Below are 431,630 nucleotides of genomic sequence, written 5' to 3'. Positions count from 1 at the left end.
GCAGTCTGAACCCTTTTGCCGCCGCGGATCACGCCCAAACAGCTGCCATCACACGTCGCTCGAAATCGCGTTTTCACACGACCTCGGTCAATTTAAGTCATTCAGCGCGACCGTAACAGGGTCCGCTCTCTGGTTGATTCCTGACGTTCGCTGATTCTGGCAATAAGGTTCGACCTGCGGGTGAAGCGATGCGATCGCGGAAGAAACTGCTCACTCAATTGAGCTTGCTTCCCATAGGCTTCCCAATCCGGTTTTCTGGGAAGCAGGATCAAACCTGATTGGCATCTAGGTGCCTGATAAGGCTTGGTGAGCGCGCTGGGACTCGAACCCAGGGCCCTCTGATTAAAAGCCAGAGCCCTGTTTCACTCATAGCCATTCCCTGCTTCTGCTAAAAATATTCCCTGTTAATGCTCAAACGAATGATAGGCTTAAGCTACTGGCAATTAGGCGAAATTCGCTCATTTCGCGGATCCTAGGCAATCAAATCACATGAGTTTCCCTCTATTTTCCCACCAAACAAGGAGCAGCACTGGAGACAGGTTCGCAGGTGACTGCCTCCACCGCCATATCGCCCTGCTAAATGCCTGATATGGGTGCAGAAATTTTCAAGCTCTCCGAGCTGGCCCCAACATCGCAGCACGGCTCCGCTTCTCCGTGTGTTGATATGAATCCTCAAATAAAAAGTCCGCTCACGGCCTTGATGCGGAAATTAAGTCTACTTCCACCCCGTGCCATTAGCTGACCTTACTTGGCTTCATACCGAATAGACCCTATGGCGCGACTGTCCGCATCCAGGAGGGTGCCGCAGGTGAAAACCCTAGGCGAGGCGAAGAATTCAGGTTCGGAGCGACACTTTGCTTCTGGCTGGCACCTCAGCGGGGAGTGCGCGACCGGCGGCCTTGCCAAGGTGCAAACAAAGCGGATGTAATAGTCAGCATTGGTCGGCAACGTCGGCGACCACCAAACCGCATAGAGACGGACCATGGCCCATCTATTCGCACTAGTCGGGCTTATTGGGATCCTGGCACTGACCGGGGGCCTGGCCTCCGCGCAGACGCCTCCCACACCAACAGAGCTCGCGGCCTACCGTGGGCTGCACGCGGCCGCTGCCAAAGGCAGCGTTGATCGTATCGGGCAACTTCTTCAACAAGGGGCCGATCCCAATGCCCGCGACACCAACGGCCGCACCCCGCTGCATGTGGCGGCATTCCAGGGCCATGGTTCGGTGGCTCAGGCCCTGATCGCCGCCTGATCGGACCCTAGCCTTCTCGACAACCAGCGCTATGACGCTGTGACGATTGCAGCCGTCCGGGATGACATGCCAACGCTAGAGGCCCTGCTCGCCTCCGGCGCCAGCGCCAAGCTGATCACCAGCATCTACGACGGCACGGCCCTGATTGCGGCAGCCCATCTCGGCCACGACGGCGTTGTTCGCGAGTTGATCCGAGGCGGAGCACCGCTCGACCATGTCAATAACCTGGGCTGGACCGCCTTGATCGAGGCGGTGATCCTCGGGGACGGCGGGTCCCGTCATACGGAAACCGTGCGCGCGCTCGTCGAAGCCGGCGCCAACCCCAAGATTGCTGATCGGAACGGCGTGACGCCCCTGGAGCATGCTACGGCGCGCGGCTATACCAGCATGGCCTCCATCCTGAGCCAGGCGGGCCGCTAGAGCCGCGTCCACTAACGTGGAACCATCTCTTTTGGGTTTGCCGCATTTTGGACGGCGAACCGGCTCCGCTTCGCCGGAGAATGCTCTAACGATCCGGGAACCTTTCTGAGCACCCCTCATCCAATGAGAACGCGCAGGCCAAAGCAGGCTTGGCGTGTCTACGGAGGATGCCATGAGGAATGCTGTCGCTACTCTCGCCTTGGTTGCCGCTTTCAGCCTGCCGGCCTTGGCAGCCGATCAGGTCGAAAAGGCCCCGCCGACAGGGGCCTACAAGAAGGTGAGCGAACTCGTGAAGCTGCCGGACTTCCTGCCGGGGCTCGGCCAGCTCTATGTCGACCCCAAGACCCTGCCGGCCGGCCCGTTCCTGGCCTACGACCGCGAAGGACGCCTTGTCAGCACGGTCTATATGCTGCCTGTCGAGGACCTCTCGAACAAGGACAAGCGCTTCGACGATCTCGCCGCCCCTGGTGGCAAGGTCGACCATGTCGACGTCTACTTCAACGCTGGGCATCCCGGGGTCGAGAAGCCCCATGCACACGTCGTGCTTTGGCATGTGCCCAAGGCCGACGAGACCCGGGTGGCGGCGAAGTGATGATTTCACGCAGATGTATCCTGCGGATCGGCGGGGGATTCCTCGCCGGTCTGGCATGGCCCCGGCACCCACGCGCCGCTGAGACGGTCGAGATCCGGATGCAGGGCAATACGGATGGCTCACATGTATGGTTCGATCCGGTCGGCCTTCGCGTCGAACCCGGACGGACGATCCGCTGGATCAACCTCGACCCCGGCAACTCCCACACGGTTACCGCCTACCATCCGAACAACTTCGAACGCCCCCTGCGCATCCCAGAAGGTGCACAGTCCTGGAACTCGGACTACCTGCTGCCGAACGAGTCATTTTCCATCACACTCACGGTGGAGGGTGTCTACGACTTCTTCTGCGTCCCCCATGAACATGCCGGAATGGTCGGGCGGATCGTTGTCGGTCGGCCAGGTCCGTCTTCAGCTAGCCGCTTGTCGGCACAAGCGGCGGGCGGGGAGCCCATCCCCGAGATTGCACTCCGGGCCTTCCCATCCGTCGATGAGATCATGCGGCAAGGCGTCGTCAGGCGCATATAGGGCCTGCCCTGACAGCGGCGGGAACCTTCCAGGCTCCCGCTCATCCAATGGTCAGCCACCGGGGCCTTGCAGATACCGATGAGGCCGACATGATCCGCGATTGCCTGACGAACCGATCCTGCGTGGCTATCCGGCTGCGGGACTGCTGTTGGCTCAACTGTTCTGGGGGCTCACTGTGGGTGTTGTGTTCCCGCCGATCCACCGCCGGCTCCATGCGGGTCTGGACAATCACTCGGTCTCCGGAACAGGGATCATTGGTCCGGAAGCGGCCGCCCGGACGCAGATGCTTCGGCCGCTCCCGTCACCCAGCCGCTTATCACCCTGAATGGACCTGCCCCTCGCGTCTCGTGAGCGGGAACCTTTGTTGAGATCACCCATCTAACGATGAGGGACAGGAGCTTGGCCATGCAAACGCTAGCGCTCGCGGCAATCGAATTGGATGCACTGGACGACAGAGCGCTTGTCGAACGAGCCCGGAATCGGGACGGGGCCGCGGTCGGGCTCATCATGCAGCGGCACAACCGCCACCTCTTCCATGTCGCCCGCAGCGTCCTGAGCGATGATGCCGAGGCGGAGGACGTCGTCCAAGAGACTTACGTGCGCGCCTTCACCCATCTCGACGGCTTTCGTGGCGAAGCACAGCTCTCAACCTGGCTGACGCGAATTGTGCTGAACGAGGCGCTGGGCCGTCTCCGACGGCGGCGCACCATGGTTGGCCTGAAGGACATTGATGCCATCGACAATCAGGGAGAGGCCCGTGTGATCTATCTGCCATCGGCCTGCCAGGACAGCGACCCGGAAGCTGCAACAGCCCGGGCCCAAGTGCGGCGTCTGCTCGAACACGCAGTGGATGAGCTTCCCGATTCCTTCCGCATGGTGTTCGTTCTTCGTGACATCGAGGAGATGAGCACTGAAGAGACCGCGTCTCATCTGGGCCTGCGCCCGGAGACGGTGAAGACAAGGCTTCACCGCGCCCGGCGCCTTCTACGGCAGTCGCTCGACAGGACCCTGTCCTCTGCCGTGAGTGACACCTTCCCGTGCGCCGGTGTTCGCTGCGCCCGGATCACGGAAGCTGTCCTGACGAGGCTTGGGATCGAGCCTCCCCCGGAGGAGTGATCATGTCCCAAAGTCCAATGTGGCTCAGAATAGGGAACAGGACGCCGACATGGACCTGACCCGATTGGTGGCCGATGCCATTCTCTCCGCAGCTGCCGACGCCGTGGTGGCAACAGACCGCGTCGGGATCATCCGGGTGTGTAACGCTGGCGCCGTGCGGATCTTCGGGCATCATGCCTACGAGGCGCTCGGGCAGTCGCTGGACCTCATCATCCCCGAGCGCCTCCGTGCACGTCACTGGGAGGGGTTTTGCCATGTCATGGCGATTGGCGCGAGCCACTACCCTCATGTCGGTGCGGGCATCCGCAAGGACGGGCGTTGGAGTTCACCACCGTGCCGCTCGCGGCTGAGTCATGAGCGACAGACCGAACGCGAGTGCGCTCATGATGTGATGCGATGATCGTGGGGATTGCTGCATTGATCAGTTCTCCACGAGCTTGTTGCGGATCGCGTAGCGGATCAGCGCCGCCGTCGTGTCGAGGTTGAGCTTGCGCAGGGCCAGGGCGCGATGCGTCTCGACCGTCTTGGTGCTGATGCTGAGGATGTCGGCGATCTGCTTGTTGGTCTTGCCTTCGGCGATCAGTTGCACAACGGCCTTCTCACGGGCGGTCAACACCGACTCGTGTGCGCATCCCTTCGCCAGATAGGTCTCGAGCAGGGTCTCGGAGACCTTGCCCGTGAAGAATGGCTTGTGAGCGACGAGGCTCTCCACCGCCGAGATCAGGAATTGCCTGGCATCCGACTTGAGCAGGAAACCGCGGGCGCCGGCCTCAAGGACGTCCCGCACCAGGCTGTCGGTGTCGTGCATGGTGAAGATGAGAACCTCGACGCCGGGCATCCGGCCCCGGATCTGGCGGGTCGCCTCGACCCCGTTCACCAGCGGCAGGCTGTAGTCGAGGACCACGATGTCGGGCCGGGTGGCCAGGGCCTGGTCGATGGCCTCCTTGCCATTTCGAGCCTCGCCGACCACTTCCCAGCCCTCATGCCCCTCCAGGATGGTGCGGACACCGGAGCGGACCACGTCGTGATCGTCGGCGATCAGGATGCGCGTCATCGCGTGCCTTCCTTCGGTGACCCGAGATGCCTGCGGCCGTTCCGGTGAGTCCGGATCACAAGGCAGGATACACCTCCTGGCAGCCAAGCTCACCTGAGCAAAACCCTGAAACATCAGGAGGCAGACCCTGAATCTTCAGGAGAGGGTCCTACCATCTGCCTCGGCGGGGGCTGACTGCCACGGCATTCGCAAGCGTCCGGCAGGTGGCGATGTCCGTCCGGCCCGTCGAATAGGGACCATCGCGAGGATGCTGGTGCCACTCCGGCCCGTCCGGATCCTCAGGCTGCCGCCGAACTGCTCCAGGCGGGCCCGCATGCCGGCCATACCGACACCCATCCTGATTGGCCTGTCCTGCCGGGCAGCGCCTGTGATCCCGTGCCCGTTGTCACGGATGCGGGCGACCAGCCGCCCTGACGTGATTCTGGCGTTGACGGATACAAGTGAAGCATCGGCGTGCCTGTGCACGTTGGTGAGGGCCTCCTGTACCACGCGCAGGATCGCCCGCTGGAGGTCCGGCGGCAACTCATCGACCTCTTCTGGAATCCGGATCCGGGCGATAAGCCCCGTACGCCCGGCGAAGCCCTCGGCAAAGTCCCGCAACGTGGCCTGGAGGCCATCCTTCTCCAGGTTCGGCGGATGCAGCAGATAGGTGAAGATGCGCAGTTCCCTCAGTGCCTCGGTGAGCAGGCCCTCGACCTCCGCCAGGACCTTCCGGCCCGCCGGGCTATGCCGAACCTCAGCCTCAAGTCCTGATAATCCGAGGTTTGCCGCCACGAGGTGCTGCGCCGTCGAATCGTGCAGCTCGCGGGCTATGCGTTGCCGCTCCTCCTCCTGGAGGGCGAGCAACTGGCCCGACAGTTCGTTGACCTGCTTCTTCGCGCCGGTGACCTGATCGGACAGCGTTCGGAGCGGCTGCTCGACCTGGCGGGTCGTGAACCAAGCGGCAATTCCTCCCGCGAGAAGCAGCAGGGATGCCGGTCCGGCCATTCCCCACAATGCAGCGGTGACGGGTGCATTGAGAACGGCCAGCGGCACCGTGACCACACTCGTCCAGTTCGTCGCGCCCGAACGGCGGTAGGCGACGAGCACCGGGATGCCACGGTCGTCGATGGCCTCGACGGCTCCCGTGATCGTGCTGTCCAACCCCACTTCGGCGAGATGACTGGCCAGGGCTGCGGGAACCGGCAGGTCGGACCCTTTGCGACCGTCCCTGTCGGCCACGATCGGCTGGAACTTGCGGTCGTAGAGACCCTTCATCCAGCCGGCCGGAAGTGTCTGGTCATCGAGGAGCGAGCCCAGCCGCGCCTCCGTCATGATGATCGAAAGATGGCCGTTCATCAGGCTGTCCGGACCATCAAGCCGGAGACTGAGGGCCACGACGATGCTGCCCTTCAGGGGAGCCATCATCCGGCCGGAGACGGCCCACCTCCGGTCCCGGATCCGCTCAAAGGCCTCGCGGTAGTTCTGGAAGTCGACATGCCGCGGGAGCGGCGCTCCGAACGGGCGCAAGGTGTTGGCGAGCTGCCGCTCAAGGTCGTTCAGGACCAACCAGGAGCCCTCCGGAACGGGGGTTGCCTTGAGCTGATCGTAGAAGGCCTTGGTGTCGCCTGAGAGCAGCGCCGGGGATTTCGACAGACCCTTCAGCAGGTAATTGACCGCGGCGACCTCCTGGTCGAACCCGAAGGAGAGCGCCTTGGCCGCCTCCTGAGCGCGGTGCTCGATTGCGTGCCGTTCCTCGGCCGCATGTGACAGCAACAGGGCCGCAGCGGCGAGGCACGCGGCAACGGTGATGACCATGAAGGCCAAGGCGATCCGCCGCCGCAATTGGGGCTGCATGCCCGAGAAGGATCGCGCAACCACCGGGACGGTGCCATGGCTCATGACGGCGGTCTCCGGCCGCAGGGGCAACGCAACGGGACCGGAGGCGCGACGGGAGCCTTCGGTCCGGTAACGTATGGTAAACCCTGAGGGCGTCGGCTGTCGACCTGTTATCAGATGGGCGCGCAGGCCGGCAGTCCTGCCTTGTCGCCAAACCAAACCAACGAAATCTGCAGGTGGCACAAATCAGGGTCTGCCTCCATCAGTTTCAGGGTGGACCCTAATAGCCCGATAACTGGCGGCTGGATGATACTGCAGGCATGCCAGGAGGGGAGCAACGCCCATGCCGCAGGCCACACTCCACCGTCGTCACAGCGACGGGCAAACAGACCATTCCGTCGCCGACATGATCCAGATCCCTGGCGGCACGTTCCGGATGGGGTCGGACAAACATTATCCGGAGGAAGCGCCGGTTCACCGGGTGACCGTCGACGGGTTCTGGATTGACCGGACGCCGGTCACCAACCGCCAGTTCCGCGACTTCGTCCGCGCCACCGGGCACGTCACCTTCGCCGAGAAACGGCCCGACCCGAAGGACTATCCCGGCGCCCTGCCCCACATGCTCTTTGCGGGCTCGCTCGTCTTCGCGCCGCCGGATCATCCGGTCGATCTCCGCAACTGGGGCCAATGGTGGACCCTGCTCAAGGGGGCCGACTGGCGCCACCCCCATGGCCCGAAGAGCAATATCCACGGCCTCGACAACCATCCCGTGGTGCACGTGGCGTACACGGACGCGCTCGCCTACGCCCATTGGGCCGGCAAGGACCTGCCGACCGAGGCCGAGTGGGAGTTCGCGGCCCGCGGCGGCCTCGACGGGGCGGAGTTCGCCTGGGGCGACGCGTTCACGCCGGGCGGACGCCAGATGGCGAACACCTGGCAGGGTGCCTTCCCGTTCCAGAACAAGTGTGAGGACGGCTACGAGCGCACCTCGCCCGTCACCGCTTTCCCGCCCAACGGCTACGGCCTCTCCGACATGATCGGCAATGTCTGGGAATGGACGAGCGACTTCTACGCCGCCAAGCACCCGGCCGATGCACCGAAAGCCTGCTGCATTCCCGAGAACCCGCGCGGCGGCCGGGAGGACCAGAGCCATGACCCGTGCCAGCCGCAAACGCCCATTCCGCGCCGGGTCCTGAAGGGCGGCTCGCATCTATGCGCGCCCAACTACTGCCGCCGCTACCGTCCGGCGGCGCGTCACCCGCAGCCGGTCGACACCTCGACGAGCCACGTCGGCTTCCGCTGCATCATCAGATCAGAGAGAGGAAGATCCCATGACCAGTGATCATGCGTCCTCACAAGCACCCAGCGGACGATTCCGCATCCGGCGCATGCGGGCCAAGGCTGCCCTGATCGGGGCCACGGCCCTGGTCTCCGCGACACTGGCCGTCCCGACCTTTGCCCAAGCCCCGGCTCAGAAGCCCAACATCGTGCTCATCGTCTCGGACGACACGGGCTTCGGCGACCTTGGACCTTACGGCGGCGGCGTGGGCCGCGGCATGCCCACGCCCAACATCGATCGGCTCTCCAACGAAGGCATGACCTTCTTCTCGTTCTATGCCCAGCCGAGTTGCACCCCGGGCCGGGCCGCGATGCAGACCGGGCGCATCCCGAACCGCAGCGGCATGACCACTGTGGCGTTCCAGGGCCAGGGCGGCGGCCTGCCGGCGGCCGAGTGGACCCTGGGCTCCGTGCTCAAGCAGGCCGGGTACCGGACCTTCTTCACCGGCAAGTGGCACCTAGGCGAGGCCGACTATTCGTTGCCCAATGCTCAGGGCTATGACGAGATGAAGTATTGCGGCCTCTATCACCTCAACGCCTACACCTATGCCGATCCCACCTGGTTCCCGGACATGGCTCCTGAGCTGCGGGAGATGTTCCAGCGGGTGACCAAGGGAGCCATGTCGGGCAATGCGGGCCAGACGCCACGCGAGGAGTTCAAGGTCAACGGCCAGTACGTCAACACGCCCGATAAGGGCATCATCGGCATCCCGTTCTTCGATGCGTACGTCGAGAAGGCCTCGCTCGACTACCTCGACCGGGCGGCGCAGTCGCGCGACCCGTTCTTCATGAGCATCAACTTCATGAAGGTGCACCAGCCCAACATGCCCGCGCCGGAGTACGAGCACAAGTCGCTGTCCAAGAGCAAGTACGCGGACTCGGTGGTGGAGCTCGATTCCCGCATCGGTCGGATCATGGACAAGATCCGGCAGGTCGGCGGCAACAACACACTTGTGATCTACACCACGGGCAACGGCGCCTGGCAGGACGTCTACCCGGATGCTGGCTTCACTCCCTTCCGGGGTACCAAGGGCACCGTTCGCGAGGGCGGCAACCGTGTGCCGGCGATGGCGTGGTGGCCTGGCAAGATCGCACCTAACACCAAGAACCACGAGATCCTCGGCGGTCTCGACCTGATGGCGACTTTTGCGTCCGCCGCCGGCACAAAGCTGCCCGAGAAGGACCGCGAGGGACAGCCAATCGTCTTCGACAGCTACGACATGTCGCCGGTGCTGTTCGGAACAGGCAAATCGCCGCGCACCTCCTGGTTCTACTTCACCGAGGATGAGCTAACCCCCGGGGCGGCGCGGGTCGGCAACTACAAGGCCGTGTTCAAACTGAGAGGTGACGACGGCGCCTCGACCGGGGGGCTGGCGGTCGACACCAACCTGGGATGGAAGGGAGCCAGCAAGTACGTCGCGACAGTGCCGCAGGTCTTCGACCTCTGGCAGGATCCGCAGGAGCGCTACGACCTCTTCATGAACAACTACACCGAGCGCACTTGGACGATGGTGACGATGAACGAGGCGATCAAGAACCTGATGAAGACCTACGTACAATACCCGCCACGCAAGCTCCAGAGCGAGGTCTACACCGGGCCCATCACGATCTCGGAGTACGAGCGCCTGCAAACCGTCCGCGAGATGCTCGCCAAGGAAGGCGTCAAGCTGGCGATGCCTACCGGCAACTGATGTGACTGGGGAGGACCGTGCCCAGCATGGCCCTCCCTGCAATACGACCCGAGCGGAGGAACGTCCGTTGGGGATTGGTTCGGCTCGACGCTCCCATGCCCGTCGCGTGCGGCACGGCAGGCCGTTCGCAAGTCGCAAGCAGGAGGATTGACCATGCAACGCATCATGCTTCTCGCCGCATTCGGCATGCTGATGACCACTGCGCCGGGACTGGCCCAAGATCGGGATCGCGGGCCAGTCCGGCGCAACGGCGAGATCATCATCCCTACGGAGCGAACCCTTGAGCGCGAGGCGGTGACGTCCCCGAAGAACGAATTCTCGACGGATGACGCGACTGCCACTCGGCAGATGGAGCAGCAGAACCGACGGATCGACCGTGAGGTCGAAAAAGGTATCTGCACGGATTGCTGAGCAACGTCATTCCGTTTTCAACCTCCGATACATCGTCAGAGAAGGATAACGATCGTGAGCACCGACAGCACACCTGAGAAAGACCGGAGGAACTCGCAAGCCGAACGTGGCCTGAGCCGTCGCGCCATGCTTCTCACGGGAGCGTCGACGCTCGCGGCCGCCGGCGTGCTTTCGGAGGGCCGGATCACGTCAGCACAGGCTCAAGCGCCTGCGCCATCGGGTGGTCGGCGGCCCAACATCCTCGTCATCTTCGGCGACGACATCGGATTGTGGAACGTCAGTGCCTACAACCGCGGCATGATGGGCTACCGCACGCCGAACATCGACCGCATCGCCAAGGAAGGTGCGATCTTCACCGACCATTATGCGCAGCAATCCTGCACCGCCGGGCGCGCCGCGTTCATCACCGGCCAGTCCTGCTTCCGCACCGGCCTGCTTAAGGTCGGCCTGCCCGGGGCCAAGGAAGGATTGTCCGAGAAAGACCCGACGCTTGCCGAGTTGCTCAAGCCGCAAGGCTACGCGACCGGCCAGTTCGGCAAGAATCATCTCGGCGACCGCAACGAGTTCCTGCCGACGGTGCACGGCTTCGACGAGTTCTTCGGCAACCTCTACCACCTCAACGCGGAGGAGGAGCCGGAGAACCCCGACTATCCGAAGGACCCGGCGTTCCGCGCCAGGTTCGGCCCTCGCGGGGTGCTGAAATGTAAGGCGAGCGACCGGGACGATCCCACGGAGGACCCGCGCTTCGGCCGCGTCGGCAGGCAGACAATCGAGGACACGGGCCCGCTCACGCGCAAGCGGATGGAGACGGTGGACGAGGAGTTCCTCGGCGCCACGCTGGACTTCATCGACCGGCAGCACAGGGCCAACACGCCGTTCTTCTGCTGGTTCAACGCGACGCGCATGCACATCTACACGCACCTCAAGCCGGAATCGAAGGGCAAGACGGGCCTTGGCATCGTGGCCGATGGCATGACCGAGTTCGACGGGATGGTCGGCCAGCTCCTCAAAAAGCTCGACGACCTCGGCATCGCCGAGAACACCATCGTGGTCTGGACGACCGACAACGGCGCCGAGGTGTTCTCATGGCCGGATGGCGGCACCACGCCGTTCAAGGGCGAGAAGAACACCAATTGGGAGGGTGGCTACCGCGTGCCGGCCGCGATGCGCTGGCCCGGCGTCATCAAGCCCGGGACCGAGGTCAACCACATCACCTCGCACGAGGATTTTGTGCCGACGCTCGTCGCCGCCGCGGGCGAACCGAACGTGACGGAGAAGCTGCTGGGCGGCTACCAGGCCGCGGGCAAGACCTTCAAGGTGCATCTGGACGGCTACGACCAGCGCGATGTGCTGGCCGGCACCGGGCCGGGCAAGCGGCAGGAATACTTCTACTGGACCGACGACGGCAACCTCGCCGGCTTGCGCTACGACCGTTGGAAGCTCGTTTTCCTGGAGCAGCGCGCCGAGGGCCTCAACGTGTGGCAGGACCCGCTGATCGCGCTGCGTTTCCCGAAGCTGATCGACATCCGCGCTGACCCCTTCGAGCGGGCGCAGTTCGATGCCGGTGACTATGCCAGATGGCGCGTCGAGCACGCCTTCGCGCTGGTCCCGGCACAGGCTTATGTGGCCCGGCACCTGCAAACCTACGTCGAGTATCCGCCGCGCCAGAGGCCGGGCAGCTTCGCTCTCGATCAGGTGCTGGCCAAGCTCCAGGAGGGCAGCGGCGGCAGGCAATAGGTTCACTGTCACATTCACTTGTTGGCCGCATGCGCTTCAGGCAGGTGCGACCAACACGTAACGCCGCTCCCGAGGACCCACGTTCTGAAGACCGGCCTGGACCGTCGGTCTAAGCATCCGCTTCCAAACACAACGATCACCATCGAAAGGAAATCCCAATGAGTCGTTCCTTCATCGTCGCGGCCGCTTTCATCGGATCGGTCACCGCCTCCCAGGCGCAGGTCGAGCTGTCGAAATACGCGGACGCCAATGGCTTCATCGATGTCCAGCAACTGACCTGCGCCCAGCTCGCCGGCACGTTCCAGGAAGACGCCAACTTCCTCGGGGCTTGGTACAGCGGCTGGTACAATGGCCTTGCGAAGAAGCACGCCATCAACTTGCCTCGCGCAAAGGAAGACCTTCACGAGGTGATCGTCTACTGCAAGGCCAACGGCGACAAAAAGATCATTCAGGCTATCGATGTCGTTCTCAAGGAAGAGAAGCAAAACAAGTAGGCAAGGCCGTCCCGCCGGCCCGGATCGGCGGGACGTTGAATCGTGAACGACTGAAACATGAGACGAATGAAATGCCTGTTCGCGGTGGGATCACCAGGAGGCGATCAATGACGACATTCCGTACCAACCTCGCCCGCACCGCAGCCTTCGTTCTGATCGCGGCATCCTGGGCGGCTCCCGGCCGCGCCCAGGAGCCGCTGCCGTCCTGGAACGACACGGCTCCCAGGAAAGCGATTGTGGCGTTCGTCGACCGCGTGACGAAGCAGGGCTCGCCCGACTTCGTGCCGCCCGCCGAACGCATCGCCACCTTCGACAACGACGGCACACTCTGGGCCGAGCAGCCGCTGTACTTCCAGCTTCTGTTCGCCATCGACCGCATCAAGGCGCTCGCGTCCCAGCACCCCGAATGGAAGGACAAGGAGCCCTACGCCTCTCTGCTCAAGGGCGACGTCAAGGCCGCCTTGGCGGGCGGCGAGCACGCGATCTTCGCCATCATGACCGCGACGCACGCGGGCATGACCACCGACGAGTTTGAGAAGATCGTCAGGGACTGGCTCGACACCGCCAGGCACCCCACGACCGGGCGGCCGTTCACGGAGATGGTCTACCAGCCGATGCTCGAGCTGCTCGGGTACCTGCGGTCCAACGGCTTCAAGACCTTCATCGCTTCGGGCGGCGGCGTGGAGTTCATGCGGGTTTTCGCCGAGAAGGTTTACGGCATTCCGCCCGAGCAGGTCATCGGCAGCTCGGGCACGCAGCAGTTCGAGATGCGCGACGGCAAGCCCGTGCTCGTCAAGCTGGCAATGGTGGACTTCGTCGACGACAAGGCCGACAAGCCCGTCGCCATCCAGAGGATCATCGGCCGCCGGCCGATTGCGGCCTTCGGCAACTCCGATGGCGACCTGCAAATGCTGCAATGGACCTGCAGCGCACCGGGTACCCGCTTTTGCCTTTACGTCCATCACACCGATGCCGGGCGCGAATGGGCCTACGACCGTCAATCGAGCCTCGGCCGCCTCGACAAGGGCCTCGACGCAGCGGCCGCCGGAGACTGGACCGTGGTCGACATGAAGCAGGAGTGGAAGACCATCTTTCCGGTCAGACCTTAGTTTTTGGAGATCGGGGAACGTCAGCCGAAAGGCCGCTGCGGCCCCGACGATCGCTAACCTTTGGCCCGCACGCAAGAACCATCGCCGCTGACTGAACGATGGGCAGACATCCCATCGCACCTTGAGGGGGGCCTGACGAGGAGAATCCGATGCGCTACACCGCTGTCCTGATGATCTTGGCCACTACCGCCCTGCCGATCCTCGCCGCGCCTGCTGAGGCTCAGAGCCGCCAGCGACAAGCCCGACAATCCCTCGGACAAGGCAGTCCCCTGGTCCTGCGGGTGACGCCCCGCAGTTACTTGGACCCGGGCAACGTTGTTCCGGTCGGCTCGATCAATCCGGGCTATTCCGGCTACGGGCAGACACAATCCTATCTGCTGAGCCCACCCTATGCTCCCAGCGGTGCGGGCTTCGGCGTTGGCACCCTGCCTGATCCGATCACCAACGGACCCTTCGTCGGGTCCCGCAACCCGTTCGGTCCGGTTGATTTCGTCACCCCGCCCGGTCTGGCGCGGTAAGCGGGTTGCTGCCGTTGATAGTTGCCTCGACCTCCGGCACAGCTTCGGCTGCTATGGGACGGGTGGCGGGGCCCTTGATCTCTGATCCAAAGGGGGAGCGATACGTTACCGTTCACGTTGGTTGCCGTCTGGCGTCATCGTCCAACTCGGCCTTCTCGCCGGAGGCACGAACGGCACGCTTGCCGCGGACCTGGGACCACCGCCTCCCACCCCGTGATCGAGGCCCCGGCTGTGCCTGGGTGGACGTACCGCGTCACGTCCTACGGCTGGCTGACGTCGTTGGACGGTACCCAGACCGTGCGCGGGCGCTCCGTGGAGGTCGATGCGAGCTTCATCGACATCGTCGAGAAGAGCGACACCCTCGTGGCCCTGATGGGCAACGTCGAGGCCCGCAACGGCCTATTCGCGCTCTATGGCGATCTGGTCTGGAGCAAGGTCGGGGTGGAGGGCGGCAATGTTCGGACCCGCACGCTGCGCCTAGCGTGACGGGAACGCTCGGCACGTCCCTCAATCTGGATGTCGAGATGGCCATCATCGAGGTCGGCGCCGCCTACGAAGTCGCGCGCTCGGGCCCGCTGGCGTTCGATGTCCTCGGAGGCGCCCGCTATTGGCATCAGGAGGCGGACCTCTCGTTCGACATCGCCGGTGCTGTCGACGTCAGTGACCTTGAAGCCGCGGGCGGCAGGGCCTTTGGTTGGGATGCCCGGCTCGATGAATGGCCTTGCACTGACCCGCGTGGCTCAGGAGTGGTGGCCGGAGATCGGAGTTGTTGTTGCATCAGGGCGGGCACGCCCGGACCCGACGGCATTTCGGGATCATGAGCAAGACAATGCGTGACCCGCGGACCAGCCGCAACGGTGACGCAGAGGGATGTTGCGGATCATTTCGCCCAACATGAACCTCTGCACTTTCGGTCGTTACACTCTGCTTGGACCATCCGATCCAGAACCGCTTCTCGCCGAGGCAGCATTCGCGCTGACGCCTCTGCTGATATCGCTGCTGCTCGCTTCACCCTTCAGCTCACGCTCGGCCTGGTACCAAAACTCTGCCTCATGGCCCTCACGATTGCCGTGTTGCTCCCAGAGTTCGTAGGCGCGCTGTCTTACCCGATCCTGTGTTTCATCGGCATGCGGTTCCATATCATTGTCCTTCCTATGGTTTCCTACGGAAGGATGCGGCCGGAACGATGACTTATTGAGGGCAGGCAGGAAGTATTACTAAATATATTAAAGTATTTTTAGATATCATCCTCATTGGAAACATGTATGATGCATAGACAAGTCTTCTTCATAAATTTGCATTTGTCGAGCAGTTGCTAACGTTAGGCGGCATCTGTCTTGGATTTTCCAAATAATGTGCGCCAGCGCCGCGGCTTCGTGCTCCAGACACGTATGGCTGGCGGCAGAAGGCAGCTTTTGTCTGGCAACCTGCCTTTCCTACTGATCGGACCAATGATGAAATCGGCACGAATTCTCCTTGCAGTTGCTCTCCTCAGCGTGCTCGGTGTCACGCACGCGATGGCCGACTGCCAGATCGCAGACGCCAAACTCGAAGAAGCCATCCTTCAAAAGCCCGAACTTCGTGGCAAGGCTAATCGCCAGACGGTTCGTGACCTGCGCAACTTGCGCGATGCCGCGATCACGCTCTGGTCCTATGGGCGTCATGACGATTGCGAGCGTCTCTTGGGCAACATCCGCGAACTCCTATCCGGCCCCCCAATGGATTCCTTGGGCGGCAACGATGAGGAAGAGGCCGAAAAGCAGATCGGTGCGCGAGAGCCGAAGGTCCAACGGGGCGCCGTTCAAGGTCGTCGTGCTGACAAGGACGCTAAGCCGCTCATCCACATTGACGAGCTTGCTCCCGGCCTGCGGGCGGACCAGATCATCGGCTCCGAGGTGCGAAGTGCCGACGATAAGATCGTAGGAGAGGTCAGGAACGTCGTGTTCGGCACCAAAGACCGCCGCGACTATGCAATTGTTGCATCAGGAGGGTTCTTTACCCCTGGCAAGGACAGCATCGTCGTCCCGATCCGCTCCCTCAAGGTCTCACAGGATCGCGACAGCTTCTTCCTTCCCATGGCTGAGGCGCAGGTGAAGACTATCCCGCACATGCCTGATCAGGATTACAAGTGGCTGTCGGATGACGCATGGCGCAGCCGGAACGACGCTCTCTTTGCCGGTCGCCCGTAACCGAGTACAGGCTTGCGCCCACGCTCCAGTGCTATGAGCACTTGCCCCTGCGGCTCTCAGTCCTCACGAAGCAGGGCCCGGATCAGCTCAAGCAGTCTTTCGGGTCGAACGGGCTTTCCGACAAAATACGCGCCCTCCGGTAAGTCCGCGGGTGCCGGGGCAACGCGCCCTGATGCAATCACAACACCAATATCATGCCGATCCTCCCGAACTCTGCGGGCCAGCTCGAAGCCATTGATGCTCCCGCGTGGCATTTCCACGTCCGTTACGATCACCTGGACGTCGGGAGCGACCGCGAGAATATGGAGCGCCTCGTCTGCGTGAGCCGCCTCCATGACCTTGAAGCCAGCATCATCGAGCACGTCAACCAGCATCATGCGGACAAGAGCTTCGTCCTCGACAACAAGAATGAGCGTGCGAATGTCAGGTTTCTTCTCAAGCATGTCCAATGGAATGGCGATCAATCCTCTTCGTTCCTAATGTCGCGGTTATATTCGGCGCGTGCGACGCACGGCTTCAATCCGGTTCACCACCTGCTGCGCCATCTGGACTGTGTTCTGGCGCCTAATGCGACGCCTCCGGGAACGAGATCGTTACCGTCAATCCTGCATCACTGCGCACGTCCATCTCACCCCGGATCTGCTTGATGAGAGACCGAACAAGGCCGTAGCCGAGCGATCCTTCCCGCAGGCTCGACATTCCGATCCCATCGTCCTGGACGATCAGTTCAATCCATCTTGGCTGGCTGCGGCGCGCCTGGATGAGGATCGTCCCTGATCGGGGTTCCGGGAACGCATATTTAACAGCGTTGGTAATGAGTTCGGTGAGCACAATGCCAAGCGGAACCGCAGTGTCCGCGTCCACCAAGATCCCATCCTCCATCTTTATCTCAAGTCGGATGCGATCATCGTTTTCCGTGATCGGCCTTAGCGCTTGGCACAGGTCTGCCACGTACACAGAAATGTCGACGCGTTGTGCCTTTTCCGACTTGCTCAAAAGATCGTGCACCCGCGCCATGGCGTTGAGACGATCCTGAGCCTCTTCGAACAGGGCCCTGACGGCCGGGTCCGGCTGCCGCCGCCCTTGGATGGCGAGGAGGGATGCCGCAATAGCAAGGCTGTTCTTGGCACGGTGGTTGACCTCGACCAGCAGCATCTCCCGCTCGGTGACCAGAGCCGATAGCCTGGCGTTGGCGGCTTCCAGCTCCCGAGTGCGGGCCGCCACGCGGGCCTCCAGTTCAGAAGCAAGAGCCCGAAGGTCCTCCTCGGCGTCGTAGCGTCGGGTGATGTCGAGGTAGGAGAGAAAATGATTGGTAACTGTGCCCTGCCCGTCGTCGACCGGGCTGGCGAACAGCATCGCCCGAAACGGAGCGCCGTCCTTGCAGTACTGAAGGATTTCCAGCGTTTCGTCCCGCCCGTCGGTGATTGCGGCCTCATAACGCCGTATGGCTTCAGGGTCGGTGCCTTCGCCATTCATGAAGTGAGGGTCTTGTCCGAGCAACTCATCCATGCTGTAGCCCGACAACTCGACGAACGCTTGGTTGGCAAAAACAATCGGGTTGCCAGGCAGGGTGGCGTCGGTCACGAGCATCGGCATGCGGGTCCGGCGAACGGCCTCGACGAAGAGGCCACCTTGCTGCCGTACGGCTTCGATGTGCCGTTCGGCGACGGTCCGCTCGGGGGTATCAACCTTGTTCTCCTCGAACTCGTTCATGGCCAATCCCGTATGATGTGAATGCAATGAGGGGACTTGAGGTGTTCGGCCGACATACCGGCTCAGCTCACTTCCGCTGACTGCGCAGTGGCAGCGTCGCAGGTGCAAATAAAAAGCCGCTCCCATGCGGGAGCGGCCTCAATGCCTCAGTGCGGATAAGCCTGCACCGAAGAGACTGGCTTTATGCCATCTCGATGTTGTTGACGGCGACCTTGCCGGAGCGGCGGTCTTCCGCCGTATCAAAGGCAACCTTCTGGCCTTCGACGAGGCCGCGCATGCCGGCGCGCTCCAGAGCGGTGGCATGGACGAACACGTCCTTGCTGCCATTGCTCGGCTGGATGAAGCCGAAGCCTTTTTGATCGTTGTAGAATTTTACGGTGCCCGTGTTCATGGGAGTATCCTTAGGCTTTGCGTGAGTGCACGTGAGCTTAAGGTCGCGCAACAGTGCGGCCCTATGCTCGGGTTCGTCGATGTTTGGGGAGAGTGTCTGAACGTGCGCCTGGCATCCCAAGGCGAAACGGCCCGATTGTTCGGCCAAAGTCGATAAATTGGATATGGGGTTCCCATGCCGGATTGCAAGGTTGGATGGGAAATATACCCTCTACAGAACCTGTGGCGGGCCCGGGCCTTCTCAATGGCCGCCATCGGCATTGGCATGTCGGCTGATGAGCGCCTGAGCTCATCTAAGGCAATTCGCATGGAATCGGCTGGCAGCGCCGTCCCAGAACGATTGGCACGGTTGACCGCGTAGAAGCCATGGATCGTCCCGATCCCGGGCACACGCAACGTCGATCACCTGAACGAAAATTTGGGGGCGCTCAACGTCGAACTGACACCTGAAGATCTGCGGGAGGTCGAAATCGCAGCACAAAGTGCTGCGATGATGCAGAACCAGGTCGGAACTTGCCCGTTCTCCTTGAGAGCGTCGAAAGACGCCCTGTTCAAAGGAGGAAGACATGCTGAGGACGCAGCTTGCAGCGGGCCTTGCCGCAGCCGCCCTGTTGGCCGGATCGGCCCTGGCCCAGACGACGGCCCCCACACAGCCTGCCGGGCCCGGCCAAGTCATGACGCAGATGCCACCAAACCTCATGCGCGGCTCGCAGCTGATGGGCACCGACGTATATGGGGCTGACAACCAGAAGATCGGCGACATCGACGAGGTTCTGGTGGACCGCCAGGGCAAGATCCACGGCCTCGTCGTGGGTGTCGGCGGCTTCCTGGGCATCGGCCGGAAGGATGTGGCCATCCCGTTCGATGAGGTGCAGTGGATGTCGAACCAGGAGGTTCAGGCTTCCGCCAACACGGGCCAGCGTAGCACGAATACGGCCGATACGACTGTGCCGAGCACTGCTACCGGCGGAGCGGGCCAGCCGGCCACTACCGGCAGCACGGCCGCAGGCACCGCCGGCTCTCCCGGAGCAGCCGGAACCTTGGGCGGCGCAGGAACAGGTGGCGCGACAGCTGGAGCAGGAACAACAGGGGCTGGAGGCGACCCCAACACCCCTGCCCGCGCCATGGTAAAAATGACCAAGGCCGATCTGCAGAACGCACCAGAGTTCCGCTACAACACGGATGCCAGCCGGGCTGGCGCAGCCGGCAATACTAACCCGCCCCCACAGAGCGTGAACACTCCCGGCAACACTCCGCCGAACACGCCGCGGCAGTAGATCTGGAGATTGTCTGAACAGGCGGGATCGCCGATGCCGGCGATCCCGCACAACAACGGTCCGGCTTAAGGAGACGAAGGGCAGGTTGAGGAGCCCCATGCCGTCGCTTGAGCACAGAAGCCTTTCAGTGGATTGATGAAGGCGCGGCCGGTGCCTCTCCGTTCAGGCCGCCTGCTGACTGGCTGAGCCGATCGGGACAGCGATCGTGCAGCGCATTCCTTCACGCTCGAACCTGACATCGAGTTTGCCTGCGAGTTCCTGGACGATCGTCTGCCGGAGCAGGCGTGATCCAAACCCGTAATTTGGCTCACCTTCGAGCAGGGGGCCGTCCATCTCGCGCCACTCGATGGTGAGGTGGGCCTCGTTGCCTGCCTGATCGGTCTTCCAGTCCACCTGCACCTGACCGGACGCCAGAGCCAGAGCTCCGTGCTTGACGGCGTTGGTGGCGAGTTCGTGTAATGCCATACCCAAGACCACTGCTGATTTCGGGGAGAGCTGCAGCTCCGGGCCGTGAAGCCGGATGCGCGAGGGAGCCGTTGCGTAGGGCTGGAGTTCCGTTTCCAGAATCGCCCTGAGGGAAGCTCCCTCCCAGTGGGTTTCGTTAAGAAGGTTATGCGTGCGCGAGAGCGCCAGCAGACGCTCCTGGAAACGCTGCTGCGCCACCTGAGGCGGCACTCCCGGACGCGCAGCCTGCCACGCAAGCGACTGGACCGTCGCGAGCGTGTTCTTCACCCGGTGATTCAACTCGTCGATGAGAAGCTTCTGGCGTCGGTCGGCCTCCCGGCGTTCCGTGATGTCCTCGACCACTCGCACAGCATAGAGGAACTCCCCCTCCGCATCCCGAACCGCCGTGCTGGTCACGCGCGCCCAGCCGCCGCTGCCGTTCTTGCGACGGAACTTGCTGTCGGTCGTATAGGTATCGAACTCACCCTCTACCTGCCGTCTGAACAGGTCCAGATCCTGCTCGAGGGTCGAGGAATCGGACGCGTGGCCGAAGTGCAGGCCGATCAGCTCCTCACGGGGGTGGCCGGTCAGTCTGCAGCGCGCCTCGTTGACGGAAACGAACCGCCCGTCCCTGTCCACCTCGGCAATGCCCACTGCTGCGTTGTTCTGAGTGGCCCGCAGGCGAGCCTCGCTTTGAGCCAGCGCCGTCTCCCGGCTGCGCAACTCTGCCGACGCGCCTGTCAGGGCCTTGCCGACCCGATCGATCTCCACCAATCCGGTCGATGCCGCAGTGATCGGCTCGCCACGGCCGAGACTCTGGGTCAGGCTGACCATTCCTTCTACCGGAGCGGCAATGCGCTTCCCGAAGCCGCGGGCAAGGAGGAAGGAGAGCACGAGCAAGCCCATCCCGAGCCCGAACATCGTCCAGAGGGATCGGCGCAGGGGGGCCTGGACGATCTCGGCGGGAACGCCCACGAATGTCGTCCAGTTCGACAAATCGGAACGGGCATAGGCTCCGAGAACCTCGGTTCCTTCGAGATTGTGTCCCTCCCAAATACCTCCATCTCCCTGGGCTGCCTTGAGGAACTCGTCAGGTGCAGGCGTCCCGACAAAAGTCTCATGCAGGCGAGACCGGGCCACCACGCGGTCTGCACTGTCGATGATCGTGGCAACCCATTGGCCGGGAAGCCCCTCAGCTTGCAGGACATCGGCTATCCGCCGGGGCTCGACTGCCATGGACAGCACGTGGGTGACTGTGTCGTCCTTAAGGACAGGGACCCGGACGCTGATGATCGACCGACCCGCTGTTGCGCCGGTGAAGAGATCCTGGACCACGGGACGCTTTGTTGCGATCACCTGCTGGTCGATCGGCAGGTTGGCTCCCCTCGGCAGAGGGGAGCCCCAGGGCAGGCGCGTATTGGCAACCTGCTGGCCCCTGGTATCACGGACCACAATGGCATAGTCGTTCGGCTTCTCCCGCGACCAGGATTGGAGGGTCATCTGGGCTTGGCGCTGGAATGCCTCGAAATTGCCCTCGAGCAGGGTCGAGGAGGTTGCAAGAGCCTGAGCGGCGGCTTGGATCCCGACGAGCTCGCGATCGACCGAGGCCATAATGCGTTGAGCGGTGCCGAGGGCCTCCTCCTCATAGCGGCTTCGCTCGGCAACAGCATAACGCCACAGCAGGACAGCCGCGAAGAACAGCCCAGGCAGCACGAGAATGGTGCCAAAGGCCATCAAGCATTGGCGAATGGTGTAGCTTCGCGATGAGAACATGCGAGCTAAATACCGCTTCTCTGATGCAAGTCGAGGGACTGGCCCGAAGTCATTCATCCCATGCGTATGTCAGGCGAACATTGAATCTGACCTGAGGGTGCTGTTCACTGCGACGGGAATGTCCTGCATCATGAACGCCCAGGCAACCAGGAACTATGCCACGTTTCTCAGCCAATCTCGGATTCCTCTTCTCCGATCGCCCTGAGATCGAACGGGCCGCCGCCGCTGCCTCCTGTGGCTTCAAGGCGGTCGAGATGCATTGGCCCTACCATGTGCCCGCACTCCACATGCGTGAGGTGCTGGAAGCCCACAACCTGACCATGCTCGGTTTGAACATGCCTGTCGGGAACGCCTCAGGCGATTTCGGCCTAAGTGCCATCCCGGGTCGGGAGGGCGAGTTCCAGCATGCTCTAGATCAAGCCTTGTCCTATGGCAGCACAATCCGAGCATCGGCGATTCACTGCCTTGCCGGGATCGTCTCCACCAACGATCATGCGGCTGCCGAGCGCACCTTTATCGCCAACCTGCAGATGGCGGCCGATAGGGCTGGCGGGGCGGGCATGGCGGTCCTGATCGAGCCCATGAACCATCGCGACAGGCCGGGCTACTTTCTCCACCATGTGGAGCAGGCTGCCGCTATCATCGGGCAGGCTGGACGCAGCAACATCAAGCTCATGTTCGACTGCTACCACGTGCAAATCACGCAGGGCGATCTGATCACGCGGTTGAGAACCCACCTGGACCTCATCGGTCATGTGCAGATCGCCGGCGTGCCGAGCCGCATGGAGCCGGACGAGGGCGAGGTGAACTACCGGGAGATCTTCCGAGCGCTCGACGGCATGGGATACCAGGGCTGGATCGGAGCCGAGTACCGGCCGCGGGGGCGCACCGAAGACGGTTTGGCTTGGCTTTCCGAGCTATCCGAAAAGCCGTGAGGATGCTCCTCCTCAGGCGCCCGCTGCGACGAAATCCTCTCGCATCGGGGTGAAGACATCGAGGAGAACGCCGGCTTCGATGGCCACCGCTCCATGGACGGCATTCGGCGAGACAAGGAAGCTGTCCCCCTGCCGCAGTCGCTCGGTGCGGCCATCGATGGTGATGTCGAAGACACCCTGCTCGACCAAGCTACACTGGACATGCGGATGCGAATGGGCAGCACCGATGGCGCCCGCTTCAAACGCCACGCGCACCATCATCACGCCGGTATCGTAGGTCAGCACCTTGCGGCGAATGCCCTCGCCTGCGGCCTCCCAGGCGGTGTCACGGTCGAAAGCGAAGGCCAAACCTTTGCGAGTCATAATCGTCTCCGAAATGATTTACCGGGCCAGCCATCCGCCGTCGACGGGCAGAACGATGCCATGGATGTAGTTTGCTGCAGGTGAGGCGAGGAAGACCGCAGCGCCGCCGAGATCCCCCGGATCGCCCCAGCGTCCTGCGGGGATTCGTCCGAGAATCTCAGCACTCCGCTTCGGGTCGTTGCGCAGGGCCTCGGTATTGTTGGTGACGAAATAGCCCGGCGCGATGGCATTGACGTTGATGCCCTTCGACGCCCACTCGCAGGCGAGCAGCCGTGTGAGGCCGGCAAGCCCGCTCTTGCTCGCCGTGTAGGACGGAATCCGGATCCCGCCCTGGAACGACAGGAGCGAAGCGATGTTGATGATCTTGCCGCCCCGCTCATCGGCCATCATCGTGCGCGCCACCGCCTGGGACAGGAAGAATGTCGACTTGAGATTGACGTTCATCACGTCGTCCCAGTCCTTCTCCGTGAAATCAATCGCATCAGCCCGCCGGATGATGCCGGCATTGTTGACGAGAATGTCGATCCGCCCCGTCAGCGTAACGGCCTCGGTGACAATGCGCTCGATCGGCTCGAGCGAGGACAGATCCGCCTGCACGCTGTGGAACGCGGCGCCCGCCTCGCGGCACAGGCGCTCCGTCTCGTCCATGCTCGAGCGGCCGACCGCCACGATGGAGGCTCCGGCCTGGGCCAGCGCCACTGCGATGCCCTGACCGAGGCCTGTATTGGCTCCGGTGACGAGAGCGGTCCTGCCCGCCAGATCGAAGGAGAAGGTCATCGCCATGTCCTCAGCGCAGGGTGTCCATGGGCACCATGTCCATGTCGGTGAAGTCCTGGTTGTCGCCACCCATGGCCCAGACGAAGGTGTAGTTGCTGGTGCCGACACCGGAATGGATCGACCAGCCCGGCGAGAGGATCGCCTGCTCGTTCGACACCACGAGATGCTTGGTCTCGTCCGGTTCGCCCATGAAGTGGAACACGCGGGTATCGGGCTGCATGTCGAAATAGACATAGACTTCGGAGCGGCGGTCATGGAGATGGGCCGGCATGGTGTTCCACATGCTGCCCGGCTTGAGCTGCGTCATGCCGAGAACGAGCTGGGCCGAGCGGCAGACCTCCGGATGAATCATCTGGAAGATCGTGCGGACATTCCCGTTCGCCGCATCGCCGAGATCCACACGGCGGGCGCGATCAAGACCGATCTTCACCGTCTCAAAGCGCGCATGCGCCGGGGTGCTGACGAGATAGAACTTGGCTGGGCTGGCGGCATCGAGGCTCTCGAAGCGCACGTCCTTCGTGCCCATGGCGATGTAGAGTGCATCGCGGGGGCTGAGATCGTGAACGTCTCCATCCGTATGGACGCGCCCCGCGCCACCGAGGTTCACGACGCCGAGTTCGCGCCGATCCAGGAAATTCGGAGAGCCGATCTGCTTGTGCGATTCCAGCTTGATGGCGCCAGAGGTCGGAGTGGCGCCGCCGACGATCAGGCGGTCGATGTGGCTGTAGGTCAGCTTCACTTCATCGGGGACGAAGAGCGTCTCGATCAGGAAGTGGCGGCGCAGTTCGGCCGAGCTGAAATGGCGCACGGCCTCGGGATGGCATACCTGCCGGATTTCAATGGTCATCATTGCCTCTTTCAGTAAAATGGATCAGCGGAACAGGGCTGGCAGCCAGAGCGACAGCCCAGGAATGTAGGTGACGAGGAGCAGCACCAGGACGCTTGCGCCCAGGAACGGCCAGATGGTTTTCATGGCCTCGCCGATAGAGATCTTGCCGACCGCGCATCCGACGAAGAGAACGGAACCGACCGGCGGCGTGTTGAGGCCGATACCTGCGTTGAGGATCAGGATCACGCCGAAATGCACCGGGTCGATGCCGAAGGCCTTGATCACCGGCAGAAAGATCGGCGTACAGATGATAATCATCGGGGCCATGTCCATGAAGGTACCGAGTACCAGCAGGATGACGTTGATGAGGAGCAGCACGACGATAGGATTGTCCGATAGGGTCTTCATCAGGGTGATCGTCGCCTGCGGCACCTGCAGGAAGGCCATGAGCCAGCCGAAGGCGCTGGCGGTGCCAATGACGAGGAGAACCATCGCAGTGGTGCGCACCGCACCAAGGGTCGCCTCGACAAAGTTCTCCCAGTTCATCTCGCGATAGACGAAGAGGGTGACGAGCAGGGCATACACCACCGCGATGCACGAGCTCTCCGTTGCGGTGAAGACACCGGACCGCACGCCGCCGAAGATGATGAAGATCAGCAGGATGCCCGGCACGGCTGAGACAAAGAAGTAGGCCAGCAACCGGAAGCCGGGGAAGGGATCGGAGGGATATCCCCGGCGGACGGCCACGATATAGGCCGTGATCATCAGGGCGGCGGCTAGGAGGAATCCGGGAACGACGCCGGCAGTGAAGAGATCCGCCACCGAGATCGTGCCGCCGGCTGCGATCGAGTAGATGATCATGTTGTGGGAAGGCGGAATGAGCAGCGCAATGATCGCGGCGTTCACCGTGACATTGACACTGTAATCCTTGGCATAGCCGCGCTTTTCCATCTGCGGAATCATGATGCCGCCGATGGCCGACGCGTCCGCGATGGCGGAACCGGAGATGCCGCCGAAGAGGGTCGAGGCCACGACATTGACCTGTCCGAGCCCGCCGCGCAGATGACCGACAAAGCCGGCGGCAAGACGGATCAGGCGGTCGGCGATGCCGCCCCGCATCATGAGATCGCCAGCATAGATGAAGAATGGTATCGCCATCATGGCAAAGGCGTTCATGCCGGAATTGATCTGCTGGAACACCACGACGGGCGGCAATCCCATGTAGAGAATGGTCGCAAGCGAAGCGATGCCGAGGCAGAATGCAACCGGCGTACCGATGAGAAGCAGCAGCGAGAAGACGCCGAACAGAACCCACATCTCCATGGCGTCAATCCTTCACGGCAACAAGATGAGGCTCGTCCACACGCACCAAGGGCACGTCCTCTCCCAGGGAGAGAAGGCGAACGAATTTTTCCAACGAGAAGAGGGCGATCAGAAAACCGCCGACGGCGAGGGGGACATAGTCGAAACCTTGAGGAATCGGCAGGCCGGGCATGGCCGCCGACCATGTCTCCACGGCAAGCTCGGTGCCGTACCACGACATGGCGGCACCGAAGGCGATCACCAAAACTTCGGTGATGCCCAACATCAAGCGCCGCAGCCCTTGGGGAGCATAATGGAGACCAATCTCGAAGCCGAGATGATTGCCCTCCCGCACTCCTACGGCAGAGCCGAGAAGGATGAACCAGCTCATGAGCAGGAGGGAGGCCGGCTCGGTCCAGCTCGGGGACTGGTTCAGCACATATCGTCCGAACACCTGCCATCCGACGAAGACCGTCATCAAAATGAGCCCGATCCCGGAAATCCAAAGCGCCGCACGGTTAATCGCAGCAAGAATCCGGGACAGCGCGGCAATACCATCGCGCATCGATCAAAATCTCCAGCGGGAAAAGGGGGCCGGCCGGAGCCGACCCAGTTTGGTTCGGGAGGACCGAACTCAGTTCATCGCCTGGATGCGTGAAACGAGGTCTTTCACCTTCGCGTCCTTGGCATATTTCTCGTAGACAGGCTTCATCGCGTCGATGAAGGGCTGCTTGTCCACATCGTTGATCTGGCTGCCGCTCGCCCGGATCTTCTTCTCGGCTTCCTTCTCGCGGGCTTCCCAGAGATCACGCATCTTCGCCACGGATTCCTTGGCGGTTTCGCGCACAGCCTTCTGGTCCTCGGGCGAGAGCTTGTCGAAGCTCTTCTTCGACATCACCAGCACTTCCGGCGACATGGAATGCTGGGTCAGGGAGTAATACTTCGCCACCTCGAAGTGACGGAAAGAGTCGTAGCTCGGCCAGTTGTTCTCGGCTCCGTCGACTACGCCCGTCTGAAGCGCCGAGTAGACCTCTCCCGGAGGCATCGGCGTCGCATTGGCTCCGAGCGCATTGACCATGTCGAGGAAGAGGTCGGACTGGATCACCCGAACCTTCATGCCCTTCAGATCGGCAGGCGTGTTGATGGTACGCTTGGAGTTGTAGAAGGACCGGGCGCCCGAGTCGTAGAAGGCCAGCGCCACAAGGCCGTGGGGCTCGAAGGCCTTCAGGATCTGATCGCCGATCGGCCCGTCCATGGTCTTGCGCATGTGGTCGACGGACCGGAAGATGAAGGGCAGCCCGGGCACCAGGGTCTCAGGGATCAGGTTGTTGAACGGACCCATATTGATCCGGTTCAGGTCAATGACCCCGAAACGGGTCTGCTCGATGGTGTCCTTTTCCTGACCCAGTTGAGCGGAGTGGAAGACCTGCACCTTGTACCGGCCGTTGGTTTTCTTCTCCAGCAGCGAACCGAAATACTTGACGGCCTCGACGGTTGGGTATCCATCCGGATGGATGTCAGCGGAGCGTAGCGTTGTCTGGGCACTGGCGGTGCCGCTCAACAATGCGGCGCACAGGCTGACGGCGGCCGCGGCGAATGTTCTTTTGGTCAGCATTCTCTTCCTCCTTTAGGCTTTCTCTGATGTTATATAGTTTCATATCTGTCCATTCCGGACCGATTATCGTCTTCCCCAAGAGCCTGTCGCAGCTTGGTGGAGACCCGGCAGCCGTCTTTCGCGGCTTACTTGGTCGACTATTGTATGGTAGTATACACTGATATATCTCGCAACTCGCCAAAAGAATGAGATCCGATGTGAACAGCCCCTTCTCCACCGGCCACGGCTCCGCAGCGCAGCGCATCGAAAACGAGCTGCGCCGCCTCATCATCGCTCTGGAGCTCCCGCCTGGTAGCCGGCTTTCCGAGAAGGACATTGCCGAGCGCCACGGTGTTTCCCGTCAGCCTGTCCGCGAGGCCCTGATCAGCTTGGCCAAGACTCGGCTTGTGGAAATCCAGCCCCAGCGCGGTACGACGGTGGTGAAAATTTCGGTTCGGAAGATGATGGAGTCGCGCTTCGTCCGTGAGGCCATCGAGACAGCCGTCGTACGCCGGGCCTGCTCATCGTTCGACACGCAGAGCCGGGAAAGGATCGACGACCTCTTGGAGCTTCAGGAGCAAGCGGCCCGCCGGGACGATCACGCGGCTTTCCAGCGCTATGACGAACTCTTCCATGTTGCCCTAGCGGAAGGAGCCGGCTGCCCCCTGGCCTGGGAGGCGGTTCAGGATATCAAGGCGCATATGGATCGGGTGTGTCAGCTCACCCTACCAGGCCCTGAGGCGATGCTGCCCCTGATCGATCAGCACCGCGCCATCATGGCGGCGATCGATGTCCGCGACGAGGATGCAGCAGCAGAAGCGATGCGCAGCCATCTCACGGAGATCCTGCGGGCCCTGCCGCGAGTCGAATCGGAGCACCCGGAGCTCTTCAGTGCATGACTGAGCAGATCCAGGGGCGGACGATCTCGATCTCCTCCTTGTGATTGTTCAAGCTCCAGCCAAGCCGTAAGCTCCCGCCATCCTCGCACTCCCGCTGGAGCAGAATGTGCTGTCGCGCAGACAAGTCGTACACCTGATCGGATCTCTCCCGCTCATCGGCGCCGCCTCGGGAGCAAAGGCCCAGGTGGGCGGCTTCTACTACAGCGGCCCGCCGAACGATCATTTCGACGGCCAGCGCTTCTTCAACCCTGGCGGCGAGCCCTCTCGTGGCTTTGGCGATTTCCTGCGCTGGCGGCTCACCAAGAGCGCGGTGTCATGGCCCGAGCCTTATCCGAGCCCGTTCCAGGACACGCCTCCAGCCCGTGTCGGAGGGCGCGACCTGCGCATCAGCTTCGTCGGACATGCCTCGTTCCTGATCCAGATGGGCGGCCACAACATCCTGACGGATCCCATCTGGTCCGAGCGCGCCAGCCCCGTGCCGTTCGCCGGGCCACGACGCTACAATCCGCCCGGCACCCCTTTCGATCAGCTGCCGCGGATCGATGCGGTGCTCCTCTCGCACAATCATTACGACCACATGGACTTTCCCACCCTCGTCCGCCTGTGGCAGCGCGACCGCCCGCGCATCGTGGCGCCACTCGGCAATGATGCCATTATTCGGGCGCACGATCCGGGCATCGCCGTCACAGTGATGGATTGGGGCGACCGTCTCTCGCTTGCGCCCGATCTTCAGGTGTTCGCCGAGCCGGCGCATCATTGGTCCGCCCGCGCTACGAACGACCGCAACCATGCGCTCTGGGCCTCCTTCATGCTACGCGGCGGCCGTTCCGTCTATTTCGGCGGCGACACGGGCTTTGGCGGCGGCAGGCACTTCCAGGCCATCGCGTCGCGCCATGCCGGCCCGGACGTCGCCCTGCTGCCCATCGGAGCCTATGAGCCGCGCTGGTTCATGGCACCCCACCACATGAACCCCGAGGATGCGGTTCGCGCCTTCGGCATCCTCAGAGCCAAGTCGGCCCTGGGCTATCATTGGGGAACCTTCAGGCTCACCGACGAGGGCGCCGATCTGCCGCCTCGGGATCTCGCTCGGGCGCTGCAGGCGAAGCGCATACCGGCACGAGGCTTCACGGCCATGCGGCCGGGACAGGTCTGGACGGCCTGATCTTCTCTCAAGGCGGGAACGCATCGGGCGCCTGTGCTTTCCCATGGGAGCAGTCCAGTGGATGGAGGTCCCATGTCCGACACGCCGAAGCCTTCCGAGCAGCCGCCCGACGTTCCGGGCCCCTTGCCCGAACTTCCCTCGCTGGATCCCCTTGAGCCTTTAGAAGACGACAATCCCACCGCCGAGCCGCTGCCTCCCGTGGATGTGCCCATCGTGCAGCCAGGCACCCAGTGAGATAGCTTTAGAAGGGTGGAACCATCAAGGCTCCGCCCTCCCGTGGTGAGTATCAGGACCAGTGCATCCGGGATGCGTCGACCTGGAGATCGTCGATGGCCTGGATGCTGTTTGCTGTCGGCTGGTCGAAAGCGGCCGCGGAATCCGAAGTGGTCGAGGATGGATCGCCATCGATCTGCTCCGTCCATGCGACAGTCGCGGCATGACTCATATCCGCCTCCTCGTCGGCCATCAGGAGGATGATGTCCGCCCCAGTACCGTTCTGCGCAGTCTCGAAACCCTGCCCTTGTGGTGCCACAGGTTCCACCTCGTCGACCACCACATCCACGGATTGCCGCGTCGAGGCCGCGCCCTCGCTGTCGAACAACACGACCCCGATGCTGCGGGTGCCGGCCGTCAGTCCGGATTGATCGCCGCTCTCGAGCATCAGGGATTGCAGCACGGCGGCGTAGGTCTCAGGCGAGGCATGGCCACTGAGGGTCAGCGTACCCGTCTCGCCGGCATAGGCTCCGCCGACCAGTTCGATACCGGTGTCGCCGATCATCGTGTGCCCGTTCTCGCTGTGCAGGGTGAAGCCTTCGAGATCGAGCTTGTCGCCCGGCTGCGCTCCGGAGAGCGTGACGACAGCGCCGCCAAGTTTCGCGCTGTCGATGTCCTCCACCTGCGCCGCGCCGACGGCCTCCACCTGACGGGCGCCGGCCTCCGCATACTCTGCTGCGGTCAGGGCCAGCTCGGGTGCATCGTTCACCGGATCGATTGTCACCGTGAACGGCTTGCTGCTTGTGGCAGAGTCCACTGAACTCGCCTCGGTGCTGGTGGCCTGGACCGTCAGGTTCAGCGTGCCATTCCAGTCCGCCGGAGGCGTCAGTTTCAGGCTCTGCAGATCTGCGGCCGGCACGCGCCACTCGCCTCCGTCGCCCATGGTGCCGGCGGACAGCGTGAAGCCCTCGGGAAGACCGAGAATGCCCACCACTATGGCCTCGGAGCCGTCCGTGTCGATGAGGGTCGCGGAGAGATCAAGCGGGATGGCTATATCCTCCTGACCTGTCACATTCTTTGCTTCCACGCGCGGTGCATCGGCCACGGCTTCGACCTCTACCTTCAACGTGGCCTCAGAGGTGGCGACTTTGCCGTTCGAGGTCTCTCGCGCATGAGCCTGCACGGAGAGGGTTGCAGTGCCGCTCCACTCGGGCCCTGGGAGCAGCGTCAAGTCGGTGAGTTGCGCTGGCGTGAGGGTCCAGGTGCCGTTGCCATTGTCGAGTCCGGCCGAGAGGCGGGCGCCCTGGGGCAAGTTGCCGATCATCACCGACAGCACCTCGGAGCCATCCGCATCCGTGAGGCTGGCCGAGATGTCCAGCGCCGCCGGCGTATCCTCCTGACCTGTCACGTCCTTTGCTGTTACCTGCGGGGCATCGGCCACGGCTGTGACCGTCACGGCATGCGTGCCCGTCACCTCCCGGCTCACGCTCGTGCCGTTGCCGGTGTCGATCAGCGTCGCCCTGACCGTGAGGGTAAAGTCCGCATCCGAATCCTGGGCCGGATGCAGGGCTACACGCCCCGCCTGCAGGTCGGCGGTCGACACCTGCCACACGCCCGGGCTCAGCTCCGTGCCATGGCTCAGGCGAGCCCCTGCCGGCACGCCTGACACCTGCACCAACGCCGACCAAGTCTCCGAGCCATCCCTGTCGCCAAGACCAAAGCTCGGCTGGATCACGATGGCGGTGTCCTCGGCGCCTGTGCTCGCACCCGAGATCGTGCCGGCATCCGCCACTGGATCGAACCCCACCGTGAAGCTGGCCAAAGTGCGGGCTTGTGAGCCGTTGCTGCTCTCGGTGGCGATTGCCGTCAGGGTGAGGCTGTAGCTGCCGGAGACGTGAGCCGGTGGTGTCAGGGTCAAGCCTGCCAGTTCACCTGATGTGAGCTTCCAGGTGCCGTCCGGCTGGCGTGTGCCGGCGCTCAGGCTGGCATCAGCGGGTACCCCGCTGAGCACGAAGCTCAGAGCCTCCGAGCCGTCACGGTCGATCAACGCTCCGCTTAAGCCCGCAAGGCTCACGGGAGCGTCCTCAGCCCCGCGGGCGTCCATCACGGTGACAGAGGGCGCATCTGCCGCCGCCTGCACCTGCACCCGGAAGGTGGTCTCGACCATGGCGGTCTGGCCGGTGCTGCTTTCCTGGGCGGTGGCGCGTAGGGTGAGCGCGATGGGGCCGGAGAAGTGCTCGGGTGGGGTGAGGCTGAGCTGGGCCAGGTCAGTGGCCGGTACGCTCCAGGAGCCGTCTGGCTGGCGGGTGCCGTGGGACAGCACCGCCCCTTCGGGCACGCCCAGGATCAGCACCGTGAGCGCCTCCGAGCCGTCGCGGTCCACCAGCCCCGCCGACAGGTCAAGCCGGATCCCACCGTCCTCCAAACCAACAACATCGCGCGAGCCGACCACCGGCGCATCAGCCACCGCCTCGACCTCGACCTTCAACGTCGCCTCTGTCGTATCAACCTTGCCGTTGGAGGTTTCGCGGGCATGGGCGAGCACGGAGAGATTAGCAGTGCCGCTCCAGTTCGCCGGAGGAATCAGGCTGAGGTTCATCAGCTGGCCGGGCGTCAGGGTCCAGGTTCCGTCGCCGTTGTTAAGGCCGGCCGAGAGGCGGGCACCCTCCGGCAGGTTGCCGATCACGACCGAGAGCACCTCGGAGCCATCGGCATCCACCAGAGCAGCCGAGACATTGAGCGGAACGGTCGCATCCTCCCGGCCTGACGCATCCGTGACTTTAAGAGTTGGCGCGTCCGCAATAGCCTCGATCCTGATCGAGACATTCTGAGACGTGGTACGCGTATCTCCGTTGCTCGCTTCTTTCGTCGTTGCGGTGACCGTCAGCTTCAGGTCACCGATCCAGTTGGCAGGCGGAATGACGCGCACGCTGTCGAGATGAGCAGGATCGACCGACCACGTGCCATCTCTATTGTCGGTGACGCCCGCTCCCTCGATCCGAGCACCAGTTTCCAGCTTTGAGATCATCACAGACGTGACGATCTCGCTGCCATCACCGTCGCGGAGGCCGATCTTCAGCTCGAGCGGGATCTCGACATCCTCGGCTCCGGCAGGAGGGGCCGCACTGATCGATGCGCCGTCGGCTACAGCTTCCAGCGTGATGTTCAATGTGGCAGGGCTCTCCGCCTCCGAACCCGTCTTCTCCGTCGAGATGGCGGTAATCTTCAGGGAGATCGTGCCGGCGAAGTTGGCCGGAGGGATCAGCTCCAGGCCGGCGAGTTGATCGGCCCGCAGCACCCAGGATCCCGTCTTGGGATCGCGCACGCCGGCCGAGAGCCGCGCGCCTTCAGGCACGTGGTCGATGCGGATTCCCAAGGTTTCGGAGCCGTTGTCCGTATCGAGCGTCTTGGCGCTGATCGACAGAGCGACCCTGTTGTCCTCCAAGGTCGGCGCGCTCGAAACGATCAGCTCGGGAGCCTGAGCCACTGGGGCCATAGCCGGAACGCCGCCAGGATCTCCGTCGGATCCACCGCCCGGATCTCCGCCGCCTGGAGGAGGTGTGACGGTCACCGAGACGGATTCGGTACGGATGGCCTGATCGCCTTCACGTTCGGTGACGACAACCCATACATTGAGTTCAATCGCGCTGTTGTCGCCAGCCTTCGGGCGGATGGCGAGGGAGGGGAGATCCGCTACCGGCACGAGCCAGACACCCTCACCGGCCGGAATACCGTGCGAGAGCGATGCTCCCTTGGGCACACCCCGCACCCAGATTGTCAGCGACTCGGATCCGTCCGTATCGGTGGGAAGAGCAGCGATGCTCAGCGTAATCCATCCGGTGCTGTCGCTTGTGCTGTTATGCCCGGGGCCGGTTGACGGCTCGGTTATGACAGCCGGATCATCGGCATCGCCGCGCGGGTCCACCATCATATGCCCGCTGATTTCCTTCGTGACCGTCCTGCTTCCACCCATGTCCTGGATCGTCATGCGGACAGTCAGGGTTTCGGCCACGTCGCTGTTGTGCGGCATCATCAGGGTGACACCGGCCATGTTCTCGGCAGCGATACGGTAAAAGCCATCCGGATCGGCAGTGACGATGCTGTTGTCGGCAAGCCGCAGCACCGCATCCGACGGGATCCCGCCGATGACGATGTCACCGACAACCTTCTCCGATCCGTCGCGGTCCCTCAGGCCGGGATCGAGGTTGAGCTTGATGGGCTCGTCTTCCGTGCCGTGCATTGTGCCCCAGTGTGCGGAGCTGCCGTCGAGCCCGCCCACGGCAGGAGCGTCGACTACCGCACCCACATGGACCGGGAAGGTGATGCGGGTCGAGGCCTGATCGCCACCGTCCTTCTCCTGCGTGACGGCCGTGACGGTGAGATTGATGGTGCCGGCGAAATCGGCCGGAGGGCGCAGCGTCACGATCCTGGCCTCATCGGCGGTTAGAGACCACGTGCCGGGGCCGCGATAGGTTCCGACGGACAGAAGAGCGCCGTTCGGAATGCCTGAAATGACAAAGCTGAGCGTCTCCGAGCCGTCATTATCCGGCAGGGTCGCCGTGAGGTTGAGGGGAATATCGCTGTCCTCGGAGCCGCTGGCGCTCTTGACGTCGAGGATGGGCGCATCGGCGTCGGCGCGCACCGTCACGACGAGTTCCTTCGGCACGCTCCTGGCCGTGCTGCCGTTCGGCTCCGCCGAGATGGCGAAAACTTTCAGGTGCATGTCCTCGTCGGAATGGGGCGGCGGGGTGATGGTGAGGCTGCCCACGGCACCGGCCGGCACGGTGAAGCCATTGTCGGCGTCTCTCGCGAGAACGAGGCCGCCTGCACGCACGATGGCGCCTTCCGGCACATCCTCCAACCGATAGGCGATAATGGATTCGGAGTTGTCGATGTCGGTGGTCCGGGCCGTCAGATGAAGCGGGATCGCGGTGTCTTCATCTCCATAGGCCGGGCTGACGCGCAGCTCGGGCGCATCGGCTACCGCATCCACCTGGACCTTGAAAGGAATGTTAACGGAGTTCTCCGCACCTCCGTTGGTCTCCTTGGATGTCGCCTTCATGCTGAGTGCGATCGATCCTGAGAAGTCTCGCGGTGGCGTGAAGGTCAGGCTCGCAAGATCCGAGGGCTTGACGCTCCAGCTGCCGTCCGGCTGGCGCATGCCTGGAACCAGGACTGCGCCATCAGGAATCCCGAGGATGACGATCGACAGCGTCTCCGAACCGTCGAGATCCGTCAGTTTCGCGGACAGGTCGAGTGCGATCGCCGTATCCTCGTTGCCCTTTGCATCGAGAGCCATGACTGTCGGCGCATCCGCGACCGCGTTCACTGTCACGCCGTAGGTGCCGGTGACGGTGCGGTTGACGCTCGTGCCATTGCCGCTATCCGTCTGGGTGACCGTAAAGGTCAGTGTAAAATCGTCATCGCTATTGAGCGGCGGCTTGATCGTCACCCGCTTGTTGATCAGATCGTTCGTATTGACCTGCCAGACGCCCGGCGAGATTTCCTTTGTTCCGCTGCCGCCTTTGAGCGTTGCTCCCAACGGCACTCCGGTGACTTCAGTGAATGTCGACCAGGTCTCCGAGCCGTCCTTATCGCTCAGGGCGAAGCTCGGCTTCAGCGTGATGTCCGCATCCTCCAGCCCGGAGGTGCTTCCGCTGATGGTAGCCTTGTCCAGAACGGGGTCGATTCCGACAGTGAAAGCGGCCGAGGTGGAGGCTGTTGGATGGTTGTCGGCGGCTTCCGTGGCAACGGCGGTGAGCTTCAGGGAAAGGCTGCCCGAGAAGTTCTTAGGGGGATTGAGAGTGAGGCCCGTGAGCTGGGCTGGCGTGAGCTTCCAGCTGCCATCGGCCTGCTTCGTGCCCGCGCTCAGGCTGGCCGTGATCGGCACGCCACTGAGCACGAAACTCAGGCTCTCCGATCCATCAAGGTCGCGCAACGCAGCGCCCAGGCCGGCGAGATTGACCGGCATGTCCTCATATCCATGCGCATTGGCCACTGTGACGATCGGCGCATCGGAGACGGCGGTCACGGACACCGTATACGTCCCTGTCACCTCTTGGCTCACGGTCTTGCTATTGCCGGTGTCGGTGAGCGTCGCTCGTATTGTCAGCTTGGCATCGGCATCCGAATCCTGGGCCGGATGCAAGAGCACCCTTCCGGCCTGCAGGTCGGCGGTGGCCACCTGCCACACGCCCGGTGACAGCTCGCTGCCGTGGCTGAGTCGAGCACCCGGCGGCACGCCGGACACCTCGCTGACTTCCGACCAAGTCTCCGAACCATCCTTGTCGCTCAGAATGAATGCCGGCTTCAGCGCGATCCCCGTATCCTCCAGCCCGGAGGTGCTGCCGCCGATGGTGGCATGGTCCAGGACCGGATCGATCCCGATGGTGAAACTGGTTGAGCTGCGAGCCTCCGAACCATTACTGCTCTCGGTAGAGATCGCCGTCACGGTCAGCGTGTAGCTGCCGGAGAAGTCCTCGGCTGGGATCAGCTTGAGGTCCATGAGTTCAGCGGGGCTAAGCGTCCAACTGCCATCGGCGTTATCGAGCCCGGCGGAAAGGCGCACGCCTTCGGGTATTCCGGCAACGATGACCGAGAGGAGTTCCGATCCGTCTTTGTCGACGAGGGCGGCGGAGAGGTCGAGCGGAACGCCCGTGTCCTCCTGACCCGTCACGTCCTTTGATGTCACCTGCGGTGCGTCGGCTACGGCCGCCACTGTTACTGCGTGGCTGCCCGTCACCTCCCTGCTTGCGCTCCGGCCATTGCCTGTGTCGGTGAGCGTTGCCTTGATGGTGAGCGTGAAATCCGCATCCGAGTGTTGGGCTGGATGCAGCAGCACCAACCCTGCCTGAAGGTCTGCGGTGGATACCTGCCACACGCCGGGCGACAATTCGCTCCCGTGGCTCAGCCGGGCGCCCGCAGGCACCCCTGACACTTGGCTGAACTCGGACCAAGTCTCCGAACCATCCTTATCACTCACATCGAAGATCGGCTTCAGCGTGATGGGCGTATCCTCCAATCCCGAGACGCTGCCGCTGATGCCGGCAGCGTCCACCACCGGATCGAAGCCCACCGTGAAGCTCGCTGAGCTGCGAGCCTCTGAACCGTTGCTTGTCTCCGTTGCCACAGCTGTCAGAGTCAGATTGTAGCTGCCGGAGAAGTTGGCTGGTGGTTTCAGCGTCAGGCCTGAGAGTTCGGCATGCGTAAGTTGCCAGGTCCCGTTGGACTGGCGGGTGCCGGCGCTCAAGGTGGCATCAGCGGACACGCCGCTGAGTACGAAGCCGAGGGATTCCGAGTCGTCACGGTCGATCAATGCCCCGCCCAGGCCGGCAAGGCTCACAGGCGTGTCCTCGGACCCGCGGGCATCCATCACCACGACAGAGGGGGCATCCGCCACTGCCTGCACCTGCACGCGCATTAGAGCGCGGGTCGTTGCCGCCGAGCCGTTCGAACTGCGCGATGTGGCTTCGACCGTAAGATTGATCGTGCCGGAATAATGCTCCGACGGACGAAGGGAGAGATCATCAAGATCGGAGCGCTCCAGGAGCCAGCTGCCATCGGCATGGCGCGTGCCATGCGACAGGGATGCATCCGCCGGAACACCGTGGATGCTGATCGAGAGCGCCTCCGACTTATCCGTGTCCGTCAGGGTTGCTGAGAGATCGAGCGGGATGGCGGTGTCTTCCAAACCCGAGGCGTTATCGGTGGTCAGAAGAGGCGCGTCGGAAACATCCGTGACCCTGACCTGGAACGGAAGATCCGTGGTCGCTGTGTTGCCATTCGAGCCTTCACGTGCCGTTGCACGTAGGATGAGATCGATGGAGCTGGAGAAGTCCTGCGGCGGCGTGAATGTCAGGTGCGCGAGGTCGGCAACGGGAACACTCCAGCTCCCGTCCGGCTGGCGCATGCCATGGGAGAGAGACGCACCGGAAGGCACATTGAGAATGCTGACGGAGAGCAACTCCGATCCATCGGTGTCGGTGAGGGCCGCCGAGAGATCGAGCGGGATGGCGGTGTCTTCATGACCTGTCACGTCCTTTGCTATTACCTGCGGGGCATCGGCCACGGCTGTCACCGTCACCGCATGCGTGCCCGTCACCTCCCGACTCACGCTCGTGCCGTTGCCGGTGTCGATCAGCGTCGCCCTGACGGTGAGGGTGAAGTCCGCGTCCGAGTGCTCGGCCGGATGCAGCGCCACCCGGCCCGCCTGAAGATCGGCGGTGGCCACCTGCCACACGCCAGGGCTCAGCTCGGTGCCGTGGCTCAGCCGCGCCCCTGCGGGCACGCCGGACACCTGGGCGAACTCGGACCAAGTCTCCGACGGATCGGGCGTGGCAAAGCTCGGGCGGATCACGATGGCCGTGTCCTCCTGGCCCGTGCTCGCGCCAGAGATCGTGCCGGCATCCGCCACCGGATCGATGCCCACCGTGAAGCTGGCAGAGGTGCTCGCCCGCGAGCCGTTGCTGCTCTCGGTGGCGACAGCCGTCAGGGTGAGGGTGTAGCTGCCGGAGAAGTGGGCTGGTGGATGAAGGGTAAGACCTGCCAGCTCCCCTGAGGTGAGCTTCCAGGTGCCGTCCGGCTGGCGTGTGCCGGCGCTCAAGGCCGCGTCACCCGGCACGCCGCCGAGCACGAAGCTCAAGGACTCCGAGCCGTCGCCGTCGCGCAGGGCACCGCCGAGGCCTGTGAGGCCCACGGGCGCGTCCTCGGAGCCGCGGGCGTCCATCACCACGACAGAGGGCGCATCCGCCACCGCCTGCACCTGCACCCGGAACGGGGTCTCGACCACAGCGGTGCTGCCGCCCTGGCTCTCAAGGGAGGTGGCGCGCAGGGTGAGATCGATGGAGCCGGAGAAGTGCTCGGGTGGGGTCAGGCTGAGCTGCGCCAGGTCAGCGGCCGGCACGCTCCAGGAGCCGTCGGGCTGACGGGTGCCGTGCGAGAGCACCGCGCCGGGCGGCACGCCCAGGATGCTGATGGTCAGCGCCTCCGAGCCGTCGCGGTCCACCAGCGCCGCCGACAGATCAAGCCGGATCGAAGCGTCCTCCAGACCAGCAACATCGCGCGCCTCCGTTACAAGTGGATCGGCGACGATGTCGACGGGCTCCTGCGGATCCGGCTTCGAGGTGGTGGGTGGTGTTGCGACGACAGGATCGTCAGGAGTGTTGGCGAACACCGGAGACGTTACCTGCGCCGATGATTCGTCGGCATCAGTTGCGATGTAGCTCGACGAGGATCGTGCAAGATTAGCTCTGGGTCCGATCATCGGCATCGGCGCCGCGGAGATCGAAAGCGCAAGATCGGACGGCGCCTCGTCCAGCTTGATTGCGGGATTGGCAGGCGGCGCAAGGTCCAGGGGCTTCAGCGCCTCGTCCTGTGGCGCCGGCGCCAGGTTCCAATACAGAGGGTCGATCTCATGGGGCCTGACGGCGATGCCGCCGGAAGGCCCGCCTCTCACCATGCCGAACGCCGCAACCGCCTCCGTTCCACCCACCAGATTTCCGCTGGCGCCTCCATCGCCCATCGGGAGGCTCCGCTGCACGGCCCGCAGAGCACGCAGGGCTTCCTCGTCAACCACACTGGCGTCGAACGGGATGGTGGGATCGGGTTGCTGGCTCATGCGATCAGCGTCCTCAACGCTCGTGGAATGATGCCGCCATGGCGGAGTAGATCGGCTTCAAAAGGTACTGCAGCACGGTCTTGTTGCCGGTCGTGATGTCGGCCTGAACCGTCATGCCGGGCACGAGTTGTGCCTTTCCGGGATCGCGGCCCACATGCTGCTGCTTGAGCGCGACACGCACGCGGTAATGCGGCTGCCGCTGCTCGTCGAGGAACGTGCCGGCGGATACGCGCTCTACGATGCCGTCCACGGCACCGTAGCGCGCATAGTCGAAGGCCTGCACCTTGACGTGAACAGGCTGGCCGATCTCGATGAAGCCGATGTCGCGCGGCATGATCCGCACATCCGCAACAAGCGGGGCATCCTGCGGCATCACCTCGGCGATCAATCCACCGGGCGGCAAGACGGCGCCGGGACGGTGAACGGCCAGTCCGCGCAGGACGCCAGAAGCCGGCGCACGCAGCAGCGTCCTTTCCGCACGATCCTCCAGCTTGCGGACCGCTTCCGCCGTCTCGGCCATGTCCAGGGCCACGCGGGCGGCCTCCTGCCTGGCCTCGTCCACGGCAGCCGACTGCATCTCTGAAATGCGGGCCTCGGCTTCGGCGAGGCTGCGCAGAGCCGTGGCATGCTGTCCGTTCAGCCGCTCATGCTCGGCTTTCGAGCTCATCAGCAGACGCTGCGCCTCCAGAACCGCGAGCCGTGTGGTCAATCCGTTGCGGGCAAGCTCCTCACGGATGCCGAGCTCCTTGGCATGCAGCGCCATCTGCTCCTGCACGGCAGAGATCTGTCCGGACAGGGTAACTAATTCGCTGCGCCGCTGCGCCACCTGTTCGTGCAGCACCGCGATCCGATCGCTCAAGGACCGCAGGCGTGCGTCGAGCGCTGCGCGTTGCGGCCCGATGAAGAGACTGGTTGTCAGGGATGGCATAGCGCTGCTCTCCCCGCTCGCATCGGCGACGGCAATGCTCGCAGTTCCTTCGCGACCATGCAGTTCCATGGCCGTGACATTGCCCTCCGCCGCTGCCGTCAGGCGCTGCGACTGCAATTGCAAGGACTCAAGACGAAGCCGGACTTGCGACAGCTCGGCTTGGGCTGCCGCATCGTTCATGCGAAGCAAGGGCTGACCCGCTTCGACCACATCACCTTCGTGAACCAGCACCTCCGTGACGATGCCGCCTTCGAAATGCTGAACCGGGGCCGGGGCAATCGTCGGCGCGAGGTCGCCGACACCGATGGCCACTTCAGGCACATGGGTGAGCGCAGCCCAAGAGAGGGTTGCGGCCACCAGGAGGCCGGTGCCCAGAATGACGGCGCGTTCCAAGCTGTGGATGCGCAGTTCCTCCAGGGCGAGCACATGACTGTCGGGTCGCGGCTGACGGCTGGCGCGGGGCAGCGGTGCCGTCGTGTGCTGATTTGCGGCCATCGGCAGGGTCTCGACCTTGGGGGCGGATGTTGAAGCGGTGCTCATCAACCAACTCTGGAACTGTTAGCGGCAGAAAGATTTGCGAAGGCCGCGTTCGCCAGCGGCACGCCCACTGGCGTGCGTGTCGGACGTGGGTCGGATGGAGCAGGCTGATCCACCTCCTCCACCTGCCCGTCCCGCAGGCGCAGGACACGGTCGGCCATGCGGATGTGGCTCGGCCTGTGCGTTGCCATGAGGATCGTGCAGCGCCCCCGGCGGGAAGCGATCACATCGGTGAAAGCCTTAGCGCAGGCGTCGTCAAGCCCGGCGACAGGCTCGTCCAGAAGCAGGATCGGCGCCTCGCGCAGCAACGCGCTGGCGAGCGCGATCCGCTGCAGAATGCTGCGCGGCAGACGGCCGCTGTGGTTGTCACCGACCCGAGTGTCGAAGCCGCGCGGCAGCGCCTCAATCGCCTCCAGAACGCCGGCCTCCGCGGCTGCGGCGCGCAGTTGCGCATCGGAGGCACTGGGTCGGGCTAGGCGCAGATTCTGGGCGATCGTGCCGTAGAGCAACCCTGGCGATTGCGGCACCCAGCCAATGCTGCGCCGGAGAACGGCCGGATTGAAGGAGCGCACGTCATGCCCGTCGATGCGCACGAGGCCGCCCTGCGGCCGGTACAGGCCTGCGGTCAGCAGCAGCAGGGTCGACTTGCCCGTGCCTTCAGCCCCGGTGACGGCGACCACTTGGCCGGGCTGAATAGCGAAGCTGGCGCCGGCCAGCACGGGCTCGGATTGGGGCAGATAGCGCAGGGTCACGCGGTGGAACACGATGGCCCCGTGCTCCGGCGGCGCCATGCGTGCCTCAAGCGGTGGAGGCCGCTCCGTTTCGAGAGCCATCAATCCGTCCACCTGTCGAATCGAGGCCTGCGTCTGTTCCCAACGGGAGAGCATCACGAAGCATGTCTGCATCGGACCCAGGACCCGCCAGATCAGCATCATGCCGGCAATCAGCGCGCCTGCGGTCATTGCGCCGGACAGCACCGAGAGCACGCCCATAACCACCGCAGCCAGGCCAGATAGTGTGACGAGCGCTTGGCTTGCAGCGAGAACCGAACCCGTCAGGGTGCCGACCCGTGCCGAGGCCACGGCGGCGGCAGCGGCGGCAGCGGCATAGCGGTCGATCCAGCGCTCTTCCGCTCCCCCGAGCTTCAAGGTGCGCACCGTCTCCAACGCCTCGACGGCCAGGGCCTCGCGCGCCTGATTGGCGCGAGCGGCCTGATCGATGGCCAGGCGCATGGGCCCGCGGGATATCCAGAACAGAAGGACGAAGCCGGTGGCGGTGCCTACCGGCACGAGGGCGATCCATCCTCCGAGCACCACCATCAGCAGCACGACGAGGATCGTGAACGGCAAGTCCAGGAGGGCCACCGCAAAACTGCCGGTGAGAAACTCGCGGATTGCCGCAAAGTCGCGCAGGCGGGACACCTGGGATGCGGTGCCGGCTCGCTCCACGAGGGCTGTAGGCAGCGAAAGCAACTGAGTGAAGACGGCGCTCGGAACCAGTCGATCCAGGCGCTCTGCGATGCGCAGCAGAGCGCGCTGGCGGACGATTCGGAAAAGAACCTCCAGCACGACCGCGGCGGCAACGCCGATGATCAGCATGGGCAGCGTTTCCGGGCTGTAGCCGGCCACCACCGTGTCGAAAACCGCCATGGTGAAGATCGGAACCGCAAGCCCGAGCACGGCCATCAACCCGCTGATTGCGAGCAAGGGTGGAAGCGCACCCTGAAACCGCCGCGCGATGCCGCTGAACCAGTTCTGACGGGATGCTCCGATGGTCGCCTCGGCGGCAAGGATCAAGGTGCCGCGCAGCTTCTCCGGTGCACAAGGCTTCACGTCGCCCGTGGCACCGTCGAACACCAGAACCTGCCCGGACTCGTCGCGATAGATGACAGCAGCAGCCTTTCCCGGCGGCAGCAGGATGGCCGGCAGGCACCGCAGGTCGAGACCTCCTCGCTTCAGCCCCTGCATCCTGGTCGGATAACCGAGAACGGCCAGCGTGTTGCGCAGATCGGTGAGATCGATATCGGGCTTCGCGTGCGGGAGTGCCGAGAGCAGATCGTCCGCGCTGCCCGACCAATCCATCAGCCACAGCAGGACCGGCAAGCAGCGGGCCAGATCGGAAGGAGACAGAAGGTCTTCCGACAATTGCACCGGAGCCTGAGGGCAACAATCCTTCACGAGGCTCATGGCACGCGCTCCAGCCTGCCGTCACGGATCGCGAACACCCGATCGGCGATGCCGAGCGTCGAGGGGCGGTGCGTGACGATGATGACCGTGACCTTGCCGCGCAGCCCAGCCAGGAGCTGGGCAAGCCGGGCATCGCTGTCGCCATCGATCTGGGAGGTGATGTCGTCGAGCAGCAGGATGCGCGGCTCCTCGATCAGAGCGCGTACGACACCAATACGTTGGGCCGCACCACGTGGCAGAGGTGTGGCCGAAACGCCGACGGGCGTATGCCAGTCGCCTGGCAATGCGCTGGCCACCTGATCCAGACCCAGCTTAGTCGCCAGGCGCAGAGCCGCCGCCTCCAAGTGCGGCTGATGCATCGTGAGGTTCTGCAGGAGCGTGCCGCGCACCAGGGCCGGATCCGGCGGCACCAGGGCGACCTGCCGCCGCGCCGGCCCGATCTCGACCTGTGCGAGATCCTGCCCGTCGATGGTGACCTGGCCTTCGGTTGGCTGTAGGTCGCCCGCGATCAGCCGCAGCATGGCCGAGCGGCCGGAGCCGTTGGCACCAGTGATGCCAATGATTTCGCCAGGCTTGATGTCCAGGGTCAAACCATCGAACAGCCAATCCTTGTGGGGAGGATTGCGCAGACGAACGCTGTCGAGAACCACGTGGCCGTCCGAAACGTGGAGCGTCGGCCGGTCGAGATGCCGCTCCTGCGGGAGCAGAGCAATTTCCGCAACGCGCCTACGGCTCTCCGCAAGCGACTGGAGCCGGGACCAGAGGGCGACGCCGCCGAGCAGGGGCTGCATCGTGCGACCCACCAGCATGGTGCATGCACCCAGGCCGCCGACACTGAGCTGCCCGTTCAGCACCATGTGGCAGCCGAAGGCCGCCACGCTGATTGTGGCGGCCTGGGCCAGCAGCTGCCCGCCCTCCTGACCTGCGGAGATGGCCTGCGCCAGGGTACGGCGCATCTGCGCGGAACCGCCCTGCAGGCGTTCGTAGCGACGCTCGAGCAAGGGCTCGGCGCCGAGGACTTTCATCGGGTGGATGCAGCTCAGCGTGTCAAACAGAAAGTTGAAGCGGCGTTCCTCGGCGAGCGCGAGGTTCTGCGCCGCGCGGCGCACGCGCCGGCCGGTCAAGGCTGCGAGCAGAGCGACACCAACCAGCAAGGCCAGCGGCACCAGCACGAGCGGGCCGGCGAGGTACCAAATCCCGACGAGATAAAGCAGTGCGAAAGGCAAATCGAGCATGGCCTGCAGGGCCGGACCCGACCACGCTTCACGCAGGGTGCCAATGGCAGAGAGACGCTCCGCGTAGTAGCCGTTGCCGTTGGCTTCCAGGGCCGAGAGAGGAGCATGGAGCAGGCACTCCATGGCTTGACGATGCGCCTGCGCCTCTGAGGTTGCCGCCATTCGGGCCAGAAGCCTGCCACGCACGTGCCGAAGCAGCGCCTCCAGCAGAATGGCCAGAGCCACCGTGATGGCGAGAACGACCAGCGTGCCGGTCGCCTTGTTCGGCAGAATCCGGTCGTAGACCTGCAGCAGGGCAGCGGGCAGCGCCAGGGCCAGCAGGGTGATCAGCAGCGTCGCCTCGAGCACCGGCATGAAAAAGGCGATGCCGAAGCGGCCGATCAGCCCCCGGAAGGGGCGTGTCAACCATGGGCCCGAGGATGCCGCCAAGGCCTCGGATGCGGCAGCAGACCTGTTCATAGCGCGACCTTTGGCCGTTCGGCCGTGGGGGTGCAGAAGCTTGAAATTTTGGGGGAGCATACCGGGCTTCCACCGGTATGGCGGGGCGGCATCATGCCTTTGGACGCGCATCGCTGAGGTGCGCCTACCAACCCGCCATGGATATTGCTTATCGCTTACGTTGAATTTTCAGATTACTGTCGGGCAAGTCAATAAAAACCAGCATTCGCCCTGACTTACCCTTAGGTAAAGTTAACGGTATATGTGCCGCATCATTGAATAGGTTTCATGCAATACTATTAAGGTCATGGTTTGCTCACCACCGGATGTCAGCCTGCTTCTTCAGGAACGGTGTGATCGCGATCCTTGTAGCAAGCTCTCCCGATCTGGAATAATCCTTCTTGAGGCGCAGGCAGGATGAACCTGCTCCCCTTGTGAGGATCTGTCTTGGACTGGGACAAAATCAGATTGTTCTATGAGGTAGTCGCTGCCGGGAACTTTACCCGCGCCGGCGAGAAGCTCGGGGTCAACCAGTCATCGGTGAGCCGCCAGATCAGCGCCCTCGAACACGATTTGAAAGTTCCACTCTTTCATCGCCATCCCCGCGGCCTCATCCTGACCGAGCATGGGGAGGTGCTGTTCCGCGCGGCTCAGGATATCCGCCTGCGCCTAGAGGAGACCCGTCAGCGCCTCACGGAAACCAGTGAGCGGCCGGCCGGTGACCTCAGGGTCACCGCAACGGTCGGAATCGGGGGCATTTGGCTGGCACGACGCATCAAGGAATTTCTCGATCTCTATCCAGATGTGAGGGTTCAATTGATCTTGACGAGCGAAGAGTTGGATCTCGCCATGCGTGAAGCCGACATCGCCATCCGGTTGCGTCGTCCGGCGCAACCGGATCTGATTCAGCGCCGCCTCTTCACGATCCAGTATCACGCCTATGCGGCTCATTCCTATCTTGAGCGCTTCGGAGAGCCGGAACGGATTGAGGATCTCGACAATCACTCCCTCCTTTGCCTGGGAGGCGACCAACCGGCTTTCATTCTGGACCTCCACCGTCTGAGCAATTTGGGGCGCGATCCCAAGGATCCCCGCCCTAGCCGTCTCGTGGTGAATGACAGCCTCGCTCTCCGCAAGGCCATCGAGCATGGAGCCGGCATCGGCATGGCACCGGATTATGCCATGAGCGGAAACCCAAGGGTGAAGCAGGTTCTACGCGACGTGCAGATGCCGGTTCTCGACAGCTACCTGGTTTACCCGGAGGAAATGCGCTCCGTCGCACGGGTTCAGGTCTTTCGCGACTTCCTCGTTGCGAAGGCGCAGCGCTGGGATTTCTAGTTCAGCAACCCTTTCGGGTTACATTCACTAAAGAGACCAGCAAGAGGCGCAACCGGATCGCAATCTCAATTTCTCCACGATTTGAGGGCTATTGATTTCTTTAGAATCCCGTCCTCAAGACTGAAGCGGATCCGCCCTATGCCACGGCCCTTGCTTGCTGTTTTCGTCATGACTCTTGGGCTGCCCTTCCTGATCCTGCTGGCGATCGTCTCTTCTGCCTCAGGCGTGAGCGCGAGCGTCTTCACGAGCGCGCTCGGGCTCGTGGTCATGTCGATTTTCCTGATGTTGGTTGTCTATGAGATCAAGCGGATCGCCGATCTGCCACCGGACTCCCACTAATCATGGGCACTCCTGGTCTACGACTGGGTTAAGTGCTGAACATGCTTGAGATTCCCATCCTTGGCATGGAATCTCAAGCAGCTTGATCAGAAGGCAAATTTTTAGGCTGCGGCCCTGGACCGCTCAGGATGCTCTTCCGCAGTGGCGCGCTGGAGCGCCATCAGAAGAACCCCGATATCGTCGTCAAGGAGATTGATGGCATTGCGGGCATATTCGCGGAACTCTTCCCTAACCAGTTCCGCTTCGCTATCCCAAAAGAAGTCCTCGTGCTCGGCCTCAAAAAATGCACGAGCCACCAGTTCCACCTGATAATCCATGTTTGCCCCACCGCATCATTTAGCTGTTTGTTTTTAAGTTCAGGCCTGGGGCGTCAGTACGCTTTCACTGGGTTCTTTATCCGGCGCACCATCAGGGTGCTGTCAGGCTTAGCGCCGGTGTTGACTGATCCGCAACTCACCACTTGGACTACCCCATAAGAGGTATAACACGCGGGGTTTTCCCCCACGTGCTCAACTCTCTCATAAGGCTATGGTCCTAGAAGTTTTAAGACCTTAAAGTAAGCCCTACTCGCCCGGGACTAGAGAACTGCTCTCCTGCGCGGGGGCGAAGTGACCGGCAGCCCACATAGCCGCTTGGGTCCTGTTCACTGCCTTCACCTTTCGCAAGATCGCCTTGATGTGAACCTTGACGGTCGCTTCCGCCACTCCGAGTTCACGGGCGATCAGCTTGTTCGAGGACCCTTGGGTTAGGCAGCGCAGAATCTGCGCTTCACGCTCCGATAGCTTGTTCAGGAGCAGAGCCGGGTCTTTGGCAGACGTAAAGGAAACTGTTCGGCCCAAACCGCCGGCCTGGTTGCTCTGGATCTGGTCGAGCAGGTCCAAGCCAACCGATCCTGGAATGAAGGTCTCCCCGAGCATCACGAGTTCTAAGGCCTTGACGATGGCATGACGATCCATCGTTGTGGTGCAGAACCCATCCAGACCCTCCTTGCAGATCTGAACGATCTCCTGCGGATCCATATTGTCCGCTAGAGCCACAACTCGTGCATGAGGGTACTGATCCTTCAGGTCTTTGACCGTCTGGGCATAATCTGAAGTGGAGCGCCCATCGCAAATGAGGAAGAGCACCGGCACCCCTTCCGGAAATGTGGATAGCGTCGATAGGTCGCCGGTTTGCTCCGTGATGTCGAAGCGTGTGCCCGAGAGGATGTGACTGATTCCGGTCCGAAGAAGGATGTTCTGGCAGATGAGAACCGTCGTGATGTTCTGGAAAGGATCCTGAGCGATGGGAAGGATTTGCTCTTTGTAGACGACGTTATGGCCCATGCTGGCTCTAGCCCCTCGGAAGTGTTCATCGAATCAGGATCACGGCGCCGCTTATCCGAAATACGCAGAATAAAACCAAAAGGGCGGGAGCCATGTCCAGGAAGCCGATCCGAATGGATCAGGCGTGGCGATAACGATGCCTAGAAGATTTAGTTCCTCTTCCCAAACGTCACCTAAGAGGTAATCCTTCGTGTTACAAAACTTCTGTGACATTTTCTGAACTTGAATGGTATGTTGCGAACTCAAGCTTAGCCTTATCATGTTGGTAAGCTTATCCTGTCCTTAGAATTGGTGCCGAATTAACATAGATTTGATCTTGCTTTGCAAGCGAACGACTGAGCAATTGTGTGATTTGTTCTTCCGGTATGGCCTTCGAGAATAGAAAGCCCTGCATTTCATTACAGCCTGCCGTATCCAGAAAACTTCGTTGTATTTCCGTCTCTACCCCTTCGGCCGTCACGGTAATCGACATGGCATGCCCGAGGGCCACGATTGCTTTGATGACGGTGGCAGCTTTGCCACCCTGCCCCAGGCTTTGGGTAAATGAACGGTCGATCTTGATCTTGTCGACCTCGAAGCGGTGAAGGTAGCCCAGGCTCGAGTAGCCGGTGCCGAAATCATCCAGGGCAATGCGGAAACCCGCTTCCCGCAGTCTCTGGAGTGCATCGTTTGTTCTCCCATCCTCCTCAAGGAGCACCCCTTCCGTGACTTCAAGTTCAATTCGCTGAGGATGCCCACCACATTCCCGGACGATGGCGATAAGGCGGTCGGCGAAGTCACATGACCGGAATTGAACAGGCGAGAGATTGACCGAGACAAAGAGATCGGGCCAGCGTCGCGAGGCTGTACAGGCTTGGCGCAGAATCCATTCTCCAAGCGGAACGATCAGGCCAGTCTGCTCCGCCACAGGAATGAACTGGCTGGGCTGGATGCACCCGCGGGTCGGGTGATGCCAGCGGGCGAGGGCCTCCACGCCGACGACCGAGCCGCCCTGGGAAATCTGTGGTTGATAGGCAACCTCAAGCCCCTCCCCTGTCGCAAGCGCCGCACGGAGATCCTCCTCGATAGCCCTAGAGACGTTGATGGTCTCGTCCATTTCCGGCGTAAAGAGGCGGTAGCAGTTCCGTCCCTCACCCTTGGCACGGTAAAGCGCGATGTCTGCCTTGCGCAGGAGTTCGATACGATCCAACCCTGCCTCAGGAGCCAGCACGAGCCCGATGCTGGCGCCGACGAAGACCTGATTACCGAGAACATCATAGGGCTGTACGGATGCCGCAAGAATACGATCGCACAAGGCCTGCGGCGCATCGGTTCCTGACTTGAAGATTTGTACGATGGCAAATTCGTCCCCGCCCAGTCGGGTAATGGTGACCTCACCATTCACAAGCGTCGACAGACGGATTGCAAACTCCTGAATGAGACTGTCACCTGCATGGTGGCCGAGCGTGTCGTTCACATGCTTGAAGCGATCCAGGTCGATCATCATGACGGCAACCTGCTCGCCATTCTGCATCCGGGCGGTCGCATGGGTGAGCCGGTCTTCGAACATGGCCCGATTGGGCAGGCCTGTCAGCACATCATGGAAAGCAAGATGGTGGGCCTGCGCCTCGCTGGCTTTCAGCTCAAGAACCGTCCTCTCCAGCGCCCTCGTGGACTGCCTCAAACGACGGACCAAAGCACTGAGCAGGAGAAGGATCATGGCAGCAGCAGCGGCCATTATCGGACCGACCGACCTGAGAACACGATCCCCCGGCAGCTCAGGGTTCCAGATGAAGTAGCCGATGAGATGGCCAACATCCGACCTGACCGGCACCGAGACCTCGCCCAGCTGGGGCGTATCGGTGCTGGAGAACCGCAGACCGTCGATCAGGTTCTGCTCGGACAGCTGTGTGATGAAGCTTCCATCGAGGAAGCGGACGCTGAGCAAAAGGAACTCCCTTCCATGAGGATAGGGGACGTCTTCGGACTCAGGGATTATCTTCATGACACTGACGGCGACCGGCCGGCCATTGAGCTCGAGCAGATGAGCATCGTGAACAGCCTGGCCGGTCTTGAGGTAGGATGCAGTCGCAAGGTCCGCGACGTGAGCCCGATGCAGGGAACCTGGAACTCCTCTTACGCCTGCGACGATGTCGCGGACATTCGCTCTCACGCGTTCGTATTCTTCCGTGGGCACGCGGGTGGCACCAACAGTCGCGACGAGCGGCTCGTTGCGATCATCAAGGATATAGATTTCATCCTGTCCGAAGGTCTTGTTGAGCCAGACACCGAAATTGGCATCAACCCATTTGAGATCCAGGGACCGCTTGCTGAGCTCCACCACGGCATCATCCCAAATGGCGACCATTTCCTGCTGCTGAGCGAGTTCCTGAACTGCGGCCCGTATGCTGGCCTCCGTCGTCCGGAGCTGACGTTCGGCGGAGATGTCATTGCTCCTGTCCACAGCCCAAAGAATCGCCCCCGCCCCCATCGCCAGGGTCGTGAAGGCAACCAGGACAACAGGCAGCAGAACGCCGCGAATAAAGGGCCGTTCTGCGCGGTCGAATGACAGAAAATGACTCAACATGGCCGCACCGGAACGCCTCCGAACCTCGACCGAACGGCGGTATGCCGAACGAACGACCTCGGGCAAATGGATTTTGGGAACGAACCTGCCGGACTCTCACCGGCCTGACAGGGGGGCATCATGCCTTTGAGCGGCGCATGGACTCGGGCGCGAACTCAACCTGCCACAGGTGCTGTTTCAACGATGATAGTTCCTACGAACAGCATCAAAAATCAACGAAAGAATTCATCTGGCCATGTGCTTTGGGGTTTAAAGTTAACGGTTCTCTTCGAAGATTTGCTTCCGCAAAGGAAGACTGAACTTGTAGGCGATATCCTCTTCGAGCGGGAAAGTGAATTCTTGATAATCCGGTCGGTTCTTTGACCTGATAGCTCATTCCGGCTGCGCATGATCTTCCAAGGCTTGAATCAGCTCCAAACACTTCTCGGCCACGATGGCCGAGACCTTGGGGTCCCCATGGTGGTGGCGCATCGCGACCGCATTGGCCTGCTCGAACAGATCCGTGAGGTTGCCGGAGATGAAAGGGCGGGAGCTCGGAAAATCGAAGCTTCTGCTCTCGGAGCGGGCTTTGGATCTTGAAGGGCGCTTGGGTTCGAAAAGGCCCAGCACCTCGCACCTGTCCGCAATCTTCTTGAGATCCTTGAAGGCGATGATCTCGGCCATGTCCAAACTCCTACGCAACGAACTTGCCCGTGCTGTTAACGCTTTTCCCGCACAAAGGTCATGCGTCGTCACCTAAAATTATAAGGTTAAAGGCAGCCATTCCACTTTATCGTCATAGGCGTCAGACGCCTTACCCAACTCTTCCGGGGTAGAAAACGGGGTTGCCGTTCTGAAATGCTCCATAATTCTGCGGCAAGGCCTCCGGCACGCCCACCGGATCAGCGCTCCCAGGAATGTCGTGGCCCTGCGGGCTGCCTTGCCCCATCGATGCTCAATGCACCCGGACCAGTGAATACGAGCACGAGAAACACGAAGCAGAACAGGATGGACGCATCCCCACCGTTCAGAACCGGGTAGAGACTTTGCGGGGCATGAAACATCCAGTAGGCGACAGCCATCTCGCCGGCGAGCAGGAAGGCGACAGGCCTGGTGAACAATCCCACCAGGATCAAAAGGCCGCCGAGGAATTCGAGGATGGCTCCGATCCCGAAGAGCGACAGGAGCGGCGGCGTACCGCCTTCGGGAGGCGCCGGAAAGCCGAACAGTTTCTGCGTTCCATGTTCCATGAAGAGCAGTGCCGGGACGATCCTTAGGACGGCCAAGGCGTAAGGCGACCAGCGATCGAGAGTGGACGACATCTGCGAGGTTTCCTTCTGAGCACCGCCAGCCACGACGGGTCGAAACATCATGCCGCCCATATAAAGCACGAGGCCGGAAGGAGAAGCCCGTTCGGGTGGCGCTCTGCTCCGGGTCTTGCGTTAAGGCAAAGGCAAGAGTTTCACATGGAACTCACGTTAAATTGACGACCACCGACCGCTTCTCATAGGCACTAAACCTTGTCTGGCTGAGGTTTCCTGTCAGCTTCTTGCATCTGGCAAACGGAGGCGGGGATGAATCGAAGGCTTCTTGGGGCTCTCGCGGCTGTCATGTCGGGCCTGTGGCTGTGCACATCTAACGCCCAGGCAGAGACCGAGGTCGATGTCGCGCTGGTGCTGGCTGTGGATGTGTCGCGCTCCATGGATCCCGATGAGCAGGAACTCCAACGCCAGGGCTTCATGGAGGCCTTTCGCTCGCCGCAGGTGCATGAGGCCGTTCGTAACGGCATGTTGGGGCGTATCATCGTCACCTATGTGGAATGGTCGGGCGTGGAATATCAGAACGTCATCGTGCCTTGGACGATCATCGAGGGTCCCGAGGGGGCGCTGAAATTCGCCGATGGCCTGAGCAGCAACCCGATCGGCCGCATCCGGAGAACCTCGATCTCCGGCGCCATCGATTTCGGCGTGAAGCTTCTGGAGCAGACCGACGTCGAGCCCATCCGCAAGGTCATCGACATCTCCGGGGATGGTCCCAACAGCAGCGGTCGAGGCGTCGTCGCGGCACGGGATGAGGCCGTTGCCAAGGGCATCACCATCAACGGGCTGCCGATCATGCTCAAGCGGCCGAGCGGCTTCGGCGACATGGAGCATCTCGACCTCTACTATAAGAACTGCGTCATCGGCGGCGAGGGCTCGTTCATCGTGCCGGTGCGGGAGAGCCGGCAGTTTGCCGATGCGATCCGCACAAAGATCATCCGCGAGATTGCGGCACTGCCGGCCCGGCCAATGATTCAAAGGGTTCAGGCCGAGCCGTCGGTGAGCTGTGCCGAGGGCGAGCAGCGCATGTATCGCTGGGACCGCAACTGAGGCGGTCCCGCGGCTTTCATCGGTATCACTCCAGGGTGATGTTGGCCGTCCGGATCACCTTCTCCCACTTGGCGCCTTCCTCCTGCATGTAGGAGGCCATTTCGGACGGCGAGCTCTGGAGAACGTCGATCCCGGCGCCGGTCAGCTTGTCGCGAATGTCCTGCCTCGCGACGATCTGCCGGTACGTGTCGTTGAGCTTGGCGACGATCTCGGGCGACAGGCGTGCCGGGCCGACGAAGCCCTGCCAGGCCCAGGCCTCGAAGCCGGAAAAATCGGCCGCCACCGGAGGCACCCCCGGCAGGCCAGCGAACTCCTTCGGAGAAGCTACCGCGATGGCCTTGATGGGGCCTGAAAGCTGCGAGCGGGCAGTTGCGAAATCGATGAACATCATGTCCACCTGCCCTGCTACCAGATCCTGCACGGCGGGAGCGGCACCCCGATAGGGCACATGGGTGAGCTTGATGCCCGCGCCTTGCGAGAGAAGTTCCGTCGCCAGATGGAACGGGCTGCCCAGGCCCGGTGTCGCATAGTTGATCCGTCCGGGCGTTTTCTTCGCCTCGGCGATCAACTCCTGGACAGAGTTCACCGGCAGCTTGTTCGTGTTGACGAGCAGCACGAGCGCGAAGCGGCCCGTCAGGGAAATCGGGCTGAAGTCCTTGTATGGATCGAAGGAAAGCTTTCGATAAAGGGAGCGGTTCGTCGCGAAGGTCGCCGAATCCCCTAAGAGCAGCGTGTACCCATCAGGCTCCGCACGGGCGACGGCCTCTGCCCCGATGTTGGTGCCGGCCCCCGGCTTGTTCTCGACGACGAATTGCTGCCCCAGCTGTTCTCCCATGGCGCCGAAGACGAGCCGCGCGAAGAAGTCAGTTCCGCCGCCGGCCGCATAGGGGACGGTGACCCGGACCGGCCTCGTCGGATAATCGGCCTGGGCGAAAGCCCGCAGCGGCGAGAGGGCCGAGGCTGCGGAAGCGGCGGCCATCGTCACGAGGAGGCTGCGGCGGGTCTTGTTCATGGCGTTCTCCCGGATTGTCTTTGAATTCGATGCATGGCTGGACATAGGGAGAGCGCTTGCGGCGACCAGAGCCACGTCAGGCGAGGGGCGGCACAAGCTCCTTGCGGCCGCGATATTATTTGCCGCTACGCCTGAACATGCGGAGATTCCCGGCATTCCTTCGTGACGAGCCGTGCATTCACAGAGCGGGAGATGGGCTATGGGTGTGAAGAAGGAAGAGGACGACTTGGTCGATGCCGGTTCGGAATACTCCTTCCCGGCCAGCGATCCACCGTCCTATATGGGCGGGTCGGCGGTTGCCGGTCCGCCTCCGCATGAGGAGCAGGCGCGGGAGCCCGTCACTCACGCCGTGTCAAATCCCGACGAGGTGAAGCCGGCGGGAGACGCTCCGCAAGGAACCGATCCGGCACAGGCGGGCGACGCAGCGAAGAAGCACTCCGGCGGGAATAATCCTTAGCCGAAAGTCAGCTGGCAGCCTGCGCTTCGATGGCATGGCTCTTCTGGACATCCAGCACTTCGGCAGGACGACGCCTTGCCAAGTCGAACGCGTCGCCGGAACTCAGCACATGCATGCGGATGTCGTACATGGATAGAGAACGTTCCGGTTCGGCCTCGGCGATGTTGGAATGGGTGACTCCGGCCCCATCGACCACATAGACGCAGCCGCTGCCGATCACCACGAAGCGCCCATCTTCGAGAACCAGCGCCGTGTCCTCGTCAATGCCGATCCCGAGCTCGCGCGGGTTATGCGCCACGGCGCCGAACAGGCGTCCGAACCGCCCGCGCTCCGCGAAATGCTGGTCGATGATCACATTGCGCACGAGGCCAAGGCCTGGCGCCATGTGAAGATCCCCGATCTTGTAGGATTCCCCGCTCGTTCCTTTCACCAGCATGGTCTCGCTCATCACCGACGCGCCGGCAGACGTTCCTGCCAGCAGCCCGCCACGATCATGGATCTCGCGCACCCGCTGCTCGATGGGTGTGTCGCCGATCTGGCTTGAGATGCGCAGCTGGTCGCCACCTGAGAAGAACACGCCGGCGGCTCCATCGAGGAGCCGCAGCTTCTCAGGGTCGAGGGTCTCGGCGCGATCCTTCACATAGATCTCCACGAGATCCGTCACACCAAGGTCGGCAAAGGCTCTCTGGTAAGCCTCGAAATAACCTTCAGGCTCGTGGGAAGCGACGGTTGCGAGGACGAGCTTGCCGCCATCCAGATGCCTGGCGACCTCACGCAGGATGGTGCGCTCACCTTCCTTGTCCTCACCACCGCCGATGATGATGAGCGGCCCCGTCGACTTCTTCCTCGCACGATCCTGCATGATCCCGACCCGCTCCCTTTCAGCAGCAACCCGCCCCAGACAAGGGACGGGCAGCATTGAAGTTCCTCTAGTACCGCTCAAGCGGTGCGGCGCCATCCCTCGGCCGGCTCCTCGGCCCGGTCGACCTCCACATCGAAGAACGTGGAGGGAGTGGCCCGGAAGTCGAGCACCTGCTGCCACATGGCCTCCACATCGGTGGGTGTGAGCACCACGAGGTCGCCCGGCTGCGCGCGGCTAAGGCACACGTCTGCAGCCTCGTCCTCGTCCAGAATGCGCGTGATTCTCTCCTCCGGGAAACCAGTTGCCAGCGCGCCTTCGGCGAGCAAGGCGACGATCTCACCGGGCTTGCGTCCCCGACGGGCGGGATCCTCCCGGAAGATGATCTCATCGAAGTAGCGCGTGGCCAGAGCCCCCATTTCCCGCATGTCGTCGTCGCGACGATCGCCCGGGATATTGATCATCCCGATGATGCGTCGATGGCGAGGGCGCATCTTGAGGATGAGATCGCCCAGGGCCTGAAGGCCCGCCGGATTATGGGCATAATCCAGGATGACCCTGAAGCCATGGCCGTCGAAAACGTTGAGGCGTCCGGGGCTCTGCTCGAAGGACGTGGTGAAGGTCGACAGGGCATTACGAATGACGTTGACCGCCACGCCCTGGGCATAGGCCATGGCGACTGCCCCCAGAGCGTTCTGCACGTTGAACTCGGCCAACCCGTCGAGGGTTGCGGGGATCTCGGCAGCGCGCATCAGGTGAATGCTGTCGCCGTCATCGTGGATTACGATCTCGCCGCCGTCGAGAGCACCCGGTTCGCGCACCACCGCGAAGCCGCCATCCTCGATATGCTCGCGCAGGAAGTCCGGCATGTCGGCTCCGCCCCGAAGGGAAAAATAGCAGATGCGTCCGCCGGCGCGGCGGCGCATGCTTACACACATCGGATCGTCGGCGTTGAGAATGCTGGTGCCGTTGCGATGCACGGCCTCCACGACAACCGACTTGACCCAGGCCAGATCCTCGATGGTTTCGATGCCTTTGAGCCCGAGATGGTCCGGCTGGATGTTGGTGACGAGACCGACATCGCATTCCGAGAAACCCATTCCCTCGCGAAGGATGCCGCCGCGGGCAGTTTCGAGAACGGCCACGTCTACCGTGGGTTCCTTCAGCACCACACGGGCGCTCCAGGGACCGGAGGCATCCGCCTCCACCACCCGGCGGCCATTCATGTAGATGCCGGTCGTCGAGGTCAGGCCGACGCAGAGCCCGTTGGCACGCAGGATATGACCGACCATGCGTGATGTGGTGGATTTGCCGTTGGTGCCTGTAATGGCGAGGACTGGAATGCGGGTCGGCGTGCCGCGTGGGAACAGCATGTCCATGACGGGTCGCGCCACGTTGCGGGCCCGGCCTTCTGAGGGCTGGAGGTGCATGCGGAAGCCCGGTGCGGCATTGACCTCGATGATGCCGCCCCCGGTTTCATGAACCGAGCGGGTGATGTCCGGTGCGATGAAGTCGATGCCGGCCACGTCAAGACCGATGGTGCGTGCAGCCCGCCGGGCGATCATGGCATTGTCGGGGTGGATGTCGTCAGTACGGTCGATGGCGGTGCCGCCGGTCGAGAGATTGGCCGTATCGCACAGATACACCACCTGCCCGAGATCCGGAACACTCTCCGGGCTCAGGCCGGACTTCGCCAGCACGGCGCGTGCGTGATCGCCGATGGTGATCCGGGTCATGACGTTTTCATGGCCATCGCCGCGGCGCGGATCCTTGTTCACCTCCTCGACCAGGGCCGAGATGCTGCGCTCACCGTCGCCGATGACATGGGCCGGCAGGCGCTCCGCCACCGCCACGACTTCTCCGTTGACCACCAAGATGCGGTGGTCGCGTCCTTTGAAGCAGTTTTCGACGATAACGCGCCGGCTGTGGCTCACAGCCTCTCCGAAGGCACGGGTGACTTCTTCCGGCGTGGAGAGGTCGATGCTGACGCCGCGTCCATGGTTGCCGTCGAGGGGCTTGACCACGACCGGATAGCCGATCCGCTCGGCTGCGCGCACGGCGTCCTCGCCGTTGCGGACGACCTCGCCTCGGGGAACCGGCAGGCCGGCATGCGCGAGAAGGGTTTTCGTCAGATCCTTGTCGCCGGCCGCATCCGTTGCGATCGACGAGGTCATACTGGTGATGCTGGCGCGGATGCGCTTCTGGTAGCGTCCGGTGCCGAGCTGCACGAGGCTCTGATCGTCGAGGCGCAGGACCGGGATGCCGCGCCGCTCGGCCTCCTGCACGAGGGACATGGTCGTTGGGCCGAGCGCCGTGCGGCGATGCACGTAGCGGAGCGCTTTGAGAGCCGTCCTCAGGTCGAATGCCCCCCGGAAGGCGGGCTCATCCTCGTCCTTGTAGATGCGGTCGAGACCTGTGATGCCCTGGAGCTCCGGGGGCAGCAGGGAATCCACGAGCTGGAGAGCCAACCGCCCGGCCACGAGGCCCACATTGTCATCCCGGTAGGCATACATCACATTGTAGACTCCGAACTCTCCCTTGACGGAGCGAGTCTTGCCTCGGGTCACGCGCGAGCCGATGAGCGTCTGAAGCTCAAGGGCAATGTGCTCGGCCACATGGCCGAGCCAAGTCCCCTCTTCGAGACGCCGTACGAAGCCGCCGCGCTCGTGAAAGCTGCAGCCATGCTCGTGCAAACCCGGCAAAAGGGCCAGAAGGCGCTCGGTGAAACCGGGCAGGCGGTGGGACGGCCACTCCTCCAATGTGCCGAGATCGAGCTTGATCCGGATCATCGGTGTGAGGCTGTAGAGATGCGGCCCGCGATACACCCCGCGCTCGATCACGCGCATAGGGCTCGTCGTCGCCTCTTGCCCCCCCAGGGCGTCAGCTTTGTTCGATGGATGGGGCAGCAGGTTCACAGCCTCTCCAGAGCCGACCCCCGCTTGACAATCATCGCCCATTCTCAGGAACTCCTCACAACAGAATTAAAACGGCGCGCCATCCGCAGACGGCATCCGTCCACGTCTCCGCCGGTGATTGAATGATGAAAGAGCGTGCAGAATGCACTTAGGTGCTGTTCAATCTCCAGGCAGCTTCCTTGGTTCCACTGTATAAAGTCCCACCGAGATAATATTTGATGGTCAATAACATATGTTATGAGAGTCTATACTGTGGAGATAAGCCTCTGTTGCTTGTGCGCTTCGTGCGGCGGTGCATCTTGAGAGCGTCTTTTCGCTAAGCCTAGTTGTTCGGCCTTGTGGCTGAATGGGAAAGAATGGTCGAGAGCGGAGAAAACCTTCTTCATCTTACCTTCATCTCGGCAGTGGCATGTGGCGGGCATAACCCTACAATGGTCGCACGCCTGTCTCAGGGCAGGGTTCAAGACTCGGTCCACGATGGACCACGCAAGGAAGTGATCAGCCGCGATGGTGACGACCCGTATCCCGACTACGCCTTTTTCCGATCAGCGCCCCGGCACATCCGGCCTGCGCAAGAAGGTCACCGTCTTTCAGCAGCCCCGGTATGTGGAAAACTTCATCCAGTCGATCTTCGACAATGTTGAGGGCGCGCAAGGCTCGACTCTGGTGATTGGCGGCGACGGGCGCTACTTCAACGATGTCGTGGTTCAAACCGCCATCAAGATGGCCGCCGCTCATGGCTTCGACCGCGTTCTCGTCGGACAGCGGGGTCTCCTGTCGACGCCGGCGGTCTCCTGCGTGATCCGCAAGCACAAGGCCATCGGCGGCCTCGTTCTTTCCGCCAGCCATAATCCGGGCGGCCCGGACGGCGACTTCGGCATCAAGTTCAACATGTCCCACGGTGGACCGGCGCCGGAATCCTTCACGGAAGCCGTGTTCAAGCGGGCGAGCGCCATCAGCGATTACAAGATCGTCGACGCGCCCGACATCGATCTCGGCCGCATCGGCCCGACCAAGGTCGGCGGGATGAATGTCGAGATCATCGATCCGGTGGCCGATTATGCGGAGCTGATGGAGCAGCTGGTCGATTTCGACAAGATCGCCGATCTGTTCCGCTCGGGCTTTCGCATGCGCTTCGATGCCTTGAGCGCCATCACGGGCCCTTACGCGAAGGCGATCCTGGAAGGCCGTCTCGGCGCGCCGGAGGGCACCGTCGTGAACGGGGAGCCGATGCCCGATTTCGGCGGCCATCATCCCGATCCGAACCCGGTTCATGCCCATGACCTCATGGAGCTGATGCTCGGTCCCGATGCACCCAATTTCGGTGCAGCCTCCGACGGCGACGGCGACCGCAACATGATCGTGGCCCGCGGGCTCTTCGTGACGCCGAGCGACAGTCTCGCGATCCTCACGAGCCATGCGCATCTCGCGCCCGGCTATTCCAAGGGTCTCACCGGCGTCGCGCGCTCCATGCCGACGAGCCGCGCTGCCGATCGAGTTGCTGCAAAACTTGGCATCAATTCCTTCGAGACGCCCACGGGCTGGAAGTTCTTCGCCAACCTTTTGGACGCAGGGCTCATCACCCTGTGCGGCGAGGAGAGCGCAGGCACGGGTTCCAACCACATCCGCGAGAAGGACGGGCTCTGGGCCGTGCTGCTCTGGCTCAACATTCTGGCGGTCACGCGGAAACCGGCGGACCAGATCGTGCGCGAGCACTGGGCCACGTTCGGCCGCGACTACTACACGCGCCACGACTATGAGGAGCTCGAAACCGCACCTGCCAACGAACTGATGGACGCCCTGCGCAAAAAGCTACCTGCCCTTCCCGGTGAGAGCTTCGGCGGACTCACGGTGCAGTTCTGCGATGACTTCGCCTACACCGATCCCGTCGATCAGTCTGTGACGCCGAAGCAGGGCATCCGCATCCTCTTCAAGGAGGACGCCCGTGCCGTGTTCCGCCTGTCGGGGACCGGCACCTCGGGCGCGACGCTGCGGGTTTATCTGGAGCGCTTCGAGCCCGACACCGACCGGCACGATCTGCCGGCCGCGGACGTTCTGGCTCCTGTCGTGCAGGCGGCAAACGAGATTGCGGAGATCGCCGCACGCACCGGGCGCAATGAGCCCAGCGTGATCACCTGATCCGATCTGCCCCGGCTTTGGCGATCAATACGTCGCCCAGAGCCCAGGTGTGGCCAGTTCGAGAACGTGCCCGTCCGGATCGCGGAAATACACGCTGATGCCGCCTTGCGGCCAAGTCACCCGGCTCTCGATGGGAATTCCGTGCTCGTCCAGCCCCTGCTCCCAGGCAGCAAGCTCGTCGGCCGCGACGGCAAAGCCGATGTGAAGCGGGCCCTGCCCGTCATGGCCGGGGATCGTGCCCCCGGGCGTCGTCATGTCCTCCCTCGAGCCGCCCCGGAGGAAGACGAGGAGCACGCTCCTGCCACCGACATCGAACGCACACATTCGCTGGTTGGCCAACAGGAGCGGCAAGCCGAGGCTGCTCTCGTAGAACTCCCTGGCACGGGACAGATCGTCGACGTAAAGAGCGGATTCGAGCACGGCGTTCAGCTTCGGCATCGCGGACCTCATGATATCCTGATCCCGCCCATTTGGCTTCCATCGCTATCCTGTCCAGGTTCCCCTGGAGCTCAGAGGCGGCAGAGAGCTGAAAAATTGGGCAACGATGCTGACCTTTTAACCTTGAAACCTGCCGAGGTGTCTTTTACTTATTGCAGTGCAACACGGCGATTGGCGTTGCCGCGTTGCAGCCCTTCTAGGGCGTTTCCTCCCTAAACTTCGGGCCGTTGGCAACAACGGCCTTTTTTCTTGCCCGCGCAACGGCTTCCGGTCAGGTCGCAGAGCAGGAACCTCATACTCCTCCGGCGGTTTTCCCATCAGCGGATCCCGGGAGAGCCTTCATGTCCACTCGTTCAGACAACCCCAACCACACCGATATTCCTCGGACCCACACGATCAAGCCGATGGATCCTCCGCCCATGAACGAGGGCTCGACCACGGCGCAGCTGAAGGGTGACATCAACAGTGGCCGCACGGGGGACAAGAACGAGGTGTTCGACCCCGGCCTTTCCCCTCTCGGCACCGATGAGGAAGCCGGCGGCAGCCCGCTGACGCCAGAACAGGTGGACATTGCCCGGCATCAGGAGTCGTCGGCGCGCTGGCAGAACGGCAGCGACAAGGACAGCTATGCCCACCGGCACTCACGGAAGGCGCTTGCCGGCTATGTCGGCTTCATCGCGCTCGTGCTGGTGCTGTTCGTCGGGGCGTTTTCGGTGTTTTAGGATTGTCGGGGCGGCTTGACGCTGTCCCGGATGACAAGCTCGGTCTCGAGCCGGATCTGCTTGAGCGTCGGGCGCCCCTGCAGCAGATCGATGAGAACCGTCGCGGCCGCTTGCCCGAGTTCCCGTCGCGGCTGATGGATCGTGGTCAGCGATGGCTCGGCCACGGCCGCGAATTCAATATCGTCGAATCCTGCAACCGAGATATCCTCCGGCACCCGCAAACCGGCGGAGAAAAGGGTGCGCATGAGCCCAATCGCCATTTCGTCGCTGGTGCAGAAGACCGCCGTCGGACGGACGGTTCGGGCGACCAGGCCCTGGCCGGCCGCCACGCCGGATTCGATCGTATAATCGCCGGGTATTACGAGCGCCGGATCGAAGGGCAGGCCTGCGGCCTCCAATCCCTCCTTGAAGCCTAAGAAGCGCTCGCGCTCCAGGATGTTGTTCGCCGGTCCGCTCACATAGGCAATGCGCCGGTGCCCCAACGCGACGAGATGCTGGATCATGCGTGAGGCGGCAGCGCGGTTGTCGATCTCGATCTGCGGAATGTCGGCACCGGGGATCGCCTCGCACAGGGCCACAAGCGGGATCGTGATCCGGGCTGGCTGCCCCTCCCCTTCCCGTGTCTGCCCGAACAGGTGGCCGTTGAGCAGAATAGCGCCATCCACGCGGCCTGCCGCCGTGAAGGCCGCGAAATGCGCTTCCTTCTCGGGTGAGCCATCGAGATCGCTGATGATCATGCCGTAGCCAGCCTCGAAAAGCGTCTCCTCGATGCCGCGCAGAATTTTGGAAAAGAAAGTGTTCGACAGATCCGGCAGGACGACCAGCACCATGAAGGTCTTCTGCGAACGCAGGGAACGGGCGGCGGGGTTGGGCACATAGCCGGTCTTGGCGATGGCCTCCAGAACCCGGGCGCGGGCCTCGGGAGAGACTCGCTCCGGCGTGGCGAGCGCTCGGCTGACGGTGGCCGTCGAGACCTCGGCAAGTTTGGCGACGTCCTGAATCCGGGCAGCGCGAACCGGAATTGCCTCCTGCTCAGCCATGTCTCCCTGCCCGGCCTCGTCCATGGATCTCCCCCTACGATGGTCCTGTTTGACAGAAGCCGACGTTTCGGTAAAGCTGCATGTAATCGATTACATAGGGCCATTGTCGAGCCCTTCGATAGCACTAGATCGTCAAAAGTCCCGGTAGAGGACACGTCGATAAGCAGGAGGAAACGAATGCCAGCTCACGCTTCACCCAGCTGATCTTCACAGGCACCGCCTTTTCGACGACCGCCTTCACACGATTGAAGGCGAGCGACACCGCTCATCCGGAACAGTTTATGGATTCCGTTCTTCGCGCCGAGAACATCTCGAAATCCTTCGGACCCATCGAGGTCCTGAGCGGTATTTCGCTGGATCTGAAGCCCGGCGAGGTTCATGCCGTCATCGGCGAGAACGGAGCCGGCAAGTCGACGCTGATGCGCATCCTGTCGGGCCACATCGCGCCGACGAAAGGCAGCCTGCATCTGAACGGCCAGCCGATTACCTTCTCGGGGCCAGTCGATGCCGAGGCTCACGGCATCGTTCTCGTGCACCAGGAGATCCTCCTCGCCCCGGACCTGACGGTGGCGCAAAATCTTTTCCTCGGCCGCGAGATCAAGCGCTACGGCTTCGTCGACGACAAGGCCATGCGCGAGCAGACGCGGGACATCCTGCGGGAGCTCGGCACGAGCATCGATCCCGACCGGGAGGTCAGCCGCCTGTCCATCGCCGACCGGCAGCTGGTGCAGATCGCCCGCGCGCTGCTCGTGCCGCACAAGGTCGTCGCCTTCGATGAGCCGACGGCAGTTCTCACCCCCATCGAGGCCGAGAGCCTGTTCGAGATCATCCGCAAGCTGCGCGCCCAGGGCGTGGCGGTTCTCTACATTTCCCACCGCCTCAATGAGGTGAAGGCCGTGGCCGACCGCGTCACGGTTCTGCGCGATGGGCGCCACATCGCCACCCGCGACATCGAGGGGCTGGAGCCGCTGGAGATGGCACGCCTCATGGTGGGCCGCGACATGTCCAAGCTGTATCCCGAAAAACCGGAGACCGCCTCCGACCAGACCGTTCTGGCGGTTCGCGACATGGCCGTGCCGGGCTTCGTGGAGAATGTGTCCTTCACTCTGCGTCGCGGCGAGATCCTCGGCTTCGGCGGCCTGATCGGCGCCGGACGCACCGAGCTGTTCGAAGCGCTCGTGGGACTTCGCGCAGGGACCGGCACGATCACCCTCGACGGTAAGCAGGTTCATTTCCGCGATGCTCGCGAGGCGATGGCGGCCGGCATCGTCTACCTCTCCGAGGACCGCAAGGGCAAAGGCTTGCTGCTGCAGCAGAACCTGCGCATCAATCTCTCCCTGGCCGCCCTGGACAAGTTCACGCGCGGCTCGTTCATCGACGTGGCCGCCGAGGAGACGGCGCTCGACGGGGCAATCAAGGATTTCGACATCCGTACCCGGAGTCGCGACCTTCTGGCAGGCCAGCTCTCCGGCGGGAATCAGCAGAAGCTGCTGCTCGCCAAGATGATGCTGGTGGAGCCCCGCATCGTCATCATCGACGAGCCGACGCGGGGTGTCGACATCGGCACCAAGGAGCAGATCTACAGCTTCATCGCGTCGCTCGCCGCTGAAGGCCGCGCTGTCGTCGTCATCTCCTCCGAGATGCAGGAGCTGATTGGTCTGTGCCACCGGGTCGTCGTGATGCGCAACGGGCGCGTCGCGGGCGAAGTCGCTCAAGACGGCTTGTCGGAAGACGCTATCGTTTATCTCGCCACAGGCGTTCACGAGGAAAGGGCGGCGGAGATCGCTGCTGGCCACGCATGACGGAAACCGTGCTTCCCACCCGCGCCGAAAAGCGCAAGTTCAAGATGGACATGCGGGCGCTCGCGCCCTTCATCGCGCTGATCATTCTGATCATTGCAGGCGCGCTGATCAATCCCGACTTCCTGACCGCCTCGAACCTGCTCAACGTGGTGACACGCTCGGCCTTTATCGCCATCATCGCGGTGGGTGCGACCTTCGTGATCGCCAGCGGCGGGCTCGATCTGTCTGTCGGCTCCATGGCGGCGCTGACCGCAGGTGTCATGATCCTGACCATGAATTCGCAGGGCAGCGCCGATATGGGCACCCTGGCGCTGGGTATGCTGGCGGCCATTGCCTTGAGTGCCGCCTGCGGGCTGGCGAACGGCCTTATCGTCACCTTCGGCCGTATCGAGCCTTTCATCGTAACGCTTGGCACCATGGGGATCTTCCGTTCCCTCATCATCTGGCTTGCCGCCGGCGGCACCATCACCATCCGTAATCTGGAGCTGCGCGAACTCTACCGGCCCGTCTATTTCGGCACTGTCCTCGGCATCCCGGTTCCGATCATCGCCTTCCTGGCCGTGGCCTCCATTGGTGCGCTGATCCTCTACCGCACCTCCTTCGGCCGCCATGTAGTGGCGCTCGGCTCCAATGAGGATGTCGCCCGCTATTCCGGCGTGCCGATCTGGCGCGTACGCACGCTCACCTACATCATCCAGGGTATCTGCGTCGGCATCGCCGTGCTGGTCTACGTGCCGCGCCTGGGCTCCGCCACTCCGACCACAGGCCTATTGTGGGAGCTGCAGGCCATCACCGCCGTAGTCATCGGCGGCACGGCGCTCAAGGGCGGCATCGGCCGCGTTTGGGGCACCGTCGTCGGCGCGGTGATCCTCGAACTTGTAGCCAACATCATGGTGCTGTCGAACTTCGTCTCCGAGTTTCTCGTGGGTGCAGTTCAGGGCGCCATTATCATTATCGCCATGCTCGTGCAGCGGTCAGTCCACCGCGGGCGATGAAACCCGGCTTAAGCCCACCGGAAAAGGGACAAAGGGCTTAGAAGACCAACCCTCCAGGGAGGAATGAAATGAAAGCAACTGCACTGAAGATCGCCATGGCGGCAGGCCTGATGGCCGGCGTTGCCACCGGCGCGATGGCCCAGCAAAAGAACGTCACCATCGGCGTGTCGATCCCCGCTGCCACCCACGGCTGGACGGGTGGAGCCGTCTACCACGCCCAAGAAACCGCCAAGGCTCTTGAGAAGGCGCATCCCGGCCTGAAGGTGATCGTCAAGACGTCACCGGATGGAGCCGCTCAGGCGAACGCCCTCGACGATCTCACAGCACAGAAGATCGATGCGCTCGTGGTGCTGCCCTTCAACTCCGACGAGCTGACAGACCCCGTCAGGCAGGTAAAGAACAAGGGCGTTCTCGTCACCGTCATCGACCGTGGCCTGAAAGATCCGTCGATCCAGGACATCTACGTGGCAGGTGACAATCCCGGCTTCGGCCGGATCGCCGGCAAGTACTTCGCCGATACCCTGAAGCAGGGCAACATCGTGGTGCTGCGCGGCATTCCGACCGTGCTCGACGACGAGCGCGTGACGAACTTCGAGAAGGCCATCCAGGGCTCGGGCGTCAAGATCCTCGACAGGCAGTACGCCAACTGGAACCGCGACGATGCCTTCAAGGTGATGCAGGACTTCCTCTCCAAGCATCCGAAGATCGATGCGGTCTGGGCGGCTGACGACGACATGGCGCTCGGCGTTCTCGAAGCCATCCGTCAGGCCAAGCGCGAGGACATCAAGTTCGTGGTCGGCGGCGCCGGCATGAAGGAGATGGTCAAGCGCGTTATGGACGGTGACAAGATGATCCCCGTTAATGTCACCTATCCGCCGGCATTGGTCGCAACGGCAATGCACGTGACGGCTGCGCACTTTTACTCGAACGCACCGATGCGCGGCACATTCGTGCTGAATGCGCAGCTCATCACCAAGGACAACGCCAAGGATCATTACTTCCCGAACTCCCCGTTCTAAGCGGCGGCGCTCTCGCCCCTTCCTCCTGGAAGGGGCGAGGCAACGGCAAGCTGCTCGACATTCGGGCAGCTTCCCCTTGCCGGATTTCCCGCCTTCCCTCACGCCATCTCGGGAGTTCACCCATGAAGACCATGAAGGGTCCCGGCCTTTTCCTTGCGCAGTTCGCAGGCGACGAGGCCCCGTTCAATTCTCTGGACGCGATCTGCCGCTGGGCGGCCTCCCTCGGCTACAAGGGCGTGCAGATCCCCACCTGGGACGCACGCCTCATCGATCTGAAGAAGGCGGCGGAGTCGCAAACTTATTGCGATGAGATCCTAGGGGTCGTGCGCTCCCATGGCCTGGAGATCACGGAGCTCTCCACCCATCTGCAGGGCCAGCTCGTGGCGGTGCATCCGGCCTTCGATGAGGCCTTCGATGGATTCGCGGCGCCTGAAGTCAGGGGCAACCCGAAGGCGCGGCAGGAATGGGCCGTCAACCAGATGCTGATGGCGGCCAAGGCCTCAAAGCGTCTCGGCCTGAATGTCAGCGTGTCCTTCTCCGGCGCGCTCGCCTGGCCCTTCATGTATCCCTGGCCACAGCGCCCTGCCGGCCTCGTCGAGACCGCCTTCGAGGAATTGGGGCGCCGGTGGAAGCCGATCCTCGACGCCTATGAGGATGCGGGCTGCGACGTGGCCTACGAGATTCATCCGGGCGAGGACATTCACGACGGCGCCACCTTCGAGCGCTTCGTCGATGCAGTCGGCGGGCACGCCCGCGCCTGCATCAACTACGACCCGAGCCATTTCCTGCTGCAGCAGCTCGACTACGTCGCCTTCATCGATCTCTACCACGAGCGCATCAAGGCGTTCCACGCCAAGGACGCGGAGTTCAACCCGTCCGGTCGCGTCGGCGTCTATGGCGGGTATGAGAGCTGGATCAACCGCGCCGGCCGCTTCCGGTCGCTCGGCGATGGACAGGTGGATTTCGGCGCGATCTTCTCCAAGCTCGCCCAGTACGACTACGATTCCTGGGCCGTGCTGGAATGGGAATGCGCCATCAAGCACCCGGAAGATGGCGCGCGTGAAGGCGCCGAGTTCATCAAAGCGCATATCATCCGTGTCACGGAAAAAGCCTTCGACGACTTCGCCGCCGGCGGAACGGACGAGGCGGCCAACCGCCGGATGCTCGGCATCGCTCAAGCATAAACGACCAGGGGCACGTTCATGACGATTGCAGGATCTCCGGATCAGAAGCTGAACCGCCGCTTACGCCTCGGCATGGTCGGTGGCGGGCGCGGCGCCTTCATCGGCGCGGTCCACCGCATCGCCGCCCGCATCGACGACCGCTGGGAACTGGTGGCGGGTGCTCTCTCGTCCAATCCGGAGCGTGCCAAGGCTTCCGGTGAGGATCTCCTCCTGAAGCCCGACCGCATCTATGGCGACTTCAACGAGATGGCGCGCCGCGAGCGGCGGCTCAAGGATGGCATTGATGCGGTCGCCATCGTCACACCAAACCACGCCCATGCGGCGGCGGCCCGCGCGTTCCTGAAAGCCGGAATTCATGTGATCTGCGACAAGCCGCTCACGACGACGCGACGCGAGGCGGACCAGCTCGCCAAGCTCGCCCGTGAGTCGGGTCTCATCTTCGCGGTGACCCACAACTACACCGGCTATCCCCTGGTGCGGCAGGCCCGCGCCATGGTGCAGGCGGGAGAGCTGGGTGCCATTCGCGTCGTGCAGGTGGAATACGCGCAGGACTGGCTCGCCACCCGCATGGAGGAGACCGGCAGCAAGCAGGCCGAATGGCGCACGGATCCGGCACGCTCGGGTCCAGCCGGTGCCGTCGGCGACATTGGCACGCATGCCTTCAATCTCGCCGAGTTCATCGTAGGCGATGAGGTCGCATCCCTCTCGGCAGAGCTTCACACCTTCGTGGAGGGCCGCAGGCTTGACGACAATGCCCATATGATGCTGCGTTTTGCATCCGGCGCGAAAGGCATGCTCTGGTGCAGCCAGGTGGCTGCCGGCTTGGAGAACGGCCTTAAGATCCGCGTCTATGGCGAGAAGGCAGGTCTCGAATGGCACCAGGAGAACCCGAACTACCTCACCTTCTCAGCCTTGGGCGAGCCGCCCCGCACCATCCGCCGCAACGGCTCTGGGGCAGACGAAGCCTCGCGCGCTGCGTCACGCATCCCGGGCGGACATCCTGAAGGCTATCTCGAAGGCTTCGCCCAGCTCTACACGGACGTGGCCGAGCAGATCACGGCGCGCATCGAGAAGCGCGAGCCCAGTCCCTTCTCGCTTCAGGTTCCAACCGTGGATCATGGCGTCCGCGGTGTGCGCTTCATCGAAGCGGCAGTGCGTTCCTCGCAGCGCAAGGCGGCCTGGGTGGATCTGTAAAGCGGCCGATCAATGAAAAAGCCCTGCCGGTGCAGCTCTGGCAGGGCGATCGGTCTAGGTGTCTTGAAATCACATCCGCAATCATGACGTATAGGGTGACCACGCACGGCGGAACCAACGATTTCAGATGGCCCATACGCATCACCACAGCCTCGACAACCTGAACGAGACCCAGAAGCGGGTTCATCGAATTCTCTGCTCTGCCCAGAATCCGCTCTCGGCCTACGAGGTCCTCGACAAGATGCGCGGCAAGGGGGCCGTCACGCCGCCCACAGTCTATAGATCGCTGGACAAGCTCATCGAGAAGGGCCTCGCCCACCGGCTCGAGAGCCTGAACGCCTACGTCGCCTGCAAGCATCCTCATGACCATCAGGATATGGCAGCCTTTGCGATTTGCGAAAGTTGCGGCTTGGTGAAGGAATTTACCGATCCGCATATCAGCGAGCGCCTGTCCCACTGGAGCGACGATCACGCCTTCTCGGCCAAGAAGGTGACGGTGGAGATCCGAGGCCTTTGCGACACCTGCCAAAAGTAAGCGCCTGCGGGAACCCTCAACTTAGATAAACGTTATTACGTGTAACTCACGGATACCGGCTTCTATTATGGCTAGTCCCGCCCCTTCCGTTGAGGAAAATGTGTAATTCCGGCACCTTTCGCAACGATAGCACATTGTCAGAGCCGTTTTTTCCCTATATGAATGTATAGGTTCCGTAATAACAGGAGTGTGGCTCATGAGCACAAAGGCCCTCAGGAAGGAAGAAGAGGACAACCTCCTCCGTCGTGCCGACGATGTGTGCCGGCAGAATAATCTCAGGCTCACGCCGATACGGGAGCGCGTCTATCGCGAACTGGTCCAGAGCGGCGGCCCGGTTGGGGCTTATGATCTGGTCGATCGCCTGAGCAACGAGAAGAAGCGTCTTGCTCCGGTGACCATCTATCGTGCCCTGGACTTCCTGCGCGATGCAGGCCTCGTCCACCGTCTGGCCACCCAGAATTCCTATGTCATCTCTCATGGCCAGCCGGAAATTAACGCCATGAAGATCATGTTCGTGGATGCGAAGACCGGCGAAACCGTCGAGGTTCACTCGACCGAAGTTGCCGAGGCCGTACGTAAGGCTGCAGAGCAGGCCGGTTTCAAGTCTGTCTCCCCCTTCATGGAAGTCGAGGGCGAGATCACCCACTGATCCAAGAAGAGGCAGAGTCGGTGCCGACCCTGCCTCTTAAGACGAGACTCAAAAGGCCGGGCATTGCCCGGCCTTTTCTTTGTCATTCCGCCGCGACTGGCTGACGGTGATGGTGTTTCTCTTCCACCCGGTCACTGGTCCGTCCGACGCGCACCGTCTCCCGTGAGATGAAGGTGTAGAACATCGGCACCACGAAGAGCGTGAAGATCGTGCCGATGGACATGCCGGACGCGATCACGAGGCCCATTGAGAAGCGGGCAGCCGCACCGGCACCGCTGGCATAGAGCAGAGGCGCGACGCCCAGCACCATGGCAGCCGTGGTCATCAGGATCGGGCGCAGACGGACGCGAGCCGCCTCCTCGATGGCCTCACGCTTGCTGACCCCGTGCTTCTCCTTCTGCTCGTTGGCGAACTCCACCATGAGGATGCCATGCTTGGTGATCAGGCCCACAAGGGTGATCAGACCCACCTGCGTGTAGATGTTGAGGGTAGCGAGACCTAAGTTCAGGAAGATCATCGCGCCGAACATGGAGAGCGGAACCGACATCATGATGATGAACGGATCGCGGAAGCTCTCGAACTGCGCAGCCAGCACCAGATAGATCACGATGATGGCGAGCCCGAACGCCAGGAAGATCGAGTTGCCCTCCTGGATTTCCAGGCGCGACTGACCGGCATAATCCTCGTAGAAGCCCTGCGGCATGACCTCTTTCGCGATAGAGCGCAAGGTTGCCAGACCTTCTGAGGTCGTCACTCCAGGCAGGGGCAGGGCCGACAGCGTTGCCGAATTGAGCTGGTTGAACTGCTCGATGGCAGCCGGCGCTGCATCGGTCTTGATGCTGATGAGGGCAGACAACGGAACCATGGACCCATCGGATGCGCGGACATAGTACGCGGTCAAGCGCTCCGGATTCAGGCGATCCTCCTGCCGGACCTGGCTGACGACGTCATAGCTCCTGTTGTCCCGGTCGAACTTCGAGATCGGCGCGCCGCCGACGAGAGCACCGAGGGTGTTACCGATCTCGGACACGGGCACGCCCAAAGCGGCAGCCCGATCACGGTCGACCGTGATGCGTGCGCGCGGCGACTCGTAGGAAATGGAGTTCTGGACAACGATGAACTTGCCCGACTTCATCGCCCGCTTGCGGATCTCATCCGCGACCTCATAGGCTTGGGAGGAATCGCCGATCGTGCGCAGAACATACTGGATCGGCAGACCGTCACCGGCTCCGGGCAGGGACGGAGGCGCGAAGGCGAAAGCCTGGAGGCCGGCATTCTCATTCAGAAGATTCTGAATGTCCTGCTTGGTCTCGGCACCCTTCTTCTCGCGCTCGCTCCATTCCTTCAGCTTGAAGCCGAAGAAGCCGCCGCCGCCGCCGTCGATGCCGACGATCAGGAAGCTGTCGTCGATTTCCTTGATCTTCTCCGCTGCATTGGTGAACTGCTTGGAGAAAGCCTGGGTATAATCGGCGGTCGCATATTTCGGCGCGTTCAGGATGCCGAGATAGGCGCCCTGATCCTCTTCCGGCGCAAGTTCGGAGGAGGTCTTGGTGAACATGAATGCCGTGGTGCCGAGCAGGACGGCGACGATAACGAGCGTCACCCCGCGATAATCCAGCGAGCCCTTCAGGCGCCGGGAATACCAGTTCTCAAGCCGGGTGAAGACACGATCGACGAAAGCGGCAAAGCGCCCCTGGCCACCGTGACCCTTCAGCAGCTTGGAGGACATCATGGGCGAGAGCGTCACGGCGACGATGCCCGAGATGATCACGGCTCCGGCCAGGGTGAAGGCGAACTCGCGGAAGAGCGAGCCTGTCAGGCCTTGCGTGAAGCCGATCGGGGCATACACCGCCGCAAGGGTGACCGTCATGGAAACGATCGGCAGGAAGATCTCCTTCATGCCGACGATTGCCGCATCGACCGGTTTCAATCCCTCTTCGATGTGGCGGTGGATGTTCTCCAGCACCACGATGGCGTCGTCGACCACGAGACCGATGGCGAGCACCATGGCCAGCAGGGTGAGCAGGTTGATCGAATAGCCCAACGCATAGAGGAAGAAGCACACGCCCACGAGCGAGAGCGGGATCGTCACGATGGGGATCAGCACCGAGCGGAAGGAGCCTAAGAACAGCAGGATCACCACCACGACGATGAGCGCCGCCTCGCCGATGGTCTTGAACACCTCCTCGATCGAGGCCGAGATGAAGTTCGACGCATCGTAGACGATCTCGACCGTCATGCCCTGAGGCAGAGTCGAGCGAATTCCCTCGATGGCCTTCGTGACTTCTTCGGCAACGGTCAGGGGATTGGCCGAAGGCGTCGGCACGATCCCGATGAAGGTACCCTGGCTGCCGTTGAAGCTGACGATGGTGTCCGTGCTCTCGGGTCCGAGCTCCACATCCGCCACGTCGCGCAGGCGCACGACCTGATCGCCGTTCGAGCGGATCGGCAGCGTGCCGAAAGTCTCAGGCGTCTGCAGGGTCGTCTGCATGTCGAGCCGGTAGGCCACGTACTCGCTCTGGGTCTTGCCGGGCGCCGCGAGGAAGTTGTTGGCCCTGATCGCCGCCACCACGTCGCCGGCCGTGACACCACGAGCCGCCAGACGCACGGGATCAATCCAGACACGCATGGAGAAGTCGCGCCCGCCGAGAATCTCGGCATTGCCGACGCCCTCGAGCGTCGCGAAACGCGGCTGCACCACACGGGTGAGGAATTCGGAGACCTGCTCCGGGTTCATCTCCGTGCTGCCGAAGGTGATGTACATGAGGGCGAAGCTCTGGCCCGTACCCTTCATGATCACCGGATCCTCAGCCTCGGAGGGAAGCTGCGCGCGGATCTGCTGCACCTTGGAGGTGACTTCGGTGAGCGCCGCGTTCGGATCGGTATTGAGGCGCATGCGCACGGACACCGTGCTGACGCCGAGACGGCTCTGCGTCGTCACGTAGTCGACGCCTTCGGCGCTCGACACGGACTTGGCGATGGGCGTGCTGATGAAGCCCTGGATCAGGTCGGCGCTGGCGCCCGTATAGGCCGTCGTGATCGTGATGGTGGTTTCCTCGACCTCAGGATACTGACGCACCTGGAGGTTCATCAGACCCTGCGCACCCAGCAGCAGGATCAGGAGGCTCACCACCATCGACAGGACGGGGCGGCGGATGAAAAGTTCTGTGAAACTCATGGCTGATGCCTATTGCCCGCTTGCGAGCTTGGTCGTGTCGAGCTTCGTCACATCGATGGTGTTGTCGATCTTGACGGTCGAGCCGGCCTGCAGCTTGTTCTGCCCCGAGGCAGCCACCTGCTGACCGGGATTGAGGCCGGAGAGGATCTCGAGAGCCCCGCCGCGGCGACGGCCGGCCTTTACGAAGACCTGCTTGACGACCTGAACCTGCTGGCCCGCCCGCTCTTCCTGCTCGATGGTGTAAACGTAATCCCCGTAGAGGCTGGCGATAACCGCCGTCTGTGGCAGGGTCATGACGTTGGGCTGCTCCGGCAGGATCGCTTCCACATGGAGGAACTGGCCTGGGAGAATGGCCCCGTCCTTGTTGTCCTCGATAAGCGCCTGAACGGAGACGAGCCGGGTCGCCGGATCGACCCGAGGATCCTTGCCGATGACGCGCCCCTTGAAAGGCAGGTCCGACTCCGTCACGCCGACTCGGATTTCCTGGCCGAGCTTGATCTCGCCAGCCCGCTGCTCCGGGACCGTGAAGTCAACCTTCATCGACGACAGATCCTGGAAGCTCGCGATGACTGTTCCCGGCTGTAGATACTGGCCGACATCGATCCGCGGAATGCCGATGACGCCGGAGAACGGCGCCTTCAGGACCTTCTGCTCAATCGTGGCCTGCAGGCGTGCCAAGCGCGACCGTGCAGCCGCGAGCAGGGCGCTGGCCTGATCGAAGTTCGCTTCCGTACCATAGCCGCGGGTCGACAGGGTCTTGGCACGCTCGAAGTTGCTTTCGGCGGTCTTCACATTCGCCTGGACATCCTGAATGTCGGCGCGTTCGATAGTATCGTCAAGCTGAACGAGAACCTCGCCCTCGCGAACGCTCTGGTTCGCCTTGAACTTGATTTCCTTGACGATGCCGGCGATTTCGAAGGCCAGTTCGACCCCGTTGGCAGCCTTGGCCGTGCCGATGGCGCCGATGCTTGGCGACCAGGTCTTCGCCTCGACCTTGGCAGCTGAAACCGTCTGCGCCGGTTGCTGCATGGTGGCGAAGAACTGCGTGATCATCTTGTCGCGGAAGAAGTTGAACCAGATCAGGCCGCCGCAGAGGCCAACCGCGAGAATGAACACAAGACCGACTACAAGGCGCCGTTTCATAGGCTTCTTCCGAGATTGTGAACCCATATTAACGGGCTCATATAAGACTAAGGAGGTGCGGCATTAACGCGACTTTCCCTTGACGCCAATGCCGTGGAACAATTTATATACCGTCTGGACGGTTCAGTCGCAAGTGCGGCAACGCACAAAACAAGAGATATGGATGCTGTTTCCCTGTACCAGAGGCCGTAAGAGTTCCCGAGAAAAAATTCTCGATGCGGCTGCAGAACTTGTTGGCGAGATTGGCGCCGGCCGGTTGACGCTTGAGGCCGTGGCGGAAAGAGCCGGGCTCAGCAAGGGCGGGCTTCTCTACAACTTCCCGACCAAAGATGCGCTGTTGCAGGCGATGATTCAGCGCATGATCGACCAGGTTGCCTCCGAGAAGGAGGTTTTGCGGGAAAAGGCCCTCCCTGGCCCCAACCTGGAAGCCCGGGTCGTGACCAAGACCCTGCTGAATATTTGCTGCGGCGGCAAGATGCAGGATATGGCGACCGGAATGATGGCGGCCACGGCCGAGAATCCGCGCCTTCTCGACCCCGTGCGTCAGGTGATCCGCACCACCCTGGAGCAGCTCAAGGCAACCTCGGATGACCTCGACGCTGCCCTGCTGGCATGGCTGGCAACGGAAGGGCTAAGCAGTCTCGAGATGCACAATCTCAGCCCGTTCTCTGATGAGGACCGGAATCAGATCGTGAAAGCCATCGAGCGCCTCGTCACTAAAGGCATCGCCGACTAGAGCATTTTCCGGCGAAGTGGATCCGGTTCGCCGTCCAAAAATGCGACAAACCCAAAGAAGAGATGATTCCACGTTAGTGGAAGCAGCTCTAGAAGCTGGTGCGCTCAGGCCATCCAGGACGGGTCGCTCAGCACCTCATCCGTATGCTCTCCCAGGCGTGGCGAAGGCCGCTGCGCCGCCATCGGCTCCCCGTTCATCACGATCGGCGAGCGGACGGAAGGGATGGCACCATGCTTGGCCGCAGACGAAGGCAGGTCGATCCTCATGCCGCGGGCGATGACCTGCGGGTCGGCAAAGACATCCGCCACCGTGTTGATGGGGCCGGCCGGAACGCCCTGCTTCTCGAGCGCGGACAGCAGCGTTTCGCGGGTGGTCTTCAGGGTAAGTTCGGTCAGCATGGGTACCAGCTCGGCCCGGTTGCCTACACGGCTCGCATTGGACCTGAAGCGCTCATCCTGGGCCAGTTCAGGCTTGCCCAGCACCGACACGAACCGGGCGTACTGCCCGTCGTTGCCCACAGCCACGATCACATGACCATCCGCCACCGGGAAGACCTGATACGGCACGATGTTGGGATGGGCATTGCCCATGCGCCGGGGTGACTTGCCCGAGGCCAGGTAGTTCATGGCTTGGTTCGCCAGCACGCTCGTCTGCACGTCGAGAAGCGCCATATCGAGATGCGCCCCCTCTCCCGTCGCATCCCGCTGACGAAGGGCGGCCAGAATGCCGACGACGGAATAGACGCCGGTGAAGATGTCCACGTAGGCCACACCGATCTTCTGCGGCTCGCCCTCCGGATCGCCTGTCAGGTCCATGATCCCGCCCATGCCTTGGATCATGAAGTCGTAGCCGGCGCGGGACGCATAAGGTCCGTCCTGGCCGAAGCCCGTGATCGAGCAATAGACGAGGCGCGGGTTGATCGTCTTCAGGCTCTCATAGTCGAGCCCGTATTTCTTCAAGCCGCCGACTTTGAAGTTCTCGATCACCACATCCGCTTGTGCCGCAAGTTTGCGGACGAGCTCCTGGCCCTCAGGCGTCTCGAAATCCGCCGCAATGGAGCGCTTGCCGCGGTTGCAGGAATGGAAATAGGCCGCCGAGAGATCGCCGCCATCGGCCGCTTCCACGAAGGGAGGCCCCCAGCCGCGGGTGTCGTCGCCCGCGCCCGGCCGCTCCACCTTCACGACATCGGCACCGAGATCGGCGAGAAGCTGGCCGACCCAGGGACCGGCGAGAATGCGCGCGAGTTCGAGGACTTTGAGGCCTTCGAGCGGTTTCATGCGGATCAATCCATGATGCTGTCGAGGCCGCGCCGCAGGCCAGTGAACGAGCCAACGCGACGAGCTGCCAGCAGGGTGCCGGCCACATAGGGAGCAGCCGACGAGCCCGCATCATGACGGATCGCGAGCCGCTCGTTATCGGCCCCGAAAACCGCCTCGCAGGACAGGACAAAGGAGGGCATGCGCAGGGAATGAACCTGCACAGGCTCCTTGGCTCCCAGAGCACCGCCGCGGGTTTCGCGAACGCCGGTCAGTTCGGCGACGGGCTTCGACGTGGCAGGCTGGCGCGCCTCGCTCAGAAGCTCAGCCAGCTCGCGGGCGGTGCCCGAAGGCGTGTCAGGCTTCTTGGCCGAGGCATAGTCGATGATCTCGACATCCGGTACGTAGCGGGCGGCCTCAAGAGCGAAGCGGCGCAGCAGCGTCGCTGTGATCGAGAAATTGCCGGCCGCAAGCACGCCCCGCCCCGCTTGCTGCGCCTGCGCGTCAATCTCCGCGTAATCTTCGGCGCTTAGGCCGGATGTACCGACGATCACGTGTCGACTCTGTGCGAGAGCCGTAAGGGCATGGGCTTTCACGGCGCCGGGCTTGGTGTAGTCGATCACCACATCGGATGGCTCGCGCAGCGCCTCTTCAAGGGTTGCGCTGATCGGAACACCGAGGCGGGGAAGGCCGGCGGCCTCGCCCGTATCTTGGCCCGCAGCGCTGCGGCTGACGGCGCCAGCCAGCACGAGGTCATCCGAGGCGGCAATCGCCGCCACGAGGGCTTTGCCGACCCAGCCGGTCGATCCTGCAAGGGTGATCCGAAGAGCCATGATTGTGCCCTCTCTTAGAAGAATGCCTGCAGGCCGGTCTGGGCGCGGCCCAGGATGAGGGCATGCACGTCGTGGGTGCCCTCATAGGTGTTCACGGTCTCCAGGTTCTGCGCGTGGCGCATCACATGGTATTCCTCCTGGATGCCGTTGCCGCCATGCATGTCGCGGGCGATCCGGGCGATCTCCAGGGCCTTGCCGCAATTGTTGCGCTTGACCAGCGAGATCATTTCCGGCGCAACGCGGCCCTCGTCGAAGAGGCGGCCGACCCGAAGCGAGGCATGAAGGCCGAGCGTGATCTCGGTCATCATGTCGGCGAGTTTCTTCTGCACGAGCTGGGTTGCGGCGAGCGGCCGGTCGAACTGCTTGCGGTCGAGGGTGTACTGACGCGCGCGGTGCCAGCAATCCTCCGCCGCACCGAGGGAGCCCCAGGAGATGCCGTAGCGGGCGCGGTTGAGGCAGCCGAAGGGGCCTTTCAGGCCGGACACGTTCGGCAGCAGCGCGTCCTCGCCCACCTCGACGTTATCCATAACGATCTCGCCGGTGATGGAGGCACGCAAGCTGAGCTTGCCGCCGATCTTCGGAGCGGACAGCCCCTTCATGCCCTTTTCCAGCACGAAGCCGCGGATCTGGTTGTCGTGAGCCTCCGACTTCGCCCACACCACGAACACGTCTGCGATGGGGGAGTTGGAGATCCACGTCTTGGAGCCGGTCAGGCGATAGCCACCGTCCGTCTTCACGGCGCGGGTCTTCATGCCGGCAGGATCGGAGCCGGCATCCGGCTCGGTCAGGCCGAAGCAGCCCACGAACTCGCCGGAGGCTAGTTTCGGAAGGTACTTCCGGCGCTGCTCCTCCGTGCCATAGGCGTAGATCGGGTACATCACCAGGGAGGACTGCACGCTCATCATCGAGCGGTAGCCGGAATCGACCCGCTCCACCTCGCGGGCCACGAGGCCGTAGGCCACGTAGGACGCACCGGCGCAGCCATAATCCTCCGGCAGGGTCACACCGAGGAGGCCGAGCTCGCCCATCTCGTTGAAGATGGCACGGTCCGTCTTCTCCTCGCGATAGGCCTCGATCACGCGGGGCAGGAGTTTGTCCTGAGCGTAGGCTCGAGCCGTGTCCCGGATCATGCGCTCATCGTCGTTCAGAAGCTCATCGAGGAGCAACGGGTCTTCCCACTTGAGCTTCGCGAGTTCCTGTTGAGCACCGGCCATGATGATCATCCTTCCATACAAGGAATGCGGGCGCCGGCGTCAGGCCAGCCAAACCCATTGAATTTGAGCGGCAAAATCGCTCTGGACAGACCAAAAGTAAATCGACATCTTCGCAGCAGGTTATTCTCAACCGGAATGAACGTGTGTTTCGTCGCGGCTTCCTGCCCAATGTGGGCAATCTCCTCGCCTTCGAGGCTACGGCCCGCCATGGCAGCGTGTCACGAGCCGCCGAGGAATTGAACCTGACGCAAAGCGCCGTCTCGCGCCAGATCCAGCAGTTGGAGGAGTCGCTGGGCGTCTCCCTGTTCAGCCGCTCCCGGCAGCGGGTGGTGCTTACCGATGCGGGGCGTCTGTATGCGTCCCAGGTACGCAGCACCCTGTCCGAGCTGTCCGACGCTACCCATCAGGCCATCGCGCTCTCGGGCACGACCGGCGTGTTGAACCTTGCAACCCTGCCGACCTTCGGCACGCGATGGCTCATTCCGCGCATTCCCGGCTTCTTCGCCCAGCATCCGGGCGCGACGGTCAATTTCGGCGTTCGGCTCGTGCCCTTCGACTTCACCGCCGAGCCTTTCGATGCGGCAATCCATTTCGGCGAGCCGCACTGGCCTGGAGCCGTATGCGAATTGCTGCGGACGGAGGAAGCTGTCCCCGTCTGCAGCCCGGCCTATCGGGAGCGCGAGAACCTGCGTTCACCGCAGGACCTGACTCGCGCTACCTTGCTGCAGCAGAGTACGCGCCCCACCGCTTGGGCGGAATGGTTCGCCAGTGTCGGGGTCGAGATGGGCAATCCCCTGCGCGGCCCGCGCTTCGAGCAATTCGCCATGGTGGCTCAGGCGGCAGCGGCGGGCCTAGGCGCCGCCCTGATTCCGCATTTCCTGATCGACGACGAACTCGCCTCGGGTCGCCTGGAAATCCTCTTTCCCAACAGTCTCGTCAGCGGCGGCGCCTATTACCTCGTCTACCCGGAGCACAAGGCGGAGACGCCGCTGCTGCGCTCCTTCCGCGACTGGATCCTGGACCAGACCCGTCAGGGATAGACCCGCTTCGGCTTCATGGTCCTGAAACTCAGAGTCAGGGCCACACAAGCACAGACGAAGATGGCGCTCACCATCGACACAGATGTGCCGTTGTAGAGGGCGCTGACCAGCGCGATGACCACGGCGCCCGTGCTGAGCTGCAGGGTGCCCATGAGAGCCGAGGCCGTGCCGGCGACAGGGCCGTGCTCCTCAAGGGCAAGCACCGCCGTGGAGGGAATGACGAATCCGAGGCAGCCGAACGACACGAACAGCAGTCCCCACAGGACGAAGGCATTGTCGACACCGAGTAGCGTCAGCACGAACAGCAGCGTTACCGGAACGGCGAAGCAGGAGATCGCGATCCGCACCACCCGCTCGGCACCGAAGCGGCGCATGAACGTGCTGTTGAACTGAGCGCTGCCGATGAATGCGATGGCATTCGACGCGAAGATCATGCTGTAGGCCGACGGCGTCATGCCGAAATGCTCGATGAAGATGACGGACGAGCCGGCGAGATACGCAAAGAAGCTGGCCTGGCTAAACCCGCCGATGAAGGCGAGCCCGAGAAAGCGCCGATCCTTCAGCAGACTTCCGTAGGTCCTGAAAGCCTGAGCGATGCCCCCCTTGCCCTGATCCGACTTGTGGGTCTCGGGCAAGAGGAAGAGCACGACGGCAAGGCCACCCAATCCTATGAGGGCAATGGCCCAGAAGATCACGCGCCAGCTGAAGAACGCCGTCAAGGCGCTTCCGGCGAGCGGCGCAAGGATCGGCGAGACACTGAAGACGAGCATGCTGGTTGCCATGAGCCGGGCCGCCTCATGCCCGGTATGCAGATCCCGAATGATCGCCCGCGGGATTACCATGGCCGCGCAGGAGCCGACGCCCTGCAGGAAGCGAAAGGCAATGAGGGTCTCCACGTTCGGTGCAAAGCTGCAGCCGATGCTTGCCAGCACGAACAGCCCCAGTCCTGCATAAAGCGGCGGCTTGCGCCCGAACCGGTCCGAGAGCGGCCCATAGGCGATCTGACAGATGGCAACCGCCAGGAAGAAGCTCATGAGGCTCATCTGCACGCCGCTCACGTCGACCTGAAGCTCGCGCGCGATCGCCGGAAAGGCAGGCAGGTACATGTCGATGGCGAAGGGCCCGATGGCGGAGAGCATGCCGAGGACGAGCGCGTTGCGCAGAAAGGCGGACTTCATCGAAAAAGGCTTTCTTCAAAACGGCCTAAGTGCCGGAACCGAGAAATCAGCCTGCCCGCTTCAGCGGGCGGGCCAAGCATGTCATCGGGAGATCCGGGAGGCGCCCCAGAGCCAATCGTTTCTGAGGACGATGTGCCGTTTGTATGCCGTCCGACAGGGAGGTCAAGGCGAAGCGCATCCGTTCCGGATTAAAGTCCGCTCCCACGGTAATGCTTACTCTTCGTTAACCATGAATGGTCATAGCTGGTTAAACATCCAGCTGAATGGGCCTGTCCGCTCCAGGGTTTGGCCCTCCAGCGAGCCAGACTGCATCGGCTGATTGGCTGGCCACCAGAGTTTCACGTTCCGCATGATCGCTTCAATGCCCGGGAATCAGATGCACTTCGGCGCTGCGGCGCCCGAGGCCTCTGTCGCCTGTGACCACCGGCATGGGGGCGGTTCTAGCAGGTTCATGAAGTTGCTCGCCGCCGCAGCCGCCCTGATGAGTGTCGCCGCGTGCGCAGGCCGCTCGGATCTCGGTTATGCGAGCCTGAATTCCGAGGTTCCGGCAACCCGTGCAATCATTGTCCCTCCGCCGGGCGGCCCATCCGTTGTCGCTGTTCTGCAGCGGACGTATCAGAACGGGATCTCGCAGGAGATCGCCTTGTCGACGGCCTCGCTGACGAGCGGGCAGAATGCCTTCTATGCCAGCATGCTCAACAACACCGCGAGCAACATGGAGATCCCGGAGACGCTCTCCTTGTCTCCTCTTACCCCAGACCGGATCGAGAGGGAGATGGAAGAGCGGATCCCCGGGGTCGAGATGCAGACATCCCTCGTCTACGTTCAGAACAAGTTCGGCCCCTTCGGATTTGCCACGGGACGCTCCGCCTCAGGCGACCTGTGCCTTTATGCCTGGCAGCAGATCGAACCTGACAAGCCTGCCGTTCTGGTGCCCGGGGGAGCGATCTCCGTCCGCCTGCGCCTGTGCGATGCCGATGCCAGCGTCGATCAGCTCCTGCGGGTCATGTACGGTTATACGATCGCGGCCTATTACCGTCAGGAATCCTGGAATCCCTATGGGGATCCACCATCCCCGCCTGCAGGGTTTGGCCAGGCCGACGCGCCGATGTATCCGCTGGGCCTCGACAGGAGGGACGACGCCGTGATCCGCCGGCGGGTCCTGTCCACGGAAAGCCGCCGCATCGCTCCTCCCGATGAGACATCCGAGCGCCTCATCGACAAGGATACGGTCGTGCCAGCCATCCCCGCTCCATCCTCGCCACAGAATTCTATGCCGCTGGGCGGGTATCCCGTGGTGCCACCCCCTCCGATCCAGTAAAGACTAAGTCTATCAATATAAACGTGATAACATTATATATTGAATTATTTACCTATGTGACATTAAGCCTAAGCAACGATACAGATATATTAATAGACCTGCCCTTAGTCTTGAACTAAGCGTGCACTCTCTCACGCGAACACTCAAGCCGAGAATCCGGACAAATGCGAGCAGGTCTTATCGTGGCCCTTTGGGCAGTGGCGGCGATCCTGATTGTCTCGCTTGTCGTTCTTCCCATCAGTCTTCAGGCGCATCTCGTTGCAGGCCTCACGGTCGTGGCCTGCATGATCATCATCAAGTTCTTCCGGGCTCAGGGGATCTGGCGCCAGATTGCCCTGGCCCTGGGTACAGCCATTGTCCTGCGTTACGTCTTCTGGCGGACCACCAGCACCATCCCGCCGATCACGGAAGTGGCGAACTTCATTCCCGGCTTCCTGCTGTATCTGGCCGAGATGTACAGCGTCACGATGCTGTTCTTAAGCCTCTTCGTGGTCTCCAGCCCGATGCCTTCGCGCAAGGCACCCCAAATCGACCCGCACAACCTGCCGACCGTCGACATTTTCGTTCCAAGCTACAACGAAGGCGCGGACCTCCTGGCAACCACCCTCGCGGCTGCCAAGGCCATGACATATCCGGACGATAAGCTGACCGTCTGGCTTCTCGACGATGGCGGCACCGACGAGAAATGCAGCTCTCCGAATGCAGTCACTGCGCAGCAGGCCCGGGAACGCCGCGCAGAGCTGCAGGCACTATGCGCTGCGCTCGATGTCCGCTACCTGACCCGCGCCCGCAACCTGCACGCCAAGGCCGGCAATCTCAACAACGGCCTCGAGCACTCCACGGGCGACTTGGTTGCCGTCTTCGACGCCGATCATGCCCCGGCCCGGAACTTCCTGACTGAGACCGTCGGCTATTTCACGGCGGACAAGAACCTGTTTCTCGTCCAGACGCCGCATTTCTTCATCAATCCCGATCCGCTCGAGCGGAACCTCGGCACGTTCCAGACCATGCCGTCCGAGAACGAGATGTTCTACGGCGTCATCCAGCGCGGCCTCGACAAATGGGATGCATCCTTCTTCTGCGGCTCGGCTGCCGTACTCCGGCGCGAGGCATTGCAGGAGACAAACGGTTTCAGCGGCGTCAGCATCACGGAAGACTGCGAGACCGCTCTCGAGCTCCATTCCCGCGGCTGGAAGAGCGCCTATGTGGACAAGCCCCTGATTGCCGGCCTGCAGCCGGACAGCTTTGCCAGTTTCATCGGCCAGCGCTCGCGCTGGGCGCAGGGCATGATGCAGATCATGCGCTACAAGTTCCCGCCCTTCAAACGCGGGCTGAAGCTGTCGCAGCGCCTGTGCTACATGTCGAGCAGCATGTTCTGGCTGTTCCCGTTCTCGCGCTTCTGCTTTCTCGTTTCGCCGCTCTGCTATCTCTTCTTCTCGCTGGAGATCTTCACCGCATCAGGAGGCGAGTTCTTCGCCTATACCTTCACCTATATGATGGTGAACTTCATGATGCAGAACTATCTCTATGGTCGCTACCGCTGGCCATGGATTTCGGATCTCTACGAATATGTCCAGACGATCTACCTTCTGCCTGCCGTGCTGTCTGTGATCGCCAATCCGAGCAAGCCCACCTTCAAGGTCACGTCGAAGAATGAGACCATGGACGAGAGCCGGGTCTCGGAATTGGGAACTCCCTATTTCATCATCTTCGGCATCCTGCTCCTTGGTGTGGTCGCCACCGGCGTGCGGGTCTGGGCGGAGCCCTACAAGGCTGACCTGACCCTTGTCACGGGAGCCTGGAACGTCCTCAATCTAGTCATCGCGGGCTGCGCCCTCGGCGTTGTGTCGGAGCGGGCGACACGCCGCCAGAGCCACCGGGTCCGCGTCGAGCGACCCTGCCGCTTTGTCATGGGCGACGAGATCATCGATGCTGTCCTGCGGGATGTGTCGGTCGGCGGCGCAAGGCTTCATGTGCCTCCCTCAGTCGAGCCCAAGCTGAAAAAGGGAGCCGCAGGCACCATCGAGTTCCAGCCTTTCGCCAACCTTCCGATCCAGCACCTGCCGGTGGAGATCCGCAAGGTCGGCATGGACGACGACGGGCTGCTGCTGGGATGCCGCTTCATGATCGAGAAAGCCGAGCACCGGAAGATGATCGCGGACCTCGTCTTCGCCAATGCGGATCAGTGGAGCGACTTCCAAAGGAACCGGCACTATGACATCGGTGTGCTGCGCGGAACGCTCTGGTTCTTCATGGTTGCGTTCTACCAGACCGGCCGGGGCCTCTCCTATTTCTTGGGCTTGCAGCGGATCGGCAGTTCTTCCCCTCCGGATCCATCTATTGCCGCAGCCGTCAAGTAGAGGTGTGTCGTGCGCCGCGTTCTGATCCCTCTCCTCCTAGGGCTGCAAGCGATCGGCGCACAGGGCGCCTTTGCCCAGGCGACTCCGTTCAACATGGTGCCCAACGGCTCGAGTGCGCCACAGGCAAGCCCCGCTCCTGCACCAAGTCAGGCCGTGCCTTTCGACATGCGCCAGCCCGGCTCGCCACCTGCCGCAGCACCGGTTCCACGACCAGCAGATCCGCAGCCGGCGCCACCAGCCGGCACAGCCGCGCCCTTCAGCATGGGACCGCGCAATGCAGCTCCCTCCGCAGGAACGGCTGGAAACGCTCCTCCGCCCGGCCGTGCGCCGGTCGCCACAAACGCTCCAGCGGCGCGCAGCGCTGCGCGCATCGAGCGGCCGATCCTTCCCTTCGAGACGATTCGCTTCGAAGGTGAAACCGACGCCAGGTCCTGGACCTTTCATCTCACGCAGGACGAGGCCGCGAGCGGCACCACCCTCTCGATAGGCTACAAGAACGCAGTTGTGGTCATGCCCGAGGGCTCTCGCCTGAGGATCATGATCAACGGGGAATCCGTGCTCGACACGCCGATCTCCTCGTCGAGCGACATCAGGCGCATGACAGCTTCCGTTCGTCCCGGTCTTCTCCGCCCGGGGCAGAACATCATCCGCATGGAAGCCCTTCAGCGTCACCGGACGGACTGCACCATTGCGGCGACCTATGAGCTCTGGACCGATGTGGATTCGGCATCCACGCGCCTTATCTTCGCCGAGGGAGCGACCAAGACCCTGCGTGGCCTAGACGATCTGCCGGCCGTCGGAGTCGACAATACGGGTGCGACGACAATCCGGGTGGTTGCACCCAAGATCTACCGGCCGGAGATCCGGGACCGGCTTCTGCGTCTCGTGCAGATGGTTGCCCTGCGTGGGCGCTATGCTCATCCTGTGATCCAGGTCATGGAATCCGATCCGGGTCCCTCGCCCGTCGGAACGATCAAGGTCGTCATGGGTCTTGCCAGCGAGTTGCGCGGCCTGGTGACCGGCATTCCGGATGCCGCCACGACACAGCCATTGACCATGATGATGCAGGAGCCGGGCTCCATCGGCTCGACCCTGGTGGTGGCAGGACCCACCTGGCAGGACCTCGACACGGCGATCGGGATCGTCAGGGCTCAGATCCTTAATCCTCTCAATGCCGAGCGCGGGATGATCGACACGGCTTCCTGGCACTGGCCAGAGGTTCCAACCGCGTTCGGCGATCAGTCGTTCCGCTTTGCGGACCTGGGCGTGCCGACGCAGGAGTTTTCCGGCCGGCGCCTGAAAGCTGACCTCGCCATCAACCTCCCCTCGGACTTCTATGCCACCGAGTATGGGGAAGCGATCCTGCACCTCGATGCGGCCTATACGTCGGCGGTCCGGCCCGGCAGCCATGTGAACGTGTTCGTCAACGGCCAGATCAGCACGCAGATGACGATCACCGCCCAGGGCGACATCGTCCGGCGGCATACCGTCCGGGTCCCGCTCAAGAACTTCAAGTCCGGACTCAACCGCGTCACCATCGAGTCAGCGCTGATGACGGACGCAGACGCACGCTGCGCGCCGGGAGAAACCCTGTCCGAGACGAACCGCTTCGTTCTGTTCGACACCACCACCCTCGAATTTCCGAAATTCGGGCGGATCGGCCGCCTGCCCGATCTGGCGGTTCTCGGCGCCGGCCGTTTCTCGGATGAAGACCTTCCCACGACCGTTGTGCTCGCGCGTCCCGACGCGCTGAACCTGTCCGCTGCCGGAACCCTCCTGGCCCGCATGGCGCGCAATGCCGGTCAGCCGGTGCGGGCGCAGTTCGCCAATGCGGCCTCCGCCGAAGATGAGTCCGTTCTGTTCATCGGCGCCGTCGACCAGATCCCGCCCGGCATGCTCAACCGGGTGAGAGTGACGGAGCACCTGCGCATGATGTGGCCCTCGACACCGGTTGCAGGCGACAAAGGTGCGCCGCAGACGGCAAGCGCGGATTTCACGATGCCCCTGAGCCAGGCATCGCCCGACCGCTCGGCCACGGCCTCAACCGACGAAGTGCGCAAGCGCTGGTCGGATACGTTCCAGCGCCGCGGTATCGTTCAGCAGACAATCGGCACCGTGCAGGACTGGCTGGAGAAAACCTTCAGCCTTTCCCTCTCGTCATTGAGTCTGGAGGAGCGGGCCGATGCGCCCTACGAGCCGCCGCAGCGGGCGGCTCTGCTCATGGCACAGAGCCGCAGTGAAGGATCCGGAGTCTGGACCCTGGTGACGGCCCGCACGGATCGTGCTCTGGCAGACGAGATGGCCCGTCTGGCCAATCCCATGCTCTGGTCTCAGGTCTCAGGACGAGCCGTCGCTCTGGATCCGAGGGAAATGAAGCTGCAGATCGAGCCCATCAACGATTATCGCTTCGTGCAGACGCAGCCGCCCTCGCTGACGAATCTCCGCCTCGTTGCGGCGAACTGGATGTCCGCAAACATCCTCCAATATGCTCTTATCATGCTGGCATGCTGCACGTTCTTAGGGATCACCACCGCCCTGCTCTTGAGCCGATTGGGACGACGCTCATGACGGCCCGGGTGCCGCGCCTTGCACCGCTCCTGCCATGGCTCCTCGCCATCTTCTCCCTCGTCGTGGCCCCGATGGCATTCTCCCAGAGCCTCTCCGTGCAGCCGCTGAAGATCGCCGGCACCGTCTCGTCGGCCGATTGGGAGGCTTACCGCTCCCGCTTCGTTGAGGACAGCGGTCGTGTGGTCGACACCGCCAACGGCAATATCAGCCACAGCGAGGGACAGGGATACGGCCTCCTCCTCGCTCTGGCGGCCTCCGATCGGCGCTCCTTCGAGCAGATCTTGAGCTTCACCTTCACCGAGCTCCTGATTCGGGACGACGGCCTAGCGGTGTGGAAGTGGGATCCCAGCGCAAAACCCAGGGTGACAGACCGCAACAACGCTACCGACGGCGATCTTCTCATTGCCTATGCCTTGGCAAAGGCGGGAGAAGTCTGGCAGGAGCCCCGTTACACCGCTGCCGCACAGAAAATCGCCAGAGCCATTGGCAAGAATACGTTCGGTCGCAGCGGCCGCTCCCTGGTGCTTCTGCCCGGTGCCGATGGCTTCGGAGCCGGGGATCGTCCCGATGGCCCGGTGGTCAACCTCTCCTACTGGGTTTTCGAAGCCTTTCCCGTGATGGCGGCGCTTGCGCCGGAATACGAATGGAACCGCGCCTGGCGCGATGGAGTCCTGCTTCTGCAGCAGGCAGCCTCGGGCCGCGTGCGACTTCCGGCGGATTGGCTTTCTCTTGAAAGCGGGTTGCAGCCCAAGCCTGCGGACGGCTTCCCGCCCGAGTTCGGTTACAACTCCTTAAGGATACCGCTTTACCTGTTGAGAGCAGGGATGACTGATTTGGAGTGGCTGAGAGCCCTCAAGCAGCGCTGGTCTGCGGAGAACGAAGGGGTTGCCGTGGTCAACGTGGTGACCGGACAGATCCGGGAACGGCTGACGGACCAGGGCTATGTCATTCTTCACGCGGTTCTGGCCTGTGCGCTCGACGGAACGCCTGTTCCGGCAGCGCTGAGGACGTTCGAGCCGAGCCTCTATTATCCGTCCACCCTGTACCTTTTGGCAAAATCCCTGCTGGGTGAGAAATATCCGCAATGCGTCTCGTCGGCAGCGCCATAACGACTGCAATCCTGATCCTGGGATTTGCAGCGATTGCGCAGCAGACCGGCCCCGGCGGTGCCCAGCCGCCTGCCGGATCGCCGCCGTCCGAGGCGCCTCCCGCCAACGGCTCCCAGCCGCAGGTCGATGAGTCCGCTCTTCGTTACTTCGCATCTCAGGGCGATACCCGCCGTGTGAATGCGGAGATCGCCCGGCTGCGGGCGCTTTATCCCAACTGGACGCCGCCCAGCGACCTGTCGCAGCTCTCGGCGGGCGGCGGCAGCGCTCCGCCCGATCCGATCATCGAGCGTTTGTGGAACCTCTATCGCGAGGACCGGATCGCCGAAGTCCGCGCGGCAATCGCCGAACGCCAAGCCTCGGACCCGAACTGGAAGCCACCGGAGGAACTGGTGACGGCCCTCCAGACGGTGGAGGCGCGCCGCCGTCTGGTCAATGCATCCGATTCCAGCCAATGGCAGACCGTGCTGTCCGTGGCGACCGAGGCGCCCGGCCTTCTCACCTGCACGAACGTGGACGTGCTCTGGCGCGTGGCGGAGGCGTTCGCCAGAACGGATCAGCCCACCCGGACGCGGGATGTCTACACCTATCTCCTGACCAACTGCTCCAACCCGGCCGAGCGCCTCGCGACGTTGCAGAAGGCCCTCACTCTTCTGCCAGAACAACAGGTCGCCGATCTGCTCCAGTTCGAGCGCAGGACCGGCGAGACCCCGGACGATTTCAGCTCCATCCGCGACGAGCTGGCCCGCCGCAGGGTCGAGCGGGCCTCCCTCGACAGCAAGACGACCGCATCGGCCGAAGACCTCGCGGCGGTCGAGCGGCTGATCAGGAACACGAACGAGGCCGGGCCCGTGCTGGTTCTCGGCTGGTACAACTACCACCATGGCAATCCGGCCCGAGCGCTTGAGCTGTTCAAGACGGGCCTCGACCGCAACGGCGGCGCCAAGGCGGCGGAAGGCTATGCCATGTCCCTGCGGGCGCTCGAGCGCCTCACTGAGGCCGAGGCCTTCGCCTATGAATGGCGCGAGCGCGCGCCCGAAAACATGAAGATCTACCTGGACATCGCCACGGCGCTCCTCGGCCAGGATCCGCCGCCACGACTCGATGCACAGGTAGTCACGCGGATCGTGCCGGCGGTGACGGCGCAGCGCTTCCCCGACGGAGCCCAGGCCCTGGGCTGGTACTCCTACAACACGCAGCAGATCCGGACCGCGCGGGACTGGTTCCGCACGGCTCTCGGCTGGAGGCCTGAGGACGAACCCGCGGCCTATGGCCTTGCCCTGTCGACGCAGCGCCTGAACGAGCGCGCGGCGTTCAATGCCGTTGTCGCCCAGTGGCGGGGTCGTTCTGAGCGCATCGCCGATCTCGCGGACGGCACCAATCCTGCCTCCGGGCGGCGATCCGGCCCGGTCCAGCCTCGGGCCGAGATGGATGCAGTGCCGCGCCCTGCCGTTCCCCGCCAAGTCACTGTGGAGCGTGTCGAGCTCGAACAGCCTCTCGTCCGGACCGAGGAGGGCGTGCGGGTCCGCCAGACCCAGGCCCGCTCCACTCTGGGGCGCAGCTGCGCGATGACGCGCAATCCCGCCGGTCTCTCGGGCGACGCGGCTCTCACGCGGGGTTGGTGTCTCATGGAGATCAACCGGCCTCTGGAGGCGGTCACCGCCTTCGACCGGGCGATCGCCACCGGTAGCGGTCGGGCCCGCGAAGAGGCAGCCTATGGCAAGTCCCTGGCTTACTTGCGCAAGAACCTGACCTCCGAGGCCGCCATCGCGGCAGCCGAGGCGCCTCAGACCCGGGCGCGCCAGGTGGAGCTCGGAGCGTCGATCCTGACGCAGCGGGCCTTGGCGGCCTATCGCGACAAACGCTACGTGGAAACCCTTCTCGCCCTGAGCGAGCGGGCGCGGCTCGTGCCGGAGCAGAACGATCTTCTGCTGATTCGTGGATGGTCCTATTTCAATCTCGGCCGCTACAAGGATGCCGAGCAGGTCTTCCGGGCGGTCCAGCGGACCGGTCACTCGGAAGAGGCCAGCGTTGGCTTGAACGCCATTCAAGAGGCCACGGGCCAGGTGTCTCAGTAGCCTGACCGCGCGGTTGCCGGAGACGTCCCGGTGCCTATCTAATGCTCACCAAGGCCTTCATCCCTCCCTCGGAACCGGCGTCCCACGATCTGATTCATGGCAAGCCTGCAGATCATCATCTTCGACGTGTGCGGCACCACCTGTGCTCTGCACCGGAGCGCCGTGCGCGAGTTCCTGCCCCTGCCCCGCCTGTGGCGTCCGCCAGTCCTGCCCCGGCCGGTCGCAGGCTTCTTCAATCTCGGCGGAGACGCAGTTCCCGTCCTCCGGCTCGACGTGCTGTTCGGCCTTCAAAAAGGTGAGGACGATCCGGAGGCCGATCTCTACCGCCACCTGATCCTGATCGGAGCCGGCAGCTCAGCCGGTCCCACCGCGCTGCTTGTCGACCGGGTTCTGGATGTGGCGACGGTCAACGCCACTCAGGTTTCCGACGTCCGGCAGGCGGAGACCCTGAACGGCTGCGTCGAAGCGGAGGTCACCTGGGGTGACCGGCTCGCTCATCTCCTGTCTGCCGAGCGAATCCTGTTGGCCGAAGAACAGCAGGCGCTGGCGGAGCTCGGGCGCCAGGCGCAGAGCCGCCTCGATGAATGGGCGGTGCCGGCCTGATGGCCGCACGGCCCATTCCTGTTCCGTTGCTCGATGCGGGCTTTCCTCACCTGAAAAGCCGTGTGATCGAACGCACGGGACATTTCTACTACCAGGACAAGGATGACCTGCTGTGGGAGCGCGTGCGCAAGCGTCTGCGCGCCACGGGCCTTTCCAGTTCCAGCGCCTATCTGACCCTGCTCGACGATCCGATCTCGGGTCCGGCCGAATGGGGAAAGTTAGAGGCCGAGATTACCATCGGCGAGACTTTCTTCTTCCGCTACGCGGAGCAGTTTGCAGCTCTTCGCGAGACCATCCTGCCCGAAATCATCGCCAGGAAGGCCGCTACGCGACGGCTGCGGATCTGGAGCGCCGGATGCTCCACCGGAGCCGAGCCCTATTCGCTCGCCATTCTCATCAATGAGATCCTCGGGGAGGGTCTCGGGGCTTGGCGCGTCAGCATTCTCGGAACCGACATCAACGACAGCGTCCTGAAAGCGGCCCGGCAGGCCCGGTTCGGCAAATGGGCGTTGCGCTCCATGCCGGATGAGCAGCGTGACCGTTACTTCGTAACCACGGGCAAGGAGCAGTGGGAGGTGCGGCGAGAGTTCCGCTCCCTGGTGCGCTTCGAGCGGCACAACCTGCTGAGCCTTCTCGACGGGACATCGCCGCTCGAACTCACCGACTTCGACCTGATTCTATGCCGGAACGTCCTGATCTACTTCCATCCCGACACGGTTACCCAAATCGTCGGGGCTCTGCGCGACCGCCTGGACGACGATGGCTGGATGCTGTTGGGCCATGCCGAGCCTAATCCAGTCTTCTCGACGATGTTGCAAACCCTGAACCTACCAGGGACTGTTGCCTACAGGCGTGGCGCCAGCGATGCGCTATTGCCGGCGCCTGCTCCGCTGCAATCCAAGACCACACTGCAGGATTGGAAACCGCTCCTGCCTGAACCGAGATCTGCAGCGTCGGCTCAAAGAACAGCCCTCCCGCGTCTCACGACGATCCTACAAAAGGCATCACCTCTTCCCGTTCCTCAGGAAGCAGGCGACCTCCTTGGCGATATCAGGACGCGTGCCAATGCGGGCGACTTCGCCGCGGCAGCCGACCTCTGCCGGAAGGCTCTCACGAAAGAGCCGCTGAGCGCCGCGCTGCATTTTTACCATGGCCTCATTCTTCGCGCGCTGAGGCATCCTGAAGAGGCTGAGAAAAGCTTCCTTAAAAGCCTTTATCTCGATAAAAACTTCGCCATGGCTCATTACCATCTCGGACTCCTGCTGCTCGCCGAGGGAAAATCGACCCCAGGGAGGCGCTCCCTCACTCATGCGGCCCAGAGCGTCGCAGCCTCGGCTGATGATTGCCCGCTCAATGAGGGGGACGGGGTGACCGCGAGGGAGCTGCGTGAGCTGGTGCGCATCCACCTCGACGCCGCAGCGCCGTCCAGACGGAAGGCATGACCATGGCGAAATCGGTGCGCCGCAAGCTGAGGCAGATCGAAAGGGGCAGGATCCGCTCGGCGGAGGAGCGGGTGCAGCATATCCTCGATGAGAGAACCGAGATTCTTGCATTGCGGCGCAAGGATGAGGCATTACCGGCGCAGGCCCTGCCGCGCGCCCTCGTCTGCGGTTCAGGGCGTGAGCGCTTCGGGATTCCTGTCGAGGCCGTCGCCGAGGTGCTGCCCCCGCAGAAATACATGCCCGTTCCGGATGGACCGCCGGCACTGGTCGGCCTGTTCGGCCGAGGCGGACGACTGGTGAGCGTGATCGATCTTGCGCTCGCGCTGGGCATCGAGCCATCCTCCGCGGAGGATGGAAGCTATCACTTCGTGCTGCTCCGCCGCGAGCAGCCGCAAGTGGCTCTCAGGGTCGAGCGCGCCCATGCGGTCGCCGATGTCCATCCCCTGACGGATGAGGAGGCCACAGGCTTCCGGACCGAGGCGGTGACCGGCTATGCGCGTGTTCAGGACGCCGGCGACCTGGGAGATACCCTGTCCCTTCTCGACACCGAGCGCCTTCTGCGCCCCTTCCTATCCTCTTCCCCTGTTCCTGGAGTCTGACGTGTCGATCTCGATCGCCAACCGTATTCTTCTTGGCTTCACCGTCATAGTTGTCCTGATGGTCGGGCTTGGCCTCTACTCCATCAACCGGCTCGACGACGTTCGTCAGACCACCGAACGGATTGTCTCGCGGGACATCTCGTTGATGCGCCAGCTGGAGGTCATCGACGATGACCAGAACGTCATGCGCAACCTGCGCCAGCAAATCATGGCAGGCTACCTGCTGCGCGCGCTCGGCCAGCAGGTTTCCTTCGAGGATCGCATCCAGGAATGGAACAGGGTGGCGGCAAAGACGGAAACAGATATCGCCCAGGCGACAACCATGACAAACGGCTTCGCCGCGCAGTCGATCTCTCAAGAGCGCGGAGCCGCCTGGCAGCGGGTCGCGGATCTGCTCAGGGAAGCCAACGAAGGTCTTCGCCAATTGCGAACAGCAAGCGAGCGGCAATTCGCGGAACTGCAGAGCGGCGATCTCGCCACCATGCAGAGAACTCAAGCTGTCCTGGATGCGCGACGCAGCGAATGGGTCAGAACCCTCGACAATGCCAGGGCCGTTCTGGCCGAGGCCAATGCCGTCGGGCAGCGGCAGGCCGGCGAGATCTACGAGAGAAGCCGAACCTCCATCATCGTCGCCGTGGCCGGTACCGCGTTGCTGAGCCTGATCATCAGCTATCTCCTGCGCTCTTCCATCATCACACCCCTCGGTGCTTTCATGGGCTTCGTCGAGCGGATCGGGCGCGGAGAGCTGGGCGGTCAGATGGCCGTGACCGGCAAGGACGAGATCGGACATCTCGGCGCCACGCTCAACTCCATGGTCGAGGGCCTGCGCCAGCTCGCGCGCCAGAGCCGCGAGGCGACCGAGAACCTGAATGCGGCCGCAGCCGAGATCCGCGCCTCGACCCAGGAACAGGCGGCCTCTGTGGAGGAACAACTGGCTGCCGTTCAGGAGACCGCCGCGACCGTCGACGAGATCACCCATTCGGGCGCCCAGATCGGCAAGCGTGCGCAGGAGGTCATCGCGTCCGCTCAAGCCGCGGCCCAGACCAGCATGGCAGGCCTGCAGGCGGTCGACGACACCGCACGCGCCATGGATGCGATCCGCGAGCAGGCCGAAGCGGTGGCGGAAAACATCGTCGCCTTGAGCGAAAAGACGCAGGCCGTCGGCGAGATCATCGCCTCCGTCAACGACATTTCCGAGCGCACGCATCTTCTGGCTCTCAATGCAGCCATCGAGGCTGCCGCCGCCGGCGAGAGCGGCCGCAGTTTCGCAGTCGTGGCCTCCGAGATGAAAACACTCGCCGATCAGGCGAAGGATGCGACCACGCAGGTGCGCTCGATCCTGGGCGACATTCAACGCGGCATCAACTCGTCCGTGATGCTGACGGAAGAGGCCGTCAAGCGCGTGACAGCCGGCAAGGAGCGCACCGACATCACGCAGCAGACGATTACCGGCATCTCGGGTCAGATTCAGGAAAGCGTGCAGACCTTCCAGCAGATCGTCGCCTCAACGAACCAGCAGCAGCTCGGCATCGAGCAGGTGATGGGCGCTCTGCAGAACATTCGGCAGGCGAGTCAGCAGACAGCCGCCGGAACACGCCAGCTCGACACGGCAGCGGCCAATCTGTCTCAGCTCTCGCAGCAGCTCCTCGGCCTCGCCGAACGCTACCGCCTGTAACAGGGCGGAACCGGAGTTGCGCGAATCGTGACGGACATCCGCAAACAGCTGCTGGCGGCCTTCGAGGCGGAACATCGAGAACATCTCGATGCGATCCGGTCTGCGCTCGATCATGCTAACCGGGGCGAGATCGACCTGACGGATGTCTTTCGCCGGGCGCACAGCCTGAAAGGCGCGGCCCGCGCCGTCGATCTGCCTTCTGTGGAAGAGGTCGCGCACCAGCTTGAGGCGCTGTTCTCGCAGGTTCTAGAGGGACGGCAATCCCTCGACGAGCCAACGATCGCGACGGTGCGGCGCAATCTGGATCTGATCGAGGATCTCGTCGCCGGCGTTCTCAAGCCCTCGGCGTCTCCCGTTGGCACGCAGCCCGCGCCTGCATTGGCGACGGCACCTCGCGAACCAGAGCCTTCACCTGCGAAAGCCGATACAGTCGCTTCCCCTGACGCCGGCGGTAGCTCATACCTGCGCGTGGCGGCCGAGCAGATGGAGGAACTCTCCACCTCCATGCATCAGCTTCTGACGCAGCTGCAGGCGAACGAAAGCCTTGATGATGTCTTGCGGCAGATCGAGATTGAGATCCGCGGCTTGAGGCGGAGCTGGGATCAGCTCCAGGAGCAGATGAGCGCATCGTGCGTGGCCGCACAGCAGGGGTTTATTTCCGGCCAGCGCAGTGCCGCATCTTTCACGCCGCGCCTGCGCGATTTCGACCAGGGCTTGAAAGGTTTGTTTCGCAGGATCTCCGCCGTAACGCGTGACCGGCGGCAGTCGAGCTGGTCCATTGAGCAGGCCGCCAGGCAGGTCCGCGAGAACATTGATCGGGTATCGCTCGTCTCGGCAGAAACCGTGTTCGGCGGCTTCGGGCACATGGTGCGGGAGATCGCTCGCAAGGCCGATAGGGATGTGCATGTGCGCAGCATCGGTCTTGATATTCAAGTCGACCGGCAGGTGCTTCAGACTCTCAAAGATCCCGTGATGCATCTCCTGCGCAATGCCGTGAGCCATGGCGCGGAAATGCCCCACGAACGGATTGCGAAGGGAAAGGCGGAACGGGCCGAAGTGACCTTGGAGTTGGCCTCACGCGGCGGCCGTTTGGTTATCAGCATCCGCGACGACGGACGTGGCCCGGATCTCGCGCGGATCGAGCAGGTCGCCATCGAACGCGGACTGCTTCAGCCCCGCGGCTCCAGCCCCCCACCGATGATGGATCAGTTGCTCTCCCTCGTCTTCATGCCGGGCTTCTCGACGGCCGGTGAAGTCGACAGATTGTCGGGCCGCGGCATAGGCCTGTCCGTTGTGGCGGAAGCGGCCCGCAAGCTGCAAGGGTCCGTTCTGCTCCGGCCCCGCTACCCGCATGGCACGGAGGTTCTGCTGAACGTTCCGTTCACGGCCGCCCGTCAGCCACTGCTTCTGCTTGAGGCGGAAGGCCGCATGTTCGGCCTGCCCGCTCACGCGGTGGAGCGTCTCCTGCGCCTCCGAACCGAATCACTGGAAAGTGTGGAGGGCCGACCGGCAGCCCGGATCGAGATCGGGGGGCAGGACGTTGTCGTTCCGGTCGTCGCCCTTGCCGCTCTGACAGGATCCCCCAATGCCCCCCTCCCTACCGAGGCCGGACACGTGAAAGCCGTTCTCGTCCGCCATGGCTCCCGAACCTGCGCCTTTGCCGTCAACGCCCTCCACGACGTGCGCACGATGCTCGTCAGCGATGTTCAGGCCATCGGATTGAACGATCTGGTTTCGGGAACCGTGCTTCTCGATGACGAGATGCCGGCGCTTGTGCTCAGCCCGGACAGGCTGATCGAGCACTGGCTTACGAACGAAAGCCGCCTCGCGACCGGAGGACTGGGCCTCACAGGGTGGGTGCAGGAAGAGGAACGCCAAGCCAGGACGATTCTCGTGGTCGATGATTCCATCACCACCCGCACCCTGGAGAAGAGCATTCTGGAGGCGCAGGGATACGAGGTTGTCCTCAGCGTCGATGGGATCGACGCCCTCCATGTGCTGCGCTCTGGCGAGGCCATGATCGATCTCGTGATCGCCGATGTGGAAATGCCGCGCATGGATGGCTTCGGTCTGCTGCAGGCAATCAAGAACGACCCGAGGCTTTCCGCCCTTCCGGTGATCCTGATGACGTCCCGCGCCGACCCGGAAGACGTGCGCAAGGGTCTCGATCTCGGCGCGAGCGCCTATATTACCAAGCAGAAGTTCGATCAGCGCGAGCTGCTGGCCACGATCGGACAGGTGTTGTGAGTTCCGTGGGATGAGTATGGCGCCGCAGTCTCGGGTTCGGGTGATGGTCGTCGAGGATTCCCTCGTCGTCCGTCAGCTGCTCGTCCATATCATTGCCAGCGACCCTCGCCTTGTGGTGGCCGCCGCCGTCAGTTCCGCCGAGGAGGCGCTGCGGGAGATCGGCCGCGTTCGGCCGGACGTGATATCCATGGATATTCGCTTGCCGGGAATGGACGGATTGGAGGCCACCCGCAGGATCATGGCGGAACACCCGACGCCCATCGTGGTCATCGCCGACAGCATCGAGGATTCCTCGCTCAAGATTTCCATGAACGCGCTACGGGCCGGCGCGCTCACGGTGGTGGAGAAGCCCGTGGGCCTCTCCAGCGCCGACTATGCCGCTATCGCCAGCACCATCTGCACCCAGCTCTACATCATGAGCCAGGTGCCCGTGGTCCGGCAGCGTTCGTTTGCTTCGTGGCGTGAGACCAGCCCATCCCGGAGCGAGCCGGAATGGAGCATGACGCGCCCGAGCATCATGGGGATTGCCGCTTCGACCGGCGGACCGCCCGCGCTCGCAAAGGTTCTCGGCGCCCTGCCTCCGGACTTTCCACTGCCGATCCTCCTCGTGCAGCATATGGGCGCTCCCTTCATGGAAGGCTTCGCCTCCTGGCTGAATGGGCTGGTCTCTCTCGAGGTGCGCCTTGCTCAGGATCAGGAAATCCCGACACAGGGCCGGGTCTATGTGGCGCCCGGCGACCGACATCTGCTTCTCTCTTCCGCAGGCACCCTGAAGCTGAGCGCCGAACCGCCGCTCGGCAACCAGCGCCCCTCGGCCACCATGCTGTTCCAGTCGATGGCACGCTCGGTCGGCCGCAGGGGCCTGGGGGTGATCCTCACCGGCATGGGCGAGGATGGCGCCCAGGGTCTCGTCGAGCTGCGCCAGGCTGGCGGCTATGCGGTGGCGGAGGATGAGAGCACCGCCGTCGTCTACGGCATGCCGGCGGCAGCGGCGCGCATGGGCGGCGTCAATGTCAGCCTGCCTCTCGACCTGATCGCATCCCGCATCCTGCGCCTGGCCCGGGGAGACGGCGAATGAGCACGGGGCCCATGACCCAGGCTGCCGAAATCCTTCTTGTCGAGGATTCGGAGACCCAGGCGCTGCAGCTGCGCCACATGCTGGAGACGAACGGCTTCCATGTGTCCTGGCGCTCGACCGCAGAAGCCGCCCTTGATGGGCTGAACGAGAAGCTTCCCGATCTCGTCATCGCCGATTATCACCTGCCTGGCATGAACGGGGATGAGCTGACCCGGCAGATGCGCCTGAACGTTCGCACCCGCGCCATTCCGGTCATCATGCTCACGGAGGCCCGGGAGCGCACCGTGGAGCGGCAGGGGCTGGAGAGCGGAGCGGACGCCTACATCTCCAAATCCGCCGAACAGGAGCTGATCATCCTGCGGATCAAGGCGCTTCTGCGCCGACGCCCATCGCTCATCAGCGATGAGCAGGAGGAGCGGCAATCTCCCAGCTTCGGAACGTTCCGCCGGGCCTGTATTCTGATCGCGGACGACAGCCTCACTCGCCGCACCTACCTCCAGGACATGCTGGCCCATGAGGGCTATGCGGTCACGGCGGTTCCGGGTCCTGTGGAAGCCCTGCGGCTCGTCCGCTCGGCTGATGCCACTTGGGACTGCATTCTGGTGAACCTGCTCAGTCCGGGCTTCGACGGCATTGAGCTCTGTCGTCAGTTGAACCTCTACCGCGGTCTGGCGCCTCTGCCGGGGGCGGATGCTCCGAGCTTTGCCATCGTGGGCCTCGGCAACGAGGAGGGCGGGCAGCTCCTCTCTCGGGCCTTTACAGCAGGCATCGACGATATCGTTCCCACGAGCATCGAGGCCGATGGGATGCGGGTGCGCATCCGTGCGCTCGTCCGGCGCAAGCTCATGCAGGACGAGAACTGGCGCATCGAGGCGGAGCTGCGCGAGCGCGAGATCGCCCTCGCCCGGGCCCGGGCCGAAGCCGCTTCGGCTGAGGCGCTCGCCAAGGCGAATCGCGAGCTGGAAGAGGCCAACGATCTCCTGAAGGGAACCCAGGCGCAGCTCGTCCAGGCCGCCAAGATGGCCTCTCTCGGCGAATTGGTGGCCGGCATCGCCCACGAGATCAACAATCCCCTGGCCTTCATCCAGGCACATCAGGGAACCGTCGAACGGCTTCTCACGGAGGTCGAGGGAAAGCTTCCGCCCGAGGCTGGCCTCGAGCGGCAGGTCCGGAAATCCCTCGACCGGATCGGCGCGATGAAGCTGGGGCTTGGCCGGATCCAGGAGCTTGTCCTGAACCTCCGGCGCTTCTCGCGCCTGGACGAAGGCGATTTCCAGACCGTCAACGTGCCCGAATCGATCGAGACCGTGCTGGCTCTCCTGGGCCACAAGCTGGGAACCCGAATCGACGTGCGACGCCGCTACAATGCGGTTCCGGATCTCTACTGTTCGCCCGCCCTGCTCAACCAGGTCGTGATGAACATTGTCGGCAATGCGGCCGATGCCATCAGGGGAACCGGCGGCATAGACATTGAAACCGAAAGCAATGAGACAACCTATACGATCAGGATCAGCGATACGGGACCGGGTATCCCACCTGAATTGCGGGAACGAATCTTCGAACCGTTCTTCACGACCAAACCTGTCGGGTCTGGAACTGGACTTGGACTGGCCATCGCCTATAGCGTCGTCCAGGCCCACAAGGGGTCGATCATGGTGAATGCGGGGCCGGCAGGCGGTGCCAGCTTCATCATCACGATCCCGAGGCAGATTGTTTCATGACCTTGCCGAGCGAGATGACTTCAACGAATGGGACGATCCTGGTCGTCGATGATGAGCCGGACATTCTGGTCGCGCTCGAAGACCTGTTCGAGAATGATTACCGGGTGCTGACGGCCTCATCTCCGACCAAAGCGCTCGACATTCTCCGCCACGAGCCGGAAGTGGCCATCATCATCTCGGATCAGCGCATGCCTGAGATGCAGGGCGACGAGTTTCTGGCCAAGGCCCGGGATGTGTCCGATGCAGAGGCGATTCTCCTTACAGGCTATGCGGATCTGAAGGCGGTTATCGGCGCGGTCAACAAAGGCCGCATCATGGCCTATGTGCCAAAGCCCTGGGATCCCACCGCCCTCTCCAACATGGTTGCCGCCGCCTATCAGCGGCGCCTGCTGGCACGGGAACTCGATACCGAACGCGCGCTCCTGCACGGACTGATGGAAAGCACGGGCGATCTGATCTCGTTCAAGGATCTGGAAGGCCGCTTCGTGCGCCTGAACGCCGGCAAGGCCAGGAGCCTCGGATGCACGGCCGGCGACTGCCTGGGTCGCAAGGAAAGGGATTACGTCTCGCCTGAGCGGGCGACGATGATCGAGGAGGCGGAGCGCCGCGCTATTCAAGCGCGCCAGCCCGACGAGGTCATCGAGGAGCGTACCCTGCCCGACGGCAAGACACAGTGGTGTCTCATCAACCACATCCCGATCCTCGACGGTCAGGGAACTGTTACCAATCTCGCCACCATCGAGCGCGACATCACGGAGCGCAAGCTGATGGAGATGCGCCTGCGCCAGGCCGACAAGATGCAGGCGCTCGGCACCCTCGCCGGCGGCGTGGCCCACGATTTCAACAACCTGCTGATGGCTGTGCTCGGCAGCCTGGACCTCGCCTCGCGCCGGGCTCCCGACGACCCGCGCCTGACGCGCCTCCTGCAGAATGCCACCTATGCGGCGGAACGGGGCGCATCACTGACCCAGAGGCTCCTGAGCTTCAGCCGCCAGCGGGACCTGCGTTTGCAGGCTGTGGACGTGAACCAGGTCATCGCCGGCATGAGCGATCTCCTGTCCCGCACGCTCGGCGGCGTGATTCGGATCGAGCGGCATCTCGCGGATGATCTCTGGACCGCCATGGTCGACCCGGACCAGCTCGAACTGGCCATCCTGAACCTGTGCATCAATGCCCGGGATGCCATGGCCGAGAACGGGGTTCTCACCCTCGCGACCCGCAACGAGGTGATCGGGGAAGGCCGGATCACCGATCTCACCGGCGGGGATTACGTGGTGATCTCGGTGGCCGATACCGGCACCGGCATTCCGCCGGAGGTCCTGGCGCGGGTGCTGGAGCCCTTCTTCACTACGAAGGAAGTAGGCAAGGGCACGGGCCTGGGTCTGCCTATGGTCTATGGTCTTGCGCAGCAATCCGGCGGCACGGTGACGATTCACAGCACGGTTGGTGTCGGCACGACGGTGGAACTCTATCTCTCACGCGCCGCCAAGACACATGACGGCAGGCATCACGAGGAGCAGTCCACCGCCCCCGATGTTCGCAAGGTCCGCATCCTGCTCGTGGATGACGATGCGGAAGTGCGTACGGTAACATCAGCCTATCTGAGCGAGATGGGCCATCGGGTCGTAGAAGCGGCCGATGGAGCCACGGCCCTGGACATCCTGAAGGCCGACGACCAGCTCGATCTGCTGATCGCGGATTTTGCGATGCCCGGCATGACGGGAACCGATCTCGCCGAGAAGGCCCATGAGACCCGGCCAGGTCTCGGCGTCCTTCTCGTGACCGGATACGCTGATCCCACGCGCGTTCCGGATGGCTATTTGATGCTGCACAAGCCCTTCAGCCGTGCCGAGCTTGCCGCGAAGGTCGGTGAGGCGGCCGGTCGGAAGCAGGAATGATAGGTTCACGGGCAAGGTCAACCCCTCGCCCGACTGTGGAAAAACCTGCCCTTGACAGGGGTTGGCCAAGATTATGTGGAATCGCGGAAATTTGACCAGAAAAGCGCGCTTTGAGGCTGCCGCATGGGCAGAAAATGGTTAATTCTCTCTAAAAATTATCCATTGTTGCATGGACAGATTGACAATATCGGGGCTTCGCACCTTAACTCCGTCACAGAACGGCCACGACTAGAGCCGTCTCAGAGGACTACAGGTAATGAAAAAATCAGCCCTTTTCGCAGCCATCTGCGTTCCGGCCTTCCTGGCCGCCGCTCCCCTGGCCGCCAAGACCCTCGTTTACTGCTCGGAAGGCAGCCCGGAGAACTTCTACCCCGGCGTGAACACCACCGGCACGTCCTTCGACGCCGCTGAGCAGATCTACAACCGCATCGTCGAGTTCGAGCGCGGCGGCACCAAGGTCGTCCCCAGCCTCGCCGAGAAGTGGGAAGTTTCCGCCGACGGCATGGTGTACACCTTCACCCTGCGCAAGGGCGTGAAGTGGCACTCCAACAAGAATTTCAAGCCGACCCGCGACATGAACGCCGATGACATCGTGTTCATGTTCGAGCGCCAGTGGAAGGAAGATAACGCCTTCTTCAAGGTCACGAGCCCGAACCACTCCTACTTCAACGACATGGGCATGCCCAAGCTGCTGAAGTCGGTGGAGAAGGTGAACGACAACACGATCCGCATCACCATCAATCAGCCCGAGGCTCCCTTCCTCGCCAACCTCGCCATGATGTGGTCGAGCGTGCAGTCGAAGGAATACGCCGATGCCATGCTGAAGGCCGGCACCCCGGAGAAGATTGACCAAGAGCCGATCGGCACGGGCCCGTTCTCCCTGGTGCAGTACCAGAAGGACGCCATCATCCGCTACAAGGCTTTCCCTGAGTACTGGGCTGGCAAGGCGAAGATCGACGATCTCGTCTTCTCGATCACGCCGGACGCCTCGGTGCGCTGGGCGAAGCTCCAGAAGGGCGAATGCCACGTCATGCCGTATCCGAACCCGGCTGACCTCGAGGCCATGAAGAAGGATCCGAACGTCCAGATCCTTGAGCAGGCCGGCCTGAACGTTGGCTACCTTGCCTACCAGACCACGAAGAAGCCCTTCGACGACGTGCGCGTCCGCAAGGCCTTCAACATGGCCATGAACAAGAAGGCGATCGTCGACGCCGTGTTCCTCGGCTCGGGCGTTCCTGCCAAGAACCCGATCCCGCCGTCCATGTGGTCGTACAACGACTCCGTGAAGGAAGACGAGTACAACCCGGAAGCCGCCAAGAAGCTGCTCGCCGAGGCTGGCTTCCCGAACGGGATGGAAACCGACCTGTGGGCGATGCCGGTTCAGCGTCCCTACAACCCGAATGCACGCCGCATCGCCGAGCTCATGCAGGCCGACCTCGCCAAGATCGGCGTGAAGGCCGAGATCAAGAGCTTCGAGTGGGGCGAGTACCGCAAGCGGGCCCAGGCCGGCGAGCACCAGATGGCCCAGCTCGGCTGGACCGGCGACAACGGTGACCCGGACAACTTCCTGCACACCCTGCTGGGCTGCGCCTCGGCGCAGAGCGCTTCCGGCTCGAACATCGCGAAGTTCTGCCACAAGCCCTTCGACGATCTCGTGACGAAGGCGAAGGTCACCACGAACCAAGCCGAGCGCACCAAGCTCTATGAAGAAGCTCAGAAGATCTTCAAGGAGCAGGCTCCCTGGTTCACGGTGGCTCACGCCGTGCAGCTGAAGCCGATCCGCAAGGAAGTCGTGGACTTCAAGCTCTCGCCGTTCGGTCGCCACACCTTCTACGGCGTGGACATCAACAGCAAGTAAGCTCACTTCCCTTCAACCTACGGCGGAGCGGCTTTTGAGGCCGCTCCGCCTTTTTACATTCGGCCGATGCTCCGCTTCATCCTCACTCGAGTCAGCCTGATCATCCCGACCTTTCTCGGGATCACATTGCTGGCCTTCTTCCTGATCCGCCTCGTGCCAGGCGATCCGATTGAAACCCTTGCCGGCGAACGCGGGATCGATCCTGCGCGCCATGAGCAGCTCCGCAAGGAATACGGCTTCGATCAGCCGATCCTCGTCCAGTACGGGATTTATCTCTCCCGCGTCCTCCAGGGCGATCTCGGCAAGTCCATGATCACGCAGGAGCCGGTGCTGAGCGAGTTCTCGGCGCTGTTCCCGGCCACCATCGAGCTTGCCACCTGCGCGATCCTCTTCGCGCTTCTGCTCGGTCTTCCGGCCGGCATCATCGCGGCTATCAGGCGAAACTCGATCTTCGACCATGGAGTCATGGGCATTTCGCTCGCCGGTTATTCCATGCCGATCTTCTGGTGGGGCCTCATCCTCATCCTGCTGTTCTCGGTGCAATTCGACCTGACACCCGTCTCCGGCCGCATCGACGTGCTGTACTACATCGAAGCGACGACCGGATTCCTGCTGATCGACACGCTCCTGTCGGATGAGCCGGAGGCCTTCTGGTCGGCGGTCAAGCACCTGATCCTGCCTACCATCGTGCTGGGCACGGTGCCGCTCGCAGTGATCGCCCGCATGACGCGCTCGGCGATGCTGGAGGTTCTCGGCGAGGACTACATCCGGACCGCCAAGGCCAAGGGTCTCTCCCAGTTCCGGATCGTTGCCCTGCATGCCCTGCGCAATGCGCTGATCCCCGTCGTGACGGTCATCGGCCTGCAGATCGGCGTGATGTTCACCGGCGCGATCCTCACCGAGACGATCTTCTCCTGGCCGGGCGTAGGCAAGTGGCTTATCGACGCCATTTTCCGCCGCGATTATCCCGTCCTGCAGGGCGGTGCGCTGCTGCTCGGCATGGTCGTCATGAGCGTGAACCTTCTCGTCGACCTCGCCTACGGCCTCATCAATCCTCGCATCAGGCATACGCGATGACCACTGAAACCATGGAAGCTCCGGCCGTCGCCGCGCCGACGGCCACTCCCCCTCACCCCTTGCGCGAGTTCTGGGGCTATTTCAGCTCCAACCACGGTGCCGTCGCCGGTCTCGTGATCATTGTCGCGGTCGTGCTTGTGGCGCTGCTGGCCGATGTGATCGCCCCCCACGATCCGAATCTCACCAACACCACGATCGCCCTGAAGCCGCCGTTCTGGCAGGAGGGCGGCTCGATCGCCTACCCGCTCGGCACGGATCCCATCGGCCGCGATATCCTGTCCCGCCTGATCTACGGCGCGCAGCTGTCGCTTCTCATCGGCATCGTGGTGGTGGCGATCTCCATCGCGATCGGCACCGTTCTCGGCCTCGTGGCAGGCTTCTTCCGCGGCCTGACCGAGATCTTCATCATGCGCCTGATGGACATCATCCTCACGCTGCCGAGCCTTCTGCTCGCCATCGTGATCGTGGCGGTGCTGGGCCCCGGCCTGATGAACGCCATGCTGGCGGTCGCCCTGGTGATCCTGCCGCATTACGTGCGCCTTGCCCGCGCAGCAGTGATCACCGAAACGTCCAAGGATTACGTGACGGCGGCCCGCGTGAGCGGTGCCGGCACGACGCGCCTGATGTTCAGGGAAGTGCTGCCGAACTGCGCCGCTCCTCTGATCGTGCAGGCATCTCTCGGTATCTCCACCGCGATTCTGGACGCGGCAGCCCTGGGCTTCCTTGGCCTTGGCGCGCAGCCACCATCACCTGAATGGGGCACCATGCTGGCCGATGCCCGCGAGTTCGTTCTCCGCGCCTGGTGGGTCGTCACCTTCCCAGGACTTGCGATCCTCATCACGGTGCTTGCCTTCAATCTTCTAGGCGACGGTCTTCGCGACGCCTTCGATCCAAAACTGAAGCGCTGATCATGGCTCTTGTTGAAATTGAAAACCTGTCGGTCGAATTCCCGACCCAAGGCGGCATCATGCGAGCCGTCGACGGCGTGAGCCTCAAGCTCGAAGAGGGCGAGGTTCTCGGCGTCGTGGGCGAGTCCGGCTCCGGCAAAAGCGTCACCATGCTGGCCCTCATGGGCCTGATCCCCTACCCGGGCCGAGTGAGAGCCGACAAGCTCATGTTCAACGGCCGCGACCTCCTGACGATCTCGGACAAGGACCGGCGCAAGCTCACCGGCAAAGATGTCGCGATGATCTTCCAGGAGCCGACGACCAGCCTCAACCCGTCCTTCACGATCGGCTTCCAGCTCACGGAAACCCTGCGTCTGCACGAGGGCATGGATCGCAAGGCTGCCGAGCGCCGGGCCGTCGAACTTCTTGGTCAGGTCGGCATCCCCTCACCGGAAAGCCGGCTGTCTGCCTATCCGCACCAGATGTCGGGCGGCATGAACCAGCGCGTGATGATCGCCATGGCCATCGCCTGCAATCCGAAGCTGCTCATCGCCGACGAGCCCACCACCGCTCTCGACGTGACGATCCAGGCGCAGATCCTCGACCTGCTCGTATCGCTCCAGAAGGAGCGCAACATGGGTCTCGTCATGATCACCCACAACATGGGCGTGGTGGCCGACACCGCCAAGCGCGTGATGGTGATGTATGCCGGGCAGATCATGGAGGAGCGCTCCGCCGACGACCTCTTTGCGTCGCCGCAGCACCCCTACACGGCGGCCTTGCTGGCAGCGCTCCCTGAGCGCAGCGAAGGCGGCCGTCTGGCGACGATCCCCGGCGTGGTGCCCGGCCTCTACGACCGTCCGAAGGGCTGCCTGTTCAGTCCGCGCTGCGCCTATGCCACCGAGCATTCGCGCAACGTGCGCCCTGACCTGCGCTCCTGGGCGGGCGGCCATATCCGCTGCCATTATCCGCTCGGCGATCCTAACCGGAACGCCGAAATTCAGCATGATCATCCCGTTGGAACGGAGGCTGCGTCGTGAAGGCTCCCGTTGTCGAAGCCAAGGGCCTGAAGCAGGTCTACAAAATCAAGCGCGGCCTGTTCAAGGAGCCGGCCAACCTGCAGGCCGTTGGCGGCATTTCCTTTGCCATCGAGCCCGGCAAGACCCTTGCGGTCGTGGGCGAGTCCGGCTGCGGCAAGTCCACGCTCGCCCGCATGGTGACGCTCATCGAGAGGCCGACCGAGGGTCAGCTCACCCTTGACGGCATCGATGCGGTCAACCCGCCGGCAAACTACGCCAAGGATCTGCGCCGCATGGTGCAGTTCGTCTTCCAAAACCCTTATGGTTCGCTCAACCCGCGCAAGAAGGTGGGCACGATCCTGGAGGAGCCGCTGGCCATCAACACCAAGCTCTCGAGTTCCGAGCGCACCGAGCGTGCGCGGGCCATGATGGCGAAGGTGGGCCTGCGGCCCGAGCAATACGACCGCTATCCGCACATGTTCTCCGGCGGCCAGCGCCAGCGCATTGCGATTGCCCGTGCGCTCATGCTCTCGCCGAAGCTCGTGGTGGCGGATGAGCCGGTCTCGGCGCTCGACGTATCGATCCAGGCGCAGGTGCTCAACCTTCTCGCCGACCTGCAGGAAGAGTTGGGGCTTGCCTATCTTTTCATCTCGCACGACCTCGGCGTCGTCCGGCACATCGCCCATGACGTGCTGGTCATGTACCTGGGCCACGCGGTCGAGCATGGGCCGAAGGAGAAGATCTACGCGCGTCCGCTGCATCCCTACACGCAGGCGCTTCTCTCCTCCACGCCCGGCATCACCGGCGTGAAGCGCAAGCGCATCGTGCTGAAGGGGGAACTTCCCTCGCCGCTCAACCCGCCGAAGGGCTGCGTGTTCTCCACCCGCTGCCCCTATGTGACCGAGCGCTGCAAGGTCGAGCGTCCTGTCCTGCGGGAACTCGACGGGCGGCAGGTCGCCTGCCACTATGCCGAGAACTTCCTGAAGGAAGAGGCGGCTTAAGGCATCATCAAGCAGGCAACGGCAGTCGCTTGGCTGCCGTTGCTTCATTCATGCCCGACGAGTTGACAGACTCCGGCAGCTTCTCCTCGCCGGTGGCCACCTTCAGGCACTGCACCACAGAATCGCGCAGGGACGAGACATAATAATTGGCGCCGAGTGTCGCGCGCATCGTCTCGCTCTTCAGCACGGCATCCTCCGCAGGCCATAGGCCAACCACGGTCGGAGCCTTCGACTTCTGCTTCAGCCGCCGCAGCAGATAGCGCAGATGGGCCGGCGTGCCGCTGATCTCCAGGTAGCTGATGCACACCATCTGCACGCCGGTCATGTCCAGGTTGAAGATCTGCCGGCGCGACACGGCCTCATGCGGCACCACGCGGGTGCCGAGCCCATGCTTGCTCAGGAGTTGCGCGAGCATTTCCGACGCTGCCTCGTCGAGAGGCCCGCGACCCGCGATGCACAGCACCGCCCCTTCCGCCCTCCAGGCTTCCGGAATCCGGCTCTCCTCCGGCAGTGCCTCGGGCGCCGCCGGATCCTTGTTGGCAGGCCTCTCGCTCGCAGGAGATGCCACCGGCTCATCCTCGGTATCCTCCGGTTCAGGCTCCACATCGTCATGCCCGCCCAGATCCTGAACCAGTGCGCGGATCACATCCCTGACCTGATCGAGCTGGCGATGGGTAAGAACGCCGCGCGTCGCATCGTTGGCCGCGAGCTGGAGCCCTCTCAGGGCAACCTCATCGTAGTAGGAGGTCAGCGAGCGTTCCTTCAGGAGCAGTTCGGCGGATTCCAAGGCTTCGTCCGGATCGCCCGCAAGCATGCGCTGGTAGAGGTTCTCGTCCGGCGTCAGGGCTGGCCTGTCGCCGAGAAGCACGTCGAGGAACTCGAGCCGCTCCACATGGCGCCCCAGCACCACCAGGCAGAGAGTCAGGGGTGTTGCGATCAGCAGGCCGACCGGTCCCCAGAGCCAGGTCCAGAAGATGGCCGAGATGACGACCGAAAAAGGCGAAAGACCCGTGCTCTGCCCATAGACGATGGGCTCGACCACATGGCCCATCAGGGGCTCGCCAATGGCGTAGAGCGCCAGGGTCATCAAGGCCATGGTCCAGCCGGGATCGACCGCAGCCGCGAGCAGGATCGGCGGTACGGCGGCCAGGAACGATCCGATATAAGGCACAAAGCGCATCAAGGCCGCAAAGACGCCCCACAGGATCGGGCTCGGCACCCCGATCAGCCACAGGCCGGCCGCTGCCACGACACCGAAGGACGCGTTCAGAGCCAACTGGGTCAGGAAGTAGCGGCTGAGGCGCCGCGCGGCATCGTCCATGGCGGCCGTGGCGCGATGCAGGTCGCTGGCCCCGAACAGGCGGATCATGCGGTCACGCAAGTCCTCGCGCTGCATAAGGATGAAGACCAGAACCACAAACACGATGCCCATAGTGGCCAGGGGCTCGAGCAGGGGCAACAGCACATTCCGGGCGACCTGGGCCGGCGTCGGATCAGGCTCGTGCACCTCCACCGGGAGAGGCCTCGGCTCCTCGGGTGGCAGGGACGTGGCGGGATTGGAAGGCGCTTGCGCCTGCTGTTCCGGCGGCGGCTCTGCGACGGCCCGGTCGAAGCGCCGGCCGAAATCCTTTAGGAGTGCCGGCAACTTGCCGAGCGATCCCTCGCGTAAGGAGCCGATCTTGGTCTCGATGGTGCTCTGATAGCGTGGCAGGTCGGTTGCCAGACCCGCCACCTGGAAGCCGATGACAGTGGCCAGGGACACGATGATCCCCAAGGCGACCAGCACGGCAATGATGACGGCCGGCACCCGACTCAGGCGCGACCGACGCAGCAGCTCGACGAACGGCGCGAGCACGAACGCCAGCAGGATGGCGAGCACCACAGGCAGGAATACTTCCCGCCCGACATAGAGCGCAGCCAGCACGACGACACACACGGCCAGGGTCAGCAGGCCGGAGAGCCCCGGAACGCCAGGCGGTTCGACTTCCGTCTCCGGAGGGGGCACGGGTGTGGGTGCGGGACGCATCTGTCGATCTCTGCAGGCCGCGAGACGATCTCGCTGGCCTGCAAACAACGTGCTCAAGCCTGAAACGATCCTTAACCTTGGCCGAAAGCTTGACCGCTCGTAACGCTGGGACCTTTTGCCATCTGCAAGCCTTAAGGATCCGAACCCATCTCATGGGTACGGAATCCCCGCCCAACGGCCTCATACCTTCATGTCGATCACCAGACGCAACCTTCTGATCGGGGCAGTCCTTGCTGCCTCTTCCACCGCCCAGGCTCAACAGGACAAGTCCATCTCGATGTCTGTCAACGCACAGCGCAACGCGTTCAAGAGCGGCGGCAAGGCCATTGCCGTCGAAACCTTCCAAGGATCCGGCACCTCGCCCCATCCCACTCTTGTCATGCTGCATGGCGCCGATGGCTTGGGCTATAACAGCCAGTATCGCGAAGCGGCCCGCACCGTGGCGGCAGCCGGCTATCAGGTTCACTTGGTTCACTATCTCGACCGCACGGGCGAGAAGCGGGCTTCGTTCAGCACCATGTTCCAAAACTTCATGCCCTGGATGAGCACCGTCCAGGACGCCCTCACCTTTGCGGCCAATCATCCGGGTGCCGACTCGAGCCGCATCGGCATCGTGGGCATTTCCTTAGGAGCAGCCTTAGGGCTGGCCGTGTCGAGCACCGATCCTCGCGTGAAGGCGCTGGTAAACTACTTCGGCCCGCTGCCGCAGGGCGCGATTGCCGCCACCTCGCGCCTGCCGCCGACCCTGGTGCTGCATGGTTCGGCCGATCCTATCGTGCCGGTGGCCAATGCCTATGCGGTGGAGGCCCTGCTGCGCCAGCAGAACGTGCCGCACGAGGTTAAGGTCTATCCCGGCCAGGGCCATGGCTTCAGGGGCGCGGCGGAAGAGGATGCGACCCGCAGGGCCCTCGCCTTCCTGCAGCGCCATCTCGCCGCCAGCCGGGCCTCGACGAATTCAGGCCCTCTTTCCGTCGATGGCTGACGCGTCTAAGACTTCTCATCTTCAGATCATCAGACAGGAGCAATCATGACGGCTTCAGACGCGGCTCTCGCAGGCAATCCCCTCCTCACGCAATGGTCGACTCCGTTCGGTCTTCCGCTCTTCGAGAGCATCGTGCCGGAGCATTACAGGCCCGCCTTCGATACCGCGCTCGCCGAACAGCAAACCCAGGTTGCCGCCATTGCCGAGAGCACCGAAACCCCCACCTTTGTCAACACCATCGAGGCCCTGGAGCGCAGCGGCCGGACGCTCAAGAAAGTCGGCGGGGTGTTCTTCAATCTCGCAGGCTCGCACACCAACGATGCGATCCAGGCCATCGAGCGCGAGATGGCACCGATCCTCGCCAAGCACCGCAACAGCATCTTCATGAACGAGGCGCTCTACAAACGCGTGGCAACGCTCTACGACAAGCGCGAGAGCCTCGGTCTTAATCCTGAGCAGATGCGTGTCCTCGAGCGCTATCACATCATCTTCGCGCGCGCCGGTGCCAGGCTCGGACCTGACGAGAAGAAGCGGCTCGCCGCCATCACCGAGCGGCTTGCAAGCCTCGGCACCCAGTTCTCACAGAACGTGCTGGCGGATGAGAAATCCTATCAGCTTGTCCTTGATGGCGAGGCCGATCTCGAAGGCCTGCCCTCTTTCTTGCGCGAGGCAGCCGCCCAGGCTGCCGAAGAGCGGGGCTTAAAGGGCAAGTCCATCATCACGCTCTCCCGCTCCAGCATCGAGCCGTTCCTGCAATTCTCCAAGCGGCGCGACCTGCGTGAGCAGGCCTTCAAGGCCTGGGCCGCGCGAGGCGACAATGGCAATGCGACCGACAACAAGGCGATCATCGCGGAGACAGCGGCCCTGCGCGCCGAGCGGGCGAAGCTCCTCGGCTACGAGACCTTCGCCGACTTCAAGCTCGCCGACACCATGGCGAAGACGCCCGACAACGTGATGAAGCTCCTCAACGACGTCTGGACGCCGGCCCGCGCCCGTGCGGAGGAGGAGCGCAACGACCTGCAGGCTCAGGCGCAGTCCATCGGCGACAACATTGCCATCGAGCCGTGGGACTGGCGCTATTATGCGGATCAGGTGCGCATGGCGCGCCACAATCTCGATGAGGCGGTCATCAAGCCCTACTTCCAGCTCGACCGGATCATTGAGGCGTCCTTCGAGACCGCGCAAAGACTCTTCGGCCTGAGCTTCCAGGAGCTGAAGGACTTCCCCAAATATCATCCCGATATCCGCGCCTGGCAGGTTTTGGATGCGGACGGCCAACCTGTCGGCATCTTCATCGGCGATTATTTCGCGCGCTCGTCGAAGCGTAGCGGCGCCTGGATGAGCGCCTTCCGGTCTCAGGAACGTCTCACCGGCGACATCCGTCCGATTATCGTCAACGTGATGAACTTTTCGAAGGGCAGCGCGGGCGAACCGTCGCTCCTGAGCTTCGATGATGCACGCACGCTTTTTCACGAATTCGGCCACGGCCTGCACGGTCTTCTCTCGAACGTGACCTACCCGCTGCTCGCGGGCACGGCCGTGTCGACGGATTTCGTGGAGCTTCCCTCGCAGCTCTATGAGCACTGGCTCTCGCAGGCCGATATCCTGCGCCGCTACGCAACCCATTACCGGACGGGCGAGCCGATCCCGGAAGACCTGCTTGAGCGCCTGATGGCAGCACGCAACTTCAACCAGGGCTTCGCGACCATAGAGTACCTCGCCTCGGCCTTCGTCGATCTCGAACTGCACCGACGCAACGACCTGAGCAATCTCGACGCGTCCGCCTTCGAGGCCGAGACCCTGCAGAAGATCGGCATGCCACGCGAGATCATCATGCGCCATCGTACGCCGCATTTCACGCATGTGTTTTCCGGCGACGGATACTCGTCGGGTTATTACAGCTATCTCTGGTCGGAGGTCCTGGACGCCGATGCCTTCACGGCTTTCGAGGAGACGGGCGACGCCTTCAACCGGGACATGGCGGACAAGCTCAAGCGCTTCATCTATTCCGCCGGCAACCTGCGCGATCCGGCCGAGGCTTACACGGCCTTCCGGGGACACCTGCCCACGGCAGACGCGCTCCTGGCCAAGCGTGGATTGGTCGCTTCAGGGGCCGATGCTTGAGTGAGAAAGGTGGCGGGCTCGAGAGGGCCCGTCACGCCGTTCCAGTGACGGCTTCGCGGGTCCGTCTCGGCATGTGAAGCCGGATCCGACCGATGCGAGGGATATCCTTCGGGGTTACCTCGGAAGAGGCGAGCGGGCGCAGGATGCTTTTCAGGAAACTCATTCCCTTGGGATCAATTTCCAAAGCCTTGGCATCGAGCACCGGCATGGGCGCCTTCCCCTACTGTTTTGTGTTTATCTGGAAACGCAACGCCTACAAAGAAGAACCTACTTGGATGAGCAAAGTTCCTTCCGTCAGCGAGAGAACCTCAACTCGCTGACTTGGCGCGATACCTCTTCTGGAAGCAAGATAGACGATGGAAAATGGGCTTTATTGGGGCTGTCGGGGAAGCGCTGTGGCTCCAGGCAGAGCCCTCCGTGCCGGCCGTACTTGGCCCCTCCCAGCCCTTGAACCGGCATGTCCATCAGGTGCCCGTCGTAGAACTGAACGCCGGGCTCCGTGGTCCAAAGTTCCATGGACACCCCGCTCTTGAGCGACGCCAGGGTCGCGGCGTGCCGAAGCTCGCCGTAGGGTCCCTGCAGCACATAGTTGATGTCGTAGAGGATGCGCTCCTGCGTGAACTCGGCCGCGCCGATGGGCCTCAAGGTGGTGAAGTCGTAGCCCGTATTCGCCACGCGCCGGATCTCTCCCGTCGGGATGAGATCCGGGCGGGTCGGCGTAGTGTAGTCGGCTGCGATCATCAGGTGGTGCGCGAGAATGTCCGTGCTGCCGTCGAGATTGAAATAGCCATGAGTGGTGAGGTTGACCGGCGTCGGCTGATCGCAGGTGGCCTCAAGCACGATCCGCAGACCGCATGAGGGCAGGAGCGTGTAGGTGCAGGTGGCAACAAGCCGGCCCGGATAGCCCATATCGCCATCCTCCGACACGAGGCTCAACGTGACACTGGTGTCGGTGTGATCGATGATGCTCCAGAGCCGCGTGCCGAAGCCCATGGTGCCGCCATGCAGCTGGTTGCGGCCCTCATTGGCATCGAGACGATAGGTCTCCCCGTTCAGGGTGAAGCACGCGCCTCCGATGCGGTTGGCGTGGCGTCCGACGATGGCGCCGAAATAGGGGGAATGAGCGACGTAATCCTCGATGGAGTTGAGCCCGAGCACCACGCCCTGCGAGCCGCTTGAGGAGGGCACGACGAGATCGCGCACCACCGCGCCCCAGGTCAGGACCTTAATTTCCATGCCGTCAGGGCCTGTGAGCGAGACCTGCAGGGCGTCCTGACCGTTGAGGGAGCCGAAGCGCTCGATGCTCATGGTATCTACCCCTCGAAGATGTTGGCCTTAAGCCCGCGGATGCCGCCGGTCTCCACCTTGAAGAGGTGGCCCGCCATCACATCGATATGCGGGTCACGGCCGATGGCGGCAGTGGTGATGTAGAGGGTGGTGAGATCGGGTCCGCCGAAGGCGCATTTCGTCACCTGGGCGGTCGGAACCGACACGGTGCGCTCCACCGAACCGTCGGGAGCAAACCGCGTGATGCGTGAGGCGCCCCAGTGGCAGACCCACACATGGCCCTCCGCGTCGACCGCCATGCCGTCCGGATGGCCCCAACTCTGCTCGAACCGGGTGAACGGACGCGGCTCGCCGATCTGTCCTTCACCGGCATCGAGGGCATAAATCGTCTGGCCCGTCGTGTCGGTCGCGTAGATCCTCTGCCCGTCATGGCTGAAGGCCGGACCGTTGGTGACCACGAACCCGGAATGGAACTGGATCAGTTCCTTGCCGTCCCAGCGCCAGAAGGCCCCGGAGGCATTCTCCTCCTCGTCGTCCATAGTGCCGAAATAAATCGCCCCGTCCGGCCCCACATGGCCGTCATTGATGCGGTTGTTCGGCTTGTCGCTGTCCGGCGACACGAGGGGCTCGACCGCGCCGGTTCTCAGGTTGAACCGGGCCAGCCCCGACTTGAAGCCGGCGACCACCACATCCTCGTCAGGGGTCAGGGCGATGAAGCCGATCCGCTCGGGCGCATCGACACGAAAGTGCTCCTTCGTCTCTGGGCGATAGCGCCAAACCCCCGGGTTCTTGATGTCGACCCAGAACAGGGTGTTCGAGCGGTGGTCCCACACCGGCCCCTCCCCCAGCATGCAGGCGCTGGCCACCGCCACATGCGGCGTCTCCGGGTGAACGGCTGGATGGGTCATGGCTCCCCTCTGAGGCTGATGGTTTTCTCTTCGCTCTGCCGGTAACTCCGGCCGCGTCCGTTGGGTCCCGTCGGGCTATGCGCTCTCGGCGATCTGCCGGGCCAGCCGCACGAGGCTCAGGTCCGACCCGGCAGGCCCCATGAGCGACAACCCCAGCGGAGCGCCCGACCGGGAGGCGAGCGGGATCGACACCTGAGGCAGGCCTGACAGCACCGACAGGCAGAGCAGGTTCAGGGCGTTGTTGCGGTAATCGTTCAAGGATTCGTCGCTCTCGGTGAGGAGCGGGGCGATGTCGGGCATGGTTGGCAGGATCAGCACTGCGTCATCGAGCAAGGCGCTGAACCGCTTGCGGAAAGCGGCGCGAATCACCTGGGCTTCCGTGACCTGACCGTCCGTGACAGCCTTCGAGAATTCGAACCGGTCGGCCACGCCGGGGCCCAAGGGCGGATTGTAGCGCTCGATCATCGGCCCATCGACCGTCCAGGCCTCCCGGCTCTGGATGTAGCGCATGGCCCAGTAGAGCGCCGTGAAGCCCTCCGTCGCCACATCGACCTCCTGGGGCTCGCCGAGCACGAGTTCGGTGCGGCGCAAGGCCGGTGCGAGCGCCTCCCGCACTTGCCCGTGGAGCAACCCGAAAGCGTCCCGCGCTAGGAGTACCCGAGGCTTCTGCGGCAGGGGCGTACCGTCGTCGCCCAGCAGAACCGCGCCCACCTGCTCGAAGGTGGCGCCGTCACGGGTGAAGTAGCCGCAGGTGTCGTAGGATGGAGCCAGATCGTGGCAGAACTCAAGGCTGACCCGGCCATGGGTCGGTCGGATCCCGAAGAGACCGCAATGGTTGGCGGGCGCCCGCACAGACCCGCCTGTATCGGTGCCGAGCGCGAAATCGCACAACCCGTTCGAGACAGCCGCCGCCGAGCCGGAGGACGAGCCGCCCGGAATGCGGTCGGGCGCGCCGCCGTTCACCGGGGTGCCGAAATGGGCGTTCTTGCCGCTCATCGAGAAGGCAAGCTCGTCAGTGATCGTCTTGCCCACGAGCCGCGCACCGGCATCGAGCAGCTTCTGGACGGTCGGCGCCGTGCGGGTCTTGATGCCCGACATGGCGAGCATGTGAGGCGATCCCGCGCTCGTCGGATAGCCCGCCACATCGAACAGGTCCTTGGCGGCAAAGGTCAGGCCAGACAAGGGCCCCGTCGGCGCATGGGGAACCGAAACGGCCGGATAGGGCATGAAGGCATGGGCAGGATCGTTGTCGAGAAGCATGGATCTGTCACTGAAAGAGACGAAGGAGGAGCGAATGTGTCATCCTCTCCTAGCGCATCGTGCGGAAAAGTGGATCCGGTTTTCCGCTAAGAACGATGCGCCAGCTTAAAAATGAGCATCGGATTGATCCGATGCTCTAGGCTGGAGCAAGTCGGGATTTAGAGAACCTTGGCAGTTTGTGTCTTTCTTCTGGACTCGATTGGCCCTAAATCCTCGCACATTCTCGATTGAAGGGACGCCTTAATGGCCAAGTTTTCGACGATCCGCTGGCTGGCTCTTGGAGCGGCGCTCGCCCTCGGGGCACCGGCGGCTCAGGCGCAGCAGGCTCCGATCAAGATCGGCGAGCTGAACTCCTACGCCCAATGGGCGGCCTTCACCGTGCCCTACCGCAACGGCTGGCAGATGGCCCTCGAAGAGATCAACGCCAAGGGTGGTGTGCTCGGCCGCAAGATCGAGATCGTCTCCCGCGACGACGGCGCGACCACGGGCAGCGCCACCCGCGTGGCGGACGAGCTCGTGAGCCGCGAAGGCGTCTCGCTGCTGTTCGGCTCGTTCCTGTCCAATGTCGGCGTCGCCATGGCCGACTACGCCAACCAGAAGAAGATCGTCTATATCGCGGCCGAGCCGCTCACCGACGCCGTGACGATGGCGCAGGGCAACCGCTACACCTTCCGTGTCCGGCCCAACAACTTCATGCAGGTCGGCATGCTGGTGGATCAGGCGAAGGCTTCCGGCGCCAAGCGCTGGGCCATCGTGGCGCCGAACTATGAATACGGCCAGTCGGCGGCGGCCGTCTTCAAGCGCCTGATCCAGGAGCGCGTGCCCGGAGCCCAGATCGTCGCCGAGCAGTATCCGGCGCTCGGCAAGATCGAGGCGGGCGCCACCGCGTCGGCCATCGAGCAGGCCAAGCCCGACGGCATCTTCAACGTGCTCTTCGGCCCCGACCTCACCCAGTTCGTCCGCGAGGGCAACACCCGCGGGCTCTTCGAGAGCGCGACCGTTCTTTCCCTTCTGACCGGCGAGCCCGAATGGCTCCTGCCGCTCAAGGACGAAGTGCCCGAGGGCTGGACCGTGACTGGCTATCCCTGGGACGAGATCAAGGAGCCCAAGCACAAGGCCTTCATCGACGCCTATCGCGCCAAGTACAACGACACGCCGCGCCTCGGCTCGCTCTTGGGTTACATGGTCGTCACCATGATCCGCGACGCTATCGAGCGCGCCGGCTCCACCGAGACGGAAGCGATCATCAAGGCGCTCGAGGATGCGAAGTTCGACACCGTGATCGGCCCGGTCACCATGCGCGGCATCGACAACCAGTCCACCATGGGGGCGTGGGTGGGCAAGCTCGTTCAGAAGGGTGCTGCCGGCGGCATGACCGACTGGACCTACAAGGACGGCGCCTCGTTCATGCCGACGGAGGCCGAGGTGAAGGCGGTTCGGAAGGACTAGACGTTGAGCGCTCGGCACCCTTGCACCCTCCCCTTGAGGGGGAGGGTCGGCCGCAAGGCCGGGGTGGGGTGGAAACGCGACCTCACGAATGTCTGCGTTTCCACCCCACCCCGCTCGCGATGCTCGCGACCCTCCCCCTCAAGGGGAGGGTAAAGAATGGACCTCGCCTTCCTGGCCGTTCAGGCCCTCAGCGGCCTGTCCAGCGCCTCCTCGCTCTTCATCACCGCCTGCGGTCTGACGATCGTCTTCGGCGTTACGCGGATCGTGAACTTTGCGCACGGTTCGCTCTACATGATCGGCGCCTATACGGCCGCGACCCTCGTGCCGCGGCTGCTCGAACTCTCCTTCGGGCCCGTCACCTTCTGGGCCGGCATTCTCATCTCGGCCGTCATCGTCGGGATCATCGGCGTCATCATCGAGGTGCTGCTCCTGCGGCGCATTTACGGCGCGCCGGAACTCTTCCAGCTGCTCGCCACCTTTGGCGTGGTGCTCGTGGTGCAGGATCTCGTGGTGCAGGTCTTCGGCCCGCAGGACATCCTCGGGCCCCGCGCTCCGGGCCTGCGCGCGCCGGTGGAAATTCTCGGACGACGCTTCCCATCCTACGAACTGGCGCTGATCGCTGCCGGGCCCATCGTGCTTGGCCTCGTGTGGCTGCTCCTGCGCAAGACGCGCTTCGGCGTGCTGGTGCGCGCGGCCACGCAGGATCGCGACATTGTGGCGTCGCTCGGTGTCAATCAGGCCTTGCTGTTCACCGGCACGCTGTTTCTCGGCGCCTTCCTCGCAGGCCTCGGCGGCGCGCTGCAGATCCCACGCGTTTCGGCCAACACGGGCATGGATCTGTCCATCATCGCGGAGGCCTTCGTCGTCACGGTGGTCGGCGGTATGGGCAGCGTGCCGGGCGCCTTTCTGGCGGCGCTCATCATCGGGCAGCTGCAGGCCTTCGGGATCCTGATCTTTCCAAAGAGCACGCTCGTCGTTGTCTTTCTCCTCATGGCAGTGGTGCTGGCGATCCGTCCCCACGGCTTCTTCGGGCGGGCCGAAATCATCGGCGGAACTCATGCGGTGGGCATTGCCAGCCGCGCTCCCATGCCGGGCCGGCAATACATTCTGTTCATCATCATCGCGGCTCTCGCCAGCTTCCCGCTGGTGGCGGATGCGTATCTTCTGAAGGTCGCGACCGAGATCCTGATCTTCGCGCTCTTCGCCTTTAGCCTGCAGCTTTTGATCGGCGTCGGCGGCGTCGTGAGCTTCGGCCATGCAGCCTTCTTCGGCCTCGGTGCCTATGGCGCAGCGCTTGCCGTCAAATGGTACGGTGTCTCGATGGAAGCGGCCCTCCCGCTCGGGCTTGCGATGGCGGCGCTCGGCGCCGGGCTGGTCGGTGCCTTCGTGGTGCGCCTGTCCGGCATCTATCTCGCCATGATGACGCTCGCGGCCGCCCAGATCCTCTATGCGGTCGCATTCCAATGGGTGGAGGTCACCGGCGGCGACAACGGCATCGTGGGCGTGTGGCCCTCGCCTTGGGCGAGCGGGCCGATCCCCTACTACCTCCTGACCGCCGCGCTGACGGTCGTCACGGTGCTGCTTCTGAAGCGCATCATCGACGCACCGTTCGGCTACTCGCTTCGGGCGGCTCGCGACTCGGATTCCCGTGCAGAGGCCATCGGCCTGAACGTTCGTCAACATCGCTGGCTTGCCTTCATGATCGCCGGCGCCGCGGCAGGACTCGCAGGCGGGATCTATGCGTTCTCCCGCGGCTCGGTCGATCCGAGCCTGCTCGGCATCTCCACCTCCGTGGATGCGCTCACCATGCTGCTGCTCGGTGGCATCCAGACCGTGATGGGGCCGCTTGTGGGCGCTGCGGCCCTGCATGCCTTGCGCGACTGGCTCATGCCTCTGACGTCGCTTTGGCGGCTGCTTCTGGGCCTGAGCATCATCGCCATGGTGCTCATCTTCCCGCGCGGCCTCGTGGGCACCGTCCGCGACTGGTGGGAGGCGCGGGCATGACACTTCTTGCCGTGAACGGCCTGCACAAATCCTTCGGCGGCGTGGTGGCGGCCCGCGACGTGACCTTCACGGTCGAGCGGGGAGAAATGCTCGCCATCATCGGACCGAACGGCGCCGGCAAATCCACCGTGTTCAACATGGTCGGCGGCCAGCTTAAATCCGATCGTGGACAGGTTCTGCTCGATGGACAGGACATCACCCATGCCTCGCCGCAAAAGCGCTTTCGTCGCGGCGTGGGACGCACCTTCCAGGTGGCGCAGACGTTTCTCTCCATGAGCGCTGCCGAGAACGTCCAGATGGCGCTGATCAGCTGCGCCCGGCAGAGCAACGGCCTCTGGGCCCCGGCCCGGGAGCGCCATCGCGAGAAGGCCGTCGAACTGCTCTCGCAGGTCGGCATGGCGGAGGCGGCGGATGTGCCCTGCTCGGCGCTCGCCTATGGCGATGTGAAGCGGGTGGAGTTGGCCATAGCACTTGCCGGCCAGCCCAAGCTGCTCCTCATGGACGAGCCCACCGCCGGCATGGCGCCGGGCGAGCGGGCGGCGCTCATGAGCCTCACCGCCTCCATTGCCGAATCCCAGGGCATCGGCGTTCTCTTCACCGAGCACGACATGGACGTGGTCTTCGGCCATGCGGTCCGGGTGCTGGTGCTCCTGCGCGGCCAGATCATCGCCTCCGGAACGCCGGACGAGGTCCGGCAGGATGAGCAGGTCAAGCGCGCATATCTCGGCGACGCGCGCGCCCTGGAGCCCCTGAGAGGAGTGAGCCCTGCATGAATGCGCCGCTTCTCGAGGTCTGGGATCTCCGTGCCTTCTATGGTCGCGCCCAGGTGCTGTTCGACCTGACGTTCCGGCTCCAGGCCGGCGAGGTCATGGCCCTGGTCGGCCGCAATGGAGCAGGCAAGACCACCACCTTGAAGGCGATCATGGGGCTGGTTTCGGCCTCGGCGAGGCAGGCCACCTTCAAGGGGCATTCCTTGGGCAGGATGCCCACCTACAAGATCGCCCGGCTTGGCCTCGGCTATGTGCCCGAGGACCGGCGCATCTTCACCGATCTCACCGTCGAGGAGAACCTGGAGACCGGGCGCCGGCCCGCAGTCGCCGGACGCTCGCCCTGGACGCCGGAGCGCCTCTTCCGGCTCTTTCCCAATCTCGCCGAGATGCGGGGTCGGCGCGGCAACCAGATGTCCGGCGGCGAGCAGCAGATGCTGGCCATCGCCCGCACCCTCATGGGCAACCCGGATGCGATCCTGCTGGACGAGCCCTCCGAGGGCATCGCCCCCGTGATCGTCCAGATGATGGCCGAGGCGATCCGGGCCATGAAGGCGGAGGGCGTGGCCGTGCTCCTCTCCGAGCAGAACTGGGCTTTTGCGGCGGGCATCAGCGACCGGGCCTGCGTGATCGAGCGCGGCGAAATCCGCTTCCAGGGCTCCATGGCCGAGCTCATGGCAAACGAGGCCCTGAGGGCGGAGACGCTGGGGGTCTAGGACAGCCTGCTTTCGGAAACAAACCGGGCCCTTAAACCATTGACGGAGCGGACCGAAAGTCCGATATGCAGCCCATCGGCGCACCCTCCTGCGCCCCATCCCAGAACCCACGCGAAGGATTCCCCGTTTCATGGGCGTCATCCATGTGACCGACCGGGCCGGCCAGCGCCACACCCTCGAGGCTGTCGAGGGCTGGCGGGTCATGGAGATCATCAGGGATTGGGGCCTGCCCATCGAGGGCCTGTGCGGCGGCGCCTGCGAATGCGCCACCTGCCACGTCTTCGTGGCCGAGGATTGGGTGGACAAGCTGTACCCTGCCACGGAGGAGGAAGAGGACCAGCTCGACACCGTAGTGACGAAGCCCAGTTCCCGCTTGTCCTGCCAGATCCTGTGGACCCCCGAACTCGACGGCCTGGAAGTCACGCTCGCCCCGACGGGCGACTGACTGCCAGCCTGTCACATTGCCAAAACGAAGAGGCCATGCTTTCGGAAAGGTCTCTCGAAGGAGCCTGTTTATGACCGACCATATCGAAACGGACGTCGTCATCATCGGTGCCGGGCCCGTGGGCCTGTTTGCCGTGTTCGAACTGGGCCTCCTCGATATCAAATGTCACCTCATCGACATCCTGCCGAAGGTGGGCGGCCAATGCGCCGAGCTCTACCCGGAAAAGCCGATCTACGACATTCCCGGCTTCCCGATGGTGACGGGCCAGGGCCTCGTCGACAACCTGATGGCGCAGATCGAGCCGTTCAACCCCACCTTCCACCTCAACGAGATGGTGGAGAGCCTGGAATCCATCGGTACGCCCGAGGCGCCCCTGTTCCGGGTCAAGACCTCCGAGAACGACACCACGTTCGTTTGCAAGTCGGTGATCATCGCGGCCGGCGGCGGCTCGTTCCAGCCCAAGAAGCCTCCGATCGACAACATCGAGGCCTATGAGGGCACGAGCGTGTTCTACGCCGTGCGCAAGATGGAGATGTTCCGCAACAAGAAGGTGCTGATCGTCGGCGGCGGCGATTCCGCTCTCGACTGGACTGTGAACCTGCAGCCCATCGCCAAGCGCCTGACCCTGCTCCACCGCCGCGACGCCTTCCGGGCTGCGCCCCATACCGTGGAGAAGATGCGCTCGCTGGTCGCCGCCAGTGAGATGGACCTTCACCTGGGCCAGGTGAGTGCGCTCAAGGGCAACAATCACGTGCTGGAAGGCGCAGTGATCCGCAAGGACGACGGCTCGGAAAACCTTGTCGATTGCGACGTGATGCTGCCTTTCTTCGGGCTGACCATGAAGCTCGGTCCCATCGCCGATTGGGGCCTGAACCTGCACGAGAACCTGGTTCCGGTCGATACGGAGAAGTTCGAGACCAACGTGCCCGGCATCTTCGCCATCGGCGACATCAACACCTATCCGGGCAAGCTGAAGCTCATCCTTTCGGGCTTTCACGAGGGCGCGCTGGCGGCGCAGAAAGTGCACCGCTACGTGTACCCGGAGAAGAAGCTCCTGTTCCAATACACGACCTCGTCCACGAGCCTGCAGAAGAAGCTCGGCGTCGCGGCCTAGCGGCGGTTGGCGGCTATCGTCGCCGCTGCTTAGAGCAGGATGTTGCCGTTCATGCCCCAGCTGATGCCGAGCCCGACCGTGATCGCGAAGTTGGGAGCTGCGCTGGTGCCGGCATTTCCGACGAGGCCGTAAAGGATTCCGTTGCTGGAATCGTAACCCAGCGTCCCGGCAGCGAGCGTGGTAGGGGCACCTGAGCTGAGAGCGATGATCGACGAAAAGGCGTTGTCGGCGCCGCCAGTGATCGCGTCGATCCCGGAGAGGTCGAGCACGTCCTGGCTGCTGGTGAAATCGGCGATCACATCGCCTGCCGTATCTTCGATCGCCGCGAAGACGAAGGTATCGCGGTCCGCGCCTCCAATCAGCCGATCGAAGCCCGTCCCGCCGTAGAGGATGTCGGCGCCATCGCCGCCGTCTAGGGTATCGTTATCCTCGGCTCCATACAGTGTGTCGGCTCCGCCGAGGCCATGGAGCTGGTCGGCGCCTCTCATGCCGAGGAGTGTGTTGCCGGAGTCGTTGCCCCAAATGGTGTCCGCACGGATTCCGCCCCGAACGCCCTCGATCGACACGAGCCTGTCCCTGCCGTATCCACCCGTGGCGCTGGCATCCTGGAATTCATTTCGAAGATCGACCGCAATCGCGGCGGGGGCCAGAAAGTAATCGACGATATCGTGCCCGGCGCGGCCATTGAGAGCGTCGTTGCCCTCTCCCCCATCCAGATAGTTGTCCTTCGTGTCCCCGGACAAGGAATCATCGTGCTTGCTGCCTGAAAGGCCCTCGATGCCTTCGAAGATGTCGCGGGTCGAGTCCTCGACGCCGTCGCCAAGGACTACGTTGACGCCGGACGTGGCATGGCGGTAATCGACGATGTCCATGCCGGCACCGCCCTTGAAGGTGTTGCCGACCGTCCGCGCCGCGCCTGTGAACCCGCTGACGAAGCGGTCATCGAAGTTCGTTCCGATGACGCCCTCAATACTGATCAGCAGATCGCAGGGACCTACAGGATGAACTCCGGTATTGATCGCCCATTGCTGGCCTACGGCGAGATCGACGAAGACGCCTCCGCCGAACTGTCCTGATGAGCGATGTTTCGAGTAATCGGTGTAGTCGTACCCGTCTCCTCCATCGATGGTATCCTGAAAGTCGGAGACGATCGGGTCGTATCCGCCGTCGAGCGTGTCGTTTCCATCGAACCCCAGAAGCGATTGCCCCCACTCGGCTAACATCGAGATGTAGTTATCAAGGTGATTCCCGTTGCAGAAAATAACCCCCTGGCCGCCGACGATCACGTTCTCGACGTTGGCCGCCAGATGGAACTCGCGCTGCACGAAGCTTCGGGCGAGCTCAATGGTGTCGCGCCCCTCGCCCGCGTTCTCGATCACCACATCTGTTTGCTGGGCGAGAAGATAGGTATCGTCTCCGGCGCCGCCGACCAGCGTGTCCGCGCCCGCGCCACCGTCCAGCGTATTGGCAAGACCGTTTCCTTCGATCCGGTTGGCGAGAGCGTTGCCTGTTCCTCTCGTCGCAGCGCCCGTCAGCGTCAGGTTTTCGAGGTTGTCGCCCAGCGTGTAGTCGAAGGCGCTCACGACGGTATCGATGAAGTCGTTGCCCGCTCCCACCGCCTCGCCGGTGATCGTGTCGCCGGTTTCGTCGAGGATATAGGTGTCGTTCCCGGCGCCACCGATCAGCGTGTCTGCGCCCAGGCCGCCATCAAGCGTGTTGGCGAGGCCATTGCCCGCGATCCGGTTCGCGAGAGCGTTGCCTGTGCCCCTCATGGCGTTACCCGTCAGCGTCAGGTATTCGAGATTGGCCGCCAGCGTGTAGTCGACGGAGGCCCGCACCCAGTCGAGGGTGTCGCCGCCGGTCCCCTCCGCCTCTCCCTCGATGATGTCCCCGACATCGTCCACAACATAAGAGTCGCTTCCCGCCCCTCCGATGAGGCGATCGGCGCCCGTTCCGCCATCGAGACTGTCGGCCCCCTCGCCGCCGACGATCGTATCGCTGCCGCCGCCGCCGAGGAGGGTGTCCGCTCCGTCGCCGCCATCCAGGCCGTCGTCGCCCTCGCCGCCCGCGATGTTGTCGCTGCCGAGCCCTCCGATCAGCGTATCGTTGCCGGCGCCGCCGTCGAGAGCGTCGGTCCCCTCACCGCCATCGAGCGTGTCCGAACCTGTCCCGCCTTCGACAGAGTCGTTTCCGTCTTCACCGAAAATCCGGTCGGCGCCGCCGCCGGCGCGGATCGTGTCGTAGCCGGCGCCGGCCCTGACGATATTGGCAAAATCGTCAGCGTCCGTGCCGATCTCGATAAGGTCGCTGAAACCGCCGGCCTCGACAATCTCGAAGCCGCGCAGGCTGTCGTTGCCTTGGCCGGTTGCCGTCCCGCTGCCGGTGGAATCGAGACGGATGACGAGACCCGATTCGGCGGAGGAAAAGATCGCCCGGTCCGCGCCGCCGAGACCGCCGATGAGCATGTCGTCGCCGTCATCGCCATATAGCGCGTCATCGCCCGCACCGCCGTCGAGGGAATCATTGTCGGCACCGCCGAAAAGCGTGTCGTCGCCGTTGGCGCCGAGGAGCGTGTCGTTGCCGTCCAGGCCACGGAGGACACTGTGTTGCGCGACGCTGGCCATGATGACGTTCGCAAGGTCGTTTCCGGTGCCGATCGTGGCTGCACCAGTAAGCCTCAGATGCTCCACATGCGCGCCGAGGGTATAATCGACGCTCGATTCGACCGTATCGATCCCTGCGCCTGCGGCCTCCAGGACGAGATCATTCCGATCCACGACGGAATAGAGATCGTTGCCCGCGCCGCCCGCAAGCGAGTCGCTGCCGCTTCCCCCGATCAACGTATCGTCCCCGCTTCCTCCGATCAGCGTATCGTCGCCGCCGCCGCCGAAAAGCGCATCATCGCCGCTGCCGCCGTCGAGCCGATTGGCGGTCAGGATGCTATCGGCGCCGCCCGTGAGCGTGTCGCCGAACGACGAACCGATCGCATTCTCGATTCCTGAGAGCCGGTCGGTTCCCGCGCCCTTTGTGTCCTGCGCCGTCGTTCTGGACAGATCGGCCGACACTCCCTTGGCAGCGCCCGCATAGCTTGCCGTGTCGTTGCCCGTGCCACCGATCAGCTTGTCGTTGCCGGCTCCGCCGATCAGCGTGTCGTCACCCGCGCCGCCGTCGAGCGTGTTGGCCGCGCGGTTGCCGCTGATCACGTTTGCAAGCGCGTTGCCTTTCCCCTGGGCGATCCGCGCACTGAGGATAAGATTCTCGATTCCCGCTGCAAGCGTGTATCCGCTCACCCGCGCCTCGACCGTGTCGAGGCCGCCTTTCGCCGTTTCCCGGATCCGGTCGCGCAGGGAATCCACCACGTAGCGATCGTCACCCGAACCGCCCACGAGCGAGTCGTTGCCGCTGCCGCCGATCAACGTGTCTCTTCCTGCACCGCCCAGCAATGTATCGTTGCCGCCACCGCCACTCAGCCTGTCGCTGCCAGCGCCGCCGGAGAGCCTGTTGGCGGTATTGTCGCCCGTCACCGTCTTCCCGGAGACCTTATACGTCCGTCCGACGATTTCCGACTCTTTCGAAAGCGTGGGGCCTTCCCCTTTGGATTGCCATGAATGGTCTGGAAAAGGAAAGGAGAACGCCGCCGATACCGAAAGCGAGCCTGCCCCTGCGGCTCCTGGATTATCGTCTCTCAAGGCAGGAAAGTCGTTGGTATATGCCTGATCGCCCGTCGCGCCGAAGAGTACGTCGAGACCGGTCCAGACCGTTGGGCGAATGAAAGTAGTGCTCCAGCGATCCGAGCCCAACTCGCCCGAGTCGGTCCGAAACGGCAACCTTATGAGATTGGGCATTGGCTTGACGTCCCGCTAGAGAAGAGCTTCCTATAGAAGTATTATAACGTATGTTACTCGGCAAGATCTGGGATTGCGCCGAAGCCGGAACCGTTTCTCCTTGCTGTGAACCTGCCTTTCTGAAAATCTCCGGCCTCATGACAAACGCGAACGATCTCACCCTCGGCCGCCGTGTGATGGCGATGATCGAGGATCTCGCCCAGCATACGGACGAGCCCGGCCGCATCACGCGGCTGTATCTGTCCATCGCTCATCGCAGGGCCGCCGAAGTGACGCTTGGCCTGATGCAGGCGGCCGGGCTCGATGCCCATATCGATGCGCTCGGCTCGGTTGTCGGCCGTATTGAAGGCACAGATCCCAACGCTCCTGCCCTTATCATCGGCTCCCATATCGACTCGGTCGTCGATGCCGGCCGCTATGACGGCAATCTCGGCGTGGTGCTCGGCATCGCCGTGGTTGAAGCCCTGAAACAGCAGGGGATCACGCTGTCCTGCCCGATCGAGATCGTGGCCTTCGGGGACGAGGAGAATGTGCGCTTCCCGACCAATCTCTCCACCTCCGCTGCGCTTGCCGGCCGCTTCAATCCGGCCTGGCTCGATGGCCGGGATCAGGACGGCATCGCGCTGCGCGATGCGCTGATCGCCTTCGGGGGAGATCCACACGGTGCACCGGCGCTCGCCCGCGATCCGGCGCGCTATCGCGGCTATCTTGAGGTTCATATCGAGCAGGGCCCGCAGCTCGAGGCAAAGGACCTGCCGGTCGGCATCGTGTCCGCCATCAACGGCATCACCCGGGCCCGCGCTCACGTGATCGGCGAGGCGGGACATGCGGGCACCGTGCCGATGAATATGCGTCGCGATGCATTGGCCGCGGTGGCCGAGATGATCGGCATCGTGGAGCGCGCCGGCTCCACGCGTACCGACACGGTGGCGACCGTGGGCGTCGCGCAGGTGCAGCCCGGCGCGATCAACGTCATCCCCGCCCGCGTCGACTTCACCCTCGATGCCCGTGCGCCGGACGATGCGGTGCGCGAGGCGATGGTGCAGGACATCATAGCCGAGTGCCAGGCGGCTGCCCAACGACGCGGTGTCGAACTCGTCATCGAACCGTTCATGGACTCACCCGCGACGCCCATGGACAAGGGTCTGATCGAGCAGTTAGAGGCCGCCGTGCGGGGCTTGAGCATCGAGCCGCTTCATCTCTCCTCCGGCGCAGGCCACGATGCGGTCGCGATGGCCAATCTCTGCCCCTCGGCGATGCTCTTCGTGCGCTGCAAGGGCGGCATCAGCCACAACCCGGCGGAGTCGATCACGGTCGAGGATGCGGATGTGGCGGCGCGAGTGCTGCTCGCGGCGGTCAAGCAGATCACTTTATAGCTTCACGCCGCATCAGCCTTTCCACTCGTCCGCCAGCATCGCCCAGCGCTCGTGATCGCGCCACTCGCCGTTGATCTTCAGGTAGCGCGGCGAGAAGCCCTCCTGGCGGAAGCCGAGCCCCTGCACGAGGGCGCGGGACGGCTGATTGGCAGGCTGGATATTCGCCTCCACGCGATGCAGCCCGAGGTCATGGAAGGCCTGCGTGACGACGAGGCTCACCGCCTCCCTCATCAGTCCGCGCCCATTCATGCCGGCCATGCCGTAATAGCCCATATAGGCGCTCTGGAAGAAGCCGCGCACGATCTCGTTCAGGTTCACCACGCCGACGATCCGCCCGCTGTCCCGCTCGCGGGCGATGAAGCCCATGGAGCGCTCGCCGTCGCAGCGTGCGAGATAGCCGAGAAAGCTCGGATGATCGCGGCAGGGCGATACCCAGGGTTCGTGCAGCGCAATGCTGGCGAGATTGGCCATCACCAGCTCGGCGCCATCCGAGGCCTGAACGGGGTAAATCGTAACGCGTGACAACATGAGGTTCATTCCGGCTTCAGGAACCATGGCATAGACCTGCCGTTGTCGTCAGCCCCTCCTCGAACCATTAGGAATGGACCATGCGAGCCATCATTCTCCCCGCTTTCGCCCTTGCGCTCGGTGCCGGCTTCTTCGGCGCTCCACAGGGGGCTCAGGCACGGTTCAGCCCGGAGCAGATCCAGGCGCCCTCGTTAATAGACAATGTGCAATGCGTGACCCGCCGCATCCGCACGGTGCGGCCCAATGGCCGCGTGGTCTACCGTACCGTCCGCAACTGCGGCGTGCCCGCCTGGCAGCGCAGGGTGGATCGCTGCCGCACCATTCGCGAGCGCGTCGTGCGCCCGAACGGCAATGTGGTCTATCGCACCATTCGCCGCTGCCGCTAATCGGCATCGCCTTCAACAGTTCAGGGCCCGGTGATCCGGGCCCTTTTCGTTTATTCCAGCTCGCCGATGGCGCTTTCCACCGCCTCGACGACGGCGCCGGAGCGCACGAGTTCCAATGCTTGGCGCATCTCGGTGGCATACCAGCGGTCGCCCTCAAGCGCCGGCGGGATCACGGCGCGGATCGCTTCCATGGCGGCGCGCGAACCCTTGCCCAGCGGGTAGTCGCCCGCAAGCGGCTCGACGAGGCTCAGCGCCTGGGCTGCCATCAACAGTTCGCCGGCCACGATCTGCTCCACGTTCTCCACGATGATGCGTGCCTTGCGCCCGCACCAGGTGGAGTTGGAGATGTGATCCTCCGCATTGGACTTGCCCGGAATTGAATCCACAGAGCCCGGCGTTGCGAGCCCGCGGTTTTCCATGACCAGCGCCGACATGGAGCATTGCACGGTGGCAAAACCCGTGTTGAGACCGCGCTTGCCCGCGAGCAGGTTGCGCGGCAGCCCGTAGGACATGGTGGGGTCGACGAGCCGCGCAAGCCGCCGCTCGGAGATGGTGCCGAGATCCGCCATGGCGATGGCGAGGAAGTCCATCGCCTGCGCCATGTACTGGCCGTGGAAATGCCCGCCCGAGATCGACACGTAGCCGCCCTGCCCGTCATCGAAGATGAGCGGATTGTCGGTGGCGGAGTTCATCTCCGTGCCGATGATGCGCTCCACATATTCGATTGCCTCAACAGCGGGCCCATGGACCTGCGGTGTGCAGCGCAGCGAGTAGACATCCTGCACGCGGGGCGATGCGGGCTGGCCGGGCTGGCGTGGCTCATCAGGGAAGACGATATCGCGGGCTGATTGCGAGCAGCGCTTCGTGCCGTCCAGAATGCGCAGCAGGTTGCGCGCAACCTTGGCCTGTCCCGGATGCGGGCGCGCCTTGTGCACGCGCGGATCGAAGGCAGCCAACTCGCCGCGCATGGCCTCAAGCGACAGGCACATGGCGATGTCGGCATGCTTGAGCAGGCGGCGCGCATCGTGCGTGGCGAGAGCACCGAGCGCGAGCGACGTGGTCGAGCCGTTGATGAGCGCGGACGCATCCTTCGCGCCAAGCTCGAAATCGGGATCGAAGCCCGCGAGACGAATGGCATCGCGCGCCGGCATGACACGGCCCTGATAGAACATGTCGGCTTCGTCAAAACCGCAGACGGCGCCGGCCATGTGCGCGAGCGGCGCGAGATCGCCCGAGGCCCCGACGGAGCCTTTCTGCGGGATGACCGGATGCAGGCCCACATTGAGGAAGGCGATGAGACGCTCGACGAGTTCGACCTGCGGGCCGGAATAGTTCGACGCGAAGGCATTGGCGCGCAGAAGCATCATGGCGCGCGTCACGTCCTCGGCGAAGGGCTCGCCGACACCGGTGGCGTGGGCATAGACCGTCTTGCGCTGGTAGGCCGCCATGTCGGAGATCAGAACGCGCTGGTCCTTGAACAGGCCGACACCGGTGTTGAAGGCATACATGAGCGGCGCGTCATCATGCATCCAGGTGCGGTCGATGTAATCTCGCGTCGCGGCGATCCGCTCGCGAGCTTCCGGAGCCAGGGCTGCCTGAGCATAGGCTCCTTGAGCATCGCGGCGCGCCACGCGCACCACGTCCTGAATGCCGAGAGTGGCCCCGTCGAGCTTGACCGTCATCGCTGTTCCTCACGTTGAAGCAAAAGGGATACCGGGGCTTCAGGCGCGGTGCAACCGTCGCCAGGGACGCGCCTGTCAAACGGCCAGCACTGTGTGGCCCGCAGCTTGTGAGCTGCGAGCCTTGCGGTGAAATCGAGGGTGGCGCGTTGGGCAGCCCGGCTCGATAATGTGTGGTGAAGTGGAAGAGCCGGAGTGCCTCTTCGCGCACGGCTGCTTTAGGCGGACAAGCGGTGCCGGCCCGGTGACCGCCTCAGGCGGGGTCCGTCTGCTCGACGGGGGCCTGAGACCGATTCCGACCACCGGCACGCAGCTTGGGCCTCCTGTCGGTGAAGCTTGCGAGGCCGCACCACAGGACCGTGTCTGCTCCCACACTGCGACGCCTCGCGAGCGCGCCCCTCGACAGGAACAGATCTAACACACGATATAGCCGAGCTTGCAGCAGCTGTCAAGAACAAAGAGAGAACATGACCGCTGCTATCCCTCTCCCCTTTAGCGGGAGAGGGTGGCCTGCGCAGCAGGTCGGGAGAGGGGCTGTGCTTGCCCGGACTTCCCCTCTCCCGGCTCACATCCGTTCGCCACCCTCCCCCGCAAAGGGGGGAGGGGAACACCCGCGCCGCGTCATGGCCGGGCTCGTCCCGGCCACCCACGCTTTGGAGCTGCAGCGTTGCAAAAGACGGGGATCCCCGGACCAAGTCCGGGGATGACGGGGAGGGTGTCAGGACTGGAGGAGCACAACAAAAAAGGCCTCGGGCGTGCCCGAGACCTCGTCGATCATTCACACCCGGCAATCGGGATCACACCCGACCCAAACGCTTTGTGGTCTGCGGGTCGAAGAGGTGGACGTTTCCGGGATCGACCGCCAGCGTGAGCTTGCGGGTGTCCGCCGGGAGCTGGCCGGTGGAGGCCTGCACGATGAATTCGGCACCGGCCACCTTGCCGTGGAAGAGCTGAGTGGCGCCGAGCTCCTCGACGAAGTCCACATCCATGGACAGCGAGCTCGTCCCGGTGCTGCCCGCCTGCACGTCCTCGGGACGCAGCCCCACCTCGATGGCGGAGCCCGGGGTCAGGCCCTCGCGCATGTCCGTGACGGCGATGGACTGGCCGCCGACGGAGACGCGGCCGGGCCCTTCCACGGTGCCGGGCAGGATGTTCATGGGCGGTGAGCCGATGAAGGTGGCGACGAACCGGGTCTCGGGACGGCGATACACTTCGGCCGGAGTGCCGACCTGCTCGATCTGACCACCGGACATCACCACCAGCTTGTCGGAGAGGGTCATCGCCTCGACTTGATCGTGCGTGACGTAGATCGACGTGACACCGAGCGCCCGCTGCAGGCGCTTTATCTCCACGCGCATCTGAACGCGCAGCTTGGCGTCGAGGTTGGAGAGCGGCTCGTCGAAGAGGAACACCTGGGGCTTGCGCACGATGGCGCGGCCCATGGCCACGCGCTGGCGCTGACCGCCCGAGAGCTGGCGCGGCTTGCGGGCGAGGAACGACTCGATGGCGAGGATGCGGGCTGCTTCCTTCACGCGATTGTCGATCTCTTCCTTGGGCGTGCCGCGGTTGCGCAGGCCGTAGGCCATGTTGTCGTAGACGCTCATGTGGGGATAGAGCGCGTAGTTCTGGAACACCATGGCGATGTCGCGGTCGGCGGGTTCGACCTGGTTGACGATCCGATCGCCGATCTTCACCTCGCCGCCAGAGATCGTCTCGAGGCCGGCGATCATGCGCAGCAGCGTGGACTTTCCGCAGCCCGACGGCCCGACGAGCACGCAGAAGGAGCCGTCCTCGATACCGAGCGACACACCCTTCACGGCCTCCACATTGCCTGCGTAGATCTTCCTGACAGTATCCAGCGTCACCCCTGCCATCGTATTCTTCCTTTTAACCGTGGCCCGTTCGGCTCAAAGCGTCGGGCGAAAATCGTTGAAGCTTTTAGAGAAGGAGCCTTCGGGGCTTCTCACCGCGAAGGCCATGCGCGGTTCAGCGCATCACTTCTCCGTTTCGACGAGACCCTTCACGAAGAGCCTCTGCATCAGGATCACGACGAGCACCGGCGGGAGCATGGCCAGCACGGCGGTGGTCATCGCGACATTCCACTCCGTCAAGGCATCCGTGGTGGTGATCATCATCTTGATGCCGATGACGATGGTCTGCATCGAGCTCTTGGTCGTGATCAGCAGCGGCCAGAGATACTGGTTCCAGCCATAGATGAACTGGATCACGAAGAGAGCCGCAATCGTCGTCATGGAGAGCGGGAGCAGCGTGTCCTTGAAGAAGCGGAACGCGCCGGCGCCGTCGATCTTTGAGGCCTCGAGCAGCTCGTCCGGGATCGTCATGAAGAACTGCCGGAAGAGCAGCGTGCCGGTAGCCGACGCGATGAGCGGCATGACGAGGCCGGTATAGGTATCGAGCAGCCCCAGATCCGCAACGATCTTGTAGGTTGGGTAGATGCGCACCTCGACCGGGAGCATCAGCGTGATGAAGATGACCCAGAAGGCGGTCTTGCGGAACGGGAACTTGAAATACACCACCGCAAAGGCCGAGAGGATCGAAATCAGGATCTTTCCGATCGCGATCCCCAGCGCCATGATCATCGAGTTGAACATCATGCCGCTGACAGGCTGGCGGGCATGCATGCCGCCGTAGAGCAGTGTCCGGGTGTAGTTCTCACTCGCCTGGTTACCGGGCACCAGCGGCATGTTGCCGTTGATGATGGTCGCCGTGTCGAAGGTGGACGCCATGACGGCCAGGTACACGGGAAAGGCTACGACGACGATACCGAGGGCCAGCGTCAGGTAGGCCATGAATTGGGCGAAGGGACGATTCTCGACCATCAGTACTGCACCTTGCGCTCGACATAACGGAACTGGATGGCGGTGAGCGCGATCACGATGACCATCAGGATCACCGACTGGGCGGCCGAGCCGCCGAGATCGCCGCCGAGACGGCCGTCCGCATAGACCTTGTAGACGAGGGTTGTGGTCTGCCCGGCAGGGCCGCCGCCCGTCACGGCATCGATGATGCCGAACGTGTCGAAGAACACATAGACGATGTTGACCACGAGCAGGAAGAACGTGGTGGGCGACAGGAGCGGGAAGATCACCGTCCAGAAGCGGCGCAGGGGGCCGGCGCCGTCGATGGCCGCCGCCTCGATCACGCTCTTCGGAATGGCCTGCAGGCCGGCCAGGAAGAACAGGAAATTGTAGCTGATCTGCTTCCAGGTCGCGGAGAGAACCAGAAGGGTCATGGCATGGTTGCCATTGAGCATCGGGTTCCAGTCGATGCCGATCGCCTTGATCGGCTTCGAGAGCGTGCCGAGCGTCGGGTGAAACATGAAGAGCCACAGCACGCCCGCGATGGCAGGGGCCACGGCGTAGGGCCAGACCAGCAGGGTCTTGAAGGCCTGTCCCGCGCGCAGGTTCTTGTCAGCCTGACTTGCCAGCAGCAGGGCGCAGGCAAGCGAGAAGAAGGCAACGAGGGACGAGAAGATCGCCGTCGTGACCATCGCCCGGTAATACTCGGGCTGCTCGAACAGCGAGACGTAATTCTCGAAACCGACGAATTCGGACGCGAGGCCGAAGGCGTCTTCCCGCAGGAAGGACTGCCAGATGGCCTGGGAGGCCGGCCAGTAGAAGAAGATGACGGTGATCGCCATCTGCGGAAGGATCAGCAGGAGCGGCAGCGTCCAGCCTGAAATGTGAGCTCGTTTTTCCATCGCGTTTGCGGCTGTCCGAGGATGGGGCAGATGACGGTGACAACCGGTCTGCGAGGGTGATCTATAAGATCATCCCGGGAAGCTTCATGAGCTCCCCGGGATGGATTTTGGCCAGGTTCAGATCAGCTTAGCGGACGGTCCGCTCGAACTGACGCAGGATCTGGTTGGAGCGGGTCACGGCCGTATCGAGAGCGTCCTTGGCGGGCTTCTGACCGGCGAGAGCAGCTTCCATTTCCTCGGCGATCACGTCGCGGATCTGGACCATGTTGCCGAAGCGCAGGCCGCGGGAGTTCTCGGTCGGCTCCTTGTTGGTGAGCTCGATCAGCGCCATCTGGAGAGCGGGGTTCTTCTCGTAGAAGCCCGAAGCCTTGGTCTTCTCGTAGGCCGCCTTGGTGATCGGGAGATAGCCCGATTCCTGGTGCAGCTTCGCCTGACGATCCGTGTCGGACAGGAAGGTGAAGAACTTGGCGACGCCCTTGTACTCGTCAGCCTTCTTGCCGCCCATGACCCACAGGGAAGCGCCACCGATGATGGAATTCTGCGGAGCGCCCTGAACATCGGGATAGTACGGCATCGGCGCATTGGCCCAATCGAACTTCGCGTTGGCCTTCACGTTGCCGTAGAAGCCCGAGGAGGTCAGGAAGATCGCGCATTCGCCGGAGGTGTAGCGGCCTTCGCTCTTCGAGTCGCGACCCGAATAGTCGTAGGTCTTGTCCTTCTGCAGATCCACGAGGTTCTGCAGATGCTTCACGTGCTGCGGAGAGTTGAACTTCATCTCCGTGTCGAAGCCGTCGAGGCCGTTGGCCTTGGTGGCCATCGGGATGTTGTGCCAGGCCGAGAACTGCTCGACATTGGCCCATGACGCCCAGGCATTCGAGAAGCCGCAGGTGTCGTGGCCGGCAGCCTTGAGCTTCTTGGCGGCGTCGAACACCTGAGGCCAGGTCTTCGGGATCTCAGCGACGCCGGCCTTCTTCAGCTCGTCCTTGTTGATCCACATGACCATCGAGGAGGAGTTGAACGGCATGGAGAGCATCTCGCCCTTTGCCGTGGAGTAGTAGCCGGTGATGGCCGGGAGGTAGGACTGCGGGTCGAACTTCTCGCCGGCTTCCTTCATCATCTCCTGGACCGGCTTGATCGCGCCGCGGGCGCCCATCATGGTCGCCGTGCCGACTTCGAACACCTGCAGGATGTGGGGAGCGTTGCCCGCGCGGAAAGCCGCGATGCCGGCGTTCAGGGTGTCGGCGTACTGGCCCTTGTAGCTGACGACGACCTTGTAGTCCTTCTGGGAAGCGTTGAACTCGTCAGCCAGGCGGTTCACGACGTCGTTGTTGGCGCCCGTCATGGCGTGCCACCACTGGAGCTCCGTCTGGGCGAAGGCGGAGGTGCTCGTCGCAAGGCCGATGGCCAGGGCGCCGAGGAGCGACTTCTTCATCATTCTATCTCTCCCATATCATCCCGTCCGGGACGTTCTTGTCGTTCATCATCCCTGCGTTAAGCCCGGATGACGGTTCTATGACGAAACCATGACAATCATAGCCGGCTTCAAAATGGAAGCCCTTTCATACAAAAGGCTTAATGGCAGGCCGCGGGAACAGGCCGGAGCGCCTCTTCGTTGAGGGAGTATCCCAACGGAAGAAGCCCATGCCCCAGATGATCACAGCCCTGTTCAGGGATCCCGCCCAGGCCCGCCAGGCTCTCCAGTCCCTGCTCGAGATGGGAATCGCCCAGCACCGAATCGTGGCTGTCGGCAATGCGGATGCCCGCGAGATTTCTTCGATCTCCGGCTTTCGCACCCTCTCGGCCCGGGACGATTCCATGGAAGCTCTCCACGACCTGAACCTGCCGGAATCCGACAAGCGAATCTTCGAGCAGGGCCTTCACCGTGGTCACACCCTGATCGCAGCTCAGGTCGACCGGGACAATGCCGAGGAGGCCGTGCGGGTGCTGGAGATGTTCGACCCTGTCGATCTCGACGGCAGCAGCCGGGAATGGCTCTCCTCGAACGGCTCCGAGCAAGCGGGCGCCGATGTGGGTGCGCCGCTGGGTGCCGGGATCACCGGCGGCTCCGGCGGCGGCATGACCACCACGAGCACCCTGCCCGGCATGGGTCTCATGGCGGAAGGCGCGGATGACCTGGGCACGACGGATTTGCGCACGGACGAGCTTGCGCAGGCCAATCAGGGATCGAGCACGACCGTCGGCACCGGCGCCCGACGCAGCGACGAGCGGGCGGATCGGGAAGGGGTGAACGAGCTGGCCCTCGACACCCAGCCTTCGCCCGATCAGCCCGGCCTGATGCAGCGTCACATGAACCGGGGCGGCCGGATCTGGGCTTACAGCACCTCCGACGAGATGGGGCTCTAGATCACGTTGCGCTCCAGCAGCGGCCGGTTGGCGAGCACGCGCTCGTAGCCGAGCTCCGACAGATCGAGCGTGCGGTAGCCGCCATGGACGACCAGCTCCGCGAGACCCCGTCCGATGGCCGGAGCCTGCTGCAGGCCGTGGCCCGAGAAGCCGTTGCAGAGATAGAAGTTTTTGAACTCGCCCGCCTGGCCGATGATGGCGTTGTGGTCGAGCAGGCACATGTCGTAGGGGCCTGACCAGGCGCGACCAAGCCTGATCGCCTCGAAGGCCGGCACGCGATGGGCAAGCGACGGCCAGATGAACTCCTCGAAGAACGCGTGGTCGATCTCCTGGCTTGCCGGATCATCGTCGTGCCAATCCGGGTCCATATCCGCCTCCGGCGAGGCGCCGCAGATGAAGTGCCCCTCGCCTTCTGGACGGACATAGGCGCCCGAGGTATCGATGAGCAGCGGACAGTTCTCCACCGGCTCCTTGCAGGCGAAGGTGAAGACATAGCGGCGCTTGGCCCGGACCGGAATGTCGAGGCCCGCCATGGCGGCGATTGCCCGCCCGCCGGATCCGGCGCAGTTGACCAGCGTGCCGCAGGCGATCCGCGTCCCATCTTTCAGGCGCACGGCCGTGATGGCGCCGCCGTCCCGCTCCACCTCGGCCACCTCGCCCTTCACGTATTCGGCGCCGAGCGAGCGGGCTTTCTTGCGGAAGGCCTGGAGCAGGCCCCAGCCGTCGAACCAGCCCTCGCCCGAGCGACCCCAGGTGCCAGCCGCGAGATCCTCCACGTTGAGCCAGGGGAAGCGGCTTTTCAGCTCGTCGGGCTGCAGGAAAAGGATGTCGGCGCCTTCTGCGGCCTGCAGCGCCTGGTTCTCGCGCAGAACCTGCTCGCCCGCCTCCGTCGCGCAATAGAGATAGCCGCCCTCCCTCAACCCGATCTCCGGCCGCTCGCCATCGACGGCCAGATGATCGCCGATGCCGCGCAGGAACTGGATGCCGTGAAGCGAGATGCGGATGTTCACCGCGCTGGAGTATTGCTGGCGGATCGAGGCGGCCGAGAGCGCCGAGGCCGAGAGCTGATAGGTCGGGTCCTTCTCGACGACGATGACGCGTCCCTTGAAGCCGGAATCGGCGAGCAGGTGATAGGCCGCGGAAGAGCCCATGACGGCGCCGCCGACAATCACGACATCGGCTGAGAGGGAGGTGGCTAGGGTCATCGTTCGAACTTCGTTGAGAGGATGATGGAGGATTGGGTGCGCTCCACGCCCTCGACCGCGCCGATCCTGTCGATGGCGGCGTCGAGGGAGGGAACGTCCTGAGCCTCTACCACCGCCAGGAGATCGAAGACACCCGCGACCGAATGAAGCGCGCGCAATTCAGGCATGCGCTGAAGCGCCGACACGACCCCGCCCGACGCCTTAGGCGCGACCACGATGGTGACTTGCGCCCGCACCATGCGGCTGGTGACATCCTCGGCCAGGCGCAGGGTATAGCCCACGATCACGCCCCGCCGTTCCAGGCTCTCCACCCGCGCCTGCACCGTCGTGCGGGAGAGGTTGAGGCGCCGGGCAGCCTCCGCATGGCCGATGCGGGCATTCTCCCGCAGGAGGGTAATCAGGGCACGATCGGTGGCATCCAGCATCACTATGACCAATAAAGACGGCATTTCGCCGAAAACTACTCGGCTTTCCGTCAGCTTGTCTATGGCGCTTTGCAGCGTTCTGCCTTTTTCTGCTCCCATCACAGGGAGGTTTGAATGCACTCGATTCTCGTCATCGGCGCCGGCAAGATCGGCTCCACCATTGTCGACATGCTCCACGACACCGGCGATTACCGCGTCACCGTCGCGGATGCTTCGCCTGAGGCGCTCGAAGCCGTCGCCAAGGATGGCGTGCAGACGATCCAGCTCGACTTCGGTGACGCGGTCGCCCTGCAGAATGCCCTCAAGGGCCATTACGCCGTGCTGAGCGCAGCGCCCTACCACCTGACGAGCCACGTGGCCAAGGCAGCGCGCCTTGCGGACGTGAACTATTTCGACCTCACCGAGGACGTGGCGACGACCCGCATGGTGAAGGAACTGGCCGAGGGCGCCTCGACCGCCTTCATTCCCCAATGCGGCCTTGCCCCCGGCTTCATCTCCATCGTGGCGCACGATATCGCGAGCCGCTTCGACAAGCTCGACACGGTGCGCCTGCGCGTCGGCGCCCTGCCGCAATACCCGTCCAACGCCCTGTCCTACAACCTCACCTGGAGCACGGACGGCGTCATCAACGAGTATATCGAGCGCTGCGAGGCCGTGGTCGACGGCAAGCTGCGTGAGGTGCCGGCCATGGAGGAACTCGAGGAATTCTCCCTCGACGGCACGCGCTATGAGGCCTTCAACACCTCCGGCGGCCTCGGCACCCTGTGCGAGACGCTCGAAGGCAAGGTGCGCAACCTGAACTACAAGACCATCCGCTATCCGGGCCACTGCGCCCTCATGCGGGTGCTGCTCAACGACCTGCAACTGCGCAACCGCCGCGAAGTTCTCAAGGATATCCTGGAGAATGCGGTCCCGGCCACCATGCAGGACATGGTCATCGTGTTCGTGACCGTCACCGGCGAGCGCGGCGGCCGCTACGTGCAGGAGACCTATGCCCGCAGCATCTACGGCCAGAAGGTCGGCGGCACCCAGCGCACCGCCATCCAGGTGACGACAGCTGCCGGCATCTGCGCCATGCTCGACCTTCTGGTCGAGGGCAAGCTGCCGAAACAGGGCTTCGTGCGCCAGGAGGAGATCGACCTCGACAGCTTCCTCGCCAACCGCTTCGGTCGTGTCTATGCGGGCGAGCGCCTGGACGAGAGCCAGGAGCCGGCCGTGAAGGCCATCCGCCTCGACGCGGTGGCATGACGAACGAGGCAAGGCATCCTGTCCCGCAACAGCGACCCTCGACGTCATGGCCGGCCTTGTGCCGGCCATCCCGATGAGAAAAGCTCCGCGCCTAAGATAACCGAGATCACCGGCACAAGGCCGGTGATGACGAGGCAGGGTGAAAGCCTAGTCTCTAGCTTCTTACCAAAACCGCATGACCCTATTCGGGAAAAGCAGTTCACTGCTTGTCCGAAAATGCTTTAAGACGGTGGCCTGACAGCCGCCGTCGTTTCGTTCCAAGGACAAGCGATGGCCAGGGCTCTATGCTGAGCCCGAGCCCGCATCAAGGGAGATTAACCATGACCGCGAGCCTGAAACCCGTATCCGCCGCGCCCGCCTCCGTTGCGGAAGAAGCCCGCGCCATTCTCGCGCGCCTCGGCGTGCCCGAGAGCGCCTTCGCGTCCGGCGGCCGCCCCGCCCGCTCGCCGATCACCGGCGAGGTGATTGCCCACGTGCGCGAGACCACCCCGGATGAGGCCAAGGCCGCCATCGGCCGGGCGGATGCTGCCTTCAAGGCATGGCGCAAGATCCCGGCACCCCGGCGCGGCGAGTTCATCCGCCTGCTCGGCGAGGAGCTGCGCGCCAACAAGGACGACCTCGGCCGCCTCGTGACCCTGGAAGCCGGCAAGATCGTTTCCGAAGGCCTCGGCGAAGTGCAGGAGATGATCGACATCTGCGATTTCGCCGTCGGTCTCTCGCGCCAGCTCTACGGGCTCACCATCGCCACCGAGCGCGCCGATCACCGCATGATGGAAACCTGGCATCCGCTCGGCGTCTGCGGCGTAATCTCCGCCTTCAACTTCCCCGTGGCCGTGTGGTCCTGGAACGCGGCGCTCGCGCTCGTGTGCGGTGACTCGGTCGTGTGGAAGCCCTCGGAAAAGACCCTGCTCACGGCGCTCGGCACCCATGCCATCATGGAGCGCGCGGCCAAGCGCTTCGGCGGCGTGCCGGAGGGCCTGTGCGAGGTGCTGCTCGGCGGCCGCGAGGTCGGCGAGATTCTCGTGGAAGATCACCGCGTGCCGATCCTCTCAGCGACCGGCTCCACCGCCATGGGCCGTCAGGTCGGCCCGAAGCTCGCCGAGCGCTTTGCCCGCGCGATCCTGGAGCTCGGCGGCAACAACGCCGCGATCGTTGCTCCTTCCGCCGATCTCGATCTGGCGCTGCGCGGCATCGCGTTTGCCGCCATGGGCACGGCCGGACAGCGCTGCACGACGCTGCGCCGCCTCTTCGTGCATGAGAGCGTCTATGACCAGCTCGTGCCGCGTCTCGCGAAGGTGTATGGCAGCGTGAAGATCGGCGATCCGCGCGAGCCCGGCACCTTGGTCGGCCCGCTGATCGACAAGGCCGCGTTCGACGGCATGGAGCGCGCGCTCGATGAAGCTCGCGCCGCTGGCGGCAAGGTGCATGGCGGCGGACGCTACACCGACGTGGCAGGCGACGGCATTTATGCCCGTCCCGCCCTCGTGGAGATGCCGAGCCAGACCGGCCCGGTAACGCGCGAGACCTTCGCGCCGATCCTCTACGTGATGCGCTATTCGAGCTTCGACGAGGTGATCGCGCTCCACAACGCGGTGGGGGCCGGCCTCTCCTCCTCGATCTTCACGCTCAACATGCGCGAGGCCGAGGCCTTCATCTCAGCGACGGGCTCCGATTGCGGCATCGCCAACGTGAATATCGGCCCCTCGGGCGCCGAGATCGGCGGCGCGTTCGGCGGCGAGAAGGAGACGGGCGGCGGACGTGAATCCGGCTCGGATTCCTGGAAGGCTTACATGCGCCGCGCCACCAATACGGTCAATTACGGCAACACGCTTCCGCTCGCCCAGGGCGTGAAGTTCGACGTGGACGCCTGATCGTCTGGACCCATCCAGCGGAGGGCAGAAATGCCCTCCGTTTTGCTATCTAAACCCTCTTACATCGCGAGCCTTCCATGACAGCGCCCTCCCGCACCGGCGGCCAGATTCTTGTCGATCAGCTGACTCTGCACGGAGTCGATCACATCTTCTGCGTTCCGGGCGAGAGCTATCTCGCGGCGCTCGATGCGCTGCATGACGCGAACATCGCCATCACGGTCTGCCGCCAGGAAGGCGGCGCGGCCATGATGGCGGAAGCCTACGGCAAGCTCACAGGCCGCCCCGGCATCTGCTTCGTCACCCGCGGCCCCGGCGCGACCAACGCTTCGCCCGGCATCCACATCGCCAAGCAGGACTCGACGCCGATGATCCTGTTCGTCGGCCAGATCGAGCGCGGCATGCGCGAGCGCGAGGCGTTCCAGGAACTCGACTACCGCGCTGCCTTCGGCCCGCTCGCTAAATGGGCCACGGAGGTGGACGATCCGGCACGCTTCCCTGAAATCGTCTCCCGCGCTTTCCATGTGGCGACGTCCGGCCGGCCCGGCCCGGTCGTGATCGCGCTGCCGGAAGACGTGCTCACCGAGATGGCCGCCGTCGCCGACGCACCGCGCTATCAGGTGATCGAGACCCATCCGGGGCCCGCGCAGATGGCGGAGCTGCAGAAGCTCCTCCACGGCGCGAAGAACCCGGTGGCATTACTCGGCGGCAGCCGCTGGTCGGACGTCGCGGTGCAGCGCTTCGTGCGCTTTGCCGAGCGCTTCGAGTTGCCGGTCGCCTGCACGTTCCGTCGCCAGATGCTGTTTCCTGCCGACCATGCTTCTTACATCGGCGATCTCGGCCTCGGCGTGAACCCGAAGCTGTTGGCGCGCATCAAGGATGCGGATCTCGTCCTGCTCGTCGGCGGGCGCCTCTCGGAAATTCCGAGCCAGGCCTACACGCTGCTCGACATTCCGGCGCCGAAGCAGACCTTGGTGCACATCCATCCCGATTCGAGTGAACTCGGCCGGGTCTATGCTCCGCATCTCGCCATCAACGCCTCACCCAATGCCTTCACGGCAGCGCTCGAGGGCGTGCATCCGTCGGCCTCCCTTCCCTGGAGCGAAGGCACGAAGACGGCGCATGAGAGCTATCTGGCCTGGAGCGATCCTGGCGAGATCCGTCATCCCGGTGCCCTGCAGATGGGCCAGGTGATGCGGCATCTGCGCGAGGTGATGCCGACCGACACGATCTTCTGCAACGGCGCGGGCAATTTTGCCACCTGGGTGCACCGCTTCTGGCCCTTCCGCGAATACGGCACGCAGCTTGCCCCCACCTCCGGCTCCATGGGCTACGGCGTTCCGGCGGCGGTCGGCGCCAAGCGCCTGCGGCCCGACAGCCCGGTGGTGGTGTTTGCCGGCGACGGCGACTTCCTCATGAACGGGCAGGAATTCGCCACCGCGGTGCAATACGACCTGCCGATCCTGGTGGTGCTGCTCGACAACGGCATGTACGGCACGATCCGCATGCACCAGGAGCGGGACTATCCCGGCCGCGTCTCGGCCACCATGCTGCAGAATCCGGACTTCGCGGCCTACGCCCGCGCCTTCGGCGGCTATGGCGAGCGCGTCGAGCTGACGGAGGATTTCGCCCCGGCCCTCCAGCGGGCGCTCACCTCCAGCAAGCCCGCGATCCTGCACTGCATCCTCGACCCGGAAGCAATCACGCCTAGCATGTCGCTCTCGGCGATCCGAGAGAAGGCGCTGGCGGAGAAGAAGTAAGAACGCCATGAAACGCGTGTCATCCCGGACGAAGCGCAGCGCAGATCCGGGATCGGATGCAGGATAGAGCGCTCACTCCCTTTCCCTGAGGGAGAGGGTTGGGGTGAGGGGTTACAGGTTCATCCGGAGAGGACGCTAACCCCTCACCCGCGCCTCCGGCGCGACCTCTCCCACAAGGAGAGGTGAACAGCGCCACCTTCGTCCCGCGATCCCGGATCGGCTTGCGCCGTTCGGGATGACGCTTCTTCGATTTACGCCGCCTTCGCCTCATCGAGCCGCTGCGCCACGAGTGTCCGCAAGGATCGCAAATCCTTCACGAAGGAGCGGATGCCCTCCGAGAGCTTTTCCGTCGCCATCGCATCCTCGTTCAGCGCGAAGCGGAAGCTCTTCTCGTCAGTGCGCGGCAGGGGAGCGATTGTCTCGACACCCTCAGGCGAGAGCTTGCGCGGCAGCTCGCCCTGCGAACCTGCCAGCTCGTCGAGGAGCGCGGGCGAGATTGTGAGACGGTCGCAGCCCGCAAGCGCCTCGATCTCTCCCATGTTGCGGAAGGACGCGCCCATCACCACCGTCTTGATGCCTTGCGCCTTGTACGAGGCATAGATCTTGCGCACGGAGAGCACGCCGGGATCGGTTTCGCCCGTATAGGGGCCGCCGCCCGCCTTCACGTGCCAGTCGAGGATGCGGCCGACGAAGGGCGAGATCAGGAACACGCCGGCCTCCGCGCAGGCCTGGGCCTGCACTTGGCTGAAGAGAAGCGTCAGGTTGCAGTCGATGCCTTCCTTCTGGAGCACTTCCGCCGCGCGGATGCCCTCCCAGGTAGCGGCGATCTTGATGAGGATGCGCTCGCGCCCGATGCCGCGCTCCTCGTAGGCCTTGATGATAGCCCGCGCCTTGGCGAGTGTGGCCTCCGTGTCGAAGGAGAGGTCCGCATCGACCTCCGTCGACACGCGGCCCGGCACGATGCCGGCGAGCTCCGCGCCGAACGCCACGGCGAGCCGGTCGCAGATCGCCGTGACAACGCCCTCGTGGGAGCCCCCTTGGGAGCGGCCCCAGGCGAGCGCCTCGTCGACGATGTGGCCATAGGCCGGGGTCTCGACCGCCTTCAGGAGCAGGGTCGGGTTGGTGGTGCAGTCCTGGGGCTTCAGGCGGCGCACCGCATCGAGGTCGCCCGTATCGGCGACGACGACCGTCATGGCGCGCAATTGGTCGAGCTTGGAGGGCATCGGGATCTCCGTGGGTTTTGTTTGATGCTGACTTAGTCGCTTGAGACGCCCGCGTGAAGGGCCAAAGCCTCACCCTTGCTGTCATTCCCGGCCGGAGCGCAGCGGAGGGGAAGGGAATCCATAGCACTGCGCCTGATCATGGATCCCCTTCCCTCACTTCGCTCGCCGGGGATGACATGGGGTGTCACATGAACAGCCCCCGGTTCGCCCGCACCCGGCTCAGGATGAAGGAATAGACCTCCTCCACGCGCCGGAGGTTCCTGACATCCGCATGGGTCACGAGCCAGTAGGTGCGAAGATACGAGATGTCCGGCAGCACCACCTCGAGTTCCGGGAAGGACCGCACCGCGTAGTCGTGCAGGATACCGATGCCGATTCCGGCCCGCACGGCCTCGGCTTGCGCCACCACGCTGGCGCATTCGAACCGACGGGAGGTGAATTTCTCGATTGCGGAGAAATAATCGAGCACCGGGCTGTAGAGCAGGTCCGCCACGTAGGTCACGAGGGTTTTGCCTGAGAGATCCGCCAGCTCCGTCACCGGACCGTGCCGCTCAAGATAATCCTTCGAGGCGTAGAGCCTCAGCCGGTAATCCGTGAGCTTGCGCGAGACAAGGCGGCCTTCCGTTGGCTGCTCCAGGGTCACGGCGATATCGGCCTCGCGCTTGGACAGCGAGAAGGTGCGCGGCAGTGCCACGAGTTGGAGGGTCAACCCCGGATGCCGCTCGGCGAGCGCGCCCAGCTCGGGAGCCAGAAAATAGGTGCCGATCCCGTCCGGCGCGCCGATGCGCACGGTGCCCGTGAGTGCGAGATCCGCGCCGCCGAGTTCGCTCGCCACCGCCAGCGCCTGGGTCTCCATGGTCTCCGCGTGCTTCAGCAGCCGCTCGCCTGGCTCGGTGAGGGTGTAGCCTTGCGGGCTGCGCTCGAAGAGCTTGGCCTTGAGCGATGCCTCTAAGGCCGAGATGCGGCGGGACACGGTGGTGTGGTCCGCCTCAAGGTGCCGGGCAGCCGCCGTCAACCGGCCGGCGCGGGCGACGGCCAGGAAGAAGCGGAGATCGTCCCAATCGAATGCGCTCATGGCCCCCTTCGTATTGGTGTTTTCGCACAACGGTGCTTCAGCTTCACCCATAGTCGTGCGATTTCAACAATGATAGAAGAGGGCTACGAAAAACATCCCCAGGAGGAGAGACGCCATGCGCGAGGTCGGACATTTCGTCGGCGGCAAGCAGGTTGCCGGTAAATCGGGACGCACCACCGAATTCTTCCAGCCCATGACCGGCGAGGTTTTGGGCCGGGTCGCGCTGGCGTCCAAGGACGAGCTGCACCAGGCCGTGGAGAACGCCAAGGCCGCCCAGCCGGCCTGGGCCGCCACCAACCCGCAACGCCGCGCCCGCGTGATGATGAAGTTCCTCGAACTCATCGCCAAGGAGATGGATCCGCTGGCCGAGATGCTGGCCCGCGAGCACGGCAAGACCATCGTCGACGCCAAGGGCGACATCCAGCGTGGTGTCGAGGTGGCGGAATTCTGCACTGGCATTCCGCACCTGCTCAAGGGCGAGTTCACGGAAGGCGCCGGCCCCGGCATCGACATGTACTCGATCCGCCAGCCGCTCGGCGTAGTGGCGGGCATCACGCCGTTCAACTTCCCCGCCATGATCCCCCTGTGGAAGCTCTCGCCGGCGATTGCCTGCGGCAACGCCTTCATCCTCAAGCCCTCCGAGCGCGATCCGGGCGTGCCGATGCGCCTGGCCGAGCTCATGATGGAGGCGGGCCTTCCGGCCGGCATCCTCAACGTGGTCAACGGCGACAAGGAGGTGGTGGACGCGATCCTCGACGATCCGGACATCAAGGCCGTGGGCTTCGTCGGCTCCTCGCCGATCGCGCAATACGTCTATTCCCGCGCCACCGCCAACGGCAAGCGCGCCCAGTGCTTCGGCGGCGCCAAAAACCACATGATCATCATGCCCGACGCCGATCTCGATCAGGCGGCGGACGCACTCATCGGCGCGGGCTATGGCTCGGCGGGCGAGCGCTGCATGGCGATCTCGGTCGCAGTGCCGGTCGGCCGGGCCACCGCGGACGCGCTCATGGACAAGCTGATCCCGCGCGTCGAGACCCTTAAAGTGGGCCCTTCCACCGACCCGTCAGCCGATTTCGGCCCGATGATCACCAAGGCACACATGGAGAAGGTGCGCTCCTATGTGGATATCGGCGTGCAGGAAGGCGCCAAGCTCGTGGTCGACGGCCGCGACTTCAAGATGCAGGGCTACGAGAACGGCTTCTACATGGGCGGCTGCCTCTTCGACGAGGTGACGACCGACATGCGCATCTACAAGGAAGAGATCTTTGGGCCCGTCCTCTCCGTGGTGCGCGCCAAGGACTATGAGGACGCCCTGCGTCTTCCCTCCGATCACGAATACGGCAACGGCGTCGCGATCTACACCCGCGACGGCGACGCCGCCCGCGACTTTGCCTCCCGGGTGAATGTGGGCATGGTCGGCATCAACGTGCCGATCCCGGTGCCGCTCGCCTACTACACCTTCGGCGGCTGGAAGGCCTCCGGCTTCGGCGACCTCAACCAGCATGGCCTGGATGCAGTGCGGTTCTACACCAAGACGAAGACCGTCACCTCCCGCTGGCCGTCGGGCATCAAGGAAGGCGCGGAATTCTCCATTCCGACGATGAAGTAACTATTCTTGACAGCGTAGTAACTATGTGTAACTATTAGTTACTACGCTGTCAGGAGAATGCCGTGTCGAAATACGAGCCACTGAAGCGTCACCTCGCGACTTTGCCTGTTCCGGTGTGGCGCACCAGCTTTAGGGAAATCGAGCGTATCCTCGGCTTTCCCCTGCCTCCTTCTTCACGCCGGCACCGTGCGTTGTGGTCGAACAACCCTCAAAACCATGTGATGACCAAAGCATGGCTGAACGCCGGCTGGCTCACCGAGCAGGTCGATCTTGAGAAAGAGGAGCTCGTCTTTCGCAAAACCGGCTCCGGTGGGAATGGAAACCCCTCGGCGGGATCACCCCCGGCAGCGAAGTCTCCCTTCGCAGGTTTGAAGGGAACGGTCCGTATCCACGCGGACTTCAACATCACTGAACCGACCGGGGAGGAATGGTCTGCCGAGCGTGGAATTCTCTAAGTGGCGACCCTTCTTCTCGATACCTGCGCCGTGCTCTGGATCGCCAATGGCGAAGAGATTTCAGAGAATTGTCGACAAGCCGTTGACGAGGCCGCGCAAGCGGACAAGATCCTGATCTCTCCCATAACGGCATGGGAGATCGGAACCCTTGTGCGGAAAGGCAGAATTGCTTTGAGCATGGCACCTGATGTTTGGTTCGAGGCTGCTCTCGCCTTGCCCGGGATGAGGTTGGCTCCGATGCCTCCGCGCACGCTGATTGCATCCGCCTTTCTGCCAGGTACGCCACCGGCAGATCCTGCCGACAGGATCATCGCCGCAACAGCGCGAGCCGAGGATCTCATCCTCGTGACCCGAGACCGGAAACTCCTATCCTACGGCGAGGAGGGGCACGCTCGTGTCCTTGCCTGCTGATCGAACGATAATACTTGGCCGCCACTCCAGCTGTGCGGGATTGAAATGACCCAGTTCTCTCTGACAGACGATCAAATCGCCGTCCGCGACATGGCGCTGACCTTCGCGGCGGACAACCTCGCGCCCCATGCCCTCGAATGGGACGAGAAGAAGCATTTTCCCGTGGATGTGATGCGGGAGGCGGCTGCCCTCGGCATGGCGGCGATCTACACCCGCGACGACGTCGGCGGATCGGGCATGACGCGGCTCGACGCGGCGCTGATCTTCGAGGCGCTTGCCACCGGCTGCCCGGCGATCTCGGCTTATCTGTCGATCCACAACATGGCGGCCTGGATGATCGATCGCTACGGCTCGGACGAGCAGCGGAGCCGCTACATCCCGCGCCTTGCCACCATGGAGCTGATCGCGAGCTATTGCCTCACCGAGCCGGGCTCGGGCTCGGATGCTGCGGCGCTCAAGACCAAGGCGGTGCGCGACGGTGACCATTACATCGTCAACGGCGTGAAGCAGTTCATCTCGGGCGCCGGCACCTCGGACATCTACGTGACCATGGTGCGCACCGGCGAGGAAGGCGCCTCCGGCATCTCGACGCTGGTGATCGAGAAAGATATGCCGGGCGTGTCCTTCGGCGCGCAGGAAAAGAAGATGGGCTGGAACGCGCAGCCCACCGCGGCCGTGATTTTTGAAGACGTGCGCGTGCCCGTGGCCAACCGTCTGTCCGACGAGGGCATGGGCTTCAAGATCGCCATGTCGGGGCTTGATGGCGGGCGCATCAACATCGGCGCCTGCTCGCTCGGCGGCGCGCAGGCGGCCCTCGATAAGGCGCTCGCCTATACGGGCGACCGCAAGGCCTTCGGCAAGCGCATCGCGGATTTCCAGGCGCTGCAGTTCAAGCTCGCCGACATGGCGACCGAGCTCGAAGCGGCACGCACCTTCCTGTGGCGCGCAGCCTCGGCGCTGGACGCCAAGGCGCTCGATGCTACCAAGCTCTGCGCCATGGCCAAGCGCATGGCCACCGATGTGGGTTTCCAGGTGGCGAACGACGCGCTGCAGCTCCATGGCGGCTACGGCTATCTCGCCGATTACGGCGTGGAGAAGATCGTGCGCGACCTGCGCGTACATCAGATCCTGGAGGGCACCAACGAGATCATGCGCCTGATCGTGGCGCGCGATCTGGTGGGGCGCGGCAATCGGTGACGGGAGTTGTTCTCTCCATGCAAGCCCTCGTCCTGAGACGCGAGTTCATGAGGGAGGCTCGACACAGCCCTCCCCCCCCTTGTGGGGAGGAGTTGGAGGTGGGGGTGTGAGCGATCACCTCAGAAGGTCTGGCGCCAGCACCCCCACCCCTGGCCCCTCCCCACAAGGGGGAGGGAGATACCGCGTGCGCATCAGCATGGGGCGGGATTCATGAGCCTGTCTCTCAAATCGCTTCTCCTCGGCTTCGGCATCAGTGCTGCAATATTCGCGCTGTTCCATTTTGTCGGCCCCTGGTTCTTCCTTGATGGCCGCAGGCCCTTCCAGCTCAACTTCGCGGCAGGAGCCGCGCTCGGCCTCGTGCTGGGGCTGTTGATCCATCACGTTCTGCAAGTTTCCAGAAAAGCTGCGATCCATGCCATGGCGTTTGTCGCCGTTCCGGGCATGCTGATCATGGCCGCCGTCGGCTCGCATTTTGCGGTGTTCTTCCCGCGGCTCGATCCTGCCCTCGACAAGGTGTTCGGCTCGCTGATCCTGTGGTTCTACGGCTTCTCGCTCGCGGGAGCCCTGTGGGTGGCGCGGCGCGCATGACGAAGTGGAGCGAAGGATCGGGATTGGCACTGCGTGAGCCCAGCACATGGCTCGTGCTCGCCCTGTCGGGCGTGTTCGTGCTCTTGGGATTGCTGTTCATTTTCGCGCCACGCGCGGGCGCCGCCCTGTTTGGGATTGCAGCGCCGGAAGGGCTGGGCTTGCCCTATGTCTCGGCCATCGGCCTGCGCGATCTTGCCTTCGGTGCCTATCTTGCCGCGTTGTCCCGCCTGTCGACGCGACGTGCGGTCGGCACGGTGCTCGGCCTGACGGTGCTCATCCCGGCAGGCGACGTCATTCTTGTCTTTCTGGAACGGGGCTTTGAGAGTCTGACACATCTTCTGCTGCATGCCGGCAGCGGCCTTGTCATGGCGGCAAGCGCATTGTGGCTGCTCGCGCAATCAACACACGACAACAAGGGAGGATTCTCATGACCAGCATCGCCTTCATCGGCCTCGGCAACATGGGCGGGCCCATGGCGGCCAATCTCGTCAAGGCCGGGCACAGCGTCACCGGCTTCGACCTGTCGCCCGCCTCCTGCGATCAGGCACGCAGCGACGGGGCGAGAATCGCCTCCTCGACCGTTGAAGCCGTCAAGGATGCCGAGATCGTCGTCACCATGCTGCCGGCCGGCAAGCACGTGCTCTCGGTCTGGACCGACATCCTGCCTGCGGTGAAGGAAGGCACGCTCCTCATCGACTGCTCCACAATCGATGTGGAGAGCGCGCGTAAAGCGCACAGCATGGCACGCGAGCAGAACCGCAATCTGACGAGCCTCGATGCGCCGGTCTCCGGCGGCGTCGGCGGCGCGAAGGGCGCAACGCTCACCTTCATGGCAGGCGGCGCGAAAGAGGCTTTCGACCGTGCCGAGCCGATCCTGTCCAGGATGGGCAAGAAGGTGGTTCATTGCGGCGAGCCGGGCGCCGGTCAGGCGGCGAAGATCTGCAACAACATGATTCTCGGCATTTCGATGATCGGCGTGGCGGAAGCCTTCGTCCTGGCCGAGAAACTCGGGCTCTCGCATCAGGCGCTCTTCGACGTCGCCTCCACCTCTTCGGGTCAGTGCTGGTCGCTCACCACCTATTGCCCCGTACCGGGGCCGGTGCCGACCTCGCCCGCGAACAACGACTACAAGCCGGGCTTCGCAGCGGCGTTGATGCTCAAGGATCTGAAGCTTGCTCAGGAAGCGGCGCTCGCCTCCGGCGCCTCGACGCCCCTCGGCGCGGAGGCCGCGCAGTTGTATGCGCTCTTCGCCAATGCCGGCCATGACGGCGATGATTTTTCCGGCATCATCAACTTCATCCGCGGGCAGAAGGGCTAAAGCTTGAACCGGCGCATGAAGCGCTGGTCGATGACATCCTTCAGCTGCCACGCGAGGCGGCCCTCGAAAGCCAAAAACCTGCCGCGCCCGCCGATGGCGCGGCCGTCACCGGTTGCGATCAGCAACAGGTGATCGCGCTGGGGGATGTAGGATTCCAAGACTTCGCCTCGCACAGCCCGTCGCAGGTTGCGGGCGAGCACCGGCCCCTGCCGCACGGCGAATACACCGGCCTTGGGGCGTGGATGCGACACCATGGTCGCGCAGTCACCGGCGGCGAAAACGGCCTCGTCGTTCAGGATCTGAAGCGTGGGGTCAACGGCAAGAAAGCCGCCCTCGTCCTTGGCCCAGTCCGTCGTGGCGAGCATAGGCGGCGGCGCGGCGTGGGTCGAAACCAGCACCGCATCGGCCGGCACGAACCTCCCGCTCGCGAGAGTCACACCATCATGAGCAATGCGAATCGCCGGATCCTCGGCATGGACCGCAATCCTGCGGCGCTTGAGCGCCCGCGCGATGCGCCTGCGCATGCCTGCGTTGATCCCCGGCGCCTCGGATGCGCCGATCAGCGACACCTCGATCGGATCGCTCACCCGCGCCGTAAAAAAAGCCTGAACCGCGAAGGCGAGGCAGATTCCGGCAGCCCCTCCGCCGACGATGACGAAACGACGAGGGCCGTTTGGCGCGAGGGCGCTGTCCACGAGCCGATCCCATTTTTCCAGCAGGTTGCCGATGGGCTTGACCGCGAGAGCATGCTCGTCCGCTCCGGCGATTCCCGACAGATCCGGCGTGATGCCCATATCGACGGAAAGGATGTCGTAAGCCAGTTCCTCGCCGCCCTTCAGCCGCACGCGCCGGTGAGCCCTGTCGAACCCGACAGCCTCGTCCAGGATCAAACTGGCGCCGGCGGCACGGGCGAGGCGTTGCAGGTCGATGTGGATCTCGTCCCTCGTATAGATCCCTGCCAAGTGCCCCGGCAGCATGCCCGAATACGGTGTCAGGGGGTCCTTGCTGACCAGCGTGATATCGAGGCCCGGCTCGGGATTGCGGGCGAAGGCCTCCAGAACCAGAACATGGGCGTGCCCGCCGCCGACCAGGAGGAGGTGCTTGCGGGCGGTCTTGGCGCTCGATGTCATGGAGGTCATGCTCTTCCGAGGGGACACAAAGGAACAGGATGTGTTGCACGACACCTACAGCTTTTGGTGACTTCGTCCATTAGGCTCCCGGTCCCGAACGTCCCAAGGTCGATTGCCCGCCCGCATGGTCCGCCCCGTTTCCCAGACGGCCCACCCTTCCGCCGATGCCGCCGCAATGCTGCGGCGTCTCGGCTTCGCGACGCTGTTTTTCGCCGTTCCCCTGGCGGCCCTGTTCACGCGGCGGGCCCTCGTGGTCATGGCGCCGCTCGCGGTCATTCTCCTCGTTTTGGCCTCGGTGCTGGACGGGAGCGCGAAGCATGCCCGGGATAAGATGCTGGCGCTCGCGACCTCCACCGGCGGGATCGCCGGGCTGGTCCTGCTGTTCTGGGCCGGGCTGTCCCTGGTCTGGACTCCCTTCCTGCCCGAGGCCTCCGAGCGCCTCTTCAATATCGCGGGCATGATTCTTATGGGGCTCGGCGGCTACCTGGCCGTTCCGGAACGGATGCGCGCGGCCAATCTCTATCTCTTGCCTGTCGGCGTGGGTCTGGCGGCCGTGATCAGCATTCCCCTGGCGCTCCGGGGCAGCAGCCGCTTCGACCCCGAGGGCCTCAGCCTCGAGCGCGGCATGCTCATGCTGGCCCTGCTGGTCTGGCCGGCGCTCGCCTGGCTCCATTCCCGTGGCAGGAACCTGGAAGCCGTCGCGCTGGCGCTTGCGGTCGCGGTTGCAGCCCTTCTCACACAGGAGGGACTGCCCCTCTACGGTCTTGCCGCCGGCGCCATCGTATTCGTTCTCACAGCGGCAAGTCCCAGGTTCGGCCCCCGACTGGTCGGTATGATCATGGCAGGCCTCCTGCTGTTCGCGCCGCTCCTGCCCTTTCTCCTCAAGCCTCTTGCGGCGGGCCTCTTCGGCGCACGGGCGCCGGTGACGGCAAGCCTCGAGGTCTGGCGCCAGATCGTTCTCAATGAGCCGATGCGGCTGCTGACGGGGCATGGGCTGGAAACTGCCCTGCGCGGGCGGTTCTTCGGCCTGGTTCCCCGGAATGCCCCCTCCACCTTGCTGTTCGAGATCTGGTACGAACTCGGCCTCGTAGGGGCCGTGGCCGGGAGCCTGCTGATCTACCGGGCCGTTGTGGGAATCCGGAGTCATCGCGCCACTGTTGCGCCCGGCATCATGGCGGCCTTTGCCTGTGCCTATGCCCTGGGCTGCCTCGGCATCGGCACAACGCAGGTCTGGTGGTTCACCGCCCTCGTGGTCCTTGTGCTGATTTTTGTGGCCATCGAGCGCGGGCAGTTCCGCACCACCCGTCCCAAGGCCGTCCTGCGCAAGAAGTTCTAAAGCCTGAGTGCTGGATTATGTAACGGTTGACGGAAGGCCCCTGCCTCTGCTTGGCTGAAGGTTCCTGCTTCTCTGCTCGAGGGTCCCTCATGCCGATCATCAACCGCGTCGCCGATCTCGCCGATGAAATCACCGTCTGGCGTCGCGACTTCCACGAAAACCCGGAACTCCTGTTCGACGTTCACCGCACCGCCGGAATCGTGGCCGAGAAGCTGAAGAGCTTCGGCTGCGACGAGGTCGTGACCGGCCTTGGTCGAACCGGGGTCGTCGGCGTGATCAAGGGCCGCACGAACAACTCCGGCAGGGCGATCGGCCTTCGCGCCGACATGGATGCCTTGCCCATCGAGGAGGCGACGAACGTTCCGCACACGTCCAAGGTTCCCGGCAAGATGCATGCCTGCGGCCATGATGGGCACACCGCCATGCTGTTGGGCGCCGCAAAGTATCTGGCCGAGACGCGCAATTTCGACGGCACCGCCGTGGTGATCTTCCAGCCGGCGGAAGAAGGCGGCGGCGGCGGCAACGAGATGGTGAAGGACGGCCTCATGGAGCGCTTCGGCGTGCAGGAGGTCTATGGCATGCACAACATGCCGGGCATTCCCGTGGGCCAGTTCGCAATCCGGGCCGGTGCCATGATGGCAGCAGCCGACCGGTTCACGATCACCATCGAAGGCAAAGGCGGCCACGCGGCGCGCCCGCATGACTGCATCGACCCGGTGGTGATCTCGGCCCAGGTGATCACGGCCCTGCAGACCATCGCCTCCCGCAACGCCGACCCGCTCGAATCCGTGGTGGTTTCCGTCTGCACCGTGAAGGCGGGCGAAGCCTTCAACGTGATCCCGCAGACGGCGATGCTGCTCGGCACCGTGCGCACCCTCTCGCCGGAGGTGCGCGACCTCGCCGAGACGCGCATCCGCGCCATCGTCGAGAACGTCTGCGCCGCCTTCGGGGCGAAAGCGGAGGTCGAATACGACCGCGGCTATCCGGTCACCATGAACGATCCCGACAAGACCGAGTTCATGGCCAGCGTCGCCCGTGCGGTGGCCGGCGAGAACGCCGTCGACACCACCATCCCGCCTCTCATGGGCGCGGAGGATTTTTCCTACATGCTGGAGCAGCGGCCGGGCGCCTACATCTTCCTCGGCAACGGCGACACGGCGGGCGTCCATCACCCGGCCTACGACTTCAACGACGAGGCGAGCCCCTACGGCGTCTCGCTCTGGGCGAAAATCGTCGAAGCCGGAATGCCGGCGCGATAAGCAAGAAACAATTGAAAGAAGGGTTGAGGCTGAAAGCCTCAATCCTTGCTCGAACAGGCGAGCATGCCCTCGAGATCGATGTAGTGCCCTGCCCGATCACGTTTGGCCGCGAGATAGCTCACGTTCTCGGCCGTGGGGCGGCCAAGAACGCGGTGATCGGAGATCACCTCAAGGCCGGCCTTGCTGAGGGCTATGATCTTCTCAGGGTTGTTGGTCATCAGCCGGACTTTGCCGATGCCAAGTGCCTTCAGCATGACGGCCGCGAAATCGAACCGGCGCTGATCCGCCTCGAAGCCTAGCACTTCATCGGCGTCATAGGTGTCGTAGCCCTGGGACTGGAGCTTGTAGGCCCTGATCTTGTTGGCGATTCCGTTCCCCCGCCCCTCCTGGTCGAGATAGAGCAGGATGCCGCCCTCGTTGTCGGCCATGAAGCGCACGGTGTTGCGCAGCTGGTCGCCGCAATCGCATTTGAGGCTGCCGAAGAGATCGCCCGTGAGGCAGGCCGAATGCAGCCGCACGGACACAGGCTTGGAGAGGTCCGGCTTGCCGACGATGATCGCCACCTGATCGCGCAGGCCCTCGCCGCCGCGAAACACCACGAATTCGCTGGTGGGGGCGCCCTCCAGAGGCACGGGTGCGCGGCTGACGATCGTCAGATCGGCCGCCTTGGCGCGCCGGTAGCCGCGGATCGCCTCGCCCGGAACGCGGATCAGGGACGGATCGATGTCGATCCCTGCGGCCAGCGGCACCACGATCACGGCTGGCAGGACCAGGGATAGGCGGGCAAGTTCCAGCGCCTCCTCATCGAGGGCGTCGGCGGCGCGAACCGGCGCATCGATGCGGCCGTCGACCTTAAGGGCCAGGGTTTCCACGCGGGTGCGGTCGACCACGGGCAGGGCCACGCGTCCGGGCGCCTCCCGCTCGAGGCCGAGGCGGCGAAGCCTTGCGGCCGGCAGGACGAGATGGGCATGGGAGCCTGCAACGGCCCCGAGTTCGGCGGCCCTGGTCTCGTCCAGATCCTCGACACCGATCACGAGCGCGCTGCCCGCGAGGCCGTCGATTACGACGGGTCGGGCGCTGCGGAACTCCATGATCGCCCGCTCGACCAGAGTCGAGGCGGGATTGTCGGACAGGCTCAAGGTCAGGCGCATCATCGAAAACTCGGGCAAACAGCCTCACATCTGGCGAAAAATCGGGTATTTCGGGGCTACACACCCCTCAAGCCACGCTTTGGTGCCGGTTGCACCCTAGCACAGGCCCCACCCGATCTCTAATGCCAGAGATGTGACATCTGCCATGCCGGATCAACAGGTCCTCGCGCAAACGTTCCCTGGCTCGACGGCATAGTCGGTCCGCGCTATCTACCAGCCCCGCTTGCGCAGACACAACGGACGATCTCCATGCTCCTTTCCCGGCTCATCGCCTTCGGTTTCCTCGGTCTTGCCAATGCGGCCGGTGCTGCCACCCTCGACGGCTTGGCGGTCGAGGTGACGAACACCAGCGAGCCGGTGCTCTGCGCCGAAAAGGACAATGTGGCGATCAACTTCGCGTCGCCTGATGTGCGCCACTTCCAGATCGAAGCCGTGCATCCGGCCTATATGGGCGCCCTGCAGCAAGACCGTTGGGAGCCGGACTGGACCGCCTGCGAGGACATTTCCGAGGAGACCTCCACCAAGCCGCACCCGACCATGTCGACTCTCTACGAGGACGGGAACGTGCGGATCATCGGCCTGTCCTTCACGGAGTTCTGGCGCCCGAGCGATGTGACCGTGACCATCGGGGCCAAGGCCGAGCGCAACATCCACATGCTCCAGCTGCTGAAGAAGCGCGGCGACAAGGCCGTGGAGGTGCTCGTGATCTATCCGGGCGACGGCTACTGGCGCATCAAGCCGCTGCCGCCCGGCCACCTGGACTGGACCTCCTACGGCTCATCCTTCCTGGTCGGCCCGGTGGAGTTCGACCAGCGGCCGGTGGTGAACCTGAAGGATGTCGCCTTCGACCCGCAGAGCATGACCTTCACGCTTGCTCTCGCCAAGGGCGGCAAGGCGACCGTCTCCATGAAAGCGCTCAACGAAGAGCGCATGACCCTCGACGTCGCCTTCGATCAGGCCGTCTCCGGCCTGCCCTTCGCGGGCCTGCGCTCCATGTACGTGACCGAGTTCAACGCGGACGTGGCGCGCATGGCCGTGCGGGAGGAAGGCGCCCGCTCCTGGCGAGAGGAGCCGATCATGAATTTTCAGGGCGGCAAGGCGACGGATGCCTGGATGGGCCGGCTCGTTCCCTCGCGCCACAACACCAGCGCGCCGGACATGATGTTCAATCGTTTCCGCGCGGCGCCAGCCCGTTAGCATCGGACCCAAAAGTGGAATGCACTTTTGGGGTCAATTCCGATGCTCCTTCTCTTGACCGGCGCATCCTTCAGGGCAGAAAACCGAGGCCACTTTTCTGCAGGATGCGCTGGCGCTGAACCGCGCCGTCACGGCCGACATCGCGCGGCCGTCGATCAGGATCAGTCCCGCTGCGATAAGGGCCATTCCGGCGATGTGCCGAGGGGCCAGCGTCTCACCGAGAACCAGCACGCCGAGCAGGATGGCACTGACCGGGATGAGGAAGGTCACGAGCCCCACATTCGTGGCGCCGGCCCGCGCCAGCAGCCGGAAGAAGATCAGATAGGCGAAGGCCGTCGAGACAAGGCCAAGCGCCACCATGGACAGAAGGGCGCCCGTGCTCGGCATGCTCAAGGTCCAAGGCCGGTCGACGATCAGCGCCACCGGCAGCAGGAGCGCGCTCGAGACGGTGACCTGCCCGGCAGCGGTCGCAAGCGGCGGAATTCCTAAGGTCTTGAAGCGCCGCCCGAAGACGCCGGAAAAGCCATAGGACAGGGCTGCGCCCAGCACTGCAAGCTGCGCCAGGATGCTGGCATCCCATGAAGCCATGGCCGCAACGCCGATCATCACCGCCACCCCGGCAAAGCCTACCAGGACGCCGGCGAATTTCTGGCCCGTAAGATGCTCGTCGTCCGTCAGGTAATGCGCGACGATCACGGTGAAGAGAGGCGTGGTCGCATTGAGAATGGAGGCAAGCCCGCTGGCGATGTGGCTCTGCCCCCAGACGATCAGCGTGAAGGGAATGACGTTGTTGAGGATCGACATGCCCAGAAAGGCACCCCAGGCCTGCCGAGTGCGCGGCAGGTGAAGACCCATGACCCTCAACACGATCAGCAGAGCCGCCGCTCCCATCACGACGCGGGACGCCACGATGGTCAGCGGAGGCAATTCCTTGACGGCAACCCCGACGAAGAGGAAGGAGCCGCCCCACACGACGGACAAGGCGATCAGGAGCGCCCAGTCGGACGCCGTCATGGTCTTGTGGATGGGTGCTTGTGTCATGCCCGTGCCCCTCTCTGTTGGAACGACGGATGACACAAGTTCAGGCCCTGGGCGACCCGTTTCCTGCGGTCAGGAGAGATCGTACCATTCGCCGTTGCTGCGGCAGGCCAGCATCTCGCCCGTCCGCCTGCTACCCTTCAACTCCCGCCTCACGAGGCGGCAGTCCATGCCGCCGAACATCGTCTCATCCACGGCCTTGATCGTAACTTTGCCGGAAGCTCCCGTCTGCGGGTTCTGCCATGCGGCGCTGCCCCTTCCAGGCTGGTCGAGAATCGACAGGATCGCCTGAGCCTCGGCTGGGCGGTCCGGATCGGGGACGAACTGTTCGGCGGCTCGCTGCGCCTCGGCCTGCGCGATACTGGCGCTCGCCTGGCCCCTCGCGCTCGCCATCGTCCCTGCGATCATGCCTGCGGTAACCGCCTTCTTGGCAAGCACAGGCACCGCGCCGACCAAGCCGACGCCGCCGGTCAAAGCACCGTCGACGGCAGCCTTTCCAACGGTCTGAGCCATGCCCGCCGCTTGGTCGGCCATCAGCTTGGTTGCCACTTGGTCGAAGCCTGCCAGATGATCCGGCCGCGCCGTGTTGCCGGCCGCGACATCCCTGAGGCGTAGCGCAAACGAGCTGAAATCCATGCTTGCGGAGGTCGCCTCCGGCTCAGCGCTCTGGGCCATGCTGACGGCGGCACCCGACAGCCCTGTCGGATCCAGGGCCGTCGCGGCCCCGACTGCGACCGATCCTGCCGTCGATTGGTTGCAGGCGGCCAAGGCCAACGCCACCACCACGATGCTTGCCCAGGCTGCGGCTTTCGTCATGATTCTCTCCGCACGTTTACGCTACGTAGTAACGTATGCGGACAGCCAAGAAAAGTGCATGAGCGGACCGCACCGGCCAAACTTGTCCACCGGTAAGATCGGTCGGCGATAAAGGTTTGGTTTACGACGATCGTAACGGGTTTCGCATCTTTACCCCACGTTCATGGCTTCAGGGCGAGCGTCTGGCTTACGATCTCTTCCTGTGTTGCGTTAGCCATGAGCCCGCCCATCTCTCACGAGCCTTCCTACAGCACGCGCCATCAGCCGGTGCGGTCGAGCTTCTGCGTGATGCCGCACGATCCGCGGCCGGCACGGAACGCCAGTTTCATCTTCGGCCGCTCGGATTCACGCTACCGCCCCCTCCTCAATCAGGAGGAACGGGACCGGCTTCACATCTGGGCCATGATCGTCGCTCTCTCGACATCGGCGGCGGGCACCACCCTGCTGCTCACCTCCTTCCTGCCCTGAGTCAGTTCAGCGGCCAGACCAGCATGATCAACGGGATGCCGATCACCACCACGATGATCGAGAGCGGCAGCCCAAGCCGCCAGTAATCGCCGAAACGGTAGCCGCCCGGCCCCATGACCAGGGTGTTGCACTGGTGCCCGATGGGCGTGAGGAAGTCGCAGGCAGCCCCAATCGCCACCGCCATCAGGAAGGCATCCGGCCTGAAGCCGAGCTGGCTGGCGAAGCTCGCCGCGATGGGCGCCATCACCAGCACGGTTGCGGCATTGTTGAGGAACGGCGTCACGGCCATGGCGGCCACCATGATCAACACGAGCGCTCCCGTCGGCGGCAGCATGTTGGCGGCCGATGAGAGCCAGCCGGCGATCAGGTCAGTTCCGCCCGTGGTGCGGATCGATTCGCTGACCGGGATCAGGGCGCCCAGCATCACGATGATCGGCCACTCGATAGTCTCGTAGGCCTCGCGCAGGGTGAGCGACCCGAACAGCACGAGCAGGACGCCTGCCCCGAAGAAGGCGATGGCCACCGGCAGGATATTGAAGGCGACCAGCACCATGGTGCCGGCCAGGATAAGGGCGGGCAGCAGGCTCCGGCGCGCGCTCCCCAGGCGGATCTCGCGCTCTGCGAGCGGCAGGCAGCCGATGTCGCGCAGGGTATCGGGCAGCCGCTTGAGATTGCCCTGGAGCACGATCACGTCGCCGGCTCTTAAGGTGATGGTGCGCAGCCGCTCCTTGAAGCGCTCGCCGCTGCGGCTCACCGCGATCAGATTGACGCCGAAGCGCTCGTAGAGGCCGATGCGCTCCGCCGACAGCCCGGTCAGCACGGAATTGGGCCCGACGATCGCCTCGATGGCGCCGATCTCGTCCGTGGCCTCGTCCGTCTCCGGCTGGTGATGGTCACGACTGAGCTTCAGCCCGGCCCGGGCGACGGCGCTCTCGAGGGCATCGGACTCGCCCTCCAGCATGAGCACGTCGTTCTCGCGAATGGTCGCATCCGGCAGAGGGCTCGAGCTGCGGGTCTCGTTGCGGATAATCGATGCGACCTTGACCTCGCCGTTGGCGAGCTTGTGCAGGTCCGCGACCGTCTGGCCGACCACATCGGACTCCGCCGTCACGCGGGCCTCGGTCACGTAATCCTTGATGTCGAGGGCGGCATCGAGGGATGCGGCTCCTTTGCGGCCCTGCGGCAGCAGGCGGTAGCCGAAGGCCAGGAACACCACGCCGGCGAGCGCGATGCCGAGACCCACGGGCGTGAAGTCGAACATGCCGAAGGGCTCGCCCAGCAGCTCCTCCCGGACCCGCGACACGATGATGTTGGGCGAGGTGCCCACCAGGGTCACGATGCCGCCCAAGAGCGAGCCGAAGGCCATCGGCATGAGGAAGCTGGAGGGCGGCGTGTTGGTGCGCCGCGCGATCTGGAACGCCACCGGGATCATCATGGCGAGCGCGCCGATGTTCTTCACGAAGGCGGACAGCACCGTCACCACGCCCACCAGCACCACGACCTGGATCTGCGTGGTGCGCAAATACGGCCCAACGCGGTTGAGGCCTGCTTCGAGAATGCCTGACTTCGCCACGGCCGCACTGACCAGGAGCGCGCTGGCCACGATAATGACGATGTCGTCGCTGAAGCCCTCGAACGCCTTGTCGGCCGGCACGACGCCGACCAGCACGGCCACGAGAAGCGAGAGGACCGCCACGAGATCGTAGCGGAAGCGTCCCCAGACGAAGAGCGCCATCATCCCGGCGACGATGGCAAAGGAAAGCATTTGCTGGTGGGTCATGGGGAGCGTGAAGCGAGAGGAACCGGAATCCTAACGCGTCACACCCCTATAAGTGCCGAGACTACTGCCTCAAGTCTATTGTCCGAGGACGAGCGCCCAGTAGCGGCCGTAGCGGTTGTCGGCATCCGCGCGGGCCAGGCCGATCCTGCGGGCCTGGGGCATCAGGAGATTGCTGTTGTGGCCGGGCGAGGCCTTCCAGCGGCTGATGGCGCCATCCACCGAGGACGAGCCCGCCGACAGGTTCTCGGCCGAATAGCCGCTGATCCCGTATTGATCCATGCGCTTGACGAAGCTGCCATGGCTGAGCCGGCCCGCAGCGGCCACGACCCGCGCCTGGTGCTCCGCCGCCTTGTTGAGGCGGGAATCCACCGTCACCGGGCTCAGGCCCTTCGACGCACGATAGGCCGAAATGAGGGCTGCCGCCTGGGCTGCATCGTTCGTGGAGCTCGCCAGGACGGCGTCTGTCGGCGTCAGCACTGAGTCGCCTGCGCAGCCGGCAAGTCCCAGCGCGATGAAGCCGGAGATGAAAAGAGCACGCATCGCATTCCCCTTGGGGCGGCGTTGAGGCGCCGCTCCTCTTGAAAAAAAGCCTTAAGGCGTTCATGTGCAGGAGCCATGAACCCGATGCCGCTGCATGCCATGTTGCAGCGTGAGGGTCCAGATTCCTCTTACCTCCGCGTCAGCTGACCGCATGTCCCCGTCTCCTTCTCCTGTCGAAGTCGCCGTCATCGGCGGCGGCCCTGCCGGCTTGATCGCCGCGGAGGTTTTGGGGCGTGCGGGCCTGTCCGTGACGGTCTACGACCAGATGCCGTCGGTCGGCCGCAAGCTGCTGATGGCGGGCCGGGGCGGCCTGAACCTGACCCATTCGGAAGAGTTCGAGCGATTCGCCGCCCGCTACGCCGGGGCCCGGCCGCAGCTCGAGCCCTTGATCGAGGCCTTTTCTCCGGAGGATCTGCGCGCCTGGTGCGAGGGCCTGGGGCAGGAAACGTTTGTCGGCTCCAGCGGACGGGTGTTTCCCAAAGCCTTCAAGGCCTCTCCCCTTCTGCGCGCCTGGTTGCGGCGGCTCGAAGCTCTGAATGTGCGCTTTGCGCTACGCCATCGCTGGCAGGGTTGGGACGAAGACGCCCGTCTGGTCTTCACTGGTGCGGCGGGCGAGCCGGTTGAGGCCAAGCCCGACGCCACGATCCTGGCGCTGGGTGGCGCCAGCTGGCCCCGGCTCGGCTCGGATGGAACATGGGTCGGCCTCTTGGCCCAACGGGGCATCGCCATCCGGCCCCTGCGGCCTACCAATATGGGCTTCACCCTCCCCTGGTCCGAATTCATGCGCCGCCACGAGGGCGAACCCCTGAAGCGAATCGCGCTTGCCTTCGAGGGCACGACGGTGAGAGGCGAGGCCATCGTGACGGCGGACGGGATCGAGGGCGGGGCGGTCTATGCCCTCTCGGCCCGCTTACGCGACGCCATCGAGCGGGAGGGCAGCGCCCTCCTGCACATCGATCTCAGGCCAGACCTCTCCCATGGGGCCTTGCTGAAGAAGCTCGAGACCCCGCGCAAAGGGCAATCCGCCTCCACGTTCCTGCGAAAAAGCGCGGGCTTGAGCCCGGTCGGCATCGCGCTGCTGCGGGAGGCCTCTCCGGCCCTGCCGGTGGAGCCCGAAGCGCTGGCCCGGCTCATTAAGGCCGTGCCGTTGCGGCTCACCGGCACGAAATCCCTCGAGCGTGCCATTTCCACCGCCGGAGGCGTGCCGTTCACTGAGATCGACGAACACCTGATGCTGCGCCGGATGCCCGGCGTGTTCGTGGCCGGCGAGATGCTGGACTGGGAGGCGCCCACCGGCGGCTACCTGCTCCAGGCCACCTTCGCCACCGGCATTGCGGCCGCCCGTGGGGTGCTGGCGCACCTCCAGATTCCCGATGCCGCATTGACCTTGGAGCCCTCATCGGCCACACGGCAGACGTGATCGATCCGGTTAAAATCCTCCACGACGTATTCGGCTTCCCCTCTTTCCGCGAAGGACAGGAGGAGATCGTGCGCGCGGTGCTGGCCGGCGAGGACGTTCTGGCCGTCATGCCCACGGGCGCCGGCAAGTCCCTTTGCTTCCAGCTACCCACATTGGCCCGGGAGGGATTGACCCTCGTGGTCTCGCCGCTCATCGCCCTCATGCGCGACCAGGTGGCGGCCCTGCGCCATTTCGGCATCGAGGCCGGCAGCCTCAACTCCGCTAACGACCAGGACGAGAACCGCCGCGTGGTGGATGCGGTGCGCGACCGGCGCATGCGCATCCTCTATGCCTCGCCGGAGCGGCTGGCGAATACGAGCACGACCGAATGGCTCGCTCGCTCGGGCGTCAACCTGCTCGCCATCGACGAGGCGCATTGCGTCTCGCAATGGGGCCACGATTTCCGGCCCGAATACGCCATGCTCGGCGAGGTGCGCCAGCGGCTCGGCAACGTGCAGACCATCGCGCTCACCGCCACGGCCGATGTGGCGACGCGCGGCGACATCATGCACCGGCTCTTCGAGGAGCAGCCGCGCCTCTTCATCCACGGCTTCGACCGGCCGAACCTGCGTCTTGCCATGCAGTCGAAGGAGAACTCCAAGCGCCAGCTCTTCGGCTTCCTCGACAAGCACCGGTATGAGAGCGGCATCGTCTATTGCTCGTCGCGCAACGCCACAGAGCGGCTGGCCGACTCGTTGAGCCAGGCCGGTTACCGCGCGCTGCCCTATCATGCGGGCATGAATCAGCAGGACCGCGCCAAGAATCAGGACATCTTCCTGCAGGAGGACGGCGTGGTAATGGTAGCCACAGTCGCCTTCGGCATGGGCATCGACAAGCCGGACGTGCGCTTCGTGGCGCACGCCGCTCTGCCGAAATCCATCGAGGCCTATTACCAGGAGATCGGCCGCGCGGGCCGCGACGGCGCGCCCGCCGACACGCTCACCCTCTACGGCCTCGACGACATGCGCCTGCGCCGCCTGCAGATCGAAGAGAGCGATGCGGCCGACGAGCAGAAGCGCGTCGAGCGCCAGCGCCTCAATGCGCTGGTTGCCCTGTGTGAAGCGCCGCGCTGCCGCCGCCAGACCCTGCTCGCCTATTTCGGCGAAACCACCGAACCCTGCGGCAATTGCGATCTGTGCATCGACGGCGTGATGTCTTTCGACGGCACCATCGAGGCGCAAAAGATTCTCTCGGCCATCGTGCGCACGGGTGAGCGCTTCGGCACCGAGCACCTCATCAGCATTCTCGTGGGCGAGGATACGGATTCCATCCGCCGCTTCGGCCATGACAAGCTGAAGACTTTCGGGGTCGGCAACGACCGCTCGAAGCAGGAGTGGCGTTCGCTGCTACGGCAGATCTATGCCGCTGGCCTCATCAGCCTGGAGTTGGCCGAATACGGCCGCTGGACCCTGACCGACAAGGGCGTTGCCGTGCTCAAAGGCCAGGAGCGGATCGAGCTACGCTCAGACGTGCTGATGAAACCGGCAGAGCGCCGCCGCCGGCGCGGCCGGATGGAAGCCGAATCCGTGGTGCCCTCCGACGATCCGCTGCTCCTCGACCTCAAGGCCCTGCGCACGAAGCTCGCCAAGGAAGAGGGCGTGCCAGCCTACGTGATCTTCTCCGACCGCAGCCTGATCGACATGGTCGCCAAGCGGCCAGTGACCGTACGCGCCTTCGGCGAGATCCACGGCGTCGGACAGGCCAAGCTCGATCGCTATGCGGATGCGTTCCTGGACGTGGTGAAGGCGCACGCGGCTTAAGAGCAGGCCCATGCCGTCATCCCGGACGCCGCAGGCGATCCGGGACCGCGTGCAGGATGTGGCTCTGAACTCCCTCTCCCTGAGGGAGAGGGCTGGGGTGAGGGGTTAGTGTCCTGTCCGGATAGACCTGTAACCCCTCACCCGCGCCTGAAGGCGCGACCTCTCCCGTAAGGGAGAGGTATTCCCGCGCCATTCTCCTCACACGATCCCGGATCTGCGCTACGCTTCGTCCGGGATGACGCTCGATGATCACACCTCCACCCACCGCCCCTCATACGCACTGCGCGCAATCGCATCCACCGTGCGCTCGATGCGGATGCCATCTTCAAATTCGATCAGATGTGCGCTCTCGCCGCCGATGCGCCGGATCAGTTCGCGGCACTCGATGATCTTCAGGTCGTTGAAGCCTAAGCCATGCCCCGGCGCCGGGATGAACTTGTCGTAGGGCGGGTGCTGCGGCCCGGTGAGGATGGTGCGGAAGCCCTGGGTCTCCTTGACTCTATCAACCGTGTAGAGCTGCACCTCGTTCATGCGCTCCTGATCGTAGACGATGGTGCCCTTCGAGCCGAAGAGCTGGAGCGCGATGCGACCCTTGCGGCCCCATGCGGAGCGGTTGAGCGCCATCACGCCTGACACGCCACTGTCCAGCTCCATCAGCACGGTCGCGATGTCATAGGTCTCGACCGACCGGCGCCCGCCGCCCTGCACCGGGCGATCCGCATAGGGCTTCGCCATGTGCCCGCAGACGCGCCGCACGCCTCCGAACAGGGTCCAGACGAGGCTTAAAGGATGGACGCCGAAATCGTCGAGCGCGCCATGGCCCGAACTCGCCTCGCTCTTCCAATAAAAAAGCGCCTCCGGGTCCGCCATAAAATCCTCGTCCATCTCGAGGCGCACGTGGTTGACTTTGCCGATTTGCCCCTCGTCGATCAGTCGTCTCATCAGGCGGATGGTCGGGTTCTGGATATAGTTGTAGCCGAGTGCCGCCACCTTGCCGGAGGCGCGCGCCGCCGCCAGCATGCGCTCCGCATCAGCGAGCTTTGTCGCCATCGGCTTTTCGCACCACACATGCTTGCCCGCCTCCAGCGCCGCAATGGCCATCTCGGGATGAAAGGCGTTGGGCGTGGTGATCGACACCACATCGACGGCCGGATCGTTGACGAGGGAACGCCAATCGCCCGTGGCGCGCACAAAGCCGAGCTCCTGCGCTTTCGTCTCGGCCAGTTCCTGCGAATGCTCAGCCAGCACCGCAAGGCGCGGCCGCGCCACATCGCCGAACACCGCCGCGACAGCATTCCAGGCTAGTGCATGGCACTTGCCCATATAGCCTGTGCCGATGAGGCCGATGTTCAGAGATGTCATGCTGCGCACTCCTGCAATGAAGAATGATTTGTTGCCTTCGCCCTGCGAAGGCTTTTCCCCTCCCCCTTGCGGGGAGGGGCAGGGGTGGGGGTGGTCCGACTGGGGTGAGGCTTCACCACGTAAGATGAAGGTTCACCTCTCCCCGCCGGGGAGAGGTGAACCTGTAAGAGCCTTCATGCTCTCTGGATTAAGCGCTAAGTTCTGACTTTACGACCCCCACCTAGCCGCTCCGCGGCACCCCCTCCCCGCAAGGGGGAGGGAAGCACGTGTTGCACCCTGCGAGCGCCCCAGAGTGAGAGCATCACCCAAGAACCGCGCTCACACCATCCCGCCGAGTTCCGCCGACACCGCCTGCAACTCCTTGCCGCCGGCCATGAGGTTCTGCAGCTCGTCAATCTGGATTTCTGATTTTGCGTAGGTGCCCAATGTCTTGCCGCGGTTGAGCACCGTGAAGCGGTCGCCCACCGCATAGGCGTGGCGTACGTTGTGGGTGATGAAGATGACGCCGAGGCCTTTCTGGCGCACCTGATGGATGTATTTCAGCACCATGGATGTCTGCGCGACGCCCAGCGCGGAGGTGGGCTCGTCGAGGATTAGCACCTTCGCGCCGAAATAGACTGCACGGGCAATCGCCACGCATTGGCGCTCGCCGCCCGACAGCGTGCCGACCGCCTGATGCGGATCGCGCACGTCGATGCCGATTCGGTGCATCTCCTCGCGGGTGACCTCGTCGCAATAGTCGAAATCGACACGGCGGAAGGGCCAGATCCCTTTCACCGGCTCGCGGCCCATGAAGAAATTGCGCGTGACCGACATGAGCGGGATCATCGCGAGATCCTGGTAGACCGTCGCGATGCCTGCATCGAGCGCGTCGCGCGGGCTGGCGAAGCTCACAGGCTTGCCCTCGACCAGGAAATCACCTGAAGTCGGTTTATGCACACCGGCCAGCGTCTTGATCAGCGTCGACTTGCCGGCGCCGTTGTCGCCGAGCAGGCACATGACCTCGCCACGGTTCACGTTGAGCGAAACGCCCGAGAGCGCGATCACCGAGCCGAAATGCTTGACGAGATTGCGGATCTCGATGAGCGGAACATCTTGGTCCATCAGCGCTCTCCCGTCACCTTGCGGCGGATGAAGTTGTTGAACAGCACCGCCAGCAGCAGCATGGCGCCCAGGAAAACCTGGAACCAGTCGGAGTCGAACCGCGTGTAGGTGAGGCCGATGGACACCATGCCGAAGATGATGGCGCCGAAGAACGCCCCGATGGCCGAGCCATAGCCGCCGGTGAGCAGGCAGCCGCCGATCACCGCCGCGATAATGGCCTCGAACTCTTTCTGGAATCCGCGCCGCGCATCGGTCGAGCCGGCATCGAGCACCGTGAGGATGGCGACGACGGCCGCGGCCGCGGCCGTGAGCATGAAGAGCGCGGTCTTCACCCGGTCCACCGGCACGCCGGAGTTGCGCGCAGCATTAGGATCCCCGCCCGCCGCAAAGATCCAGTTGCCGGCCCGCGTGCGCAGCAGGATCCAGGTGGCGAGGAGTGCAAAGCCCGCGAACCAGACGATTGAGACCGGAACGCCCGTGACGGTCGGCGTGCCATTGGGAAATTTGCCGATGAGATCGTTGGCGGCAAGCCACGCGAAAGCGCCCTCGAGCGCGTTGCCGGAGAACAGCTCGCGAATGAGGCCCTCGCCGGCCTGATCGCCGATGCCGCGCATCTGGGTCGAGCCGCCGGTTGCCCATTTCAGGCCGACGAGCGAGAGACCGCGCAGGATGAACAGGAAGGCCAGCGTGACGATGAAGGAGGGAAGCCGCGTGCGGATGACGAGCTGGCCATTGAGGCCGCCGAGCACGGCTGCGATCACAAGAGTGGCGGCAATCGCCGGCAGAAGGGCCCATCCGCTTAAAGTAATGAAGGCGCCGAAGATCAGGCCCGTGAACGCCACCATGGAGCCGATGGAGAGATCGAACTCACCGCCGATCATCAACAGGGCCGCCGCAATGGCGAGAATGCCGAGCTGCGCCGCAGGCGAGAGGATGTTCATGATGCCGGCCAGCGTGAACATGGACGGGTCGGCCGTGGAGGCGAAGAAGATCGCCACCAGGATGAGACCGGCCAACGCCCCGAGCTCGGGGCGCCGCATGATCTTGGTGACGAAGGAGACCTCCCGCAGCCGCTCGTCCTGGATCTTCTTGACGGTGGGAGCCGGAGACAGATCTGCGGTCGGCTGAGTGGTGTTCACCATGGGCGCCTCCCCGAATGAATCATATGAAATGAAAAGCCCGCGGCCGTGTGGGCCGCGGGCTTTGAGTGGTGTTTAGCGGATGCCCTTGGCGGACAGATCGACCACCTGAGCGGCCTTCTCCTTGGTGATCAGGTTCGGGCCGGAGGCAACGTCGCCGCCCGGCATGAGGCCGAACTTGGCGTAGTTGGCCAGGAACACCACCGGCAGATAGCCCTGGAGGTATTGCTGCTGGTCGATGGCGAACACCGCCTCGCCGGCAGCCACCGACTTGAGGAAGCCGGCCGACATGTCGAAGGTGGCGACCCGGATGGCGCCCGTCTTGCCCGCTTCCTTCACGGCCGCAACCGACGGCTCACCGGCGGTGCCTGCGCCCAGCGCCAGGATCGTGTCGACGGAGGCGTCCGAGGCGACCGCCGCCTTCACCTTAGCGCGAATATCCGCCGGGTCGTTGGAGACCGGCAGCACCGTTACCTTGCCGCCAAAGCCTTCGGTGAAGCCCTTGCAGCGCAGGTCGAGCGAGACGTTGCCGACCTCCTGGTTCACGCAGAGGCCGACCTTGCCGCCCATCTCCTTCAGCTTCGCGCCGGCGATGCGCCCGGCCACGACCTCGTCCTGCCCCACATGGAGCAGCGCGCCGAGCTTCTTCGACACGTCGGAGCCGGAATTCATTGAGATCACTGGAATGCCGGCGGCCACCGCCTTCTGGATCGAGGGCCCGAGCGCCGAAGCATCGGGAATGGAGACGATCAGACCGGCGGGCTTCTGGTTCACGGCCGCGTCGATGAGCTGGCCCATGGCGACCATGTCGAAGGTCTCAGGCGCGCGGTAATCGACCTGGACCTTCATGTCCTGACCGGCCGCCGACACGCCGTTCTTGACCACGGACCAGAACGGGTCGTTGGCCTGTCCGTGGCTGACGACGATGATGCGGGAATTCTGCTGCGCGGCAACTGGCGCGACCGACGCGAGGGTCAGAGCGGCTGCTGCGGCAAGGCCTGTGACGATTGATTTCATGTGCTTCCTCCCAACTAGTATCTCGTGCGCCCGATCTGCCAGAGATTTGGCTTAGACGAACGCCGCGGCTTCCAGGGCCGCTGGTATGAATTGTCAGGGAAACACCAGATGATTCGAGAGCGAATCGTCCGTTTCCTGGCGTTCCCTCTACCAATTCGGTCGTTCCTATATGCGGAACGCCAGAACCTTTTTGTTTATATATTGGAATTTTTATTCCATTTTTGTAGGATTGGTGTCAAGGCCCGATCTGAAGCAGCAGGCTGGGCATGGGAACGGGCAAGAGCATGGACGAGGCAGAGGTCGCCACAGAGGCCCCGGATAGTTTCGATGGACTTCGGGCCCTGCTGCTCAGCCGCCACGATGCCATGCCCAAACGACTCAAGCAGCTTGCAACCTTCGCCCTGGAGCATCCCGAGGATGTGGCCTTCGGCACGGTGGCGGGCATTGCCGAACACGCCGGTGTGCAACCCTCCACCCTGGTGCGCTTTGCCAAGAGCCTCGGCTATGACGGCTTTTCCCACCTGCAGCAGATCTTTCGCGATCGCCTGCGGGAGCGGTTCCCCGATTACCGCGAACGTCTCAAAGGCCTGCGTGATGCCGAGGGACATCATGTCCACGCCGCCTCTCTGCTCGAGGGTTTCACCGATGCCGCCGCCGTGTCTCTGGACCGGATGCGCGAGTCTGTTCGCCTAGAGGAACTGTCCCGCGCGATCGAGACGCTCGCCAAGGCCGACACGATCTATCTGCTCGGTGCGCGGCGGGTGTTCCCTGTCATCGCTTATTGCGCCTATGCCTTCGGCAAGCTCGGGGTGCGGGCCATCCTCATCGACCATGTGGGCCAGCTCGGACCCGAGCAGCTGGCGACCGCCGCCGGCCGGGACGCGGTGCTCGCCATCAGCTTCACGCCCTATGCACCCGTAACCGCCGATCTCGCGGCCGCGGCGGCCCAGCGCAACGTGCCCGTGGTGGCGATCACGGATTCGGCCTTCAGTCCGCTAGTGACGAGCGCCGATGTGTGGCTCGAAGTGGCGGAAGCCGATTTCGGCGCCTTCCGGTCGCTGTCCGCTTCGTTTGCGCTGGCCATGGCATTGGCGGTGGGCACGGCAGAGAAGCGGGCGGAAGGATAAAGACAGGCGTCATCCCGGACGGCGTGAGCCGATCCGGGATCATGGGCAGAATAAATCTTGGGTTTCCCCTCCCCCTTGTGGGGAGGGGGTGCCGCGTAGCGGCCGGGGTGGGGGTGCCGGCGCCAGAACCTGAGAGGTTGGCGCTCACACCCCCACCTCCAACTCCTCCCCACAAGGGGGAGGAGGGCTGGTTGAGCCACAATCATCTGACGATCCCGGATCTTCGCTGCGCTCCGTCCGGGATGACGCGTGTTGCTTACAGCTTCACCGGCTTTCCGCTTTGCGCCGATTCCGTCGCCGCATCGGCGAGACGTTGGGCCATCAAACCGTCGTGGCCCGTCGGATTGCACGGCTTGCCGTCGCGGATGGCATTCAGGAATGTGGTGAGCTCGTCGCGATAGGCGTCCGCATAGCGCTCCAGGAAGAAGTCCTGAACCGGGTCGGCGGTGACTCCGGAGGCGTTCGCCACCTCCACCGTGGTGCGGTGAATGTTGCCGGCGCGGATCATGCCCTTCGAGCCATGCACCTCGATGCGCTGGTCGTAGCCGTAGGTGGCGCGGCGGGAATTGGAGATCTGCACGATGCGGCCCTTGGCGGTCTTGAGCATCACGGCCGCCGTGTCCACATCGCCGGCCTGGCCGATGGCCGGATCCACCAGGGAGGATCCGACCGCATGCACCTCCACCGGCTCATCACCCAGCAGCAGGAACCGAGCCATGTCGAGGTCGTGGATCATCATGTCCCGGAACAGGCCGCCGGAGGTGGCAATGTAGCTCACCGGCGGTGGGCCGGGATCGCGGGAGAGAATCGTCACGATTTCCACCTCGCCCACCTCGCCGTCGGCAAGGCGGCGGCGTAAGGACGCGAAGTTCGGATCGAAGCGGCGATTGAAGCCGATCATCAGCGGCGTGCCGGCCTTCTCGACGGTGGCGAGGCAGGCTTCGATGCGGGCGCTCGAGAGATCAACCGGCTTCTCGCAGAACACCGCCTTGCCGGCGCGCGCACCGCGTTCGATCAGGTCGGCATGGGTCGTGGTCGGCGTGCAGACGAGAATGGCGTCCACATCGGAGCGCTCGACGATCTCGTCCAGCGACGCGACCTCGGCACCCGTGGCCGCCGCCAGTTCCTGCGCGGCAGGCGCATGCGGGTCGGCCACTGCCACGAGGCGGGCGTCGGGATGGCTGGCGGCGTTGCGCCCGTGAATACGGCCGATTCGGCCGGCGCCCAGAACGGCGATCCTGATCATGTTTCCCCTCAGATCCTTTGCCGGCTTCGGCAATATTTAGAATTGATATTCCAACATAAGTTGCTAATAGAATAAACGTTCTACAGCCGCAAGGGCCGAACGGCCCTCGCCCGGTGCTTTAAAGCCCGAGAGCGGGAGGAATAGCATGAAGCCAGCCCTCGATGTCATCACCATCGGCCGCTCCTCGGTCGATCTCTACGGCCAGCAGGTGGGCGGGCGTCTTGAGGACATGGCTTCCTTCTCCAAGGCAGTCGGCGGATGCCCGGCAAACATCGCCATCGGCACGGCGCGGCTCGGGCTGAAATCAGGCTTTATTACCCGCGTCGGCGACGAAGCCATGGGGCGCTTCATCCGCGAGCAGATGGAGCGCGAGGGCGTCTCGACGCAAGGCATCGTCACCGACAGGCAGCGTCTGACCGCCCTCGTGATCCTCGGCGTGCGCGACGAGGATTCCTTCCCGCTGATCTTCTATCGCGACAACTGCGCCGACATGGCGCTGACGGAAGCAGACATCGACGAGAGCTTCATCGCCTCGGCCGCGGCCGTCGTTGTGACTGGCACGCATTTTTCGCGGGAGACGACCGCCGCCGCGCAGAGGAAGGCGATCCGCGTTGCGAAAGCGAACGGCCGCAGGGTTGTGTTCGACGTGGATTACCGCCCCAACCTCTGGGGTCTTCTCGGCCATGGCGCGGGCGAGTCGCGCTATGTACGCTCGGACGCAGTGACGGAACACCTGAAGCCCATTCTGGCCGATTGCGATCTCATCGTCGGTACGGAGGAGGAACTGCACATCGCCGGCGGCTCCGAGGACACGTTGGAAGCCATCGGGGCGATCCGAGCGATCTCGAAGGCGACCATCGTGTGCAAGCGTGGGCCGATGGGCTGCGTGGTGTTTCCCGATGCCATCCCAGATTCGCTCGATGACGGCGTGAAGGGTCCGGGCTTCCCGGTCGAGGTTTATAACGTGCTGGGCGCCGGCGATGCCTTCTTGTCCGGCTTCCTGCGCGGATGGCTGAAGGGTGAGCCGCTCGAAACCTGCTGCGCCTATGCCAATGCCAGCGGCGCCTTCGCGGTCTCACGCCTGCTCTGTTCGCCGGAGATCCCGACCTTCCCCGAACTGCAGCACTTCTTGAAGACCGGCAGCCGGCACAAGGCCCTGCGCTTCGACGAAGACATCAACCACATTCACTGGGCGACGACGCGCCGGCCTCAAAGCCCTACCCTCATGGCGCTCGCCATCGACCACCGCATGCAGCTGGAAGTCATGGCGAAGGAGATCGGTGCGCTGGTCGAACGCATCCCCGACTTCAAGGTGCTCGCCGTCGAGGCTGCGGCGCGGGTGGCGGATGGTCGGCCAGGCTTTGGCATGCTGATCGACGGCATCTATGGCCGCGAGGCGCTTTTCCGCGCTGCCGATTATCCGTTCTGGATCGGCCGCCCGGTGGAGCTGCCGGGTTCGCGCCCGCTCGATTTCGAAGGCGGCGGTTCGCTCGGCGCGAAGCTCGTGGAATGGCCGGTGGGACACACCATCAAGTGCCTGTGCTTCTACCATCCCGACGATCCGCCGAACCTGCGAGAGCGCCAAGAGCGCGACCTGCTGCGCCTCCACGATGCCGCGCGTCGCATCGGCCGCGAGCTGCTGGTCGAGATCATCGCCGGCAAGCACGGGGCGCTCAAGACCGATACGGTCGCCGGCATTCTGCAGCGCCTCTACGATCTGGGCATCAAGCCGGATTGGTGGAAGCTCGAGCCGCAGCGCGACGCGGCCGCCTGGCACGCCATCGGCGCGGTGATCACCAAGAACGATCCGCTTTGCCGCGGCATCGTGCTGCTCGGCCTCGAAGCGCCGGAGAACGAGCTGGAAGCAGCCTTCGCGGCAGCCGCCAGGGAGCCACAGGTGAAAGGCTTCGCCGTCGGCCGCACGATCTTCAACGAGGCCGCACGGCGCTGGCTGAAGGGCGAGATCACCGACGAAGCCGCTGTCAACGACATGGCCGCCCGGTTCCAGCGCCTCGTCGATGCGTGGCAGCAGGCCTCCGTCCGCGCGAACGCGGCATGAGTTCTAGTAGCAGTCCAGTTATCCTGAAGACCAACTTGAGAAGGCTGCGCCCCTCCGCCAAGGTCGGCGCCATTCAAGAGGAACACGCATGAGCACGATCCGCCTGACCATGGCGCAAGCCGTCGCCCGATTCCTGACGGTGCAGAAGACGGAGATCGACGGACAGGTTCTGCCGCTCTTCGGCGGCGTCTGGGCCATCTTCGGCCACGGCAACGTGGCCGGCATGGGCGAGGCGCTGCATGGCGTGCGCGACCAGTTGCCCACCTTCCGTGCCCATAACGAACAGGGCATGGCCCACGCGGCCATCGCCTTCGCCAAGGCCTCGCGCCGCCGCCGCATGATGGCCTGCACCACCTCCATCGGCCCCGGCGCCACCAACATGGTGACAGCCGCAGCCGTAGCGCATGTGAACCGCCTGCCGGTGCTGCTTCTGCCCGGCGATGTCTTCGCCAACCGCAGGCCCGATCCTGTGTTGCAGCAGATCGAGAACTTTTCCGACGGCACCGTCTCGGCCAATGACTGCTTCAAGCCCGTGTCGCGCTATTTCGACCGCATCGCGCGGCCAGAACAGATCATCCCGGCACTCCAGCGCGCCATGGCCGTGCTCACGGATCCTGCCGATTGCGGCCCGGTGACACTGGCGCTCTGCCAGGACACGCAGGCCGAGGCCTACGATTATCCGGAGAGCTTCTTTGCGGAAAAGGTCTGGACGCCGCGCCGCATCCGTCCCGACGAGGCGGAACTCGCGCAGGCCGCCGATCTCATCCGCAACGCGAAGAAGCCTTTCATCGTGGCCGGCGGCGGCGTGCTCTATTCCGGCGCAGAAAAGGCGCTGGCGGATTTAGCCGAGAAGCACGGTCTCTCCGTCGGCGAGACGCAGGCCGGCAAGTCGAGCTTAGCCCATGATCATCAGGCCAATCTCGGTGCGGTCGGCGTCACCGGCACAGGCGCCGCCAATGCGCTTGCGGAGGATGCCGACGTGGTGATTGCGGTCGGCACCCGCCTGCAGGATTTCACCACGGGATCCTGGGCCCTGTTTAAGAACCAGAACCGGCGCATCGTCGGCCTCAACGTGCAGGCTTTCGACGCCACCAAGCACAATGCGATGCCGCTCGTGGCTGACGCACGTGTGGGCCTCGAGGAGCTGAGCCGGGCGCTCGGCAGCTGGAAGGCGCCGGAATCCTTGATCGCGAAGGCGCGCGAAGAAAAGACCCGCTGGTTCGACACCGCCGCACGCTACACGGATCCGACCAATACGGAACTGCCGTCCGACGCGCAGGTGATCGGCGCTGTGCAACGTACCTCGCAGCCCACCGACGTTGTGGTCTGCGCAGCAGGCGGCCTGCCGGGCGAATTGCACAAGCATTGGAAGGCGAGCACAGCTTTGGGCTACCACCTGGAATACGGCTATTCCTGCATGGGCTACGAGATCGCCGGCGGACTCGGGGTAAAGATGGCCGATCCCTCCCGCGAGGTGATCGTGATGGTGGGCGACGGCTCCTACCTCATGATGAATTCCGAACTCGCCACCTCCGTGATGCTGGGCCAGAAGCTCACAATCGTGCTGCTCGACAACCGCGGCTATGGCTGCATCAACCGACTGCAGCTCGCCACCGGCGGCGAGAGCTTCAACAATCTCCTGCAGCACACCAACCATGTGACCCTGCCCGACATCGACTTCGCCGCCCATGCTGCGAGCCTCGGCGCGCAGGCCGTGAAGGTGAAGGGTATCGGCGGGCTGGAGGATGCGCTGAGAAAGGCGCGCAGCGCTGAACGCAGCACAGTGATCGTCATCGACACCGATCCTCTCGCCTCCACGGATGCAGGCGGCCATTGGTGGGATGTGGCAGTGCCGGAGGTCTCGTCACGCGATCAGGTGAAAACCGCCCGCAAGGACTACGAAACAGCCCTCGCTGCACAGCGGGTGGGCGACTAACAAGGAAAAGAGAAATGACGATCCGCATCGGGGCCAATCCTATCGGCTGGTCCAACGACGACATGCTCGAACTCGGCGGCGAGACGCCGCTGGAGGTGTGCCTGGCCGAGGCCAAGGAGGCCGGCTTCGAGGGCATGGAGCTCGGCAACAAGTTTCCACGCGAGCCGGAGGCCCTGAAGAAGGCGCTCGCGCCCTTCAACATGGCCTGCGTGTCCGGCTGGTATTCCGCCGAGCTTCTCACGCGTGATGCCGACGCCGAGATGAAGGCGCTGCGCCCGCATCTCGACCTGTTGAAGGCCATGGGCTCGAACGTGCTCGTCTTCGCCGAGACCTCTAACGCCATTCATGGCGACCGTTCCAAGCCCCTGTCGCAGCGCCCTGTGATGAAGGACGGCGACTGGGCCGAGTTCGGCCGCCGCATCACTGAAGTTGCGGAGCGGACGATGCAGGAAGGCGTGCGTGTTGTCTATCACCACCACATGGGCACCATCGTCGAGTCGGAAGCCGACATTGACGCCTTCATGAACTCGACCGGCGAGGCCGTTCACCTGCTGCTCGACACGGGCCATGCCACCTGGGGCGGCGCGGATCCGGCGGCGCTCGCCCGCCGCTACCGCAGCCGCATCAGCCATGTGCACACGAAGGACGTGCGAAAAAGCGCGATGGAGAAGTCGAAGGCCGAGGGCTGGAGCTTCCTCGATTCCGTCATCGAGGGCGTCTACACCGTGCCGGGCGATGGCATGGTGGATTTCGTTTCCGTGTTCAAGGAACTGCCGGGCTACAGCGGCTGGGTGGTGATCGAGGCGGAGCAGGATCCGAAGAAGGCGCATCCGCTCACCTATGCCAAGATGGGCTATGCCAATCTCACCCGGTACCTCAAGGAAGCCGGCCTGCGATAAGGAAGACATGCGATGTCGAAGCTTCTCGTCAAACCGTCGGCGCCCGATGGACAAGGGCGCATCCACGCGATCACGCCGCAATCGGCCGGCTGGACCTATGTGGGGTTCGAGGTCTACCGGCTGAAAAGCGGGCAGAGCCTGAAACAAGCGACAGGAGACCGGGAAGTCTGCATCGTTCTGCTCTCCGGCAAGGCACAGGTAAGCGCGGCGGGGCAGGATTTCGGCACGATCGGCGGGCGCTCCTCGCCGTTTGAGGCGGATCCATGGTCGCTCTACGCGCCCGCCCGCTCGGAGTGGTCGCTGACGGCCGAGACGGATTGCGAGATTGCCGTCTGCACCGCACCCGCCGAGGGCAAGCTGCCGGCCCGCGTGATCGGTCCCGATCAGGTGGGGCAGGAAACCCGCGGCAAGGGCACCAACACGCGCCATGTGCGCAACATCCTGCCCGAAACGGAGACGGCTGAGAGCCTGCTCGTGGTCGAGGTCATCACGCCCTCGGGCCATTGGTCGAGCTATCCGCCCCACAAGCACGACCGGGACATGCTGCCGCAGGAGTCGCTGCTGGAGGAGACCTATTACCACCGCCTCAATCCGCCTTCGGGCTTTGCGTTGCAGCGGGTCTATACCGACGATCGCTCACTGGACGAGACCCTGGCGGCAGCGAACGGCGACGTGGTGCTGGTGCCCAAAGGCTATCACCCGGTCGGCGCGCCGCACGGCTATGAGCTTTATTATCTCAACGTGATGGCCGGCCCGAAGCGGGTCTGGAAGTTCCACAACGACCCGGACCATGAGTGGATGCTGAAGCAGGCGTGAGACCGTCTGTCGCTTGATCTGCCTAAGCCTTTCGGGCATGAGGCGAACATCGTTTCTCTGAGAGGCCCCATGACCTGGTCCGATCTCGCCTCGCGCGCCTTCAAGACCGTGATCGCACTCGTCAGCGCCATCGTGATGGACTACGCGTTCCTGAACGGACGCATGACGCGCCAGGCCGTGGCGGGCATCGAGCGCATGGCCGCCGATGCTCCTGTCCTCGTCGACCGACTCGTGACCAGCGCGCTCAACATCAAGTGGGACCGCTGAGAATCTAGCGGGCTCCAACGACCTCCAGGGCCATTCCGGCCATCATCGGCACGGCCTCACCCATAAGACGCGCGCGCTCCGGGTTTGACGCGTTGCCGTCCAGGGAGCGCTTGTAGACGCCCTGCAGGATGGCGGCGAGGCGGAAGAAGCTGAAGGCGAGATAGAAGGGCCAGTGGCCAATCATTTCGGTCCCTGTCCGCCGGCAGTAGAGCTCAACGTACTCGGCTTCTGTGGGAATGCCATGGGCCTTCCTGTCAATCCCACCCAAGCCACGGAACGCCCCCTCCGAGGGCAGCCGCCACTGCATGCATTGATAAGCGAGATCAGCCAAGGGATGGCCCAGCGTTGACAGCTCCCAGTCCAGCACCGCCAGAATGCGCGTTCCCGCAGACTCGAAGATCATGTTGTCGAGCCGGTAATCCCCATGCACGAGGCTCACCCGCCCGTCATCCTCTGGCATGTTGCCTTCCAGCCATGCGATGAGGTCGTCCATGGCCGGAATGGGGTGCGTTTCGGAGGCACGATATTGGCCTGTCCAACGGGCGATCTGGCGCTCGAAATAGCTCCCCGGCTTGCCGTAATCGGCAAGACCAACCGCCGCGGGATCGACCCTGTGCAGCGCGGCGAGCGCGGCATTCATGGAATCGTAGATGGCGCTGCGTTCCGCAATCGGGAGATCCGGCAGCCTGCCGTCCCAGAAGATGCGCCCCTCCACATAATCCATGACGTAGAACATGGAGCCGATGATCGTCTCGTCATCGCACAGATGCAGGACGCGCGGCACGGGCACGTCGGTATGGGCGAGCGCCGCCATGACCCGGTACTCGCGGTCGACCGCATGGGCGGATTTCAGCAGCGTTCCAGGTGGCTTGCGCCGCAGCACGAAGCGGCCTTCGGTCGACGCGATCAGGAAGGTCGGATTCGATTGGCCACCAGCGAATTTCTCGGCGCCGACCAGTTGGCCAAAACCTGGAACATGCCCCGCGAGATAGGGGCCGAGGCGCTCCGTGTCGAGATGGGCTGCTTGCGCTGTCATGGACTGTCAACCGAGCACGGCAAGCGTAATCCAGTCGGCCGCAAGGGCCGGCTTCTCGGCACCCTCGATCTCGACGGTCACGTGGTAGCGCAGCATGGCCTGCGTGGCCGAGCGCATGGAGACCTCGGACAGGGTGAAGCATCCCCTCACCTGCGCTCCCGCCGGCACAGGCGCGAGAAAGCGGACACGCTCCAGGCCGTAGTTGATGCCCATGGTGCGGTTCCTGATCACCGGCAGCGCCTCCTGGCCCATGGCGGACAGGAGCGACAGGGTGAGAAAGCCATGCGCGATGGTGCCGCCAAAGGGCGTCTCCGTGAGGGCGCGCTCGGGATCGACATGAATGAATTGGAGGTCTTCCGTGACAGTCGCGAAGCGGTCGATCCTGTCCTGATCAATCACCTTCCAGGACGAGACGCCGACTTCCTGGCCAATTCGGCTCCTCAGGTCGTCGATGGAGACGGACAGCGGCGCATGCACGTTCATAGCGACGCCTCGCCGAAGATCTTGTGCCCGGTTTCTACGCCGATGCCGCCGTCCAGCGGTATGATGGCGCCTGTCGTGTAAGCCCCGCCACGACCGCAGAGAAACAGGAGCGCTCCCGCAATGTCATCCGGCCGGCCGATACGACTGAGAGGCACGCTGGCAGCGACCAGGGCGCGCTTGTGCTCGTCGCCCGTGGCGAAAGCCGTCATGCGGCTCTGGAAAGGCCCCGGAGCAAAGGCATTCACTGTGATGCGGCGCGGGGCGAACTCCTTTGCGAGGATCCGCGTGAGGTGGTGCACGGCGGCCTTCGAGGCCGCATAGGAATAGGCGTTGTCGCCGATGGGAGCCGCGCCCATGACGGAGCCGAGATTGACGATGCGGGCGGGATCGTCGTCGCCGGCTGCCGCCTCAAGCAGGGGCAGCAGCTGCTGGGTCAGCGTGAACAGACCCGCCACATTGACGGAGAACACGCCGCCCCACGCCTTATGCGGAAAATGCTCCAGCGGCTCGCCCCAGGTCTTGCCCGCATTGTTGACGAGGATGTGGAGGTGCGCCGTGCGTGCTTTCACCTCGGAGGCCAGCGCCACCACGCCGGCTTCCGTCCCCACATCGCCGGCGAAACCCTCCGCCGTACCGCCGGCATCGAGCGCATTCAGCTCCCGTGCGACCGCCTCGCACGCCTCGCCCTTACGCGAGGCGATCAGCACCCCCGCGCCGGCCCGCACGAGGGCCTCGGCGATCATGCGGCCGATCCCGGTGGCGCCCCCGGTCACGAGCGCCGTCTTGCCCGCGACCGAGAACAATGAGCCGAGGTAATCCTGAGTCATCGGGCGCTCACGCGGCCGTGGGAAGGACGTAATCCTTCAAGATCTTGCGTAGCTCCAGCTTGGAGATCTTGCCGGTGGCCGTGAGCGGAATGGCCTCGACGAAGAGCACGTCGTCGGGCACCTGCCAGCTTGCCACCTTGGTGGTGAGATAGGCCAGGATGTCGTCCTTCGCAGGATTCACATCGGGCTTCGGCACCACCACGAGCAGCGGCCGCTCTCCCCAGCGCGGATGCGGCATGGCGAGCACGGCGCAGTTGGCAACTCCCGGCGCACCCAGGGCCGCATTCTCGAGATCGATGGAGGAGATCCACTCGCCGCCGGACTTCACCAGATCCTTGGTGCGGTCCACGATCTGGAGGAAGCCGTCGGGTGTGATCTTGGCCACGTCGCCGGTCTTGAACCAGCCTTCCGAATCGAGGGCCTGTGTCGTCGCGGTCTCGTTGTTGTAGTAGCCGGAGGCCACGGACGGTCCACGCACGCAGAGCTCGCCGAAGATCTCGCCGTCCTTCGGCAGCTCCTTGCCGCTCTCGTCGACGATCTTCATGTCGACCATGAACAGGCGCCGTCCCTGGCGGACTTTGAGCGCGACCTTCTCCTCAAGCGGCAGCTGCTCCATGTCCGGGCTCAGCATGCCGAATGTCCCGATCGGGCTCATCTCTGTCATGCCCCAACCATGGCAGACGCTGATGCCGTAATCGCGCTCGAAGGCTTCGATCATCGGCTGCGGAGCCGCCGAGCCGCCGATGATCACGTCGGTCAGGCCCTCGGGCTTGCGGCCCTTCTGTTTCATCTCGTGCAGAAGCCCGAGCCACACGGTCGGCACACCCCAGCTGCTGTCGACCTTCTCGGCCTCCATGAGGTTGAACAGGCTCGCGCCATCGAGCTTCGCGCCGGGGAAGATCAACGAAGTGCCGGAGAGAGGCGCCGAATAGGGCAGTGCCCAGGCGTTAACGTGAAAGAGCGGCACCACGGGCAGGATCTTCTTGCCCATGCCGAAATAGCGCGAGGCGCCGATGACCGACGTCATGGCGTGAATCACCTGCGAGCGTTGCGAGTAGAGCACGCCCTTGGGCTCGCCCGTGGTGCCGGAGGTGTAGCTCAGCGCCGCCGCGGTGTTCTCGTCGAGGTCTGGCCAGGTGATCGTGTCCGGCTGGCCGGTGAGCAGATCCTCGTAGCACTGGAGACCGTCGAGTCCCTCCTGCGCCGGCATCGTCTCGCGGCCGGTCATTGCCACGAAGGTGATGTTCTGGGGCAGCTTCGGCCGCAGGGCTGCGACGAGCGGCGCGAATGTAATGTCGAAGAAGAGAGCCGTGTCCTGCGCGTGGTTGATGATGTAGACGAGCTGCTCGGGAAAGAGGCGCGGATTGATGGTGTGGCATACGGCCCCGATGCCGGAAATCGCATAGTAGAGTTCGAAATGCCGGTAGCCGTTCCAGGCGAGGGTTGCAACGCGATCACCCGGCTTGACGCCGATCGCGCGCAGACCATGCGCCAGCTGGGCGATGCGCTTGTGGATGTCCTTGTAGGCGGTGCGGTGGATGCCACCTTCAGTGGCAACCGAGACGATCTGGGTGTTGGCGTGCACCTCCGCGGCCAGATCGATGATTGCCGGGATCGACAGCTGCCGATCCATCATCATTCCCTTCAACATCGTTTCTTCCCTCCGTTTTTTGCTTATTGTCAGGAATTTATCGGCCGCTTGCGACTTGTCCAGTCTCACGCAGGGGCGGCATCGAGGCTTGGTCGAGGACCGCGATCGTCGCGAGCGCAACCGCCGTCTGCTTCTCGCGTCCGTCTTTTTCGGTGAAGACGTCCGCCGCCACGATGATCATGCGGCTGCCGGGCTTGACCACCCGCGAGCGGCAGATGAGGCGGCTCCCGTCGGCCGGCGAGAACAGGTTGAGCTTGTATTCGGCCGTGAGAACACCCTGCCCCGGCTTGAGAACAGTCGCGGCCGCAATGGTCGTGCCGTTGTCGATCAGGAAGGCCGTGACGCCGCCGTGGAACAGGCCGTGCTGCTGGAGCAGATCGTCCCGACGGGTGACGGAGATCGTCGAGGAGCCGGGCGCCAGCTCGTCGATCTGCGCGCCGACGAGATGCATGAAGCCCTGGAGGGCCACCCGCTCCCGGATACCGGCAGCGCGGATGTCGAATGGGATTGTATCCATGCGGATCGACTGCCCCTCTGCGAAAGAAACAGGGCCAGCTTTGAAGCTGGCCCTGCCATCAAGATTTACTGGCCGAGGCTTGCCGCCTCGACGGTCTCGACCTTGCCGCCCTTGACGACGCCCACCACGATATTGGCGTTGGTGCCGCCGCGATCATCGACGCTGGTGATACGCGCCGGGTTTCTCTCCGGCGGCAGCTTGCCATAGGCTTCGCTCAGCTTGCCATGGATCGCCTTCGGGTCGGAGACCGTGCCGGCAAGCTTCATGGCCTCGGCCACGGCGTTGAGCGTCGAGTAGTGATAGGACGCCTCAGTGCCGGGGTTGCGGTCGTATTGCTTCTTGAACTTCGCGATGAAGGCTTCCGTGCCCGGACGCTTGTCATAGATCAGCGGCAGGACGCCGACCGAGCCTTCAAGCATGTCCATGCCGCCGGTGACGGCTGCCATCTCGTCGAGCTTGGCCTGATCCATCACGGCGAAGCCGCCCTTGAAGCCGAGTTCGCGCGCCTGCTTGGCGATGAGAGCCGTGGGCTCGGAGGCACCGCCGATGAACAGCACGTCGGGGCTCGCGGCCAGCACGCGGCTCACGCCGCTGTAGAAGTCCGTGTCCTTGTTGTAGGACATCGGGTTCTCGGCCACGATCTGGCCTCCGGCCTTCGTCCATGCCGGACCGAAGAGCTGCGCCCAGGCCTTCGCGTAGTCATGGTCGCCGCCGGCCATGGCGAGCTTCTTGCCGAAGGTCTTCATCTGCACGTTGATGAAGGGCTGCACGTAACCTGCAAAGGACGGCGGGATGCGCAGGGTGAGCTTGTTGCCGCGCTCCGTCATATTCGGCACGCTGGTGTAGGCGCCGAGGATGAAGTTGTCCTGCTCGTTGAAGGCCTGGATCGCGAAGGCGCCGCCGGAATGGGGCGTGAAGACCATCGGCGTGTTGTTCTGCGCCTTCAGACGCTTGGCGTTCACGGCCGCTTCGCTGGGCGAATACTTGTCGTCGAGCGCTACGATGTTGAACTTGTATTTCTTACCGCCGACATCGAAGCCGCCGGCGTCGTTGATCTCCTTCGCGGCCATTTCGAGGCCGACCAGGGTGTTCTTGCCATAGAGCGCGGCGCCGCCGCTGAGCGGGCCGGTATAGCCGATATTGACGCTTTCCTGAGCCGATGCGACGGACGCGAAACCAGCCGCGAGCGTCACTGCGCCTGCGGTGTAAACCAGGTGTTTCCAAAGAGCCATTTGCTTTCCTCTCCTCTTGTTCTTTCTTCATGGGGCAGGAGTTCCATCGTGACCGGCTCCTGTCTCTCTGTTGGCGAACCGTTTGAGGTTCGCAGGCTTCCACAACCGGCGCCGGATCAGGCGCCGATATAGGCTTTCCGAACACGCTCATCGTTGAGCAGGGTGTCCCGGTCGCCTTCCATGACGATCCGGCCGCTCTCGATGACGTAGGCGCGGTGGGCGATTTGCAAGGCCGCATAGGCATTCTGCTCGGCGAGCAGCACCGTCGTGCCCTTGTCGTTGATCGCCTTGATGACGCCGAGCACCTGCTTGACCACGAGGGGGGCAAGGCCGAGCGACGGCTCGTCCAGCAGCAGGACCTGCGGCCGCCCCATCAGAGCGCGGCCGATCGCCACCATCTGCTGCTGGCCGCCGCTCAAGGACCCGGCCATGTCGTTTCGCTTCTCGTGCAGGATCGGGAACATCTCGAAGACCTGATCGAGAATCTTCTCAGATTCCTTCTTGTCCTGGCGATGGACATAAGCGCCGAGAAGCAGGTTCTTGCGCACGGACATTTCGGGGAAGAGCTTGCGCCCCTCCGGGCAATGCACCACTCCCGACTGGACGATCTGAGACGGCTTGCGCCCGGCGATGTTCTGGTCCTTGAACCAGATGCTGCCGCGGGTGAGCTTGCGCAATCCGCTGATGGCGAGAAACAGCGAGCTCTTGCCGGCGCCGTTGGCCCCCAGCATCACCACGAGCTCTCCGGGCTCCGCATGGATCGAGATTCCGTCGAGCGCCCGGAAGCTGCCGTAATTGAGCTGTGCTCCCTCAAGCCGCAGCATAATCAGCTCCCAAATAGGCTTCGATCACGCGCTGGTCGGACCGGATCTGCGCCGGCGTGCCTTGAGCGATCATCTCGCCGTGGTCGAGCACCACGATCTTGTCGGCAAGGCTCATGATCATGTCCATCTTGTGCTCGATCAGGCAGACCGTCAGTCCCTTGCGGATCATCTTGCGGATGAGCTCGGCCAGCCCCAGCGTCTCCTCCGGGTTGACGCCGCCGGCGGGCTCGTCGAGCAGCACGATCTTCGGGTCGGTGGCGAGCGCCAGAGCGAAGGCGACGCGTTTGCGCTCCTCCTGCGAAATATCCGCCGCCAGATGATGCGCCACCGATGAGAGGCCGACGAAGTCGAGCACTTCCTCGGCCTTGGCACGGCAGCGATGCTCGTCCTCTTTCAGACGCTTCGTATTGAGCACCACGTCCCAGAAGGTGGATGTGGTGCGAAGCCGATGCCCGACGATGAGGTTGTCGAGGACCGTCGCCTTGTCGAACAGAGTGGTCGACTGGAAGGTGCGCGCGACACCGAGCTTCGCGACGTGGTCGGGCCTGAGGCCCGTCACGTCCTGCCCGTCGAAGATGATGCGCCCGGTGGTCGGCTTATGATAGCCGCTCACAAGATTGAAGAAGGTGGTCTTGCCGGCGCCGTTTGGGCCTATGATCGCGTTGATGCGGTTTTTCTCGAAGGTGGTGGTCACATCGCGGACCGCCGTCAACCCGCCGAAACGCTTTGTCAGCCCCTGAATCTCAAGCATTGGTGCTGACCTCATGCTGCGAGCCTATCACGGACCGCTTGAGGCGCCTGTCCTGCATGGAGGCTGCCGCCCGCCGCGCCTGCCTTTCGCGCCAATAGCCGATGAGGCCTTGCGGGAAATACATGACCAAGAGGATCAGGAGCGGGCCGAACACGATCATTCGGAAATCCTGCAGGAACTGCAGGGATTGCGTCAGCCAGGTGAGCAGGATCGCCCCGAGCAATGGCCCGAACAATGTGCCGATACCGCCAACGAGGATGAAGGCGATCATGTCGAAGGTGTGGCTCTCCAGCGCCATGGCCGGACCGATGAAGCGCACGAAGCCGGCATAAAGCGCGCCGGCCATTCCGGCATAGAAGGTGGAAAGCACGAAGGCCAGAACCTTGGTGCGCATCAGGTTGATGCCCAGGGTCTCGGCAAGGTCCTCACCGTTGCGGATGGCGATAAAGGCACGGCCGAGCAGGGAATGCACGATCCGGCTCATCAGCCACAGGCTCACGACGAGGAAGAACAGCACGAGATAGTACTGCGACCAGGTGTTGTCGAAACGGATCGGGCCGATGCCGGTGGGGGCCGGAATGTCGATGATGCCCACCGTTCCATGGGTCAGCGCATCCGATTTCTCGATGATGAGATAGATCATGAAGCCGACGCAGAGCGTGAAAATCGAGAAGAAGTGCCCTTTCAGCCGCAGCGAGAGGAGGCCGGCGAAGAAGCCGATGATCGCACTCAACGCGCCGGCGACAACGAAGGCGATCCAGTACGGCACCCCATAATCGACTGTGAGGATGCCGACCGTGTAGGCGCCGATGGCCATGAAGCCCGCATGCGCCAGGTTGAGCTGACCCGTATAGCCCAGGATGAGGTTGAGGCCCACTGCTGCGATCGCCATGATGTAGGCGAGCGACATCACGTAGATGTAGTAGTCGTTCGCAGCGATCATCGGGAACACGATGGCCAACACCAGCAGGACGGCGAGAAGAGGCTTTTGCCAGGTCTTCGACATTATGCCCGGGCTCCCGTGGGAAAGAGGCCCTGGGGCCGGAACGACAGGATCAGGACGAGCAGCGCGAACGCGATGATGTCCTTGTAGTTCGTAGAGACGTAGAAGGCCCCGAAGCTCTCGGCGAACCCAATCACCAAGCCGCCGACAATGGCGCCCGGAATGCTGCCCATGCCGCCCAGGATAATGATCACGAAGGCCTTCATGATCACGAGATGGCCCATGGAGGGATAGATCAGGTTGATTGGCGCAAAGAGCGTCGCGGCCACCGCCGCAAGCGCACCGGAAATCACGAAGGTGAGGACCGACACCTTCGTGGCGTCGATGCCGACGAGGGAGGCGCCTTCGCGGTTCTGCGCCATGGCGATGATCGTGGAGCCGGTGAGCGTGCGCGTCAGGAAGAGATGGAGCACGAACATCAGGCCGAACGCCGCCGCGATGATGATCAAACGCTGCGCAGGCGCAACGAGGTCGAAGAGGCGCACGATCTGCGGATAAGGCGGAGCGAGGCGATGGAACTCCGCACCCCAGATCGCCTGAATGCCTGCTTCCAGAAACAGCAGGAGGCCGATCGCCGCGATCATGTCGTGCAGCGGCGGCGCGTTTCTGAGGCGATGGAAGATGAGCCGGTCCGACAGGACCGCGAGAAGAGCCACCACGAGCGCCGCTCCGGCCATGGCGACCCAGTAGTTCGCGCCGAGCGAGCCCACGAGATAAAAGGCCACATAGGCTCCCACCATGTAGAGAGCACCATGGGCGAAGTTGGGGATGTGAAGAATCCCGTAGACGAGCGTGAGACCAAGCGCCACGAGCGCATAGACGCTCCCGAGCGTCAGCCCGTTCAGAAGCTGCTGAAAAAAGATGTTCAAGGAGCCGCGTCCTCCTCCTGGGCTCCGGGCTCCCGTGCTCGACCGCGATTCCCTGCCTGGCTGGGGCAGGAACGAGGGACTGTGACTTGCGGCACCAGACCCTCAAACCGGAAGAACCGGGCTCCTCGGATCGTTTCCTCTCGAATGAACGGTACGGTCCTTTTCAGGGCCGCCCCGCCGGCAAGGCTTCATTGGCCCTGTCCTGTGTCTGGGAGGAGACTGACACGAGAATATGGCCTCGTCAACGGATCATGGAAGCAGAATTGCACCGACTTCGGGCGGATAGGAATTCGCGCTCGACACCCTCTTAGAATAACCGGTACAGTCGAACTGTTGCACGCGCGGCATCGCTCCCGGCACCAATTCATGCTAGGAGCTCAATCATGGGCGGCCTTGAGCCTGCCCTCGGGCCAGGAGCCACAAGACTGCCATGACGCCGACCTCCAACGCTCTCCCGCGCCAGACCAAGCGCTACGAGCAGAAGCGACAGGCCATCCTCGATGGGGCCGTCCAGCTCTTCAATCAAAAGGGATTGAAGGGGACGACCCTGGCCGATGTGGCGCAGAGCGTCGGACTGATCACCAACAGCGTCACCTATTATTACCGCAAGAAGGAGGAGCTGGCGACCGCCTGCCTCCTGCGCTCCATCGAAGCGCTCGATGCGCTCATCGCCACCGCCCTGCAGCGGGAGACACCGGACGAGCGCCTGCGGGCGATCCTGCGGCTTTACTGCGAAAGGCTGGCGGAGAGCGCCTCGGGAGACCGGCCGCCGCTCATGAGCTTCAGCGACATGCGGTCCCTGACCAGTCCGCATGTGGAGCTGGTGTTCGATACCTACAACCAGATGTTTCGGCATCTGCGCAGCCTGTACGATCTCGACGGCGCGCCGGCCTTAAGCCGGGCCCAGAAGAATGCCAGGGCCCACCTGCTGATCTCGGTCATGCACGGCGTCCGGCACTGGATCGACCATTACGAGCCCCAGGATTATCGGCGCGTTGCTGACAGGATCAGCGATATCCTGATCCACGGGCTTGCCGGGCCGCAATCGGCGTGGCGCCCCACGGTGCTGCCGCAGATGACCTGGCCCTCCGTTGAGGAGGTCTCGCCCGAGGCATTCCTGCGTTCGGCCACCATCCTGATCAACGAGCAGGGCTATCGGGGCGCCTCCGTGGAAAAGATTTCAGCCCGGCTGAACGTCACCAAGGGATCGTTCTACCATCACAACGACAACAAGGACGACCTCGTGACCGCCTGCTTCGAGCGCACCTTCGCGGTGGTGCGGCAGGTCCAGCAAGCTGCAGAATCGGACGGTGAAACCGGCTGGGATCGCCTGTGCGCCGCAACGAGCGAGCTGATCCGCTACCAGCTCTCCGATCAGGGCCCGTTGCTGCGCATCTCCGCCTTCAGCGCCCTGCCGGAAGGCCTGCGGGGCGAGACGAAGCGGACGATAGACCGCTTGGCCCAGCGCTTCGGCAGCTTCGTGGTCGACGGTATGGTGGACGGCTCGATCCGTCCGCTCGACCCCTTCGTGGCCGCCCACATGGTCGACAGCGCCATCAACGCTGCAGTGGAGCTTGAACGCTGGATTTCAGGAGTCACGCGGGAAACGGCAGCGGAAATCTATGCCAGACCGCTGTTCATCGGCATATTCTCGCCGGAAGTGGAGGCCCAGCCGGCCAGCATGACGCGCAATGCCGTAATCAGCGCGAGAGGCTGATCGATCGGCACATGGTGGTAAGCCTCGGGAATGTCGATCACCGGGGTGCCGGGCGGCAGGAGCTTCCGCATCCGTGCGATGTCCCCCTCGTGCATCAGGGTGGAACGGGCTCCCAGCAGAACCGCGAGCGGGCATTTCGGCGCCGACAGGGCCGGCGCCGGATCCTCCCATTCGTAATCACGCCAGAGATACGGATCGAAGCGCCAAGTCCAACCGGATTCCTCGGGCGTCTCGACCTGCGTCAGCGAGGTTCGGGCGATGAAGTCGGCGATGAAAAGGTTCTCGCAGGGCTGCGCGGGCACGAGCCGGAAACGCTGCAGGGCGGCCTCCAGCGTCGGATAGATCTTGTGGGGGCGCATCTCCCAGGCGGCCCCCTTCTCCTTGCGCTCCTTGCGACGCTCGGGAGAGAAGATCGGGGTGTCGATGATGATCCCGCCGCCCAGGCGCTCCCCGTGCCGCGCGGCGGCCTCGATGATGGGAAAGCCCCCGAAGGAATGGCCGATGAAGACAGGCTTGGTGTCGCTCTCGAACAAGCCCGTCGCCTCGGCGATCGCCATCGCCTCCTGGACGAAGATGTCGAAGGAATAGCGCTCGCGCCGGTCCGACCCGCCCATGCCCGACCAGGAGAGGGCGGTGCAGCGATACTCGTTTGAGAAGAACGGCGCGATGAAGCTCCACCAATCGGCATGGGCCCCATTGCCGTGAAGGAACAGGAGCCCCGGCTTGCCGCGCTCGCCCCAGGTGAGTGTTTCGATCCGAGCGCCTGCCGCCTCAACGAAGCCCCGCTCCGGCGCATCCGCCAGAGCCTGCCTGAACCAGTCCGGCGCGTTAGGGCGCGTGCCGGCCAGCGACGCAAGCAGCGTCTGGCGCCGCGGATTGGGAGCCGTGTCGTTCATGGCAGGCGCAATTCCTGATCAGAGATCGCGAAAGCCCTTACCTTCGGCGACGAGGCGCTCGAGCAGTGCTGCAGGTTTAAAGTTTGCTCCATACTGTGCCTCGTAGGCGCGCAGTCGGTCGAACACTTTGCCCAACCCCACCTGCTCGCCATAGAACATCGGACCACCGCGATAAACCGGCCAGCCATAGCCGTTGATCCACACGATATCGATGTCGGAGGAGCGGATGGCGATGCCCTCTTCCAGGATCTTCGCGCCCTCGTTGATCATCGTATAGACGCAGCGCTCCAGGATCTCCTGATCGGAAATTTTCCGGCGCGTGATGCCATTCTTCGCCGAGAGATCGAGGATGATCTGCTCCACGAGCTCGGATGGCTTGGCATTGCGGTTCTCGTCGTAATCGTAGAAGCCCGCGCCCGTCTTCTGGCCGCGGCGGTCCTGCTCGCAGAGGATCTCACGCACGGTCTCGCCTTTAGAGGTTTCGCGCGACCAGCCGATGTCGAGGCCGGCGAGATCAGCCATGGCGAAGGGGCCCATGGGGAAGCCGAACTCATAGAGCACGCGGTCCACATCCCACGGCATTGCGCCTTCGAGAATCAGGCGGTTAGCCTCGCGCTGGCGCGGCTCGAGCATGCGATTGCCGACAAAGCCATGGCAGACGCCCACCAGTACGGCGATCTTGCCGATCTGGCGGCCGAGCTGCATGGCGGTGGCGATCACCCGCTTGTCGGTCTTCTCGCCGCGCACGACCTCGAGCAGCCGCATGATGTTGGCCGGCGAGAAGAAGTGCATGCCCAGCACATGCTCCGGCCGCTTCGTCATCGCGGCGATCTCGTTCACGTTGAGATAGGACGTGTTGCTGGCGAGAATCGCACCGGGCTTGGCGATGGCATCGAGCTTGGTGAAGATCTCCTTCTTGATCGCCATGTTCTCGAACACGGCCTCGATGATGAGGTCGCAATCGGCCAGATCCTGCATGTTGAGGCTGCCGGTGAGGAGCCCCATGCGGCGCTCCACGTCCTCCATGCTCATGCGGCCCTTCTTGGCCGTGCTCTCGTAGTTGCGGCGGATGACGCCGAGGCCGCGCTCCAACGCCTCGGGCTTCGCCTCGACGATGGTGACGGGCAGCCCCGCATTGGCGAAGTTCATCGAGATGCCGCCGCCCATGGTGCCGGCGCCGATGATGCCGACCTTCTTCACCGGCAGGGTCGGCGTGTCGTCGGAAATATCCGGAATCTTCCAGACCTGGCGCTCGGCGAAGAACACGTGGCGCTGGGCGGCCGATTGCTCGCCGCTCACGAGCTCCTGGAACAGCTGGCGCTCCAGTTTGATGCCCTCGTCGAAGGGCAGGTTCACGGCGGCCTCGATGCAGCGGATGTTGTATTCCGGCGCCTGGAACCCGCGGAACTTGCGGGCATTCGCCTTGCGGAATCCTTCAAAAATCTCCGGCTTGCCGCGCGTTGCCGCGATCTTGTCGTCGAGGTCGCGCACCTTCTTCAAGGGACGGTTCTCCGCAACCACCTTGCGCGCAAACGCGATGGCGCTGGCCAGAAGATCCTTCTCGTCGACGAGTTCATCGACGATGCCCATCTCCTTCGCGGCCTTTGCCGAGATCGGGCTGCCTGAGGTGACCATCTCCATGGCCCGCTCCGGCCCCACGAGACGCGGCAGGCGCTGCGTGCCGCCGGCGCCCGGCAGCAATCCGAGCTTCACTTCCGGAAAGCCGCATTTCGCCGAGGGCACGGCCACACGGTAATGGCAGGCGAGCGCCGTCTCCAGACCTCCGCCGAGCGCCGTCCCGTGTAGAGCGGCGACCACCGGCTTCGCCGAAGCCTCGATGAAGTCCACGACCTCGGGCAGCATCGGGTGCTTCGGTAGCTTGCCGAATTCGCTGATATCGGCACCGGCGAAGAAGGTGCGGCCTTCGCAATGCAGCACCACGGCTTTGACTGCCGAATCGGCTCCCGCTGCCCTGATGCCCTCCACGATGCCTTCGCGCACCTGCGCGGAGAGCGCGTTCACGGGAGGCGAGTTGATGGCGAGCACCGCGATCTCGCCGTCGCGTCTCAGCTCGACGACGGGATTGATGCGGGTTGCGGACGTGGTCTCGGCGGCGGTGTCCATGCTGCTTTCCTCCCCAGATCGCGATTCGTTCGACGTTGATGCTTAATAGATTTCGAAAAGACCGGCAGCACCCATGCCGCCACCGACACACATGGTGACGACGCCGTATTTCGCGCCGCGACGCTTGCCCTCGATGAGGATATGCCCGGTCATGCGCGCGCCTGACATGCCATAGGGGTGGCCGATGGAGATGGCGCCGCCGCTTACGTTGAGCTTCTCGTTGGGAATGCCTAGTCGGTCGCGGCAATAGAGCACCTGGCAGGCGAAGGCTTCATTGAGCTCCCAGATGTCGATGTCGTCCACCGTCAGCCCATGCTGCTTGAGCAGCTTCGGCACAGCGAAGACCGGCCCGATGCCCATCTCGTCCGGATCGCACCCGGCCACCGCCATGCCACGATAGGCGCCGAGCGGCTGCAGCCCGCGGCGCTCGGCCTCCCCCGCTTCCATCAGAACAGACGCCGAGGCGCCGTCCGACAGTTGCGATGCGTTGCCGGCCGTGATGAAGCGGCCTTCCTTCACGCGCAACCCATCCTTGAAGACGGGGTTCAGCGCCTGCAGGTCCTCGAGCCGCGTCTGCGGGCGGTTGCCCTCGTCCTGCGCGAGCGTGATCTCCCGCTGGGAGGTGGCGCCGCTCGCCTTGTCGACCACGACCATGCGGGTCGTCATGGGCACGATCTCGGCCGCGAAGCGCCCCTCGGCCTGGGCCTGCGCGGTGCGCTGCTGCGACTGCAGGGCGTATTCGTCCTGCGCCTCGCGGGAGATTCCATAGCGGTCGGCCACAGTCTCGGCCGTCTCGAGCATGGTCATGTAAAGCGCCGGAACCGTCTCCACGAGCGCGGGATCCTTGGCGCGGTAGCGATTCGCATGCTCGTTCTGGACAAGGGAGATCGATTCGAGGCCGCCGCCCACCGCAATGTCGATCCCGTCGACGACGATCTCCTTCGCCGCCGTTGCAATGGCCATGAGGCCCGAGGCACATTGCCGGTCCATGCTCATGCCGGCAATGGTCGTCGGCAGCCCCGCGCGGAGAGCGGCCTGACGGGCGATGTTCGACCCGGTCGAGCCCTGCTGCATGGCTGCGCCCATGACGACATCGCCGATCTCGCCCGGATCGATCCCGGCGCGCTTCACGGCCTCGGCGATGGCATGGCCGCCGAGAGCCTGGGCCTGGGTGTCGTTGAAGGCGCCGCGATAAGCTTTTCCGATGGGGGTGCGGGCCGTGGAAACGATGACAGCTTCACGCATCTTGGGATCCTCCCTGGATCGCTGGGGCGGTTGCAGCCCCTTCATTCCAAGCGACCCGACGCCGGCGGCGTCGAGCGCTCCTGACCTTGTTGGTGCTATTAATGACAAAAGCGGTATGTTTTTGTCTACCCCAAATCCATTTGAAAATATGAGGAAAATTCACGCCGCCAGAGTTTTTCGAAAAATCGGCTTGCATCTGGAAACGGCCGGGATACCCTACCTCCAACACATAGTGCACGCTTTCTGGGGAGGAAGCGAAGGATGCTGGCCCTACTCAGCAAACAGCCGGGCGGACCCGAGACGCTCGTGCTGGAAACCGTGGCCGAGCCCAGTCCGAAGCCGGGCGAAGTCCTGCTGGCCGTCAGGGCCTGCGGGGTGAACTATCCCGACGCGCTGATCATCGAGGACCGCTACCAGTTCAAGCCCGAGCGCCCCTTCGCGCCGGGCAGCGAGGTCTCCGGCATTGTCGAAGCGGTTGGCGAAGGCGTGTCCTTCCTGAAAGCCGGCGACCGGGTGATCGGCTCCTGCGGCTGGGGCGGCATGGCCGAGAAGCTCGCCCTTTCGGCCGACCGCTGCATTCCGATGCCGGACGCCATGCCCTTTGACGAGGCCGCCGCCTTCGTCATGACCTATGGCACCTCCTATCACGCTCTCAAGGACCGGGCTCAGTTGAAGGCAGGCGAGACCCTGCTGGTTCTGGGCGCAGCCGGAGGCGTCGGGCTCGCAGCCGTGGAACTCGGCAAGGCGATGGGCGCGAAGGTCATCGCCGCCGCCTCTTCGGACGAGAAGGCGGCGCTTGCGAAACGGCATGGCGCCGATGAGAGCATCGTGTATGCGCCCGGTCCCTTCGACCGGGATGGCATCAAGTCTTTGGCCGAGCAGTTCAAGGCAGCCTGCGGCCCAAACGGTGCCGACGTGATCTATGACCCCGTGGGCGGCGATTACTCGGAAGCGGCCTTGCGCGCTATTGCCTGGGAGGGACGCTTTCTCGTGGTCGGATTTCCGGCCGGGATCCCGAAGCTTCCTCTCAACCTGCCGCTCCTGAAATCCTGCCAGATCGTCGGCGTGTTCTGGGGCGCCTTCGCCAAGCGCGACCCGAAAGCCAATGCAGCCAATCTCCGGGAGCTTCTCGATCTCTACGCAGGCGGGAAAATCAAACCAGTTATCTCGGAGCGCGTGCCCTTGGATCGTGCGGGCGAGGCCATCGCAGCCTTGAGTGGGCGCAAGGCTCTTGGCAAGATCGTCGTCACCATGAATGGGACGGACGCATCATGAGCCGGACGGCCTTTCCCTGGGAGCCCTCCTATCCCCCCGGCGTTCGGTGGGATGCTCCCATCGTGCCGTCGACGCTGCCCAAGCTCCTTGACGACGCGGTGGCGGCCTATGGCGACAAGCCTGCCATCGAATACCGGGACAGGCACATCAGCTACACCGAGATCGGCCGTCAGGCCGATGCATTCGCCGCCGCCCTTCTCCGCTCGCCCGCCGATGCCCCGGAAGCGGTCGCGCTCTACCTGCCGAACACGCCTTATCATCCTTATGCCTTCTTCGGCGCCGCGAAGGCCGGGATCCGTCTCGCTCATCTGAGCCCGCTCGATGCCGAACGGGAACTGGCGCACAAGCTGCACGACAGCGGCGCGCGCATTCTCGTGACGACCAATCTCGCCAGCATGCTGTCCATGGCGCTCAAGCTCCTGGATGCCGGGCACGTGGATCGGCTGATCATCGGGGAAGATGCCGTCTGGGGTCCATGCCCGGCGCCCGTCATGCCGATTCCCGAGCGGCCCGACATCATCACCTTCGAGGCCTTCACGCGCGATGCTGCCTTGCCCGCGCAATGGCCCGCCATCGCGCCGGGCGACATCGCGCTGCTGCAATACACGGGTGGTACCACCGGCACTCCGAAGGGCGCCATCCTCACCCATGGCAACCTGACGGCGGCGGTCGCCATGTACGAAGCGTGGTTCGGCCCGCAGCTGAACACGCGCCCCAGGGAGCAGAAGGTGATCTGCGCCCTGCCGCTGTTCCACATCTACGCGCTGACTACGATCCTGCTGCGCCAGATCCGGAACGGCAACGAGATCCTGCTGCGCCTGCGCTTCGATCCCGAGACCACATTGCGCGACATCGAAGTGAAGCGCGCCACAGCCTTTCCGGGTGTTCCCACCATGTGGATTGCGCTGGCGAACTATCCGGGTCTCGAGAACCGCGACTTCTCCTCAGTGATCCATCTCAGCTCCGGAGGAGCGCCCCTGCCGGTCGAGGTCGGGGAGCGCTTCCATCGTCTTACGGGGCAGCGTCTCCTCGGCGGCTGGGGCATGACGGAAACGTCTCCTGCCGGCACGAACCTGCCGCTGAAAGGACCGCCGAAGCCGGGCTCCATCGGCATCCCCATGCCGGGCGTCGAACTCGACATCGTGTCCCTCGACGATCCCCGCCAAGTGCTCGGGGTGCGCGAGACCGGCGAGCTACGCGTCCGGGGTCTCAACGTCTGCCGCGGCTACTGGAACAAGCCGAAAGAGACGGCCGAGGCCTTCACCCCGGACGGCTTTCTCACCGGCGACATCGGGTACATGGACGAGGACGGCTACTTCTTCATCGTCGACCGTCGCAAGGACATGATCATTTCCGGCGGCTTCAACGTCTACCCGCAGATGATCGAGCAGGCGGTCTACGAGCACCCGCAGGTGGAGGAGGCTCTCGTGATCGGCATTCCGGACACCTATCGGGGCGAGGCCGCCAAGGTGTTCGTCAAGTTGAGGAACGGCGCTCCCGGCTTCACCCTGGAAGAGCTGCAGGCGTTCCTGGCCGACAAGATCGGCAAGCACGAGATGCCGGCCGCTCTCGAAATCCGCGACGCGCTTCCGCGCACCTCCGTCGGCAAATTGTCGAAGATCGAGCTGCGCGACACCGAGCGACGCAAGGCGGAGAACGCCACGTCATGACCCTCCGCCCCCGTTCCCTTGGTTTTTCGGTCTAGAGGATATCGCCCATGGATCTGCGCTTCACCGATGAGGAGCTCGCCTTCCGCGACGAGGTTCGCGAGTTCTTCCGCACCGCCCTGCCCGACTCGATCCGCCGCAAGATGATTCAAGGTCATCATCCGAGCAAGGACGACCTCGTCACCTGGAGCCGCATCCTCAATGCCAAGGGCTGGGCCGTGCCGCATTGGCCCGTGGAATGGGGCGGCACCGGCTGGAGCCCGGTGAAGCAATACATCTTCCGTGACGAGCTGCAGCAGGCGCCAGCTCCCGAGCCGCTGGCCTTCGGCGTCAGCATGGTCGGCCCGGTGATCTACACCTTCGGCAACGAGGACCAGAAGCGCCGCTTCCTGCCCCGCATCGCCAATCTCGACGATTGGTGGTGCCAGGGCTTCTCCGAGCCGGGCGCCGGCTCCGACCTCGCGTCGCTCAAGACCACGGCCAAGCGCGACGGCGACCACTACATCGTCAACGGCCAGAAGACCTGGACCACGCTCGCCCAGCATGCGGATTGGATCTTCTGCCTGGCGCGCACGGATTCTGCCGTGAAGAAGCAGGAGGGCATCTCGTTCCTTCTCATCGACATGAAGACGCCGGGAATCACCGTCCGGCCGATCCAGACCATCGACGGCGGGCACGAGGTCAACGAAGTGTTCTTCGACGATGTGCGCGTGCCGGTCGAAAATCTCGTCGGCCAGGAGAACAAGGGCTGGGACTACGCCAAGTTCCTGCTCGGCAACGAGCGCGTCGGCATCGCCCGCATCGGGATCTCGAAGGCACGCCTGAAGCGCGTGCGCGAACTCGCGAGCCTGGAGCGAATCGGTGACGTGCCGCTGATCGATGTCCCCCGCTTCCGCGAGAAGCTCGCCGCCGTGGAGGTGGAGCTGAAGGCGCTCGAGATGACGCAGCTGCGCGTGGTGGCGGCCGAGAGCCGACGCGAGAAGGGCAAGCCCGATCCGGCGTCCTCGATCCTCAAGATCAAGGGCTCGGAGATTCAGCAGGCCACCACCGAGCTCCTGATGGAGGTCGTCGGCCCCTTCGCCATGCCCTACCACCCGGAGGAGGAGGGCCGCAACGAGCCCCTCGACGGACCGGACTGGGCGAGCGCTGCCGCGCCGACCTATTTCAACTGGCGCAAGATCTCGATCTATGGCGGCTCGAACGAAATCCAGAAGAACATCATCGCCAAGGCGATCCTGGGGTTCTGACAAGGAATGTCATCCCCGGCGGTCCGAGAGGACCGGGAAGGGGATCCACCCGCACGTTCGACATTGATGGATTCTCTTCCCCTCCGCTGCGCTCCGGCCGGGAATGACAAGGAGACACGACATGGACTTTGATCTCAGCGAAGAACAGCGCCTGCTGAAGGACAGCGTCGATCGCCTGATGGCGGACCGCTACGATTTCGAGAACCGCCAGCTTTATGCCAAGGAGCCCGAAGGCTGGAGCCGGGCGCTGTGGAGCGCCTATGCCGAGCTCGGCCTTCTCGCCCTCCCCTTCGACGAAGCCCATGGCGGCTTCGGCGGTGGGCCCGTGGAAACCATGGCGATCATGGAGGCCTTCGGACGCTCTCTGGCGCTCGAGCCTTATCTCCCTACCGTCATTCTCGGCGGAGGCCTGCTGCAGCATGGCGGCAGCGAGGAGCAGAAGGCGGCTTACCTGCCTCAAGTTGCTGCAGGCGATCTGCGCCTCGCCTTTGCCCACACGGAGCGGCAGTCGCGCTACGACCTTTTCGATGTCGGAACGACAGCGCAGCGCGACGGCGGCAGCTTCATCCTCAACGGGCAGAAGAGCGTCGTGCTGCACGGCGACAGCGCCGACAAGATCCTGGTGACCGCGCGCGTTGCAGGCTCCCGCCGCGACCGCGAGGGCATCGGCCTCTTCCTCGTCGATGCGAATGCACCTGGCCTCTCTCGCCGGGGCTATCCCACGCAGGACGGGCAGCGCGCCGCCGAGGTGATTCTGGAATCGGTGCGCGTCGATGCGGAAAACGTCATCGGCAATCCGGAAAGCGCTCTGCCCGTCGTGGAAAAGGTGACCGACATCGCCATCGCGGCGCTTGCCGCCGAGGCCATCGGGGCCATGGACGAGATGCTCAAACTCACGGTCGACTACCTGAAGACCCGGAAGCAGTTCAACACCACCATCGGGTCGTTCCAGGTGCTGCAGCACCGCTCCTCCGAGATGTTCATCGCCCTCGAACAGGGACGCAGCATGGCGATGTTTGCCGCCATGATGGCGCAGGAGCAGAATGCGGAAGAGCGCCGCAAGGCGATCTCGGCCGCGAAAGTGCAGATCGGCCGCTCCGGCCGCTTCGTCGGGCAGCAGGCGGTCCAGCTGCATGGCGGCGTCGGCATGACCATGGAATACAAGGTCGGCCATCTCTTCAAGCGCGTGACGATGCTCGACACCCTGTTCGGCGATGCCGATCATCATCTCTCCAAGCTTGCCGAACCCGGCGGCCTGATCGCAGCCTGAGGAGGCGTCGATGCTGTTTCCCATAAGCCCGCGGGCCGAAGACTTGCGCCACCGCGTCACGGAATTCATGGAAGCTCATGTCTATCCGGCGGAAGAGATCTTCGAGCAGCAGCTCAACGCCATGCCCAACCGCTGGGGCGTGGTGCCGGTCATGGAGGATCTGAAAGAGCGCGCCAAGACTCAAGGGTTGTGGAACCTGTTTCTCCCCAAGCGCCACTATCCGGATTCCCTGTCGAATCTCGAATACGCCATGGTGTGCGAGATCATGGGGCGCTCGCCGATAGGAGCCGAGCCGTTCAACTGCTCGGCGCCCGACACGGGCAACATGGAGACCCTCATTCTCTACGGCACGGAGGAGCATAAGGAGCGCTGGCTCAAGCCCCTGATGGAGGGCGAGATCCGCTCATGCTTTGCCATGACCGAGCCGGAGGTGGCCTCGTCGGACGCCACCAACATCCGCACCGAGATCCGCCGCGAAGGCGATGAATACGTGATCAACGGGCGCAAGTGGTGGACCTCCGGCGCCATGGATCCGCGCTGCAAGATCGCCATCGTCATGGGCAAGACGAACCCGGATGCGCCCAAGCACCAGCAGCAATCGATGATCCTGGTGCCGCTGGATACGCCCGGCGTGACGGTGGTCCGTCCGCTCACCGTCTTCGGCTACGACGACGCGCCGCACGGCCATGCGGAAGTTCTGTTCGAGAACGTGCGCGTGCCCGCCTCCAACATCCTGCTCGGCGAAGGGCGCGGCTTCGAGATCGCTCAAGGCAGGCTCGGGCCTGGCCGCATCCACCATTGCATGCGCTCCATCGGCTTGGCCGAGCGCGCGCTGGAGACGATGTGCAAGCGGGCCCTGTCGCGCAGCACCTTCGGCAGACAGGTAGCCGATCATGGTGTGACGCGTCACTGGATCGCCGAGTCGCGCATGGAGATCGATCAGGCGCGCCTGCTGACTCTCCAGGCCGCGCGCATGATGGACGAAGTCGGCAACAAGGCAGCCCGTGCCGAGATCGCCATGATCAAGGTGGTGGCGCCGAACGTGGCGCAGAAGGTGGTGGATCGCGCGATTCAAGTCTGCGGGGGCGGTGGCGTCAGTCAGGACTTCCACTTGGCTTACGCCTATGCCCGTGCCCGCGTGCTGAGACTCGCGGATGGCCCTGACGAGGTGCATCGCGAGACTGTCGCCAAGATCGAGCTCGCGAAGTACAAGCCGGCCGACCGGCCGCACAATGCAGGACCTGCCGCATGACCAATCCCTTCGACTTGTCCGGAAAGGTGGCCATCGTCACTGGCTCAAGCCGCGGCATCGGTCGCTCCATTGCGGAAACCATGGCATCGCTCGGCGCGAAGGTGGTGGTGTCGAGCCGCAAGATCGAGGCCTGCGAGCCGGTGGTCGAGGGCATTCGAGAGAAGGGCGGCGAGGCCATCGCCGTTCCCTGCAACATTTCGCGTAAACCTGAAGTCGAAGCGCTCGTTACCAATACACGGGAGCGCCTCGGGCAGGTCGACATCCTGGTCTGCAACGCTGCCGTCAATCCGGTCTACGGTCCCATGAGCAGCCTCACCGACGAGGCCTTCGACAAGATCATGGGCGCCAACGTGAAGAGCAATCTCTGGCTCTGCAATCTCGTCATGCCGGAGATGGCCGAGCGGGGCGGCGGCGCTGTCGTGATCGTCTCGTCGATTGCGGGATTGCGCGGTACGGGCGTGATCGGCGGCTACGGCATCTCGAAGGCGGCGGACTTTGCCCTTGCCCGCAATCTCGCGGTGGAATGGGGCCCGCAGAACGTGCGCATCAACTGCATCGCGCCGGGCTTGGTGAAAACAGATTTCGCCCGCGCATTGTGGGAAGACCCGCAGGCCCTGGAGCAGCGCAACAGCCAGACGCCTCTGCGCCGGATCGGCACGCCCGACGAGATCGGCCCTGTGGCCGCCTTCCTGGCCTCATCGGCATCGAGCTTCATGACAGGACAGACCGTGGTGGTGGATGGCGGCGTCACGATTGCATGACGTTAGGTGGAACAGGAGAGGCGCGATCCCGTTCCACTCATGATCTCACCAAGACCTGAGCCCATGGGAAACCTGCTTCGCATCATCCTCGCCATTCTTCTGCCACCCGTCGGCGTGTTCTTCACCGTGGGCCTGGGCGGTCAGTTCTGGCTCAACATCCTGCTGACGATCCTGGGCTACATTCCCGGCATCGTCCACGCGGTCTGGATCATCGCGCGACGTAACCCTTCGCAATACCGCTGAGGCCCGGAGCTTATCCTAGTGCCGGAGCGCACACTGCAGGATGCGTCATCCGAACGGATCCTAGGTTGGATCGTTTGTCTCATGCAGGCTGCGAGATCCTTGCGCCTCGACGAGAGCAGGCTTTGATGACGATTTTCGATCCTATCTCCGGCCGTCAGATCACGATCGATCCCTTAGGCAAGCCGTACCGCTCGATCACGGGGCAGGATTGTTTCACTGCCAGGGAGCAACAGGCCCGTGCAGGCCAGACGTCCGGCGTAGGAACACGATCGAAGTCCTCTGACTTACCGACTCAGCGCCAGTTCCGTGAGCGCATCAAAGCCTGAGTCGTTGGAGGAGTTGCCACGTTAGGCATGGTTCGAATTTGAAATTTCTTTCCCTGAGAATCTGCGATCTCGTTGGCAGCCCATCATTCAGGAGCATAATCTGAACTCCCCTAAGCGTGTGAGGCAAGGTGCCGCGATGCGGCCATGGGTTGGAACCGCCTTAGTCATCGGACGTTACGTCGCGATTATCTAAGGAATTGAACCCATGAGAAAATTTGCTCTTCTGGTTGTTGCCACCCTTGGTTCTGGTCTCTTCGTCGGCACGCCTTCGATCGCTCAGCCGACCATTCAGTTCGGCATTGGCCCCGATGGTCGCCCTCAGATCGGCGTTCGCGATCCTCAGCAGGAGGAACGCGAGCGGCGCGAGCGCTGGCGTGAGCGTCGGGACGCCGAGCGTGCGTATGAGCAGGGACGGCGCGACGCTCGACGCAATGAGCGTCGCTACGGTGCTTATGAAGAGAGATGCCGGAATGTCACGATCGTGGAAGAGGATCGCTGGGGCGGCTCTGTAACGCGGCGGGTTCGCCGCTGCGATTGATCGTAATCAGACCCTCGCGTGGAGCCAATCTTCCGGCACATGCGAGGGTCCTTTCCTGACCATCAATTTGTCTGCCAAGGTTAGCCTGTAGTTAACCCTATCGCTCTTAAGGTCGAGGCTCCAAGGTGAAGGAGCCTCACGATGCGTATCCTCAAGAACTCGCTTGTCCTGCTTGTGTCGGCTTCCGTGCTCGGCCCATTCTTCGTCATCTCAGCCTACGCCACAACGATCCTGGCATCCGCCTTCATTGGTCAGTAGGCTCTTCGCCGTCTTGGGAAGTAGACCTCTCGCGCCTGACCTCTTGCTCTGCAGGAGCTGAGAAGTGGCGCACCCGACACGATTCGAACGTGTGACCTTTGCCTTCGGAGGGCAACGCTCTATCCAGCTGAGCTACGGGTGCTTGAGGCGGTGGGCCTTCACTTTCCCTACCCGATTACGGGCTTGAGGGCAACCTCTCCGCTCACGAGGCTTGGCCCGACGAGGATCCGGTCGGCGGAAGGATTAGCGCGAGGTCAGTCCCGCCGAGCAGCCGGAACTGTCCTGGCTCTAGATCCTCCGGCAGGTCCAGAGATCCGATCCGGTTTCGGTGCAGGACCGTGACATGGTTGCCCACGGCGGCGAACATGCGCCGGACCTGATGGTAGCGCCCTTCCGTGATTGTGACATGGGCGCTGGTCGGGGAGAGCACTTCCAGCTGCGCTGGCAGGAGCGGCTTATCCTCGCCTTCCAGCATCAGGGTTCCGGCCGCGAAAATCTCAGCCTCGTCCCCCCTCAGCGGCCGGTCGAGGGTCACGTGGTAGCGTTTGGAGATATTCGCGCGGGGCGAGATGATGCGGTGCAGGAGATTGCCGTCGTCGGTCATCAGCAGAAGCCCCGACGTCTCCTTGTCGAGACGCCCCACGGTCGAGAGGGCCGGATCCCGCCGGCGCCAGCGGTCGGGCAGCAGGCTATAGACCAGCGGTCCCGCCTCCTTGTGCGAGCAGGTAACCCCCAACGGCTTGTGCAGCATCAGGATGAGGCCCGGCGGCGGATCAAGGGGCTTGCCCTGGACCCGCATCCGTTCCGAAAGATCGCGGGTCACGGCTATACGCTGATCCGAATCCTCGATCACCTCCCCGTCCAGGGTCACAAGTCCGGCCCAGACGAGCTGCTGCACCTCACGACGGGAGCCATAGCCGAGATTGGCCAGGAGCCGGTCGAGGCGCAGGGTCGGTGCCTTGCTCATTTCATGGCCTCGTAGATCTTATAGCCTCCGGCCTCCGCCTTCAGGGTCACGCGCCGGAAGAGAGGCTTCAGAACCCCCTCATAGGGCAGATGCCGGTTGGCGACGAGCCAGAGCACGCCGCCGGGCCGCAGGGCCTCCGTTGCCCGGCGGATGAAGCTTTGTCCCAAGCTCTGGTCCTCGGCGCCGCCATCGTGGAACGGCGGGTTCATGACCACGAAGTTGAGCCCTGTGAGACCGGCACCGTTCCGGACATCGGCCCAGCGCATCTCGGCGCGCGAATCGGTGATGTTGCGCGCCGTCATCTCGACGGCGCGTCGGTCGATGTCGAGCATTGCCAGATGTTCGACCTTCGGAGAGGCCAGGATCGTGCGGGCGAGAACGCCGATGCCGCAGCCGAAATCCGCACCCCGGCCGCTGAACGCGGGCAGGTTCTGCTCCAGCAGCACGCTGCCGGGGTCGAGGCGGTTCCAGCTGAACACGCCGGGCCAGGTCCACAGGCCCAACGCCTCGTCCAGGCGCGGCCCGCCGTCATTCAGTGCCTCGTCGATGCCGGTCAGCCGCGAGGGCCGTTCACAGATGCAGATGCGGTGGTGCCGCCGGGAGGTCTCCGAGACTGCGCACCCAAATGCCATGAGTTCCTTGGCGATCCGCGAGCCGCCCTTGTCCTTGGGAGCCAGGATCGTCAAGGCACCGCCAGGGGCGAGCGCCCGCAGCGCCAGCGCGGTGGTGTAGCGCCGCTCCACGGTGCCGGGCGGCGCCAGAACGAGCATGTCGTTCAAGGTGCCTTCGGGCTGATCCTCGAGCTTTTCCGAACCAGGGATCAGGGGCGAGAACTGGGTAGCGCTGTCCGGTGCTTCGGCCAGTTCGGCCGGTGGCGTGCCATAGACGCCGCTTCGTGTTGTGGTGTGCAAACTGTTGGCCTGTCGGTGAACGAGAGCGTTCTAGTCCACAGCAGCCCGCGCGGCAAACCTCGAGGCCGTTCAGTATTTCAGGCGCAGCGCTCGAACCTCCTGCGTTCCACCCGCACAGGTAATACGGGCCCGGGGGCAGGCGGAGACATAGACCTGCGTCGGGCAATAGGTCTGCATGAAGCTCTCATCGATGGCGCAGGTGACATGCACGCGGTAGGCCTGTTGCGGAACGCCCGGCACGTCATGCAGCACCGAATAGCCGAGCCCTTGGTCCGCAAGCCTCGCGATGGGGCGCGTCATCTGAACCCGACTCGACTGCACGCCGACAACCGTCGTCGCGTCCGCCGCCAGAGCCGCCGGCCCCACCAAGCCTGTGGCGAATGCCATTCCCACCAAAAGCTGCTTCATGCTGCGCCTCATTGCATTGCCTCGCGTCCTGCCGCACCTGCTCATGCCGCAGGGGGAGGATTGTACGGGATTAATGCAAAGCTCAGCTTCGGGATCCATGCCGAGGATCTGCACGAAGGATTAACCACGCCTCAAGCTCCCCGGAGCCATCCGGCTTGTTTTAAGCAACCGGTAGGATTTTTGGCCCGATAAACACCGCCCGACAGGACGTGAACTGACCAGGATCCCATGCACCACATCCATCTCGCTGAGGGTATGCGGCTTCGCTTTCCGGCGCGCAGCGCCGATTTCGACCAGGGTGTCGAGATCGGCATCGTGGCGGCGCTGATGAGCCAGGATCTGACCGAATTCACCCGCAAGATCTCGCGCGACAACTTAGGACAAGTGCGTGCGCTGGTGGAGCAGTTCGGTTACCGGCTCGTCGAAGGCTCCGAGGACGCGGATTTCATCGAGGTCAACTTCCTCAGCCGGACGGCGCGCCCGCGCCTTCGCGTCGTCCACTCGAGGGCTTGACGCAGCGCCCGACCTTTCAGGCCGAAAACTTCTTCTCCATGGCCCGCACGCGCTCACGATAGGCCGTGTAGAGGCCGCTGAGCGCGATGATCCCAGCACCGGTGATCGTCCAGGCATCGGGAACCGACCCGAACACCAGATAGCCGAGGCTGCCGGCCCAGATGAGCTGGACATAGGAGAACGGCGCGATCATCGATGCATTGCCATGCCGGTAGGCAAGCACGATGAACCAGTGTCCGATGGCGAACAGCACGCCCATGCTTAAGCCCAGGCCGATCTCCGTCGTATCCGGCGTGACCCAGTTGAACGGCATCAGTGCGCTCAGCACGAGGGTGCCGACGAGAGCGGAATAGGCCAGTGTCGTGAACGCATGGTCGCCGACGATCTTTCGGGTCACGACGGCACCCACGGCCCAGCTTGAAGCAGCAATCATCGGCAGGAGCGCGGCGAACTGGAACGCTCCCGTTCCGGGCCGAACGACGATCATGACCCCGATAAATCCGACTACCGCTGCGCTCCAGCGTCGCCAGCCCACCGTCTCGCCGAGGAAGAGAACCGACAGGGCCATGATCAGGATGGGTGAGACGAAGAAGATGGCGGTTGCGTCGGCCACCGGTAGGTAGGGCAGGCTCTCGATGAACAGGAGCGAGGAGCCCACCATGCCGAGCCCCCTGAGCACCTGTAGCTTCGGACGCCTGGACCGCAGGAGCGCAGGCCCTCCCTTGAGGAGCGCGACAGGGAGGATAACCATCGCAAAGGTCGCATACCGCATCCACGCCACCTCTGGCGGCGGCAGGGTGGAGGCGAGCTGCTTGGTAATCACGTCTGCCACGGAGAACACGATGGTGGAGGCGATCAGGAACAGCACGCCCCGCAGCGGCGAGGAAGCCGGCGGGTTCGAGGGCTCCAGGGGAGGAGCGCTCGCCCGAGCGGCGGGAGAGGAGGTCATGACGCGCTCAAAAAATGAGGCTCGCGCGGGGGCCGCGACGAGCCTGAGGGTCTCAAGTCTGGAGGGTATTGCCCCCTCATACAATACTGTTCTCGCCGGCAGAGAAGTGCAAACTCGGCACATATCACATGCTTTGAGCGAATGGTTGACGTGAGAAACGCACCTACACTTGCGCCATGAGCATGAAATAACGGAAGTTCAGGGCTCTTATGCCTGGCCAGCCTGGCAGGCGCGGGAAGACCAGATGACGGATCATTCGCCGGAGAAACCGAGCCGCCTGATGAGCGGAACACCGGCCTTTCGCCGCCTGAACCTGGCGCTGTTTGCCGCCGGCTTTTCGACTTTCGCCATCCTCTACTGCGTTCAGCCCCTGCTGCCGGAATTCTCGCGGGAGTTCCACGTAAGCGCTGCCGTAAGCAGCCTGTCCCTCTCGCTCTCCACGGGCTTTCTCGCCGTGGCCATGCTGGTGGCCGGGTCCCTGTCGGAGGTCATAGGCCGCAAGCCCATCATGGTGGCCTCGCTCCTGCTCTCGGCCCTCCTGACCATCCTGTCCGCCCTGGCGCCCAACTGGATCAGCCTGCTCACCGCCCGTATTCTGATCGGGATCACCTTGAGCGGGTTGCCGGCCGTCGCCATGGCCTATGTCAGCGAGGAGGTCGATCCGAAATCCATCGGCCTCGCCATGGGACTCTTTATCGGCGGCAATGCTGTAGGCGGCATGTCCGGGCGGATCATCAGTGGCGTGCTGACGGATCTGGGCTCCTGGCGTCTCGCCATCGGGCTCATCGGCTGCATAGGTCTGGCGTCAGCTTTCGCCGCATGGCGAAGCCTGCCGGCCTCGGCCCATTTCCAACCGCGACGGGCTCGTCCAGTGGAGCTGCTGCGCTCCATGGGCGAGCACCTGCGGGATCCGGGGCTGCGTGCGCTGTTCGCCGAGGCGTTCCTGCTCATGGGCGGCTTCGTGACGCTCTACAACTATCTCGGCTACCGCCTGACCGAACCACCCTACTCTCTGAGCCAGAGCGCCATTGGGGCCGTTTTTGCAGCCTACCTCATCGGTACCTGGAGTTCGGCCTGGATCGGAGGCTTGGCCGACCGACTCGGACGCAAGCGGGTGCTCTGGGTCATGATCGTCATCATGCTGGCAGGCGTAGCGCTGACCCTCTTTGATCATCTTCTTCTGATTATTGCGGGGATCGTCACCGTGACGTTCGGGTTCTTCGGCGGCCATTCCGTTGCCAGCAGCTGGGTCGGCAGCCGGGCCGTGAGCGCGAAGGCACAGGCTTCGGCGCTCTACCTGTTCTGCTATTATCTCGGATCCAGCACTATTGGCACCCTGGGCGGCGTGTTCTGGGCCTGTGCGGCATGGCCCGGAGTTGCCGGCCTCGTTACCGCTCTGCTCGTGGCGGCTCTGGCTCTTGCCCTGTGGCTGACAACTCTTCCATCCAGCCACGTCAAACCGAACGCCGCGGATTCTTAGCACGTCAGTAATTGCTATGATCTCTTAGGATTAAGCAGATTTTATAGGCTATATCTACAAACTGTTATAATATAATTCTAAACGATAATCGGCCTGCCTGCACTGACTGAGGCTACAACAATCGATGTTCTATCATGTAGAACGTCTTATTGTTGCCCCATTAGCCTTCATTTTGCACACCCTACACAACAAACAAGGGAATGCATCGTGGATCAACGCAAGGTAACGCTCACACTCGCAAGCTTGTTCATCGCCGGAACGACTTTTATCTCTGCTCCTGTCGCACGGGCCGAACCCGCCAACGCCTCCGACAAGGTCATCCAGAGCGGGCCCGCCTCCTGGTATGGACCGGGCTTTCAGGGACGCAAGACCGCGAGTGGCGAAACCTTCAACACCAACGACATGACCGCCGCCCACCGCACCCTGCCCTTCGGCACAAAGGTGAAGGTGGTGAACAAGAAGACCGGCAAGTCGGTGGTGGTGCGCATCAACGATCGCGGCCCTTACGCCCATGGCCGTGTCATCGACCTCTCGAAAGCCTCCGCGCAGGCGCTTGGGATCTCGGGCGTGGGTTCCGTCACCCTGGCCCAGCTCTGACCAACGCTTTTTAACCGAATTCATTTCATCACCGAATTATTGCGATCCATCCTGGCCGGAGCTTCCGGCCAGGATTTTCATGGAACCCGGACGCCTTTCACCCGCTTTTCCCCCGTTACCTTTTCTCGAGAAGAGGCCTTTGGAAACGCATGAAGATCGGCTGGCCGCTCGTAACGAAATCCGCTCTCCTGACCCTGCTGATGGCTGTGGGTCCCATGGCAGCGGCGCAGACAGGACGCCCCTGGGTCGACCCTCCGGCGGGGGGTGCAACGGCGCCGTCCCCAGCGCCCCAGCCTCCGGCGCCCGAACCCGTCAGACCGGCTCCTCCCGCGGCCTCGCCGCAGGCGGCTTCGCCAGCGCCTGCGACACCGCCGACGCAAGCGGCTCAACCGCAGACCCCCATCGTCCGTCCGGATGTGCCGGCGACCCGCCAGGCGCAGCAGCCTGAGGCGGTTCCGTCCGCTCCTTCACCTGCCACCCCGCCGCCTGCGACGACCGCTCAGCCCAGGCAGGATCCCGCAGGCGAGAAGCGGGAGGCCCGGGCCGCCACGGCCAAACGATTCGCCGTCGACTACCTCACATCATGGTCGGCCCCAAATGATTCTGCTCTCGAATCGACAGCCGCCTTCTATGCGCCGCGCGTGCTCTTTCACGGGCGCGAGGTGACGATGAAGCGGCTGTTCGATGAAAAGCGCCGTTTCGTGCGGCGCTGGCCGGCGCGGGACTATCGTCCGCGCGAGGATGGGGTCGGCACGGTGTGCAATCCGGCAGGCGAGATCTGCACGGTGCATGCGGTGTTCGATTTCACGGCGTCCCACCCCAGGCGTCGGCGGGCCTCACAGGGCACGGGCGCCCTGCAGCTCGTTGTCCACTTCATCGGCGACAGACCCGTTATCGTGGCGGAGCACAGCACGCTGCTCGGTCAGGAGCGCAAGCGAAATCTTGCCCTGGAGGGTGCCTCGAATGATTGACGAAACCACCACCCATGATCCTTCCGTAGATCCACGCCGCAACTGGACCCAGATGCGTGAGAGAATGCGCGAAGCGATTCGCGCAGAACTCGACACCATCAGCCCGACCGATGACGCCCGCCGCGCGCTGGAACTCATTATTGAATCCTCGTTGCGCCCATCGGAGGTGGATGGAGCACTGAAACTCACCGTCATCGATCAGGATGGCAAGCCTCGGGTGATCGAAAAGGACGGGCAGCAGAGGGAGTTCACCCTTCAGGATCTCCTGGAAGAGCTTCGGGGCAGGTATGGGGTGCTGTTCAGATCGGCGCAGCCCGATGCGACCGCCCGTGTTCAAACGGAGCAACGTCCCGAAAAGCGTGAGAAGCCGCAGCGGGACTGGCTCAAACTGCAGGGCGACGCGCCGAAGCCCGAAGCCGAAGCTCCTTCATTACCGGCAGAGCCCGCTCCCCTTCAGAATCCCCGACCCGGGAAGCTGCGCATTCACGAATGGTCCCGCAACACGTTAAGCAGCCTCAAGAATCCTCTTGCGCCAAAGTCCGGCTCGCGAGCCGAACCCGGAAAACAACCGGCCCCGTTGGCAGCCGAGCATGAGCAGACCGTCTTTGGCGGGATGCACACGCGCTCCTGGCTGCGCCCAGGCCTTGCACTCGGGGCCGTTGCGGTTCTCGCCCTTCTCGGCGTCGGCGCCTTCCTGTTTCAGGGCGACAATGCACCCGCTCCTCAGGCCAGTGCGGCAACGCCTGCTGTGGCCAGCACTGAAACGGCGAGCCCTCTCCAGGATCCCGAGCCGTCGACCACCGGCTCGACGGCATCGTCGGCCTCGCTTCGCGGCGTGCCGGACGTAATCGATACGGCCACCCTGTCGCTGAAGGGAGAGGTGGTGCGTCTGTTCGGCGTCGAATGGGCACCCGGCGGCGGCAAGCCGGAGGACCTGACCGGCTATCTCAACGGCCGCGAGGTGGCCTGCGAGCCGGCCGGCTCGAACGATGTCTACCGGTGCCAAGTTGGCAACCAGGATCTGTCGCGGGTCGTGCTGTTCAATGGTGGCGGGCGTCCGACCAACGATGCGACGCCGGAGCTGAAGGCCGCAGCCGACAAGGCCCGTGAAGCCAAGATCGGTGTCTGGGGCAAGCCGCAGCCATAAAAAAGCGGCCCCGCATGACCGGGGCCGCTCACTTCGACAGGATGATGATATCAGGCGCGCGCTGCGACCGGAGCAGGGATCTCGATCTCGATCTCGAGCGTCGAGATGTCCGCATCGCGGTTCATCTTCACCTGAACGTTGTCCTGATCCACCATCACGTGGCGGCGGACGACGGCCAGGATCTCCTCCCGCAGCTGGGCGACAAGATCGGGCTTGCCTCCGACGACGCCGCGCTCATGCGCCAGCAGGATCTGCAGGCGCTCCCGCGCCACGGGCGCGGAGGTGCGCCGGTTGAAGAAGCTCAGGAGATTCATGCAGCCCTCCGTCCGAACAATTTGCCGAACAGGCCCTTCTTGTCGGTCGGGATGGTGAGTTCGACGGTTTCGCCCTTGAGCCGGCGCGCGGCATCGAAATAGGCCCGGCCCGGCGCGCTGGCAGGATTGTTGAGCGTCACCGGCGAGCCGACGTTCGACGCCCGCAGAACCTCCTCGCTCTCGGGGATGATGCCGATGAGCGGAATGGAGAGGATTTCCAGCACGTCTTCCACTTTGAGCATCTCGCCGCGCTCGGCGCGAACGGGGTCGTAGCGGGTGAGCAGCAGGTGCTTCTCGATGCGCCCACCCTTCTCGGCCAGCTCCGTCTTGGAATCGAGGAGGCCGATGATGCGGTCCGAGTCGCGCACGGAAGACACTTCCGGGTTGGTCACGACCACGGCCACATCCGCATGGCGCATGGCCATCGTGGCGCCGCGCTCGATGCCGGCCGGACTGTCGCAGATGATCCAGTCGAATTTCTGGCGCAGCTCGTCGAGAACGCGAGCGACGCCCTCTTCCGTCAGCGCGTCCTTGTCGCGGGTCTGCGAGGCGGGAAGCAGCGACAGGTTCTCAAGCCGCTTGTCGCGGATGAGCGCCTGATTGAGCTTCGCATCGCCCTGCACCACGTTGATGAGATCGAACACCACGCGGCGCTCAGCTCCCATCACGAGATCCAGATTGCGCAGGCCGACGTCGAAGTCGATGACCACGACCTTGTCGCCGCCATGCGCCAGCGCCGCGCCCAGAGCCGCCGAAGACGTTGTCTTGCCAACGCCACCCTTGCCTGAAGTTACGACCAAGACTTTGGCCATTGTCGTCTCTCTTTCTTTCAATCCATTGTTTTCAGGATGATGGAATCGCCATCCAGGTTCACTTGCACGGGCTGCCCGGAGAACTTGCCCCCGAGATCGTCAGCGGTCTTGTAGAGGCCATCGATTGCAATCAATTCGGCTTCGAACTTGCGGCAGAAGATGCGGGCCTTGCCGTTGCCCGTGCATCCGGCAATGGCCCGGCCGCGTAAGGAGCCGTAGACATGAATCGAACCGCCTGCGACGATCTCCGAGCCCGAGGCGACGGAGCCCAGAACCGTCACATCGCCTTCCGGGTGCAGGATCGACTGGCCCGAGCGCACGGAGCCCTCGATGAGGAGCGACTTCTCCGGCACGGGCGCATCGCCGAAGGGCGAGCCCGCTGCGGCCATGGCCGCGTTGGCCGCATCCGGCACGTCGATGTCGCCCGTGGGCTTTCCGCCGCTGATCTGCGGCGGCATGTCGGCATCGACATTTTCAGGCGCGGCGCCCTCCAGCCCGATGACGCGGATGTTGCGCATCTTGAAGGCCGCCAGCAGGAACTTCAGCTCGGATTTCGACGGCTTCAGGGAGGATACGTCGGCAATGACGGGACGCCCGGTGAAAAATCCGGGGGAGCGCTCGGAAACGGCATCGAGATCCTCGAGCCAGTCCCTCAGCGGCACTTCGGGCACGAGGACCAGGGCCATGAAGGACCTGCCGCGGAAGCGAAGAGACGGACGATTTCGAACGGCAATGGTCACGGGAGTTCAGATTCCTTTAATGCCGTATGATTTCGACCGCTTATGGTTAACGGACGGTTAAAGGAGGCGCCGGGCGCTCATAAATTTCTTAATGCCGCAGCCGATCCGGCGCGAAGGCCCATTCATGAACCGAAATGGACGATAAGAAATTCAGCTCCCACAAGGAATATAAAGATAAAACCTATCTCTTTTTGATTATTCTCTATCTCTTCATGAGTACTAATCCGGACGCAAAGCACAATTGACCATGGGTTTCACAAGCATACGATGACCGTTCTTTCGTTTTGTTTTTTCATCGTCTCACTTTTATTCAATTCATAAGCCCTGGAAAACGAAACGATCGAATCGACAAACAGCCACAAGGCACCTCCGGGGAGGACAAGAATGTCGGGTCGAGTTTCGCTTTTCTCTTCCATACGCCATCGTTTCAGTCATTCATTTGCCCGGGCGGCAGCTGTGACGGCCTTCCTCATATCCGGCATGGTGGCCGTGTCAGCCCAGACCTCGCCGGCCTTCAACCCGTCCCGCGCCAATTCTGGCACGCTCGGGGTGATCTCCGGCGGCGCGGACGGCACCTACATTCGCATCGCGGCGGACCTCGCCAACGTGCTCGATGGCGAGGAGCTGCGCGTGCTGCCGATGATCGGCCGCGGCTCACTGCAGAATCTTCGTGACATCATGTTCCTGCGCGGCGTCGACATCGGCATCGTGCAGATGGATGCCCGCGAGCAGCTCAAAGCAGAGAAGCTTCAGGAGAACGCCGTTCGCCGCCTGCGTTTCATCACCCGCCTCTACAACGAGGAGGTCCATATCATCGCCAGCCGGCAGATCACGGACATCCGGCAGCTCGACGGCCAGAAGGTCAACATCGACAAGGCCGGCAGCGGCACCAACCTGACCTCGCGCCTCATCTTCGACAAGCTCGGCATCAAGCCCGAGGTCACGACCTTCGATCAGGCCTCGTCCTATGCGAAGCTCAAGTCCGGCGAGATCCAGGCTGCCGTCTACGTAGCCGGGCGGCCGGTACGCGCCATTGCGGAATTCCAGACCGACGGACGCTTCCATCTTCTGCCGATTCCGTTCGAGGGCGAGATTGCCGAGAGCTACTTCCCGGCACGCTTTGCAAACTCCGACTATCCCCAACTTGTCGACACGGCCAAGCCGGTCGAGACCCTGGCGGTCGGCAGCTTGCTCGCGGTGTTCAACTGGCCCGAGAACTCCGACCGCTACAACCGCGTGAAGCGTTTCGTGGACGCGTTCTTTTCCCGGTTCGACGAGTTCCTGCAGCCCGGACGGCATCCGAAATGGAAGGAGGTCAATCTCGCGGCCGACGTGCCCGGCTGGGAGCGCGTCAAGCCGGCGCAGGATTGGCTGGATCGTGCCGTTGCTGCCCGCAATCCCTCCCCGCAGGTCCAGAGCTTTGAGTTCTTCATGAACAACCGGGGGATCAACGTCTCGGCACAGGAACGCGAAGTTCTGTTCCGCGAGTTTCTGGCATGGCAGGGCGACCGGGAGAGAGCGCTTCGGAGAGCGACCCGGCAGGATTGACATCGCAGGCAGGACCCGAAGCCGAAGGCTGCTCCTCAAGCCTTCGGCGATCATAGAAGGAGGTCCGACGTGATTGGGTACAGATCATTTCAATCGAGACATTTCATTCCTGAATTGCTGACCACAACCTTTCTTGGCCTCTCGCTCGTCCTTCCCGCAGCCGCACAGACGCCCCCTCGCATTGATCCCGATGCGGAGCTGGCGGGCAGCCCACTGGACAGCGGCCTTGCGCGGAAGGATCTGGGAAAGCTTCTGCCGCTTCTGCTGACCTCACAGGATCGGCGTCAGCTTGCGGCGGATCTCGAAGCTTCGATCCGCAAGGGTGACCTGAAGGCGGCCGAGACCAGCCTCAACACAGCCATCGAGGTTGGCACCCTTGCCATCGTTCTCTCCGACCACGTGAGCAATCCGGACTTGCTCAAAGCATTGCAGGATCTCAACGTTCAAGCTTCTGTCCATCCATCATCCCTGATGCAATCTCCTGCGGCGGCCCTGCCAGGGGCCTGCACGACAACGGCTGACATCAGCAGTGCCAACTTGGCCGAACTGCAGGAGGCTCTCGAGCAGGAGCGATCCTACGGCGGCATGATCTCACAGACCATGACGGCCCTGATGCAGGAGCACAACGCTCTGGCTGCTCGGGTGGAGTCGGACACAGCCTCTCGGGATATAAAGTCTGCCGAGATGCAGCACGCTCTGCGACGCGAGCAGGAGCGCAGCGAAACGTTCCGGCAGGAACTGCAAAGGCTTACGGACGAGTACCGAACCTTGCAGGCCGCGAAGGAGCAGGCCTCCGTTCCTGCAGACATCGCCGCGTCGGACGATCGCCTGCGGCAGGAGCGTGAGCAGAATGATCTGATGGCGCGTCAGCTCGCGGCCGCTCTCAAAGATTTGCGCGAGCTGAAGGCTCTCAAGGACGAGAGCGCGGCCTCGGCAGCTGCCCGGGCGGCCGACCTGGAAAAGGCTCTCGCACGCGTCCAGATGCGGGACGATGTTCTGATGCAGGAGCTGGCCGCCGCAACAGATGAACTGCGGGCCTTCAAGGAGCCCCGTCAGCCCGGTCCCGCTCCTGTGATGTTCCGGCTTGCGGCAACAGGCGCGCAGCCTCCCCTGGCTTCGCCGCAGCCGGAGCCTGTTCCAACACCGGCAGCTCAGGCGGCGAAACCTTTGCCTCCCGAAAGCCTGCCGACAGCGCCGGACGCCACTTCGGCACTGCCCGTCAGGGCTCCCACTCCAGTCGTCGTCGCGGCCTTGCCGGACAGCATCCAGCCATTGCCCATGACGAGCGCGCCACCGCTCAGGGGCGAACCCTTGGTCACGGCCGAACCCGCAAAGGCAGACGACCGGCTCGTCTCCCGCGCCGGGGAGCTCCTCCGCACGGGCGACGTGAGCGGCGCGCGTCTTCTTCTGGAGCGTGCGCTTGCGAGCGGCAATGCCCGTGCGGCCTTCCAGCTGGCTGAAACCTTCGATCCCAACGTGCTCTCGAAGCTCGGTACGATGGGGATCAGGGGTGACGCGGCGAAGGCGCGGGAATTCTACACGCAGGCACAGGCCCTGGGCATGGCTCAGGCCCGGGAACGGCTGGAGGCTTTGCGATAGTGGACGAAGGCGGGGAGGTACCCGAACCTTAGAACGGCACCCACTCGCCGCCCTCAGTGAGCGAATCCACGGCACGCTCCAGGGCGGTCCCGGCATCGAGCAGTTGCTGCGCTGTCTGCTGGATCTGCAAGGGAGGGCCGGGCAGAATGGCCACGTGCTCCGTTAGCTCTCGAACCCGCTCGATGAGTTCGATCAGATCGGCGGCGAGCGCAGCCCTCTCCTCTGCCTCAGCGGCAACGGACCGGCCCGGCTTCAGGCGGGGGGCGAGAGGGATCACGTTCGACATAGGTTGAAAATCTTCTTTTGTTCTGCCGAGGGCAATGGACTGCCCCTGCGTGATCCACAGCAAACCGCAGCCATAGGGGCCGCCAAGCTTCTTGGCGAGCCCTTTCTTTCGGAATTTACCACTCCGGAACGCCCCTCCTCGCGCCTTGACTCCAATATATTGGAGAGCCATTCTATTTTTATGGAAAGTTCGTCAGCCTTAGCCATGCATCTTGCCACGCGCCTGCGCGATCTCCGAGCGGGAGCCGGCATGACGCTCGATGGCCTCGCGGAGCGCACCGGCGTCAGCCGTTCCATGATCTCCCTGATCGAACGCGGCGAAAGCAGCCCGACAGCGGCTGTTCTCGACAAGCTTGCTGCGGGCCTCGGCGTGACCCTGGCGTCCCTCTTCGCGGAACAGAAGAGCGCAGCTGCCTCTCCCCTGTCGCGCAGGGCGGACCAGCAGGTCTGGCGCGACCCGGAAAGCGGCTATATGCGGCGCAACCTGTCCGCGCCGCGCTTCCCCTCCTCGATCGAGCTGGTGGAGGTGGTGCTCCCGCCCGGCGCGCGGGTGGCCTATGACACCGGCCACCGAGCCGCGACCGTTCATCAGCAGATCTGGATCATCGAAGGCGCCATTGAGCTCACACTCGGTGAGGAGACCTATCGCCTCGGTACCGGCGACTGCCTCTCCATGCGGCTCGACCAGCTGACCCTTTTCCGCAACCTGACCGATGCCCCTGCCCGTTACGTGGTAGCCCTCGCCACCGATCCACGCGCCGGTTCCACCCCTTACCAATGAGACAGAGTCTATGAGAGAACCCGTCACCATCCGGTCGCTCACCCCGCAGGAGGCTAGAGAACAGATCGGCGCCCTGTCGGCCGTGCTGATCGATTGCGTCGAAGGCGGCGCCTCGGTCAGCTTCATGTCGCCCCTGACCCGGGAAAGGGCCGACGCCTTCTGGCAGGGGGTTGCCGAGGGCGCCGCTGCTGGAGAGCGGATCCTCCTTGTCGCACAGGACCCAGCCACCGGCATGGTCATCGGCACTGTCCAAGTCATCCTCAAACAGCCGGAGAACCAGCCTCACCGCGCCGACATCGCCAAGATGCTCGTACACAGCCAGGCCCGGAGGCAGGGCGTCGGCGGCGCCCTGATGCGTGTAGCCGAAGAAGCAGCCGCAAGAGCCGGCAAGACCGTGCTCGTGCTCGACACGGTGACCGGCGGCGATGCGGAGCGCTTGTATGAGCGGGTCGGCTGGGTGAAGTCGGGTGTCATCCCGAACTATGCCCTCTGGCCGAAGGGCGGGTTCTGCGACACGACCGTGTTCTACAAGCAGATTTCCGCCGCTTGATCCTGCCCCTTTGACGAGGGCTTCGATTGCGCTCGCCGGGCGTCCGTCCTATGGCTGACACCTCGAAACATTCTGCCCTCCTATCTACACCACCAGACTGATCATCATGGAATTGTCCACTGCGGCGCTGCTGGCCGCCTCGGGCCTTGCGGCCGGCCTCGTCAACGCCATTGCGGGCGGCGGCACCTTCTTCACCTTTTCGGCTCTCGTCGCTGCCGGTCTTCCCCCCATTGTTGCCAATGCGACCAGCGCCGTGGCCGTCACGCCGGCCAATCTCTCAAGCGCCTGGGCCTACCGGCGGGAGCTTGCGGCCAATGCCCGGCGCTTCGCGGCCCTGGGCGTCGTCAGCCTCATCGGCGGCCTGGGTGGCGCCTATATTCTTACCGTCACGAACAACGATGCCTTCCGGCAGCTCGTGCCGTGGCTGCTGCTCTTCGCAACCCTGCTTTTTGCCGCAAGTCCGAAGATCGTTGCGCTCGCGCGCGCCATCGGCAAACAGGAAGGCCATCATCCCTCCACGAAGGCCTGGGCCGCCGGCCTCGCGTTCCAGACGGGTGTCGCCGTCTATGGGGGCTTCTTTGGCGCGGGCATGGGCATTGTCATGCTGGCGGCGCTCGCCATTACCGAGGGCGACGACTTCCATCTGATCAACTCCGCCAAGCATCTCTGCTCCACGCTGATCCAGCTCGTGGCCGTTATCCTGTTCATCGCAGCGGGTCTCGTGAGCTGGCCGGAGATGATCATCGTCGGCGCAGCCTCCGTGATCGGCGGTTATCTCGGTGTGGTCTTCGGCCGGCGTCTGCCGGCGAGCAGCATCCGCTGGCTCGTGATCGCGGTCGGCGCAGCACTGACACTGTATTTCTTTATCCGTTGAATTCGATAACCATATTCGAAATAGCGCGATCTCAAGCGGCTTTTTGCCGGCCGCTGCCTGATTCACGCCACAACCATGCTCCTTCCTGCACCACTCGATTCTGAGCTTTCGCAAAAAGGAAATGACCGTGGCTGAATCCCAAAACATGTCAGGACTCGATGGAACGCAATCGGTGAGCGCCCTCGGCCTGCGGTGGGCTGCCTTGCGCGGCATGCTGAACTCGCCCCTGATCATGGTCGAGGAGCAGCGGCCGTTGCGGGATGAGCTGTTGCGCGAGTTGACCACGATCGAGCAGGATTTCAGCGACCTGCCGTCGCGCAACACGATGGAGGTCTCGGCGAAGCTCGACATCGCCAAATCCGCATTGCGCGAGCGCATCCAGAACGGAGAGACCTGGCTCGTCGACCTGATCGACAGCATCCAGGCCGATCTGCATTCGCTTCATGCGAAGGCACCGACTGCTGCAACCCATTCGACGGGCGGCCGCTCACCCGCCAATCTCAGCCGCCCTCAGCAGCGCTCTGAGGAGGCGACCAGTACGCCTTCAAGCGCGGAGACGAGCACGTCCTCGGCCGCTTAATGAAGAGACGCCGCGCCAGAGTCACTCTGGCGCGGCGCATGAATGCAGGCATGCAACGTTCCTGCGCTACACGAGCCCCGGATCAATCGTGCTCCTCGTCTCAAGCCATGCGGGAACGGGCAGGTTCTTGGTGCGCAAGAACTCCGGATTGAAGAGCTTGGACTGGTAGCGTGTGCCGTAATCGCAGAGCACGGTGACGATGGTGTGTCCGGGCCCGAGCTGCTTTGCGAGCCGAATCGCCCCCGCAACATTGATGCCTGACGATCCACCGAGACAGAGCCCCTCATGCTCCAGCAAAGCGAAGATGATCGGCAGTGCCTCCTCGTCCGGAATCTGGAACGCCACGTCGATGGGCGCGCCTTCAAGATTGGCAGTGATGCGGCCCTGACCGATGCCTTCGGTAATTGAAGTGCCCGAAGATTTCAGTTCGCCAGTCGTGTAGTAGCTGTAGAGCGCAGCGCCCATCGGGTCGGCAAGCGCAATCGTGATCTTCGGGTTGCGCTCCTTCAACGCCATGCCGACGCCGGCGAGCGTGCCGCCGGTGCCGACCGCGCTGACGAAGCCATCGACCTTGCCGTCCGTCTGCTCCCAGATTTCCGGTCCCGTGGTTTCGATATGCGCCTGCCGGTTCGCCACGTTGTCGAATTGGTTCGCCCAGATGGCCCCGTTCGGCTCTTCTTTCGCCAAACGCTCCGCCAAACGGCCTGAGACCTTCACGTAGTTGTTGGGATTGGCGTAAGGCACCGCCGGCACCTCGATCAGCTCGGCGCCTGCCAGCCGCAGCATGTCCTTCTTTTCCTGGCTTTGCGTTTCCGGAATCACGATCACCGTCCTGAAGCCCATGGCATTGGCGACGAGCGCCAGGCCGATACCGGTATTGCCCGCCGTGCCCTCGACGATGACCCCGCCCGGGCGTAGCGCGCCGCGCTTGACCGCATCCTGGATGATGAAGAGCGCCGCCCGGTCCTTCACCGACTGGCCGGGGTTCATGAACTCGGCCTTGCCGAGGATCGTGCAGCCTGTGATCTCGGAGGCGCGACGGAGCTTGATGAGCGGCGTGTTGCCGATAGTGGCGGGGACGTCAGGCTGGATCGTCATCAGGTCATACCTCATTGCAGGAAGGCAAGGCTCTTAGCGCTTCGTGAAGGATCGCACGACGAAAGCCCAGCCCTATAATCACGTTGAAAATATGTAATTACTGAATTAATTACACATCTTGACGTTCTTTATAACGAACGCCATCTTGGTTTTGCAAGGCGCACGAGGCACCTTGCGCTTCCCCTCCACGCAGCTTTAGGAACCCCCATGTCCAGCTCTGCAGTGGCATCGCCTCTTTCCGCAGGAAACCGCGCGAGCCTGAACATCAACGCTCCCGCGAGCTTTACGGCCGCGGCCGGGATCATCGGCGGCGCAGCCTTGCTGGGTGCCATCATCAATCCCCGTCAGGCGGCTCTCTATGTGCTCGGCGCAGCGCTTGGCCTCGTGCTCTACCATGCAGCCTTCGGCTTCACCTCGGCGTGGCGCGTCTTTATTGCGGATCGACGCGGCGAAGGCCTGCGCGCCCAGATGGTGATGCTCGCCATCGCGTCCGTGCTGTTCTTCCCCGTTCTCGCCGCGGGCACCTTGTTCGGACAGCCGGTCGCAGGCAACGTCTCGCCGGCGGGTATCGGTGTCGTCTTCGGCGCCTTCATCTTCGGCATCGGCATGCAGCTCGGCGGCGGCTGTGCCTCCGGCACGCTCTACACGGTCGGCGGCGGCTCCACCCGCATGCTGATTACGCTGGCAGCCTTCATCGCCGGCTCCGCCATCGGCGCTGCGCACCTGCACTGGTGGGTGGCGCTGCCGAGCTTGCCGGCGATTTCGATCATCAAGGCCTGGGGTCCCTGGACGGCCCTTGCCTTCCAACTCGCGGTCTTTGCCCTTATCGCAGCCGTCACGGTGGTCGTCGAGAAGCGCCGTCACGGTCGTCTGATCACCGCCGATGCGTCGCCGCGCCAGGGTCTCGCTCGCTTCCTGCGTGGCCCCTGGCCAATCGTGGCAGGCGCAGTGGCGCTGGCGCTGCTCAACTTCGTGACGCTCTATCTCGCGGGCCGTCCCTGGGGCGTGACATCGGCCTTTGCCCTGTGGGGCTCGAAGATCGCGGCCGTCATCGGCTTCGATGTAGCGAGCTGGCCCTACTGGTCCACGCCAGCTCGTCAGGCCGAGCTCACCGGCAGCATCTTCAACGACATCACGACGGTGATGGATTTCGGCATCATCCTCGGTGCTCTGCTGGCCGCAGCGCTTGCCGGACGCTTCGCTCCCACCTGGAAGGTTCCCTTGCGCTCCGCCGTGGCTGCCGTTGCCGGCGGCCTGCTTCTCGGCTACGGCGCACGTCTCGCCTATGGCTGCAACATCGGAGCCTATTTCTCCGGGATTGCGTCTGGCAGCCTGCACGGCTGGGTCTGGCTCGTCGCGGCCTTTGCCGGCAACGTCCTCGGCACCCGCGTGCGTCCCCTCTTCGGCCTCGAAGTGGAGCGCGTGAAGCTCACCGGCTGCTGAACGTTCACCGGCTTTAAAAGAGGTCTTCCGGCATCAACAGGGAGACCTTCTTCATTTCTGGAAGGACTTCTTGCAGCCTGTGCGATGACACATCAGGCGTTTGCGGGCTGTCCCTCACTCACCGCCTCGCGCCTGAGCGACTTGATCAATTCTCCAAGCGCCGTGAAGTCGCTCTTGCGCGAGGAGCTGCGGCGGCAGGCGAGTCCGACGATGCGCATGGGCGGTTCTTCGGGAAACGCGATGAGCGCCACCCGCTGCCGGTCAACCTCCGTCTTGGCGCAGAGCTCGGGCAGCAGCGTGATCCCGTGACCCGCCGCCACCATCTGCATGATCGTCGTCAGCGAGGCCGCGCCGAGCGCCTTGCGGGCCTGCATGTTGGCGATCTGGCAGAACTGAAGCGCCTGATCGCGCAGGCAGTGCCCTTCCTCCAGCAGCAATAGGCGCTCCTCCCCGATGCGGCTGCGCAGATCGCCCACCCTCCACCCAGGAGCCGCCTCACTTTGAACGGCGATGAGGAAGCGGTCTTCGAAGAGCGGCATGGTTTCGAGCTGCGGTGGCTCGACCGGCAAGGCGACGAGCACGGCATCCAATTCGCCCCGGATCAGCTCTTCCACAAGGGCGTTCGTCTGCGTCTCGCGGATCTGAAGGTCGAGGTGCGGATAGTGCTTCGTGACCTCAGTCAGGATATCCGGCAGCAGGTAGGGCGCGACCGAGGGAATGATCCCGAGCCGAAGCGACCCTGTGAGAACGCCTTGACGCTGGCGCGCGTAATCGGAAAGCTCCCGCACTTGGCTGAGGATTGCCTCAGACCGTGCCGCGATCTCCTGCCCGGCCGGGGTGACCGCAATGGTGTTGCCCCGGCGCTCGACCAGCTCCACGCCGAGTTCCCGCTCCAGTTCCTTGATCTGCATGGAGAGAGCCGGCTGCGTGACGGCGCATTGATCGGCCGCCATGCCGAAATGCTTCGTCCGGGCCAGGGTTTCGAAATAACGGAGTTGCCGGAGCGTAACCATGCGATAAGAATATCTGATCGCTCCTTGTAATCAATCCAATTGGACCTGATCGCCCATTCCCGGCATGGTCCGCCTGCTTAACAGGGACGACCATGACAAAAACAACGACAATGACCACCACGGCCGGGGCTCCGATCGCCGACAACCAGAACAGCCTGTCCGCCGGCTCCCGCGGCCCGCTGCTGCTGCAGGATTACCAGCTTATCGAAAAGCTCGCGCACCAGAACCGGGAGCGCATTCCGGAGCGCGTGGTGCATGCCAAGGGTTCAGCCGCCTACGGCACGCTCACCATCACCAACGACATCACCCAATATTCCAAGGCGAAGGTCTTCTCCGAGATCGGCAAGCAGACGGAAGTGTTCCTGCGCTTCTCGACCGTCGCCGGGGAACGCGGCGCGGCCGATGCCGAGCGCGACGTGCGCGGCTTTGCGCTGAAGGTCTATACGGACGAGGGCAACTGGGACATCGTCGGCAACAACACGCCAGTGTTCTTCGTCCGCGATCCGGTGAAGTTCCCCGACTTCATCCGCACGCAGAAGCGCCACCCCGCTACGAACCTGCGTTCGCCGACCGCCATGTGGGATTTCTGGTCGCTCAGCCCCGAGACCCTGCATCAGCTGACGATCCTGTTCTCGGACCGCGGTCTGCCGCAGGGCTACCGCTTCATGCATGGCTTCGGTTCGCACACCTACTCGTTCATCAACGAGGCAGGGGAACGCTTCTGGGTGAAGTTCCACTTCAAGTCCATGCAGGGCATCAAGACCTGGACGAACCGCGAGGCCGAGGCCGTCGTCGCCAAGGACCGCGAGAGCGCCCAGCGCGATCTCTACGATGCGATCGAAGGCGGCAGCTTCCCGCGCTGGAAGTTCTGCGTGCAGATCATGCCCGAGACGGATGCGGAAAAGACCTCGTACAATCCGTTCGACGTCACCAAGGTGTGGCCGCATGCGGATTATCCGCTGATCGAGGTCGGCGTGCTCGAGCTCAACCGCAATGCGCAGCACTACTTCGCGGAAGTGGAGCAATCCTCGTTCTCGCCGTCGAACATCGTGTCGGGCATCGGCTTCTCGCCGGACAAGATGCTGCAGGGCCGCATTTTCGCCTATGCGGATGCGCATCGCTACCGCGTCGGCACGCATTACGAGACGCTGCCCGTCAACCGGCCGCGCTGCCCGGTGCAGCATTATCATGCCGACGGCGGTATGCTGTTCGACATCCCCAATCGCGGCGAGGCCTATTACGAGCCGAACTCCTTCAGCGGACCGGTGCAGACGCAACGCGCCGCGGAGCCGCCGCTGAAAATCTCGGGCGATGTCGACCGCTACGATCACCGCGCCGGCAACGACGATTACAAGCAGCCGGGCGACCTGTTCCGCCTCATGACCCCGGACGAGCAGAGCCGGCTCATGGACAACATCGCGGAAGCGATGCAGGGCGTGCCGCAGGACATCGTGAAGCGCCAGATCGTGCACTTCTACCTCGCCGACAAGGCCTATGGCCTGGGCGTGGCGGACCGCATGGGCCTCAAGGGCGCCGTGATGATCCAGGCTGCGGAGTAAGCAATAAGCCGTAGGGGCAAAAAGAGCGGCTCGGGAGCAATCCCGGACCGTTTTTTGATTCCACAGCACCACTGTCATTCCGGGCTCTCGCTATCGCTTGCCCCGGAACGACAGTGGGTACAATTCTCAAATCAACCCTTCACCCTGCAGGAATGGGTTGGTCTGCCGCTCCTGGCCGATGGTGCTCATGGGGCCGTGGCCGCAGATGAAGGTAATGTCGTCGCCGAGCGGCAGGAGCTTGTCCTTGATCGAGCGGATCAGCGCCTTGCCGTCGCCTCCGGGAAGATCCACGCGGCCGACGGAGCCCTGGAACAGCACATCGCCCACAAGCGCAAAGCGCTGGTCCTTCGACACGAGCACGACGCTGCCGGGCGAGTGGCCGGGGCAATGCAGCACGTCGAGGGTGAGATCACCGACAGCGACCGTGTCGCCCTCATTCAGCCAGCGATCCGGCGTGACGGGCCGCGCTTCGAAGCCATAGGCTTGGCCCTGTTCCGCAAGCCGGTCCAGCAGGAAGCGGTCTGCCTCGTGCGGGCCTTCGATGGGAACGCCGAGATGCTCCCGCAGCTCGGCCGCGCCGCCCGCATGGTCGATATGGCCGTGGGTGAGGATGATCTTCTCGACTGTCACGCCGCTCTGCGTGATGGCATCCCGAATGCGGTCGAGGTCGCCGCCGGGATCGACCACGGCCGCCTTCTTGGTCTTCTCGCACCATAGCAGGGTGCAGTTCTGCTGGAATGGCGTCACGGGGATGATGGCGGCGCGAACGTCTGGCACTCTGGGATCCTTCCTGTCGATACTGTGAGACATAAGGGCCGCGGACATCCTTGAGAAGTCTCAGGGCTTCGCGAGGGCTTTACTTGACCTTCTGACACCCGGGTTCACATAGTCCCCTGTCGAATCACAACCGAGGACACGAGCATGGAAACCAGGGCCGCCGTGGCGTGGGAGGCTGGCAAGCCGCTCACCATCGAGACCATTCGCATCGAAGGCCCGAAAGCCGGCGAGGTGCTCGTGGAGGTGATGGCGACCGGCGTGTGCCACACGGACGCCTATACCCTGTCGGGTCTCGATTCCGAGGGCAAGTTCCCGGCGATCCTCGGCCATGAGGGTGCAGGCATTGTGCGCGAGGTCGGCCCCGGCGTGACCACGCTCAAACCCGGCGACCACGTGATCCCGCTCTACACGCCCGAGTGCCGCAACTGCAAATCCTGCCTGTCGCGCCGCACCAATCTCTGCACAGCCATCCGCTCGACTCAAGGACAAGGCCTGATGCCGGATGGCACCAGTCGCTTCCGCTGTGACGGCGAGACGGTGTTCCACTACATGGGCTGCTCGACATTCGCCAACTTCACCGTGCTGCCGGAGATCGCGCTGGCCAAGGTGCGCGAGGACGCACCCTTCGACAAGATCTGCTACATCGGCTGCGGCGTCACCACTGGCATCGGCGCGGTGCTCTACACCGCAAAGGTGTGGCCCGGTGCCAATGTGGTGGTGTTCGGCCTCGGCGGCATCGGCCTCAACGTGATCCAGGGCGCCCGCATGGTGGGCGCCGACAAGATCATCGGCGTCGACATCAACCCTGCCAAGGTCGAGATGGCGAAGAAATTCGGCATGACCGACTTCATCAACCCGAAGGAGATCGGCAACGACAAGGTCGTGCAGGCGATCGTCGATCTCACGGGCGGCGGCGCGGATTTCTCGTTCGACGCCACCGGCAACACGGATGTGATGCGCCAGGCGCTCGAATGCTGCCATCGCGGCTGGGGCGAGAGCATCATCATCGGCGTGGCGGAAGCGGGCAAGGAGATCGCCACCCGGCCGTTCCAGCTCGTCACCGGCCGCGTGTGGAAGGGTACGGCTTTTGGCGGCGCGCGCGGGCGTACGGACGTGCCGAAGATCGTGGACTGGTACATGGAGGGCAAGATCAACATCGACGACTTGATCACCCACAAGATGCCGCTCGACGAGATCAACACCGCCTTCAATCTGATGCACGAGGGCAAGTCGATCCGCTCGGTTATCGTCTACTGATCAGGGAAGAAAGCATTGAGCTTCGAGACCGTCTCGCAATCGCGCTGCTTCGGCGGCACGCAATTCGTCTACCGCCATGCTTCCCGTGAAACATCGACGCCCATGCGGCTGGCCGTGTTCGTTCCGCCGAAGGCGAAAGACGCCAAGGTGCCGGTTTTGTGGTTCCTCTCCGGCCTCACCTGCACGGAGGAGAACTTTACCGTGAAGGCGGGCGCGCAGCGGGTTGCTTCGGAGCTCGGCCTGATGCTGATCGCCCCCGATACCAGCCCGCGTGGCGAGGGCGTTCCCGACGATCCGAAAGGCGCTTACGATTTCGGCCTGGGTGCGGGCTTCTACGTGGATGCGGTCGAGGCCCCTTGGGCGAAGCATTACCGCATGCGCTCCTACATCGAACGCGAGTTGCCGGAACTCATTGCGGAAAACCTGCCCGCGGACATGAGCCGCCAGGGCATCACCGGTCATTCCATGGGTGGACACGGCGCGCTCACCATCGCGCTTCGCAATCCGGATCGCTTCAAGGCGGTCTCGGCCTTCGCGCCCATCGCCTCGCCGATGAACTGCCCCTGGGGCGAGAAGGCGCTGTCGAACTATATCGGCTTCGACCGCTCGGCGTGGCGCGACTATGATGCCTGCGCGCTGATCGAAGGCGGCGCACGCCTGCCAGACCTGCTGGTCGATCAGGGCACCGCCGACAGCTTCCTCGATAGCCAGCTCAAGCCTCAGCTGCTGGAGGAAGCCTGCGCCAGGGCCGATCAGCCCCTGACCCTGCGCCGCCAGGAAGGCTACGACCATTCCTACTTCTTCATCGCGAGCTTCATCGAGGACCACCTGCGCTGGCATGGGCAGCGCCTGGGTGCATAAAATTTTCAGGTGTTGCCGAACAGTGCCGGGTGCCTGAGCTGCAAAGCCTGGATCAGGACCAGCGTCTTCATGTCGGTGATGGCGCCCTGCTCCAGCGTCGCCATAAGCTCGGCGAGGCCGATTTCCAGCACCTCAATGTCCTCGTGCTCGTCCGCGAGCCCACCGCCTTTCTCCACCCGGTCGGCACTGGTGTAGGGAGCCAGGAACAGGTGCAGGCGCTCCGTCGTAATGCCCGGGGTCGACCAGGCGGTGACCACTCTTTCCAGGTTCCGGAGACGAAGACCCGCCTCCTCCATAGCCTCGCGCTTAGCGCAAGCCTCCGGCTCATCCTCGTCGAGCAGCCCGGCCACGGCTTCCAGGAGACTGGGCTGCCCCTTCACATGCATGACAGGCGCACGGAACTGGCGGATCAGGATGACCTTGCGGGCCTCTGGATCATAAGGAAGCACCGCCGCCGCATCGGCGCTGTTGAGGATTTCCCGCGCCATGGTGCGGCCATCCGGCATTTGAATGGTCAGCTTGATAAGCTTGCGCCAGCCCTCATAAAGGGTTTCGACCTGCTTGATCTTATAGCCTGCCATGTCCTGCTCTCTCCTGTTCGACGCCGCTCAACCTATGACAACACGCTAAACGCTCAAGTTGCCCCTCGACCCATAATGAAGCTTGAGGGCAGGTTTGTGCGTTAAGGGCAAGACACTTTGGAGGAGGGTGGCGTGCTCGAGGATCTGGTTTCCGCAATCAGGACAAAGCAGGCGATCCTGTTCGCCGGGGCTGGCGTCTCCATGACCGTGGGCCTGCCCTCCTGGAGCACCCTGATCGAGCATATTGCGGACGAGCTCAAGATCGATCTGTCCGATTTCAAGGGAACGGACCTCAACCACCTGACGCTTGCGGAATATTACCGGCTCAAGCAGGGCAGCATCGGCCCCCTGCGCAGCTGGATGGACCGGAACTGGACCATTCCCGAGGACACCCTGAAGAAATCCCGCGTTCACGAGCTCATCTGCAAGCTCGACTTTCCCATTCTCTACACCACCAATTTCGACCGTAACCTCGAGACCGCCTATGATCTGCACGGCAAGGGCTACGTGAAGATCGTCAATGCCAAGGACATCGCCCGAATCCGCGAAGGCACGCCGCAGATCGTGAAGTACCATGGGGACTTCGATGACGACGGCTCCATCGTCATCGCGGAAACCGACTACCTCGAGCGGCTGTCCTTCGAGTCACCCCTGGACATCAAGTTCCGCTCGGATTCGCTTGGCAAGACCATCCTGTTCATCGGCTACAGCATGACGGATCTCAACATCCGCTTCCTGATGCATCGACTCTGGAAGACCTGGGCCGGGTCGGGCTATGAGCGTGACCGGCCGCAATCCTACGTGTTCATGCTGCGCGCCAACCCCGTCGAGCAGGCCGTCCTGGAGCAATGGGGCCTACAGGTTCTGATGGAGAAGGACTGCCCGCCGGAGAAGGCGCTCGAGAAGTTCCTCACCAAGCTCAGCAAAGCCGTCGAGAAGGACGAGGACGGCGTCTGATTGGCACCGGCAGCGCCTTGTGCCAATGTGACGGCCTCTCATAATTGCAAGATGATTTCATGGCTGCCGCAGAAAAACGCCGTCTCTCTCTCCGCGATATCCTGACCGACGGGCGCATCGCGCTCATGCTGCCCTTGGGGTTTTCCTCGGGCCTGCCCTTCCTGCTGGTCTTCAGCACCCTGTCGGCTTGGCTGCGGGAGGCGGGCATCTCGCGCACCGAGATCGGGATGCTGAGCTGGGTGGCGCTGGCCTATTCCTTCAAGTTCCTCTGGGCTCCCATCGTTGACCGCTATGACGTGCCGGGTCTGGCAAGCCTTCTCGGGCGGCGGCGTGGCTGGATGGCATTCGCGCAGATCGTCACGGCCCTCGGCATCGTCGGCATCGCCTTCAGTGATCCGCAGACGAGCCTTCCCCTCACCATCGCGTCTGCGCTCCTCGTCGCCTTTGCGTCGGCCACGCAGGACGTGGTGGTCGATGGCTGGCGCATCGATGTGGCCTCCACCGAACGGCAGGGCATGATGGCAGCCTCCTACCAGCTCGGCTATCGGCTGGCTCTCATCTGCGCGGGCGCAGGCGCGCTCTACATCGCGGAATTCGTGAGCTGGCGCGGTGCCTACCTGTCCATGGCCGTTCTCATGGGCGTCGGCGTCATCGGCACTCTCCTGGCTCCGCGCGGCAACGAGAGCGCCGCGCGCGAGCACCTTCCCTTCAGCGCAGCGATCATCGAGCCGCTGACGGATCTTTTCCGACGCAAGGGGCTGATCCTGATCCCGATCCTCGCGCTCATTGCCTGCTTCCGCCTGCCGGATTTCGTTGCGGGCGTCATGGCGAACCCGCTCTACATCGACCTCGGCTTCTCCAAGACCGACATCGCCGACGTATCGAAGCTCTACGGCATCTGGGTTGGTATCGCCGGTGCTTTCGCAGGCGGCTTGGCACTGACACGGCTCGGCCTGTGGTGGACGTTGCTGATCGGCGCCGTCATTGCCGCCTCGTCGAACCTGATGTTTGCGTGGCTTGCTTTCGAGGGAGCTGACAAGCTGTTATTCATCCTCTCGATCAGCATCGACAACTTCGCCTCAGGTTTCGCCGGTTCCGCTCTCATCGCCTACATGTCGGGCCTGACCTCGCCGGGCTTTGCCGCCACGCAATACGCGCTCTTAAGCTCGCTCTACGCCCTTCCGGGCAAGCTCATCGGTGGGGCGTCAGGCGCAGTGGTGGACGCCTACGGCTATCCGCTCCTCTTCACCGCCACCGCCAGCATCGGCATCCCACTGGTGATCCTGTGCTTCGTGGTGCGGCGGGATACGATGAAGACAGTAGCCGAAAAGGATGTGGAGATGAACGATGTGGCGCCTGCCGTTGGCGCTGGGTCGCGGGCATAAGTTCAAACAGTCATCCCGGGGCCGCGCAGCGGAACCCGGGATCGTGCGACGAGAATGGCGCCTTATTCTGATAGCGATCCCGGCTCTCGCTCCGCTCGGCCGGGATGACGCATCATGGGTCTGAGATCAAACCCAGCCGCCGTCCACCAGATAGGTCTGCGCCGACATGGCGCTGGAATCGTCGGAGCCTAAGAACAGCGTGAAATTGGCGATGTCCTGCGGCACGAGCTTGCGCTTCACGCATTGGCGCTTGAGCAGTTCCTTCTCGCCCTCCGGCGTCAGCCAGAGATCGATCTGGCGCTGGGTCATGATCCAGCCCGGCACCACGCAGTTGACGCGGACGTTCCTGTCTCCAAGCTCGCGCGCCAGCGCACGCGTGAGGCCGACCACGGCGGATTTCGCGGTCTTGTAGGCCGCAAAGGAATCGTCGCTCACCATGTAGCTCGTGGAGCCCATGTTGATGATCGAGCCGCCGCCCGCCTTTTCCATGTCCGGCAGGACGGCTTGCGTTGCGAAGAACTGGTGATCGAGATTGGTGGCGAAACGCTCTCGCCAGTATTCCGGCGTCACCTGATCGATGGTGTGGCGGTCGTCCCGCGCCGCGTTGTTGACGAGGATCGTGATCGGCCCGATGGCGTCACTCGCGTGCCGGATGGCAACCTGAAAGGCGGGAATGTCGCGCACGTCGCTGTGCTCGAAATGCACGCCCTCGCCGAGTTCCTTCACCAGCGCTTGGCCGGCCTCGGCATTATAGTCGAGGATGGCAACCTTGCTCCCTTGAGCATGAAACGAACGCGCGATGCCCTCGCCGATGCCGCTGGCGCCGCCGGTGATGAGAACGGACTTGCCCTTCAGGGAGCCGTAAATGGTCTGGGTCATGAATCCTCACAAATATCGAAAGGTAGAGTCGTCATCCCGGAGCTGCGCAGCAGAACCCGGGATCGTGTGACGAGAGTGGCACTTGATACTGCCGACGATCCCGGATCGGCTCACGCCGTCCGGGATGACGCTAAAAGGCTTTAACTCGCGCCCGGTCCCGGCGTTGCACCCGGCGGGCACTTGCCGAGGATGATCATGCCGAGCACCTCGTCCTGCGTCACGTCCTGCACATGGGTGGAGCCGACAAGCTTGCCGTTCTTCATTACGCTCACCCGGTCGGCGAGGCCGAACACGTCGTGAATGTCGTGGCTGATGAGGAAGATGCCGATGCCCTCCTTCTTCAGCTGCAGCACGAGATCGGCCACCTGCTGGGTCTCGGCAGGTCCGAGCGCGGCCGTCGGCTCGTCCATGATGAGCACGCGGGCGTTGAAGTAGATCGCGCGCGCGATCGCCACCGATTGCCGCTGGCCGCCGGAGAGCGCCTTCACTGGCTCCTTGAAGCGGCGGAAATGCGGGTTGAGCCGCGCCATCACCTTGCGGGTCTCGGCCTCCATGGTGGCATCGTCGAGGGTGCCGTAGGGGGTGAGCACCTCGCGGCCGAGGAAGATGTTGCCCGCCGCATCGATGTTATCGGCAAGCGCGAGCGTCTGATAGATCGTCTCGATGCCGTAGCCCTTGGCATCGCGCGGCGTCGAGATGTCGGCGTGCTCGCCGTTCACGTAGATCTCGCCCGCATCGGGCTTGTAGGCTCCGGACAGGATCTTGATCAGCGTCGACTTGCCGGCGCCGTTGTGGCCGAGCAGGCCCACCACCTCGCCGGGGCGGAGATCGACCGACACGCCGTCCACGGCCTTGATGCCGCCGAAGGCGATGGAGATGTTGCGCATTTCGACGAGAGGCGTCGTTCCGTTCGGTTGCATGATGCGCTGATCCTTACTTGATCCGGCGGCGATAGAGGTTGTCGACCCATACCGCCAGGACGAGCACCGCGCCGACGACGATGTTCTGCAGCGGGGTATCGACGCCGAGCAGCACCATGCCCGATTGCAGCGACTGCATGACGAGGGCGCCGAGCATCGCGCCCGCAATGGTTCCGACACCGCCGGCGAGCGACGTGCCGCCGATGACCGCGGAGGCAATCACGTAGAGTTCGTCAAGGGAGCCGGCCGCATTTGTCGCTGCATTGAGGCGCGCGGTCGAGATGCAGGCGGAGATGCCACAGAGCAGGCCCATCAGGCCGAACACCTTCATGAGCGTCCAGCGGGTGTTGATGCCCGACAGCTCCGCCGCCTCCGGATTGCCGCCAATGGCGAAGACGTAGCGGCCGAAGCGCCGGCGCGTGGCGATGAAGGTCATCACCAATCCGACCACGATGGCGATCAGCACCGGCAGCGCGACACCATGCGGGATGAACAACCCACCCTCAGGCCATGCGATGCCGTTGGCCTCCGCCCAGCGGCGCGCGGTGCCGGCGGGCAGCGGATAGGAATTGGCCATGGCAGCAGCCGCGAGGACGATGCCGCAGGCAAGCGCGGCGATCACCGCATCGGCCCAACCCGGCCGCACAGGAAAGCCGAAGCGCAGGCGGCGGCGGCGCGAGAACCCGAGCGCGATGATGATCAACCCGCAGGCGACAGCTGCGATGACCCAGGTGGTGGTGGCGCCGAGCGCGCCTTCCACGCCGCCGCCGAAGGCCTTGAAGCGGGTATCCATGGGCGCGATGGTCTGGCCGGTCGTGACCCACCAGGCCGCGCCGCGCCACACCAGCAGGCCACCCAGGGTGACGATGAAGGAGGGAATGCCGAGATAGGCGATGAGCCAGCCTTGGAAGAGCCCGATGGATCCGCCGACAACCATGGCCAGCAGCACCGCGAGCGGCGCCGTCAGCCAATGTTCGAGCCCGAGATAAGCGGGCAGCCACTGCACCTGCGCGACGCCGATGATCATGCCGACAACGCCGAGGATCGCCCCCACCGACAGGTCGATGTTGCGCGTGACGATGACCAGCACCATGCCGGTCGCCATGATCGCCACGGAGGCGGTCTGGACCGACAGGTTCCAGAGGTTGCGCGGGGTGAGAAAGACGCCGCCCGAGAGAAGATCGAATCCGATCCAGATCGCCGCGAGCGCCGCCAGCATGCCGAGCATGCGGGAATCGATCTCAAGCTTCGACAGGAGCGAGCCGGACGCAGCGCTCGGCGGCGGGGCGGCAGTGGCAACGGGTGCGGTCATCGGAATAGCTCGTTTTGCAAAAGCGTCATTCCGGGGCCGCGCAGCGGAGCCCGGAATCCATAACCGCTAACGGTTCAGAAAGAGGCGCAACGCTGAGTGCCTCCTCTTGCAACGTCGTGTATATGGATTCCGGGCTCGCGCCAGAGGCGCGCCCCGGAATGACAATTCTGGTGCTAGTTGCAGGCCTTCACTGTGCCGGCCTTGACGCCCTGGCACACAACTTCCTTCGAGGCCCAGCCGGCCTTGATGACCACGTCGAGGTTGTCCTTCGTGACCGCAACCGGCGTGAGGAACAGAGCCGTCATGTTCTGCTTCTTCGGTCCCAGATTCCAGGACTTTGCACCCTGGATCTCGGTGAGCTTCTTGCCACCGGCCAACTGCAGGGCGATCTCCGCCGCGCTGCGGCCGAGTTCACGGGCGTCCTTGAACACCGTCACGGTCTGGGTGCCGAGCGCCACGCGGTTCAGCGCCGCCTTGTCGGCGTCCTGGCCCGACACAGGCACGGTGCCGGCAAGACCCTGCGCACCGAGGGCCGCGATGGCGCCGCCGGCGGTGCCGTCATTGGCGGCGATCACCGCATCGATCTTGTTGTTGTTCTTGGTGAGGAACTGCTCCATGTTCCGCTGCGCGTTGGCGGGGAGCCAGCCGTCCGTGTAGGCCTCGCCGACATTCTTGATCTTGCCGGAATCGATGGCGGCCTTCAGCACTTCCATCGAGCCCTGGAACAGGAAGTTGGCGTTCGGATCCGAGCCCGAGCCCTTGATGAAGGCGTAGTTGCCCTCGGGCTTCAGCTTCAGCACCTCGCGGGCCTGGAGGCGGCCAACCTCGACGTTGTCGAAGGTGAGATAGAAGGCCTGCGGGATCTCGATGAGGCGGTCATAGCCCACGACCGCGATGCCTTCGGCCACGGCCTTCTCGACGGCGGGGCGGACGGCGTCCGCATCCTGCGCCAGCACGATCAGCGCCTTGGCCCCGCGGGAGATGAGGCTCTCGATATCGGTGAGCTGCTTGGCGGGCGACGACTGGGCATCGGCCGACACATAGGTGCCGCCGGCCTTCTCGACGGCAGCCTTGATGGCAGCTTCGTCGGTCTTCCAGCGCTCTTCCTGGAAGTTCGACCAGCTGACGCCGACCACGGGGCCCTTGCCCTGAGCGAAGGCGGCGCCGGCGGACAGGGCCAGAGCGGCAAGCGAGATAAGAACGTGTTTCTTCGAAAGCATCGGTTTTCCTCCTGGGCAGCGCCACCTTTGGAAAGCGCCGCGTTCATGGCAGCTGTCGGGCCCGTAGGGCCGACGGACGTGGCTCAACCTGCCATGCATTATTGTTCGAGCGCGGAAATAATTATACGAGGCAGCGCCACCTTCAAGCGCCTGCCACCTAATATTTTGGTCTCATATGCGCTGCTCGCAGTTTTGATTTATTCAAGCTGTGAATAAAGTGTGCCCATGACCCTGCTCCACCTCTCTCCCCGCGAAACCGCCCGGCGGCGCCTGCTCGATGCCTTGCGCCGGGAAGGACCGATGGCGCGGGTGGAGATCGGCCAGCATCTCGGCATGAGTCCGGCCAGTGTGTCCGAGCTCGCCGCGAACCTTCTCGACGAAGGCATCCTGGTGGCGGAGGACAGCCCGGATCAGAGCCCGGGACTGCTCCGGGGCCGGCCCAAGACCCGCCTCTACTTCGCCGAGACCTTAGGCTCCGTCGTGGGCGTCTGGACCGGCTTCAACCGCATCGAGCTGCGTCTCGTGGACAGCGCCGGGCGCACCCGGGCGAGCCGCCACGTGGAGCGCCCCTTGCGCAATCTCGGCGGCGAAGAGCTGATGGACGTGCTGGCCCACACCATCGCGGCCTTTGCCGAGGAGAGCGGTGCGCGGGACGTGAAGGCGGTGGGCCTCGCCTGCCAGGGCTATGTAGACACCCGCGACGGAATCGTGGCCTGGAGCCCGGTGCTCGGCACCCGCGACCTGCCGCTGGCCGCAGGTTTGGGCCAGCGTCTCGGCAAGCCGGTGCTCATGGAGAACGACGCCAGCGCCATGGCCTTTGCCATCGCGCAGCGCAATGCCGACCTGCGCTCCGGTCGCACCGCCTGCCTGATGGTGGGCGACGGCGTCGGCCTCGGCTTTCTCATCCAGGGCGAGCTTTATCGCGGGGCCCGTTTCGGCGGCTCCGAGTTCGGCCACGTGAGGCTTCGCCGGAGCGGCCCGCAATGCCGTTGCGGCGGGCGCGGCTGCATCGAGGCCTATCTCGCCGACTACGCCCTGCACCGGGACGCGCAGCTCATCGACCACCGCCCGGCCCCGACCCTGCTGCTGCCGGGCGAGGAGGCCATGGGGGCCATCGTGGAACAGGCGAGAGCGGGCGACCCCGCCCTGCTCAACCTGTTCCATGCCGCCGGCGAGGTGCTGGGCGATGCGGTCGGCATCCTGATCCAGACGCTCGAGCCCGACGACATCGTGATCTGCGGCCCCGGCACCCGCGCCATGGACCTGCTGCGCCCCTCCTTCGAGGCGGCGCTCGGATCGCAGACCATCCCGGAACTGCGCGCGCTCGCTACGATTCAGGTGGTTGAATCCTCCATGGACCTCCTGACGGAGGGCGTGGTGATGCAGGCTTTGCGCGAACTTGATCTGGATCTGGCGCGGCTGAAGGCTGCCTGAGAAGTACCAGCAACCACATCTTGAGCCTCGCATGAAAATGCCGCCCGGCTTTCACCGGGCGGCACATGCTTGAGACGTTCTCGTCCGCTTATATGACGAAGAAGTCGTTATATTTGAGGTCCGTCTTGTTGGTGAGGGTGGCGATCTTTACCTGAGCCGAGCCACCGGTACCGTCCTTGTCGTAGTAGAGATTGCCGGACTTCTTGTCGTAGACAATCCGGTCCTCGCGGTCCTTGGCGCGTGTGCCCTCCACGAACATGTCCGACTTGAACATCTTCGGACGAGCGGCCGTGCCGGATCCCAGCTTGGTGAAGATCGCGTTGTCGAGGTGGAAGCTATCGTCCCTGGACTTGAAGTCGTAGATCTTGTCCACGTTCTGGGTCTTGTTCAACCGTGTGTCGAACACGAAGGTATCCCGCCCCGTGCCACCGTAGAGCTTGTCGTTGCCGAGCATGCCGTAGATCGTGTCGTTGCCGCCATTGCCCTTCAGGGTGTTTGCGACCGCATTGCCCTTGAGGACGTTGTTGCCGCTGGTCCCCTCAACGTTGAAGGTGAAGCCCTCGGCCGCGGTGATGCTGGCAAAGTTACCGCGTACGTTGCTCAGGTTCAGCTGCACTGTCGTCACGATGGAGTTGTTGCCGAGATAATCCTCGACTACGTCCCCGACATTGTCGACGACGTAGATGTCGTCTCCCGCCCCGCCCATCATCGTGTCGGCACCGACACCGCCGTCGATCCAGTTGCCGGCGCCATTGCCGATGATCGTGTTGTTCAGCGTGTTGCCGGTCAGCACAAGAGCGCCGCCGCCTGTTCCCTCGAGGGCTTCGACATTGGCGCCGAGGGTGTAGTTAACATCGGCCACGACCTTGTCGTTGCCCGCACTAGCGCCCTCAATGACAACATCGCCGGCGCTGACGTGATAGACATCGTCGCCGTTGCCGCCCTGGAGAACGTTTGCAGCTCCGTTGCCGTGGAGAACGTCCGCGAACTGCGAGCCGATGACGTTCTCGATGCTGGCATAGGTGTCGCCCTCGGCAATGCTGCCTGCGCCGCGGCCGGCCGCCAGGTTGACCGTCACGCTATTTCCGGCACCGGAGTAATCGACCGTGTCGATTCCGTCATCGCCGCTCAGGGCATCGGCCCCGGCGCCGCCGATGAGAACATCGCTGCCGGCCCCACCTCGAAGCTGGTTGTTGCCCGCATCGCCGATAAGCACGTCATTAAAGGCGGAGCCGATCAGGCCTTCGATGCTGTTGTAACCATCGCCCGCGGCGTCGCCAGTTCCGACGATGCCGGCGAAAGCTCTCGGCGCGAACTCCGCCCCTGCTAGATTATTTAGATCCGCTGTCACGCCCGCGCCGGCACTGGCGTAGCTTGCATAATCCAAGCCCTCGCCTCCATAAAGCAAATCGCTCCCGGCGCCGCCATCAAGCGTATCCGAACCGTTACGCGCAGAGAGAGTATCTGCTTCTCCGCCGCCGCGAAGGACATTGGCGAGATCATTGCCAATGAGGGTGTCGGCTAAAGACGAGCCGATCAGCCCCTGGATCGAAGTATATCTATCGCCAAGGGCTTCGCTGCCATTAGGATCATCCTGGACAGCTTTGCTAAGGTCAGCGACGACTCCCGCTTTAGCGAGGGCATAGGAAGCAAAGTTGAAGCCTGTGCCGCCATCGAGGGCGTCTGCTCCGGCACCACCTTCCAACGTATCGTCGCCATCCTGACCAGCGAGATAATCGTTGTCGCCGCGACCTTCTAGCTTGTCGCCGCCAAGGCCGCCGAAGAACTCGTCATAGCCATCCGTGCCGACCATCCTGTCATTGAAGGCGCTGCCGACATAAGCCTGGATATCGACGAACACATCACCGACGGCATCGCCCTGATCTTCGCGTCGATCAGACAGGTTGAGGACGATGCCCCTAGCCGCATTCTCGTAGGAGGCAATGTCATGATTCCCCTCCCCAGCGCCATCTTCGCCGCCGTTCAGGCTGTCGGCGCCCGCGCCGCCATAGAGACGGTCGTCGCCTCTGCCACCAAGGAGCGAGTCGTTGCCCGCGCCGCCGTCAATCGTATCCCTGCCATCCAGGCCCCAGAGCCGGTTAGCCGAGCCGTTGCCAATTAGAATATCGTGCCAGGCGGATCCGATCAGGCCCTCGATGTTGACATAGGTATCGCCTGCCGCATCGTTTGTGTTCCCGCCTGGATTCGCGAGGCTGGCAATCACCAGCTCGCCGGAACTTCTGTAAGAAGCATAATCGAAGCCGGCGCCGCCATCCAGGTAGTCCGCACCACCCTGGGCTTCCAATTCGTCGTTGTCGTATTCCGTCCCGACAAAATGATCCCTGCCTTCGGTGCCTTTTATGACATTCACGGCGCTCACGCGCGGATCGAAGATGACCTTGGTGATCGAGTTGTTGCTCGGGTCCTGCCATGCCACAACGATACGGCCGTCCGTCATTTCACTGACCGTCGGCGTATATTGCTGGCCAAATCTATCCAAAGCGGCACGCGAATTCAGAGGAGTTGGGTAGGTGGTTTTCGTGCCATCCGGACTCACGATCGTGAGGAAGATGTCGCCATTATCGGTGCGTTCTCCATTCTCGGTAGTGAATTGCGAAGAGACGACCGCAACGCGACCGCCCCTGAGCGCTGTTGTATGAACGTAATCGAATTCAGCTAAGCCCTGTGTCGTGATGCTCACGGTTTCGCCGAGCGCCCCAGTCGACGAATAGAAGGTTGTCCGAACGTTTATTCCGTTCTGGACGGTCACCGCAAAATCACCGGTCAAACTGCCATCAGGAAATTTCAAGGCGACCACGTCAGCATCATTCCCAGCTCCGGCACTTATGCTGGCATCTGGAACCGGGGAACCCAGAGTGATGACCTTGTACCTGACCGTTGGGCTGTTTCCACCATCCGTATAGCTGACGACGAATTTACCGGCACCGATCTCGGTCACATCCACTTGATTGACATTCGTTGCAGACGCAATCTCAAGACGGCTTTGCACGACACCCTTGTCATCCTGGACAGCAAGGAAAACCTTACCTCCCGTTTCATAGGCTGTGACGAAACCTGAGTCTCCATTGCGGGCCATCGACGGTGTATCGCCGACGTCCAAAGCAAGCCCACCCTCGTGGATGACCGGATTGGTGCCGCTGGTTATGTTGCCACTGACGTCATAAACACGGCTTCTGATGCTGAAAGAGTTACTCTGACCAGGGTTGGACTCGTTCCAGCTGATGGCAAAGCTGCCTTCCGTCCCAATGGCCTGGATATCGGCGATGTTCTGGCTCTGACCTGCGTTGGGAAGGGAGTGAACACCACCAACCTGCATGCCGAGGCCATTGTAGATCTTGAAGAAGATCGTGCCGCCGCCGTTGCTTTCACCCTGCCGCCAAGACACAACATAGCCGCCGTTGGGAAGCGCCGTGACCATTTCACGGGTAATACCTGAATTGGCGGCAACCTGTTGTTCGCTGTTGTTCCAAACTGCATTTGTCACGTTAATTTCTCCCAGAAAGCGTCAATGCCTTGGCCCGCCCTGCAATGGAATCACATGGCTGATCTTGTGATATTGTAGTATGCGGGGCCAAGAGATAATGCAAGGTTATAGCTTTTTAACAGCTACACAGTGCGTTGCCGCACATGGCAAAGCTTGAAAGCGGCCTGTGGAGCGAGAGATCCCCTACGTCACCCAAAAAGATCAAAAATTTCAATGACTTCTTTGAATTCAGAAAAACCGTCGATTAATCTACGAATCTTGGCAGATGTCGCTTCGGGAGGCGAAAAGGTCGCGTTCATGGACGGAACCTTGATTTAGCAGCTCCCCGCTGCCTCGGAGCAGACCCAGACAGCCAATGCCATAGCCATCCGCTCTCGGACCCGCTATTTCTTGCCCCAGACCAATCCCAAGCCCCCGAGACCCGATGCCTTCGTCCTCCCGTCCCGTCCAAGCCGGCGATCATGTGTTTCTCGTCGACGGCTCGTCCTTCATCTTCCGGGCCTACTTCCAGTCCATGAACCAGGACCAGAAGTACAATTCCCGGTCCTCGGACGGGATGCCCACGGGAGCCGTGCGGCTTTTCGTGTCCAAGCTCCTGCAGTTCATGCGCGACGGCGCGGCAGGGTTGAAGCCCACGCATCTGGCCATCGTGCTCGACAAGTCCGAGGGCTCGTTCCGCAAGGAGCTCTACGAGGATTACAAGGGCCACCGCCCGGACGCGCCCGACGACCTGAAGGTCCAGATGCCGATCATGCGCGAGGCGATCCGCGCCTTCGGGCTCGAGCCCGTGGAGCTGCAGCGCTACGAGGCGGATGACCTGATCGCCACCTACACCCAGCAGGCCAAGGCGCGCGGAGCCGACGTGCTCATCATCTCGTCCGACAAGGACCTGATGCAGTTGGTGGGGCCGAAGGTGTGCTTCTACGATTTCGAGTCCGGCTCCAAGGGCAAGCCGGGCTACCGGCCCGAGCGCAATCTCGATGAGGCCTCTGTCACCGAGAAGTGGGAGGGCATTCCGCCGGAAAAGATCGGCGACGTGCTGGCGCTCATGGGCGACACCTCTGACAACGTGCCGGGCGTGCCGGGCATCGGGCTCAAGACCGCAGCCCAGCTCATCAAGGAATACGGCGACCTCGAAACCCTCCTGGAGCGCGCCCCCGAGATCAAGCAGCCCAAGCGCCGCGAGAGCCTGATCGCCCATGCGGACATCGCGCGCCTGTCGAAGAAGCTCGTGACGCTCGATTGCGAGGCGCCCGTTCCGGTGCCGCTCGACGATTTGCGCGTGCCGGACCCCGATCCAAAGATTCTGGTGGGCTTTCTCAAGGCCATGGAGTTCAACACGATCACGCGGCGCGTGGCGGAACTCTACGAGGCCGACCCATCCGCGATCCCGCCCGACCCGCGCCTCATGCCGGGCGGCGAGGCGATCCGCTGGACCGGCAACGGAACCGGCGTGACGGCCCCCACCGACGATGCCGTGCCGTTCTTCGGAAAGACGGATCCGGCCTCGGGCGAGGTCGATCCCTTCGCAGGTCTTGACCTGCCGGAAACCGCAAGCTTACGCAAACCCATCGAGGGCCTCGGCACGCCGTCGCAGCTGGCCGGCAAACGCGCCACAGAAGCCTCGTCCGTGCCCATCGACGTGACGGCCTACGAGACCGTCACGAGCCTGGAGCGCCTGAAGGAATGGGTGGCGCTCGCCCGCGAGCAGGGCCATGTGGCTGTCGATACGGAGACGAGCGATCTCGATGCCAACCTGGCGGACCTCGTCGGCTTCTCGCTGGCGGTTGAGCCGGGCAAGGCCTGTTACGTGCCGCTGCAGCACCGGGACGAATCCGACCTCTTCGGCGGCGGACTCGTGAAGGGGCAGATTCCCGTCACCGATGCACTCGATGTCATCCGCCCGATGCTGGAGGACGCATCTGTCCTTAAAGTGGGCCAGAACATGAAATACGACTGGATCGTGTTCAAGCGCCACGGCATCGAGGTGCACCCCTATGACGACACGATGCTGATTTCCTACGTGCTCGATGCCGGCAAAGGCTCGCACGGCATGGACGAACTCTCGCGCCGGCATCTCGGCCACTCGCCGATCACCTTCTCGGATGTGGCCGGCACGGGTCGGAACAAGGTGACCTTCGACAAGGTGGAGATCGGCAAGGCCACGGCTTATGCGGCGGAGGATGCGGACGTCACGCTGCGCCTCTGGCATGTGCTGAAACCCCGCCTCGTGGCCGAGCGCCGCGCCACCGTCTATGAGACGCTGGAGCGCCCCATGGTGGATGTGCTCGCGCGCATGGAGATGCGCGGCATTCTCGTCGACCGGCAGATCCTGAGCCGCCTCTCGGGCGATTTCGCCCAGACGCTGGCGCGGCTCGAGGACGAGATCCACGAGATGGCGGGCGAGAAGTTTTCGCTTGGGAGCCCGAAGCAGATCGGCGACATCCTGTTCGGCCGCATGGGCCTGCCCGGCGCGAAGAAGACGCCCTCCGGTCAATGGGCGACGCCCGCGACCTTGCTCGACGAACTGGCCCAGGCCGGCCACGAGCTGCCGGCAAAAATTCTTGAATGGCGCCAGCTCTCCAAGCTGAAATCCACCTATACGGATACCCTGCAGGAGCATATGCATCCCGAGACCAAGCGGGTGCACACCTCGTTCTCGCTCGCCTCCACCACAACGGGGCGTTTGTCCTCGTCTGATCCGAACCTGCAGAACATCCCGATCCGCACGGAGGCCGGCCGCAAGATCCGCAAGGCCTTCGTGGCGCAGGAAGGCCACAAGATCCTCTCGGCCGATTACAGCCAGATCGAGCTGCGCCTGCTCGCCCACATCGCCGACATCCCGCAATTGCAGGAAGCGTTCGCGAACGGCGTCGACATTCACGCGGCGACCGCGTCCGCCATGTTCGGCGTGCCGCTCGACCAGATGACGGGCGACCTGCGCCGCCAGGCGAAAACCATCAACTTCGGCATCATCTACGGCATCTCGGCCTTCGGCCTTGCCGTGCGCCTCGGCATCGGCAACCAGGAGGCCTCGACCTTCATCAAGCAGTATTTCGAGCGCTTCCCGGGCATCCGCACCTATATCGACGACACGAAGAAGTTCGTGCGCGAGAAGACCTACGTGACCACGCTGTTCGGGCGCATCTGCCACTACCCGCAGATCAGGTCCGGAAATCCCTCCGAGCGCGCGGGCGTGGAGCGCCAGGCGATCAACGCGCCGATCCAGGGCACCGCCGCCGACATCATCCGCCGCGCCATGGTACGCATGGAGAATGCACTCAAGGCCGAGCGCCTCTCCGCCCGCATGCTGCTGCAGGTGCACGACGAGCTGGTCTTCGAGGTGCCGGACGACGAGGTCGAGGCCAGCCTGCCGGTGATCTCGCGAGTGATGACGGAAGCCCCCTTCCCGGCCGTGTCGCTGAAGGTCCCGCTCGCCGTGGACGCGCGGGCTGCGCAGAACTGGGACGAAGCGCATTAATTCACGCTCTTCCAGATAGAGAAAGTGCTACAGTGTGATCTCTCCAGGCCTCCAACGTCCCTGACGCAGGAGCTTCCCTTGTCGAGAGAGCAGGCCTTATCAGGAGGCTCCCATGCGCGTTGCCGTGTTCAGCACCACCTCCTACGATCGCCGCTTTCTCGACGCGGCAAACGCTCATCGCCATGAGCTCGACTATTACGAGCCAAGCCTCTCGGCAGCCACGGCACCGCTGGCCGGAAAGGCCCAAGCAGTGTGCGCCTTCGTCAACGATACTCTTGACGCCCCCTGTCTTGAGCACCTTGCCAAGAATGGAGTACGCCTGATCGCTCTGCGCTGCGCCGGCTTCAACAATGTGGATCTCAAGGCAGCACACGCGAACGGAATCATGATCGCTCGCGTACCGGCCTACTCGCCCCACGCGGTCGCCGAGCATACTCTTGCCCTCATCCTCACGCTCAACCGCAAGACTCACCGCGCCTACAACCGCGTGCGAGAGGGTAACTTCTCCCTCGAGGGGCTGCTCGGCTTCGATCTGCATGGCAAGACCATCGGTGTGGTCGGCACGGGCAAGATCGGCCAAGTCGTACTGCGCATTCTCCAGGGCTTCGGCTGCCATTGTCTCGCCTTCGACCCTTACCCGAATCCCAATATGGAGGCGCTAGGAATCCACTACGTGTCGAAGGCGGAGCTTCTGGCGCAATCCCACATTATCACGCTCCATTGCCCGCTGACCCCGGAGACGCATCACTTCATCGACGAGGCTGCAATCCGCACCTGCCGCCCTGGCGTGATGCTGGTCAATACCAGCCGCGGCGGCGTCATTGACACCCGCGCGGTAATCGCCGGGTTGAAGAGCGGCGCGATCGGCAGCCTTGCTCTCGACGTTTACGAAGAAGAGAGCGAGTTGTTCTTCCGTGATCATTCCGCTGAGATCATCCGGGACGACCTGTTCGCACGCCTTCTCACCTTCCCGAACGTGCTGATTACCGGCCACCAGGCCTTCTTCACGCAGGAAGCTCTGACCAACATCGCCGAGATCACCCTGGAGAATATCGACGCCTTCGCGCAGACGGGCCGTCCAGTGCACGTGGTAGAGATCGACTGAAGAAGGAACTCGTCGCACGGGCTGGCTTTAATCGCTCATCCTCATGATCGATCCAGGAGCCATGTGATGACTTACGAACTCTACTACTGGCCCACGATCCAAGGACGCGGCGAGTTCGTGCGGCTGGCGCTGGAAGAAGCGGGCGCCGACTACATCGATGTGGCGCGGGAATCCGAGGGTGTCGCCGTCATGATGCGCATGATGGAACATGCGGATCACCTGCCCTTCGCGCCGCCTTTCCTGAAGGATGGCGAGACGATCATCGGCCAGACTGCGGCGATCCTGCTCTATCTCGGCGCCCGGCACGATCTTGCGCCCAAGGACCCTGCTGGAGGTCTCTGGACACACCAGATCCAGCTCACGATCAGTGATTTCGTGGCGGAGGCGCACGACAGCCATCACCCGGTGGGTGTCGGCCTGTATTACGAAGACCAGAAGCAGGAGGCTCTCAAACGCGCGCAGGAGTTTCGGGACGACCGCATCCCGAAATTCCTGCACTGGTTCGAAACCATCCTCGCCCGCAATCCCTCAGGCGACAGCTATCTCGTTGGCAAGTCGCTCACCTATGTCGACCTGTCCCTCTTTCAGGCTGTTGAGGGCTTGTCTTACGCGTTCCCCAAGGCAGCCAGGCGCGCCTTGAAGAAGGCGCCTCGTGTCGCAGCCCTGCATGATGCCGTAGCGGAAAGATCTCGGATCAAGTCCTATCTCGCAAGCCAACGGCGTATTCCCTTCAACGAGGAGGGCATCTTTCGGCGCTATCCCGAACTGGACGGCTGAGCCGCGGGCTAGAGAAAAAGTCCAAAGAAACAAGAATTCCGGACAAGCCTCTTTCCTTCCTCTTCGGCAAGCGCTATATTGTAACATGAAAACAACGGGGCCTCATCTTGCCGGGATGCAGGGGACCATCGCAGCTTCGCTCTGAAGCCTTCATGCGCCGCGGAATCCGCCGATGAAGCGGAAGGTGGCCGCCATTCTCGCCGCAGACATTGTGGGCTTCTCCCGGCTCATCGCGGAGGATGAGGACGGAACGCTGCAGCAGCTCGCAGCCTACCGCAACGTTCTGGACGATTTCGTGGCCCATCATCGCGGGCGCGTCTTCAACACTGCCGGCGACTCGATCATGTGCGAGTTCGACAGCGCGGTGGAGGCTACCCGCGCGGCCATCGACATCCAGGATTACATGAGGGCGCAGAACCTCACCTCTGCCCAGAACAAGCGGTTGCAATTCCGCATCGGCATTTCGGTGGGCGAGGTGGTCGAGCGCCAGAACGATCTTTTGGGAATGGCCGTCAACATCGCGGCCCGGCTGGAAACCCTGGCTTCGCCAGGGGGCATCTGCCTCTCGCGCGCCGTGCATGAGGCGGTCTGCGGTCACATCGCCGTCCCCTTCGTCGACATCGGCGAGCGGCAGGTGAAGAACATTCCCTTCCCGGTCCATGCTTTCACGATCGTCGGTCCGGGTGCGGAGATCCTGTCGGAGCCGCAGCGCTCTCCCCTGCGGATTCTGGCCATGTCATCCCTGACGATAGCAGGCGCCTGCCTGATCGTGCTCATCGGTTCAGGAGGGCTTGTCTCCCATGACCAGCCTTCAAGGTCGATGGAGCAGCTCACGGCGGAGGCCGGGGTGCTGTCCCCGATCCCACCCGGTGCTCGGGCGCCCCTCTTGCCCGCCGATCCGATCGGGGTGTTTTCAGGGCTCGTGCAAAGGGGAGGACAGGTCGACGATCCGCATTCCGCGCCTGGCCTGTATCACAACGCTCTCCTCTTTGAGGCGAAAGGCGAGTCTATCGGGGCGCACCGCGCGTACTATACCCTGGCCCGGATGGGCCTGGAATTCGTCGATCCGCATCTGCGCTACGCGGCGCTCGTGCGGGCTCATGAGGGGCGGTTCATCGCGCGTCAGGTCTATGGCGAATTGAACGAGGATATGCCAACCCGTGCGACGGCCCTCGTTCACATCCTGCAGTTCGACGGCGCGGAGCGGAAGGCAAGGCTCAACGCCCTGATCGAGAAGCATCCCGATTACGCGCCGGCCTATTTCTTCCTGGCCGAGGAGCATTCCGAGGATCGGGTCGGCAGCCTGCAGACCGCGCAGGACAGGCGGGTCGAGCAGGCGGCCCTGGCCGAGTTCCTGAAGGCTCATGACGAGGGCCGCCTGATGCCGTTTTTTCTCGACCAGTCTGTCGCGGCCGACTGGGTCGACCGTGCCTATAGTCGCCATGCAAGGCTGACATTGTCGGGCGAGAGCGTCTCGGCCCTGCCTGTCTTCGAGCCATAGCTCCAGCCTGCCGCCAACGATCGGTTAAGACCTGGCTTCTAGAGTCGCGCTCCCGCAACGATCTATGATCCCGTGAGGAGCCGGCCATGAGTGATGAACCAGGCAGCGTTGCCGTCCGTCTCTGGCGCGACCGGGCGCAGCTGCGCGAGGAGGAACGCAACGAGGCGCAGGCTCGCCTTCGCATTGCCCACGAGAAGGTGGCGATCCTGATGGCGGAGAATGAGCGGCTTGAGACCGAGAATGCACGCCTGCGCGCTCTTCAGGCGCCGGACGAGAGCGTTGCCCAGGTCGAGACGGACTTGCAGATGGAAGCGCTCAAGGGCGCGCTGCAGTCGCTGATCGCTCAGCCAGTCAACCGGCTGAACGCCTGAGGCTGTCAGGCGGCCAGGCGGCCCATCGCCTCGTTGAGGCATTCCACCGCGATGCTGCCGCCCTTGGCGACGAGGCTGCAGCCCTTGGGCACCTCGCGCCAGCCCTTCGTCTTGTCATCGATGGGCTCGGAGACGATGAGCAGGTTGCCGTTGTCCTCACGGAAATAGAGGGTTGGCGGCTTGGCATCGCAGGCCCAGCGATAGGCCCAGAGGTTCTCGCCGTCCGTGAAGGCGGCGGTGAAGCGCAGGGGCTCCTGGATGCCGGCGTCTGTCATCAGGCCGCGCACGGTTTTCAGCGTCCTGGCCATGGCCGTGACGGGCTCCTCGGCCAGACCGTTGGCGAGCGCCATGAGGAAGATCGCTTCCGAGTCCGTGGTGCCGAGGCGCCGGTCGTAGAGCTCGTCCGGGATCATGGCTTCGAGGCGCCGCTTGATGCGCCCGTAGCCGCCGATCTGGCCATTGTGCATGAACAGGTAGCGGCCATGGGTGAAGGGATGGCAGTTCGCCCGCGTGGTCGAGGTGCCGGTGGAGGCGCGCACATGGGCGAAGAAGAGTTTTGAGCGCACCTGCTCGCACAGGCTCCTCAGGTTCTCGTCGGACCAGGCCGGGCGGACCTCCCGGTAGACGCCGGGCTCCGGACGTTCCCCATACCAGCCGATGCCGAACCCGTCCCCGTTCGTGCCGGTCTTGGCCTCGACCGCATGCAGCGACTGGTGCACCAGCGAATGGGCCGGGGCACAGACGAGTTCGTCGAGGAAGATCGGTTCTCCCCGGTAGGCGAGAAAGCGGCACATCGGTTTTCAGGCCCCCAAGCGCTGCAAGGCTTTGTAACGATGTTGTACTATCTTTGACTTATGGTGAATAGCCGGTTAACGGCCACGCCGTTGCGACCTTGAGGCCATTCCCATAAAAGCTGTTCTTAAATCTTGAAGAATAAGCCGGCCGCCGGCCGCTGGGGATCCTCACATATGTTTCGCCCTCTGAGCTTGGCGCTTGCCGCCGCCCTGACCCTCCTGCCCCAAGTTGCCCTTGCGGCGGAGTTCGACGGGGCGAGCCTCGGCTTCGCCTGGGCCCTGCCCTTCGTGGGCATCCTGCTATCCATTGCCCTGTTCCCGCTCATGGCTCCTCATTTCTGGGAGCATCATCAGGGCAAGATCGCGGCTCTCTGGGGCGTGCTGGTGCTAGTCCCCATGGCGCTTGCCTTCGGGCCGACGACGGCGATCCATGCGCTGGCCCACACAGCATTCCTGGAATACATCCCGTTCATTCTGCTCCTTCTCGCCCTGTTCACCGTGGCGGGCGGCATTCTCGTGCGCGGCAACATCCATGGCGCACCGGGCACCAACACGATCCTGCTCGGCATCGGCACGGTGCTGGCGAGCTTCATCGGCACCACCGGCGCCTCCATGGTGATGATCCGCCCGGTGATGCGTGCCAACGACGACCGTCGACACAACGTGCACGTGATCGTATTCTTCATCTTCCTGGTGTCGAACATCGGCGGCTCGCTGACGCCGCTCGGCGACCCGCCGCTCTTCCTCGGCTTCCTGCGCGGCGTCGACTTCTTCTGGACCACCACGCACCTGCTGCCGGAAACGCTGTTCGCCAGCGGCCTTCTGCTTGCTCTGTTCTTCGTGATCGATCTGGTGATGTACCGCCGGGAAGGCCGCATGCGGCCTGATCCGACGCCGGACAATCCGGTGCGCGTCGTGGGCGGGTTCAATTTCCTGCTGATCTTCATCATCATCACGGCCATCCTCATGAGCGCGACGGTCGACCTGGGGCGCATCACGGTGCTCGGCACCGAGATCGAACTGGCGAATGCCCTGCGCGACCTCATCATGATCGCCGTCACGGTCATTTCGCTTAAAGTCACCTCGAAGGCCAATCGGATCGAGAACGGCTTCTCCTGGGGACCGATCAAGGAGGTGGCGAAGCTGTTTGCCGGCATCTTCATCACCATCATCCCCGTGCTCGCCATGCTGCGGGCCGGCGCCGACGGCGCCTTCGCGCCTCTGGTCGCTCTTGTGTCCAACCCCGACGGCAGCGCCAACAACGCCGCCTATTTCTGGCTCTCGGGCGGTCTCTCGTCGTTCCTCGACAATGCGCCGACCTATCTCGTGTTCTTCGAGCTCGCCGGCGGCAATCCGCAGCAGCTGATGACGGCAGGCGCCATGACGCTCACGGCGATCTCGGCGGGCGCCGTGTTCATGGGTGCCAACTCCTATATCGGCAACGCGCCCAACTTCATGGTCTATGCGATTGCCCGTGAAGGCGGCGTGAAGATGCCGAGCTTCTTCGGCTATCTGCTCTGGTCGGGCGCGATCCTGATCCCGACCTTCCTGCTGATCACGCTGCTGTTCTTCAGGGAGTAACCACATCCGTCATCCCGGACGCCTGTATGGCGATCCGGGATCGTAAGACGAGTGTGGCTCAACCGGCCCTCCTCCCCCTTGTGGGGAGGAGTTGGAGGTGGGGGTGTTGGCGCCTAGCCTGTATAGGTTATCGCTCACACCCCCACCCTTGATCCCTCCCCACAAGGGGGAGGGAAACCCGCACTCTACTTGTCTTACGATCCCGGATCGCCTGCGGCGTCCGGGATGACGGCAGAACTATGCGCGCAACCTCCCCGTCACATCCTCCGCAATCGAAAGACACGACGTCAGCCCCGGGCTCTCGATGCCGAAGAGGTGAACGAGGCAGGGCAGTCCGTGCTCTGCCGGACCGTCGATCATGAAGTCGGCGGCCTTCTCGCCCGGCCCGGTGAGCTTCGGGCGGATGCCGGAATAATCGGGCACTAGCGCACCGTCGGGCAGGTCCGGCCAGTAGCGGCGGATGGAGGCGTAGAAACTCTCAGCTCGGCCGGGATCGACCTCGTAAACCTCCCTGTCGATCCATTCCACATCAGGGCCAAAGCGCATGCGCCCAGCGAGATCGAGGGTCACATGGGTGCCCAGCCCCCCGTCGACGGGCGCCGGATAGATCAGGCGCGAGAAGGCGGGCTTGCCGAGGCAGCCAAAGTAATTGCCCTTGGCCAGTACGAGCGGCGGCACGCGCTCCGTTGAATAATCTTCGGTCACATGGGCGAGCGTCTGCGCACCGAGGCCCGCCGCGTTGACCACGGCATCGACCGTGATCTCCGTCGCCTCCGCACCGCCGACCTGCACATTCCAGCCGGTGCCGTTACGCGCGATGCGCTCGACCGGTGCATGGAAGGCAATGACGCCGCCCGCGTCCTCCAGATCGCCCTGGAGCGCGAGCATCAGCGCATGGCTGTCGACGATGCCGGTCTCTCTTGAGAGCACAGCTCCGGTGCAGGAAAGGTTCGGCTCAAGCGCCCGCGCCTCCTCGCCCGTCAGGAAGGAGAGACCTTCGACGCCGTTCGTCAGCCCCTGCTCGTAGATGCCCTCGATCTTGGCCTGTTCGAGATCGTTGGTTGCGACGATGAGCTTGCCGCATTTGGCATGAGGCACACCGTGGCTCTCACAGAACGCATAGAGCATGCGCCGCCCCTCGACGCAGTGGCGAGCGCGAAGCGAGCCGGACGGGTAATACATGCCGGCATGGATCACCTCGCTGTTGCGCGAAGAAACGCCGTTGCCGATGCCGCCGGTGGCTTCCGCGACGATCACGCCATGCCCGCGCAGGGCGAGCGCCCGTGCCACGGCAAGCCCGACAACGCCGGCTCCAATGACCAGAACGTCTATGATTGCCTCCTGCCGCGGATCAGAGGCGCTGGCCCGTCTGCTCGTCGAAGAGATGCACGAGGCGCGGATCCGGCGTGATGCGGATCTGCTGGCCGGGTTTGGCGTCGACGCGCTCGCGGAACACGCCAACCACATCCACACCACCGAACTTGGCAAAGACCTGGGTCTCCGATCCGGTCGGCTCGACGACAGCGACTTCCGCCGGCAGGCCGTTGGTGTCATCGAGGATGAAATGCTCCGGCCGGATGCCATAGACGACGGGCTGCCCGTCGGAAGCCGCAGGTGGAATGGCGACCGGCAGTGTGGTGCCGTCCTGCGCGACGAAGCGGCCTCCCTGCAGGTGGCCTTTGAGGAAGTTCATGGCGGGCGAGCCGATGAAGCCCGCAACGAACAAGTTGGCCGGCCGGTCGTAGAGTTCCAGCGGCGCGCCGATCTGCTCGACCACGCCGTCATGCATCACGACGATCTTGTCGGCCATGGTCATGGCCTCGATCTGGTCGTGGGTGACGTAGATCGTGGTGGTCTTCAGCCGCTGGTGCAAGGCCTTGATCTCCGTGCGCATGGCAACCCGCAGCTTGGCGTCGAGGTTGGACAGCGGCTCATCGAAGAGGAAGACTTGAGGGTCGCGCACGATGGCGCGGCCCATGGCGACGCGCTGGCGCTGGCCGCCGGAGAGCTGGCGCGGATAGCGGTCGAGGAGCTTGGTCAGCCCGAGGATCTCGGCCGCGTGGTCGACCCGCGCCTTGATCTCGGCCTTCGACGCGCGCTTCAGCTTGAGGGAGAAGCCCATGTTGTCCGCAACCGTCATGTGCGGATAAAGCGCGTAGCTCTGGAACACCATGGCGATGTCGCGCTCTTTCGGCGGCACGTCGTTGACCACCCGCGGGCCGATTCGCAACTCGCCGCCGGAGATGTTCTCGAGCCCCGCAATCATGCGCAGCAACGTGGACTTGCCGCATCCGGACGGCCCGACGAGGGTGACAAACTCCCCGTCCTTGATGTCGAAGGACACGCCCTGGATGACCGATACCGGCCCGAAGTTCTTCTGGATGTTGCGAATCTCGACCGAGGCCACAGGGCTTCCTTCCAAAACGTCGTTCACCGGCACCCTCGAGCCCGGCCGCGCCATCCTAGGCACGGGCATCAGCGGGTCAAGGCGTGTTCGCCCGTTGTTCCCAGGGACAGCCTTCAGGCCTTGCCCGACTCAGGCAGAGCGGACGGCAGATCCGTCTCCAGGACCAGCACCTTGCCGGGATTCAGGATGTTCTGGGGATCGAGCGCGCTTTTGAGCGTCCGCATCAGGTCAAGGGCCACCGGATCCTTGTAGAGCACGAGCTCGTCGCGCTTGATGAGGCCTACCCCGTGCTCGGCGGAGATCGAGCCGTTCATGCCGTGCACGATGTCGTGCACGATCCGGTTGAACCGTTCCCACTGGGCGAGAAATGCCGCCTTCTCCATGGCGACGGGCTGGCTCAGGTTGAAGTGGATGTTGCCGTCGCCGAAATGCCCGAAGGCGCAGACCCGCACGCCGGGCAGCGCCTGCTCGCAGGCCTGGGTCGCCGTGACGATGAAATCCGCCACCCGCGACACCGGCACGGCCACATCGTGCTTGATCGACCCGCCCTCGAGCCTCTGCACATGGGATAGGCTTTCACGCAGGTGCCAAAGCGCGTCGCCCTGGGCTTCGCTCGTGGCAATGACGGCATCCTCGACCGTGCCGGCCTCCAGGGCCTCTCCAAGAACGGCCTCAATCCGCTCGCGCAGATCGATCTCGGAATCCGGCGACGACAGCTCGATCAGGGCATAGGCTTCGTGCTCGCCTGCAAGCGGAGGAACGGCGCCAGGCGCGTGCTTGAGGACAATCTCCAATGCAAAGCGCGGCATGAACTCGAAGGCCGTCAGCTGGTCGCCCGTGCGCCGGCGAAAGCCATCGAAGAGGTCGAGCGCCGCATGGGGCGAGGCGCAACCGACAAACGCTACTGTCCGGCTCTTCGGTCGCGGAAATAGCCTCAAGACTGCCGCCGTGACGATGCCGAGCGTTCCCTCCGACCCGATGAAGAGGTTCTTCAGGTCGTAGCCCATGTTATCCTTGCGCAGACCCTTCAGCCCGTTCCAGATCCGCCCGTCGGCGAGCACGACCTCGAGCCCGAGAACGAGGTCGCGGGTATTGCCGTAGCGCAACACGTTCACGCCGCCCGCATTGGTGGCGATGTTGCCTCCGATCCGGCAGGAGCCTTCGGAGGCGAGCGACAGGGGAAACAGGCAATCCGCTTTCTCGGCCTCATCCTGCACGGCCTTCAAGATGCAGCCGGACTCCACCGTGATGGTGGCGTTGAACGGATCGATCTCGCGGATGCGGTCGAGGCGTGCGAGCGACAGGACGATGCCTTTATGCGGCACGCCGCCGCCGACCAGCCCCGTGTTGCCGCCCTGCGGCACGATGGCGATTCCGGCCTTCGCGCACTCCTGAACGACGAAAGCGACCTCCTCCGTGCTGCCGGGGCGGACCACCGCCAGGGCAGTGCCGCGATAAAGCTTCCGCTCCTCGACGAGGTAGCTTTCCATGGCGGCCGGGTCGCGGATGACCTGCCGGGCTCCAAGGCGCGCGGACAGGATATCCAGAAGGACGGATTGCGTGTCGGTCATCGAAAGCACCAAACGAAAAAGGCGGCCGTGGGCCGCCTTTTACATGATTTTAAGGAAGAGATAACTTTTCTCAGGCTGCGATCGAGGTCTGCGGTCCTGCGGAGCGCACGTCGGAGTCCACGTGGCCCTCGAAGCGCTTGAAGTTCTCGTTGAACATGTCGATCAGGCGCTTGGCGGTCTCGGCGAACTCCGCCTTGTTCTGCCAGGTCTTGACCGGGTACAGGATGTGCGGCTCGACGCCTGGCACCGAGGTCGGCACCGCGAAGCCGAAATAGGGATCGCGACGGAAATCGGCGCGGGAGAGCGAGCCGTCGAGCGCTGCGGTGAGCAGGCGGCGGGTGACGCGGATCGGCATGCGCCGGCCCACCCCGTACTTGCCGCCGGTCCAGCCGGTGTTCACGAGCCAGCAATCCACATGGTGCTTGGCGATGAGGTCGCGCAGCAGGTTGCCGTAGACCGACGGGTGGCGCGGCATGAACGGCGCGCCGAAGCAGGTGGAGAAGGTGGCCTCCGGATCCTTCACGCCCTTCTCCGTGCCCGCCACCTTCGCGGTGTAGCCGGACAGGAAGTGGTACATGGCCTCGGCCGGCGTCAGCTTCGCGATGGGCGGCAGCACGCCGAAGGCATCGCAGGTGAGCATCACGATGTTCTTCGGGATGCCCGCGCGGCCCGTCGCGCTCGCATTGGGGATGAAGTCGAGCGGATAGGCGCAGCGCGTGTTCTCCGTCCTGGACGCATTGTCGAAATCGGGGATGCGCGTTGTCGGATCGACGATCACGTTCTCCAGCACCGTGCCGAAGCGCTCGGTGGTCGCGAAGATCTCGGGTTCCGCCTCGCGGGAGAGGCGGATGGTCTTGGCATAGCAGCCGCCCTCGAAGTTGAAGACGCCGTTCGGGGCCCAGCCATGCTCGTCATCGCCGAGCAGGATGCGGTTCGGATCGTTGGAGAGCGTGGTCTTGCCGGTGCCGGAAAGGCCGAAGAACACCGCAACATCACCCTCCTTGCCCACATTGGCCGAGCAGTGCATGGGCATGACGTTCTGCGAGGGCAGCACGTAGTTGAGATAGGTGAAGACCGACTTCTTCATCTCGCCCGCGTAGGACGTGCCGCCGATGAGCACGATCTTGCGCTTGAAGTCGCAGGCGATCACCGTCTCCGTGCGGCAGCCGTGACGGGCGGGATCGGCCTTGAAGGACGGCAGGTCGATGATGGTGAGGCCGGGCACGTAATCGGCGAGTTCGCCCTGCTCGGGACGGATCAGGAGATTGCGGATGAAGAGCGAGTGCCAGGCGAATTCCGTGAAGACCCGCGCCTTGACCCGGTAGGACGGATCGGCGCCGCCGTAGAGGTCCTGCGCGAACAGTTCCTTGCCCTCGGCATGGGCGAGGAAGTCTGCCAGCAGGGTGTCGAAATGGCCCGGGGTGATGGAGCCGTTGTTGTCCCACCAGACAGTGCTTTCCGTGGCCTCGTCGCGCACCACGAACTTGTCCTTGGGCGAGCGGCCCGTATGGGTGCCGGTCTCGGCCAGGAGCGCGCCGCCCTTCACGAGCTTGGTCTCAGCTCTCGTCAGGGATTGCTCGTAGAGTGCGGGCGCCTCGAGATTCCAGTAGACCCGTTTGAGATTGCGGAGGCCAAAGGCCTCGGCACCCTGCGCGCTGTTGAAGACGCCGATATTTTCCACGGAAGATGTCTCCTGATTTCCAGTCACCGCGCAGCCGGATGTGCCGCCGTCCGATGGCCGTCACATGGGGTGGATCAAACAATGCGGCTAAAAACTTTGCCGTCTCGCTTGAACATAGAACCTTCTTTAGGTCAGCTGACGAGGCCGTCAACTCAAGCCGTTTCATTGCATTCTATTTTCGTCAAAAACAGACATCCAACAGCCCCAATTTCAAGGATTTTCCGGCTTTGGGGGAGTTCTTTCGTATGATTGACATGGTTCCCTTGCGGAAAATCGGGCATTCCTGTGCCCGAGGCACCAACCTGCGACACGTCGCAGAGGAATCCTGTCCGATTTGTCATGGCCCGTTCATCTCCGGTTGAAGCGCCTCCCCTTAGACCCCACTATCAGTGGCCACCCTGGTCATCCTCTCGGGGAAAACCATATTTATGCCACGAGAATGGCGCAGTTGGGGACGTTTTAAGGCCTTCTGCGTTGTCACACCGGGCAAAAAGCCGACATTCGTCCGTGCCAAGCTAAGGAAGAGTTCATGCCAACGATCGCCCTTGTTGATGACGATCGCAACATCCTGACCTCTGTTTCCATCGCCCTCGAGGCGGAGGGCTACCGCATCCAGACCTATACGGATGGGGCGTCTGCCCTGGATGGGCTCAAGCACGCCCCGCCGGATCTGGCCATTTTCGACATCAAGATGCCGCGCATGGACGGCATGGAACTGCTGCGCCGCCTGCGGCAAAAATCGGACCTTCCCGTGATCTTCCTGACTTCCAAGGATGAGGAGATCGACGAATTGTTCGGCCTCAAGATGGGCGCCGACGACTTCATTCGGAAGCCGTTCTCCCAGCGCCTCCTGGTCGAGCGCGTGAAGGCGGTGCTGCGCCGCTTCGCCCCCAAGGACCAGAGCGCCCCCAAGGAGGCCGACCCGAAGGCCCTGGAGCGCGGGCAGCTCAAGATGGATCCGGAGCGCCATGCCTGCACCTGGAAGGGCGAGCCGGTGACGCTCACCGTGACGGAGTTCCTGATCCTGCAAGCGCTCGCTACGCGTCCCGGGGTGGTGAAAAGCCGCAATGCGCTCATGGATGCGGCCTATGACGATCAGGTCTATGTGGACGACCGGACGATCGACAGCCACATCAAGCGCCTGCGCAAGAAGTTCAAGTCGGTTGACCAGAGTTTCGAAATGATCGAGACCCTCTACGGCGTGGGCTACCGCTTCAAGGAAGCCTGACGCTTTTGACGGCGCAAGCAACCTAAAGACAGCACGCTCCGGTTCATCCTATCGGGTCGTGCGTAAGCGAGTGGCATGAAGGCTGACCCCATCCACGCCGAAGCAGGCATCGACGATCCGCCTGTGCCCCATGGTGTCCTGACCCGGCTGAAGCTCTTCGGCCGCATGCTCGTGCAGCGGGCCTCGTCCAGCCTGACACGCCGGATCGTGGTGCTCAACCTGGCCGGGCTCGTCGCCCTGCTCGTAGGCTTTCTCTACCTCAACCAGTTCCGCGAGGGCCTCATCGAGGCCCGGGTGCAGAGCCTGCTCACCCAGGGCGAGATCATCGCCGGCGCGATCGCCGGCTCCGCCACGGTGGAAACCAACACCATCACGATCGATCCGGATCAGCTGCTGCAGATGCAGGCGGGAGAAACGGAACGGTTCAACGACGAATCCTTCTCCTCCCTCGAATTCTCCATCAATCCCGAACGCGTTGCGCCTCTCCTGAGGCGGCTGGTGACGCCGACCAAGACCCGCGCCCGCATCTTCGACCGCGAGGGCATGCTCCTCCTCGATTCCCGGTCGTTCTACTCCCGCGGCGACATCCTGCGCATGGATCTTCCTCCGGTGGCCACCGTGGAAGACACGATGACCGCCATGGAACGCACCTGGAACAGCATCCGCAAAATGTTCCGGCGCACCATACGGCCGGTGCAGGAGGAAGCCGGGCCCATCAACGGCAAGTCCTTGGCCGAGGTGCAGCAGGCTTATGCGGGCCAGCAGGCGAGCGAGGTGCGCGTCAACGCTCGCGGCGAGACCATCGTGTCGGTGGCCGTGCCGATCCAGCGCTTCCGCACGGTCCAGGGCGCGCTCCTGCTCTCGACCCAGGAAGGCGACATCGACGCCATCATCGCGTCCGAGCGCTTCGCCCTGCTTCAGGTCTTTCTGGTGGCGGCCGTGGTGATGATCGTGCTGTCGCTGTTCCTTGCCGGCGCCATCGCCGGTCCGGTCCGGCGTCTGGCGGAAGCGGCCGAGCGGGTGCGATGGGGCACGAAATCGCGCCAGGAGATCCCCGACTTCACCGGCCGCGCCGACGAGATCGGCCACCTGTCGGGGGCGCTACGCGACATGACCAAGGCGCTCTACAACCGCATCGACGCCATCGAGAGCTTCGCGGCGGATGTGGCGCACGAGCTGAAAAACCCTCTGACCTCGCTCCGCAGTGCGGTGGAGACCCTGCCGCTCGCCCGCAGCGACGATTCCCGCCAGCGGCTTTTGTCCATCATCCAGCACGACGTGAAGCGCCTCGACCGGCTGATCAGCGACATCTCGGACGCCTCGCGCCTCGATGCGGAGCTCGCCCGCGCCGACGCGGAGCCCGTGGACATGGTGCGCCTGCTCGAGGCAGTGGTGTCGGTTTCCAACGAGCGCCGCCAGGAGCACGATGCGCTCATCACGCTCAACATCGAGAATGCGGCCAAGAATCGCGACGCCTTCCTGGTTCTCGGCCACGACAGCCGCCTGGGCCAGGTCTTCAACAACCTGCTCGACAACGCCCGCTCCTTCTCGCCGCCTGACGAGGCGGTGCGGGTCTCGATGCGCCGGCGCCGGAACGATGTGGAGATCCTGGTGGAGGACAGCGGCCCCGGCATCGAGCCCGATGCTCTCGACCGCATCTTCGAGCGCTTCTACACCGACCGGCCCGAACAGGGCTTCGGCCAGAACTCGGGCTTGGGGTTGTCCATCTCCCGCCAGATCATCGAGGCGCACCGGGGCACGATCCGGGCCGAGAACCGGCTTGGAGCTCCCGATGAGAGCGGCGAGCCCCGCCGTCTGGGTGCCCGCTTCGTCATCCGCCTTCCCATCCAGGGCGCCAGGGCCAGGAGGGAACAAGGGAAGAAGGACAAGGATCGCGACAGACGCGAGGCAGGGAAGACCGGGCTGTGAGCGATGCCCAGACCATCCATGCCGGCTGCGTGCTCGTCGGGGAGGCCGGCCTCCTGATCCGGGGCGCGTCAGGCTCCGGCAAGTCGACCTTGGCCCGCGAGGTGGTGTCCCGCGCCCTCCGGGCAGGCCGCTTCGGGCGTCTCGTCAGCGACGACCGGACCAGGATCGAAGCCCGGCACGGCCGCCTCATCGCCCATCCCGTCGAGCCGCTCGACGGGTGCATCGAGGTGTTCGGCGTCGGAATCGTCCGGCAGGCCCATGAGCCGGCGGCCGTCATCCGCCTCGTGATCGACCTCTGCGAGGACTTAGCCCGCTACCCGGAGGAACTGGACGGGCATGTTGTCATCTGCGGCGTCATGGTCCCTCGCATTCGCATGCAAGCCGGAGCAGTCTCTGTGGACATCGCCGTAGCCTGCCTGAGTGGTGTTTGCGACACGGTCGTGACACTGTGATGAACTTTTGCTCTCATTGCTCTTGCGCTTGGCTTCGCGGTGCACAAAATAGCGGCTCCGCTCTCGGAGCGTTCGGACCTGTAACATTATGATTGGAATGGTGCTCGTCACCCACGGGCAGCTCGCGACGGAATTCAAGGCGGCGCTTGAGCATGTGGTGGGACCGCAAGAGCAGCTTGAAACGATCACGATCGGCCCCGATGACGATATGGAGACACGGCGGAAGGACATCATGGACGCCGTGTGCCGGGTCAATTCGGGCCAGGGGGTTGTGGTTCTGACCGACATGTTCGGGGGCACCCCCTCGAACCTGGCCCTGTCCTGCATGAATGGCAGCTCCGTCGAGGTGGTGGCCGGCATCAACCTGCCCATGCTCATCAAGCTTGCCAGCGTGCGCGACGAGGAGCCTCTGATTGACGCTGTGTCCCATGCCCAGGAGGCCGGACGCAAATACATCAACATTGCCTCCCGCGTCCTCTCGGGAAAATGACCAGCATGGACAGGCCCCTCGATCAGGACTGCCCGCCGGTTGTCGTGCCCGATGGCGCCATGGCGCGGGAGCTGCCCATCATCAACCGTCGCGGCCTGCATGCCCGCGCCTCGGCCAAATTCGTTCAGACCGTCGAGCGCTTCGATGCCGACGTGACGGTCACCCGCTGCGGCGAGACCGTGGGCGGACGCTCCATCATGGGCCTCCTCACCCTGGCGGCCGCCCAGGGCACCACGATCACCGTCACCTCCAAGGGAGCGGATGCGCTCGCCTGCCTGCAGGCCATCGACGACCTCCTTGCCAACAGGTTCGGCGAGGACGAGTAGTTTCTGAAAACATATAAAGACATCTTTATATCTTGATTGCCTCTGCCGCGGCTCTCTGGTAGAGACGGCGCCAATTCACCCGGAACTGGTGCAAAGAGAGGCCATCATGGCACAGGATTATATCGTCAAAGACATCGGCTTGGCCGAATTCGGCCGCAAGGAAATCTCCATCGCCGAGACCGAGATGCCGGGCCTCATGGCCGTCCGCGAGGAATATGGCGAGAAGCAGCCCCTCAAGGGCGCCCGCATCGCCGGCTCGCTCCACATGACCATCCAGACCGCGGTGCTGATCGAGACCTTGAAGGCTCTCGGGGCCGACGTCCGCTGGGTGTCCTGCAACATCTATTCCACCCAGGACCACGCCGCCGCCGCCATTGCGGCCGCGGGCATCCCGGTCTTCGCCTATAAGGGCGAGACGCTGGAAGAGTACTGGGACTACACCGCCAAGCTGTTCGACTGGCACGGCGGCGGCGTTCCCAACATGATCCTGGACGACGGCGGCGATGCCACCATGCTGGTCCATCTGGGCCTGCGTGCCGAGCAGGGCGACGTGGCCTTCCTCGACAAGCCCGGCGCTGAAGAGGAAGAAGTCCTGTTCGCGCTCATCAGGCGTCTCCTCAAGGAGAAGCCGAAGGGCTGGTTCGCCGAGGTCGCAGGCGCGATCAAGGGCGTGTCGGAAGAGACCACCACGGGCGTTCACCGCCTCTACATCATGGCCAAGGAAGGCAAGCTGCTGTTCCCGGCGATCAACGTGAACGACTCGGTCACCAAGTCCAAGTTCGACAACCTCTATGGCTGCCGCGAGTCGCTGGTCGACGGCATCCGCCGCGGCACGGACGTGATGATGGCCGGCAAGGTCGCCATGGTCGCCGGCTTCGGCGATGTGGGCAAGGGCTCGGCCGCCTCATTGCGCCAGGCCGGCTGCCGCGTGCTCGTGTCGGAAGTCGACCCGATCTGCGCGCTCCAGGCCGCCATGGAAGGCTACGAGGTCACGACCATGGAGGACGCCGCTCCCCGCGCCGACATCTTCGTCACCGCCACCGGCAACAAGGATGTGATCACCCTCGACCACATGCGGGCCATGAAGGACCGAGCCATCGTCTGCAACATCGGCCACTTCGACAACGAGATTCAGGTCGCCGGCCTCAAGAACCTCAAGTGGAACAACATCAAGCCGCAGGTGGACGAAATCACCTTCGCTGACGGCCACCGCATCATCCTGCTGTCGGAAGGCCGCCTTGTGAACCTCGGCAACGCCATGGGCCACCCGTCCTTCGTCATGTCGGCCTCGTTTACGAACCAGACGCTCGCCCAGATCGAGCTCTGGAACAACGCTGGCAAGTACGAGAAGAAGGTCTACACCCTGCCGAAGCACCTGGACGAGAAGGTGGCCTCCCTGCATCTCGAGAAGATCGGCGTGAAGCTCACCAAGCTGCGTCCCGATCAGGCTTCCTATATCGGCGTGAAGGATACCGGCCCATTCAAGCCGGATCACTACCGCTACTGATCGGCCTGAACCTCATGAAGATCGAAAGCCCGGCTCTGCCGGGCTTTTTTCTTGGCCTGACTGTCGTCGAATCGACAGAGTGTCGCACCGGCATGTGTGTGACCCGATTGCAATATGGTTCGACGAATTACGCACAGGTTCTCCAAAGGAAGTTTAAGCAGGTGTTAACCCTCTTCCTGGCGGAGTCAGGGGTGGTCTAAGGTGAACACGAATCGACCGGCTGTGCTTCGGCATCGAACCTGCGCCGGCAATTCCGTTCATGCGTAGACGGTTGACCCCTGCGGCGTCGGAAGGCGCAGCTGGGGATTGATCCAACTTGGCCCGGTTGTCGGGCCGCCAGCGAAGAAAGGGCAGCAACGGCATGGCCGGACACGGGGAGCGACACGACCGCAGCGGAGACGGGAGAAGCCTTCTCGTCGGGCCGGCTCGTGTGTCCCTGCCTTTGATCCTGCTCGCCGGAACCTCCCACGCCGCCCTGGCCGACGACCTGCTGGCGCCCATTGCCGAGAAGGCCACCGATTTCCTCGGCTTCCTGCACAGCTTCGATCTCCACAACGCCATCTACTTCGGCCTCTTCATGGGCCTTGTGGCGACCTCGACCATCGCGTCCATGTTGCTGCTCCATGAGTGGAACCGATCCGAGCGCATAGAGCGGACCCTGCGCAATGAGCTCAACGCTTTACGCGGCGCCGACGATCTCGCGGCTCTCCTCATGGGCTCGGAGCGTCAGCTGCTGATCAGCTGGCACGGCCGCGATGGCGAACCGCGCTTCCAGGGCGATCCGTCGATCATCGGCGAGAATGCGCCGGCCCAGCGGGCCCTGGCCTTCGGCACCTGGCTCAGCCCGGCCGATGCGGCGGCCGTGGAAAGCGCTCTCGAGCAGCTCAAGCTCCGGGGCCAAGCCTTCCGCCTCACGGCGCGCTGCACCGGCACCCGGTACATCGACGTGGAAGGCCGTACCATCGGCGGCCGGGCCATTCTGCGTCTGCGGGACGTGACCGGGGACCGGGCCGAGCTCCTGAAGGTCCAGGGACAGCTTGCAACGGCGCGCAGCGATCTGCGCTCCATGACGATGCTGCTCGACGACGTCGCTTATCCTCTCTGGATCCGCGATGCCGAGGACAAGCTGCTCTGGGCGAACCAAGCCTATCTGCGCTCGGTCGAGGCCAAGGATCTCGACGATGCCATCGGCCGGTCGCTTGAACTCCTCAGTGCTCCGACCCGCGAGGAAGCGCGCCGCCAGCGCCTCTCCGGCGCTACCTATTCCGGCCGCGTGACGGCGGTGGTCGCCGGCCATCGCGCGGTTCTTGACGTCATCGAGCGCCCCACGGCCGGCGGCAGCGCGGGCATCGCAGTCGATGTGTCGGAACTCGAAGCCGTTCGCACCGATCTGCAACGCCAGATGGACGCCCATGTGCGCACCCTTGACCAGCTGCCCACAGCGGTTGCGATCTTCGACGGCGCGCAGAACCTCATCTTCAGCAATTCCGCCTATCAGCGGCTCTGGGGCCTCGACGCCGCCTTTCTTTCCTTACGTCCTTCGGACAGCGAAGTGCTCGACCGCTTACGTGCAGCGCGCAAGCTGCCCGAGCAGGCGGATTTCCGCGCGTGGAAGAATGACTTCCTGCAGGGCTACCGCTCCGTCGAGCAGCAGGAGACCTGGTGGCACCTGCCCGACCGGCGAACTTTGCGCGTAGTCGTCAACCCAAACCCGCAGGGCGGCGTGACCTACCTGTTCGATGACGTGAGCGAGCGCTTCGAGTTGGCTTCGCAGGTTCATTCGCTCACCCGCGTGCAAAGCGAGACGCTCGACACCCTGAAGGAAGGTGTGGCGGTTTTCGGCTCGGATGGTCGCCTCAAACTGCACAACCGCGCTTTTGCCGACATGTGGAGTCTCGCGGCCGAGATGACGGCGGCGAACCCGCATATCGACACGGTGATCAAGGCCTGCCGTCCGCTGGCGCCCCGCGACGAGCCCTGGATCGACATCCGCGGCGCGGTGGCGGGTCTTGCCGACATGCGCATGGGCCTCACCTGCCGCATCGAGCGGCACGACGGCTCGGCGCTTGACTGCACGGCACAGCCCCTGCCCGACGGCGCGACACTCTTAAGTTTCACCGACATGACGGCAAGCGTGAACGTGGAGCGCGCGCTCACCGAGCGCAACGATGCTCTGCAGCGCGCGTCGCGCCTGCGCGACGAGTTCGTGCACCACGTGTCCTATGAGCTGCGCTCGCCGCTCACCAACATCATCGGCTTCACGCAGCTTCTCGGCGACGAGACCGTGGGCGCGCTCAATCCGCGCCAGCGCGATTACGCCGATCACATCATGCGCTCCTCGGCGGCGCTGTTGGCAATCCTCAACGACATTCTCGATCTCGCGTCCATCGACACGGGCTCGCTTGAGCTGACTCCTGAGATCGTCGACATCCGCTCCACCATCGAGGCTGCGATGCGCGGGCTTGAGGATCGCCTCGCCGAGGCCTCGCTGAACCTGATCATCGACGCACCGGACGACATCGGCACCTTCGTGGCCGACGGCAAGCGCGTGCGCCAGATCCTGTTCAACCTGCTCTCCAACGCGGTTGGCTTCTCCTCCCCGGGCCAGACGATCCGCGTCTCCGCCCGCAAGCGCGGCGGCGAAGTGATCTTCGAGGTGAAGGACCAGGGCCGCGGCATCCCGCCGGAGGTCAAGGCGCGAGTCTTCGAGCGGTTCGAGAGCCACACATTGGGCACCCGCCACCGCGGCGTGGGCCTCGGCCTGTCCATCGTGCGCTCCTTCGTGGAGCTTCATGGCGGGCGCATCGACATTTCGTCCGCGCCCGGCATGGGCACCACCGTCACCTGCATCTTCCCGAACGAGCGGCACGAGACCCCGTCCGATGGCCGATCCGCGCAATCTGCGCTAACTCCCATCGCAGCCGAGTAGGAACAGTGATGGTGAATAGATTGGCCCTCATGCCCGAGCAGGATATTTTGCAGGCCGCATGGATCGTGACGCTTCCCCACCACGAGGCGACGGAGAGCTTCGCTCGTATTCTGGCAGACGAACTCAAGCCCGGCGATCTCGTCACCCTCTCGGGCGGCCTGGGAGCCGGCAAGACGACGCTCGCCCGTGCCCTCGTGCGCATTCTCGCAGGTGATCCGGAGCTCGAGGTCCCGAGCCCCACCTTCACCCTGATGCAGGTCTATGACGGCCTGCGCAGCCCCGTTGTCCATGCGGATTTCTACCGCCTGTCCGGCGGCTATGAGCTGGTGGAGCTGGGCTGGGACGAGACGACGGAGAACGCGATCTCTCTCGTCGAATGGCCGGAGCGTGCCGAGGATGCGCTGAAACCCGAGCATCTCGACATCCGGCTCGATTTCGCCCCCGGCGGCCAGGGCAAGGGACGGCTCGTCATGCTCACCGGCACCGGCGCCTTTGCGTCCCGGCTGCAGCGCATGAAGGCTTATCGCAACCTCGTGGAGCGCTGCGGCTGGGCTGAAGCCACGCGCCAGCCCATGACGGGCGATGCCTCGGTGATCCGCTCCTACGAGCGCCTCGTGAAGCCTGACGGCTCGACTGCGCTGCTGATGATTTCGCCGCCGCGCCCGGTCGGGCCCGCCGTGCGGCGCGGCAAGCCCTACACGACCATCGCCAAGCTCGCCGAGACGGTGAATGCCTTCGTGGCCATGGACAAAGGCTTGCGGGCGCTGGGCTTCAGCGCGCCGTACATCTACGGCGAGGAGCTGGATGCGGGCCTCCTCCTTATCGAGGATCTCGGCGCCGAGCCCGTCACCGACGAGAGCGGCCCGATCCCGAACCGCTACGCGGAGGCCACGCGCCTCCTCGCCCAGCTTCACGGCCAGACCTTGCCGCAGGTGCTGCCCGTGGCCGAGGGCATCGACCATCCGATCCCACCCTATGACTTGGAAGCGCTTATCATCGAGGTAGAGCTGCTGCTCGACTGGTATGTGCCGCACATCATCGGCACGCAGCTCTCAGGTTCCGTTCGAGCTGAATTCGTCAATCTCTGGACCGAGACCCTGGGCGAAGTCCTTTCAGCGCCTGCCACCTGGACCCTGCGCGACTATCACTCGCCCAACCTGATCTGGCTGCCGGGGCGCGAAGGCCTGCAGCGCGTTGGCATGATCGACTTCCAGGACGCAGTGCTGGGCTCGCCGGCCTACGACGTCGCCTCGCTCCTGCAGGATGCGCGCGTGACCGTGCCGCCGGAGCTCGAACTCAAGCTCATCGGCCTTTATGCCCGCGACCGCAGGGCCGCCGATCCGGCCTTCGACGTATCGGCCTTCGCTCGCGCCTACGCCATCATGGCGGGCCAGCGCGCCACCAAGATCCTCGGCATCTTCGCTCGCCTCGACCGGCGGGACGGCAAGCCGCATTACCTCAAGCACCTGCCGCGGATCGAATCCTACCTCGTCCGCAACCTCGCCCATCCGGCCCTGGGGAAGCTCAAAGGCTGGTATGAGACCCATCTGCCGCGGCTCATCCCGCCTGTGGATGAAACCCCTCCCGAATCCTGAGCCAGCCCCTTGTCCCAGACCTCCCCGCGCGCGCCCCGCAAAGCCATCGTCCTCGCTGCAGGCCTCGGCAAGCGCATGCTGCCGATCACGGCCACGCTTCCGAAGCCCCTCGTGAAGGTGGCGGGCCGGAGCCTGATCGACTTCGCGCTCGACAAGCTGCATGAGGCCGGCGTCGAGACGGTGGTGGTGAACGTCCACCACTTCGCCGACATGTTAGAGGCACACTTGAGCACCCGCGGGACGCCCCGCATCGTCATCTCCGACGAACGCAGCGAGTTGCTCGAAACCGGCGGCGGCGTGAGGAAGGCCTTGCCTCTGTTGAGCGACGAGCCCTTCATCACCTTCAATTCCGACTCGCTCTGGATCGAAGGCAAAGAGCCGAATCTGCTACGCTTGGTGCAGGCGTGGGACCCGGAGCGCATGGACATCCTGATGCTTGTCGCACCGTTATCCACAAGCATCGGATTCGAGGGCCACGGCGATTTTCACCAGGATCCTGACGGTCGTCTGCGTCGTCGCGGCTCCGACGACAGCGCCCCTTTCGCCTACGCGGGCGTTGCCATCGTGAAGCCGGAACTCGTCCACGGCACGCCGGACGGGCCGTTCTCGGCCAACGCCTTCTACGACCGTGCCATTGCGGGGGACCGCCTCTACGGCTTGTGCATGGATGGCCAGTGGCTGCATGTTGGAGAGCCGCAGGCCATTGCCGAGGCTGAACAGTGCCTTGCCGCCAGCAAGCGATGAGGTTTTGAGTGCCGAGCGTATCGCGCGTCTTTTCGATCCCTCCAGGTTGCGCCTTCCTGCCGACCCTGGTGGACGCGCTGTTCGACGGTCGCCTCGTTGGCCCTTTAGCGCATCGTGCGGAAAAGTGGCCCCGGTTTTCCGCTCCGAACGATGCGCTCATCAAAGAAGGGAGCATCGGATTGATCCCAAAAGTGGAATCCACTTTTGGGTCCGATGCTCTAGCCGATGATTCCGCAGCCCTCGCCGACATCACCATCTATGTTCCCAACCGCCGCGCCACCCGGGCGCTGATTGCGCTCCTCGCTGAACGTGGCGAAGGCCGGGCTCAGCTCCTGCCGCGCATCGTGCCGCTGGGCGAAACGGACGAGGCCGAGTTCGAGCTGACGGGGTTAGAGGGCACACCGCTGCAGGAAGCCGCGAGCCTCAAGCCGCCGATCCCGCCCCTGGAGCGCCGCCTCATCCTCACACGTCTCGTGCAGCGCTGGTCGGCGGAAGTGGACCGCGCGCTCTTGCAGCTCGGGCCCGAGATACCCTTCATGGTACCGGCTTCTCCGGCCGATGCGGTGAACCTCGCGGGCGATCTGGAGACCCTGATGGATGCCTTCACCACAGAAGGCATCGACTGGCACGCTCTCGAACTGGCGGTCGACGCGGATTATTCCAAGTATTTCGAGATCACCCGCCACTTCGTGCAGATCGCCAGCGAGAACTGGCCGAAGATCCTGGCCGAGCGGCAGGCGAGCGACCCGGCGCAAAGACGCAATGCGCTGTTGGAGGCGGAGGCGAAGCGCCTCACCCGCGAGCGGCCGGAGCATCCGATCATCGTCGCGGGCTCGACCGGCTCGGTGCCGGCCACTGCGAACCTGATGGGTGTGATCGCGCGGCTCCCCAGAGGCGCCATCGTGCTGCCCGGCCTCGACACCGATCTCGACGAGGAGAGCTGGTCCACCATCGGCGGCCACGGCGACGATGAGACCGATCCGGTGCACAGCCATCCGCAGGCTTCGCTGCGCCGCCTCCTCGACAAACACCTGCGCATCCCGCGCTCTGCTGTCACAATCCTGGGCGAGTTGCCGGAAGCCGCAAAAGCCCGCAATCATCTCCTCTCCGAGGCTCTACGGCCGGCCGATACCACAGATCGCTGGTCGCTGATCTCAGTCGAAGATCGTGTCGCTATGAGCCGCAGCGGCTGCGAGGGCCTTGCCATCATCGAGGCGATGGACGAACGCGAAGAGGCGCTGTCCATCGCCATCGCGTTGCGCGAAACCATCGCGCAGCCGGGAAAAACTGCAGCCCTCGTCACGCCCGACCGGGCGCTCGCCGCCCGTGTGACGGCGGAGCTCGGACACTGGGGTTTGAGCGTGGAAGACTCCGCAGGCATTCCCCTCTCCGACACCCCGGCTGGGCGCCTCGCGCGGCTCGCGGCGGAAGCGGCGGCCGACGATTTGCGCCCCGTGCGGCTGCTCGCTTTGCTCGCGCATCCGCTCGTGCGCCTCGGCTTTTCGCGCGAGACTGTCGAACGCGCGGCGAGCGTGCTCGAAATCGGCGTGCTGCGCGGGCCCGCGCCTGCGCTCGGCATCGAGGGCGTGCGCGCGGCGCTCGCCAGCCGTCGTACGGAGAGCGACCGCCGCGCACCGCGTCCGGTGAAGCGCCTGACGGAGGCCGACTGGGACCTCGCCGACGATCTGCTGCAGCGCCTCGATGTCGCCTTCGACACCTTTACGCCTGCCGTTCACGGCGAGGGCAGGCTCGATCTCATGGCACTGGTGGAGCACCATCGCCGGGCAGTCGAACTGCTCTGGACCGGGCCTGACGACGCGCCGAAGGAGACCGACGAGGACACCTCCAAGGAAGCGCTCGCGGCGCTTTTCGACGATCTGGAGCACTCCGATATTCGCGCGGAGGAAGGCCATCCGCTCGCAGGCCGCTTTGTCGATTATCCTACCTTCTTCAACGCGCTCGCCAAGCAGCGTTCCTTAAGTCCCTCGCCGCGCTCAACGCACCGGCGCCTGAAGATCCTCGGCCTTCTCGAAGCACGTCTTCTCTCCGTCGACCGCGTGGTGCTCGGCGGATTGGACGAGGGCACCTGGCCGCCGCGTACCGTGACCGATGCGTTCCTCAACCGCCCCATGCGCTCGCGCGTCGGCCTGATGCCGCCGGAGCGGCGCATCGGCCAGACCGCGCACGATTTCGTGCAGGCGCTGGGCACCCACGACGTGGTGATCACCCGCGCCCACAAGCGCGACGGCTCGCCCATGGTGCCCTCGCGCTTCCTGCAGCGGCTCAAGGCGTTCACGGGCAAGGACGTGTGGGAGCAGATGACGAAGGCGGGCGAAACCTATCGCCGCCTCGCGCGCATTCTCGACACGCCGGAGCCCGCCCCGCCGCTGCCGAGACCACGGCCGAAGCCCGATCCGGCGCTGTTCCCGCGTAGTTTAAGCGTCACGGAGATCGAGACGCTGGTGCGCGACCCCTACTCGATCTTCGCGCGCCACATTCTCAAGCTCGATTCTCTCGACGCGATTGCCGTGACGCCGAGCGCAGCGGAGCGCGGCACGATTATTCACGATGTGCTCGGAACCTTCGCGGAACGATATCCGAAAGCAATCCCAGCTCACGCGCTGGAAGAGTTGCTCACGCTCGGCACGGATGCGTTTGCCGACATCGCCGAGGCTTATCCTGAACTCTATGCCGAATGGTGGCCGCGCTTCACACGGCTTGCCACCGAATTCGTGGTGTGGGAGCAGGCGCGCCGCCCCACGCTCGTCGATGTCTATGCAGAGCGCTCAGGATCGCTGTCGATCCCGCTGCCGGACGGATCAATCTTCACTCTGCGCGCCCGCGCCGACCGCATCGAGCATCGCCGCGACGGAGGCTTTGCCATTATCGATTTTAAGACCGGCCAGCCGCCAAGCGCGAAGGAGGTCTATGCCGGCTTCTCGCCGCAGCTCACGCTCGAAGCCGTGATGCTGATGAAGGGCGCCTTCAAGGGCCTGCCCAAGGCAAAGGACACACCGGATCTCATCTACATCCACACCACCGGCGGACGCGAGCCGATCAAACCGCGCGAGATCGGACCCTCGGGCAAGGAAACGCGCCCTGTCGCAGAGATCGTAGATGAACATCGCCGCCGCTTCGAGGGGATGATCGCGCGCTACGCCAAGGGCGAAGCCGCCTATCTCTCACGGCCCTTCCCGAAATATGCGCGCCGCTTCTCGGAATACGATCATCTGGCGCGCGTGAAGGAATGGTCGCTCGCGAGCGCCGGTGGCGGTGAGGGCTTCGAATGAGCACCGATCTCGTCATTCCGCAATACACCAAAGACGCGCAGCGCCGCGCGGCGAACCCGCGTGCCTCCGCCTGGGTGTCGGCCAATGCGGGCGCAGGAAAAACCAAGGTGCTCACGGATCGGGTGGTGCGCCTGCTGCTGAGCGGTTCGCTGCCGGGCCGAATCTTATGCCTCACCTTCACCAAGGCCGCTGCCGCCAACATGGCGATCCGGGTTTTCGAACGCTTGGGCCGCTGGGTAACGCTTGACGATGAAAGCCTCGTCCAGGAGCTGACGGAACTCGAAGGCGAGAAGCCGACCCGCAAACAGGTGAAGCTCGCGCGTACGCTGTTTGCCCGCGCGGTCGAAACGCCAGGCGGATTGAAGATCGACACGATCCACGCCTTCTGCGAGCGGCTTCTGCACCTCGTTCCCTTCGAGGCCAACGTGCCGGCGCGCTTTGCCGTGCTCGACGAGAGCCAGACGGACGAGATGCTGGCGCAGGCGACCTCCAACGTGATGGCCGATGCGGCGAGCGGCAATTTTCCACAACTGGCCGAGGCCCTCGACATCATCAGTGTCGATGCCGTGGGCGATGCGCTCGCCTCCGCGATCAACGCGGCCCTGAAATGCAAGACGTTCCTGCACGATCCAAACGGTCCCGCCCGGCTGCGCAAGGAACTCGGGCTCGGTTCGGATGCGACGCTTGAAACCATCGAGCGCATGATGCTGGAAGGCGGCCTCGAGCCAGAGAGCTGGCCTGCCATCGCCCAGGAACTTCTCGCCGGAAAATCGACCGACCAGAAGCGTGGCGCTTCCCTTATTGCCGCCGCCGAGGCCAGGGATCTTTCCGAGAAGCTGACGAAGTATCTCTCTGTCTTCCTCACGGATGGCGGCACGCCCCGCAAGGGCTCGGCGTTCCTTACCAAGGATGTGAGCGAGATTCTGAAAGACGAATTGCTGCGCGAGCAGGACCGCGTGTGCTCACTCATCGACAAGCGCAAGGCCGCCCGTGCCGCCGAGCGCACGATTGCGCTGTTCACGCTGGCGGCTGAAATACACACGCGAGTCGAGCAGGCGAAGATGCGCCTTGGCGCCCTCGACTTCCAGGACCTCATCGACAAGACCCTGGCGTTGCTTTCGCGCGGCGACACAGCCTGGGTGCTCTACAAGCTCGATCGCGGCATCGATCACGTGCTGATCGACGAAGCGCAGGATACGAACCCGGAGCAATGGGAGATCCTGCGCAAGATCACCGAAGATTTCACCGCAGGCGCGGGTGCTGCGGGCGGGCGTGTGCGCACGCTGTTCGCGGTGGGCGATCCCAAGCAGTCGATCTACGGCTTCCAAGGCGCCGCTCCGCAGGAATTCGAGACGACCCGGCGCAGCTGGTCGCAGAAGGTGAAGCAAGCCGAGCTCGCCTTCGAGGACGTGTCGCTCACCATGTCGTTCCGCTCGGGCAGAGCCGTGCTGTCGGCGGTGGATGCGACGTTTGCGGTCGACCGGCACTTCAAGGGTCTGTCCTTCGAAGACAAGGCGGTCGGCACCGTGCATGAGAGCGCGCGCCCGCATGCGCCCGGCCTCGTGGAGCTGTGGCCCGTCGAAACGCCTGCCGAGGAGGAAGAGCCCGAGGCCTGGGTGCTGCCCGTCGACGAACCCGAGCAGCAATCGCCCCCCGTGGTGGTGGCGCGCCGCATCGCGCAGGCGGTGAAATGCTGGACCACCAAGGGCGACGAGACGGGCCGCGTCTGGAGCGCCGGCGACGTGCTCGTGCTGGTGCGAAAGCGCGGCGCTGCCTTCGAGGCGGTGATCCGCGCGCTCAAGGAAGCAGGCGTGCCGGTGGCGGGCGCGGACCGGCTCAATATCGGCGAGCACATCGCTGTGCTCGATCTCGTGGCGGCAGGCCGCGCGGCGTTGCTGCCGGACGATGATCTCACGCTCGCAACGGCGCTGAAATCGCCGCTCGTGGGGCTGAACGACGACGATCTCATCCGCATAGCCGCCGATCGCGCCGATGAGGAATCGCTTCATGCGGCGCTGGTGCGCCACGCAGGCGCAGGTGACGCGAAGGCAAAGCGCGGATGCGAGGCACTGGCCGCGTGGCGCGAGCTTGCCAAGAATCATGGCCCCTTCGGGTTCTTCGCCACCTTGCTCGGCCCTCGCGGCGGGCGCTCGCTGCTCGTGGCGCGGTTGGGGAGCGAAGCGGGCGATGCCATCGACGCTTTTCTTTGCTTCGCGCATCAGTTCGAGATGACGGAAACGCCGTCCCTCACCTACTTCCTCAGCCGGTTCGAATCCGCCGATCACACCATCAAGCGCGACCTCGATTCCGTGAACGACGAAGTGCGCGTGATGACCGTGCACGGCGCCAAGGGCCTGGAAGCGTCCGTCGTGGTGCTCATCGATGGCTGCGAGGTTTTAGGCCGCGATCCGCCGCTGCTGCAGCTGCAGACGGGTTCGGGCGACAAAATCCCGGTCTGGGCGCCGGGCAAGAACTCCGATTCCAGCGCGATGTTTCAGGCCCGCGAGATCCTGCACGCCAAGGGTCACGAGGAGCACAACCGGCTGCTCTATGTGGCCATGACCCGCGCCAAGGACCGGCTGGTGATCGCGCCGTATCGGACGAACGGCAACGAGACGAAGCAGGAAGCCTGGTGCGAGATGATCCGCCACGGCCTCGTCGCCAAGGCCGGCGGCCTGGAACTCGACAAGGCACCCTATGGCCCGATCTCCGTGTGGCGCGAGGGCTCGCCTTTGGCGCGCACCCTTGCTGCCGAATCGGACATTCCGCCGCTCGATCCCATCGCCGTGCCGGACTGGCTGACCACGCCTGTGGCCCCTGAACCCGAACCCCTGCCGCCGATTCGCCCCTCCAGCGCGCTCGGCGCCGCCGATCGCATGACACGGCCGGGCGACGGACCTTACGCCTCCGAGGCGCGCCTGCGCGGCACCCTGGTCCATGCCCTGCTGGAGCGCCTGCCGGCTCTCTCGCCCGAGCACCGGGAGAACATGGCCGGCGCCTACATCAAGGCCCGGGCCCCGCGGCTCGCAGGCGACCTGCGGGAATCGATTCTGGACAACGCCCTCGCGGTTCTCGACCATCCGGACCTGAAGCCCTTGTTCGGCCTGGGCTCGCGGGCCGAGGCACCCATCGCCGGGCGTGTGCTGACGCCTCAGGGCGAACTCATGGTCTCGGGCCAGATCGACCGTCTCGCCGTGTTCGACACCGAGGTGCTGGTGGCCGACTTCAAGACCACGGCGCGCCCGCCCCGTCCCGGCCAGCCGCCACCGCGTTCCTACGTGGCGCAGCTCGCCCTCTACCGGATGCTGCTCGCCGAGATCTATCCAGGGAGGCAGATCCGCACCTTCCTGGTCTGGACCTCGGGTCCGGTGATCCACGAGCTCATGGAGCCGGAGCTGGAATCGGCACTTACCCTCATCAAAGCGGCGTGAGCGCCGGCGCCCTCGCTTGATTCCCGACAGGCCGGTTCTTACCTTGGCCCTATAGCCGAGCGGCTCGGACCTGAGTCGCGCTTCAAATGTCAAAGGTGATGTGATGGCGACCGTAAAGGTGACCGACGCAAACTTCGCGCAGGACGTCCTGCAATCCTCCGAGCCCGTCGTGGTCGATTTCTGGGCCGAGTGGTGCGGTCCCTGCCGCATGATCGGCCCGGCTCTCGAGGAGATTTCCGACGAGATGGCCGGCAAGGTGAAGATCGCCAAGCTCAACGTGGACGAGAACCCGCAGATCTCGTCCCAGCTCGGCATCCGGTCGATCCCAGCGCTCATGATGTTCAAGGACGGCAAAGTCGTCGCCCAGAAGGTCGGCGCCGCCCCCAAGGGCGAGCTCTCCCGCTGGATCCAGGCCTCGGCCTGATCGGCTGAGACAATCTGAAAATGACTAAAGGGGCCGAAAGGCCCCTTCTCTTTTGTCCCGCTTGGGACTCAAAGCCCCTCGGCATTGCCTGGAACGATCCTGATGATGCGGGAGCGGACCACCCCGTCGCTGGCGTTTCTCACGACGATCGCGCCGTCTTCCTTCGTCAGTGAGGAGCGGCTGTTCTGAAGGCCCCCATCCCAATCGAGCCTGTAGACATCTCCTTCGATTTGCCATGCTCCAGTCTGGATCTTGCCGCTCGGGAAGCGGGCGACCGCCCGGCCATCCGGCTCGAAGTAGAAGGCCACCTCACCGGCTCCATGAGGTGATCCGTCCGTTAGTCGATGGTAGACGGTGGCTCCGCGAATGAGGCCGTCGATCTGCTCTGCGTTCATTGAGGTCTGCTCCTTTGGCGTCATGCGCCTTCATAGGGAGCAGCAGATGCAGACCGATAGACGGATGGCGCCGATGATGTGTATAGGCTTGAGCCTATGATCCACCCTCTTGAGCCACGTCTGCTTCAGGCGTTTCTTGCCATCTACAGAACACGAACTGTGACGGCTGCAGCTGAAGCACTGCAGGTGTCTCAGCCCACGATGAGCGGGCACCTCCGGCGGTTGCGGGATCACTTCAGAGATAGTCTCTTTGTGCGCGGCCCATCGGAGCTGCTGCCGACGCCCCGGGCCGACAGCATCAAACCCATTGCCGAGCGAATTCTTGCGGATCTGGCGATCTTGAGCGCAGAGACCCATGTTTGGGATCCTTCAACATCCGATCGGCGCTTCCGCATCGTGGCAAGCGTGTACGCACAAACCGTCATCCTGCCTCGTCTCGATCTTATCCTGCGGACCCAAGCCCCGGGCATCCGCATCGCCATTGAAGAGCCTGGAGGAGCGAGCGATCCCGATGCCATCGATTTAGCTTTCTGGCCGCTCCATGCAGTGCCGCTCCATCATCGCATGCAGATCTTGTTCAGCGACCGGCTCGTCTGCCTTCACAATCCCCTAGCCGGCCATCCTGACGGACGCATGGATCTCGGCATGTTTTGTTCGCTTGAACACGTGCTCCTCGCGCCCGCTCCCTCTCCGCTTCATGACGCGGTCGACAAGGCATTGTCCAAGCTCAGCCGGAGGCGCCGTGTAGGGCTCACGATTTCGCAGCCCGGCAGTATCGGGCAATTGGTGCAAAACACAGAGCGCCTTGCGATCCTTCCCGGGCGGCTTGCCGCCTTGCTGTCAGGAAAAGACTTGCGTGTTTCTGCACTCCCGGTCGACATCGAGCCGTTTCAGCTCGTGATGAGCTGGCCGCCATCCCTTCACGGCGATCCTGGTCATCGCTGGTTTCGTGGAAAAGTTCTCTCCGCGACTAAGACGCTGCCGTAAGCACCATTTCAGGCAGGGCTGAAGCAGCCCATCGTGGGCGATCTCATGCCGAATGAGTGCGGGTCATTCCGGCAGCGTCCCGTTTGCCGCCAGCACCTCGCCGGCCAGATACAGCGAGCCGCAGATCAGCACGCGCGGCGGGCGATCCCAGACGTAGTTGTGGAGCGAGGCGAGCGCGGATTCGACGCTGGACGCAATCGAGGTGGTGAGCCCGACGCTTGCCGCAATGGTCGCGACTTCCTCGGCCGGGCGCGCGGCGATCTGGCCGGAAATCGGCACCGCGATCACCTCCCTGGCCAGCCCTGAAAAATTCTTGAAGAAGGCTGCCGAATCCTTGGTGCCGAGCATGCCGGCGATCAGCACCAGGGGCGCGTCCGAGCGCTCGCTCTGGTCGGCCATGGCGGCGGCGAGCACCCGGCCGCCATCCTGGTTGTGGCCGCCGTCGAGCCAGATTTCGCAGTCTTTAGGGGCGATCTCCGGCAGGCGGCCCCGGTTGAGGCGCTGCAGGCGGCCCGGCCATTCGGCGCGGGTGAGGCCCGCCTCGAAAGCCTGGGCCTCAAACTGCTCGAAGCCCGCTGCGCGCAGAGCAGCGATGGCTGTGCCGGCATTGACGAACTGATGGCGTCCGATGAGTTTTGGCCGCGGCAGGTCGAGGAGGCCTTTCTCGTCCTGGTAGACGAGGCGCCCGCCCTCCTCATGGACGGAGAAATCCTGCTGGCCGACGAGAAGCGGCGCGGCGCCGATGCGCTCGGCCTCGTCGCGCAGGGTCTGGTCGGCCTCCTGGTAATCCTGCGGCGCGATCACCGCCGGGCAGCCGCGCTTGAAGATGCCGGCCTTCTCTCCGGCAATGGCTTTAAGCGTCGTGCCGAGATACTCCGCGTGGTCGTGCCCGATGGGCGTGACCACGGCCGCGGCCGGCCTGTCGATGACGTTGGTGGCGTCGAAGCGGCCGCCGAGGCCTACTTCCAGCAGCAGCACGTCCGCGGGCTCTTCGGAGAAGATGAGCAGGGCAGCCGCAGTCGTGATCTCGAACACGGTGATCGGCTCGCCGGCATTGACCGCCTCGCAGCGGCGGAAGGCCTCGACGAGCCGGTCCTCGGTTACATAACGCCCTCCGCCGATGCGCCCGATCCGGATGCGCTCATGGAATCGCACGAGGTGGGGCGAGGTATGGACGTGGACGGCCAGCCCCGCGCTCTCCAGGATCGCCCGCATGAACGCGATGGTCGAGCCCTTGCCGTTGGTGCCCGCCACATGGATCACCGGCGGCAGGCGGCGCTCAGGATGTCCGAGACGGGCGAGCAGCCGCTGGATGCGCCCGAGCGACAGGTCGATGGCTTTGGGGTGCAGGGCGAGAAAGCGCGCAATCAGCGCATCGGAGGATTCCATTGCCCTGCTCCAAGCATGATCTGAAAAAGTGAGACCCGGTTTTTCAACAAGATCATGCGACAATAAAAAGTTACTCGGCCGCAACCGCAACGGCGGTCGTGCCCGGCGAAGCCACCGGTGCCTTGGTGAAGAGACGCGACAGGCGCGCAACGGTCGATTTCAGGTCGTGACGGTGCACGACCGCATCCACCATGCCGTGCTCCTTCAGGTATTCCGCGCGCTGGAAGCCGTCGGGCAGCTTCTCGCGGATGGTCTGCTCGATCACGCGCGGGCCGGCAAAGCCGATGAGCGCGCCGGGCTCGGCGAGATGCACGTCGCCGAGCATCGCATAGGATGCCGTCACGCCGCCCGTAGTCGGGTTCGTGAGCACGACGATGTAGGGCAGCTTGGCCTCGCGCAGGCGGCGGATCGCCACCGTGGTGCGGGGCATCTGCATGAGGGAGAGAATGCCCTCCTGCATGCGCGCGCCACCGGAGCCGGCGAAGAGCACGAAAGGAGTCTTCTTGTCGAGGGCCGTCTCGGCGCCCTTGATGAAGGCCTCGCCGGCCGCCATGCCGAGCGAGCCGCCCATGAAGCCGAAATCCTGCACCGCGAGGGTCATCGGCAGGTCCTCGACCCGGCCGAAGCCGACCTTGAACGCGTCCTGCTGGCCGGTCTTGGCGCGAGCGTCTTTCAGACGGTCTATATACTTCTTCTCATCGCGGAACTTCAGGGGATCGACGGCCACTTCGGGCAGCGCCACGTCGAGCCAGGTGGCGCCGTCGAACATGAGCTGCAGGCGCTGGGTGGCGGAGATGCGCATGTGGTGGTTGGAGCCGGGGATCACCCACTGGTTCGCCTCCACATCCTTGTGGAAGACCACCTGCCCGGTTTCCGGGCACTTGATCCAGAGATTGTCCGGCGTCTCGCGCTTGTTGAAGAGCGTCTTGATCTTCGGACGGACCACTTCGGAAATCCAGTTCATCGCTTTACCTTCCTGTCAGCATCTCGGAAGCCCTCATCCTGAGGAGGCCGTCGGCCGTCTCAAGGTCCCGGACTTGTCCGGGCATCAGGGTGTCTCCTGTGCTCTCTGGACCCTCCTTCGAGATGCAGCTGCGCTGCTCCTCAGGATGAGGGCCCTTGCTGTATGTATTAGGCCGCCGCGCGTTTTGCCACCGAGCGCACGCCTTCGCTCAATTCCTTCACCAGCTTCGTGACCGCCTCGACGGATCCTGCCGTTGCGCGATCCTCAGAATCGAGGGTGCCTCTCAGCGCATCGATCAGAGCCGAGCCCACCACGACACCGTCGGCGCCTTGGGCCACCGCCGCCGCGTGCGCCCCGCTCTTGACGCCGAAGCCCACCACCACCGGCAGAGGGGTGTGGCGCTTGATCCGCTCGACGGCCGTAGCGACCTTGCCGAAATCGGGCGTCGCCGCGCCGGTGATGCCGGTGATCGACACGTAGTAGACGAAGCCCGCCGTATTCTGGAGAACCGCCGGCAGGCGCTTGTCGTCCGTGGTCGGGGTGGCCAGCCGAATGAAGGCGAGACCTGCCTTGAGCGCCGGCAGGCACAGCTCGTCGTCCTCCTCCGGCGGCAGGTCGACCACGATCAGCCCATCGACGCCGGCCTCCTTGGCATCCACCAGGAAACGGTCGACGCCATAGACGTAGATCGGGTTGAAATAGCCCATGAGGATCACGGGCGTGTCCCGGTCCTCGGCCCGGAAACGGCGGATGAGGTCGAGGGTCTTGACCGTGTCCTGGCCTACTTTCAGCGCCCGCAGGCCGGCTGCCTGGATCGCCGGGCCATCGGCCATGGGATCGGTGAAGGGCAGTCCGAACTCGACGATGTCGGCTCCGGCCTTCGGCAGGTTCTTGAGGATTTCGAGCGAGGTCTCGGGATCCGGATCGCCCGCCATCACATAGGTGACGAGAGCGGCGCGGCCTTCCTGGCGGCACTTCTGGAAACGGGCTTCGATGCGTTGGGTCATGGGCTGCGTCTTTAGCATGAGAGGGAGCCGGGATGAAACCTGTTCAACGCCCAGCCTCCGAAGGGAAACGTCCTGCGTCATGGCCGGGCTTGTCCCGGCCATCCACGTCTTCAACCGCTGCAAAGACGTGGATGCCCGCAACAAGTGCGGGCATGACGGAAGGGTCTCAGACGATTTTTTCCTGCAGATGCTCGGCGATCTGGAACAGGTCCTTGTCGCCGCGACCTGAGATGTTGACCACCATCAGGTGATCCTTGGGCTTCTGCGGCGCGAGCTCGGCCACCTTGGCGAGCGCATGGGCGGGCTCCAGCGCCGGCAGGATGCCCTCCAAACGCGAGCAGAGCTGGAAGGCTTCCAATGCCTCGTCATCGGTGGCGGAGATGTACTGCACCCGGCCCACCTCGTGCAGCCAGGCATGCTCCGGGCCGATGCCCGGATAGTCGAGGCCGGCCGAGATGGAATGGGCGTCCGCGATCTGGCCGTCCTGGTTCATGAGCAGATAGGTGCGGTTGCCGTGCAGCACACCCGGACGGCCGCCGGAGAGCGAGGCGGCATGGAGGTTCGACAGGCCGTGGCCCGCCGCCTCGACGCCGTAGATCTCCACGTCCTTGTCGTCGAGGAACGGATGGAACAGCCCGATGGCGTTGGAGCCGCCGCCGATGCAGGCGACGAGCGAATCCGGCAGGCGGCCTTCCGCCTGCATCATCTGCTCGCGGGTCTCGGTGCCGATCACGCACTGGAAGTCGCGCACCATGGCCGGATACGGGTGCGGACCCGCCACCGTGCCGATGCAGTAGAAGGTGTTCTCGACATTGGTGACCCAGTCGCGCAACGCCTCGTTCATGGCGTCCTTCAAGGTGCGAGTGCCCGACTGCACCGGCACCACCTTGGCGCCGAGCATGTTCATGCGGAACACGTTGGGCTTCTGCCGCTCCACGTCGACCGCGCCCATATAGACGATGCATTCCAGGCCGAAGCGCGCGCAGAGAGTCGCGGTGGCAACCCCGTGCTGGCCGGCGCCGGTCTCGGCGATGATGCGTTTCTTGCCCATGCGGCGGGCGAGAAGGATCTGGCCCAGCACGTTGTTCACCTTGTGGGCGCCGGTATGGTTCAGCTCTTCGCGCTTGAAGTAGATTTTTGCTCCACCAAGATGCTCGGTCATGCGCTCGGCGAAATAGAGCGGGCTCGGACGGCCGATATAATGCGTGGAGAAATACGCCATGTCGGCATGGAAGGCCGGATCGTTCCTCGCATCCTCGTAGGCCTTTTCCAGCTCGAGGATGTTCGGCATCAGGGTCTCGGCGACGAAGCGGCCGCCGAACTGGCCGAAATGTCCGCGCTCGTCGGGACCGGTGCGGAAGGAATTGGGTTGGGCTTGAGCTGACACGGCCTGTCCTGCCTTGAAGATGAGAAGCGCGCCCGGAAAGAACGCACCGTCCTGTTCTAGTGTCTAGTGACGGGCAGCAGCGAATGCTGTCCGGGCGGCCCTGATGAAGGCCTCGATTTTGGCCGGATCCTTGAGACCCGGTCCGACTTCCACCCCAGACGACACGTCGACGGCCTGCGCCTTCGTGAGCCGGATCGCCTCCGCCACGTTGTCGGGGTTGAGCCCTCCTGACAGCATGAAGGAAACCTTGGGGTCAAGCCCGTTCAGCAGCCGCCAGTCGAAGGGAACCCCGTTGCCGCCGGGAAGCGCGTCCGCTGTGCGGGGCGGCTTGGCATCGAGCAGGATGTGGTCGGCGCCGGCGTAAGAGGTGAGAGCCTGCAGATCGGAAGGCTCCGCGATGCCGAGCGCCTTCATGACCGGCCGCTTGACCATGGAGCGGATCTCGGCCACGCGCTCAGGTGTCTCGCTTCCATGCAGCTGGATCAGGTCGGGGTCGATGGCCTCGACAGCCTGGGCGATGTCCTCATCGATGGGATCGAGCAGAAGCACCACCCGTTGGGTTCGGCCCCTTGCCTGCAGGGAGAGCTTGTGGCCGAGATCGAGACTGACGTGACGCGGGCTCTTGGAGATCCGCACGAAGCCGACCATGTCCGCGCCTGCGTGCAGGGCGACATCGACGGTCTCGGGCGTGGAGAGCCCGCAGATTTTCACCAGGTTGTCCATGAGGGGCTTTTACACCGCTTTTGCCAGCGAGCGCCACACCAGCATCGCCGCAGCCAGATCCTCCAGCGCCGCGCCCACGGACTTGAAGGCGGTGATCACGGCAGGCCCGCGATGAGGGGCGCTGCGGCACAAATCCGTCAGGGTGCCGCGAATGTGATCGTCCATGATGGCGCCCCGGTGCAGGGCCACCGCAACGTCGCCGCCCTCGGACTTGGCCGCCAGGGTGTCGATATACACCTGAGCCCGGCGCAGGGCCTCGTCATCGGCCTCGCGCATCTTGAGATTGAAGGCGCCTACGAGGTCGAGATGCGCGCCCTCCTTGAGCCAGGCACCCTTGACGACGGGCGCGGTTGAGAGCGTCGCGCAGGAGACGAGGTCGGCCCCACGCACGGCAGCCTCCAGGTCGGTCACGGCAGTGACGGGCAGGCCCTCGGCCCGGAGTTCCGCCGCGAGGGTCTCGGCCTTCTCGGGCCGGTGGTTCCAGAGCGCCACCTCGCGGATCGGCCGCTGGCTCATATGGGCGCGGATGAGGAAAGGGGCTAGCGCGCCCGCCCCGACCATCACCATGCGGCTTGCATCCTCACGGGCGAGAGTGCGGGCCGCCAGTGCCGAGGCAGCCGCGGTGCGCCAGACGGTGAGACGCGCACCGTCGAGAACAGAGATCGGCTCGCCCGTGGCACCATCCATCAGCAGGTAGGAGCCCATGACGCTGGGCACACTCTTAGTGCCATTCTCCGGAAAGACCGTGACGATCTTCACGCCGAGGAAGCCGCCCTGCATCGCGGGTCCGGTCCAGGACGGCATGAGCAGGAGCGTGCCGTGGGCGCCCGGACGCTCGATCTCGTGGTGATGCCGGACCGGCGCCACCATGTCGCCGCGAAAGGCCTCGGCCAGGGCATCGATCAGGGCTGGAAAGGTGAGAACCCGATCGATCTCGGCAGAGGTTATAACGCGCATGGAATGGTCTTAGATGCTTCGGGCCTGGGCGGGAATGGTGGCCGGCAGGTTCGTGTTCGAGGGCGTCTGCGCCTTCAGGCGCTCGGTCTCGTAGCGCAGCTGACGCGTCTCGCGCCTGAGCCGGCGGCGCGACTTGCGGTATTTTCCTTGCGCGAGCCAGCTCGCCATGCCGCCGATCAGGACGCCCAGCATCACGGCCGCGAAGATGACGGCGAACAGCGGCAGCTGGAACGCGAATTCCGGCGCTTCTTGCGAGAACGGGTCGAGGGACAGGGTCACCGGAGCCCGGTTCGCCACGGCGAGCAGGACGATCAGGATGGCGACCGGCAGGAGAATGAGCGCCTTCAGAAAGCGAATCACGAACACCTCTCGAGGTTTATTGGGCAGCCGCCGCCTTCATGACCTTCGGAGCCGGGGCATTGAGACGCTGGCGCATTTCCTTGCCCGTCTTGAAGACCGGGACGACCTTTTCGGAAATGGAAACGGATTCGCCCGTGCGCGGGTTGCGGCCCGTGCGGGCATCGCGCTTCTTGACCGAGAAGGCGCCAAAACCGCGCAGCTCGACCCGGTCGCCCCGGGCCAGTGCATCCCCGATGGTGTCGAGGATCGCATTCACGATCTTCTCCACGTCGCGCTGGTAGAGATGCGGGTTCTGCTCAGCGATCTTGAGCACGAGTTCGGATTTTATCATGGATGAGCTATATCTTTGACGTTGCTTTATTTTTCCAAAGGTTGCCAGACAGCCAGGAGGCCGTCAAGCCGCGCGATCTCCGCCTGCGCGGATATCCGGCGCATGGCCTCAGCCACCCGCTCGAAGCCGAAGAGATCGGCCGCAGTCGCGCTCATGGCGAAGATCGAGATGTCCCGATCCGAACTCGGCTCCCAATCGCGAATCGGCAGATCCTTGGCCACGCCCTTCTCCTGCTCGAGCCAGGCCACCGCGTCACGCTCGCTGCCGATCTTGTCGACGAGCTTGAGGGGCACGGCCTGACGGCCGCTGAAGATCTGACCGGTGGACGCGGTGGAGAGTTCACCCTCGTTCAGGCGGCGGCGCTCGCGCACCAGATTCTTGAACCAGTCATAGGTGTCGTTGACCACCGCCTGCATGGCAGCCCGCGCCTCCGGGGAGGTCGGGGTGAACGGGTTCGGCTCGGCTTTCAGCGGTGCGGATTTGACCGCCTCCACCTTCACGCCGATCTGGCCCATGAGACCCGTGAGATCGGGATACTGGAACAGCACGCCGATGGAGCCCACGATGGAGGTCTCGCGGGCCACGATGTAGTCGGTGGCCATCGCCGTGATATAGCCGCCGGAGGCGGCCGTTCCGTCCACGAAGGTGACGACCGGCTTCTTCTCGGAGAGCCTTCTGATATTGCGGAAGAGCTCTTCTGATCCCGTCGTGGTGCCGCCGGGGCTGTTGATGGAGATCACCACTCCGGAGACCGTGCTCGATTCGCCCACCCGCCGCATCAGGTCCGCAAGGCGCTGGTTGCCGGTGATCACCCCGTCGATGGAGATGCGGGCGATCTGGTTCTGGATTCCCCCATAGCCGGCCCGGTCGGCGGCGGCATAGCCGATGGCCGCAACGGCGGCGATCAGCCCTGAGAATCCCGCCACCCGCCAGAAGGAGAGCTTGCGGCGCAGGCGGCGGCGGTCGGCAATGGCTTCGGCATCGATGGACATCGGTTCGTCTCTCGAAATCGTCCCGGACTGGGTTCGCACTGGGTGCGAGGGGGAGCACCCTATTGCGAAGCCAGATAGGGCGGCAAGACAGGGGGCCAACAAAAAACCCGCGCGATCTCTCGCGCGGGTTCCTTCAAATGAAAATCCCCGGGCCGAGGGCCCGGGGATCCATCAAGCTCTTGCGAACTCGATTACTTCTTGTCCTTGGCCTTGAGGGCGGCGCCGAGGATGTCGCCGAGCGACGCACCCGAGTCGGCCGAGCCGTACTGAGCCATGGCTTCCTTCTCCTCAGCGACCTCGAGGGCCTTGATGGAGACGGTGACGCGGCGGGCCTTGCGGTCGAACTGCGTGACGCGGGCATCGAGCTTCTCGCCGGCGGCGAAGCGCTCGGGGCGCTGGTCGGCGCGGTCACGAGCGAGCTCGTTACGCTTGATGAAGGTGGAGAGGTCGGTGTCGACGATCTTCACTTCCAGGCCGCCATCCTTCACCTCGAGAACCTCGCAGGTGACGATCTGGCCCTTCTTGATCTCGCCGGCTTCGGCGAAGGGGTCGCCCGCAAGCTGCTTGATGCCGAGGGAGATGCGCTCCTTCTCGACGTCCACGTCGAGAACCTGAGCGCGCACGACGTCGCCCTTCTTGAAGTCGTCGATGACCTGCTCGCCCGGACGGTTCCAGTCGAGATCCGAGAGGTGGACCATGCCGTCGACGTCGTTCTCGAGACCGATGAACAAGCCGAACTCGGTCTTGTTCTTGACCTCGCCCTCGACCTCGGTGCCGACAGGGTGCTTCTCGGCGAAGGCCTCCCACGGGTTCTGGAGCGTCTGCTTCAGGCCCAGCGAGATGCGGCGCTTCACCTGATCGACCTCGAGGATCACGACCTCAACCTCCTGCGAGGTGGAGATGATCTTGCCCGGGTGGACGTTCTTCTTCGTCCAGGACATCTCGGAGACGTGGATCAGGCCTTCGATGCCGGGCTCGAGCTCAACGAACGCACCGTAATCGGTGATGTTCGTGACGCGGCCCTTCAGCTTCGCCTGAACCGGGTAGCGGGCGGCGATGCCCTCCCACGGATCAGCGAGCAGCTGCTTGATGCCCAGCGAGATGCGGTGCGTCTCGTGGTTGATCTTGATGATCTTCACCTTCACCGTCTGGCCGATGGTTACGACCTCGGACGGATGGTTGACGCGGCGCCATGCCATGTCGGTGACGTGTAGCAGGCCGTCGATGCCGCCGAGATCAACGAACGCACCGTACTCGGTGATGTTCTTGACCACGCCGTCGATGACCTGACCCTCTTCGAGGTTCGCCACGAGCTCGGAACGCTGCTCAGCGCGGCTCTCTTCGAGGACCGTGCGGCGCGACACGACGATGTTGCCGCGGCGGCGATCCATCTTGAGGATCTGGAACGGCTGGGACACGCCCATGAGCGGGGTGACGTCGCGCACGGGGCGGATGTCGACCTGGGAGCGCGGCAGGAACGCCACTGCGCCGTCGAGGTCGACGGTGTAGCCGCCCTTCACCTGGTTGAAGATGGTGCCGTTGACGCGCTCCTGGGCCTCGAAGGCCTTCTCGAGCTTCACCCACGACTCTTCGCGGCGGGCCTTGTCACGGGAGATGACGGCCTCGCCCAGGGCATTCTCGATGCGCTCGACATAGACCTCGACCTCGTCGCCGACGACCACGGTCTGGTCGCGGTTCGGGCCGGCAAATTCTTTCAGGGCGACGCGACCTTCGGTCTTGGCGCCGATATCGATGACCGCGACGTCTTTCTCGATCGCGACCACCTTGCCCTTCACGACCGAGCCTTCGCTGATCTCGTTCGTGCGGAAGGATTCTTCGAGCAGGGCCGCGAAATCTTCACGGCTCGGCTGTTGCAAAGCTGCAGACATAGGTTCTCCTGAATGGCCCTCGTTCAAGGGGCAACGCCGGCGGCTCGTGTTAACGGGCCGTTTCCAGCCGCCGCTGCCTGAGACGCCCCTTCAGGGCCATGTCCCGGGCATGCTGCTCTATCGAGCAGGCCGGCGTATCATCGACGGATGGAAACGCTTGTCCGACAGGATATTTTCGGAGCACCGCGAGGGCGCGGAACACGCACCCTGACAATTGAAACCGTCACTGTCCTGTCGGATGGGGGATCTCTTAACCCAATTGCCCCCGGATCACAAGAGTTTCAGGCTTTCGAGCCTGTGGCGGCCTTCAGCCCGGCCATTCCCCGCGCCGGGCCTGGGCCACGGCCCATTCCAGCGCCTGATCGAGCCGGTCGTTACCCCAGAACATCTCGCCGTCCTCGGCGAAGAAGGTGGGCGCGCCGAAGAGGCCCCGCGACTGCACCTCCTCGCCCATCCGGCGCAGGCGCATCTTGTTGGTCTCAGCCCCCGCCTCTACCAGGACGGCCTCGGCGTCCAGGTTCAGGGCGGTCAGGATGTCGGTGACGACCTGCGGGTCGGCGATATCGCGCCCTTGCGCAAACTGCGCCGTATAAACGGCCCGGGTGAAGGCCGGGGTCCAGCCCCGGTCGGAGCCGAGAAGCGCGACCCGCGCGGCCAGGAGCCCGTTCTGCGGGAAGGTTTGGGGCCGGTAGAAGGGCAGCCCGAGGCGCGCCGTCTCCCGCTCCATGTCGCGCCACATGTAGCGGCCCTTGGCCGGATAGAGGCTGAAGGGCGAGTTGTCCCAGCCTTGCGCCTTGAAGATCGGCCCGAGTAGGAACGGCCGCCAGACGAGTTCCACGCCCGCAGCTTCCGCCGCCGCTTCGATGCGCATGGCGGCGAGATAGGAATAGGTCGAGGCGAATTCGTACCAGAATTCGAGAACCGGCCGACGGTGCATGGGCGTCCCTCGCGACCAGAAAACCTAGAGGAGCTAGGCCAACTCCCGAACCGGCCATCCGCTCCGCATGAAGGCCTAGTCCATTCCGCTAGGTTACGGCAGCCTTTGGCTTTCCGGGCAGGATTGCAGCGCGGGCATGGCGGCTCGAGAATTGCCCGTTGCACTCAAAAGCCTTCCCGGCTAAGCCGCCAGCACCCTTTCTCTCTGGAACCTTTGCCATGGCCGATAAGCGCGTGAACAAGGTCGTGCTCGCCTATTCGGGCGGCCTCGACACCTCCATCATCCTCAAGTGGCTGCAGACCACCTATGGCTGCGAGGTGGTGACGTTCACCGCCGATCTCGGCCAGGGCGAGGAGCTGGAGCCAGCCCGCAAGAAGGCCGAACTGCTCGGCATCAAGCCGGAAAACATCTTCATCGAGGACCTTCGCGACGAGTTCGTGCGCGATTACGTGTTCCCGATGTTCCGGGCCAATGCCCAGTACGAGGGCCTCTACCTGCTCGGCACCTCCATCGCCCGGCCGCTGATCGCCAAGAAGCAGATCGAGATCGCCGAGAGGGTGGGGGCGGACGCCGTTTCCCACGGGGCTACCGGCAAGGGCAACGACCAGGTGCGCTTCGAGCTCGGCTACTATGCCTTGAAGCCCGACGTCACCGTGATCGCCCCCTGGCGCGAATGGGACCTGCGCTCCCGCGAGCAGCTCATCGCGTTTGCTGAAGCCCACCAGATCCCGATCGCCAAGGACAAGCGCGGCGAAGCGCCCTTCTCCGTCGACGCCAACCTCCTGCACGCCTCCTCCGAGGGCAAGGTGCTGGAGGATCCGGCCATGGAAGTGCCGGACTACGTCTATTCGCGCACCGACGGCCCTGAATCCGCGCCCGACAAGCCGACCGTGATCAAGATCGAGTTCCTGAAAGGTGACCCGGTCGCCATCGACGGCAGGAAGATGGGTCCGGCCGATCTCCTGGCGAAGCTCAACGAACTCGGCAAGATCAATGGCATCGGCCGCCTCGATCTCGTCGAGAACCGCTTCGTCGGCATGAAGAGCCGCGGCATGTACGAGACCCCAGGCGGCACGATCCTGCATCTCGCCCATCGCGGCATCGAGTCGATCACGTTGGATCGCGGCGCGGCGCATCTGAAGGACGAGCTTATGCCGAAATACGCCGAGCTCATCTATAACGGCTTCTGGTTCGCGCCTGAGCGCGAGATGCTTCAAGTTATGATCGACAAGTCCCAGGAATTCGTCACCGGCGAAGTGACGCTGAAGCTCTACAAGGGCGGCGTCCACCTCATCGGCCGCCAGAGCCCCTACACCCTCTACGACCAGGACCTCGTCACCTTCGAGGAAGGCGCCGTCGCCTACGACCACCGCGACGCCGCGGGCTTCATCAAGCTCAACGCATTGCGGCTGCGGACCTTGGCTCAGCGGAAGAAGAAGCTGGGGCTGTAACCTACTTCACATCTCCCCTCTCCTATGGGGAGACGCTCCAAGATAAGGCTCAGACATTCGATGAACCCTCAGGCACTTAACAGCGTTCCTTATTTGTGCTAGTTTGAATTCGATATGGTGCGCTTTATCGTTCAAATACCTGAGTGGTTCCCAACCCGGAAGGCTGCTCAGGTAACAGCTTTCTTTGCTGATAAGGCTGGCGGAGAGATCAATGTTCTCCGGGCAACGAAGCTTGTCTATTTAGCTGATCGTTTGAGTATGGATCGGCGCCTCCATCCCATCACAGGCGACAACTTCGTTTCTATGCCATTTGGCCCTGTGAATACTTACACCCTCAGGTACATGAACGGCGAGGCTGCTAATCGGCAGGAAATCTGGGGCGAGTTCATTGGTGAGAGGCGGGATTATGAGATCCCCCTTGCACACCCTATAACACTCGATGATCTTGATGAACTGAGTCGCTCAGATCTAAAAATCCTTGAAGAAACTTGGGAAACCTTCAAAGACATTGATAAATATGATCTAGCAGAGTGGACCCACAAGTTCTGTCCAGAGTGGCGCAATCCTCACGGCTCCTCAATCCCTATTGACTTTGCAACAGTCTATAAACGTCTTGGTAAAGAGGACCCAATTGAATTGGCTGAAGAAATTCAGGCCGAAAGAAGCCTCGTCCTGGAGCTTGCGGGGCAGCATTGACTTTCGTTCCCTATCGGTCAGCTGGACTTCTCATCCCTTACAATAATGTGCTGCATCTATTTGCAGTCCTAAATGATCCTGATCAGGATAAGATGTGTCTTACAGTGATGGTCACTTCCATCAAAAAAGACAAACCTTACGATCCAGCATGCGTCTTGAATGTTGGCGATCACGAGTTCATTCGCCATCCAAGCTATATGTTGTATCGCATGGCGAACACTGTGTTCGCGCCTCATGTTTCTAATATGGTTGCGCAGAATTATTACATTGTCAGAGCAGATATTCAGCAATCAGTATTAGAGAGAATCAGTGCGGGACTCTATGCTTCAGATAATACTACTGGTGTAGTCATGAAGTACGCAAAGAGTGTCGGAATCTAACAGATTAGCTGACACAATCCACTCTCACTCAGCAACTACTATAACGGCTCACGGTTCGGCGCGTCGCCTTCATCGCTCAGCGGAATATTCATCACGCACACGACCCCGGTGGGTTCGTAGGTCAGCCGGACGTTGCCGCCTACGTCGGTTGCGAGGCTGCGCTCGATCAGGCGTGTACCAAACCCCCTCCGGGTCGGCGGTGAAACCGGCGGGCCGTCCCGCTCCTGCCAGCGCAGTTCCAGATGCGGAACGTGATCTGATATGACCATCCAAGTGATGAAGACGCATCCGGACGGGACCGAGAGCGCTCCGTATTTGACCGCATTTGTCGCCAGTTCGTGGATCGCCATGGCAATGGCGAGAGCCGTTCTCGGGATCAGGCGAAGGCGCGGTCCCTCGATCTCGAAATGCTTCGTCTTCTGCCGGAGATAGGGCTCGACCACCTCGTTGATGATCTCGCGAAGCTCCGCCCCCTCCCAATTTTCACGGGTGAGAACGTCATGGGCCCGCGCCAGGGCGAACAGGCGATCCTCGAAGGCCTGCACCTTGGGACGGTTCTCCTCGCTCATCTGCTTCAGGCTTTGCGAGGCCATCGACTGGACGATGGTGAGCGTGTTCTTCACCCGGTGGTTCAGCTCGTTGATGAGAAGCTCGCGATGCTCCTCCACCTGCTTGCGGTCGGTGATGTCGAGCACCGAGCCGACATAGCCGAGGAAGGTGCCGTCCTCGCTGAAGCGCGGAGCGGCGGCATCGATGGCCCAGCGATAGGTGCCATCGGCCCGGCGCAATCGGTATTCCACACGGAATGGCCCCTTCTCGGCATTGGACGTGCGAAACACTTCGCCCGACCAGCCGCTGTCGTCCGGATGGACGGCGTCGAGCCAGCCAAAGCCCAGCCCGGTTTCCGGCGTCTGGCCCGTAAACTCGTACCAGGAGCGGGACAGATAGGTGCAGCTGCCGTCCGCCTCCGTCACCCACACCATGACGGGAGCGTTGTCGGCGAGATTGCGGAAGCGCGCCTCGCTCTCGCGCACGCTCTCCTCGGCTTGCACGCGCTCGGTGACGTCGTAGCCTTCGGCGAAGATGCCGCTGACCTGCCCGTCCCGGTCGGTGACGGGCTGGTACACAAGGTCTACGAAGCGTTCCTCGACGGGACTCCCCGGCTGCCGTTGAAGTCCGACGCGAAGGTTCCGCCCGACGAATGGCTTTCCGCTCGCGTAGACCTCGTCGAGCAGCTCAAAAAATCCCTGGCCCGCGATCTCGGGCAAGGCTTCGCGTGCGGGCTTGCCAAGAATGTCGCGGCGGTGACCCACCAGCTGAAGGTAAGCATCGTTCACCAGCTCGAACACGTGTTCGCGTCCGCGCAGCATGGCCATGAAACCCGGGGCCTGCTTGAAGAGTTCGCGAAGACGGTCCTGCTCCGCTTTCAGGGCCGCGCGCAGTTTGACCTCGTGCGTGGTCTCCGTGCAGGCGCAGAACATGCCGGCGATTTCACCGGTCTCGTCGCGGACGGGTGAGTAGGAGAAGGTGTACCAGGTATCCTCCGGGTAGCCGTTGCGCTCCATCACGAGATGCAGGTCTTCGTGGTAGGTGGATTCCCCGGCCAGCGCCTTGGTCACGAGCGGTTCGATGTCGTGCCAGATGTCCGACCAGACCTCCTGGAACGGCAATCCGAGGGCATGCGGGTGCTTTGCGCCGAAGATCGGCCGGTAGCCGTCGTTGTACAGGAACGCCAGCTCCGGCCCCCAGGCGACGAACATGGGGAACTTCGACGTGAGCATCAGGCTCGCAACGGCCCGGAGGCTCTGCGGCCAGCGTTCCGGCGGGCCGAGAGGCGAGGACGACCAGTCATGGGCGCGCATGAGCGCACCCATCTCACCTCCCCCGCTCAGAAAATTTGAACCGGAGGGGAGATTATCGTGCATCGAACGCGCCTGCTGGGGAGGTCCGGTCGTTCCATTCACGGGAACCGGACCCAACCTTGACCGCTGCGGGACCACCAGGCTCGGGCATGCTGAAAGCGTTCAAGGTTGTCCTGGTGAGTATGCAGAGCTTCGGGGTTGCAAGGGATATCAGTCATTTAGGCTCTCGCCCCATGACTTCAATCGCTGCGTAGGCCATATCGTGATCTCGCCCCATGATCGTTGCACCACAGGAGCAGAGCCCGCCGGTGATCCCGCCATCGCTGCTCCGTGCATGCTTCGATGCCGTGGGTGTCATCCCGGCGAGGGGGGATCCGATAACCTCATCCTCCACGTCATCACCAGCCTTGTGCCGGTGATCTCGATTGGAAAAGCGCCGCGCCTCAAAGCATGGGGATGGCCGGCACAAGGCCGGCCATGACGCGGTGAAGCATATGAAATGTTCACTATTTGTTCTTGACAATCCTCCTAACCTCGGCTATATCGTTTCTCTAGATCTGCTCCTATCGAGGGGCGCGCTCGCGAGGCGTCGCAGTGTGGGAGCAGACACGGTCTCGTGGCATGGCCTCGCACGCTATGTCGACGAGAGGCCCAGGCTGCGTGCCGGTGGTCGGAATCGGTCCAAGGCCCCCGTCGAGCAGACGGACCCCGCCTGAGGCGGTCACCGGGCTGGCATCGCTTGAACGCCTTAAAGAAGCCGTGCGCGAAGAGGCACTCCGGCTCTTCCCTATCACCACACATCATCGAGCCGGGCTGCCATTCGCGCCACCCTCGATTGCTCTTCAGGCTCGCAGCTCACGCTGCGGGCCCACAAGCGCTTGCTCTTTGACAAGGATGCTATGTTTCAGGGGATGGCCACTTGCTCCGGCGTCGTCCCACCGCCGTCGAGGACGAATTTCCAGGATCCGTCCGACTGCTTCTTCCAGATGCTTACATAGACCCCGTGGGCCTTGATCGCCCCGTCTTCGCGCAGCGTGTAGCGGCCGAAGGTGTAGCCGAGGTCCTGGCTTGCGGCGATCTCGGCCTTGAGGGGCTCCCAGGACAGGGCGGAGCCTTTGACCTGGGAGAAGCTCTCGACGAAGGCTGTCCGGCCCAGCAGCGGCATGCTCCCCGGGCGGATCATCACGGGGTCCTCGGCGGAATAGGCGATGAAGGCCTTTCCGGTGCCTTCTTTCTGGGCCATGTCGTTGAAGGCTTTGTCGGTAGCGATCAGTTGCTGAACGGACATCTTCTTCACGTCTCATCGTCGGGAGCCGGCAAAGGGGGTCTTGCGTCGCCCGCCTTCCGTTCTGTCATGCCAATTTTGAAACACGGTATCGATGATTTATCGTCCTGCCTAGCTTGCAATCCCTTTTGCTGCCCTATTGCCGCCGCTCTCTTATCACTATATTGCAGCGCATCAGAATTTCCGCCCGGTTCGAGCCAGGGGCGCGGCTACGCTTGCCGCGAACCGGGCCATTTTGCTTTTGAAAGACTAGCCTCATGAAGCTGCGCAACATCGCCATCATCGCCCACGTCGACCATGGCAAGACCACCCTCGTCGACAAGCTGCTCTCCCAATCGGGCAGCTTCCGCGAGAACCAGCGCGTGGAAGAGCGCGCCATGGACTCGAACGACCTGGAAAAAGAGCGCGGCATCACCATCCTGGCCAAGGCGACCTCGGTCGTCTGGAAGGACACCCGCATCAACATCGTCGACACGCCCGGCCACGCCGATTTCGGCGGCGAGGTGGAGCGCATCCTGAGCATGGTTGACGGCGCTATCGTGCTGGTGGACGCGGCCGAAGGGCCGATGCCGCAGACCAAGTTCGTGGTGTCCAAAGCCCTCAAGATCGGCCTGCGCCCGATCGTCGCCATCAACAAGATCGACCGTCCCGATGCCCGCCACGTCGAGGTGGTCAACGAGGTGTTCGACCTCTTCGCGGCGCTCGACGCCACCGACGAGCAGCTCGACTTCCCGATCCTCTACGGCTCGGGCCGCAACGGCTGGATGGCGAAGGCCCCGGAAGGCCCGAACGACCAGGGCCTCGCGCCGCTGTTCGACATGGTGCTCGAGCATGTGCCGCCGGCCAAGGTCGAGGAAGGCCCGTTCCGCATGCTCGGCACGCTGCTCGAAGCCAACCCCTTCCTGGGCCGCATCGTCACCGGCCGCATCAGCTCCGGCTCGGTGAAGCCGAACCAGTCGATCAAGGTGATCGACCGCGAGGGCAAGCTGGTCGAAGCTGGCCGCGTGTCCAAGATCCTCGCGTTCCGCGGCCTTGAGCGCCAGCCGATCGAGCTCGGCGAGGCCGGCGACATCGTATCCATCGCAGGCCTCGTGAAGGGCTCGGTGGCCGACACCTTCTGCGCGCCCGAGAACGACATTCCGATCCAGGCCCAGCCCATCGATCCGCCGACCGTGACCATGTCGTTCATCGTCAACGATAGCCCGCTTGCCGGCACCGAGGGCGACAAGGTCACGAGCCGCATGATCCGCGACCGCCTGTTCAAGGAAGGCGAGGGCAACGTCACTCTCAAGATCGAGGAAGCCGCGGACAAGGATTCGTTCTTCGTCTCGGGACGTGGCGAATTGCAGCTCGCGATCCTGATCGAGACCATGCGCCGCGAGGGCTTCGAGCTCGCCGTGTCGCGTCCCCGCGTCGTCATGAAGAAGGACGATGCGAGCGGCGAACTTCTCGAGCCGATCGAGGAAGTGGTGATCGACGTAGACGAGGAATATTCCGGCGTCGTGGTGCAGAAGATGTCCGAGCGCCGCGCCGACATGGTCGAGATGCGCCCCTCGGGCGGCAATCGCCAGCGCCTCGTGTTCTACGCACCCACCCGCGGCCTGATCGGCTACCAGGGCGAGCTGATGACCGACACCCGCGGCACCGCGATCATGAACCGCCTGTTCCACGCCTACGAGCCCTACAAGGGCGAGATCGCCGGCCGCCGCAACGGCGTGCTGATCTCGAACGACAACGGCGAGGCGGTGGCCTACGCCCTGTGGAACCTCGAAGACCGTGGCCCGATGATGATCGAGCCCGGCTGGAAGGTCTATCAGGGCATGATCATCGGCGAGCACAACCGCGAGAACGACCTCGAGGTGAACGTGCTCAAGGGCAAGAAGCTCACCAACATCCGCACGACCTCCAAGGACGAAGCGGTGCGCCTCACGCCGCCGATCCGCATGACGCTGGAGAAGTCGCTGGCCTGGATCCAGGACGACGAGCTCGTCGAGGTGACGCCCAAGTCGATCCGCATCCGCAAGGCGATCCTCGATCCGAACGACCGCAAGCGCGCCGAGCGCTCGAAGGAAGCCCTGAGCGCCTAAAGGCAGCCTAGGAAACAGTTGAAAGGCCGCTCCTTGGAGCGGCCTTTTTCATGAACGGAGATCGGGAGAGGGCATGCTGAAGGTTCACGGATACGCAGGATCCATCAATGTCCGGAAGGTGCTCTGGACCTGCATGGAGCTTGGCCTCCCGTTCGAGCGCACCGACTGGGGCGGCGGAACGCGGCCTGTGACAGATCCGGAATTTCAAAAGCTCAATCCCGTCGGCATGATTCCGGTGCTCGAGGATGCGGGCCAGCTCTTCTGGGAATCGAACAGCATCGTCCGCTATCTGGCGGCGCGGGAAGGCCGTGACGATCTGCTGCCTGTCGCTCCAGCCGAGCGGGCGCATGTCGAGAAGTGGATGGACTGGCAGGTCTCCGACTTCAACAACACCTGGCGCTACGTCTTCCAGGCAACCGTGCGGAAGAACCCGAACTTCCAGGATGAAAAACAGATTGCCTCATCCTGGAACTCATTCTGCTCCGCCGTTCGGGTACTGGACCGGGAGCTTGCCCGCACCGGCGCCTATATCGCTGGGCCAGCCTTCACCTGCGCCGACATCGTCATCGGCCTGTCGGTCCATCGCTGGAAGAGCATTCCACTCGAACGGCCGAGCCTGCGGGAGATCGAGCGCTACTATGATCGTCTCTGCGAGCGCGAAGGCTTTCGGGTCTATGGACGAGACGGAGGATTGTAAGAGAGGCCAGCATGGCCTCTCTCGATAGTACTGTCAGGAAGCCCTGCGCTTAGCCCTCGGCCTTATCGCTCTGCCCCTTCTTCGCACCCTCGCCCATCGGGTTCGTCGAATCCTCGCCCGAGGCCTCGGGGCACTCGCGGCCCTGCGGGGTCAGGCGGGGAGCGCTGATATCCTCTTCGGTTGCCTTGTTGGACTTGTCGTTCGGTTGAGCCATCGTCTTACCTCGCTTGCAATCAGGAAGGACCGCCCGATCCATCCGTCGGACCTCCGCCGGAATCGGAGCCCGCATCGCCCTCATTGCCGAGGGAGCGCGAACCGCTCGGATCGGTGAGTCCAGTCGCACGGCCGCCGGCATCAGTGCCTTGGGACGTGCTGCCCTTCGGACCGCCCGGAATGGTGCCGGACCCCACCTGGGTCTTGTTCGAATCATTCACCGCGCCACCGAGATCGAAGCCAGGGCGATCCTGGGAGCCCGGTCCTGGATCGCGAGCAGCCTCCTCCGGATCGGGGCGCTCGGTGGGGACGCGAGGTCCCGAATCCTTGTTCTGCGTCATGGCCGCCTCCGGATCATGAGCTGGTCGAATCGGTCGCGTCGCGGTCGCCTGCATCGGGCAGAGCGCCCGTGCCGGGAGTCGAGTCCGGGTTCGTCAGCGACGGCTTGCTGTGAGGGCCCGCTGCCGGCTGCTTGCCATCGGGCTGCTTGTCGGACGAGGTCTTCTGATCGCCCTGGGGATCGAGCCGCTTTGACTCGACGTCCTGCTTCGTGTCTTCGGTGTGGTTGCCGTAGCCTGCATTGCCCATGGCGCTCTCCTGTCAGCCCTTGTCCTTGCCGTTGACGTCCGTCATCCGCTCGATGGCCTCGGCGGTCGCATCCTTGTCGTCCGGCGACAGGCTGGCGTCGCTCAAGTGCTTGGTGGTCTCAGGCGTCTCGGCGGCCGTGAGTTCGTCGTGGCCGTCATGCCCGGCTTTGCTGGTCTGGCCGCTCTGGCCCTGGCGATAGGCATAGGCCTCGCCGCCGGGCTGGCTCCACACGCGTCGTAGAGTGGCGTTGCCTTCAACGCCGCCGTCCCAGTTCGGGTCGACCGGGCTGTCGATGCCGCCGCGCTGCTCGTTGCGGATCTGGTCCGCCTCTTGGTCCTGCAATGAGTGGGGAGCCTTGCGTTCCGCCATGATGAACTCCTTGAATCATCGTTTGAATTCGTATGTCGCAAGGAGAACCCGAGGAATTAGGGGAAGTTCTGGCTACGCTTGGGCCCAGCTCAAACAAAAAAGGGCGGCTTTGAAGCCGCCCTTCGGATCATGTGCTCACGGGGAGGGGATCAGAGCCCTTCGAAGAGCGCACTCGAAATGTAGCGCTCGGCAAAGGAGCACGCGACTGTGACGATGCGCTTGCCCTTGAACTCGGGCCGTGCAGCCACTTCGAGGGCTGCCGCCACATTGGCGCCCGTCGAAATGCCGCCGGGGATGCCTTCGAGCTTGGAGAGTTTGCGCGCCATGTCGAAGGCGGTCTGGTTGCCTACCGTGACCACCTCGTCGATCACGGAACGGTCGAGCACGTCCGGCACGAAGCCAGCGCCGATGCCCTGAATCTTGTGCGGACCCGGTTGGCCGCCGGACAGCACCGGCGAATCCTCTGGCTCGACGGCGATCACGCGCAGGCCCGGCAGGCGTGGCTTGATCACTTGGCCAACGCCGGTGATCGTGCCGCCGGTGCCCACGGCCGCCACGAAGGCATCGAGCTGGCCGTTGGTGTCGTTCCAGATCTCCTCGGCCGTCGTCTTGCGGTGGATCTCCGGATTGGCCGGGTTCTTGAACTGCTGCGGGATGACCGAGCCGGGAATTTCGCGAAGCAGTTCCTCGGCGCGGGCAATGGCGCCCTTCATTCCTTGCGGGCCGGGGGTGAGTTCGAGTTCGGCTCCGAGGAAGGCAAGCATCTTGCGGCGCTCGAGCGACATGGTCTCGGGCATCACCAGTATGAGGCGATAGCCGCGGGCTGCCGCCACGAAGGCCAGCGCGATGCCGGTATTGCCGGAGGTCGGCTCGATCAGGGTCGCGCCGGGCTTGATGTGGCCGGCGGCCTCCATGGACTCGATCATGTTGACGCCGATGCGGTCCTTCACGCTCGAAAGCGGGTTGAAGAACTCGAGCTTGAGGAGGATTTCGGCATCGACGCCATGCTCCTGCGGCAGCCGGTTCAGGCGCACGAGCGGGGTGTTGCCGATGGTTTCCGTGATGGAGCCGTAGATCCGGCCGCGCCCGGGCTTGGTGCCGGCGCTCGATGCATTGACAGTGTCAGCCATGAGATCCTCCTTCAGATCGGAGGAAGCTTATCTTTTCCCGCAGCAGGTGTCGATATTTGGAATATTCTACATTTCAGATCGTGAAATCGACGCTCGACGCCGGCTCAACCGCCGATTCCGCCTGCGCCTTCTGACACAGATCCTCGACCGTGACCTTGTCGAGTTCGCTCAAGAAAGCTTCTGTGCCGCGCTGGACCAGGGGACTGACCACAGCCTCGGCCAAGCGCGATTCGGGGATCGGAGTCGCGCCGTCCTCTTCGAGTGCCGCCATCGCGATGCGCACGATGTCGCCCGCCGTGATCCGTCGCCGTTCGCGGGCCAGTTCATAGCCGCCCCGCGGCCCGCGCACGCCCTTGAGAATACCTTGGCGCACGAGAGCCTGCAGAACCGGCTCCAGATAGCGCGGGGGCAGGTTGTGCCGGGCGGCCAGCGCCTTGGCGGAAACCGGCATGGGCCGGGCGTGGAGCGCGATGTCGGTAACGGCCGCGATGGCGAGAAGGGAGCGGCGTGAGAGAAAGTTCATGGCGATGCTCCCCTAGCCCAATCCCGTGGAGCCGAAGCCGCCGGCGGCGCGGGGCGTCTCGTCGACCTGATCCACTTCCCAAGGCTCCACCTGGATGACGGGCGCAACGATCATTTGAGCGATGCGCATGCCGCGCGTGACGGTGAAGGGCTCTTGTCCCAGATTGACGATCAGCACCTGCACCTCGCCCCGGTAATCCGCATCCACGGTGCCCGGCGCGTTGAGCACCGTGACGCCGTGCTTGAACGCCAGTCCCGAACGCGGCCGCACCTGAGCCTCGAAGCCAGGTTCGAGTTGGAACACGAGGCCTGTGGGAACGAGCGCCCGTTGCATCGGCTGCAGAACAATCGGCACGTCGGCAGGGTTGGCGGCGACGAGATCCATGCCCGCCGCACCTGCGGTTTCATAACGGGGGAGCGGCAGGTCGGCGGCATGCGCGAGGCGCTGGATGCGCAGGCGTTGGCTCATGGCGTCTCGCCTCCGACCATCGCGCCCAAGCGCTCGATGAGCTTTTTCGCCACATCCGTTTTCGACAAGGTCGGCCAGGTCTCCACATCGGACGCGGAGACGAGATGCACAGTATTGCTGTCGCCGCCCATCACGCCCGTTTCCGCCGAGACGTCGTTGGCCACGATGAGGTCGCAGCCCTTTTTCGCGAGCTTCTGCTTGGCATGCTCGATGACGTTCTCTGTTTCCGCCGCAAAGCCCACCATAAGCGGTGGGCGCCCTTCCGTGCGGCGCGCGATGGTGGCGAGGATGTCCGGGTTCTCGGTGAGCGACAGGTTGGGCAGGGCGCCGTCCTTCTTCTTGATCTTCTGCCCGCCCGCATTGGCCACACGCCAGTCGGCTACGGCGGCGGCGAAGATGCCGATATCGGCCGGCAGCGCCTGCTCCGCCGCCTCCAGCATCGCGCGGGCGCTCTCCACGTGCACGACCGTCACGCCCGCAGGATCGGGCAGGGTCACGGGGCCGGCGATCAGGGTGACACGCGCACCCGCGTCGGCAGCGGCCTTCGCGATGGCATGACCCTGCTTGCCCGAGGAGCGGTTGGCGATGTAGCGCACCGGGTCGATGGGCTCGTGCGTCGGGCCCGAGGTGACGATCACGTGCTTGCCGGCAAGAGGCCCCGAGGGTGTGAGCAGCCGCTCGACGGACGCCGCAATCTCGAGTGGCTCCGCCATGCGGCCGGGGCCGAACTCAGCCTCCGCCATGGCGCCCTCGTTCGGCCCGACCACGTGAACGCCATCGGCCTGCAGGGCTTTCAGATTGCGTTGCGTCGCCGGGTGCAGCCACATGCGCACGTTCATGGCGGGCGCGATCAGGATCGGCAGAATGGTGGCGAGCAACACCGTCGAAGCGAGATCGTCCGCATGGCCGCCCGTCATCTTCGCCATGAGGTTGGCGGTGGTGGGGGCCACGACGATAAGGTCCGCATCGCGGGCGAGCTTGATATGGCCGATATCGGCCTCGTCCTCGCGGTCGAAGAGGTCGGTGTGCGAGCGCTGGCCCGTAAGCGCCGAGGCCGCAAGCGGCGTAATGAACTGTTGAGCCCCGTTGGTCAGGATGCAGTGCACGGAGGCGCCGCGTTCGCGCAGGCGGCGGATGAGATCAAGGGACTTATAGGCCGCGATGCCGCCGCCGATGACCAGGAGGATGCGTTTGCCTGTAAGCGCCGTCATGCGAAGCCTCTGAACAGCATGATCATCAACGAGGCGGCGATGATCCACAAGGCCGCCACGCCCCAGCGGTTGCCCCGCGCCTCGGCGCGGCCGATGGCGGCAACACTGTCCTGGTTGAGAGACACGCCCCGCGCCGTTACATCCTCAAACTGGTTGAGCACCCGCTCGGCGCGCAACGCCAACTCCGGCAGGTCGCCGATGACGCCGGCCAGCGTCCATAATCCACGGCCCGCCTGTTCGGCCCGGCCGAGAGGCCCGAGATTCCGCTCGATCCAGTTGCGCACCACGGGCTCCGAGGTGGTCCACATGTCGAGCTTCGGGTCGAGGTTGCGGGCGACGCCCTCCACCACCACCATGGTCTTCTGCAGCATGACGAGTTCGATCCGCGTCGCCATGTCGAAGAGCGCCGTGATCTCAAAGAGAAGCGTCAGCAGCTTCGCCATGGAGATCTCGTCGGCCCGCCGATCATGGATCGGCTCGCCGATGGCCCGGATGGCTTGCGCGAAATCCTCCACCGAATGGTGCGGCGGCACGTAGCCGGCCTCGAAATGCACCTGCGCCACGCGCAGGTAGTCGCGACGGATGAAGCCTAAAAGGATTTCGGCGAGGAAGCGCCGCTCCTTCATGCCGAGCCGGCCCATGATGCCGAAATCGACGGCAACGAGGCGCCCTTCCGCATCGATGAACAGATTGCCGGGATGCATGTCGGCATGGAAGTAGCCGTCGCGGATGGCGTGGCGCAGGAAGGATTGGATCACCGTGCGCCCGAGCGCCACCCGGTCGAAGCCGGCGGCCTCGATAGCTGTCAGATCGTTGAGGCGGATGCCTTCGATCCAGGTGGTGGTGAGCACGTCCCGCGCCGTGAGATCCCATTCCGGTTTCGGCACGCGGAAATCGGGATCGTCCTTCGTGTTCTCCGCAAGCTCCGAGACGGCCGCCGCTTCCAGGCGCAGATCCATCTCGACGGAGACAGAGCGGGCCAGCGCCTCCACGATTTCGAGCGGCTTGAGGCGCTTGGCATCGGGTACTACGCGCTCGAACAGGCGGGCGGCGGCGCGCATGGCCTGCAGGTCGCGGGCGAAGCCCTCGCGCACGCCCGGCCGAACCACCTTCACGGCCACCGTTTCCTCGCCCTCGGCAGTGCGAAGACGGGCTTTGTGAACCTGCGCGATGGACGCGGCTGCAATCGGCTCGCTGAACTCCAGGAAAAGTACGTCGATGGGACGACCGAGGGCGATCTCGACCATGCGCACGGCTTCCGCCCGGGGGAACGGCGGCATGCGGTCCTGCAGGCGCTCCAAGTCGCGTGCCGCAGCCACGCCGACGATGTCGGGGCGGGTCGCCAGAAACTGGCCGAATTTCACGTAAGAGGGCCCGAGCCGCGTCAGGGCCTTGGAGAGCCGCGTGGCGCTGTCCCCAGTCTGCGGCCGCTCGACGAGCCGCGCCATCTTCAGCCCTAAGCGGGCGGCGGGCGGCAGGGCGCTCGGATCGACGAGCGCCAGCGCGCCTTCGCGCGCCAGAACGAAGCCGGCGCGCAGATTACGAGCGAGATGGAAGAGGCTGCCGATCACGTGCTTAGATCTTCCAGCCCGAGTGAATGGCCACGACACCGGCCGTCAGGCTGCGATGGGTGACGCGCTTGAAGCCCGCTTCCTCGATCATCCGCGCAAACGCCGCCGGCGGCGGGAAGCGGCGGATCGACTCGACGAGGTACTGGTACGATTCCGCATCCCCGGTCACCATCTGCCCGAGCCGCGGGATCACGTTGAAGGAATAGGCATCGTAGACTTTATCGAGCACCGGCACGTCCACCTTGGAGAATTCCAGGCACAGGAAGCGTCCGCCGGGCTTCAGCACCCGGTGCGCCTCGCGCAAGGCCGCATCAATGCGCGGCACGTTCCGGATGCCGAAGGCAATGGTGTAGGCATCGTAGGTCTTGGACTCGAGCGGCAGCTCCTCCGCATTGGCCTCGACGAAATCGATCTGGCCCTCATAACGGTGGCCGGCCCGCTCGGCACCCACTTTCAGCATCTCGCCGTTGATGTCGAGCACGGTCACGCGGGTCTGCGGGCCGCTCTGATCGAGAATGCGGAAGGCCACGTCCCCGGTGCCGCCGGCGACATCCAGATGGCGGAAGGGCCGGTCGCGAGGAGGGCGCAGGGTCGAGATGAGCGCGTCCTTCCAGAGGCGGTGGAGCCCGGCAGACATGAGGTCGTTCATGAGGTCGTAGCGGCCAGCCACCGAGCGGAAGACCTCGTTGACCCTGCCCTGCTTCTCACCCAGGGGCACGGACTGGAACCCGAAATGGGTGTTCTCGTCGGTCATGGTCTCACATCCAACCTTTCGTACCTGTTGTCGCGATCCATAGCGGAAGCGAGGCCCAAAGGCTATGTAAGAGCCCTCAAGAAGCCGAGAGATGGTTGATGCCCGAACTGCCCGAAGTCGAAACCGTGCGCCGCGGCCTGGAGCCCGCCATGGTGGGAGCCCGCTTCACCAAGGTGATCCAGCGCCGGCCCGATCTGCGCTTTCCCTTCCCCAAGCGGTTCACTGAGCGGCTGGAAGGGCAGGAGGTCACGGCGCTCGGCCGCCGGGCCAAGTATCTCCTGGCCGATCTCTCCTCCGGCGAGGTGCTGGTCATGCATCTGGGCATGTCCGGCCGCTTTCTCGTGACGAAGGATGGCGCCACCCGGATGCCGGGGGAGTTCCACCATGAGCACGGGGCTCTGGGGGCTCACGACCATGTGGTGTTCGGGCTCTCCAACGGCGCCACCGTCACTTATAATGACACCCGCCGCTTCGGCTTCATGGATCTGGTGCCCCGGTCCGGGATCGAGACCTCGAAGCATTTTGACGGCATGGGCATCGAGCCCCTCGGCAACGAGCTCTCGGGCGAGACCATTGCCAGGTTGTTCATGGCTAAGCGCACGCCACTGAAGGCCGCCCTCCTCGACCAGCGCCTGATCGCCGGCCTCGGCAACATCTATGTGTGCGAGGCGCTGTTCCGCACCGGCCTGCATCCAGAGGCTCCGGCGGGCTCGCTCGTGACCAAGAAGGGGCAACCGACGGAGAAGGCGAACCAGCTCGCCGATGTCATTCGCGACGTGCTGGCTGAGGCGGTGGAAGCCGGCGGATCGACCTTACGCGACCATGCGCAGGTGGATGGATCCTTGGGCTATTTCCAGCATTCCTTCCGGGTCTATGACCGGGAGAACGAGCCCTGCGTGACGCCCGATTGCACCGGTACGGTCACCCGCCTCGTGCAGTCCGGGCGCTCGACCTTCTACTGCCCGGAATGCCAGAAGCGCTCCTGATCTCAAGGCAGGCCTTCCCGATTTTCACTTGCCGGGCCATGCGCCCTCGCCTACCGGTGTCCCATCATCGAGCAGGAGATGTCACATGGCTTTTGAGACGATTCTCACGGAGACGCGCGGCAAGGTGGGGCTGATCACCCTCAACCGGCCACAGGCCCTGAACGCCCTCAATTCCACGCTCCTGGGCGAGGTGAACCAGGCCCTCGACGCCTTCGAGGCGGACCAGACCATCGGCTGCATCGTCATCACCGGCTCGGAAAAGGCTTTTGCCGCCGGGGCCGACATCAAGGAGATGACGGAGCTCACCTATCCGCACACCTACATGGCCGACTTCTTCTCCGGCTGGGAGAAGGTGTCGGGGCGGCGCAAGCCCATGGTCGCCGCGGTGGCGGGCTTTGCGCTCGGCGGCGGCTGCGAGTTCGCCATGATGTGCGACTTCATCATCGCGGCGGACAACGCCAAGTTCGGTCAGCCCGAGATCAAGCTCGGCGTGATGCCCGGCATGGGCGGCACCCAGCGCCTGACCCGGCTCATCGGCCGGGCCAAGGCCATGGAGATGTGCCTGACGGGCCGCATGATGGGGGCAGAAGAAGCCGAGCGCTCCGGCCTCGTCGCCCGCGTGGTGCCGGCGGCCGACCTCCTCACCGAGGCCATGAAATCGGCCGAGACCATCGCGTCCATGTCGCTGCCGATCGCCATGATGACCAAGGAGACCATCAACCGCGCGGACGAGGTGTCGCTCTCGGAGGGCATCCGCTTCGAGCGGCGCCTGTTCCACGCCATGTTCGCCACCGCCGACCAGAAGGAAGGCATGTCGGCCTTCGTGGGCAAGCGCCCCCCTGAGTTCAAGAACGGATAATCGTGCCTGACATCGGCTTCGACATGATCGCGGCGCTTGCCGCGATCTCTTTTTTGGCAGGCTTCGTGGATTCAATTGCCGGGGGCGGCGGACTTCTCACCGTGCCGGCCCTTCTGCTGGCCGGCCTCGATCCGGCACAGGCGATCGCCACAAATAAGGTGCAGGGCTCGGTCGCTGCAGCGTCCGCCACCTATACCTTCGGCAGCAAGGGACTGATCGAGTGGCGGAAGGCCTGGGGCTTCACCCTGGTGGCGTTCGCGAGCAGCATCGGGGGAGCTTTGTGCGTCCAGTTCCTTCCGCGCGCCGTGCTCGAGGTGCTGATCCCGGTCATGCTCATCGCGATGGCGATCTACTTCGCCCTCTCGCGCAAGATGAAGGACGAGGATGCCCATGCCCGCATGACCGCCCTCGCCTTCGGTCTCACGGCGCCCGTCGCCATCGGGTTTTACGACGGTATCTTCGGGCCGGGTGCCGGCTCCTTCTATATGCTCGCCTTCGTGACGCTGCTGGGCTACGGGGTGGTCAAGGCGACCGCCCATACCAAGCTCGTCAATTTCGCGAGCAATTTCGGCAGTCTCCTTCTTTATGCGGCAACAGGCGCGGTGGTGTGGCCTCTGGGTCTGGTCATGGCCGGAGCTTCGCTGCTGGGGGCTCAGGTCGGATCGAGGCTCGCCATGCGACTGGGCTCCCAGCTCATCCGGCCGCTTCTGGTTCTGGTGTCGAGCCTGATGGCGCTCAGGCTCCTGCTCGACCCCGCCAATCCGTGGCGCCAGGGCCTTTCGGCGCTTTTTTGACGCGCAAAGGCCTACGGACGTTGACGTTCGCGGGCATCACGTCTATAAGCCGCCTCACATGAGCCCGCGCGTCCTGCGGGCTCTTCGGTTTCCATGCAATCAACCGATCGCTGCCGGAGCTCTCCTACGGGCTTGAGCTTGGCCATCGGGATTTTAAAAGAACGAGGATGGGCCATGGCCAACACCGTGTCCGCCAAGAAGATGACCCGCAAGATCGCGAAGCGCACCGCGATCAACAAGTCGCGTCGCAGCCGCATGCGGACCTTCGTCCGCAAGGTTGAAGAGGCCATCGCTTCCGGCAACCAGACTGAGGCCGCAGCCGCCCTGCGCGCCGCCGAGCCGGAGATGATGCGCGCGGCCCAGAAGGGTATCGTGCACAAGAACACCGCGTCGCGGAAGGTCTCGCGCCTCGCGAGCCGCATCAAGACGCTGAGCGCTTAAAAAGCAGCCCTCAAAAGCTGTCTTTTCATTACGAATTAGACCCGGCCGAGAGGCCGGGTTTTTTCGTGTTTGATGTTCGATTCTACGCCTGAATTTTATCCACATGGCAGCTTGACTTTATCCCCGCATAACGGGGTGAGGGTTCAACAGCCCAGATTCAAAATGCACATAAAAGATGAAGTGCATTCAAGAGCTTAGCAGGCAAAGCATCGCGAAGCATCAGAATCACCCTCGGATTCGGGGCGAATCGGTTGTGAATCAAGGTTGCGCGAAAACTCTTTTTCGGTCCTGAGCACAGGCTGTGATGACACAGTGAATCAGTTGAAGAGTCAGCGCTTTACAGCTCAGATTCAAAACCTGTGGACGAGGCTGTGAACGCAGCCGGGTGCGTCCAGAGGGTTGTGACTCGACTCGAGTATATTGCACGCGCTCCCGCACCCTGTGTAAGGTCAGCCTGCTTCAACGGCTCGCCGTTAAATCATTCACTCGAAGCCTGAATCAAAAACACCATTTGCGGGGATCAGTCGTTGTTTCATTCTCCCAAGAAGCAGACGAAGGCTCATCCTTTACCAAGGGAAGACTTGACCGATCTTGAGTGAAGACAAAGGGGATGGCCGTTGACGATCATCTCCACTTAAAAACGAACGAATAATCTTTTGTACAATTTGGGGGTGGCACGTTTTGAACAACCTGTGAGGCATCTGTGCCTTGGTGTTCAGAACGGGACATGCGTGGGGGTTTCCAACCTTAATAAGGGGAAGCCTCGTGGAGGACATTGATGTATCGCAGCGAAGATCACCGAACCTTTGCCGCTCCGAGCGAGAACGGCATGGATGTTCCGGGCGAGCAATCGGCGTCTGAAGTTTGGGCGCGGGTCAAACGCCGTCTCAGGGCCGAACTGGGCGAGGACATCTTCGCCAGCTGGTTTGGTCGCCTGGAGCTGGATTCGGTGATCGAGGGATGCGCTTATCTGACCGTCCCCACCCGCTTCCTGAAGAGCTGGATCGAATCCCACTATGCCGACCGAGTGCTGACGGTTTATCGCTCGGAAGCCGGTGACGTGGAGCGCGTGTCCATCGGCGTGCGCAGCAGCCTCAGTCGGGATCCTGCAACTCAGCGCCGGACGAGCGAAGCTCCGCGTCCGTCTTCTGCTCCTTCCATGGCCATGCCGAGCATGAATCATGAGATCAAGGCTTCTTCTGCACCCTCCTCTCAGGAGGAGCGCGGCGAGGCCGGCGAACTTGGCGGCGCCCCGCTCGATCCCCGGCTCACGTTCGAGAGCTTCATCGTCGGTCGCTCCAATGCGCTTGCCCATGCGGCTGCGGATCGGGTCGCCCACGCGCAGAACGGGCAGGCTATCTACAACCCGCTCTACCTTCATGCAGGCGTTGGCCTCGGCAAGACGCATCTTCTGCATGCTGTCGGCCATGCGGTGCGCTCACAGGGACGCCGGGTGATCTATCTCACGGCGGACCGCTTCATGTACGGCTTCGTCGCCTCCCTGAAGGCGCAGACGTCGCTCGCCTTCAAGGAACGCCTGCGCGGCATCGACCTGCTCATCATAGACGACGTGCAGTTCATCCAGGGCAAGCAGATCCAGCAGGAATTCGGCCACACCCTGAACGCTCTCATCGATGCGGGCCGTCAGATCGTGATCGCCGCCGACCGCCCGCCGGCGGATCTGGAGAATCTCGACGAGCGGGTGCGCTCGCGCCTTGCCGGCGGCCTCGTGGTCGAGGTCAGCTCCCTCGACGAGGCGCTTCGCACCTCGATCCTCACCACCCGGATCGAAGCGCTGAAAACGATCCATCCCACCTTCGAGGTGGGGCCGAACGTGATCGCTTTCGTGGCCCGCTCCATCACGGCCAACGGCCGCGATCTCGAAGGCGCCGTGAACCGCCTTCTGGCCCACGCGACGCTCACCAGTTCCGCCATTACCCTGGAGACCGCCGAGACCGCGATCCGCGATCTCGTGCGCAACCGGGAGCCCAAGCGGGTCAAGATCGAGGACATCCAGAAGCTGGTGGCCTCGCGCTACAACGTCTCCCGTTCCGACATCCTGTCGGAGCGCCGCACTGCCGCCGTGGTGAAACCGCGCCAGATCGCCATGTACCTTTCCAAGGTGCTGACGCTGCGTTCACTGCCCGAGATCGGCCGCCGCTTCGGCGGGCGCGACCACACCACGGTGCTCCACGCCGTGCGCAAGATCGAAAAAGCCTTGGGCGAGGACCACGCGCTCTCCGACGAGGTCGAACTCCTCAAGCGCATGCTGCAGGAATAGGGCGATCGAGGCCTGGAAAGCCCCGGTGTCGGGGCCGGAAAGGCCCCGGCCTTGCTTTCTCCGCCGACAAAAGCCAATCTTGCTGCCCTGCTTGTCCCGCTCAAGGGCAACCCTGCCGCGGGCATGAGCCAAGAATTTCACCGAAACCGGATATCGAAGGTTATGAGAGTTACCGTTGAGCGCGCCGCTCTGCTGAAGGCGCTGGGGCACGTGCACCGCGTCGTCGAGCGCCGCAACACCATTCCGATCCTGTCCAACGTCCTGCTGCGGGCGGACGAGGGCTCCTTACGCCTGAAGGCCACGGACCTCGATATCGAGGTGACGGAGACGATTCCGGCCGACATTACGGAGGCCGGCTCCACCACCGTTCCGGCCTACATGATCTACGACATCGTACGCAAATTGCCGGACGGGGCGCAGGTCTCGCTCGAAATGACCCCGGACATGGGCCAGATGCAGATCCGCTCCGGCCGCTCGCGCTTCATGCTGCAGGCCCTGCCTGAGAGCGACTTCCCGGATCTCGCCGCCGGCGACCTGCCGCACCGCTTCACGCTTCCCGCCTCCGACCTCAAGCGCCTGATCGAGAAGACCCAGTTCGCGATCTCGACGGAAGAAACCCGCTATTACCTGAACGGCATCTATCTCCACACGATAGATGCCGGCGGCGCCATTGTCATGCGCGCGGTCGCCACCGACGGCCATCGCCTCGCGCGGGTCGAGATCCCGGCGCCTGCCGGCTCGGAGGGCATGCCGGGCATCATCATCCCGCGCAAGGCCGTGGCCGAGATCGTCAAGCTCGTGGAAGACGGCTCGGAGAGCATCACGGTCGAATTGTCCTCCGCCAAGGTGCGGCTGACCTTTGATGGCGTGGTGCTGACCTCCAAGCTCATCGACGGTACTTTCCCCGACTACCAGCGGGTCATCCCGGCCGGGAACGACAAGGTCCTTGTGGTCGAGCGCGCTGATTTCTCGAAGGCGGTGGACCGTGTCTCGACGATCTCGTCGGAGCGCGGCCGCGCGGTGAAGCTGGCGCTCGGCGACGGACGCCTGACGCTCACCGTCAACAATCCGGATTCGGGCAGCGCGACGGAAGAGATCGAGGTCGATTACGATGCGGCTCCGATCGATATCGGCTTCAACGCCCGCTATCTCCTCGACATCGCATCCCAGCTCGACGGTGACACCGCCGTGTTCAGGCTCGCCGATCCGGGCTCTCCCACGATCATCCAGGACCGGGAAGGCGCCGCCGCCCTCTACGTCCTGATGCCGATGCGGGTGTAAGCCACTTTAGATGTTGGTCATCCCGGACGCCGCAGGCGATCCGGGATCGTCTTCAGAATAAAGCGCCACTTCTCGTCCTGCGATCCCGGGTTCTGCTCCGCAGCCCCGGGATGACGCTTCTGTAAACGCCGACGCTTGATCTTTCGCGCCTGCTCCTGAATGAAGGGGGCGCATGTCCTCCGCCCCCGTTGCCGCTTCCCGAATCGCCCGTCTGATCCTCCAGGATTTCCGCACCTATGCGAGCCTGGACCTCACTGTCTCGCGCCCGCTCGTGGCGCTGGTGGGTGAGAACGGAGCCGGCAAGACGAACGTGCTGGAGGCGATCTCGCTTTTCATGCCGGGGCGGGGCCTGAGGCGCGCGGAGTTCGCCGAGATGGCGCGCAACGAAGGGCCGGGCTCCTTCGCTGTGTCCGTCACCCTCGATGCGCCCTACGGCGAGCACCGGCTCGGCACGGGCATCGAGCATCTGAATGAAGGCTCCCGCGCCTCGCGGGAAGGGTCCCGTGCCTCACGGGTCTGCCGCATCGACGGCATGCCAGCTTCCTCGCCCACCGCTTTTGCCGAGTACCTGCGCATCGTCTGGCTCACCCCCGATCTCGACGCCCTGTTCCGCGGCCCCGCCGGCGACCGGCGCCGCTTTCTCGACCGGCTCGTGCTCGCGGTGGATGCTGAGCACGGCACGCGAGTGAATGCGCTCGAGCGGGCGCTGCGCTCGCGCAATCGTGTGCTGGAGGAGAACTCCGACGACCGCCTCTGGCTCGATGCCCTGGAGCGTGAAGTGGCGGAGCTCGCCATCGCGGTGGCGTCCGCCCGCCGCGAGACGGTGGAGCGCCTCGCGGCCCTGATTCTGGAGACCCGTGAGGAGGATTCCCCCTTCCCCTTCGCCACGATGGGCCTTGAGGGCGACCTCGACACTCTGGTGGCCACCCTGCCCGCCGTCGATGCCGAGGATCGCTACCGGGCCACCTTACGCGACTACCGGTCGCGTGATCGAGCCGCCGGACGCACTCTTGTCGGGCCTCAGGCTTCCGACCTGCTCGTGCGGCATGGACCCAAGGACATTCCGGCCAACACCGCCTCCACCGGCGAGCAGAAGGCGCTGCTCATCGGTCTCGTGCTCGCCCATGCGCGGCTGGTGGCCAGCATGAGCGGCATCGCGCCCTTCGTGCTGCTCGACGAGGTCGCGGCCCATCTCGACCCTCGCCGTCGTGCCGGCCTCTTCACGGCGCTGGAAACCCTTGGCGGACAGGTCTGGATGACGGGGGCGGACCTGAGCCTCTTCGCCGAGCTGGAAGGCCGGGCCGATGTGCTGCAGGTCTTGCCGGGCCAGATCCTTCCTTCAGAATTCCCATCGTAAAGGGACAAGCCATGAAGATGTCAGACATTCCCTTCGGTATGACGGATTGGTCCGACATCGAGCCGATTCTTCACCCTGGCGAAACCGGTCATGCCATATGGCGCACCCGCAGCTTCGGAGACATCCGCGTCCGCATGGTCGAATACACGCCCGGCTATTTCGCCGATCACTGGTGCAGCAAAGGCCATATCCTGCTCGTGCTGGAAGGCGAGCTTCTCACCGAACTCGACGATGGCCGCGTCTTCGCCCTCAAGGCGGGCCAGAGCTATCAGGTAGCCGACGGTGCGGAGCCGCACCGCTCGAAAACTATCCAAGGTGCCAAGCTCTTCATCGTGGACTAAAGTGGCGTCCTGAATACCTTTTAGGAATCCGCCATGGATCTCGCAGGCCTTCTGCTCTTCTCCTCCGCCCTCTTCATCGCCGCGGCGTCGCCGGGGCCGGGCATCGCTGCCATTGTGGCGCGGGTGCTGGGACGCGGCCCTAAAGGGGCAGTGGCGTTCAGCATCGGAGTAGCCTTGGGGGATGTGGTCTGGTTGTCCTTCGCCATCCTGGGGCTCGCCGCCCTCGCGCAGACCTTCCATGGGGTGTTCCTGGTCATCAAGTATCTGGGCGCGGCGTACCTCCTGTACATCGCCTACAAGCTCTGGACGGCACCCATGGCAACGCAGGAGGTGGAGGCGAACGTGAAGGCGGAGAATTCCGCTAAGCTCTTCATGGCAGGTCTCGCCGTGACCATGGGGAATCCGAAAGTTATGGTGTTCTACCTGGCGCTCCTGCCGACCTTCCTTGATCTTACCCGGATCACGCTGCTGGGCTTTGCGGAGCTCGTGGTCGCGACCCTGACGGTGCTCGGTGTGGTCTTTGCCGGCTATATTGCGCTGGCCGCTCGTGCCCGCCGGCTCTTCACCAGCCCACGGGCCGTCCGCATCCTCAACCGGACGACCGGCACGGTTATGGCGGGGGCCGCAGCTGCCGTTGCGGCGCGCTGAGGGGCCTTCAGGGCTGCGGCAAAGAATTATCCTGATTCGGCAGTTTTTCGTGGATTTTCTGCCAGTTTTCACGCGCGCGTGGGCGCGTGGGGGTGAAATTTCAACCATTCGTCCCTAAATAACTGATCTGACGAATCAAAACCCTGGCGCACCCTGTCCTTTCGCTGTGCCTTGAAGGATCCCAAATGGCAGAACCTGCTATCAACGTGAGTGCCGACGCCTATGGCGCGGAATCGATCAAGGTGCTCAAGGGCCTTGATGCGGTGCGCAAGCGGCCGGGCATGTATATCGGCGATACCGATGACGGATCGGGCCTGCACCACATGGTCTATGAGGTGGTGGACAACGCCATCGACGAGGCGCTCGCCGGTCACGCAACGGAAGTCACGGTCACGCTGAACGCCGACGGCTCGGTGACGGTCACCGACAACGGCCGCGGCATCCCCACCGATATCCATCAGGGAGAGGGCATCTCGGCCGCCGAGGTCATCATGACCCAGCTGCACGCGGGCGGTAAGTTCGACCAGAATTCCTACAAGGTCTCCGGCGGTCTGCACGGTGTCGGCGTTTCGGTGGTGAATGCGCTCTCGAGCTGGCTCAAGCTGCGCATCTACCGCAATGGCAAGGCTCACGAGATCGAGTTCAAGCACGGCAATGCCGTGGCGCCTCTGGCCGTCGTCGGCGACGCACCGGACAAGCGCGGAACGGAAGTGACCTTCCTGGCCTCCACCGAAACCTTCACCATGGTGGAGTACGATTACGCCACCCTGGAGCACCGCCTGCGCGAACTCGCCTTCTTGAATTCAGGCGTGCGCATCATCCTGACCGACAAGCGCCATGCGGAGCACAAGCGCGAAGAGCTCATGTACGAGGGCGGCGTCGAGGCCTTCGTGCGCTATCTCGACCGCGCCAAAACACCGTTGATCCAGCAGCCGGTGATGATCCGCGCCGAGAAAGATAGCATCGGCGTCGAGGTGGCTCTGTGGTGGAACGACTCATACCACGAGAACGTGCTCTGCTTCACCAACAACATCCCGCAACGGGATGGCGGCGCGCACCTTGCGGGCTTTCGCGCGGCGCTCACACGCCAGGTAAACGGCTATGCGGAATCCTCAGGCCTTGCGAAGAAGGAGAAGGTTTCGCTCACCGGCGACGATTGCCGCGAGGGCCTGACCGCCGTCGTGTCCGTGAAGGTGCCGGATCCAAAATTCTCGTCGCAGACGAAGGACAAGCTCGTCTCGTCCGAGGTGCGCCCGGCGGTCGAGAACGTGGTCAACGAGGCCCTCAACAATTGGCTCGAAGAGCATCCGCAGGAGGCCCGCACGCTCGTCGGCAAGGTGGTGGAAGCAGCCGCCGCCCGCGAGGCCGCTCGCAAGGCGCGTGAGCTCACCCGCCGCAAGGGAGCACTCGATATCGCGTCGCTCCCCGGCAAGCTCGCCGACTGCCAGGAGCGCGACCCGTCCAAGTGCGAACTCCTGCTCGTCGAGGGCGATTCGGCTGGCGGCTCCGCCAAGCAGGGTCGCAACCGCGCCTTCCAGGCCGTTCTCCCCTTGCGCGGAAAGATCCTCAACGTGGAGCGCGCGCGCTTCGACAAGATGCTGGGCAGCCAGGAGATCGGCACGCTGATCACAGCCCTCGGCACAGGCATCGGCCGTGAGGAGTTCAACCTCGACAAGCTGCGCTACCACCGCATCATCATCATGACGGACGCGGACGTGGACGGCTCGCACATCCGCACCCTGCTGCTCACGTTCTTCTTCCGGCAAATGCCGGAGCTGATCGACCGCGGTTATCTCTACATCGCGCAGCCGCCACTCTATAAGGCGGCCCGCGGCAAGTCCTCGATCTATCTCAAGGACGAGCGCGCGCTGGAAGATTACCTCATCGGCGAGGGCATCGAGAACGCCGCACTGCGCCTTGAAACCGGCGTGGAGTTCCACGGCGACCAGCTGAAAGGCCTGATCGACGAGGCTCGCCTCGTGCGCCAGGTCCTGAACAGCCTGCACACGCGCTATAACCGCAAGGCGGTGGAGCAGGCTGCGACTGCCGGCGCCTTGCGTCCCGACGTCGTGGACGATCCCGACCGCGGTCCTGCCGCTGCGATCTACATCGCCCAGCGTCTCGATGCGATCTCGGAAGAGCTCGAGCGCGGGTGGACCGGCGAGGTTCGCGATGGCGGCTATGTTTTCTCGCGCACCGTACGCGGCGTGACGCAGACCGCAACCCTCGATCAGGCGCTGATCGCCAGCCAGGAAGCGAAGAAGCTCGACGAGCGCGCCAAGTCCCTGCAGGACGTCTATGGGAAACCGGCAAAGCTCGTGCGCAAGAACGACGAGATGCAGATCGACGGTCCGCTCTCGCTGTTCAATGCCGTGCTTGCAGCCGGCCGCAAGGGCCTGCAACTCCAGCGCTACAAAGGCCTCGGCGAAATGACCGCCCAGCAGCTCTGGGAGACCACTCTCGACGCCGACGTGCGCTCGCTCCTGCAGGTGAAGGTGAAGGACACCACCGACGCCGACGATCTCTTCGTCAAGCTCATGGGCGACGTGGTGGAGCCGCGCCGCGAATTCATCCAGGAGAATGCGCTCTCGGTGGCAAACCTGGACGTCTGACAACAGCCCATCAACTTTCAGGAAAGGCGGAGCAGTCGAAAACTGCTCCGCCTTTCTTTTTTGCTCCAAGCTGCATTCCGCATATGGCGAACGCATCGAATTGTGTTTTGCGACCCGTGGACCAGGTTACCCAATAGCCGTGTAGGCTTTCTCCAGCTGGCCGACATCGAGCTTGATCATCTGAAGCATCGCCTCCGTGACCCGACGCACCTTTGCGGCGTCCTTATCCTTCATCATGACACCGAGCCTCGCGGGCACGACCTGCCAGGAGACGCCGTAGCGGTCCGTGATCCAGCCGCATTGCATCGGCGTACCGCCATCCAACAACGTATCCCAGAGCCGGTCGATCTCGGCCTGATCGTTGCAGCTCACGAAAAGCGAGATGGCCGGCGTGAACTGAAAATACGGGCCGCCGTTCAGGGCCATGTAGCTCTCGCCTGCGAGCGTGAACTCCACCAACATGGTGTCTCCCGGATTTCCGCCGGGTGTTTCGACCGTATAGGGCAGCACGGCGTCGATGCGCGAGTCTGGAAGCAGCGAGACATAAAACCGCGCCGCCTCTTCGGCCTTTCCGTCGAACCACAGGCAAGGTGTGATCTTGGACATCGAATGATCCTTCCGGTGATCGTTGGGAGGTGCTTGAACGCTAGCGCAGCAGCGCCCGGATGCGCGGATCGCGCAACCAGAGCCCGGCCCACAGGGCAATGCCCACATAGACGCCGAACAGGATATGGCTGAAGAGCGGACTGCCGACCCGCACATGGGTGGCAACTGCGCCGCCGAGATAAGCGGTGATCAGGATCGCTCCCAGGAAGGCCGTTCGCGGATAGGCGTAGAGAAGGGCTGAGGCGATGAGCACGACACCGAGAGCGCGCCAGGTCATGGGATCCGTCGGCCAGCCGAGCGGGATCACCGTATCGATCACCACCTGAAGCGGCACCAGCTTGATGGCGCCGTCGAACAAGAGGAAGAGAACGACGAGCCCGCTCAAGGCTCGTCCGGTCCAGGCAAGTCCGCTGCTCGTGGAAGCTGTCTCTGCCGTTGCTGTGTGTGGCATCGTGGTCATTCGTTCATCCCCTTCCCCTTTGTTCGATAGCAGCCGACGGGCTTTCAGCGGCTGGCCAGCTTTTCGCTTGTCCGATCGAGCAGTTCGGAGACCTCGGGCGTCACGACCTCTGCAAAATCCGCCATTTCATAGAACGGGCGGATTTCTATCTCGCTCGGGCCGGGCATGGGGTTAGGGCAGCGCTTCACCCACTCGATCGCCTCGGCCATGTCTTTGACCTCCCAGAGCCAGTAGCCGGCAACCAACTCATGGGTCTCGGCAAAGGGCCCGTCGATGACGGTGCGGTTCGGGCCATCGAAGGCCACGCGCTTGCCTTGAGACGAAGGCTTCAGACCATCGCCGGCCAGCATGATGCCGGCATTGACCAGTTCTTCGTTGAACTTGCCCATGGCCTCAAGGAGTTCGGTCGATGGCAGAATGCCCGCCTCGCTGTCCTTCGTCGCCTTCACCAGAACCATCACGCGCATTGTCTTCTCTCCTGTATTCCGCGCAGATCCCATCGGCCTGCCGGTTTTTGCCTTGGCCGGTCGACCAATCAGGCCGACGCCATTTCGCCCATGGTTTCCTTGGCAGCTTCCATATCCATCCACATCACTTCCCAGATGTGGCCGTCGGGGTCCTCGAAGCTGCGGCCGTACATGAAGCCGTAATCCTGCTTCGGGCCGGGATCGATGATGCCGCCGGCCGCTTCGGCATTGGCGAGCGTCCCATCGACATCGCTGCGGCTCTCCGCCGACATGCAGATCAGCACTTCCGTGGTCTCCCGCGCATTCGCGATCTTCTTCGGCGTGAACTGACGAAACTTGTCATGGGTCAGGAGCATCACATGGATAGTCTCGGAAAAGACCATGCAGGCGGCGGTGTGGTCGGTGAACTGCTCGTTCTTCACCGCACCCAGGGCCTCGTAGAAGGCGATGGACTTGGGCAGGTCGCTGACGGGCAGGTTGATGAAGATCAGCTTGGACATGGGCGTTCCCCTTTCGGCTTGTGATTTGACATTGATTCCATGGAAAGTTATTAATAGCAACTATGAAGTTAGAAAAAATAACTGAAAGGCCAGAGACTCGCTCCAAGCGCCATTATGAGGACGCCTGTGCGGCGGCTCACGCGCTTGACCTCGTCGGCGAGCGCTGGGCGCTTCTGGTGATACGCGAGCTGTTGATGGGCCCAAAGCGCTTCAGCGACCTGCGCGAGAGCCTGCCGGGCATCAGCGCCAATGTGCTCACCCAGCGTCTCGAGGGCCTGGAGCGGGCTGGCGTGCTCGTGCGCCGCAAGCTGCCGCCGCCCGCTGCCGCCCAGGTCTACGAGCTGACGGAATGGGGCTATGAGAGCGAGCCGATCTTCCAGGCGCTCGGCCGCTGGGCGGCGCGCTCGCCCCTGCACGACCCGACCTTGCCCTTCAGCACCGCGTCCTTCCTGCTGTCGTTGAGAACGATGCTCGATTCCGAGCGGGCAAAGGGCCTGGAGGCGCGGGTGGGCTTTCGCCTCGGCGAAGAGACGTTCCTGGCGCATCTGACGGAGGGCCGAATCGAGATCACCCGCGGCGCTCTCGACGGCGCCGACCTGATTTTCACCGGCATGCCGCCGGTGTTGGCGGGTGCGATCTATGGCGGGCAGCCGCTGGAAGCGTTGGAAGAGGCTGGCACCCTTCAGGTCGAGGGCGACCGCGTCCTTGCCCGGCGTTTCACTGGTCTGTTCCCCCTGCCGCCGAAGGCCTCCAAGCCAGCCTAACGCAGCGTCTCGTCGAAGAAGGTGAGCAGGCGCTTCCAATGGCGCTCGGCCCCGCGTGCGTCATAGACCCTGCTGTCGGGAACGGCCCAGCCATGCGCCATGCCGACATAGTTCTCGATCACATGGTCGATCTCGGCCCGGCGCAGGGCCTGCGCCAGCACGGCCGACTGCTCCGGCTGGAAGCTCGCCGCCGCGGCGATGCGGTCGGGATAGGCCGCCGCCGCATTGATGGCGCGGCTGCCGCCCATGCAATAGCCGACGGTGCCGATCCTGCCTGTCGCGCCCGCTTGCGTGAGTGCATCCAGGAAGGCCGCGCTGTCGCGCCGGGTCATATCCTGGGTCGTATCACCGATCATGCCCCGCAACGCGGTGCGGCTAGGCTCTTCGCTGAAGGCCGTCTGGGCATCGAAGGGTCCGTAATCGCCGTAGCGATAAAAGAGGTCGGGCAGCAGAACCACATAGCCCTCGCTCGCAAGGCGCTCGGCCATGGCATCGAGCGCGGGACGAGGCCCGAAAGCATCCATGTAGAGGATCACGCCGGGCACCTCCGACGCAGGCCGGTGACTCGGCTGGAACAGGCCGGCCCTGGCGGTTCCGTCTTGGGTCTTGATCGCAATCTCCTGCTTGGCCATGCCCATCTCCCCATCATGCCTGCCGCGGAACCGCTGCTGGCTGCGTGCGTTCCCTGCCCTCTCCTATGACCGCATGGGAGCGCTATTTCAATTCGGCAATGCCGGCAGGCTCCCTTTCCAAGGCATTCAGGATGGCTCCTTCGTCAAAGCCCGGTCAGCAACAACCGCTCGTTCTCGTGCTCGGCGGCGGCAATGCGCTCGGCTCCTACCTCGCGGGCGCCTACGAGTACCTGCAGCAGCGCGAGATCATGCCGCAATGGATCGTCGGCGGGTCCATCGGCGCAGTAACGGGGGCCATCATCGCTGGCAACGCGCCTGAGGATCGCCTGCCGCGGCTCAAGGCGTTCTGGGACGAGGCGATGATCAGCACGCCGGGCCTGCTCGGGCGCGGCACGAAGATCCGACACACCTATAACGAGCTGCACACGATCACCGCTCTCCTGTTCGGCCGGCCTGGCCTGTTCGGACATCGTTTCCCCGGCATGTTCTCGATGCTGCCCTGGATGCCGAGCGACGTGTCGCTCTACGATCACAGCCCTCTTCAGCAGACGCTGGAACGGCTCGTCGATTTCGACCGGCTGAACCGGGCCGACATTCGTCTCACGGTCGGCTGCGTCGATCTCGAAACCGGCGACGATGTGCTCTTCGACAACACCCGCGAGAGGCTGACGCCGGAGCATTTTCTGGCGAGTTCCGCCATCACGCCGATCTTCCCGCCGGTCGAAATTGGCGGGCGTCTGCTCTGCGATCCGGGCTACACCAACAACCTGCCCCTTGAGGTGCCCTTCGCAGAACCCCCGCAGGAGGATTTCACCTGCATCGCCGTCGAGCTGTTCAGCCTTCATGCCGCGCGTCCGGCCTCGCTCGACGCTGCCGCGGAACGGGCCAACGACATGATCTTCGCAAGCCCCACGCGACGGACCCTGAAGGGGCTCAAGCGTGAATATGCGCTGCGTGAGCAACTGGAGCCGGATGGTCCCCAGGCGACGCTGCTGCACATGGCCTATTTTGCGGGAAGCGACGAGCGGGCGGGAAAGACTTTCGACTACTCGCCGTCCTCCATCCGCGACCGCTGGGCCGCCGGGCAGCGCGACATGGAAAAGAGCCTCGCGCTCCTGGATAGCGCTCCTACTGAGCGGCACCGCTTGCGCTACCTTGCCCTGAGCCCGGAGCAGGAGGCGGCCTCGGCGGAAGCCGGCACTGCTGCGTCGGGCATCTGAACGGTCAAGGCCCGCCGGCGAGTGACCCCACCACCGCCATGGTGAGCTCATCGAGATTGACCTGACCTTCGATGGTGATCGTCTCGGCCTCGCCCGTCCTGACGCGCAAGCCCTGCTGACCGCCCTCCGACTGGCGTTTCAGCTCCGCCACGATGGCCTCGCGCACTTGATCCTCGATGTTCATCGCTGTCTCCATTCGAATGATGACATCGGCTGTCGAACGTCGCTGCGGACAGCCCTGTTCCACATCGCCTGCCGGGGCTCAGGCCATGGTCTTGCCGGCCTTATGAATCCTGAACGCCTCCGCCTCCATGGTGCCGCGCTCGTTGTTGCAGGCGGAGCAGGCCAGGACGAGGTTGTCGCGGGTGAGCGGCCCGCCGAGGGATCTCGGATGCACATGGTCGAGGGTTGCGAGATCAGGCCCACGCTTCACCCCGGGGCCGGGGCGGCGTGCAGGGATCCCGCAATAGACGCAGCGCCCTTCGTCACGGGCATAGACATCGTCAAAAAGCTTGATGCGCTGCGCGGCTTTCATAGGGCTGAGGTGCTCTTCGTGCGTTGCAAGTAGCGTGTGGAACCACGGGCAAGCCGGGTGGTTGCTCTTGCAATCACAGGAGCATACGCCATGGTAGACACCCGCCGCAGGAACCGGAACCCCTTCAACGACGACAACGGCTACGGTGACGTGCCCCAGGGCGCCGTGGGCTTCCGCGGCGAGGGCCGGGAATATCCCGGCGGCTACGGCAGCGATGCCGACCCGTTTACCGGAGGCGTGATTGATGACGGACGGGGTGGTCCGCCCGACGACGAGGGCTTCGATCCCGGCTACAGCCGGCCCCGCTCCGGCTACGGCGCCTTCGGCACCCGCGATCCGAACGATGCCGATGTGCGCACCGGTCGGGATGCGGACCGTTCTGCGACAGGCGAGCATCGCGGCCGTGGTCCCAAGGGCTACCGGCGGTCCGACGAGCGCATCCACGAGGATGTGTGCGAGCGCCTGACGGAGGATCCGATGATCGATGCCTCGAACATCGAAGTCCTCGTGAAGGATGGCGAGATCACGCTTAACGGCACCGTCACGAGCCGCGGCCTCAAGCGCCGCGCCGAGGACCTGGCGGAACTCGCCTCGGGCGTCTCGCACGTCCAGAACAATCTTCGCGTCCAGGGTGTCTGAAAAGAGACACCTGTGACCGGCAGCGGAGCATGCCTCTGGATCGCTCCTCAATGGATCATTCTCCCACCGTCATGGCCGGGCTTGTCCCGGCCATCCCGATCATATGAGGCGCTGTGTTCTTCCAATCGAGATCACCGGCACAAGGCCGGTGATGACGACGGGGAGGCCAAAGGAACGTGTTTGTCTTCTCTTTTCCCTGCCTTGAGGGAAACGTCTACATGGCGAGCGGCGAGCTGTCGTAGCGGTGCAGCAGATCCTCGACGTCGCGGTAAACCGCGATGCAGCCGGCATCCCTTAAAGCCTGCTCCGAGAAGCCTCCGGACAGCACGCCGATGGATTTCATCTGCGCCTTGCGGGCCGCCCCCGCATCGTAGGGCGTGTCGCCGATCACCACAGCCTCGTTGGGCGTCAGCGGCGCGAGCTTCGTGAGCGCAGCCTCGAAGATGTCGGGGAAAGGCTTCGAGCGCTCCGCATCGTCAGACGATGTCGCCGAATCGATGAGGTCCGCGATGCCCGCGATCTGCTTGTACTTCTCGACCTCGTCTGCAGTGCCGGACGAGGCTAGCACCGCGTTCTGCCCCGCCGCACGGATGCGCTCGAACAGCGCCCGAACACTGGAGAAAGGGCGCGCCCGGTGCATGTACTCGCGCTTGAAGAGATCGGAGCGGAAATCCTTGATCGTGTCGCCCTGCTCTTCGATCATCTCGGGCGGAAGGAGCCCGTGCAGGATCTGGTCACCGCCCTTGCCGATCTGCGAGCGCATGTCCGGAAAAGCGATCTCGTAGCCAAAGTGCCTGAGCGCCTCCACCCAGGCCTCGGCGTGAAGATCGACGGTGTCGATGAGCGTGCCGTCGATGTCGAAGATGGCTGCTTTGATCATGGGGAGCCTGCTCCGATCCTTTGCCTTCAACCGTGCCTGAGTTTGAAGAACAGGATCGTGCCCGCAAGCATGAGCGTGACGCCGTTCGCAGCGATCAGCGGGATCTCACCTTTCCAGAAACCATAGGTCAGCCAGAGAGCAAGACCGGTGACGAGAACCAGGAACATCTTGAGCGAAATGTCTTTGGTCGAACGCGTCCGCCAGACCCTGACCACCTGCGGGATATAGGCCGAGGTGGTGCAGAGCGCGGCCGCGTAGCCGGTGTAGTCCATGAGGGACATCGAGAGGCACCCTTGCGTTGAGAGGCCTCTAACGTTGCCGGTTCAACGATGTTCCTGCGCCATTCCGTCATGTCTCGAATGGCGGAACAGCAGAAGCGGCTCCAGCGTTGGCGCGCGATCCAAAGCGAGGTGCGACCTTCATGGCCGGCAACATAGATTATACATCGGGCAGACTTCGCGCACGTCCCGAGCAGATTGGAGCGCCCGCCCCCGTAATGCCGGGCCGTCATGCCTTGGGCTTGGACGGCACACGCGACGGCGCTTTCCTGGTGCCAAGCGGGCTTGATCCGGCAAGGCCCGCTCCGCTGATCGTGGCGCTTCATGGCGCCGGCGGTATCGCTACGCATATCCTGGATCTCGTGGCAGCACAGGCGGAGCAGCACGGCATCATCGTGCTCGCGCCCGAGTCGCGCGGCCCCACATGGGATGTGATCCGTGGCGGCTACGGTCCCGATGTCGCTTTCATCGACCGGGCACTGACGAAGGTCTTCGGGCTCCACCCCGTCGACCCGGCGCGCATCGCGGTATCGGGGTTTTCGGATGGGGCTTCGTACGCATTGTCGCTCGGCGTCATCAATGGCGACCTGTTCGACCATATCCTGGCCTTTTCGCCGGGCTTCCTGGTGCCGACAACGACCGCCGACACGCCCCGGATCTTCATCTCCCACGGTGTCCACGACGAGGTGCTGCCCATCGATCCCTGCAGTCGCAGGATCGTGCCTGCGCTTCGCCGCGCCGGCTACGACGTGGATTACCATGAGTTCGACGGCGGGCACGTGGTTCCGCCCGACATGGTCGAGCGTGCAGCGATCCGCTTTCTTGGCTGACGCTCTCCCGCACATTCCGCCTGAATGGACCACAGCGGCGGAGCATGTGTGCGGTCAGGATGCTCATCGGGTTCTCGTGCTCGGCGCCCGCGACACCGGCAAGAGCACGTTCTGCCGCTTCCTCACGGCGACATCCATGCAGTCCGGCCGAAGCACGGCATTGCTCGATACGGATGTCGGTCAGAAAACCATCGGTCCGCCGGCCTGCGTGACCATGAGTGACGCCCAAGGCCTGTCTCTGGCCTTCGTCGGCACGACCAACCCCGTTCTCGGGTGGCAGCGTCTCATCGCGGGTACAGGCCGGCTGGCGCAAAGAACCAAGGCGGATCGTCTCATCGTCAACACCAGCGGGCTTTTGTCGGGACCGGGCCTGCGCCTCAAGGCCCCGAAGATCGACGCATTGCAGTTGGACCTGCTGATCGCCCTCGGAGACGATCCGGCTCTTGCGGCAATCGTCGGCGCTAAACCGTCCCTGCCGGTGCTCCGCCTGCCATCTTCGCCGCAGGCCCGGCGCAAGACCGATGGCGAGCGCCGCGCAGCACGGCGGGAGGCTTTCCGAAGCTATTTTGCGGGTGCAGCCATCCTGCGTCTCAACCGCACGATGATCGAGGAAGCGGGCGCGAATGCTCCTCTTCCGGCCGATCTTCTGGTGGGATTGTCCGACCGGGAAGGCACCGATATCGGCATAGGCGTGCTCTGGAATGCGGTGGGCGAAACGATCGACGTGCTGTCGACCGTTGCCGCAGGCACCATCGCCCGGGCTGTTCCGGGCCTGTTGTGCCTCGACGAGAATTTTGCCGAACGACCTGTTCCGACGCAGCCCCCTCACGACACCTCAGGCTGAGGCATCGGATGGATGGCCGGCTTGTCCGGCTCCGGCGGCAGTTCCGGCATGGATGATGGAATGCTGGATGGGCCGGATGGCGCAGGGGTCTCGGGCGGGATCGGCATGACGGGCATGGGCTCCGTCGGGGGCGGTTTGGGATAAAACTCGTCTGGTTGCGGACGGCTGCTGGCACGGTGTGCGGACAAGTCGCTCTCCCTGGATCCTGTCCCTGACAACCGCCCAGTTCCGGGAAAGGTTCGCCTGCAGCCCTGCCTGAAAAACGGCATGGCCGGTCAGACTTGTGAAACCATAGGACAAACCCTTGGCTTGACCTTACGTCCGTTTGGGGTCACGACGGCTGGGTGGAACAACGAGCCGGAAGAATCATGCGCACAGCCCGATCCCTCGCCCTTCTCGCCTTCCTCCTCGCCGGCTCGACCCTGGCCCAGGCCGCAGACCCCGTGTTCGCGCCCGAACCCATCCAGACGTCCTCGGGCTGGATCGTCACCGTGAAGGGCAACCTGCGGGCGGGGCCGCCCTATCCAGGCTCCGACGATTTCAGCTTCATCGGCTATCCCTCCTTGAGCTTCCGCCGCGCGGGAACGGTCGAGCGCTTTAGCGCTCCCGACGATGGCCTGAGCTTCTCGTTCCTGGACGAGTCCGTGTTCCGCATCGGCGTGGTCGGCCGCTTCGTGGGCGGACGCTACTACGAGGACAATCGGGAACTCGTCGGCCTCGACAAGATCGACTGGGCGGTGGAGCCCGGCGTGTTCGTGGAATACTGGCCCCTGGAGTTCCTGCGCGCCCGCGCCGAGATCCGGCGCGGCTTCGGCGGGCATGAGGGCTTCGTGGCCGATTTCGGTCTCGATGCGGTGCAGCGCTTTGGGGCCGTCACCCTGTCCCTCGGCCCGAGGCTGTCCCTCGGCGACGGCGAATTCACCCGCACCTATTTCGGCGTGACCCCCGAGGAGGCGGCGCTCAACGGACAAGTGACGGCCTATCGGCCTTCCGGCGGCATCACCTCGGTCGGCGCGACCGGCGCCGTCAGCTACGACTGGTCGCAGCAATGGTCGACCACCGCCTTCGTCACCTACAAGCATCTCGTGAGCGACGCCGCCGACAGTCCTATCGTCGAGCGCTTCGGGTCCGAGCATCAGGTCGGCCTGGGGCTCACCGTATCCTATTCGTTCGGCTATACGCCGTAACGGCGATCACTGGTCCTGAAAATAAGAAAGCCGCCCGTGGGGCGGCTTTTTTGTTGTCGCCAATCACAGTTCTCAGGCTGCTAGGCTTCCCTGAGCCGCGGCTGCCTCGCCGCGATAGATGCAGCCTTCCGAGGAGCCGGCCATGCCGCGCTTGAGCTCGACCTCTTCAAGGTTCGGAAAGCGCTCCTTCACCAGCCTCCAGATGTAGGTGGTGACGTTCTCGAGGGAGGCGATGCCGATCTCCGCGTTGAGGTCGAGATTGCCGTGATCGAGGCCGGAGCCGTGCTCGCCCTTGATCTCCTTGATGTAGTTCTCGACGTCGTAGAGATTGACCGGCCAGCCATAGACGTCATCGACGGGTCCGCCGAAGGTGAGCTTGACGATGAAGGTGTGCCCGTGCAGCCCGGAGTAGGGAGCCACCGAATGAGCGGCTTCGAATGTGAACTCGCAATAGGTCTTCATTCAACTTGCTCCAGCGATGATGGATGATGCGCTTGAATCATGGGAGTTGCCGGCACAGGGCGACGAAATTTTGCCTATCATAGAACGCTCGGTGAACCAACAGCACCGGGCATCACGCGACTCTGGCATCCTGTCTTAGGGCCGCCAGCGTATGTACCAGATCTCCCGCAGGCCTCGGCCGTCCGAAGTAGAAGCCTTGGACGTCGGTGCACCCGGCAGACTGGACTTGGCGCAGCTGATCCTCCGTCTCGATCCCCTCCGCCACGGTCGGCATGCCGAGGCTCGCGCCGAGATTGGCGACGGATCGCACGATCGCCAGGCAATCGGCCCGCTGCGACATCTCACGGACGAAGGACTGGTCGATCTTGATCTTGTCGAACGGAAAGCTTCGCAGGTAGCTCAGGGACGAGTATCCGGTGCCGAAATCGTCCATGGCGATGCGCACACCAAGCTGTCGCAGCTGATGCAGCATGGACACGGTCATCTCCGTATCTTGGAGCAACACCGACTCGGTGATCTCCAGTTCCAGCCGCTCCGGATCCAGTCCGGACGCAGCCAGTGCCCGGCCGACGCTCTGCACGATGCCTCTGCTGCGGAACTGAACCGGCGAAAGGTTGACTGCCACATGGATGTTGCGCGGCCATGTAGCGGCGTCCCTGCAGGCCTGCTCGATGATCCAGTCGCCCAGCGGCGAGATGAGGCCGGTATCCTCCATGACGGGGATGAACTCCGCCGGTGAGATGAGACCGCGCTCGGGGTGCCGCCAGCGCAGCAGAGCCTCATAACCGCCGATCTCATTGGCCTTGATGTTGATTTGAGGCTGGTAGAACAGCTCGAACTCGCCGGCTGTCATGGCCTTGCGCAGATCGACCTCCAGCGCCCGGCGTGCCTGCAGCTGCGCATCCATGTCAGTCTCGAAGAAGCGGAACGTACCGCGCCCGTCGGCCTTGGCATGATAAAGGGCCATATCGGCATGCTTCAGGATCTGGCTCGAGGTCACGGGCCCTTGAGGCAGCGCGATGCCGATACTGGTGCCGATGAAGATCTCCTGACCGTTCACGCTGAACGGCGCCCGCAGGGCCTCCACGACCCGGGATGCGAGAGCCGAACTCTCGTCCGGCCTGCTGATGCCCGTCTGTAGGATCGCGAATTCATCGCCACCGAAGCGCGAGATCAGGTTCCGCACCTGGCCCTCGACTGCAGGAATGCAATTCCGGAGCCGCTCGGCGACGGCCTTGAGCAACTCGTCGCCCGTTTCGTGACCGAAGGAATCGTTGACATCCTTGAAATGGTCGAGATCCAGGTAGGACACGGCGATGGTGCGCCCGTTCGGCCTCCTGCTCGCCAGCGCCTGCTCGAGCTGGCTGCGGAGCACCACGCGGTTCGGCAACCCCGTGAGCGCATCCTGATGAGCAAGGACATGCAACTCCTCGTGGGCGTGCCCGAGCAGCCTGTTGTGCCGGTTGAGAAGGAGGATCAGGATGACGCCCACCAGGATCAGGCTCGCGGCAATGCCGGAGAAGACCCAGTGCAGGCGGATGAGTTCCTGCTGATCCTTCTGGACGAGCGCAGCCCCATGATTGTGCGAAGCCGAGGCAAGCTGCGCGAGCGGTCCCTCTAGGGGGCTCAGGATATCAAGAGCTTCCCGTGCCGCTTCCGGTCGCTGGTCGATTTCCTCGATCAGCGGCTGCACCTCCGCAAGTTTTTCCTGGAGTTCGAGAAGGGTCTCACCGTGCTCGGGGTTAACCTGCAGAAGATCCTTGAAGCTTCCTTCGTTCAGAATCTGCGCTCGTCCAAGCAGGATTTCATAGCGCAGCTGCACTTCATCCTTGTCGAACTTGCTGTTGGCGCTGGCGAATTCGGCCAGGCGCTGCTCGAGGCGCATGAACTCGGATGTGGCCTGCCCCGCCTCCCAGGCTGGGTTGTAGACGGAGATCTGGCGCAGCGCGCCTTGGCGCTGAACCACCAGCACGGAGACGTAGACGGCGGCAATCAGGAAGCCGCCGATCACGAGGATGATGACCGCTTTGAATGTGCGCAGCGACAATGGGCAGCCTCCAGACCCAGCCTACCCGTGCTATCTTACGTCGATCCGGGCGACCTGCCAGGCAGACCGGGCATAATAGGTCTGGCTCTTCAGGTCGGGGTTGCTGTCATAGGGATAGATGATGAACAGAGGTCCCTTGTCGCGCACGGACATGTAATCGCCATTTCGCTTGAGGGCGAGGATTACGTTGAACTTCCGAAAATCCTCGACCGGAATGTCGGTCGTGTAATCGTTCAGTGCCACCACCACAACGCGCTGTCCGGTCGCACCAACATGCTGCATCAGCTTGTCGAGGGATATACCTTCGAACGTATTCTTGCCTTCATGCCAGGGCGTCGTCGTCTCGATCTTGACCATGCCGAGAGCTTCGAGCATTGGCCGGTCGAACTGCGCCGTACCATCCTTGTTGGTGGCGCTGATCTTTCCGGAAATCGTCAGGATCGGTCTGTCGGCCGGGGCTGCCAGTGAAGCGGCATAGGCCACTCCCATGGCTGCAATGATCGCGATCAATACCCCGAGCAAGCTCGTTCTCACCTTGGAGACAGACATGAGGACCCTCTACGGAAGAAGTAATGGAAGCTATAAAGCACAAGATAATTGAGGAAACTCTTACATAACTCCGGACGGGAAGCAAAAAATTGGAAATAAAACATTATTACGATTGATGAAAGATGACTTCCTCGTAGCCGTGCGTACTGAGCGATGATGTACGCAAAGTGCCGCGAGTCCTGAGATCACTAGAACCTCAGCCTTCTAGGAGAAGCCGGGAGCGCCGCCCTGGTTAAGACCAGAGCGGCGCATGATGAGAAGCGGCCCGAAATCCCTGCTTCAGAGCGGCTTAAGACCCGCCTCGATCTCGGTCCGGCGCGGCTCCAGGAAGGGCGGCAGAGCGAGGCTCTCGCCGAGCTTGTCCATGGGCTCGTCGGTGGCAAAGCCCGGGCCGTCGGTGGCGATCTCGAACAGGATGCCGTTGGGCTCGCGGAAATAGAGGCTCTGGAAGTAGTAGCGGTCAACCGGGCCGCTCGACGGCGCCTTCAAGGATTGCAGTCGCTCCCAGCATTCCTGATAGGTTCGCTCGTCCGGCGTGCGGAAGGCCACATGGTGCACGCCGCCCGCGCCTGGACGGGCTTGCGCAAGTCCCGGCTCAACGGCCACATGCAGTTCCGCACCTGCGCCGCCCTCGCCCATTTCGAACACCTGAACCGGGGTATCGCCGACGCGATACTCCCGGACCGCCCGCATATCCATGGCGTCGGTGAGGACGAGGGCCGTGCGCTCGAGCTTCGGCACGCTGATCCGGATCGGTCCCAGGCCGCGGATCTGGTGCTCGGCCGGCACGGGGCTGCGCTCCCACGGATGGGCCTCGCCCTGCCCGCCGTCGTCCACGAGGCTCAGACGCTGGCCCTCGAAATCCTCGAAGTCGAGGGAGAGGCGGCCGTCACGCTCGATGATCTCGTCGCTGCGCACATGAAGGGTATCGAAGCGATCCTTCCACCAGGCAAGAGCCCTCTCGCCGTTCACACGCAGGGCCGTCTGGGAAATGCTGTGGGTGCCGCGCCGCTCGCGCTCCGCCGGCCAGTCGAAGAAGGTGATATCAGTACCGGGAGAAGCTTTCCCATCTGCATAGAACAGGTGGTAGGCACTGACATCGTCCTGATTGACCGTCTTCTTCACGAGCCGCAGGCCCAGAGTCTGGGTGTAGAAGGCATGATTGCCGCGCGCATCCGCCGTGACGGCGGTGAGATGATGAATTCCGGTCAGCTTCATGGCGCTCTCCATTTCTGAGAGACGTAAATAAGCCGGCATTCCCGCCGGGGCGAGTCCACCGACCGCCAAGCTGACTTTGCTCAAATGCAAATGCAATGCTGAGGTTGTGGACTCATTGTTCGTTTTGCATCCAGATCTCACACCCTCTGCGTCATCCCCGGGCTTGTCCCGGGGATGACGCAGAGGGATTCAAGCCGCCTTCGCGCGCAGATCGTCCGGCGTAACATCGTCCGGGATCGGGCAGCGATAGGCGCGGCCGCCGGTGCGCTCCCGCAGTTCCACCTTGGCGCGGGCGACGAGGTCTGGATTGCGTAAGACATCGGCGGCGGTGGCCGCCATGGCCTTGTGGGCGGCAGGCAGGTTGCCTTGCGTGACGAGCTGCCAGGTGTGAAACGGCGTCCCGATGGCAAAGCACGCGGTGTGGCACTGCACGGTCGGGACGATCCAGCTCACGTCGCCCACATCGGTGGTGCCCATCATCACTTCCTCGCGGGCCGGCATGGCGAGCACGCCGTCGTGCAGCACCTTGGTCTTGAGCGAGAGATCGTGCGGCTTCACGCTCGCAAGGATCTCCTCCTCGGTCATGGCCGACTTCTGAAGCTTCTCGGCAAAGGCGACATCGGATTCGTCGAAGGCAGGCGGGCCAAGGCGGCGCATGTTCTCGTACATGGCCTCCTGCAGCGCCTTGTTGGGCACGACGTTCGAGGTGGCGTCCGTAATCTGCACGGATACGCTAGTCTCCGTCATCAGCGCAGCACCTTCGGCGATCTTCTTCACGCGCTCGAAAAGCCGCTCCGCATCGGGCAGGTGCGGCGAGCGCACGAGATAGAGCGACTCCGCATAGGCCTGCACCACGTTCGGCGCATCGCCGCCGGTATTGGTGATGGCGTAATGCACGCGCGCATCGGAGGGCATGTGCTCGCGCATGTAGTTCACGCCAACATTCATGAGCTCCACCGCGTCCAATGCCGAGCGGCCTACATGGGGCGCGGCGGCCGCGTGCGCCGCCCGGCCCCTGAAGCGGAAGTACGCCTGGATGCAGGCGAGCGACGAGGTGGTCTGCACCTCGTTGACTACACTCGGATGCCAGCAAAAGGCCGCAGCGAGATCATCGAACAGGCCCGCGCGCGCCATGAAGGTTTTTCCGGACCCGCTCTCCTCGGCCGGGCAGCCGTAATAGCGCACGGTGCCGGCGATGCCCTCCGCTTCAAGTGCATCTTTCAGCGCGACGGCGGCGAGCGCGGATCCTGCTCCGAGCAGGTTGTGGCCGCAGCCATGCCCCGGCGCGCCAGTCACGGTGGGCTTGTGCTCGGCGAGGCCGGAGACCTGCGCCAGATCAGGCAGAGCATCGAACTCGCCGAGGATCCCGACGACGGGACCGCCCGAACCCCACTCGGCCACGAAGGCGGTGGCCATGCCGCCGACCTTCGGCGTGATGCGGAAGCCCTCGCGCTCCAGCATGGCGATCTGCTCGACGACGGCACGATATTCTTCGAAGGCGAGTTCCGGCACGGCCCAGATGCGGTCGCTCAAGGCACAGTAATCCCCGGCCTTGGCATCCACATGGCGGGCAATGACATCAAGGCTCAAACGGTCGTTATGCATGGTCTGATGAAATCTCAGTGTGGTGGGAATGGCGCGACCATAATGCATGAGCGCGCGCATGTGAAAGTCTGGCTCTTTTCCCTCCCCCTTGTGGGGATGGGTGGCCGCGCAGCGGCCGGGGTGGGAGTGCTGGCGCCTGACCTGTATAGGCTATCGCTCACACCCCCACCTCCAACTCCTCCCCACAAGGGGGAGGAGAGTCACCGCTGTGATCTACCCTCAAACCCTCTCGCCCCTGTTCTCCTTGCGCGAGAGAAGAAACCCGCCGGACTGGCGCGACCAGAGGCCGGCATAGAGGCCGCCGTTCTCCAGCAACTCCTCGTGGGTGCCCTCCTCGACGATCCGCGCGTCGTCCATGACGATCAGGCGGTCCATGAGCTGCAGAGTCGAGAGGCGGTGCGCGATGGCGATCACCGTCTTGCCCTCCATCAGCGTCGCGAGCGATTCCTGGATCGCTGACTCGACCTCGGAATCGAGCGCCGAGGTCGCCTCGTCCAGGATCAGGATCGGCGCGTCCTTCAGGATCACGCGGGCGATCGCGATGCGCTGGCGCTGCCCGCCGGAGAGTTTCACCCCGCGTTCGCCCACATGCGCGTCGAAGCCGCGACGCCCGCGTCCGTCGACAAGGCGCTCGATGAAGTCGGTGGCGTGAGCCTGGCGCGCGGCCTCGCGCATCGCCTCTTCGCTGGCATCCGGCCGTCCGTAGAGGATGTTCTCGCGGATGGAACGGTGCAAAAGCGACGTGTCCTGCGTCACTACCGAGATCTGTGCGCGCAGGCTCTCCTCCTGCGCGTCGGCGATGTCGTGCCCGTCGATGAGGATGCGGCCGTCCTGCGGCACGAAGAAGCGCAGCAGCAGGTTGACCAGCGTGGTCTTGCCGACGCCGGAGCGGCCCACGAGGCCGATCTTCTCGCCGGGCCTTAAGGTGAGATCGAGCCGGTCGATCACCGTGTCGCCCTCGCCGTAGGAGAAGCTGACGTTCTCGAACCGGATCTCGCCGCGCGACACGTGCAGGGGCTTGGCGGTCGGCTTGTCCTGCATGGTGAGCGGGCGCGAGATGGTCTTCATGCCCTCCTGCACAGTACCGAGATTCTCGAAGATGCCCATGACCTCGAAGGCCACCCAGCCGGACATGGAGACGATCTGCGTGGAGAGCAGCAGCGCCGTGGTCATGGTGCCGGCATCGACGCGGTTTTCGCTGAACAGCCACACGGCCACGGCCCCGGTGGCGACCAGGAAGACGGCGTTCAGAAAGGTGAGGCCTGCCACGTAGAGCGTGTTGATGCGCTGCTGGCTCATGAAGGCGTCGTTGAGCCGGCTGTAGCCCTCGCTGATGTACTCGTCCTCGTCCTTGCGGCGCCCGAACAGCTTCACCGTCATGATGTTGGTGAAGCTGTCCACCACCTTGCCGGTGACGGCGGAGCGCGCCTCGCTGGAGACGCGCGAGCGCTTCTGGATGCGCGGCACGGACAAGCCAAGCAGCGTGGCATAGAGCACGAACCATCCAGCCATGGGGATGGCGAGGCGCCAATCCTGCGTGCCGAGCAGGCCGACGGAGGCCGCGCCGAAAATCAGGATCTGCCAGACCGCGCGGGCGACGGAGAGAACCGTCTCGCGTAGGGGCCGCCCGGTCTGCAGCACCCGGTTGGCAATGCGGCCGGCAAAATCCTCCTGGAAGAAGCCGAGAGGCTGGCGCACCACGTGCCAGTAGTTCTGCCAATGCACCATCGCGGTGAAGGACACCGCGAGCGAATGGTTGACGAGGAGCCGGAACAGGATCGTGCCCACCGGCCGCACCAGCAGGATGATGGCCGCCATGGCGATCAGCAGCGGCCCGGCCTCATCGAAGATGCCTTCCGGAGAGGTGGTCGACAGGGCATTAACGAGGCGCCCGATGAGCCAGGGGATCAGCGCCTCGAAGACGGCCAGCACGAAGCCCAGCGCGAACAGGGCAATAAACAGGCCCTTCGCCTGCCGGATGAAGTGCCAGTAGAAGCCCCACAACGTATCTGGAGGCGACTCCTCCGGCGGCTTCTTCCTGAAATCGATGCGGGTTTCGAAAAAGCGGAACATCAGGGCCTGCGTTCGTTTCGACCCGAATCAACTGGGCCAGCGGCCGGAATGATGCAGCATTCTTTGGCTTGAGGGTGGCAGTCGCGATGAGTTGAAGGCTTGGGATTTCCTCCTCAAGGCATCGCGGTTCATAGGGGAGGACACAGGAGCCCAGATTTAGTGGATAAGTTAGAGCCCACCAAAACTTTCTAGCAACCTTGAGCGTTATGCCTAGTTCTTGTCATTGGTAAGTGCGTTTTGTTGAGAGACTCAGCCAATGGCCGAAAAGCCCCCTGAAATCGCAGTCAAAATTCTTGGTCTGATAGAGGCAAATGCATCGGGATGGCTTGGAATTGCTGCACTAGTCTTAATCGTCTCATTAGTTTTTTTGGTAGCAAAACTGCCTATGTGAGCTGGACCTACAAAACAGCCGATATTTTTTTTGATCTTTTCCCTGGGACGGGGGCAGTGAAGGAGCGGCACCCTACCCCACAGCAAACAAATCCCGAGGCTCCGGCCCTTGCGGCTCTTCAAAAGCGTTCGGATCGCCTGGGCCGGTTTCCCAGCCGAGATCGGGGAGCGCGATGATGCGCAGGCCGCGCGGGTCGTTGCGGGTCACCACGATGTTGCGGGTTTCCATATAGGCGATGAGGCGTCGCGCCCGGCCGGGCGAGCGGCTGCCGCAGGCACGCGCAATCTCGCCGTCCGGCGGACAGGGCGAGCCTTCCATGGCCGCGCGGGCGATGAGCAGGTAGATGCCCTGGATGTCCTCCGTGAGATCGGCCGCGAACGTCACGGCGCGGTCCCATTCCGTGCCCTCGGCAGTAGCCATGTCGACGCCGGCGCGGGCGACCGCGAGGCGACGACGGAAAGCGTTGAGGTTCAACGGCTCGCCGGCCACCCGGCGGATGCGGCAGCGGACGAGAAAATCCTGATACAGAACGGCCACGGAGCGGAAGGCGGCCTCCCGGTCGTCGAGGATCTCGCGCAGGATCGCATCGAGCGCAGCCTCGCGCTCGGCCTTGGACTGCTCGGTCTCCTCCGCCTGCGGCTCGGGTGCCGCGGCAGGCCGGGTGCGGGCGAGCTGAGCCAGCAGGTCGTTGGTGGAGGGAGCCGGCGGGGGCGGTGGGGCGCGGCGCGGCATCACCGGCCGGGCGGGCTCGTCCTCGCCCGCCTTGAAGATGAGGTCGCGGGCGTCTTGCCTCTGCTGCTCGGGCAAAGGCATGAGCGTGAAGGTGCCCGTGCGGGTGGAGGTTTCGACCTTACCGATGCGGATCGGCAGCGGGCGGCGCGACAAGGCGGGGCCCAGCGCCACGAAGTGACCGCGCTCAAGGTCGCGGAACATCTCGGCCTGGCGGCGCTCCATGCCGAGAAGGTCGGCGGCGCGGGCCATGTCGATGTCGAGGAAGGTGCGGCCCATGAGGAAGTTCGAGGCTTCCGCCGCCACGTTCTTCGCGAGCTTGGCGAGGCGCTGCGTGGCGATGATGCCGGCGAGCCCTCGCTTGCGGCCGCGGCACATGAGGTTGGTCATGGCGCCGAGCGAGACTTTTCGGGCCTCGTCCGATACTTCGCCTGCGGCGGCAGGCGCAAAGAGCTGCGCCTCGTCCACCACCACGAGCATGGGATACCAATAGTCGCGCTCGGCATCAAAGAGGCCGCCCAGGAAGGCGGCCGCGCAGCGCATCTGCGCCTCGGTGTCGAGGCCCTCCAGGCTGAGCACCACCGAAACCCTGTGCTGGCGCACGCGGGCGGCGATGCGCTGCAGGTCGCCCTCGCTGCGTGAGGCATCCACCACCACATGGCCGAACTTGTCGGCCAGGGTTACGAAATCGCCCTCGGGGTCGATGATGGCCTGCTGGACGAGGTTGGCGCTCTGCTCGAGAAGGCGGCGCAGGAGATGCGACTTGCCGGAGCCGGAATTGCCCTGGACGAGCAGACGCGTCGCCAGAAGCTCTTCGAGATCGAGCAAAGCCGATTGTCCCCCGGGGGCGGAGGACGCCACTCCCGAAGAAACCTGTCCCATGTCGATGCCAGCCTTCATCAGCCTCCCTCGTATCATCACGAAATCTGGTATGGTCCTAACACGGCGAGGCTTAAGGAAGTGCCGGGCGAGTGGGCGCTCTCCACAGGCGAGATGCCCTATCCCCAGCCGCGATGCCGCAGGATCCGAGCATCGGACCCAAAAGTGGACTTGCACTTTTGGGATCGATCCGATGCTCTATCCCTTGGCTGGCGCATCGTTAACGCGGAAAACCGGGTCCACTTTTCACTGACGCGGCCCTCTGGGTCCGCACGATGCGCCAATGAAACCTCTGAGCCCAAGGATCATTAATCCGGGCCATATTCCTGCTCAGGATGGACGATGCCGATCCCTGCCTCCCGAATCACCAGTGACGCTCAGATGATCCGGGTCCAGAGCACGACCCCTGGCACGGAAACGCCAGGATCGCAGACCACGCCGCCCGGCGCAGCGGAGACGGAGGGGGCGTTCGGCATCTTCGGGATGATCATCTCAGGGCTGATCATCATCTTCGCCATCGTGCTGCTTTACATGCGCTCGCGGAACCGGCGCTGATCAGTCTGCGACCGACGCCTCCGCCGCCTTCACGGCGCCGCCTCGCAGGGGCAATTCCTTCAGGGCCAGCAGGAAGGCGAGCGCCAGCCCGAAGCCGACCATGGCGGCCAGGAACACGTAGCTGAAGACGTCGGCGAGATTGACGCCGCTCTGCGCTGCCGCTTCGCCCATGGCCTCGAAGCTCGCCGCGCCCGTGATGCCTGAGCCGCTCAGCACGATGGCGCCGAAGATCGCCACGATGAAGGCGCCGCCGAGCGAGCGGAAGAAATTGGCCGTGCCCGTGGCGGTTCCCATCTGGTGCGGCGCTACCGCGTTCTGTGTCGTCACCATGGTGACCGGGAGTAGCGTACCGAGCCCGATGCTGATGATGCCGAGCATGACCTCGATGGCGGTGATCGACAGTCTCTCGCCATAAAGGAACAGCACGCCCATGGCGATGATCGCCACCATAAGGCCGGCCGTCGGAAGCCGCTTGTAATGCTTCACCCTGGCCATGGTCTGGCCGGACAGCGTCGCGCCGACAACGGTGCCCGCCATAAGCGGGATGAGGGCCAAGCCCGACAGGCTCGCCGAGAGGCCGCGCACGGTCTCGAAATAGACCGGCAGGTAGATGGTGAGCCCGATATAAGTACCCATGCCAAAGCAGGCCGCGAGCACCCCCATCCGCACCACCGGGTTGTGGAGCACCCCCGAGGGAATCAGCGGTTCCGGGGCCAGCCGCATGCGCAGGGCGAAGAGGCCCCATAGCACCAGAGAGCCGGCGACAAGCCCGAGGATCGGCAAGGATCCCCAGGGATAGCGGATGCCGCCCCAGCTGAGGGCAAGCAGCAGCACGACGGTCGCGGCCACTATGAGTACCGCGCCCAGGAGGTCGAGCCGGTGCGGGCGCTCGTGGCGGGGCAGCTTCTTGAGGGTGCGATGGGCGAGCAGGAAGGCCACAAAGCCGAGCGGCAGGTTGATCCAGAAGATCACGGACCAGTGCATCTTCTCGGCAAAGAAGCCCCCGAGCACGGGGCCGAGCAGGCTCGAGGACATGAAGACGCTGGCGAAATAGGCCTGGTAGCGGCCGCGCTCCCTGGGAGACACGATGTCGGCGATGATGGTCTGGCCCATGGCGATCAGCCCGCCTCCGCCAATGCCCTGCACGCCGCGGGCCAGGATGAGGAAAAACATGCTGGGCGCCAGCGCGCAGGCGATGGAGCCGATGATGAAGATCACGATGCCCACCAGCATGATGGTGCGCCGGCCATAGGAATCGCTGAGCTTGCCGTAGAGCGGCGTCACGGCCGTGGAGGTCAGGAGATAAACCGTCACGATCCAGGACAGGTGTTCCAGGTCGCCGAGTTCGCGGCCGATGGTGGGAAGCGCCGTCGCGATGATGGTCTGGTCCAGGGCCGCCAAGAACATGGCGAGCAGCACGCCGACGATGATGGTGCGGATTTCAGCTTGGCTCAGAGGCTTGTTCTGAGCGCCGTGCAGGTGTGCAGGGGGAGATTGGTCCATCGTGTCCATCGTGTTCCGGCAGGCTCATCTAGGGGACAAGCCGAGGGTATGTCGAACCTGTACCTGCAGGGCTGGTATGCGTTCCGGCTCAAGACTGAGCTAAGTGACAGCTCCATCCACAGGTTCCGACTTTTTGGCGGCTGTTTCAGAGCCCTGCCTCTGGCAACGATCCGCAGCGTTCCTCTATTGTTCGCGCCATGCCGTCCCGCACCCACATCACACTCGCACAGGCCCGGCGGATCGCGCTGGCTGCTCAAGGCTTCCATGAAGGCCGCCCAGCCGGCGCCACCAAGCGCCATGTGAGCCGCGCCCTGCAGCGCTCGCACCTGCTCCAGATCGATTCGGTCAACGTACTGGTGCGTGCCCATTACATGCCGCTGTTCTCGCGGCTCGGCGCCTATGATCGTGGGCTGCTCGAAAAGACCGCTTATCATCCCAAGAAGCGAGAGGCCTTCGAATACTGGGGGCATGAAGCCTCTCTGATCCGGCTCGACCTGCACCCGCTCTTCCGCTGGCGCATGGAGCGCGCCGCGCGGGGCGAAGGCACCTATGGCGGTCTTGCCCGGTTCGGGCGCGAGAAGCGCGCCTTCATCGAGCAGGTGCGCCGCGAGATCGAGACGCGGGGGCTGATCGGTGCGGGCGAATTGTCCATCGGCGGCAAGGGCAAGGGCTCCTGGTGGGGCTGGAGCGACGGCAAGCGGGCGCTCGAATGGCTGTTCTGGGCGGGCCAGGTCACCACCGCCACGCGGCGCGGCTTCGAGCGCGTCTACGACCTGCCCGAGCGGGTGCTGCCCTCCGACATCCTGAACATCCCGACACCCTCGACCGAGGAGGCGCAGCGGGAGCTGCTGCGGCTGTCCATCCGGGCGCTCGGCATCGCCTCGGAGCGGTGCCTGCGCGACTATTTCCGCCTGGAGCCGCAGGACGCCAAGGCGCGCATCCCCGAGCTGGTGGAGGCGGGCGACCTCATCCCGGTCACGGTGGATGGCTGGAACGGCCCGGTCTATCTCGATCCCCAGGCCAAAATTCCGCGTCGGGTCGAAGCGCGGGCGCTCGTGTCGCCCTTCGACCCCATCGTCTGGGAGCGCACGCGCACGGAACGGCTGTTCGATTTCCGCTACCGGATCGAGATCTACACCCCGGCCGAGAAGCGGGAATTCGGCTATTACTGCCTCCCCTTCGTGCTGGGCGAGCGCATCGTCGCCCGCGTGGATCTGAAGGCCGACCGGGCGGCGGGGAATCTCATCGTCCACTCCGTCCATCCGGAAGCCTCGGTTGCCCCTGAGGAGATCGCCCCAGCTCTGGGAGACGAGCTGCGCCTCATGGCCGAGTGGCTCAACCTCGGCTCCATCACGGCGCCGAAGGAATGGCGCATGCGGCTGCAGGTTTGAGCCTCCCGAAACCGCCCAAGGCTCGCCAGACGTCCCGATCCTCCTATGTCATGAGGCCATGAACACGCTTCTCACCCCCGCCACCCGCCTGTGGTTCCGCCTGCGGCTCAACGAGATCGGCCCGCTGCTCTCGGTGTCCGCCTGCGGCTTCTTCGCCTGGGCCTTCATCACGCTTGCCGACGAGGTGCAGGAGGGCGAGACCCATGCGCTCGACAGCCAGCTCCTGTTGGCCCTTCGCGATCCGCAGAATCCGGCTAATCCCCTCGGGCCCTCCTGGCTCGAGGAATCGGCCCGGGACATCACGGGCCTTGGCGGCTACGCCATTCTGTCGATCATCACCCTGGCCACATGGGCCTACCTGATGATGACCCGGAGACAGGGCGCGGCCCTTCTGGTGATCGTCGCCATCGTCGGCGGCATGCTGATCTCCACCGGCCTCAAGATGGGCTTCGAGCGGCCCCGGCCGGATCTGGTACCCCACGCCACCCGGATCTACACCGCAAGCTTCCCGAGCGGCCATGCCATGATGTCGGCCATCACCTATCTGACGCTCGGTGCCCTGCTCGCCCGCGTGGAGAAGAGCCGGCGCGCGAGCGCCTTCATCATGGGGCTTGCCATCATCATGACCCTGCTGGTCGGCGTGAGCCGCGTCTATCTCGGCGTCCACTGGCCGAGCGACGTGGTCGCCGGCTGGTCGGTCGGCGCGGCCTGGGCGGCCTTGTGCTGGTTCGTGGCCCTGCAGCTGCAGCGCCGCGGGCAGGTGGAGAAGCCGGGCGAAACCTCGCGTTTATCCGACGACAAGCCGGAATGACGGACGAGACCGGCAAACCCATCCGCAAGCCGCCGCGCAAGGTCACGGCGGCCTACCTGCAGCGGGCTGCCATGTCCTATCTCGAACGCTATGCCTCCTCGGCCGAGAACCTGCGCCGGGTGCTGCGCCGCAAGGTCGACAAGCGCTGCCGCCTGCGCGGCGAGGATCCGGCCGAGTTCCACGACATGATCGACGAGGTGGTGGCCAAAAGCCTGAAAATCGGCCTCATCGACGACACCCGCTATGCGGAAGCCCGCGTCGCCACCTTGCGCCGCCGGGGCGGCTCGGCGCGAGCCATCCAGGCGAAGCTCTCCGCCAAGGGCATCGACCGCAGCACCATCGCGGCGGTTCTGGAAGGAGAGGAGGGCGACGAGGAGCAGGCGGCCCGCGCCTTTGCCCGCCGCCGCAAGCTCGGACCCTTCCGCCCCGGCGAGCGGGCGCCCTATCGCGACAAGGACCTGGCCGCAATGGCCCGCGCGGGTTTTCGCTTCGATGTGGCGCGGAGCGTCATCGAAGGCGAGCGGGACGAGGACAAGATTTAGGCACCTTCCCGCACGAACATGATCGTCGGCTTGTCCTTGTAGGTCGTGCGACAGAACTCCCGGTAGCCGCATTTCTCAGCCACACGGATGGACGGCTCGTTCTCAGGAGCGATGATGCAGGCTGTGCGCCGGGAGCTGATATGCGCGTCGCCCCACGCGATGGCGGCGCGTGCGGCTTCCGTCGCATAGCCCTTTCCATGCGCATGGGGCGCAAGGGCCCAGCCGATCTCTGGCATATCGTCAAGGGACGGCTCGATCTCGCGCCGGAAATCCGCGAGTCCGACTTCTCCGATGAAGCGCCCAGACTCTTTCTCGACGATAACCCAGTAGCCGAAACCGAGTGATGTCCAATGCCCGACATTGCGCAGCAGCCGTCCCCATACCTCTTCCCGGAACGAAGGCCTGCCGCCGATGAAGCGGGTCACTTCCGGATCGGTCCAGAGGGCGATGTAATCGGCGAAGTCGTCGAGCCTGTGCCCTCGTAGGGTGAGGCGTTCAGTTTCAATGATGGGAGCAAGATCGCGCGCAAGAGGGGAACTGGACATCAGGAAACCCGGGCATGGAGGTGTTTGTAGAATCGAACGTGCTTCATAGCAGCCCTGCGCCAACGTTGACCGCAAGTGCCAGGACGGTGGTGTTGAAGAGGAAGGACAGGATCGTGTGCGCGAGCGCGAGGCGGCGCATGCGCCGGGAGACGATCGCCACGTCTGAAGTTTGCGCTGCGGCGCCGAGGTTGAACGAGAAATACAGAAAATCCCAGTAATCGGGCCGGCTTTCATGCGGAAAGGCCAAGCCGCGGCGCTCACCCGCATCGCCGTAATATTCGTGCGCATAATGAATGGCGTAAATCGTGTGCACGAAGAACCAGGAGCACAAGATGGTGACGCCAGCCATCCCGAGGCGGAAGGCCTGCTGCCCGGTCTGACCATCGCGCATGCCGGCGAGTTCCACGGCGATCGCAGCGAGGCTCGCGATGGAGGCCCCCAGCGTCAGGGCGAGGACCACGACGGCGCTCTCATCCTCTTGCGCCGCCCGCTCCTGCATCTTCGCCGTGGAGGAGCGCAGCGCCATGAGCCAGGCGAGCCCCAGATAGCATACGACCCCGATGTCCCAGGCGACAAGCAGGCGCGAATTCACCAGCCATGAGGACGGCAGAGCGGCAAAGACCAGACAGGCCACGAGAGCCGAACCGAGAAGCCGCGAACGCAGACGGGCCTTGAGATGCATCATGGCTCAACTCTTCACGAGAATAGCGGGCGGCCCCTGGAGCTTGGTTGTCCCTGTTCTAGATGACCAAGCCTCATCGCAAAAGGAGATCAGGATGAACCGCAAGGCAAGAGCCGTCTGGCAGGGCACGGGCAAAGAGGGCACCGGCCACCTCACCTCGGATTCCGGCGTTCTGTCCTCGACGCCCTATTCCTTCAAGACGCGCTTCGAGAACGAGAAGGGCACCAATCCGGAGGAGCTGATCGCCGCCGCCCATGCGGGCTGCTTCACCATGGCACTCGCCTTCCAGCTTCAAGGCGCGGGATTTACGCCGAACGAACTCGCCACGGAAGCAGTCATCTCCCTCGAACAGGAGGGCAGCGGTTTCACGATCAAGAAATCGGCCCTGACGCTCAACGCCAACGTGCCGGGCATCGACCGGGCCAAGTTCGAGGAGCTGGCGCGTGCGGCCGAGAAGAACTGCCCCGTGTCGAAGGTGCTCAACGCCGAGATCACGATGGATTTCACGCTGGCGTAAGTGCATCCCTGCATCACTCCTCACGTCATGGCCGTCCCCGGACTTGATCCGGGGATCAGTCCCGGCCATCCACGTTTTAGGAGCTACAGAGTCGGAAAGACGTGGATGCCCGGCACGAGGCCGGGCATGACGGGTGAGTGAACGGGTTTACGACCCGGCCTTCTTATAGGCATCGACGATGGCCTGACCGTCGGGGCCTGCCTTCTTCAGCCAATCCTGAGTCAGCTGCTCGCCGACCTTCAGCAGGCCTGCCTTCAGTTCAGGCCCGGGGGGCTGCACCTTCATGCCCTTCGCGGTCATCTGCTCCACGTACCACTTGGTCTTTTCCTGCGCGGTCTTCCAACCGCGCTCCTCGGCCGTCTTGGCAGCCTTCAGCACGGCCTCCTGCGTCGGCTTGTCGAGGGCATCGAAAGCGGCCTTGTTGACGAAGGTGATGTTCTTCGGGATCCAGGCCTGCGTGTCATAGAAGTGGGTGAGCGATTCCCACACCTTCGAATCGTAGCCGGTCGCACCCGAGGTCATGAAGGTGTTGACCACGCCGGTGGCAAGCGCCTGCGGCAGGTCGGCCGCCTGGACAGTGACGGGCTGCGCGCCGACGAGTTCGGCGATGCGGGCGGTGCCGGGATTGTAGGAGCGCCACTTCACGCCCTTTAGGTCCTCGACGGTGTTGATGTCCTTCTTGGCAAAGATGCCTTGCGGCGGCCATGGCACCGCAAAGAGCAGCATCAGGCCCTGACTTGAAAGCTTCTTCTCAAGGGCCGGACGCTGCACGTCCAAGAGCTTCTTCGCCTGATCGAACGAAGTGGCCAGGAAGGGCACCACGTCGAGACCGTAGACCGGGTCCTCGTTCTCGTGCAGGGACATCAGCACCTCGCCGGCCTGGGCTTGGCCGGTCTGCACCGCACGCTTGATCTCCGGCGCCTTGAACAGCGAGGCGTTGCCGTGAACCGTGATCTGCAGCTTGCCGCCGGTGGCGTCCGCCACATCCTTGGAAAAGATGTTCAGGTTCTCGGTGTGGAAGTTGTCCGGCGGGTAGGCCGCGGGCAGGTTCCATTTGGTCTGCGCCAGCGCGGGTGCTGCCATCAGCAGCACACCGGCGAGGCTTAAAGAGAAGCGTGTCATCTGTTTCATCGTTTGTCTCCCTCTGGTTGTTGTGAAAGCGTCTAGTTCGGGAAGGCCATCTGCGGCAGCACCATCACGATATTTGGAAAGACCGTGATGATCGCCACCGCCGCGACGAGCAGGAAGAAGAACGGCAGCGCGGCGAGCGCCACGGTGTTCGAATCCTTGCCCGACATGGTCTGGAGCACGAAGAGATTGAATCCGACCGGCGGCGAGACCTCAGCCATCTCGACCACGAGAATGAGGAAGATGCCAAACCAGATCAGGTCGAAGCCCGCCGTCTTCACCATGGGGATCACCACGGCGGTGGTGAGCACGATCATGGAGATGCCGTCGAGCGCGGTGCCGAGCAGGATGTACATGACCGTGAGCGCCGCGATGAGGGCGTAGGGCGAAAGGTTGAGGGCGTCGACCCAGGATGCGAGCGCCTGGGGAATGCCGGTATAGGCCATCGAGGTCGACATGAACGAGGCGCCGGCCAAGATTAGCATGATCATGCAGGTGATGCGAGTCGTGCCCATGACGCTCTTCCAGAACGAATCCCACGACAGGGCGCCTGACCACCAGGCAATCGCCAGGGAGCCGAGCACGCCCCAGGCGGCGCATTCAGTGGCCGTTGCCCAGCCGAGCAGGAGGGTAAGGAAGACGAGCATGATCAGGAGCGCGACGGGAATGAGGTTCGTCGATTCCCTCATCTTCTCGCGAAAGCTCATGCTCGGCTCGGGTGGGGGCGCCTTCTTCGGGTTGAGCAGCGACCACACGGCGATGTAGCCGGAATAGAGCGCCATCACGAGAAGGCCCGGCAGGAAGCCGGCAAGGAAGATCTGAATGATCGAGACGTTGGCCGCCACCGCATAGACCACCATGGTGATCGATGGCGGAATGAGGATGCCGAGCGTGCCGGCGCCGGCGAGCGACCCTAAGCTCACCATGTCGTCATAGCCGCGCTTCTTCAGTTCCGGCAGGGCGATCTTGGCCACCGTCGCGCAGGTGGCGGCCGACGATCCCGAGACGGACCCGAAGATGCCGCAGGCGAGCACGTTGACGTGCATGAGCCGCCCGGGGAGCCAGTTGAGCCAGGGCGCAAGCCCGCGGAACATCTCCTCCGAGAGACGCGTACGATACAGAATCTCGCCCATCCAGATGAAGAGCGGAAGCGCCGCGAGAGTCCAGGAAGCGGAGTTGCCCCAGATCGTGGTGGCAAGCACCGATCCCGCCGGAATGCCGCCACCCACGAACTGCATGCCGACCCAGCCGCAGGCCATGAGCGCGATGGCGATCCACACGCCGCCGGCGAGAAGCAACGCCAACAGCAGGAGCAGGAGCCCTGAGATCTCGATGAGCTCCATGGGTCCTACACTCCGCTCTGGATTGCGCGCTCCACCACCTCTTCGGCGGTGGTGGCAGGCGGCTTCTCGTAGCGCGGGTCGCCGCCGCGCAGCACGTGGATGAACTCGTCCAGGAAAGCGATGAACAGGATCACGAGGCCGGTGGCATAGCCGATTTGAGGGATCCAGAGCGGGATCGCGAGCACGCCCTGCGCCATGTCGTTGAAGCGCCAGCTGTCATAGGTCAGCTGCACCGCGTGCCAGGCGAAGAAGCCCACGAAGCCGAGACCGATCACCAGGGAGAACATCTCCAACCACCAGCGGGTCCGTCCCTGCAGGCGGTCCGTCACGAGGCCGACCCGGATCATCTCACCGGAGCGGAAGGTGTGAGCCAAGCCTAAGAAAGCCATCGCGGCCATGGACCAGGATGCGAGATCGTCGCCGGCCGGAATGTTGATGCCGATGCCGCGCCCGAGGGACAGGCCCATCATGAGAAGAAAGATGACGATGAGAAACAGGCCTGCGAGGTAGCCGGCGAAGAGATAAAGGCCGTCGAGAGCGGAACGGAGCATGCAGACAGTTTTCTTTGGCGCGTGATGCGCAGGCCAGAGCTTAACCTGACGGCAGGCGGGAGCAAGGGCCTCTTCCGGCACGAATGCACAAGCTTTCCGTCTTTCCTGCCCAAGGGCTAGGCAGGCTCTCTGAGGAGAGGTCATGCGACCTCCCGCCCCCTCCTGCCGCACTCGCCAGCGCCCTATATCCATGCTAGAACAAAACACGAACAAACTCGCGGAAGATCCATGGACGAGAAGCTGTCGAAGAAGCTGCGCATCCTGGCGGATGCGGCTAAGTATGATGCCTCCTGCTCCTCCTCCGGGGCGCCCAAGCGCAAGTCGGATCCCGATGGCCTCGGCTCGACGGTGGGGACCGGCATCTGCCACGCCTACACGCCGGACGGGCGCTGCGTGTCGCTGCTCAAGATCCTGCTGACTAATTACTGCCTGTTCGACTGCGCCTATTGCGTGAACCGCCGCTCCTCCAACGTGAAACGGGCCAAGTTCTCCGTCGACGAGGTGGTGACGCTGACCATCGAGTTCTATAAGCGCAACTACATCGAGGGCCTGTTCCTCTCGTCCGGCATCATCCGCTCCCCCGACTACACCATGGAGCAGATGATCCTGGTGGCGAAGAAGCTGCGCCGCGACCACGGCTTTCGCGGCTACATCCACCTGAAGACGATTCCCGAAGCGAGCCCATGGCTCATCGAGGAGGCGGGGCTCTGGGCCGACCGCCTGTCGATCAATCTCGAACTGCCGACGGAAAAGAGCCTGGAGCAGCTCGCTCCTGAAAAGGACGGCGCCTCGATCGAGACCGCCATGGCGCAGATGTTCGAGCGCATCGAGGAGGCGCGCGAGGAGCGCCGCCATTTCTCACCGGCCGGCCAGACCACGCAGATGATCGTCGGCGCCGACGCGACCACGGACGCGGATGTCTTACGCAAATCGGCCACGCTCTACGGCCATTACGCCATGAAGCGGGTGTATTACTCCGCCTTCAGCCCGATCCCGGATTCGAGCGCGATCCTGCCGCTCAAATCGCCGCCGCTCATGCGCGAGAACAGGCTCTATCAGGCCGATTGGCTGCTGCGCTATTACGGCTTCAACGTGGACGAGATCGCATCCTCGGCCGAGAAGGGCATGCTCGATCTCGACATCGACCCGAAGCTCGCCTGGGCGCTCAAGAACCGCCACCGCTTCCCGGTCGACGTGAACCGCGCCGACCGGGAGATGCTGCTGCGCGTGCCCGGCCTCGGGGCGCGTGCCGTCGACAAGATCGTTGTGGCGCGAAAGCACACCACGTTGCGCCTGGAGGACGTCGCCCGCCTCACCTCGGGGCTGAAGCGCGCCAAGCCCTTCCTCATCACGGCCGATCATCACCCGAAAGCCAGGCTCGACAAGCTCGACCTGCGCGAGCGGCTGATCGAGAAGCCCGAGCAGCTGAGCTTGTTCGCATGAGCCTCCACCGCATCACCCTCAAAGCCGGCGCGGATCTCCACGGCTTTCGCCGGGCGGTGCGCTGGCTGATCGCCGAGGAGCTGGCGCCGCAGCATGTGGTGTTCGCCATCGACGATGCTCCGGGCCTCTTCGGCGACGAGACGGTCGCTGACGCGGCGCCGGTGTCGATTCCGAAAGGCGTGTCGCGGCTCATCGAGCAGGTGGTCTGCCACAGCGACCCTGAGCGCTATGCCCTGCTCTACAGCCTCGTCTGGCGCGTCCTGAATGGCGAGCGCGACCTGTTGGAAGTCGCGAGCGATCCGCTGGTACACCGCATCGACCTGATGGCCCGCTCCGTGCGGCGCGACCTGCACAAGATGCACGCCTTCGTGCGCTTTCGCCGGATGCAGGGAGAACTCGAGCGCTTCGCCGCCTGGTTCGAGCCGGAGCATTTCATTCTCGAGGCGGCGGCGCCCTTCTTCGTCGACCGTTTTCGTTCGATGGACTGGACGATCCTCACACCCATCGGCTCGGCGCGTTGGGACCGGCATGCGCTGACCTTCGGCCCGCCCGGGCGGCGCGACGATGCACCTGACGAGGACAGCTTCGAGGAGGGCTGGCGCGGCTATTACGAGAGCGTGTTCAACCCGGCGCGGGTGAACCCCACGGCCATGCGGGCCGAGATGCCGAAAAAGTACTGGCGCAACATGCCCGAGACCGCCGCCATTCCGGGTCTGATCCAAACCGCCGCCCAGCGCGTTGAACGGATGATCGAACAGGAGGCGACGATGCCCGCCAAACGCACGCCCGAGCGCGCCCTTGAAGCCATGTGGGATCAGGAACCCAAGACCCTCGAACAGCTCAACGCCATTATCGCCAAGGCAGGACCGCTGGTGCCCGGCGCCGCGCAGGCGGTGTTCGGCGAAGGCCCGGATCATGCGGAGATCGTCTTCGTCGGCGAGCAGCCGGGCGATCAGGAGGACCTGCAGGGACGGCCTTTCGTCGGTCCCGCGGGCAAGCTTCTCGCCAAGGCCCTGAGGGAGGCCGGGATCGAGCGCGAACAGGCCTATCTCACCAATGCGGTGAAGCATTTCAAATTCGAGCAGCGCGGCCACCGGCGCATTCACTCCAAGCCCACGGCCGGCGAGGTGAAGCATTATCGGCCCTGGCTGATGAAGGAGCTGGAGCTGGTGCGGCCCAAGCTCGTAGTGGCTTTGGGTGCCACCGCCGTCCTGGCGCTCTCAGGCAAGGCGACGCCGATCACGCGCTCGCGCGGTCGCGCCAAGTTCGGTTCGTATGAGGGCTACATCACCGTGCACCCCTCCTATCTGCTGCGCCTGCCGGACGAGGCGACAAAGCGCGAGGCTTACGAGGCGTTCCTCAACGATTTGCGCCGCATTCACGATCTGGCTCGGGCTGATCTGGAAACGGGCGAGCTGCCGCTCGCGGCGGAATAAGTGCGCCGTCGCACCGGAGCGAACCAGATAACCGTTTGAGTTCTTGCTACAATGCAAAGATAGGCAGAGGTTAGCCATAAGCCGGGGCCGACTTGGCCCGGCAAGGAGGCGCCGGGCGACCGGCGAACAGGCCATGCCGCAATTCGTGATCGAGCGAAACATGCCGGGTGTCGGCAATTCATCTGCATCGGACATGCAACAGGCCTCGAAAACCTCATGCGACGTTCTGCGCGAGCTTGGACCCGACATTCAGTGGGTTCACAGCTACGTCACAGACGACAAGATCTATTGCGTCTACCGGGCGCCGGATGAGTCGATGATCCGCGAGCACGCTCAGAAGGCCGGACTTCCCGCAGATTCCATCGCCCGCGTGCGGACCGTCATCAATCCGATGACCGCCGAGTAGGGGCCGCAAAGGCACCCGACCTGATGACACCAGTCGGATACCGGGATGCTGCGAGGCTCACGCTCTCGCCTCCAGCTTCCGACGGTGGTCGAGATGCCGCATCGCCGGCGTGACCGTGACGCCGTGCAGCACGATCGACACCAGGATGATGAAGCCGGCCGTGCTCCAGAGTAGATCCGCGTTGTCGAACTTCGCGTGATGCAAGGCATAGGCGAGGTAATAGATCGATCCGAGACCGCGAATCCCGAAGAAACTGATCGCCGCCTTCTCGCCCGGTGGCGGATCGGTGCCGATCAACCCGATCCATCCGGCGAGCGGCCGGACCACGAATAGCGCCAGCAGGCCGAAGACAGCAGCCTGCCATGTAAGGGCACTGAGCAAGTCCCCGCCCGTCATGGCGCCGCCGAGCAGGACAAGAAGCACCATCATCAGGAGCCGCTCGAGCTCTTCCGCGAAGTCGTGCAGCTTGCTGTGATAATCATGTTCGGGCTTCGTCGCCCGCAGGGCCAAGGCCGCCACAAAAACCGCCAGGAAGCCATAGCCCCTGACCATCTCGGTCAAGCCATAGGCGAGGCAGGTGATGCCGAGCGCCACGAACCCGGCACCGGTGCGGGAGAGTTTGGCCCGGTTCGGCAGATGAAAGGTGAGCCAGCCGAGCGTCCGCCCGATCACGTAGCCCATGCCGATGCCGGCTGCGATCTTCCAGACGATGGCATAGGCAACCCATTCCGCCACATTGGTGAGGCTTCCCTCCTGCGCGAAGGAGATGGCCAGGAGAATGAACGGAAAGGCGAGGCCGTCGTTGAGGCCCGCCTCCGAGGTGAGCGTGAAGCGCACCTCGTCCTCCTCGCTGTCGCCCGGCGGGCCCACCTGTATGTCGCTGGCAAGCACCGGATCCGTGGGAGCAAGCGCGGCTCCGAGCAGCAAGGCCGCCGCGAGGCTCAAGCCCAGCAGGCTCTGCCCAAGCCAGGCGAGACCGAAAATCGTGAGCGGCATGGCGATGCCGAGCAGCCGCCAGGTAAGCCGCCACCGCTTCCAGCCGAAGGGCCTGTCGATCTTCAGGCCCGCGCCCATGAGCGAGACGATGACTACGAACTCGCTCATCCGCTCGACGATGGCGAGTTCCTCGTTGGGATGAGGGATCACACCGGGCAGGTCGGGAAAGGCGAAGATAAGCGCACCCAAGGCCACGCAGAAGATCGGCAGGGACAGGGGTAGTTCCTTCAGGACCATGGGAAGCCAGGCGGTCAAAAGGACGACAACCCCGAACCCTGCCAGCACGACGATGTAAGCACTCATAAGGCAGCGAACGCGGGCCAGACTCGGCAGTTCCGGTCGAGAAGGGGTTAATCCCCGTTAACTGCCCCTTAAACCGCCACAATTAGGGTGCTCCAGAGCATGAAAGGCCGGACCCACCGGTCGCGTGAATGCGGGGTCATAAAAGACGTGGCGAACGGACGTGACCGGCGCGAGCCGGTGTTCGATGCGCCCGCTGGGCAAGCGGGGGAGCTGGATTTTCACCTCTCGCCCCAGGATCGGGCAGGGGGAACGATGGCGCGCAGGCGAGCTTCTGGACAAGGCGGCGGCGGGCCTTCCCGGCCCCGGAATACTAAACGCCGGGCTGGCCGCTCCCTTTTCAGCAAGCTGGTCTATGCCGGGCTTGTGCTCTGCCTGTGGGGCGTGATCGGCGTCGGCGGCATCGTGGCTTACTACGCCTCGCAGCTTCCACCCATCGACCAGCTCTCAGTGCCCAAGCGCCCGCCGAACATCGCCATCCTGGCGAGCGACGGCTCGTTTCTCGCCAATCGCGGCGAGACGGGTGGGCGCACGATGACCCTCAAGGAACTGCCGCCCTATCTTCCGAGAGCCTTCGTGGCCATCGAGGACCGACGCTTCTACGACCATTACGGCATCGACCCGATCGGCATTGCGCGTGCGGTCTACCGCAACCTGAGCAACAGCGGCGGCCTGCAGGGCGGCTCGACCCTGACACAGCAGCTCGCCAAGAACCTCTTCCTGACCCAGGAGCGCACCGCCTCGCGCAAGATCCAGGAGGCGATCCTGGCGCTTTGGCTCGAGCGCAACTACTCGAAGGACCAGCTCCTCGAGCTCTATCTCAACCGGGTCTATTTCGGCGCTGGAGCCTACGGGGTCGAGGCCGCCGCCCAGCGCTATTATGGCAAGTCGGCCCGCAGCGTGTCGCTCGCGGAAGCCGCCGTGCTGGCAGGCCTCGTTCAGTCGCCGTCGCGTCTCGCCCCGAACCGCTATCCCGAGCGGGCGCAGGCCCGTGCGGAACTCGTGATCGCGGCCATGAACGACCTCGGCTTCATCACGCCGGGCATGACCAAGACGGCTCTGGGCGATCCGGCCGAGTCCGTGCGCCCGAACGGAGCGGGATCAGCCAATTACGCGGCCGATTACGTGATGGACGTGCTCGACGATTTCGTCGGCACGGTCGAATCCGACATCGTGGTCTCGACCACTGTTGAACCGACGTTGCAGTCGGCAGCCGAGCGCGTGCTGGTCGACGAGCTCAACGCCAAGGGCCAGAAGTTCAACGTGAGCCAGGGTGCCGTGGTGGCCATGCTGCCGGACGGAGCCGTCAAGGCCCTGGTCGGCGGCCGCAACTACGAGACGAGCCAGTTCAACCGGGCCATCGCGGCCCGCCGCCAGCCGGGCTCGTCCTTCAAGCCCTTCGTCTATCTCGCCGCCATGGAGCGGGGCTACACGCCCGACATGGTGATGGAGGACGCGCCCGTTGCCTACAAGGGCTGGGCGCCCAAGAACTACGACCGCAAGTATCGTGGGCCGATCACGATCCGCGATGCGCTGGCGCTCTCCCTCAACACGGTCGCGGTGAAGCTCAACATGGAGGTTGGGCCCAAGACCGTGGTGCAGACCGCGCAGCGGCTCGGCATCTCCTCACCGCTTCAGGCCAACGGCTCGTTGGCACTGGGCACCTCCGAGGTGACGCCGCTTGAACTGGTGAGCGCCTACGCGGCCTTCGCCAATGGCGGCATCGGGGTGACGCCTTACGTGATCACCCAGGTGAAGACCACCGATGGCAAGCTCATCTACAAGCGTCCGGGCTCGGGCGGTCTTGGGCGCGTCATCGATCCGGGCGTGGTGGCTCAGATGAACGAGATGATGCACAACGTCTTCGTCATAGGCACTGCCCAGAAGGCGCAGATTCCGGGCTGGACTCTTGCGGGCAAGACCGGAACGACCGACGATTACAAGGACGCCTGGTTCGTGGGCTTCTCCGGCAATCTCGTGGCCGGCGTGTGGCTCGGCAACGACGACGGCGCGCTCACCAAGCGCGTGACCGGCGGCAACCTGCCCACGGAAGTCTGGCACAACTTCATGACGGCTGCTCTCAAGGACCAGCAGCCCGTGCCCCTGCCCGGCCTCGAGCGCATGCGCACGCCGTCGGATATTCCCGTCGCCGGCGCCGGAGGCGGTCCGCGCTACGCCAATGCAGATGGTGAAAGCAGCTGGGTTCAGCCCGCACCCCAGCGGCGCGCGAGCCGCGAGAAGAATTTTCTTGAGAAGCTGTTCGGGCTTTGAGGCAATCACCCAAGCTTTGCACTGTCATCCCGGGGCCGCGTAGCGGGACCCGGGATCGTCTGCAGAATGAGGAGCCTTGCTCGTCTTACGATCCCGGATTGCGGCTGTGCCGCGTCCGGGATGACGGCATGTGCGTTTAGGCAACTCCGCAAAACATTACCCCGCACGTAATCGCCATCCCTCTCTCCGCACGGCATGCTCGGCTCATCAATCGAGAAGGAGCCTGCCATGTCCGCCTATGCAATCGGTCATCTGCACGATGTGAATGTCGGTCCCGCCATCGTCGAATATCTCCGGGGCATCGACGCGACGCTCGCGCCGTTCGGCGGCCGCTTCCTGCTTCACGGCGAACCGGTGGAGGTGCTGGAAGGATCGTGGTCGGGGGATCTGGTCGTGATCGAATTTCCCGACCGGGAGAGCGCCCGTGCGTGGTATGCCTCGCCGGCCTACCGGCAGATCCTACCCCTGCGCCTTGAGAACTCGCGCGGAAATGTCTTCCTCACAGACGGAGTTCCGGCCGATCACAAGGCCACCGACATCCTTTCAGCACTGCCGACAATGGATCAGCCCTTGGGCTGATGTCCCCGTGCCCGGCTCGTCATGAGGAACAGCACAAGCGCCAGCACGCCGGTGGCGGCGATGGTGGCGGGCAGCGGGATCGCCGAGGCATCGAGGTTGCTTCCAAGCAGAATGCCCACGATGGCGGCAAACGTCATCTGACAGATGCCCAGCAGCGACGAGGCCGCGCCGGCCCGTTCCGGAAACGGCATCAGCGCCGAGGCCATGGATTGCGGCATGGTGAGGCCGACCCCGATGCCGTAGATCGCCATTGGGGCGCTGATGCTGAGCGATGACGGGACAGCGAGAAGCACGAGCGCCAGCATGGTGGCGCCGCCGACAGCGAGGCACATCACGCCGAGCCGGATCGTGCCGTCGAGCCCGCGCCGGCCCACCAGATCCTGCGCGAGATAAGTGCCGCCGATGAAGCCCGCAACCACGAAGGTGAAGGAGAAGGCATAGGACAGTTCATCCAGGCCATAGATATTCTGCAGCACGAAGGACGAGCCGGAGATGAAGGCGAAGAGCCCGCCATAGGTGAGCATGGAGAGGCCCACATAGGTGCGATAGCCTGGATGGCCGAGCAACAGCTTGAAGCCGCGCAGGATAGACCCGAAGGAGATCGGCACGTCCGACTTTTTCCGGATGCTCTCCGGCATGCGCAGGCTGATGATGGCCGCCATGGCGATGCCGAACAGGATCATGACCCCGAAGGTCACGCGCCAGCCCGAGATGCGCTCGATCACGCCGCCGAGGATCGGGGCTGCAGCCGGCACGACGCCCATGATCGTACCCATGCGCGACAATTCCTGGCCGGCCCGCGGCCCCTCGTAGAAATCGCGCACGATGGCACGCCCGAGCACGATGGGGCCCGACGCGCCGAGCGCCTGAAGGAAGCGCGCGCCGATCAGCGTCTCGATGTTGGGCGCAAACGCGCAGATGAGGCTCGCCAGCGTGAAGAGCCCCAGACCGAAGAGCAGCACGGGCTTTCTCCCGATCCGGTCGGAAATCGGCCCATAGAAGAACTGCCCGGCCGCAAAGCCGAGGAGGAAGGCCGAGAGCGTGAGCTGCGTCTGGCCCGTGGTCGCATTGAGGCCCACCGCAATCGCGGGCAGCGACGGCAGGTACATATCTGTCGAGAGAGGCCCGAGCGCAGTCAGAAGCGCCAGGACGACGGTGAGGGCCAGGGTGTCGGGCTTGAGCATGGAGCGGTTCGGCAATGACAGGCCTGCCGGGGTTAAGCCCAAACGGTGGGCATGTCATCCTGGAATCGCTTCGGCGCGAGGCGACCTCACCCGATCCGGTGCAGGGCGCTGCCGTAGGTCTTGAGCCAGGCCTCAGCCTCGTCGGTGCGGGGGCAGAGCTGGTGCGTGATCTTCCAGAAGCGGTGGGAGTGATTGAGTTCGCGCAGGTGCGCGACCTCATGGGCAGCAAGGTAGTCGAGCACGAAGGGCGGGGCCATGATCAGGCGCCAGGAGAAATTGAGCGCCCCATTGGCCGAGCAGGAACCCCAGCGGCTCTTGGTGTCGCGCACGGTGATGCGCTTGGCCATCACGCCGAGCTGGGCCGTATGCTTCCTCACGGCGACGGCGAAATCCCTCTTGGCCTCCGCTTCGAGGAAGTCCCGCACCCGGCGGGCCACATGAGCGGCCTCGCCGGTTACGGCAATGATTGGCTCGCCCGCGATGCTGCGGCCCGCCTGGGTCACACCGCGCAGGGACGTCCAGTGGACGACCCGGTGGGGAACGCCGCGAACGGGAACGAGGGCGCCCGACTCGAAGATCACCCGCTCAGGCACCTTGGCAAGGCGAGTGGCGATCCAGTGGCTGTGGCTGTCGGCAAACTTCTGGGCAAGGCCCACATCGGTGCGCTCGGGGATCGAGAGCACGACCTCGCCGGTCGCGTTGGAAACGCGCAGGGTGATCCGTTTGGCCGTGGGACGGCGCTTGAGGGCCACCTTAAAGGCTTGGCCCTCATGAAGAACCTTGAGATGAGGCGGGTCCGCAGGAACGCGGCGGAACAGGGCGGATTTCATATCCGCAATCTGCCCTGTCACGCTGATTCTGTCAGCGCAGCCGTTTGCCGCTCCTAGGAACGCATCAAGAACAGGCTCAGCCCCTTGACGCCTTCTTCCGGGCTGGTTCTCGATCGTGATTCTCAGTGAATTCAACGATTCGAGGAGCGATCTGAGACCTGAACCGAGAACCGTTGAAGACGCCATAGTGACCGACCCCGGCCTGTAGATGATAGAGCTTCTTGTCGGAGGACAGGTTGGGGGTCAAGTCGAGGGCGGCCAGGGTCTGGCCCACGCCCGAAATGTCGTCCCGCTCGCCTTCGACGGCCATGATGGCGCAGCGCCGGATGGACATGAGATCCACCGGCTGGTCCCGGTGCATCATCTCGCCCTTGGGCAATTCGTGATTCACGAAGACCTTCTCGACGGTCTGGAGGTAGAACTCGGCCGTCAGGTCCATGACGGCGAGGTACTCGTCATAGAACTCCCGGTGCTTTTCGGCCGAATCGCCGTCGCCCTCCACCAGGTGGTTGAACATGTCCCAATGGGCCGTCATGTGCCGGTCGATGTTCATGGCCATGAAGCCGGAGAGCTGCTGGAAGCCCGGATAGACGTCGCGCCAGAAGCCCGGATGAGACGGCGGCACCTTGGTGATGCAGTGACGTTCGAACCATTCGATGCCACGCTCTTCGGCCAACCGGTTCACGGCCGTGGGGGAGCGGCGGGTGTCGATGGGGCCGCCCATCAGGGTCATGGAGCGGGGAATGCAGGGATCGTTTTCGGCCTCGAGCCGCGCGACCGCCGCGATCACCGGCACGGCCGGCTGGCACACGGCCATCAGATGCAGGTCCGGGCCGAATTCCTGGCACAGGGCCTTGATGTAGTCGATGTAGTCGTCGAGATCGAACCGCCCCTCGTCCATAGGCACCATGCGGGCATCGATCCAGTCGGTAATCATGACCTGGTGCGTGGGCAGGAAGGTCTCCACCGTGCCGCGCAGGAGCGTGGCATAGTGGCCGGACATGGGCGCCACGATCAGAAGCTTCGGCTGGCTCCTGGCGGCGGGATGATCCCGCTCAAAAGAGATGATTCGGCAGAACGGGCGCTCCCACACGATCCGTTCCGTGACCGCTACCTTAGCCCCATCGATTACGGTGGTGGGCAGGTCGAAGGCGGGCTTGCCATAACGGCGAGTGGTGCGTTCGAACAACTCGCAGGCGGCGGAAACGGTGCGGCCGTAAGGGGTATTGGTGAGCGGATTGCCGGGATTATCGAAAAAATGCTTCGTCAAATCGGAGGCCGCGCGGGCGGGGCTCAAGAGCCAATGCGCGGTATCGTACCAAACATAAGAAAAGTTCATCTAAGGGTCCCCAAGGGCCGGGTGCCTGTTCTCGCCCAATGCGGTAGGCTTTATCCTCAACCGTAATTTTAAGATTAAAGTTCCTTCAGCCTATTGCAACAACCTTGTCCGTCCACTGCGAAAACGGGCACCATACTTTGGTTTCCGAGCATCACCTGAGGGTTGCATGCCGCTTCCAAAGTCCTCGATAGGAAAATAGGCTGGGGCTTTCTGCTTGGCGAACAGGGGGGCGGCCCTATTCTGTTCGATGATGTCCAGAATCGAACCGAAGAACCTGACGCACCATGCCCGGCACCTGCGCCTGGACACCTTGGTCCGCCTGCGCTGGCTCGCGATCGCCGGGCAATCCGCGGCAGTGATCGGGGTCCGCTTCGGACTCGGCTTCCCCCTGCCCTTCCCCTTTTGCCTTCTGGTGATCGTCGCCTCGGTCTGGGTCAACCTGCTGCTGCGCATCAGGTACCCTGCGAGCCACCGACTCAGCGACAACGTCGCTACGGCGCTGCTTGCCTTCGATATCCTGCAGCTTGCCGGCCTCCTGTATCTGACCGGCGGACTCGAAAACCCCTTCGCCATGCTGTTCCTGGCGCCCGTCCTCATCTCGGCCACGGCGCTCACGCCGGAGCGGACCCTGGGGCTCGGTCTCCTGGCTGTCGGCTGCGCGACGTTTCTCGTGCTCGCCCATTGGCCCCTTCCTTGGTTTCCCGGCCAGACCTTCTCCCTGCCCTTTCTCTATGTGACGGGGATCTGGACCGCGATCCTGCTCGGCACGGCGTTCACCGGCATTTATGCCTGGCGGGTGGCCGAGGAGGCCCGTCAGCTCGCCCAGGCGCTCGCCGCCACCGAGCTGGTGCTCGCCCGCGAGCAGCACCTGTCCCAACTCGACGGTTTGGCCGCCGCCGCCGCACATGAACTCGGAACGCCGCTTGCCACCATCGCGCTAGTCACCAAGGAGCTCAGCCATTCCATGCCCAAGGACGGGCCCGTGGGCGAGGACCTGCGGCTCCTGCAGGAGCAGGTGGAGCGCTGCCGCACGATCCTGACGAAGCTCACCTCAATGGGTCAGGAGGACGAGGAAGAGTTCCTGGAGACAATCTCGCTCAGCCATCTGGTGGAGGATGTCATCGAGCCGCAGCGGGCGGTCGGCTTCGACGTGAAGGTGATCAAGAAGGGCGATGGGCCCGAACCTATGTGCCACCGCAATCCGGGGGTCGTCTACGGCCTGTCCAACATCCTCGACAACGCCACGGACTTTGCCGAGAGCCAGGTTACGATCGAAGCCTGCTGGTCTCCTCACGAGGTTTTCATCGAGATCCGGGATGACGGCCCAGGTTACGCGCCCGATATCCTGCTCAGGATCGGCGAACCCTACGTGACCACCCGTAGCGCTGCCGAGCGGACGGAGGACAGCGAGGAGGGCGGAGGACTGGGCCTAGGCCTGTTTATCGCCAAGACCCTGATCGAGCGATCGGGGGCCGAAATGACCCTGACGAACGCGGCGCCGCCAGCCGCGGGCGCCATCGCGCGGATCGTTTGGCCTCGTCAGGCGTTTGAACGAGGTGCGGCAATTTCGCCGCAGGGAGGTTCGCTGGAGCCTCTCAAAGGTTAGGGGATCAATTCCCATATGAGAGAGGGGCCGACAAGCTCCCCTCATGGAGGAAAGTCCTTAAGATGCAAGGAGATCATCTGATGGCCGATGCGCCTGCCGCATTCGAAGATCGCGCCGACAAGAGTCTCTTGATCGTCGACGACGACCGGCCGTTTTCGACCCGTCTGGCCCGCGCCATGGAAGGCCGCGGCTACCAGGTTCGCGTGGCCGAGAGCGTGGCGGACGGCATTGCGGCCATCGAAAACGAACCGCCGGCCTTTGCCGTCATCGACATGCGGCTTGGCGATGGCAACGGGCTCGACGTGATCGAGCGCCTGAAGAACCGCCGCCCGGAAGCCCGCGGCGTCATCCTCACCGGCTACGGCAACATCGCCACCGCGGTGACGGCCGTGAAGATGGGGGCTTTCGACTACCTCGCAAAGCCCGCCGATGCGGACGAGATCCATGCCGCCCTCATGGCCCAGCCGGGCGAACGCGCCCTGCCGCCGGAAAATCCCATGTCGGCGGACCGGGTGCGCTGGGAGCACATCCAGCGGGTCTACGAATTGTGCGGCCGCAATGTCTCGGAGACGGCCCGGCGCCTCAACATGCACCGGCGAACCCTGCAGCGTATTCTCGCCAAGCGCGCTCCGCGCTAACCCCTCTAAAGCCGTCCGTCCGCGATCCTGTCGGGATCGGCCAGCGCGTGCAGCAGCGATGCGGCCGCGTGCGCAAAGCGCAGGGTCACGGCCTTGCGCCGCGCGCCTGCCAGAGGGTGATGGGACGCCTCGCGCAGGATCGCCGCGCCGAAGCTGTCGGCGATGATCAGGCCGCGATCCTCCGGCAGGATGTCGAACGGCACGGTCTCCGGCACCGCGAAGTAGAACCGGTCGCAGAAATCCTCGTAATCGGGCCATTTTCGGTCGGCCCGGAAATCAGCCACGCTCGACTTGATTTCGATGATCGTGAGCGCCCCGTCGGGTGCGAGCGCGATGAGATCGGCGCGCCGTCCGTTGGCGAGGGTGAATTCCGGCAGCGTGACGTGGCCGAGCTGCGAGAACAGGCGGCGCACGCCGCGCTGAACACCGGCTGCCACCTGCGACTGGCGCCCGTCGGCGGGCAGGATGATGGGGCGGGACATGAGTGCAGGCGAATCGGACATGCAGCGTAGGGTACCCGCTGACCGCTTGGCTGCAACGGCCCCGTTGTCGCGTTTTTACCGGAAGCGACCCCACAGCACCGAGGCGAGCGGCATGACGTGGTTGCGCCGGACCGCGATGATCAGGACACCGCAAAGCGCAAGCCCCGTTCCAAGAGCCATCCGTGCATCGAAGCGGTCGCCCGTCACGAGAATGCCCAGAGTCACCGTCAGCAGAGGGTTCATGATCAGCAGAGGGGCAATCATGTTGGCGGGATATTTCCTGATCAGGCCATAGTAGATCGTGTGAGCGATCAGCGACACGACAAGGGCGGAAAACAGTAGGGCTGCCACGAAATTCCAGCCAGCCTCCATCACCCTGTCCACCTGACCGGTCTCGAGGGTCGTTGTCAGGAGGATCATGGGCGCCACCGACGCCATCCCGATCCAGGCCTGAAACTGCAGCGGCTTCACACCCTCGATCTGTTTCATCATCACGGCAGCCAGCGACCCGACCGCCGTGGAGGCCAGAACCAGGAGGAGGCCCGCGGAGAGCGGAAAGCCGCCACCCGGGTCCCACATCACGAGCACGCCGCCGGCGAAGGTCAGCACGATGCCGAGCGCCCGCCTGCCGTCGATCCGCTCGCCCAGGATCAGAAGGGAGAGAAGCGCCGTGATCGGGATTCCGAGCTGGCTGACGATCGCAGCACTGGAAGGACTGGCCGTCCTGATGCCGAGGAAGAACAGCGCGAAGCCGCCACCGCCCATCAGGAACCCGACGAGAAGGATGCGCCATCGCGGTCGTGGGGCCGGCAGCAGCCACGGAAGAGCGAGCAGGGCCACGATGCCGAAGCGCACAGCCGCATAAAACAGGGGCGGGATTTCCATGTCCGAGACGACGATCTTGCTGACGATGGTATGGGCCGCCCACAGGAAGCAGACGAGAAACATCAGGAAGAGATCGCGAAGAGCCATGGTGTTGGATAGCTCGGCCTTGTGGAAGGTTGCAAATGCCGGGAGCGAGGGGCTGGCATGATCGTGGCGAGGGATCCGCCACGAGCCAGCGATCCTGCGGCACGACCGCAAAGCGGGCTGACCAATTCCTAATGCAGCATCAGGTGATGCGGCGACAGGTTCTCCAGCATGTCGCGCAGGTCTTCCATGTGCGGATTGATGCCGAGCGCGATCTGGAAGGCGGCGCGCGCCTCGTTGAGGTGGCCGTGGCGCAGGCAGATATTGCCGAATCCCGCCACCGCACCGAAATGGCGCGGCTCGAGGCGCAGGGTCTGGGCGATGTCGAGCAGGCTGTCCGCATCGCGCTTTTCGATGGAGGCAAGCGTCGCGCGCTTGTTCCAAGCCTCCGGCCAGTCCGGATACATGGCGACCAGGTGATCGAGCAGCGGACGGGCCTGCTTGAGCGATCCCGACCCCATGGCCTCGACGGCCGCCGCCATGGTTTCCTCGGCGATGCGGTCCTCGTGCGAGCTCCACAGGGCCCAGATCTGGTCCTCGATCTCCTCCACCGGCTGGGGCGGCTCCTCCATGGCGAGTTCCTGGAAGAGAGCGGTCAGGCGGCGCGGCAGATCCGGACGTGGGGTGTGCGCCGGAACCTCGAGAACGAGCTGGAACACCGGATCGATCGGCAGGGGGGACGTCATGGGCGGGCTCACCGATCCTCCATGGCAGGCAGCTAAGGGAGGGGACATAGAGTCCAAGCGCGGCGCGGCGAGAGGCAAATCGGCACCGATGCCGAAACAGGGGACAGCCCATGTGTGTATCTGAGCGTACTTTTTGACCGCGACTCTCCTCCACCGAGTCGAAAAATGCTCGTGCATCGTGCGGAACCGAAGGCTCGTGCAAGCGACCCGAAGGGCCACGCTGGTGAAAAGTGGCTCGGGTTTTCCGCTCAACACGATGCGCTATTTAAAGAATTGAGCATCGGACGGATCCCAAAAGTGGTTTCCACTTTTGGGGCCGATGCTCTAGGTTCCGCTAACGTCACTGAACCTGAACGATCATTGGAGCTGCCCTTGGGAGCCGTCATCGAGCGCGACCCTCTGCGCCTGGCCTGGAGAACCTCGCCCGTCCGCCATCTTGCCGGCTTCGGCCTCCTGGTGCTGGCGGGCTTTCTGATTCTGATCGGCTTCGATCTGGTCCGGCAGATCGTCGACCGGGCGACCGGCGGCACTGACGCCTGGAATGCGCCGGCCGCCTTCCTGCGGATTGCCCTCACTCCCCCGGCTGACCTGTGGCCGGGCTCCCTGGTTCTGTTTCCCGGCTTTGCACTTGACCCTGAAGCCTTCGCCCTCGCGGCCGTCATCGGCGTACTGGCCATTCCTCTGCTCATCGGCCTGATCCTGGTGGCGCTCGAATGGGTGGCGGTCGGCATCGGCGTGCGGATGCTGATGCGGGCCCAGTCGGCCGCCCTCGACATCATCCTGAAAGTGCCCTCCGCCTCTCACGACGAGATTGCCATGATCTCGGCGCTCGCCTCCCGGGGGCTAGCCCGCGAAAACGGTGTGCTGGGATCGAGCCTCCTGATCCCGGTGAAGCTCGGCGGCATGATTGGACTGGCCTGTGCCTATGTGTTCGTCACGGACTGGCACCTGGGCGCCGTTCTGGCGGTGGTCCTTGCCCTCGCCATGGTCGTGAGCGCGCGCCGCGCGCTCCTGCGCTTCGACGCCGCCGCGGCCCGCCATCGGGAAGGCGACAAGGCCGAAGGCGTGTTCACGGACCTCGAGCAGCGCCTGCCGGCCCTGCGCGCGCACGGCACCGCGCCTTTCGAGCGCGACCGGGTGCGCCGGGCTCTCATGAGCGGCCATCGCCCGGTGATGCGGGAGGAGTACCGCTTGGCCATCACCGAGGCCGCCTCTGCGGCCGTGCTCATGATCGCCCCCCTGGCGGTTCTGGCTCTCGGGGCCTGGTTCTCCCAATCTCGTCCCTTGACGGCCGGAACGGTCGCGGCCAGCGTGCTCGCAGCCGCGCTCGCCGCCTACGGCACCCGCGAGGTGGTCCAGTGGCACCGGCTGATCATGCGGGCCAGGGCACTGCTCATCGACCTCGGCAAGGGCCTGGCGCCGTTGAAGCTGCGCGCGGCTCTGAAGGGAAAGGCCAGCCTGCCCGAGAACGGCGCGCTCATGGCCCAAGGTGTCTCCGCCTATGACCCCGCGAGCGGAGCGCGCGTTGCGTCGGTCAACCTCACCCTCGCCTTCCCGTCGCACGTGGCCCTTGTGGGCGACGGGGACACAGGTCCGAGGCTTCTCGCGGCGCTCATGAGCGGCCAGCTGCCGCCGTCGATGGGACGCCTGACCTATGGCGGTGTGGACCTCGCCGCCGCCAACCCCGTGGAGCGCAGCCAGCGCATCGCCTTTACGGGTTCGACGGTGCTGATCGAGGGCAGCCTGAAGGACAACCTGCTCTATGGCTGCTCCGCACCGGCAGGCGAACTGAAGCATCGCCTCTCCGAGGCCATCGCCATTGCCGGACTCGACCGCCTGACCCATGCCCGCGGCCTGTCCGGGACCATCGACCCCAAGCAGGAACCGAAGTTCGCGGCCGCCATCGTGGAGGCGCGCCGCTTCGTCGAGGCGGCGCTCGCCGCCGAGGACCTCGACCGCTTCGTCGACCCGTTCAGCGCCACACGCTACAACCGCTACGCCACGATCGGCGAGAACCTGCTCTTCGGAAAGCCGATCGGGGATGCCTTCCATGAGGATCGCCTGTCGGGGCACCCCTTCGTGCGCGCCATCCTGGAGGCCAACGAGCTCACCAAGCCGCTCGCCCGCATGGGACTGTCCATTGCCACCAGCATGATCGAGATATTCGCGGAGATCCCGGACGGGTCACCGCTCTTCGACCGCTTCTCGTTCTTCTCGGCGGCCGACCGGCCCTACTTCCAGGATCTCGTCGACCGACGCAACGAGCAGCGACGCAGCGACAAAACCTCCCGGGATCAGGAGCGCCTGATCGGGCTGGCGCTTCGCTACAATGAGAGCCGGCACCGCTTAGGGTTGCTCGAACCGGGCTTGGAGGAGCGCATCCTCGTGGCCCGCGCTGATTTCGCCCGCATGCTGCCGGTGAGCCTGAAATCTGCCATCGAGTTCTACGACGAGGCGCGGTTCTGCGCGGCGGCGAGCATCCAGGATAACCTTCTCTTCGGACGCATCGCCGCCGACCGGGCAGGCGCCCTCGATGCGGTGCAGGAGGTGACCCGCCGGGTGCTGACCCAGCGCGGCCTCGACGGCGAGGTCTCGCGCATCGGGCTCGACACGCCGATCGATCCTCAAGGGGACGATCTCACCCTCACCGAGCTTGCGGCCGTCGATCTCGTGCGCGGCCTCGTGCGCCGCCCGAGCATTTTGGTGGTTCAGCGGGCGCTCGACGGCCTGCCGGGACCGGCTGCCGACAAGCTGGTGATGAACCTGCGCCGGGCTCTCGTCGGCCGCGGCCTGATCCTCGTGACGCCCGCAATCTCGCCGGCCATGGATCAACCGCCCTTCGATGCTGTTATCCATTTCGAGCGGGGCGAGCCCGTGATGGAGCGCCGCACCCGGCGTCTGGAGGCCTTGAGTGCGTGACACTTTCTGCCCAGCGCATCCTGCGGACAAGCCATCCGCTTGTCCGCAGGATGCGCCAGCCAAGATCAGGAGCATCGGACCCAAAAGTGGCTTCCACTTTTGGGTCCGATGCTCTTGACCAGCCGTTCTTCTCGTGGGCAGCTTATCGCGGTTCATGTGCGCCAGCGCACATAAGAGGGGTTTTCGTTACATCATGATCCTGCCATGGTAAGGCGTGTTGCATCCTCTGACGCATTGCAGGTCCGGTTCTGGGGCACACGCGGCTCCACCTGCGCATCCGGACCTCAGTTCGTCGAGTTCGGATCGCACACGCCCTGCGTCGAGGTTCGATGCGGCGAGCGTCTCTTCATCCTCGATGCGGGCACCGGCCTCTCCGCCCTCGGCATGGAGCTCGGCCCGAACGCCCCCGAGAAGATCGATATTCTCCTCAGCCATCTGCACCTCGACCACATCAGCGGCCTGCCTTTCTTCAAGCCGGCGCTTCTTGCCAAGGAGCGCGTGATCCGCACCTATTGCGGGCATCTGGAGGGCGAGAGCGCCATGGAGCCTTTGGGCAGGCTCTTCGCCCCGCCCCTGTTTCCGGTGCGTCTCGGCCAGCTTCCGGCCCGGTTTGAGTATCACGGCTTCCGCGCAGGCGAGCCGATCACCTTCGACGACGGCACCCGGATCGAAACCCACCTCCTCAATCACCCCGGCGGCGCCACCGGCTACCGCCTCAGCCATGGCGGCCGCAGCGTCTGCTACATCAGCGACGTGGAGCACAGCGACCCCTGGCCCGATCCGGATCTCGCCGCCTTCGTCCGCAACACTGACCTGATGATCTTCGACGGCATGTTCTCGGATGCCGAATACTCATATTGCCGCGGCTGGGGCCATTCCACCTGGCAGAAGGGCGTGGAGCTCTCGAAGGCCGCCGGCGTGAAGGCCCTGGCGGTCTTCCACCTCTATCCCGGCCATGATGATGCCTACCTGAAAGCCGCCGAGGCCGAGATGCAGGCCGTCATGCCCGCCGCCTTCATGGCCCGCGAGCGGCAGAGCCTGACGTTCGAGCCGGTGGATGAAGATACGGACACCGATTGCTCAGAGGCTGTTCTGGCGCAGGCCGGGCAGGGCTAACTCAATTCTGGTCTAAATCTGCAACTGACAGACTGGCTCCTTCAACGCTTTCCAGCGCCCTCCTGTGCGCTAGGGCACAAGGCTGCACTTCCGCAGAGGCAATTTCATTGAAACGCCATTTTATAACGTATAATGACTCTTTGTATGAGCATTGCAGCGAGAGCCGGTAATGCAAACCGTGATGCAAGGGGTTTTTTATGGCGACTACCATTTTCACGACGGGGCTGAATGGCGATTTCCACCGGATTACGGAAACAAACGTCTCCCACCATCTCGACTGGAATTCCGATGCCAAGCTCTACAGCGGCCATGGCATCATCAACATACTTGTCGGAATCATGGAGTATGATCGGGCGCATGATTTTCTCGGCATTGCTCCCAACAGCGGGGTGACTCTCTCGGACGGCCTCAATCCCGGCAGCATCATCACGATGGGCGGGTCTTCCGGAAAGATAATGAGCACTTCAAATAACGGCGCTATCGGCATCCAGTTTTGGGACGACGTCACTGGACAAGATCGTCCCGCTACTCAGGAGGCAGTTCAGATATTTCTGCGTGCCCTGACCTACAAGAATACACAAGCGACGCTTGAAGACGACTTCTCCCGGAAGATCCAGATTTTTATTTCCAATAAGGGTGGCGACTCTACGAGGGATTTCGTCACCTTCACGAAGTGGTTGCCGCATCAGGGCGGACCGACCGGCGGCAACGATCCCAATGCCGGCGGAAACCTTCCGCCCAGCATCGGCGGCAATCCGTCCAAGATCACGATTTCCGATTCGGCGGCCCCCTTCGCACCCTTCACCGTCACCGACGCTAACGGGGACAACCTTACGCTCAGCGTCGGCATCAGCGATCCCAATCGCGGCATGTTCCTGGCCACGAGCCTCGGCGGCGGAACGTATAATTCTGCCACCGGCACCTATACGATCAGCGGCGCTCCGGCCCAGGTGCAGGCTGCTTTGCAGAATCTCGTCTTCGTTTCGAAGCCCTCATCCGAGAGCGCACCGGCATCCTTCGCGCCGATTACGTTCAAGATCCTTGTCAGCGATCTGTACCGGACCGTTTCCACGACCCTTGGTGCAGACCTGTGGATCAACCGCGCCGATGTTCTCAAGGGCACGTCCCGCAGTGACAAGCTCTATGGCTATGGCGGCAAGGACAAGCTCTCCGGGGGAGCGGGCAACGACAAGCTCTGGGGAGGATCGGGTAATGACACCCTGAAAGGCGATTCCGGCAAGGATACCTTCGCGTTCGATACGAAGGTCAACACCAGGACGAACAAGGACAAGATCGCGGATTTCAAGGTGACGGACGACTCGATCTGGCTCGACAATGCGGTCTTCACCAAGCTCGGCAGATCCGGCTCGGAGAACAAGCCGGCGCAGTTGAAGAGCAGCTACTTCACCATCGGCGACAAGGCCAAGGACCGGAACGACTACATCATCTACAACGACAAGAAGGGCGTGCTTCTGTACGACGCCGATGGTTCGGGCCGAGGCAAGGCGGTGGAGATCGCCAGCCTCTCCAAGAACCTTGCCATGACGCACAAGGATTTCTTCGTCGTCTGAGCCGGCGGGCAGAACAAACGGCTGCGGCGTCTCTCGCGCGCCAAAGCTCTCCCCTTTGCCGAAAAATCCACTATGGTGCCCGCCAATTCACTCAGCGGGCCCCTTTATGTCAGCTCCCATTCTTGTCACCGGTGCGGCCGGGTTCATCGGCTTTCATGTGGTCGAGCGGCTCCTGGCCGACGGCCATCAGGTGGTGGGTGTCGACAGCTTCACGCCCTATTACGACATCGGCCTGAAAGAGGCCCGCTTCGCCAGGCTCACGCCGCACAACACCTTTTTGGGCGAGCGCCTCGATCTGGCCGACCAGCAGGCCACCCGCGATCTGTTCCAGCACCATCGGTTCGAGCGGGTGATTCATCTGGCCGCCCAGCCCGGCGTGCGCTTCGTCGATCCGCAGCCCTATGCCGCCTCCAACCTCATGGGCTTCATGAACACCCTGGAGGCCTGCCGGCACGGAGACGTGCAGCATCTCGTCTATGCCTCGTCGAGCTCGGTCTACGGCGCCAACCGCAAGCTGCCCTTCTCCGAGCACGACACCACGGACCATCCGATCAGTCTCTATGCCGCCACCAAGAAGGCCAACGAGATGATGGCGCATTCCTACGCCTCCCTGTTCGGTCTACCCTCCACAGGCCTGCGCTTCTTCACGGTCTACGGGCCCTGGGGCCGGCCCGACATGGCAGTGTACAAGTTCACCCATGCCATCGCGGAAGGACGCCAGATCGAGGTCGCCAATGCCGGACAGGTCTGGCGCGACTTCACGTACGTGGACGACATCGTGGAGGGCATCGTGCGGCTGGTGGAGCGCGCGCCCGTACCCGACCCGGCCTGGAACGCGGAAGCTCCCGATCCGGCCACGAGTGCTGCACCGCACCGGGTCTACAACATCGGCAACGATCGTCCTGAGGAGGTGAACCGGCTGATTGCGCTGATCGAGGAGGCCCTGGGTCGCAAGGCGAACCGGGTCGACGTGCCCCTGCCGCCGGGCGACGTGCTGGAGACCCGCGCCGATGTCACGGATCTGCGCCGCGACGTGGGCTTTGCGCCCGCCACGTCCCTGGAGGAGGGCATCAGCCGCTTCGTCGCGTGGTATCGCGACTATCACGGGGCGTGATCGGCATGTCCCTTGATGTCGTGGTGATCGCCATTCTGTCACTCAGCCTGACCGGAGCTGCCTTTCTCTCAATGGGCCTCATCGCGGTGCTGAAGCCGCTGCTCGTCCGCTACGCCCTGGCTCGTCCCAATGCCCGCTCGAGCCACAAGGTGCCGACGCCCCAGGGCGGCGGAATCGCAGTGGTCGGCGCAGCCCTTTTTGTCAGCGGTGCAGTCCTGGCGACCCTGGGCTTTTCGCTCTCGTCCTTTCTCTTCGTTGCGGCTGCTGCCCTGGGTCTTGCTCTTGTCGGGGCCATCGACGACATCCGCCCTCTGTCGGCGGTGCCGCGCCTTCTTCTGCAGGTGGTGGCCGTGGCCACTGTGGTTCTCGTCAGCAGGGTCCGCATCTTTCCCGAGTGGATGCCGCTGGGCCTGGAACAGGCTCTGCTCATTTTCGGCGGCGTCTGGTTCGTCAATCTCGTGAACTTCATGGACGGGCTCGATTGGATCACCGTCACCGAGATGGCTCCGATCACGGCTTTCATCGCCGTGCTTTGGCTCCTGGGCTTTCCTCCGGCACCCGCAATCGTTGCCGCCTCACTCTGCGGCGCGCTCCTCGGCTTCGCACCGTTCAACAAGCCCGTCGCCCGGCTCTTTCTCGGCGATGTGGGTTCGCTCCCCATCGGCCTTCTCGTCGGCTGGATGCTGCTGCAACTCGCCGGAACCGGCGCGCTTGCCGCCGCTCTCCTGCTGCCGCTCTACTATCTCATGGACGCCACCATCACCCTGCTGCGCCGCCTCGCGCGGCGTGAAAAAGTATGGGAGGCCCATCGCAGCCATTTCTACCAGAAGGCCACCGACAACGGCTTCTCGGCGCTCGAAGTCAGCGCCCATGTGTTCGGGCTCAACCTTGCCCTGGCCGGTCTCGCCGCTATGACATTGGTCTGGTCCTCGGGCGCCGTGCAAGTTGCAGCCCTCGTCTCGGGGATCGTCCTCGTCGGCCTGGTCCTCAGGCGCTTTTCCACACCACGCCAGAAAATTCCTTTGGAGGTTTCTTGATGAACGCACCCCTGATTGCCCTGACCGGCGCAACGGGTTTCATCGGACGTCATCTCCTCACGGAACTTCCCAAACGCGGCTACCGGGTCCGGGTGCTGCTGCGCCGCCCCTCCGAGGTGCCGGCGGGCGCCGCCAGTGCGGTGATCGGCGACATCGCCTCGCCGCACAACATGGCGGCGGCCCTGCGCGACGTGGACATGGTGATCCACTCGGCGGGCCTGGCGCATGCCATGTCGGGCCGGCCAGAGGACGATTACCGCAGCATCAACACGGACGCGACGGTGAAGCTCGCCCAATCGGCCGAGCGGGCCGGCGTGAAGCGCTTCGTCTTCCTCTCCTCGATCCGCGCCCAGAGCGGGCCTTCGGCCGAGGGTGTGCTGACGGAGGACATGGAGCCGAAACCTACGGATGCCTATGGCCGCTCCAAGCTCGAAGCCGAGCGGGGACTTGCTGCACTCGGCCTCGACTGGGTGGCCCTTCGCCCGGTGCTCGTCTACGGCCCCGGCGTGAAGGGCAACATGGCCGCGCTCCTCGCCCTGGCGCAATCGCCCTGGCCCCTGCCGCTCGGCGGTCTCAAGGCCAAGCGCTCGCTTCTCTGCCTCGACAACCTGGCGGCCGCCGTGGACACGGTGCTGAAGGCGGATGGACCCTTGAGGCGCCCCTTCATCGTGGCCGATCCGGAGCCGGTGACGATCCCCGAGATGGTCACCGCCCTGCGCGAGGGCTTAAGCCGCGGGCCGGGGCTGATTCCGGTTCCGTCCTTCGTTCTTAAAGGGGCGGCGGCTCTGGCGGGAAAAGGCGAGGCCTATCAGCGGCTGGCGGGATCGCTGGTGGCGAGCCCGGAAGCTTTGAGGGGCTTAGGCTGGCAGCCGGTCAGTTCGACGCGAGACGCGCTTGCGGAACTGGCGCGGCAAGCTGGGGGGCAGGCGTCCGGCGCTTGAACTCCGGGATCGCCTCCTCGAACACCCGCTCGGCCAGGGCACGGTCGCCCTCGACCAGGGCACGGTCCAGGATCTTGAGCCATTGCTCGACCCGCTCACGATCGGCAAAGATGGGCTGTGCCGCCATGACGCCGTCGATGCCGATTTCCGTGCGCGGCTCCTCACGGGCGAACAGGATCTCGTGCAGGCGCTCGCCGGCCCGCGCGCCGGTAACGGCGATCTCGATATCATCGCCCGGCTCGTATCCTGCGAGCCGGATCATGCGCTCGGCCAATTCGTAGATGCGCACGGGCTGCCCCATCTTCAGCACATAGACCGAGGCGCGCTCGTCGCCATTGGAGCGCGCGGTCAGGATGCGGCTTTCCTCCGCATGGGACGCGGAGGTGAGCACCAGGTCCGCCGCCTCGCGGGTGGTCATGAAGTAGCGCACCATGTCCGGGTGGGTAACGGTGACGGGTCCGCCGCGGGCGATCTGGGCCTTGAACTTCGGCACCACGGAGCCCACAGATCCCAGCACGTTGCCGAAGCGCACCGCGATGGTGCGGGTGGCGCCGTTGCGGCCCATGAACTCGGCATCGAGCGCCTGCCCGTACATCTCGGCAAAGCGCTTGGTGGCGCCCAGCATGGAGACCGGATCGATGGCCTTGTCGGTAGAAATCATCACGATGGTGTCGGCCCCAGCCTCGACCGCCGCATCGGCTACGTTCACCGAGCCGAAGACATTGGTTTTGATGCCTTCGGTCCAGTTCTTCTCGAGATAGGGCACATGCTTGAGGGCGGCCGCGTGGAAGACCACATCCGGCTTGAACGCGTTCATGACCTCGCGCACCCGCTCCCGGTCGCGCACGTCGGCAATCACGCCGTCCACGTTGGTGTCACTGGACAGAAGCGTCGGGTTCTCAAGAATGTGGTGCAGGGACGGCTCGGAGCTTTCGAGGATCATAAGATCGCTCGCTCCGAAGGCCACAGCGCGGGTGCAGATCTCGGCCCCGATGGAGCCGCCGCCGCCCGTGACGAGCACCCGCTTGCCGCGGATGAAGGTCTCGAGCCGCTGCCGGTCGATCTGTACGGTGGGGCGCAGGAGCAGGTCCTCGATCTCGAGCGGCGCGAGTTCGGCGTTGCGCATGCCCTCGCCGAGGCTCGTGACCCGCACCAGCGGAAGGCCTAAGCGCCGTGCCCGTGCGAGCAGCATGTCCGGGTTCGCTTCCGGCGTCAGCGCGCTCGGGGTCGCCACCAGCCGGCGAATGGGCACGCCACGCTCCTGGAAGTCCTGCACCACCTGATCGAGGTCGCCGAAGGTGCCGAGCACCGGGACGCCGCGCATGGACTGGCCGAGATCGTCGCTGCGGTAGGAGAGAATGCCCCTGGGCTGGATCTTCTTGACCGTGCCCGCCTCGATGGCCCGCAGGATCACCTCGACGTCGGCGACACGCCCCAGCAGCAGGGTCGGCGTGCTGGCATCGCGCTGCAGGCTGTTTCGGGACCGGGCGTATTTCACATAGCGGAAGGCGAGTCGCGGGCCGCCCAGCAGGAACATCTGGATCAGCCAGTAGAGAGCGATCGAGATCTTGCCGAAGAAGAAGGTGCCCAGCAACTGAGGCGACACAAGGATGTAATCGACCACCAGCAGGCTCATCGCCAGGATGCTGGAGGCCCGGAAAATGTTGAACAGGTCCGGCAGGGAGGCGAACCGCCACTTGGAGCGGTAGAGATGGGAGAACCAGTAGACCACGCCCGCGAAGGCGATGAAGGGGGGCAGGAAGAGGGGCAGGTGGACGAGTCGCTCGTTCAGAAGGCCTCCCTCGAAACGCACGAAAAACGTCGCGAGAACGGCCACGCCCGTCATCACGAGATCATGCACAACGATGAGAGTTTTCTTGAAGTCCTGCCGATTCATGGCCCTGCCGTCTGCTGCCCCGGGGTATCGGATGGGCTCACCTCTTTGTCAATGTAACCTTGTCCCACCAGCGATGCCTCCGGCGCAAGCCCCTTACGCATCGGGCAGGGGGCTCTGCGGCACTACCAGGAGGTGGCTTTCTTCGGTTGCGACCCTTGCCCGGATGCCGAAGCAGGAGCCGAGTCGGGCTTCGGTCACGACCGCCTCGGGAGCGCCTGAGGCTTCGATTTTCCCTTGATCCAGCAAGACGATGCGGTCGGCAAACCGGGCCGCCAGGTTCAGGTCGTGCAGGATCGCCACCACGGTGGCGCCGGCCCGGGCATGGGCCTTGAGTACGTCGAGCACGATGAGCTGATGGCGCGGATCGAGGGCGGCGACCGGCTCGTTGGCCAGGAGCACCGGCGCCTGCGTCGCGAGAGCGCGGGCCAGCAGCATGCGGGCGCGCTCTCCGCCGGACAGGGAGGTGGCGGGGCGGGTCTCGAAGCCCACCAGCCCGACGGACCGAAGCGCCGCCTTGACCGCCTCCTGGCCCTCTGCCGGCAGATGGTCAGGCTCCTCCCCGAAAGGCAGACGGCCGAGCGCGACAACGCTTGCGACCGACAGGGGCTAGGCCACCCCGCCGCCCTGCGGCAGGTAGGCGATGGCCCTTGCCCGCTCAGGTGTCCGCATCTGGACCACGGGGCTTCCGTTCAGGACGACGTCTCCCGCCGAGGGCCTCACCAACCCGGCCATGGCCCGCAGCAGGGTCGTCTTGCCGGCGCCGTTGGGACCGATGAGTGCCGTCAGGCACCCGGGCTCCAGAGACAGGTCGATGCCTTGGAGCACGCGGCGGGTTCCGAGATCGACCGAAAGGGAGCGGACCTCAAGGCGCATCATGCGGGCGCCTCCACCAGTTCCGCCTTGCGGCGTGCGATCACCCAGAGGAAGAACGGGACCCCGATGAGCGCCGTCAGCACCCCGACCTTGACCTCGGCGCCGGACGGAATGAGGCGGACAGTGCAATCCGCTGCCAGCAGCAGGCCCGCGCCCGCAAGCCCTGCGGGCACCAGCGTGCGCGCCGGATCGTAGCCCACAAAGGGACGCACAAGATGGGGCGCCACGAGGCCGACGAAACCGATGGACCCGGCGACTGCCACCGAAGCGCCGGTGCCGATAGCGGCACCCGCAACGATCAGGCCGCGAAGCCGTGCCACGTCGGTTCCGAGGCTGCGCGCCGTCTCCTCTCCGAGCGCCAGGGCACGCAGGCCAGAGGAAGCCTTCAGGATCAGGAACGAAGCCAGGAGAATGAACGGCATGCTAAGCCCCACGTGGACCATGGAGCGATCCTCGAAGGAGCCCAGCAGCCAGAACACGATCTCCGTGACCGCAAAGGGATTGGGCGAGAGGCTAATCGTGAGCGACGTGCCCGCCACCGCCACCACGAGGGCGATGGAGAGCAGCGCCCCCGCGATCGCCGCGAAGGGCAGCGCCCAGGACAGGGTGCCAATGATCCCGGAATAGATCACGAGCACCGCCCCGAAGGCCGCCGCCTGCGGGGCACCGAACACCGCCGTGTCGGCGAGCGGATTGCGCAGCAATCCCTGCAACCCCGCGCCCGAAAGGCCGAAGATCCACCCGATGAGAAGGGCAAGAAGGGTGCGCGGCAGGCGGATCTCCCGCACGACGATGCTCGCCGCCCCCTGATCCGACGCGAGGGCCTTGAGCGCCGCGGGAATCGAGATCGGCGCCGGGCCGATCACCAGCGAAGCGAGGCTTAAGCCTGCGAGAAGGGCGATCAGACCGGGAACGAGGGGCGAGCGGCGGCGGGACATAAGGGGCGTTTTCGTTGCTCCGTCGATAGAGCATGAAACGCGGTGAGGACAAAGCACTCCTCACATCGTCATCCCGGGCGCCGCAGGCGATCCGGGATCGCTGGACGTGTGTGGCTCCATTCACCTCTCCTTGTGGGAGAGGTCGCGCCGTCAGGCGCGGGTGAGGGGTTAGAGCCTCACCGGATAGACCTATAACCCCTCACCCCAACTCTCTCCCTCAGAGAAAGGGAGATCAGCGTCTTATTCTGCTTGCGATCCCGGATCTTTGCTGCGCTCCATCCGGGATGACACTCCAAAAGTCCTGCAGAAAGCTGGTTCGATCTCCCGCCGCTCCATGATACGAAGCACATCAACGCCTCAGGACCCTGTACGAGAGAGAGCGGCATGAACAATCTGTTCGCCAACCTGCCCACCACAATCTTCGAAGTGATGTCGAGCCTCGCCCGGGAGACCGGCGCTATCAATCTCGGCCAGGGCTTTCCGGACGATCCGGGCCCGGAGGACGTGCGGCGGGCGGCGGCGGATGCGGTGCTCAACGGCTACAACCAGTATCCCTCGATGATGGGCATTCCGGAGCTGCGCTCCGCCGTCGCGGCTCATTACCGGCACTGGCAAGGCGTCGATCTCGATGCGAACACGGAAGTGATGGTCACATCCGGCGCCACGGAGGCGCTCGCGGGCGCGATCCTCGGCATCGTGGAGCCCGGCGACGAGGTGGTGCTGTTCGAGCCCATGTACGACGCGTATCTGCCCCTGGTGCGGCTCGCCGGCGGCGTACCGAAATTCGTGACCCTTCAGCCCCCGCATTTCCGCCTGACCGAGGAAGCGCTGGCGCAGGCCTTCTCGCCGAAGACCAAGGCGGTTTTGTTCAACAACCCTCTCAATCCGACGGCCACAACATTTTCGGACGAGGACTTGAACCTGCTGGCCGATTTCTGCCGAAGGTATGATGCCATCGCGATCTCCGACGAGGTCTGGGAGCACGTGGTGTTCGACGGCAGGCGCCACCGACCGATCTTAGGCTTGGACGGCCTGCGCGAGCGCTCGGTGAAGATCGGGTCGGCCGGAAAGATCTTCAGCCTCACGGGCTGGAAGGTCGGCTTCGTCTGCGCCGCACCCCACATCATGAAGGTGCTGGCGAAGTCCCACCAGTTCCTCACCTTCACCACGGCGCCGAACCTGCAAGCCGCGGTGGCCTACGGGCTCGCCAAGGACGATGCCTATTTCGAGGGCATGCGCAAAAACTTCGCCCGCAGCCGCGACCGCTTCACGGATGGCTTGCGGACGCTGGGCTTCGACGTGATTCCGAGCCAGGGCACCTATTTCGTCAACATCGACATCTCAGCCCTCGGCGAGCCCGACGACGTCGCCTTCTGCCGCCGCCTCGTTACGGAGCACGGGGTCGCGGCGATCCCTGTCTCGGCCTTCTACGCGGAGGGTGCGGTGAAGAACGTGGTGCGCTTCTGCTTCGCCAAGAAGGACTCGACGCTCGATGCCGGGCTAGAGCGGCTGGCGAAAGCCATCAAGCGGGCGGCGTAAGACGAAGGGACAACGGCGCGATGATCTCTCGACATGCCCTAGTGCCGGTGCTGCTCTTTGTGATGCTTGGCTCTGCCCTGGCCGAGAAGATCGCCGTTCGGCTTGACGACGTCGTAGGGGTTTATCGCAATCCCGTCGTCATCAGACGCCCTGACGAGATCATCCGAACGGAAAACGTTCTTGAGATCATCCGCTACGATCAGACGGGCGCCTATGTCCGCACGCGGCTGAACCACCCCGTAACCGGCAATCTGTGCAGTTTTTGGGGGATCGCTGAAATTCAGGGCTCTCGCTTGCTCTATCGGAGCATCGGAAACGAGGGAGAGACCTCTTCCCGGTGCGATCTAGCCGTGAGGATCGAAAAGGGGGAAATCCTTTTCGATGATCGGGACAGGCAATGCGAGCGACAGCTTTGCGGAGCCAATGCGCATTTTTCCCAGTCAGGTTTCAAGAGATCCGGACGGCAACGCATCACCTATCTTGAGCGCATCCGAAAATCGCGGCAGTATCAGGAGGCTGCCGCGGAATACCAGCGCCTCAAAGGCCGGATCGATCTTGGTCCGATGGACAATCTGACCGGTCGTTATCAGGTCCCCGTCACGGTAAACTTTCCCGACCCCAAGCGCCCCTTCAGAACCCGACATCTTCTTGAGATCATCCCCTATCGGGAGGGTAGCTTATACATCAATGCGGAAATTAACGGCCATCACGCCTGCTATCTCTCCGGCATCGCGGAAGTCGAAGGTTCCCGGCTGGTCTACCGGAGCGTGCCGGGTGAGGACGATCCCTTGCCGGCTTGTACTTTCTCGTTGCAGCTTCGAGCCAACAGCATCGTTCTTCATGATGCCGATGGAGCCTGTCGAAGGTTGTATTGCGGCGTGAGCGCAGGCTTCGACGGCGTAAGCTTCCGCGCGAAATTGCGTCGCCCTATCAGCAATCTGAGCAAGACCCGCAGTTCTGTAAGCTATGAGGAGGCCGTCGCGGAATATGAGCGCCTCCTGCTCTGGCGCGCTGCCCAACCGGCCCCGATCAAACAGCCTTGACGTGCGGGGCAATAGGATTTCAATTAAGCGCCTAGCCGATCAAGGCTTTTCTCTTTCTGCAGGAGTGCCGCCCTAAATGTTCCGTCTTCTCGCTTCGGTTGCTCTGACCTTAAGCCTTGTAACCGCCGCCACCGCCCAGGAGCGTGTGGTCAATGTCTACAACTGGTCCGACTACGTGGATCCGAAGGCGCTGGACGAGTTCACGAAACAGACCGGCATCAAGGTGGTCTACGACACCTACGACAACAACGAGATCGTCGAGACCAAACTCTTGGCCGGCAAGTCGGGCTACGACATCGTGGTGCCGTCGGGTCCCTTCGTGCAGCGTCTGATCGGCGCCAAGGTGTTCCAGAAGCTCGACAAGGCGAAGCTTCCGAACCTCGCCAATCAATGGCCCGAGGTGACGCAGCGACTGGCCGTGTTCGATCCCGGCAACCAGTTTGCCGTCAACTACATGTGGGGCACCACCGGCATCGGCGTGAACGTCAAGAAGGTGAAGGAAGCCTTGGGCGACGTGCCGCTCAACACCTGGGACCTGGTGCTCAAGCCGGAGATTTCTTCGAAGCTGAAAGCCTGCGGCATCTACATGCTGGATAGCCCTGAGGACCTGTTTCCCGGCGTGCTGGCCTATCTCGGCCTCAACCCGGATTCGAAGCGCATCGAGGACCTGAGCAAGGCGGGCGATGCCCTGTTCCGCGTGCGCGGCAACATCCAGAAGTTCCATTCCTCCGAGTACATCAACGCGCTCGCCAACGGCGACATCTGCGTGGCGGTGGGCTATTCGGGCGACATGATCCAGGCCAAGAGCCGCGCCGAGGAGGCCAAGAACGGCGTCGAGGTCGGCTATGTCATCCCGCGTGAGGGCGCGCTGATGTGGTTCGACAGCTTCGTGATCCCGGCGGACGCGAAGAACGTGGCCGCAGCGCATGAATTCATCAACTTCATGCTCCGCCCCGAGATCGCCGCCATGAACACGAACTTCGTGTCCTACGCCTCCGGCAATCTCGCGGCGAAGCAGAACATCGACAAGGCGATCCTCGACAATCCCGGCATCTATCCGGACGACGCCACCATGAAGCGCCTCTTCACCAACACAGCCTATGACGAGCGCTCCCAGCGCACCGTCACAAGGCTCTGGACCCGCGTGAAGACCGGCCGTTAATCCGCCGCTCAGATTCGGGCGCGCATGTTCCCAAGCGCCCGCCAAGCCTCGCCTCAGGGCGGGGCTTTTTCTTTTGAAGAGGACTTTCCGTCATGCGTTCCGTAGCCGTCGCACTTCTCGCCCTGAGCCTCGCCACTCCGGCCCTGGCTCAAACCTCCGCGCCGCGCCAGCCCACGATCAGCGTGATGGGAACCGGCGAGGCGGAGCTGAAGCCCGATTTCGCGCGCATCCATGTGACAGTGGCCACGCAGGCCGAGACGGTGGCTCAGGCGAGCACCGCCAACAATACGGCCACGGAGCGGGTGCTCGCCCGCATCCAGGGGCTCGGCATCAAGCGGGAGGACATCCGGACCGCGAACTTCCAGGTCTTCCAGACGCCGCAGCAGGTCGGCCCCGACGGCAAGGAAATCAAGACCCCGAAATTCTCGGCTCATCACCAGTTGCGGATCACCACCCGCGATCTCGACGGCGTCGGACGCCTCGCAGGCGAGATTCTGGCGAGCGGCGACATGACGTTCCAGTCCGTCTCCTTCGGTCTCGACCGGCAGGAGGAAGGCGCGGACAAGGCACGTGAAGCCGCCGTGCGGGACGCCAAGCGGCAGGCTGACGTCTATGCCGCCGCCGCGGGCGTCTCCCTGGGCCGTCTCCTGGAGATCCGGGACGGCTCGGCCCAACCCTTCGAGCCGCAGCCCGACATGCGCATGTCGATGAGCATGGCCAAGGGAGCCGAATCGGTGCCGATCGTGCCGCCGGCGACGATACGCTACACGGCCAATGTCCAGCTCGTCTGGGAAATGGCCGGACGGCCTTAACAAGCGCAAGAACCCTCCTCCCCTTGAAGGGAGGATTGAAGACGGGGTCGTTAAGTCGGAGCGCTGCTCCCAATCCAGCAACCAGCGGCGCGGATACAACCTCCCCTCTCCCGTGCGGGAGAGGGGCAGGGGTGAGGGTATGACCACTCACCAGCAAAGCATTGTCGCCTCCGCTGCAACGCGGATTCCACAGCGTCTCGTCCGGAACTGGCTTGCCCTCACCCCGACCCTCTCCCGCACGGGAGAGGGAGATGTGCTGGCTGGTTTACTCGCTCACCCAGTCGGACCACCCCACCCGGCCGCTACGCGGCACCCCTCCCCGCAAAGGGAGGGGGAGGGCTTCTAAGCCGCCCTGACGCTGTTCAGGAACTGGCCGATCTCGGTGCTGAGACGCTTCGCCTGCTCCTCCAAGTTCACCGAGAGATCCGCGACCGTCCGCGCCGCCTCAAGAGACTGCACGGCCACGCCCTGCGTGGTCTCGATCGCGGAGGTGCCGGCCTGGGCTTCAGTGGAGACCTGAGCCACCGAATGGGCGATCTCCGACACCGCTGCCGTCTGCTGGCTCACGGTTCCGGCTACAGTTGACACGACTCCTGCCAGATCCTCCACGGAGGCCTGCACGGTGCCGAGCGCCACCAGGGTCTCCCGTGAGGCGGCCTGCACCGCCTCGATCTGCCGGGCGATCTCCTCGGTGGCCTTGGCGGTCTGGCCGGCCAGGTCCTTCACCTCGTTGGCCACGACGGCAAAGCCCTTGCCGGCCTCGCCGGCCCGCGCCGCCTCGATGGTGGCATTCAGCGCCAGCAGGTTGGTCTGCGCCGCAATGGAGCGGATGAGGCCTGCCACTTCGCCGATCTGCGAGGTTGCGGACGAGAGAACCGACATGCTGCCCGATGCCCCGCGAGCCTCGACGACGGCGCGCTCGGAGGCTTTCGCCGAGGCGTTCGTCTGGGCGGCGACCTCCGACAGAGACGCGTCGAGCTCCTCGGCGGCGCTCGCCACCGCCGACATGTTGTGTGCCGTCCGCATGGAGGCGGCGCCTGCGATCTGCGCCTGCTGGGTTACGTGGTTCGCCGAACCCTCCAGCTGGCCGGAGGCCTTGGCGAGATCGCCCGTCACCTCCCGGACCTCCGCCAGGATCTGCTCGACCGTGGCATCGAAGGCCATGATCGCATGGGAGATCGCATGGGCGCGCTCGGCATCGAGAGCCGCCATGCCTTCGCGCTCCTGGGTGAGCCGCTCGCGCTCGCGGGCATTGTCGCGGAAGACCAGCACGGTGCGGGCCATGGCGCCGATCTCGTCAGTCCCCTTGGTGGAGGGAATTTCGACGGAGGCATCGCCGTCGGCCAGCCGCCGCATGGCTTGCTGCAGACGGGTGAGCGGCAGGGAGATCGAGCGCCCGACAATGAAGTTCAGGACAAGGCCGAACAGGAGCGTCGCGCCCATGGCCCAGAGGATTAGAGCGAAGGTGCGCTGCTGCGAGGCGGTGAGCTGCTCATCGGTCTTGTGGGCTTCAGTGCGCACCTTGGCGAGCAACTGATCGAGCACCGGCACGAGCAGGTCGAACTGCCCCATCAGCTTCTCGCTCTGACCCGAGACCTCCCGCTCCAGCTCGCCCCAGGCATGGAAGGCCTCCTGGAACGACACGCTGGCGCTCTCGACGGCAGCCTTCTCCTTGGCAAGATCACCGGAGAGCTGGGCCAGGGCACGGGTAAAGCGTCCCTGCTCGACCTCGAAGGCACCCAGGATGCTCTCCTCGAGCAGGATCCGGGCGCGGGCCTCCTGGTTGAACATGCCGAGCATGGCGGCCCACAGGCGCCAGGCGATGGTCTCGCCGCTGCCTGTCAGGGGCCGCACCAGCTTCTCAAGATTCGCCTCGGCCTTGAGTAGGCGCCCCTGTGCTCCCTCATCCGGCTTGCTGCCGATGCCTGTGTAGAGTTTGTCGAGAGACTTGCCCTGGCCTAGCAGGGCGGAAGCGTGCTGCTTCAAGGCGGTGATCTCGGACTCGATCAAGCCTGAGCCCGGTGCCGCGCTCATCTCGTCGAGCTGGGTGGCCAGGGCCTTGTGCTGGTCCGTGAAGGCCTGACCATGATGGCTGAGGCGGCTCGTGGTCCATTCGCCGGCCACCACCTTCAGGCCATCGGCCCGGCCGCGAAACCCATTGGCCTTCTCAGCAAGGGCCGAATAGGTCTGCTGCGCCAGCAAGGCCTGCTCGACTTCGGAGCGGCCCGTCTGGAACACCGCACCGATGACCGCAAAGCCAAGCACCATGACGCCGCTCAATGTCGCGACGCGCATCCGCACCGACGGCTGTTTCAACCGAGCCAGAAACGCCATTGCCCCGAATCCCTATTATTGACGTTGCGGCAAGATTGCGGGGGACGTGTTAAAGAGATGTTTACGTTAGGTCAGAATTGGGATCCTGCCGGTTTCAGGCGGCCTTCGGCATTTCGGTCATGATGGCGTAGAGGGCCTCACGATCACGCGTGGCACGCACCCGCTCGATCAGGCCGGGCTCGCGCAGCACGCGGGCGACCCTCGCCAGGGCCTTCAGGTGATCCGCACCGGCGCCTTCCGGGGCCAGGAGCAGAAAAAGAACATCCACCGGCTGGCTGTCGAGAGCCTCGAAGTTCACCGGCTTGTCGAGACGGGCCATGAGACCGAAGATCCTGGTCAGGCCCGCGAGCTTGCCATGGGGAATGGCGATGCCTTCGCCGATGCCGGTCGAGCCGAGGCGCTCGCGCTGCAGAAGTGCCTCGTAGATGGCACTGTCGGGAAGGCCCGTGAACCGGGCCGCCTGGGAAGCCATTTCCTGAAGAGCCTGCTTCTTGCCGCTGACGCGCAAGGCGGGCAGGACGGCCTGAGGGTCTAGAAAGTCCAGCAAGGGCATCGATCACGCTGCATTCTTGATGTGAAGCCTGGAAGGCCTCTCACCGTTCCACGCAAGAACTGGGCCAAAAGGGGTAGTTTCCCTCAAGCCTGTGCAAGCGGCGGATCGACCCAACCGATCGCTCCATCGCCGCGGCGATATACGACGTTCACGCGTCCGGTGCTAGCGTGGATGAACACAAGAGCGGCCGCTCCGGTCAGATCGAGCTGCATCACGGCGTCGCTGACCGAGAGCGAGTGAAGCGGCTTCGTGGTCTCGGCTACGACGATGGGATGATAGCCTTCTTCCTCGACGGTTTCGTCGCTCGGCGCCTCGAACACCGCATAGGGCACCTCCATGGCGCCGATTCTCATTCCCGTACTGGACTTGCCCTTGAGCCGCTGCTTGTAGCGGCGCAGGCGATTCTCGATCCGGTCTGCGGTCTGGTCGAAGCTGGCATAGGCGTCGCCGGAGGCGCCGGAGGCCTCCAAGGTCATGCCCGAGGTGAGGTGAAGCACGCAGTCGGTGCGAAAGCCGCCGCCATCGCGGGTCACGGTCACATGGCCGGAATAGCCGCCGTCGAAATACTTCGCCAGCGCGCCGGCCATCCGGGCCTGGACCTGAGACCTGAGAGCTTCGCCGATATCGAGATTCTTACCCGACACTCTCAATGTCATCGCTCTCTCCTCATCTGGCGCCGTCGCTTTGCCGCGATCCTTCAGGGGTGACGCTTGGAGATGATGATCCGAATAAGGGCCAATGCAAGTCTTGAAATTGCAGGTTTTAGCAGTCAAGCTTCGCGACTGTGCCGGCGGCGCTCGGACGAGGACGGGATCCGCAGAGCCTCCCGGTACTTCGCCACCGTGCGGCGGGCGACCTGAATCCCTTCCAGTTTCAATTTCTGGGCAATTGCCTCATCCGAGAGCACATCCCCCGGCCTTTCCGCACCGATCAGCTGACCGATTCGATGACGGACAGCCTTGGCGGCATGCTCGCCCTCGCCCGTGGCGGCGCCGAAGAAGAACTTCATCGGATAGGTGCCGCGCTCGGTGCCGATGGCCTTGTTCGCCGCCACCCGGGAGATGGTGGATTCGTGCATGCCGATGGCTTCCGCCACGCTTTTCAACGTCATGGGGCGCAACCCGGCGACGCCTTCGCGGAAGAATTCCTCCTGCTGGCGGGCGATCTCAGTCGCAACCTTGAGGATCGTCCTGGCGCGCTGCTCCAGGCTGCGGGTGAGCCAGCTTGCCGTCTGAATGCATTCGGACAGGAAGCTCTTGTCCTCGTCTTTGCGCAGAACCTTGGCTACCTCGGCGTAATAGGTGCGGTTGAGCAGGATACGGGGCAGGGTCTCGGGATTGAGCTCGACGGCCAGGCTGCCGTCGGGCACAGGCCGGACCAACACGTCCGGCACGAGCACGTCGACTCTGGCGGGCGTGAAGGCAAGCCCTGGCTTCGGCTCCAAGCGGCGGATCTCGGCCAGCATGCTGGCGAGATCCTCGCGGCCGATTCCGCACGCCCTCCGCAAGGCGGCGAAATCCTGCCGGGCGACAAGATGGAGATTCTGGAGCAGCGCCTGCATGGCCGGGTCGAGCCGGCCGCGCTCCTTGAGCTGTATTGCTAGGCATTCCGCGAGGTCGCGCGCCCCGATGCCTGAGGGCTCAAAAGTCTGGATCAGTCCCAGCGCCGCCTCGACATCCGCAGAGGTCACCCTCAGCCGTAGGGCAATCTCCGCCGGATCCTCCCTAAGGTAGCCGGCCTCGTCGAGGCTGTGGATCAGGTGCTCGCCGATCATGCGAAGCCGGGGATCGGAAGTGGCGAGGTCGAGCTGCGCCTGCAGGTGTTCGGTCAGGCTGGCAGTGCGGGCCAGCGTCTCCTCCAGCTCGGGCCTGATCTCACCATGAGCCGCACTTGGCGAGCCGGGCGCGCCTGAAGCGGCTTGGCCCGACGGGGGCGGGCCGGGAACGATCCGGGATCCGAGGACCTGCGCCTTCTGCTTGGCACGCAGGAAATCGGCGAGGCTCAGACTCCGCGCATCGGCCTGGATCTCGCCTTCCTGCAGGAGGGGATTGCGCTCGAGCTCGGCTGCCACATAGGCTGCGAGCTCCGCATGGGAGAGTTGCAGCAGCTTGATGGATTGAACGAGCTGGGGTGTCATGGTCAGGGACTGGCCCTGGCGCAGCTCCAGCCGTTGCATCGCACTCATGACCGAACCCGAAAAGGCATGCTTCTTGCATGCCTCCTCATTTCTACCGCGGTCGGTTGCCCATGGTCAAAGGGCCGGTGGTCCTAGAGCCGGAAATCCTCGCCCAGATACAGGCGGCGCACTTCCTCGTTCGCCACGATGGCGTCCGGCGTGCCTTCCGTCAGCACGCGGCCGGAATGAATGATGTAGGCGCGGTCGATCAACCCTAAGGTCTCTCGGACGTTGTGGTCGGTGATGAGCACGCCGATGCCGCGGCGGGTCAGGTGCCGCACGAGGTTCTGGATGTCGCCCACGGCGATGGGGTCGATGCCCGCGAAGGGCTCGTCGAGGAGCATGAAGGTGGGCTCGCCCGCAAGCGCACGGGCGATCTCGCAGCGCCGCCGCTCGCCGCCCGAGAGCGCGATCGAGGGCGACTTGCGCAGGCGTGTGATGTTGAACTCCTCGAGCAGCGCATCGAGCTTGCGCTCGCGATCCTTGCGGCTGGGCTCCACGATCTCGAGCACGGCCCGGATATTGTCTTCCACGTTGAGGCCGCGGAAGATCGACGCTTCCTGCGGAAGATAGCCGATGCCGAGGCGCGCACGGCGATACATGGGCAGGCCCGTCACGTCATGGCCGTCGAGGCTGATGACCCCGCGATCCGCCCCGACGAGGCCGGTGATCATGTAGAAGATCGTGGTCTTGCCTGCACCATTGGGCCCGAGGAGGCCCACGGCCTCGCCCGCCCGCAGCTGCAGGCCCGCATCCTGCACCACGGTGCGGCCGCGATAGCTCTTCTGCAGGCCCTTTACGGCCAGGATGCCTGCGCCGCCGAAGACAGCCTCGCCCTCGCTCAGGGAAGAGCCATGCGAGACCTGCCCGGGCGCATAAGGCTCCAGGAGGCTCACGTCCGAAGGACCGGGTTGAGAACGGTTGAAAAGCGGTTTCACAGGATCATCGCTGGTGATGGAAGGGAGTGAGCGGGAAGAAGCCTTCCCACCTTAATTCGTCGCCGGCTTCTGCGCGGGCTTCGGCTTGGCGTTACCAGGCGCATTCCCCGCGCCCGTCGGGGCCGGGCCGCCGTTGCCAGGCACGAACAGCGCCCTCACACGGCCACCGGGGGTCGTTTCGATATTGGCCACACCGGTATTGATATCATAGAGCACCCGCTCACCCTTGGTGACGTTCGGCCCGTCGCTCAAGGTCGCATTGCCCGAGAGCAAGATCTTGTTGGAGCCGCGGTCGAAGGTGGCGTTCTCGCCGGTCGCCACCTGGGTCCGGGACACGATGGTGACCGGTCCCTTGCAGTCGATCTTCTTGATCGCGCTGTCGTCACCCCCCTGAGCGGCGGGAGCTGCCTGCCCGCCGTTCTGGTCCCGTTGCTCGTAGAACACGGTCATGATCGTGCACTTCATGGTGCTCTCGCCCTGAACCGCCACCACGTCTCCGGTGAAGACCGCGCGCCCCTCCTTGTCGAAGACGTCGAGCTTGTTGGCATCGATCTTGATCGGCTCCTTGCTGGAGCCGAAATTGCCGAAGCCGACCGCGCGCTCCTTGCCGGCCTGAGCCCAGGCGGCCTGCATCGGAAGGGAGGCGAGAAGCGCGACGGTGAGGGCAGCGCGTGAGAAACTCATCATGGACGGTTACTTGTCTGTTGGGGCGAGGGAGCCGAAGCGGGCATCGTGGAGCCTGTGCCGGCAGCGTCCTTGGGCGATGGGGCGGAGCGGGACGGTTCGAGAACGGTGCGCACGCGGCCCTCGAAGCTCATGACCTTGCCGTTGTCCGTCACCTTGAGCTTTTCGGCCTCGATAGAGCCGTTGCCGAACGAGACTTCGACGGGTTCATTGGACGTCACAGCGCCGGATTTGAACTGGACGAAGGCCGACCGGAGCTTGACCTCGTGGCCTGCATCCGTGGTGACCACGATGTTGTCGCGCAACCGCATCTGCTCCCGCTTGGTATCCAGAACACCGCTTGCCGCCTGGAGCCATGCGACGCTGCCACGGTCGTCGGTAACAATGCGCGCCTTGAGATCCTTAAGCTGCACCTGATTGGGCTTGCGCACGTCCTGCGTAGCCTCACTGGCGGTCACCTCATAGGGGCGGTTGTCGTTCTTGAAACCGCTCAGCTTCGGGCTCGCCATGGTGACGTTGCTGCCGCTCACGCCGATCGAGTCGAAGCTTATATTCTCGATGTTCCGGAACGGATCGTAATAGGCCACGAGGCCCACTGCGCCCATGCCGATCAGAGACCCGAGGGGAATGACGATCTTGGCGAAACGAACCCAGCGGGAATGGCGGCGGGCCTTGGTGTAGGCACGATTCGTCCGGCCGGCCGGCCTCGAGGCCGGGCCGTCACGCATCGTGGTGCCCTGGATTACCGCCACTTCTGAACCCCTTCCGTCTCACAATCGGCCCCGCGCCATGCCGGACGGACATGGCGATGTTATGACGGATATTCGTTTTATGCGGGAAAGTTTAAGTGCCCGTCAAGAATGGGCGAAAATATCGGTCTCCGACCAGCCGAGAAGGTCGAGCTGGGCTCGGGTCGGCAGGAAGCTGAAGCATTGGTGGGCAATGCCGAGACGGTTCTCCCGCTCCAGCATGCGGTCGAGCTTTTCCTTTAGGGCATGCAGGTGCAGCACATCGGAAGCCGCATAGTCGAGCTGGGCGGGGGTGAGCGTGTCGGCGCCCCAATCGGAGGATTGCTGCTGCTTCGACAGCTCCACGCCAAGCTGCTCCCGCGCCAGATCCTTCAGTCCGTGACGGTCGGTATAGGTGCGCACGAGCCGAGACGCGACCTTGGTGCAGTAGACCGGACGCGGCATGATTCCGAAGGTATGGAAGAGCACGGCGAGGTCGAAGCGGGCGTAATGGAAGATCTTGAGCACGCTCTCGTCCGACAGCACGCGGATCAGGTTCGAAGGCTGGGGACCATCCTTGAGGATCTGCACCACGTCCGCCGTGCCGTCCCCGGTGGAGATCTGCACCACGCACAGCCTGTCCCGGTGCGGGTTGAGGCCCAGCGTTTCCGTATCTATGGCGATGGCGGAGCCTGGGGTGTAGTTCGCGGGCAGATCGCCGCGATGAAAGCGTACGGTCATGGAGCATCCAAAAATCTGATGAGACAGGCTGTAACGCGTCTGGTCAGCGGCTTCAATGGATGAGAAAAGCCCCGCGGCCAGCGGGGCTTTCCGAACTTAGATCGTGACCGATCCTCAGTAGCAGGTCTGGACCCGGCGAACGACCACGCGCCCATACGGAGTGACGATCCGGCGACGCTCCAGGAAGCAGCGGGGCGGCGCGTAATAGGCCGGAGCGTAATACGGGTTGGTCGCGGCGCTCGCGATGGCTCCCAGAGCCAGACCACCGATCAGACCGGCCGCGATGGCGCCTCCGTTCGAGCGCCGGTAAGTGCGATAGGGATAGCCGTAATAGCGGCGCGGTCCGTAATAGGCGGAGCGATAACCTCCGTAGAAGCGCGGCCCATAATAAGCCCGTGGGGCATAGCCATAGGGACGGTAGCCCCAGCCGGCTCTGTAGTGAGGTCCCCAGTAGGGTTGGGCTTCGGCCGGAGCGGGCTGAACGATCATGGAGCCGGCGAGCGCAAGACCCGCCGTCATCAGGGTTTTGAACGACACGCGCATGGTGCCCTCCAAGAAGCAGGGGTGCTCAAGATAACGGTTGGCCGAGCTTCCATGTTCCGTTTTTGCCTGCTGTCACAAGCCCGATGGGTCCCTGAAAAACCCTGCTTTTCAAAGCGATTGCAGGGAACCGACTCTGCCTTCCATGGGGTCGGTCAACCCGCCGAGAACACCCACCAGGGTTTCGCGGCTCACAGGCTTTTCAAGCCAGGGAACATCCTGCAGTTCGATCGGGCACTCGGCTTTGGGCGGCAGACCGGAATAGACGATAAAGGGCACGCCCAGCCTCTTGAGCACCCGCGCCACTGCCACGGAGGTGCCGTCCTTGATCATGACGTCCAGCACCGCGACATCGGGCAGATGACTTTCGAGCCATTGCAAGGCTTGAGCATTGCTCATGAAGACCCCGGCGACCTCGAAGCCGGCATCCTCCAGGAAGGCCTCGAGAGACATCCCGATCAGAGCCTGGTCTTCCACGATCATGCAGCGGGTTTGGGTCATGACATCCCTTGTCCTGTATCACGTCAGAGGAGAGTGCGTTCGTCGCAAAACGGCGGAGTGGAGTGCAGGCAGGCCGCCAACATGTCCGCCTCTATGCACTGTCTACCCTCAACCGCGGCCTGTTTCATTGATGCATGTAAATCTTGACTTTACATGCCGCCATGATCAGGCGCTTTGATCCATCGCTACCCAGGCGTGCTTGGTCGGACGACGGCAGAAAGTGTCTCTTCACTGACCCTGCTTTTTTCCAGCCATAGGATCGCCCTGATCAGGGAATATTGCCAAGCTTCGCATAGGTTAATGCGGGAGGCAGCCAGGAAGGATCTGGTGGAAGGCTCGAATCGGAAGGAGTTGGCAGAGTGGCAGTCGAGAACTCCCTGAAGGACCAGATGCTCTCCGCCATTCCGCATCTGCGCGCCTTTGCCATCTCCCTTTCCGGCAGTGTCGACAGGGCTGATGACCTCGTGCAGAGCGCCCTTCTCAAGGGCTTGAGTAATCTCGACAAGTTCCAGCCCGGCACCAGCATGCAGGCCTGGCTCTTCACGATCCTGCGCAACGACTTCCTGACCCAGATTCGCAGGAAAAAGCGCGAGGTCGAGGATCCGGAAGGCTCCTGGGCCGAGAAGGTGGCCGTCATGCCGGACCAGAACTCACGGCTCGACTTTACCGATATGCTGAAGGCGCTGAGCAAACTTCCTGTGGACCAGCGCGAGGCGCTTCTCCTCGTGAGCGCGGAAGGCCTGTCCTACGAGGATGCGGCGCGCATCTGCGGCACCAATATCGGCACCATCAAGAGCCGGATCAACCGCGCCCGCACCCGCCTGACGGAGCTGATGAAGTTCGATGTAGACGACGATTTCGGCCCCGACCGTCTCGTCAGGGCTGCCCTGTTCATGCACGCCTCGCCCTAAGCGGCGCCTTATAACTTGCCTGTGAAACAGGCTGGCCATCGAGCCTGTCAGGCCCTAGCATCAGACTGCTTCGACCAGGGAACGACCGACATGCTTCGCATCTTCACCCTCGCCTTGCTGACGATCTTCGCCGCCCCGTCCTATGCAACGGAGGCGCCTACCGACAACACTGTCATCGCTCAGGAGCAACGGCCTCCGCAGCAGTCTCCGAAGCGGGATTGCGAGAGGAAGCAGGACGAGGGCGTGAGCTAGAACTGCACCGCGGAAGCGGGTTCCGATTCCACGATTTCAGTGGCTTGATCATCGGCCGGATCCGTCCGCCGACGCAGGGCGGCGTTGAGTTCGGCGCCGAAGATAAAGATCGCCGCCGAGAGCTGCAGAAAGATGAGCGCGGTCAGAATCCCGGCAAGGCCCGCATAGGTCGTCTTCAAGTGGGTCATGTTGGCCAGGAACTCGCCGTAGAGGCTGGCGCCGAGAAGCCACAGAACCAGAGTGGCGGCGATGCCGGGCAGCACACTCCATGCGCGGGGCCGGACATCCGGCAGCCAAAGATGGGTGGCGACGAGACCCGCCACCAGGACGACAGAGGCCAGCCCGTAACGAACAACGTTGTAGGTGAGGCCCAAGGTCTTCAGATCAGGCATGGACAACACGGCGGCGCGCCAGAAGCTCGGCCACAGCACCACCAGAACCGCGGAGGCCACCAGCGCTCCAGCGCCGATCAGGACGAAACCCACGCCGATCAGCCGGGCCTGCCACCAGGGCCGGAACCGTTCGACCCCATAGGCTCGGCACAGGGCGATCCGCAGGCTCTCCACGCCGTTGGTGGCAACGAGCAGAGTGAGGAGGATGCTGATCGTCAGCACGTTCCTGCGGGGGATGAGAACCTTGTCGGCCTCCCGCGCCAGCGGACCCGCAACCCCTTCCGGCCAGAAGTCGAAGAGCAAGTGAATGATATGGGTGGAGATGCGCCCGGCACCGAGAATAGCCGCCAGGGCCGCGACGCAGATCAGGAAGGGAAAGAGCGCGATCACCAGCGAAAGCGCCACATGACTTGCCATGGCAAAGCCGTCGTTGCGCGAGAATCGTGAGCCCGCGTCAGTGATGGCTGCGAAGATCGAGCGAGCATGAGGAGGAACGGAGGGGAAGCGCATCGTGGACTTGGAATTCCCGTATCGGCAGACCGGGCGGACGATGTTGCGCGATCTGCACCCTTGATGCGTTTCCCTGACGCCCAAGGCAAGGCCCATTCTGCCACAGGCCTCTGGGCGCTTTTCTATGAAAGCCGTCCCCGCGCCTCGTTCGCCAGACGGATCAGCATCGGCCGCACCTCGTGCGGGCCGGTGAGCGCCCTTGGGAAGGGCAGCCGCAGGATCTCGTCGCCGAGCGTCACCTGGACGCCTTCCGGATCGATCCCGATCAGGCGCCAGGCCCCCTCGCGGGCCCCGCAGAGCCGCGTGGCATAAAGCGCCACCGCGTCGGCATGATCCTCGTTCATGTGCGCGATGGCCTGCGCCTCGAAATCGTAGAAGTCGAAAAACCCGGAGAGATCCGCCAGCAGATCCTCTCTGGCCATGCGATAGGCCCGGCCGAAGCCGCCGTTGAGGCTGGCGGACGCGACCTCCAGACGCCAGAAGGCGAAGTCGGGAAAGTCTACATAAAGTTCGGCCTTGGGATGCTGCAGCAGATAGCGGCGGCGAATCTGTTGTGTCTCGGAGCTTTCCCGTTCGAGCCTGTAAGCCTTCGCCAGCAGGGTCAGGCGCGGATGGGCCAGCGGGTCGCCCTTGCCGACGGAGGATAGAAGCAACGAACAGCGCGGGTCTGCTTCCAGAAGCCGCGTATGCACCGAGAGCTGCGAGGTGAGGATCACGGGCGAGCCGTCGAGATCCGTTCCCACCTGCACGAGGCTTGCAAACGGCATGCCGCTCTCCGCATCGTTGGTGGCGAGCGCCCCGGAGCGCACCGTGCGCATGAGCTTCTTGGCCAACCCACGGGCTTCGTCGTCGACCGGCAGGATCGGATCCTTCGCCATTGGCTTCGTTACTCCCTGGGTCCTGGATCGTACCGCTATGTCTGCCGGGAAACTGCACCGAACAGGCGCATGAGCTGGATACGACCGATCCAAGGACTAGATGGCCCGGAAGCACTTTCCCTCAAGGCTAATTGCCAGCAGGCACTGCTACCGCAGTGCCATAAGACTGACTCAGCTTAAAATGTTAGGGATCTTTGCGGATCAACCACTTAGAGGGTTGATGGTGCCCAGGAGAGGACTCGAACCTCCACGGTGTTACCCGCTGCTACCTGAAAGCAGTGCGTCTACCAATTCCGCCACCTGGGCATGCCTGTTCGGCGAGGCTTCGTTTACGGTGCTTCTGGCGGCGCGTCAATCACCGAAAATGCGACCGATGCGCTTTCTTGGAGCTACGCCTCTTCACAGGGGAACAGCGTTTGACTAGAGACATTCGAACGTTCACCCCAAGCTCTGGACCAAGTCCTTAATCCAGGCAGGAGAGTCTCATGATCGGTGCCCTTCGCACGCCTGAGCAGCAAATCGTCACCGTCTTCGGCGGATCAGGCTTCCTGGGCCGCTATGTGGTGAGCTGTCTTGCCGAGCGCGGCTACCGGGTGCTGGTGCCGACCCGGCAACCGAACATGGCGAACTTTCTCCCTTTGGGGAAAGTCGGGCAGATCCATCCGATCCACGTCAACCTGCGCCACGAGGATTCGGTGGCCCATGCTGTGGCCCGGGCCGATCACGTGATCAATCTCGTGGGCATCCTGCAGGAGACGGGCCGCCAGCGCTTCGACACACTTCAGGCCAAGGCGCCGGCCATGATCGCCCGGTTGGCCAAGAAGGCTGTCTCCATTACCCATGTCTCGGCCATCGGGGCAGACGCGAACTCGGAATCGGCCTATGCGCGCTCCAAGGCCGAAGGCGAGGCAGCCCTGCTGCAGGTGCGACCGGATGCGGTAATTCTGCGACCCTCTCTCCTGTTCGGCCCAGGCGACAGTTCCTTCAACCGCTTCGCGACGCTCGCCCGCATGCTGCCCGTTCTGCCCCTGCCGGGCACAGAGACCCGCTTCCAACCGATCTATGCAGGTGACGTGGCGTCGGCCATCGTGGCGGCGGTGGATGGCAAGGTGCCGGCGGGCCGGATTTATGAGCTCGGCGGGCCTGAGATCCGCACGATGCGCCAGATGATGGAGTTCGTGTTCGAGGTCACCGAGCGCCAGCGTGCCATCCTTCCCGTACCGACTAACCTCGCCCGGACCATGGGCAGTGTCATGGGTACGCTCGACTGGCTGACGCTCGGCCTCATGCCGAACGAGCTCGTCACGACCCGCGACCAGGCGATTCTTCTCGAGAGCGACAACGTGGTGTCAGACAGCGCCATTGCCGAGGGCCGCACGCTCCAGGGATTGGGCATCAACCCCACCACCATCGAGGCGATCGTGCCGAGCTATCTGGTTCGCTTCCGCAAGACCGGCCAATTCGACCTCAAGCGCAATGCGACGCAAACCATGCCGGATCTGCTCGCCCCCCGGTCAGGAGGGCCCGCGTCCGACTTCCACCCGGAGCGGGCTTCCGGCCCGGCCGTCGGCCAGTCGGCGAGCCGCTAGCTTCTTGTGCAGGTGAACCATCATCACGGCGCCGAAGACCGGCGTGATGAGGTTCACCACCGGCACCAGCACCAGACCCGCCAGCACCGCGCCGGCGGCGAGCACCGTGCCCCGGTGCTCAATGCGCAGTCGTGCCACGTCCTCCGCTGGCCAGAAGCGGCCCGCCGCCAGCTCGAAATATTCGCGCCCCAGCAGATAGGCATTGGCAACGAAGAACGCCCCGATATTAATGCCGGGAATGAAGAACAGCAGCAGGGCGACGAGGTTGACCAGAACCGACAGGCCGGCGAAGCGGATGCCGTAGAGGATGGCCTTGCCGAAGGGCAGAGCCCGGCCCGGCTCATCGGCCGGGTAGTCCTTGTGCTCCACCACCTCGGCGACGTCGTCGAGAAAGTAGCCCGCCACGATGGCCGAGACTGCCGGGAGCAGATAGATCAGCGCAACGAAGAGGCCGAAGCCCGCGAGGAAGAAGGCGAAGCTATCGATGATCGGATAGCTGGCGCTGAGATCATGGTTGGTGAGGAAGATGTCGAACAGCTTCGTCAGGCCGAGCCAAATCAAAACGAGCAGCGCCAGGGTCAATCCGATCGATTTCCAGAGGATGCGCCGCAGCGCGGGCGAGAAGACCTCGCGGGCCGCTGCGAAAACCGATTGGATCAGCATCTGTCGTTCGTCTCCTCGAAAGGGGGTAAACCCCATGCTTCTTTTGTAGTGTGCGCATCGTTCTTCGCGGACCCAGCGGGCGGCGTCCGCGAAGAACGATGCGCTAGGGCCACGCTTGATGTGCGGTGCGGAGCTTACTTATGAACGAAGCCGCCGCAAAGCGAGGGGTGGGGAAACCTGTGTCGTTGAAAACCGGATCGTCGATCAGCCCTGCGGGGGATCCAGACGTGATCATCGTCGGCGCAGGCAGCGCCGGTATCGCGGCGGCGCGGCGCCTCATCGCCAACGGGCTCACGGTCACGATCCTGGAGGCCAGAGACCGCATCGGCGGGCGCACGCTCACGCGGAGCTTCAAAGGCCATCCCCTCGATCTCGGCGCGCATTGGCTTCATGCAGGACCCATCAACCCGCTCGTGAAGCTCGGTCGCGAGCGGCGCGAACCCCTGCGCCGGGCACCTGTAGACGGCCATGTCTTCGTGCGGGGTCGGCCAGGGAGCCGGGCCGAGAGCGCGGCGCTCGACCGGGCGTTTGCCATGGCAGACCGGGCCATGACTCAAGGAGCGAAAGCCCGCGAGGATCAAGCGGCCGCCAAGGTCCTGCCTCCCATGGGGCCGCAGGGGCGGCGGGTTGCAGCCATTCATGGGCTGGTCTCGGGCCGGCCTCTCGCAGAGGTCAGCCTGCACGACTTCCCGAGCATGGAATATGCCGACAACCTCTTCATCGCCGGAGGGCTCGGCGCCTATGTGGGCCGCCTTGCGCGCGGCTTGCCCATCCAGCTCGGGGCCGCCGTCCGATCCATCGACTGGTCGGCGGAGGGCGTGCAGATTGAGAGCACCGCCGGAACGCTGCGCGGGAAGGCCGTCATCGTGACCACGCCCATGGCGGTGCTGCAGCAGGATACGGTCCGCTTCGCGCCCGCTCTGCCGAACGCCGTCCAGGAGGCGATCCACGGCTTCACGCAGGGCGTCTACGAGCATGTGGTGCTCCACTGGCCGGATTCGCCGTTCCGCGGGGCAGATCGGCTCGCGAGCCTCACCGGCACGCGCCGCGAGCCGCCGGGACTTCTCACCTGCATCGACAACACGCCGTTTCATTACTTCGAGCTTGATCGGCCCAGTGCCGCCGGATTCGACCGGCGCGATGCCCATGCACCGCATCGCCATGCACGCACGGTGCTGGCGGAGCATTTCGGCCACCGTGCCGTCCGCACTCTCACGGCCTTGCACAGCACCGCCTGGCGCAACGATCCCTGGTCGCGCGCCTCCTGGGCGGTGGTGCCGCCGGGGTTCTACGCCATCCGCGACACCCTGAAGGCGCCGGTTGGCGAGCGGATCTGGTTTGCCGGTGAGGCACTGTCGCGTGCGCAGTGGGGCACGGCGGGCGGAGCCTGGGAGGAGGGCGAGCGGGCAGCCGGAGAGATCGTCGCGCGGCTTACCGGTCCTCGTTCTGGAGACTGAGATAGGTGGAGGTGAACTCGCCCACCTTCTTCAGCCGCTCCCAATCGAGAATGGTCAGCGCATCGCCCTGAAAACGGATCAGCCCTTCCTTACGCAATTCCTGCAGCACCCGGTTCACGTGGACGGTGGAGAGCCCCAGCGTATCGCCGAGTTCCGCCTGCGTGATCGGCAGCTGGACCGTATAACCCTCAGCGCGGCCGATGGCCTTGAGGCGCAGGTAAAGCTCGCAGATCAGATGCGCCATATGGGCGGTCGCCGAGAGGCGCCCCATGGCGGTGAGCCATTCCCGGTGGATGGCCCCGTCGATCAACGTGTTCAGCCAGAGCATCCGGGTGAGGTGCGGATACTCGTCGGTGATCTTCTCGAGCGTTGCATGCGGAACAGCCGCGATGCGGCAAGTGGTGAGCGCCAGAACGCCGTGATCCATCGTCTTCAGCAGAAAACTATGGAGATCAAGGAAGTCGCCGGCCACATGAAGGGCCGAGATCTGCCGCCGTCCGTTCGACACGATCTTGTATCGAGCGGCAAAACCGTCGAGGAGCAGAGAGCTTTCTGAAGGGCGGTCGCCCTCCCGTACGATATCCTCATCGGCCTCGACCACCCGAACTCGCGAGATCGCGTTCTCCAGCGTCCTCTTCTCCTCTTCGGAGAGCTGGTCGCGCTGTTCGAGCTTCAAAATCAGGGGGTTGGTCATACGGGTCATTGCAGAGGAGAGGGACAACTCTGTAGTGGTCAAACTCCGTTCTTAGCCGCACTCACATATGTTTATGCTCGATATGGTTTTCCGTTGCATCGAGATTACCGCCTACGTCTTCACATCTGGGAGAGGATTGAGGATGCCGAGTAAACCGGCCAACCGGGTCTGTGGGCGCAAGGCCCCTCGCCTGCGTCAGACCAGAGGCCTTCGATCACTGCCGCCGGAGCCTTCTCGTGAGATAGCTTGGCAATGAAGTCAGAGCATGCTGGGCAGCACGCGGTCCGGCGGCTTGTGACCGTCCACGAAGGCGCGGATGTTGACGATGACCTTCTCGCCCATGGCAACGCGCCCCTCGTGCGTGGCCGAGCCCATATGGGGCAGGAGCACCACCTTGCCCTGCTTGGCGAGCCGCACGAGACGCGGATTGACGGCCGGCTCCTCCTCGAACACGTCGAGGCCCGCGCCCGCGATGGCGCCCGCTTCGATGAGCTTGGTCAGCGCGCCCTCGTCGATGATCTCGCCGCGGGCGGTGTTCACCAGGATGGCATCGGGCTTCATGAGCTTGAGCCGCCGCGCGGAGAGCAGATGATAGGTGGCGGGCGTGTGCGGGCAGTTCACGGACACGATGTCCATGCGGGCCAGCATCTGATCGAGGGATTCCCAATAGGTCGCCTCGAGCTCCGCTTCGATCTTGGGCGGCACGTGGCGGCGGTTATGGTAGTGGATCGACAGGCCGAAGGCCTTGGCGCGGCGGGCCAGCGCCTGACCGATGCGGCCCATGCCGACGATGCCGAGGCGTTTGCCCGTGATGCGCCGCCCCAGCATCCAGGTGGGTGACCAGCCGGCCCATTCCCCGTCGGGGATCACGCGGGTGCCCTCGGGGAGGCGACGGGCCACGGCCAAGATCAGCGCCATGGTCATGTCCGCCGTATCCTCGGTGAGGACCCCAGGGGTGTTGGTGACGGTCATGCCCTTGGCGACTGCCGCCGCCACGTCGATGTTGTCGACGCCGTTGCCGAAATTGGCGATGAGCTTCAGGTTGGGCCCGGCCTGTCCGATGATGGCGGCATCGATCTCGTCGGTGATGGTGGGAACCAGCACGTCAGCCGTCTTGACCGCTTCCGCGAGTTCTTCCGGCGAGAGCGGCCTGTCCTCGAGGTTGAGGCGCGTGTCGAACAACTCGCGCAGGCGCGTCTCGATCACGTCGGGCAGGCGGCGGGTGACAACGACCAAGGGTCTTTTTTTCATCGTCTCAAAAACCCTCAGCACTGAAAAAACCGCGAAATGGAAAGAGTTTCACGCTCTCTTAACCCTGGTTCGGCGATCAAGGGAGACAGCCCGCCGCGTGGCGGCATCCGTCAAGCTTCTTTACCAGAGCCTGCCATCCAAGACAAAGTCATGATCGGGGAAACCATGCGCAAGATCGTCCTTGCCCTTGCTGTCGCGAGCCTGAGCGCCGGAGCGGCCCTGGCGCAGCAGCAGCCTCCGGGCGGACGCCTGGGCACCGGCCTGCCCGTGCCGCGCTATGTCAGCCTCAAGACCGACCGGGTGAACCTGCGCGAGGGCCCCTCCAAGGACCACCGGACCGCCTGGGTGTTCCAGCGCGCCGGGCTTCCCGTGGAGATCATCTCCGAATACGAGACTTGGCGGCGCATCCGCGATTCGGAGGGCACCGAGGGCTGGGTTCTCCATTCGCTCCTGTCAGGGCGGCGCACGGCCCTCGTGATGCCCTGGGCCAAGGGCAACCAGCCTCCGATCGGCCTTTTCTACCGGGCCGACGAGAAGAGCGGCGTGGCGGCCCATCTCCAGCCGGGCGTGATCACCAACGTCAACGGCTGCGACGGCAAGTGGTGCCGGGTGATGATCACCATGGACGGCGCCCGCGACGTGGACGGCTTCATCCAGCAGGAGAAGCTGTGGGGCGTCTATCCCAACGAGACGGTCGAGTAGGCCTTTACCGATTTTTCAAGAATTGCCGGGCTAGAAGGCAACACCGTAACCCCATCCGCGGATGCCTTCTCCCATGAGTCTGAACCTGAGCTTCAAGCTGCTCCCGATCCTGGCCATTGTGCTCGGCATCGCCTCCCTGGTCGCGCCCCGTTTCCTCAATGTCTTCGTGGCGATCTTCCTGATCGTCTACGGCCTCGTGGGCTTCGGCTTTATCCGCTGAGAACGAGAGACCTGACCTAAAAGGCCCGGCGCCCCAGGAGGCGCTGGCCGAAGACGTTGAAGGCGAGCCCCAGCACGATGATGGTCCCGCCTATGGCCTCAATGGGGTGCATGGCCTCGCCCAGGATGAGAACCGAGCCGAGGATCCCGGCGACCGGCACGAAAAGCGCGAAGGGCGTCACCGTGGCGGCCGGGTGGCGGGAGAGCAGGTAGGCCCAGATCCCGAAGGCGAAGATGGTGGTCGGATAGGCGAGATAGGCCACGGCCGCGAGCGTCCCGCCGTCCATCCGGGTCAACGCGGCGATCACCTGATCCGGGCCGTCGAGCCACAGGGACAGCCCCAGCAGCGGCAGCGGCGCGACGAGGCTCGACCAGACGATGAAGCCCAGCATGTCGACCCGGCCGGCCCGCTTGGAAACGATATTGGCCACGCCCCAGGCGGCGGCGGCCACCACTGTCATAACGAAGGGTCCGGCGCCCCCGCCGGTCATGCGCGGCCAAGCGATGAGGACAAGGCCGAAGCCGGCCACAAGGCCGCCAGCGACCTGATGCGGTCCGGGCCGTTCGTTCATCAGGACGGCGGCGAAGAGAACCGTGAAGAAGACCTGCGCCTGCATGACCACGGAGGCGAGGCTCGCCGGCATGCCGAACGCAATGGCGGCAAAAAGCAGCCCGAACTGGGCGACGCCAAGGAAGAAGCCGTAGGCCACGACATTCTTCCAGCTGGTCTTCGGGCGCGGGACGAAGAAGACCGCCGGGATGGCAGCGAGGAGGAAGCGAAGGGCTGCCAGCAGTAGGGGCGGCGTGGTGCCGACCCCGAGCTTGATAACGACGAAGCTCAGGCCCCAGATGACCGTGACGAGAAGGGCGACGAGGCTGTGGCTGAGCGGCATCTGGAGCATCGGACCCAAAAGTGGATTTGCACTTTTGGGATTGATCCGATGCTCAATCCCTCAAGCGGCGCATCGTCTAGGGCGGAAAACCGAGGCCACTTTTCACTGGCGTGGCCCTTCGGGTCGCTGACGCGGCCCTCTGGGTCCGCACGATGCGCTGAGTCCGGGACGCCGCTTGGAAGAGGCTGGTGTTAAGCCTTGCGGCGCAGGCGCACGATCACCTCGACGCCCGCCACTTCCATGCCCTCGGGCGGCTGGGGCAGGTCGGCGACGCTGATCCCTGAGGAGGGCATGTCCACGAGCTCGCCCTCTTCCTCCAGGAAGAAATGGTGGTGCTCGGTCGGGTTGGTGTCGAAATAGGACTTGGCGCCATCCACCGCGAGCTGGCGCAGGAGGCCGGCCTCCGTGAACTGATGCAGGGTGTTGTAGACGGTCGCGAGCGACACCGGCACCCGGGCGCGGGTCGCCTCGTCGAACAGCAGTTCGGCCGTGATATGCCGATCGCCCTTGCCGAACAGGAGCCATCCCAGGGACACGCGCTGACGGGTCGGGCGCAGACCCACGCGACGCAGCTTGTCCCGCAACTCGGACACGGGACAGCCCTTCCGGTGAGCCGGAGCGGTCGTGGATTCGATGTAGGCGGACAAAGGATCGGTCATATCACGGAACTGAATGGACGAATGCGCGCTTCTAACATCACGATAATAAGAAAGCGAGAGGGTTGCCGCAAGGCTAGCCCAAGGGCAGCTCTTGGAACGGCAGGGTTCTTGGGAAGACCCTCCGGGGTCGAAGAATCCCGGCTCGGGTCCCTTTGATGGACGGCCAAGCCTGTGCTACCAGAGCCGCACCGAGGCCCCGAGGCTTTCTTGAGGCCCTTTTTTGAGACGCTAGGGAAAGGTTCGGCACCCGGCATGGCCCGCCAGTCCAGCTTTAATTATGAAGAGCTCCTTGCCTGCGGGCGCGGAGAATTGTTCGGTCCCGGCAATGCGCAGTTGCCGCTCCCGCCCATGCTGATGTTCGACCGCATCACCTCCATCGGCGAGGATGGCGGCGCCTACGGCAAGGGCCATGTGGTGGCGGAGCTCGACGTGCGGCCGGACCTCTGGTTCTTCCCCTGCCACTTCAAGGGCGATCCGGTCATGCCGGGCTGCCTCGGCCTCGATGCCCTGTGGCAAATGACCGGCTTCTTCCTCGGCTGGGGCGGCTCCTCGGGCCGCGGCCGGGCGCTTGGCGTCGGTGAGGTGAAGTTCTCCGATCAGGTGCTCCCCACCGTCAAGAAGGTGGTCTACGGCGTCGATCTCAAGCGCGTGTTCCGCTCCAAGCTAGTGCTCGGCATCGCCGATGGCTGGCTCGAGGCCGACGGGCGCCGGATCTACGAGGCCAAGGACATGCGGGTCGGGCTGTTCCAGGCCGAAACCCCGGCAGGCGGCTAGAATTCGACACGGTGCCGGTCCTGACCGGCATCGTGCTCACATCCTGTTGACAAAGCGCGATCTTTTCGAAAAACCGGTCTCACTGCTCGGCGGCAGGAGCCCTGGGTTTTCGCATCGTGCCGTCAACCATTCGCAGGCTCACGGTTGAGATTGAGCAGGGTCGGCCTTACGTCTCCGGGACAGGCCGGCAGTGAAGGTCCTTTGAAGAGGTAGGCTATGAGGCGCGTCGTCGTCACCGGAATGGGCATCGTGTCGTCCATCGGCAACAACACGCAGGAGGTGCTGGCCTCCCTGCGCGAAGCGAAGTCCGGCATCAGCAAGGCTGAGGATTTCGCGAAATACGGCTTCCGCTGCCAGGTGCAGGGCGCCCCGAGCCTGAACCCGGAGGAGATCGTCGACCGCCGCGCTATGCGCTTCCACGCCCGGGGCACGGCCTGGAACCATGTGGCCATGGATCAGGCGATCCGGGATGCGGACCTCGAGGAGAACGAGATCTCCAACGAGCGCACCGGCATCATCATGGGCTCGGGCGGTCCCTCCACCCGCATCATCATGGAAGCGGCCGATATCACCCGCGAGAAAGGCCCCAAGCGCATCGGCCCGTTCGCAGTGCCCAAAGCCATGTCGTCCACGGCCTCCGCGACCCTCGCGACCTGGTTCAAGATCAAGGGCGTGAACTATTCGATCTCGTCGGCCTGCGCGACCTCGAACCATTGCGTCGGCAATGCCTACGAGATGATCCAGTACGGCAAGCAGGACGTGATGTTTGCAGGCGGCTGCGAGGACCTGGATTGGACCATGTCCAACCTCTTCGACGCCATGGGGGCCATGTCCACCAAGTACAACGACACCCCGGCACGCGCCTCGCGCGCCTATGACGTCAACCGCGACGGCTTCGTCATCGCCGGCGGCGCGGGCGTGCTGGTGCTCGAGGAGCTGGAGCATGCGAAGGCCCGTGGCGCCCGCATTTACGGCGAGATCGTCGGCTACGGCCTGACCTCGGATGGCTACGACATGGTGGCGCCGTCTGGCGAGGGCGCAATCCGCTGCATGCGCATGGCCCTGAAAGACGTGCACAACCCGATCGACTACATCAACCCGCACGCCACCTCGACGCCCGTGGGCGACCAGAAGGAGATCGAGGCGATCCGCACGGTCTTCGGATCGGGCGACAAGTGCCCGCCGATTTCTGCTACGAAATCGCTCACCGGCCACTCGCTCGGCGCCACCGGCGTGCAGGAGGCGATCTATTCGCTGCTGATGATGCAGAACGGCTTCATCTGCGAGAGCGCCCATATCGAGGAGATCGATCCGGAATTCGCCGACATGAATATCGTGCGCAAGCGCGTCGACGACGCCCGGATCGACACGGTCCTGTCGAACTCCTTCGGCTTCGGCGGCACCAATGCCACACTCGTCTTCAGCCGCCACAACGGGTAAGACGACATCATAAACCTGAGACAGCGCCATGCGATGCCCCGGCTTTTCCGGGGCGTCGCATGGACGCGCTCAATCACACCGATATTCCGGCTCGCGATGCACACTTTCATAACAATTGGCGTCGCACCCTGGAGCCGATGCAGAGGGGAACCCACGTGACCGGTCTGATGCAAGGAAAGCGCGGCCTCATCATGGGCGTCGCGAACGATCACTCCATTGCCTGGGGGATCGCCAAGGCCGTGGCCCAGCAAGGAGCGGAGCTCGCCTTCACCTATCAGGGCGAGGCGCTCGGCAAGCGCGTGACCCCGCTGGCACAGTCGCTCGGCTCCAACCTGGTCATTCCCTGCGACGTGGAGGATCTCGCCTCCGTCGACGCGGTGTTCGACACCCTCGACAAGGCCTGGGACGGCCTCGACTTCGTGGTCCACGCCATCGGCTTCTCCGACAAGTCGCAGCTCAAGGGCCCTTATGTGGACGTCACCACCCGCGAGAACTTCTCGCGCACCATGGTGATCTCCTGCTTCTCCTTCACGGAGATCGCCCAACGCGCCGCCAAGCGCATGAGGAACGGCGGCTCGCTCCTGACGCTGACCTATGGCGGCTCCACCCGGGTCATGCCGAACTACAACGTGATGGGCGTGGCGAAGGCGGCGCTCGAGGCGAGTGTGCGCTACATCGCCAACGATCTCGGGCCTGCCGGCATCCGCTGCAACGCCATCTCGGCCGGCCCCGTGCGGACGCTCGCGGGCGCAGGCATCGCCGATGCGCGCCTGATGTTCACCTACCAGAAGGCCCATTCGCCCCTACGCCAGAACATCACCATCGAGGATGTGGGGGGTGCTGCCCTCTACATGCTGTCGGATCTTTCCCGCGGCGTGACGGGCGAGATCCACTACGTGGATTCCGGCTACAACATCATCTCCATGCCGCGTCCCGAGGTGCTCAAGGCCCAGGACGCTGCAGGCCTGACGGGCGAGGAAGGCTGACGCCGGACCTCTCCCGCCGATCCCTGATCGATGCATCAATATTCTGAGGCCAGCCGCTGTAACGGCTGGCCTTTTCGCGTTAGATCCGGCCGTCATCTGAAATTCCACAGGTATCCTTAACGAAGCCGGTTCTTAGCACTCAGCATCCGCGTTCCCTCTGCACGCAACCGCGGCGAACCTCCGGAGGCCGTAAAGGAAAGCTCAATTACCAAGTTAATTAACCCTTGCAACCGCAAGATATCTTTTGGCGGATGGACAGATGGGCCTATGTCGGCCAAGATTTTTGCCTTCATCTTGTAGTATTCTTAAGCTTGTTAAATGCATCGCAACCAATCCATCACTCCCTTTCAAGGAGGTAATCTTTATCGCGAGACGGTATTCGATGCTGCCTGCAATGTTTTCTCGGAAAAAGAGGGTCTATATCGTTACGCCATCGAGCTGAGCCACCAGATCCCATGGGTTTCGGATACAGAAGGTAGCATCCTCTATATCGGGCCCGGCTGGGCGGAAACGATCGGCCATCCCCTGGAAGACCTGCTGGGGTACGGCTGGGTGCAGTTCGTGCATGCGGACGACGCCGCCCGCCTGAAGCAGGCCCGCCGCGAGACTCTGATCTCCGGCGCGTCCTACGAATGCGAGTACCGGATCAGGACGGCCGACGGAAGTTACCGGTGGTTCCGCTCCAGCGCCGGAGCGCGCCGGGATGAAACCGGCGTGGTCATCCTCTGGTACGGCACCACCCAGGACATCCATGACCGCAAGCTCGCCGAACTGACCCACCAGGGCCATACGCGGGTCTTGGAGATGATCGCTGCCGGACGACCGCTCGACGAGGTGCTGAATGCGCTCTGCCGCTTGGCTGAGGACCAGATCACCGGAGCGCGCTGCTCGATCCTTCTCTTCGATCCCTCGCGTCAGCGGCTCCGGTACGGAGCAGCACCCAACCTTCCTCCTGCCTACAACGCCGCCATCGACAACCTCCCCGTCGGGCCGGATGTCGGGTCATGTGGAACAGCCGCCTATCGCCGCAGCAGCGTGATCGTCTCCGATATCGCAAGCGATCCGCTCTGGGCCCCATGGCGCGATCTTGCCTTGCAGCATGGCCTGCAGGCCTGCTGGTCCAAGCCGATCCTCTCGCGTTCCGGCGAGGTGCTCGGCACCTTCGGCTTCTACTATGCCGAGCCGCGGTTCCCCAGGCAGGCTGAGATGGAGAGCATCGACGCGGTTTCGCATCTGGCGGCCCTCACCATCGAGCGCCAGCGGAGCGAGGCGGCCCTGCGCGAGAGCGAGGAGCACTACCGCTATTCGGTCGAGCTGAACCCTCAGATTCCCTGGACGGCGGATGGGGAGGGCAACATTCTCAGCACATCCACACGCTGGAACCAGCTGATGGGGATCCCTCATGAAGACACCCTGGGCTCCGGCTGGGCCAGGGTGCTGCACCCCGACGACCGCTCGCTCGTGAAGCATGGATGGGTCGAAGCCGTCCGCTCGCGCGAACCGTTGGACGTGGAATGTCGAGGATGCTTGGCTGACGGGAGCTACCGCTGGTTCCGAAGCAGGGCGATCCCGCGTTTTGCCGAGGACGGCACGGTGATCCGCTGGTACGGGACGGTCGAGGACATTCACGACCGCAAGATCGCCGAGGAACAGCTGCATCGGGCCGCCTATCATGACGATCTCACCGGACTCACCAACCGGCGGTTTTTCCGCGAACGTCTCAAGCACGCCCTGGAGGAAGCTTCGGACGAGTCTCGTGCGATCGGCCTCCTGGTCATGGATCTCGATCACCTCAAGCAGATCAACGATCGGTTCGGCCACGACGCCGGTGACGATCTCCTGAAGGAGTTCGCCCAGCGCCTGCGGCAGGTGTTGAAACCCGCCGCCGTTGTGGCCCGCTTAGGGGGCGACGAGTTCGCCGTGATCCTGCCCGATGTCGCGGGCGAGGAAGAGATTGCCGAGGCAGCTCAGGCGATCCTGTGCCGCATGCAGGAGCCGCTGAAGCGCAGCGGAAAGGCGCTGGACTGCCGCACCAGCATCGGCGGCGCCATCGCGCTCGGGTCCGGAACCAGTCCCGAGGAGCTTCAGAAACAGGCGGATCTCGCCCTCTACGCCAGCAAGACATCCGGTCGCGGCGCGTTCAAGATGTTCGTTCCGGCCTTGCGCCAGGAGGCTCAGCGCACAGCCTCGGCCCTGGAGGTGGCGGCGAAAGCCATTGAGTCCGGCTGGATCATGCCGTTCTATCAGCCCAAGGTGGTGTTGGCCTCCGGCGCCATCGGCGGCTTCGAGGCCCTCCTGCGCTGGCAGCACCCGCGCGGCGGCATCCAATCGCCGGAAAAGATCGCCCCGGCTTTCAACGACACCGAACTCGGCACCGCCATCGGCGAGCGCATGCGCTCCTGCGTGCTGAACGACATGCGCCGCTGGCTCGATACCGGGCTTAACATCGGGCGCATCGCCATCAATGCGTCGGCGGCCGAGTTCCGGCGTGGTGATTATGCCGAGCGCGTGCTCGAGGAGCTGAAGCAGGCGGGCGTGCCGGCCCGGTGTCTCGAGGTGGAAGTGACCGAGAGCGTGTTCCTCGGGTCCAGCACCCAACTGGTGGAGCGGGCCCTGCGAACCCTGAGCCAGGAGGGCGTCACCATCGCGCTCGACGATTTCGGCACGGGCTACGCCTCCCTGTCCCACCTCAAGCGGTTTCCGGTGAACGCAATCAAGATCGACTGCACCTTCGTGGCCGGCCTGGAAACCGATGCAGGAGATGCCGCCATCGTCAGGGCCGTCCTGAGCCTCGGCCATAATCTGGGTATCGAGGTCGTTGCCGAGGGCGTGGAGACTGCCTTCCAGACCTCGCTCCTGCAGCGCATGAGCTGCGATCTGGTCCAGGGCTACCATTTCGGACGCCCGATGCCGGCCGGCGACGTGCCGTCCTTCATCGCATCCTGGCAGGGGGTGTAACATCCCCTGCCCTGTGCTGGTTATTCCGGCACCTCGTCGTACGACAAGGCCCAGCCCGATCCGGTGAAGCAGCACCGTCCCAGAGGGGCACTCTCCCGCCAGATCAGGCTGCGCACGAACTCCATGCCGCCAGCCTCGAAGGCAGCCTGCAGCGCCTGCCTGTCCTCTCCCGGCTGTGACAGGCGTCCTTGCGCACAGACGAAGGAAACATGGCCGAGCCATTGCACCGCAAGGCCGGCATTTTTTCGCGTCACGCACAGCCCCGCACCGTAAAGCGAGTGAGTCCCTCCTCCAGAGCTTGGCTTCGGCCGCGGGACGCCGAGAGGAAAGATGAGCCGGCCGTTCAGTCGCAGATGCTCGATCCAGGCGTCGGCCGGTCGCCCGACGGCGAAGTTCACGTAGACAGCATCCACATCCTCACGCGGCCATTCGGCGCCGTCACCCTGGACGACGGTGACGTTGGAGTGCGCGGCCAGATTGTCCCGGGCGCGCTCGGCAAGGACTGAATCGAACTCGACGGCAAGCACATGCCCTTTTGCCCCGACGAGATGGGCGAGCATCGCCGTGTAGTAGCCCGTTCCCACGCCGATATGCGCCACGCGCTCGCCCTCGCGCAGAGACAGGGCATGAAGGCAGCGGGCATGGAGGGACGGGCTGCCGTTGTTGACGCCCTTGTCGGACGCGAGAGCGAAGAGCGCATCCTGATAGAGCACAACTGGGTCGTCCGATGCCACGGCCTCGTAACCGCTTGCCCCGCGCGACATCAGCCAGGGCGGCGCACCGAGGAAGCGCTCGCGCGGAACCGTGGCGAACGCTTCCTCGAGCCTGGGGTCGTCTGCGATGCTGGAGAGCGTAAGAATCTGCTTGGCATAGGCGCGCCGGATCACGGCCAGTTCGTCCTGGCTGAAAACGGAAGTCATTGGGCTTTTCCTCACACGTCAGACGAATTGTCGGCACGATCGGTGCCGGGTGCAACCGAACAGCCGAGCTTCGTGCTCTGGCATGACCTTTCACGACTCTGCGAGGCAGCAAACCTTGGCCTTGCCATTGCCACGATAGGGCGGCGCGAGGGACCTCCCTCAGTCGAGTCGCTTTGTCATGATCTTGTCTCGTCGTACCCTTCTCGCCGGCCTTGCCGTCTCTGGCGTCAGCATTCCCGCTCTCGCGCAATCCGCCCCGGAGCCGCAGCTCGTTCCCATCGAGTTGGTCGAGGACACGCTGGCCCTGCCGCCTGCCGTTCGGCTCGGGCACCCGCATGGCGACGTGATCATGATCGAGTATTTCGACTACAACTGCCCCTGGTGCAAACGCTCGGCCCAGGACCTGCAGGCGCTGCTGAAGGCGGAGCCGGACCTCTCCTACGTGCTGGTGAATTTCGCCGTGCTCGGCATCCCGTCGGTGACGGCTCACAAGGCGGCGCTCGCCTATCTCCAGCTCCACGGCCCCGAGCGCTATCTCGATTTGCACCTCGCCCTGTTCCGCCTGCGCGGCGCGGTGGATGGTACGCGGGTGCTGGCGGAGGCCGAGCGCCTCGGCGGCAACCGCCCGCGCCTGGAGGAGGCTGCCAATGCCGAGCGCACGACGCGATGGATGAAGGATACCCTCACGCTCGGCACCTCGCTGGGCTTCGTCGCCACTCCGTCTTTCCTGGTCGCCACTCAATCCTATGCGGGCGGCATGACGCTTGCCCAGAAGCGCGACGCTATCGCTGTGGCGAGGGGCTAAGCGCTCTCCTCCTACCCCCTCCACGTCATCCCCGGCTTTGTGCCGGGGATCCACGTCATTTCCCAGAATGCCTCCCCGAACCTCATCCTGAGGAGGATTGCGCCAGCAATCCGTCTCGAAGGAGGCTCCAGTGCTTTCTGGAAGCTGCTTCGAGACGCAGACTTCGTCTGCTCCTCAGGATGAGGATGGTGTTTCCCAAGACGTGGATGGCCGGGACTAATCCCCGGATCAAGTCCGGGGACGGCCATGACGGGAAGGTCTCATGCAGTGAACCATTAAGGGAAAGTTGCACGAGGCGAAGCGAACCGGCTAAGTCCGAGGCGCATGTCGCTCATCCGCTCTTCCCTTCTGGTCGGCCTCGGCTCCGTCACCTCGCGCATCCTCGGATTTGTGCGCGACGTGCTGTTCGCGCAGGCCTTGGGCACCGGTCCGGTGGCGGATGCGTTTCTGGCAGCCTTCCGCCTGCCAAACCTCGTGCGCCGCATCCTCGGCGAGGGCGGGCTCAACCCGGCGCTCGTGCCCGCTTTGAGCCGCCTGGAATCGGATGAGGGCGCGAAGGTAGCGGGCGACGTGCTCGGCGCCTTTGCGCTTGCGCTGCTCGCACTCACCGGCTTTGTGGAGATCGGCGCGGGCCTGCTCGCCTTTCTCCTCGCGCCTGGCCTGCACGACGATGCCGGGACGCTGGCGCTGGTCGCGCTCTATACCCGCCTGTCCTTTCCGATCGTACTGTGTGTGACCCTTGCCTCCATCGCGGCGGCCGTTCTCAACTGGCGCGGGCGCTTCACCGCAACGGCCCTCGCGCCGCTCGCAGTCAATGGCGGGTTGATCCTGGCGCTTGTGGTGCTTGAGAGCGGCTTCGATCTCCCGCTTGCCCGGAAGGCCGCATGGCTTGCCGCCGCCTCATCCCTCGCCGGCCTGATCCAGCTCGCCATCGTCGCAGCCGCACTCCTGCAGGGCGGCTCGCGCCTCGTTCGTTTTCGCCGGCCGCGCTGGTCGCCTCTCCTGAAAAGCCTGCTGCTGGCCGGGCTTCCCGTGCTGGCAGCCAGCGGCGCGGTGCAGATCTTCTTTCTGGCCGCCACCCAGATCGCCTCCTTCTGGCCCTCCGGAATCTCCTGGCTCTATTACGCCGAGCGGGTGATACAGCTGCCGCTGGGCCTGATGGCGGGCTTGAGCGCGAGCCTGCTCCTGCCGGAGCTCGCCCGGCGCCATCAGGCCGGCGAGCGGCAGGCCCTCGTGACGGCACAGAACCGGGCGCTCGAGGTGGCGCTGCTGCTGGCCCTGCCCGCCGCTTCCGCCCTGTTCATCCTCGCCCGCCCCATCAGCACGGTTCTCTTCGAGCGCGGGGCCTTCGCGTCCACTGACGCCGAGGGCACCGCCCTGGTGCTCATGGCCCTGAGCTTAGGGATGCCCTTCGCCACATTGGCGAAGGTCTTGAGCCAGACCCTCTTCGCCCTTGGCTCATTGAGGGCGGCGCTCGCGGCCGCCGGCATCGGCCTCGTCGTGACCGTGACCGCCTCCCTCCTCCTTGCCTGGCCGCTCGGCCTGACCGGAATTGCGCTCGGGGTCAGCCTCGGCTGCGTCAGTCATGCGGGCGCGGTGATCCTGGGGCTGTCCCGATTCGGCCTTTGGTCGCCGGGCTGGCAGGGCCTGAGCCGCCTGGCGCGAACCGCAGTGGCAACCCTCGTCATGAGCCTAGGGCTCCTGAGCGCCGGAAGCCTGTTTCCCGAGCCGGAGCCCCTCGTGCTGGCGGCTTTCTGCCTCGGCGGCCTGGTGCTTTATGCGCTTGCGGCCTTCGCAACCGGCGCCCTCACCCGCGACGATTGGGCATCTCTCACGAAAAAATCGTCAGAACCCTTGCGTCCCGGCGCGGGCCTGTCGTAACCCCGCCGCACAGACGCGTGTTCCGGTGAGGCGGGCTCTTCGCCTTCCTGAAGGACGGTGCATTGGAAAAGGGTTCGGGGCAGTCCGCGGGTCATTCGGCTCGCATGCACGTCCCGCAGGAGTTCAAGACGATGGCGCAGTTCAAGGAGCTGGTGTTCTCGGGCGTTCAGCCCACCGGAAACCTTCATCTCGGGAATTATCTCGGCGCCATCAAGCGCTTTGTGGCCATGCAGGAGACGCACGACTGCATCTACTGCGTCGTGGACATGCACGCGATCACGGTGCCGCAGAACCCGGCCGACCTCACCCGCCAGATCCGGGAGGTGACGGCCGCGTTCCTCGCCGCCGGCATCGACCCGAAGCGCCACATCGTCTTCAACCAGTCCCAGGTGCCCCAGCACGCGGAGCTCGCCTGGGTGTTCAACTGCGTCGCCCGTCTCGGCTGGCTCAACCGCATGACCCAGTTCAAGGACAAAGCCGGCAAGGACCGGGAGAACGCATCGGTGGGCCTCTACGCCTATCCGAGCCTGATGGCCGCCGACATCCTGGTCTATCGCGCCACCCACGTGCCGGTGGGCGAGGACCAGAAGCAGCACCTTGAGCTCACCCGCGACATCGCCCAGAAATTCAACAACGACTGGGCCGAGTCGATCGCGGCGCACGGTTTCGGCAAGGCCTTCTTCCCGTTGACCGAGCCCATGATCCAGGGCCCGGCGACCCGGGTCATGTCGCTCCGTGACGGTTCGAAGAAGATGTCGAAGTCGGATCCGTCCGATTACTCGCGCATCAATCTCACGGACGATGCGGACACCATCGCCCAGAAGGTGCGCAAGGCGAAGACCGATGCCGAGCCGCTGCCCTCCGAGGTTGACGGCCTGAAGACGAGGCCCGAGGCCGAGAACCTCGTGGCGATCTACGCGGCCCTCATGGACACCGCGCCGGAAGAGGTGCTGCGCCAGCATGGCGGCGCGCAGTTCTCCGGCTTCAAGGCGTCGCTTGTGGATGTGGCAGTGACGAAGCTCTCGCCGGTCGCTGACGAGATGCGCCGCCTCATGGGCGACCCAGGGCATATCGATGCGGTCCTTGCGGACGGCTCCGCGCGGGCGCGGGCACTGGCTTCCGTCACCATGGATTCGGTCAAGGACATCGTCGGCTTCGTGCGGTCCCGCTGATCCCGGCTTGCCCAGGACGCACTTGTCTATGACGCACTTGCCCATGGCGCAAAGGCAGGGCAGCATCGGGTTTAAGGCAGGAGAGCATGCCGTGAGCGACAAGCGTCGATCCTACGAATCGGGCCATAGGCCGAAATTCATGGTGGTGGTCGACAAGACCCCGGAATGCGCCCGGGCGGTGCATTTCGCGTCCCGCCGGGCGGTTCGCACGGGCGCCAGCATGGTGATGCTCGCGGTCGTTGACCCTCCCGATAATTTCGAATGGATCGGCGTCGGCGAGGCGATGATCGAAGAGGCGAGCGAGGAGGCCCAGAAGCTCCTCGATGCCGCTGCCCGAGAGGCGCGCAATGCGGCGGGCGTCGAACCCGAGCAGGTGATCCGCGTCGGCACCCGGGCGGACGAAATCATGAAGCTGATCCAGGAGGACGAGGATATCTCCTTCCTGGTGCTCGGCGCCGGCAGCAGCAAGGAAGGCCCTGGCCCCCTGGTCTCGACCCTGGGCGGGCGCGCCGCCGCCTCATTCCCGGTTCCCATCGTGATCGTGCCGGGTGGCCTGTCGGACGAGGAGATCGACGCGCTGGCGGGGTAGTCGATCCTCTTCACCCTTCCGTCGCAGTCCCGGGATGACGCACCCGCATATGTTCTCCCCTTGGAATCGGACCCAATCCGTTCCACATTAGGAGAGGAATCTGTTAGAATAATTCTAAACCTGCCACTCGGCCGGCCTTGAACCGGCGCAGAGGACGAAAACGATGTTTATCCAGACTGAAGCCACTCCCAATCCCGCCACCCTGAAATTCCTGCCCGGCCGCGTGGTCATGCCGGAGGGCACCTTCGAGGCCAAGACGCCTGAGCAGGGTGAAGTTTCCCCGTTGGCCGAGCGCCTCTTCGCCGTGCCGGGCGTCACCGGCGTATTCTTCGGCTACGACTTCGTCACCGTTACTAAGGCTGACGGCGAGTGGCAGCACCTGAAGCCGGCGATCCTCGGCGCGATCATGGAGCATTTCATGACCGGCGCGCCGCTTTTCGCCAACGGCTACGGCGCCTCGCAGGTGGACAGCGAGGAGTTCTTCGACGAACAGGATGCCGCAACTGTCGAGACCATCAAGGAGCTGCTCGAGACCCGCATCCGCCCGGCGGTGGCCGGCGACGGCGGCGACATCACCTTCCGGGGTTTCAAGGACGGCACGGTATACCTCGTCATGAAGGGCGCCTGCTCGGGCTGCCCATCCTCGACCGCCACCCTGCGCCACGGCATCCAGAATCTGCTGCGCCACTTCCTGCCGGACGTGCGCGAGGTGCAGGCGGTCTGACGACTGTCTGATCCGGCATCAGGGACTCATTGAGATTGAAGCGCGGCTTTTACACGCCGCGCTTTTTCTATTGAAATGACTCACTGTCCGCTCTGTCCTGGACCAGACTTTTCGCGAGGCCCACACCGATCGCTGGCGGGAGGATCGCCCGACTCCGTGGCACCCTGCGCGCGATAGCGGATCTCGCCAAGATTCAGGCGTTCTGTCGGAGCGAGGTTTACAGGCTCCACTTGCCGATAGCGCTCAGGGCAATCGCCAGGGATGCGATCTGCATCGCATTCGTAATCGTACCGTCGGCAGCAAGCCGAACGACTTCCTGAACCGGCACCCGCACCACCTTGATCTGTTCGGTCGGGTCGTTCAACGTCTTGCCGGACAGGCGCACCCCTTGCGCCAGCACTGTATGACAGAAGTTCGTGTGGGTCGCGGGGTTGGGCGAGTGCTTGCCGAAAGCGCGCCAGTGCTGCGCGACATATCCCGTCTCCTCCTCGAGCTCGCGGGCTGCCGCTGTGAGCGGGGACGAATCCTCCTGGTCGATCGCTCCCGCCGGCACTTCGAGGGATATCCCCCCAAAGGCATGGCGATATTGCTCGACCAGGATGATGTGATCCTCGTCGTCGAGGGCCACCACGTGAACCCAATCGGGATATTCGAGTACGTAATACGGCGCTACCTCCACGCCCTCGGCGGTCACGCAATCGTCTGCGCGAAGCTTGACCCAACGGTCGCGAATCACGTCCCGCGAGGTTTTCACGGTCCAGGGCTTGGGGTCAGCGGAGGAAGGATTGGATGCATTTGTCATGGATTGATCATGGCACCGGCTTTCCAGCCCGCTCAAGCTGAAACTCTCCGGCCGCACGACAGAAGCGTGAAACCGGGTTTCCTCCGATCCGCTTCATGCTCTAAAGAAGCGCATAGACCTGACGGAGACGAACGTTGCGCGTCCTTGCCATCGATACCGCCCTCGGCGCCTGCTCGGCCTGCATTGTCGAGGCGGGAGAGACCGTGCCGCTGGCTGCCGACACCATCCCCATGGAGCGCGGCCACGCGGAGGCCCTGATGCCGCTCCTCGACCGGCTCTCAGCCCAGGTGGACGGCGGCTTCGAGAGCCTCGACCGGGTCGCCGTGACGGTGGGACCCGGCAGCTATACGGGCCTGAGGGTCGGCATCAGCGCCGCCCGCGGCATCGGCCTGGCGGCCGGCATTCCCGTTGTGGGCGTCGCCACCCTCTCGGCCTTTCTGGCGCCGCTCATGGTGGGCGACAAACGGGGGCTTTTTACCGCCGCCATCGATGCCAAGCACGGTCACCTCTACATCCAGGCTGTTGCGCCCGGTGGGCGGGTCATTATCCCGCCGGGGCTGATGACCTATCGCGACGCGATCCGGCTTCTCGGCTCCGGACCCATCGTCGTGGCCGGATCGGCCGCCGCCATGCTGGCGGCCGAGGCCAGGATGCAGGGCGTCGATGCCCATGTCAGCGACGTGTCCACCTTTCCCGACATCGGCTGGGTGGCCCGCCTCGGGGCGCTGGCCGACCCGGCCCAGGCCCTGCCGAAGCCGCTTTACCTGCGCGATCCCGATGCCAAGCCGCAGGACGGGGCGCGAATCGCCAGGCAATAGAATTCTCGCGATGAGCATTCTCGATCGCTTCTTCCATCCGCCCGCGCCGCATGTGGAGCCTGTCGGCACCGATGCCGCCGCGCGGCTTGCGGCGATCCACGCCTCGGCCTTCCCGCGGCCCTGGAGCACCCTCGAGTTCGAGCGCATGCTCGGCGAACGCGGCGTCATGGCAGATGGGCTCTTTCTTGGCCGCACCACCAAACCGTCAGGCTTCGTCCTGTCGCGGATCGTGCTCGACGAGGCGGAGATCATCACGGTGGCGATCGCCCCTGAAGCGCGTGGAAAGGGCCACGCGCGTGCCCTGCTCGCGCACCATCTGGACGCCCTGTCCCGCCGCGGCGTCGCCCGCGTGCATCTCGAGGTCGAGGACGGGAATGGGCCGGCCATCGCCCTCTATCGCCGCGCCGGGTTTCGCGAGACCGGGCGGCGGGAGGGCTATTACCACAAGGCCGACGGAACGAAGGCTTCGGCCCTGACCATGGCGCTGGACCTATAGCCCCGTTCGTTTCCGTCCCGTATAAGGCTGCACAAGGAGTCGTTTCAGCCTTGGCCACACGCAACAGCACATCCGCCAGAACGCGCCGGTCGGACGCCATCGAGCGCGCCTGCCGTAACAAGGGCCTGCGCATGACGGGTCAGCGCAAGATCATCGCGCAGGTTCTCGATGCGGCCGAGGATCATCCCGACGTGGTGGAGCTGCATCGCCGCGCGGCGCAAGTCGACGACCGCATCTCGCTCTCCACCGTCTATCGCACGGTGAAGCTGTTCGAGACGGAAGGCATTCTCGAGCGGCTCGATTTCCGCGACGGGCGCTCGCGCTACGAGCAGGCGGCCCGCGAGCACCATGACCACCTGATCAATCTCGAGACCGGAGACGTGATCGAGTTTCGCTCGGAGGAGATCGAGGCGCTGCAGAACGAGATCGCCAGGCGGCTCGGCTACAAGGTGGTGTATCACCGACTCGAACTCTACGCGGTACCGCTGGACAAGGACGAGGCGTGACGACAATCGCCGTCGCCTTCAGGCTGCTGCTGCTTGGCCTGGGCAGCCTCGTGCTCGTGCCGCTGCAGATGCTCGCCCTGCGCCTCGGCTGGTCGGTCACCCTGCACGTGCTGCCCCTGTGGTTTCACCGGGCGCTTCTCAAAATCTTCAACGTGCGCGTCATCGAGCGGGGCACGCCGCCGGGCAAGGCGCCCACCATCGTGGTATCGAACCACGTCTCCTGGCTCGACATTCCGGTGATCGGATCGCTGCACCCGCTCTCCTTCATCGCGAAATCCGAGATCGAGGGCTGGCCGGTGGTCGGCTTTATGGCGACGCTCCAGCGCTCCGTCTTCATCGACCGCCAGCGCCGCAAGGCCACCGCAGAGGTCAACGATGCGCTTGCCCACCGGCTGGTGAAGGGCGAAGTGATCGTGCTGTTTGCCGAAGGCACCACGGGCGACGGCAACCGGCTTCTGCCATTCCGCTCCTCCCTGGTCGGCGCGGCCCAGACCGCCCTCATGCATGACAGCGTCGAGCGCGTGCTCCTGCAGCCGCTCGCCATCACCTATACCCATCGTCACGGCCTGCCCGTGACTCGACGCGACCGCCCCTTTATCGCCTGGTACGGCGACATGGATCTGGCGCCCCACCTCAAGCTTTTCATTCGCGGCATTCCGCTGGACGTGGTGGTGACCTGGGGCGAGCCGATGCCCTTCAACGGCAGCCGCAAGCAGGCCACCGCCTTTGCCGAGGCTGAGGTACGCCGCGCCCTGTCGGCGGTGTGATGTTGGTACCATCCTCCACGTCATCACCGGCCTTGTGCCGGTGATCCCGATCATGGGGAGCGCCGTGCTCACCGTCATGGCCGGGACAAGCCCGGCCATGACGGTGAGGGTTTTATGAACGCTCCCCCTCTGCAGCCCCCTGCGCCCTCGCCTCGTCCAGCAACCAACTCCTGAACGCCGCGATGGCAGGCCGGTCCGCCGTCGCCTCTGGGCAGACGACGTAATAGCGGTAGGCGCCCTTCACCTGCTGCGGAAAGGGCTGCACCAAGCGGCCTGCCTGGAGATAATCACCGATCAGGACGCTGGTCGCCAGCGCGACGCCCTGGCCGGACGCCGCCGCCTGCAGGCAGAGATAGGTATGGGTGAAGCGCGGGCCGCGGGAGGTGTCGATTCCCTCGACGCCCACGGCCTTCAGCCAGCGCTCCCAGGTGGTGTAGTCCGGCACGGCTCCCACAGCCTCATGGATGAGGGTGTGATGGCGCAGGTCGGCGGGCTCTCGCAACGGCCGGTCCGGATTGTTGAGCAGGGCCGCGCTGCACACGGCGAAGAAGAACTCCTCCATCATGAGGTCCGTGCGCAGGCCCGGATACTCGCCGCGGCCGAAGCGGATCGCGATGTCCACGTCCTCGCGGGCGAAATCGGTCAGCTGCATCGAGACCGAGACACGGACATCGAGTTCCGGATGGCGTTGGTGGAACGAGCCGAGTCGGGGAATGAGCCAATTCGACGCGAGGCTCGGCATGGCGCTGACGGTGATGACGTTCGAAGCGTCCGGCCGCAGGGCCTGGGCTGTCGCTTCGTCGAGCCGGTCGAGGATGTCGGACAGAGAGGCGGCATAGCGCTCGCCCAAGGGGGTGAGCGCCACCCCCCGGCTCGGCTGGCGCAGGAAAAGCGGCCGGCCGAGCCAGGCCTCGAGCGATTTTACCTGCTGGCCCACGGCGCTCGCCGTCACGGCGATCTCGTCGCCGGCCTTCTCGAAATTCAGGTGACGCGCGGCGGCCTCGAAGGCTCGCAGGGCATTGAGCGGCGGCAGACGGCGACGGGACATGGTGGATCCATCAGGGTACATTGCCCAAGTTTTCCTTGGGTCAGGCGCAAGAACTTCTCGTTTGCTCGATGCCTATCACAGGACCATATTTATATCCAGTGAAGCGCCATTGAAGGAGAACCATCATGGCGACCGGATATGCCACAGCAAATCTTGGGTTCCATACTACCCACCGCAACCATGGGAGCACGCTCATGAACCTGCTTTTGCGCTATGAGGCCTGGCTTGACCGGCGCAGGACCTCGAAGATCTTGTACGAGCTCGACGACCATGCGCTGCATGATATCGGGTTGTCGCGGGCAGACGTGGAGGGCTTGAATGAGGCCTCCTGGCAGGACCACCTGCCGCCGTCGATCAGCCGATAATCTCAATCGAAAAAGGCCCCCGATGAAGCTCTATTCCGGTCCCGTCAGCCTCTTCTCGCGTAAAGTGGAGATCGCCCTTTACGAGAAGGGGCTTCCCTTCGAGCGCATCGGGGTCGCCTTCAGCCAGACCAAGGGCTATGCCCCCAGGCACCCGGACGTGCTGGCCCTCAATCCCAAGGGACAGGTTCCCGTGTTCGTCGAAGGGGATCTGTCCCTCTACGATTCGACGGTGATCCTCGAATATCTGGAGGACGCTTACCCAGAGCCGTCGCTCTACCCGAGAGATCCCCGGGAGCGCGCCCGCTGCCGCCTGCTCGACGTCTTCGCCGACGAGATCATGCTGGCGCCGTTGCGCTTTCTCATGCACCGGACCGAGCCGAAGCCGGAGGATCTTGAGCGCTGGGAAGCCAAGGAGCTGAAGGCCCGGGAGGCCGAGCCTGCGCTTGCCGGCCATTTCGCCACGCTCGACCGGCAGCTTCAGGATAAGGATTATCTCTGCGGCGCTTTCTCAGCCGCCGACATCGCCGTGTTCATGACGGTGTTCTGGACCCGCCGTCTGGGCGGGCCGTCGTTGAGGGGACATGAGGCGCTGGCCGGTTGGTATGATCGGCTCAGCATGCGTCCGGCTTTCGCGAAGGTCGTTGCCGAGATCCTCGCCGCCGATGCGGAATTGTCGGCGCCGGTCGTGGGCGCGTTCCGGGAATGATCACGCTCGTCATCCCGGACGGAGCGCAGCGCAGATCCGGGATCGTTGGACGAGTGTGGCACAGAAGCCCTCCTCCCCCTTGTGGGGAGGAGTTGGAGGTGGGGGTGTGAGCGATAGCCTGTGAAGGTGAGGCGCCGGCACCCCCACCCTTAATCCCTCCCCACAAGGGGGAGGGAAATAGCGCTCTATCCTGAACCCGATCCCGGATCGCCTACGGCGTCCGGGATGACACCTGGGTCTTGAGCCAAACAGCCGCTATTCTCTTGCACGCATAAAAGGCCTAAAAGGGCGCTCATCTTCGCCCGCCCGATTGCAGCAGAACAGGCCGACCTTGTGAAAAAAGTCTTCGTCAAATCCTATGGCTGCCAGATGAACGTCTATGACGCCGAGCGCATGGCCGACATGCTGGCGACGGAGGGCTACAGCGAAACCAAGGCCATGGAGGAGGCGGATCTCGTCATCCTCAACACCTGTCATATTCGCGAGAAGGCCGCCGAGAAGGTCTATTCAGAGCTCGGCCGCGTGCGCGAGCTGAAGATGGAGCGCGAGGCGGCCGGTCAGGAGACGAAGGTCGTGGTCGCCGGCTGCGTCGCCCAGGCCGAGGGCAAGGAGATCCTGCGCCGGGCGCCCGCCGTGGACGTGGTGGTGGGACCGCAGAACTATCACAACCTGCCGAGCCTGCTGAAGAAGTCGCAGTCCGAGCGCGTCGTCGACACGGAATTCCCGGTCGAGGACAAGTTCGACCATCTGCCCAAGCCCTCGAAGGCGGCGATCCGGAACCGGGGCGTGTCGGCGTTTCTGACGATTCAGGAAGGCTGCGACAAGTTCTGCACGTTCTGCGTGGTGCCCTATACCCGCGGCGCGGAAGTCTCGCGCCCCGTGGCGAAGATCCTCGACGAAGCCTTGCGTCTCGTCGATGCCGGCGTGCGCGAGCTGACGCTCATCGGCCAGAACGTCAACGCCTATCACGGCGAGGGGCCTGACGGTGCCGTGTGGTCGCTCGGCCGTCTGCTGCACCGCTTGGCCGAGATCCCCGGCATCGCGCGGCTGCGCTACATGACGAGCCACCCGCGCGACATGGATGACGAGCTGATCGCCGCTCATCGCGATCTGCCGGCGGTGATGCCCTATCTGCACCTTCCGGTGCAGTCCGGCTCCGACCGCATTCTCGACGCCATGAACCGCCGGCACACGGGCGACGAGTACCGCCGCCTGATTGAGCGCATCCGCAACGCCCAGCCCGGTCTGGCGCTCTCCTCCGATTTCATCGTCGGCTTTCCCGGCGAGACGGATGCGGAGTTCGAGGACACCATGCGGCTCGTGGCGGATGTGGGCTTTGCCAGCTCCTTCTCGTTCAAGTACAGCCCCCGCCCCGGCACCCCGGCGGCAGACATCGAGACCCAGGTTTCCGAGGCCGTGAAGGCCGAGCGTCTGGCACGGCTGCAAAACCTACTGGAAATGCAGCGGCAGGCTTTCAATCACGGAACCGTTGGGCGGAGTCTCGACGTTCTCTTGGAGAAGCCGGGTCGTCACCCGGGCCAGATGGCCGGCAAGTCGCCCTACCTGCAGCCCGTGCAGTTCGAGAGCGACCGCCATGCCCCTGGCGAGATCGTGACGGTGCGGATTATTCGAGCAGGCTCGAACAGCCTGTTCGGGGAATGGATCGGACCCGGCAATCAGGCCGCGGCCTAGTCGATAACCCTAGAAGACCCCATATCCGTTCGCCGCACGTCCTGCGGCGAACATTCAGAGGAGAGGCATTTGAGCCCAGCGGACAACGCGACCGCACGTGCACAAAAGGGACGTAATCCCGGCGGCTTGCATCCCGGCGTCGTCGAAGAGGCCGAGATCATCCTCACCTTCGAGGACAACCGCCTTGCCAGCCTCGTTTTCGGACAATACGACCAGAACCTCGCCCATCTCGAGCGCCGTCTCGACGTGACCGCCATCGCCAACGGCAATCGGGTCACCGTGAAGGGTACGCCGGAGGCTTCCGAGATGGCGCGACGCGTTCTGGAAGGGCTTTATGAGCGTGCCCGCCAGGGTGGAGCGCTCGGGACCGGCGATGTGGATGGCGCTATCCAGGAGAGCACCCTCCAGGGCAGCCTCTTTCCGGCGGCCGAGGAACAGCCGGCTGCGGGACTGACCGCCTTCGACCAGATCTCCACGCGCCGGCGTGGGGCGGTGCGCGCCCGCAACGCCGCGCAGAACACCTATATCAAGGCGCTCAAGACCAACGAGCTCGTCTTCGCCGAAGGCCCCGCCGGCACCGGCAAGACATGGCTTGCCGTGGGCTACGCGGTCTCCCTGCTTGAAGCGGGACAGGTCGACCGGTTGATCATCTCCCGCCCGGCCGTGGAAGCGGGCGAGCGCCTCGGCTTCCTGCCCGGCGATATGCGCGAGAAGGTCGACCCCTATCTTCGCCCGATCTATGACGCGCTCTACGACTTCATGGAGGCGCGCCATGTGGATCGCGGCCTGCAGACCGGCATGATCGAAATTGCGCCGCTCGCCTTCATGCGCGGTCGTACGCTCACCAACGCTCTAGTGCTGCTCGACGAGGCTCAGAATACCACCACGATGCAGATGAAGATGTTCCTGACCCGCCTCGGCGAGGGCTCGCGCATGATCATCACCGGAGACCCGTCGCAGATCGACCTGCCTCCCGGCCAGAAGTCGGGCCTCGTCGAGGCCGTGCGCATCCTGGATGGAGTGGAAGGCATCACCAGGGTGACCTTCAAGGAAGCGGATGTGGTGCGCCACGACCTCGTGCGCCGCATCGTCACGGCCTATGACAAAGCCGCCCGCGAAGCACCGCCGGAGCCGCCGCGCCAGGATTACCGGGACCGCAGGCCGTGATCACCCTCGACATCATGATCGAGGCGGGTGACTGGGGCCGCCTCGAAGGCGCGGAGGCCCTGGCCCAGAAGGCCGCTGAAGCGGCGCTTGCCGTCACCTATGAGGCAAACGAGGAGTTCGAGGCGAGCGTCATGCTCACCGACGACGCCCAGATCCGGGAATTGAACCGCACCTGGCGGAACAAGGACAAGCCCACCAACGTGCTGTCCTTCCCGGCGCCGGAGCAGCCGGGCTTGGATGGCCCTCGCCATTTGGGCGATATTGCTCTAGCGTACGAAACCCTGGTGGGTGAATCCGAGGAAGAATCCAAGGAGCTTGCGCATCATTTCGCCCATTTGATCGTTCATGGAGTTCTGCATCTTCTCGGCTACGACCACGAGGTCGAGGCGGAGGCGGACATCATGGAAGGTCTCGAAGTCAAGGCGCTCGCCACCCTTGGCATCGCCAATCCCTATCGCGATATGGCAGCTTGAAGCGCTGACAACCCACGGCAATGAACGAAGATCGAAGTCGTAGCGAACGCCCTGTCCGAACCCTCCCCGAGACAGACGACACACGCGACCACTGGTACGACCGGGTTCTGACCCGGCTGGGCCTGAAATCCCGCGAATCCATCCGTCACGATCTTGAGGATGCTCTCGCGGAAACCGTCGAGGACACGGACTTCTCGCCCCAGGAGCGGGCGATGCTCAAGAACGTGCTCTCCTTCCACCGCATCCGGGTGGAGGACGTGATGGTGCCCCGCGCCGACATCGTGGCGGTGGCGGCCGAGACCAATCTCGGCGAGCTCCTGAATCTCTTCCGCACCGCTGGCCATTCCCGCCTGCCGGTCTATGGCGAGACCCTGGACGATCCCAAGGGCATGGTCCACATCCGGGACTTCCTGGATTTCATCGCCATGCGGGCCGATGGCGGCGCCTCGGAAGCAGGTGCCGGCGACGAGACGCCCCCGCCGAGCCTCGGCCTGATCGACCTGTCGATGACGCTGGCGTCGGCCAACATCCTGCGCCCGGTCCTGTTCGTGCCGCGCTCCATGCCGGCGATCGACCTTCTGGTGCGGATGCAGGCGACGCGCACCCACATGGCCCTCGTGATCGACGAATACGGCGGCACCGACGGCCTCGTGTCCATCGAGGATCTCGTCGAGATGGTGGTGGGCGACATCGAGGACGAGCACGACGAAGATGCCACGCTGACCATCATCGAGGCGGCCGACGGCACCTACATCGCCGATGCCCGCGCGAGCCTCGACGAAGTCAAGGAGACGCTCGGCGTCGATCTTACCGAGGAGGAGGGTGCCGAGGACATCGACACGATCGGCGGCTTCATCGTGACGCTCGCCGGCCGCGTGCCGTCCCGCAGCGAGGTCATCGTGGGTCCAGCCGGCCTCGAATTCGAGGTTCTGGACGCCGATCCCCGGCGCGTGAAGCGGCTTCGCATCCTTCGCCGCACATTGGCTTCCACGGAAGTGGAAATCACGGAAGGCCAACCGGTCGCCCCGCGCCCTGAAAGCGCTGCCGCCGAATGAGGCTTTTGGCAAAGCGCGCCATCCTCCTGAGGGGGTGGCGCCGGTGGCTTGCGGCCTTCGCGGCCGGGGCTATGGGCGCCCTCGCCATGCCGCCCTTCGGATTCCTGCCGGCGCTTGTCCTGTGCCTTGTCCCTGCGATCTGGCTCCTCGACGGGATCATGAAGGAGGGTACGTCCAGCTGGGCTCCCGTCAAGGCCGCGGCGCTGCTGGGCTGGGTCTGGGGCTTTGGCTATTTCGTCGCCGGACTCTGGTGGCTCGGCGCCGCCTTTCTCGTAGAGGCGGACCAGTTCGCCTGGGCCATGCCCCTCGGAGTCCTGGGCCTGCCGGCGCTCCTCGCCTTCTTCCCGGCCTTCGGCTTCGCGCTCGCCCGCCTGCTCTGGCTGCCCGATGCCCGGCGCATCCTTGCCTTCGCGTTCGGCCTCACCGTGGCCGAGTGGCTGCGCGGGCATCTCTTCACCGGCTTTCCCTGGAACAGCCCCGGCATGGCGCTCGGCCAGAGCCTCTGGCTGATGCAGTCCGTCTCCCTGGTTGGCCTCTACGGCCTGACGTTCTTGAGCCTCTGCATCGGCGCGGCTCCGGCCGTCCTGATGACCGGTCGCACAGCCCGTGCCCGCTGGACGGCGCCAGCCCTGGCGGCGCTGATGCTTCTTGGCATGACAGCCTTCGGCTTCTGGCGCGTGCCGGCTGAGGCATCCGCCAGCGTTCCTGAGGTGCGCCTGCGCATCATGCAGCCCAACTTGCCTCAGGATGCCAAGTTCAACCTGCGCAACCGCGATGCTATCATGCGGCACTACCTGTCCTTGAGCGCAAGACCAAGTCAGAACGGGGCTGCACCAACGCACATCATCTGGCCGGAATCGGCCTTTCCGTTCCTGCTCCATCGGGATGCGGGATCGCTTGCACAGATTGCCGCTCTCCTGGAGCCTGGCTCTGTCCTGATCACGGGGGCGGCCCGCATGGACGAGCCGCTGCCCGGCGAGGCGGTCGGCAAGTTCTACAACGCTATCCAAGTCATTGACGATCAGGGCACGATCCTCGGCTCCTACGACAAGGTGCATCTGGTGCCCTTCGGCGAATACGTCCCCCGGTTTCTCGATGCTGTGATCCGTGCGGTGGGCCTGCGCCAGTTCGTGCATATTCCGGGTGGTTTCGAGCCTGCCGAGAGGCGCATGACGCTCGCCATTCCCGGCCTGCCGCCGGTTGCTGCGACGATCTGCTACGAGGCGATCTTTCCGGGAGAGATCCTGGGCGACGGCCCTCGTCCCAACCTCATCCTGAATGTGACTAACGACGCCTGGTTCGGCCAGACCCCTGGCCCCTATCAACATTTCGCACAAGCGCGGCTGCGTTCTGTTGAGGAAGGTCTGCCGTTGGTGCGAGCCGCCAATACAGGGATCTCCGCAATTATCGATCCTTTTGGACGAATAGTGGATAAACTTCCACTGGGAGTTGAAAGTAGCATAGACTCAACTCTTCCAGTTGCGGAACCTACCACTGTTTACAGCAAATGGGGCAAGTTCTCTTTGACGGTTACGCTTGTAATCTGCTTAATGCTCTTGGTTGTACGTCGTGGGCAACATTCAACTTTTCCTTAAGTAAACCATGACCTTGCGTTACATTGAATCCGGTAAGGAAGTGGGGCCTTATGAAGAAGTCGACCGGTTTTATCGATACTGAAATCGGCAGCAGGGTTCGTATGCGCCGCGTCTCAATCGGCATGAGCCAAGAGAAACTCGGCGATATGCTGGGCCTGACCTTTCAGCAGGTTCAGAAATACGAAAAAGGCATGAACCGGGTCAGCGCGGCACGTCTCGTCGATATTGCCAAGATCCTAGGAGTCGACATCGAGTTCTTCTTCAATGGCCTCGAAGGAGGGAAGACTGGACCAGGCTTTGCAGAAAGCGGTGCACCCGCCTATGTGGCCGATATGATGTCGACGCCGGAAGGCTTACAGCTTGTGCGGCATTTCACCGGCATCAAGAACCCCAGGATCCGCAAAAGCATCGTCCAGCTCGTCGCCTCGCTGGCCGCTCAGGACGAAGCGGAGCGTTCGTCATAACGAACACGTTCGCTTGACCTTTCATTAAGCCTGCGGCATGAGCATGGTTTCAGACCTGCGGAGGATCCGCAGGCCCTGCTTTCCCACTGCCTGAAGGAATTCCGTCGTGCGGCGTTCGAGCTATCTTTTCACAAGCGAATCGGTGTCCGAGGGGCATCCGGACAAGGTCTGCGACCGGATCTCCGATGCCGTCGTCGATGCCTATCTGGCCGCCGAGCCCGAGGCCCGCGTGGCCTGCGAGACTCTTGCCACCACCAACCGCGTCGTCATTGCCGGCGAGGTGCGCGGCCCTGCCTCCATTACCAAGGACAAGGTGATCCAGCTCGCCCGTGGTGCCATCAAGGACATCGGATACGAGCAGGACGGCTTCCACTGGAAGAACGCCGAGATCGACGTTTACCTGCACGCCCAATCGGCTCACATTGCCCAGGGCGTCGATGCCTCCGGCAACAAGGACGAAGGCGCGGGCGACCAGGGCATCATGTTCGGCTATGCCTGCAACGAGACGCCCGAGCTGATGCCGGCGCCGATCTACTACGCCCACAAGATTCTCGAGAACCTGACTGCTGCTCGGAAAGCAAAGGCTGGCGATGCGGCAAAGCTCGGCCCCGATGCCAAGAGCCAGGTCACGGTGCGCTACGAGAATGGCAAGCCCGTCTCGGCCACCCAGATCGTTCTCTCGACCCAGCATTTGGACGAGAGCCTCACCTCCGAGGACGTGCGCAGGATCGTCGAGCCGCATATCCGCCAGACACTGCCCGAGGGCTGGATCTCGCCCGACACCATCTGGCACGTGAACCCCACCGGCAAGTTCGTGATCGGCGGCCCAGACGGCGATTGCGGCCTCACGGGCCGCAAGATCATCGTCGACACCTATGGCGGTGCCGCTCCCCACGGCGGCGGCGCCTTCTCCGGCAAGGACCCGACCAAGGTGGACCGCTCGGCCGCCTACGCCGCGCGCTATCTCGCCAAGAACGTGGTGGCGGCCGGCCTCGCCGACCGCTGCACCCTGCAGCTCTCCTATGCCATCGGCGTGGCCAAGCCCCTGTCGATCTACGTGGACCTGCACGACACCGGCACAGTGGACGAGGGCAAGCTCGAGGCTGTGCTCATGGACGCCATGGACCTCTCGCCCCGCGGTATCCGCACGCATCTCGGCCTCAACCGCCCGATCTATGCCCGCACCTCGGCCTATGGCCATTTCGGCCGCAAGCCGGATGCGGACGGAGGCTTCTCCTGGGAGCGCACGGACCTCGCCGACAGCCTCAAGGCGACCTTCCGCTAAGAGCTATTCCGGCCGGCCGAATGCATCCGGCCCCACTGAGACTCATCACACAGAGCCGGTTCCCCGCGAGGAGGACCGGCTCTAAATGCATTCTTCAGGAGCATTTGTCCCATGAACGAAGCCTCGGAACGCGCCGGCGCCTTCTTCGGGCGCCGGAAGGGCAAGAAGCTTCGCGCCGGACAGGACGAGCTCGTCCAGAATCTGCTGCCTGCGATCCGTGTGGTTCCGGGCAGCGACATTCCCAGTCGGTTCCCGAACCCTCAGGCGCGGGAAACCTGGCTTGAGATCGGCTTCGGTGGTGGCGAGCATCTCGCCGCCCAAGCCCGCGCCCATCGCGACGTCAACATCGTCGGCTGCGAGCCCTTCGTGAATGGCATGGCCAAGCTTTTGGCTGTGATCGAGCAGGAGAAGCTCGACAACATCCGGGTCTGGGATGACGATGTCACCGACCTGCTGCCAACCCTGCCCGACGCCTCCTTCGATCGGGTTTACATCCTCTATCCCGACCCTTGGCCCAAGCGCCGGCAGCGCAAGCGCCGTCTCGTCTCCGACGAGAATCTGGAGATGCTCGCGCGGGTCATGAAGCCGGGCGCCGAGTTGTGCTTTGCCAGCGACATCGACGATTACATCGGCTGGGTGCTCGCCCGCGCCTTGCGCTCTCAGGCCTTCCGCTGGACAGCCACTCGCGCCGACGATTGGCGCAAGCCCTATGAGGGCTGGCCGGGCACACGCTACGAGGCCAAGGCGATCCGCGAAGGCCGCGTGCCGAGCTACCTGACCCTCAAACGGGTCTGAGTTAGACCGCTGCTTGGGCGACGCGCTCGTCGCTCACCACCGCGCCATCGACAAGATGAATGCGCCGGTCGACCCGCGCTGCGATGTCCATGTCGTGCGTGACGGCAATCACTGTCTTGCCCCGCTTCTTCACCAGATCCTGCAGAATCTGAAAAACCTGTTCCGAGCTCTTGCTGTCGAGGCTGCCGGTCGGCTCATCGGCGAGCACCACATGGGGATCGTTCGCCAACGCGCGGGCAACGGCGACGCGCTGACGCTGGCCACCGGAAAGTTGGTCAGGGCGCTTGTCGAGATGACCCGCAAGGCCGAGCTCCTCCAGCAGGCTCGCGGCGCGCTCGCGCATTGCGGTCGAGGACAGACGACCCGCCTTGCGCATGGGCAGCTTCACGTTCTCCAGAACCGAGAATTCCGGCAGCAGGAAGTGGAACTGGAACACGAAGCCCAGCATCTCGAGCCGCAGGCGGGCCAGCGCGTCATCGTCCAGGGACGATGTATCCTGTCCGGCAACCCTCAAGGTTCCACTCGTCGGGCGGTCGAGGAGGCCGAGGAGATAGAGAAGCGACGACTTGCCCGACCCGGACGGGCCGGTGATGGCGATGAATTCCTGCTCGCTTACGGTGAGCGACACGTCCCGCACGAGACTCACCGGCACGATGGCGGGCAGGATGCGGGTGAGATGTTCGGCCTCGATGAGCAGGCTCATGTCGCCCCCCGGATGATGTCGACCGGATTGAGCCGCGCCGCCTGCCGGGCCGGGAGATAGCCGGCCACGCCGGACGAGATCAGCGCGAAGGCGGATGCGATGGCGTAGTGCCAGGGGCTCCAGAACAGCGGCAGCCGCGTCATCTCGCGGCCGACCCCGGCGCCCGAGAGCCTGAACTCCACCTGAGACAGGGCAAAGCACAGGAGAAAGCCGATGAGCCAGCCGACCAGAGAGCCGGCGAGACCTAAAGCCAGCCCCTCGATCAGGAACAGCCGGCGCATGTTTCCTTGAGTGAAGCCCAGCGACTTCAGGATGGCGATATCGCGCGCCTTCTCGTGGGTGATGGTGGAGATGATGTTGAAGATGCCGAAGCCCGCCACGAGCAGGATCGCGCCCACCACCGTGTACATGACCACGTTGCGCACCACGAGCGCTTCGAGGAGCGATTCATTCGCCTCCTGCCAGGGCACGGCCTTGTAGCCAAGCTCGGCCTCCGCCTGCCGGGCGACCCGCGGTGCCGCCTCCGGATTGTCGAGGCGCAGGCGGATGTCGTTGATGGCGTTCGGCCGCTCAGAGAGGATCTGCGCGCTTTTCAGGAGCACATAAGCCTCGCCCTCGTCGCGGGCGACGTTGCCGGTGTGGAACTGCCCGGCGATGCGAAAGCCGCGGGATTGTCCGGTGGGTGCGACGACCTGGATCGTGGTGCCCGTCGAGGCGCCGATCCGGCGCGCGAGGCTGTCGCCGACCACGATGTTGTTGCCCCCGGCCCGCAGGGAATCGAAGCTACCCTGCACGAAATCGCCCGCCACCGACGAGACCCGGGCCTCGATCTCCGGCTCGATCCCAATGATTGCGACACCCACATCGCGGCCCGCATAACGGATCACGCCCTGTGTGCGCAGGCTCTGGGCCATGCGGCCGGGTATCCAGGATCGTAGGGATGCGGTGGCGGCCGCCGGGTTGAGGATGCCGCGGCGATCCTCCTTCGGCCGCAGGGCCTCGAACTGGGCGGCGGCGAACAGATCCTCGGCCGGCTGGCTCCGGGCCGTGCGGCGTTCGTCGGTGATCTGCACATGCGGCATGGTATCAACGAGCTGGGCGATGAAGTCCTTCTCGGTGCCCTGCATCAGGGCCGCCATGGCAATCGAAAAGCCGACCCCGAGCGCCACGCCGAGAATCGCCACAATGGTCTGGCGGCCGCGTCCGGCGATGTGGGTCAAGGCGAGTTCAAGAATGAGGCGCATGTCTCACCTCTTCTCGGAAACCTTCGTGCCGTCGGCGAGATCGTCCGGGAAGGGAGCGATGATCCGGTCGGTCTCGCTCAACCCCTCCAGAACCTGCGTCTGACCCGCCCCGCGGATGCCCACTCTCACATCCCGCCTCCGGGCCGCGCCGCCCTCCACAACGAAGAGGCTTGCGCCCCGAAGGGCGTTGGTGGGCACGAGGAGAGCCTCGGACGAGACGCGGGCGATCACGTTCACCTCCACGGTCATGCCGATCCTCAGTGGGGTGTCCTCCGGCAGAGCCAGGTGAATCCGGTAGGTCTTGGCCACCGGATCGCCCTTCGGGGTGATCGAATCGACCTTGGCCTCCAGCACCTGATCCGGAAAGGCATCGGCCTTGAGGACGGCGCGCTGCCCGACGGTGACGCGGGGGATGTCCTCCTCATTCACCTCGGCCTCCACCTGCAGGGGCTTGGGCTCACCCACCCAGAACAGGACGGTCCCAGGCTCGGCCACCTCTCCGACCTCCCCGTCCTGGCGCAAGACGACACCGCTCACCGGCGCCCGCAGGATGTAGGATTCGAGCCGCGTCTCCTGGCCTGCAATGAGGGCCTCGATCTGGCCGCGTTCGCTTCTGGCCCGGTCGAGAGCTTGGTCACTGGCAACGCGGCGCTCGACCAGGGCTGCAACCCGATCATAATCCGATGCAGTGAATTTCTGCCGCGCCCGCAATTCCGCGAGCGTTGCCTCGGGCTGCCGGTTGTCGAGGCGGGCGAGCACAGCCCCGCGTTCCACCGCCTCGCCCTCGCAATTGCACAGCTCGACGATCCGCTCCCGCAGCAGCGGCGTCACCTTGGCCCAGGTGCGGGGCTCGACGATACCCGTCGCATAGACGATTTCGGCGGCTTCGCCTCGCGTAGGGGATACGGGAGCGACCTCCGGCGGCCGGCTGAACTGCCATAAGGCCGCGGCGGTTGCCAGCAGCACAACAAGAAGAATAAGGAAGCGGGACAGCTTCACGACACGGCTCCTAGAGCAACCGGACCCAGAAGTGGACTTGCGCTTTTGGGGCTCGTCCGATGCTCCCTGTTGGATGAGCGCATCGTTAAGCGCGGAAAACCGGATCCACTTTTCCGCCCGGTGCGTCATACGACAGGTCCGTCTATCACAATCGAAGCGTAGCGGCGATTGAGGAACTTTCCGGAGGTGTCTTCCGGAGGCAACTGAACGTAGCGTCAGGGCAAGCCGGGCAGGCTTGGTGCAGGACCCTTGCTTTTTTGGGCTTGAATCGCTATAAGTCCGCCGTCAGCTCTGGTTGCAGCGTCAAGCTGCTGGTCAAGAGTGGGCCCCGCCGGGTCCGCTCTTTTTTATTGCTTGAACGCCGGAGCGTGCGGAGAGCCATGACGAACGAACGCGACAAGCGGCTGATTACCGAGAACGGCGTAGCCGCCCGAGTGGCGACCATCGTCGAGCCTGTGATCGAAGATCTGGGCTTCAACCTCGTGCGTGTGCGGGTCACCCCCACGAACGGATGCACCGTGCAGATCATGGCCGAGAGGCCGGACGGCAGCATGGCGGTGAGCGATTGCGAGACCGTGAGCCGGGCGATTTCGCCGGTGCTCGACCTCGAGGATCCCATCGACACCGCATATTACCTTGAGATCTCCTCTCCGGGGATCGACCGGCCGCTCGTGCGGGTCAGCGATTTCGAACGCTGGACCGGCTACGATGCCAAGATCGAGATGGCTGTGCCCCTGGAAGGCCGCAAGCGTTTCCGGGGTTTTCTCCGGGGCGTCGAGAACGGGATGCTCGTTGTCGAGTTGCCGGACGTGAAGGAGGGCCTCGACCCCATCGCGCGCCTGCCTCTGACGGATCTGGGCGAGGCTCACCTCGTTCTGACCGATGACCTCATCCGTGAATCGCTGCGCCGGGGAACGGCGCCGACCACGGACGACCTTGATGAAGACACGGATGTGGTGGATGCGCCCGATGAGGCGCAGGACCCATCCGATCAGACGAAACCGAACTAAGGAGCGACCTCGATGGCTATCAGTGCCAACAGGCTTGAACTCTTGCAGATCGCCGATGCGGTCGCCCGCGAGAAGGTGATCGACAAGCAGATCGTCCTTGACGCCATGGCGGATGCCATCGCCAAGGCGGCCCGGTCCCGCTACGGCGCCGAGACCGATATCCATGCCGAGATCAATTCGAAGACCGGCGAGCTGCGCTTGGCCCGGCACCTGCTGGTGGTCGAGGACGGTGCGGTAGATAACGATTCCCGCGAGATCACGCTGGCCGAGGCCCGCACCCGCCACAATCCGGCGGCCCAAGTGGGCGACGTGATCGCCGACACCCTGCCGCCGTTCGATTTCGGCCGCATCGCCGCCCAATCGGCCAAGCAGGTGATCGTCCAGAAGGTGCGCGACGCCGAGCGCGACCGCCAATACCAGGAATACAAGGACCGGATCGGCGAGATCGTCAACGGCGCGGTCAAGCGCGTCGAGTACGGCAACGTGATCGTCGACCTCGGCCGCGGCGAGGCGATCATCCGCCGCGACGAGTTGATCCCCCGCGAGACCTTCCGTCCGGGCGACCGCATCCGCGCTTATGTCTTCGACGTGCGCCGTGAGGCCCGTGGGCCGCAGATCTTCCTGTCGCGCACCCATCCGCAATTCATGGCGAAGCTCTTCTCCTCGGAAGTGCCGGAGATCTATGACGGTATCGTGACGATCCAGGCCGTCGCACGCGATCCGGGGTCACGTGCCAAGATCGCCGTGATCTCGCGCGATTCCTCCATCGACCCGGTCGGCGCCTGCGTCGGCATGCGCGGCTCCCGCGTCCAGGCGGTGGTGGGCGAGCTCCAGGGCGAGAAGATCGACATCATCCCGTGGTCCCCCGACCAGGCGACCTTCATCGTCAACGCGCTCCAGCCGGCCGAAGTGGTCAAGGTGGTGCTCGACGAGGAAGCCGACCGCATCGAGGTGGTGGTGCCCGACGACCAGCTCTCGCTCGCCATCGGCCGCCGCGGCCAGAATGTGCGCCTGGCCTCGCAGCTCACCGGCTGGGACATCGACATCCTGACCGAGGCCGAGGAATCCGAGCGCCGCCAGAAGGAATTCGCCGAGCGCACCGATCTCTTCATGAATGCGCTCGACGTGGACGAAGTCGTGGGCCAGCTCCTGGCCTCGGAAGGCTTCCGCTCCGTCGAGGAAATCGCCTATGTGGATGCCGGTGAAGTGGCCGCCATCGAGGGCTTCGACGAGGACACGGCCGCCGAGATCCAGAACCGTGCGCAGGAATATCTCGCCCGCATCGAAGCCGATAATGACGCCCGCCGTCAGGAACTGGGCGTCTCCGACGACTTGAAGGAGATCGACGGTGTCACGAGCGCCATGATGGTGGCTCTGGGCGAGAACGACGTGAAAAATGTCGAAGACCTGGCCGGCTGCGCCACCGACGATCTCGTCGGGTGGACGGAAGGCCGCGGCCCCGAGGCCACCCGCCATGCGGGCGCCCTCGACGGCTTCGACGTGTCCCGTGCGGACGCCGAGAACATGATCATGGCCGCCCGCGTGAAGGCGGGTTGGATCGAGAAGCCGGAAGAGATTGTTGAGACCGAGGAATCGGCCGAAGAGGCCGAGACCGAAGCTCAGCCATCCTAACGGCAATGGCAAAGCGAGGTCAGCATTCGTGCCGCGGCATGAACCGGAGCGCACCTGCATCGTCACCCGCGAGGCTCAAGGCCCCGCGGGGCTGATCCGCTTTGTCCTTGGGCCCGACCAGCAGGTCGTGCCCGATCTCCGGCACAAGCTGCCGGGCCGCGGCGTCTGGGTGACGGCTCGTTCCGACATGGTGGAAGAGGCGGCCAAACGTCGCCTCTTCGCCCGCGCCTTCAAGGCCGAGGCCAAGGTTCCGGAGACCCTTGTCCAGGACATCGAGCGTCTTCTCCGGGACGATCTGCGTCAGGGCTTGGCTCTCGCCAACAAGGCCGGATCGGTGATCACCGGCTTCCATAAGGTCGAGGCGACCATCACGGATAAGCCCATCGTTGCCCTTATTCATGCCGCAGAAGCGGCCGAAGATGGGCGAAGAAAATTAGCAAACCAGTTGCGAAAACGCTTCGGCGAGGCAATATCTAGCTTTCCGGTCATCCAAGAATTGTCGAATGACGAATTGGATTTGGCATTAGGCCGGTCAAATGTGATACATGCTGCCCTCGTCGCGGGCGCTGGGAGCGACGGCTTTCTGAACCGATGGCATCGTTACCGCATCTTTCGCGGCACCGACGCCGATCAAACTGGCCTCGGAAACGAGACCGGCGAACCCACGACTATGAAACCCGCAGGAACTGAGGCGGAATGACCGATACGAAAAACCAGGGCGACAAGACTCTTCATGTGTCGTCCAAGACGCTTTCTCTGAAGCGCCCCGTCGAACAGGGCGTGGTGCGCCAAAGCTTCTCCCATGGCCGATCCAAGTCGGTTGTGGTCGAGACGGTGAAGCGTCGCCCTGCCGTTGGCCCCACCGGGGGCAAGGAAGACAGACCCGCGCCGCAACAGGCAGCGGCCCCCGCGGCTGCGCCCAAGCCTGCGGCTCCGGCTCCCAAGCCGGCAGCACCTGCCCAGGGTGGCCGCCCGCAACGCTCCACCCCCAATACTCCCCGGTCCGGCGGCATGGTGCTGCAGACGCTCTCCGAGCAGGAGCGCGATGCGCGCATGAATGCGCTCGTCGATTCGCGCCGCCGTGACGAGGAAGACCGCAAGAGACAGGCCGAGGAATCAGCCCGCCGCTCCGAGCGCGAGATCGCCGAGGCTCAGGAGCGCGAAGCCGCCGAAGCCCGCAAGCGCGAGGAAGACGAGCGCCGCCGCCAGGACGAGGAGCGCAAGCGCCGCGCCGAGGACGAAGCCCGCCGCCGTCTCGGCGAAGAGGCCCCGCGTCAGGCGTCCGCACCGGCTCCGGCCGGGCGTGGACCTGCCCCGCGCTCCGATGCTCCGCGTTCCGACCGGCCTCGCCAGGATGGACCCCGTCCCGCCGGCCGGTTCGACGGCCCGCGTCCCTCCGGCCCGCGCCAGGATGGTCCCCGTCCGGGTGGTTTCGGTGGCCCGCGCAGCAGTGGCGGCACCATGGGCGGCCGTCCGCAGAGCCTGAACCATATGGCACGCCCGGCCGCGCCGGTTGCGCCCGATCCGGACACGGCAAAGCCGAATGTCCGCACGGCTCCCCCCGTTGCCGCCCGCGCCGCCGTGGTGGATGACGAGGAGGGTGCACGCACCATCCGTCGTCCCGGCGTTCCCGTGAAGCCCACGGCCCTGCCGAAGACGCCCAAGACGGCTCCCGGCGAGGAGAAGCGCCGCGGTCGCCTGACACTCGCCAATGCGACCTCGGGCGAGGACGAGCGCACCCGCTCGCTCGCCGCCTTCCGTCGCCGCAACCAGCGTCTCATGGGCCACCGTCAGGTGGAGCAGAAGGAAAAGATCGCCCGCGAGGTGATCATTCCCGAGACGATCACCATCCAGGAACTGGCGAACCGCATGTCGGAACGCGCCGTGGATGTGATCAAGATGCTGATGAAGCAAGGCCAGATGCACAAGATCACGGATGTGATCGACTCCGATTCAGCCCAGCTGATTGCGGAAGAGCTCGGCCATACGGTCAAGCGCGTCGCGGAATCGGACGTCGAGGAAGGCCTGTTCGACACGCCCGACGTGGACGAGAACCTCATCACCCGTCCGCCGGTCGTGACCATCATGGGCCACGTCGACCACGGCAAGACCTCGCTGCTCGACGCGATCCGCAAGACCAACGTGGTGTCCGGCGAAGCCGGCGGCATCACCCAGCATATCGGCGCCTATCAGGTGACCTCGCCGCTCGGTGGCAAGATCACCTTCATCGACACGCCCGGCCACGCGGCCTTCACGGCCATGCGCGCCCGCGGCGCCAAGGTGACGGACATCGTCGTGCTGGTGGTGGCGGCCGATGACGGCGTCATGCCGCAGACCGTCGAGGCGATCAACCACGCGCAGGCGGCCGGCGTGCCGCTGATCGTGGCGATCAACAAGATCGACAAGCCCGACGCCAACCCGCAGCGGGTGCGCACCGAGCTTCTGCAGCACTCCATCGTCGTCGAGTCGATGGGCGGCGAGACCCTTGAGTTCGAGGTGTCGGCCAAGACCCGCGACGGTCTTGAGACCCTTCTCGAAGGTCTCCAGCTGCAGGCCGAAATCCTCGAGCTCAAGGCCAATACCGGGCGCTCGGCGGAAGGCACCGTCATCGAGGCGAAGCTTGATCGCGGACGTGGTCCCGTGGCGACCGTTCTCGTGCAGCGCGGGACGCTTCGCACCGGCGACATCGTCGTGGCCGGCGCCGAATGGGGCCGCGTGCGTGCCCTGATCAACGATCTCGGCGCCAACGTGAAGGAGGCCGGTCCCTCCGTCCCGGTCGAGGTTCTGGGCTTCAACGGCACCCCTGAGGCCGGCGACCGCGTTGCGGTGGTCGAGTCCGAGGCCCGCGCCCGCGAGGTCACCGAGTACCGCACCCGTCAGAAGCGGGAGCGTCAGGCGGCCCGCATGGGTTCGGCCGGGCGCACGCTCGCCGACATGATGCAGGACCTCAAGGCCGGAGCGGGCCGCAAGGAATTCCCGCTTGTGGTCAGAGCCGACGTGCAGGGCTCGGCGGAAGCCATCGTCGGCGCTCTCGAGAAGGTCGGCAACGAGGAAGTTGCCGCCCGGATCATCCAGGCCGGTGTCGGCGGCATCTCGGAATCGGACGTCACTCTGGCCGAAGCCTCTAACGCCATCGTCCTCGCCTTCAACGTGCGTGCCCACAAGGAAGCGCGCGAGGCGGCCGAGCGTGCCGGCATCGAGATCCGCTACTACAACATCATCTACGACCTCGTGGATGACGTGAAGGCGGCGATGTCCGGTCTGCTCGCTCCGACGCTCCGCGAGGAGCGGCTCGGCGAGGCGCAGATCCTCGAGGTGTTCAACGTGTCGAAGGTCGGCAAGATCGCCGGCTGCCGCGTCCTCGACGGCGTGGTCCAGCGCGGCGCCCATGTCCGCCTGATCCGCGACAACGTGGTCATCCACGAAGGCAGGCTCTCGCAGCTCAAGCGCTTCAAGGACGACGCCCGCGAGGTCACCTCGGGTCAGGAATGCGGTATGTCCTTCGAGAGCTATCAGGACATGCGCGTCGGCGACCAGATCGAGTGCTACCGCGTGGAAGAGGTGAAGCGTTCGCTCTAAGCCGCTTCTGATCTTTTCACTGTCTGGAACATCAGTCATGGCCGGGTCATTCCCGGCCATGATCCCTTTTGAACCATCCGGTCCAACCCCGGAGATATAAAAATGGCCAAACGTTACGAACAAACCACTGGACCCACCCAGCGCCAGCAGCGTGTGGCCGAGCTTATTCGCCATGCCCTGGCTGATGTCCTCTCCCGCGGCGACCTGCAGGACGACGTGCTGACGAGGAACGTCATCACCATCCCCGAGGTGCGCATGTCGCCGGACCTCAAGCTCGCCACGGCCTATGTCATGCCGCTCGGCGGCCGCGACGAGGCGGCGGTGATCAAGGCGCTGGACAAGAACAAGAAGATCCTGCGCCAGGAGGTCGCCCGCCGGGTGAACCTGAAGTTCGCCCCCGACCTGCGCTTTCTCCGGGACGAGAGCTTCGACGAGGCAGCCCGCATCGATGCGCTGCTGCGCACCGAGCGGGTGGCCCGCGATACGGGCAGGCCCGGCCCGGCCGTGTCCGATGACGAGAACGACGAGCAGAATTCATGACCGAAGAACGCCCGCAGCGGAGGCCTCACGGGGACCGACCGAAGAAGCGTGACGTCAACGGATGGATCATCCTCGACAAGGGCGTGGGCATGACTTCGACCCATGCGGTCGCGGTGGTCAAGCGCAGCCTCTCGGCCAAGAAGGCCGGGCACGCCGGCACCCTCGATCCGCTCGCCTCCGGCATCCTGCCGATCGCCTTGGGCGAGGCGACCAAAACTGTGCCCTTCGTCATGGACGGGCGCAAATCCTACGTGTTCACCGTGGCCTGGGGCGCGGAGACGAACACGGATGACACCGAGGGCGAGATCGTCGAGCGCAGCGACAAGCTGCCCGATCCGTCCGACATCGAGGCGCTCCTGCCCCGCTTCACCGGCTCCGTGCAGCAGGTGCCGCCGCGCTTTTCGGCCATCAAGATTGCGGGTGAGCGCGCCTATGATCTCGCCCGCGACGGCGAGGTGGTGGAGCTTCAGCCGCGCACGGTCGAGATCGATCGTCTGGCCCTCATCCATCATGATGGCAACCGCTCGGTGATCGAGGCCGATTGCGGCAAGGGCACCTATGTCCGGGCGATTGCCCGCGACCTCGGCCGGACGCTCGGCTGCCTCGGCCATATCGCGGCGCTCCGGCGCACGCGGGTCGGCCCCTTCACGGAGCACGACGCCGTCACCGTCGACGATGTCGCCACCGATCCGGCGGCCTTGCGCCCGGTGGAGACCGCTCTCAACGAGGTCCCGTCGATTGCCGTGAGCCGCGACATGGCAGGCCGGCTCATGCGTGGCCAGTCCATCATCCTGCGCGGGCGCGAGGCGCCTCTATCGGGGAAGGTCTACGCCACCTGCAACGGCGTGCTCATCGCCGTGGGCGATGTGGAGCGCGGCGAGCTGGTGCCGCACCGGGTGTTCAACCTGGGCGCTTAGAAGAAGCCCACCCACTGTCATTCCGGGGCGCCGAAGGCGAGCCCGGAATCCATAACCGCTAGCATTGCAAGAAGAGGCGGAGCGCTGCTAACCCTTTCTTGAAACGTCGAGTTTATGGATTCCGGGCTCCGCTACGCGGCCCCGGAATGACAGTGAGGAGCGTTCCAAACACGATAATGGCCGGGACAAGCCCGGCCATGACGTCGAAGGAAAGTTCTCAGCTTACCGGTCGGCCTTCAGGCCCTGCGCCGAGCGCGTCAGGAACTTCTGGGTGATCGGCTCGATCATGTCGTAAACCGCCTGAGCGGTCTTCTCCTCTTCGCGCAGCGTCTCCTGGAGGCCCGGGATGAACTTCTGGTTCCCGGAGGCTTCGGCCATCACGATCAGGGACTTGTAGGACGCGATCTCGAAGTTCTCGAAGGCGTGGTTGGCGAAGGTGTTCTTCAGAACCTCGTCGGCCATCGGCATGTGGCCGGCGGCCGCCAGGTTGGCCATGAACTGAGTAGCCATGTCCTTCAGGATCGAGCGGTCAGCACCGAAGGAGTGCAGCATCTCGTCGAGGCGGCGGATCTGGCCTTCCGTTTCGGTGATGTGGCGGCGCAGGAGATCGGACATCTCCGGATAGTTCTCGAACCGCTCGACCTGGCGCTCCATGAGCTGGATGGCCTGCTTCTCGAGGGCGTGGGCGTTTTCGAGGCCGGTGATGAAGATGTTGCGGATGTCTTCCGAGGACGTAAGGTCGGCCATGCCTGTGGTGGCAGTCATGATGTCGGTTTCCTATCTTGGGGGTCTCTGGTTCACCAACCGTGACCTGGAAAACTTGTTCCGCCAGGAATGGCCAAATCGGCGCATCCTATTGCTCCGCTTGGGAAAAATGATTCCTCTGGCACTCGCGCGCATTTCGTGTATGGTGCGCCATCTTTTCTGAGGCTTTAAGCCCTGAAAGACGCGTCCGTGTTCGGACCGCGCTGGACGACATCCCGGCCCGGCCCTTCCGGATGCCCCGGACCCGAAGCCTGAAGGCCAAGGTCTCCTGACAAAACCAACCTGAAAGGACACACGATGTCGATTACGGCTGAGCGCAAGAACGCGCTTGTAAAGGAATTCGCCCAGAAGGCTGGCGATACCGGCTCCCCCGAGGTGCAGGTGGCCATTCTGACCGAGCGGATCAACAACCTGACCGGTCACTTCAAGAGCCACAACAAGGACAACCACTCCCGTCGTGGCCTCCTGAAGATGGTGTCGTCGCGCCGTTCGCTTCTCGACTACCTGAAGAAGAAGGACGAGAGCCGCTACCGCACGCTGATCGAGAAGCTCGGCATCCGCCGCTAAGCTTCGAATGAAGACTTCCGTCCGGAGCCCGGCTCCGGACGGCTTCTACACCGGTTAAGACCACGAGGTCCCGGTGTCCTCTGAGGAGGCGGTTGACGCGATGACCATGGCAGGATCGCAAGGGACTTGATTAAGAGCGGCCAGCGCCGTTCCCGGAGTCCCTTGCCGTCTTGCTCATGGCATCGAGCCCCCCGCTCCTGCTGTCATGAAAGACGCCAAACATGTTCGATACACAACGCGAAGAACTGATCTGGGCCGGCCGCAAGCTCGTGCTCGAAACGGGCAAGATGGCCCGCCAGGCCGACGGCGCCGTCGTCGCCACCTACGGTGAGACCACCGTTCTCGCCACCGTCGTCTCGGCCAAGGAGCCGAAGCCCGGTTTCGATTTCTTCCCGCTCACGGTGAACTACCAGGAGCGCACCTATGCCGCCGGTCGTATTCCGGGCGGCTACTTCAAGCGCGAAGGCCGTCCGACCGAGAAGGAGACCCTGGTCTCCCGCCTCATCGACCGCCCGATCCGCCCCCTCTTCGTCGAGGGCTACAAGAACGACACGCAGGTTGTCGTGACCGTGCTCTCGCACGACCTTGAGAACGATCCCGACATCGTGGGCCTCGTTGCCGCCTCTGCGGCCCTGACCCTCTCCGGCGTTCCCTTCATGGGTCCCGTGGGTGCTGCCCGCGTCGGCTATATCGGCGGCCAGTACAAGCTGAACCCGCCGCTGCAGGAGATGGACCAGACCTCGCTTGACCTCGTGGTCGCAGGCACCGCCGACGCCGTGCTCATGGTCGAGTCCGAGGCCAAGGAACTGCCCGAGGACGTGATGCTCGGCGCCGTGATGTTCGGCCACAAGCACTTCCAGCCGGTGATCGAGGCCATCATCCGCCTCGCCGAGAAGGCTGCCAAGGAGCCGCGCGACTACCAGCCCGCCGATACGTCTGAGGTCGAGAAGGCCGTTCTCGCCATTGCCGAGACCGACCTGCGCGAAGCCTACAAGATCACCAAGAAGCAGGACCGCTACGCTGCCGTCGACGCCGTGAAGGCGAAGGTGATGGCCGAGCTGCTTCCCGCCGACGGCGAGCCCAAGTTCGAGCCCGAGAAGGTCAAGGCTGCCTTCAAGGAAGTGCAGGCCAAGGTCGTGCGCTGGAACATCCTCGACACCGGCTCGCGCATCGACGGCCGCGATCTCAAGACCGTTCGCCAGATCGTCTCCGAAGTCGGCGTTCTGCCGCGCACCCACGGCTCGGCCGTGTTCACCCGCGGCGAGACGCAGGCCCTCGTGGTTGCGACGCTCGGCACCGGCGAGGACGAGCAGTTCATCGACCAGCTTGAAGGCACCCGCAAGGAGACCTTCCTGCTGCACTACAACTTCCCGCCCTATTCCGTCGGTGAGACGGGCCGCATGGGCTCGCCCGGCCGCCGCGAAATCGGCCACGGCAAG

388 protein-coding genes, 2 tRNA genes and 2 pseudogenes (1 of these 392 only partly in view) are annotated in these 431,630 nt (G+C 63.9%); 215 read left to right on the top strand and 177 right to left on the bottom strand.

Translation table 11 applies throughout. The features are described 5' to 3' along the window. Positions 1-982 precede the first annotated feature (982 nt). From VB618_RS08380 to VB618_RS08355, 6 genes are all read left to right on the top strand, one after another. On the top strand, positions 983-1,252 hold the full coding sequence (locus VB618_RS08380) for an ankyrin repeat domain-containing protein (protein ID WP_329796142.1): 270 nt from the start codon (positions 983-985) through the stop codon (positions 1,250-1,252). Positions 1,253-1,291: 39 nt separating this feature from the next. Beyond that, a complete protein-coding gene (locus VB618_RS08375) occupies positions 1,292-1,672 on the top strand; it encodes an ankyrin repeat domain-containing protein (RefSeq protein ID WP_442931711.1) in 381 nt (126 codons plus the stop codon). 172 nt (positions 1,673-1,844) lie between these two features. Beyond that, positions 1,845-2,264, top strand: a complete 420-nt coding sequence (locus tag VB618_RS08370) for a DUF5602 domain-containing protein (protein ID WP_329796140.1) — start codon at positions 1,845-1,847, stop codon at positions 2,262-2,264. Then, on the top strand, positions 2,264-2,791 hold the full coding sequence (locus tag VB618_RS08365; protein ID WP_329796139.1) for a plastocyanin/azurin family copper-binding protein: 528 nt from the start codon (positions 2,264-2,266) through the stop codon (positions 2,789-2,791). Before VB618_RS08370 ends, VB618_RS08365 begins: the two co-directional genes overlap by 1 nt. A 405-nt stretch (positions 2,792-3,196) precedes the next feature. Further along, on the top strand, positions 3,197-3,907 hold the full coding sequence (locus tag VB618_RS08360; protein ID WP_329796138.1) for an RNA polymerase sigma factor: 711 nt from the start codon (positions 3,197-3,199) through the stop codon (positions 3,905-3,907). 49 nt (positions 3,908-3,956) lie between these two features. Beyond that, positions 3,957-4,307: a PAS domain S-box protein gene (locus tag VB618_RS08355; protein ID WP_442931709.1), complete on the top strand. Its 351-nt coding sequence runs from the start codon at positions 3,957-3,959 to the stop codon at positions 4,305-4,307. A gap of 21 nt (positions 4,308-4,328) precedes the next feature. Here the strand turns inward: VB618_RS08355 and VB618_RS08350 are convergent, their stop codons facing one another. Both VB618_RS08350 and VB618_RS08345 read right to left on the bottom strand, forming a co-directional pair. Beyond that, the gene (locus tag VB618_RS08350; RefSeq protein WP_329796137.1) at positions 4,329-4,961 is read right to left on the bottom strand and encodes a response regulator transcription factor; all 633 of its coding nucleotides are present in this window, start codon (positions 4,959-4,961) and stop codon (positions 4,329-4,331) included. Between the two features lie 135 nt (positions 4,962-5,096). Beyond that, on the bottom strand, positions 5,097-6,842 hold the full coding sequence (locus VB618_RS08345; protein WP_329796136.1) for a sensor histidine kinase: 1,746 nt from the start codon (positions 6,840-6,842) through the stop codon (positions 5,097-5,099). Positions 6,843-7,185: 343 nt separating this feature from the next. On the opposite strand from VB618_RS08345, the gene VB618_RS08340 reads away from it, so the two are divergent. The 9 genes from VB618_RS08340 (at position 7,186) to VB618_RS08300 (ending at position 14,898) form a co-directional block, all read left to right on the top strand. Then, a complete protein-coding gene (locus VB618_RS08340) occupies positions 7,186-8,121 on the top strand; it encodes a formylglycine-generating enzyme family protein (protein WP_329796164.1) in 936 nt (311 codons plus the stop codon). Continuing rightward, positions 8,111-9,808, top strand: coding sequence for an arylsulfatase (locus tag VB618_RS08335; RefSeq protein ID WP_329796135.1), 1,698 nt, complete (start codon positions 8,111-8,113; stop codon positions 9,806-9,808). Before VB618_RS08340 ends, VB618_RS08335 begins: the two co-directional genes overlap by 11 nt. A 153-nt stretch (positions 9,809-9,961) precedes the next feature. Then, positions 9,962-10,219 (top strand): hypothetical protein, encoded by a 258-nt coding sequence (locus tag VB618_RS08330; RefSeq protein WP_329796134.1) that lies wholly within the window; start codon positions 9,962-9,964, stop codon positions 10,217-10,219. Between the two features lie 126 nt (positions 10,220-10,345). Beyond that, the gene (locus tag VB618_RS08325) at positions 10,346-11,956 is read left to right on the top strand and encodes an arylsulfatase (protein WP_329796163.1); all 1,611 of its coding nucleotides are present in this window, start codon (positions 10,346-10,348) and stop codon (positions 11,954-11,956) included. A 158-nt stretch (positions 11,957-12,114) separates the two neighbouring features. Then, complete coding sequence (locus tag VB618_RS08320) at positions 12,115-12,450, top strand: HdeA/HdeB family chaperone (RefSeq protein WP_329796133.1); 336 nt, start codon at positions 12,115-12,117, stop codon at positions 12,448-12,450. 107 nt (positions 12,451-12,557) lie between these two features. After that, a complete protein-coding gene (locus tag VB618_RS08315) occupies positions 12,558-13,559 on the top strand; it encodes an HAD family hydrolase (RefSeq protein ID WP_329796132.1) in 1,002 nt (333 codons plus the stop codon). A 149-nt stretch (positions 13,560-13,708) separates the two neighbouring features. After that, on the top strand, positions 13,709-14,077 hold the full coding sequence (locus tag VB618_RS08310; protein ID WP_329796131.1) for a hypothetical protein: 369 nt from the start codon (positions 13,709-13,711) through the stop codon (positions 14,075-14,077). A gap of 231 nt (positions 14,078-14,308) precedes the next feature. Then, positions 14,309-14,563 carry a hypothetical protein gene (locus VB618_RS08305; protein ID WP_329796130.1) on the top strand — a complete coding sequence of 85 codons (255 nt, stop codon included), beginning with the start codon at positions 14,309-14,311 and terminating at the stop codon, positions 14,561-14,563. Continuing rightward, positions 14,560-14,898: a hypothetical protein gene (locus VB618_RS08300; RefSeq protein ID WP_329796129.1), complete on the top strand. Its 339-nt coding sequence runs from the start codon at positions 14,560-14,562 to the stop codon at positions 14,896-14,898. The genes VB618_RS08305 and VB618_RS08300 overlap by 4 nt, the downstream gene beginning before the upstream one ends. Before the next feature lie 96 nt (positions 14,899-14,994). On the opposite strand, the gene VB618_RS08295 is transcribed toward VB618_RS08300, so the two are convergent. Next, positions 14,995-15,216, bottom strand: coding sequence for a DUF2934 domain-containing protein (locus VB618_RS08295; RefSeq protein WP_329796128.1), 222 nt, complete (start codon positions 15,214-15,216; stop codon positions 14,995-14,997). A 315-nt stretch (positions 15,217-15,531) separates the two neighbouring features. Here VB618_RS08295 and VB618_RS08290 point away from each other — a divergent pair, with 315 nt between their 5' ends. Beyond that, positions 15,532-16,266: a PRC-barrel domain-containing protein gene (locus VB618_RS08290; protein ID WP_329796162.1), complete on the top strand. Its 735-nt coding sequence runs from the start codon at positions 15,532-15,534 to the stop codon at positions 16,264-16,266. A 56-nt stretch (positions 16,267-16,322) separates the two neighbouring features. On the opposite strand, the gene VB618_RS08285 is transcribed toward VB618_RS08290, so the two are convergent. The 3 genes from VB618_RS08285 to VB618_RS08275 all read right to left on the bottom strand — a co-directional run bounded on the left by VB618_RS08285 (position 16,323) and on the right by VB618_RS08275 (position 18,370). Further along, entirely contained in the window at positions 16,323-16,730 is a 408-nt protein-coding gene (locus VB618_RS08285; RefSeq protein WP_329796127.1) for a response regulator, read from the bottom strand. Positions 16,731-16,830: 100 nt separating this feature from the next. Beyond that, positions 16,831-17,979, bottom strand: a complete 1,149-nt coding sequence (locus VB618_RS08280) for a sensor histidine kinase (protein ID WP_329796126.1) — start codon at positions 17,977-17,979, stop codon at positions 16,831-16,833. A 181-nt stretch (positions 17,980-18,160) separates the two neighbouring features. Then, positions 18,161-18,370 (bottom strand): cold-shock protein, encoded by a 210-nt coding sequence (locus tag VB618_RS08275; protein ID WP_329796125.1) that lies wholly within the window; start codon positions 18,368-18,370, stop codon positions 18,161-18,163. A 360-nt stretch (positions 18,371-18,730) separates the two neighbouring features. Here VB618_RS08275 and VB618_RS19790 point away from each other — a divergent pair. Together VB618_RS19790 and VB618_RS08265 are read left to right on the top strand one after the other, a co-directional pair. Continuing rightward, positions 18,731-18,832, top strand: a pseudogene (locus VB618_RS19790) (aldo/keto reductase); the annotation flags it as partial. 103 nt (positions 18,833-18,935) lie between these two features. Beyond that, a complete protein-coding gene (locus tag VB618_RS08265; RefSeq protein ID WP_329796124.1) occupies positions 18,936-19,646 on the top strand; it encodes a PRC-barrel domain-containing protein in 711 nt (236 codons plus the stop codon). Between the two features lie 162 nt (positions 19,647-19,808). Here VB618_RS08265 and VB618_RS08260 read toward each other — a convergent pair whose 3' ends face one another. Continuing rightward, positions 19,809-21,863, bottom strand: a complete 2,055-nt coding sequence (locus VB618_RS08260) for a sensor histidine kinase (RefSeq protein WP_329796122.1) — start codon at positions 21,861-21,863, stop codon at positions 19,809-19,811. Between the two features lie 155 nt (positions 21,864-22,018). On the opposite strand from VB618_RS08260, the gene VB618_RS08255 reads away from it, so the two are divergent. After that, positions 22,019-22,798, top strand: coding sequence for a hydroxypyruvate isomerase family protein (locus tag VB618_RS08255; RefSeq protein WP_329796121.1), 780 nt, complete (start codon positions 22,019-22,021; stop codon positions 22,796-22,798). Positions 22,799-22,810: 12 nt separating this feature from the next. Here VB618_RS08255 and VB618_RS08250 read toward each other — a convergent pair whose 3' ends face one another. The 6 genes from VB618_RS08250 to VB618_RS08225 form a co-directional block, all read right to left on the bottom strand. Continuing rightward, complete coding sequence (locus VB618_RS08250) at positions 22,811-23,161, bottom strand: cupin domain-containing protein (protein WP_329796120.1); 351 nt, start codon at positions 23,159-23,161, stop codon at positions 22,811-22,813. Between the two features lie 18 nt (positions 23,162-23,179). Further along, positions 23,180-23,938 carry a 2-dehydro-3-deoxy-D-gluconate 5-dehydrogenase KduD gene (gene kduD, locus VB618_RS08245; RefSeq protein WP_329796119.1) on the bottom strand — a complete coding sequence of 253 codons (759 nt, stop codon included), beginning with the start codon at positions 23,936-23,938 and terminating at the stop codon, positions 23,180-23,182. A gap of 10 nt (positions 23,939-23,948) precedes the next feature. After that, the gene (kduI, locus tag VB618_RS08240) at positions 23,949-24,785 is read right to left on the bottom strand and encodes a 5-dehydro-4-deoxy-D-glucuronate isomerase (RefSeq protein ID WP_329796118.1); all 837 of its coding nucleotides are present in this window, start codon (positions 24,783-24,785) and stop codon (positions 23,949-23,951) included. 24 nt (positions 24,786-24,809) lie between these two features. Beyond that, positions 24,810-26,090 (bottom strand): TRAP transporter large permease, encoded by a 1,281-nt coding sequence (locus tag VB618_RS08235; RefSeq protein ID WP_329796117.1) that lies wholly within the window; start codon positions 26,088-26,090, stop codon positions 24,810-24,812. Between the two features lie 4 nt (positions 26,091-26,094). After that, entirely contained in the window at positions 26,095-26,634 is a 540-nt protein-coding gene (locus VB618_RS08230; protein ID WP_329796116.1) for a TRAP transporter small permease, read from the bottom strand. Between the two features lie 69 nt (positions 26,635-26,703). Beyond that, positions 26,704-27,684: a TRAP transporter substrate-binding protein gene (locus VB618_RS08225; RefSeq protein WP_329796115.1), complete on the bottom strand. Its 981-nt coding sequence runs from the start codon at positions 27,682-27,684 to the stop codon at positions 26,704-26,706. A gap of 197 nt (positions 27,685-27,881) precedes the next feature. Between VB618_RS08225 and VB618_RS08220 the strand changes: the two genes are divergently transcribed. From VB618_RS08220 to VB618_RS08210, 3 genes are all read left to right on the top strand, one after another. Next, the gene (locus VB618_RS08220) at positions 27,882-28,562 is read left to right on the top strand and encodes a GntR family transcriptional regulator (protein WP_442931707.1); all 681 of its coding nucleotides are present in this window, start codon (positions 27,882-27,884) and stop codon (positions 28,560-28,562) included. A gap of 106 nt (positions 28,563-28,668) precedes the next feature. After that, positions 28,669-29,724: an MBL fold metallo-hydrolase gene (locus VB618_RS08215; protein ID WP_329796113.1), complete on the top strand. Its 1,056-nt coding sequence runs from the start codon at positions 28,669-28,671 to the stop codon at positions 29,722-29,724. A gap of 72 nt (positions 29,725-29,796) precedes the next feature. Continuing rightward, positions 29,797-29,958, top strand: coding sequence for a hypothetical protein (locus VB618_RS08210; protein ID WP_329796112.1), 162 nt, complete (start codon positions 29,797-29,799; stop codon positions 29,956-29,958). A gap of 52 nt (positions 29,959-30,010) precedes the next feature. Here VB618_RS08210 and VB618_RS08205 read toward each other — a convergent pair whose 3' ends face one another. Genes VB618_RS08205 through VB618_RS08190 form a run of 4 tightly spaced genes read right to left on the bottom strand, consistent with a single transcriptional unit; the run spans position 30,011 to position 44,844 of the window. After that, positions 30,011-39,553, bottom strand: coding sequence for an Ig-like domain-containing protein (locus tag VB618_RS08205; RefSeq protein ID WP_329796111.1), 9,543 nt, complete (start codon positions 39,551-39,553; stop codon positions 30,011-30,013). Between the two features lie 13 nt (positions 39,554-39,566). Beyond that, positions 39,567-41,021 (bottom strand): HlyD family type I secretion periplasmic adaptor subunit, encoded by a 1,455-nt coding sequence (locus VB618_RS08200; protein WP_329796110.1) that lies wholly within the window; start codon positions 41,019-41,021, stop codon positions 39,567-39,569. After that, positions 41,021-43,204, bottom strand: coding sequence for a peptidase domain-containing ABC transporter (locus VB618_RS08195; RefSeq protein ID WP_329796109.1), 2,184 nt, complete (start codon positions 43,202-43,204; stop codon positions 41,021-41,023). Before VB618_RS08195 ends, VB618_RS08200 begins: the two co-directional genes overlap by 1 nt. Further along, a complete protein-coding gene (locus VB618_RS08190) occupies positions 43,201-44,844 on the bottom strand; it encodes a peptidase domain-containing ABC transporter (RefSeq protein WP_329796108.1) in 1,644 nt (547 codons plus the stop codon). Before VB618_RS08190 ends, VB618_RS08195 begins: the two co-directional genes overlap by 4 nt. A gap of 480 nt (positions 44,845-45,324) precedes the next feature. On the opposite strand from VB618_RS08190, the gene VB618_RS08185 reads away from it, so the two are divergent. After that, complete coding sequence (locus VB618_RS08185) at positions 45,325-46,215, top strand: LysR family transcriptional regulator (RefSeq protein ID WP_329796107.1); 891 nt, start codon at positions 45,325-45,327, stop codon at positions 46,213-46,215. Positions 46,216-46,353: 138 nt separating this feature from the next. Beyond that, complete coding sequence (locus tag VB618_RS08180) at positions 46,354-46,554, top strand: hypothetical protein (protein ID WP_329796106.1); 201 nt, start codon at positions 46,354-46,356, stop codon at positions 46,552-46,554. 101 nt (positions 46,555-46,655) lie between these two features. Here the strand turns inward: VB618_RS08180 and VB618_RS08175 are convergent, their stop codons facing one another. From VB618_RS08175 to VB618_RS08155, 5 genes are all read right to left on the bottom strand, one after another. Continuing rightward, positions 46,656-46,871, bottom strand: a complete 216-nt coding sequence (locus tag VB618_RS08175) for a hypothetical protein (protein WP_329796105.1) — start codon at positions 46,869-46,871, stop codon at positions 46,656-46,658. Positions 46,872-47,117: 246 nt separating this feature from the next. Further along, positions 47,118-47,879 carry a response regulator transcription factor gene (locus VB618_RS08170; protein WP_329796104.1) on the bottom strand — a complete coding sequence of 254 codons (762 nt, stop codon included), beginning with the start codon at positions 47,877-47,879 and terminating at the stop codon, positions 47,118-47,120. Between the two features lie 271 nt (positions 47,880-48,150). Then, positions 48,151-50,445: a putative bifunctional diguanylate cyclase/phosphodiesterase gene (locus VB618_RS08165; protein WP_329796103.1), complete on the bottom strand. Its 2,295-nt coding sequence runs from the start codon at positions 50,443-50,445 to the stop codon at positions 48,151-48,153. Positions 50,446-50,817: 372 nt separating this feature from the next. Then, entirely contained in the window at positions 50,818-51,108 is a 291-nt protein-coding gene (locus VB618_RS08160) for a hypothetical protein (RefSeq protein ID WP_329796102.1), read from the bottom strand. Between the two features lie 218 nt (positions 51,109-51,326). Then, positions 51,327-51,746: a DoxX family protein gene (locus tag VB618_RS08155; RefSeq protein WP_329796161.1), complete on the bottom strand. Its 420-nt coding sequence runs from the start codon at positions 51,744-51,746 to the stop codon at positions 51,327-51,329. Between the two features lie 252 nt (positions 51,747-51,998). On the opposite strand from VB618_RS08155, the gene VB618_RS08150 reads away from it, so the two are divergent. After that, positions 51,999-52,793: a DUF1194 domain-containing protein gene (locus VB618_RS08150; RefSeq protein WP_329796101.1), complete on the top strand. Its 795-nt coding sequence runs from the start codon at positions 51,999-52,001 to the stop codon at positions 52,791-52,793. 25 nt (positions 52,794-52,818) lie between these two features. Here VB618_RS08150 and VB618_RS08145 read toward each other — a convergent pair whose 3' ends face one another. Continuing rightward, complete coding sequence (locus VB618_RS08145; protein ID WP_329796100.1) at positions 52,819-53,805, bottom strand: Bug family tripartite tricarboxylate transporter substrate binding protein; 987 nt, start codon at positions 53,803-53,805, stop codon at positions 52,819-52,821. Positions 53,806-54,004: 199 nt separating this feature from the next. Between VB618_RS08145 and VB618_RS08140 the strand changes: the two genes are divergently transcribed. Then, positions 54,005-54,262 carry a hypothetical protein gene (locus VB618_RS08140; RefSeq protein WP_329796099.1) on the top strand — a complete coding sequence of 86 codons (258 nt, stop codon included), beginning with the start codon at positions 54,005-54,007 and terminating at the stop codon, positions 54,260-54,262. A gap of 7 nt (positions 54,263-54,269) precedes the next feature. On the opposite strand, the gene VB618_RS08135 is transcribed toward VB618_RS08140, so the two are convergent. After that, the gene (locus VB618_RS08135) at positions 54,270-55,124 is read right to left on the bottom strand and encodes a cyanophycinase (protein WP_329796098.1); all 855 of its coding nucleotides are present in this window, start codon (positions 55,122-55,124) and stop codon (positions 54,270-54,272) included. Between the two features lie 77 nt (positions 55,125-55,201). Next, positions 55,202-58,078, bottom strand: coding sequence for a cyanophycin synthetase (gene cphA, locus VB618_RS08130; RefSeq protein WP_329796097.1), 2,877 nt, complete (start codon positions 58,076-58,078; stop codon positions 55,202-55,204). Between the two features lie 465 nt (positions 58,079-58,543). Between cphA and VB618_RS08125 the strand changes: the two genes are divergently transcribed. Further along, positions 58,544-60,175 carry an alpha-D-glucose phosphate-specific phosphoglucomutase gene (locus tag VB618_RS08125; RefSeq protein ID WP_329796096.1) on the top strand — a complete coding sequence of 544 codons (1,632 nt, stop codon included), beginning with the start codon at positions 58,544-58,546 and terminating at the stop codon, positions 60,173-60,175. Between the two features lie 24 nt (positions 60,176-60,199). Here VB618_RS08125 and VB618_RS08120 read toward each other — a convergent pair whose 3' ends face one another. Next, positions 60,200-60,613 carry a VOC family protein gene (locus VB618_RS08120; RefSeq protein WP_329796095.1) on the bottom strand — a complete coding sequence of 138 codons (414 nt, stop codon included), beginning with the start codon at positions 60,611-60,613 and terminating at the stop codon, positions 60,200-60,202. A 341-nt stretch (positions 60,614-60,954) separates the two neighbouring features. Here VB618_RS08120 and VB618_RS08115 point away from each other — a divergent pair, with 341 nt between their 5' ends. Beyond that, a complete protein-coding gene (locus tag VB618_RS08115; RefSeq protein ID WP_329796094.1) occupies positions 60,955-61,335 on the top strand; it encodes a hypothetical protein in 381 nt (126 codons plus the stop codon). On the opposite strand, the gene VB618_RS08110 is transcribed toward VB618_RS08115, so the two are convergent. Next, on the bottom strand, positions 61,332-62,399 hold the full coding sequence (locus VB618_RS08110) for a LacI family DNA-binding transcriptional regulator (RefSeq protein ID WP_329796093.1): 1,068 nt from the start codon (positions 62,397-62,399) through the stop codon (positions 61,332-61,334). The two genes, VB618_RS08115 and VB618_RS08110, sit on opposite strands and share 4 nt — an antisense overlap. A gap of 257 nt (positions 62,400-62,656) precedes the next feature. Between VB618_RS08110 and VB618_RS08105 the strand changes: the two genes are divergently transcribed. The 7 genes from VB618_RS08105 to VB618_RS08075 all read left to right on the top strand — a co-directional run bounded on the left by VB618_RS08105 (position 62,657) and on the right by VB618_RS08075 (position 69,753). Further along, positions 62,657-64,177, top strand: a complete 1,521-nt coding sequence (locus tag VB618_RS08105; RefSeq protein WP_329796092.1) for a sugar ABC transporter ATP-binding protein — start codon at positions 62,657-62,659, stop codon at positions 64,175-64,177. Then, positions 64,174-65,172: an ABC transporter permease gene (locus VB618_RS08100; RefSeq protein ID WP_329796091.1), complete on the top strand. Its 999-nt coding sequence runs from the start codon at positions 64,174-64,176 to the stop codon at positions 65,170-65,172. The genes VB618_RS08105 and VB618_RS08100 overlap by 4 nt, the downstream gene beginning before the upstream one ends. A gap of 68 nt (positions 65,173-65,240) precedes the next feature. Then, a complete protein-coding gene (locus VB618_RS08095) occupies positions 65,241-66,191 on the top strand; it encodes an ABC transporter substrate-binding protein (protein WP_329796090.1) in 951 nt (316 codons plus the stop codon). 122 nt (positions 66,192-66,313) lie between these two features. Beyond that, positions 66,314-67,375 carry a sugar phosphate isomerase/epimerase family protein gene (locus tag VB618_RS08090; protein WP_329796089.1) on the top strand — a complete coding sequence of 354 codons (1,062 nt, stop codon included), beginning with the start codon at positions 66,314-66,316 and terminating at the stop codon, positions 67,373-67,375. An 18-nt stretch (positions 67,376-67,393) separates the two neighbouring features. Further along, positions 67,394-68,569: a Gfo/Idh/MocA family protein gene (locus VB618_RS08085; RefSeq protein ID WP_329796088.1), complete on the top strand. Its 1,176-nt coding sequence runs from the start codon at positions 67,394-67,396 to the stop codon at positions 68,567-68,569. Positions 68,570-68,696: 127 nt separating this feature from the next. Further along, positions 68,697-69,104, top strand: a complete 408-nt coding sequence (locus VB618_RS08080; RefSeq protein WP_329796087.1) for a Fur family transcriptional regulator — start codon at positions 68,697-68,699, stop codon at positions 69,102-69,104. Positions 69,105-69,300: 196 nt separating this feature from the next. Continuing rightward, positions 69,301-69,753 (top strand): Fur family transcriptional regulator, encoded by a 453-nt coding sequence (locus VB618_RS08075; RefSeq protein WP_329796086.1) that lies wholly within the window; start codon positions 69,301-69,303, stop codon positions 69,751-69,753. A gap of 82 nt (positions 69,754-69,835) precedes the next feature. Here VB618_RS08075 and VB618_RS08070 read toward each other — a convergent pair whose 3' ends face one another. After that, a complete protein-coding gene (locus tag VB618_RS08070; RefSeq protein ID WP_329796085.1) occupies positions 69,836-72,931 on the bottom strand; it encodes an efflux RND transporter permease subunit in 3,096 nt (1,031 codons plus the stop codon). A gap of 9 nt (positions 72,932-72,940) precedes the next feature. Further along, positions 72,941-74,074 carry an efflux RND transporter periplasmic adaptor subunit gene (locus VB618_RS08065; protein ID WP_329796084.1) on the bottom strand — a complete coding sequence of 378 codons (1,134 nt, stop codon included), beginning with the start codon at positions 74,072-74,074 and terminating at the stop codon, positions 72,941-72,943. A gap of 88 nt (positions 74,075-74,162) precedes the next feature. Between VB618_RS08065 and VB618_RS08060 the strand changes: the two genes are divergently transcribed. Continuing rightward, positions 74,163-74,810 carry a TetR/AcrR family transcriptional regulator gene (locus tag VB618_RS08060; protein WP_329796083.1) on the top strand — a complete coding sequence of 216 codons (648 nt, stop codon included), beginning with the start codon at positions 74,163-74,165 and terminating at the stop codon, positions 74,808-74,810. 104 nt (positions 74,811-74,914) lie between these two features. On the opposite strand, the gene VB618_RS08055 is transcribed toward VB618_RS08060, so the two are convergent. Genes VB618_RS08055 through VB618_RS08045 form a run of 3 tightly spaced genes read right to left on the bottom strand, consistent with a single transcriptional unit; the run spans position 74,915 to position 78,113 of the window. Further along, on the bottom strand, positions 74,915-76,087 hold the full coding sequence (locus VB618_RS08055) for a CaiB/BaiF CoA transferase family protein (protein ID WP_329796082.1): 1,173 nt from the start codon (positions 76,085-76,087) through the stop codon (positions 74,915-74,917). 5 nt (positions 76,088-76,092) lie between these two features. Next, positions 76,093-76,899 carry a 4-hydroxy-tetrahydrodipicolinate reductase gene (gene dapB / locus VB618_RS08050; protein WP_329796081.1) on the bottom strand — a complete coding sequence of 269 codons (807 nt, stop codon included), beginning with the start codon at positions 76,897-76,899 and terminating at the stop codon, positions 76,093-76,095. Between the two features lie 14 nt (positions 76,900-76,913). After that, entirely contained in the window at positions 76,914-78,113 is a 1,200-nt protein-coding gene (locus VB618_RS08045) for an acyl-CoA dehydrogenase (RefSeq protein ID WP_329796080.1), read from the bottom strand. A gap of 143 nt (positions 78,114-78,256) precedes the next feature. On the opposite strand from VB618_RS08045, the gene VB618_RS08040 reads away from it, so the two are divergent. Next, positions 78,257-79,153: a LysR family transcriptional regulator gene (locus VB618_RS08040; protein ID WP_329796079.1), complete on the top strand. Its 897-nt coding sequence runs from the start codon at positions 78,257-78,259 to the stop codon at positions 79,151-79,153. On the opposite strand, the gene VB618_RS08035 is transcribed toward VB618_RS08040, so the two are convergent. Next, positions 79,144-80,331 (bottom strand): multidrug effflux MFS transporter, encoded by a 1,188-nt coding sequence (locus VB618_RS08035; protein ID WP_329796078.1) that lies wholly within the window; start codon positions 80,329-80,331, stop codon positions 79,144-79,146. The two genes, VB618_RS08040 and VB618_RS08035, sit on opposite strands and share 10 nt — an antisense overlap. Before the next feature lie 451 nt (positions 80,332-80,782). Between VB618_RS08035 and bcsN the strand changes: the two genes are divergently transcribed. The 18 genes from bcsN to VB618_RS07945 all read left to right on the top strand — a co-directional run bounded on the left by bcsN (position 80,783) and on the right by VB618_RS07945 (position 106,869). After that, complete coding sequence (bcsN, locus tag VB618_RS08030) at positions 80,783-81,652, top strand: cellulose biosynthesis protein BcsN (protein ID WP_329796077.1); 870 nt, start codon at positions 80,783-80,785, stop codon at positions 81,650-81,652. A 164-nt stretch (positions 81,653-81,816) separates the two neighbouring features. Further along, complete coding sequence (bcsA, locus tag VB618_RS08025; RefSeq protein ID WP_329796076.1) at positions 81,817-84,012, top strand: UDP-forming cellulose synthase catalytic subunit; 2,196 nt, start codon at positions 81,817-81,819, stop codon at positions 84,010-84,012. 9 nt (positions 84,013-84,021) lie between these two features. After that, positions 84,022-86,580 (top strand): cellulose biosynthesis cyclic di-GMP-binding regulatory protein BcsB, encoded by a 2,559-nt coding sequence (locus VB618_RS08020; protein WP_329796075.1) that lies wholly within the window; start codon positions 84,022-84,024, stop codon positions 86,578-86,580. Beyond that, positions 86,577-87,689, top strand: coding sequence for a glycosyl hydrolase family 8 (locus VB618_RS08015; RefSeq protein WP_329796074.1), 1,113 nt, complete (start codon positions 86,577-86,579; stop codon positions 87,687-87,689). The genes VB618_RS08020 and VB618_RS08015 overlap by 4 nt, the downstream gene beginning before the upstream one ends. Beyond that, positions 87,665-89,764, top strand: coding sequence for a tetratricopeptide repeat protein (locus VB618_RS08010; protein ID WP_329796073.1), 2,100 nt, complete (start codon positions 87,665-87,667; stop codon positions 89,762-89,764). The genes VB618_RS08015 and VB618_RS08010 overlap by 25 nt, the downstream gene beginning before the upstream one ends. A gap of 96 nt (positions 89,765-89,860) precedes the next feature. Further along, positions 89,861-90,367, top strand: coding sequence for a chemotaxis protein CheW (locus VB618_RS08005; protein ID WP_329796072.1), 507 nt, complete (start codon positions 89,861-89,863; stop codon positions 90,365-90,367). After that, positions 90,367-91,809 (top strand): CheR family methyltransferase, encoded by a 1,443-nt coding sequence (locus VB618_RS08000; RefSeq protein ID WP_329796071.1) that lies wholly within the window; start codon positions 90,367-90,369, stop codon positions 91,807-91,809. Before VB618_RS08005 ends, VB618_RS08000 begins: the two co-directional genes overlap by 1 nt. 2 nt (positions 91,810-91,811) lie before the next feature. Beyond that, on the top strand, positions 91,812-92,408 hold the full coding sequence (locus tag VB618_RS07995) for a chemotaxis protein CheW (RefSeq protein WP_329796070.1): 597 nt from the start codon (positions 91,812-91,814) through the stop codon (positions 92,406-92,408). 1 nt (position 92,409) lies between these two features. Further along, positions 92,410-94,083, top strand: a complete 1,674-nt coding sequence (locus VB618_RS07990) for a methyl-accepting chemotaxis protein (RefSeq protein ID WP_329796069.1) — start codon at positions 92,410-92,412, stop codon at positions 94,081-94,083. Positions 94,084-94,110: 27 nt separating this feature from the next. Then, a complete protein-coding gene (locus VB618_RS07985; protein WP_329796068.1) occupies positions 94,111-96,330 on the top strand; it encodes a hybrid sensor histidine kinase/response regulator in 2,220 nt (739 codons plus the stop codon). A gap of 10 nt (positions 96,331-96,340) precedes the next feature. Beyond that, a complete protein-coding gene (cheB, locus tag VB618_RS07980; protein ID WP_329796067.1) occupies positions 96,341-97,408 on the top strand; it encodes a chemotaxis-specific protein-glutamate methyltransferase CheB in 1,068 nt (355 codons plus the stop codon). Beyond that, positions 97,405-99,129: a response regulator gene (locus tag VB618_RS07975; protein WP_329796066.1), complete on the top strand. Its 1,725-nt coding sequence runs from the start codon at positions 97,405-97,407 to the stop codon at positions 99,127-99,129. The genes cheB and VB618_RS07975 overlap by 4 nt, the downstream gene beginning before the upstream one ends. Then, positions 99,126-101,027: a response regulator gene (locus VB618_RS07970; protein WP_329796065.1), complete on the top strand. Its 1,902-nt coding sequence runs from the start codon at positions 99,126-99,128 to the stop codon at positions 101,025-101,027. The genes VB618_RS07975 and VB618_RS07970 overlap by 4 nt, the downstream gene beginning before the upstream one ends. A 256-nt stretch (positions 101,028-101,283) precedes the next feature. Then, complete coding sequence (locus tag VB618_RS07965) at positions 101,284-102,885, top strand: ABC transporter substrate-binding protein (protein ID WP_329796064.1); 1,602 nt, start codon at positions 101,284-101,286, stop codon at positions 102,883-102,885. A gap of 66 nt (positions 102,886-102,951) precedes the next feature. Beyond that, positions 102,952-103,962, top strand: coding sequence for an ABC transporter permease subunit (locus VB618_RS07960; RefSeq protein ID WP_329796063.1), 1,011 nt, complete (start codon positions 102,952-102,954; stop codon positions 103,960-103,962). Further along, entirely contained in the window at positions 103,959-104,870 is a 912-nt protein-coding gene (locus tag VB618_RS07955) for an ABC transporter permease subunit (protein WP_329796062.1), read from the top strand. Before VB618_RS07960 ends, VB618_RS07955 begins: the two co-directional genes overlap by 4 nt. Before the next feature lie 2 nt (positions 104,871-104,872). Continuing rightward, complete coding sequence (locus VB618_RS07950; RefSeq protein ID WP_329796061.1) at positions 104,873-105,889, top strand: ABC transporter ATP-binding protein; 1,017 nt, start codon at positions 104,873-104,875, stop codon at positions 105,887-105,889. Beyond that, positions 105,886-106,869: a peptide ABC transporter ATP-binding protein gene (locus VB618_RS07945; RefSeq protein WP_329796060.1), complete on the top strand. Its 984-nt coding sequence runs from the start codon at positions 105,886-105,888 to the stop codon at positions 106,867-106,869. Before VB618_RS07950 ends, VB618_RS07945 begins: the two co-directional genes overlap by 4 nt. Before the next feature lie 7 nt (positions 106,870-106,876). Here VB618_RS07945 and VB618_RS07940 read toward each other — a convergent pair whose 3' ends face one another. After that, positions 106,877-108,895 (bottom strand): AI-2E family transporter, encoded by a 2,019-nt coding sequence (locus VB618_RS07940; protein WP_329796059.1) that lies wholly within the window; start codon positions 108,893-108,895, stop codon positions 106,877-106,879. Between the two features lie 190 nt (positions 108,896-109,085). On the opposite strand from VB618_RS07940, the gene VB618_RS07935 reads away from it, so the two are divergent. Then, complete coding sequence (locus tag VB618_RS07935) at positions 109,086-109,877, top strand: dienelactone hydrolase family protein (RefSeq protein ID WP_329796058.1); 792 nt, start codon at positions 109,086-109,088, stop codon at positions 109,875-109,877. 45 nt (positions 109,878-109,922) lie between these two features. Next, positions 109,923-112,001: a M3 family metallopeptidase gene (locus tag VB618_RS07930; RefSeq protein ID WP_329796057.1), complete on the top strand. Its 2,079-nt coding sequence runs from the start codon at positions 109,923-109,925 to the stop codon at positions 111,999-112,001. 31 nt (positions 112,002-112,032) lie between these two features. Here the strand turns inward: VB618_RS07930 and VB618_RS07925 are convergent, their stop codons facing one another. From VB618_RS07925 to VB618_RS07910, 4 genes are all read right to left on the bottom strand, one after another. Then, complete coding sequence (locus VB618_RS07925) at positions 112,033-112,209, bottom strand: hypothetical protein (protein WP_329796056.1); 177 nt, start codon at positions 112,207-112,209, stop codon at positions 112,033-112,035. 86 nt (positions 112,210-112,295) lie between these two features. Next, positions 112,296-113,309: an aldose epimerase family protein gene (locus VB618_RS07920; RefSeq protein ID WP_329796055.1), complete on the bottom strand. Its 1,014-nt coding sequence runs from the start codon at positions 113,307-113,309 to the stop codon at positions 112,296-112,298. A gap of 5 nt (positions 113,310-113,314) precedes the next feature. Next, positions 113,315-114,196, bottom strand: a complete 882-nt coding sequence (locus tag VB618_RS07915; protein WP_329796054.1) for an SMP-30/gluconolactonase/LRE family protein — start codon at positions 114,194-114,196, stop codon at positions 113,315-113,317. A gap of 75 nt (positions 114,197-114,271) precedes the next feature. Continuing rightward, a complete protein-coding gene (locus VB618_RS07910) occupies positions 114,272-115,456 on the bottom strand; it encodes an amidase (RefSeq protein ID WP_329796053.1) in 1,185 nt (394 codons plus the stop codon). A 243-nt stretch (positions 115,457-115,699) separates the two neighbouring features. Here VB618_RS07910 and VB618_RS07905 point away from each other — a divergent pair, with 243 nt between their 5' ends. From VB618_RS07905 to VB618_RS07880, 6 genes are all read left to right on the top strand, one after another. Next, on the top strand, positions 115,700-116,905 hold the full coding sequence (locus VB618_RS07905) for an ABC transporter substrate-binding protein (RefSeq protein WP_329796052.1): 1,206 nt from the start codon (positions 115,700-115,702) through the stop codon (positions 116,903-116,905). Positions 116,906-117,061: 156 nt separating this feature from the next. Further along, complete coding sequence (locus VB618_RS07900; RefSeq protein WP_329796051.1) at positions 117,062-118,909, top strand: ABC transporter permease; 1,848 nt, start codon at positions 117,062-117,064, stop codon at positions 118,907-118,909. Further along, on the top strand, positions 118,906-119,682 hold the full coding sequence (locus VB618_RS07895) for an ABC transporter ATP-binding protein (protein WP_329796050.1): 777 nt from the start codon (positions 118,906-118,908) through the stop codon (positions 119,680-119,682). The genes VB618_RS07900 and VB618_RS07895 overlap by 4 nt, the downstream gene beginning before the upstream one ends. Next, positions 119,679-120,392, top strand: a complete 714-nt coding sequence (locus VB618_RS07890; RefSeq protein WP_329796049.1) for an ABC transporter ATP-binding protein — start codon at positions 119,679-119,681, stop codon at positions 120,390-120,392. Before VB618_RS07895 ends, VB618_RS07890 begins: the two co-directional genes overlap by 4 nt. Positions 120,393-120,522: 130 nt before the next feature. Then, complete coding sequence (locus tag VB618_RS07885) at positions 120,523-120,837, top strand: 2Fe-2S iron-sulfur cluster-binding protein (protein WP_329796048.1); 315 nt, start codon at positions 120,523-120,525, stop codon at positions 120,835-120,837. A 70-nt stretch (positions 120,838-120,907) separates the two neighbouring features. Further along, complete coding sequence (locus VB618_RS07880; protein ID WP_329796047.1) at positions 120,908-121,951, top strand: NAD(P)/FAD-dependent oxidoreductase; 1,044 nt, start codon at positions 120,908-120,910, stop codon at positions 121,949-121,951. Positions 121,952-121,980: 29 nt separating this feature from the next. Here VB618_RS07880 and VB618_RS07875 read toward each other — a convergent pair whose 3' ends face one another. Continuing rightward, positions 121,981-125,796: a beta strand repeat-containing protein gene (locus VB618_RS07875; protein ID WP_329796046.1), complete on the bottom strand. Its 3,816-nt coding sequence runs from the start codon at positions 125,794-125,796 to the stop codon at positions 121,981-121,983. A gap of 137 nt (positions 125,797-125,933) precedes the next feature. Here VB618_RS07875 and VB618_RS07870 point away from each other — a divergent pair, with 137 nt between their 5' ends. Then, a complete protein-coding gene (locus tag VB618_RS07870) occupies positions 125,934-127,172 on the top strand; it encodes an allantoate amidohydrolase (protein ID WP_329796045.1) in 1,239 nt (412 codons plus the stop codon). 12 nt (positions 127,173-127,184) lie between these two features. Here VB618_RS07870 and VB618_RS07865 read toward each other — a convergent pair whose 3' ends face one another. Further along, on the bottom strand, positions 127,185-127,700 hold the full coding sequence (locus VB618_RS07865; protein ID WP_329796044.1) for a GNAT family N-acetyltransferase: 516 nt from the start codon (positions 127,698-127,700) through the stop codon (positions 127,185-127,187). A gap of 80 nt (positions 127,701-127,780) precedes the next feature. Here VB618_RS07865 and VB618_RS07860 point away from each other — a divergent pair, with 80 nt between their 5' ends. Next, positions 127,781-128,086 carry a hypothetical protein gene (locus VB618_RS07860; RefSeq protein ID WP_329796043.1) on the top strand — a complete coding sequence of 102 codons (306 nt, stop codon included), beginning with the start codon at positions 127,781-127,783 and terminating at the stop codon, positions 128,084-128,086. Between the two features lie 50 nt (positions 128,087-128,136). Here VB618_RS07860 and VB618_RS07855 read toward each other — a convergent pair whose 3' ends face one another. The 5 genes from VB618_RS07855 to ugpB all read right to left on the bottom strand — a co-directional run bounded on the left by VB618_RS07855 (position 128,137) and on the right by ugpB (position 134,921). Beyond that, positions 128,137-129,768, bottom strand: coding sequence for an HAL/PAL/TAL family ammonia-lyase (locus tag VB618_RS07855; protein WP_329796042.1), 1,632 nt, complete (start codon positions 129,766-129,768; stop codon positions 128,137-128,139). Between the two features lie 794 nt (positions 129,769-130,562). Continuing rightward, a complete protein-coding gene (locus VB618_RS07850) occupies positions 130,563-131,639 on the bottom strand; it encodes a sn-glycerol-3-phosphate import ATP-binding protein UgpC (RefSeq protein ID WP_329796041.1) in 1,077 nt (358 codons plus the stop codon). Positions 131,640-131,759: 120 nt separating this feature from the next. Beyond that, positions 131,760-132,605: a sn-glycerol-3-phosphate ABC transporter permease UgpE gene (gene ugpE, locus VB618_RS07845; protein ID WP_329796040.1), complete on the bottom strand. Its 846-nt coding sequence runs from the start codon at positions 132,603-132,605 to the stop codon at positions 131,760-131,762. Then, positions 132,605-133,486 carry a sn-glycerol-3-phosphate ABC transporter permease UgpA gene (ugpA, locus tag VB618_RS07840; RefSeq protein ID WP_329796038.1) on the bottom strand — a complete coding sequence of 294 codons (882 nt, stop codon included), beginning with the start codon at positions 133,484-133,486 and terminating at the stop codon, positions 132,605-132,607. Before ugpA ends, ugpE begins: the two co-directional genes overlap by 1 nt. 127 nt (positions 133,487-133,613) lie before the next feature. Beyond that, positions 133,614-134,921, bottom strand: coding sequence for a sn-glycerol-3-phosphate ABC transporter substrate-binding protein UgpB (gene ugpB / locus VB618_RS07835; RefSeq protein ID WP_329796036.1), 1,308 nt, complete (start codon positions 134,919-134,921; stop codon positions 133,614-133,616). Positions 134,922-135,127: 206 nt separating this feature from the next. On the opposite strand from ugpB, the gene VB618_RS07830 reads away from it, so the two are divergent. Beyond that, positions 135,128-135,850 carry a hypothetical protein gene (locus VB618_RS07830; protein ID WP_329796035.1) on the top strand — a complete coding sequence of 241 codons (723 nt, stop codon included), beginning with the start codon at positions 135,128-135,130 and terminating at the stop codon, positions 135,848-135,850. On the opposite strand, the gene VB618_RS07825 is transcribed toward VB618_RS07830, so the two are convergent. Together VB618_RS07825 and VB618_RS07820 are read right to left on the bottom strand one after the other, a co-directional pair. Then, complete coding sequence (locus VB618_RS07825) at positions 135,847-137,055, bottom strand: NAD(P)/FAD-dependent oxidoreductase (RefSeq protein WP_329796034.1); 1,209 nt, start codon at positions 137,053-137,055, stop codon at positions 135,847-135,849. The genes VB618_RS07830 and VB618_RS07825 overlap by 4 nt on opposite strands. Continuing rightward, complete coding sequence (locus VB618_RS07820) at positions 137,052-137,480, bottom strand: Lrp/AsnC family transcriptional regulator (RefSeq protein WP_329796033.1); 429 nt, start codon at positions 137,478-137,480, stop codon at positions 137,052-137,054. The genes VB618_RS07825 and VB618_RS07820 overlap by 4 nt, the downstream gene beginning before the upstream one ends. A 114-nt stretch (positions 137,481-137,594) precedes the next feature. On the opposite strand from VB618_RS07820, the gene VB618_RS07815 reads away from it, so the two are divergent. The 3 genes from VB618_RS07815 to VB618_RS07805 all read left to right on the top strand — a co-directional run bounded on the left by VB618_RS07815 (position 137,595) and on the right by VB618_RS07805 (position 142,356). Then, positions 137,595-138,728: a saccharopine dehydrogenase family protein gene (locus VB618_RS07815; protein ID WP_329796032.1), complete on the top strand. Its 1,134-nt coding sequence runs from the start codon at positions 137,595-137,597 to the stop codon at positions 138,726-138,728. 320 nt (positions 138,729-139,048) lie between these two features. Next, positions 139,049-140,599 (top strand): L-piperidine-6-carboxylate dehydrogenase, encoded by a 1,551-nt coding sequence (gene amaB, locus VB618_RS07810; RefSeq protein ID WP_329796030.1) that lies wholly within the window; start codon positions 139,049-139,051, stop codon positions 140,597-140,599. A gap of 77 nt (positions 140,600-140,676) precedes the next feature. Next, a complete protein-coding gene (locus VB618_RS07805; RefSeq protein WP_329796029.1) occupies positions 140,677-142,356 on the top strand; it encodes a thiamine pyrophosphate-binding protein in 1,680 nt (559 codons plus the stop codon). 251 nt (positions 142,357-142,607) lie between these two features. Here VB618_RS07805 and tal read toward each other — a convergent pair whose 3' ends face one another. Next, a complete protein-coding gene (gene tal / locus VB618_RS07800; protein ID WP_329796028.1) occupies positions 142,608-143,579 on the bottom strand; it encodes a transaldolase in 972 nt (323 codons plus the stop codon). A gap of 184 nt (positions 143,580-143,763) precedes the next feature. After that, complete coding sequence (locus VB618_RS07795; protein ID WP_329796027.1) at positions 143,764-144,654, bottom strand: LysR family transcriptional regulator; 891 nt, start codon at positions 144,652-144,654, stop codon at positions 143,764-143,766. A gap of 115 nt (positions 144,655-144,769) precedes the next feature. Here VB618_RS07795 and VB618_RS07790 point away from each other — a divergent pair, with 115 nt between their 5' ends. The 7 genes from VB618_RS07790 (at position 144,770) to mmsB (ending at position 150,235) form a co-directional block, all read left to right on the top strand. Continuing rightward, a complete protein-coding gene (locus VB618_RS07790; RefSeq protein WP_329796026.1) occupies positions 144,770-146,266 on the top strand; it encodes a CoA-acylating methylmalonate-semialdehyde dehydrogenase in 1,497 nt (498 codons plus the stop codon). A 62-nt stretch (positions 146,267-146,328) separates the two neighbouring features. After that, positions 146,329-146,721 (top strand): DUF7662 domain-containing protein, encoded by a 393-nt coding sequence (locus VB618_RS07785; protein WP_329796025.1) that lies wholly within the window; start codon positions 146,329-146,331, stop codon positions 146,719-146,721. Continuing rightward, positions 146,722-147,132 carry a type II toxin-antitoxin system VapC family toxin gene (locus VB618_RS07780; protein WP_329796024.1) on the top strand — a complete coding sequence of 137 codons (411 nt, stop codon included), beginning with the start codon at positions 146,722-146,724 and terminating at the stop codon, positions 147,130-147,132. A gap of 45 nt (positions 147,133-147,177) precedes the next feature. Next, complete coding sequence (locus VB618_RS07775) at positions 147,178-148,329, top strand: isobutyryl-CoA dehydrogenase (protein ID WP_329796023.1); 1,152 nt, start codon at positions 147,178-147,180, stop codon at positions 148,327-148,329. A gap of 210 nt (positions 148,330-148,539) precedes the next feature. Beyond that, entirely contained in the window at positions 148,540-148,917 is a 378-nt protein-coding gene (locus tag VB618_RS07770; RefSeq protein WP_329796022.1) for a DUF5367 family protein, read from the top strand. Then, entirely contained in the window at positions 148,914-149,348 is a 435-nt protein-coding gene (locus tag VB618_RS07765; RefSeq protein WP_329796021.1) for a DUF4267 domain-containing protein, read from the top strand. The genes VB618_RS07770 and VB618_RS07765 overlap by 4 nt, the downstream gene beginning before the upstream one ends. Continuing rightward, on the top strand, positions 149,345-150,235 hold the full coding sequence (gene mmsB / locus VB618_RS07760; protein WP_329796020.1) for a 3-hydroxyisobutyrate dehydrogenase: 891 nt from the start codon (positions 149,345-149,347) through the stop codon (positions 150,233-150,235). The genes VB618_RS07765 and mmsB overlap by 4 nt, the downstream gene beginning before the upstream one ends. Here the strand turns inward: mmsB and VB618_RS07755 are convergent. Continuing rightward, on the bottom strand, positions 150,232-151,374 hold the full coding sequence (locus VB618_RS07755) for an FAD-dependent oxidoreductase (protein WP_329796019.1): 1,143 nt from the start codon (positions 151,372-151,374) through the stop codon (positions 150,232-150,234). The genes mmsB and VB618_RS07755 overlap by 4 nt on opposite strands. Positions 151,375-151,489: 115 nt before the next feature. Between VB618_RS07755 and VB618_RS07750 the strand changes: the two genes are divergently transcribed. Both VB618_RS07750 and VB618_RS07745 read left to right on the top strand, forming a co-directional pair. Continuing rightward, positions 151,490-152,701 (top strand): peptide ABC transporter permease, encoded by a 1,212-nt coding sequence (locus tag VB618_RS07750; protein ID WP_329796018.1) that lies wholly within the window; start codon positions 151,490-151,492, stop codon positions 152,699-152,701. A gap of 89 nt (positions 152,702-152,790) precedes the next feature. After that, positions 152,791-153,960, top strand: a complete 1,170-nt coding sequence (locus tag VB618_RS07745) for a M20 aminoacylase family protein (RefSeq protein ID WP_329796017.1) — start codon at positions 152,791-152,793, stop codon at positions 153,958-153,960. Between the two features lie 38 nt (positions 153,961-153,998). Here VB618_RS07745 and ribA read toward each other — a convergent pair whose 3' ends face one another. Beyond that, on the bottom strand, positions 153,999-155,111 hold the full coding sequence (gene ribA / locus VB618_RS07740; RefSeq protein ID WP_442931714.1) for a GTP cyclohydrolase II RibA: 1,113 nt from the start codon (positions 155,109-155,111) through the stop codon (positions 153,999-154,001). 249 nt (positions 155,112-155,360) lie between these two features. Between ribA and VB618_RS07735 the strand changes: the two genes are divergently transcribed. Then, a complete protein-coding gene (locus tag VB618_RS07735) occupies positions 155,361-156,308 on the top strand; it encodes a hypothetical protein (RefSeq protein WP_329796015.1) in 948 nt (315 codons plus the stop codon). 33 nt (positions 156,309-156,341) lie between these two features. On the opposite strand, the gene VB618_RS07730 is transcribed toward VB618_RS07735, so the two are convergent. Together VB618_RS07730 and VB618_RS07725 are read right to left on the bottom strand one after the other, a co-directional pair. Next, positions 156,342-157,349, bottom strand: a complete 1,008-nt coding sequence (locus VB618_RS07730; RefSeq protein ID WP_329796014.1) for a DMT family transporter — start codon at positions 157,347-157,349, stop codon at positions 156,342-156,344. A 69-nt stretch (positions 157,350-157,418) separates the two neighbouring features. Further along, positions 157,419-158,162: a hypothetical protein gene (locus tag VB618_RS07725; RefSeq protein WP_329796013.1), complete on the bottom strand. Its 744-nt coding sequence runs from the start codon at positions 158,160-158,162 to the stop codon at positions 157,419-157,421. Between the two features lie 216 nt (positions 158,163-158,378). On the opposite strand from VB618_RS07725, the gene VB618_RS07720 reads away from it, so the two are divergent. After that, entirely contained in the window at positions 158,379-158,630 is a 252-nt protein-coding gene (locus tag VB618_RS07720; RefSeq protein WP_329796012.1) for a hypothetical protein, read from the top strand. Position 158,631: 1 nt separating this feature from the next. Here VB618_RS07720 and VB618_RS07715 read toward each other — a convergent pair whose 3' ends face one another. Both VB618_RS07715 and VB618_RS07710 read right to left on the bottom strand, forming a co-directional pair. Then, entirely contained in the window at positions 158,632-160,410 is a 1,779-nt protein-coding gene (locus tag VB618_RS07715; protein WP_329796011.1) for an SLC13 family permease, read from the bottom strand. Positions 160,411-160,485: 75 nt separating this feature from the next. After that, on the bottom strand, positions 160,486-160,950 hold the full coding sequence (locus VB618_RS07710) for a CAP domain-containing protein (protein WP_329796010.1): 465 nt from the start codon (positions 160,948-160,950) through the stop codon (positions 160,486-160,488). A 151-nt stretch (positions 160,951-161,101) separates the two neighbouring features. On the opposite strand from VB618_RS07710, the gene VB618_RS07705 reads away from it, so the two are divergent. Together VB618_RS07705 and recQ are read left to right on the top strand one after the other, a co-directional pair. Further along, positions 161,102-162,370 carry an NAD(P)/FAD-dependent oxidoreductase gene (locus tag VB618_RS07705; protein WP_329796009.1) on the top strand — a complete coding sequence of 423 codons (1,269 nt, stop codon included), beginning with the start codon at positions 161,102-161,104 and terminating at the stop codon, positions 162,368-162,370. After that, complete coding sequence (gene recQ / locus VB618_RS07700; RefSeq protein WP_329796008.1) at positions 162,367-164,169, top strand: DNA helicase RecQ; 1,803 nt, start codon at positions 162,367-162,369, stop codon at positions 164,167-164,169. The genes VB618_RS07705 and recQ overlap by 4 nt, the downstream gene beginning before the upstream one ends. Positions 164,170-164,418: 249 nt before the next feature. Here recQ and VB618_RS07695 read toward each other — a convergent pair whose 3' ends face one another. The 4 genes from VB618_RS07695 to VB618_RS07680 form a co-directional block, all read right to left on the bottom strand. Further along, entirely contained in the window at positions 164,419-165,531 is a 1,113-nt protein-coding gene (locus tag VB618_RS07695) for a Gfo/Idh/MocA family protein (protein WP_329796007.1), read from the bottom strand. 318 nt (positions 165,532-165,849) lie between these two features. Next, on the bottom strand, positions 165,850-166,635 hold the full coding sequence (locus tag VB618_RS07690; RefSeq protein WP_329796006.1) for an ATP-binding cassette domain-containing protein: 786 nt from the start codon (positions 166,633-166,635) through the stop codon (positions 165,850-165,852). Further along, entirely contained in the window at positions 166,635-167,777 is a 1,143-nt protein-coding gene (locus VB618_RS07685) for an ABC transporter permease (protein WP_329796005.1), read from the bottom strand. Before VB618_RS07685 ends, VB618_RS07690 begins: the two co-directional genes overlap by 1 nt. Positions 167,778-167,849: 72 nt before the next feature. After that, the gene (locus VB618_RS07680) at positions 167,850-168,791 is read right to left on the bottom strand and encodes a sugar ABC transporter substrate-binding protein (RefSeq protein WP_329796004.1); all 942 of its coding nucleotides are present in this window, start codon (positions 168,789-168,791) and stop codon (positions 167,850-167,852) included. A gap of 266 nt (positions 168,792-169,057) precedes the next feature. Between VB618_RS07680 and VB618_RS07675 the strand changes: the two genes are divergently transcribed. Next, positions 169,058-169,918, top strand: coding sequence for a MurR/RpiR family transcriptional regulator (locus VB618_RS07675; RefSeq protein ID WP_329796003.1), 861 nt, complete (start codon positions 169,058-169,060; stop codon positions 169,916-169,918). Positions 169,919-170,174: 256 nt separating this feature from the next. On the opposite strand, the gene iolG is transcribed toward VB618_RS07675, so the two are convergent. Continuing rightward, the gene (gene iolG / locus VB618_RS07670) at positions 170,175-171,164 is read right to left on the bottom strand and encodes an inositol 2-dehydrogenase (RefSeq protein ID WP_329796002.1); all 990 of its coding nucleotides are present in this window, start codon (positions 171,162-171,164) and stop codon (positions 170,175-170,177) included. A gap of 145 nt (positions 171,165-171,309) precedes the next feature. Here iolG and VB618_RS07665 point away from each other — a divergent pair, with 145 nt between their 5' ends. The 5 genes from VB618_RS07665 to VB618_RS07645 all read left to right on the top strand — a co-directional run bounded on the left by VB618_RS07665 (position 171,310) and on the right by VB618_RS07645 (position 177,141). After that, complete coding sequence (locus VB618_RS07665; RefSeq protein ID WP_329796001.1) at positions 171,310-173,223, top strand: bifunctional 5-dehydro-2-deoxygluconokinase/5-dehydro-2-deoxyphosphogluconate aldolase; 1,914 nt, start codon at positions 171,310-171,312, stop codon at positions 173,221-173,223. Between the two features lie 88 nt (positions 173,224-173,311). Next, complete coding sequence (iolD, locus tag VB618_RS07660) at positions 173,312-175,159, top strand: 3D-(3,5/4)-trihydroxycyclohexane-1,2-dione acylhydrolase (decyclizing) (protein ID WP_329796000.1); 1,848 nt, start codon at positions 173,312-173,314, stop codon at positions 175,157-175,159. 14 nt (positions 175,160-175,173) lie between these two features. After that, the gene (gene iolE, locus VB618_RS07655) at positions 175,174-176,058 is read left to right on the top strand and encodes a myo-inosose-2 dehydratase (protein ID WP_329795999.1); all 885 of its coding nucleotides are present in this window, start codon (positions 175,174-175,176) and stop codon (positions 176,056-176,058) included. A 12-nt stretch (positions 176,059-176,070) separates the two neighbouring features. Beyond that, a complete protein-coding gene (gene iolB, locus VB618_RS07650; RefSeq protein ID WP_329795998.1) occupies positions 176,071-176,874 on the top strand; it encodes a 5-deoxy-glucuronate isomerase in 804 nt (267 codons plus the stop codon). Between the two features lie 69 nt (positions 176,875-176,943). After that, positions 176,944-177,141 carry a hypothetical protein gene (locus VB618_RS07645; RefSeq protein ID WP_329795997.1) on the top strand — a complete coding sequence of 66 codons (198 nt, stop codon included), beginning with the start codon at positions 176,944-176,946 and terminating at the stop codon, positions 177,139-177,141. Positions 177,142-177,145: 4 nt separating this feature from the next. Here VB618_RS07645 and VB618_RS07640 read toward each other — a convergent pair whose 3' ends face one another. The 10 genes from VB618_RS07640 to VB618_RS07595 all read right to left on the bottom strand — a co-directional run bounded on the left by VB618_RS07640 (position 177,146) and on the right by VB618_RS07595 (position 186,334). Then, positions 177,146-178,177 carry a phosphotransferase family protein gene (locus VB618_RS07640; RefSeq protein ID WP_329795996.1) on the bottom strand — a complete coding sequence of 344 codons (1,032 nt, stop codon included), beginning with the start codon at positions 178,175-178,177 and terminating at the stop codon, positions 177,146-177,148. Positions 178,178-178,183: 6 nt separating this feature from the next. Then, positions 178,184-178,660, bottom strand: a complete 477-nt coding sequence (locus VB618_RS07635) for a MaoC family dehydratase (protein WP_329795995.1) — start codon at positions 178,658-178,660, stop codon at positions 178,184-178,186. Continuing rightward, a complete protein-coding gene (locus VB618_RS07630) occupies positions 178,657-179,487 on the bottom strand; it encodes an SDR family NAD(P)-dependent oxidoreductase (protein ID WP_329795994.1) in 831 nt (276 codons plus the stop codon). Before VB618_RS07630 ends, VB618_RS07635 begins: the two co-directional genes overlap by 4 nt. 7 nt (positions 179,488-179,494) lie before the next feature. Next, the gene (locus tag VB618_RS07625; protein ID WP_329795993.1) at positions 179,495-181,138 is read right to left on the bottom strand and encodes a long-chain-fatty-acid--CoA ligase; all 1,644 of its coding nucleotides are present in this window, start codon (positions 181,136-181,138) and stop codon (positions 179,495-179,497) included. A 37-nt stretch (positions 181,139-181,175) separates the two neighbouring features. Continuing rightward, positions 181,176-181,655: a PaaI family thioesterase gene (locus VB618_RS07620; RefSeq protein ID WP_329795992.1), complete on the bottom strand. Its 480-nt coding sequence runs from the start codon at positions 181,653-181,655 to the stop codon at positions 181,176-181,178. Between the two features lie 65 nt (positions 181,656-181,720). After that, positions 181,721-182,887 (bottom strand): ABC transporter substrate-binding protein, encoded by a 1,167-nt coding sequence (locus VB618_RS07615; RefSeq protein WP_329795991.1) that lies wholly within the window; start codon positions 182,885-182,887, stop codon positions 181,721-181,723. Between the two features lie 116 nt (positions 182,888-183,003). Beyond that, positions 183,004-183,711 carry an ABC transporter ATP-binding protein gene (locus VB618_RS07610; RefSeq protein WP_329795990.1) on the bottom strand — a complete coding sequence of 236 codons (708 nt, stop codon included), beginning with the start codon at positions 183,709-183,711 and terminating at the stop codon, positions 183,004-183,006. Beyond that, positions 183,698-184,462, bottom strand: a complete 765-nt coding sequence (locus tag VB618_RS07605) for an ABC transporter ATP-binding protein (RefSeq protein WP_329795988.1) — start codon at positions 184,460-184,462, stop codon at positions 183,698-183,700. Before VB618_RS07605 ends, VB618_RS07610 begins: the two co-directional genes overlap by 14 nt. Further along, positions 184,455-185,468: a branched-chain amino acid ABC transporter permease gene (locus VB618_RS07600; RefSeq protein ID WP_329795986.1), complete on the bottom strand. Its 1,014-nt coding sequence runs from the start codon at positions 185,466-185,468 to the stop codon at positions 184,455-184,457. The genes VB618_RS07605 and VB618_RS07600 overlap by 8 nt, the downstream gene beginning before the upstream one ends. Beyond that, on the bottom strand, positions 185,468-186,334 hold the full coding sequence (locus tag VB618_RS07595; protein WP_329795985.1) for a branched-chain amino acid ABC transporter permease: 867 nt from the start codon (positions 186,332-186,334) through the stop codon (positions 185,468-185,470). Before VB618_RS07595 ends, VB618_RS07600 begins: the two co-directional genes overlap by 1 nt. Positions 186,335-186,764: 430 nt before the next feature. Between VB618_RS07595 and VB618_RS07590 the strand changes: the two genes are divergently transcribed. Continuing rightward, positions 186,765-188,051 (top strand): TetR/AcrR family transcriptional regulator, encoded by a 1,287-nt coding sequence (locus VB618_RS07590; RefSeq protein ID WP_329795984.1) that lies wholly within the window; start codon positions 186,765-186,767, stop codon positions 188,049-188,051. Here VB618_RS07590 and VB618_RS07585 read toward each other — a convergent pair. The 3 genes from VB618_RS07585 to VB618_RS07575 all read right to left on the bottom strand — a co-directional run bounded on the left by VB618_RS07585 (position 187,955) and on the right by VB618_RS07575 (position 192,316). Beyond that, a complete protein-coding gene (locus tag VB618_RS07585; protein ID WP_329795983.1) occupies positions 187,955-188,947 on the bottom strand; it encodes an alpha/beta fold hydrolase in 993 nt (330 codons plus the stop codon). The two genes, VB618_RS07590 and VB618_RS07585, sit on opposite strands and share 97 nt — an antisense overlap. An 18-nt stretch (positions 188,948-188,965) precedes the next feature. After that, positions 188,966-191,035, bottom strand: coding sequence for a 3-hydroxyacyl-CoA dehydrogenase NAD-binding domain-containing protein (locus VB618_RS07580; RefSeq protein ID WP_329796160.1), 2,070 nt, complete (start codon positions 191,033-191,035; stop codon positions 188,966-188,968). 78 nt (positions 191,036-191,113) lie between these two features. Beyond that, complete coding sequence (locus tag VB618_RS07575; RefSeq protein WP_329795982.1) at positions 191,114-192,316, bottom strand: acetyl-CoA C-acyltransferase; 1,203 nt, start codon at positions 192,314-192,316, stop codon at positions 191,114-191,116. A gap of 261 nt (positions 192,317-192,577) precedes the next feature. Here VB618_RS07575 and VB618_RS07570 point away from each other — a divergent pair, with 261 nt between their 5' ends. The 9 genes from VB618_RS07570 to VB618_RS07530 all read left to right on the top strand — a co-directional run bounded on the left by VB618_RS07570 (position 192,578) and on the right by VB618_RS07530 (position 200,895). Beyond that, on the top strand, positions 192,578-193,591 hold the full coding sequence (locus VB618_RS07570; RefSeq protein ID WP_329795981.1) for an NADPH:quinone oxidoreductase family protein: 1,014 nt from the start codon (positions 192,578-192,580) through the stop codon (positions 193,589-193,591). Continuing rightward, a complete protein-coding gene (gene pimA / locus VB618_RS07565) occupies positions 193,588-195,261 on the top strand; it encodes a dicarboxylate--CoA ligase PimA (protein ID WP_329795980.1) in 1,674 nt (557 codons plus the stop codon). Before VB618_RS07570 ends, pimA begins: the two co-directional genes overlap by 4 nt. 47 nt (positions 195,262-195,308) lie before the next feature. Next, positions 195,309-196,505 (top strand): pimeloyl-CoA dehydrogenase large subunit, encoded by a 1,197-nt coding sequence (gene pimC / locus VB618_RS07560; RefSeq protein ID WP_329795979.1) that lies wholly within the window; start codon positions 195,309-195,311, stop codon positions 196,503-196,505. Positions 196,506-196,626: 121 nt separating this feature from the next. Continuing rightward, on the top strand, positions 196,627-197,775 hold the full coding sequence (locus VB618_RS07555) for an acyl-CoA dehydrogenase family protein (protein ID WP_329795978.1): 1,149 nt from the start codon (positions 196,627-196,629) through the stop codon (positions 197,773-197,775). A gap of 10 nt (positions 197,776-197,785) precedes the next feature. Then, positions 197,786-199,027: an acyl-CoA dehydrogenase family protein gene (locus VB618_RS07550; RefSeq protein ID WP_329795977.1), complete on the top strand. Its 1,242-nt coding sequence runs from the start codon at positions 197,786-197,788 to the stop codon at positions 199,025-199,027. Next, on the top strand, positions 199,024-199,788 hold the full coding sequence (locus tag VB618_RS07545) for an SDR family NAD(P)-dependent oxidoreductase (RefSeq protein WP_329795976.1): 765 nt from the start codon (positions 199,024-199,026) through the stop codon (positions 199,786-199,788). The genes VB618_RS07550 and VB618_RS07545 overlap by 4 nt, the downstream gene beginning before the upstream one ends. 63 nt (positions 199,789-199,851) lie before the next feature. Next, positions 199,852-200,031, top strand: a complete 180-nt coding sequence (locus VB618_RS07540) for a YqaE/Pmp3 family membrane protein (RefSeq protein WP_329795975.1) — start codon at positions 199,852-199,854, stop codon at positions 200,029-200,031. A 125-nt stretch (positions 200,032-200,156) separates the two neighbouring features. Continuing rightward, entirely contained in the window at positions 200,157-200,357 is a 201-nt protein-coding gene (locus tag VB618_RS07535; RefSeq protein ID WP_329795974.1) for a hypothetical protein, read from the top strand. A 205-nt stretch (positions 200,358-200,562) separates the two neighbouring features. Next, positions 200,563-200,895, top strand: coding sequence for a hypothetical protein (locus VB618_RS07530; RefSeq protein ID WP_329795973.1), 333 nt, complete (start codon positions 200,563-200,565; stop codon positions 200,893-200,895). Between the two features lie 323 nt (positions 200,896-201,218). Here the strand turns inward: VB618_RS07530 and VB618_RS07525 are convergent. The 4 genes from VB618_RS07525 to VB618_RS07510 form a co-directional block, all read right to left on the bottom strand. After that, positions 201,219-201,295, bottom strand: a tRNA-Arg gene (locus VB618_RS07525). A 60-nt stretch (positions 201,296-201,355) separates the two neighbouring features. Then, on the bottom strand, positions 201,356-202,120 hold the full coding sequence (locus VB618_RS07520) for a pseudouridine synthase (protein ID WP_329795972.1): 765 nt from the start codon (positions 202,118-202,120) through the stop codon (positions 201,356-201,358). Further along, entirely contained in the window at positions 202,117-203,031 is a 915-nt protein-coding gene (locus VB618_RS07515; protein WP_329795971.1) for a class I SAM-dependent methyltransferase, read from the bottom strand. Before VB618_RS07515 ends, VB618_RS07520 begins: the two co-directional genes overlap by 4 nt. Before the next feature lie 69 nt (positions 203,032-203,100). After that, positions 203,101-203,439: a hypothetical protein gene (locus VB618_RS07510; protein ID WP_329795970.1), complete on the bottom strand. Its 339-nt coding sequence runs from the start codon at positions 203,437-203,439 to the stop codon at positions 203,101-203,103. A gap of 228 nt (positions 203,440-203,667) precedes the next feature. Here VB618_RS07510 and VB618_RS07505 point away from each other — a divergent pair, with 228 nt between their 5' ends. Continuing rightward, a complete protein-coding gene (locus VB618_RS07505) occupies positions 203,668-203,952 on the top strand; it encodes a hypothetical protein (RefSeq protein WP_329795969.1) in 285 nt (94 codons plus the stop codon). A 16-nt stretch (positions 203,953-203,968) separates the two neighbouring features. On the opposite strand, the gene VB618_RS07500 is transcribed toward VB618_RS07505, so the two are convergent. Continuing rightward, the gene (locus VB618_RS07500) at positions 203,969-204,901 is read right to left on the bottom strand and encodes a DMT family transporter (protein WP_329795968.1); all 933 of its coding nucleotides are present in this window, start codon (positions 204,899-204,901) and stop codon (positions 203,969-203,971) included. 244 nt (positions 204,902-205,145) lie between these two features. Here VB618_RS07500 and VB618_RS07495 point away from each other — a divergent pair, with 244 nt between their 5' ends. From VB618_RS07495 to VB618_RS07480, 4 genes are all read left to right on the top strand, one after another. Next, a complete protein-coding gene (locus tag VB618_RS07495) occupies positions 205,146-206,381 on the top strand; it encodes an MFS transporter (RefSeq protein WP_329795967.1) in 1,236 nt (411 codons plus the stop codon). 267 nt (positions 206,382-206,648) lie between these two features. After that, entirely contained in the window at positions 206,649-206,978 is a 330-nt protein-coding gene (locus VB618_RS07490) for a septal ring lytic transglycosylase RlpA family protein (RefSeq protein ID WP_329796159.1), read from the top strand. 149 nt (positions 206,979-207,127) lie between these two features. Continuing rightward, positions 207,128-207,949, top strand: coding sequence for a hypothetical protein (locus VB618_RS07485; protein ID WP_329795966.1), 822 nt, complete (start codon positions 207,128-207,130; stop codon positions 207,947-207,949). Further along, positions 207,942-209,096 (top strand): thermonuclease family protein, encoded by a 1,155-nt coding sequence (locus VB618_RS07480; RefSeq protein ID WP_329795965.1) that lies wholly within the window; start codon positions 207,942-207,944, stop codon positions 209,094-209,096. Before VB618_RS07485 ends, VB618_RS07480 begins: the two co-directional genes overlap by 8 nt. 50 nt (positions 209,097-209,146) lie before the next feature. Here VB618_RS07480 and minE read toward each other — a convergent pair whose 3' ends face one another. From minE to minC, 3 genes are read right to left on the bottom strand one after another with little or no spacing between them, the layout of a single operon-like run. Then, positions 209,147-209,410 carry a cell division topological specificity factor MinE gene (gene minE / locus VB618_RS07475; RefSeq protein WP_329795964.1) on the bottom strand — a complete coding sequence of 88 codons (264 nt, stop codon included), beginning with the start codon at positions 209,408-209,410 and terminating at the stop codon, positions 209,147-209,149. Beyond that, entirely contained in the window at positions 209,407-210,222 is an 816-nt protein-coding gene (gene minD, locus VB618_RS07470; RefSeq protein ID WP_329795963.1) for a septum site-determining protein MinD, read from the bottom strand. The genes minE and minD overlap by 4 nt, the downstream gene beginning before the upstream one ends. Positions 210,223-210,239: 17 nt before the next feature. After that, a complete protein-coding gene (gene minC, locus VB618_RS07465; protein WP_329795962.1) occupies positions 210,240-210,908 on the bottom strand; it encodes a septum site-determining protein MinC in 669 nt (222 codons plus the stop codon). A gap of 510 nt (positions 210,909-211,418) precedes the next feature. Here minC and VB618_RS07460 point away from each other — a divergent pair. After that, the gene (locus tag VB618_RS07460; RefSeq protein WP_329795961.1) at positions 211,419-212,510 is read left to right on the top strand and encodes a TAXI family TRAP transporter solute-binding subunit; all 1,092 of its coding nucleotides are present in this window, start codon (positions 211,419-211,421) and stop codon (positions 212,508-212,510) included. A gap of 114 nt (positions 212,511-212,624) precedes the next feature. Then, positions 212,625-214,109 carry a hypothetical protein gene (locus VB618_RS07455; RefSeq protein ID WP_329795960.1) on the top strand — a complete coding sequence of 495 codons (1,485 nt, stop codon included), beginning with the start codon at positions 212,625-212,627 and terminating at the stop codon, positions 214,107-214,109. A gap of 28 nt (positions 214,110-214,137) precedes the next feature. Here VB618_RS07455 and VB618_RS07450 read toward each other — a convergent pair whose 3' ends face one another. Further along, positions 214,138-214,395 carry a hypothetical protein gene (locus VB618_RS07450; protein WP_329795959.1) on the bottom strand — a complete coding sequence of 86 codons (258 nt, stop codon included), beginning with the start codon at positions 214,393-214,395 and terminating at the stop codon, positions 214,138-214,140. Between the two features lie 180 nt (positions 214,396-214,575). On the opposite strand from VB618_RS07450, the gene VB618_RS07445 reads away from it, so the two are divergent. The 4 genes from VB618_RS07445 to VB618_RS07430 all read left to right on the top strand — a co-directional run bounded on the left by VB618_RS07445 (position 214,576) and on the right by VB618_RS07430 (position 217,179). Next, on the top strand, positions 214,576-215,175 hold the full coding sequence (locus tag VB618_RS07445) for a helix-turn-helix domain-containing protein (protein WP_329795958.1): 600 nt from the start codon (positions 214,576-214,578) through the stop codon (positions 215,173-215,175). A 10-nt stretch (positions 215,176-215,185) separates the two neighbouring features. Further along, positions 215,186-215,725: a GNAT family N-acetyltransferase gene (locus VB618_RS07440; RefSeq protein WP_329795957.1), complete on the top strand. Its 540-nt coding sequence runs from the start codon at positions 215,186-215,188 to the stop codon at positions 215,723-215,725. A 106-nt stretch (positions 215,726-215,831) separates the two neighbouring features. Further along, complete coding sequence (locus VB618_RS07435; RefSeq protein WP_329795956.1) at positions 215,832-216,599, top strand: sulfite exporter TauE/SafE family protein; 768 nt, start codon at positions 215,832-215,834, stop codon at positions 216,597-216,599. A 127-nt stretch (positions 216,600-216,726) separates the two neighbouring features. After that, positions 216,727-217,179 carry a hypothetical protein gene (locus tag VB618_RS07430; protein WP_329795955.1) on the top strand — a complete coding sequence of 151 codons (453 nt, stop codon included), beginning with the start codon at positions 216,727-216,729 and terminating at the stop codon, positions 217,177-217,179. A 66-nt stretch (positions 217,180-217,245) separates the two neighbouring features. Here VB618_RS07430 and VB618_RS07425 read toward each other — a convergent pair whose 3' ends face one another. Beyond that, positions 217,246-218,277 carry a cysteine synthase A gene (locus tag VB618_RS07425; protein ID WP_329795954.1) on the bottom strand — a complete coding sequence of 344 codons (1,032 nt, stop codon included), beginning with the start codon at positions 218,275-218,277 and terminating at the stop codon, positions 217,246-217,248. A 207-nt stretch (positions 218,278-218,484) separates the two neighbouring features. On the opposite strand from VB618_RS07425, the gene VB618_RS07420 reads away from it, so the two are divergent. Further along, the gene (locus tag VB618_RS07420) at positions 218,485-219,720 is read left to right on the top strand and encodes a YeeE/YedE family protein (RefSeq protein WP_329795953.1); all 1,236 of its coding nucleotides are present in this window, start codon (positions 218,485-218,487) and stop codon (positions 219,718-219,720) included. Positions 219,721-219,812: 92 nt separating this feature from the next. Here the strand turns inward: VB618_RS07420 and VB618_RS07415 are convergent, their stop codons facing one another. Further along, positions 219,813-220,733 carry a LysR substrate-binding domain-containing protein gene (locus tag VB618_RS07415; RefSeq protein ID WP_329795952.1) on the bottom strand — a complete coding sequence of 307 codons (921 nt, stop codon included), beginning with the start codon at positions 220,731-220,733 and terminating at the stop codon, positions 219,813-219,815. Between the two features lie 92 nt (positions 220,734-220,825). Between VB618_RS07415 and VB618_RS07410 the strand changes: the two genes are divergently transcribed. Next, the gene (locus VB618_RS07410) at positions 220,826-222,292 is read left to right on the top strand and encodes a catalase (protein WP_329795951.1); all 1,467 of its coding nucleotides are present in this window, start codon (positions 220,826-220,828) and stop codon (positions 222,290-222,292) included. 126 nt (positions 222,293-222,418) lie between these two features. Here the strand turns inward: VB618_RS07410 and VB618_RS07405 are convergent, their stop codons facing one another. Beyond that, entirely contained in the window at positions 222,419-223,102 is a 684-nt protein-coding gene (locus VB618_RS07405) for an MBL fold metallo-hydrolase (protein WP_329795950.1), read from the bottom strand. A gap of 111 nt (positions 223,103-223,213) precedes the next feature. Between VB618_RS07405 and VB618_RS07400 the strand changes: the two genes are divergently transcribed. Both VB618_RS07400 and fghA read left to right on the top strand, forming a co-directional pair. Then, positions 223,214-224,326: an S-(hydroxymethyl)glutathione dehydrogenase/class III alcohol dehydrogenase gene (locus VB618_RS07400; protein ID WP_329795949.1), complete on the top strand. Its 1,113-nt coding sequence runs from the start codon at positions 223,214-223,216 to the stop codon at positions 224,324-224,326. A gap of 15 nt (positions 224,327-224,341) precedes the next feature. Beyond that, on the top strand, positions 224,342-225,187 hold the full coding sequence (fghA, locus tag VB618_RS07395; protein WP_329795948.1) for an S-formylglutathione hydrolase: 846 nt from the start codon (positions 224,342-224,344) through the stop codon (positions 225,185-225,187). Positions 225,188-225,192: 5 nt separating this feature from the next. On the opposite strand, the gene VB618_RS07390 is transcribed toward fghA, so the two are convergent. After that, positions 225,193-225,768: an NUDIX hydrolase gene (locus tag VB618_RS07390; RefSeq protein WP_329795947.1), complete on the bottom strand. Its 576-nt coding sequence runs from the start codon at positions 225,766-225,768 to the stop codon at positions 225,193-225,195. A gap of 132 nt (positions 225,769-225,900) precedes the next feature. Here VB618_RS07390 and VB618_RS07385 point away from each other — a divergent pair, with 132 nt between their 5' ends. Both VB618_RS07385 and VB618_RS07380 read left to right on the top strand, forming a co-directional pair. Next, a complete protein-coding gene (locus tag VB618_RS07385) occupies positions 225,901-226,725 on the top strand; it encodes an SIR2 family NAD-dependent protein deacylase (RefSeq protein ID WP_329795946.1) in 825 nt (274 codons plus the stop codon). Between the two features lie 59 nt (positions 226,726-226,784). Then, the gene (locus VB618_RS07380; protein WP_329795945.1) at positions 226,785-228,110 is read left to right on the top strand and encodes an AmpG family muropeptide MFS transporter; all 1,326 of its coding nucleotides are present in this window, start codon (positions 226,785-226,787) and stop codon (positions 228,108-228,110) included. Positions 228,111-228,236: 126 nt separating this feature from the next. Here the strand turns inward: VB618_RS07380 and VB618_RS07375 are convergent, their stop codons facing one another. From VB618_RS07375 to xylF, 4 genes are all read right to left on the bottom strand, one after another. Continuing rightward, complete coding sequence (locus tag VB618_RS07375; RefSeq protein ID WP_329795944.1) at positions 228,237-228,989, bottom strand: SDR family NAD(P)-dependent oxidoreductase; 753 nt, start codon at positions 228,987-228,989, stop codon at positions 228,237-228,239. A 140-nt stretch (positions 228,990-229,129) separates the two neighbouring features. Further along, positions 229,130-229,909: an ATP-binding cassette domain-containing protein gene (locus VB618_RS07370; protein WP_329795943.1), complete on the bottom strand. Its 780-nt coding sequence runs from the start codon at positions 229,907-229,909 to the stop codon at positions 229,130-229,132. Between the two features lie 13 nt (positions 229,910-229,922). Next, complete coding sequence (locus VB618_RS07365; protein WP_329795942.1) at positions 229,923-231,221, bottom strand: sugar ABC transporter permease; 1,299 nt, start codon at positions 231,219-231,221, stop codon at positions 229,923-229,925. A 173-nt stretch (positions 231,222-231,394) separates the two neighbouring features. Then, a complete protein-coding gene (xylF, locus tag VB618_RS07360; protein ID WP_329795941.1) occupies positions 231,395-232,441 on the bottom strand; it encodes a D-xylose ABC transporter substrate-binding protein in 1,047 nt (348 codons plus the stop codon). Between the two features lie 225 nt (positions 232,442-232,666). On the opposite strand from xylF, the gene VB618_RS07355 reads away from it, so the two are divergent. Continuing rightward, complete coding sequence (locus VB618_RS07355) at positions 232,667-233,875, top strand: ROK family protein (RefSeq protein ID WP_329795940.1); 1,209 nt, start codon at positions 232,667-232,669, stop codon at positions 233,873-233,875. An 88-nt stretch (positions 233,876-233,963) separates the two neighbouring features. Here VB618_RS07355 and VB618_RS07350 read toward each other — a convergent pair whose 3' ends face one another. Beyond that, positions 233,964-237,380 (bottom strand): calcium-binding protein, encoded by a 3,417-nt coding sequence (locus tag VB618_RS07350; RefSeq protein ID WP_329795939.1) that lies wholly within the window; start codon positions 237,378-237,380, stop codon positions 233,964-233,966. A gap of 424 nt (positions 237,381-237,804) precedes the next feature. On the opposite strand from VB618_RS07350, the gene polA reads away from it, so the two are divergent. The 5 genes from polA (at position 237,805) to VB618_RS07325 (ending at position 244,615) form a co-directional block, all read left to right on the top strand. After that, positions 237,805-240,861 (top strand): DNA polymerase I, encoded by a 3,057-nt coding sequence (polA, locus tag VB618_RS07345; protein ID WP_329795938.1) that lies wholly within the window; start codon positions 237,805-237,807, stop codon positions 240,859-240,861. A gap of 112 nt (positions 240,862-240,973) precedes the next feature. Then, positions 240,974-241,966, top strand: a complete 993-nt coding sequence (locus tag VB618_RS07340) for a 2-hydroxyacid dehydrogenase (protein WP_329795937.1) — start codon at positions 240,974-240,976, stop codon at positions 241,964-241,966. A 66-nt stretch (positions 241,967-242,032) separates the two neighbouring features. Further along, entirely contained in the window at positions 242,033-242,743 is a 711-nt protein-coding gene (locus tag VB618_RS07335) for a glutathione S-transferase (protein WP_329795936.1), read from the top strand. Positions 242,744-242,915: 172 nt separating this feature from the next. Next, positions 242,916-244,244: an adenylate/guanylate cyclase domain-containing protein gene (locus VB618_RS07330; protein WP_329795935.1), complete on the top strand. Its 1,329-nt coding sequence runs from the start codon at positions 242,916-242,918 to the stop codon at positions 244,242-244,244. Between the two features lie 86 nt (positions 244,245-244,330). Continuing rightward, positions 244,331-244,615: a hypothetical protein gene (locus tag VB618_RS07325; protein WP_329795933.1), complete on the top strand. Its 285-nt coding sequence runs from the start codon at positions 244,331-244,333 to the stop codon at positions 244,613-244,615. Between the two features lie 5 nt (positions 244,616-244,620). Here VB618_RS07325 and VB618_RS07320 read toward each other — a convergent pair whose 3' ends face one another. Beyond that, positions 244,621-245,409, bottom strand: a complete 789-nt coding sequence (locus VB618_RS07320; RefSeq protein ID WP_329795932.1) for a class II glutamine amidotransferase — start codon at positions 245,407-245,409, stop codon at positions 244,621-244,623. Positions 245,410-245,583: 174 nt separating this feature from the next. On the opposite strand from VB618_RS07320, the gene VB618_RS07315 reads away from it, so the two are divergent. Next, positions 245,584-246,990, top strand: a complete 1,407-nt coding sequence (locus VB618_RS07315) for a sodium:proton antiporter (RefSeq protein ID WP_329795931.1) — start codon at positions 245,584-245,586, stop codon at positions 246,988-246,990. A 237-nt stretch (positions 246,991-247,227) separates the two neighbouring features. On the opposite strand, the gene VB618_RS07310 is transcribed toward VB618_RS07315, so the two are convergent. From VB618_RS07310 to VB618_RS07295, 4 genes are all read right to left on the bottom strand, one after another. Further along, a complete protein-coding gene (locus VB618_RS07310; RefSeq protein ID WP_329796158.1) occupies positions 247,228-248,322 on the bottom strand; it encodes an NAD(P)/FAD-dependent oxidoreductase in 1,095 nt (364 codons plus the stop codon). 19 nt (positions 248,323-248,341) lie between these two features. Then, entirely contained in the window at positions 248,342-249,397 is a 1,056-nt protein-coding gene (locus VB618_RS07305; RefSeq protein WP_329796157.1) for an ABC transporter ATP-binding protein, read from the bottom strand. Positions 249,398-249,510: 113 nt separating this feature from the next. Then, on the bottom strand, positions 249,511-250,968 hold the full coding sequence (locus VB618_RS07300) for an FAD-binding oxidoreductase (protein ID WP_329795930.1): 1,458 nt from the start codon (positions 250,966-250,968) through the stop codon (positions 249,511-249,513). A 70-nt stretch (positions 250,969-251,038) separates the two neighbouring features. After that, positions 251,039-252,649, bottom strand: coding sequence for a phosphoenolpyruvate carboxykinase (locus tag VB618_RS07295; protein WP_329795929.1), 1,611 nt, complete (start codon positions 252,647-252,649; stop codon positions 251,039-251,041). Positions 252,650-253,178: 529 nt separating this feature from the next. On the opposite strand from VB618_RS07295, the gene VB618_RS07290 reads away from it, so the two are divergent. The 12 genes from VB618_RS07290 to trxA all read left to right on the top strand — a co-directional run bounded on the left by VB618_RS07290 (position 253,179) and on the right by trxA (position 270,994). Further along, on the top strand, positions 253,179-253,877 hold the full coding sequence (locus VB618_RS07290; protein ID WP_036354150.1) for a response regulator transcription factor: 699 nt from the start codon (positions 253,179-253,181) through the stop codon (positions 253,875-253,877). Positions 253,878-253,952: 75 nt separating this feature from the next. Beyond that, a complete protein-coding gene (locus VB618_RS07285; protein WP_329795928.1) occupies positions 253,953-255,806 on the top strand; it encodes a sensor histidine kinase in 1,854 nt (617 codons plus the stop codon). After that, the gene (locus VB618_RS07280; protein WP_329795927.1) at positions 255,803-256,258 is read left to right on the top strand and encodes an HPr kinase/phosphorylase; all 456 of its coding nucleotides are present in this window, start codon (positions 255,803-255,805) and stop codon (positions 256,256-256,258) included. Before VB618_RS07285 ends, VB618_RS07280 begins: the two co-directional genes overlap by 4 nt. Positions 256,259-256,346: 88 nt before the next feature. Further along, positions 256,347-256,748, top strand: coding sequence for a PTS sugar transporter subunit IIA (locus VB618_RS07275; protein WP_329795926.1), 402 nt, complete (start codon positions 256,347-256,349; stop codon positions 256,746-256,748). 5 nt (positions 256,749-256,753) lie between these two features. After that, complete coding sequence (locus tag VB618_RS07270) at positions 256,754-257,074, top strand: HPr family phosphocarrier protein (RefSeq protein WP_329795925.1); 321 nt, start codon at positions 256,754-256,756, stop codon at positions 257,072-257,074. Positions 257,075-257,180: 106 nt separating this feature from the next. Next, positions 257,181-258,581 (top strand): adenosylhomocysteinase, encoded by a 1,401-nt coding sequence (gene ahcY, locus VB618_RS07265; RefSeq protein WP_329795924.1) that lies wholly within the window; start codon positions 257,181-257,183, stop codon positions 258,579-258,581. Between the two features lie 361 nt (positions 258,582-258,942). Next, positions 258,943-261,510 (top strand): sensor histidine kinase, encoded by a 2,568-nt coding sequence (locus VB618_RS07260; RefSeq protein ID WP_329795923.1) that lies wholly within the window; start codon positions 258,943-258,945, stop codon positions 261,508-261,510. An 8-nt stretch (positions 261,511-261,518) separates the two neighbouring features. After that, positions 261,519-263,105 (top strand): tRNA (adenosine(37)-N6)-threonylcarbamoyltransferase complex ATPase subunit type 1 TsaE, encoded by a 1,587-nt coding sequence (gene tsaE / locus VB618_RS07255; RefSeq protein ID WP_329795922.1) that lies wholly within the window; start codon positions 261,519-261,521, stop codon positions 263,103-263,105. 9 nt (positions 263,106-263,114) lie between these two features. After that, positions 263,115-263,849, top strand: a complete 735-nt coding sequence (locus tag VB618_RS07250; protein ID WP_329795921.1) for a nucleotidyltransferase family protein — start codon at positions 263,115-263,117, stop codon at positions 263,847-263,849. A gap of 8 nt (positions 263,850-263,857) precedes the next feature. After that, the gene (gene addB / locus VB618_RS07245; RefSeq protein ID WP_329795920.1) at positions 263,858-267,139 is read left to right on the top strand and encodes a double-strand break repair protein AddB; all 3,282 of its coding nucleotides are present in this window, start codon (positions 263,858-263,860) and stop codon (positions 267,137-267,139) included. Beyond that, positions 267,136-270,570 (top strand): double-strand break repair helicase AddA, encoded by a 3,435-nt coding sequence (gene addA, locus VB618_RS07240; RefSeq protein ID WP_329795918.1) that lies wholly within the window; start codon positions 267,136-267,138, stop codon positions 270,568-270,570. Before addB ends, addA begins: the two co-directional genes overlap by 4 nt. A 103-nt stretch (positions 270,571-270,673) precedes the next feature. Continuing rightward, on the top strand, positions 270,674-270,994 hold the full coding sequence (gene trxA / locus VB618_RS07235) for a thioredoxin (RefSeq protein WP_036354183.1): 321 nt from the start codon (positions 270,674-270,676) through the stop codon (positions 270,992-270,994). Positions 270,995-271,062: 68 nt separating this feature from the next. On the opposite strand, the gene VB618_RS07230 is transcribed toward trxA, so the two are convergent. Then, complete coding sequence (locus VB618_RS07230) at positions 271,063-271,389, bottom strand: hypothetical protein (protein WP_329795917.1); 327 nt, start codon at positions 271,387-271,389, stop codon at positions 271,063-271,065. Between the two features lie 96 nt (positions 271,390-271,485). Between VB618_RS07230 and VB618_RS07225 the strand changes: the two genes are divergently transcribed. Then, on the top strand, positions 271,486-272,376 hold the full coding sequence (locus VB618_RS07225; protein WP_329795916.1) for a LysR family transcriptional regulator: 891 nt from the start codon (positions 271,486-271,488) through the stop codon (positions 272,374-272,376). A 63-nt stretch (positions 272,377-272,439) separates the two neighbouring features. Here VB618_RS07225 and VB618_RS07220 read toward each other — a convergent pair whose 3' ends face one another. From VB618_RS07220 to VB618_RS07170, 11 genes are all read right to left on the bottom strand, one after another. After that, positions 272,440-273,765 carry a bifunctional folylpolyglutamate synthase/dihydrofolate synthase gene (locus VB618_RS07220; protein WP_329795915.1) on the bottom strand — a complete coding sequence of 442 codons (1,326 nt, stop codon included), beginning with the start codon at positions 273,763-273,765 and terminating at the stop codon, positions 272,440-272,442. A gap of 70 nt (positions 273,766-273,835) precedes the next feature. Further along, on the bottom strand, positions 273,836-274,729 hold the full coding sequence (gene accD, locus VB618_RS07215) for an acetyl-CoA carboxylase, carboxyltransferase subunit beta (RefSeq protein WP_329795914.1): 894 nt from the start codon (positions 274,727-274,729) through the stop codon (positions 273,836-273,838). Positions 274,730-274,896: 167 nt separating this feature from the next. Further along, positions 274,897-275,736, bottom strand: coding sequence for a tryptophan synthase subunit alpha (gene trpA / locus VB618_RS07210; protein ID WP_329795913.1), 840 nt, complete (start codon positions 275,734-275,736; stop codon positions 274,897-274,899). A gap of 166 nt (positions 275,737-275,902) precedes the next feature. Next, positions 275,903-277,123, bottom strand: coding sequence for a tryptophan synthase subunit beta (trpB, locus tag VB618_RS07205; protein ID WP_329795912.1), 1,221 nt, complete (start codon positions 277,121-277,123; stop codon positions 275,903-275,905). A 63-nt stretch (positions 277,124-277,186) separates the two neighbouring features. Continuing rightward, entirely contained in the window at positions 277,187-277,846 is a 660-nt protein-coding gene (locus VB618_RS07200) for a phosphoribosylanthranilate isomerase (RefSeq protein ID WP_329795911.1), read from the bottom strand. A 9-nt stretch (positions 277,847-277,855) separates the two neighbouring features. After that, the gene (locus VB618_RS07195; RefSeq protein ID WP_329795910.1) at positions 277,856-278,803 is read right to left on the bottom strand and encodes an ornithine cyclodeaminase family protein; all 948 of its coding nucleotides are present in this window, start codon (positions 278,801-278,803) and stop codon (positions 277,856-277,858) included. A 9-nt stretch (positions 278,804-278,812) separates the two neighbouring features. Then, the gene (locus VB618_RS07190; protein ID WP_329795909.1) at positions 278,813-279,163 is read right to left on the bottom strand and encodes a lipopolysaccharide assembly protein LapA domain-containing protein; all 351 of its coding nucleotides are present in this window, start codon (positions 279,161-279,163) and stop codon (positions 278,813-278,815) included. A gap of 16 nt (positions 279,164-279,179) precedes the next feature. Then, on the bottom strand, positions 279,180-279,494 hold the full coding sequence (ihfB, locus tag VB618_RS07185; protein WP_196263780.1) for an integration host factor subunit beta: 315 nt from the start codon (positions 279,492-279,494) through the stop codon (positions 279,180-279,182). Positions 279,495-279,520: 26 nt separating this feature from the next. Next, a complete protein-coding gene (sppA, locus tag VB618_RS07180; protein ID WP_329795908.1) occupies positions 279,521-280,486 on the bottom strand; it encodes a signal peptide peptidase SppA in 966 nt (321 codons plus the stop codon). Between the two features lie 191 nt (positions 280,487-280,677). After that, positions 280,678-282,375, bottom strand: coding sequence for a 30S ribosomal protein S1 (rpsA, locus tag VB618_RS07175; RefSeq protein ID WP_329795907.1), 1,698 nt, complete (start codon positions 282,373-282,375; stop codon positions 280,678-280,680). A 307-nt stretch (positions 282,376-282,682) separates the two neighbouring features. Further along, the gene (locus VB618_RS07170; RefSeq protein WP_329795906.1) at positions 282,683-283,312 is read right to left on the bottom strand and encodes a 2-hydroxychromene-2-carboxylate isomerase; all 630 of its coding nucleotides are present in this window, start codon (positions 283,310-283,312) and stop codon (positions 282,683-282,685) included. 218 nt (positions 283,313-283,530) lie between these two features. Here VB618_RS07170 and VB618_RS07165 point away from each other — a divergent pair, with 218 nt between their 5' ends. Then, complete coding sequence (locus tag VB618_RS07165; RefSeq protein ID WP_329795905.1) at positions 283,531-284,763, top strand: argininosuccinate synthase; 1,233 nt, start codon at positions 283,531-283,533, stop codon at positions 284,761-284,763. 114 nt (positions 284,764-284,877) lie between these two features. Continuing rightward, a complete protein-coding gene (locus VB618_RS07160; protein ID WP_329795903.1) occupies positions 284,878-285,459 on the top strand; it encodes a Panacea domain-containing protein in 582 nt (193 codons plus the stop codon). Positions 285,460-285,877: 418 nt separating this feature from the next. Here the strand turns inward: VB618_RS07160 and VB618_RS07155 are convergent, their stop codons facing one another. Together VB618_RS07155 and VB618_RS07150 are read right to left on the bottom strand one after the other, a co-directional pair. After that, positions 285,878-287,713 carry a PAS domain-containing sensor histidine kinase gene (locus tag VB618_RS07155; protein WP_329795902.1) on the bottom strand — a complete coding sequence of 612 codons (1,836 nt, stop codon included), beginning with the start codon at positions 287,711-287,713 and terminating at the stop codon, positions 285,878-285,880. Between the two features lie 892 nt (positions 287,714-288,605). Beyond that, positions 288,606-288,989, bottom strand: a complete 384-nt coding sequence (locus tag VB618_RS07150) for a YybH family protein (protein WP_329795901.1) — start codon at positions 288,987-288,989, stop codon at positions 288,606-288,608. A gap of 254 nt (positions 288,990-289,243) precedes the next feature. Here VB618_RS07150 and typA point away from each other — a divergent pair, with 254 nt between their 5' ends. Both typA and VB618_RS07140 read left to right on the top strand, forming a co-directional pair. Next, entirely contained in the window at positions 289,244-291,073 is a 1,830-nt protein-coding gene (gene typA, locus VB618_RS07145; RefSeq protein WP_329795900.1) for a translational GTPase TypA, read from the top strand. A gap of 73 nt (positions 291,074-291,146) precedes the next feature. Beyond that, a complete protein-coding gene (locus VB618_RS07140; RefSeq protein ID WP_329795899.1) occupies positions 291,147-291,770 on the top strand; it encodes a glutathione S-transferase family protein in 624 nt (207 codons plus the stop codon). A gap of 49 nt (positions 291,771-291,819) precedes the next feature. Here the strand turns inward: VB618_RS07140 and VB618_RS07135 are convergent, their stop codons facing one another. The 10 genes from VB618_RS07135 to ubiE all read right to left on the bottom strand — a co-directional run bounded on the left by VB618_RS07135 (position 291,820) and on the right by ubiE (position 298,597). Continuing rightward, a complete protein-coding gene (locus tag VB618_RS07135; protein ID WP_329795898.1) occupies positions 291,820-291,984 on the bottom strand; it encodes a hypothetical protein in 165 nt (54 codons plus the stop codon). Between the two features lie 19 nt (positions 291,985-292,003). Then, complete coding sequence (locus tag VB618_RS07130) at positions 292,004-292,324, bottom strand: hypothetical protein (protein WP_329795897.1); 321 nt, start codon at positions 292,322-292,324, stop codon at positions 292,004-292,006. A 13-nt stretch (positions 292,325-292,337) separates the two neighbouring features. After that, positions 292,338-292,571, bottom strand: a complete 234-nt coding sequence (locus VB618_RS07125; RefSeq protein ID WP_329795896.1) for a hypothetical protein — start codon at positions 292,569-292,571, stop codon at positions 292,338-292,340. A gap of 12 nt (positions 292,572-292,583) precedes the next feature. Then, positions 292,584-292,940: a hypothetical protein gene (locus VB618_RS07120; RefSeq protein ID WP_329795894.1), complete on the bottom strand. Its 357-nt coding sequence runs from the start codon at positions 292,938-292,940 to the stop codon at positions 292,584-292,586. Between the two features lie 149 nt (positions 292,941-293,089). Further along, positions 293,090-294,070: a cysteine synthase A gene (gene cysK, locus VB618_RS07115; RefSeq protein WP_329795893.1), complete on the bottom strand. Its 981-nt coding sequence runs from the start codon at positions 294,068-294,070 to the stop codon at positions 293,090-293,092. Positions 294,071-294,143: 73 nt separating this feature from the next. Continuing rightward, positions 294,144-294,593, bottom strand: coding sequence for an RrF2 family transcriptional regulator (locus VB618_RS07110; RefSeq protein WP_329795892.1), 450 nt, complete (start codon positions 294,591-294,593; stop codon positions 294,144-294,146). A 12-nt stretch (positions 294,594-294,605) separates the two neighbouring features. Continuing rightward, the gene (dut, locus tag VB618_RS07105; RefSeq protein ID WP_329795891.1) at positions 294,606-295,061 is read right to left on the bottom strand and encodes a dUTP diphosphatase; all 456 of its coding nucleotides are present in this window, start codon (positions 295,059-295,061) and stop codon (positions 294,606-294,608) included. Continuing rightward, the gene (gene coaBC, locus VB618_RS07100; RefSeq protein WP_329795890.1) at positions 295,058-296,272 is read right to left on the bottom strand and encodes a bifunctional phosphopantothenoylcysteine decarboxylase/phosphopantothenate--cysteine ligase CoaBC; all 1,215 of its coding nucleotides are present in this window, start codon (positions 296,270-296,272) and stop codon (positions 295,058-295,060) included. Before coaBC ends, dut begins: the two co-directional genes overlap by 4 nt. Further along, positions 296,269-297,843, bottom strand: a complete 1,575-nt coding sequence (gene ubiB / locus VB618_RS07095) for a 2-polyprenylphenol 6-hydroxylase (protein WP_329795889.1) — start codon at positions 297,841-297,843, stop codon at positions 296,269-296,271. Before ubiB ends, coaBC begins: the two co-directional genes overlap by 4 nt. Before the next feature lie 4 nt (positions 297,844-297,847). Further along, positions 297,848-298,597, bottom strand: coding sequence for a bifunctional demethylmenaquinone methyltransferase/2-methoxy-6-polyprenyl-1,4-benzoquinol methylase UbiE (gene ubiE, locus VB618_RS07090; RefSeq protein ID WP_329795888.1), 750 nt, complete (start codon positions 298,595-298,597; stop codon positions 297,848-297,850). A gap of 98 nt (positions 298,598-298,695) precedes the next feature. Here ubiE and mutM point away from each other — a divergent pair, with 98 nt between their 5' ends. The 10 genes from mutM (at position 298,696) to gyrB (ending at position 310,197) form a co-directional block, all read left to right on the top strand. Further along, complete coding sequence (gene mutM, locus VB618_RS07085) at positions 298,696-299,583, top strand: bifunctional DNA-formamidopyrimidine glycosylase/DNA-(apurinic or apyrimidinic site) lyase (RefSeq protein ID WP_329795887.1); 888 nt, start codon at positions 298,696-298,698, stop codon at positions 299,581-299,583. An 85-nt stretch (positions 299,584-299,668) separates the two neighbouring features. Continuing rightward, positions 299,669-300,442: an enoyl-CoA hydratase gene (locus VB618_RS07080; RefSeq protein WP_329795886.1), complete on the top strand. Its 774-nt coding sequence runs from the start codon at positions 299,669-299,671 to the stop codon at positions 300,440-300,442. Between the two features lie 23 nt (positions 300,443-300,465). Then, a complete protein-coding gene (locus tag VB618_RS07075; RefSeq protein ID WP_329796156.1) occupies positions 300,466-301,236 on the top strand; it encodes a TSUP family transporter in 771 nt (256 codons plus the stop codon). 174 nt (positions 301,237-301,410) lie between these two features. After that, complete coding sequence (gene rpsT, locus VB618_RS07070; RefSeq protein ID WP_036354247.1) at positions 301,411-301,677, top strand: 30S ribosomal protein S20; 267 nt, start codon at positions 301,411-301,413, stop codon at positions 301,675-301,677. Positions 301,678-302,506: 829 nt separating this feature from the next. Continuing rightward, a complete protein-coding gene (gene dnaA, locus VB618_RS07065) occupies positions 302,507-303,958 on the top strand; it encodes a chromosomal replication initiator protein DnaA (RefSeq protein ID WP_329796155.1) in 1,452 nt (483 codons plus the stop codon). Positions 303,959-304,120: 162 nt separating this feature from the next. Further along, the gene (dnaN, locus tag VB618_RS07060; RefSeq protein ID WP_329795885.1) at positions 304,121-305,239 is read left to right on the top strand and encodes a DNA polymerase III subunit beta; all 1,119 of its coding nucleotides are present in this window, start codon (positions 304,121-304,123) and stop codon (positions 305,237-305,239) included. 172 nt (positions 305,240-305,411) lie between these two features. Next, positions 305,412-306,596: a DNA replication/repair protein RecF gene (gene recF / locus VB618_RS07055; RefSeq protein ID WP_329795883.1), complete on the top strand. Its 1,185-nt coding sequence runs from the start codon at positions 305,412-305,414 to the stop codon at positions 306,594-306,596. Positions 306,597-306,607: 11 nt separating this feature from the next. Continuing rightward, positions 306,608-306,937 carry a DHCW motif cupin fold protein gene (locus VB618_RS07050; RefSeq protein WP_329795882.1) on the top strand — a complete coding sequence of 110 codons (330 nt, stop codon included), beginning with the start codon at positions 306,608-306,610 and terminating at the stop codon, positions 306,935-306,937. Between the two features lie 33 nt (positions 306,938-306,970). Continuing rightward, positions 306,971-307,585: a LysE family translocator gene (locus VB618_RS07045; protein ID WP_329795881.1), complete on the top strand. Its 615-nt coding sequence runs from the start codon at positions 306,971-306,973 to the stop codon at positions 307,583-307,585. A gap of 185 nt (positions 307,586-307,770) precedes the next feature. Continuing rightward, positions 307,771-310,197, top strand: a complete 2,427-nt coding sequence (gene gyrB, locus VB618_RS07040; RefSeq protein ID WP_329795880.1) for a DNA topoisomerase (ATP-hydrolyzing) subunit B — start codon at positions 307,771-307,773, stop codon at positions 310,195-310,197. A gap of 126 nt (positions 310,198-310,323) precedes the next feature. On the opposite strand, the gene VB618_RS07035 is transcribed toward gyrB, so the two are convergent. The 4 genes from VB618_RS07035 to VB618_RS07020 form a co-directional block, all read right to left on the bottom strand. Next, the gene (locus VB618_RS07035) at positions 310,324-310,803 is read right to left on the bottom strand and encodes a VOC family protein (RefSeq protein ID WP_329795878.1); all 480 of its coding nucleotides are present in this window, start codon (positions 310,801-310,803) and stop codon (positions 310,324-310,326) included. Between the two features lie 40 nt (positions 310,804-310,843). Next, complete coding sequence (locus tag VB618_RS07030; RefSeq protein WP_329795876.1) at positions 310,844-311,263, bottom strand: DoxX family protein; 420 nt, start codon at positions 311,261-311,263, stop codon at positions 310,844-310,846. A 44-nt stretch (positions 311,264-311,307) separates the two neighbouring features. Further along, positions 311,308-311,730 (bottom strand): YciI family protein, encoded by a 423-nt coding sequence (locus tag VB618_RS07025; protein ID WP_329795875.1) that lies wholly within the window; start codon positions 311,728-311,730, stop codon positions 311,308-311,310. 68 nt (positions 311,731-311,798) lie between these two features. Continuing rightward, the gene (locus VB618_RS07020) at positions 311,799-312,230 is read right to left on the bottom strand and encodes a VOC family protein (protein ID WP_329795874.1); all 432 of its coding nucleotides are present in this window, start codon (positions 312,228-312,230) and stop codon (positions 311,799-311,801) included. A 62-nt stretch (positions 312,231-312,292) separates the two neighbouring features. Between VB618_RS07020 and VB618_RS07015 the strand changes: the two genes are divergently transcribed. Then, a complete protein-coding gene (locus VB618_RS07015; protein ID WP_329795873.1) occupies positions 312,293-312,994 on the top strand; it encodes a winged helix-turn-helix transcriptional regulator in 702 nt (233 codons plus the stop codon). Here VB618_RS07015 and VB618_RS07010 read toward each other — a convergent pair. Next, the gene (locus tag VB618_RS07010; RefSeq protein WP_329795872.1) at positions 312,991-313,626 is read right to left on the bottom strand and encodes a dienelactone hydrolase family protein; all 636 of its coding nucleotides are present in this window, start codon (positions 313,624-313,626) and stop codon (positions 312,991-312,993) included. The two genes, VB618_RS07015 and VB618_RS07010, sit on opposite strands and share 4 nt — an antisense overlap. 131 nt (positions 313,627-313,757) lie before the next feature. Here VB618_RS07010 and VB618_RS07005 point away from each other — a divergent pair, with 131 nt between their 5' ends. Then, positions 313,758-314,846, top strand: a complete 1,089-nt coding sequence (locus VB618_RS07005; protein ID WP_329795871.1) for a patatin-like phospholipase family protein — start codon at positions 313,758-313,760, stop codon at positions 314,844-314,846. A 4-nt stretch (positions 314,847-314,850) separates the two neighbouring features. Here VB618_RS07005 and VB618_RS07000 read toward each other — a convergent pair whose 3' ends face one another. Then, entirely contained in the window at positions 314,851-315,030 is a 180-nt protein-coding gene (locus VB618_RS07000) for a hypothetical protein (RefSeq protein WP_329795870.1), read from the bottom strand. 78 nt (positions 315,031-315,108) lie between these two features. Beyond that, complete coding sequence (locus VB618_RS06995; RefSeq protein WP_329795869.1) at positions 315,109-315,381, bottom strand: HNH endonuclease; 273 nt, start codon at positions 315,379-315,381, stop codon at positions 315,109-315,111. A 90-nt stretch (positions 315,382-315,471) separates the two neighbouring features. Between VB618_RS06995 and VB618_RS06990 the strand changes: the two genes are divergently transcribed. Then, a complete protein-coding gene (locus tag VB618_RS06990) occupies positions 315,472-316,020 on the top strand; it encodes a BON domain-containing protein (protein WP_329795868.1) in 549 nt (182 codons plus the stop codon). 214 nt (positions 316,021-316,234) lie between these two features. On the opposite strand, the gene VB618_RS06985 is transcribed toward VB618_RS06990, so the two are convergent. Beyond that, positions 316,235-316,900: an HAD family hydrolase gene (locus tag VB618_RS06985; RefSeq protein ID WP_329795867.1), complete on the bottom strand. Its 666-nt coding sequence runs from the start codon at positions 316,898-316,900 to the stop codon at positions 316,235-316,237. 26 nt (positions 316,901-316,926) lie between these two features. Further along, positions 316,927-317,181 (bottom strand): SemiSWEET transporter, encoded by a 255-nt coding sequence (locus tag VB618_RS06980; protein WP_442931702.1) that lies wholly within the window; start codon positions 317,179-317,181, stop codon positions 316,927-316,929. A 140-nt stretch (positions 317,182-317,321) separates the two neighbouring features. On the opposite strand from VB618_RS06980, the gene VB618_RS06975 reads away from it, so the two are divergent. The 4 genes from VB618_RS06975 (at position 317,322) to VB618_RS06960 (ending at position 320,039) form a co-directional block, all read left to right on the top strand. Then, positions 317,322-318,008: an alpha/beta hydrolase gene (locus tag VB618_RS06975; RefSeq protein ID WP_329795866.1), complete on the top strand. Its 687-nt coding sequence runs from the start codon at positions 317,322-317,324 to the stop codon at positions 318,006-318,008. Then, the gene (locus tag VB618_RS06970; RefSeq protein ID WP_329795865.1) at positions 318,001-318,852 is read left to right on the top strand and encodes a Clp1/GlmU family protein; all 852 of its coding nucleotides are present in this window, start codon (positions 318,001-318,003) and stop codon (positions 318,850-318,852) included. The genes VB618_RS06975 and VB618_RS06970 overlap by 8 nt, the downstream gene beginning before the upstream one ends. Positions 318,853-318,864: 12 nt before the next feature. Beyond that, positions 318,865-318,996 carry a hypothetical protein gene (locus tag VB618_RS06965; RefSeq protein WP_329795864.1) on the top strand — a complete coding sequence of 44 codons (132 nt, stop codon included), beginning with the start codon at positions 318,865-318,867 and terminating at the stop codon, positions 318,994-318,996. Between the two features lie 224 nt (positions 318,997-319,220). Further along, on the top strand, positions 319,221-320,039 hold the full coding sequence (locus VB618_RS06960; RefSeq protein WP_329795863.1) for a MipA/OmpV family protein: 819 nt from the start codon (positions 319,221-319,223) through the stop codon (positions 320,037-320,039). A 72-nt stretch (positions 320,040-320,111) separates the two neighbouring features. Here VB618_RS06960 and VB618_RS06955 read toward each other — a convergent pair whose 3' ends face one another. From VB618_RS06955 to VB618_RS06925, 7 genes are all read right to left on the bottom strand, one after another. Next, positions 320,112-320,501 (bottom strand): 6-carboxytetrahydropterin synthase, encoded by a 390-nt coding sequence (locus tag VB618_RS06955; RefSeq protein WP_329795862.1) that lies wholly within the window; start codon positions 320,499-320,501, stop codon positions 320,112-320,114. A 112-nt stretch (positions 320,502-320,613) separates the two neighbouring features. Further along, the gene (locus VB618_RS06950) at positions 320,614-322,548 is read right to left on the bottom strand and encodes a putative bifunctional diguanylate cyclase/phosphodiesterase (RefSeq protein WP_329795861.1); all 1,935 of its coding nucleotides are present in this window, start codon (positions 322,546-322,548) and stop codon (positions 320,614-320,616) included. 30 nt (positions 322,549-322,578) lie between these two features. Next, positions 322,579-323,097, bottom strand: a complete 519-nt coding sequence (locus tag VB618_RS06945; RefSeq protein ID WP_329795860.1) for a molybdopterin-dependent oxidoreductase — start codon at positions 323,095-323,097, stop codon at positions 322,579-322,581. Positions 323,098-323,376: 279 nt separating this feature from the next. Then, a complete protein-coding gene (locus VB618_RS06940; protein WP_329795859.1) occupies positions 323,377-324,315 on the bottom strand; it encodes a ring-cleaving dioxygenase in 939 nt (312 codons plus the stop codon). A 189-nt stretch (positions 324,316-324,504) separates the two neighbouring features. Then, complete coding sequence (locus tag VB618_RS06935; protein WP_329796153.1) at positions 324,505-325,920, bottom strand: M20 family metallopeptidase; 1,416 nt, start codon at positions 325,918-325,920, stop codon at positions 324,505-324,507. A 219-nt stretch (positions 325,921-326,139) separates the two neighbouring features. Beyond that, complete coding sequence (locus tag VB618_RS06930) at positions 326,140-327,993, bottom strand: ABC transporter ATP-binding protein (RefSeq protein ID WP_329795858.1); 1,854 nt, start codon at positions 327,991-327,993, stop codon at positions 326,140-326,142. A 463-nt stretch (positions 327,994-328,456) separates the two neighbouring features. Further along, positions 328,457-330,013 (bottom strand): ATP-binding protein, encoded by a 1,557-nt coding sequence (locus VB618_RS06925; RefSeq protein WP_329795857.1) that lies wholly within the window; start codon positions 330,011-330,013, stop codon positions 328,457-328,459. A gap of 321 nt (positions 330,014-330,334) precedes the next feature. Between VB618_RS06925 and VB618_RS06920 the strand changes: the two genes are divergently transcribed. Continuing rightward, positions 330,335-330,547 (top strand): hypothetical protein, encoded by a 213-nt coding sequence (locus VB618_RS06920; protein ID WP_329795856.1) that lies wholly within the window; start codon positions 330,335-330,337, stop codon positions 330,545-330,547. Here the strand turns inward: VB618_RS06920 and VB618_RS06915 are convergent, their stop codons facing one another. Next, positions 330,548-332,050, bottom strand: coding sequence for an MDR family MFS transporter (locus VB618_RS06915; protein WP_329795855.1), 1,503 nt, complete (start codon positions 332,048-332,050; stop codon positions 330,548-330,550). Between the two features lie 197 nt (positions 332,051-332,247). Here VB618_RS06915 and VB618_RS06910 point away from each other — a divergent pair, with 197 nt between their 5' ends. Genes VB618_RS06910 through VB618_RS06900 form a run of 3 tightly spaced genes read left to right on the top strand, consistent with a single transcriptional unit; the run spans position 332,248 to position 334,794 of the window. Further along, entirely contained in the window at positions 332,248-333,441 is a 1,194-nt protein-coding gene (locus VB618_RS06910) for a winged helix-turn-helix domain-containing protein (protein ID WP_329795854.1), read from the top strand. A gap of 58 nt (positions 333,442-333,499) precedes the next feature. After that, positions 333,500-334,252 carry a phosphatase PAP2 family protein gene (locus tag VB618_RS06905; RefSeq protein WP_329795853.1) on the top strand — a complete coding sequence of 251 codons (753 nt, stop codon included), beginning with the start codon at positions 333,500-333,502 and terminating at the stop codon, positions 334,250-334,252. Continuing rightward, a complete protein-coding gene (locus VB618_RS06900; RefSeq protein WP_329795852.1) occupies positions 334,249-334,794 on the top strand; it encodes a regulatory protein RecX in 546 nt (181 codons plus the stop codon). The genes VB618_RS06905 and VB618_RS06900 overlap by 4 nt, the downstream gene beginning before the upstream one ends. On the opposite strand, the gene VB618_RS06895 is transcribed toward VB618_RS06900, so the two are convergent. Continuing rightward, positions 334,791-335,339: a GNAT family N-acetyltransferase gene (locus tag VB618_RS06895; RefSeq protein ID WP_329795851.1), complete on the bottom strand. Its 549-nt coding sequence runs from the start codon at positions 335,337-335,339 to the stop codon at positions 334,791-334,793. The two genes, VB618_RS06900 and VB618_RS06895, sit on opposite strands and share 4 nt — an antisense overlap. 43 nt (positions 335,340-335,382) lie before the next feature. Then, positions 335,383-336,024 carry a DUF1345 domain-containing protein gene (locus VB618_RS06890; protein WP_329795850.1) on the bottom strand — a complete coding sequence of 214 codons (642 nt, stop codon included), beginning with the start codon at positions 336,022-336,024 and terminating at the stop codon, positions 335,383-335,385. 91 nt (positions 336,025-336,115) lie between these two features. Between VB618_RS06890 and VB618_RS06885 the strand changes: the two genes are divergently transcribed. Further along, positions 336,116-336,538, top strand: coding sequence for an OsmC family protein (locus VB618_RS06885; RefSeq protein WP_329795849.1), 423 nt, complete (start codon positions 336,116-336,118; stop codon positions 336,536-336,538). Positions 336,539-336,685: 147 nt separating this feature from the next. Here the strand turns inward: VB618_RS06885 and VB618_RS06880 are convergent, their stop codons facing one another. Genes VB618_RS06880 through VB618_RS06870 form a run of 3 tightly spaced genes read right to left on the bottom strand, consistent with a single transcriptional unit; the run spans position 336,686 to position 339,560 of the window. Then, a complete protein-coding gene (locus VB618_RS06880) occupies positions 336,686-337,669 on the bottom strand; it encodes a TRAP transporter substrate-binding protein (protein WP_329795848.1) in 984 nt (327 codons plus the stop codon). A 32-nt stretch (positions 337,670-337,701) separates the two neighbouring features. Continuing rightward, positions 337,702-339,009 carry a TRAP transporter large permease gene (locus tag VB618_RS06875; RefSeq protein WP_329795847.1) on the bottom strand — a complete coding sequence of 436 codons (1,308 nt, stop codon included), beginning with the start codon at positions 339,007-339,009 and terminating at the stop codon, positions 337,702-337,704. Positions 339,010-339,014: 5 nt separating this feature from the next. After that, a complete protein-coding gene (locus VB618_RS06870) occupies positions 339,015-339,560 on the bottom strand; it encodes a TRAP transporter small permease (RefSeq protein WP_329795846.1) in 546 nt (181 codons plus the stop codon). Positions 339,561-339,788: 228 nt separating this feature from the next. Here VB618_RS06870 and VB618_RS06865 point away from each other — a divergent pair, with 228 nt between their 5' ends. The 3 genes from VB618_RS06865 to VB618_RS06855 all read left to right on the top strand — a co-directional run bounded on the left by VB618_RS06865 (position 339,789) and on the right by VB618_RS06855 (position 342,845). Then, positions 339,789-341,003 carry a putative DNA modification/repair radical SAM protein gene (locus VB618_RS06865; RefSeq protein WP_329795845.1) on the top strand — a complete coding sequence of 405 codons (1,215 nt, stop codon included), beginning with the start codon at positions 339,789-339,791 and terminating at the stop codon, positions 341,001-341,003. Then, a complete protein-coding gene (locus tag VB618_RS06860) occupies positions 341,000-342,439 on the top strand; it encodes a UdgX family uracil-DNA binding protein (RefSeq protein WP_329795844.1) in 1,440 nt (479 codons plus the stop codon). The genes VB618_RS06865 and VB618_RS06860 overlap by 4 nt, the downstream gene beginning before the upstream one ends. Before the next feature lie 133 nt (positions 342,440-342,572). Beyond that, on the top strand, positions 342,573-342,845 hold the full coding sequence (locus tag VB618_RS06855; protein ID WP_329795843.1) for a DUF4242 domain-containing protein: 273 nt from the start codon (positions 342,573-342,575) through the stop codon (positions 342,843-342,845). A gap of 57 nt (positions 342,846-342,902) precedes the next feature. Here VB618_RS06855 and VB618_RS06850 read toward each other — a convergent pair whose 3' ends face one another. Further along, a complete protein-coding gene (locus VB618_RS06850) occupies positions 342,903-344,144 on the bottom strand; it encodes a cation:proton antiporter (RefSeq protein ID WP_329795842.1) in 1,242 nt (413 codons plus the stop codon). A 147-nt stretch (positions 344,145-344,291) separates the two neighbouring features. Here VB618_RS06850 and VB618_RS06845 point away from each other — a divergent pair, with 147 nt between their 5' ends. Next, entirely contained in the window at positions 344,292-346,412 is a 2,121-nt protein-coding gene (locus VB618_RS06845; RefSeq protein WP_329795841.1) for a transglycosylase domain-containing protein, read from the top strand. A 228-nt stretch (positions 346,413-346,640) separates the two neighbouring features. Further along, a complete protein-coding gene (locus VB618_RS06840) occupies positions 346,641-346,991 on the top strand; it encodes a DUF1330 domain-containing protein (RefSeq protein ID WP_329795840.1) in 351 nt (116 codons plus the stop codon). Here the strand turns inward: VB618_RS06840 and VB618_RS06835 are convergent. The 3 genes from VB618_RS06835 to VB618_RS06825 form a co-directional block, all read right to left on the bottom strand. Continuing rightward, complete coding sequence (locus VB618_RS06835; RefSeq protein WP_329795839.1) at positions 346,976-348,175, bottom strand: multidrug effflux MFS transporter; 1,200 nt, start codon at positions 348,173-348,175, stop codon at positions 346,976-346,978. The two genes, VB618_RS06840 and VB618_RS06835, sit on opposite strands and share 16 nt — an antisense overlap. Positions 348,176-348,261: 86 nt before the next feature. Beyond that, on the bottom strand, positions 348,262-349,005 hold the full coding sequence (locus VB618_RS06830) for a M48 family metallopeptidase (RefSeq protein WP_329795838.1): 744 nt from the start codon (positions 349,003-349,005) through the stop codon (positions 348,262-348,264). Positions 349,006-349,081: 76 nt separating this feature from the next. After that, positions 349,082-350,344: a polyhydroxyalkanoate depolymerase gene (locus VB618_RS06825; protein WP_329795837.1), complete on the bottom strand. Its 1,263-nt coding sequence runs from the start codon at positions 350,342-350,344 to the stop codon at positions 349,082-349,084. Between the two features lie 250 nt (positions 350,345-350,594). On the opposite strand from VB618_RS06825, the gene VB618_RS06820 reads away from it, so the two are divergent. After that, a complete protein-coding gene (locus VB618_RS06820) occupies positions 350,595-351,950 on the top strand; it encodes an ActS/PrrB/RegB family redox-sensitive histidine kinase (RefSeq protein WP_329796152.1) in 1,356 nt (451 codons plus the stop codon). Positions 351,951-352,030: 80 nt separating this feature from the next. Next, positions 352,031-352,588 (top strand): ActR/PrrA/RegA family redox response regulator transcription factor, encoded by a 558-nt coding sequence (locus tag VB618_RS06815; RefSeq protein ID WP_329795836.1) that lies wholly within the window; start codon positions 352,031-352,033, stop codon positions 352,586-352,588. Between the two features lie 5 nt (positions 352,589-352,593). Here the strand turns inward: VB618_RS06815 and VB618_RS06810 are convergent, their stop codons facing one another. The 3 genes from VB618_RS06810 to VB618_RS06800 all read right to left on the bottom strand — a co-directional run bounded on the left by VB618_RS06810 (position 352,594) and on the right by VB618_RS06800 (position 354,725). Then, entirely contained in the window at positions 352,594-353,091 is a 498-nt protein-coding gene (locus VB618_RS06810) for an MmcB family DNA repair protein (protein ID WP_329795834.1), read from the bottom strand. A 54-nt stretch (positions 353,092-353,145) separates the two neighbouring features. Beyond that, complete coding sequence (locus VB618_RS06805; protein ID WP_329795833.1) at positions 353,146-354,042, bottom strand: DMT family transporter; 897 nt, start codon at positions 354,040-354,042, stop codon at positions 353,146-353,148. A gap of 128 nt (positions 354,043-354,170) precedes the next feature. Then, on the bottom strand, positions 354,171-354,725 hold the full coding sequence (locus VB618_RS06800) for a tetratricopeptide repeat protein (protein ID WP_329795832.1): 555 nt from the start codon (positions 354,723-354,725) through the stop codon (positions 354,171-354,173). A gap of 372 nt (positions 354,726-355,097) precedes the next feature. Here VB618_RS06800 and VB618_RS06795 point away from each other — a divergent pair, with 372 nt between their 5' ends. From VB618_RS06795 to VB618_RS06770, 6 genes are all read left to right on the top strand, one after another. Next, the gene (locus VB618_RS06795) at positions 355,098-357,644 is read left to right on the top strand and encodes an ABC transporter ATP-binding protein (protein ID WP_329795831.1); all 2,547 of its coding nucleotides are present in this window, start codon (positions 355,098-355,100) and stop codon (positions 357,642-357,644) included. 204 nt (positions 357,645-357,848) lie between these two features. Next, positions 357,849-358,760, top strand: coding sequence for an MBL fold metallo-hydrolase (locus VB618_RS06790; protein ID WP_329795830.1), 912 nt, complete (start codon positions 357,849-357,851; stop codon positions 358,758-358,760). Positions 358,761-358,957: 197 nt separating this feature from the next. Further along, positions 358,958-360,331, top strand: a complete 1,374-nt coding sequence (locus tag VB618_RS06785) for a calcium-binding protein (RefSeq protein ID WP_329795829.1) — start codon at positions 358,958-358,960, stop codon at positions 360,329-360,331. Positions 360,332-360,437: 106 nt separating this feature from the next. Beyond that, entirely contained in the window at positions 360,438-361,445 is a 1,008-nt protein-coding gene (locus VB618_RS06780; protein WP_329795828.1) for an NAD-dependent epimerase/dehydratase family protein, read from the top strand. A gap of 5 nt (positions 361,446-361,450) precedes the next feature. Beyond that, positions 361,451-362,482: a glycosyl transferase gene (locus VB618_RS06775; RefSeq protein WP_329795827.1), complete on the top strand. Its 1,032-nt coding sequence runs from the start codon at positions 361,451-361,453 to the stop codon at positions 362,480-362,482. Continuing rightward, positions 362,482-363,423 carry an NAD-dependent epimerase/dehydratase family protein gene (locus tag VB618_RS06770; RefSeq protein ID WP_329795826.1) on the top strand — a complete coding sequence of 314 codons (942 nt, stop codon included), beginning with the start codon at positions 362,482-362,484 and terminating at the stop codon, positions 363,421-363,423. Before VB618_RS06775 ends, VB618_RS06770 begins: the two co-directional genes overlap by 1 nt. Here the strand turns inward: VB618_RS06770 and VB618_RS06765 are convergent. From VB618_RS06765 to VB618_RS06755, 3 genes and pseudogenes are all read right to left on the bottom strand, one after another. Beyond that, on the bottom strand, positions 363,356-365,320 hold the full coding sequence (locus tag VB618_RS06765) for a nucleoside-diphosphate sugar epimerase/dehydratase (protein ID WP_329795825.1): 1,965 nt from the start codon (positions 365,318-365,320) through the stop codon (positions 363,356-363,358). The two genes, VB618_RS06770 and VB618_RS06765, sit on opposite strands and share 68 nt — an antisense overlap. A 93-nt stretch (positions 365,321-365,413) precedes the next feature. After that, positions 365,414-366,193: pseudogene (locus tag VB618_RS06760) on the bottom strand (ABC transporter ATP-binding protein). Then, positions 366,193-367,131, bottom strand: a complete 939-nt coding sequence (locus VB618_RS06755; RefSeq protein WP_329795824.1) for a FecCD family ABC transporter permease — start codon at positions 367,129-367,131, stop codon at positions 366,193-366,195. The pseudogene VB618_RS06760 and the gene VB618_RS06755 overlap by 1 nt, the downstream one beginning before the upstream one ends. 384 nt (positions 367,132-367,515) lie before the next feature. Here VB618_RS06755 and VB618_RS06750 point away from each other — a divergent pair, with 384 nt between their 5' ends. The 4 genes from VB618_RS06750 to VB618_RS06735 all read left to right on the top strand — a co-directional run bounded on the left by VB618_RS06750 (position 367,516) and on the right by VB618_RS06735 (position 371,687). Beyond that, complete coding sequence (locus tag VB618_RS06750) at positions 367,516-368,670, top strand: aminotransferase (RefSeq protein ID WP_329795823.1); 1,155 nt, start codon at positions 367,516-367,518, stop codon at positions 368,668-368,670. A 41-nt stretch (positions 368,671-368,711) separates the two neighbouring features. Next, positions 368,712-369,713, top strand: coding sequence for a hypothetical protein (locus tag VB618_RS06745; RefSeq protein ID WP_329795822.1), 1,002 nt, complete (start codon positions 368,712-368,714; stop codon positions 369,711-369,713). A gap of 76 nt (positions 369,714-369,789) precedes the next feature. Beyond that, a complete protein-coding gene (locus tag VB618_RS06740; RefSeq protein ID WP_329795821.1) occupies positions 369,790-370,875 on the top strand; it encodes a polyamine ABC transporter substrate-binding protein in 1,086 nt (361 codons plus the stop codon). Positions 370,876-370,967: 92 nt separating this feature from the next. Further along, entirely contained in the window at positions 370,968-371,687 is a 720-nt protein-coding gene (locus VB618_RS06735; RefSeq protein WP_329795820.1) for an SIMPL domain-containing protein, read from the top strand. 342 nt (positions 371,688-372,029) lie between these two features. On the opposite strand, the gene VB618_RS06730 is transcribed toward VB618_RS06735, so the two are convergent. The 10 genes from VB618_RS06730 to VB618_RS06685 all read right to left on the bottom strand — a co-directional run bounded on the left by VB618_RS06730 (position 372,030) and on the right by VB618_RS06685 (position 380,882). Next, positions 372,030-374,021, bottom strand: a complete 1,992-nt coding sequence (locus tag VB618_RS06730) for a methyl-accepting chemotaxis protein (RefSeq protein WP_329795819.1) — start codon at positions 374,019-374,021, stop codon at positions 372,030-372,032. A 94-nt stretch (positions 374,022-374,115) separates the two neighbouring features. Continuing rightward, positions 374,116-374,574 (bottom strand): PTS IIA-like nitrogen regulatory protein PtsN, encoded by a 459-nt coding sequence (gene ptsN / locus VB618_RS06725; protein WP_329795818.1) that lies wholly within the window; start codon positions 374,572-374,574, stop codon positions 374,116-374,118. 83 nt (positions 374,575-374,657) lie between these two features. Beyond that, a complete protein-coding gene (hpf, locus tag VB618_RS06720; protein WP_329795817.1) occupies positions 374,658-375,230 on the bottom strand; it encodes a ribosome hibernation-promoting factor, HPF/YfiA family in 573 nt (190 codons plus the stop codon). A 113-nt stretch (positions 375,231-375,343) separates the two neighbouring features. Then, entirely contained in the window at positions 375,344-376,759 is a 1,416-nt protein-coding gene (gene rpoN, locus VB618_RS06715; RefSeq protein WP_329795816.1) for an RNA polymerase factor sigma-54, read from the bottom strand. Positions 376,760-376,842: 83 nt separating this feature from the next. Further along, positions 376,843-377,688: an LPS export ABC transporter ATP-binding protein gene (gene lptB, locus VB618_RS06710; protein ID WP_442931701.1), complete on the bottom strand. Its 846-nt coding sequence runs from the start codon at positions 377,686-377,688 to the stop codon at positions 376,843-376,845. Between the two features lie 51 nt (positions 377,689-377,739). Next, the gene (locus tag VB618_RS06705; protein ID WP_329795815.1) at positions 377,740-378,375 is read right to left on the bottom strand and encodes an LptA/OstA family protein; all 636 of its coding nucleotides are present in this window, start codon (positions 378,373-378,375) and stop codon (positions 377,740-377,742) included. Next, positions 378,372-379,124: an LPS export ABC transporter periplasmic protein LptC gene (gene lptC, locus VB618_RS06700; protein WP_329795814.1), complete on the bottom strand. Its 753-nt coding sequence runs from the start codon at positions 379,122-379,124 to the stop codon at positions 378,372-378,374. Before lptC ends, VB618_RS06705 begins: the two co-directional genes overlap by 4 nt. 102 nt (positions 379,125-379,226) lie before the next feature. Beyond that, positions 379,227-379,841: a ribonuclease D gene (locus VB618_RS06695; protein ID WP_329795813.1), complete on the bottom strand. Its 615-nt coding sequence runs from the start codon at positions 379,839-379,841 to the stop codon at positions 379,227-379,229. 114 nt (positions 379,842-379,955) lie between these two features. Then, a complete protein-coding gene (locus VB618_RS06690; protein ID WP_329795812.1) occupies positions 379,956-380,384 on the bottom strand; it encodes a hypothetical protein in 429 nt (142 codons plus the stop codon). 108 nt (positions 380,385-380,492) lie between these two features. Then, positions 380,493-380,882 (bottom strand): response regulator, encoded by a 390-nt coding sequence (locus VB618_RS06685; protein ID WP_329795811.1) that lies wholly within the window; start codon positions 380,880-380,882, stop codon positions 380,493-380,495. Positions 380,883-381,241: 359 nt separating this feature from the next. Between VB618_RS06685 and VB618_RS06680 the strand changes: the two genes are divergently transcribed. Both VB618_RS06680 and VB618_RS06675 read left to right on the top strand, forming a co-directional pair. Further along, a complete protein-coding gene (locus VB618_RS06680) occupies positions 381,242-381,793 on the top strand; it encodes a sigma-70 family RNA polymerase sigma factor (protein WP_329795810.1) in 552 nt (183 codons plus the stop codon). A gap of 90 nt (positions 381,794-381,883) precedes the next feature. Beyond that, the gene (locus tag VB618_RS06675) at positions 381,884-382,045 is read left to right on the top strand and encodes a hypothetical protein (protein ID WP_329795809.1); all 162 of its coding nucleotides are present in this window, start codon (positions 381,884-381,886) and stop codon (positions 382,043-382,045) included. Here VB618_RS06675 and VB618_RS06670 read toward each other — a convergent pair. The 3 genes from VB618_RS06670 to VB618_RS06660 all read right to left on the bottom strand — a co-directional run bounded on the left by VB618_RS06670 (position 382,042) and on the right by VB618_RS06660 (position 384,131). Further along, positions 382,042-382,947, bottom strand: a complete 906-nt coding sequence (locus VB618_RS06670; protein WP_329795808.1) for a YihY/virulence factor BrkB family protein — start codon at positions 382,945-382,947, stop codon at positions 382,042-382,044. The genes VB618_RS06675 and VB618_RS06670 overlap by 4 nt on opposite strands. A gap of 122 nt (positions 382,948-383,069) precedes the next feature. After that, positions 383,070-383,825, bottom strand: coding sequence for a HugZ family pyridoxamine 5'-phosphate oxidase (locus VB618_RS06665; protein ID WP_329795807.1), 756 nt, complete (start codon positions 383,823-383,825; stop codon positions 383,070-383,072). A 221-nt stretch (positions 383,826-384,046) separates the two neighbouring features. Continuing rightward, a tRNA-Leu gene (locus tag VB618_RS06660) sits at positions 384,047-384,131 on the bottom strand. A gap of 179 nt (positions 384,132-384,310) precedes the next feature. On the opposite strand from VB618_RS06660, the gene VB618_RS06655 reads away from it, so the two are divergent. Continuing rightward, positions 384,311-385,414 (top strand): complex I NDUFA9 subunit family protein, encoded by a 1,104-nt coding sequence (locus VB618_RS06655; protein ID WP_329795805.1) that lies wholly within the window; start codon positions 384,311-384,313, stop codon positions 385,412-385,414. Here the strand turns inward: VB618_RS06655 and VB618_RS06650 are convergent. Then, the gene (locus VB618_RS06650; RefSeq protein WP_329795804.1) at positions 385,340-386,077 is read right to left on the bottom strand and encodes a sulfate transporter family protein; all 738 of its coding nucleotides are present in this window, start codon (positions 386,075-386,077) and stop codon (positions 385,340-385,342) included. The two genes, VB618_RS06655 and VB618_RS06650, sit on opposite strands and share 75 nt — an antisense overlap. Positions 386,078-386,256: 179 nt before the next feature. Between VB618_RS06650 and VB618_RS06645 the strand changes: the two genes are divergently transcribed. After that, entirely contained in the window at positions 386,257-387,534 is a 1,278-nt protein-coding gene (locus tag VB618_RS06645) for a flavin monoamine oxidase family protein (RefSeq protein WP_329795803.1), read from the top strand. Here VB618_RS06645 and VB618_RS06640 read toward each other — a convergent pair. Continuing rightward, positions 387,509-388,228: a Crp/Fnr family transcriptional regulator gene (locus tag VB618_RS06640; protein ID WP_329795802.1), complete on the bottom strand. Its 720-nt coding sequence runs from the start codon at positions 388,226-388,228 to the stop codon at positions 387,509-387,511. The genes VB618_RS06645 and VB618_RS06640 overlap by 26 nt on opposite strands. 258 nt (positions 388,229-388,486) lie before the next feature. Further along, positions 388,487-389,479 (bottom strand): 2-hydroxyacid dehydrogenase, encoded by a 993-nt coding sequence (locus VB618_RS06635; protein ID WP_329795801.1) that lies wholly within the window; start codon positions 389,477-389,479, stop codon positions 388,487-388,489. A 165-nt stretch (positions 389,480-389,644) separates the two neighbouring features. Between VB618_RS06635 and VB618_RS06630 the strand changes: the two genes are divergently transcribed. Both VB618_RS06630 and VB618_RS06625 read left to right on the top strand, forming a co-directional pair. After that, positions 389,645-390,181, top strand: coding sequence for an SH3 domain-containing protein (locus VB618_RS06630; protein ID WP_329796150.1), 537 nt, complete (start codon positions 389,645-389,647; stop codon positions 390,179-390,181). Between the two features lie 73 nt (positions 390,182-390,254). Further along, positions 390,255-390,401, top strand: coding sequence for a DUF3096 domain-containing protein (locus VB618_RS06625; protein WP_081929037.1), 147 nt, complete (start codon positions 390,255-390,257; stop codon positions 390,399-390,401). Between the two features lie 16 nt (positions 390,402-390,417). On the opposite strand, the gene VB618_RS06620 is transcribed toward VB618_RS06625, so the two are convergent. Together VB618_RS06620 and irrA are read right to left on the bottom strand one after the other, a co-directional pair. Beyond that, positions 390,418-391,293 (bottom strand): EamA family transporter, encoded by an 876-nt coding sequence (locus tag VB618_RS06620; RefSeq protein WP_329795800.1) that lies wholly within the window; start codon positions 391,291-391,293, stop codon positions 390,418-390,420. A 191-nt stretch (positions 391,294-391,484) separates the two neighbouring features. Then, positions 391,485-391,952, bottom strand: a complete 468-nt coding sequence (gene irrA, locus VB618_RS06615) for an iron response transcriptional regulator IrrA (RefSeq protein WP_329795799.1) — start codon at positions 391,950-391,952, stop codon at positions 391,485-391,487. A 252-nt stretch (positions 391,953-392,204) separates the two neighbouring features. Between irrA and fabA the strand changes: the two genes are divergently transcribed. The 4 genes from fabA (at position 392,205) to VB618_RS06595 (ending at position 398,110) form a co-directional block, all read left to right on the top strand. Next, the gene (gene fabA, locus VB618_RS06610; RefSeq protein WP_329795798.1) at positions 392,205-392,726 is read left to right on the top strand and encodes a 3-hydroxyacyl-[acyl-carrier-protein] dehydratase FabA; all 522 of its coding nucleotides are present in this window, start codon (positions 392,205-392,207) and stop codon (positions 392,724-392,726) included. Positions 392,727-392,942: 216 nt separating this feature from the next. Continuing rightward, positions 392,943-394,166 (top strand): beta-ketoacyl-ACP synthase I, encoded by a 1,224-nt coding sequence (fabB, locus tag VB618_RS06605; protein ID WP_329795797.1) that lies wholly within the window; start codon positions 392,943-392,945, stop codon positions 394,164-394,166. A 155-nt stretch (positions 394,167-394,321) separates the two neighbouring features. Further along, entirely contained in the window at positions 394,322-395,152 is an 831-nt protein-coding gene (gene fabI, locus VB618_RS06600; RefSeq protein WP_329796149.1) for an enoyl-ACP reductase FabI, read from the top strand. Positions 395,153-395,470: 318 nt separating this feature from the next. Next, a complete protein-coding gene (locus tag VB618_RS06595; RefSeq protein WP_329795796.1) occupies positions 395,471-398,110 on the top strand; it encodes a bifunctional diguanylate cyclase/phosphodiesterase in 2,640 nt (879 codons plus the stop codon). Between the two features lie 20 nt (positions 398,111-398,130). On the opposite strand, the gene VB618_RS06590 is transcribed toward VB618_RS06595, so the two are convergent. After that, positions 398,131-399,030: a protein-L-isoaspartate O-methyltransferase family protein gene (locus VB618_RS06590; RefSeq protein WP_329795795.1), complete on the bottom strand. Its 900-nt coding sequence runs from the start codon at positions 399,028-399,030 to the stop codon at positions 398,131-398,133. A gap of 178 nt (positions 399,031-399,208) precedes the next feature. On the opposite strand from VB618_RS06590, the gene VB618_RS06585 reads away from it, so the two are divergent. From VB618_RS06585 to VB618_RS06565, 5 genes are all read left to right on the top strand, one after another. Beyond that, positions 399,209-399,835 (top strand): thioredoxin domain-containing protein, encoded by a 627-nt coding sequence (locus tag VB618_RS06585; protein WP_329795794.1) that lies wholly within the window; start codon positions 399,209-399,211, stop codon positions 399,833-399,835. A gap of 324 nt (positions 399,836-400,159) precedes the next feature. Then, the gene (murJ, locus tag VB618_RS06580; protein WP_329795793.1) at positions 400,160-401,716 is read left to right on the top strand and encodes a murein biosynthesis integral membrane protein MurJ; all 1,557 of its coding nucleotides are present in this window, start codon (positions 400,160-400,162) and stop codon (positions 401,714-401,716) included. A 131-nt stretch (positions 401,717-401,847) separates the two neighbouring features. After that, the gene (gene trpS / locus VB618_RS06575; RefSeq protein ID WP_329795792.1) at positions 401,848-402,888 is read left to right on the top strand and encodes a tryptophan--tRNA ligase; all 1,041 of its coding nucleotides are present in this window, start codon (positions 401,848-401,850) and stop codon (positions 402,886-402,888) included. A gap of 91 nt (positions 402,889-402,979) precedes the next feature. Continuing rightward, positions 402,980-403,477 (top strand): universal stress protein, encoded by a 498-nt coding sequence (locus VB618_RS06570; protein ID WP_329795791.1) that lies wholly within the window; start codon positions 402,980-402,982, stop codon positions 403,475-403,477. Positions 403,478-403,640: 163 nt separating this feature from the next. Next, positions 403,641-404,201 (top strand): NifU family protein, encoded by a 561-nt coding sequence (locus VB618_RS06565; protein WP_329795790.1) that lies wholly within the window; start codon positions 403,641-403,643, stop codon positions 404,199-404,201. 217 nt (positions 404,202-404,418) lie between these two features. Here the strand turns inward: VB618_RS06565 and VB618_RS06560 are convergent, their stop codons facing one another. Beyond that, a complete protein-coding gene (locus VB618_RS06560) occupies positions 404,419-405,003 on the bottom strand; it encodes an NUDIX hydrolase (protein WP_329795789.1) in 585 nt (194 codons plus the stop codon). A gap of 134 nt (positions 405,004-405,137) precedes the next feature. Here VB618_RS06560 and tsaB point away from each other — a divergent pair, with 134 nt between their 5' ends. The 4 genes from tsaB (at position 405,138) to VB618_RS06540 (ending at position 407,590) form a co-directional block, all read left to right on the top strand. Further along, positions 405,138-405,821, top strand: coding sequence for a tRNA (adenosine(37)-N6)-threonylcarbamoyltransferase complex dimerization subunit type 1 TsaB (tsaB, locus tag VB618_RS06555; RefSeq protein WP_329795788.1), 684 nt, complete (start codon positions 405,138-405,140; stop codon positions 405,819-405,821). A gap of 10 nt (positions 405,822-405,831) precedes the next feature. Beyond that, positions 405,832-406,317: a GNAT family N-acetyltransferase gene (locus tag VB618_RS06550; protein WP_329795787.1), complete on the top strand. Its 486-nt coding sequence runs from the start codon at positions 405,832-405,834 to the stop codon at positions 406,315-406,317. Between the two features lie 131 nt (positions 406,318-406,448). Continuing rightward, the gene (locus VB618_RS06545; protein ID WP_329796148.1) at positions 406,449-406,823 is read left to right on the top strand and encodes a Fur family transcriptional regulator; all 375 of its coding nucleotides are present in this window, start codon (positions 406,449-406,451) and stop codon (positions 406,821-406,823) included. After that, a complete protein-coding gene (locus VB618_RS06540; protein ID WP_329795786.1) occupies positions 406,820-407,590 on the top strand; it encodes a lysophospholipid acyltransferase family protein in 771 nt (256 codons plus the stop codon). The genes VB618_RS06545 and VB618_RS06540 overlap by 4 nt, the downstream gene beginning before the upstream one ends. Positions 407,591-407,702: 112 nt before the next feature. Here VB618_RS06540 and VB618_RS06535 read toward each other — a convergent pair whose 3' ends face one another. After that, complete coding sequence (locus tag VB618_RS06535) at positions 407,703-408,638, bottom strand: transcriptional regulator GcvA (protein WP_329795785.1); 936 nt, start codon at positions 408,636-408,638, stop codon at positions 407,703-407,705. A gap of 125 nt (positions 408,639-408,763) precedes the next feature. Between VB618_RS06535 and VB618_RS06530 the strand changes: the two genes are divergently transcribed. The 10 genes from VB618_RS06530 (at position 408,764) to trmB (ending at position 418,235) form a co-directional block, all read left to right on the top strand. Continuing rightward, positions 408,764-409,003 carry a DUF1127 domain-containing protein gene (locus tag VB618_RS06530; protein WP_329795784.1) on the top strand — a complete coding sequence of 80 codons (240 nt, stop codon included), beginning with the start codon at positions 408,764-408,766 and terminating at the stop codon, positions 409,001-409,003. A 22-nt stretch (positions 409,004-409,025) separates the two neighbouring features. Beyond that, entirely contained in the window at positions 409,026-409,709 is a 684-nt protein-coding gene (locus tag VB618_RS06525; RefSeq protein ID WP_329795783.1) for a glutathione S-transferase family protein, read from the top strand. A gap of 333 nt (positions 409,710-410,042) precedes the next feature. Beyond that, entirely contained in the window at positions 410,043-411,401 is a 1,359-nt protein-coding gene (gene miaB, locus VB618_RS06520; RefSeq protein WP_329795782.1) for a tRNA (N6-isopentenyl adenosine(37)-C2)-methylthiotransferase MiaB, read from the top strand. Between the two features lie 69 nt (positions 411,402-411,470). Next, positions 411,471-412,568: a PhoH family protein gene (locus VB618_RS06515; RefSeq protein ID WP_329795781.1), complete on the top strand. Its 1,098-nt coding sequence runs from the start codon at positions 411,471-411,473 to the stop codon at positions 412,566-412,568. A 14-nt stretch (positions 412,569-412,582) separates the two neighbouring features. Beyond that, positions 412,583-413,041 carry an rRNA maturation RNase YbeY gene (gene ybeY / locus VB618_RS06510; RefSeq protein ID WP_329796147.1) on the top strand — a complete coding sequence of 153 codons (459 nt, stop codon included), beginning with the start codon at positions 412,583-412,585 and terminating at the stop codon, positions 413,039-413,041. A gap of 20 nt (positions 413,042-413,061) precedes the next feature. Further along, positions 413,062-414,096 carry a hemolysin family protein gene (locus tag VB618_RS06505; RefSeq protein ID WP_329795780.1) on the top strand — a complete coding sequence of 345 codons (1,035 nt, stop codon included), beginning with the start codon at positions 413,062-413,064 and terminating at the stop codon, positions 414,094-414,096. Next, a complete protein-coding gene (gene lnt / locus VB618_RS06500; protein ID WP_329795779.1) occupies positions 414,093-415,691 on the top strand; it encodes an apolipoprotein N-acyltransferase in 1,599 nt (532 codons plus the stop codon). The genes VB618_RS06505 and lnt overlap by 4 nt, the downstream gene beginning before the upstream one ends. A gap of 50 nt (positions 415,692-415,741) precedes the next feature. After that, positions 415,742-416,155 carry a helix-turn-helix domain-containing protein gene (locus VB618_RS06495; protein WP_329795778.1) on the top strand — a complete coding sequence of 138 codons (414 nt, stop codon included), beginning with the start codon at positions 415,742-415,744 and terminating at the stop codon, positions 416,153-416,155. A 106-nt stretch (positions 416,156-416,261) separates the two neighbouring features. Then, entirely contained in the window at positions 416,262-417,440 is a 1,179-nt protein-coding gene (metK, locus tag VB618_RS06490; RefSeq protein WP_329795777.1) for a methionine adenosyltransferase, read from the top strand. Between the two features lie 111 nt (positions 417,441-417,551). Continuing rightward, a complete protein-coding gene (gene trmB, locus VB618_RS06485; protein ID WP_329795776.1) occupies positions 417,552-418,235 on the top strand; it encodes a tRNA (guanine(46)-N(7))-methyltransferase TrmB in 684 nt (227 codons plus the stop codon). Position 418,236: 1 nt separating this feature from the next. Here the strand turns inward: trmB and VB618_RS06480 are convergent, their stop codons facing one another. The 3 genes from VB618_RS06480 to VB618_RS06470 are packed head-to-tail and all read right to left on the bottom strand — an operon-like array spanning position 418,237 to position 421,181. Further along, complete coding sequence (locus VB618_RS06480) at positions 418,237-418,938, bottom strand: ABC transporter ATP-binding protein (protein ID WP_329795775.1); 702 nt, start codon at positions 418,936-418,938, stop codon at positions 418,237-418,239. Continuing rightward, a complete protein-coding gene (locus VB618_RS06475; protein WP_329795774.1) occupies positions 418,935-420,182 on the bottom strand; it encodes an ABC transporter permease in 1,248 nt (415 codons plus the stop codon). Before VB618_RS06475 ends, VB618_RS06480 begins: the two co-directional genes overlap by 4 nt. A 3-nt stretch (positions 420,183-420,185) precedes the next feature. Beyond that, entirely contained in the window at positions 420,186-421,181 is a 996-nt protein-coding gene (locus tag VB618_RS06470; protein ID WP_442931698.1) for an efflux RND transporter periplasmic adaptor subunit, read from the bottom strand. Between the two features lie 380 nt (positions 421,182-421,561). On the opposite strand from VB618_RS06470, the gene rimP reads away from it, so the two are divergent. From rimP to truB, 6 genes are all read left to right on the top strand, one after another. Continuing rightward, a complete protein-coding gene (gene rimP, locus VB618_RS06465) occupies positions 421,562-422,191 on the top strand; it encodes a ribosome maturation factor RimP (protein WP_329795773.1) in 630 nt (209 codons plus the stop codon). A gap of 12 nt (positions 422,192-422,203) precedes the next feature. Further along, positions 422,204-423,823 carry a transcription termination factor NusA gene (gene nusA, locus VB618_RS06460; RefSeq protein WP_329795772.1) on the top strand — a complete coding sequence of 540 codons (1,620 nt, stop codon included), beginning with the start codon at positions 422,204-422,206 and terminating at the stop codon, positions 423,821-423,823. Between the two features lie 28 nt (positions 423,824-423,851). Further along, entirely contained in the window at positions 423,852-424,523 is a 672-nt protein-coding gene (locus VB618_RS06455) for an RNA-binding protein (protein WP_329795771.1), read from the top strand. After that, complete coding sequence (gene infB, locus VB618_RS06450) at positions 424,520-427,402, top strand: translation initiation factor IF-2 (protein WP_329795770.1); 2,883 nt, start codon at positions 424,520-424,522, stop codon at positions 427,400-427,402. Before VB618_RS06455 ends, infB begins: the two co-directional genes overlap by 4 nt. Before the next feature lie 102 nt (positions 427,403-427,504). After that, complete coding sequence (rbfA, locus tag VB618_RS06445; protein WP_329795769.1) at positions 427,505-427,942, top strand: 30S ribosome-binding factor RbfA; 438 nt, start codon at positions 427,505-427,507, stop codon at positions 427,940-427,942. Next, on the top strand, positions 427,939-428,859 hold the full coding sequence (gene truB / locus VB618_RS06440; RefSeq protein WP_329795768.1) for a tRNA pseudouridine(55) synthase TruB: 921 nt from the start codon (positions 427,939-427,941) through the stop codon (positions 428,857-428,859). The genes rbfA and truB overlap by 4 nt, the downstream gene beginning before the upstream one ends. A gap of 222 nt (positions 428,860-429,081) precedes the next feature. On the opposite strand, the gene VB618_RS06435 is transcribed toward truB, so the two are convergent. Beyond that, positions 429,082-429,624, bottom strand: a complete 543-nt coding sequence (locus tag VB618_RS06435) for a ferritin-like domain-containing protein (RefSeq protein ID WP_329795767.1) — start codon at positions 429,622-429,624, stop codon at positions 429,082-429,084. Positions 429,625-429,921: 297 nt separating this feature from the next. Between VB618_RS06435 and rpsO the strand changes: the two genes are divergently transcribed. After that, complete coding sequence (rpsO, locus tag VB618_RS06430; RefSeq protein ID WP_036349523.1) at positions 429,922-430,191, top strand: 30S ribosomal protein S15; 270 nt, start codon at positions 429,922-429,924, stop codon at positions 430,189-430,191. 221 nt (positions 430,192-430,412) lie between these two features. Then, positions 430,413-431,630: the 5' portion of a polyribonucleotide nucleotidyltransferase gene (pnp, locus tag VB618_RS06425; protein WP_329795766.1), read on the top strand. It continues 948 nt past the right edge of the window; 1,218 of the gene's 2,166 nt are visible here — the first part of the coding sequence; it begins with the start codon at positions 430,413-430,415; the stop codon falls past the right edge of the window.

The sequence above is a fragment of the Microvirga sp. CF3062 genome, from assembly GCF_036314045.1.
Lineage (GTDB): Bacteria > Pseudomonadota > Alphaproteobacteria > Rhizobiales > Beijerinckiaceae > Microvirga.
Note: the sequence above shows the minus strand (reverse complement) of the source record. Positions and strands in the feature narration are given on the sequence as shown.

Excerpts from the sequence above, each read along its gene's own strand:
- VB618_RS08320 (WP_329796133.1), top strand. The coding sequence starts at position 12,115 with ATGAGTCGTTCCTTCATCGTCGCGGCCGCTTTCATCGGATCGGTCACC.
- VB618_RS07545 (WP_329795976.1), top strand. The coding sequence starts at position 199,024 with ATGACCAATCCCTTCGACTTGTCCGGAAAGGTGGCCATCGTCACTGGC.
- VB618_RS06930 (WP_329795858.1), bottom strand. The coding sequence starts at position 327,993 with ATGTTCCGCTTTTTCGAAACCCGCATCGATTTCAGGAAGAAGCCGCCG.
- VB618_RS07125 (WP_329795896.1), bottom strand. The coding sequence starts at position 292,571 with ATGGGCAATGCAGGCTACGGCAACCACACCGAAGACACGAAGCAGGAC.
- VB618_RS07425 (WP_329795954.1), bottom strand. The coding sequence starts at position 218,277 with ATGACGATCCAGCCTGACGTCCCCGCCACTATCGGCAACACGCCGCTC.
- VB618_RS08145 (WP_329796100.1), bottom strand. The coding sequence starts at position 53,805 with ATGAACAAGACCCGCCGCAGCCTCCTCGTGACGATGGCCGCCGCTTCC.
- VB618_RS07765 (WP_329796021.1), top strand. The coding sequence starts at position 148,914 with ATGACGAAGTGGAGCGAAGGATCGGGATTGGCACTGCGTGAGCCCAGC.
- VB618_RS06560 (WP_329795789.1), bottom strand. The coding sequence starts at position 405,003 with ATGACAAATGCATCCAATCCTTCCTCCGCTGACCCCAAGCCCTGGACC.
- ribA (WP_442931714.1), bottom strand. The coding sequence starts at position 155,111 with ATGCGCCTGACCTTGAGCCTGTCCGACAATCCCGCCTCGACTCTGGTC.
- VB618_RS07420 (WP_329795953.1), top strand. The coding sequence starts at position 218,485 with ATGTCCAGCTCTGCAGTGGCATCGCCTCTTTCCGCAGGAAACCGCGCG.
- VB618_RS07705 (WP_329796009.1), top strand. The coding sequence starts at position 161,102 with ATGTCCCCGTCTCCTTCTCCTGTCGAAGTCGCCGTCATCGGCGGCGGC.
- VB618_RS07480 (WP_329795965.1), top strand. The coding sequence starts at position 207,942 with ATGATTGACGAAACCACCACCCATGATCCTTCCGTAGATCCACGCCGC.
- VB618_RS08365 (WP_329796139.1), top strand. The coding sequence starts at position 2,264 with ATGATTTCACGCAGATGTATCCTGCGGATCGGCGGGGGATTCCTCGCC.
- VB618_RS07155 (WP_329795902.1), bottom strand. The coding sequence starts at position 287,713 with ATGGGTGCGCTCATGCGCGCCCATGACTGGTCGTCCTCGCCTCTCGGC.
- VB618_RS07605 (WP_329795988.1), bottom strand. The coding sequence starts at position 184,462 with ATGCTTGAGATTCAGGGGCTGACAAAGCGTTTCGGCGGGTTGACGGCG.
- VB618_RS07750 (WP_329796018.1), top strand. The coding sequence starts at position 151,490 with ATGGTCCGCCCCGTTTCCCAGACGGCCCACCCTTCCGCCGATGCCGCC.
- VB618_RS08070 (WP_329796085.1), bottom strand. The coding sequence starts at position 72,931 with ATGAGTTTCACAGAACTTTTCATCCGCCGCCCCGTCCTGTCGATGGTG.
- VB618_RS07815 (WP_329796032.1), top strand. The coding sequence starts at position 137,595 with ATGCACTCGATTCTCGTCATCGGCGCCGGCAAGATCGGCTCCACCATT.
- VB618_RS07530 (WP_329795973.1), top strand. The coding sequence starts at position 200,563 with ATGAGAAAATTTGCTCTTCTGGTTGTTGCCACCCTTGGTTCTGGTCTC.
- tsaE (WP_329795922.1), top strand. The coding sequence starts at position 261,519 with ATGGTGAATAGATTGGCCCTCATGCCCGAGCAGGATATTTTGCAGGCC.
- rbfA (WP_329795769.1), top strand. The coding sequence starts at position 427,505 with ATGGCCAAACGTTACGAACAAACCACTGGACCCACCCAGCGCCAGCAG.
- VB618_RS08095 (WP_329796090.1), top strand. The coding sequence starts at position 65,241 with ATGAAAGCAACTGCACTGAAGATCGCCATGGCGGCAGGCCTGATGGCC.
- VB618_RS06800 (WP_329795832.1), bottom strand. The coding sequence starts at position 354,725 with ATGACGTCCCCCCTGCCGATCGATCCGGTGTTCCAGCTCGTTCTCGAG.
- sppA (WP_329795908.1), bottom strand. The coding sequence starts at position 280,486 with ATGTCCATCGATGCCGAAGCCATTGCCGACCGCCGCCGCCTGCGCCGC.
- tal (WP_329796028.1), bottom strand. The coding sequence starts at position 143,579 with ATGCCCTCCAAGCTCGACCAATTGCGCGCCATGACGGTCGTCGTCGCC.
- VB618_RS07955 (WP_329796062.1), top strand. The coding sequence starts at position 103,959 with ATGACCACTGAAACCATGGAAGCTCCGGCCGTCGCCGCGCCGACGGCC.
- murJ (WP_329795793.1), top strand. The coding sequence starts at position 400,160 with ATGTCGCTCATCCGCTCTTCCCTTCTGGTCGGCCTCGGCTCCGTCACC.
- VB618_RS07860 (WP_329796043.1), top strand. The coding sequence starts at position 127,781 with ATGCGAGCCATCATTCTCCCCGCTTTCGCCCTTGCGCTCGGTGCCGGC.
- VB618_RS07585 (WP_329795983.1), bottom strand. The coding sequence starts at position 188,947 with ATGAACGACACGGCTCCCAATCCGCGGCGCCAGACGCTGCTTGCGTCG.
- bcsN (WP_329796077.1), top strand. The coding sequence starts at position 80,783 with ATGAAGTTGCTCGCCGCCGCAGCCGCCCTGATGAGTGTCGCCGCGTGC.
- VB618_RS07535 (WP_329795974.1), top strand. The coding sequence starts at position 200,157 with ATGACGATTTTCGATCCTATCTCCGGCCGTCAGATCACGATCGATCCC.
- VB618_RS07900 (WP_329796051.1), top strand. The coding sequence starts at position 117,062 with ATGGACCTCGCCTTCCTGGCCGTTCAGGCCCTCAGCGGCCTGTCCAGC.
- VB618_RS08160 (WP_329796102.1), bottom strand. The coding sequence starts at position 51,108 with ATGGCCGAGATCATCGCCTTCAAGGATCTCAAGAAGATTGCGGACAGG.
- VB618_RS07050 (WP_329795882.1), top strand. The coding sequence starts at position 306,608 with ATGAAGATGTCAGACATTCCCTTCGGTATGACGGATTGGTCCGACATC.
- VB618_RS08045 (WP_329796080.1), bottom strand. The coding sequence starts at position 78,113 with ATGGCCGGTGCTCAACAGGAACTCGCGAAGCTCAAGTGGGAAGACCCG.
- VB618_RS07005 (WP_329795871.1), top strand. The coding sequence starts at position 313,758 with ATGGCTCCTTCGTCAAAGCCCGGTCAGCAACAACCGCTCGTTCTCGTG.
- VB618_RS08035 (WP_329796078.1), bottom strand. The coding sequence starts at position 80,331 with ATGAAGTCCGCCTTTCTGCGCAACGCGCTCGTCCTCGGCATGCTCTCC.
- VB618_RS07000 (WP_329795870.1), bottom strand. The coding sequence starts at position 315,030 with ATGAACATCGAGGATCAAGTGCGCGAGGCCATCGTGGCGGAGCTGAAA.
- VB618_RS07600 (WP_329795986.1), bottom strand. The coding sequence starts at position 185,468 with ATGTCGAAGACCTGGCAAAAGCCTCTTCTCGCCGTCCTGCTGGTGTTG.
- nusA (WP_329795772.1), top strand. The coding sequence starts at position 422,204 with ATGGCTATCAGTGCCAACAGGCTTGAACTCTTGCAGATCGCCGATGCG.
- VB618_RS07775 (WP_329796023.1), top strand. The coding sequence starts at position 147,178 with ATGACCCAGTTCTCTCTGACAGACGATCAAATCGCCGTCCGCGACATG.
- VB618_RS08380 (WP_329796142.1), top strand. The coding sequence starts at position 983 with ATGGCCCATCTATTCGCACTAGTCGGGCTTATTGGGATCCTGGCACTG.
- VB618_RS07970 (WP_329796065.1), top strand. The coding sequence starts at position 99,126 with ATGACCTTGCCGAGCGAGATGACTTCAACGAATGGGACGATCCTGGTC.
- VB618_RS08060 (WP_329796083.1), top strand. The coding sequence starts at position 74,163 with ATGCCGTGGAACAATTTATATACCGTCTGGACGGTTCAGTCGCAAGTG.
- VB618_RS06495 (WP_329795778.1), top strand. The coding sequence starts at position 415,742 with ATGAAGAAGTCGACCGGTTTTATCGATACTGAAATCGGCAGCAGGGTT.
- VB618_RS07745 (WP_329796017.1), top strand. The coding sequence starts at position 152,791 with ATGCCGATCATCAACCGCGTCGCCGATCTCGCCGATGAAATCACCGTC.
- rpsA (WP_329795907.1), bottom strand. The coding sequence starts at position 282,375 with ATGTCTGCAGCTTTGCAACAGCCGAGCCGTGAAGATTTCGCGGCCCTG.
- VB618_RS08260 (WP_329796122.1), bottom strand. The coding sequence starts at position 21,863 with ATGTTCTCATCGCGAAGCTACACCATTCGCCAATGCTTGATGGCCTTT.
- VB618_RS06670 (WP_329795808.1), bottom strand. The coding sequence starts at position 382,947 with ATGCGCTTCCCCTCCGTTCCTCCTCATGCTCGCTCGATCTTCGCAGCC.
- VB618_RS06920 (WP_329795856.1), top strand. The coding sequence starts at position 330,335 with ATGCCGATCCCTGCCTCCCGAATCACCAGTGACGCTCAGATGATCCGG.
- VB618_RS07550 (WP_329795977.1), top strand. The coding sequence starts at position 197,786 with ATGCTGTTTCCCATAAGCCCGCGGGCCGAAGACTTGCGCCACCGCGTC.
- coaBC (WP_329795890.1), bottom strand. The coding sequence starts at position 296,272 with ATGACGGCGCTTACAGGCAAACGCATCCTCCTGGTCATCGGCGGCGGC.
- VB618_RS08115 (WP_329796094.1), top strand. The coding sequence starts at position 60,955 with ATGTCCACTCGTTCAGACAACCCCAACCACACCGATATTCCTCGGACC.
- ubiE (WP_329795888.1), bottom strand. The coding sequence starts at position 298,597 with ATGACCGACGAGAACACCCATTTCGGGTTCCAGTCCGTGCCCCTGGGT.
- VB618_RS08345 (WP_329796136.1), bottom strand. The coding sequence starts at position 6,842 with ATGAGCCATGGCACCGTCCCGGTGGTTGCGCGATCCTTCTCGGGCATG.
- VB618_RS07415 (WP_329795952.1), bottom strand. The coding sequence starts at position 220,733 with ATGGTTACGCTCCGGCAACTCCGTTATTTCGAAACCCTGGCCCGGACG.
- VB618_RS08355 (WP_442931709.1), top strand. The coding sequence starts at position 3,957 with ATGGACCTGACCCGATTGGTGGCCGATGCCATTCTCTCCGCAGCTGCC.
- VB618_RS06815 (WP_329795836.1), top strand. The coding sequence starts at position 352,031 with ATGGCCGATGCGCCTGCCGCATTCGAAGATCGCGCCGACAAGAGTCTC.
- iolB (WP_329795998.1), top strand. The coding sequence starts at position 176,071 with ATGTCGAAGCTTCTCGTCAAACCGTCGGCGCCCGATGGACAAGGGCGC.
- VB618_RS08360 (WP_329796138.1), top strand. The coding sequence starts at position 3,197 with ATGCAAACGCTAGCGCTCGCGGCAATCGAATTGGATGCACTGGACGAC.
- VB618_RS07365 (WP_329795942.1), bottom strand. The coding sequence starts at position 231,221 with ATGACCGCACCCGTTGCCACTGCCGCCCCGCCGCCGAGCGCTGCGTCC.
- VB618_RS07440 (WP_329795957.1), top strand. The coding sequence starts at position 215,186 with ATGAGAGAACCCGTCACCATCCGGTCGCTCACCCCGCAGGAGGCTAGA.
- truB (WP_329795768.1), top strand. The coding sequence starts at position 427,939 with ATGACCGAAGAACGCCCGCAGCGGAGGCCTCACGGGGACCGACCGAAG.
- VB618_RS06435 (WP_329795767.1), bottom strand. The coding sequence starts at position 429,624 with ATGACTGCCACCACAGGCATGGCCGACCTTACGTCCTCGGAAGACATC.
- rpoN (WP_329795816.1), bottom strand. The coding sequence starts at position 376,759 with ATGAGTGCGATGCAACGGCTGGAGCTGCGCCAGGGCCAGTCCCTGACC.
- VB618_RS06955 (WP_329795862.1), bottom strand. The coding sequence starts at position 320,501 with ATGAAGACCTATTGCGAGTTCACATTCGAAGCCGCTCATTCGGTGGCT.
- VB618_RS07555 (WP_329795978.1), top strand. The coding sequence starts at position 196,627 with ATGGACTTTGATCTCAGCGAAGAACAGCGCCTGCTGAAGGACAGCGTC.
- VB618_RS08005 (WP_329796072.1), top strand. The coding sequence starts at position 89,861 with ATGGCAAGCCTGCAGATCATCATCTTCGACGTGTGCGGCACCACCTGT.
- VB618_RS07910 (WP_329796053.1), bottom strand. The coding sequence starts at position 115,456 with ATGCTTCTCGACAACGATCCTGCCCATGCCTTCATGCCCTATCCGGCC.
- VB618_RS08335 (WP_329796135.1), top strand. The coding sequence starts at position 8,111 with ATGACCAGTGATCATGCGTCCTCACAAGCACCCAGCGGACGATTCCGC.
- VB618_RS07755 (WP_329796019.1), bottom strand. The coding sequence starts at position 151,374 with ATGACCTCCATGACATCGAGCGCCAAGACCGCCCGCAAGCACCTCCTC.
- rpsT (WP_036354247.1), top strand. The coding sequence starts at position 301,411 with ATGGCCAACACCGTGTCCGCCAAGAAGATGACCCGCAAGATCGCGAAG.
- kduD (WP_329796119.1), bottom strand. The coding sequence starts at position 23,938 with ATGACCTTCTCCTTCGATCTGGCGGGCAGGACCGCTCTCGTCACCGGA.
- VB618_RS06940 (WP_329795859.1), bottom strand. The coding sequence starts at position 324,315 with ATGAAGCTGACCGGAATTCATCATCTCACCGCCGTCACGGCGGATGCG.
- VB618_RS06945 (WP_329795860.1), bottom strand. The coding sequence starts at position 323,097 with ATGTCTGTCTCCAAGGTGAGAACGAGCTTGCTCGGGGTATTGATCGCG.
- VB618_RS07935 (WP_329796058.1), top strand. The coding sequence starts at position 109,086 with ATGTCGATCACCAGACGCAACCTTCTGATCGGGGCAGTCCTTGCTGCC.
- VB618_RS07275 (WP_329795926.1), top strand. The coding sequence starts at position 256,347 with ATGATTGGAATGGTGCTCGTCACCCACGGGCAGCTCGCGACGGAATTC.
- VB618_RS06705 (WP_329795815.1), bottom strand. The coding sequence starts at position 378,375 with ATGATGAGTTTCTCACGCGCTGCCCTCACCGTCGCGCTTCTCGCCTCC.
- VB618_RS07400 (WP_329795949.1), top strand. The coding sequence starts at position 223,214 with ATGGAAACCAGGGCCGCCGTGGCGTGGGAGGCTGGCAAGCCGCTCACC.
- VB618_RS07685 (WP_329796005.1), bottom strand. The coding sequence starts at position 167,777 with ATGGTGAACACCACTCAGCCGACCGCAGATCTGTCTCCGGCTCCCACC.
- VB618_RS06865 (WP_329795845.1), top strand. The coding sequence starts at position 339,789 with ATGGACGAGAAGCTGTCGAAGAAGCTGCGCATCCTGGCGGATGCGGCT.
- VB618_RS06960 (WP_329795863.1), top strand. The coding sequence starts at position 319,221 with ATGCGCACAGCCCGATCCCTCGCCCTTCTCGCCTTCCTCCTCGCCGGC.
- VB618_RS07720 (WP_329796012.1), top strand. The coding sequence starts at position 158,379 with ATGAGCCCGCCCATCTCTCACGAGCCTTCCTACAGCACGCGCCATCAG.
- VB618_RS06650 (WP_329795804.1), bottom strand. The coding sequence starts at position 386,077 with ATGCTGATCCAATCGGTTTTCGCAGCGGCCCGCGAGGTCTTCTCGCCC.
- ugpE (WP_329796040.1), bottom strand. The coding sequence starts at position 132,605 with ATGGTCGAGAATCGTCCCTTCGCCCAATTCATGGCCTACCTGACGCTG.
- VB618_RS08075 (WP_329796086.1), top strand. The coding sequence starts at position 69,301 with ATGAGCACAAAGGCCCTCAGGAAGGAAGAAGAGGACAACCTCCTCCGT.
- VB618_RS07575 (WP_329795982.1), bottom strand. The coding sequence starts at position 192,316 with ATGCGTGAAGCTGTCATCGTTTCCACGGCCCGCACCCCCATCGGAAAA.
- VB618_RS06775 (WP_329795827.1), top strand. The coding sequence starts at position 361,451 with ATGTCCCTTGATGTCGTGGTGATCGCCATTCTGTCACTCAGCCTGACC.
- VB618_RS06965 (WP_329795864.1), top strand. The coding sequence starts at position 318,865 with ATGGCCGGCTTGTCCGGCTCCGGCGGCAGTTCCGGCATGGATGATGGA.
- dut (WP_329795891.1), bottom strand. The coding sequence starts at position 295,061 with ATGAGCCAACGCCTGCGCATCCAGCGCCTCGCGCATGCCGCCGACCTG.
- VB618_RS07320 (WP_329795932.1), bottom strand. The coding sequence starts at position 245,409 with ATGTGCCGCTTTCTCGCCTACCGGGGAGAACCGATCTTCCTCGACGAA.
- VB618_RS08125 (WP_329796096.1), top strand. The coding sequence starts at position 58,544 with ATGGTGACGACCCGTATCCCGACTACGCCTTTTTCCGATCAGCGCCCC.
- VB618_RS06900 (WP_329795852.1), top strand. The coding sequence starts at position 334,249 with ATGACGGACGAGACCGGCAAACCCATCCGCAAGCCGCCGCGCAAGGTC.
- VB618_RS07010 (WP_329795872.1), bottom strand. The coding sequence starts at position 313,626 with ATGGCCAAGCAGGAGATTGCGATCAAGACCCAAGACGGAACCGCCAGG.
- VB618_RS07315 (WP_329795931.1), top strand. The coding sequence starts at position 245,584 with ATGTTTCGCCCTCTGAGCTTGGCGCTTGCCGCCGCCCTGACCCTCCTG.
- VB618_RS08370 (WP_329796140.1), top strand. The coding sequence starts at position 1,845 with ATGAGGAATGCTGTCGCTACTCTCGCCTTGGTTGCCGCTTTCAGCCTG.
- VB618_RS07770 (WP_329796022.1), top strand. The coding sequence starts at position 148,540 with ATGAGCCTGTCTCTCAAATCGCTTCTCCTCGGCTTCGGCATCAGTGCT.
- VB618_RS07015 (WP_329795873.1), top strand. The coding sequence starts at position 312,293 with ATGAAGTTAGAAAAAATAACTGAAAGGCCAGAGACTCGCTCCAAGCGC.
- VB618_RS07855 (WP_329796042.1), bottom strand. The coding sequence starts at position 129,768 with ATGACGGTCAAGCTCGACGGGGCCACTCTCGGCATTCAGGACGTGGTG.
- VB618_RS07330 (WP_329795935.1), top strand. The coding sequence starts at position 242,916 with ATGAAGCGGAAGGTGGCCGCCATTCTCGCCGCAGACATTGTGGGCTTC.
- VB618_RS07495 (WP_329795967.1), top strand. The coding sequence starts at position 205,146 with ATGACGGATCATTCGCCGGAGAAACCGAGCCGCCTGATGAGCGGAACA.
- VB618_RS06640 (WP_329795802.1), bottom strand. The coding sequence starts at position 388,228 with ATGACCAACCCCCTGATTTTGAAGCTCGAACAGCGCGACCAGCTCTCC.
- minC (WP_329795962.1), bottom strand. The coding sequence starts at position 210,908 with ATGGCCCTGGTCCTCGTGCCCGAAGTGCCGCTGAGGGACTGGCTCGAG.
- VB618_RS06505 (WP_329795780.1), top strand. The coding sequence starts at position 413,062 with ATGAACGAAGATCGAAGTCGTAGCGAACGCCCTGTCCGAACCCTCCCC.
- VB618_RS07035 (WP_329795878.1), bottom strand. The coding sequence starts at position 310,803 with ATGTCCAAGATCACACCTTGCCTGTGGTTCGACGGAAAGGCCGAAGAG.
- VB618_RS07610 (WP_329795990.1), bottom strand. The coding sequence starts at position 183,711 with ATGCTGCGGCTTGAGGGAGCACAGCTCAATTACGGCAGCTTCCGGGCG.
- trxA (WP_036354183.1), top strand. The coding sequence starts at position 270,674 with ATGGCGACCGTAAAGGTGACCGACGCAAACTTCGCGCAGGACGTCCTG.
- VB618_RS07380 (WP_329795945.1), top strand. The coding sequence starts at position 226,785 with ATGGCTGCCGCAGAAAAACGCCGTCTCTCTCTCCGCGATATCCTGACC.
- rpsO (WP_036349523.1), top strand. The coding sequence starts at position 429,922 with ATGTCGATTACGGCTGAGCGCAAGAACGCGCTTGTAAAGGAATTCGCC.
- VB618_RS07805 (WP_329796029.1), top strand. The coding sequence starts at position 140,677 with ATGACAGCGCCCTCCCGCACCGGCGGCCAGATTCTTGTCGATCAGCTG.
- VB618_RS07975 (WP_329796066.1), top strand. The coding sequence starts at position 97,405 with ATGAGCACGGGGCCCATGACCCAGGCTGCCGAAATCCTTCTTGTCGAG.
- VB618_RS08275 (WP_329796125.1), bottom strand. The coding sequence starts at position 18,370 with ATGAACACGGGCACCGTAAAATTCTACAACGATCAAAAAGGCTTCGGC.
- VB618_RS08180 (WP_329796106.1), top strand. The coding sequence starts at position 46,354 with ATGCCACGGCCCTTGCTTGCTGTTTTCGTCATGACTCTTGGGCTGCCC.
- VB618_RS07930 (WP_329796057.1), top strand. The coding sequence starts at position 109,923 with ATGACGGCTTCAGACGCGGCTCTCGCAGGCAATCCCCTCCTCACGCAA.
- VB618_RS06690 (WP_329795812.1), bottom strand. The coding sequence starts at position 380,384 with ATGCGCGTGTCGTTCAAAACCCTGATGACGGCGGGTCTTGCGCTCGCC.
- minE (WP_329795964.1), bottom strand. The coding sequence starts at position 209,410 with ATGAATCTCCTGAGCTTCTTCAACCGGCGCACCTCCGCGCCCGTGGCG.
- VB618_RS08340 (WP_329796164.1), top strand. The coding sequence starts at position 7,186 with ATGATCCAGATCCCTGGCGGCACGTTCCGGATGGGGTCGGACAAACAT.
- VB618_RS06850 (WP_329795842.1), bottom strand. The coding sequence starts at position 344,144 with ATGAGTGCTTACATCGTCGTGCTGGCAGGGTTCGGGGTTGTCGTCCTT.
- VB618_RS07025 (WP_329795875.1), bottom strand. The coding sequence starts at position 311,730 with ATGCGCGTGATGGTTCTGGTGAAGGCGACGAAGGACAGCGAGGCGGGC.
- ybeY (WP_329796147.1), top strand. The coding sequence starts at position 412,583 with ATGATCGAGGCGGGTGACTGGGGCCGCCTCGAAGGCGCGGAGGCCCTG.
- VB618_RS06980 (WP_442931702.1), bottom strand. The coding sequence starts at position 317,181 with ATGTCCCTCATGGACTACACCGGCTACGCGGCCGCGCTCTGCACCACC.
- VB618_RS07335 (WP_329795936.1), top strand. The coding sequence starts at position 242,033 with ATGACTTACGAACTCTACTACTGGCCCACGATCCAAGGACGCGGCGAG.
- minD (WP_329795963.1), bottom strand. The coding sequence starts at position 210,222 with ATGGCCAAAGTCTTGGTCGTAACTTCAGGCAAGGGTGGCGTTGGCAAG.
- VB618_RS06525 (WP_329795783.1), top strand. The coding sequence starts at position 409,026 with ATGAAGCTCTATTCCGGTCCCGTCAGCCTCTTCTCGCGTAAAGTGGAG.
- VB618_RS07915 (WP_329796054.1), bottom strand. The coding sequence starts at position 114,196 with ATGACCCATCCAGCCGTTCACCCGGAGACGCCGCATGTGGCGGTGGCC.
- VB618_RS07830 (WP_329796035.1), top strand. The coding sequence starts at position 135,128 with ATGCCCCAGATGATCACAGCCCTGTTCAGGGATCCCGCCCAGGCCCGC.
- VB618_RS08055 (WP_329796082.1), bottom strand. The coding sequence starts at position 76,087 with ATGAAACCGCTCGAAGGCCTCAAAGTCCTCGAACTCGCGCGCATTCTC.
- VB618_RS07630 (WP_329795994.1), bottom strand. The coding sequence starts at position 179,487 with ATGACTCAGGATTACCTCGGCTCATTGTTCTCGGTCGCGGGCAAGACG.
- VB618_RS07640 (WP_329795996.1), bottom strand. The coding sequence starts at position 178,177 with ATGACAGCGCAAGCAGCCCATCTCGACACGGAGCGCCTCGGCCCCTAT.
- VB618_RS06630 (WP_329796150.1), top strand. The coding sequence starts at position 389,645 with ATGCGCAAGATCGTCCTTGCCCTTGCTGTCGCGAGCCTGAGCGCCGGA.
- VB618_RS06925 (WP_329795857.1), bottom strand. The coding sequence starts at position 330,013 with ATGAAGGCTGGCATCGACATGGGACAGGTTTCTTCGGGAGTGGCGTCC.
- VB618_RS06545 (WP_329796148.1), top strand. The coding sequence starts at position 406,449 with ATGACGGGTCAGCGCAAGATCATCGCGCAGGTTCTCGATGCGGCCGAG.
- cheB (WP_329796067.1), top strand. The coding sequence starts at position 96,341 with ATGAGTATGGCGCCGCAGTCTCGGGTTCGGGTGATGGTCGTCGAGGAT.
- VB618_RS08015 (WP_329796074.1), top strand. The coding sequence starts at position 86,577 with ATGACGGCCCGGGTGCCGCGCCTTGCACCGCTCCTGCCATGGCTCCTC.
- VB618_RS07200 (WP_329795911.1), bottom strand. The coding sequence starts at position 277,846 with ATGGACAACCTGGTGAAAATCTGCGGGCTCTCCACGCCCGAGACCGTC.
- VB618_RS06785 (WP_329795829.1), top strand. The coding sequence starts at position 358,958 with ATGGCGACTACCATTTTCACGACGGGGCTGAATGGCGATTTCCACCGG.
- VB618_RS07645 (WP_329795997.1), top strand. The coding sequence starts at position 176,944 with ATGACCTGGTCCGATCTCGCCTCGCGCGCCTTCAAGACCGTGATCGCA.
- VB618_RS08175 (WP_329796105.1), bottom strand. The coding sequence starts at position 46,871 with ATGGATTATCAGGTGGAACTGGTGGCTCGTGCATTTTTTGAGGCCGAG.
- VB618_RS06810 (WP_329795834.1), bottom strand. The coding sequence starts at position 353,091 with ATGTCCGATTCGCCTGCACTCATGTCCCGCCCCATCATCCTGCCCGCC.
- VB618_RS06985 (WP_329795867.1), bottom strand. The coding sequence starts at position 316,900 with ATGATCAAAGCAGCCATCTTCGACATCGACGGCACGCTCATCGACACC.
- VB618_RS06480 (WP_329795775.1), bottom strand. The coding sequence starts at position 418,938 with ATGAGCCTGCTCATCGAGGCCGAACATCTCACCCGCATCCTGCCCGCC.
- VB618_RS07445 (WP_329795958.1), top strand. The coding sequence starts at position 214,576 with ATGGAAAGTTCGTCAGCCTTAGCCATGCATCTTGCCACGCGCCTGCGC.
- iolG (WP_329796002.1), bottom strand. The coding sequence starts at position 171,164 with ATGATCAGGATCGCCGTTCTGGGCGCCGGCCGAATCGGCCGTATTCAC.
- VB618_RS08080 (WP_329796087.1), top strand. The coding sequence starts at position 68,697 with ATGGCCCATACGCATCACCACAGCCTCGACAACCTGAACGAGACCCAG.
- VB618_RS07665 (WP_329796001.1), top strand. The coding sequence starts at position 171,310 with ATGAAGCCAGCCCTCGATGTCATCACCATCGGCCGCTCCTCGGTCGAT.
- VB618_RS07850 (WP_329796041.1), bottom strand. The coding sequence starts at position 131,639 with ATGGCAGGGGTGACGCTGGATACTGTCAGGAAGATCTACGCAGGCAAT.
- VB618_RS07730 (WP_329796014.1), bottom strand. The coding sequence starts at position 157,349 with ATGACACAAGCACCCATCCACAAGACCATGACGGCGTCCGACTGGGCG.
- cysK (WP_329795893.1), bottom strand. The coding sequence starts at position 294,070 with ATGGCTGACACTGTCAATGCATCGAGCGCCGGCACCAAGCCCGGGCGC.
- hpf (WP_329795817.1), bottom strand. The coding sequence starts at position 375,230 with ATGACATTGAGAGTGTCGGGTAAGAATCTCGATATCGGCGAAGCTCTC.
- VB618_RS06870 (WP_329795846.1), bottom strand. The coding sequence starts at position 339,560 with ATGCTCCGTTCCGCTCTCGACGGCCTTTATCTCTTCGCCGGCTACCTC.
- VB618_RS07435 (WP_329795956.1), top strand. The coding sequence starts at position 215,832 with ATGGAATTGTCCACTGCGGCGCTGCTGGCCGCCTCGGGCCTTGCGGCC.
- VB618_RS06910 (WP_329795854.1), top strand. The coding sequence starts at position 332,248 with ATGCCGTCCCGCACCCACATCACACTCGCACAGGCCCGGCGGATCGCG.
- VB618_RS07075 (WP_329796156.1), top strand. The coding sequence starts at position 300,466 with ATGATCGCGGCGCTTGCCGCGATCTCTTTTTTGGCAGGCTTCGTGGAT.
- VB618_RS06530 (WP_329795784.1), top strand. The coding sequence starts at position 408,764 with ATGGCGACCGGATATGCCACAGCAAATCTTGGGTTCCATACTACCCAC.
- iolE (WP_329795999.1), top strand. The coding sequence starts at position 175,174 with ATGACGATCCGCATCGGGGCCAATCCTATCGGCTGGTCCAACGACGAC.
- VB618_RS06835 (WP_329795839.1), bottom strand. The coding sequence starts at position 348,175 with ATGCTCAAGCCCGACACCCTGGCCCTCACCGTCGTCCTGGCGCTTCTG.
- VB618_RS08315 (WP_329796132.1), top strand. The coding sequence starts at position 12,558 with ATGACGACATTCCGTACCAACCTCGCCCGCACCGCAGCCTTCGTTCTG.
- VB618_RS08210 (WP_329796112.1), top strand. The coding sequence starts at position 29,797 with ATGTCCGACACGCCGAAGCCTTCCGAGCAGCCGCCCGACGTTCCGGGC.
- kduI (WP_329796118.1), bottom strand. The coding sequence starts at position 24,785 with ATGACCATTGAAATCCGGCAGGTATGCCATCCCGAGGCCGTGCGCCAT.
- VB618_RS07725 (WP_329796013.1), bottom strand. The coding sequence starts at position 158,162 with ATGACGAAAGCCGCAGCCTGGGCAAGCATCGTGGTGGTGGCGTTGGCC.
- VB618_RS08280 (WP_329796126.1), bottom strand. The coding sequence starts at position 17,979 with ATGAACGAGTTCGAGGAGAACAAGGTTGATACCCCCGAGCGGACCGTC.
- VB618_RS06885 (WP_329795849.1), top strand. The coding sequence starts at position 336,116 with ATGAACCGCAAGGCAAGAGCCGTCTGGCAGGGCACGGGCAAAGAGGGC.
- VB618_RS07920 (WP_329796055.1), bottom strand. The coding sequence starts at position 113,309 with ATGAGCATCGAGCGCTTCGGCTCCCTCAACGGTCAGGACGCCCTGCAG.
- VB618_RS07735 (WP_329796015.1), top strand. The coding sequence starts at position 155,361 with ATGCTCCTTTCCCGGCTCATCGCCTTCGGTTTCCTCGGTCTTGCCAAT.
- VB618_RS07030 (WP_329795876.1), bottom strand. The coding sequence starts at position 311,263 with ATGACCACGATGCCACACACAGCAACGGCAGAGACAGCTTCCACGAGC.
- VB618_RS07695 (WP_329796007.1), bottom strand. The coding sequence starts at position 165,531 with ATGACATCTCTGAACATCGGCCTCATCGGCACAGGCTATATGGGCAAG.
- VB618_RS08235 (WP_329796117.1), bottom strand. The coding sequence starts at position 26,090 with ATGGAGATGTGGGTTCTGTTCGGCGTCTTCTCGCTGCTGCTTCTCATC.
- VB618_RS07500 (WP_329795968.1), bottom strand. The coding sequence starts at position 204,901 with ATGACCTCCTCTCCCGCCGCTCGGGCGAGCGCTCCTCCCCTGGAGCCC.
- VB618_RS06730 (WP_329795819.1), bottom strand. The coding sequence starts at position 374,021 with ATGGCGTTTCTGGCTCGGTTGAAACAGCCGTCGGTGCGGATGCGCGTC.
- VB618_RS07230 (WP_329795917.1), bottom strand. The coding sequence starts at position 271,389 with ATGAACGCAGAGCAGATCGACGGCCTCATTCGCGGAGCCACCGTCTAC.
- VB618_RS07870 (WP_329796045.1), top strand. The coding sequence starts at position 125,934 with ATGACAAACGCGAACGATCTCACCCTCGGCCGCCGTGTGATGGCGATG.
- VB618_RS07790 (WP_329796026.1), top strand. The coding sequence starts at position 144,770 with ATGCGCGAGGTCGGACATTTCGTCGGCGGCAAGCAGGTTGCCGGTAAA.
- VB618_RS07510 (WP_329795970.1), bottom strand. The coding sequence starts at position 203,439 with ATGAAGCAGCTTTTGGTGGGAATGGCATTCGCCACAGGCTTGGTGGGG.
- VB618_RS06595 (WP_329795796.1), top strand. The coding sequence starts at position 395,471 with ATGCATCGCAACCAATCCATCACTCCCTTTCAAGGAGGTAATCTTTAT.
- VB618_RS06655 (WP_329795805.1), top strand. The coding sequence starts at position 384,311 with ATGATCGGTGCCCTTCGCACGCCTGAGCAGCAAATCGTCACCGTCTTC.
- polA (WP_329795938.1), top strand. The coding sequence starts at position 237,805 with ATGCCTTCGTCCTCCCGTCCCGTCCAAGCCGGCGATCATGTGTTTCTC.
- VB618_RS06620 (WP_329795800.1), bottom strand. The coding sequence starts at position 391,293 with ATGCCGCTCAGCCACAGCCTCGTCGCCCTTCTCGTCACGGTCATCTGG.
- VB618_RS07895 (WP_329796050.1), top strand. The coding sequence starts at position 118,906 with ATGACACTTCTTGCCGTGAACGGCCTGCACAAATCCTTCGGCGGCGTG.
- addA (WP_329795918.1), top strand. The coding sequence starts at position 267,136 with ATGAGCACCGATCTCGTCATTCCGCAATACACCAAAGACGCGCAGCGC.
- VB618_RS06995 (WP_329795869.1), bottom strand. The coding sequence starts at position 315,381 with ATGAAAGCCGCGCAGCGCATCAAGCTTTTTGACGATGTCTATGCCCGT.
- VB618_RS06915 (WP_329795855.1), bottom strand. The coding sequence starts at position 332,050 with ATGGACCAATCTCCCCCTGCACACCTGCACGGCGCTCAGAACAAGCCT.
- VB618_RS06750 (WP_329795823.1), top strand. The coding sequence starts at position 367,516 with ATGAACAATCTGTTCGCCAACCTGCCCACCACAATCTTCGAAGTGATG.
- VB618_RS07950 (WP_329796061.1), top strand. The coding sequence starts at position 104,873 with ATGGCTCTTGTTGAAATTGAAAACCTGTCGGTCGAATTCCCGACCCAA.
- VB618_RS08205 (WP_329796111.1), bottom strand. The coding sequence starts at position 39,553 with ATGAGCCAGCAACCCGATCCCACCATCCCGTTCGACGCCAGTGTGGTT.
- VB618_RS07140 (WP_329795899.1), top strand. The coding sequence starts at position 291,147 with ATGCTGAAGGTTCACGGATACGCAGGATCCATCAATGTCCGGAAGGTG.
- VB618_RS06550 (WP_329795787.1), top strand. The coding sequence starts at position 405,832 with ATGAGCATTCTCGATCGCTTCTTCCATCCGCCCGCGCCGCATGTGGAG.
- recF (WP_329795883.1), top strand. The coding sequence starts at position 305,412 with ATGTCCTCCGCCCCCGTTGCCGCTTCCCGAATCGCCCGTCTGATCCTC.
- dapB (WP_329796081.1), bottom strand. The coding sequence starts at position 76,899 with ATGGCTCTTCGGATCACCCTTGCAGGATCGACCGGCTGGGTCGGCAAA.
- infB (WP_329795770.1), top strand. The coding sequence starts at position 424,520 with ATGACCGATACGAAAAACCAGGGCGACAAGACTCTTCATGTGTCGTCC.
- VB618_RS07260 (WP_329795923.1), top strand. The coding sequence starts at position 258,943 with ATGGCCGGACACGGGGAGCGACACGACCGCAGCGGAGACGGGAGAAGC.
- VB618_RS07110 (WP_329795892.1), bottom strand. The coding sequence starts at position 294,593 with ATGAACTTTCTCTCACGCCGCTCCCTTCTCGCCATCGCGGCCGTTACC.
- mutM (WP_329795887.1), top strand. The coding sequence starts at position 298,696 with ATGCCCGAACTGCCCGAAGTCGAAACCGTGCGCCGCGGCCTGGAGCCC.
- VB618_RS08120 (WP_329796095.1), bottom strand. The coding sequence starts at position 60,613 with ATGCCGAAGCTGAACGCCGTGCTCGAATCCGCTCTTTACGTCGACGAT.
- fabA (WP_329795798.1), top strand. The coding sequence starts at position 392,205 with ATGGCCCGCCAGTCCAGCTTTAATTATGAAGAGCTCCTTGCCTGCGGG.
- VB618_RS07160 (WP_329795903.1), top strand. The coding sequence starts at position 284,878 with ATGGTGCGCTTTATCGTTCAAATACCTGAGTGGTTCCCAACCCGGAAG.
- VB618_RS08065 (WP_329796084.1), bottom strand. The coding sequence starts at position 74,074 with ATGAAACGGCGCCTTGTAGTCGGTCTTGTGTTCATTCTCGCGGTTGGC.
- VB618_RS06830 (WP_329795838.1), bottom strand. The coding sequence starts at position 349,005 with ATGAAATCCGCCCTGTTCCGCCGCGTTCCTGCGGACCCGCCTCATCTC.
- VB618_RS07875 (WP_329796046.1), bottom strand. The coding sequence starts at position 125,796 with ATGCCCAATCTCATAAGGTTGCCGTTTCGGACCGACTCGGGCGAGTTG.
- VB618_RS07170 (WP_329795906.1), bottom strand. The coding sequence starts at position 283,312 with ATGCACCGTCGGCCGGTTCTCGAATTCTGGTACGAATTCGCCTCGACC.
- VB618_RS06675 (WP_329795809.1), top strand. The coding sequence starts at position 381,884 with ATGCTTCGCATCTTCACCCTCGCCTTGCTGACGATCTTCGCCGCCCCG.
- VB618_RS06535 (WP_329795785.1), bottom strand. The coding sequence starts at position 408,638 with ATGTCCCGTCGCCGTCTGCCGCCGCTCAATGCCCTGCGAGCCTTCGAG.
- VB618_RS08250 (WP_329796120.1), bottom strand. The coding sequence starts at position 23,161 with ATGACTCGCAAAGGTTTGGCCTTCGCTTTCGACCGTGACACCGCCTGG.
- VB618_RS07540 (WP_329795975.1), top strand. The coding sequence starts at position 199,852 with ATGGGAAACCTGCTTCGCATCATCCTCGCCATTCTTCTGCCACCCGTC.
- dnaA (WP_329796155.1), top strand. The coding sequence starts at position 302,507 with ATGGATGTTCCGGGCGAGCAATCGGCGTCTGAAGTTTGGGCGCGGGTC.
- VB618_RS08140 (WP_329796099.1), top strand. The coding sequence starts at position 54,005 with ATGGGTGTGAAGAAGGAAGAGGACGACTTGGTCGATGCCGGTTCGGAA.
- VB618_RS07405 (WP_329795950.1), bottom strand. The coding sequence starts at position 223,102 with ATGTCTCACAGTATCGACAGGAAGGATCCCAGAGTGCCAGACGTTCGC.
- VB618_RS07340 (WP_329795937.1), top strand. The coding sequence starts at position 240,974 with ATGCGCGTTGCCGTGTTCAGCACCACCTCCTACGATCGCCGCTTTCTC.
- VB618_RS07450 (WP_329795959.1), bottom strand. The coding sequence starts at position 214,395 with ATGTCGAACGTGATCCCTCTCGCCCCCCGCCTGAAGCCGGGCCGGTCC.
- VB618_RS07690 (WP_329796006.1), bottom strand. The coding sequence starts at position 166,635 with ATGGACCAAGATGTTCCGCTCATCGAGATCCGCAATCTCGTCAAGCAT.
- VB618_RS07925 (WP_329796056.1), bottom strand. The coding sequence starts at position 112,209 with ATGCCGGTGCTCGATGCCAAGGCTTTGGAAATTGATCCCAAGGGAATG.
- VB618_RS06740 (WP_329795821.1), top strand. The coding sequence starts at position 369,790 with ATGTTCCGTCTTCTCGCTTCGGTTGCTCTGACCTTAAGCCTTGTAACC.
- VB618_RS06805 (WP_329795833.1), bottom strand. The coding sequence starts at position 354,042 with ATGGCTCTTCGCGATCTCTTCCTGATGTTTCTCGTCTGCTTCCTGTGG.
- ugpB (WP_329796036.1), bottom strand. The coding sequence starts at position 134,921 with ATGATGAAGAAGTCGCTCCTCGGCGCCCTGGCCATCGGCCTTGCGACG.
- VB618_RS07325 (WP_329795933.1), top strand. The coding sequence starts at position 244,331 with ATGAGTGATGAACCAGGCAGCGTTGCCGTCCGTCTCTGGCGCGACCGG.
- VB618_RS06475 (WP_329795774.1), bottom strand. The coding sequence starts at position 420,182 with ATGCGCCTCATTCTTGAACTCGCCTTGACCCACATCGCCGGACGCGGC.
- VB618_RS08000 (WP_329796071.1), top strand. The coding sequence starts at position 90,367 with ATGGCCGCACGGCCCATTCCTGTTCCGTTGCTCGATGCGGGCTTTCCT.
- VB618_RS07715 (WP_329796011.1), bottom strand. The coding sequence starts at position 160,410 with ATGACCCACCAGCAAATGCTTTCCTTTGCCATCGTCGCCGGGATGATG.
- VB618_RS07370 (WP_329795943.1), bottom strand. The coding sequence starts at position 229,909 with ATGCAACCGAACGGAACGACGCCTCTCGTCGAAATGCGCAACATCTCC.
- VB618_RS07965 (WP_329796064.1), top strand. The coding sequence starts at position 101,284 with ATGAAAAAATCAGCCCTTTTCGCAGCCATCTGCGTTCCGGCCTTCCTG.
- accD (WP_329795914.1), bottom strand. The coding sequence starts at position 274,729 with ATGAACTGGATTTCCGAAGTGGTCCGTCCGAAGATCAAGACGCTCTTC.
- VB618_RS07880 (WP_329796047.1), top strand. The coding sequence starts at position 120,908 with ATGACCGACCATATCGAAACGGACGTCGTCATCATCGGTGCCGGGCCC.
- VB618_RS07995 (WP_329796070.1), top strand. The coding sequence starts at position 91,812 with ATGGCGAAATCGGTGCGCCGCAAGCTGAGGCAGATCGAAAGGGGCAGG.
- VB618_RS06935 (WP_329796153.1), bottom strand. The coding sequence starts at position 325,920 with ATGCATAACGACCGTTTGAGCCTTGATGTCATTGCCCGCCATGTGGAT.
- VB618_RS07390 (WP_329795947.1), bottom strand. The coding sequence starts at position 225,768 with ATGGCAGGCTATAAGATCAAGCAGGTCGAAACCCTTTATGAGGGCTGG.
- pimC (WP_329795979.1), top strand. The coding sequence starts at position 195,309 with ATGGATCTGCGCTTCACCGATGAGGAGCTCGCCTTCCGCGACGAGGTT.
- VB618_RS08135 (WP_329796098.1), bottom strand. The coding sequence starts at position 55,124 with ATGCAGGATCGTGCGAGGAAGAAGTCGACGGGGCCGCTCATCATCATC.
- VB618_RS06625 (WP_081929037.1), top strand. The coding sequence starts at position 390,255 with ATGAGTCTGAACCTGAGCTTCAAGCTGCTCCCGATCCTGGCCATTGTG.
- VB618_RS06590 (WP_329795795.1), bottom strand. The coding sequence starts at position 399,030 with ATGACTTCCGTTTTCAGCCAGGACGAACTGGCCGTGATCCGGCGCGCC.
- VB618_RS08230 (WP_329796116.1), bottom strand. The coding sequence starts at position 26,634 with ATGCGCGATGGTATTGCCGCGCTGTCCCGGATTCTTGCTGCGATTAAC.
- ihfB (WP_196263780.1), bottom strand. The coding sequence starts at position 279,494 with ATGATAAAATCCGAACTCGTGCTCAAGATCGCTGAGCAGAACCCGCAT.
- lnt (WP_329795779.1), top strand. The coding sequence starts at position 414,093 with ATGAGGCTTTTGGCAAAGCGCGCCATCCTCCTGAGGGGGTGGCGCCGG.
- VB618_RS06890 (WP_329795850.1), bottom strand. The coding sequence starts at position 336,024 with ATGATGCATCTCAAGGCCCGTCTGCGTTCGCGGCTTCTCGGTTCGGCT.
- VB618_RS07485 (WP_329795966.1), top strand. The coding sequence starts at position 207,128 with ATGAAGATCGGCTGGCCGCTCGTAACGAAATCCGCTCTCCTGACCCTG.
- VB618_RS07940 (WP_329796059.1), bottom strand. The coding sequence starts at position 108,895 with ATGCGTCCCGCACCCACACCCGTGCCCCCTCCGGAGACGGAAGTCGAA.
- VB618_RS08295 (WP_329796128.1), bottom strand. The coding sequence starts at position 15,216 with ATGGAACCGCATGCCGATGAAACACAGGATCGGGTAAGACAGCGCGCC.
- VB618_RS08170 (WP_329796104.1), bottom strand. The coding sequence starts at position 47,879 with ATGGGCCATAACGTCGTCTACAAAGAGCAAATCCTTCCCATCGCTCAG.
- irrA (WP_329795799.1), bottom strand. The coding sequence starts at position 391,952 with ATGACCGATCCTTTGTCCGCCTACATCGAATCCACGACCGCTCCGGCT.
- gyrB (WP_329795880.1), top strand. The coding sequence starts at position 307,771 with ATGGCAGAACCTGCTATCAACGTGAGTGCCGACGCCTATGGCGCGGAA.
- VB618_RS06790 (WP_329795830.1), top strand. The coding sequence starts at position 357,849 with ATGGTAAGGCGTGTTGCATCCTCTGACGCATTGCAGGTCCGGTTCTGG.
- VB618_RS07045 (WP_329795881.1), top strand. The coding sequence starts at position 306,971 with ATGGATCTCGCAGGCCTTCTGCTCTTCTCCTCCGCCCTCTTCATCGCC.
- VB618_RS07410 (WP_329795951.1), top strand. The coding sequence starts at position 220,826 with ATGACAAAAACAACGACAATGACCACCACGGCCGGGGCTCCGATCGCC.
- VB618_RS08310 (WP_329796131.1), top strand. The coding sequence starts at position 13,709 with ATGCGCTACACCGCTGTCCTGATGATCTTGGCCACTACCGCCCTGCCG.
- VB618_RS07620 (WP_329795992.1), bottom strand. The coding sequence starts at position 181,655 with ATGGATACAATCCCATTCGACATCCGCGCTGCCGGTATCCGGGAGCGG.
- VB618_RS06695 (WP_329795813.1), bottom strand. The coding sequence starts at position 379,841 with ATGACCGTACGCTTTCATCGCGGCGATCTGCCCGCGAACTACACCCCA.
- VB618_RS07825 (WP_329796034.1), bottom strand. The coding sequence starts at position 137,055 with ATGACCCTAGCCACCTCCCTCTCAGCCGATGTCGTGATTGTCGGCGGC.
- VB618_RS07150 (WP_329795901.1), bottom strand. The coding sequence starts at position 288,989 with ATGTCCGTTCAGCAACTGATCGCTACCGACAAAGCCTTCAACGACATG.
- VB618_RS06755 (WP_329795824.1), bottom strand. The coding sequence starts at position 367,131 with ATGTCCCGCCGCCGCTCGCCCCTCGTTCCCGGTCTGATCGCCCTTCTC.
- VB618_RS08110 (WP_329796093.1), bottom strand. The coding sequence starts at position 62,399 with ATGGACGAGGCCGGGCAGGGAGACATGGCTGAGCAGGAGGCAATTCCG.
- VB618_RS06770 (WP_329795826.1), top strand. The coding sequence starts at position 362,482 with ATGAACGCACCCCTGATTGCCCTGACCGGCGCAACGGGTTTCATCGGA.
- mmsB (WP_329796020.1), top strand. The coding sequence starts at position 149,345 with ATGACCAGCATCGCCTTCATCGGCCTCGGCAACATGGGCGGGCCCATG.
- VB618_RS06735 (WP_329795820.1), top strand. The coding sequence starts at position 370,968 with ATGCGTTCCGTAGCCGTCGCACTTCTCGCCCTGAGCCTCGCCACTCCG.
- bcsA (WP_329796076.1), top strand. The coding sequence starts at position 81,817 with ATGCGAGCAGGTCTTATCGTGGCCCTTTGGGCAGTGGCGGCGATCCTG.
- fabB (WP_329795797.1), top strand. The coding sequence starts at position 392,943 with ATGAGGCGCGTCGTCGTCACCGGAATGGGCATCGTGTCGTCCATCGGC.
- VB618_RS08085 (WP_329796088.1), top strand. The coding sequence starts at position 67,394 with ATGACGATTGCAGGATCTCCGGATCAGAAGCTGAACCGCCGCTTACGC.
- VB618_RS06825 (WP_329795837.1), bottom strand. The coding sequence starts at position 350,344 with ATGAACTTTTCTTATGTTTGGTACGATACCGCGCATTGGCTCTTGAGC.
- VB618_RS08165 (WP_329796103.1), bottom strand. The coding sequence starts at position 50,445 with ATGTTGAGTCATTTTCTGTCATTCGACCGCGCAGAACGGCCCTTTATT.
- VB618_RS07680 (WP_329796004.1), bottom strand. The coding sequence starts at position 168,791 with ATGAAATCAATCGTCACAGGCCTTGCCGCAGCAGCCGCTCTGACCCTC.
- ahcY (WP_329795924.1), top strand. The coding sequence starts at position 257,181 with ATGGCACAGGATTATATCGTCAAAGACATCGGCTTGGCCGAATTCGGC.
- VB618_RS07195 (WP_329795910.1), bottom strand. The coding sequence starts at position 278,803 with ATGCGCGTTATAACCTCTGCCGAGATCGATCGGGTTCTCACCTTTCCA.
- VB618_RS07165 (WP_329795905.1), top strand. The coding sequence starts at position 283,531 with ATGGCCGATAAGCGCGTGAACAAGGTCGTGCTCGCCTATTCGGGCGGC.
- VB618_RS06975 (WP_329795866.1), top strand. The coding sequence starts at position 317,322 with ATGGCCGGCAACATAGATTATACATCGGGCAGACTTCGCGCACGTCCC.
- VB618_RS07710 (WP_329796010.1), bottom strand. The coding sequence starts at position 160,950 with ATGCGTGCTCTTTTCATCTCCGGCTTCATCGCGCTGGGACTTGCCGGC.
- pimA (WP_329795980.1), top strand. The coding sequence starts at position 193,588 with ATGAGCCGGACGGCCTTTCCCTGGGAGCCCTCCTATCCCCCCGGCGTT.
- VB618_RS07020 (WP_329795874.1), bottom strand. The coding sequence starts at position 312,230 with ATGTCCAAGCTGATCTTCATCAACCTGCCCGTCAGCGACCTGCCCAAG.
- trmB (WP_329795776.1), top strand. The coding sequence starts at position 417,552 with ATGAACGAAGCCTCGGAACGCGCCGGCGCCTTCTTCGGGCGCCGGAAG.
- VB618_RS06820 (WP_329796152.1), top strand. The coding sequence starts at position 350,595 with ATGTCCAGAATCGAACCGAAGAACCTGACGCACCATGCCCGGCACCTG.
- VB618_RS06780 (WP_329795828.1), top strand. The coding sequence starts at position 360,438 with ATGTCAGCTCCCATTCTTGTCACCGGTGCGGCCGGGTTCATCGGCTTT.
- VB618_RS08155 (WP_329796161.1), bottom strand. The coding sequence starts at position 51,746 with ATGTCGTCCACTCTCGATCGCTGGTCGCCTTACGCCTTGGCCGTCCTA.
- VB618_RS08100 (WP_329796091.1), top strand. The coding sequence starts at position 64,174 with ATGACGGAAACCGTGCTTCCCACCCGCGCCGAAAAGCGCAAGTTCAAG.
- VB618_RS07795 (WP_329796027.1), bottom strand. The coding sequence starts at position 144,654 with ATGAGCGCATTCGATTGGGACGATCTCCGCTTCTTCCTGGCCGTCGCC.
- VB618_RS06895 (WP_329795851.1), bottom strand. The coding sequence starts at position 335,339 with ATGTCCAGTTCCCCTCTTGCGCGCGATCTTGCTCCCATCATTGAAACT.
- VB618_RS07905 (WP_329796052.1), top strand. The coding sequence starts at position 115,700 with ATGGCCAAGTTTTCGACGATCCGCTGGCTGGCTCTTGGAGCGGCGCTC.
- rimP (WP_329795773.1), top strand. The coding sequence starts at position 421,562 with ATGACGAACGAACGCGACAAGCGGCTGATTACCGAGAACGGCGTAGCC.
- VB618_RS06840 (WP_329795840.1), top strand. The coding sequence starts at position 346,641 with ATGTCCGCCTATGCAATCGGTCATCTGCACGATGTGAATGTCGGTCCC.
- VB618_RS07120 (WP_329795894.1), bottom strand. The coding sequence starts at position 292,940 with ATGGCGGAACGCAAGGCTCCCCACTCATTGCAGGACCAAGAGGCGGAC.
- VB618_RS07520 (WP_329795972.1), bottom strand. The coding sequence starts at position 202,120 with ATGAGCAAGGCACCGACCCTGCGCCTCGACCGGCTCCTGGCCAATCTC.
- VB618_RS08195 (WP_329796109.1), bottom strand. The coding sequence starts at position 43,204 with ATGAGCCTCGTGAAGGATTGTTGCCCTCAGGCTCCGGTGCAATTGTCG.
- xylF (WP_329795941.1), bottom strand. The coding sequence starts at position 232,441 with ATGCTTTCGAAGAAACACGTTCTTATCTCGCTTGCCGCTCTGGCCCTG.
- amaB (WP_329796030.1), top strand. The coding sequence starts at position 139,049 with ATGACCGCGAGCCTGAAACCCGTATCCGCCGCGCCCGCCTCCGTTGCG.
- VB618_RS08105 (WP_329796092.1), top strand. The coding sequence starts at position 62,657 with ATGGATTCCGTTCTTCGCGCCGAGAACATCTCGAAATCCTTCGGACCC.
- VB618_RS07300 (WP_329795930.1), bottom strand. The coding sequence starts at position 250,968 with ATGACCGACACGCAATCCGTCCTTCTGGATATCCTGTCCGCGCGCCTT.
- VB618_RS07615 (WP_329795991.1), bottom strand. The coding sequence starts at position 182,887 with ATGGCTCTTTGGAAACACCTGGTTTACACCGCAGGCGCAGTGACGCTC.
- VB618_RS07135 (WP_329795898.1), bottom strand. The coding sequence starts at position 291,984 with ATGGCTCAACCGAACGACAAGTCCAACAAGGCAACCGAAGAGGATATC.
- VB618_RS06880 (WP_329795848.1), bottom strand. The coding sequence starts at position 337,669 with ATGAAACAGATGACACGCTTCTCTTTAAGCCTCGCCGGTGTGCTGCTG.
- VB618_RS07375 (WP_329795944.1), bottom strand. The coding sequence starts at position 228,989 with ATGACCCAGACCATTTACGGCTCCCTGAAGGGCAAGTCCGTTCTCATC.
- VB618_RS07270 (WP_329795925.1), top strand. The coding sequence starts at position 256,754 with ATGGACAGGCCCCTCGATCAGGACTGCCCGCCGGTTGTCGTGCCCGAT.
- VB618_RS06905 (WP_329795853.1), top strand. The coding sequence starts at position 333,500 with ATGAACACGCTTCTCACCCCCGCCACCCGCCTGTGGTTCCGCCTGCGG.
- VB618_RS07570 (WP_329795981.1), top strand. The coding sequence starts at position 192,578 with ATGCTGGCCCTACTCAGCAAACAGCCGGGCGGACCCGAGACGCTCGTG.
- VB618_RS08200 (WP_329796110.1), bottom strand. The coding sequence starts at position 41,021 with ATGAGCACCGCTTCAACATCCGCCCCCAAGGTCGAGACCCTGCCGATG.
- dnaN (WP_329795885.1), top strand. The coding sequence starts at position 304,121 with ATGAGAGTTACCGTTGAGCGCGCCGCTCTGCTGAAGGCGCTGGGGCAC.
- VB618_RS08150 (WP_329796101.1), top strand. The coding sequence starts at position 51,999 with ATGAATCGAAGGCTTCTTGGGGCTCTCGCGGCTGTCATGTCGGGCCTG.
- VB618_RS07080 (WP_329795886.1), top strand. The coding sequence starts at position 299,669 with ATGGCTTTTGAGACGATTCTCACGGAGACGCGCGGCAAGGTGGGGCTG.
- VB618_RS07590 (WP_329795984.1), top strand. The coding sequence starts at position 186,765 with ATGACGCCGACCTCCAACGCTCTCCCGCGCCAGACCAAGCGCTACGAG.
- VB618_RS06860 (WP_329795844.1), top strand. The coding sequence starts at position 341,000 with ATGAGCCTCCACCGCATCACCCTCAAAGCCGGCGCGGATCTCCACGGC.
- VB618_RS07675 (WP_329796003.1), top strand. The coding sequence starts at position 169,058 with ATGGGAACGGGCAAGAGCATGGACGAGGCAGAGGTCGCCACAGAGGCC.
- VB618_RS07820 (WP_329796033.1), bottom strand. The coding sequence starts at position 137,480 with ATGCTGGATGCCACCGATCGTGCCCTGATTACCCTCCTGCGGGAGAAT.
- VB618_RS07890 (WP_329796049.1), top strand. The coding sequence starts at position 119,679 with ATGAATGCGCCGCTTCTCGAGGTCTGGGATCTCCGTGCCTTCTATGGT.
- VB618_RS06765 (WP_329795825.1), bottom strand. The coding sequence starts at position 365,320 with ATGAATCGGCAGGACTTCAAGAAAACTCTCATCGTTGTGCATGATCTC.
- VB618_RS07625 (WP_329795993.1), bottom strand. The coding sequence starts at position 181,138 with ATGTTGAAGGGAATGATGATGGATCGGCAGCTGTCGATCCCGGCAATC.
- VB618_RS06990 (WP_329795868.1), top strand. The coding sequence starts at position 315,472 with ATGGTAGACACCCGCCGCAGGAACCGGAACCCCTTCAACGACGACAAC.
- VB618_RS08010 (WP_329796073.1), top strand. The coding sequence starts at position 87,665 with ATGCGTCTCGTCGGCAGCGCCATAACGACTGCAATCCTGATCCTGGGA.
- VB618_RS07960 (WP_329796063.1), top strand. The coding sequence starts at position 102,952 with ATGCTCCGCTTCATCCTCACTCGAGTCAGCCTGATCATCCCGACCTTT.
- VB618_RS06855 (WP_329795843.1), top strand. The coding sequence starts at position 342,573 with ATGCCGCAATTCGTGATCGAGCGAAACATGCCGGGTGTCGGCAATTCA.
- VB618_RS06585 (WP_329795794.1), top strand. The coding sequence starts at position 399,209 with ATGATCTTGTCTCGTCGTACCCTTCTCGCCGGCCTTGCCGTCTCTGGC.
- VB618_RS07290 (WP_036354150.1), top strand. The coding sequence starts at position 253,179 with ATGCCAACGATCGCCCTTGTTGATGACGATCGCAACATCCTGACCTCT.
- VB618_RS08265 (WP_329796124.1), top strand. The coding sequence starts at position 18,936 with ATGCTGAGGACGCAGCTTGCAGCGGGCCTTGCCGCAGCCGCCCTGTTG.
- VB618_RS08330 (WP_329796134.1), top strand. The coding sequence starts at position 9,962 with ATGCAACGCATCATGCTTCTCGCCGCATTCGGCATGCTGATGACCACT.
- VB618_RS06875 (WP_329795847.1), bottom strand. The coding sequence starts at position 339,009 with ATGGAGCTCATCGAGATCTCAGGGCTCCTGCTCCTGCTGTTGGCGTTG.
- VB618_RS06565 (WP_329795790.1), top strand. The coding sequence starts at position 403,641 with ATGTTTATCCAGACTGAAGCCACTCCCAATCCCGCCACCCTGAAATTC.
- typA (WP_329795900.1), top strand. The coding sequence starts at position 289,244 with ATGAAGCTGCGCAACATCGCCATCATCGCCCACGTCGACCATGGCAAG.
- VB618_RS07635 (WP_329795995.1), bottom strand. The coding sequence starts at position 178,660 with ATGAACGTGCATGCGCCGCTGTCCGTCTCCATCGACGACCTGAGGAGC.
- VB618_RS06665 (WP_329795807.1), bottom strand. The coding sequence starts at position 383,825 with ATGGCGAAGGATCCGATCCTGCCGGTCGACGACGAAGCCCGTGGGTTG.
- VB618_RS07355 (WP_329795940.1), top strand. The coding sequence starts at position 232,667 with ATGACCCTGCTCCACCTCTCTCCCCGCGAAACCGCCCGGCGGCGCCTG.
- VB618_RS07285 (WP_329795928.1), top strand. The coding sequence starts at position 253,953 with ATGAAGGCTGACCCCATCCACGCCGAAGCAGGCATCGACGATCCGCCT.
- VB618_RS08290 (WP_329796162.1), top strand. The coding sequence starts at position 15,532 with ATGAAATCGGCACGAATTCTCCTTGCAGTTGCTCTCCTCAGCGTGCTC.
- VB618_RS07885 (WP_329796048.1), top strand. The coding sequence starts at position 120,523 with ATGGGCGTCATCCATGTGACCGACCGGGCCGGCCAGCGCCACACCCTC.
- trpA (WP_329795913.1), bottom strand. The coding sequence starts at position 275,736 with ATGACCCAACGCATCGAAGCCCGTTTCCAGAAGTGCCGCCAGGAAGGC.
- VB618_RS08225 (WP_329796115.1), bottom strand. The coding sequence starts at position 27,684 with ATGCTGACCAAAAGAACATTCGCCGCGGCCGCCGTCAGCCTGTGCGCC.
- VB618_RS08090 (WP_329796089.1), top strand. The coding sequence starts at position 66,314 with ATGAAGACCATGAAGGGTCCCGGCCTTTTCCTTGCGCAGTTCGCAGGC.
- iolD (WP_329796000.1), top strand. The coding sequence starts at position 173,312 with ATGAGCACGATCCGCCTGACCATGGCGCAAGCCGTCGCCCGATTCCTG.
- VB618_RS07225 (WP_329795916.1), top strand. The coding sequence starts at position 271,486 with ATGATCCACCCTCTTGAGCCACGTCTGCTTCAGGCGTTTCTTGCCATC.
- VB618_RS07220 (WP_329795915.1), bottom strand. The coding sequence starts at position 273,765 with ATGGAATCCTCCGATGCGCTGATTGCGCGCTTTCTCGCCCTGCACCCC.
- VB618_RS07505 (WP_329795969.1), top strand. The coding sequence starts at position 203,668 with ATGCACCACATCCATCTCGCTGAGGGTATGCGGCTTCGCTTTCCGGCG.
- ugpA (WP_329796038.1), bottom strand. The coding sequence starts at position 133,486 with ATGGAAAAACGAGCTCACATTTCAGGCTGGACGCTGCCGCTCCTGCTG.
- VB618_RS06635 (WP_329795801.1), bottom strand. The coding sequence starts at position 389,479 with ATGAAAAAAAGACCCTTGGTCGTTGTCACCCGCCGCCTGCCCGACGTG.
- VB618_RS06685 (WP_329795811.1), bottom strand. The coding sequence starts at position 380,882 with ATGACCCAAACCCGCTGCATGATCGTGGAAGACCAGGCTCTGATCGGG.
- VB618_RS08325 (WP_329796163.1), top strand. The coding sequence starts at position 10,346 with ATGCTTCTCACGGGAGCGTCGACGCTCGCGGCCGCCGGCGTGCTTTCG.
- VB618_RS07130 (WP_329795897.1), bottom strand. The coding sequence starts at position 292,324 with ATGACGCAGAACAAGGATTCGGGACCTCGCGTCCCCACCGAGCGCCCC.
- trpS (WP_329795792.1), top strand. The coding sequence starts at position 401,848 with ATGGCGCAGTTCAAGGAGCTGGTGTTCTCGGGCGTTCAGCCCACCGGA.
- VB618_RS08255 (WP_329796121.1), top strand. The coding sequence starts at position 22,019 with ATGCCACGTTTCTCAGCCAATCTCGGATTCCTCTTCTCCGATCGCCCT.
- cphA (WP_329796097.1), bottom strand. The coding sequence starts at position 58,078 with ATGGGCGATGATTGTCAAGCGGGGGTCGGCTCTGGAGAGGCTGTGAAC.
- ptsN (WP_329795818.1), bottom strand. The coding sequence starts at position 374,574 with ATGCCCTTGCTGGACTTTCTAGACCCTCAGGCCGTCCTGCCCGCCTTG.
- VB618_RS07865 (WP_329796044.1), bottom strand. The coding sequence starts at position 127,700 with ATGTTGTCACGCGTTACGATTTACCCCGTTCAGGCCTCGGATGGCGCC.
- VB618_RS08350 (WP_329796137.1), bottom strand. The coding sequence starts at position 4,961 with ATGACGCGCATCCTGATCGCCGACGATCACGACGTGGTCCGCTCCGGT.